Origin of the sequence: Pseudomonas sp. G34 (assembly GCF_031119625.1) — a bacterium.
GTDB lineage: Bacteria > Pseudomonadota > Gammaproteobacteria > Pseudomonadales > Pseudomonadaceae > Aquipseudomonas.
Map to the genome: position 1 here is coordinate 1 of NZ_JAVHZV010000007.1, position 357,274 is coordinate 357,274.

Here is a 357,274-nt window from a genome sequence, read left to right on the forward strand (position 1 = left end):
CAGAGGTCTGGGGTTTCGTCTTTTGGGGCTCGAAAGATGGAGTGGCTGTGAGAGTCCCGGAGTGCCGGCCACCGGAATGCCGGCCAGATCATTCGTCAAGCTTCTATAAGAAACCCCAGATCTCGACAGAGGTCTGGGGTTTCGTCTTTGTGGGCCTGGGAAAAGCTGGAAGCCGGCGGAGGCAAGAGATCTCGAAGGGCGCCTTCCTGGGTATCGCTGCGCTCAACCCAGGCTACGGGAGGAGCGGCGCAGGCATGAGTGTCTTTTGCTCAACCCTGATGCCCAGGGTAAGGCGCAACTACCTAATCGCAGCACCGCCAGGTTGGGCCGACGTAACCCTGGGGTAATGTTTGTCGCGCAGATAATCGGTATAACGGTGCGTTGCTTGTAGGGTCTCATTTAGAATGGGCGACATTTTCGAGAACTCCATCCATGCCCGAGTCGGCCGCTCAACAGTCGTTAGCTGAAGTCCCGCTGAGGGAGCTGGTTGCCTGCCATGAGTGCGATCTGCTGATGCGTCGCCCTGTGATTGGCGATGGCGAGCGTGTCGAATGCCCTCGTTGCGGCTATGAGCTGTATAACCACCGCCCCCAGGTGATACGCCGCAGCCTTGCCCTGGTGCTGGCTGCGTTGCTTCTCTATATCCCCGCCAATTTCCAGCCGATCATGCAGATGACCATGCTTGGGCAGACCTCCCATGACACGGTCTGGAGCGGCGTGCTTGGGCTGTACGACAGTGGCATGCAGAGCATCGCCGTGGTGGTGTTCCTGTGCAGCATGGCGGTTCCGCTGCTCAAGCTGCTTTGCCAGCTGCTGGTACTGCTGAGCATTTGCCTGAAGGTCGGCCGTGGCTATGGCCTGTTGCTCTACCGCATTTACCATCATATGCGCGAGTGGGGCATGCTCGAGGTCTACCTGATCGGCATCCTGGTGTCCATCGTCAAGCTGGCCGACCTCGCCGAGCTGTCCGTTGGCTTGGGGCTCTTCTGTTTCATCGGGTTGTTGCTCGTACAGGTCTGGTTGGAGGTGACCATGTCGCCTCACCAGATCTGGGAAGCGCTGGCCGGGGAGGATCGCCGTGCGCGCCATTGATGCCGGCCTGATCATCTGCCACGAGTGCCACCAGCTCAACCGCCAGCAGCCCGATTTGAAGCGGCAGTTCTGTACGCGTTGCGGCGGGCGTATCCACGAGCGCCAGCCCAATAGCCTGGCCCGTACCTGGGCGCTGCTGATCACCGCCGCCATTCTCTATATCCCCGCGAACGTGCTGCCGATCATGACGGTCAATTCCTTCGGCAAAGGGCAGCCTGACACCATCATGTCGGGGGTCATCACCCTGGTCGAGAATGGCATGGCGCCGATCGCCATCGTGGTGTTCGTCGCCAGTATCCTGGTGCCGACCTTCAAGTTGGTCGGCATCGCTCTGCTGTTGTATTCGGTACAGCGACATCAGCCGATGTCGGCTCGCCAACGTATCTTGATGTACCGCTTCATCGAATGGATCGGGCGCTGGTCCATGCTGGATATCTTCGTCATCGCCATTCTCGTGGCGGTGGTACGGTTCGGCAGTCTGGCCAGCGTCGAACCGGGGGTGGGAGCGGTGGCTTTCGCCAGTGTGGTGATCCTGACCATGCTGGCAGCACTGACCTTCGACCCACGGTTGATTTGGGATAACACGGAATCGGATGACGACCATGAATGATCTGCCCACCGCCAGGACGCGTCCGGCTTCCAACTGGTCTGCCATCTGGGTATTGCCGCTCATTGCGCTGCTGATTGGCGGCTGGCTGGCCTGGCGTGCCTATAGTGAAGCGGGCGTTCAGATCCAGGTGGTCTTCGCCAGCGGCGAAGGCATCGAGGCTGGCAAGACCGAAGTGGTCTTCAAGGGCATGTCGGTCGGCAAGGTCACCAGCCTGAAGCTGGACAAGAGCGACAAGCAGCTTGGGGTGATTGCCACCCTGGAAATGAACAAGGATATCGAGCATCAGCTGCGCACCGGCACCCGCTTCTGGCTGGTCAAGCCAAGCGTGAGCCTGGCCGGGATTACCGGGCTGGAAACCCTGGTGTCGGGTAACTACATCGCTTTCAGCCCGGGCACTGGCGAGCCGGCCTACGACTTCCAGGCCCTGGCCCAGGCACCGCCGCTTTCCGATGAGCAGCCCGGCCTGCACCTGACCCTCAAGGCCGAGCGCCTGGGCTCGCTGAATCGCGATAGCCCGGTGTTCTTCAAGCAGATCCAGGTGGGCCGGGTGAAGGACTACGAGCTGGCTGCCGATCAGACCTCGGTCGAGGTGAAGGTCTTCATCGAGCCGGCCTATGCGCACCTGGTGCGTAAACACACGCGCTTCTGGAATGCCAGCGGCATCAGTATCGACGCCAACTTCTCGGGCGTGAAGGTGCGCAGCGAGTCCCTGGCCAGCATCGTGGCCGGTGGTATCGCCTTTGCCACGCCGGAGCATCGCAAGGACAGCCCACCCACCGACCCCAGCAAACCCTTCCGCCTCTATGAGGACTTCGACGCCGCCCAGGCGGGCATCAAGGCAGTGGTCAAGCTGACCGACTTCGAAGGGCTGCAGGCCGGGCGAACGCCGGTCATGTACAAGGGCATCCAGGCCGGCTTGCTGAAGACCCTCAAGGTCGACCCGGATCTGAAGAGCGCCACCGCCGAGTTGGCCATGGATCCGCTGGCTGAGGACTATCTGGTCGAGGGCAGCCAGTTCTGGGTGGTCAAGCCATCGATTTCCCTGGCCGGCATCACCGGTATCGAGGCGTTGGTGAAAGGCAACTACATCGCCATTCGTCCCGGTGAGCTGGGCGGGCCGCCGCGCCGCGATTTCGTCGCCCGGGCCAAGGCGCCGCCGCTGGATCTCGGCGCCGAGGGTCTGCACCTGGTGCTGTTCAGCGACACCCTCGGCTCGGTGGACGTCGGCAGCCCGATTCTCTACCGGCAGATGAAGGTCGGTTCGGTACAGAGCTACCAGCTCGCCCGCGACAACAAGCAGGTGGTGCTCGGCGTGCATATCGAGCCTGAGTACGCCAGCCTGGTGAACCGCACCACACGCTTCTGGAATGTCAGCGGCATCACCCTCAAGGGCGGCTTGTCCGGCATCGAGGTCAAGAGCGAGTCGCTGCAGACCCTGATGTCCGGTGGCATCGCCTTCGAGACCGATGACCTCAAGGCGCCCGCCGACCCCAAGCGCGTGCAGCGCTTCAATCTGTACGCCGATCGTGACGCGTCGATGAAGAGTGGTGACGCCCTGAGCATACGGGTGGAACGTGGCGACGGCCTCTCGCCAGGCACCGAGATTCGCTACAAGGGCCTGCAGATCGGCAAGATCGAGCGGGTCGAGCTGACCGGCGACCTGCAGGCGGTGATGCTGCACGGCCGTATCACCACCGCGGCACAGCAGGTGTTGCGATCGGGCTCGCGCTTCTGGGTGGTCAAGCCCGAGATCGGCCTGACCGGTGCCGCCAACCTGGATACCCTGATTGGCGGGCAGTACATCGAAGTGCAGCCCGCCAGCCAGGGCGGCGGCCGGCAGACCGATTTCGTGGCGCTCAAGCAGGCGCCCGAACAGGTGGCCGAGGAGCCGGGCCTGCGTCTGGTGCTCAGTGCGCCGCGTCGCGGTTCGTTGAAGGCCGGCTCACCGGTGACCTACCGTGAAGTGCAGGTCGGCAAGGTCACGCGCTATGAGCTGGGCGCCACGGCTGACCGGGTGCTGATCCATATCCTCATCGAGCCGCGTTATGCAGGCCTGGTACATACCGGCAGCCGCTTCTGGAGCAGCTCCGGGTTCGGCGTCGATTTCGGCTTGTTCAAGGGCCTGCAGGTGCGTACCGAGTCGGTGGAGACCCTGGTCGCCGGTGGCGTGGCCTTCGCTACACCTGAGCCCACCGGCAATGCGGCGATGCCGGGGCAGACCTTTGCGCTGTTCGATGAGGCGCAGCCGGAGTGGTTGCAGTGGGCGCCGAAAATCGCCTTGCCGAAGTGAAGGCAGCTGCGCGTCGGCCCTGGGGCGTTAAAAACAGCGCTAGCTCGATGCACCGCTAGGCATACAGAAACGAAAAGGCCCGCGGAGTACGCGGGCCTTTGTCGTTGGGGCGACAGGATCACGCCGGCTCGACGGCATCCTGTTCGCTGCCGGCAGGCGTTGCGGCCTGCTCGCGGCGCTTGATGTACTTCCAGTCCGCTTCGTCGATGTAGATGCCGTTCGGGCCGCTGCCGCCTTCCAGGTCGATGGCCACGGTGGCCGAGACCTGCGGCTTCACCGAAGCGAGAATCGGCACGAAACCGAGCTGCAGGCTGGTTTCGATCAGCGCCTGCTGGTTGCGCTCGTCGATGTCCGCCGCCTCGTCGAGGTAGTAGGGCAGGCGTACCCGGCCGGCCTGGTCGCGATCCATCAGGTGCAGCAGCAGGTACATGTTGGTCAGCGCCTTGATGGTCATCGTGGTGCCGTTGGACGCGGCACCATCGATGTCGGTGTGGATCACCGGCTGGCCGTGCACCTTGGTGATCTCGAAGGCCAGCTCGAACAGATCCTTGAGGCCCAGCTGGTTGCCGTTGGCGGCGACCAGGCGCGACAGGTAATCCTTGGCTTCTTCGTTCTTGGCGTCCTGCTCGCTGTTCTGGGTAAGGTCGAACACCGACAGGGTTTCGCCTTCTTCGTACTGGCCGGCGCTGTGGATGATCTGGTCGATATGGCGCAGGGCCTCCTTGTTCGGCGCCAGCACGATGCGGAAGCTTTGCAGGTTGGAGACCTGACGCTTGTTGATCTCGCGGTTGAACAGCGCGAGCTGGTGCTCGAGGTTGTCATAGTCGCTGCGGATGTTGCGCAGGGTGCGGGCGATATCGGTCACCGCCGCACGTCTGGCCTTGGCCAGGGTGAGGGCTTCGTCCTGGCGGTGAGCGTAGGCGTTGACCAGGAGCTGCAGGCGGCGCTCCATGTCGTCTTCGCTGTCGAACTTGGCGACCCCCTTGAGGCGCACCTGGGCGTACAGCGCTTCGATCTGCCCATCCACGCGCTGCAGGCCCTGCCAGGTGTCCTGGTAGTCGTTGAGCAGCGGCAGCAGGTTGTCCAGGGAGTCGTCGACCGGCTCCATGTACGGTGTACCGAACGGCAGGTCGGCCGGCAGCAGCTGGCGACGGCGCAGGGCGTCTTCCAGGGTGCGCTCCTTGGCTTCCAGGTCGGCGATCTGCCGGCCGATCAGTTGCAGCTTGGCGGAGAGCTGCTGGACCCGCTCGGTGAACGCGTCGCTGGCACGTTTGAGTTCGTCCTGGGCGGCTTCCAGCTGGGCGAGTTTCTCCAGCTTGTGCGGCTCCTCGGCGCTCAGCGTCTGGCTGCGGCGGAAGTCTTCCAGCGCTTTCTGGGCGTCGAGCACGGCCTGGTACAGCTGCTCGGCCTGGGCCTTGCTGGCGGCGCGGTCGGCGGCCACCGATTGCTGGGTCTTGAGCTGCTTGAGCTCGCGGTCGAGGCGGTCCTTCTGGTCGCGCAGGGCGGCGCGGTCGGCCAGCGCCTGGAGGGCCGGCGGCTCGATGTTGGCCAGGTCGATATCCAGGCCGGGCACCTGGAAGCGCTCGCCCTTGAACCCGTCGAGAATGGCTTCCAGGGATTTGACCCACACATCGCCGTCGTCGAGCTGGATGCCTTTTTCGCCCAGTGGCAGGCTGAACAGCTGACCGTTGAACAGGCGCATCAGGCGATCGACATCGGCCTGGGAGAATTCTTCACGCAGGCGCGAGTAGCTGTTGTTGTCGGCGTGGTCGAGCTGCTGCTTGACCGACTTGAGGCGTTTTTCCAGGTCACGCAGGCGCTCGTCCAGGTCTTCGCTGGAGAACTGGCGGGACTGCGCCAGGGCGCCGGCCAGCTCGTCGTGAGCATCCTTGGCGGCCAGCAGCTGGGCCTCCAGCACCTTGACGTCGTCGACCAGGGCGAAGCGGTTCTTGAGCACCGCCAGTTCGCCGAGCCAGCGCTGGATCTCGCTGATCTCGCGCTCCATGCGCATCAGTTCCTGGGTGCCGCCACGCTGATCGCTCTGCAGGCTGTCCTGCTCGCCCCGGTAGTGCTCGGCCTGGATGACCAGCTCTTCCTTGCGGGCATCGGCATAGTCGTGCCAGGTGCCCAGCAGGTTGTCGAGCAGCGGCGACAGGCGATGCAGCTTGCCACGCAGTTGCTCGCGCTGGGTCACCCCGGAGGCCAGGGCTTCGATCAGTGGGCCGGCGGTGACCAGCGCCTGATAGTCCTGCTCCATGCGGCGCACGTCGCGGAAGGCTTCTTCGGTGGCGGCGATGTAGTCGACGCTGCCCGAGCGCAGGCTGTGCTCGAAGGCATCGAGGAACAGCTGCTTGAGCTTCGCCGCGGTGATCTCGCGCATATGCAGCAGGTTGATGAACAGCGCGCGGAAGGTCTTCAGGCTCTGCTCGCTGGTCGAGCGCAGCGGAATCAGGGTCAGGTCCAGGGGGATGCTGGTGTGCCCGCCGACCAGCAGGCGCCGCAGTTCGTCAGGCTTGAGCTCGTAGGCGGTGATGCCGGCCTGGCCGAGGTTCTTGAACAGTTCTCGCTGACGCAGGCAGGTGCCGCCCTGCTGGTAGTGGTCCAGGTCCAGCTCGCCCTGGTAGGCGAAGAACTGGTGACCGAAGCCGCCGCCCGGGCCGCGGCCGGCCACGCCGATCACGTGGGGGCCGTGGGGCAGGGCGACTTCGACGAGGATGTAGCTGGTGTCGGTGGCGAAGTAGAACTTGCGCGACTGCTCCAGGCTGTACTTGCCGAAGCTCATGTCTGACATGCGCGCCAGGATCGGGAACTGCAGGGCGTTGATCGACGCCGACTTGCCGAGGTTGTTGGCGCCGTACACCGACAGCGGGTTTTCCAGCGGAAACAGGCCGAGGCTGTAGCCGGCGGTGTTGAGCAGCGCGAAGCGGCGGATACCGTAGCGTTCCTGGGTCATGCGTCTTGCTCCTGTGCGGCGCGCTCTTCGGCCAGGGCGCGGGCCATGGCCTCTTCTTCGGTTTCTTCGGCGTCATCAAGGGTGATGATCGGGTCGCCACTGTCGTCGTCGATCAGCACCGGGGCCGGCAGCGGCAGGGCGGTGCTGTGCAGGCTGGCGGCCAGGTCGCGGTCGTGCTGCACGGACAGGCAGACATCGAGGAAACGGTGCATCGGCGGCAGGAAGCGGTACACGCCGTTGCTGTCCTCGGCGAAGCCGAGCTGCGTGAGGCGGCGGATGACCTTGTCTTCCAGCTCTTCGTGGGTGGTGACTTCGGCCTGCAGGAACAGGTCGCGGTACTTGTCGAGCAGCGCCGGCAGCTCGTCACGGCCGATGGTGCCGCCATCGAGTACGGACAGTGGATCGCGGCCCTGGTCGGCCAGATGCTCGACCAGGATGAAGGTGAACAGCGCCAGGCGCTGGGCGGTCTTGTTGACCTGCGGCGCGGCCTGCTCGGGCACGAAGTAGTAGAAACCGCGCGGATCGCAGACCAGCTCGAAGCCCAGGGCGCGGAACAGCGCGCGATACTGGTCCTGCATGCTGGACAGCTGGGCGTAGCACTCGGGCTCGCTGCGCGAGATGTGGTAGCCCTTGAACAGGTCGCGAAACGCGGCTGCGAGCTGGGTCATTTCTTTCAAATCAATGTTCATGCGTCATGCTCACGGGCAGTCGTAGGGTGGACGGCGCTTTATCCGTCCACCGCATGGCAATCAATAAGGTGGACAAAAGCAGGCGTTGGCTGCGCGCCCCGATCCACCCTACGTAAAAATCAGGCACTGGGACGACCCACCAGGGCATAGGAGCTGATACTGATCTCATGCTCACGGGTCAGGTAGGTCTGGCGTTCCAGGCGGTCGCGCTGGAAGCGGCCTTCGCGTGACAGGCGCGAGAACCAGTACAGCAGCTCATCGGTGGCGCCCTCGGGCTCCTGCTCCAGCAGCCAGGTCATCAGGTCGGGCAGCGGCAGCGACTGCTCGCAGCGCTCGATCATCTCCCGGGCGGTTTTCGGTGCACGCGGGTTGTCGTTCTTGCGCTTGCCGCTGGCTTTCGGGAAGTGGTTGGGCTTGGCCTCGAAGCGCGCCAGGGCGTAAACGTAGGCTTCGACCTGGGAGGCGCTGCCGAGGAAGTTGCTCTGCGGCCGGGTGAACAGCGGCATGGCTGCCTGGGGTACGGCGTCGATGCCTTTCTTGCGGATCACCGACAGGGCCAACGCCGCGCCACGGGTCACGGCGTTGTGGCGGCGCGCTTCCTCGCGCAGTGGCAACAGCAGCTCGCGGGCCTTGCGCAGGGTCAGCTGGGCGTGGGTCTGCATTTCCAGGATGCGTGCGTGGGTGCGCAGCAACAGGTCATCGTCGACCAGTTGGCCAAGGCGCTGCTGTTCGCCGAGCAGCTTGAGCAGCACCTGCTCGACGCGGCGCACGCCCTGCTCGAAGGCGCCATCGGCGGCGACCAGCTGGATCATCGGTTCGACGTATTCGTCCCAGGTGGCCAGCACTTCGGCGTAACGCTGCCGCAGGGGAATCTGCCGGTCGCTGGTCTTGGCCCGTTCGGCCACACCGATCAGCGCCTGCTCGTCGTTGCCCAGCTTCTTCAATACGTCGCGCACGCGCATGTCGAGCAGGCGCAGCTGGCGCGCCAGGTCGTTGCCGTCGCGGATCTCGAAGGCGTCCTGAATGTGGCCGGCCAGGCGCTCGAGGTGGCGCAGGTAGGCTTCGATTTCCAGGCACAGGCCGAGGCGGTGCTCGCGGCGCAGGTAGGACAGGAAGTCGTGAATCTGCGCGTTGAGCTCGAAGCGGTTGGGGCTCTTGGCCACCGGCACCAGGATATCCAGGCGGATCCACTGGTCGAGCAGGGCGGTGACATCCACCGCGGTGCTCTGTGGCGGCAGCTGGGCGGTCAGCTGGTTGCGCAGCTCCACCAGGCTCAGGGTGCCGGCGTCGAAGCGTTCACCGAGCGGTTCGAGCAGGGCCCAGTGCTCGGCAAGGGCGCGCAATACGCGTTTGGGGTCGATCATCGCGGGACGGTCGCTCGCTTGCGAAAAAACGCCGATTGTACGGGAAAGCGAGGGGCACCTGTATTGTCACGCGGGCGTCATCCACGTGCGGCATGCTCGGCCTCGAATCACCGGCTCACGGTGCGCAATACGCCATGAAATATCCGTAAATGGACAAAATATGCTCAACGGCCTTTCGATCTCTGGCCGTTGTCGGCACAATTCGCGTCCGCTTTTTCCAGGAGGCTGGCGGGCTCCTGTTGGCCGACCTTTATTACGGACTGCGCAATGATCAAAACGCCGTACTACCTCATCGACAAACAGAAGCTGATTGGCAACATGGAGAAGATCGCCTACGTGCGTGAACACTCCGGTGCCAAGGCGCTGCTGGCCCTCAAGTGTTTTGCCACCTGGTCGGTATTCGACCTGATGCAGCAGTACATGGACGGCACCACCTCCAGCTCACTGTACGAGCTCAAGCTCGGCCGCCAGAAGTTCGCCGGCGAAACCCACGCCTACAGCGTGGCCTGGGCCGACGACGAGATCGAGGAGATGCTGGAGAACTGCGACAAGATCATCTTCAACTCCATCGGCCAGCTGCAGCGTTTTGCCGAGCAGTCCAAGGGCAAGGTGCGCGGCCTGCGCGTCAACCCGCAGGTGAGCAGTTCCGATTACCTGCTGGCCGACCCGGCGCGCCCGTTCAGCCGCCTCGGTGAGTGGGATCCGACCAAGATCGAAGCGGTGATCGATCAGATCTCCGGTTTCATGTTTCACAACAACTGCGAGAACGGCGACTTCGGCCTGTTCGACCAGATGCTTGCGCACATCGAAGAGCGCTTTGGCGATCTGCTGCACAGGGTCGAGTGGGTCAGCCTCGGCGGCGGCATCCACTTCACGGGCGAAGGCTATGCGCTGGATGCCTTCTGCGCGCGCCTCAAGGCGTTCTCCGAGAAGTACGGCGTGCAGGTTTACCTGGAGCCGGGCGAAGCGGCGATCACCGGCAGCGCCTCGCTGGAAGTGACCGTGCTCGACACGCTGTACAACGGCAAGCACCTGGCCGTGGTCGACAGCTCCATCGAGGCGCACATGCTCGACCTGCTGATCTATCGCCTCAACGCCAAGCTGGCGCCCAGCGAGGGTGAACACACCTATATGGTGTGCGGCAAATCCTGCCTGGCCGGCGACATCTTCGGCGAGTACCAGTTTGCCAAGCCGCTGCAGATCGGCGATCGCCTGTCGTTCGTCGACGCGGCCGGTTACACCATGGTCAAGAAGAACTGGTTCAACGGCCTGAAGATGCCCGCTATCGTGGTCAAGCAGCTCGATGGCAGCGTCGAGGTGGTTCGTGAATTCGGCTTCGACGATTACCTGTCGAGCCTTAGCTGACGTGTAGGGTGGACAACGCTCTTTTTGTCCACCATGCAATCGATGCAGGGTGGACGGATGGAGCGTCAGCTACGCGCCCCGGCCACCCTACGCACTGTCGTAAAACCGCAGCACCTTTCTCAACGAGCGCAGTACCCTGGAGGTGAAACAATTGAAGAAGAACGTCCTTATCATTGGTGCAGGAGGTGTCGCCAAGGTGGTGGCCCACAAGTGCGCGCAGCACAACGACGAACTCGGTCGTATTGCCATCGCGTCACGGAACATCTCCAAATGCCAGGCCATCATCGATAGCGTCAAGGCCAAGGGTAGCCTCAAGGTTCCCGCCGACATCCAGGCCTTCTCGCTCAATGCATTGGATATCGAGGCGACCAAGACGCTGATCCGCGAGACCGAATCGCAGATCGTCATCAACGTCGGTTCCGCCTTCCTCAACATGTCGGTGCTGCGTGCCTGCATCGATACCGGCGTGGCCTACCTGGACACCGCCATTCACGAAGAACCGGGCAAGATCTGCGAAACCCCGCCCTGGTATGGCAACTACGAGTGGAAACACCTCGAGGAATGCCAGCAGAAGAACATCACGGCCATTCTCGGCGTCGGTTTCGACCCGGGTGTGGTCAACGCCTATGCGGCCCTGGCCCAGCAACAGCATTTCGACAAGATCGAGTCGATCGACATCCTCGACGTCAATGCCGGCAGCCATGGCAAGTATTTCGCGACCAATTTCGATCCGGAAATCAATTTCCGTGAGTTCACCGGGCAGGTGTACAGCTGGCAGAACGGCCAGTGGACGACCAACCGCATGTTCGAGGTCAAACGCACCGACGACCTGCCGGTGGTCGGCGAGCAGAACCTGTACCTGACCGGTCACGATGAAGTGCACTCGATCTCCAAGAACCTGGACGTGCCCAACGTGCGTTTCTGGATGAGCTTCGGCGAGCATTACATCAACGTCTTCACCGTGCTGAAGAACCTCGGCCTGCTCTCCGAGCAGCCGGTGAAAACCGCCGAGGGCCTCGAGGTGGTACCACTGAAGGTGGTCAAGGCCGTGCTGCCCGATCCTGCCTCCCTGGCGCCGGGCTACACCGGCAAGACCTGCATCGGTGACCTGGTCAAGGGCAGCAAGGATGGCAAGGCCCGCGAAGTGTTCATCTACAACGTGGCCGATCACGAAGAAGCCTATGCCGAGACCGACAGCCAGGGCATTTCCTACACCGCCGGGGTACCGCCGGTAGCCGCTGCGCTGCTGGTCGCCCGTGGTGAGTGGGACGCCAAGCGCATGGTCAACGTCGAAGAGCTGCCGGCCGAGCCGTTCCTCAAGGCGCTGGACGTGATGGGCCTGCCCACCCGTATCAAGGACGAACACGGTGATCGCCCTTGGGATCAGGCGCTGTAAGCCTGAACTGCGAAGTTGTTGCATGAAAAAAGGATCGCCTCGGCGATCCTTTTTTCGTTTCAGGCCGCCTGTGCGGTTAGAGCCTGTTTTTAACGCAGTAGGGCCGACGCGCAGCAGATCGTGAACAGGCTCTTAGACCGTGACCACGCCGAGCAGCACTGCCGAGGCCAGCATCACCAGGCTGATGCCCCAGGCCCACAGCACCGTATAGCGGATGTGCTTGTACAGCTCGACGCCCGCCAGGCCGATGGCCAGGTACACGCTGGGCACTACCGGGCTGACGCCGAAGCCGGTGTTCTCGCCGATCAGCATGGCATTGGCCACCGAAGCCGGGTCGACGCCGGCGGCCACCGCCACGTCGCGGATCACCGGCAGCAGGGCGAAGTAGTAGGCATCCGGCGAGAACAGCATGCCCAGCGGCACGCCGAAGGCACCGATGATCACGTGCAGCCAGTTGGCCGAGCCCTCGGGCAGGATGTTGATCATCCAGTGCGCCATGCCTTCGGACATGCCGGCGCCTGACAGCACGCCGAGCAGGATGCCGGCGGCGAGCATCACCAGGGCCATCTGCATGGCGTCGCTGGCATGGCGCAGCACGGCCTTGTTCTGCTGATCCAGGCTCGGGTAGTTGATCACCAGGGCCACGCCCAGGCCAACCATGAAACAGGCGAACAGCGGAAAGGCACCGGTGAACAGGCAGGCCAGAATGGCCAGGGTCAGCGCCAGGTTGGCCCAATAGCGCCAGTCGCCGGGGCTCAGTTGCAGGCCACTGTCGTCGGCGCGCGACTCCTCGGCGGACGCCTGGCCGGCCATCAGGCCCTGGGTGGCAGGCTGACGCTGGGCGCGCAGGCCCAGGAATACTGCCAGGGCCATGACCAGCGCCAGGCCGACCACCTGGATGGGAATCAGCGAAATCCACAGTTGCGAGGCCTCGATGCCGGTCACCGCCGAGGCGCGTGCGGTGGTGCCGCCCCAGGGCACCATGTTCATCACCCCGGCGCTGAGCACCACCAGGCACAGGAGCATTTCGCGGCGCATGCCCAGGCGCAGGTACAGCGGCAGCAGGGCGGGAATCACCAGCAGGAAGGTCGCCGCGCCGATGCCATCCAGATGGGTGACGGCGGTCACTGCCACGGTGACCATCGCCACCGCCAATGGGCGGCCGCGGGTGCTCTTGAGCAGGAAGGTCACCAGCGGGGCGAACAGCCCGCGCTCGCGCATCACACCGAAATACAGGATGGCGAAGATGAACAGCGTGGCAGTCGGCGCGACCGCCTTGAGGCCTTCGCCGATGAACTTGCCGATTTCGCCGAGGCCGAAGCCGGCCATCACGCAGGTGATCACCGGCAGGGTGACGAAGGCCACGAGGGGCGTAACGCGGCGCATGAGAATCAGCGCGACGATGGTGAACATCAGGGTGAAGCCGAGGGCGGTGATCATGACGATCTCTCCGGTTTTATTATTGTTTGGAGTCGCAGGTCTGGCGTTGCGTGAATTCAGGAGGGCGCAGGCAACCTCAGGTCGAGCAGCGCGTAGCTCAGGCTCTTGCCGTGGCGGTCGATGCCGGGGCTGGCATTCACGCCGCCCTCCAGGGCGTTTTCCACCACGAAGTTGAGGCCGCCCAGGTTCGGCAGCTCATAACGCCGCACGCTGCCGATACGCCGGTGGGCCAGGCAGCCCGCCACACGCTCGACGGTCAGCTCGGCGACCAGCCAGGCGTAATGCGCCGGGTCGTAGGCGAACACCGCCACGCTGAGGATGTTGCCCTTGTCGCCGGCACGGGCGTGGGCGTAATCGCATAGCAATACCTGATCGTTCATCAGAACCACTCCACCTGTTGCTGCACCGCGGTGCGCGGGATGAAGAAACTCGCCGTGCCCAGGGACTCGCTCAGGTGTCGGCGCACACCGCCGCCGCCCGCCGGGCCGTTGGTGTACAGCGATTCGGCGTCGAGCAGCAGGGTTTCCAGCAGCGCCTTGTCGGCATCGACGAAGCTGATGCGCAGGCGCACGTCCTGCGGGTCCCGGGCGTCGGCGAGGCGCTGCTGCAGCCATTCGCCGCGGGCGTCGTTGAACAGGCTGGCGACGCCGATCAGGTCGATCCACGGGGTGAGCTGCGGCGCCAGGCGGGCGCAGCGTTGCAGCAGTACGTCACGGGCGAGTGCGGCGCGGGCGAGTGCGCCAAGGCCGGCGTAAGAGATCTCCGCCTCGGCGAACCAGTTGCCGCGCAGGCCGACCAGGCCCTTGAGCTCGGCCGGGCGCGGATGACCACGGATGCCTTCGATCTCCACCAGGTCGGGGCCGGCCTGGCGCACCCGCGCTTGGCTCAGGTCCATGGTCACGTCGGGCGTCAGGTAGGCAGCGGGGTCGTGGACTTCATAGAGCAACTGTTCCTTGACCGTGCGCTCGGTGACGCAGCCACCGGTGCCGGCGGCCTTGCCAATGGTCACGCGGCCATCGGCCTGGACAGTGGCGATCGGGCAGCCGACATTGGCCAGGTCCGGCACCTCCTTGAGGCCTGGGTGGGCGAAGTAGCCGCCGCTGACCTGGGTGCAGCATTCGAGCAGGTGGCCAACGGCAGTGGCCAGGGCGATGCGATCCCAGTCCTCGGCTTGCCAACCGAAGGCGTGGCGCAACGGGCCGACCGCCAGGCTGGGATCGGCCACGCGGCCGCAGAGCACGATATCGGCACCTGCATCCAGCGCCTGCACGATGCCATCGGCACCGGTGTACACGTTGACCGAGACAACCTGGCCATTCAGCGTCTCGGGCAGCCAGCGTTGCAGAACCTCGCCCGAGTCGAGCAGATCATCACCCACTACGCAGGCGATGCGCGCCGCTGCGAATCGCCCGCCCTGCAGCTGCTGGCGCAAACGCCGGGCTGCAGCGCTGGGGTTGGCCGCGCCGCCATTGGTGATGATCGGGATGCCGGCGGCCAGGCAGGTTTCCAGCACCGGTTCGAGAAAGTCGAACAGCCGGGTGGCGTAGCCGCTTTCGGCGTCGGCCAGGCGACGCAGTTGCGCCTCGGCGAGGGTGCGCTCGGCAAGCAGTTCGAAGAACAGGAAGCGCCGGCCGTCGCGAGCGGCGAGGTCGTTGGCCAATGCTAGGGCAGCATCGGGCCGATCATTGGCGAAGCCTGCCCCGCAACCGATATGGACTGTTGTCATGGTTATGATCCAGGTCGAGGTCTGCTGCGAGCCTGCCGTGTCTGGATTTAGTTGTGAATTCGAAATGTGATATCAATTGATAAATTAATTTTATAAAAACACTCGCCATGGATATCAGCTTTCGCCAGCTTCAGGCGTTCGTGCTCATCGCCGAGCAGCGCAGCTTCAGCCGCGCCGCCGAGCAGATTCACCTCTCGCAACCGGCACTCAGTTACAGCCTGCGCAAGCTGGAAGAGGCGCTGGGCCTGTCACTGTTCGCGCGCAATACCCGCAGCGTCGAGCTGACCGAAGCCGGGGTGCGTTTTCTGGAACAGGCCCGGCGCCTGCTGCGCGACATGCATAACGCGGTGCACGACGCCCACGAGCAGTTGCACCTGCAGAGTGGCTCGCTGCGCATCGGCGTGTTGCCATCGGTGGCCATCGAGCCGTTGCCGCGGGTGCTGGTCGACTATCGGCAGCGCTATCCGGGTATCGACATCAGCCTGCGTGACGGCCGCGCCGGGGAGATCCGCCAGTGGGTCGGCAACGCCGAAGTGGACTTCGCCATCACCTCGGTGGCCGATGAGCCCGGCGTGCTGGATTTCCAGCCGCTCTACGACGACAGCCTGGTATTGCTGGTGCGAGGTCTGGGCGGCTTTCGCGGCGCGAAATTGCTGGCTGCGCTGCGCCGCCTCGATTACGTGGCGACCACCCCGGATACCAGCCTGCGCAGCATGGCCGATCAGACCCTGCAGCGCATGGGCCTGCAATGTGAGCCGGCCTTCGAGGTCGCTTACATGAGCAGCGCTGCTGCGCTGGCGCGGGCGGGCTTGGGCTATGCGCTGCTGCCGGCGAGCGTGGCGGACACCTTCAATGGTGACGGCAGCCTGTCCGTGCACCCGCTGCCGATGGCGCCGGCCCGTGGCATTGGCGTGCTGCAGCGCAAACCCTGCTACCTGAGCCCGCCGGCCCAGGCCTTTGTCAGCCTGCTCAAGCAGCACGCCGAAGCCATTGACCTGTACCACGGCTGACGTTTGGGGCTACCCGTGGCAGGCGATTCACGCGACAATCAGCGCCCTCGAAAATCGATGTGCCGGGTACCTGACGTTTGAACACCGAGCTGCGCCGCCGCGCCTACCTGGATGCCATGCAAGTGGCCAGCTGGATGCCGCGCGTCGAATTGCCCTTCGCAGCGCCGTCGCGGCCCGAGCTGCTGGTTGCCTGCGAACCAGAGCCCGAGGTCGTCGCGCCGCCTGCGCTAGAGGCGAAGGTCAGCGTGCCCGCTGCGGCGCCTGCCGCCAGCGCCGTGGTTGCCCGCGAGCGACCCCGTATCGAAGTGCCCAGGCCCGGCAGCGCAAGCAAACCCAGCGAGCCTGCCGCCGAACAGGTCAGCGCAGCGCCAGCCGTTCGTGAGCGACCGACGCCGCCACCGCGTTTCGCCCTGCAATTGCTGCGCGCCGGCAGCTGCGCGCTACTGGTCGAGCTGCCGACCGGCGAACCCTTCCAGAGCCGCGATCCCGCCTACCTGCTGCTCAAGGATCTGCTGCGCGCCGCCGGCCTGCCGGATGCCCCGCAGATCATCGGCGAGCCGGTGCGCTGGCCGCTGCTGGTGCGCGGCAACATGGATCAGGGGCCCCAGGCAGCCCTGGATTTCGTGCAGAGCTTTATCGGCGCCCGTCTGGAAGAGCAGGAACCCTGTGCCTGCCTGTGGCTGGTCGGCCTGCCGGCAATTCGCTTCGCCGGTGACGCCGATGCCGAGGCCTACAACCGCGAGCTGCAGGTCGAAGAACTGGGCGCCGCCTGGGCGCTGCCCGGCCTGGAGTTGCTGATGGACGAGCCAGAGCGCAAGCGCGACCTCTGGCAGGCCATGCAGCGCGTGCGCAGGCGTTGGCTGGAGGCCTCGGCGTGAGCGATGCGATCACCTTCCGCCGGGCCACCGAGGCGGATATCGATGCGGTGCTGAAGATCGAATACGCGGCCTTCAGCCACCCGTGGACGCGCGGCATCTTTCTCGACAGCCTGAAATCCTACGAAGTCTGGCTGATGTTCGAAGGCAACCAGCAGGTTGGCCACGGGGTGATCAACGTGATCATCGATGAAGCCCATCTGCTCAACATCACCGTCAAGCCGGAGAGCCAGGGCCGCGGCCTGGGCCTGCGCTTGCTCGAGCACCTGATGGCGCGTGCCGCGCAGCTCAAGGCCGGGGAGTGCTTTCTCGAAGTACGCTCCAGCAATCAGGCGGCCTATCGGCTGTACGAGCGTTATGGGTTCAACGAGATTGGCCGCAGGCGCGATTACTACCCGGCGCCCGGCGGCCGTGAAGATGCGCTGGTGATGGCCTGCACGCTGGTGGAGTGAACTAGCGGCGTGCCCAGCGCCGTTCGCGGCGCTCTTCCTCGACCTGGCTCAGGTCGTATTTATCCAGAAACTCCTCAGGCTGCGCAGCCTGCTCGGCTTGCGACTCATCGGGCGACTTGGCGGGTTGCTGCGCAGCAGCCTTTACCGGCTTGCGCGGCGTCAGCGGCTCCACCCCATCGCGCAGAATCGGCGGCTCGGCCGGTTGGCGGCGGTCAGGTGGCTGCTTGTCGGTCATGACGAACTCCAGATCGGTCATTGGCTCTACGCAATGGACGGCCCCAAGCCCTGAAAATTCAGCGTTTCGGCCACTGCCCGGCAGCGCCATGGGGGGCTCGGGGCAGAAATCGCCTTGTCAAAAAGCCCGGTGCATCCGTATGGTGCGCATCGACCTTCCTCGGGAGCCGCCGCCGTGAGCGATCTCAAGCACCTGTTCGACAACAATGAACGCTGGGCCGAAAGCATCACCCAGAACGACCCGGACTTCTTCCCGCGCCTGGCGCGCCAGCAGACCCCCGAGTACCTGTGGATCGGCTGCTCGGATGCCCGCGTGCCGGCCAACGACATCGTCGGCCTGCTGCCCGGCGAGCTGTTCGTGCACCGCAACGTGGCCAACGTGGTGCTGCACACCGACCTCAATTGTCTGTCGGTGATCCAGTACGCGGTCGACGTGCTCAAGGTCAAACATATCCTGGTCACCGGCCACTACGGCTGCGGTGGCGTGCGTGCGGCCATGCACGATGCGCAGTTCGGCCTGATCGATGGCTGGTTGCGCAATATTCGCGACCTCTACTACGAGCAGCATGCGCAACTGGCCGCGCTGGCGGACGAGGAGGCGCGGGTCGATCGCCTGTGCGAGCTGAACGTGATGAAGCAGGTGGGCAACGTCAGCCGTACCAGCATCGTCCAGAACGCCTGGCACCGCGGCCAGCCGTTGTCGGTACATGGCTGCATCTACGGGCTCAAGGATGGCCGCTGGAAGGACCTCGACGTCACCGTCACGGGTGCCGAGCAACTGCCCGAGCAGTACCGTCTGCGCCCGCCGCAGGCATGAGCATGGCCAAGCCTTCGCGCCAGCTGGCGATTGCCGGTGTGCTGGTGGCGGTGCTGTGCTGGGCCGGCAATGCCCTGGTGGCCCGTGCCTTCGCTGGCGAGATTCCGCCTTTCGCCCTGGCCTTCTGGCGCTGGAGCCTGGCGCTGATGCTGATACTGCCGTTCGTGGCCCTGCCGCTGTGGCGGCATCGCGCGGCGCTGCGCCATGCCGGCTGGCGCCTGGTGATGATCGCCGCAGTTGGCATCGCCGGCTACAACACCTTTCTGTACAGCGCGGCGCAAACCACCGCGGCGATCAACATCACCCTGGTCAATACCTGCATCCCGCTGATGACCTTCATCTTCGCCGGGCTGCTGCTCGGCGCCTGGCCCGCGCGGCGCGCCTGGTGGGGCATGGCGTTGGCGGTGGTCGGTTTGCTGGTGCTGATCTGCCGCGGTGACTGGCAGACCCTGGCGGGCATGGCGTTCAACCGCGGCGACCTGATCATGCTGCTGGCGGTGCTCGACTGGGCGCTCTACACAGTGCTGCTCAGGCGTTGGTCGGCGTACCTGGCGCCGATTCCACCACTGGCGCTGCTGGGCATGTTCATGCTGCTGGGCGTGCCGATGATCCTGCCGTTGTATCTCTACGAGCTCTCCACTGGCGCGCAACTGCTGGCCACGCCGGCCAACCTGGCGGCCATCGCCTACACCGCGGTGTTCGCCTCGCTGGTCGCGTACCTGGGCTGGAACAACGGCGTGAAGGTACTCGGCGCCTCGACCGCCGCGATGGGCAACTACCTGATGCCGGTGTTCACCGCGATCCTGGGCTGGATTCTGCTCGGCGAGGCGCTGCAGCTGTTCCACTGGTTCGGCGGGGCGCTGATCTTTGCCGGCCTGCTGCTGGCGACCCTGCCAAGCCGTTCGCAACGCGCGGCGCGCTGAGGCGATACGGCCCGCGTGCCTGCATGGCCTGCAAACAAGCCTTTGCGGCCATGCCCACGGGCGATGCAGGGCTAATTTCCCCTGCCGGAAAACTTTACCGGACCCATGGGGGTCTATGCCGTTGGCTGGCGGCTTCGTTGAAGCGATGACGCCATAACGGGCATGTAGGCAATTCAGTTGCTAGGGTTATGCCGTCTGCAGAAGGATAAGTTGTGAGTTAATGGATTACTCGCACGTCTCCCTAACTCGAAAAAATGCATCCGTGCACGGGCTGACGGCCCTCTATCCGTCACGTCGTGGTGCCTGCTGGCGCGTCATGTTGCTGGTGATGTTGGCCGTCGGGTTGAGCGGCTGCATACGCAACCAGGCCAATGGCGCCTTTGCCAGCAACAGCATGGCGGCGAGCCCTGGCGAGTTGTTCCAGACCCACTCCGATCGCATGGCCACCATCGGCATGCGCAGCAACCTCAACAGCCTCTATCGCCTGATGGACAAGCTCTACCAGCGCAACCCGCGCGAGTGGCGCAAGACCGGCCTGGCCAGTCGCGCCGTGGCGCTACAGGCGGTGCAGCAGGCGATCGAGCAGGGCCGGCCGCCGCCGGCGCTGGCTGGCCGGCAGGATATCGTCGCCCTCAGCTATGCATTGAGCCCCGAATTCCAGGGTGATCGGGTCGGCGCCTTCATCTACGCCATCGGCAGCATGCTGATCACCGCCCACGGCGGGCGCACCCAGTTCTACATCACCGACACCATCGACGCGCAGTTCGTGCATAACGCCGCGCGCAACATCGAGAAGGCCACCTGGCTGCTGGCCACCCGGCGCGACGCCCAGGGCAACCCGCTGCTGCTATCCAACGAGCTATCCGATAATGGGCGCAACCTGAGCTTTGCCGTGGAGTTCGGCAAGATCGTCGCCCGCCTGGATTACCTGAGCGACGTGCTCGACGAGCGCTACCGGCGCATTGGCGTGAACTACGCCCATAGCCTGCTGTTTCTCAACTTCCTGCCGGTGCAATAGGCGCAGCTTGCGAGCGCCATCTCGACCTCAGTGCTTTGGCCGCAAAAAGGCGGGCGCGGCCGGTGAGCAAAGGTTGTGGGAGAGGCTTTAGCCTCGAGTTCTTTGCGCCTAGGCAGGCACATCGGGGCTAAAGCCCCTCCCACAAAAGCAGCAGGACGTAGGGTGGATGACGCTTTTTTCATCCACCGTTGCGATGCAGGCCGGTGGATGGGCGGGCCGCGCAGGTGAGGCATCATCCACCTATGGACTGGTGATCATCTGTGGGAGCGGGCCATGCCCGCGAAAAATCCCGGGCATGGGCTAGGTGTCCCCGCCGTCCCCACAGGTAAAGCAACGATGCCCGCTTCTGCCTTGTCACAGCCTCTTCTATGTCGCCTAAAAAGACCGTGAACAGGCTCTACACCTTGCGGACGAACTCGGACTTGAGCTTCATCGCGCCGATCCCATCGATCTTGCAGTCGATGTCGTGGTCACCATCGACCAGGCGAATGCCCTTGACCTTGGTGCCGACCTTGACCACCAGCGAGGAGCCCTTGACCTTGAGGTCCTTGATCACGGTGATGGTGTCGCCGTCCTGCAGCACGTTGCCGACCGAGTCCTTGATCACCTTGGCGTCGTCGCCGGCCGCCTCGCTGTCGTTGGCCGACCATTCGTGGGCGCATTCCGGGCACACCAGTTGGGTGCCGTCTTCGTAGGTGTATTCGGAGTTGCAGGCAGGGCAGGGTGGCAGCGTGCTCACGGGGTATCCTTCTGAGGCCGTGGATAAAAAGGCCGCAGATTATATAGGGTTTTAGCCGCCGCCGGGGATCGGTGTCAGGCGTCCGGCAACAGCGCTTCGGCCTCGATCTCGATCAGCCATTCGGGCTCCGACAGCCCGGTAACCACCACCCAGGAGGTGGCCGGCGGCTGCTCGGGGAAGAAGCTGCGCAGGGCATCGACGATATGCGCCTGCTCGTCACGGGCCTGGGCCACGATATAGATGCGCAGCATCAGCACGTGCCGCAGGCTGCCGCCGGCAGATTCGAGAATGCGCCGCACGTTGCGCAGCGCCGCGTGGGTCTGGCTGGCCAGGTCATCGCCGACCAGCCGCTCGTGCTCGTCCACGCCGATTTGCCCGGACAGGTGGATACGTCGCCCACCCTGGCTGATCACCGCCTGGCTGAAGCCGTACTGCAGGGTGTCGAAGACCGAGTCGGGGTTGAGTGTGTGCCTGTGCATCGATACGTCCTTGATCAGAAACAGCCAGGCAGTCTAGCGTTGCGCCTGCAGTGATCCAGCCCGAGACTGTTGCACGATTTGTGCAGCAGCGGCGCGATAACCCGAACTCATGGCGGCTTCGCTGCCTCCAAACGAAAGTGGTGGTTCGGCCGGCGCCGGGCACTGCATCTGCCGATGAGTCCTGGGCTGCCTAGCAACGGCCCGCCATAGCCAGTGGAGGCGCTATGTTTTTTCCCCAGTTGCCGGGTGTCAGCCTGTTCCAGGTGATAAAGAAGACGGTTGCCGACTTCATCGAGGACGAGCTGCCCACCTACGCCTCGGCCCTGGCGTTCCAGATGTTCTTCTCGCTGTTTCCCTTCCTGCTGTTCCTAGTCGCGCTGATCAGCCTGCTGGATATGCAGCCGTTCTTCGACTGGCTGCGCCAGCAGGCCGAACTGCTGTTGCCGTTGTCCACGGTGGAACTGGTCAACCCGGTGATCGATCAGTTGCAGACGCAAAAAGCCGGGCTGTTCTCGATCGGTATCGTGGTGGCGCTGTGGACGGCTTCGTCGGCGGTGCGCTCGACCATGGATGCGATGAACAAGGCCTACGGAGTGAAGGAGGGGCGCAAGCCCTGGAAGCGCATTCCGCTGTCGCTGCTGTACACCATCGGTATCGCCGCGGCGCTGCTGACTGCCGCCGCGCTGATGGTGCTCGGCCCGCAGGTGATGAACTGGCTGGCGTACCAGATCGGCATCGAGCAGGTGGTGGTCACCCTGTGGACCTGGTTGCGCCTGCCGGTGGCGGTCTTTCTGCTGATGATCGTGGTGGCGGTGGTCTACTACGTGGCGCCGGATGTGCAGCAGCGTTTCCGCTTCATTACCCCGGGCTCGGTGCTGGCGGTGGTGGTGTGGATTGCCGCCTCGGTGGGCTTCGCCTACTACGCGCAGAACTTCGCCAACTACAACGCCACCTACGGCAGCATTGGCGCGATCATCATTTTCCTGCTGTACCTGCACATCTCCTGTGCGGTGCTGCTGTTTGGCGCCGAGCTCAATGCCGTCATCGAGCATTTCTCGCAGGAGGGCAAGGAGCCCGGCGACAAGGAAATCCGCCCCGAGAACGAGCCCTCTACCTGACCGCTGGCGTCGCCGGTGGCCAGGTCAGCTGGCCGCTGTCACTGAAGCGGCGGGTGCCGAACAGGCCGCCGGCGAACTTGCCGCGCAGTTGATAGGGCAGGCTCTGCCCGGGCTGGTGGGTGCTGGCGCCCCAGGCCTGGCGAAATACCGAATAGGCCGAGATGGTCACCGGCACGCTGATCACCGTTTCGCCAAAGCGCGGCACCTGGCCGCGCTGATCGCTGACCCCGCGGGCCAGCGGCTGGTCGTTGATGTCCAGGGCGAGGGCGATGCCATTGAAGTCGATGGCGCTTTCATTGGGGTTCTGCACCCGCAACTTCACCGCGAAGCGCGCTTCGAGGCCCTCCGACGGCAGCGGCTCCAGGCCGACCAGATCGATATGTACCGGGTCGCGCGGTGCCCACGCGGCACAACCGGCCAGCACGCTGATCAGCAACAGGGCACTCAAATGGCGCAGTGTGGGGCGCATGGCAATTCTCCGGCATCGTTGATCGTGCTGTTGTGACCGCAACCGGTGGCGTTCGGCTCAGGCGCTCGCTCGCTGCTTGGCGGCCAGCACCAGGGCGATGCCGCCCAGTACCGCCAGTGAACTCAGCCCCAGGCGCAGGCTCAGCGCTTCGCCCAGCAGCAGGCCGCCGGCCAGCGCGGTGATGATCGGCACGCTCAGTTGCACGGTGGCGGCCTGGATGGCTTTCAGGTCGGCGATCGCGCTGTACCAGATGGCGTAGCCGAGGCCGGAGGCCAGCGCACCGGACGCCAGGGCATACAGCGCGCCGCCCAGGTCCCAGCGCGCGCTGTGCAGCAGCGCCAGGCTGAGCAATACGGCCATGGGCACACTGCGCATGAAGTTGCCGGCGGTCGTCGCCAGGGCATCGCTGGCGCTGCGCCCCAGTAACGAGTAGGCGCCCCAGGCGATACCGGCGATCAGCATCAGCAGCGAGCCGGCCAGGGGCGGCGCGCTGGCGCCGGGAAGCAACAGGGCCAGCAGGCCGGCGAAGGCCAGCAGCAAGCCGGCCAGGCTCATCGGTGCCGGTCGCTCGCCCTGTCGCCAGCCCCACAACAGCATGCTGATCTGCACGGCGCCGAACAGCAGCAACGCGCCAACGCCTGCATCGAGGCTCACATAAGCGAAGGAGAACGCCGCGGCGTAGACGAACAGAGCCGTGGCCCCGCGCCAGCTTCCCGCTGACGGCCGCGTGCCATGCCGCAGGCGCAGCAACAGGGCCAGCATCAAGGCGCCGCTGAGCAGGCGCAGGCTGGTGAAGGTGGCGGGGTCGATCTGGGTGGTTTTCAGGGCCAGGCGGCAGAGCAGCGAGTTGCCGGCGAACGCCAGCATGGCGGCGGCGGTGAGAAACAGCGTGCGTGCTGACATGGCCATCCTCTCGTGCAGGTCTGGCGGCGGGGCGAGCTCAGCCGCAGGCGGCTCGCTCATGGCTTTCAGCAGATATAAGCATGGCGCAGGAGGGCGTGGTATCAGCGCAAGGTCGTACGTCAGCTCGTGCGCAGTGCGTTGCTATGCAGCATGTCGATCAGCGCGTCGATCATGCTATGGGCGTGAGCGCCAAGATCATAGGCTTCGGGCTTGAGCAGCCAGTGGGCCTGCAGGCCGTCCAGGTAGGCGTGCAGGCAGATCGCCGCGCGCTGGCAGTCGAGGTCAGCCGGCAGTTGGCCGCGGTTCACGGCATTGCGTAATGTTCTGGCAATGCGCTGGTCGCACTCTTGCTGGAACGCCTGCATCTGTTGGCGCAGGCCGCCGGCCTCGGAGCTGTACTCGCATTTGTACTGCAGGATCTCGCCGACGCGGCGGTACGCGTCGTCGGCGTGCATGCGCTGCAGGAGCTGCACCAGCAGTTGCCGCATGTTGCCCAGTGGGTCCGGTTCGTCCTCGCTCTCACAGGCGCGGGCCAGTTCTTCCTGGGGCAGCAGGCGACGGTCGAGCATAGCCTGGAACACATCGACCTTGTTCTGGAAGTGCCAGTAGATGGCGCCACGCGTTACGCCGGCGTCGGCAGCGATGTCGGCCAGCGAGGTGGCGGATACGCCATTGGCATAGAACACCCGCTCGGCAGCATCGAGAATCTGCGCCCGGGTTTCTTCGGCTTCCTCTTTGGTGCGTCTTGCCATGTCGAGCAGTTACCACGCGCTTAAATGGTGGATGAAAAGACCGGTTGGCGGGTCATAGACAAGCTCGCAGTGTCACACCAAAAAGATCCGTTTACAAACATTCTCGAATGTAAGTATATTTGCGCTCTAATTCCCAGTATCCACCTCGGCTATCTGCCAGGTACCGCCCCCCCTGCGGCTCGAATCACTTAGACATGAGGTCCTTTCAGATGCAGAAGAAGCCAGCCTTCGCCGCTATGGTTTCCGCTATCGCTCTGGCCACGCTGACGCTTGCTGGCTGCAGCGACCAGGCGGCTCCGCCACCGCGCCAGGCGCCGACCGTCGGCATCGTCACGCTGCAGGCAGAGCCCTACACGCTGACCACCGAGCTGCCCGGCAGAACCGCCGCCTTCCGCATCGCCGAGGTGCGCCCACAGGTCAACGGCATCATCCAGAAGCGCCTGTTCAAGGAAGGTTCTGAAGTCAAGGCCGGTCAGCAGCTGTATCAGATCGATTCCTCGGTCTACGTGGCCGCCGCCAAGAGCGCGGAAGCGACCCTGGCGTCGGCCAAGTCGCTGGCCGAGCGCTACAAGAGCCTGGTGTCCGATCAGGCGGTAAGCCGCCAGGCGTACGACGAAGCCCAGGCCGCGCGTCTGCAGGCCGAGGCCGCGCTGGAGCAGGCGCGCATCGACGTGCGCTATACCAAGGTGCTGGCGCCCATCGCCGGCAACATCGGTCGCTCGGCGGTCACCGAGGGCGCGCTGGTCAGCAACGGCCAGACCAACGCCATGGCCACCATCCAGCAGCTCGACCCGATCTACGTCGACGTGACCCAGCCGACCAAGGACCTGCTGCGCCTGCGCCGCGATCTGGAAAGCGGCCAGTTGCAGAAGGCCAGCGATACCGCCGCCAAGGTGCAGCTGCGCCTGGAAGATGGCAGCACCTACGAGCACGAAGGCACCCTGGAATTCTCCGAGGTATCGGTCGACGAAGGCACCGGCTCGGTAACCCTGCGCGCCGTGTTCCCCAACCCCGATCACACCCTGCTGCCCGGCATGTTCGTGCATGCCCGCCTGCCTGCTGGGGTGAACAAGGAAGCGATTCTCGCGCCTCAGCAAGGCATCACCCGCAATCCCAAAGGTGAGCCGACCGCGCTGGTGGTCAACGCCGAGAACAAGGTCGAGCTGCGTCAGCTCAAGGCCGAGCGCACCGACGGCAATCGCTGGGTGGTGCTCGATGGCCTGAAGTCCGGCGACAAGCTGATCACCGAAGGCCTGCAGTTCGTGCAGCCCGGTGCCGAGGTGAAAACCACCGAGGCGAAGAACGTGGCTGCGCCGAACCAGGCGGCGGCTGACCAGGCTGAACCCGAACAGGCCGAAAGCCGCTAAGGAGCGATTACACGATGTCGAATTTCTTCATCGACAGGCCGATTTTCGCCTGGGTGATCGCCTTGGTGATCATGCTGGCCGGCGGTCTGTCCATCCTCAAACTGCCGGTCAACCAGTACCCGAGCATCGCCGCACCCGCCGTGAGCATCCAGGTCAACTACCCGGGTGCCTCCGCACAGACCGTGCAGGACACCGTGGTGCAGGTGATCGAGCAGCAGATGAACGGTATCGACGGGCTGCGCTACATCAGCTCGGCGAGTAACTCCGATGGCAGCATGGAGATCACCGTCACCTTCAACCAGGGCACCAACCCGGATATCGCCCAGGTTCAGGTACAGAACAAGCTGCAGCTGGCTACCCCGCTGCTGCCCCAGGAAGTCCAGCAGCAGGGCCTGCGCGTTACCAAGGCGGTGAAGAACTTCCTGCTGGTGATCGGCGTGGTGTCCACTGATGGCAGCATGACCAACCAGGATCTCTCCAACTACATCGTCGCCAACATGCAGGATCCTATTTCCCGCACACCTGGCGTTGGTGACTTCCAGGTGTTCGGTGCTCAGTACGCCATGCGTATCTGGCTCGATCCGGCCAAACTCAACAACTTCCAGCTGACCCCAAGCGATGTGCGCAGCGCCGTGCAGGCGCAGAACGTGCAGATTTCCTCCGGCCAGTTCGGCGGCCTGCCGGCCAGCCCTGGCCAGCAGCTCAACGCCACCATCATCGGCAAGACCCGCCTGCAGACCCCGGAGCAGTTCCGCGACATTCTGCTCAAGGTCAACCGTGACGGCTCCCAGGTACGCCTCGGTGATGTCGCCAAGGTCGAGCTGGGCGGCGAGAACTACAACATCCGTGCGCAGTTCAACGGCAACGCCGCATCCGGTCTGGCGATCAAGCTGGCCAGCGGTGCCAACGCCCTGGATACCGCCAAGGCGATCCGCGCCACCATCGACCAGCTCAAGCCATTCTTCCCGGCCGGTATGGAAGTGGTGATGCCGTACGACTCCACGCCGGTGGTAGAGGAGTCGATCCATGGCGTGATCATGACCCTGATCGAAGCCTTCGTGCTGGTGTTCCTGGTCATGTACCTGTTCCTGCAGAACTTCCGCGCCACGCTGATTCCCACCCTGGCTGTACCGGTGGTGCTGCTCGGCACCTTCGGCGTGCTGGCGGTATTCGGTTACAGCATCAACACCCTGACCATGTTCGCCATGATTCTGGCCATCGGCCTGTTGGTGGACGATGCCATCGTGGTGGTCGAGAACGTCGAGCGGGTGATGCGCGAAGAGGGGTTGTCGCCGCTCGAAGCGACGCGCAAATCCATGGGCCAGATCCAGGGCGCGCTGGTGGGCATCGGCGTGGTGCTGTCGGCGGTACTGCTGCCAATGGCATTTTTCGGCGGCTCGGTGGGGGTGATCTATCGGCAGTTTTCGATCACCATCGTTTCGGCCATGGTGCTCTCGGTAATCCTCGCGCTGATCTTCACCCCGGCGCTGTGCGCCACCATGCTCAAGCCGATTGCCAAGGGCGACCACCATGAGAAGCGCGGCTTCTTCGGCTGGTTCAACCGCACCTTCGAGCGTAGCGTCGACAGTTATGAGCGCGGTGTGCGTGGGGTGGTCAAGCGCAAGGCACCGTTCCTGATCATCTATGCGGTGATCGTCGCGATTGCCGGCTGGCTGTTCACCCTGATCCCGTCGGCGTTTCTGCCCGAGGAAGACCAGGGCGTACTGTTCGCCCAGGTGCAGACGCCATCGGGCTCGAGCGCTGCGCGTACCCAGGCGGTCGTCGACGACATGCGCAAGTACCTGCTCGAAGACGAGAAGGACGTGGTCAACTCGGTGTTCACCGTGACTGGCTTCAACTTCGCCGGCCGTGGCCAGAGCTCGGGCATGGCGTTCATCATGCTCAAGCCGTGGTCCGAGCGTACCGCAGCCGGTACCAGCGTCGCCGAGTTGGCGCAGCGCGCCCAGGGCCGCTTCTTCGGTGGTGAGTTCCGCGATGCGATGGTGTTCGCCTTCGCCCCGCCAGCGGTGATGGAACTGGGTAACGCCACCGGCTTCAACCTGTTCCTGCAGGACCGCGCCGGCGTCGGCCAGGCCACCCTGAACGAAGCCCGTGACAAGTTCCTGCAACTGGCCAATCAGAGCCCGGTGCTGAGCAGCGTGCGTGCCAACGGCCTGCTCGACGAGCCGCAGTACAAGCTGCTGATCGATGACGAGAAGGTGCGCACCCTGGGTGTGTCGCTGGCGGATGTGAACAGCACCCTGCAGATCGCCTGGGGCGGCAGCTACGTCAACGACTTCATCGACAAGGGCCGGGTCAAGAAGGTCTACCTGCAGGGTCAGAGCGACTCGCGGATGAACCCCGAAGACCTGAGCAAATGGCACGTACGCAACGACCAGGGCCAGATGGTGCCGTTCAGCGCCTTCGCCACCGGCGAATGGACCTACGGTTCACCCAAGCTGTCGCGCTATAACGGTGTGAGCGCCATCGAGATTCTCGGTGCGCCGGCGCCGGGCCACAGCTCCGGTGAGGCGATGGCCGAGGTCGAGCGCATTGCCGCCGAGCTGCCACAGGGCATCGGTTACGACTGGACAGGCCAATCCTACGAGGAGCGCCTGGCGGGTTCGCAAACCCTGGCCCTCTACGCGCTGTCGCTGCTGGTGGTGTTCCTCTGCCTGGCGGCACTCTACGAGAGCTGGTCGATCCCGTTCTCGGTGATCCTGGTGGTGCCGCTGGGTATTCTCGGTGCACTGCTGTTCACCCTGGGGCGCGGGCTTTCCAACGACGTGTTCTTCCAGGTGGGCCTGATCACCACCATCGGCTTGTCGGCGCGTAACGCGATCCTCATCGTCGAGTTCGCCAAGGCGTTGCACGAGCAGGGCAAGAGCCATCTCGAGGCGGCCGTCGAGGCGTGCCGCATGCGTCTGCGGCCGATCATCATGACCTCCCTGGCGTTCATCCTCGGCGTGGTGCCGCTGGCCATCGCCAGCGGTGCGGGCTCAGGCAGCAAACACGCCATCGGTACCGGCGTGATCGGCGGTATGCTTACCGCCGCGGTTCTGGCGATCTTCTGGATTCCGCTGTTCTATGTGGTGGTCAGCTCGATGTTCAAGGACAAGAGCGTCAAACAATCCAATGATGAGGAGGCCGTCCAGTGAGGCAGTCCCTGTTGTCCCTGGCAGTCGCGAGCATCGTGCTCAGCGGCTGCACCATGATCCCTGACTACCAGCGCCCCAGTGCGCCCGTCGACACTGCCTGGCCCCAGGGCCAGGCGTACCAGGGCAGCGCCGTGCAGGGTTCGGTCGCCGCGGCCGACCTCGGCTGGCGCGAGTTCCTGCGTGACCCGGCGCTGCAGCGCCTGGTGGAAACCGCGCTGAACAACAACCGCGACCTGCGCGTGGCGGCGTTGAACGTCGAGGCCTACCAGGCCCAGTACCGCATCCAGCGTTCCGAGCTGTTCCCCAACGTCTCGGCCGATGGCAGCGGTACCCGCCAGCGCACGCCGGCGGACCTGTCGCAGACCGGGCGCTCCACCGTCGGGGGGCAGTACAGTGCCACGGTCGGTGTGAATGCCTGGGAGGTGGACTTCTTCGGGCGCCTGCGCAGCCTCAACGAGCAGACCCTGCAGCAGTATTTCGCCACCGAAGAGGCGCAGCGCAGCACGCAGATCAGCCTGATCGCCAGTGTGGCCAACGCCTACCTGACCTTGCAGGCCGATGAAGCCTTGCTGAAGGTGACCCGGGAGACCCTGGGCACCTTCCAGCGCAGCCTGGAGCTGACCCAGCGCAGCTTCGATGTCGGCGTGACCGATGCCCTGTCCCTGAGCCAGGCGCGTACGTCGGTGCAGACCGCCCAGGCCAACCTGGCGCAGTACACCCGCCAGGTCGCCCAGGATCGCAACGCCCTGGGCGTGTTGCTGGGTGGCCCGGTGCCGACCGACCTGCCGCAAGGCGAAGGCCTGGACAAGCAACTGCTGGCCGAGGTGCCGGCGGGGCTGCCGTCCGACCTGCTGCAACGTCGCCCCGACGTGCTGCAGGCCGAGCGCGAACTGCTCGCCGCCAATGCCAGCATTGGCGCCGCCCGCGCGGCGTTCTTCCCAAGCATCAGCCTGACCGCCAACGCCGGCACCGCCAGCCGTCAGCTGTCGGGCCTGTTCGACGGTGGTTCGGGCACCTGGCTGTTCCAGCCGCAGATCAACCTGCCGATCTTCACCGCCGGTCGCCTGCGTGCCAACCTCGACTATGCCGAGATCCAGAAGAACATCCAGGTGGCCAACTACGAGAAAGCGGTGCAGACCGCCTTCCAGGAAGTTGCCGATGGCCTGGCGGCGCGCGGCACGTTCGAGGAGCAACTGCAGGCGCAGCGCAGCCTGGTGGAAACCTCCGAGAACTACTACGACCTGGCCGACCGGCGCTTTCGCACCGGGGTGGACAGCTACCTGACCCTGCTCGATGCCCAGCGCCAGCTGTTCAGCGCCCAGCAGCAGCTGATCGGCGTACGCCTGTCGCAGCTCACCAGCGAGATCAACCTGTACAAGGCGCTCGGCGGTGGCTGGAACGAACGCACCCAGACCACGCCGGCAACCGCGGCCGCACCGCAGTCCTGAGCGGCTGCCAGCCACGAAAAAGCCCCGCAATCGCGGGGCTTTTTCATGTCTGCCGATCGGTTACTGCGGCGTCTGCACCCTGGTCGCGCTGCTCATCTTGTGGCGGACCAGCTGGATCAGCCCCGGCAGGATCGACACCACGATGATGCCGATGATCAGGTAGTGCAAGTTGCTCTGCACCGCCGGCAGGTTGCCGAAGAAGTAGCCGCCGTAGGTGAACAGGGTGACCCAGAGGATCGCGCCGACCACGTTGTAGGCGGCGAAATGGGCGTAACTCATGTGGCCCATGCCGGCGACGAAGGGCGCGAAGGTGCGCACGATCGGCACGAAGCGCGCGAGGATGATGGTCTTGCCGCCATGGCGGGCATAGAACTGCTGGGTGATTTCCAGGTGGCGCCGACGAAACAGCTTGGAGTCGGGGTTGCGGAACAGCCGTTGGCCCATGAAGCGGCCAATGGTGTAGTTCAGCGCGTCGCCAAGTATCGCCGCGGTGATCAGCAGCGCCACCAGCAGGTGCACGTTCATGGCACCGTGCACGGCGATGGCGCCGGCCACGAACAGCAAGGAGTCACCCGGCAGGAAGGGCGTGACCACCAGGCCGGTTTCGCAAAAGATGATCAGGAACAGGATCGCGTAGATCCAGGTGCCGTATTGGGCGGTCAGGGCCGCCAGGTGCTGGTCGATATGCAGAATGAAATCGATAACCAGGTGAATGAATTCCATCAAAGGCTCCAACGATAGGGCAGCCCGCTGTCCATCGGGCAGGATGCTTGGGGGCGGTATGCGCGCAGTGGCATGCAAAGGCGCGAGGCTGAGGTTTGAGCCTGCGGCATGGCAAGCGTTCCCTACGGCGGGGAGGGGGGCGATGAACGTGGGGGGGAGCGTGGCCGCGGCTATGGCTTGACGCGTGGCTGGATATGCAGCTCGGTGGTTTGCGCGTCCTTGGCCTGCAAGGTCGCGGGGTCGCGCTTGTTGCCGTCCTGCTGGGCGCGCTGTTTGGCAAGCGCGGCCATGCGCTCGGACCAGGCAAATTGCAGCTCACGGTACTGCGGCGCCACAGCTGCGCTGTTCAGGCGCGCCTGCTCCTGCCAAAACTCGGCATCACCGCGCCACCAGGGATCTTCGCCCGCTGCCACCGGCTCGACGGGAGCGACCGGCGGCGTTGCTGCCGGGGCGACCTTGATGGTGGTCGGTGCCGCCTGCTGCGGCACCAGGCGGGCGAACAGGTGGGCACCCCCATACGCCAGCGCGGCGCCAACGGCAACCGCCAGGGCGCTACGCGCGAACTCGCTGCGCGGGCTTTTGGGTTTGCTTGCTGAAACTTTCATCATCCATCCCTAGAGGAGAAAGAACCGACACGAGTCATGGCGGCACCTGCGTGAATGATAGCCACTTGCGCGGCGCCGTTGAGCTTTATTTACGTGTCGGCACCGCGTGCCAGAGCGCTTACTTGCCCTTGATGATGCGTTGGATGGTGCCGGTGTTGTTGTTCAGCAACACGTAGTCGGTACCGATCTTCACCCAGTGCTCGTGTTCCTTGTCTTCGGGCTCCGGCAGGTTGTGCTTTTTCAGGTCCTTGATCGCGTAGTCGTCACGCCAGTACTTGTGCGGTGCCGGGGTGCCTTCCTCGAGATCACCGATGTGCATCGGATCCTTGGCTTGCGGATCTTCCTGCTTGGGTTGCTGCTTGAGCACCTGATCCTGATAGGCCTCACGGGCGGGTTCCTGCTCTTTCGGGTCGGCCGCATGGGCCAGGCCGCTGGCCAACAGGGCGCCGAACAAGATGCTGAGGGTAGGCGTGGTTTTCATGTGACTCTCCTTAATCCGTGTCCATATCAATGGACAGGGACAGGTTGCGGAAAACTCAACCTAAATTTTTGCCCCCCAACGGCCTGTCGTCTTGTTATACCGCGTTGCCAGCGGCCCTTTGGCGCACGCCGCCGAACGGCAGCTTTTTTCCATGAACCTTCAGGCTGCGGGGCGGCACTATCTATTCAAGTTCCCGATTCGAGTGAGTCATGCCTATTCCCGTTTTTCTTGCCCTGGTATTCGGCTGCGTCGGCGCCGTACTCATGGGCATCGGCCTTTCCCGGCGTCGTGTCAGCCGCAACTGGTTGTGTGCGCAAGGGCGGATCATCGCCAGCGACTGGGGGCTGAGCACGCCGAGCCGTTACCCACGTTTCGAATGGCGCGACGCCGAAGGCAACCTGCACATGCACGAGAGCAGCATGAGCAGCTGGCGCCACTACCGTAAAGGCGATCCGGTGCCGGTGCGCTACGACCCGACGTTCCCCAAGCGGGCGGTGATCGATACCCCGGTGCAGCGCGGCGCCTCGTTCTTCTGGCTGGGCGTGCTGCTGTGCGGCATTGCCGGGCTGTTCCTGCTGGTCGAGCTGCTGCTCAACTGAGCCGCTCACCCTCCAGCCGCTCTGCGGGGCGGCTACGACCATCTGAGCACATACGTCCAATAAAGCTGCGCGACGCAGCGGCATAGTGGCTGCACGGTCGGCTACAGCCACGGGCTTGCCGATCGTCACGCCGCAGGCCTTGGCCTTGCGGGTCGATTTCCCGTCGATTGACGGTATGCCTATCAGGCCGCACGAACCGGTTTACGGCTGTACACTGAACTTGCAGCTGCCGATGCAGCTCTGATGATCAGGCAGACAGATCATCACCAGCCAGGAGGGCGAGATCATGGGACCGGAAGACCGAGAGTGGTGGCGCGAAGGCCGCCGACAGCGGGGGCAAAACGCTTCCTGGGACAACTTCAGCGCCAAGCCCGGCCCCAAGGGCGGCAATGTGCTGCGCATACAGCGGCCACTCAAACTGAGTACCGTGCCTCCCTACCTGCAACTGCAAGCCCAGCAGTTGATCGACAGCCGTGAAAACACCAGCACCAGCCGGATACTGCTTATCCTCGGCGTGGTGACGGTTGCGGCGCTGATCGTGGCGGGGTTTCTGGTGATCTAGTCACGAGCGACTTGGTCTTATGCTGGCCGGCTCATGGCCTCCAGTATTCGGTCTAATCAGCGCTGGCGAAACCAAGGAGGTAATCCCATGACTGGTGTACCTCTGCAAGCCAAGAAGGCTTACTGCGCCAAGACCCGCCGCTCGAACTACGCGGCCAGCCTGCGTCTCGAAGGGTTCAACACGACCCAGACCGATGCCGAGCGTAAGCTCCCGACCCGTGAGGCCGCTTTGAAGGCTGCGCGGTCTAGCCAGACCTGATTCTCGACAAGTACGCTGTCGGTCAGGACACTTACTGTTACCCAGGCACCGATGTTCTTTGCAAGCGTTTTGGCCTGAACCCCGGGCCCCAGCATCGTGAACAGCGCCACCTCCCGTTGTAGGCACTGGGAGCCAGTAAAAACGGGGTTTCTAGTCTTTCTTCGATGTCATAACCCTTCACGAATCGGCCGCCAAGACGCACCTTGGAAACCTAATTTTGTTGCGTGTTGCGCAACATGCTAGGCTTCGCCAATGATTAAATCTTTCCAGCACAAAGGGCTACGCAAGCTCTTCGAAACGGGCAGCACGGCGGGCGTACAAGCAGCCCATGCCAAGCGGCTACGGATGCAGCTGGCAGCCTTGGATACAGCCATGACGGTAGACGACATGGATATCCCTGGCTTCCGCCTGCATCCACTCAGGGGGGAAATGCGTGGGCGCTGGTCGATCATGGTGAACGGCAACTGGCGGCTGACGTTCGAGTTTCGCGACGGAAACGCTTATGTCCTGGACTATGAGGATTATCACTGATGAACATGCACAACCCGCCCCATCCCGGTGAATTCATCACCGATATTTACTTGGCGCCGAACGGTATTAGCGGACGTGAGCTGGCCGAAAAGCTGCGGGTAGCCCCCTCGACCCTAAGCCGTGTACTCAAGGGCACTAGCCGTGTGACGCCGGAAATGGCCCTGCGCCTCTCGATAGCGCTTGGTCGCTCGCCTGAAAGCTGGCTAGCCATGCAGGATGCTTACGACTTGTGGAATGCCCGCCAACATGTAGACCTGCAGCAGGTTGGAAGGCTGGCATTTACATGAGCGGGTCAAGGCTGAAGACTCCAGCCTTAAGCGCAACCTTCCCTTTGGGCCCGCCCCCGGCGATGTCTACGATTGGCGGGGGAATTGCGCCCTGTTGATATCTCGAAAGGCGGAATGCATTTCTGCAATGTGACCCGTATCGAGGCTGAATCCACCAAGTTGTTCAGGCTAGTAGCTTCAGCTGGCGGGTTCGAAGCAGTGGCTCGGTCAGCCCTGGTTGTGGCCGCTGCAGAACTGCACGGCGATCTGAATATCATCCACCGGTTTCGTGACGGTAATGGCCGGGCTCAGCGAATTCTGTTCGAACACCTGATCATCAACGCCGGCCATCAGATTGACTGGTGGTGCTTTTAAAAGTGCTTTTTAGCGTGCTATTTTGCACCTGCTTAACCCGTGTTCGTACACTAACTTATGAAGAAAAGTCCTGCTTGCGATAGCTCGGCCGGTAAAGAAGACAGCTCAGATTGGCCCCATTGAGGCCTTTGGGGTGGCCAGTAACATAGAGATCAGGCCCTAACGATAGCGAGAACAGGTGGCTATGGCGATGACATACGCGGTGCTGGCTGACGTTGCGGCGTCAGTGACAGACCTTAAAAAAGACCCAATGGGCACCATTCGTGAAGGCGGTGGCGAAACGGTCGTGATCCTCAATCGAAATGAGCCAGCGTTCTATGCCGTGCCCCCTGCACGCTACGAGGCCATGCTGGAGCTGATTGATGATTTGCGTCTGGCTGAAGTCGTACGTGAGCGGCGTGGTGAATCCACCGTTCGAGTAGATATCGATGACCTCATCGCGCAAGCCGGCGGAGCCGACTAGCTACGCCCTGGAGTTCAACGCCCAGGCACTCAAGGAGTGGGGCAAGCTTGGCAACACCATTCAGTTGCAGTTCGCCAAGAAGCTCAAGGAGCGTCTCGAGAATCCCAGGGTCGAAGCCGACAGGCTTCGGTCTATGCCCAACTGCTACAAGATCAAGCTGCGCTCTATTGGTTACCGCCTGGTGTATGAAGTGATCGACAACCGTCTGGTTGTCACCGTGATCGCTGTCGGTAAGCGGGAGCGAAGCAAGGTTTATGGCAGTGCTACCAAGCGTTTGTAAGTAGCTTCGAGGCATACACGGCCCACCGCACCCGGCTAGAACCGTTCTGGTTTCGTGGCGAGCAGATTCTGTGCTTTAAAAATAGCGGAAAGAAAAAAAGGCTTACCTTTCGGAAAACCCTTGTTTTGTTTGGTGGCTACGCAGGGACTTGAACCCCGGACCCCAGCATTATGAATCTCTTGATTTGCTACCTGCTGTTACAGAGCGAGCCAGAAACTCACGTCCTTCGGGGTTTCTAACCCACGAATCTGCATAGCTTTTCAGAGATAACTGGCCTCGTAGTCACCAATCGCCTAGCTGCTGCTAACCGCTTCTCAGCACCGTTATCGGGCATCTCATGCCTTTACACCCAATTTCCGTCCGGGTATCTTCATGCTGTCGATATGATGGCAGGGAGGTTAGGTATGAATTTTCCGGTTCAAGGTAATTTAGATCTTCATGTAGAGAAAGAAGTCGAAATTGACGGCGTAGGCATGGGGGTCTTGACCGACGGCACGCCATATTTGACTAGCCGGGGCTTGGCACGACTCTGCGGCGTTGAGAGCTCTACGATTGTCCGTATGGGGGCTGAGTGGCTTGAGGATGTTCAGCGGCCAAGAATTACTAAAATTAAGCAGATATTAGAGCAGAGATCGCTAAGTCTTGCTTCGCCTTATATCCAAGTCGACGGTAATACCTATTGGACTGGAGCTGTTTGCTTAGCTGTTCTTGAATATTACGCCTTTGACGCATCTCAAAGCGATAGCGCAATTGCTCTTCAGCACTTCCGGACCTTGGCTGGGCGCGGTTTTCAAGAGTTTGTCTATGCTCAAGTTGGGTATGACCCAAACCAGCGAATTGATCAGCAATGGCAGAAGTATCATGACCGCGTTTCTTTGGTCTATAACTCTGTTCCAAACGGATACTTTGGTATCTTCAAGGAAATTGCAGACATGATTGTCACGCTTGGGCAGAACGGGCTTTATACAGACGAGAAGTTTGTTCCTGACATAAGTGTCGGTCGCATCTGGAGTGGCCATTGGACTGGTAACAATTTAGAGCAGGTTTTCGGCCCGCGTATTAAATATGAACACAACTTTCCGGATTACTATCCGCAGGCAGCGGCAAATCCGCAGGAGCCATGGTGCTACCCAGAAGCTGCCCTAGGTGAATTTAGGAAGTGGTTCAGAGAGGTTTATATCGATAAAGGTAAGTTTGCAACATACTTACAGAATCAGGAGAAAGCTAAAGCCTTGCCCCCAGCTTTTAGTCAGCAAGCCATTGAGGCGTTTACAAAAAAAAATAACAAACTAAATTAGAGCTGTTGATCGGCTCATTGTTTGAATGTTGGGGGCGCAAGTGCTCAAGGCTAATGTCTCGATAACTTTTCTTTCTGCGCTCTCATATTCCCTCTTGCTAAACATTTTGATGAGTAACTCTTCTTCAAGTTTACTGTCGTTGAAGAGGTCTAGGAAAGCACCTTTCCCTTCGCTCAGAAGCCTCAGGTTTCCTTGTGACTTTGTAGCCTGAGTCTCTATGTCGTATTGACTCTGTCCTACTACTATGAGATTTCTTTTATATTTGAGAGCTGCTTTCGAAGCATGCAGGCTTCCGCCTTTGATATCAGTTTGTATCAATGTTACTGCAGCTGATAGCGCCGCCTGCACGCGATCCCTTTGTACGAAGTTCGTTTTAAAAGTAGGGGTGTTGTACGCGTATTCCGATACGAGCAGCCCACCAGTCATAGTTATTTCAGTCGCCAGGGCTTTGTTCTCTGCAGGGTAGACTTTCTCTAATCCATGAGCAAGAACTGCCGCTGTTTTTCCGTTATTTTCTAAACATGTTTTATGGGCGATTGAGTCGATTCCTTTTGCTAATCCACTAACGATTGTCCATCCTCGCTCAGTAAACCAAGCTGTTACACGTTCTGCAATTACTGCCCCATGCTCTGTCGGTTCTCTAGTACCAATGATCGCAAGACTTTTTTTATTCAAAATTTCAGTATTACCTGAACAAAAAAGTATAGGGGGGGCATCAGGGATGTTTTCTAGTAACTCTGGATAGTCGTGGTCAAAAATTGTGAGTATTTTGTGCCCCATTTCATGCGCTTTGTCGATATTCCTTTTCGCATATTCTTCAGCTTTTAATAAGTCATCATGCCCCATTTTCTTTTTTATCATGGGCAAAAAGCTTAAAAGTTCTTTTGTCGGGGTGTTGAATATTTCGAGATCTAATTTCTTTAACGATAGGAGGGTCTTAGCGCCAACTCCAGGGAGGGCGCTAAGAAATAATGTTTTTTCTGTTTTGGCAGAAAATTCCATTAATTTATATTCTCTGAGTAGCTGCACTTAGGGTCCATGTTCCATCCTTCGCAAGAAAGGAATGGCTTGTTTTTGCGCTTATTCATTTTTCGATGCATGGATCTTGCGCATTTAGGACATTTTTTTACTTCAATTGGTTCCGAGTGCTTACATTTGTTTATTTCGTCATTATAGCCTGTGCAGCCCCAAAATCGTATATTTGTAGCCTTGTTTTTGTTTATTCGCATTGTTCGCCCACACGCTGGGCACTCTTTTTGTGTATCGGTAATACTGACTGTTTTTGCTAAAGTAACACCTATAACTTGGCTTGCGCCGTGCGACATTAGTAATTCATATGCCCTGGCAAATGTTGCCCCGGTTGTCATTACGTCATCAATCACTAGAATCGTCTTGCCGCGAATGTCGTCTAGTCGTTCTTGGTTGATTTGGAGCGTTTCACTAATCTCTGCCGAGCGGCCTTCTAATGGCAGAGTTTTGAGGCTATTAGCCCCCTCGATGAACCACAGGATGTCGTCTATAAATTCAGATTCGCAACTTGTCGCTGCTTCTACTCTGCCAAGCATCTCTTCAAGGCGTTTAAATTTTTCCTGTTTGGCAGGTATCACCGTAATAATGTCAAAATGCTTTTTCTTCTTGAAAATGTATTCTGGTATCTTTTCGACGCAGTGTGCAAATAGCTCCACCCAGTATTCTGGAGCTGTAAAGTTTGGGTCAAGCTCTTTTTTGAATATGTCTAATGACAGCTTATGCGCATCGTGTAGACGTGATGTAATTAAACTTTTTTGGCTGAAGTATCTGCCAAAGCATAAGACTTTTAAATCATCTCTCAGGGTCACTACGTTCGATGACAAGTCTAAAGGCGCAAAATAAAGCCTCTTTTTCATGAAATTGAACGTTGATAGTTCTGCACATTTTTCAGCGATTAGCTTTATTTCTTCCGGGGTGTCTAGTTCGTCAATTAGATGCTTTGCAGTCATGACCGCGGCTGGCATTTGCGAAATTGGCTTTCCATTTCCCCAGCCTGGAACAATTGGTTGCACTCCTGCGCGATAAGCTGCGACTATGTCTATGTAATCGTCCCCTACATAGAATATGTCATCCCCAGCTTTAAGTTTTAAGGCGCGCAGTGCCAGGTTGATACCCTCGGGAGAGGGTTTCATGCCCTCCGCTTTTACATCTGTATATGTAACTACAGTTTCAAATATGTCTAAGTTTAGGTGTGCAAGTATTTTTTCTGCGTAGCGTCTTCCAGAGTTCGTCACAACTCCCAGCTTTATTTTTTTCTCTACTAAAACATTGAGAAGCTCTAAACATTCTGGGTAGATAGAGATGTTACTCAGTTTTTTTTCTGTAAGAAGATCATACATGCCAGTTTCACGTATGACTTTCAGTGAATCGGTGTTAGCGATAGTGTTGTCTAGGTCAAATAGCACTGCCGTTATCATGCTTCCCTCTCATTATTAGTTTTGATCCATTTTTCGCATGTGCACTCCCACGACTAGTCGTGCCGTGTATGTATGAGTTTCTATGCTTTCTATTTACTTAGGGGCAGGGGACTTGAGGCCGAGAAGGCTCTCGCGCTATCGGTCATCATTCCTTCGGGCGTACCAGCGCCTAACAACTTCTTTTGTGATCGCTATCCCGCGCTTTGACCGGTCAAGTTTCTGCTTGCCTCAGCATAATCAGGGTCAATCTGGCCGGTCTCTGGAGAAGTCATCCCTGTCCTTAGCCACAGAGAGTACTCAGGGTAGCAACGTGCTATCAAGTCCAGTTCGTTGGTGCGTAGGTTCGCCCGCTTGTCATAGCGGATGGTCTTGCACCTTTCTTCCTTTAGGCCAGTGGCTTCGCCTACCTCACGATGTCCCATCACTGACATAAAGTGTCTAACGCGATCCTGTGTTGATTCCATAAAGATCTAAAAAAACTCTTCGTTGAAATATTCCACAACTCAAGCGAGGTGGTATTATTCCACTCGATTAGTGGAAATATTCCACATATACCGATGTGATGATCGAAGGATTATAGGGGCTTTGCATGGAACAGTCTGGAATAGTGGGGTTCGACACACAGGGAAACCCGGAGCGCGTCAACGACCTGCGTGACGCGCCGTTTTGCTCAAAGCACGTGTTCGCCAAGCTGCTTGGCATCGACGTGATTACTGAAGACGTCGTACGCGGCTGGATAGAATCCGGCACCGTCCCGACCGCCAAGATTGGCCGTCACCGCGTTATCAACCTGCACCGCATCCGCCGTGATATGGAACGCGGTAAGACCGTGTTCTGTGCAGGGGACTACGGCGATGACTAAGCCCTCTAAAGTACCCGCCCTGTTTTCTGTTCAGCAATTCAAAGACCTCTGCGTCTGGCTGTTCTGGCTCTCGGCTTACGTCGCCTTCTGTGTGCTGTTTAGCCACCTGTTCAAAAGTCTTTGGGCACTGGTCGTCGATGTGCCTGTACAGGCCATCGCCGCAATCGTCGCCGCTTCTATCGGTGCAATCGCTATCGGTTTCCGCATAGCCATGGGGGAGGGCAGATGATCAATGCAAAAGTACCTGCACCAGCCCCACAGGCCGGACTGCGACTGCTCTGTCTGCTATGTCAAAAGACTGGGGCCTATCAGCCTGTCGCAACCCTGCGCCCAATGCCGCCCCGTTCGCTGTTTTCCGGTCGTTGGCCAAATGCGACTGGTGAACGGGCACTGGCTGCACGTGAGCAATACGTATCGCTGGGTCTCGGGCTTTACCTGTCCCCAGCACTCACCAACCCCGCGCCCGCCTCGTTACTGGTACGTGGTGGAAAACATCGGCAAGCCAACGCCCTACGTCCCGCGCTGGGATCTGTTCGAGCTGGAGTCTGAGCAATGCCCGGCATCGTCCTGACCGTCGCCCAAGCCGCTGAGCTGTTGCCGTTGGCCAGCCAGCAGCTTGCCCGCGCACAGATCCAACAGGACGCTGCCGACCAAAAGGGCATTCCCGAACGCTGGGACGTTCAGGAATGGCAAGAAATCGTCATGGCCCTACAAGGCCCGGTTGTTCATGGAGTGGTGTATGTCGCCTGAGCTGTTCGTTGTGATCACGTACTGCCTGTTGGTCATCTGCTTCGTGACCCTCGGCCTGCTGTTCGCTTTCTTACTGCTGCGCCGTGAGTTTTGCCCGCGCCGTGGTGGGCAGCCGAATCAGTCGCCTCCGGCGTCCGTGACTGGCCAACGCGATCACCCGGCCAGTTCACCGCAAGCACCGCCAGTCGCGGGCGACGGTGGCGAAATGGGATGACAAGGGCAAGGCCCTTGGTGTTGATAGGTTGAAGTAATAACAGGGGGTTTGAAGTAATCGTTAAACCCACATTAATCCGCACTGTTTCACAGCAATATGATATTTGCCTATCCACGGAATTATCACTAGCAAGTCGCGTATAAATACACCCGTAAACCCTTAGCAAGTCGAGTTCTCCGGTAACTATAGCGAAATATACCGCTTTAGTTGCGCGGCATCGTTCGGCCTGCAAAAGACTAAATCGCGCAATAACGCGCAACTTAAAGAGGAAATACCCAATGGCACGTTCGACTATGGAAGTTGCATTCCTGAGCACTCAGAAACTTGCGTTCAGCCAAAACGGCAATGACGTGAAAATCGTGAAAGTGTTCTACGGCGATGAACCGGACGGCGAAACCGAAAACGGCCTGTCCATCGTCAGCATGGATGTTCCCTTGGAAGTAGCCGACGAAGTATTCGCCGCCGGTGCCAAGTTCGACCCGCTCGAAAAAGTCCGCATCACCTTTGAGGTGGCTCGTGCCGGTAAGCAGAAGGGCAACAACCGCTGCCTGCATATCGAGTCCGTCGATTCCAAAGCCCGCACCACTGCAAGCCCGGCGCCTGCTGCCAACACCGGCAAGCCTGCCGACCCGGCCAAAGCCTAACCCTGATCGCCTGGAGCACACCGCATGGGAATCGAAGCCTATTTGGCCAACGTCACCCTCGGTGATCTCTGGGCCCTGCAGTTCATTCAAGGCGTGGTGATGATCGCCGCCCTTGGCCTTATCCACGGGCACCAGAGGTAACGGTTTATGGCTTTCACCTGGGGGCAGTACCTCGTTATCGCTGGGCTCTTTGTGGGTGCTCTCGGGATTGGCGTGTCCTGGGGGGCCTTCCGGCTGGGCTGGAAGGAAATCGTCGACGCTTCAACCAACTGAGGAAACAACTCATGTACCAAAGCAAAAAAGAAGCTGCCATTCGTGGCAGCCAGCTCGTACAGAACGAGACCAGTGTCGGTAAAGCACTGGGCGGCAAATCGCTCGCTCTGATCACTGCCGGTGCGGCCTCGCTGACTGCCGGTTCCGCCAATGCTGCAATCACCGTCCCGCCTGAGCTGCTGGAAGTCTTCACCGATCTGGCACTCGCGTTCGGCACCCTGATGGCTGCCGGTGCCGTGCTGTTCGGCGTCATCCGTGGTGGTGTGGCCCTGTTCAAAATCGCCGGTCGCGTGTTCAGCGCTGCGGGCGCCTAAACAGGGTTGGGGGTCGACTGATGCGTACGGCTTTCGGCCTCCGCCTGCTGCTTGCTCTCACCCTTATGGGGTGGGGGCAGTTTGTTTTTGCTGAGGATTATCAATGGACAACGGGTGGATATGCTCCGTCGCGAGCTTCATCGGCGTCAGCTTCATGCACCATATTTGCTAATTGGTACCCTAATGCTACTTCACCTTCTGTTCGTAATATTGGTGACGGCGACCTTCGTTGCGTCATAGTCAATGGTATTAACTGGCGTGAAGAGTTTTACACTATCTCTAGGTCTGGCGACTCTTGCCCTGAGCCTGGCAGTGTTCTTAATGCGCAGGCTGGTGAATGCTCGCCACCTCCAAATGCTTGCGAGCCTCTAGCGGGCCAGCGCTTCAGCTTCTTCGCCAACGTTCCTAACGGTGGCTCTAGCCTTCCTGGCGAATACATCTGTAACCAAGGTTGCCGCGCGGCATGGTCTGGCGAGTGCGGCACTAATGATCAAGGCGTTTCCGCGTGCTGGGGCCTTGCCACCTACAACGGTCAGGTCTGCGAAAGCGGTGACACTCCTTCCGGTATTGGCACACCGCCGAAAGATCCTAGTGAACCCACTGACCCGACCACGCCAACCGATCCCACTGAGCCAACAGACCCTACCGATCCACCACCGACTTGCGGCCCCGGCTACAGCTGGTCTGGCACTACCTGCGTAAAAGATCCGCCAAAGGTCTGCGATCCGTCCACGGGCGAAGTCTGCCCGCCAACTGATCCCACCGGCCCGACCAACCCCACCGACCCAACTGACCCCAATAACCCTGGCGACGGTGGCGATGGTGACGGCTCCGGCGATGGCGACGGAGAGCCAGGCACGCCCGGTGGTGACGGTGACGGCGACAAAGAAAAGCTCGGCCCGAAAATCGACAAGACGAACAGCCTGCTCGATGGCATCAGCAAGGCGCTGGGCAACCTGGGCGATGCCTTCAAAGAGTTTGCTGAGGATGTTCTGGGCGAGAAGTACGACGGCGAAGGTGAAGGCGATGAATCCAGCATTGGCGAAGCCGCTGCAGGGCTCGCCGGCAATCTCGCGGGTGCCTTCGGACAGGGCATGACGGACACGCTCGCGGCTCAGGAAGCCTCTGACATTTCCACCCTGTCGGACATCTCCAACATCGTTAACAACGAGTGGTTTGGCCCCGGCACGGCGGCCTATAAGGCCATCTACCTCATAGATGGCGTATTGCCTCGTAGCACCTCGTGCTCGCCCTTCGACATAAAAATCGATGCCGACAGGCTGCACACCAACCTGCGCCTAGACGCCTGCGAGCTGAGCCGTATCAAGCCATTGCTCGAGTGGATCATCTGGATGCTCACCCTTATCGGAGTGTGGCGCATCGCCTATGCCGGTCTTCGGCTGGAAAACGCTAAAGCTGAGAAAGGAGGCTTCTGATGTTCGGGCTTCGCTGGATTACCGGTTGGCTGGGCAAGTTCTTCCCCAACCTGTTCAAACGCCTCAATGGTTGGTTGCTGGCCTTTATCACGCCGCTGATTGCGCCGTTTTTCGAGTTCATCACCAAGTTCTTTCGCAAGGTCGTCTTGTTCCTCGCGATTATCGCCGCCATCGGCGTTCTGCTGATGGCCTTTGCCGCCGCTATCAACGGCATTGCCGGTGGGTTGGTGAATGCTATGGCGCCCGACCTGATCAGTTTCGGCCGCATGTTTCTGCCTTCCAACCTCAGCGCGGGCATCACCATTTTGCTGTTCGCCCGGCTGCAGTCGCTGATTTTCATGTGGGCACACCGCCTCACCGAAAAGTTTATCCACACCTGAGGATCACCCGTGGCCGTCTATATCGTTACCGGCAAGCTGGGTGCTGGCAAAACCCTGCTGTGCATTCTCAAGATTCTTGAATACCTCAAGGCCCGCCGCCGCGTCGCCGTCAACGTCGATGTGAAGATGGACAAGCTCTGCCGGGCCGATAACAAATACTCGCGCCTTGTCCGCCTGCCTGACCTGCCATCGGCTGAAGATCTGGTCGGCCTGGGCTTCGGCCATGAGACCTACGACGAAGAGAAATTCGGCGGGATCTTCCTCGACGAAGCCGGCGTGTGGCTCAACTCCCGCGACTGGAATTCAGGCGGCCGAACCGACCTGCTGAAGTTTTTCCTGTTTCTGCGCAAACGCCGCTGGGATCTGTGGTTGTGCGTGCAAAACGTCAACGTCATCGATAAGCAGATCCGCGAATCCATCGCTGAGCACGTGGTGTACATCAATCGCTGGGACAAGCTGAAGATCCCGTTTGTGTTCCGTCTGCCGGGTCGCATTCTCACGCTCGGGATCTGGAAGGGAAACCTGCCAAAGCTGCATCAAGCCATCGTCAAATACGGCGCCAAATTCAACTCGCCCAAAGTGGAAGACTGGTTCTATCAAGGCAAAGAGTTCTACAGCTATTACGACACCACCCAGGAATACAACAAGGACTACGACAAAGGCTCGTACTCCATGCTCCCGCCCGGCTACTGGCGTCGCCGCCTTCCTGCATCACCTCGCGACCTGGGGTTTCTCATGCGCACTACCAAAATCTTCTTCCGCCGCACTCGGGTGGTGAACGCCTTTTTCCTGGGCGGCCTGATCACCCTGTTTGTCTCGCTGCCGGTGTTTTCGGCCATTGCCTGGATTCGCTACCCAAGCGCGGCCGTACAGGTACAAGCCGCTGAGCCAGAGCAAAAGAAAGCCACCCTTGAAGACGAATTCGCCGGCCTGCGCATCGCCTCCTATGGGCTTATGTCCGGGCAGGCCCGCTACGTGTTCGTTGATCCCGACGGCAAGCGCATTCGCTCCGAGGATCTGCTGTCCCGCGCTATCACCATCGACCCACGGGGGCCGCGAGAAGTGCGGTTGCTGCGTGGCACCGACTCTCTCACCGTCTACAGGTAATCGGCCATGAAACGTTGCTGGCTCTCCCTGGCACTGCTGCCGCTCGCACTCACTTCAACCCTGGCCCGCGCTGCAGTGGAAAAGATCGAACTCTACGACTCCACCCTGCAGGACTTCGTAGAGTGGGCCGCTGTGATGCTGAATAAATCGGTGGTCGTCGGCTCTGATATCCGCTCCGCGCCAATCTCCATCTTCGCTACCTTCGATGGCCCCCAGGAACTGGAACAGTTACTGGAAAACGCCGTCCTGTCCTCGGGCTTTCACTACTCCAAAAGCCCCAACGCGATCCGCATCAGCGCGCAACCGATTCAGGAATCGCCCGTCCTGGTCACTGAGGTGATTCAGCTGCAGCACCTGCAGTCCGACTTTGCCGAACAGTCCGTTCGTGATGTGCTGGCCTCCCGCGCCGACCGCACCAACGAGGCCAGTACCACCGGCCAAGTACTCGTCACACCATCGCCCACCTCGAACGCCCTGATCGTCACTGCCACGCGGCCCCAGCTCGACGCTATCAAAGAGGTGGTGACTGAAATCGACCGGCCGCGGCGCCAAGTGCAGATCACCGCGGTGGTGGCTGAGCTGTCGGATAATGACTTCGAAGCCCTGGGCCTGAATGCTGCTGCAGGCTCTAACCGCCTCGATCTGTCGGGCCGCACCATCCGTTCTTCGGATCGCTCCGACCTGGGCTTCAGCCTCACGTTCTCCGGGCCAACTATCTCGGCCTTCCTGCAGGCGGTGCGCTCCAGCTCCACCAGCAACCTCTTATCCACGCCCCAGCTTCTGACCCTCAACCGTGAGCCCGCTTCCATCGTCGTCGGCCAGAACGTTCCCTTTATCACCGGCCAGACCACCAGCGGCTCCACACCGGCATCAGATCCGTTTCAAACCATTGTGCGCCAGGATGTTGGGGTAACCCTGCAGGTCACGCCCTTTATCACCCCATCCGACGCGATAGAACTGCAGGTCAGTCAGTCCGCCTCTAGCGTCTCGGACGACAACACCGCCGCCGACATCATCACCAACACGCGTCGCATCCTCACAAAGGTGCAGCTCAAGGATGGCCAAGGGGTAATGCTCGGCGGGCTGCGATCCACACAGACCGACCGCTCTGTCAGCTCGGTGCCGATCCTGGGCGATATCCCGTACCTGGGGCGCGCCTTCCGCTATGAATCCAACCGCGTACGCACCACCAACCTCGTGGTGCTCATAACCGCCCGAATACAGGCCCTGAATCACAACGAGCTGATGCCGGCTGATGCGGGGCCGTGGATGGATCTTTCGTTCGGCGCGCTGCCCGGCGGTGGTTTGGGCGCAGCCCGTGACACCGCCGGGCGCGCGACGGGCGCCCGGTGACGTCCCTGTAACACGTCAGATAAACGTACGTAGATAACCAGACAAAACCAGAGTGATACACAAATGAGCAGAGCAAAGGATTTCACCCGGCTAGATATCGAAACGGGTCTGGTAAGCGACACAAGCCGGCTTTTCGTCGATCCCGGCTGTTCGGGTTTCGTCGATCTATCGGGTGTACGCCTGCTTCGCTGTGGCGTCGATACTGTGCGCCAGTTGTATCGGGGGCTGATCCGCCCGGACATCATGTGCCTATTCGAGAAGCCCGGCACCATGGTCGAATTTGCTGGCCAGATCTGGCACTCAGGCCGTGTCAGCAAGGACTCTGGTTACCAGTACAAGCTCCAGAACGCTGACCTCGGCATCATCCTGCTGGTGAAGAACTTCAACGCCAAGATCGACGCCATCGGCGCCCACCTGAAAATCGAAGTCTCGCCCCATGCCATCGACGCCCTGTCGCCTGAGCGCCTGCAAGACCGCATGGACTATTACGCCTCGGCCGTCCTGACCCATCGTGAAATCAACCAGTGCGCCGTCCACCTCGCCCTGGATCTGCAGGGCTGGAAACCGCCCGTGGATCTGGTGGCCCGCATGCACTGCCGTGCACGTACTCAACGCGATATTTCCGGCATCAACGAAATCAACTGGACCACCAAATCCAGCACCTACGGTCGTGGCGAAACCTTCATGTTCGGTTCTGCCAGTGGCGTGCAATTGGCCATCTACAACAAGACGCAACAGGCACGGGCAACCGACAAGCTCGACTACTGGGAAAGCGTATGGAAGCGTCGCGACAGCTTCGACCCGCAAGACCCGGACAACTACGACCCAGACGCTGACGTGTGGCGCGTAGAGCTGCGCTATCACCATTCGGTCATCCAGCAGTTCGCCAGCGGCTCTATCGACCTCAAGTCCGGTGCCCTGATCGACACCAGCTCCTTTGCCGCCTTCGCGGGGCATCTGGACGGCCTGTGGCGTTATGGCCTACGCCAATTCAAGCTGCTCGCTCGCCCTGGCTATTTCGATCCGCTCTGGACGCTGATCCGTGATGACGTGCGCGTCGATCTGCCGGTGGACTCCCTGCTCGATGACACCGAATACAAGCGGTACTACAAGACCTCGCGTGGCTTCTCCGGCAAGAACGTGGAGCTGTTCCTGGGAAACTTCGTAAGCCTGCTGGCAAGGGAAAAGGTGGGCGCAAAAAAGGCGTTTAAGACCCTGCAGCAATGGGACTGCTGGCCGGTCATCCGCGATCACTACGCCGCCAAAGACATGACCCAGGACGATCTCTATAAGCACATCAAGGATCTGCTGCAGGAACGTCACGTGCGGTGGGGTAGGGCAGTATGACGGCACGCAAAGACGGCACCACCTGGACGGCTGATTTCTATGAGAATGGCCGGGCAGGGCGCCGTATCCGCAAGAAGGGCTTCAAGACCAAGGCTGCAGCCCAGCGCTATGAGTCGGATTACTTCGCCTCGCTGCAGGACACTGGCAGGCCAATCGATGATCGCCTTTCCGATCTGGTGAACCTATGGCACTCACTGCACGGCAGCAGCCTGAAGGACGTGAAGGGCCGACTCTCTCGCACTCTGGCTGTCGTTGAACGCCTCGGTAACCCTCTGGCCTCTCAGTTCGATGCGCTCGCCTGGGCTCGCTATCGGCAGGCTCGTCTCAAGGACGTTTCGCCCCACACGGTTAATCATGAACAGCGCTACCTATCGGCTGTTTTCTCCGAGCTGATCCGCCTTGGCGCATGGCATGGCGTTAACCCGCTGGCCAAGATCCGTCAGATCAAGACCGACCAGACCGAGCTAACGTTTCTGACCCTGGATCAAGTCGGCCTGTTGCTTGATGAATGCCGCAAGTCGACCAACAACCATACCTACCCGGTCGCTCTGATTTGCTTGGCCACTGGTGCCCGCTGGGATGAGGCCGAAAGTCTGACTCGCGCTAGCCTGTTTGGCGGCAAAGCGCACTTCCACCGGACAAAGAATCGTCAGTCCCGGTCGGTGCCGATCCCCAAGGAAGTTGAAGAGGCTGCGCTATCGGTTGCCATGCCAGGATCTGGCCGACTGTTCATGCCCTGCAGGGCTGCGTTCCGTAGTGCCTACCAGCGTTGCGGTTTCCACACACCGGGACAACTAACCCACATCCTGCGGCACACGTTCGCCAGCCATTACATGATGGGGGGAGGGGATATTCTCAGCCTGCAGCGCATCCTGGGGCATTCGTCCATTGCGATGACCATGCGCTATTCGCATCTATCGCCGGATCACCTCAAGTCCGCTTTAAGGCTCTCCCCTTTGGTACAGAGTGGGGTGTTCAAGTGAAGATTGCTTGTGCTGCTTGGCTCCAATGCCTTATGAATACCGTTCATATCATCATAAGGAATTGGCCTGCCAAATATGGATACGTCGCATGTGACAGAAGGGAGTTTGCTTGCACGACTCCGTACTCGGGCATGGGAAGCGTACAAGTCCCTTCAGCCCAATCAACAGTCTTATCTGAATGCTTTCGCGCTTTTCATTCTCTTTTTAGTGCTCAAGCCCTTCGACTGGGAGTTGAAAAAAAGCTTTCTAGCTCTGGCCGTCCTTTTTTGGGGGATGGCCATGATTTCTGATCTGTTGAGTTTTTATAAAAAGACCGCTGAGACTCTGCTTGGCAAGCTGTTCTATATAGGCTCGTTTGCTTTTGGGACTAATCTGGCGATTGCCCTCGCTACGCAGGTGCTCAATAGCGTTACCGGTGTAGACCCAGGGCAATTCACTCATACGATTGCCTTCACCAGTCTGCTAGTCGCGCCGCCCCTGCTCTTGTTCATTGCCATTGTCGCGCTTGTTATTGGCACCATGTTTTTCACGGTTTTCTTTATGTTCCAGACGCTACCTGATGACGCGTCCAGACTCATGATGTTCCCTTGGTACAAGGGTGGCGCTCAGATTGTTCGGTACAAAGGGCTCACTGCCTTGGTGCAGATGGTTAGCCTGGTAGCCGTGTTCAGCTTTGCCTACTCGTATTCTCAAGACGAAAGCACCGCTTATGGCGAGTTCGTTGAAAGCAAAACCAGATGGTTCTTGTACAACTTTGAGATGTTTCAGAAGACGAGCTGCCAGATTGAGGAAGGGCAGAGGGTCGCATTCCTGCGGGATGGCAATGTTCTGGTAGGGCGTATGGACGGCGACGAAATATCGTTCATTGTTCGTGCATGCATGCCAGCCGTGGGCACGCCGTAGTCACTTTGTAGTCACCGGCGCAAACAAAAAAGGGCTTACCTTTCGGTAAACCCTTGTTTTGTTTGGTGGCTACGCAGGGACTTGAACCCCGGACCCCAGCATTATGAATGCTATGCTCTAACCAGCTGAGCTACGTAGCCGAGTGGCGCGCATTTTCCGTATCTGCCGGTAGTGTGTCAAGCCCTGATGCAGAATAAATTTACGGACTTTCAACCGCTTAGCTGTTTTTCCAATCTTTCGGCCCTGGCGTCGGGCGAAATCGGCTGGCTAACCGAGTACGGGATCGGTCGAAGGGTAAGGCGTCTGGTCGATGGCGCGCTGTTGTTCGTCGGTTGGCGCGCTGCGGCAGAGATCCGGTTGCTGCCCCTGTGGATAGCCGCCTACCACCAGGAAGTCGTCACTGCTGCCCAGGTTGCAGTGCCCGGTGCCGGCGGGCAGCACCAGTACGTCACCGGCCTGCACGCTCAGCTCCTGGCCGCCAGGCCCACCCAGCATCAGCCGCGCGTGCCCCTGGATGACGCCCAGCACCTCGTGGGCGTTGCTGTGGTAGTGGTGGTAGGGGTAGATGCCGTCTACCCACTGGGCAGGCCAGCCGTGGGCCGTGAACAGTTGCTGCGTGCCGGCTGGGTCGGGCAGGCCTTTGCCGTTGAGCGCCTGCCGGTAGAGCTGGACAGGGTGGCAGCTGTTGTTCGGCATCCAGTCGTTGCGGTTCAGCAGCAGTTGTTCGACGTGTGCCGAGGCGTGATCGCTGTGTGGCGATGCAGAGAAGTCGCCGGAGGCTTCGCCCAGGTTGGCGAGGTAGTGCAGCATCAGGCGGTGGGAAAACATATCCATGGCATGCGCCCTCTCGAGGCATTGGCTTCACCTTGTATAGAGAGGGTTCGCAGGCAGATGTTTGGATTATTGCCGGCCTGCAAAAACAAAACCCCTCGAGAGCATGCTCTCGAGGGGCCTGGGGTTGCGCAGGGCGGGCTTAGACGTTGAAGCGGAAGTGCATCACGTCGCCGTCCTTGACGATGTATTCCTTGCCTTCCAGGCGCCATTTGCCGGCTTCCTTGGCACCGGCTTCGCCCTTGTACTGGATGAAGTCGTCATAGGCGATGACTTCGGCGCGGATGAAGCCCTTTTCGAAGTCGGTGTGGATCGCGGCAGCCGATTGTGGCGCGGTGGCGCCGACCTTCACGGTCCAGGCGCGCACTTCCTTCACGCCAGCGGTGAAGTAGGTCTGCAGGTTGAGCATCGAGTAGCCGGCGCGAATCACACGGTTCAGGCCTGGCTCGGTCATGCCCATGGTTTCCAGGAACATCTGCATTTCTTCGAGATCGTCCAGTTCGGCGATCTCGGCCTCGATCTTGTTGCACACCGGTACCACGATGGCGCCTTCGGCGTCGGCGATGGCTTGCACCACGTCGAGCAGCGGGTTGTTCTCGAAGCCGTCTTCGGCGACGTTGGCGATGTACATCACCGGCTTGGTGGTCAGCAGGTGGAAGGTCTTGGCCAGGCGCTTCTCGTCGTCACCCAGGGTTTTCAGCAGGCTGCGCGCCGGCTTGCCTTCGGTGAAGTGGGGGATGAGTTTTTCCAGCAGCGCCTTCTGTGCCACGGCTTCCTTGTCGCCGCCCTTGGCGGTGCGGGTGACGCGCTGCAGTTGCTTCTCGCAGCTGTCGAGGTCGGCCATGATCAGTTCGAGGTCGATGATCTCGATGTCGCGCTTGGGGTCGACGCTGTTGGCGACGTGAATGACGTTCTCATCCTCGAAGCAGCGCACCACGTGGGCGATGGCGTCGGTCTCGCGGATGTTGGCGAGGAACTTGTTGCCCAGCCCTTCGCCTTTCGAGGCGCCGGCGACCAGGCCGGCGATGTCGACGAATTCCATGGTGGTGGGGATCACCCGCTCCGGCTTGACGATCTCGGCCAGGGCGTCGAGGCGCGGGTCGGGCATCGGTACGATGCCGCTGTTCGGCTCGATGGTGCAGAACGGGAAGTTCTCAGCAGCGATGCCGGACTTGGTGAGGGCATTGAACAGGGTGGACTTGCCGACGTTGGGCAGGCCGACGATGCCGCAATTGAATCCCATGGTGTATCCCTCGCGCCAATGGCGGTAGCTGAAATTAGAGTGTGGCTTTCTGGCTGTGCAGCTTGCGCATCGCCACCGTCCAGTCACCGGCGAGTATCTCCGGGAGGACGTCGAGGGCGAAGCCGATGCTGGTATCCAGCAGCTCCTGTTCGCCACGCGGCGCGCGGCCGAGTACGAAGTTGGAGACCAGGCTGGCATGCCCGGGATGGCCGATGCCAAGCCGCAGGCGGTGGAAATTGTTCTGGTTGCCGAGCTGGGCGATGATGTCGCGCAGCCCGTTATGCCCGCCGTGCCCGCCACCCTGTTTGAGTTTGGCGACGCCGGGAGGCATGTCGAGTTCGTCGTGGGCCACCAGGATTTCTTCGGGTTTGAGCTTGAAGAAATTCGCCAACGCCGCCACGGACTGGCCGCTGCGGTTCATGAAGGTGGTGGGGATGAGCAGACGAACTTCGCGGCCCTGGTGATTGAACTTGCCCACCAGGCCAAAATACTTGCGATCAACGCTTAGGTTGACGCGCTGGCTGTCCGCCAGGCGCTCAACGAAAAGGGCCCCTGCATTGTGCCGGGTCTGGTCGTATTCGGGGCCCGGGTTACCCAGGCCAACGATCAGTTGTACGGCAGTCATACAGGAGCCCTTTCTTGAAGCAGGCGTAGCGAGCCGGAATTACTCGGCGGTGCTTTCGCCTTCGCCTTCTGCTACGTCTTCTGCACGAACGCGCGGCAGGTGAACGCTGGCAACCGGCAGATCGCTACCGTGGGCCAGGGCAACCAGCTCAACGCCTTTCGGCAGTTTGATGTCGGACAGGTGAACGGTCTGGTCCAGATCAACGTTGGCGAAGTCGACTTCGATGAACTCCGGCAGGTCTTTCGGCAGGCAGGAGACTTCGACTTCGTTCAGCGAGTGCAGAACTTCACCGCCTTTCTGCTTGACGCCAACGGAGGTAGCTTCGTTGATGAAGTGCAGCGGAACGTGTGCGGTCAGTTTCTGGCCGGCAACCACGCGGATGAAGTCAGCGTGCAGAACGAAGCCTTTGGCCGGATGGCGCTGCAGGGCCTTGATCAGAACGTTTTCTTTCTTGCCGTCAACGGTCAGGTTCAGCACGTGGCTGAAGGCTGCTTCGTTTTCCAGCAGCTTGGCGAAATCCTTGGCAACCAGGCTGATGGACAGGGGAGCCTTGTCGCCACCGTAGATTACGGCAGGAACCAGGCTGGCGTTACGACGCAGGCGGCGGCTCGCACCTTTCCCCAGGTCGGAACGCGCTTCGGCATTCAGGGTAAATTCAGCAGTCATTTCACTTCTCCAGAATAACCAAACCGCCCGTTACGCTTGCGACCAGCGGCGGGGCGGTTCGGTGAAAGGCCTGACCAGGTGGCCAGGCATGTTTCGTCAGGGCTGTTCCGGGTTAGCGGAACATCGCACTGATCGATTCTTCATTGCTGATGCGGCGTACCGCTTCAGCGACAACCGGCGCGATGTCCAGTTGACGAATACGCGAACAGGATTGCGCGGCGGCGGACAGCGGGATGGTGTTGGTCACCACCAGTTCGTCCAGTACCGAGTTCTCGATGTTCTCGATGGCACGACCCGACAGCACCGGGTGCGTGGCATAGGCATACACCTTGGCAGCGCCGTGTTCCTTCAGAGCCTTGGCCGCGTGGCACAGGGTGCCGGCGGTGTCGACCATGTCGTCGACCAGGATGCAGGTACGGCCTTCCACGTCACCGATGATATGCATCACTTCGGAGTGGTTGGCCTTTTCACGGCGCTTGTCGATGATCGCCAGATCGACGCCCAGGCTCTTGGCGACGGCGCGCGCACGCACCACACCGCCGATGTCCGGGGAAACGATCATCAGATTGTCGAAGCGCTGATCTTCGATGTCATCGACCAGTACGGGCGAGCCGTAGATGTTGTCGACCGGAATATCGAAGAAGCCTTGAATCTGATCCGCGTGCAGGTCGACGGTGAGAACCCGGTCGATGCCTACCACGGTGAGCATGTCGGCCACTACTTTGGCGCTGATCGCCACACGGGCGGAACGCGGACGGCGATCCTGGCGGGCATAGCCGAAGTAGGGGATGACTGCAGTGATTCGAGTCGCTGAGGAGCGGCGGAAGGCGTCGGCCATCACCACCAGTTCCATCAGGTTGTCATTGGTTGGCGCGCACGTCGGCTGAATCAGGAAAACGTCCTTACCGCGGACGTTCTCGTTGATTTCGATCATGATTTCGCCGTCGGAGAACTTACCGACAGAAGCATCACCGAGGGGAATGTGCAGCTGACGAACGATACGTCGCGCCAGATCGGGGTTAGCGTTCCCCGTAAAGACCATCATCTTGGACACGCGCAGTACCTGCCGGCTGAGGGTAACCTGGATGAGTATAAAAATGGCAGGGGCGGCTGGATTCGAACCAACGCATGCCAGGATCAAAACCTGGTGCCTTACCGCTTGGCGACGCCCCTGTATCGTGTGTGACGCAATGCTGCTCAATTCGGTAGTACGAGCCACCCTTGGGTGGTTATGGCAGGGGCGGCTGGATTCGAACCAACGCATGCCAGGATCAAAACCTGGTGCCTTACCGCTTGGCGACGCCCCTGTAACGTATAACCGATGCTACGCATTCACTTCCTGGCCAGTTCTTGCAGCTTGCGGTGCAACATCGAAACGTTGGCACCCTGCGCAACAAAACTTGGCAGTGTGGCTGGAAGTTGGCGGGCGACTTTATCAGCATCGTCCCTGTTTGGGAAGCTCCCAAACACACAAGCTCCAGTGCCGGTCAATCTTGTAGGAACAAATTTGTTCAGCAAGATCAGCGCGTTACGAACAGCTGAGTAACGCTTCTCGACGACCGGCTGGCAGTCATTACGACCACCCCCCTCAAGAAGGCTGCGAACTTTAATGGGCGGCGTATCGCGTGTCAACTCAGGGTCGGAGAAAACTTCTGCTGTACTGACAAGCACTTGCGGCACGGCGACGAGAAACCAGGGCTCCGGCAGCTCCACCGGGGTGAGTTTTTCGCCGACGCCTTCGGCGAAGGCCGCGCGGCCGCGCACGAATACCGGCACGTCGGCGCCCAGGCTCAGGCCCAGGGCCGCCAGGCGATCCTCGCTCCAGCCCAGTTGCCAGAGGTGATCGAGGCCGAGCAGGGTGGTCGCGGCGTCCGAGCTGCCGCCGCCGATGCCGCCGCCCATGGGCAGGCGTTTGTTCAGCCAGATATCCGCACCCAGGCGCGTACCACTCTGCTGCTGTAATTGTTTGGCGGCGCGCACGATCAGGTTGCTGTCGTGGGGCACGCCGTCGATTTCGCTGTGCAGGCGGATCACGCCGTCTTCGCGGCGCCTGAAGCCCAGCTCGTCGCCGTGGTCGAGAAACTGGAACAGGGTCTGCAGCTCGTGATAGCCGTCGTCGCGGCGACCGAGGATGTGCAGCATCAGGTTGAGCTTGGCTGGCGCCGGCAGAGTCAGCTCGGCGTCAGTGGGGATGGCGTCTGTGGTCATGGCGGCAATGGTTGGCAAGAGGGGGTAAGAGAGTCGCGCAGGCTAGCGCAGCCGGTAGCTCGGGTCGAGCGCGGCGACACCCGGGAGGTCGTCCTGGGTATCGCTGCGCTCAATCGCAGGCTACGGCGCGGGAATGGCTGGTATGCAAAGCGCGATGCGGGAAGACATCGCGCCTGGCGGGCTGGAGCCGGCTTACTGGCCGAGGTGGCGCGGCTGCCAGTCCTTGATCACCAGAGTCACCTGGATATCGTGGCCTTCGAGGCGCAGGCGCTCGGGCAGCCAGTAGCCATCCTGCTCGGCGTAGCGGGTGTAGCTGACGTCCCAGCCATCCTGACGCAGCTGTGCCAGGCGGCTGTCGGCGTCCAGGGTGATGCGGCTCTTGCTGTCCGGCGCGGGCAGGCCGCGGATCCACCACAGCAGGTGCGAGACCGGCAGGTTGAGGCCCAGTTGCTGCTGCAGCAGTTCTTCCGGGGACTCGGCCTGATAGCGGCCCTGGTTGGCGACTTCCAGCTCGACCTTGCCAGGGCGGCCGGTCAGCCGCGCAGCGCCGCGGCCGAGGGGGCCTGACAGGCGGATATCGGCGTAATCCTGGCGTTGCAGCCAGAACAGCGTGCCGCTGCCCGAATCGCGCGGGGCGCGGATACCGACCTTGCCGTTGATCTGCCAGCCGTCGAGGGTGCTGATCTGCTGCTTGTGTGCCTGCCAGCGAGCGGGGTCGCCCAGGCCCTGTTCCACCGCTTCACGGGTGGACAGGCCGGAACAGCCGGCCAGCAGGGTGACCAGGGCGAGTACGAGAAGGGGGCGAAGCGACATCAGGGTTTCTCCGATCCGGTCAGGCGCAGCACCGTGCTGCGCAGAATTTCACTCTCGGGCTGTTCCTTCAGGGCGTCACGCCAGATCTTCCGGGCTTCGCGCTGCTTGCCCTGGGCCCACAGCGTTTCACCCAGGTGGGCGGCAACTTCGTGATCCGGGAAGCGCTCGAATGCCTGGCGCAGCCACTTCTCGGCGGCGGCGAGGTTGCCGAGGCGGTAGTTGGCCCAGCCGAGGCTGTCGAGAATGGCCGGGTCTTCCGGGTTGAGGTCGTGGGCCTTCTGGATCAGCTCCAGGCCTTCCTGGTGGCGATCGGTACGGTCGACCAGGGTGTAGCCCAGGGCGTTGAGGGCCATGGCGTTGTCCGGCTCACGCTCGAGGATCAGGCGCAGGTCGCGCTCCAGCTGCTTCAGGTCACCACGTGGCTCGGCGAGCATGGCGCGGGTATAGAGCAGGTTGATATCACCCGGGTATTGCTTGAGCGCCTGCTGGATCAGGTCCCAGGCCTGGTCGGCCTTGTTCTGCTTGGACAGTGACTCGGCTTCGATCAGGTACAGCTGCAGGGCGTATTCCGGTTCGCTGTCGCGAGCTTCGGCCAGGTGCCGGGAGGCCTCGGCGCCACGGCCGTTGGCGACCAGCAGGTCGGTCATGCGCGCCTGGGCAGGCAGGTAGTCGGTACCGCCGCCAACCATCGAGTAGGCGAGCAGGGCGTCGTCCACTTCACCCAGGGCTTCGTGGGCGCGGCCGAGGTTGTACTGCGCCGGGTCGACGTGGGCGTCGCGCTGGATCAGTTCTTCCAGGTAGACGATGGCTTCGCGCCAGGCTTCGGCTTCCAGGCATACCAGGGCCAGGGAAAAGCGCAGGTCGTCGTCTTCGGGGAATTGCTGCAGCAGCGAGGAGAATTCGCCACGGGCTTCATCCATGCGACCCAGCTCGACCAGTTGGCGGGCGTAGGTCAGGCGCAGGCGTTTGTCGCTGGGGTTGCGCTCCATGCCGGCCTTGAGCAGCGGCAGCGCTTCCTCGCCACGCCCCAGGCTTTGCAGCAGGCGGGCACGCAACAGCAGCGGAGCGGATTGATCCTGCTTGGCCTCGCTGGTTTCGAGTAGCTTGAGGGCTTCCTCGGCGCGGCCATCCTGTTGCAGCAGCAGCGCCTTGCCGAACAGCAGCTGGCCGTCGTTCGGGTACTTGCCAAGCAGGCGATCGAAGCTTTGCAGCAGGCCGGCGCGGGTATCCGGGTCGGTTTCCGCGGCGGACAGCGCGAGAAAATCGAAGTGGGTGTTGCCCTGGCGCTGGCGCACCCGCTCCATATAACTCATGGCTTCGTCGTAACGGCCGGCGCGGGCCAGCTGCACGGCGGCGGCGCGTTGGGCATCGACGTTCGCGGGGGCGTTCTTGGCCCAGATCAGCGCAGTGTCCAGGGCTTCCTGCTCGGCGCCCAGGTACTCGGCAATACGGAAGCCGCGCTCGGCGACCCCGGCATCCTGGGTGGCATTGGCCTGCTGTACATAGTTGCTCAGGGCAATATCGAAACGGTTGCGCTGGCCGGCCAGTTCGGCGGTCAGCAGCGCCAGCAGGGTTTCCTGGCTGAACGAGCCGTAGCTTTCCGGTGCCTTGGCGGTCGCCTCGGTGCCCGGTTCCTCAACGGGAACGTTGCCATCCGGTGCGGACGGCGCAAAAGTCTGACAACCGCCCAGCAAGGCCAGGGCGGTGAACAACGCAATGGGTCTATTCATAAGAGGAAATGCGACTAACCTGCGGTTTTGGCCATCATGACACAAGCCGTTGGGCAAGCCCATGGGGCAGCCCGTGTGTCCTGGCGATGTGAGGTTGGACTGCCGAAGCCTGGACGGGTTGCATTCAATCCAGGGGCGCGCTCGTGGTGCTGGAAAAGTCCTGCGGGTTGCCGATGATCGGCCCTCGCTATCGTCGCCATACAGGGTGCAATGGTTGTTCTGCATCGGCCGAAGTAGGACAATTGCCTGCTTCCATCCCCTGTCAGCGACGTGCATGGCCTTTATCGCCCTCGGTATCAACCACAAGACCGCTTCGGTGGATGTTCGCGAGCGCGTGGCTTTTACTCCAGAGCAGCTCGTAGAGGCGTTGCAGCTGCTGTGCCGCGATACGCCGAGCCGCGAGGCGGCGATCCTGTCGACCTGCAACCGCAGCGAGCTATACCTCGAACAGGACGGCCCTGGCGTCGAGGCGGTGCTCGGCTGGTTGGCCGATTACCATCATTTGAGCGTCGATGAGCTGCGTGCCTGCGCTTATATCCATGAAGATGATGCGGCCGTTCGTCACATGATGCGCGTGGCCTCCGGCCTCGATTCCATGGTGCTCGGCGAGCCGCAGATTCTCGGCCAGATGAAGTCCGCCTTTGCCGTGGCCCGCGAGGCCGGCACCCTCGGCCCGCTGCTGGGTCGTTTGTTCCAGGCCACCTTCAGCACCGCCAAGACCGTGCGCACCGATACCGCGATTGGCGAGAACCCGGTGTCGGTGGCCTTTGCCGCGGTGAGCCTGGCCAAGCAGATCTTCGCTGACCTGCATCGCAGCCAGGCGCTGCTGATCGGTGCTGGCGAAACCATCAGCCTGGTGGCTCGCCACCTGCACGACCAAGGCATCAAGCGCATCGTGGTCGCCAACCGCACCCTGGAACGCGCCAGCAGCCTGGCCGAGCAGTTCGGTGCCCACGCCGTGCTGCTTTCCGACATTCCCCAGGAGCTGGTGCACAGCGATATCGTCATCAGTTCCACCGCCAGCCAGCTGCCGATCCTCGGCAAGGGCGCGGTGGAAAGCGCCCTCAAGCAGCGCAAGCACAAGCCGATCTTCATGGTCGATATCGCCGTGCCGCGCGATATCGAGCCCCAGGTCGGCGAGCTGGACGACGTCTACCTGTATACCGTCGACGACCTGCACGAAGTCATCGCCGAGAACCTCAAGAGCCGCCAGGGCGCGGCCCAGGCCGCCGAGGAACTGGTGGCCGCCGGCACCGACGAGTTCATGGCGCGCCTGCGTGAACTGGCGGCGGTGGATGTGCTCCGGGCTTACCGTCAGCAGGCCGAACGCCTGCGTGACGACGAGCTGGCCCGCGCCCAGCGCATGCTCGCCAATGGCGCCGCCGCCGAAGACGTGCTGGCCCAGCTGGCCCGTGGCCTGACCAACAAGTTGCTGCACGCGCCCAGCGTGCAGCTGAAGAAATTCTCCGCCACCGGGCGCGTCGATGCGTTGGGTGTGGCTCAGGAGCTGTTCGCCCTCGACGAAGGCGCGACCTCCGGCGTGGTCAATAAATAGAAGGCCTGCAATGAAAGCTTCGCTGATCAATAAACTCGACCTGCTGCACGACCGTTTCGAAGAGGTCACGGCGCTGCTCGGCGACGCCGAGGTGATCACCAATCAGGCCCAGTTCCGCGCTTATTCCAAGGAATATGCCGAGATCGAACCGGTGATCATGGCGTTTCGCGAGTTCCGCAAGGTGCAGGCCGACCTCGACGGCGCCCTGGCGCTGCTCAAGGACAGCGACCCGGACATGCGCGAGATGGCCGAGGAAGAAGTCGACACCGCCAAGGCCCGTCTTCTCGAACTGGAAGACAGCCTGCAGCGCATGCTGCTGCCCAAGGACCCCAACGACGGCCGCAACGTGTTTCTCGAAGTGCGTGCCGGCACCGGCGGCGACGAGGCGGCGATCTTCGCCGGCGACCTGTTCCGCATGTATTCGCGCTATGCCGAGAAGCAGGGCTGGCGCGTCGAGGTGCTGTCGGCCAACGAGGGCGAACATGGCGGCTTCAAGGAAGTGATCGCCCGGGTCGAAGGCGACAACGTGTTCGGCAAGCTCAAGTTCGAGTCCGGCGCGCACCGCGTGCAGCGCGTGCCGGAAACCGAGTCCCAGGGGCGCATCCATACCTCGGCCTGCACCGTGGCGGTATTGCCCGAGCCGGACGAGCAGATGGCCATCGAGATCAACCCGGCGGATCTGCGTGTCGATACCTACCGCAGCTCCGGGGCCGGCGGTCAGCACGTCAACACCACCGACTCGGCGATCCGCATCACCCATATCCCCACCGGCACGGTGGTGGAATGCCAGGAAGAGCGCTCCCAGCACAAGAACCGCGCCAAGGCCATGGCCTGGCTGGCGGCCAAGCTCAAGGACCAGCAGGACGCTGCCGCCCACAAGGAAATTTCCGACACCCGCAAGCTGCTGGTCGGCTCCGGTGACCGCTCGGAACGCATCCGCACCTATAACTTCCCCCAGGGCCGGGTGACCGATCACCGCATCAACCTGACCCTGTATTCGCTCAACGAAGTGATCGCCGGTAGCGTCGATGCGGTGATCGAGCCGCTGCTTGCCGAGTACCAGGCCGATCAGCTGGCGGCGTTGAGCGACTGAACAGCCTGTAGGTTGGATCGGTGCGCGTAGGCGCTTTTTCATCCACCTGCGCCCCGATCCGCCCAAGAAGCGATATATGGCTACTATCGAATCCCTGCTCAGCACCGCTGCACTGCCTGACTCGCCCAGCCCGCGCCTGGACGCCGAGCTGCTGCTGGCCCATGCCCTGGGCAAGCCGCGCAGCTATCTGCGTACCTGGGCCGACCGTGACGTGGAGGCCGATGCGGCCGCTCTGTTCGCCGCCAGCCTGGCGCGTCGGCGTAATGGCGAGCCCGTTGCCTACATTCTCGGTCGTCAGGGCTTCTGGAGCCTGGACCTGGAGGTTGCGCCCCACACCCTGATTCCGCGCCCGGATACCGAGCTGCTGGTGGAAACCTCGCTGGCGCTGCTGCCCGGCGGCCCGGCCCGGGTGCTCGACCTGGGCACCGGCAGCGGCGCCATCGCCCTGGCGCTGGCCAGCGAGCGGCCGGCCTGGCAGGTCACCGGCGTCGACCGGGTCGCCGAGGCGGTGGCGCTGGCCGAAGGCAACCGTGCGCGGCTGGGCCTGGCCAATGCCGCGTTCCGCCCGAGCCACTGGTTCGCGGCGCTGGGCGGCGAGCGCTACGGGTTGATCGTCAGCAACCCGCCCTATATCGCCAGTGACGACCATCACCTGGGCGAGGGCGATGTGCGTTTCGAGCCGAGCAGTGCGCTGGTCTCGGGCGTCGATGGGCTGGACGATATCCGCCTGATCATCGACCAGGCGCCGGCCTACCTGGCGGCACCCGGCTGGCTGCTGCTCGAACATGGCTTCGATCAGGCCGAAGCGGTGCGCGAGCTGTTGAGCCAGCGCGGCTTCGTCGAGGTTCACAGCCGCCGTGATCTCGCCGATCATGAGCGCATCAGCCTGGGGCGGTGGCCACATGAATGAACACCTGAGCGATGAGGAACTGCTGCGCTACAGCCGGCAGATCCTGCTCTCGCAGATCGATGTAACGGGCCAGTTGCGCCTTAAAGGCAGCCGCGTGCTGATCGTCGGCCTCGGCGGCCTCGGCTCGCCGGTGGCCCTGTACCTGGCGGCGGCCGGCGTCGGTGAGCTGCACCTGGCGGACTTCGATAGCGTCGACCTGAGCAACCTGCAGCGGCAGATAGCCCATGACACCGCGAGTATCGGCCAGAGCAAGGTCGACTCGGCGTTGGCACGGCTGGCGGCGCTCAACCCCGACATTACCCTGCGGGCCCATCGCCAGGCCCTGGATGCCGACTCCCTGGCCGCTGCGGTGGCGGCGGTCGATCTGGTGCTCGACTGCTCCGACAACTTCACCACCCGCGAAGCCGTCAACGCCGCCTGCGTGGCGGCGCGTCGGCCGCTGGTCAGCGGTGCGGCGATCCGCCTGGAAGGCCAGCTGTCGGTGTTCGATCCGCGCCGTGACGACAGCCCCTGCTACCACTGCCTGTATGGCCATGGCAGCGAAGCCGAGCTGACCTGCAGCGAAGCTGGCGTGGCTGGGCCGCTGGTCGGCCTGGTCGGCAGCCTGCAGGCGCTGGAGGCGTTGAAGCTGCTGGCCGGCTTTGGCGAGCCGCTGGTCGGGCGGCTGCTGCTGATCGATGCCTTTGGCTCGCGTTTTCGCGAGTTGCGGGTCAAGCGCGATCCCGGCTGCGCCGTATGCGGAAGCACCGTCCATGGCTGACGCGCCGATCGGGGTGTTCGATTCCGGCGTCGGCGGCCTCACGGTATTGCGGGAAATCCGCGCCTTGCTGCCCGCTGAGACGCTGCTCTACGTGGCCGACAGCGGCCATGTGCCCTATGGGGAAAAAAGCCCCGAGTACATTCGTGAGCGTTGTCGGCACATCGCCGCGTTCCTGCTCGCGCGTGGCGCCAAGGCGTTGGTGCTGGCCTGCAACACCGCGACGGTGGCCGGGGTGGCCGAGCTGCGTAGCCTGTATCCGCAACTGCCGATCGTGGCCATGGAGCCTGCCGTGAAACCGGCGGCGGCGGCCACGCGCTCCGGGGTGGTCGGCGTGCTGGCTACCACCGGTACGCTGAAGAGCGCGCGCTTCGCGGCGTTACTCGACCAGTTCGCCAGTGACGTGCGGGTGGTCACGCAGCCGTGTCCGGGGCTGGTCGAGTTGATCGAGGCAGGTGACCTGCACGATCCGGCACTGCATGCGCTGCTGCGCGGCTATGTCGACCCGTTGCTTGCCGAGGGCTGCGACACGCTGATTCTCGGCTGCACCCACTATCCCTTCCTGAGACCGCTGCTCGAACAGTGGTTGGGGCCGTCGATCAGCCTGATCGACACCGGCGCGGCAGTCGCCCGGCAGTTGCAACGCCTGCTGGCCAGCCGCGACTTGCTGGCCGTCGGGCCACGTGGCGTGGATCGCTTCTGGTGCAGCGGCGAGCCAATGGCCATGCAGCGGGTATTGCCGCAACTATGGGGCACGGCGGCACAAGTACAGGCGTTGCCGCCAAGTGGCCCTGGGCAATGAGCCATTAAATATTTTTAGAACCAACGGAACTTGGCTAAAGTCTGTAACTGTAGGTTTCACCTGCCGCACTTAAAAGACTAACAAGTCCCTATATACAAGGATGCTCCAATGAAGAAGTTGGTTGGCTTGGCCACTGCAGTTGCGTTGTCTCTTGGATCGGTTACCGCCGCTCAGGCAACGGGTTTGACCTTTTCCGTGGGCCAATCTGGCGACTCCACGATGGTTTACCGCCTCGGTGCCCAGTTCGATTTCAATAGCCGCTGGTTCGAAAGCAGTGTCGGTCACCTCGGTGGCTACTGGGATGCCGGTTACACCTATTGGCAAGGGGATGACACCTCTACCAACCACAGTGTTTCCTTTGCGCCGGTATTCGTTTACGAGTTCGCCGGGCAAACCGTCAAACCCTACCTGGAAGCGGGTATCGGGGTAGCGGCATTCTCCAACACCAAACTTGAGTCCAATGACCTGGGTTCTTCGTTCCAGTTCGAAGACCGCATCGGTGCCGGCCTGCGCTTCGCCGGTGGTCATGAAGTAGGGATCCGGGCAATCCACTATTCCAACGCCGGTATCAAGCAGCCCAACGATGGCGTCGAGGCGTATTCGCTGCACTATCGCCTGAACTTCTAAGTTCGCGGCGGCAACAAAAAACCGGACCTTGGTCCGGTTTTTTTATGCATCTTTTCATGCATATTTTTGTGCACATTTTCATGCATATTTTTATGCATGTTCTTATGTATGTATAACGCCTTCAGCGATAGATCGTGTTGATACCGCGGCGCTCTTCCAGGCATTCCGGTGAGCCCATTTCGAACTCGCGGCAGATCAAAGGCCGCACTTCATAGATGGTGCAGCGCATGCTGTCGCGATCCAGTGCCGCGCACCAGCCGTCGTCGAGGCGGCGCATCACTTCACCGCCCCATTGGTCGCTGTCGATGAAGCGCTCGGGCACGCCGGTATCGGTGATCAGCATCACTTCCAGCTGGCAGCAGCAGGCTGCGCAGTTACTGCAAGTGACCTGTTGGTCGATCTGGGTATGGGGGATCTGTTGGCTATCGCTCATCGGCCTAGTCTACGCCAGGCCAGGCGGCGCCAAGCAACCCTTACATCGGGCGGGCGGCGTAGAGCCGGGCAAAGCCGTGCAGCAGCGGCAGCACGACAGCCCAGACCAGCGCGAGCAACGCCAGGGTGGCGACCTCGCCATAGGGCAGGCGCACCAGGCCGAGCCAGCTGCTGGCGCCGTAGGAGAGCAGGGCGAAGCAGGCGCCGACGAGGCTGGCGCGCCACCAGGGTTTGGTCGTCCACGCCAGGCAGTGGTAGAGGGTGGTGCCCACCAAGAGCCAGATAAGCGCCTGCCACAGCGGAATCAGCTGGCGCGCTTCAGCGAAATCGAAAACCCCCAGCTGCAGCAAAAAGCTGTCCACGGCACTGCCGAGCAGAAAGGCGCTCGCCAGCAGCTTGCCCTCGCGCTGCCAGCTGCCGATCAACGCCAGGTGCACCAACAGCACCACGGCGACCGCCCACAGCCATTGGCCGCCACCCAGCAGGCAGGTGAGCCAGCCACAGATGAACAGCAGGGCATTGAGCAGGTTTCTAGGCACTGGGTGGCATCCGGTCGCGGAAGGTAAGGGGCGCCGATGGTGCCTGCGCAGGCAAGGCCGGTGCAAGCCCGTGGCGTGTCAGGAGATGTCCCGTTCGCCGCGGATCAGGCGCCTGCTCAGGGCCAGGCGCAGGCGGGCAGGCAGGCGGCCGAGCAGGCCGAGGACGGCGATGAACGAACCGGGAAAGGAGATCTCCAGCGGGCGTTGCTCCAGCCGCTTGGCGATATGCCGGGCGGCCTTGTGCGCCGACCAGCGCGTCGGCGGGCAGAAGCCAGTGCTCTGTACCTGCGCCGTGTCGATGAAGCCCGGCGTGACCGCGGTGACGGCGATGCCTTCCTGGGCAAGATCCACCCGCAGCGATTCCAGCAGGTAGCGCAGCGCGGCCTTGGACGCGCCGAAAGCACCGGCGCCGGGCAGTGGCAGGTAGGTGACCGCGCTGGCGACGCCGACCAGGTGCGGCGACTGGCCACGACGTAGCAGCGGCAAGGCCGCGACGATGCAGTGGCTGGCCGAGAACAGGTTGCCGCGCATCACCCGGGCCAGGGCGTCGGCCTCGAAGTTGCTGGCGTCGACATGCTCGTACACTCCGGCGTTGAGTATTGCGCAGTCCAGCGCGCCCCACTGTTGGGCGAGCTGCGCGGCGATGGCGTCGACTTCGCTGGCCTCGCCGAGGTCGCCCGGCAGCACCAGCACCTGGCCGGGGAAGCGCTCGGCGAGGGCCTGCAGGGGTTCCTCGCGGCGGGCGCTAAGCGCCAGGCGATGGCCGTCGTTCAGCAAACGCTCGGCCAGGGCATGGCCGATGCCGCTGCTGGCGCCGGTCAGCCAGATGCGCCTGCTGAACGCGCTCATGCCGATGGGCTGGCCGAGGGCAGGTTCTTGAAGGCGTCCAGCGCGCGCTGGCGGCTGGCCCGCAGGTCGACGATCGGTTTGGGGTAATCCATGCCGCCGCCGAACAGGCTGGCCTGGCCCTTGCCGCCGGCGTGCGGGTCATGGATGGCCTTGTCGCTGAGCGCGGCCAGCTCGGGCAGCCATTGGCGAATGAAACGGCCGTCCGGGTCGAAGCGCTGGGACTGGCTGATCGGGTTGAAAATGCGAAAGTAGGGCACCGAGTCGGTGCCGGTCGAGGCGCTCCACTGCCAGCCGCCGTTGTTGGCGGCCAGGTCGCCGTCGATCAGCTGGCGCATGAAGAAACGTTCGCCTTCCCGCCAGTCGATCAGCAGGTTCTTGGTCAGGTACATCGCCACCACCATGCGCAGGCGGTTGTGCATCCAGCCGGTTTCCAGCAGTTGGCGCATGGCCGCGTCGATGATCGGCACGCCGGTGCGGCCTTGCTGCCAGGCCTGCAGGTCCTTGCCGGCGCTGCGCCAGGGCAGCGCTTCGGTTTCCGGGCGGAAGGCACGGCCCATGGATACACGCGGGTAGCCGACCAGAATATGGCTATAGAACTCGCGCCAGATCAGCTCGTTGATCCAGGTGACCGCACCCTGGCTGCCGCTTTCGAACTCACCGGCATTGGCGTTCAGCGCCGCATGCAGGCACTGGCGCGGCGACAGCACGCCGGCCGCCAGGTAGGCCGACAGCTGGCTGGTGCCCGGGCGGATGGGGAAGTCGCGGTTGTCGTGATAATCCTCGAGCCACTCATCGGCAAAGCGCTGCAGGCGTTCGCGGGCCGCCTCTTCGCCGGCGGGCCAGGCGTCGCGCAGGGCCTGGCTGGGCGTGTCGAAACCGGCCACCCGCTCGGGAATCGGGTCGCTGGCGATCTTCAGCTTGGCTTGCGCCTTGGGCAGCGCCACCCGTTTCGGCAGGGCGGTGTGCAGGCGCTGATAGCAGACGCCGCGGAACTGGCTGTAGACCTTGAAGTAGGTGCCGGTGCGGGTCAGCACGCTGCCTGGCTTGAACAGCAGGCGGTCGAGATGGCGGTGAAAACTCACCCCCAGCTCGTCCAGCGCCGCACCCACGGCCTGGTCGCGGCGGCTTTCGTTGACCCCGTATTCCTCGTTCACCTGCACGGCTGTGGCGCCCAGTTCCTGGGCCAGCTTGCCGAGTACGTCTGGCGCCGCGCTCCAGTCATCCGCTTCGCGGATCAGCAGCGGCACGTTGAGGCGTTGCAGCTCGCGGCCCAGCGCGGCGAGGTTGCGCAGCCAGAAGTCCACCTTGCAGGGTGCATCATCGTGCTGCTGCCACTGGCCGGGGCTGAGCAGGAACACCGCGACCGTCGGCCCGGCCTGCATGGCCGCGGCAAGGGCGCTGTTGTCGGTGACGCGCAGATCGGTTCGAAACCACATCAGTTGCAGCATGGGACGTCCTATTCGAGCAGATGGCGATCTGCGAGGTGTTGCAACGCCGCCAGCGGGTCGGCAACGACGGTGATATCCGCCGAGGCGGGGGCGCGGGCGACCAGTTGCTCGGCCTCCTGCAGGTCTTCGATACCGATCAGCAGGCAGGGCACGCCGTGGTCGCCCAGCCACTGCTGCAGCGTCGACTGGGCGCTGGTGTTGGAGTCGGCCTCGCAGAACAGCAGCAGGGCGCGTGGGCGCCGGCGGCTAATGGCCAGGGGCAGTTCGCTGATCGGCATCGGCCCGTCGAAGGCGTCCACCGGGCAGCCGGCGGTGCCGATCAGCCAGGCGCACAACCACAACTGCGGCGACATCGGCGACTGGCACAGGTTGATCAGCATCAGCGGCGGGCCCTGGTGCTGGCGGTTGTCGTGATAGACCCGCGCGCCGAGCTTGCTGCGCAGCCAGCTGTGCAGGAACAGCCGTTCGGTGGCCGCTCCCGGCCGTTGTGGCCAGCGCGCTTCGAGGGTCACCAGCAGTGGCAGCAGCAGGTGCTGGCAGAGGATCTGCACCGGGTACAGCGCCAGTTCGGCGTTGAAGCGCTCGTCCAGTTGCCGCTCGTCCAGGGCATGGATGGCCTCACACAGGCGCTCGCGTTTTTCCTGCCACTGGGAGGCTTGCTCGGCGGGCAGCGGCTGGTCGGCGCGCAGCAGGCTTTTCACCTGGCCGACGGAGACGCCGCGGTTCAGCCAGCCGAGTACGGTGTGGATGGTCTGCACCTGCTCGGGCGAATACAGGCGGTGCCCCTTGGCGGTGCGATGCGGCACGATCAGGCCGTAGCGGCGTTCCCAGGCACGCAGGGTGACCGGGTTGACGCCGGTGAGGCGGGCGGCGTCGCGAATCGGCAGATAGCCGTTGGCAACCAGCTCCTGCGCGGTGCTGGCGCCCGGCTCGTTGGCGGTTGGCCGGCTCATAGCGCGTTTCGCAGGCTGAGGTTTTCCGGATGCGGCTGCAGGTAGACCTGCTGGGCGATGTAGCGATCAGGGTGCTGGCGGAAATGATGCTTGAGCAGGGTCAGCGGCACCACCAGGGGAATGATGCCTTCACGGTACTGGCTGATCAGTTGCTGCATTTCCTGCTTTTCCTCGGCGCTCAGGGCGCCCTTGAGGTAGCCGCTCAGGTGCTGCAGCACGTTGCTGTGGGTGCCGCGGGTGGCGCAGCGCTTGAGGGCGGTCATCAGCTCGGCGATGTAGTGGCTGGCCAGCTCGTCCAGATCCTGCCCGGACAGGTCGCCGAGCAGCCGGCCCAGGCGCTTGTAGCGCAGCGGGTCGGTGGCCATCAGCAGGTACTTGTGACGGGCGTGGAATTCGATCAGCTTGCCGCGGGTGAGGCCCGATTCGCACAGTGTCTGCCACTGCGAATAGGTGAATACCCGGGTCAGGAAGTTCTCGCGCAGCACCGGGTCATTGAGCCGGCCTTCTTCCTCGATGGGCAGGTTCGGATGACGCTCGCTGAGCACGCGGGTGAAGATACCGCGGCCCTTGGGCTCGCTCGGGTGGCCGTTATCCTGGTAGACCTTGACCCGCTCCAGGCCGCAGGACGGCGATTGCTGCATGACGATGTAGCCACTGATCGCTGGCAGCTCTGCCGCGACCTGCTCGCCATAGGCCGCCAGGGCGTCGGTGTGATCCTGATCGGGGTGCACGGTGCCGACGGCACGCGGCGCTACGGGGTCGCCGACCAGGCGAATGGGTTCGCGCGGAGTGCCCAGGCCGATGGCCACCTCGGGGCAGTAGGGCAGGAAGTCGAAGTATTCGCTCAACTGATCCAGGCACAGCCTCGATGCCTTGTGCCCACCGTTGTAGCGAACTTCGGCCCCCAACAGGCAGGCGCTGACGCCAAGCGTGGGTTTTCTGCGATAGAGCGGGCTGACGGGCATGGCACACCTTCAAAAATGACCTTGTACAAGGATTTATTTCTGTACAGGGTTATTTCATCTTAAGCCTGATCTTGTACAAGTCAAATTTCGTGTACAGGGCTCTACCATAGAGCCGATCGCTGCCGCCGGGTTCAGCGCCATCCCATCAGCCACTGCTCGGCATCCTGCAGCTCGCGCCAGTCGAGGCGCCAAGCGCGTTTGCTGAACACTGCCTGCAGCTCGATTTGCAGCACGTTGCCGTCCTCGTCGCAGAACAGCTCGGTGACCAGGAAGTGCTTCTCGCGGTTCTGTGGCCGGGCTGCCGTCCATTTCGACAGCAGCAGCTTGCGTGGGGTCAGGCGATGCCGTTCGGCGTTCATTGGTTATGGGCGATCAGTTTGCGGGCGGCCTCCTGGCCGCTCAGCCAGGCACCTTCCACGCGCCCGGACAGGCACCAGTCGCCGCACACGTAAAGGCCCAGGTCGGCGTCGGCCAGCGCGCCCAGCTGATGGGCAGCGGACGGGCGCGCATACAGCCAGCGATGGGCCAGGCTGAACACCGGCGCGGGCACGGCGCAGCCGATCATCTCGGCGAAGGCGCCATGCAGGCGTTCGATCACCTGCTCCTTGGACAGATCCAGGTGCTGGCGACTCCAGCTGCTGCTGGCGTGCAGCACCCAGGTGTCGGGAGCGGCATCACGGCCGGGCTTGCTGCGGTTGCGCGCGGTCCAGTCGAGTACCTCGTCCTGCACGAAGCAGCCCTCTACCGGTGTTTGCAACGGCTGCGCAAAGGCCAGTGCCACTGCCCAGGTTGGCTCCATGCTGACGCCTGCCACGGTGCCGGCCAGTTTCGGCGCAGTGGCCAGCAGTGCGCTGGCCTGGGGGGCGGGCGTGGCAATCACCACCTGGCTGAACGGGCCGTGGCTTTCACCGTCGGCGTCGAGCAGGTGCCAATGCTGTTCGCCGCGGAATACCTCGGTGATGCGGCAGGAAAATTTCACCGGCAGGGCACCGAGCATGGCCCGGGTGATGGCGCTCATGCGTGGCGTGCCAACCCAGCGCACCTGCTCGTCGGCGGATGGGCTGAGCACGCCATTGGCGAACTGATAGAGGCTGGGCGTCCAGGGTTCGACCCAGCCGCGTGCCTGCCACTGGGCCACGGCGGCGGCGAAGCGGCGATCACGGGCGGTGAAATACTGGGCGCCAAGATCCAGGGCGCCGGCGTCGCTGCGCTTGCTGGCCATGCGGCCGCCGCTGCCGCGACTCTTGTCGAACAATTGCACGGGGTAGCCGGCGGCGTGGAGCGCCTCGGCGGCGGACAGGCCGGCGATGCCGGTGCCGATGATGGCGATGGGGGCTGTATCGGTCATGGTTACCTCACCTGCTGTCGAGTCGCCGTGACTGCCTGTCGTCGACTCGCTGGGCCTCAGGCTACGCCTCGAACATCGCGCATACAATGTACAGTCCATGCATGGGCGCCGGCAGTATCTGCAGCCAGGGCATCTATTCTTCAGAATAGGTGCGCCCGGCAATAGTTTCCCCTGTTTCTGTCGGTTGCAGCCCGGGCGCGGATTGTTCTTGAGCAAGGTTGCACAAGGCGTGTCGAACCCTGAGACCAGAATAACGAGGAGTCTGCCATGCATATCCTGATCACCGGCGGTACTGGCCTGATTGGCCGCGCGCTCTGTCACCAGTGGCTCGAGCAGGGCCATCAACTGACCGTCTGGAGCCGGCGCCCCGAGCAGGTGCCGGTGCTCTGCGGCACCGCCGTGCGTGGCGTCGGGCGCCTCGAGGAGATTGGCGACGCGCCGCTCGATGCGGTGGTCAACCTGGCTGGCGCACCGATTGCCGACCGCCCGTGGAGCAGGGCACGCAAGCAGCTGTTGTGGGAGAGCCGCATCGGCCTGACCGAACGCTTGCTCGCGTGGCTGCAGGCCCGCGAGCAGAAACCGGCGCTATTGTTGTCCGGTTCGGCGGTGGGCTGGTACGGCGACAGTGGCGAGCACATCGTCGATGAGCAGGCGCCGTCCGGTGCGGACTTCGCGGCGCAGCTGTGCGTGGCCTGGGAAGATACCGCGCAGCAGGCCGAAGCCATGGGCATTCGCGTGGTCCTGGTGCGTACCGGTCTGGTGCTGGCCAAGGAGGGTGGTCTTCTCAAGCGCATGGTGACGCCATTTCGCTTCGGCCTGGGCGGGCGCATCGGCAATGGACGCCAATGGATGCCGTGGATTCATATCGCCGATCAAATCGCCCTGATTGATTTTCTCTTGCGGCACGAGCAGGCGCGCGGTCCTTATAATGCCTGCGCGCCGCACCCGGTGCGCAATGCCGAATTCGCCAGCGAGCTTGGCCATGCCGTGCACCGGCCGGCCATCGTGCCATTGCCAGGCTTCGCCTTGCGTGCCGGGCTGGGTGAGATGTCGTTACTGCTGCTGGGTGGCCAGCATGCGTTACCGGCCAGGGCACAGGAGGCGGGCTTCGAGTTTCGCTTCACCCGCCTGGACGTGGCGCTGGTCGACCTGTTGAGCCTTCACTAATACGTGTGCGCGGTCCGCTGGATCCGACCGCGACACCTTCAAGGGATATTGCATGACCGATCACGCCTTACTGCTGGTCAACCTCGGCTCGCCGGCGTCCACCGAAGTCGCCGATGTGCGCAGTTATCTCAATCAGTTTCTCATGGACCCCTACGTGGTCGACCTGCCCTGGCCACTGCGCCGCTTGCTGGTGTCGCTGATCCTGATCCGCCGCCCGGCGCAATCGGCCCACGCCTATGCCTCGATCTGGTGGCCGGAAGGCTCGCCCTTGGTGGTGCTCAGCAAGCGCCTGCAGGAGGCGATGAAGAGCCAGTGGACGCAAGGGCCGGTGGAGCTGGCCATGCGCTACGGCGAGCCGTCCCTGGATACCGTGCTGGCCCGCCTGGCCGGGCAGGGCATCACCCAGGTCACCCTGGCGCCGCTGTACCCGCAGTTCGCCGACAGCACCACCACCACGGTGATCGAAGAAGCCAAGCGGGTGGTGCGCGAGCGCAAGCTGCCGATACGCTTTTCGATTCTGCCGCCGTTCTTCCAGGATCCCGATTACCTAGAGGCCCTGGCCGACAGCGCGCGGCCGTACCTGGAAAAGGATTTCGATCACCTGCTGCTGAGCTTCCACGGCTTGCCGGAGCGCCACCTGCGCAAGCTCGACCCGAGCAATCATTGCCTGCGCGGGCCGGATTGCTGCCGCACGGCGTCGCCGCAGGTGCTCGCCACCTGCTACCGCGCCCAGTGCATGCGCAGCGCCGAAGCCTTTGCCACGCGCATGGGCCTGCGACCGGAACAGTGGTCGGTGTCGTTCCAGTCGCGCCTCGGCAAGGACAAGTGGATCGAGCCGTACACCGAGGCGCGCCTCGACGAGCTGGCCGCCCAGGGTGTGAAAAAACTGCTGGTGATGTGCCCGGCCTTCGTCGCCGACTGCATCGAAACGCTGGAGGAAATCGGCGACCGCGGCCGCGAGCAGTTTCAGGCGGCAGGCGGTGAAAGCCTGGAGCTGGTGCCGTGCCTGAACGACCACCCGAGCTGGGTGGCAGCGCTCAAGCGGCTGTGCGAGCGAGCGCCACAGAGCGTGTAAAAAAAGATGCCCGGCTAGTGCCGGGCATTTTTTCTTTGCTTCTCAGAACCGGTTCACGATCTTTTTAGGCGTCCCCGCCCGCTCCCACAGATACTGCCCCAATGGCCGCTGCCGGTACTTCGCAGTCAAAGCGCTGAAGCCGAGCGGAAAGATCATCAACAGGTTCTCAGATGTCTGGCGCCTCGTCAGCACGCTTCTTCTTCCAGCCGTCATTACCCGGCAGGATCAGGTTCAGGGCAATGGCGACGATGGCGCACAGGGCGATGCCCTTGAGGCCGAAATCGTCCGGGCCGTCGCCGGTGCCGATCAGCACACCACCGATACCGAACACCAGGGTCACCGAGACGATCACCAGGTTGCGCGCTTCGCTGAGGTCGACGCTGTGGCGGATCAGGGTGTTCATGCCCACCGCGGCAATGGAACCGAACAGCAGGCACAGAATGCCGCCCATCACCGGCACTGGAATGCTCTGCAGGATGGCGCCGAACTTGCCGATGAAGGCCAGGGTGATGGCGAAGATCGCCGCCCAGGTCATGATCTTCGGGTTGTAGGCCTTGGTCAGCATCACCGCGCCAGTCACTTCGGCGTAGGTGGTGTTGGGTGGGCCGCCGAACAGACCCGCTGCCGAGGTGGCCACGCCATCGCCGAGCAGGGTGCGATGCAGGCCCGGGGTCTTCAGGTAGTTCTTGCCGGTCACGCTGCCCACGGCGATCACCCCGCCGATGTGTTCGATGGCCGGGGCCAGGGCAACCGGCACGATGAACAGGATCGCCTGCCAGTTGAAGGCCGGCGCGGTGAAGGCCGGCACGGCCAGCCAAGGGGCGGTGGCCACATGGCTGAGGTCGAGGGCGCCGAAGTAGATCGACAGGGCGAAGCCCACCAGGATGCCGGAGATGATCGGCACCAGGCGAAAGATGCCACGCCCGAACACGGCGACGATCAGGGTGGTCAGCAGGGTCGGCATGGAGATCCACATCGCCGTGCTGTAAGGCAGCAGCACGCTGCCGTCACCGGCCTTGCCCATGGCCATGTTGGCGGCGATCGGCGCCATGGCCAGGCCGATGGAAATGATCACCGGGCCGATCACCACCGGCGGCAGCAGGCGGTCGATGAAGCCGGTGCCCTTGATCTTCACGGCCAGGCCGAGAAAGGTGTAGACGAACCCGGCCGCGACCACGCCGCCCATGGTTTCGGCCAGGCCGAACTGGCCCTTGGCAAGGATGATCGGGGTGATGAAGGCGAAGCTCGAAGCCAGGAACACCGGCACCTGACGACCGGTAACGATCTGGAACAGGAGGGTCCCCAGGCCCGCGGTGAACAGCGCCACGTTGGGGTCCAGGCCGGTGATCAACGGCATCAGCACCAGCGCGCCAAAGGCCACGAAGAGCATCTGCGCGCCGGACAGCACCTGCCGCCACAACGGATCGTTGAATTCGTCGCGCATCAATCAGGCGTCCTTCTGCTTGGTGCCGAAGATCTTGTCACCGGCATCACCGAGGCCCGGGATGATGTAGCCGTGTTCGTTGAGGCACTGGTCGATGGACGCGGTGTAGATCTGCACGTCAGGGTGCGCCTCGTTCACGGCCTTGATGCCTTCCGGGGCGGCGACCAGTACCATGGCGCGGATTTCCTTGCAGCCGGCCTTTTTCAGCAGGTCGATGGTGGCGACCATGGAGCTGCCGGTGGCAAGCATCGGGTCGATGATCATCGCCAGGCGCTCGTTGATTTCCGGCACCAGTTTTTCCAGGTAGGTGTGCGCCTGCAGGGTTTCTTCGTTGCGCGCCACGCCGACCGCGCTGACCTTGGCGCCCGGAATCAGGCTGAGCACGCCGTCGAGCATGCCGATGCCGGCACGCAGGATCGGCACCACGGTAATCTTCTTGCCGGAGATCTTCTCGACCTGCACGGGGCCGGCCCAACCTTCGATTTCGTAGCTTTCCAGACGCAGGTCCTTGGTCGCCTCATAAGTGAGCAGGGCGCCCACTTCCTGGGCCAGCTCGCGGAAGTTCTTGGTACTGATATCCGCGCGGCGCATAAGGCCGATCTTGTGGCGAATCAGCGGGTGGCGGATCTCGAGGACGGGCATTGCGGGGTCTCCGGCAAAAATGGGCAAAAAACACGCTAGATTAAAGCATTGCGTTGCAGAGCGGGCGCTGTGGAGGTGGAACTTTTTACGATCAGCGCGCAAGGGCCATGCCATTTGTCGAACATCCGGGGTGATGCTTGCGCCGCGCAGGCCGGGTGCGTAACTTTGCCGCCTTTTTCTGACCCGGTGATCAGCGCCTGCGCCGGGGCCATCCATGCGGTGCCAGCTGCGCCCGCCTACGAGGACACGATATGTCTGCCGATCTTGCCCACATCCGCCAGGTAATGGCCGAAGCCGACTGCCTGTACAGCGAAGCCGACGTGGAGGCCGCCATCAGCCGCGTCGCCGCGGCCATCAATGCCGACCTGGCCGAGCGCAACCCGGTGGTGTTCTGCGTGATGAATGGCGGGCTGATCTTCTCCGGCAAGCTGCTGACCCAGCTCGACTTCCCGCTGGAAGCCTCCTACCTGCACGCCAGCCGCTACCGCAACCAGACCAGCGGCGGTGAGCTGTTCTGGAAGGCCAAGCCGGAGGTGTCGTTCATCGACCGCGATGTGCTGATCATCGATGACATTCTCGACGAGGGGCACACCCTGGGCGCGATCATCGACTTCTGTCACCACGCCGGTGCCGCCAACGTGCACACCGCCGTGCTGATCGACAAGGATCACGACCGCAAGGCCCGCCCGGATCTGAAAGCCGACTACGTGGGCCTGCCGTGCATCGATCGCTATATCTTCGGTTACGGCATGGACTACAAGGGCTACTGGCGCAACGCGCCGGGCATCTACGCGGTCAAGGGGCTCTAAGAATCTGTTCACGATCTTTATGTGCATGAAGCGGCAGCTACAAGGCAGAAGCGGACGTTCCCAGCGTAGGGTGGACAACGCTCTTTTTGTCCACCATTGCGCTCGCAGAGCGGTGGACGGATGAAGCGTCGTCCACCCTACGAAAGGCCGCTATCGCCACTTTGCAGGCAAAGCGCTTAAGTCGAGCCGAAAGATCGTGAACGGCTTCCAAGCCCTGTGGCTGGTCGGCGCGCGGCTCAGGGGTCGCTGGGCCAGCCTTCACAGATCGCCCGTGCCTGGGCTAGATCACGGGCGTAGCTCAGGCGCCCGTGGGTCCTCTGCAGGCCGGCGCGGCGCAGCTTCAGGCGCAATGACGGCGAGGCGCCGCTGACGATCAGGGCAATGCCGTGCTTGCGGTACTCCAGCACGATGCTGTGCAGCGCCGCGAGCGCCGTCATGTCGAGCATCGGCACGGCGCTGACGTCGAGAATCACCACCCGAATATGTGGATCGAGGCGGCGCAGGGCGCCGAGGGTGCGCTCCGCTGCGCCAAAGAACAGCGGGCCGCGAATGGCCAAGGCCAGGGTGTGTTCCGGCAGATCGCTCAGCGCCTGATGGCTGTGCCGCGGCAGGCTGCGGGCATCGGTCAGCTCGCTCATGCGCTTGATGAACAGCCCGGCGGCCAGCAGCAGGCCGACGCCCACCGCCAGCACCATGTCGAACAGCACCGTGAGCAGCAGGCAGGTCAGCAGCACCAGCACGTCGCTGCGCGGCGCGATGCGCAGGGTGTGGGCCACATGGTGAGCTTCGCTCATGTTCCACGCCACCATCAGCAACAGGGCGGCCAGCGCGGCCATCGGCAGGTAGCTGAACAGCGGCGCCAGGAACAGGATGGCCGCCAATACCACGCCGGCATGGATGATCGCCGCCAACGGCGAGCGCGCACCGGCTCTGACGTTGGCGGCGCTGCGGGCGATGGCGGCAGTCGCGGTGATGCCGCCAAACAGCGGCGCGACCAGGTTGCCGATGCCCTGACCGAGCAGTTCGGCGTTGGGGTCGTGCTTGCTGCCGGTCATGCCATCGGCGACCACCGCGCAGAGCAGTGACTCGATGGCGCCGAGCATGGCGATGGCAAAGGCGGGAGCCAGCAACTGGCGGATCAGCTCGAACGACAGCAGCAGCGGCTGGCCATCGGCGCCCGGCAGTTGCCAGGGCCAGGCGAAGGTTGGCAGGAAAGGCGGAATGCCTGGGTAGCTGATGCCATCGACGCTGTAACTGAAACGCTCTCCGAGGGTCGCCACCGGCAAGCCGCCTCGTTCCAGCGCCAGGCCCAGCAACGCACCGACCGTCAGCGCCACCAGGTGCCCGGGCACCCGCGGCACCAGCCGCGGCCACAGCAGCAACACACCAAGGCAGACCAGGGCCACCAGGCTGTCACCGATCTGGATGCCGGGTAACGCCTGCCAGAGCATCTGGATCTGCTGCACGTAGTGGCTTGGCTGCCCGGCCAGTTGCAGGCCGAGCAGATCCTTGAGCTGCAGGGTGGCGATGACGATGCCGATGCCAGCGGTGAAGCCCAGGGTGACCGGGTAGGGCACGAATTCGATCAGCCGCCCGGCCTTGAGCAGGCCCAGGGCGATCAGGATCAGCCCGGCCATCACCGTACACAACAGCAGGCCGCCGATGCCGAATTGCTGGGTGATCGGCAGCAGGATCACCACGAAGGCGGCGGTGGGGCCGGAGATGTTGAAGCGCGAACCGCCACACAGGGCGATCAGCGGGGCGGCGACCAGCACCGTGTAAAGGCCGTGTTGCGGCGCCACGCCGACGGCGATCGCCAACGCCATGGCCAGGGGAATGGCGATGATGCCCACCGTGAGGCCGGCGGCCAGGTCGCCACGCAGGCTGGCCCAGGAGTAGCCACTACGCAGGCTCTGGCGGCACGCGGCGAACAGGGTGGGCATGGTGGCGCTTCCTGAAGGAGTGTCGCCAGTATAGAGCGGCGCCGGGTGCGTGGGTGTTGACTTATGTCGCCTGGTGACAGGGGCGCGGTGGTGCTAGAAAGACCGGCTGCAGTCGCTAATCGCGCCTTGCGTTGAGCGACTGCAGCGCCGGCGTTACACTGCCGGCCCCGTGTATTCTGGTTGGCTGGAGTGAGCGATGCGTAAAGACAAGAAGCAGGTGATTGGCGACGACATCAGTGATGAGCAGATCAAGCTGTTTCTCGCCGTGGAACCGGCCGACGCCACGCCGCCCTCGCTGCACAAGCTGGTCAAGGCTTACCGTGGCCTGCGCGATCACGACTTCGAGCGTTTCCTGGGCTTCTTCGTCGAGGCCGGCTATGACCTCGACGCCAAGGACGCCGACGGCAACGACTTCATCGCCCTGATCGAGGATCAGCGCAATGCCGAGGCCTACATCGCGGCAGTCAAAGCTGCCCGCGGTTAAGAGCCTGTCCACGAGCTTTTAGGTGACGCGAAAGAGGCTGCTACAAGGCAAAGGCGGACGTTCCCAGCGTAGGGTGGACAACGCTCTTTTTGTCCACCATTGCGCTCGCAGAGCGGTGGACGGATGAAGCGCCGTCCACCCTACGAAAGGCCGCTTGCGCTATTTAGCTGCCAAAATCGACGAACCTGGGCTCGAAGACGTTGAGCCGGTTCCAGGAGCTATGCGGCGGCGACATCCTGTCGTCGCCTATCTGATCAGGACAGCAAGCTAGTCGCCGCGCTTGCTGTCGATCCGCTCCAGGCGATTGCCCACGAAGCGCAGGAAGTAGTTCATGCCGTTGCGCGGGCCGTAATTCCATTCCTCGATCTGCACCTCATGGGTGAAGCCGTAGCTATCGGTCTGCTCCTTGTAACCGACGAAGGCGCGGTTGTTCGGCTCGCCGCACTTGGCCTGGACCTCGGCGGTGGTGTCGCCGGTGCTGGCGATTGCTCGGTCGCAACGCCAGGTCGCGGCATTGGCGGTGCCGGCGAGCAGCATGAGCAGGGCGCAGGGGATCAGTGTCTTGATCATGGTCATTGCGGGCGTTTGCGCTCGATGCGCGTCAGCCGATTGCCCTCGAAGGTCAGGATGGTGAACATGCCGTTGCTGGGCTCGTAGGCCCATTCCTCGATGTTCGTTTCACGCCGGTTGTAGGGGCCGACGGTGTAGCCGACCGGGTCGCGGAACGCCGGTTCGCCGCACTTCTGCATCACCTCGAAGGTGCGATCGCCCAGGTTCACCAGCTTGCTGCCGCAGCGCAGGGTGTCGGCGTGGCTCAGCAGCGGGCTGGCGCACAGTATCAGCAGCAGACTCAGTCGTTTCATGTGTATCACTCGCTGCCCAGATGAAGGGGGGTTGCCACGCGGCCATCGGGTTCGGCCTGGCCCAGGTTGACGTCGAGCAGGTAGATGCGCTCGTCGGCCAGTTTGCCACTGTCCACCAGATAGGCCTTGATCGCCGCTGCACGTGCCTGTGCCAGCTGGCGTTGCAGGCCGCGGCTGTCGCTCCAGGATGCCAGCACCGCGGCATGCAATTGCGCGGTGCGTTGTTCATCACTCAGGTTGGCCCACTCGGCCGGTGGCTGCTGCTTGAGGCGGGCTCGGTAGATGCCTTCGAGCAGCGGTGCCTTTTCGTCCTCGGGCACTGCCAGCTCTTCGGCACTGGCCGGCACCTGGTCACCACGGCGTTGCATGATGCGGTACAGGTAATCCTGATACTCGCGCTCCAGGCGCTGTTCGGCGAGCAGTGGGCCGTCGCTGCTCTGGGCGGCGGCGCCTTCGATTTCCAGGCGCAGGGCCGGGCGCTCCTGCAGGGCGCTGGCCAGGGTGTCGAGGGCTTTACGGGCCTGGTCGTCCAGCTCGGCGCTGCCAGGCGCGAAGACGATGGTGCTCAGGTCCATGTTGCTGCCGCCGCTGACCAGGCCGCCAATGAATTTGAATGGTGCCTGGGCCGTGCGCAGCACCAGGTTGCGCAGGGTCTGCCAGACGATCGGCATGACGCTGAACTGCGGGTCATTGAGGTCGCCCTGCAGGGGCAGCTCCAGGGAAATACGCCCCTGGGTGTCCTTGAGCAGCGCCACCGCCAGGCGGATCGGCAGGTCGACGGCATCCGGGCTGTCGACCTTCTCGCCAAGTTGCAGTTGCTCGACCAGCACCTTGTTCTCGGCGTTGAGCTTGCCGTTGTTGATGCGGTAGTGCAGGTCCAGGTTCAGGCGGCCCTTGCGGATGCGGTAGCCGGCGAACTTGCCGGAGTAGGGCGTCAGGGTGGTCAGCTCGACCTGCTTGAACTGGGTGGCGATATCCAGGCTCTGCATCGGGTCGAACGGCGTCAGGCTGCCCTTGATGCTGACCGGCGCGTAGCGGTCGACCTTGCCGCTGATATCCACCGGCGCAGGCTTGCTACTGGTGCTGTCCAGGGTGCCGATGCGGCCATTGAGCTGCTGCACGGCGGTGGCGAAGTTGGGCCTGAGGCTGAAGTCGGCGAAGTTGGCCGAACCGTCCTTGAGGCTGACCTCGCCGATGCGGATCGCCAGCGGTTTGTCCTCGGCCGCCGCGGCCGACGACTTGGCCTGCGAGGCATTGCCAGCCGGTTGCTTGACGATCAGCTCGTTGACGTTGGTGGTCAGGTCTTCGTTGATCACGAAACGCGCGTAGGGCTGTTGCAGATCGACCCGTTGGATATCCAGGCGCTCGCCATGGCGGTAGTCGATGCCGCCCAGATCCAGCTGCTTCCAGCGCAGCAGGTCGCGGTCCTTGATGGTGTCGAGGGTATGCAGCTGGGTCACCTGAGCCTTGCCCTGCACGCGCAGCGCCAGTGGTTCGGTGCCGGTGAGGGCGACGTCGAGATCGCTGCTCAGCAGGCCGCTGCGCAGCTCCAGGTGCACGAAGGGGCTGATGTACGCCTGTGCCACGCGCATGTCGAGGTTACGGGTGGCGACTTTCAGGTTGGCGGTGGTCGGGCTCAGCTGCACCTGACCTTCAGCTTGCAGCTTGCCCTGCTTGCCGACACCGGTATCGAGCTTGAGGGTGAAGGGCGAGGTGCCCAGGCTGTCGAAGTTGTGCATGTCGAGGTTGAGCGGGCCGAGTTCGACGGCGACTTCCTCGTCGGGTACGCGATCCACCAGGTGAGCGTGGTAATCGCGCAGTTGTGCGTCCTTGACCTGCACCTGCCAGGGCTTGGCCGGCTGTTTCGCCGGCGCATCATTCGCTGCTTTGCCGGGCGTTGGTTGATCGGTGTCGGCGGCCGGGGCCTGTTTGGCACCTTGGCCCGTTTCGCCGGCAAACAGCTTCTGCCAGTCCAGCTCGCCATCTTTTTCGCGCGTTGCCCAGGCTTCGAGCTTCTGGCCGCGCACCTTGCCGATCACCACCTGTTGCTTGGCCAGGTCCAGCGAGGTTTCGCTGACTTCCAGGGATTGCAGCTTGATCAGCGGCTTGCCATCCGGGGTCTGCATGGCGAACGGCGCGGCCTTGATACGGGTGTTGCTGAGGGTCAGCTCGGTGCCCTTGCGCAGGTCCAGGCGATAATCGGTGGCAAGGTTCACCACGCCCTGTTCGAGCACCAGTGGCAAGGCGTCGCGAACATAGGGCCAGAACGCCTGCATGGGCTCGTCGGTGATCTTCAGGGTGCCGCTGGAGCTGAACGGGCTGAGGCTCAGCTCGCCGCGCCAGTCGATGCGCCCGCCTGCCGGGCCTGTGGCCACCAGGGTCATGTCGGCGTTGTCGTCGGGCAGGGTGCTGAGGTTGTGCAGCTCGAGGTTCAGGTCGTCGTAGTGGATGTCGATCGGCTCCTGCGGGCGCAGGTCCTGAAAGCGCAGGTTGCCGCCGGCCAGTTCGATGCGCTCGATGCGCAGGGGAAACGGATCGCCTGGCTCGTCGGCCTTGGGCTCGCTGGGCGGCAGCTTGAACAGTTGCGCCAGGTTCAGGCTGCCGTCCTTGGCGAAGCGCACCTCGGTGTGCGGCTTGACCAGGGTGACATCCGCCAGGTGCAGGGCGCCGCTCCACAGGCTGTCCAGCTGCAGGTCGAGCGCCAGGTGTTCGAACGCCACCTGCTCCTTGCCGGGCTCGCCCAGGTGCAGGCCCCACAATTTCAGTTCCAAAGTGAAGGGGTTGAACTGCAGACGATCCAGCCGCGCCGGCTGGGTGGCGTAGTTCTCCAATTGCTGATTGGCGATACGCAGGGCAACGCCCGGCAGGATCAAGAAGCCAATCAGGCTGTACAGCCCCAGGGCGATCAACAGGGCGGTGGCGGCGCGGCGCAATCCTTTGGACATGGTTTCGCTTCATCTTCCTGGCGGGAGTGCCTTGGATTATGGCATGGGCCCCCGGTTCCACGGAAAGCCACTGGTTCCTAGAAATGCAGGACGAGGGTCTTCAGCGGCGGATTACCATCGCTCGAGGGGAAGTCCGCGGCCGGCTGCAATTGCTCGTGTTCGCGTACCGCACGGCCCAGCTTCGCGGCGCAGCGCAGCACCTGTTCGCGCCACTCGTCCATTGGCACTTTCGCCAGGTTGTTGCAGCACACCAGGGTGCCGTCTTCGGCGGTGGCGAGAATCGCCGGCTTCAGCAGGCTCTGGTAATCGCGCAGCAGGTCGACGGTGCCGAAGGCGCTCTTGGCCCAGGCCGGCGGGTCGAGAAACACCAGGTCGAACTGGCGCTGCTCGAGGCGCGGGTAGCTCGGCAGCTTGTGGCCGCGACGGGCGGCGATGGGCAGGCCGGCCCACTGGCGGATCGCCGGGAAGTAGTCGGACTGCACGAACTGCATGGCCGGCAGCGCCGGGTTGAGCGCAGCATTCTCGCGGCCGACCGCCAGGTTGCCTTCGGCGAAGTCGAGGTTCACCACCTCGCTGGCACCACCCGCGGCGGCATTCAGGCCCACGCCACAGGTGTAGGCGAACAGGTTGAGCACGCGCTTGCCGGCGCTATGGCGCTGTACCCAGCCGCGGGCGTTGCGCAGGTCGAGAAACAGCAGCGGGTCCTGCCCGGCATGACGGCCGCGCACCCGGTAGTTCAGGCCCCATTCCCGGCCCACCAGGTCGGCCAGCGCATCGTCAGCGGCGCTGTACACCGGGTCGCTGCGGTCGACGCGCGAGTTGCCCTTGGAGCGGTCGTTGTAGACCAGCAGCGTCGCGAAACCGAGGGTTTCGTTGACCTGCTCGTGCAGGGCCAGCAGCTCGTCACGGCTCAGCGTCTGGTGAAAGCTTTGCACCATCAACTGCTGGCCGTAACGGTCGACGGTCAGGCCGCTGGCGCCTTCCTGGCTACCGTGAAACAGGCGATAGCAATCGGTGTCCTGCGCGTGCAGTTCGGCGATCAGGGCTTGGCGATTGGCGAGTGCGGCGCGCACTGCCTGGTCGAGAGACGGCATGGCGGCGACTCGTGGAAAAGGGGGCACGCAGTCTACCACCCTCGGAATCGCTTAAACGCCTGCCGGGCCGTGTTGCATGCCTGGCTCGCCGGAGCTGTCAGTACGGCGGCAGGCCCATGCGAATCCGCGAGCGGTGCAACGAGCCGCTGCGCACCGCCCAGCGGATGATCGGCGCGATGCCCTGCACGCCGCCGCGCACCAGGCGGCTGTGCAGCGGTGTCATGGGCTGGTCGAGCAGCTGCTGCGCCCAGTCGGGCAACAGGTCGATGCCGGCCTGCATGAACAGCTTGCCCACCGGCGCGGCCAGCCGGCTCGGCGCAGGCGCCGCCAGCAGGATGCGCAGGATTTCCCGCGAGCGCTCGTCGCAGCACAACTGGCCGCGCATACGCTGCAGGTAGCTGTCGATCTGCGTACGGTCGCGCGGTACGTCGCCGGCGCCCAGGCGTTCGGCCACCAGGGCGACCTCGGCGTAATAGCGGTCCTGATCGGCGCCGCTCATCTGCGGGTTGAGGTAGCGCAGGTGGGCCTGCAGGAAGCTGTGCACTTCGGCGACATGTACCCAGGTCAGCAGCTCAGGGTCGCTGGCGCTATAGGGGCGGCCCTCCGGCGCGGTACCGACGACGTGCAGGTGGATGCGCCTGACCTTGTCGATCAGCCAGTCGGCGTCGGCTCGGCTGGCGAAGGTGGTGCCGGAGACGAACTGGCCGGTGCGGCGCAGGCGGCCGAGCAGGTCTTCGCGAAAGTTGGAGTGATCCCAGACCCCGGCCAGCGCCAATGGATGCAGGGCCTGCAGCAGCAGGGCGGTGATACCGCCGATAAGCATGCTGGTGAAGTCGCCGTGGATGCGCCAGCACACGGCGTCCGGGCCGAACAGGCCGGGGTCGCCCTTGGGGTTTTCGAAGTCGATCTGGCCGAGAGAAATGCCGCTCAGGCTCAGGGCTTGCTGTTCGATGCGGCGGCGAATGATTTCCATGGCGCGAGCCTAAAGCGCTGCGCTGCCGGCCACAAGTCATTGCGGGCTCACTCGCCCGGGGACTCGGAGCGGCCCCGAATGCATTGCCACGCGCAGCGTGAGGGACCATCGGGGGCGTAATGCGCCGGGCTGTCGTGACGCTGCGCGAGAATGCCCGCGGGTATCGCTACGCTCAACGTCGGGCTACAGGTTCATTGCCTGCTGTAGCCTGTGGTCGAGCGCAGCGATACCCAGGGAGCCTGCACTCAGGTGTTGAGCCGCTCGGCCACCAGGCTGTCGACCACCGCCGGGTCGGCCAGGGTCGAGGTGTCGCCCAGGGTGTCCAGCTCGTTGCAGGCGATCTTGCGCAGGATGCGGCGCATGATCTTGCCCGAACGGGTCTTCGGCAGGCCCGGCGCCCACTGGATCAGCTCCGGTTTGGCGAAGCTGCCGATCTCCTTGCCGACCAGGCTGAGCAACTCCTTCTTCAACTCGTCGCTGGGCTCCACGCCATTCATGGTGGTGACGAAGGCGTAGATGCCCTGGCCCTTGACGTCATGGGGATAGCCGACCACCGCCGCCTCGGCCACGGCGTCGTGCAGCACCAGGGCGCTTTCCACTTCGGCGGTGCCGATGCGGTGGCCGGAGACGTTGATCACGTCGTCGATGCGCCCGGTGATCCACCAGTAGCCGTCCTCGTCGCGGCGTGCGCCGTCACCGCTGAAGTAGTAGCCGGGGTAGGCGGTGAAGTAGGTCTCCAGCATGCGCTTGTGGTCGCCATACACGCTGCGGATCTGGCTCGGCCAACTGGCCTTGATCGCCAGCACGCCGGCGCCGGGGCCGTCGATTTCCTTGCCTTGCTCGTCGAGCAGCACCGGCTGCACGCCAAAGAACGGGCGGGTCGCCGAGCCGGGTTTGAGGTCGGTGGCGCCCGGCAATGGGGTGATCATGATGGCGCCGGTCTCGGTCTGCCACCAGGTGTCGACGATCGGGCAGCGCTGTTCGCCGACCACCTTGAAGTACCACTCCCAGGCTTCCGGGTTGATCGGCTCGCCGACGCTGCCGAGCAGGCGCAGGCTGCTGCGTGAGGTGTCCTTCACCGGCGCTTCGCCTTCGCGCATCAGTGCGCGCAGGGCGGTCGGTGCGGTGTAGAAGATGTTCACCTGATGCTTGTCGATCACCTGCCAGAAGCGCGAGGTGTCCGGGTAGTTGGGCACGCCCTCGAAGATCAGACTGGTGGCGCCATTGGCCAGCGGGCCGTAGACGATGTAGCTGTGCCCGGTGACCCAGCCGACATCGGCGGTGCACCAGTAGATATCGCCGTCGTGGTAATCGAATACGTACTTGTGGGTCATCGCCGCCTGCAGCAGGTAGCCGGCGGTGCTGTGCAGCACGCCCTTGGGTTTGCCGGTGCTGCCCGAGGTGTAGAGGATGAACAGCGGGTCTTCGGCGTCCATCGGCTCGGCGGGGCAGTCGGCGCCTGCCTGCTGCACGGCCTGGTGGTACCAGAGATCGCGCTTGTCGTCCCAGTCGACCGGGTTGCCGGTGCGTTTGACCACCAATACGCTGGATACGCCCGGGCAGCTCTTCAGCGCCTTGTCGACGTTGCTCTTGAGCGGGATGCGCTTGCCGCCGCGCACCGCTTCATCGGCGCTGATCACCGTGCGGCAGTCGGCATCGAGAATGCGGTCGCGCAGGGCATCCGGCGAGAAGCCGCCGAACACCACCGAGTGCACCGCGCCGATGCGCGTGCAGGCGAGCATGGCGTAGGCGGCCTCGGGAATCATCGGCATGTAGATGCACACCCGGTCGCCTTTCTCCACGCCGCGCGCCTTGAGCACGTTGGCCAGCCGGCAAACCTGCTCGTGCAGCTGTTTGTAGGTGATGCGGGCCGAGTCCTTGGGGTCGTCGCCTTCCCAGATCAGTGCCACCTGATCGCCACGCTTGGCCAGATGGCGGTCGATGCAGTTATGGCTGATATTCAGCTGGCCGCCGGAGAACCAGCGCACGTCGCCCTGGCTCAGGCTGCCACTGCAGACCTCATCCCAGGGTTTGTACCAGTCGAGAAAGGCGTTGGCCTGCTCGCCCCAGAAGGTCTGCGGGTCATCGACCGACTGGCGATAAAGACGCTGGTAGGCAGCGTCGTCGAGGTGGGTACGCTGGCGCGTGGCGTCGCTGACGGGATAGCGATGGGGTAGAGACATGGCGAGTCACCCTTGTTGTTATATGTCCGCAATAGACATCAAGGGTAGCAGCCAAGTTTTAGGGCGAGACCAAGAGTGGTTCAACGTATTGCAGGCGCCCACTGTCGGGCGCCTGCCATAAGGATCAACCGCGATGGCGACCGCGGAAGTAGTTGATCAGCCCCTGGGTGGAGCCGTCTTCGGCGCTGCTCTGCTCGCTGCCGACCATGCGCGAGTAGACGCCCTTGCCCAGCTCCTTGCCGAGCTCCACGCCCCACTGGTCGAAGGCGTTGATGCCCCAGATGGCGCTCTGGGTGAACACCTTGTGTTCGTACAGGGCAACCAGCGCACCCAGGCGGCGCGGGCTGATGCGTTCGAGCACCAGGGTATTGCTCGGCCGGTTGCCGGGGATCACCTTGTGCGGCGCCAGGCGCTGCACGTCTTCTTCGCTCATGCCCTTGGCACGCAGTTCGGCCTCGGCCTCCTCGCGGGATTTGCCGAGCATCAGCGCCTGGCTCTGCGACAGGCAGTTGGCGTACAGCCACTGGTGGTGGTCGGCGACCGGGTTGAAGCTGACCACCGGCACGATGAAATCCGCCGGAATCAGCTGGGTGCCCTGGTGCAGCAACTGATGGTAGGCGTGCTGGCCGTTACAGCCCACGCCACCCCAGATCACCGGGCCGGTGGCGCCGCTGACCGGGCTGCCATCCTGGCGCACGCGCTTGCCGTTGGACTCCATGTCCAGCTGCTGCAGGTGCTTGGTGATGTTGCGCAGGTAGTGGTCGTACGGCAGGATCGCCTGGCTCTGGGCGTCCCAGAAATTTCCGTACCACACGCCCAGCAGGGCCAGCAGCACCGGCATGTTCTGCTCGAACGGCGCGGTCTTGAAATGCATGTCCATGCTGTAGGCGCCGGCCAGCAGCTCCTTGAAGTTGGACATGCCGATGGACAGGGCGATCGGCAAACCGATGGCCGACCACAGTGAATAGCGGCCGCCCACCCAGTCCCACATCGGGAAGATGTTTTCCTCGCGAATACCGAATGCCGCCGCGGCCTCGCGGTTGCTCGACACGGCGATGAAGTGGCGGTACAACTCGGCCTCCGAGCCGCCCTGGGCCAGGTACCAGCCGCGCGCCGCCTGGGCGTTCTTCAGGGTTTCCAGGGTGCCGAAGGACTTCGACGAGACGATGAACAGGGTGGTTTCCGCCTGCAGCTTGGCCGACAGCTCGTGAAACTCGCTGCCGTCGATATTGGCCAGGTAGTGGCAACGCACGCCGCGCTGGGCGAACGGCAGCAGGGCCTCGGAAACCAGTTGCGGGCCGAGGAACGAGCCGCCGATGCCGATGTTCACCACGTCGGTGATCGGCTTCTCGGTATAGCCGCGCCACAGGCCGCTGTGGATACGCCCGACCAGCTCGGTCATCTGCTGCAGCACGCGTTGTACGTGGGGCATCACATCGACGCCGTCGACCAGCACCTTGTCGCCCAGCGGCCGGCGCAGGGCGGTGTGCAATGCCGGGCGGCCTTCCGAGGCATTGAGCTTCTCGCCGTCGAACATGGCGCGGATCGACTGCTCCAGGCCGACTTCACGGGCCAGGGCCATCAGCAGGGCGATGGTCTGGTCGCTGGCCAGGTTCTTCGAATAGTCGAGAAACAGGCCGCAACTGCTCAGGGAAAACTGCTCGAACCGCTTTGCATTACCCGCGAAGGCATCGCGCATGCTGAAGTGCTGCATGGCCTGGCGGTGCTGTTGCAGCGCCTGCCAGGTGGGGAGGGCGAGAACATCGAGCGGCTGACGGTGATACGCCATGGGGCATCCTTGTTGGGGCATTGGGTGGGCAGGCTTCAACGGTGTGTTCTGCATACTAAAAAGCCCGGTTGATTGTCCGGGCTTTCAGTGTAGGCGTGCTGCGGTCTATCAGTAGCCCTGATCCAGGGTGAAGCTCAGGTTATCGATCAGCCGGGTGTTACCCAGGTAAGCCGCCACCAGCACGACCAGCTCGCGATCACCCGGGCTGATGCTGCGCAGGCTCTGCGCTTCGCGTACTTCCAGGTAGTCGGCGCGCAGGCCGGCAGCGGCATGCTGCTGCTGGGCAATGGCGATCAACTTGGGCAGGTCGCGTTCGCCGGCCTGCACGGCCCCGGCGATCTGCTTCAGCGAGCGGTACAGCACGCTGGCGGTGGCACGCTGTTCGTCGCTCAGGTAACCGTTGCGCGACGACAAGGCCAGGCCGCTGTCGGCGCGCACCGTGGGCTCGCCGATGATCTCGATCGGCATGTTGAGGTCGCGCACCAGGGTGCGGATCACTGCCAGCTGCTGGAAGTCCTTCTGGCCAAACACCGCCAGATCCGGCTGCACCATGTTGAACAGCTTGGTCACCACGGTGGCCACGCCTTCGAAATGCCCCGGGCGGCTGGCACCGCACAGGCCTTCGGAAACACCGGGCACGCTGACCCGCGTCTGCTCGCCCATGCCGCCGGGGTACATCTCCTCGACGTTCGGGTGGAACAGCAGATCGCAGCCGGCGTCGATCAGCCGCTGCTGGTCGGCCTGCAGGGTGCGCGGGTACTTGTCGAGGTCCTCGGCCGGGCCGAACTGCATCGGGTTGACGAAGATGCTGGCGACCACGAAGTCGGCGCGCTGCGCGGCTTTCTCCACCAAGGCGGCATGGCCGGCGTGCAGGTTGCCCATGGTCGGCACCAGGGCGATCTGCTTGCCTTCCTGGCGGGCCTGGGCAACGGCGGCGCGCAGCTCGCGCACGGTATTGACGGTGTTCATGCGGAGAATCCGTGCTCGGCGGCCGGGAAGCTGACCGCCTTGACCTCTTTTACATAGGCGGCGAGGGCATCCTGGATGCTCGCCTGGCCGCTCATGAAGTTCTTCACGAACTTGGCCACCCGGCCGGTCAGCGACAGGCCGAGCATGTCGTGCAGTACCAGTACCTGGCCGTCGGTCTGCGGGCCGGCGCCGATGCCGATCACCGGCACATTCACCGTACGGCTGATTTCGCCGGCCAGGTCGCTCGGCACGCATTCGAGCAGCAGCATGGCGGCGCCGGCCTGCTCCAGGGCGATGGCGTCGGCGACCATCTGGCGCGCCTGGCTGTGTTCACGGCCCTGCACCTTGTAACCGCCGAGGATGTTCACCGCCTGGGGCGTGAGGCCCATGTGCGCGCACACCGGCACGCCACGTTCGGCCAGTTTGCTGATGGATTCGGCCAGCCAGGCGGCGCCTTCGACCTTGATCATGTGGGCGCCGGCCTGCATCAGCAGGCCCGAGTTGTGCAGGGTCTGCTCCAGGGTGGCATTGGCCATGAACGGCAGGTCGGCGACGATCAGCGCGCCGGCATTGCCGCGCTTGACGCTGGCGGTGTGATAGACGGTGTCGGCCATGCTCACCGGCAGGGTGCTGTCATGCCCCTGCAGCACCATGCCCAGCGAGTCGCCGATCAGCAGCACTTCGACCCCGGCCTTGCTGCAGGCAGCGGCGAAGGTGGCGTCGTAACAGGTCAGCATGGTGATTTTCTCACCCTTCTGCTTGAGCGCTCGCAGGGTGGTCAGGGTTACATCAGGCATGAACGTATCCTCACTCGGAACCTGTGCGGGCCTGTTCATGCAGGCTCTCGTGGCGCAGGTTCACGTTGGCATCGAAGGGGCAGCAGGGCTGCTTCAATGTGGCCCCGGCAGGGGCAATGGGTGGCTATAGTCCCGATGGCAAGGGCGCAAGTCAATCGAATGTGTTACCGCGCTGTTACGTCGTTACCGCTGGCGGTGTGCCCGAGGTATCAGGGCTGCAGACGCTCCAGGCCTGCGAACGGGCAGGCCGCCAGCAGCTCGCCGAGGGGGCGGCCGTCGGGCAATTCGAGATCGGCGGCGATCTCCGCCAGGGGGTAGAGCACGAAGGCGCGCAGGTGCATCTGGTAATGGGGCACACGCAGGCGCGGCTCGTCGATCTGCTGATTGCCGAATAGCAGGATATCCAGGTCCAGGGTGCGCGGCCCCCAGCGCTCATGTCGCTCGCGGCCCTGACCCAGTTCGATGGCTTGCAGGGCGTCGAGCAGTGCCAGGGCTTGCAGATCGGTATCCAGCGCCGCCACGGCATTGGTATAGCGAGGCTGACCAGGCAGCAGCGAGTCGCTGACATAGAAGGAGGAAACGCTGACCAGGCGCGTAGTTGGCAATTGCGCCAGGGAGGCGAGCGCCTGACGCAGCTGCTCGGCGGGTTCGGCGAGGTTACTGCCCAGACCGATATAGGCGCGTTCCATCAGTTACTCGCCAGCGCCGCCCTGGGGGTTGCGCTTGCGCTTGGCACCGCCGCTACGCCGGCGCTTGCGCGGGGCGCCCGTGGCACCAGCGGCGTCGTCCTTGCCGGACAGGTTGCGGATCATCACCCGGCGATCACTGTCGCTGGCGTCCTGGTAGTCGGTCCACCAGTCGCCGAGGCCGCCGGTTTCCTCGCCAGCGCTTTCGCGCAGCAGCAGGAAATCATAACCGGCGCGGAAGCGCGGGTTCTCCAGCAGCAGGTCGGCGCGCTTGCCGCTACGCCGTGGCAGGCGCTCCTGCATGTCCCAGATCTCGCGGATCGGCATGGTGAAGCGCTTCGGTACGGCGATGCGCTGGCACTGCTCGGCGATCAGTTCGTGGGCGGCTTCCTGCATGGCCGGAATGGCCGGCATGCCACGTTCCTGCAGGCGAATCACCCGCGCCGGCAGGGCCGGCCAGAGCAGCGCCGCGAACAGGAAGGCCGGGGTCACCGGCTTGCCCTGATGGATACGCAGGTCGGTGTTGTCCAGGGCATTGCGGATCAGCGTGTCGGTGTATTCCGGATTCTGCCGCAGCGCCGCGGCGCTGGCCGGGAACAGCTGGCCGAACAGGCCGTAGTCGACCAGCAGGTCGTAGGTGTAGATGGCGTAACCGCTGAGAAACAGCTTGAGCACTTCATCGAACAGGCGCGCAGCGGGAATGCCGCCCAGCAGGTGCGCCAGGTCGTGGATGGGGTCGGCGCTGTGCTTCTCGATATCGAAGTCCAGCTTGGCGGCGAAACGCACCGCACGGAGCATGCGCACCGGGTCTTCCTGGTAACGCTGCGTGGGGTTGCCGATCAGCCGCACCAGGTTGTTGCGGATGTCATGCATGCCGTTGGCGTAGTCGAGAATCCGCTCGGAAACCGGATCGTAGTACAGCGCGTTGATGGTGAAGTCGCGGCGCTGGGCGTCGTCTTCCAGGGTGCCGTAGACGTTGTCACGCAGGATGCGCCCGCTTTCGTTGCGCGAAGACTGGTTGCTGTCTTCTTCGTCCTCACCTTCGGGGTGATTGGCGCGGAAGGTGGCGGTTTCGATGATCTCGCGGCCAAAGTGCACATGCACCAGCTTGAAACGGCGACCGATCACCCGGGCGTTACGGAACTCGCCCCTGACCTGTTCCGGTGTGGCGCTGGTGGCGACATCGAAGTCCTTGGGCTCGATACCCAGCAGCAGGTCACGCACGCAGCCACCAACCAGATAGGCCTCGTAGCCTGCGTTCTGCAGACGCTCGACCACGCTGATGGCGTAGCGGCTGATCTGCCCGCGTTGGATCGGGTGCTGGTTGTTATTCAGCACGTGCGGCGTGCTGTGAGGCTGATGCGCACGGCGCAGCGGGGAGCGGAAGGACTTGAACAGCTTTTTCAGCATGGAGGGCACTGTATGACGAATTGAGCGGCCAGAATAATGGAAAGGCGCAGAAATAGCGCGGATTCTAGCATCGAGTGGTACTGGGACGTAAGCGGGGCGGCGGGCAGGCCGGGGTGGGATACGACTGGGGGAGCCGAAGCTCCCCCATAAATGTTGCTATGTCGTTCTTGTTATGCAGGCTGTTGTTCTTGTTGGGTGCCTGTTCCGGATCGGGTCCGGAGTACCTCCCGACTGGGAGCAAGAGCGAACGGATTATTTTGGATGCTGACGCTACCTCAGGCCCTGGATCTCACCCACTGGGTGGTGTCCGTCGACATTTATTGTTGTTGTCTGTCTGGCTGTGGCGCCGAGAGGCAATCCTCTCCAAAATAATCAGTTAGCTGCGTCTTCCGCGATCTTGTTCTTATTGTGCTGAAGCCGTTACGTCTTATTTTTATTATCGTGGGTCATGCTTGTTATTGTTGTTGTGCCAGACATAGAGCATATGCCGTGCCAGTTTTTATTTTTCCTTTAAAAACAGTGGCTTGTAAATTTTTATGGTTTTGCGGGCAGAAAAAAGCCGGGATTCCGTTACCGTAAACCCCGGCTTTGTTACGTCTTGTCATGATCGGCGGTAACACCCGCCCTAGAGCGTTGCGCGCCGTGCTATTCGCTGGCGGCGCTGGACTTGCGACGCGGAATGCCCAGGCGCTGGCGCCGTTCCCACAGGCATTTGCGGCTGATGCCCAGCTTGCGGGCCAGTTCGGTCTCGGTCATGTGGTCCTGGTGCTCGAGCACGAAGTGCTGGAAGTAGTCTTCCAGTGACAGGTCTTCGCTGGGATCCTGGCTGGTCGCGTTGACCGTGGCGCTCTGCGTCGCCAGGCCCATGAACACGTCTTCGTCCAGATCCTCCAGCTCGATGTCGATGCCCAGCAGGTCGGCGTTGATGGTGCTGCCGTCGCAGAGGATCACCGAACGCTCGATGGCATTCTCCAGCTCGCGCACGTTGCCCGGCCAGCTGTAGTGGTGAATGGCCTGTTCGGCATCGGGGCCGAAGTGCAGGTCGCTGCGGCCCGCACGGGCGGACTGGCGAGCGAGAAAGGCGCGGGCGATTTCCAGCACGTCGGCGCCACGCTCGCGCAGTGGCGGCAGCTTCAGGGCGATGACGTGCAGGCGGTAATAAAGGTCTTCACGGAACTGGCCGGTTTTCGACAGGGTTTTCAGGTCGCGGTGGGTCGCGGCGATCAGGCGCACGTCGACCTTTTGCGATTGCACCGAGCCGACCCGGCGAATCTCGCCTTCCTGCAGCACGCGCAGCAGGCGCGCCTGGGCTTCCAGAGGCAATTCGCCGATCTCGTCGAGAAACAGCGTGCCGCCGTCGGCCGCTTCCACCAGGCCGGCGCGGCTGGCGCTGGCCCCGGTGAAGGCGCCCTTCTCGTGGCCGAACAGTTCAGACTCGATCAGGGTTTCCGGGATCGCCGCGCAGTTCACCGAGATCAGCGGCGCCTTGGCGCGCTTGGAGAGGTTGTGCAGCGCGCGGGCGACCAGCTCCTTGCCGGTACCGGACTCGCCCTGCACCAGCACATTGGAGTCGGTGGGCGCGACCTTGCGGATCTTGCCGTACAGCTCGAGCATGGCCGGGCTCGAGCCGATGATGCCGATTTCGCCGCTGGCTGCCTTATCGGCCTTTTCGGCGCCACGTGGCGCAGCAGGCGCGCCGGCGGCCTGGTTGCGCGCCTCGCGGTCACGCAGGATGCGCGCCACGGCCTGGAGCATTTCGTCATGGTCGAAGGGCTTGGCGATGTAGTCGACGGCGCCCATTTTCATCGAATCGACCGCCGAACGCAGGCTGGCGTAGCTGGTCATGATCAGCACCGGCGCGCCCTGGGCGAGCTTGATCAGCTCGGTGCCCGGTGCGCCCGGCAGGCGCAGGTCACTGACCACCAGATCGAAGCCAGGAATATCGAAACGTTCCTGGGCTTCCTGTACCGAACCGGCCTCGCTGACCTGGTACTGGTTGCGTTCGAGCAGGCGACGCAGGGCAGAGCGGATGATGGTTTCGTCTTCGACGATCAGGATATGAGGCATTTAAACGAATTCTCTCGACGGTCTCGGAACCTGCTTCCTGGTGCTGCGGCCAAGCTGGGCCGCACGCACTCTCGGGAATGCGGTTCTTCGGAATTTAGTTCGCCAGTGGCATTGCCTCGATGTGGCGCGGCAGCGTCACCCGGATACGGGTGCCACGTTGCTGCTCGGGGTCGATCGGGCTGTCGATTGTTATCTGGCCATAATGCTCTTCCACGATGGAATAGACCAGCGCGAGGCCGAGTCCGGTTCCTTTTCCAGGGTCCTTGGTGGTGAAGAACGGCTCGAACAGCCGGTCAATCACGCCCTTGGGAATGCCGCTGCCTTCGTCCTCGACGATCAGGTCGACGGTGTGCTCCGAGGCCTCGCTGCGCACCCGGATCGCACCGCCGGCGGGCGAGGCGTCGCGGGCGTTGCTGAGCAGGTTGATCAGCACCTGGGCCAGGCGCTGCGGGTCGCCTTCGGCGCGGTGTGCGGGGTCACAGAGGTTGAAGAACTGCACGTCGACGCTGCGCCGGTTGAGGGCCAGCAGGCCGATGGCTTCCTGGGCGATTTCCGCCAGGCACACCGCTTCGTCGGCGTGCTGGTGGTTGCCGGAGTGGGCGAAGTTCATCAGCGAGTGGACGATGCGCGTGACCCGCTTGGTCTGTTCGAGGATCTGCCCGCTGATTTCGGTCAGCTCGGGATCGCCTTCGCGTTCCTCGCGCAGGTTCTGCGCCAGGCAGGCGATACCGGTGATCGGGTTGCCGATCTCGTGGGCCACCCCGGCGGCCAGGCGGCCGATGCTGGCCAGGCGCTCGGAGTGCACCAGCTTGTCTTCGAGCATCTGCGTCTCGGTAAGGTCCTCGACCAACAGCACCAGGCCGCTGTTGCCGGGCGCCAGGGGCTCGTCGATGGCCGCCTTGTGCAGGTTCAGCCAGCGGATCTGGCCGTCGAGGGCCAGGCGCTGCTTGTGCAGGTGCTCGTCGGGAATCTCGGTGAAACTCTGCAGCAGCTCGCGCCACGGCTCGGCCAGGGTCGACAGCCGCGAGCCGACGATACGCTGGGCGGGAATCTCGGTGAGCTCCTCCATGGCCTTGTTCCACATCAGGATCTCGTGATCCTTGGCCAGCGAGCAGACGCCCATGGGCAGCTCCTGCAGGGTCTGGCGGTGATAACGGCGCAGGGCATCGAGTTCGGCGGCAAGGCCGGTGAGGCGCGAGTGGTAGTCCTCCAGGCGGCTCTCGATGAAGTGGATGTCCTCGGTGACGTAACCCTCGGTACCGGACTTGTAGGGCAGGAAGGATTCGATGATGTCCTGGGCAACGCTGGGGCCCATCAGCCCGGACAGGTTCGCCTCCAGGCGGTCACGCAGGCGGCGCAGCGCATAGGGGCGGCTTTCGTCGAAGGGCAGGTGCAGGTCGCGCAGGGCCTGTTCGACCTCGCGCTGGGCGGTCTTGGCGCCGAGCGGCTTGGCCAGCTGGGCAGCGAATTCCTGGGGTGACAGGGCCAGCAGTTCGCGGCGTTGCGGGCGGCGCACGTTGTCCACTGCGCAGGCTTCGGCGGCGCTGTCTTCCTCGGGGCTGGAGTCGGTGAACACCGAGACCAGGGTGAACACCAGCACGTTGATGGCCAGCGAGGCGATGGCCGCCAGGTGCCAGCTGCTGTCATCGAGCACGTAGACCAGGTCCAGCACCGGCACGTACAGGCCGGGCAGGGTGCCGAGCAACGGCAGCAGCATGCTCACGCCCCACACCGCGATGCCGGCCAGCAGCCCGGCGATGAAACCGCGGCGGTTGGCGGTCGGCCAGTACAGCACCGAGAGCACCCCCGGCAGGAACTGCAGGGTGGCGACGAAGGAGACGATGCCCAGGTTGGCCAGATCCTGCCCGGCGTCGAGCAGGGTGTAGAAGGCGTAGCTGGCCAGGATGATGGCGACGATCAGCGCACGGCGCGTCCATTTCAGCCAGCGGTAGATGTTGCCTTCGGCCGGCGGCTGGTACAGCGGCAGCACCACATGGTTGAGCAGCATGCCGGACAGCGCCAGGGTGGTGACGATGATCAGCCCGCTGGAGGCCGACAGGCCGCCGATGTAGGCGATCAGCACGAGTGTCGGGCTGTCCACGGCGATACCCAGGCCCAGGGTGAAGTACTCCGGGTTGGTGGTCGAGCCCAGGCGCAGCCCGGCCCACAGGATCAGCGGCACGGCCAGGCTCATCAGCAGCAGGAACAGCGGCAGGCCCCAGCTGGCGCTGACCAGCGCGCGCGGGTTGAGGTTCTCGGTAAAGGTCATGTGGTACATGTGCGGCATGACGATCGCCGAGGCGAAGAACACCAGCAACAGGGTGCGCCACGGGCCTTCCTGCAAGGGCGTGTGCAGGCTGGCCAGGGCAGCCTGGTTGAGCACCAGCCATTGCTCCAGCTCACGGGGGCCGTCGAATACCGCATACAGCGCGTAGAGGCCGATGGCGCCCATGGCCAGCAGCTTGACCACCGACTCGAAGGCGATGGCGAACACCAGGCCTTCGTGTTTTTCCCGGGTGGCCAGGTGGCGGGCACCGAACAGGATGGTCACCAGAATGAACAGCCCGCAGAACGCCAGGGCAATCTGCGGCTGCACCGGCTCGCGGGTGAGGATGCCGATGGCATCGGTGACGGCCTGAATCTGCAGGGCCAGCAAGGGCAGCACGGCGATCACCATGCACAGGGTGCTGAGGGCGCCGGCCCAGGTGCTGCGAAAGCGGAAGGCGAACAGGTCGGCCAGTGACGACAACTGATAGGTGCGGGTGATGCGCAGGATGGGGTAGAGCAGCACCGGGGCGAGCAGGAAGGCGCCGGTCACCCCCAGGTAACTGGCCAGGAAGCCGTAGCCATATTGGTAGGCGAGGCCGACGCTGCCATAGAAGGCCCAGGCGCTGGCATACACGCCCAGCGACAGGGTGTAGGTCAGCGGGTGGCGAATGAGGCGGCGCGGAATCAGACCGCGGTCGGCGCACCAGGCGACGGCGAACAGCACGAGCAGGTAGGCGGCGCTGATCAGCATCAGCCCGCTGAGGCTAAAACTCATCGGCATGACGGCGGCTCTGTGAGGCGGAGTAAACGGCGGGCACCAGGCACTGGCGCATTGCTTCAGAGTTCATCGGCATCGCGCTGGCTCTGCAGGACGAAGGTCACCACGATGAGGATCAGCCACAGCATGTAGGGCCGATACCAGGCGCCGTTGGGGTCGATCCACCAGTCCATGATGGCAGGCGAGAACAGGTAGATGCCGACTACCAGAATCAGAACCAATCGATAGATATACATGCCGCGTCTCGCTACTGAGTGTGGCGATGGTAACGGAAGCGCGGGGCGCTGGCTAAGGGGCGTTTAGCCAGTGCCCCCACCCCGTTGGCCCGCCAGGTCGTATCGTTAATGCCTGTTGGGTCACAGCGCTGGCGCATATCTTGCTCACCGACCCCTGCCGTGACTGGGCAGACGCTTGCCCTTGGTGGCACTCTTCACCCGTTGATGGCTTGCTGAGCGATGCCAGCAGCTACGCTTGCTAGGCACGCGATCTCGCTGCGCCTCGATGGATTTCATTAGGATCCCCATGTCTGATTTGCTTGCCGGTTACTCGCCTGACGCGGCTGCCTACGACGAGTTGCTCGACGGCAACGGCCAGGTGCGCGCGCATTGGCGGCCGGTGCTGAGCCAGCTGCGGCGCAGTGCGCGCGCGCAGTTGCAACAACGCCAGGCCATGGTCAGCCGGCAGATCCAGGCCAACGGCGTCACCTACAACGTTTACGCCGATCCCGACGGCGCCGATCGCCCCTGGGAGCTGGATCTGCTGCCCCATCTGCTGCCTGCGGCCGAATGGCAGGCCATCGCCGCGGGCGTAGCGCAGCGCGCCGGCCTGCTCGACCGGGTGCTTGCCGACCTCTATGGCCCGCAGCAACTGCTGGCTGACGGATTGCTGCCGCCGGACCTGGTGTTCGGGCATGACAGCTTCCTGTGGCCGTGCCAGGGCGTGCAGCCGCCCGGCAGCACCTATCTGCACCTGTATGCGGTGGATCTGGCCCGCTCGGCGGACGGCCAGTGGCGGGTGATCGCCGATCGCACCCAGGCGCCGGCCGGGGCTGGCTTCGCCCTGGAGAACCGGCAGATCATCTCGCGCGCCTTTCCCGAGCTGTACCGTGACCTCGGCGTGCAGCACCTGGCCGCCTTCTTTCGCGCCCTGCAGGACACCCTGACCAGCCAGGCGCCGGCCGGCAGCGAGACGCCGCTGGTGGTGGTGCTGACCGCCGGGCGTTTCAACGAAAGCTACTTCGAGCACCTGTACCTGGCGCGCCAGCTTGGTTATCCGCTGGTGGAAGGCAGTGACCTGACCGTGCGCGACGCCACGCTGTATCTCAAGACCCTCGCTGGGCTGCAGCGGGTGCATGCGGTGCTGCGCCGCCTGGATGACGATTTCTGCGATCCCCTGGAGCTGCGCAGCGATTCCGCCCTCGGCGTGCCCGGGCTGCTGGAGGTGGTGCGCCAGGGCCGTGTGCTGATGGCCAACGCCCTGGGCAGTGGCCTGCTGGAGGCGCCGGGGCTGAGCGGGTTCCTGCCGGCGATCAGCGAGCAATTGCTCGGCGAGCCGCTGCTGTTGCCCGGTATCAGCAGCGCCTGGTGCGGCGAGGCGCCGGTGCTGGCGCAGGTGTTGGAAGACCTGCCGGGCTGGCTGATCCGCCCCTGTGCAGCGGCCCAGCGCCTGGCGCAGGACAGCAGCCCCGATGCCGAGCACCTGCGCCAGCACCCCGAGGCCTATGTGGCCCAGGCGCCGGTACAACTGTCCCAGGCGCCGGTGTGGCTCGGCGAGCAGGGCATGCAGCCGCGCGCCATCGGCATGCGCGTGTTCGCCGTGGCCAGCGGCGACGGCTACCGGGTGATGCCTGGCGGCCTGACCCGGGTGGCCGTGGCGGGCGACAGCGAAGTGGTGTCCATGCAGCGCGGCGGCGTCAGCAAGGACACCTGGGTGCTGGGCGAACGCCAGGCGCCGGGTGATCAATGGCAGGGCACGCGTGCCCTGGGCGCTGCCGATCTGGTGCGCAGCGACCCCTACCTGCCGTCGCGGGTGGTGGAAAACCTGTTCTGGTTCGGGCGCTACAGCGAACGCTGCGAGGACAACGCGCGGCTGTTGCGCATCATGCTGGCCCGCTACGTCGATGACGATGACGACCCGCGGGCGCTGCAGGCGATGTTCGCACTCGCCGAGAAACTGGGCACCTTGCCCAGTGAGGCCCATGGCACGCTGGAGGCGCGCTTGCGCGAGGCGCTGCTCGGTAACGGGTGGCCGGCCAGCGTGCGCGTCAACCTGCAGCGCCTGCAATGGACGGCCGGCAGCGTGCGCGGCAAGCTGTCCCAGGCCAACTGGCAGGCCATGGTGGAACTGCAGCGCGATCTGCAGTGCCTGGAAGGGCGTGATGGCGACCTCGGGCAATTGCTCGATGTGCTCAACCGGCTGATGATCTCGCTGGCCGCGCTGTCGGGCTTCGCCCTTGACGACATGACCCGCGACGATGGCTGGCGCTTCCTGATGCTCGGCCGCTGCATCGAGCGCCTGCAGTTTCTCTGCGACAGCATTGGTGGCTTCCTGCGCATCGGCGCCAGCGATGACGCCGCGGCGCTGGACTGGTTGCTGGAGCTGGGTAACAGCTCGATCACCTACCGCACCCGCTACATGGCCTCCGCGCAGCTGATTCCGGTACTCGACCTGCTGCTGCTCGACGAGCGCAACCCGCATGCCGTGCTGTACCAGGTGCGCTTGCTGTTGCGCGCCCTTAAACGCCTGGGCGAGCGCTTCGAGATGCCGGGCAGTCCTGATCTGGCGCAGCTCGAAAGACGCTTGAGCGCCTTCGATCTGCACAGCCTGGACAACCCCTTGTTCGGTGCCGGCGGCATTCATGCCGTGCTCGAGGGGCTGGCCGGGCTGCTCGATGCCATCGGTCTGGCTGCAGGCACCGTGTCCGAGCAGCTGAGCCTGCGTTTCTTCGCCCATGTGGCCGCCAGCCAGGGAACCCAGTCGTCATGAGCCGGCGTTACCAGGTGCTGCACGACACCCACTACCGTTACGCGGCGCCGGTTTCCCTGGCCCAGCAGCTGGCACACCTGTGGCCGCGTGACTGCGCATGGCAGCGTTGCCTGGCGCAGGATCTGCAGGTCAGCCCGCCACCCTGCCAGCGCCTGGATGGCCGCGACGTGTTCGGCAATCCGCTGACCCGCCTGGCCTTCGAGCGGCCCCATGATGCCCTGCACGTGCGCGCGCAGCTGACGGTCGAGGTGTTGCCGCGTCGCCCGGTCGACCTGCCAGGCTCGCCGCCCTGGGCCGCCGTACGCCAGGCCCTGCGCTACCAACGGCGCGCCTGGCCTGCCGATGCCCTGGAGGCCGTGCGCTATCGATTCGCATCACCCTATGTGGGGCTGGGGCCGGCCTTCGAAGCATTCGCGGCCGACTGCTTCCCGCCCGAGCGGCCGTTGCTGGAAGCGGTGCAGGCGCTGATGCAGAAGATTCACGACGAATTCGCCTTCGATGCGGGCGCCACCCTGGTGGCCACACCGCTGCTGACGGTGCTCGAACAGCGCCGCGGAGTCTGCCAGGATTTTGCCCACCTGATGCTCGCCTGCCTGCGTTCCCGGGGGCTCGCCGCGCGTTATGTCAGCGGTTACCTGCTGACCCAGCCGCCGCCGGGGCAGGCGCGGCTGGTAGGGGCCGACGCGTCCCATGCCTGGGTGTCGGTGTATTGCCCGAGCAATGGCTGGGTTGACTTCGACCCGACCAACAACCTGCTGCCGGCACTGGAGCACATCACCCTGGCCTGGGGGCGTGATTTCGGCGATGTATCACCGCTGCGCGGGGTGATTCTTGGCGGCGGCCATCATGACCCGGAGGTACAGGTGACGGTGACGCCGCTGTAGCCCTGCTCAGCCGATAATCACCCGCATGACCGCGATCAACTGGAAGGCGCAGAAGAAGCCGAGGGCGATGCGCAGTGGCTTCGACAGGTTGGCGCCGAGGCTTTCGCGCAGCGGCTGCAGCATGAACTGCGGGGTCAGGGCCAGGCCGATCACCAGCGATACCACCGCGAACATCGAGAAGAACTCGCTGCTCATCGGCGGTACGCCCGAGGCGAAACCGTACAGCAGGCAACCAATGGCCACGGCGAAGAACGCCGCGGAAATCAGGCGCTCCTTGGGTGTCCAGGAAGAGAAGTTCACAGGCGTAGGCTCCACAGGCGAAAACGATGGAGCGCAGTATAAGGAATGGCGTGCGTGTGGGCAGCTGCCGGTAACAAAGTAACGGCAGCCGGGCGAACGGCGCGCTCGGCCCAAGAGCCTGTCCACGATCTATCGGCCCCACTTCAGCGTTTGACTGCAATGTGGCGAAAGCGGCCGTTCGATTTGGTGGGCTTCAGCCCACCAATTGGCGCCCCACAACGAACGGCGGCTATCGCCTTGTAGCGGACGTAGGGTGGATGACGCTCTTTTCATCCACCATCGCGGTTGCGGGGCGGTGGACGGGTGAAGCGTCGTCCACCCTACGAACTGCCTTTTTGCAACCTCTCTATGTCGCTTAAAAACACCGTGAACAGGTTCTAGAGTACGCCGGCTTTCTTCCACGCCAGGTAGCGGTTGACCAGCTCCGGGCCCAGCTCGCCAGGGCGGGCGTCGAGCACCGGCACGTTATGGGCTGCCAGGCGCTCGTGCAGGCTGTTACGGGCATTCAGGTAATCCACCGCGCCGCAGTAGTTCAAGGCGGACTCGTAGTCGTCAACCTGGGTGTGCCGCAGGTTATCGAGCACATCTTCACGCAGGCTGGCGATCAGCACGCGGTGACGGCGCTCGAGGCGTTTCACGGCGGCCAGCAGGTCCTCGTCGTCCTCATCGCGCAGGTTGGTGATCAGTACCACCAGGGCGCGGCGGCTCTGGCGCTTGAGCAGGGCGTCCACCGCATCGCTGTAGTCGGCGGGGCGCTGGCTGCTCTGCAGGTCATACACGGCGTTGAGCAGCACATTGACCTGGGCCTGGCCCTTGACCGGCGGCAGGTAGCGGCGCTGCTCGCTGGCAAAGGTCATCAGCCCCACCGCATCGCCCTGGCGCAGCGCCACATAGCCCAGCAGCAGGCTGGCGTTGAGGGCATGGTCGAAGTGCGACAGCTCGCCATCCTGGCTGCGCATGCGCCGGCCGCAGTCGAGCAGGAAGAGGATCTGCTGGTCACGTTCGTCCTGGTATTCGCGGGCGATCGGCGTGCGTTTGCGGGCGGTGGCTTTCCAGTCGATCTGCCGCAAGGTGTCGCCATCACGGAATTCACGCAGCTGGTGAAATTCCTGGCCCAGGCCACGGCGCTGGCGCTGGCGCACGCCCAGCTGGCTGATCCAGTCGTCCACGGCCATCAGCTGGGCGCCGTACAGGCGGGCGAAGTCCGGATAGACCCGGGTTTCGTCGCGCATCTCGAGGTAGCGGCGCGATTGCCACAGGCGCAGCGGGCTGGGCAGGCTGACTTCGCAGCGCGGCAACACGAAGTGGCCGCGCACCAGGGGGCGCACCCGGTAGGTGAAGGTGGTGTGCTCGCCGGGGCGCAGCTCGACCTGCTGGGGCATGTGCTCGACGGCCATGTCCTGGGGCGTGTGATCGAACACCTCGATGTGCAGGCCGCGCTTATAGGCATGCTCGGCGCTCAGGCGCACCTCGCTCCAGCGCCCCAGCGGCAGATTGCCCGGCAGCTGGCGGAGCAGGCGCGGCGAGGGCAGGCGCCGCAGGCGCAGCGCGTCGGTCAGGGCTGCCAGCACGAGCAGCAGCAGGGCGCCCCACCAGAGGCTGATGAGCTGCTCGGGCACGGCTACCGACAGTGCGTCCAGCGCGCCGAGCAGGATGGCGACCACGAGCAGCCCGGCCAGCAGGCGCAGCAGGGTGGAGGAGGGCTTCATGCCGCTTTATCCCGGTTCGAGTCGGTCATAGACGGGGCGCAGGCACCTGGTCGAGCAGTTGCAGCAGAACCTGGTCAACCGTCAGCCCCTCGATGTCCAGTTCCGGCGACAGCCGCACGCGATGGCGCAGCACGGCCAGGGCGCAGCCCTTGATGTCGTCGGGCAGCACGAAGTCACCGCCGCGCAACAGGGCGCGGGCACGGGCGCCGCGCACCAGGGCGATCGACGCGCGCGGGCCGGCACCGATGGCCAGGCCAGGCCAGCTGCGGGTGGCACGGGCCAGGCGCACGGCGTAGTCGAGCACCTGGTCGTCGAGCGGCAGGTCGCTGGCGATCTTCTGCATGATCAGCACGTCCTTGGCCTGCAGCAGGGTGCGCAGCGGGGTGACGTCGAGCATGTCGGCCTTCGGCGAGCGGGTGACCTGGCGCACCATGTTCAGCTCTTCGTGCTGCTCGGGGTAATCCATGTGCAGCTTGAGCATGAAACGGTCGAGCTCGGCTTCCGGCAGCGGGTAGGTGCCTTCCTGCTCGATGGGGTTCTGGGTGGCCAACACCATGAACGGCAGCGGCACGGCCAGCGGGCGGCCTTCCAGTGTCACCTGGCGTTCCTGCATGACTTCCAGCAGGGCGGCCTGGGTCTTGGCCGGCGCGCGGTTGATCTCGTCGGCGAGCAGCAGGTTGGTGAAGATCGGCCCCTTGCGCAACTTGAACTGCTCGCTCTGCAGGTCGTACACGGCGTGGCCGGTGATGTCGCTGGGCATCAGATCGGGGGTGAACTGGATACGTGCGAACTCGCCGCCGAAGCAGCGCGCCAGGGCGCGTACCAGCAGGGTTTTGCCCAGGCCGGGCACGCCTTCGAGCAGCACGTGGCCGCCGGCGATCAGCGCGGTGAGCACGTCGTCGATCACCGCCGTCTGGCCGATCACCGCCTTCTGCAATTCCTGGCGCAGGCCCTGGGCCAACTGGCTGGCACGCTGGCGCTGCTGGGCGATGTTGCTGGCCGCCGGGGCGGCAGTGGTGCTGGCGGGCTCGTTGATCGGCGTGCTCGGCTGGTCGGGTGTATGTTCGCTCATAACGCATTCCTGAGTGTTTGCAGGTGGGCGACCTGGCGGGTGAAGTCGCTGGCGGACAGGCGTTTCTGGCCCAGTGGGCGCATGGCCTGGCTGATGACTGTTGAGGGCTGACGGCTGAGACGGCCGAGGATCTGCCACTGATCGGCCACGGCGAGGCGTTCGAAACCGGGGTGGCGACGGCGCGCGCGGCGCAGGATGTCCTGCTGCAGGTTGCTCAGCAGGCGCTGCTGGCCGCCATGGCGCAGCAGGAAATCGGCGCCGGCGCGCAGGTGTTCCTGCAGTTGCCGGCGGCTCGCCGGTTGTGGCTGCAGCAGCGGCCCATGACGCTGGCCAACGTGCCACAGGGCCAGCACCAGGAGCAGGCCGAGGGCCAGCAGCGCCGGTGTGAAATGCCGCTGCAAGAGGCTCAGCAGGCCATCGCGGTCGGCGTTGTAGACCAGGGTCACGGCGCTGTCCTGGCTGAGGTACCAGAGCAGCCAGGCGTTGTCGTAATTGCCCAGGTTGGCGTTCTGCCAGATCCAGGCGTCGGTGACGATGCTGATCAGCCCGTCACCGTGGTAGATCTGCAGCAGGTGAGTGGCCTCACCGCTATTGGCCCAGACGTGGGCCAGGTTGTTGGCATCGTAGAGGTGGAAGTCGGGATCGAAACCGATATAGGCCGGTGCCTGCTCGTTTTCCAGGTACAGCTTGGTCAGCTCCGGGTAGGTATCGGCCGGCTCTTCGGAGCTGTCTTCGCTGGCCGCCTCGGGTGCGTGTTCGTCGGCAGCGCCGTCGCTTGGCTCCTCGGCTTCGTCCTCGTCGAGTTGCTCGACCGGGTACTGCTGCACGTTCAGCGTGTCGAGCAGCCCGTCGCCGCTCTGGCCTTTTTCTTCATCCCACATGCGCTCGGCGATGAACAGCAGGTGGCCGCCACGGGCCGTCCATTCCAGCAGGCGCTGGTTCTGCCGGGGTGTCAGCTTGCTGCGGTTGGCGAGCAGCAGCAAGGTGTGGCCGCGGCTCGGCAGGCTGTCGAGGCCGCTGAGGTTGTCGGCGCGGGTCACCTCCAGGCCCTGCTTGCGCAGGAAGGTTTCGGCAGCCAGGTAGGGATTGGCGAGTGCTTCCGGCGACGGCCCGTGGCTGACCACCTCCTCATAGGATTCGGCGCGTTGCAGCAGGTAGCTGCCAAGCAGGCCGAGGGCCAGCACCAGCAAGGCGCCAAGGCCGAAGCGCAAGGTGCGGCTCATCGACGGCCCCCCTGTTCGACCAGGCGTCGCCAGTCATTGCAGAGCAGCGGGCACAGCTCGGCCGGTGGCAGGCGATGGCCATAGGCGAGGTTCTGCCAGTGGCGGGTCAGGGTCTGGCTGAAATTGCTCAGCTCGGGGTCGTCGAGGCCGTCGACCAGCGGCAGCACTTCGGCTTCGGTGTGGGAGCTCTTCAGGGCCAGCCTGTGGTCGTGGATCAGGCGGCTGAGCAGGGCACGGTAGAGCAGGCCCAGGGCGGCACGCGGATCTTCGGGCCAGAGCCGTTCGGCGCTGCTGGCCACGTCGTCCGGCAGGCTTTCCGGTACCACGTCGAGGCCGAACAGCTGATCCGGGGATTCGCTCCTGTGCGGCAGCTTGAACCGCGTGCGACCGACGAAGGTGCCCAGCCATTCACGGTAACGCCACAGCAGCAGGGCGATGAGGCCTATCACCAGCGCCCACAGGGCCGCCTCGAAGAACAGCGCCAGGCCTTTCAGGGCGCCCCAGTTGTCGATCATGTCGAGGAGTTTCTGCAGGTTCTCGGGCGGCTCGGGCTGTTCTTGCTTGGCCTCTTCACCGAAGCGCCAGCGGGTCACCGTTTCACGGTTCTCGAAAGGCGGCGCATCGAGAATCTCCAGCGCCGCCTCCCGGGAGGCCTGGCTGGTCAGCGGCTGGGCCAGCATGCGCGCGGCGTCCGGGCCGTTGGGGTCTTCGCTGGGCAACGGGCAACTGGCCGGCGTATCGGCGAAGGCAGGCGTTGGCGCCTGCACCAACAGCACGCCGAGGCCAAGCAGCAGCGCGTAGGCCACCCCGGTCAGGCGCTGGCGCAGGCGTCGGAAGGTCAGCTCGATGTCCCAGCCTTCCAGGGCGGTACGCCGGTTGAGGTACAGGCTGAAGCCGCCGGCCACGTAGATCGGCCCCCACAGAATCAGCAGCAGGGCGTAGCCGAGGTTGGACAGGTGCTCCAGCCACAGCCAGTCGCTGGTGTCGCCATTGATCAGGCTCTGCCAGTCCCACTCGGTGGAAACCTGGGTCGGGATGAGCAGGTAGACCAGGCTGCCGAGGCCGATCCACAGGGCGGTTTCCAGGTGCATGCCGACCACCGTCAGCCAGGTCGCCGTACCCGAGTCACGTTGCCCCAGCACGTTCAGGCGCTGGGTGCGCGCCTTGCCCTTGAGGCCCTCGAGCTGCAGCACCGGCAGGTCGAAGCTGCGCGTCGGGCTCAGGCGGCGCCAGGTCAGGCTGGCCAGCAACTGTGGCTTGAGCAGACCGGGAAAGGCCTTGAGGGCCTGCTTGAAAGTCGGCGTATCGCCGAACAGCGAGCGTGACAGGATGTACAGCGGCAGCCGTTCGTAGGCCGGCTTCAGCCACCAGAACACCAACATCGCCCAGGACGGGTATCGCCACAGCAGGGCGCACAGCAGGGCGAAGAGTGGCAGGGTCACCGCTGCCCAGCTGGCCATCAGCAGGCGGCGGTGCTGGCGGGCCATCAATACGCCAAGGTCGATGGCTTCCCAGGGGGTGCGCGGGCGAATCGCCACGCTGGCGTCAGTCAGGCGCATGGTGCCTCCTGCCAGCCAGGCACAGATAGGCCAGCACCAGCGCCCACAGGCCGGCACCCACCCAGTATTTCACCGTGGGCGTGGAGAAGGTCATGGACGACCAGTAGGCTTCGATGAAGGCGGCGATCAGCAGAAACAGCGCGGCGCCACCGAGCAGCCGCACGGCGCGGATCGCCGCCAGACGCAACGCTTCGCCACGTGGCAGACGGCCGGGGGCCAGCAGCGCCCAGCCAAGCTTGAGGCCCGCGGCGCCGGCCAGGGCGATGGCGGTCAGCTCGAAGGCACCATGGCCGATCACGAACGACCAGAAGGTTTCGCTGTAACCGAGCTGCGTCAGGTAGCCGGCCACCGCGCCGATCATCAGGCCGTTGAACAGCAGGAAGAACAGGCTGCCGACGCCGAACAGCAGGCCGCTGGCGAAGGTCTGAAAGGCGATGCCGATGTTGTTCATGATGTAGAAGCCGAACATCATCCAGTCGTCCCCCGAATCGCGCTCGCCAAAGCGGCCCAGGCGCGTGGTGTCGGGGTCGTACATGCTCTCCATCTCGCTGACGCGGGCCGGATCCATGACGCTGTAGACCAGGTCCGGAAACAGGTAGACGAGGGTGCCCATCAGCGCCAGGCTGCCGAAGAACAGCAGGCTGGCGATGCTCACCAGGCGCCACTCTTCACGCACCAGGCGCGGAAAACCGGCCAGCACGAAGCCGATCAGCTGCGGGCCGATGGCGCTGCGGTGCCGATAGAACTGCTGATGGCCGCGCAGGGCCAGGTGCTGCAGCTCCTCGATCAGGTGGTTGCTGTAGCCGCGCGCCCTGGCCAGTGCCAGGTGCTGGCACAGGCGGCGGTACTCGGCCGCGAAGGTGCGGCTCTTTTCCGCGTCGCGGCCGCCGGCTTCGAGGCGCGTGAGCTGCTCGGCGAAGGCCTGCCACTGGGGCTGATGACGGTTTTCGAAAAGGCTCTGTTTCATGTCGGGCCCAACAAGCCGCGGGCGATACCGTTGATGTGCTGTTCCGCCTGGCTGGCATCGACCTGCAGCGGCTCGGCGAGAATGCCCGCCAGCTCGGCGCGGCGTGCGGTCGACAGGCCTTCGCCACGCTCGGCGAAGGCGAGGACCGCGCGTTGCTCGGCGAAGTCCAGCACGAAGGGCGCCGCCAGCGCCTCGGCCTCGGGCAGGTTGGGCCGTTCGATGGGCTGTTCGCGGTAGACCACCAGGGTGCCGGCGGCAATGTCGCCGAGGCGTTTGAAGGCGCGATTGCTCAGGCAGCTGATGATGCCCAGGGTGTAGGCGAACGGCAGCAGGTCGACGAAGCGCAGCAGGTTGCGGGTAATGGATGCCGGCCAGCCGATTGGCGTGCCGTCGTCATGCACCACGCGCAGGCCGAGCAGCTGCTTGCCCGGTGAGCGGCCCTGGTTGAACATCTCGAACAGCACCATGTACCACCAGGTGACCAGAAACAGCGCAATGGTCGCCAGGCCCATGCCCAACTGGCCGAATATACCGAGTACCAGGTAAACGACGGCAAGGATGGCGCCGCGGATCAGCAGGTCGATGGTGAAGGCCAGGGCGCGCGGCACCAGCCCGGCAGGACGCAGCGCGAGGTCGATCCCTTCCGGGGTTTCCACCTGATAGCGCGTGTCCAGCAGCGCCTGCTGGGGTCGAGGAGAAGGTGGGGCAGAGGAAGGTGGCATCGTCACGTCGTAGGGAGCAAAGCCCGATGCTAGCCAGCAGCGGAGCAGTAAGCAACCAGGCCGCGTCAACGCGGCCGGTGCCAGGTGTGCTTAGCGAGCGACGGGCAGCACGCCGAAAATGGTGCGGTACAGCACGCCCATGGCCATCACGAACAGCGGAATGCTCCAGATCAGGCCGATGCCCAGCGGGATGGCACTGACGATGATGATCAGGCCGAGCAGCAGGAACAGGCCGAAGACCTTGAACCAGTGCTGGGTAATGGCCTTGCGCGAGGCTTCCATGGCCTGCCAGGGGGACAGGCCACGCTCGACGATCAGCGGGATCGCCAGCATGTAGGCCACCGCCAGGTAGATGCCCGGGATCAGCAGCAGGATCATGCCGAGGTAGATCAGCACCATCATCAGCACGGCGGCGATCAGCAGCGGCACCAGGCTGCCGAAGTGGCTGAAGATTTCGTTGAAGCTGAATGGCTGGCCGGCGGCGCGGCGAATACCGACCATGTTCAGGCCGGCGAAGAACGGGTAGCTGACCGCGGAAGCGATGATGGTGGTCAGCAGCTGACCGATGATGATCAGTACCAGGCTGTCGCTGAACAGGCTGAAGATGCCCAGCACGGCCCCGACCACGAACGAGGCGACCAGGATCGCCACGTAGAAGATCAGGAAGCCGCCGATGATGATGCCTTTGGTGCCCTTGGTCAGTTGCCAGGCTTCGCTGAGCAGGCCGCCGATGGTGAAATCGTAACCGCGGCTCAGGGCCTGTTCGACACTCGGTGCCTGATCGCCAGTGGGCGCATCCTGCAATTGGCTGACGGGAACGGCATAGGGATTGGTAGCGTCACTCATGATTCATCCTTGGCGAGCGGAATAAGATTGTTTCCTGATATTAAAGGTGTTGCAAATAGTGAACAAGGGGCGGCTCACCGACTTTGTCTGCAGCCGTGAACGCCATCAAGCTTTTTCCCTGCCCTGATGGTTTGTGGTCAGGGGGCAACGAACCTAGACTGCGACGCTCATTCGCTACAGGAGTCTACCGTGCCTTCCAGTCTGTTCTGGTACGACTACGAAACCACCGGCATCGACCCGCGCCGGGATCGGCCGCTGCAGGTTGCCGGTATCCGCACCGACGAGCAGCTCAATGAGATCGACGCGCCGCTCAACCTGTACTGCCAGCCCAGCGACGATATCCTGCCCCATCCCGCGGCCTGCATGATCACCGGCATTGGCCCGGATCGTCTGGCGCGCGAAGGCCTGGGTGAAGCCGAGTTCATGACTCGCGTGCATGCCGAGCTGGCGAGGCCGGGCACCTGTGGCGTCGGCTACAACAGCCTGCGTTTCGATGACGAGGTGACGCGTTACAGCCTGTACCGCAATTTCTTCGACCCCTATGCCCGCGAGTGGCAGGGCGGCAACAGCCGCTGGGACCTGATCGATATGGTGCGTACCGCCTATGCGTTGCGCCCCGAGGGCATCCAATGGCCGCAGGATGAACAGGGTGTCAGCCTCAAGCTCGAGCGGCTCACCGCGGCCAACGGCATCGAGCATGGCCAGGCGCATGACGCGCTCTCCGATGTGCGTGCGACCATCGCCCTGGCGCGGCTGATCCGCGAGCGCCAGCCCAAGCTCTATGACTACCTCTACGGGCTGCGCAGCAAGCAGCAGGTGCTCGACCAGATCCGCCTGCTGCAGCCCCTGGTGCATGTCTCCGGGCGGTTTTCCGGCGCGCGTCAGTACCTGGCGATCGTGTTGCCGCTGGCCTGGCATCCGCGCAACCGCAATGCCCTGATCGTCTGCGACCTGCATCTCGATGCGGCGCCGTTGCTGAACGAGGACGCCGACACCTTGCGCCGTCGCCTCTATACCCGTCGTGACGAACTCGGCGGCGAACAACCGGTGCCGCTCAAGCTCATTCATATCAACCGCTGTCCGGTGGTCGCACCGCTGGGTGTATTGCGCGCCGAAGATTGTCAGCGCCTGCAGTTGGACAAGGCCGAGTTCCAGGCCCGCGCCCAGCGTCTGGTCGATACCCAGCAACAATGGCGAGACAAATTGCCGCAGGTGTATGCAGAAGAAAGTTTCACCGCGGTAATGGATCCAGAACAGCAGTTGTATGACGGTTTTATCGGTGACCGAGATCGGCGACTCTGTGAGCAGGTGCGCAACAGCGACCCGGCACAGTTGGCGGCGCAGGCGTGGCCGTTCGATGATGCGCGTTTGCCCGAGTTGCTGTTTCGTTACCGGGCGCGCAACTTCCCGACGACCTTGAGCAGCGAAGAACAATTGCGCTGGCAGACCTTCTGCCGTCAACGACTCACCGTGAGCGAGTTTGGCGCGCCAACTACGCTGGCGAGTTTCGAGGCGGACATGGCCACTTATCTGACCGAGGCGTCAGATAGCCAGCGGCGCACATTGCAGGCCTGGATCGAGCACAGCCATCAATTGCGTCAGCGCTATGGATTACAAAAGGAAGGGAAATAATCGCGCGCCTCACCTGTTACCAACGGCGGTGGCCAATGGAATCTTTCTATTCAGGTGATTTGAATAGACGCCCATAAAAAAACGCCAGCAATGCTGGCGTTCTTCATGGACTCACCGCCCCGGGCTGGTATCAGCCCAGCAGGGTGGCCCAGCTTTCGACGACGTCGCCGCCCCACTTGGCTTTCCACTCTTTCAGTGTCTTGTGGTTGCCGCCTTTGGTTTCGATGACTTCACCGGTATTCGGGTTCTTGTACTGCTTAACTTTGCGCGCGCGTTTGCTGCCGGTAGTGGCTGCTTTACCAGCCGTGCGCGGTGCCTTGCCAACTTTGGCTTCTGGATCGAGCAGGGCGATAATGTCGCGCAGCGACTTCTGATATTCACCCATCAGCGTGCGCAGCTTGCCTTCGAATTCCAGTTCCTTTTTCAGCTTGTCGTCTTGCGACAGGCTTTTCAGGCGCTCTTGCATTTCTTTGATGTTTTCTTCAAGGCTGCGGTATTCGGTGATCAGCGACATAGGTGTACCTTTATACAATGCAAGGGAGGGTTGGCCACGTGTTGCTTATAGTAGACAGCGGCCGGTTTTAAGTAAACCGCTTTGTAGTAAACAGACGTATTTGAAGAGCAGAAGTTGCACCCGCCTTGCATAATTGAACGGGTTTAATTGCTACTTAAAAGCAAGGGTATTTAACCGGTTACAGTGCCAGGCGGTGAGGCTGTTAAGCCAATTGCCGGCAGCTTGTTTCAGGCCTTTGGCCGCGGCCGCCGCGCCGTCGATGGGGCGGCGTCACGAGATACTGCAGTTTTTCGTTAGTGTGGCTAAAATGCGCGCCTTCGCTAATTCTCTGGAGTTGTTCATGCGCACTTTTCGGCTGGTAATCGCCTGCCCTGACCGTACCGGCATCGTCGCCAAGGTCAGTAACTTCCTGGCGACCTACAACGGCTGGATCACCGAAGCGAGCCACCATTCGGACACGCAGAGCGGCTGGTTTTTCATGCGCCATGAGATCCGTGCCGATTCGTTGCCCTTCGACCTGGACGGCTTCAACCAGGCGTTCTCGCCGATCGCCCGGGAATTCTCCATGGAGTGGCGGATCACCGACTCGGCGCAGAAGAAGCGCGTGGTGCTGATGGCCAGCCGCGAATCCCACTGCCTGGCCGACCTGCTGCACCGCTGGCATAGCAATGAGCTGGACTGCGACATTCCCTGCGTGATTTCCAACCATGACGATCTGCGCAGCATGGTCGAGTGGCACGGCATTCCATTCATCCACGTGCCGGTGGATGCGCAAGACAAGCAGCCAGCGTTCGACGAGGTCGCGCGCCTGGTCGAAGAGCATCGCGCCGACGTCATCGTGCTGGCGCGCTACATGCAGATCCTGCCGCCGAAGTTGTGCCAGGACTATGCGCAGCGGGTGATCAACATCCACCACAGCTTCCTGCCGTCCTTCGTCGGTGCCAAGCCCTACCACCAGGCCTCGCTGCGCGGCGTGAAGCTGATCGGCGCGACCTCCCACTACGTGACCGAAGAGCTGGATGCCGGCCCGATCATCGAGCAGGACGTGGTGCGTGTCAGCCATCGCGAGACCATCGAAGAGATGGTTCGCCTCGGCAAGGACGTGGAAAAGATGGTGCTTTCCCGTGGTCTGCGCTATCACTTGGAAGATCGCGTGCTGGTGCACAACAACAAGACGGTGGTCTTCGACTGAGTAGCGCCGAACTCTGGGGCATTCCATGAATGATGACGACACGCCAGCGCCTGGCGCCGCCAAACCGCCGCCTACGGTCGGCGAAGGCTGCGTGCGTCGTTACGACCCCGAGGCATTGAGCGAAGAGGACGGTACCGATTTCGACGGTGCCGAAGCCTTGTGGCAGCGTACCCAGCGCGAGCGCCCTAACACCGAGTAACAAAAGGGCGCCTGTGGCGCCCTTTTGTTACTCCGGTTGCAACTGCCGACGCTGTCGATCAGATGCTTGAGGTGCGCGGCCTGCTGCTCCGAGCCCGCGCTGTTGCCTCAGCAGGCCCTTGTCACTGAACCGCAGATTTCTTGGCAGGCCGCCTTGCGCCCCGTAATCAGTGGAAGCAATCTTGTGGGGCGTCGCCAGGTGGCGAGTGGGCGCTGCTGGCGCTCAAGTCGAGGCTCAATCGTTAGCGCGGTGAAGCTTCAATTCAGGAGGCGGTGGTATGGCGTTGAATCAGCAATTCGTTCTGGGCGCTGGTGGTGAGGGCGAGGCGGTCAGCCAGTCACTGCGTCTGGCCAACCGCCACGGCCTGATCGCCGGGGCCACCGGTACCGGCAAGACGGTCACCCTGCAGCGTCTGATCGAGAACTTCAGCGATGCCGGCGTCGCGGTGTTCGCGGCGGACGTGAAAGGTGATTTGTGCGGGTTGGGTGCAGCCGGTGCGCCCCAGGGCAAGGTGGCTGAACGCATCGCCAGCATGCCGTGGCTGGCACACAGCCCGACGGCCTACCCGGTCTGTCTGTGGGATGTGCATGGGCAGAGTGGCCATCCGCTGCGTACCACGCTGAGCGAGATGGGCCCGCTGCTGCTCGGCGCGTTGCTGGAGTTGACCGACAGCCAGCAGGCCGCGCTCTATGCGGCATTCAAGGTGGCTGATCGTGAAGGCCTGCTGCTGCTCGACCTCAAGGATCTCAAGGCACTGCTGACTCATCTGAAGGAACAGCCGCAGGTGCTGGGCGCCGATAGCGCGTTGTTCACCAATGCCTCCGCCCAGGCGCTGCTAAGGCGCCTGGCCAGCCTGGAGCAGCAGGGCGGCGAGGCCCTGTTCGGTGAGCCGGCGTTGCAGCTCGAAGACCTCCTGCAGCCGGATCGCGATGGCCGCGGGCGCATTCACCTGCTCGACGCCAGCCGCCTGGTGCACGAGGCGCCCAAGGTCTATGCGACCTTCCTGCTCTGGCTGCTGGCCGAGTTGTTCGAGCAGTTGCCCGAACGCGGCGATGCCGACAAGCCGGTGCTGGCGCTGTTCTTCGATGAGGCGCACCTGCTGTTCGCCGATACCCCCAAGGCGCTGCAGGCGCGCCTGGAGCAGGTGGTACGGTTGATTCGCTCCAAGGGGGTTGGGGTGTATTTCGTCACCCAGTCGCCGGGCGATCTGCCGGACGACATCCTGGCCCAGCTCGGCTTGCGCATTCAGCATGGGCTGCGCGCGTTCACCACACGCGAGCAGAAGGCGCTGCGTGCGGTCGCCGACGGCTTCAGAGCCAACCCGGCGTTCGATTGCCTGGCGGTGCTCACCGAGCTGGGAATCGGCGAGGCGCTGGTCGGTACGCTAGAAGACAAGGGCACGCCGGCCATGGTGCAGCGCGTTGCCATTGCCCCGCCACAGTCGCGCATCGGGCCATTGTCCGACGCCGAGCGCGCCGGGTTGATCCGCCAATCGCCATTGGCAGGCCGGTATGACAAACCGTTCGATCGCGAATCGGCCTACGAGATTCTCACCGCCCGCGCGACCCAGGCGAGCGAGCAGGTGCAGGCCGGCAAGCAGGCGCCGTCGACGGCCAGCGTGGCGGGTGAGTATCTCGGCGGCCTGGCCAGTCAGGCCGTGAAGAGTGCCATGCGCCAGGTCGCCAATCAGCTCGGGCGGCAATTGGTGCGCGGCGTACTGGGCTCGTTGTTGGGCGGCAAGTCTGCTTCCAGGCGGCGCTGAGCCCGATCATGCCGGGCTCGTGGCCCTGTGGCCGTCGCGCCGTCAGGCGCTTTCGGCTCTGGCCTCGGCCTTGCTGGACAGATCTTTTTCGATTTTTTCGATTTCTTTGTCGAAGGCCTGGTCGAGCAGGCTGGCCTTCTTGCGCCAAGGCTTGCGTTCCGGATCCGGTTGGGCGGCGTACGTGATCACTTCACCGCCGTATACATCCTGGTAACGCTGCGCCTGGCGCTCGAGTTCGGCGCGCAGTTCGTCTTTCGTCACGATTAGTGTCCATGGTTTCTGATAGAGAAGATGTGCAACGCGTAAGACCAGGCGGCCTTACTGATACGGTCGCTACATCTTTTTGAAGCGTATGCCCCTTGTATGGTTCAGTTATTCGCCAGTGCGGCCGAACCCGGGGCAGGTGGGTGATTATCATCAACCGGCGCGGAAAGTCCAGCGCCGCGGCCCGCCACCGAGAGCCGAATGGCTCAGCTCAGTGGCCGGTATTGCAGGCTTAGCGTCAGGCTGTGGCGCTGGTTGGTGTGCAGCAGAACCAGGCCGGGTTTGCCGGGCAGATGATGGGCGTTGACCGGATGGCTGACCGGCTCGAAGCAGAAGAAGGCTTTGCCTTCGGGGCAGAACAGCAGGTAGATGCCTTGCTCGCTAACCAGCTCCAGGCTGTAGCCAGCATCCGGCTGAACGATTCGCGCCTGGCCATTCCAGCCGACAAAGGCATTGTCGGTGTGATGCGGCGGCAGCTCTTGTTCCTGGCTGAAATTCCAGTGCGGCGGCACGGCGCTCAACTCGGTCGGCAGGCTGTGCCGGTCACACTGCCAGACCTGCTCGGCGCCGGCCTGCAGGCGGGTGTGCGGGGTACGCGGAAAATAGGGATGCAGGCCCAGGCCATGCCACATCGGCGCCTCTGCGTTATGGGTAACCTGCAGGTGGATGTGCAGGCGGCCTTCGTTCAGTTCGATTCGTTGCTCGGCGGTGTAGGCGAACGGCACCTGGCTGGCCAGGCGCAGCAGTGCCGAGCGTTCACTGTGCTCGACGACTTCCCAGGCTTGCTGCCAGGCGCTGCCGTGAATCGGCAGAGGCGAGTTCTGCGCGTTTGCTTGAAGCGCCAGCCAGCCCTCGGGGTTGTCGAAACCGCCCTTGGTGATGCGGTTCGACCAGGGCACCAGCGGGTAGCAGCCGAGCTGGCGTGGCGTAGCGGCCTCGAGCGCCTGCTGGTCGGCAGGGCGCAACAGCGACTGGCCGGTGGCAACGACCGTCCAGTTGGCGATGGCGCCGCCAACGCCGGGTGCCAGGGTAAGCTGGGTAATACCGTCGTGCAGGTGTAGAGTGTTGGACGACATGGGGCAGTACCTGTGCAGTTATCGAGCCGTTAGGCGGAGATAAACGAAGAACGTGTCATCATACAACTCTCTGAGATATGATGCGCCTTGGCCATCAAGACGATAGCGATCTCTATGGAAACTCAGAACACGCAGCCACGTGCGCGGCGCAAGCACCGCAGCCTGGCACAGGAACTGGTCGCGGAGTTGTCCCAACGCATTCGCGACGGGGTGATCAAGCGTGGTGACAAGTTGCCGACCGAGTCGGCGATCATGGAAGAGCAGGGCGTCAGCCGCACCGTGGTGCGTGAAGCGCTGTCGCGCTTGCAGGCGTCTGGCCTGGTGGAAACCCGCCACGGTATCGGCACTTTCGTGCTCGATACGCCGAACCCGGGCGGCTTCCGCATCGACCCGGCGACCATCGTCACCCTGCGTGAGGTGCTGGCTGTTCTCGAGCTGCGCATCAGCCTGGAAGTGGAATCGGCCGGCCTGGCTGCCCAGCGTCGTACGCCCGAGCAACTGGCCGCCATGCGCCAGGCGCTGGATGCACTGAATGAGGGTGCGGCCCACGAAAGTGACGCCGTATCGTCGGATTTCCAGTTTCACCTGCAGATCGCCCACGCCACCGGCAACCGCTACTTCACCGACATCATGAGCCACCTGGGCACCAGCATCATTCCGCGCACCCGGCTCAACTCGGCGCGGATCGCCCATGACGACCATGCGCACTACATGGCGCGCCTGGAACGCGAGCACGAGCAGATCTTCGAAGCCATCGCCCGCCAGGATTCGGATGCGGCGCGCGCCGCCATGCGCCTGCACCTGACCAACAGCCGCGAGCGCCTGCGTCAGGCCCACGAGTCGGCCGAAGTGGCTGCCAAGCAGGCTTAAAACCTGCAAGCCAATAGGCCAGACCAGAATCTGTTTACGATCTTGCGAGCTAGAGCCCTGCAAGGCAGAAACAGGCGAGGACGCGGAGTTTTACTGTTGTAAATGAGCATCCGAGCCTGTTTCTAACGCGGCAGGGCCGACGCGCAGCTGATCGTGAGACGCGCAGCTGAGCGTAAATGGATGCTCAGGCGTCCTTGCGATAGGTCAGCAACACAATCCCCGCCAGCACGATCGCGCCGCCGATCATCTGCATGCCGCTCAATACCTGATCCAGCAGCAGCCAGCCGAACAGCAGCGTGGCGATGGGCTCCATGTTCATCACCGGCGCGTTCTTGGCCATGTTCAGGCGCGGTACGCTGACGAACAGCATGCAGAAGGCGATGCCGTAGAGCAGCACCAGGGCGCCCAGGGCCGTCCAGCCGGTGCTGTTGGCCGGCAGGTTCATGCCGCCGGGAATCAGGTCGGCGCTGCCGGCCAGCGCCATGCTGCTGAACACGATCATCAGCGTCAGCATGCTGCGCACCGAGCCGCGCAGGTTCGACAGCTTGTGATCGGTGATCCACAGCGCGCAGGCGAAGACGCACGCCGCCACGAACGACACGCTGACGCCCAGCACCCAGTCGGGGCCGGCAGGTTCGCTGGCGCTCAGGCGCGCTGGCAGATCCAGGGCGAAGACCAGGCCGAGCAGGATCAGCCCCATCAGCATCACCGTACGCCGCGTGGGTGCCGAGCCGCCCAGTGCCCAGGTGAGCAGGGCCAGCAGGATCGGAAAGGTATTGCCGATCAGCAGCGCCAGCGCCACCGGAATGCGTGCGACGGCGGTGTACAGGCAAATGCTCTGGGTGGCGATCAGCAGGCCCAGCAGCAGTTGCCAGCGCCAGGCGGCCGGCGGCATCTGCAGCGCCTGGCGCTGCCAGAGCACGATGCCGAGCAGCACCAGCATGGTCACGCCCGAGCGGCAGAGAATGGCCAGTAGCAGGCCGGTGTCGTTGTCGAAGGCGATGCGCGCGGCAATGTGGTTGCCGGCGAACGAGCAGGCCAGCAACGCCAGGATCAGTACCGCGATGTGGCGGGGAAACAGGGCAGGGGCAATCATGAGCAATTTCCGTATCGAGTTGAACCTGAAGCGCCTGACGGTTGTACCGTTCTCTCTGCGCTAAAAAAAACGGCGGATCGCGTTATGCACGCGACCCGCCGCGGGTGGAGCAGTATCAGAGTACGACGCTAGGCAGCCACAGCGAGATGGCCGGAACGTAGGTGACCAGCATCAGCACGGCGAACAGCGCCGCGTAGAAGGGCAGCAGTGCCTTGACGGTGGCTTCGATGCTCACTTTGCCGATTGCCGCCCCGACGAACAACACCGCGCCAACCGGCGGGGTGATCAGGCCGATACCCAGGTTGACCAGCATGATCATGCCGAAGTGTACCGGGTCGACGCCGAACGAGGTCACCACCGGCAGCAGGATCGGGGTGAGGATCAGGATCAGTGGTGCCATGTCCATCAGGGTGCCCAGGACCAGCAGCATGAAGTTGACGCACATCAGGATCACGTAGCGGTTGTCCGAGAAGGTCAGGAACGCGGTGGTGATCTTCGACGGGATCTGCATCAGGGTCATGATGTAACCGAAGGCGGCGGCGAAGGCGATCAGGATCATCACGATCGACAGCGTGCGCACGGTGCGGTGCATCATCTTCGGCAGCTCATGCCACTTGTAGTCGCGGTAGATGAACATGGTCACGAAGAACGCCCAGATCACCGCCACGGCCGCGGATTCGGTGGCGGTGAACACCCCCGAGAGAATACCGCCGAGGATGATGCCCATGGTCATCAGGCCCCACAGGGCGTCGACACAGATCTTGATCGCCTGGCGCAGCGGGATCACTTCGCCTTTCGGGTAGTTGCGCTTCTTGGCGAACCACAGGCACAGGGCGGCCATGGTGGCGCTCATCAGCAGGCCCGGGCCGATGCCGGCCATGAACAACGCGGCGATGGACACCGTGCCGCCAGCGGCCAGGGAGTAGATCACCGAGTTGTGGCTGGGCGGGGTGAGCAGCGCCTGCACCGAACCGGAGACGGTCACGGCGGTGGCGAATTCACGCGGGTAGCCCTTCTTCTCCATTTCCGGGATCAGCACCGAGCCCACCGACGCGGTGTCGGCCAGGGAGGAGCCGGAGATGGCGCCGAAGAAGGTCGACGCGGTGATATTGACCAGCGACAGGCCACCGCGCACGAACCCCACCAGGACGCCCGCGAAGGCTACCAGGCGGCGAGCCATGCCGCCCTCGGCCATGATCGCGCCGGCCAGCACGAAGAACGGAATGGCCAGCAGGGAGAACTTGTTCACGCCACCGGCGATCTGGATCATCACCGCGTGCAGCGGGATATCGATGTACCAGGCGCCGATCAGCGCGGACATGCCCAGGGCGTAGGCGACAGGTACGCGCAGCAGGATCAGGACGATGAAGCTGCCTACGAGAATGGCGGCGTCCATTACACGGCCTCCTTGGAGTCTTCGACCGCTTCGAAATCAACCGCGCGACGTTTGTGTTGATCGCCGTAAAGCAGTTGTTCGATGACGAACATCAGGGTGATGAAGCCGCCGACGGGAATCGGCATGTAGCTGATGCCGACACGTACGCTTGGCAGGGTGCTGAGGAACTGGTTCCAGGTGGCTACGCAGAGCTTGTAGCCCCAGATCAGCATGAACAGTGCGATGGCCCCCATGGCCAGGCGCACGAAAAGGGTGATCAGCGGCTGCGCGCCGTTGGGCAGGCGATCGGTCAGTGAGGTCACGGCCATGTGAGCCCCGGCGCGGTAGCTGGCCGCGGCGCCGATGAAGGTGAACACCACCATCAGCAGAATGGAGATGGGTTCGGGCCAGCCGAGGCCCTGGCCCAGCACGTAGCGGCTGAACACGCCCCAGGGAATGATCGTGGCCATGATCACGATCGCCAGGCCGGCGACGGTGATGCAGGCGCGGTAGATGACGTCGTTGACGCCCAGTACCAGGTTTTTCATGAGACTTCACCGGATGGCATGGAGCCGGCGGATGCCGGCTCCATGCGCTTGCGCGAGATTTTTATCAGGTCATTGAAAAACGTCAGCGAGGCAGCCGATGCGAGGCAAAAACAGCCGAAAAAGCGGAGTGTACGAGTAGTACATGAGCATTTTGAGGTTGTTTTTAACGAAGCAGCGGCAACGCAGCTAGCTTTTCAATACCTGTTACTTGACGGCTTCGATGCGCTTGATCAGATCGGCGTACTGAGCGCCGTACTTCTCGCGAACCGGAGCGGTCGCTTCGTAGAACGGCTTGGTGTCGATTTCGATGAATTCGACGCCTTCGGCCTTCAGTTTCTCGTCGCTGGCCTTTTCCTTGGCGGTCCACAGTTCACGCTCTTCGAGCTGCGCTTCCTTGGCCAGTTTCTTGACCAGGGTCTGCTGCTCGGGGGTCAGCTTTTCCCAGGTTGCCTTGGACATCAGCAGCGGCTCGGGCAGGATCAGGTGGTGGGTCTGGGTGTAGTACTTGGCGACGCGGAAGTGGTTGTGCTCGAGCAGGGTCGGCGAGTTGTTCTCGGCGCCGTCGATCACGCCGCTTTGCAGGGCGCTGAAGATTTCACCGGTGTCCATGGCGATGCCGTTGGCGCCCATGGCGTTGAGGGTGTCGATGAACAGCGGGTTGCCGATCACGCGGATCTTCATGCCCTTGAGGTCTTCGAGCTTGCGCACCGGCTTCTTGGTGTAGAGGCTGCGGCTGCCGGCTTCCATCCACGCCAGGCCGACCATGTTGAAGTCGGAGTTGGTGATGGCGTCGAGGATTTCCTGGCCGATCTCACCGTCGACCACCTTGCGCATGTGGTCGATGTCGCGGAACACGAACGGCATGTTGAATACGTTGGTGGCTGGAACCACGGGGCCAACCGAACCGAGGCTGACGCGGGTCAGCTGCACGGCGCCGATCTGGGTCTGCTCGATCACTTCCTTCTCGGAACCCAGTACGCCACCGGCGAACATCCGCGATTTGATCTCGCCGTTGGTGGCGGTATCGAGTTTCTTGCCGAGGTTTTCCATCGCCACCACGGTCGGGTAACCGGCCGGGTGGATCTCGGCGATCTTCAGGGTCATGTCGGCCTGGACCAGGCTGGACAGGCCCATGGCCAGGGGAAGTGCAGCAATCAGTAACTTGCGCTTGAAATTCATGGGTGAATCTCCGTTTTGTTGTTGTTGGTGTGCAGCGTTGTGATGTGCCTGGCGTCCCCGTGCAGCGGAGCGCCTGCTATCGGTATCAAGGGTTGAACGGTGTTTCGGCGATGCCGCTGACCCCCGCTTGCAGGGCGAACACGCCGCCGGCCAGGGGCTGATCGTCGAGGTTGCCGCCGGGTCGGATCGAGGTCACGAACAGGGTGTCCAGATTCGGCCCGCCGAAGGCGCACATGGTCGGCTTGTGCACCGGCACCTGCAGCGAGCGATCAAGGCGCCCGGCCGGGGTGAAGCGGTGAATCAGGCCGGCATCGTTGCCGCAGATCCAGTAGCAGCCATCGGCGTCCACGGCGGCGCCATCGGGGCGGCCAGGGTAGCCGTTCATGTCCACGAACAGGCGGCGGTTGTGCGGGGTGCCGCTGTCGATGTCGTAATCGAAGGCCCAGATGGCCTGCACCGAAGGGTGCGAGTCGGACAGGTACATGACGCGGCCATCCGGGCTGAAAGCCAGGCCATTGGGCACGATCAGGTCGTCCAGCAGCACGGGCAGGGTGCTCTGGCCGGCGCCGTCATAGCGATACAGCGCACCGACCTTGGCGCCTGCGGCCATGTCCATCAGCATGCTGCCGGCCCAGAAGCGCCCCTGACGGTCGCAGCGCCCGTCGTTGAAGCGCATCTGCTCGCGGGCATGGCTGACCGCAACCAGGCGTTCGCCGCTCAGGCGCCCATCATTGCCGGCGGTCAGCTGGAAGATGCCGCTCTGCATGCCGGCGACCCAGCTGCCATCAGCGCGCTGGGCGATACAGGCGAGCATTTCGTCGGCTTCCCAGCTTTGCGTGCTGGCGTCCGCCAGGTTCCAGCGATACAGCCGCCTGTTGGGAATGTCGGCCCAGTACAAGGCCTCATCCCGCGGGCTCCATACCGGGCTTTCGCCCACGGCATTGCGGGCGTCGAAAATCAGTTCGGCTTGCTTGGGCATGTCCGACCTCTTGTTATTGTTATCGTAGGGGAGGGCGCGGTCTCAGTCGTCGCCGAACGGGCCGGCTGCCGTGAAGGCACCGCCGTGATAGAGGGCGTTCGGGTCGTCTGCCGCCACCGGGGGCTGGGCCTCGACCTTGTCGCGGAAGACTTCGGAGGTGTCCTTGGGCTCGAAGCCCAGGTGGGCGGCCTTGCTGTTGTCCCACCAGACGGTCTTGTTCGCCGAGGCGCCGTAGACCACGGTGTGGCCGACGTTCGGCGTGGTGAGGCCGCGCTCGATCAGTTGCATCAGGTCGTCATAGCTCAGCCAGGTGCTCATCATGCGGCGGTTCAGCGGCTCGGTGAACGAGGAGCCGATGCGAAGGCTGACGGTCTCGATGCCGTAGCGGTCGAAATAGAAGCTGGCCATGTCCTCGCCGTAGGACTTCGACAATCCGTAGTAACCATCCGGACGGCGCGGGGCGTCGGCATCGATGGTGTCGGTCTGTTTGTGAAAACCGATGACATGGTTGGAGCTGGCGAAGATGATGCGTTTGACGCCGTGGCGACGCGCCGCTTCATAGATATGAAAGACGCCGCAGATGTTCGGGCCGAGGATTTCCTCGAACGGACGCTCCACCGATACGCCACCGAAGTGCAGGATGGCGTCGACGCCTTCAACCAGTTGGTGAACGGCCTGCTTGTCGGCCAGATCGCAGATCTGCACCTCGATGTGCGGGCCTTCGGCCGGCGCCATTTCGGCGATGTCGGAAAGGCGCAGCACCTTGGTCAGTGGCTGCAGGCGCTCGCGCAGCACTTTGCCCAATCCGCCTGCCGCGCCAGTGAGCAGCAGGCGATGGAAGGGCGGTTGCGCATTGGAAGTGGTAGTCATGGCGGAAGCAGTCTCTGGTTGTTTTTATGGAGAGCTTGTTATCGGTTGTCGTATGACGTGAGGGGATTATCAACAGCCTCCGATTGTGCTGTCAACGCGACGTCCAAAAAAACCTCGGCAATCCGTCTGGTAGGCTGGAACGCTTGTCCGCTGCGCATTTGCTCAGGTTTTTGGTGGCGCTGGTCAATCACAAAATGACTGGTCGGTCACTGCCGTTTGCCGAGCTTTGCTGGCGGCGTGAATGGCCTTTTTGAGCGCGCCGGGTGTAAAAGGTCGAGTAGGGTATGGTTTTAGTTATTGTCGTACGATAACGTATCTCTACAGCCAGCGGCTGCCCATTTCCACATGCGCTACAGGTACTCGAAGAATGACCCCACAAGAATTAAAATCCGTCCTCTCCTCCGGTCTGCTGTCCTTCCCGCTGACCGATTTCGATGCCCAAGGCGAATTCAACCCTGAAGGCTACGTACGCCGCCTCGAGTGGCTGGCCCCGTACGGCGCCACCGCCCTGTTTGCCGCTGGCGGTACCGGTGAATTCTTCTCCCTGGCCGCCGACGAGTATTCGTCGGTGATCAAGACCGCCGTCGACACCTGCGCAGGCAGCGTGCCGATTCTGGCTGGCGTGGGCGGCTCCACCCGCCAGGCCATCCAGTATGCCCAGGAAGCCGAGCGCCTTGGCGCCAAGGGCCTGCTGCTGCTGCCGCATTACCTGACCGAAGCTTCGCAGGAAGGCGTTGCTGCCCACGTCGAGCAGGTCTGCAAATCGGTGAAGATCGGTGTGGTGGTCTACAACCGCAACGTCTGCCGCCTGAACGCGAGCCTGCTCGAGCAACTGGCCGAGCGCTGCCCGAACCTGATCGGCTACAAGGACGGCCTGGGCGATATCGAGCTGATGGTGTCGATCCGCCGTCGCCTGGGCGATCGCTTCAGCTACCTCGGCGGGCTGCCGACCGCCGAAGTCTATGCCGCGGCCTACAAGGCCCTGGGCGTACCGGTGTATTCCTCGGCGGTGTTCAACTTCATCCCGAAAACCGCGATGGACTTCTACCACGCCATTGCCAAGGACGATCACGCCACCGTCGGCAAGATCATCGACGACTTCTTCCTGCCATACCTGGACATCCGTAACCGCAAGGCCGGTTATGCGGTCAGCATCGTCAAGGCTGGGGCGAAGATTTCCGGTTACGACGCCGGCCCGGTTCGCGCTCCGCTGACCGACCTGCTGCCGGACGAATACGAGAAGCTGGCTGCGCTGATCAAGGCGCAAGGCGCGCAATAAGCGCCTGCCCCCCGTCTCTCGAAAAGGCCGCTGTTGACAGCGGCCTTTTGCGTTCTGGCGAGGGCGTAATGGAGCGAAGCCGGGCAGGGCACCCGATCCAGCTGTTGTGGTGGGGCTGAGATGTCATGGCGTGGGCGACGGCAGAGGGTTGATTCCTTGTGGGAGCGGGCCATGCCCGCGACGCCCTTTGATGGCTAGCTACCTGGGCGGGCAAAGGCCTGTGCTAGTGATGGCGACAGTAGTCGTGCTTGGGCTGTCGCGCCCATGGCGCGCTCCCACAATACCGCGTGCGCTCAAGGCTTCTTGCCATTCTGCGTCGACAGCCCCTCGTGGGAGCGGGCCATGCCCGCGATGCGCCTTGATGGCCAGCTACTTGGCCGGGAGGGTCTGCGCTAATGGTGGCGACAGTAGGTGTGCCTGGGCTGTCACGCCCATGGCGCGCTCCCACCACATCACTCCGCTCAAGGCTTCTACGCTCTTGCCGGCATTTCTGCAGAACACTCGAATAAATCCCGCAGCAACCGAAAACAGCCTCGGCAGGCTTGGCAATTTTATAGTTGTACGATAACGTATGACTTCATCTGGTCGGCAACGACCCCTGACGTTTTCCTCCAAGGGTGTAAGAAGAATGACTCCACAAGAACTAAAAACCGTCCTCTCCTCCGGCCTGCTGTCCTTTCCGCTGACCGACTTCGATGCCGCTGGTGAATTCAACCCGGCTGGCTACGTGCGTCGTCTGGAATGGCTGGCCCCGTACGGCGCCACCGCGCTGTTCGCCGCTGGCGGTACCGGTGAATTCTTCTCCCTGGCCGCTGACGAGTATTCGTCGGTGATCAAGACCGCCGTCGATACCTGCGCAGGCAGCGTGCCGATTCTGGCTGGGGTGGGCGGCTCCACCCGCCAGGCCATCCAGTATGCCCAGGAAGCCGAGCGCCTTGGCGCCAAGGGCCTGCTGCTGCTGCCGCATTACCTGACCGAAGCTTCGCAGGAAGGCGTTGCTGCCCACGTCGAGCAGGTCTGCAAATCGGTGAAGATCGGTGTGGTGGTCTACAACCGCAACGTCTGCCGCCTGAACGCGAGCCTGCTCGAGCAACTGGCCGAGCGTTGCCCAAACCTGATCGGCTACAAGGATGGCCTGGGTGACATCGAACTGATGGTGTCGATCCGCCGTCGCCTGGGCGAGCGCCTGACCTACCTGGGCGGCCTGCCGACCGCCGAAGTCTACGCCGCGGCTTACAAGGCCCTGGGTGTACCGGTGTACTCCTCGGCGGTGTTCAACTTCATCCCGAAAACCGCGATGGACTTCTACCACGCCATTGCCCGTGAAGATCACGCCACCGTTGGCAAGATCATCGACGACTTCTTCCTGCCATACCTGGATATCCGCAACCTGAAATCCGGTTACGCCGTGAGCATCGTCAAGGCTGGCGCCAAGATCGCCGGCTACGACGCTGGCCCGGTTCGGGCTCCGCTGACCGATCTGCTGCCAGCCGAGTACGAGAAACTGGCTGCGCTGATCAAGAAGCAAGGCGCCCAGTAAGCGCGTCGCCTTTACAAGGCACTCGAAAAGCCCGGGCCTCATGCCCGGGCTTTTTGCGTTCTGCAGGACAACACCCGATTACAGCGGGCTCCCTGGTTACCGCCTCGGCGGCTGGTTAAGATGCGTGATCTCTCACGCAATCCGCGGCCCGTCATGGCAAAGAAATCTTCTCGCGCTTCATCTTCCAGCACGCCATCGAGCAAGGGCGCGAGCGTGACGCTGATCGACGTGGCCAAGGTGGCGGGGGTTTCGCCGATCACCGTGTCCCGTGCGCTGAACCGACCCGACGTGGTCAGCGAGAGTGCCCGCAAGAAAGTCCTCGAGGCGGTGCGGGTTACCGGCTATGTACCCAACATGCTGGCGGGCGGCCTGGCCTCCAACAAGAGCCGCCTGATCGCCATCTTCGTGCCGACCATCGCCCACTCGATCTTCGCCGAAACCGTGCAATCACTGATGGATCACCTGACCGCCGCCGGCTACCAGAGCATGATCGGCCTGACCGGCTATTCTGCCGAGCAGGAGGAGCGCCTGCTCGGCGCGGTGCTCGGCCGGCGCCCCGACGGCATCGTGCTGACCGGCACGCTGCACACCGAGCAGAGCCGGCTGCGCCTGCAGGCAGCGGGCATTCCGGTGGTCGAGGCCTGGGACCTGGGTGCAGCGCCCATCGACATGCAGGTGGGCTTTTCCCATGAGCAGGTCGGCCAGGCCATCGCCAAGCACCTCTATGGCAAGGGTTACCGGCGCTTCGCCATCGTCTCGGTCGACGACTCGCGGGCGCTCAAGCGTAGCCGCAGTGTGGCAACCCAGCTGCAGGCACTCGGTATCGAAACGGTGCCGATGATGCTTCTCGCCGCGCCTGCCACCGTGCAAAGCGGCAGGGAAGGGCTGTGCCGGTTGCTGACTGACGGCCATCGGCCGCAGGTGGTGGTGTGCAGTTCCGATACGGTGGCCCAGGGCATTCTTGCCGAGGCCGCCAGCCGCGGCCTGGAGATTCCCGGGCAGCTGGCCGTGATGGGCTTTGGCGACCTCTCCAGCGCGGCCCATCTGCACCCGGCGCTGTCCACGGTGAATGTCGATGGCGGGCGTATGGGCGAGCTGACAGCCAATGCCTTGTTGCAACGCTTGCGCGACGACGAGTGCAAGCCGGTGCGTGTCGACACCGGCTTCACCCTTGTCGACCGGCAGACCACCTGAAGGAAAATCCTTTTCTCGTCAGACAACTGATGACTGTCGCATAAAGCGCTTGAATGATTGCGCAATCATAGTAAAGTCAGGCCACGATCACTGGCGCGCTGCCGCCTCCGTGAGGCGACTGGCGCAACGACCGCTGCCAGCGACCAGCCAACGGCAGCCGACCAGGGCAATGACCATCAGCAGCGCAGCCGAGCTGTATCCAGCACCCGGCTGACCGGCAGGCTCCACCGCGATCCTGCCGCTACAACAATAAAAGGATTGGCCCATGACCCTCATTCAACATCAGGATTCACCTCGTTACATCCGCCTGCATCCCGACGACAACGTCGGGGTGGTGGTCAACGAGCAGGGCGTTGCCGCGGGCGGTCAGTTCGCCGACGGTCTGCAGGCGCAGGAAGGCATTCCGCAAAGCCACAAGGTCTCGCTGGTAGCGATTCCCGAAGGCGGCACCGTGGTGCGCTATGGCGAGGTGATCGGCTATGCGCTCAAGCCCATCGCCGCCGGCAGTTGGGTCACCGAGCAGGTGCTGCGCATGCCCGAGCCGCCGGTGCTGGATAACCTGCCGAAGGCGACCATCAAGGCGCCAATACCCGAGCCGCTGGATGGCTACACCTTCGAGGGCTTCCGCAACCCGGACGGCACCGTCGGCACCCGCAACATCCTCGGCGTGACCACCACGGTGCAGTGCGTGGTCGGCGTGCTCGACCACTGTGTGGAGCGTGTGCGCAAGGAAATCCTGCCCAGGTACCCGAACGTCGACGACGTGGTGCCGCTGTCGCACAGCTACGGCTGCGGCGTGGCGATCAACGCGCCGGATGCCGTGGTGCCGATCCGCACCCTCTACAACATCAGCCGCAACCCCAACCTCGGTGGCCAGGCGCTGGTGATCAGCCTGGGCTGCGAAAAACTGCAGGCCAACCAGCTGATGGATGGCGACTCGCTGACCAACGGCATGGACGAGGAGCAGTGGCTGTTCCGCCTGCAGGATTCCAGCACCGGCTTCACCGGCATGGTCGAAGAAATCATGGCGATGATCGAGACGCGCCTGAAGGTACTCGATCAGCGTCGTCGCGAAACCGTACCGGCCAGCGAACTGGTAGTGGGCATGCAGTGCGGCGGCAGTGACGCCTTCTCGGGCATCACCGCCAACCCTGCATTGGGGGTGGCGGCTGACCTTCTGGTGCGCGCCGGCGCCACCGTGATGTTCTCCGAGAACACCGAAGTGCGAGATGGCATTCACCTGCTGACGCCACGTGCCGCCAGCGTGGACGTTGCCGATGCACTGATCCGCGAGATGGACTGGTACGACCGTTACCTGGAGCGTGGCATGGCCGATCGTAGCGCCAACACCACGCCGGGCAACAAGAAAGGCGGCCTGAACAACATCGTCGAAAAGGCCATGGGCTCCATCGCCAAGTCCGGCAACAGCCCGATCGTCGGGGTGGTCGCGCCGGGCGAGCGGATTCGCGGCAAAGGCCTGTGGTTCTGCGCCACGCCGGCCAGCGACTTCATCTGCGGCACCCTGCAGCTGGCGGCCGGCATGAACCTGCACATCTTCACCACCGGCCGCGGTACGCCGTACGGCCTGTCCATGGTGCCGGTGATCAAGGTGGCCACCCGCACTCAACTGGCCGAGCGCTGGCCGGACCTGATCGACGTGGATGCCGGGCAGATCACTTCCGGGCGCATGAGCCTCGAGGAAATGGGCTGGCACATCTTCCAGCTCTATCTGGATGTGGCCAGCGGCAAGAAACACACCTGGGCGGAGAAACATCGCCTGCACAATGATCTGGTGCTGTTCAATCCCGCTCCGGTGACCTGATCGATAACCGGACACAGATGCCCGCCTCGATGCGCCCGCGCTCGGCGTGGCGGGTATCATCCACGCTTTGACGCCCACTACAGGAGAGCTGCATGAGTCGTCCCACTGTGCTTCAGGTCGGTCGTTTCCCACCGCGTTTCAATGAGCGCCTGCAGCGCGACTACCAATTGGTTCGCCTGTGGGAGCAGAAGGATTTCCTCAGCGAGCGCGGCGCCGATATCGATATCGTGGTCACCTCGGCGCGGTACGGTTGCTCGGCTGAGCAGCTGGCGCAGATGCCCAACCTCAAGGCCATCTGCAGCTTCGGCGTCGGCTACGATTCGATCGCTGTCGATGAAGCCAAGGCGCGGGGCATCGTGATCAGCACCACCCCGGACGTGCTCAACGAGTGCGTCGCCGATACCGCGATTGGTCTGGTGATCGACACCGCACGACAGTTCGCCGCCTCTGATCGTCACGTGCGCCAGGGCAAATGGCTCAACGGCCAGTACCCGCTGACCCGCAAGGTCAGTGGCAAGAAGCTGGGCATCGTTGGCTTCGGGCGCATCGGCAAGGACATCGCCAAACGCGCTACTGGCTTCGACATGGAGATCCGCTACCACAAGCGTCGCGAGGATCCCGACAGCGGCTACCGCTTCGAAGCCGACCTCAAGGCACTGGCCACCTGGGCCGACTTTCTGGTGCTGGCGTGCCCGGGCGGCGCGGCTACCCATCATCTGATCGATGCCGAGATCCTGGCGGCACTGGGCGCGAACGGCATTCTGGTGAATATCGCTCGCGGTACCGTCGTGGACGAACAGGCGCTGGTTGCGGCGCTGCAGGCGGGCACGCTGGGCGGCGCGGGGCTGGACGTGTTCGAGGACGAGCCGCGGGTCCCCGAGGCACTGTTCGGCATGCCCAATGTGGTGCTGTTGCCCCACGTGGGCAGCGCCACCGAGGAAACCCGGCTGGCCATGGAGAACCTGGTGTTCGATAATCTCGATGCCTTTATCGAGCGCGGTGAGCTGATCACCCCGCTCTGACCGAATAGGCGGGCCGCTCAGGCGGCCTCGCTTATACGCGCCGGGCCACAAGCTCGATCGCGGTTTCTACCCTTGAGCGTCACCCGGTGCACCACAAGTGCACCGGGCTCCTCGAGGTTGCTCGGGGTCTTGTCGGTCTGTTGTCAGGTAGAAATGGACTACGTCCATGGGGTCGCGCGCATGGCTGCCCCTGTTGCCTTCACTGCCAAGGTGGCGCGTTCGGATAGGCTCTTCAGGCCAGCGGGGCCTCGCGCCTGGCAATCAATTCCATCATCTTCCCGTTGCCATCGAGAATGTCGGTGCAGATCGCTTGGCGTGCTGCCGCGCCGTCGCCTTTTTCCAGCGCGCGCAACACCTGCCAATGGTGCTCGACGGCCATGCGCTCGTTGAAGTCGCCATAGGCCCGGGCAATCAGCGGGCCGGTGCGCATCCACAGGCTGTCGAGCATATCGCGCAGCAGCGGCATGCCGGCGATATCGGCCAGGGCGAAGTGGAAGGCCTGGTTGAGCTTCAGCGCCGCGATCAGGTCGCCGCTGTGCACGGCCTCCAGGTTGTCGCGGATAGTGCGCTCGAGCATCTGCAATTGCTCGGGCGTCACCTTGCTTGCCGCGGTTTCCGCCGCCAGGCCTTCGAGTGCCAGGCGAATGCTGCGGATTTCCGCGTACTGCGCCCCGGTCAGCACCGGCACACGAATATCGCGCGGGGTCTTGAGGACCAGCGCCTTTTCCTTGGCCAATTGCAGGATGGCGTCGCGCACCGGCGTGACGCTGGTGCCCAGCTGTTCGGCCAGGTCACGGATGCGCAGGCGGTCATCGGGCTGGAAGCGGCCGGTGATCAATGCCTCGCGCAGCAGGGCGTAAACGCCACTGCCCAGGTAGGTGTGGCTGAGACCGTCGATGGGGTATTTCATGGTGGTGGCTTCCGGGGCGCGGGCCAGGCGATTCTACCTTGCGGCGCGTTACACGTGCTGGCCACCGTTGACGTGAATTTCTGCGCCATTCACGTACGTCGCTCCGGAGGTGCAGAGAAAGTACACCAGCGAGGCGACTTCCTCGGGCTTGCCCAGGCGATGCATGGGGATGTCGCGCTCGACGATCTGTTCGGTACCCGAGGAGAGGATCGAAGTGTCGATTTCCCCCGGCGCTATGGCGTTGACGCGCACTCCGTGACAGCCGAATTCATGGGCCATCTCGCGGGTCAGCGCCGCCAGCCCGGCCTTGGAGGCGGCATAGGCGGAACCGGCGAAGGGGTGCACCCGTGAACCGGCGATGGAGGTGACGTTGATGATGCTGCCCTGGACTGCCTTCAGTTCCTCGAACAGGCCGCGGGCGAGCAGGGCGGTGGAGAACAGGTTGACGTTGAATACCTTGGTCCAGGTCGCGTAGTCGCTACCCAGCACGCCGAGGCGCTGACCATCCTCGCCCTTGGGCGACACACCGGCATTGTTGACCAAGGCATCCAGGCGCCCGCCGAGCTTCTCGCGGATCAGCGGCAGGCTCTCCTGCAGGTGCTCGATGTCTTCGAGATCCAGGTGGATATGGTTGAGCGTGCCGTCGGCCCACGGGCATTCGGCGACCCAGTCATGGCGCGAGGCGGTGAAGATGCGCCAGCCCGCGGCATTGAAGTGCTTGACCGTGGCATGGCCGATGCCGCGGCTGGCGCCGGTCAGCAGCAGGGTTTTCGAGTGGCTCATGACGGTTCTCCGCAGGTGGGTGAGCGATGACTGTGGCAGCAGATGAAGCATGGCGCAGTGGTATTTATGATGCAGCCTGCACAGATCGGCAGCTAGCTGCTGGCCGGCATCCGCCCACTGGCGCAACGCCACGAATGGATTGGCGATGTGCGCGGGGGCGGGATGTTCATCGGCCTCGAGCAGGCCAGCGGGTGGTCAACGGCACGTGCGAGCGCGGCGTGCTGATCAGTGCCGCGGGGCCGCTGGAGAACATCCAGAAGATTCGGCCGTTGCTGGCGTTCGAACATTTGCATGCCGGTCTGCTGAGCGCAGCGCTGCAAGCGCAGGCTTGAGCCAGTCAGGTCCGCTGAAGGAACTCGGCGGGCACCGCTTCCGTTAGCCACACGCCATTGTCAGCCTGGAAGAATGCGAAGCCCTGTTCATGCATGCGCAGCGCCTCGACCGTGAGGATCACAGGGCTGCCATAACGCTGTCCGACTTGTAGTGCCGTTTCCACATCTTGCGACAGGTGCACGTGGTGGCGTGCTCCGGCGACCAGTCCCTGTGCCTCGATGCCGGCGAGGAAGCGGCTGGCCGTGCCATGGTAAAGCCGCTCGGGTGGCCGCTTTTGCACGTGCTGCAGCTGTACCTGGGTGGTCGAGTGGCCTTGTACCGCTCGAATCCTGCGGCCATCGTCGGACAGGCTGAAACGTTTCTTGTCGCTGCTGGCAACCACTGTGCGGATGGTATCGATATCCAACTGGCGGCCGCTGGCGGCTGCGCCTTCTATCAGCGCATCGAGGTTGGCCCAGCCTTCGCTGTCCAACTGCAGCCCGATGGCCTGCGGCTCGTGGCGCAGCACATAGCTGAGGAATTTACTGGTGTCGCTGAGTGACTCGCTGTTCATGCGTTCCCTGCCCATGGCGAAGTTGGTACTGGTTGGCGTTTTCAGGCGCCCGGTGCGTTGTCCAGGGCTTTGCAGCTGGCCGCGTAGTTCTGCCGGCAGGCGCTCTGGAACAGACGGCGCGCCTGGTTGGGGTCGCGCTCGACGCCATCGATGCCGCGCATATAAAGGTTGCCGAGAATATGCTGGGCCATCGGGTTGCCGCTGCTGGCCGACTGGTTCAGGTATTTGAGCATGGCTGGCGGGTTGCGGAATTCCGGGTTGTCGCGGCCGGTATAGAGGTAGGCCAGGCTGACGGCCGCCTCGGCATGGCCGCGATCGGCTGCCTGCTTCCACCAGTACTCGGCCTGCTTGAGGTCCTTTTGCGGCTTGCCAACGAAGTAGAAGCTGCCGAGTTTGAACTGGCTGTCCAGATCACCGCGCTGTGCCAGCTCGGTCAGGCGCTGGATGTCGCCGTCGATGGCCTGCTGTTCGGGGGAAACGGTGGCGCTTGTGCCCGGGTTCGCAGGTGCCTTGGTTTCCTCGCGGTTGGCGCAGCCGGCGAGCAGGACGATGCAGCTGGCGAGTAGCAGGGGAGTGGTGAGTGCGGACAGTTGGATCATATTGGGCTCCAGAGAGACGACCCGTGCTTCATCGCCAATAGCGGTCAGGGAGCCGTCAGTGCTTCGATTGTTGTCGAGCTTCGACCGGGCTGCCTGCAAACGGTTCGCTTGCACGCGGGCAAATACCCTGCGAGCTGATCCTGCTTGGCGATATGAAAATATTCGTGTAGTTTTTCATGAAATAATCTTTTGATAATTTCATCGCATGTTCATGCATTCCTCCGGGCACCTCGCCACCTACTATGCAGGCTGCTACCCCGGCACCATCGCTCAACGCCCGCGCCTTGAAGCCAGCCTCGACTGCGATGTGCTGATCATCGGCGGCGGTTTCAGCGGCCTGCATTGTGCGTTGCGGCTGGCGCAAAGTGGCAAGCGTGTGGTCGTGCTGGAAGCCAGCCGGGTGGCCTGGGCCGCCTCGGGTCGCAATGGCGGCCAGGCGCTGCTGGGTTGGTCGTGCGATATGCCGCCGCTGGAAAAAGCCCTCGGTCTGCAGGGCGCCCGCCAGCTGTGGGACAGCATGTGCTGGGCCGCCGACGAACTGCGCGAGTTGCCGGCGCGGCATGGCTTCGAGGTCGATTACCGGGTTGGCAGTCTATGGGCGGCAGTGCTGCCGCGCCGCGTCGCCCAGTTGCGCGATGCACAGCACGAGGCGGTGCATAAGTGGGGCTACCGCGACCTGCGTCTGATCGAGGGCGTCGAGCTGCGCGAGTGGATCGACAGCCCGCGCTACGTGGCGGCGCTGCACGACGCCAGGGGCGCCCATCTGGACCCGCTCAAGCTCGCTCAGGGGCTGGCCACGGCCATCGAGGCGGCTGGCGGTCGGATCTTCGAGCAGAGCCGCGCGCTGGCCTACGAGACGCTGGCGGAGGGTTATCGGGTGCGCACCCCACAGGGCGAAGTGCGCGCCGACGTGCTGGTGCTGGCCTGCAATGCCTATCTCGATGACCTGGACCCCGCGCTGTCGCAACGGGTGCTGCCGGTGGGCTCCTACCAGGTGGCCACAGCCGTACTCGACCCACAGCTGGCGCGCTCATTGCTGCCCCAGAACAGTTGCGTGATCGACAACCAGTTCGTGCCCGACTATTTCCGTGTGACGCCGGACAATCGCCTGCTGTTCGGTGGCGGCTGCACTTATCTGGGTGGTTTGCCCAAGGATGTGCCCGCGGCGACACGGCCTTATCTGGAACGGGTGTTTCCCCAGCTCAAGGGCGTCGCCATCGATTACGGCTGGGGCGGGCATATCGACGTCACCATCAAGCGCACGCCGGATGTCGGCCGTCAGGGCCAGCGTTACTGGTTGCAGGGGTTCTCCGGGCACGGCGTACTGCCGACCCTGGCCGCGGCGCGGGCGGTAAGCGACGCCATTCTTGGCGATGAACAGTTGCTGGCGCTGTACCAGCGTATCGGCAATCCGCGCTTTCCGGGCGGTGCCTGGCTGGCAGCGCCGATGGAGGCGGCCGGCAAGGCCTGGTACCGGCTGCGAGACTATCTATGAAGGGCCCCACCGGTATGGACATGCAGGAAGAAATCGAAGGCCTGGCGATCCTCATCCGCGACCTGCGCAAGCACAAGAACCTGACGCTCGGCGAGCTGGCCGGTCGCATCGGTCGCTCGGTGGGCTTCCTGTCCCAGGTCGAGCGCGGCCTGTCGAAGCCGACCGTGGCGGACCTGACCGCCATCAGCGAAGCGCTCGGCGTGTCGACCACCTACTTCTACAGCCTGGAAAAGCCGCGGGCGCTGCCCTGGGTCACCCGCCCCGGTGAGCGGCGCACCCTGTATTACGCCGGTGGCATCACCGATGTGCTGGCCTCGCCGAGCATGTCGGCCGGCTTCTCCATGCTGGAGAGTCACCTGGCGCCCGGTGCGACCAGTGGTCACGGGCACCTGAACGACAGCTCGGAGCAGGGCGGCTTCGTGCTCGAAGGCCAGCTGAGCATCTGGCTGGATGACCAGCCGGATCCCGTTACCCTCGGGCCCAATGACAGCTTCCAGTTGCCGCCCCACAGCCAGTTTCGTTACGCCAACCTAACCGACCAGCCCGCACGGGTACTCTGGGTGTTCCGCTAGGCGGGCACAGGAATCTCACATGACCTTCACAAGCCTGTCCGACGAAGTTCGCGCCTTTCGCGCCGCTCACCCCGACGTGCGTTATGTCGACCTGATCTGCCTGGATATCCCCGGGCATTTCTATGGCAAGCGCTACCCCATCGACATGCTGGAAAAGGTCGCCGCCGGCAGCCTGCTCAAGCTGCCGCAGAACTGCGTGCTGCTCGGTGCCCAGGGCGGGCTGCACGAGATTGGCGACTACTGCTTCCATGATGGCGACCCGGACGCCGAGCGGCGGCTGATTCCCGGCACGCTCAAGCCGGTGCGCTGGGAGCAGCAGCCACTGGGGCAGATGCTGATCAGCTCCGATGGCACCGAGTCACCCATCGAGTTCGAGCCCCGGGAAGTGCTGGCGCGGGTAATGGCGCGCTTGGCAGCCAAGGACATTCATCCGGTGGTGGCCTTCGAACTGGAGTTCTACCTGTTCGACCGGGCCTTGAAGGACGGCCTGCCGCAATACCCCCGCGACCCGCTGTGCGGCGATGAGGACGACCAGCCCAACCTGCATATCGAGCGACTGTCGCGCTTCTCGCCGGTGCTGCACGAGATCGTCGAGGTAGCCAATGAGCAGGGCATCGACGCCAACGTGATCACCGCGGAAATCGGCCCCGGGCAGTTCGAGATCAATTTCGGCCACTGTAAAGACGGTCTGCAGGCCGCGGACTGGGCCGCGCTGTTCACCCGGCTGACCCGTGGCGTGGCGCTCAAGCATGGTCACCGGGCGAGCTTCATGAGCAAGCCGTATCTGGATGCGCCGGGCAGCGGCATGCACGTGCATGTCAGCCTTTACGATGAACAGGGCAACAACCTGCTGGCGGCGGGCGATGGCCAGCCCTTGCGCCACGCAGTGGCCGGCTGCCTGGATTGGCTGCCGCACTGCATGCCGATCTTCGCGCCGCATCACAATGCCTATCGTCGCTATGGCTCGCGGGTGAATGCCGCCAGCCGTGCCAGCTGGGGCTACGAGGACCGCGATGCCTGTGTCCGCATTCCCGATTCGGATACCCGCAACCTGCGTATCGAACATCGCCTGGCCGGTGCCGATGCCAACCCCTACCTGGTGCTGGCGGCGATTCTCAGTGCTATGGAGCACGGTCTGGCGCAGCAGGCCGAACCCATCGCACCGCTGAACGAGAATCGCCAGAGTGGCATCGACTTTCCCATGGACATGCTCGCGGCGGTGGCGCAGATGCGCCATCACCCGGCGGTCAATGCCGGGCTGGGCGAGGAATTCGTGATGGTGTACTGCGAAAACAAGCGCCAGGACCACCTGGCGTTCATGGAACACATCAACGCCCGCGAGTACCGCTGGTTTCTCTGAGGGTGATGCCGCTATAAATAGAAAAACCCGCCGATGGCGGGTTTTTTCATGGGGCAGCGGTTAGCGGAACAGCGACCAGCTCACTGCATAGTCGTTGAAGCCCAGGCCCCACAGCGCGACGGTCAGGGCCAGCAGCAGCTCCAGCACCAGCACGCCGATCGCCAGCGTACCGCCGGAAATGGTCAGCCCCTCGTTGACCGGAATGCGCAGGAACGCCGGCATGCCCACGTACAGCAGGCGTGCGCTGTAGGCCAGGGCGATGATGCCGACCATCAGCAGCAGCCAGGCTTTCGGATAGAGCAGGGCGATACCGGCGATGAACAGCGGCGTGGCCACGTAGCCGGCAAAGATGATGCAGCGGCTACGGCTCGGGCGGCTGGCGAAGGAGTCGGACATCCAGTGGATGACATTGCCCATGATGGCCACGCCGATCAGCATCAGGATGTAGAACACGATGCCCAGTGCGGCGGCCGTTGGTACCGCCACCTTGTAGGCTTCGCCACCCAGGTGCCAACCGATCTGGGTGGTACCGATGAATGCGCTGACCACGGGGATGAGCGCCATCAGCAGAACGTGGCGGGCGTAAAGGTTGGTGATGCTTTCCTTTTCCCGGTCGATGTTGCGCCACTCGCGGCCCGGATTGGCCAGCAGCCCCCAAATGTGATTGATCATGACTCTTCTCCTCTGACTACAGCATCGTGCCGGCATGGGATACCCGAGAGCTGATCAGCCTGGATTGTGCGGCAGTTGCCATTCAACTCAGCCCTCACAGCTATGAGTGAAGTTCACCGCAATAGGTTTGACCAGAAATTCAGCGTCCAGCCTCGTCGGGTCTCTTCGCCGCCAGCCGGGCACCGTCGTATGCCGCGGCTGGCGGGGCGCTGCAGCACTTGTGGATAAGCGGCAAGAGCTGGTAACCGGGTATGTCGAGGGAGCCCGGCAAAACGCTCGGCGATGCCGCGCAGGGCCCAGCAGTCGCGGGTGGTAGCGGGCTGACGGGAGAGGGGAGGGCGTATTTCCCTAGCTTTTGTGTGTGCTCTTTGGCCCCTGCCTTGGCCGGGGCAAAGGTGCTATGTTTCGCACCCTCTCAGGCAGGGCCAGAACATGAGCGACGACAAGACACGTAATCAATCCCTGGAGCAGCCCGATAGCGGCAAGCGCGGCGGTTGTCTGTGGCTGACCCTGCTGGGTCTCGGCTTCATCGTGTTGGTATTCGGCATCATCATCTATGCCATTACCCGTGAGCAGACCGCCGAGGTGCAGGCCAACGAGCAGCGCGCCATCCAGGCCTGCTGGGTCAAGGCCAACGATCCGGCGGCGACGCCGACCTCGCGTGCCTTCGCCACCGACAGCTGCAAGGAGATGGAGAAGCAGTTCCGCATCAAGTACGACCGGGATCCTGAGTGATGAGCCAGGAACAGGCCGCACCGTCCAAGCGTTTTCTGCTGATCCTGTGCCTGTTGGCGCTGGTCATCGTGGTGGCCATGGCCGCCTGGGCGTGGAGCCGCTTCGGGGTGGCGTACCTGCGGCCCTTCGGTGACCAGGAACAGCAGGCGGTGTTCTTCCAGGGCGGTGGTCTCAAGCTGCCCGCCGAACTGGCCGGGCCGGGCAAGATTCGGGTGGTGCACTTCTGGGATCCGCAGTGCCCATGCCACAAGGAAACCGACGCCCACCTCAATTACCTGATCGGCCTGTACCGGTTTTCCGGGGTCGAGTTCTACAGCGTGCAGAAGCCGGGCAGCACCGGCGAGATGCTGCCATTCTTGCGCGGTAAGCTGACGCCCCTGGAGTCGCTCGAAGGCATGGAGTCGATTCCGGCCAGCCCGGCCATCGCCATCTGGGATCAACAGGGGCGCCTGGCCTACGCCGGCCCCTACAGCGAGGGATTGGTGTGCAACTCCTCGAACAGTTTCGTCGAGCCGATTCTCGATGCGTTGTCGGCCAACCGCAGTGTCTCGGCTGCCAATACCATGGCGGTGGGGTGCTACTGCGACTGGCAGGCGAAAGAAGGTTCTTGATTTACCGCAGTACCCATGAGTTTTCTCGTGGTTACGGCTGTGCGACATATTGCCGCGCAACTGCGCAGGTATGAGCCACTATTATAAGTCGCAACTCTCCCGGTGATGCGTACGCGGTTCCAAGGCGGTGCTCCGCTCTTGGGCTACAGGTACGGTCATGTGGGGCTTTGCGAGTAGAGCGAGCTGTTGCCAGCTGCTGGATTGCGGCTGGTTTGGCAGGGTCGGGGCAGGCCGGGGCGAGCATTACACCCCGACTATTTGTAGGCCCATCGTCGTTATGCGGTTGGTTTTTTTGGCTGCGTAACCGAAAATGTCGCCCCCTCCGTTTAGTAGTTTCGATGTTGAAACGATTTCGGTGCCTCTGCGCATCGGTTTCCTGACATGCCCGGCTGTATTGGGTGCCAGGCTGAACAGAACGCTATGTGGGATATCACTTTGCTGAAGGTCGTGAAATGAGAGAAGAGAAGTACCACCGCTTGTTCCGCACGCTTCTGACGATTGTCGTGGCCGTCTCCCTGAGTGGCTGCGACTGGGTTCTTTTCGATTCGAAAGGCCAAATCGGCATCGAGCAGCGCAACCTGATCATTACCGCCACTCTGCTGATGCTGATCGTGGTGGTACCCGTCATTTTCATGACCATTCTGTTCGCCTGGCGCTATCGCTCCTCGAACAAGGACGCGACCTACGCGCCTGAGTGGGCTCACTCGCACAAGATCGAGGCCATCGTCTGGGGCGTCCCTTGCGTGATCATCATCGTGCTGGCGGTGATCACCTGGAAGACCACCCACTCGCTCGATCCCTACCGGCCTATCGAGCACGAGAACCCGCCGCTGACCGTGGAAGTGGTTTCGCTGGACTGGAAATGGCTGTTCATCTATCCGGAGCAGGGTGTCGCTTCGGTCAATGAACTGTACATCCCGGCCAACACGCCAATCAGCTTCCAGATCACTTCGCAGAGCGTGATGAACACCTTCTTCATCCCGCAGCTCGGCGGCATGGTCTACGCCATGGGCGGCATGCGCACCCAGCTGCACCTGATTGCCAACGAGCCAGGCGAGTTCTTCGGCCTGTCCGGCAACTACAGCGGCCATGGTTTCTCGGGCATGAAGTTCCAGACCCATGCGACCAGCCAGGAAGAGTTCGATCAGTGGGTCGCCAAGGCCAAGCAATCGCCTAACACCCTGGACTTCAATGGCAGCTATCAGATGCTGGCCAAACCGAGTGAAAACAACCCAGTCGAGTACTTCAATGCTCAGCCAGGTCTGTTCCGGCAGATCCTCGGCCAGTACATCGATTACAAGAGCAACCCTGTGAGCGAAGCCGCGCACGCTTCAGGTGCGGAGGAATAAACGATGTTCGGAAAGCTGACACTAGACGCAATACCCCTGCACGAGCCCATCCTTGTAGTCACCATGATCGCGGTGGTTCTGGGTGGTCTCGGCGTGGTCGCCGCACTGACCTATTTCAAGAAGTGGGGCTACCTGTGGCACGAGTGGCTGACTTCGGTCGACCACAAGAAAATCGGCGTGATGTACATTCTCGTCGCCCTGGTCATGCTGCTGCGTGGCTTCGCCGACGCCATCATGATGCGTACCCAGCTGGCGATCGCCACGGGTGGCTCGGAAGGCTATCTGCCGCCGCACCACTACGATCAGATCTTTACCGCTCACGGTACGATCATGATCTTCTTCGTGGCCATGCCACTGGTGGTCGGCCTGATGAACATCGTCACGCCACTGCAGATCGGTGCCCGCGACGTTGCCTTCCCGTTCCTCAACTCGCTGAGCTTCTGGCTGTTCGTGGTCGGCGTGCTGCTGACCAACATCTCCCTGTTCGTGGGTGAGTTCGCCATGACCGGCTGGGTCGCGTATCCGCCATTGTCGGGCATCGAATACAGTCCGGGAGTCGGGGTCGACTACTACATATGGGCGCTGCAGATATCCGGTATCGGTACGCTGCTCACCGGTGTCAACTTCTTCGTGACCATCATCAAGATGCGTGCCCCTGGCATGACCCTGATGAAAATGCCGATCTTCACCTGGACCATCCTGTGCACCAGCGTGATCATCTGCGGCGCGTTCCCGATCCTGACTGCCGTGCTCGGCATGCTGACCCTGGACCGCTACCTGGATTTCCACTTCTTCACCAACGAAGCAGGTGGCAACCCGATGATGTACGTCAACCTCCTGTGGGCCTGGGGCCACCCTGAGGTGTACATCCTGATCCTGCCGGCCTTCGGGGTGTTCTCCGAAGTCACTGCAGTGTTCGCTCGCAAGCGTCTGTTCGGTTACGCCTCGATGGTCTGGGCCACCGTGGCAATCACCGTGCTGTCGTTCGTGGTCTGGCTGCACCACTTCTTCACCATGGGCTCTGGCGCCAGCGTCAACGCCTTCTTCGGTATCGCGACGATGATCATCGCCATCCCGACCGGTGTGAAGATCTTCACCTGGCTGTTCACCATGTACCGCGGTCGTCTGGAGTTCACGTCGCCGATCCTGTGGACCCTGGGCTTCATCATCACCTTCTCCATCGGTGGTATGACCGGCGTACTGCTGGCCGTTCCGGGTGCTGACTTCCTGCTGCACAACAGCCTGTTCCTGATCGCCCACTTCCACAACGTGATCATCGGCGGTGCGGTATTCGGCTACATGGCCGGTATCACCTTCTGGTTCCCGAAAGCGTTCGGCTTCAAGCTGCACGAAGGCTGGGGCAAGGCATCGTTCTGGTTCTGGATCGTCGGCTTCTACTTCGCCTTCATGCCGCTGTACGTGCTGGGCTTCATGGGCATGACCCGTCGCCTGAACAGCACCACCAACCCCGAGTGGGAGCCGTGGCTGTACGTGGCCGTGGTCGGCGCCGTGATGATCGGTATCGGTATCCTGTGCACCCTGATCCAGTTCGCCGTGTCGATCATCAAGCGCAAGGAACTGGCCGACGTGACCGGCGACCCATGGGATGCCCGCACCCTGGAGTGGTCGACTTCCTCGCCGCCACCGTTCTACAACTTCGCCGTTACTCCGCGCGGTGATCGCATCGACGAGTTCCACGAGATGAAGCGTGATGGCCTCAAGCCTGCGCCGACCAAGTACTCGCCGATCCACATGCCGAAGAACACCGGCGTTGGCCTGATCATGTCCATTGGCGCACTGGCCTTTGGCTTCGCCCTGATCTGGCATATCTGGTGGCTGGCTGCATTGAGCTTCGTAGGTACCTTCGCCGTTCTGATTCGCAACAGCTACAACACAGACGTCGATTACTACGTGCAGCCCGATGAGATCGAGCGCATCGAGAATGCACACATTCAAGCAAAGGCTAAGCAGGCGTAAACCATGTCCAGTGAAGTTTTGAGCAACCACGCCGCTCATGACGATGATCATGAGCACGAGCATCACCACGACGCGGGTGAAATGAAGGTCTTCGGGTTCTGGATTTACCTGATGACCGACTGCATCCTGTTCGCGAGTATCTTTGCAGGCTTCGCGGTGCTCAGCACCGCGTACGCTGGCGGGCCTACTCCGAAGGATCTGATCGACCTGAAACTGGTTCTGGTCGAGACATTCGCCCTGTTGTTCTCCAGCATCACCTACGGCATGGCCATGTTGGCCATGTACCGTGGCGACAAAGGCAAAGTGCTGTCCTGGCTTGCCGCTACCTTCCTGTTCGGCCTGGTGTTCATCTCGATCGAGCTGTACGAGTTCCACCACCTGATCCATGAAGGTGCTGCGCCGCAGGTCAGCGCTTACTGGTCGGCGTTCTTCACCCTGGTCGGCACCCACGGTCTGCACGTCAGTGCCGGCCTGGTGTGGATGGCCGTGATGATGCACCAGGTCGCCAGCCGTGGCCTGACTCCGGTCACCCAGACTCGCCTGAGCTGCCTGAGCCTGTTCTGGCACTTCCTCGACGTGGTCTGGATCTGCGTGTTTACCGTTGTTTACCTGATGGGGGCTCTGTAATGGCTCATGATCACCACTCTGCCGCTGGCGCGAGCCACGGCAGCACCAAGGATTACGTCGTCGGCTTCGTGCTGTCGGTAATCCTCACCGTGATCCCGTTCGCGATCGTGATGAACCCCGTCATGTCGAAAGCGGCCACGTTGTTCACCATCGTCGCCTTCGCGGTCGTGCAGATCTACGTGCACCTGGTGTACTTCCTGCACATGAACACTTCGTCCGAGCAGCGTTGGAACACGGTTGCCTTCGTGTTCACCATCCTGATCACCATCATTGTCGTAGCGCTCTCTATCTGGATCATCTGGAGCATGCACTACTACATGATGGCCAACTAAAAGAGAGCAGCCTGATGTTCAAGCAATACCTGCTCCTGACCAAGCCGGGCATCGTCTTCGGGAACATGATTTCCGTGGCCGGTGGCTTCTTCCTGGCTTCGAAGGGGGATATCGACCTGATGCTGTTCCTGGCAACAGCATTCGGCGTCGCTCTGGTGATTGCTTCCGGTTGCGTGTTCAACAACTACATCGATAGGGACATCGATGAAAAGATGGAGCGGACCAAGAACAGGGTGCTGGTAAAAGGCCTGGTTCCGCCGACTCATGCCATCGTTTACGCCTGCATCCTCGGGATTGCAGGCGTTGCCTTGCTCTATAAAGCCACGAATCTGCTTGCAGTCGCCTTGGTCCTCATGGGCTTCGTCGTCTACGTCGGGCTGTACAGCCTGTACCTCAAGCGCAATTCGGTTTATGGAACCCTGGTTGGCAGTCTGTCGGGCGCCGCTCCGCCTGTTGTGGGCTATTGCGCTGTAAGCAACGAGTTCGACATGGGGGCAGCGATTCTGCTGCTGATCTTCAGCCTCTGGCAGATGCCCCACTCGTACGCTATCGCCATCTTTCGTTTCAATGACTACCAGGCCGCCAACATTCCGGTGTTGCCGGTGATCAAGGGCGTTCCCGCTGCCAAGCGCAGCATCGTCCTGTATATCGCCGCGTTCCTGGTCGCTACCCTGATGCTCACCATCAGTGGTTACGCAGGCTACAGCTACTTCGTGGTAGCGGCAGTCAGCGGCGCCTACTGGTTGTGGATGGGGGTGTCGGGCTACAAGGCCGTCGATGACAAGGTCTGGGCACGCAAGCTGTTCGTGTTCTCCATCGTCACCATCACCGCGCTGAGCGTGATGATGTCGGTGGACTTCCAGGCCACGCCGAGCCAGATGCTGATGACCTCGGTCAATCACATCTGTGGCGTCGACAACGTCAGTGGTTTCTGTGCGGCATTTGCCTCGCGCTAAGCGTTGACGAGCGAATCGAGCGGGCCCCGTCATCAGCGATGACGGGGCCCGTTTTCGTTACGCACGAACAAACTGTGTATGCCGAATTCTGGGAGTGGGAGAGATGACCGTGAACGAGCAAGACGCCTTCATTGCAGGTCTCAAGGACCGCTTGCCCGAGGATCTGCGCGACTCCTTCAGCGCCGAGCAGCTCGCTGCGCTCAAGGTGGCCTTTGGCGCGCGGCAGTGGGGGCGCCACCCCGTGGATCTGCGCGGCACCCTCAAGCTGTGGCGCTGGCGCTACTATTTCGTGTTCCTGGCCGGGCGCAACAAGCGTGATCTCAGCCGCGCCCAGCAGGAGCTGTCGCTGACCGCTAAGGCACTGGGCGTCAGCCTGTTCCTGCTGGTTTCCCTGGCGCTCGGCCTGCTGTTCCTGTACTTGCTCAAGTCGGCGCTGGGCATCAACCTGTTTTCCGGCTTCTCCCTGGGCCTGTGGGACTGGTTCAACCGCGCCTGAACAGCAGCACCTTGAGGCCGCCTTCGGGGCTCACGTCGGGAAACTCCGGCGGGTTGTCCAGGCGCTGCTCGAAGCGCAGCTCGGGGGCCTCGCCGGCCATGCCGGCGATCAGGAAGTCGCTGCCGATGTCGGGATCGTTGACGCAGGCCAGCACGCAGCCTTCAGGCGCGAGCAGCTCGGGCAGCCTGCGCAGGATCTTGCCGTAGTCGCGGGTCAGCGCAAAGCTGCCCTTCTGGAACGACGGCGGGTCGATGATGATCAGGTCGTACGGGCCATGGCGCTTGACCTTGCCCCAGGACTTGAACAGTTCGTGGCCAAGAAAACTGACCCGGCTCAGGTCATGTTCGTTGAGCCGGTGATTGTCGCGGCCGCGGCTCAGGGCGGCCTTGGCCATGTCCAGGTTGACCACCTGTTCGGCGCCGCCGGCCAGCGCGGCGACCGAAAAGCCGCAGGTGTAGGCGAACAGGTTGAGCACGCGCTGGCCCCCGGCATGCTCGCGCACCCAGCGCCGCCCCAGGCGCATGTCGAGAAACAGCCCGGTGTTCTGCTTGCGGCCCAGGTCGAGCAGAAAGCGCAGGCCGTCTTCCTCGATGACCCACTCTGCGGGCAGCTCACCGACCAGGCAGTGCATCGGGCTGTCGGGCAGGTAGCGGTGTTGCAGCAGCAGGCTGTGGGCGCCACTGCCTCGCCACTGATCCGACTCGCTCAAGTGCAGCAGCGTGGCCTGCAGGGCTTGCAGCTGGTCGGCCTGCGGTTCGCGAAACAGGCACACCAGCACGATGCCCTGCAGCCAGTCGACCGTGATGTGCTCGAGCCCTTCCCAGCAGCGGCCACGGCCGTGGAACAGGCGGCGCGTTTCGCTTGGCGGGGGGAGCAGGGCGCTGGTCAGGTGTTGCAGGAGCAGGGCGAGTTGGGCGGCGTTCATGAGGGCGTAGCTATCGGCGGATGTGGCGCGGCAGTGTAAACCAAAGCTGTTGGTGGCTCATGGGCGGGGGCTGTTCGCGCGGCATAAAAAAGCCCGTCACGAGGACGGGCAAACTATGCCACTGGAGTCAGCGATGCGATGCGCTTGTTACAGGATCGACAGCGGGTAGTTGATGATCACGCGGTTTTCCTGCGCGTCGACGCCGACGCCCGAGTCGCGGCGAACGTCGGAGTTGCGCAAGCGGATGTTCAGGTTTTTCAGCGGACCGTCTTGCAGGGTGTAAGCCAGCTCGGTTTCGCGGGCCCACTCTTCGGCGTCGTCGTTGGCGGCGTTTACGCGGATATTGTCACCTTTGGTGTAACGGTTCATCAGGCTCAGGCCAGGGATGCCGAGAGCGGCAAAGCTGTAGTCGTGGCGAATCGCCCAGGAGCGCTCATTGACGTTATCGAACGCGCTGGTGAAACCATCGTTGACCAGCGTGCCGCCGCTCGTACCATCGACCTTGATGAACTTGTTGTCACCACTGATCTTCTGGTAGTTCACGGTGAAGGTGTTCATGCCGGTCTTGGCGGAGAAGCTGCCCTGGTAGACCTTGTTGTCCAGGTCGCCGGCTTTCGAGGAACCGTCGTCCTTGGTGTTTACATAACCCAGGTTGGCGCCCAGCACCCAGTCGCCAACGGGTTGGCTGTGGGTCAATTGCAGGTAGTTCTGCTTGTAGATGTCGTTCAGCTCACCGTGCCACAAACCAATCATGGTGCGCTTTTCGTTGAACTTGAACTCACCACCGGCAAAGTCGAACGCGTTGGTTTCGATGCCGGAGTAGGACATGCGCTCCAGGCTGGCGTCGTTACGCTGGCTGTTACCGTTGAAGCGGCCGCCATACAGCGACAGGCCTTCAATTTCGTTGGAGGTGATCTGGCCACCCTTGAAGGTCTGCGGCAGGGAGCGACCATCATCGCCACGCAGGATCGGCAGCACGGCGAACCATTCACCGACCTTCAACTCGGTTTTCGAAATTTTCGCCTTGGCGGCGACCGCCGTGCGACCAAAGTCGTCTGCGGCTTGTCGGTCGTTGCCAGTGCCGTGGATAGGCAGCAGGCCGCTGTTGATCGTGCCTTTGCCACCGTCCAACTTGACGGCGTACATGCCCAGTACGTCGAGACCGAAACCGACAGTGCCCGCCGTGTAGCCGGAGCGTGCATCCAGGATGAAGCTCTGGGTCCACTCTGCGATCTGGCCTTGGTCGTCACCTTGTACGGTAGGCCCGGTGTGGTTGAGGAAGTTGCGGTTGTAGTAATAGTTGCGCAGGTTCAGCGACACCTTGGCATCGTCGACGAAGCCTTCGGCATGCGCGGCAAAGGGTACCGCCAGGGCCATGGTTCCGGCGCCGATCAGGCCCAGCGAGATGATTTTGCGTGCGGTCATTGTTGTTGTGCTCCCGATTTTTGAACAGCCCGCCCTCTATCGATCGGTGATCGACATGCCGTGAGGTCGGTATGGAATGCCCCTTGCGGGGCGCAGACCTGCGCGATGGCGCAGGACTCTGCCTCAGGCCCTAGCCATCGGCGAATAAGTGGTGCGCAGGTATCGAGATGAATGCGGCGGATCGGGCGTGGGTGCCCGGAAGACGGTGTGCAGGGGGCGTGAAGGCTGGCTTCATGATGCGACCTTTTTTGTTTTTATAAGGCTTTGTTGTCATACAACGTTGGCGGCGATTATCGACAGCTCCCAATCGGCTTGTCAACGCAAGGCGATGAAAAGTTCTCGCGCCGTACCCGCTAGCCTTTCAAACCGGCAATCAAGCTATAAGCTAAAGCCCATGGCCGTTGGGTTTAGGGTGATACCAGCAGGTCGCTTGGAAGTGTGGTTGAGGTTCGATAATGCAGATCCGCAAGGCGCTCGCCAGTCAAGAAATGTTGTGCGATAACGTATAACGACTAAAACAACGTAGAGATCGTCATGCCGCATTGTCTTGTCGAAGGTGCTCGCTCACTCGAGAAAATGCTCGCCCCCGATGAACTCGTGGCGTTGGTTCACGACGCTGCCATGGGCACGGGGCTGTTCAAGGAAGGTGAGGTGAAGGTGCGGCTAAGCCTTTACGATCACTTCACGGTCGGCGGCAGTCAGGAGGACTTCGTGCACCTGATCTTCTACCTGCTGGCCGGGCGCAGTGACGAGCAGAAGAAGGCGCTGTCCATGGCCATCGTGCGTGCGTTGCTGAAGCGCTTGCCAGCCGTCCAGAGCCTGTCGGTGGACGTGCGCGACATACGCCGCGAGGCCTTCAGCAACCGGCGCAGTTGCCTGGACGCCGGCTGAGAGCGAGGGGCGGCAGGGAGGCCGCCCCGGCAGGGTTAACCGCGGTAGTAGCGCTGCGCCACGAACGGCGTCTTGGCCACTTTCATGGCCACGCGCTTGCCGCGTACCAGGGCCCATACCTCAGTGTCCACGGCCGCATGGCTGCTCTGCAGGTAACCCATGGCCAGCGGCGCGCCCAGGCTCGGGCCGAAGCCGCCACTGCACACCTGGCCGATGACTTCGCCGTCGGCGTTGACCAGCTCGGCACCCTCGCGTACCGGCGTGCGTTCCTGGGGCAGCAGGCCGACGCGCTTGCGAGCGATGCCATCGCGCTGCTGGGCGAAGATCCGCTCGGCGCCCGGGAAGCCGCCAGGGCGCGCGCCATCGGCGCGGCGTGCCTTGGAAATCGCCCACAGCAGGCTGGCCTCGATCGGCGTGGTTTCGGTGCTCATGTCGTGGCCATACAGGCACAGGCCGGCCTCCAGGCGCAGCGAGTCGCGGGCGCCCAGGCCGATGGGCTGCACTTCCGGCTCGGCCAGCAGGCTGCGCGCCAGCGCTTCGGCGTGGCTGGCGGGCACCGAGATCTCGAAGCCGTCCTCGCCCGTATAGCCGGAGCGGCTGACGTAGCAGTCGACGCCGAGCAGGCGCACGGCCTGGAACTGCATGAAGGTCATCTTCGCCACTTCCGGCGCCAGGCGCGTCAGCACGTCGACCGCCTTGGGCCCTTGCAGGGCGAGCAGGGCGCGTTCGAAGCGCGATTCGATCTGGCATTGATTGGCGATGCGTTGCTGCAGGTGCATCAGGTCCTGATGCTTGCAGGCGGCGTTGACCACCAGAAACAGTGTGTCATCGCCTAGGTTGGCGACCATCAGGTCATCGAGGATGCCGCCGTTTTCATCGGTGAACATGGCATAGCGCTGCATGCCCACCGGCAGGTCGACGATATCCACCGGTACCAGGCTTTCCAGTGCCCTGGCGGCGTCAGCGCCACGCAGGATGATCTGGCCCATGTGCGAGACATCGAACAGGCCCGCGGCTTCGCGGGTGTGCAGGTGTTCCTTCATCACGCCGAGGGGGTACTGCACCGGCATCTCGTAGCCGGCGAACGGCACCATGCGTGCACCGAGTTCCAGTTGCAGGGCATGGAGCGGGGTTTTCGCCAGGATTTCAGTGGTCATGGCGCTCTCCTGAATAGAGGCTGTGAACGGCCCGCGACAGCACGCGGGCGTCGTGAAAGAGGGTGTCGGCTGCCGAACGGGCCGGCAGCCGGAGCGCGATCAGGCGTCCTGGTAGGCCTCGATGGGCGGGCAGGCGCAGACCAGGTTGCGATCGCCGAACACGTTGTCGACGCGGCCCACGGGCGGCCAGTACTTGCCGTCGATCAGGCTGCGGGTCGGGTAGACCGCCTGCTCGCGGCTGTACGGGTGCGTCCACTCACCGACCAGTTCGGCGGCGGTGTGCGGGGCGTTCTTCAGCGGGTTGTCGTCGGCGTTCAACTGGCCGCGTTCGACCGCGCGAATTTCCTCGCGGATGGCGATCATGGCGTCGCAGAAACGGTCGAGCTCCTGCTTGGATTCGCTCTCGGTCGGCTCGATCATCAGCGTGCCGGCCACCGGGAAGGACATGGTCGGGGCGTGGAAACCGAAGTCGATCAGGCGTTTGGCCACGTCGTCGACGCTGATGCCGCTGCTCTCCTTGAGCGGGCGCAGGTCGAGGATGCACTCGTGGGCCACCAGGCCGCCTTCGCCGCTGTACAGCACCGGGTAGTGCTCTTCCAGACGGCGGGCGATGTAGTTGGCGTTGAGGATCGCCATCTGCGAGGCCAGGCGCAGGCCGGTGCCACCCATCATGCGGATGTACATCCAGGTGATCGGCAGGATGCTGGCGCTGCCGAACGGCGCGGCGCTGACCGCCCCCTGCTTGCGTGCCATGTGCCCGTGGCCGGGCAGGAACGGCGCCAGGTGGGCTTTCACGCCAATCGGGCCAACGCCCGGGCCGCCGCCGCCATGGGGAATGCAGAAGGTCTTGTGCAGATTGAGGTGGGACACGTCGCCGCCGAACTTGCCCGGTGCGCAGAGGCCGACCATGGCGTTCATGTTGGCGCCGTCGATGTACACCTGGCCGCCGTTGTCGTGAACGATGGCGCAGATCTCGCGGATGCCTTCCTCGAACACGCCATGGGTGGACGGGTAGGTGATCATGATCGCCGCCAACTGGTCACGGTGCTGCTCGGCCTTGGCGCGCAGGTCGTCGATGTCGACGTTGCCGCGGGCGTCGCAGGCGGTGACCACCACGCGCATGCCGGCCATCTGGGCGGTGGCCGGGTTGGTGCCGTGGGCCGATTGTGGGATCAGGCAGATGTCGCGCCTGTCGTCGCCACGGCTGTGGTGATAGGCGCGGATCGCCAGCAGGCCGGCGTATTCACCCTGGGAGCCGGCGTTGGGCTGCAGCGACACGGCGTCGTAGCCGGTGGCGGCGCAGAGCATGGCTTCCAGCTCGTCGGTCAGCTCCTGGTAGCCAGCGCTCTGTTCGGCGGGGGCGAAGGGGTGCAGGTTGCCGAACTCGGCCCAGGTGATCGGGATCATCTCGCTGGCGGCATTCAGTTTCATGGTGCAGGAGCCCAGCGGGATCATGCTGCGATCCAGGGCCAGGTCCTTGTCGGCCAGCTTGCGCAGGTAGCGCATCAGCTCGGTTTCCGAGTGGTAGCGGTTGAACACCGGGTGCTCGAGGATCGCCGACTGGCGCAGCTGCGCGGTGGGCAGGCGGCTGTCGGCGCCGGTGGCCAGGGCGGTGAAGTCGGGCAGCGGCTTGCCATCGGCGAACAGCGACCAGAGCTGCTCGATATCCGCCTGGGTGGTGGTCTCGTCGAACGACAGGCCGAGGCGCTCGGCATCCACTTCACGCAGGTTGATGGCGGCCGCGCGGGCTTTCTCGTGCAGGGCAGCAGTCTGCGCGCCGGTGTGCAGGGTCAGGGTGTCGAAGAACGCCTGCTGCTCGACCGCCAGGCCGAGGCTCTGCACGCCGCGGGCGAAGATCAGGGTCAGCTGGTGGACGCGCTGGGCGATCCGGGTGAGCCCCTGGGGGCCGTGGTAGACGGCGTACATGGCGGCGATGTTGGCCAGCAGTACCTGGGCGGTGCAGATGTTGCTGGTGGCCTTCTCGCGGCGGATGTGTTGCTCGCGGGTCTGCATGGCCAGGCGCAGGGCCGGGTTGCCGAAGCGGTCCACCGAGAGGCCGACCAGGCGGCCTGGCATGTCGCGCTTGAAGGCATCGCGGGTGGCGAAGTAGGCCGCGTGGGGGCCACCGAAACCCAGTGGCACGCCAAAGCGCTGGGCGCTGCCCAGGGCCACGTCGGCGCCGAACTCGCCCGGTGCCTGCAGCAGGGTCAGGGCCAGCAGGTCGGCGGCCACGGCGACCAGGGCGTTGGCGCCATGGAAGCGCTCGACCACCTCGCGGTAGTCGAAGATGTCGCCATTGCTCGCCGGGTACTGCAGCAGGGCGCCAAAGAAGGCGCTGGCGTCGCCGATGGCGGCTTCGTCACCCACCACTACCTCGATGCCCAGGGGCTCGGCGCGGGTGCGCAACACGTCGAGGGTCTGCGGGTGGCAGTGCTGGGAGGCGAAGAAGGCATTGGCAGCCTTGTTCTTCGACAGGCGCTTGCAGAAGGTCATGGCCTCGGCGGCAGCGGTGCCTTCGTCGAGCAGCGAAGCGTTGGCGATCGGCAGGCCGGTAAGGTCGCTGATCAGCGTCTGGAAGTTCAGCAACGACTCCAGGCGGCCCTGGGAAATCTCTGGCTGGTAGGGCGTGTAGGCGGTGTACCAGGCCGGGTTTTCCAGCAGGTTGCGCAGGATCGGCGACGGCGTGTGGGTGCCGTAGTACCCCTGGCCGATATAGTTGCGCAACAGCCTGTTCTTGCCGGCGATGGCCTTGATGGCAGCCAGGGCCTCGGCTTCGCTCTGGCCGTCGCCGGCCGGCAGCACGCTGGTGCCCTTGATGCTGCCCGGAATCACGCTGGCGGTCAGCGCGTCGAGGTCGCTGAAACCCAGGGTTTCCAGCATGGCGGCGGTGTCTTGTTGACGCGGGCCGATATGCCGGGCGATGAATTCGTTGCGGGTGGTCAAGTCAGTCATGGGCTTCTCTCAAGCGTCGGCTTTGGCGTTGAGCAGGCGCTCGTAGGCGTCCTGGTCGAGCAGGCCGGCCAGGGCGCTGGCATCGGCAGGGCGGAAGCGGAAGAACCAGCCCTGGCCCAGCGGCTCGGCATTGACCAACTCGGGGCTGGCTTCGAGATCCGGGTTGACTTCGACCACTTCACCGTCGAGCGGCATGCCGATGTTGCTGGCGGCTTTCACGGATTCCAGCACCGCCACCTCGTCGCCGGCGGCGTAGGCCTGCAGTTCGGGCAACTGCACGAACACCACGTCACCCAGTGCGTCTTGAGCGTAGGCGGTGATCCCTACGGTGACCAGGCCGTCGGCCTCCTGACGCAGCCATTCGTGTTCGACGGTAAAACGCAATTCGCTCATGGGGGCTCCCTTGTTGGTCTTTGTGCCCATCTGTGTGGGCGCGCTTAGTGAAAGCTGGGTAGCAAAGTCAGTGCCATAAAATATTTTCCTTATTAAACAATGGGTTAAATAGTATTTTGATATCCGGTTAGGTTCTTTGTATCGATTTCGATACGGGGCGGCGGGCAAATCGCGTCCGGCCCGTGATCGGGCTGGGATGTCGTCACGGGCTATGTCTGTGTCGTATCGAATACGCTGTATGCAAAACGATACAATGGTGCGGCGTGTCGAGTGCCGCCCATGGCTGGGGCGTCAATGCAGCGCGGGTTGCGCGCTCGATTGGCGCAGGCGATCACCCAGTTTCAGGCGCAGGGCAGGGTCTTCGCACAACAGCAGGGCACGCTGCACATCGAAACGCTCGGCATGGGAGCAATCCAGATGCCCGTAGAGGTCAGCCCTGGCCAAGTGATCGTTGACGTTGGCCGGCGCCAGTTGCAGCACCCGTTCGGCATCCTTCAGGGCACTGAGGTAATCCTCGGCCTGGGCGTGCAGATGGCGCAGGTTGCGCGACAGGCGCACGATCATGCTGCGGGCATCGCAGCCCTGCATGTGCTCGGCGTTCAGTTGGGCATGGGGGCCCAGGTAGCGCAGCAGCAATTCCCGGCAATCGCGGGTGTACAGGCGGCGCCCGCCACAGGGGTCGAGCAGGTGATCGGCGCCAGGCACGCGCAGCAGGAAATAGCCGGGAAAGCTGACGCCCTGCAGGGGGATGGCGAGGCGCCGCGCCAGCTCCAGGGCGATCAGCGCAATGCTCAGCGGCTGGCCGCGCCGCCGTTGCAGCACCTTGTGCAACAGCGCGGCCTGCGGCTGTATCGGGCTGTCGTCGTCTTCATGGAAATGCAGGTCGCTGAGGCGCCGCAACAAGGGTTGCGCCAGTTCCTGAGGAGCAAAGCTGGGCAGGCCGGCATCGACCTGCTGCTTGAGGTTCTCCAGCTCGGCCATGAGCTGCTGGGGCTGCACCGCCGGGTCGTGCTCGGCAGCGACCCACAGGGCAGCTTCGAAAAGCGCTGGCTGTTCGGCATTCAGACAGGCAAGGCAGTGATCGCGCGCGCTCATGGTCACCTCCCGGGAGATGAGCCTGTTTTAGCTGCGCGCGCGCCGGCCGTCCAGTAGGCAAAAGCGAAGAGATGTTAATTACCGCAGCGGGCGGTTATTCCGCTTGCGGCTGGCTACCCAGTTCGCCGAGGGCGTCGGGCTGATTCTTGAATGCCTTGGCGAATACATCGCGATTTCTGGCCATGTAGATGCCCAGCTCCTCGCCCTGGTCGTCGCTGAGCGACGGCACGGCCTTCTGCAGCACCTCGCTGAGCAGCTCGGCCAGCTCCAGCATCTTGTCATGACGATCTGCTTCGGCCTTATCCATAAACAAACGCTCCGGATCGCGACTGCTGCGGTACACCACTTCGACGGCCATTCATCACCTCTACGCCTTCGCTGAAAATTAAGAATACTGTTCATTCATACAGTTGTGGCAAGCATAATCAACTGGCCTGCGTTTGAACAGGTAAACCTGCGCCCACGACCATCCGCGACATCCTGCCACGCGCCGGCGGGGTGATTGCATGTGCCTTTGCCGTGCCGGCGCGCATCAGTGTGCCATCGCAGCCGGTTCGCTGGTCTTGTTCCTGCATGGAATGTCATGCGCGCGCGTCATGATCACGGCGCCAGGCTGCATCAATCGCAAAGGGGAATGCCATGAAGTGGGTGGACAATAGCCGGAAACGGATGCACAAGGGTGCGAACTCGGTCGGTAATCTGTTCGTCGAGGGCTTCCATTACATGGGCCTGTTCGCCATCGGTGCAGCCACCGCCTGGGCATCGGTTGCCGCGTTCCTGGGCATGGTGGACAAGGGCACTGCCAGCGTGGACGACATTCTGTTGCTGTTCATCTACCTGGAGCTGGGGGCGATGGTCGGCATCTACTTCAAGACCAACCATCTGCCGATCCGCTTTCTGCTGTACATCGCCATTACCGCGCTGACCCGCTACCTGATCGGCGACGTGTCCCACCACAAGGCGCCGGACATCGGCCTGCTGTACCTGTGTGGCGGGATCTTCTTCCTGGCACTCTCGGTGCTGGCGGTGCGTTTCGCGTCGTACAAGTTCCCGTCCAGCAAGGCCATCGATTCCTCCGGCGAAGTGGTCGGCGACAATTACAGCGAGCGCTGAAGGCGTTCAGGGCCTGTTGAAAAGGCCCTAGTCGGCCAGCGGCGCGAACAGCGCCTGCAGGTCGTCTTCGCTGAGCTGCCAGCTGCTCTGGCTGCCGCCTTCTTCGAGCAGGCCGTGGGCCAGGTTGGCCTTGGCCTGCTGCAGTTGCTGGATCTTTTCTTCCACGCTGCCGCGAGCGATCAGCTTGTAGACGAACACCGGTTTGTCCTGGCCGATCCGGTAGGCGCGGTCGCTGGCCTGGGCTTCGGCTGCCGGGTTCCACCAGGGGTCGAAGTGGATCACCGTGTCGGCGGCTGTCAGGTTCAGCCCGGAGCCGCCGGCCTTGAGGCTGATCAGAAACACCGGAAACTGCCCGGCCTGGAATTGCTCCACGGGCGTGCGCCGGTCGCGGGTGCTGCCGGTGAGCTTGGCGTAGCCGATGCTGCGCGCCTGCAGCTCGCTTTCGATCAGTGCCAGCATCGAGGTGAACTGGGAGAACAGCAGCACCCGGCGGCCTTCGCCGATCAGTGCCTCGAGCATGTCGAGCAGGCTGCTGAGCTTGCCGGAATCATGGCTGGTCAGTTCGGCCGGTGTATCGTCGAGCAGGCGCAGGTCGCAGCACACCTGACGCAAGCGCAGCAGCGCTTCGAGGATCACGATCTGGCTGCGCGCCAGGCCCTGGCGGGTGATTTCCTCGCGCACCTTGCGATCCATCGCCAGGCGCAGGATTTCGTAGCGGTCGCGCTGTGCCGGCGTCAGTTCCACCCACTGGGTGATTTCGGTCTTGGGCGGCAGTTCGCGGGCCACCTGTTCTTTCTTGCGGCGCAGCACGAACGGCTTGATACGCCCGCGCAGGTGCGCCAGGCGCTGCTCGCTGGCGTGCTTTTCGATGGGCGTGCGGTAGTCGCGGGTGAAGCGCTTGGCATCGCCGAGCCAGCCCGGCATCAGGAAGTTGAACAGCGACCACAGTTCGCCCAGGTTGTTTTCCAGCGGCGTACCGCTCAGGCACAGGCGCTGGCCAGCGTTGATCTGGCCGGCGGCGAGGGCGGCCTTGCTGCGTGGATTCTTGATGCTCTGCGCTTCGTCGAGAATCAGCAGGTGGAAGCGCTGCGCGGTCAGTGCCTTGAGGTCGCGTGGCAGCAGGGCATAGGTGGTGAGCACGATATCGTGCTCGGCGATCAGCTTGAACCCGCTGCGCCGCTTGCTGCCATGCAGGGCGAGCACCTTGAGGGTCGGTGCGAAACGCGCCGCTTCGTCCTGCCAGTTGGGAATCAGGCTGGTGGGCATGACGATCAGGGCCGGCTGCTGCAGGCGCCCGTTCTGCTTCTCCAGCAGGATGTGCGCCAGGGTCTGCAGGGTCTTGCCCAGGCCCATGTCGTCGGCCAGCACACCGCCGACCTCCAACTCACCGAGCGCCTGCATCCAGCCGAGGCCCTGTAGCTGGTAAGGGCGCAGCTGCGCGTTCAGGTCGTCGGGGGCGCGCACGTCTTGTTGCGTGGTGTGTTGCAGGCGGCGGGCGAACTCGCGCAGTTCGATGCCGCCGTGCCAGTTCAAGGCCGGGCCCTGTTGCAGGGTATTCAGGCGCGCGGCATCGGCGCGCGCCAGGCGCACTCGGGTGCCGATCTCTTCGGCCTCACCGATAAACAATTCACCGAGCGCCGCCAGCAGTGGCTTGAGCCGCGCATAGGGCAGGGCCACGCGGCGCTGGCTGTGCGGCAGGCTGACCAGCAGCAGCTCTTCGTCCTGGCGCTGGGCCAGGGCGTCGCCGGAGAGCAGCCAAGGCGAACGGCGGATGGCTTGCAGCAATACCGGCAGCAGGCTGATGCGCTGCCCCTCGACCTCGATGCCCAGCTCCAGGTCGAACCAGCCCTGTTCGGGCGCCTCGTCGACATCGGCGTACCAGTCGTCGATCTCGGCCAGGTTGTAGTGGAAGTCGGGCTGGATCTCGACCTGCCAGCCTTCCTCGCGCAGGGCCGGCACCTGCTGCTGCATGAAGCTCAGCCAGGCGGCATCGCCCTGCAGCTCGAAATGCTCGCCCGGGTGCTGGGCCAGGGCTTCGCTCTGGCGCAGGGCGGTGCGCAGGCCGCCTGCTTCCAGGCGACGGCGCAGCTCGGCCTCGCGCGTGGCGTCGCGGGTGACGCGCAGTTGGCGGTTCGCGCCGAGGCGAATCAGCAGGTCCTTGGCGGTCTTGCCGAAGGCCGTGTGGCCCTGGTAGTCGAAGGCCAGGGCGGCGCGGTGCTGGGTCTGCTCGAGCATGCGCCCCTTGCGCGCATCGAAATGCACCCGCACGTGGCTGCCCAGGGTCAGCACCGGCTGCGGGTGCACGTCGTCGAGAACGGTTTCCTCCACCGGTTTTTCGCTGACGATCAGCGTGCCCAGGTCATCGCCGGCGCGCTGGCGTGCCTCGAGGGTAAGCAGGGCGGCCACCACGTGCTTGCAGTTGAACCCCACCGGACAACTGCAATGGCCGGTGACGCCCCAGCCCTTGCCGTAGGCGTGCAGGGTGATGCGCTGCTGGTAGGGGCGCTCGCCGCTGCCCAGGCAACTGGCGAGCAGGCTGTGGTCCTTGAGGCTGAGCAAACGGCTCAGGCCGCGTTTGGCGTAGTCCTGGCCACGGCGCAGCGCGCCTTCATCGAAGTCGCCGCGCCAGTCGGCCTGCTGCAGGTGCAGGATGTCAGGCATCGGGCGGGCTCTGTGGGGCTGGGGCGAGGTTCGGCATGGCACTGTGAAAACGATGGCAAGCCGCCGATGGTCTCACAGCTTGCCGGGCAATGGCAGCACCTGGCGGCTCAGGCGCGTTCGGGCGTTTCGGTCTTGATGGCGCCGCGAATGTTCATCGCACCCAGGCACAGTTGCAGCACGATCAGCGCGTAGGCGTGGCTGTAGAGCCCCCAGGCGATCCATAGCAGGTTGCTGGCCATGAACACCCAGAAGCCCAGGTTACGGCGGCGGCGCTGCTTGGAGGCGACCAGCCAGGCGGCGATGACGGTGATCAGCATGGCTGGCCATTGCAGCCAGTCGAGGTATTCCATAAGGCATCCAGAAACTGAGGTGACCTCATTAGCGACCGGTGCAATAGCGCGTGCGTTCGACCTTTCAGACCGGGGTGTTTTCGCGCTGCGTCTGCTCGGCATGCATCTCGGCGTCGGCCATGCCCAACAGCTCGCTGGCGGTGGTGCCGTCCTCCGGGGCGATGGCGATACCGATGCTGATGCCCACCTGCAAGGCCTGCCCGTCGAAGGCGATGGGCTCGCCCAGCTCGTCCTCGATGCGTTGCCCGAGGCGAATGGCCGTCGCCCGGTCGAGCCCCGGCAGCAGGGCGGCGAATTTGTCGCTGCCCAGGCGCGCCGGCATGTCGATGCTGCGCAGCAGGCCCCGTAGCCGGCGGGCACTGACCCTGAGCACTTCATCACCTGCGGCGTGGCCGAAGCGGTCGTTGAGCTGCCTGAAGTGATCCAGGTCGATCATCATCAGCGCGAACGACGCCGTGCGTTTGTTGGCCAGGGCACTGGCGACGCTGTGATCGAACACCCGGCGGTTCGGCAATTCGGTCAGCGGATCCTGGTGGGCCGGGGTGTTCGATGGCCGCAGCAGCTGCCGGCCGATCAGCAGCACCACCAGCGCCGACAGCCCCAGGCTGGCCAGCAGCAGGTAGCGCTGGAGAGCCTCGATCGGCTCATGGGCGGCCATGTTCCGGCTCAGCGACTTGCCGGCGATCAGCAGCACTTCGCTGGCCTGCTGGGTATTGAAGTTGCTCAGCGCCACGGAGCGCATCAGGTACTCGTCGTGCTCGCCCTGCAGTGTCCACTCGGCGCCATCGACCAGCGCCGCCGGGTTGCCCAGCAGGCGCTCGAAGCTGCTGTTGAGGGTATTGCCGTGCAGCTGCCAGGCGCCGTTCTGCCCCCGGGACAGGAACACCCAATCGGTATCGGTGACCTGCTTGAGGGCTTGCGCCAGTTCATCGTCGATGGCAAAGCCCAGGGTCAGCTCGGCCTCGGGCGTGGGCATGCTCACCACGCTGTGGATGAGCTGGTAGAGCACGCCGCTCTGGCTGAGCAGCAGGCTGACCGGCGGCGCCTCGGGCTTGCTGGACTGGGCGGCGGCCTTGAGCAGCGGAGTGATGTCGGCCTGCTGCAGCTCTCTGGGTACGCTGGCGATCAACTGGCGGTCGAGGGTGTTGAGCAGGACGATATCGGCGTCCAGGCGTTTGCCATGGTTGGCCAGTATCGACTCGATGGTCGCGCGCTCGCCGGCGGCGATGGCTTCCTTGAGGGCGTAGTCGGCGGCCAGTACGGCGGCGCCCTGGGTCAGTTGCCGCTGGCGCAGTTCGAGCAGCGCCTCGACCACCTGGGAGCTGGTCTGCAGGTTGTTGCTGAGGGTGTCCTCGACGATGCTGCGGTTGGAGCGGGTGCTGACCAGGTAGATGACCACCTGCACGCTCAGCAGCGCCACGAGCAGCAACAGGATGATGCCTCGCTCCTGGGTCTTGATGTGCCGGCTGCTTCTCATCGAGGTTCCAAACGGTTTGCTGTTATCGAGTGTAGAGCCGCGTTTTGCCGGCAAGTGCCAGCTGATCAGGGCGTGCGCTTGAAGATGCGCTCCGAGAACAGCATCTGCGCCAGCAACGGATAGCTCAGGTAGTGCAGGATGAAGATCAGCACCCCCATGGGGCTGGGCTCGTCCTGCAGGGTCATCAGGGTCAGCAGCCCGGCATACAGCACCGCGAGCATGCCGGCATACAGCCCCACCAGGCGGCGCCGTTCACCCCGGGTGGGCGGGCGGCGCTGTTGCCAGGCGAACAGCAGTGCCATCAGGGCCGCGATGCTGGCGGCGATCACCAGGGTGGCCAGCACGCCGCCGAGCTTGACGAAGCTGCGCAGCAGCACATTGAGCACCACGGCCGCCACCACGCCGATGAGGGCGTAGCGCAGCATGGCGACGGGCTGATGGGAAGGCGGCATGGCGACGGGGCTCGGCGGTGGCGATGAAGCTTGGAGTCTCGCCCGAGGCGCCGGGTTCTACAAGCGTCGATCCAGGCCGAAGCGGCGGCTCAGCACGCGGTCGAGCAGGGCGCCGGGCAGCAGCGCCGAGAGCAGCGGCAGGGCACGGCTGCCATTGCCCAGGCGCAGCACCCGCGGGCGCTTGGCGCTGGCCACCGCAGCGTGCACCTGGCGCGCGACGTGGCTGGCCGGGGTCGGGTTGTCCTGGGAGGCGATGGCGCGGGCGCGGATGCCGTCACGCATCGGCCACCAGGGCGAATGCTCGCCGATCAACTGCTCGGCCTGGCGACTGGCGTGGGTGCCGAAGCTGGATTCGATGGCGCCCGGCTGCACCTCCATCACCCCCACCCCGAAGGGTGCGAGTTCCAGCCGCAGGGCGTCGCTCAAGGCATGCACCGCGGCCTTGGAGGCGCAGTAGGCGCCTGCGAACGGGGTTACCAGCACCGCGGAAACACTGCCGATATTGATCACCAGGCCCTTGTTCTGGCGCAGCAGCGGAAACAGCGCGCGGGTCACGTTGACCAGGGCGAACACGTTGGTCTCGAACTGCTTGCGCAGCACCGCCGCGCCGCCATCGAGCAGCGGGCCCATGGCGCCGTAGCCGGCATTGTTGATCAACACGTCGAGCCCGCCGCTGCGCGCCTTGAGCGTGCTGGCCAACTGTTCGACCGCGGCGCCGTCGTTGACATCCAGCTGCACGGCATTGAACCCGGCCTCGCTCAGGCGCGCCACGTCCTCGCTCTTGCGGGCGCTTGCCCAAACCTCGTAACCCTGCTGGGCGAAGGTATCGGCCAGTGCCCGGCCAATGCCACTGGAGCAGCCGGTGATCAGAACCCTGGGTTGGCTCATGGGTAATCCTTGTGATTGTTGTTGTTATGGATATCTAGCGACTGAAGGTGCCTTGCAATTGCTCGGCACGAAATTCCAGGGTGTTGGGGCGATAGCCGCTACGCAGGGTAGGCAGCGGCAGGCAGGTCTGCCAGTCGGCACCGGGCAGCAGCTCACCGGGGGCGCTGTAACGCGGCGCCTCGAACAGGCGCTGCGCCAGGTTGACGCTGTCGCCCGGCCGGTAGGCGGCAACCTGCCAGCGCAGCTCCTGCAGGGCCGCCTCGCTGCCGTTGTGCAGCTGCAGGTCCAGTGGGCGGTCGGCGGGGCAGCGTTCGGGGGCGTAACTCAGGCGCAGCTCGAGGTGGGCCAGGTTGCGATTTTCGCGGCTTTCCTGCCACAGCACCCAGCTCGCCACCAGGCCCAGCCCGATCAGCGCCGCCAGGGAAATGGGCAGGGCCTTGGCCGGGTAGCGGATCAGCAGGATGAACCAGCTGAGTACCAGAATCGCGCCGAAAATCATGGCTGGACCTTGAACGTCGAGTGTCCGCCAATCCTACACAAGGCCGATGGGCTCGGCACGCGCCCAGGGGTTGGCGGATGTTTCAACTAGTGGCCGTTGCCGTTTCTCGGCGCAACGTGGCTCGCGCTGAACCGGGAGCAGACCCAAGACTCACTCCGGGGCGTGGTCGCGCAGGAACACCAGCTTGTCGGCGCTCGAGTCCTTGGCCGAGAAGCGGTAGCCCTGAGCGTCGAAATCCTTGAGCTGCTGCGGGTCCGTCACGCGTTCCCTGATCACGTGGCGGGCCATCAGGCCGCGGGCCTTCTTGGCGTAGAAGCTGATGATCTTGTACTGGCGGTTCTTCAGGTCCTTGAACTCGGTATCGATGACCCGGGCCTTGAGCACCTTGCGTTTGACCGCCCCGAAGTATTCGTTGGATGCCAGGTTGAGCAGCACGTCATCGCCCTGAGCCTGCAGCGCCTGGTTCAGCCACTCGCTGATGTGCTCGCCCCAGAAGGCATACAGATCCTTGCCGCGGGCGTTGGCCAGCTTGGTGCCCATCTCCAGGCGGTAGGGCATCATCAGGTCCAGCGGGCGCAGCAGGCCATACAGGCCGGAGAGCATGCGCAGGTGCTGCTGGGCGAAGTCGAAATCAGCTTCGCTGAAGCTTTGCGCGTCCAGGCCGGTGTACACGTCACCCTTGAATGCCAGCAGCGCCTGCTTGGCGTTTTGGGCGGTGAACTCAGGCGTCCAGCTGCCGAAGCGCGCGGCATTGAGACCGGCGAGTTTGTCGGACAGGTGCATCAGCTCGGCGATCTGCGCCGGCGAGAAGTCACGCAGCTGGGCGACCAGCTCCTGGGCGTGGTCGAGAAACTCGGGTTGGGTGAAGCGCGAGGTCACCGGCGCGGTGTCGTAATCGAGGGTCTTGGCGGGTGAAATCACCATCAGCATGAGTCGTCTCCTTCGGCGGAGCGGCGATTCTAGCCGATTCGGCAGCACCAGCGGGCGGCTGGGAAGGGGGCCGGACTTATGACTCTAGTGCCCGGCGAGTGCCGCTGCCAAGGTCATTCGTCCAACCGACAAATAAAAATAAAAAAACTGAAAAGATCATTTGCCTGTCACATTTTTTGGAGTATCAACGAACTGTGGTTTGCGGCGAACCGAGCATGCACAGCGGCCCGCGCAACCCACGCTTTGAAAGACCGCCGAACCCTGCAGACAGGTGGCGGCCCTCGGCCCTCATCCGTTTGCACCTCCCCTCACCGGGGAGTCGGTGGCCCTGTGTGGCGGAGCGCCGTCCCGGCATTCCGTCGCTGGATCCGACAAAAGGTGACGAGTATGGATGACCACGGACGCATCAAGCCCACCGCCCCAACCTTGTATGCCCTCGACACCAATGTCCTGATTCACGATCCCAACGCGCTGCTCAATTTCCAGGAACACCACGTCGCCATTCCCATGACGGTGCTGGAGGAACTCGACAAACTGAAAACCGGCAAGCAGGGCGTCGCTGCCGAATGCCGGCAGGCCATTCGCCTGATCGACAAGATTCTCGACGGCGCCACGCCCGAGGAGGTCGAGCACGGCGTGCCGATCCAGCGGGAGAAGAGCGGCCCCTGCGGCTTCCTGTCGATTCTCATGAGCAAGAGCGCGGCGCCGGTCACCTGGCTGCCCGAAGACCTCAACGACAACAAGATCATCAACCAGCTGGTGGAGCTCAAGGCGCGTCGCCCGGGCACTTCCGTGGTGCTGGTGACCAAGGACATCAACATGCGCCTGAAGGCGCGTGGCTGCGGGCTGGATTCCGAGGATTACCATACCGACCAACTGGTCGACGACATCTCGCTGCTGTCCAAGGGTTACCACAACGTCGATGGCGCCTTCTGGGATCGCGTCGCCAAGGTCGATACCCGCCAGGGCCACGGCCGCACCTGGCACCGCGTGCAGCTCAGCGAGGAGCTGCCGGCGGTCAACGTCAACGAATTCATCATCGACGAGCAGGGCTTCGTCGGCTGGGTCAAGGAGGTGGAGGGCAACGAGCTGCTGATTCTCGACCTGCACCAGGAGCCGCTGCTGCACCAGGAAGCCTGGGGGCTCAAGCCGCGGGACATCCACCAGGCGCTGGCGCTCTATGCGCTGCTCGACCCGGACATCCACCTGGTCAACCTGACCGGCGCGGCCGGTTCGGGCAAGACCATCCTGGCACTGGCCGCCGCCATCGAGCAGACCATGGTCAGCAAGCGCTATCGGCGCATCATCGCCACCCGTAGCGTGCAGGGGCTGGACCAGGAGATCGGCTTTCTGCCCGGCACCGAGGCCGAGAAAATGGAGCCCTGGCTGGGCGCCATCACCGATAACCTCGAAGCCCTGCACATGGACGACGAGAACACTCACGGCAGCGTCGACTACATCCTGCAAAAGGTGCCGTTGCAGTTCAAATCCCTGAACTACATCCGTGGCCGCAGCTTCCAGCAGAGCCTGATCCTCATCGACGAATGCCAGAACCTCACCCCGCACCAGATGAAGACCATCATCACCCGTGCCGGCGCCGGCTCCAAGGTGATCTGCCTGGGCAACCTGGCGCAGATCGATACGCCCTATCTGTCGGCACCCAGCTCGGGCCTGACCTACCTCACCGAGCGCTTCAAGGGCTTCGAGCACGGTGTGCATATCACCCTGCAAGGCGTGCCGCGCTCGATCCTCGCCGAGTACGCCGAAAGCCACATGTAAACCCTCGCCCCGGAGCCGCCTGGCGGCTCCGGGCCCTCATTGCGGCGCCCGTGGTTTGCAGGTAGCGGTGCGCGGCCTACAATCGCCAGGTTTTCTACTTGGAGATTGCCCGTGTTGACCCATCTCGACTCCCAGGGGCGCGCCAATATGGTCGACGTCAGCGACAAGGCGCAGACCGTGCGTGAAGCCGTGGCCGAAGCCCGGGTGCGCATGCAGCCCAGCACCTTGCAGATGATCGTCGACGGCGAGCACCCCAAGGGCGATGTCTTCGCCGTGGCGCGTATCGCCGGCATCCAGGCTGCGAAAAAGACCTCCGACCTGATTCCGCTCTGTCATCCGCTGATGCTCACCAGCGTCAAGGTCGAGCTGCAGGCCGATGGTGAAGACGCCGTGCTGATTCGCGCGCGCTGCAAGCTCACCGGCCAGACCGGCGTGGAAATGGAGGCGCTGACCGCCGCCAGTGTCGCGGCGCTGACCATTTACGACATGTGCAAGGCGGTGGATCGCGGCATGCTCATCGAGCAGGTGCGCCTGCTGGAAAAGCTCGGCGGCAAGAGCGGCCACTTCCTGGCGGGCGAGGGCGAGCGATGATCCGCGTGCAGTACTTTGCCCGTTATCGCGAAACCCTGGGCCTGGATGCCGAAGAGCTACAAGCCGGCTTCGCCACCCTCGACGAGCTGCGCCTGCACCTGCTGGCCCGCGGCGGTGCCTGGGAGGTGCTCGCCGAGCGTGGCCTGATGTGCGCCCGCAACGAAGAGCTCTGCACCTTGAGCGAGCCGTTGGCCGATGGCGACGCGGTGGCGTTCTTCCCCACGGTTACCGGAGGCTGAGATGGGGATTCGCGTCCAGCAGGCCATCTTCGATCCGGGGCTGGAGACCAACACCGTGCACGCCGCCAACACCGGCGTCGGGGCGGTGGCGTGCTTCGTCGGCTATGTACGCGACTTCAATGACGGCCAGGACGTGGCGGGAATGTTCCTCGAGCACTTTCCGGGCATGACCGAAAAGGCCCTGGCCGGCATCGAGGCCCAGGCCCGCCAGCGCTGGCCGCTGCTTGGCGTCGAGGTGATTCACCGGGTCGGGCCCCTGGAGCCCGGCGAGCCGATCGTTTTCGTCGGCGTGGCCAGCGCCCACCGCCAGGCGGCCTTCCAAGCCTGCGAGTTCATCATGGACTACCTGAAAACCCGCGCACCGTTCTGGAAAAAGGAAGACACCGCAAGCGGCCCGCGCTGGGTCGAGGGCCGCGCAAGCGATCAGGCATCCGCCAGGCGTTGGCAGGCCGACGACTGAAAGCGTTTCAGCTGAACTCGATGAACACCTTGAAGAACAGCGGGGCGAACATCGACAGTGCGCCCAGCCCGGTCAGCCAGATGCCCCATTCCTGTTCGCGGTTGTTGAAGCCGATACCCAGCAGCAGAAAGCCGCTGATCAGCAGCATGATCATGATGTGGAAAGCGTCCATGGCCAAGCCTCCTCGGAAGTGTCGCGTGCCAGGAGCTGCGCCGCTGCTTCGGCATGCCGAGGCAGCGGCGGCCTACACCTTGAGCTTAGTCGAGGCGGCGGCTGGTGGCACTGATCCAGAACAATTCGCGGGATCAATGATGGCCTGCCATACCGGTCGCCCAGGGCGCGGCGAAAGCACGCGGCGGCGGCCGGTCCGCCGATTTTGTTCGCGGTTGCGGCCGGGCGCGATTAAAATCGCCGTCTGAATTCTCCTGCTACCCAAGGATCCTGTTATGCCCCGTATCGGAACCCCCCTGTCGCCCAGCGCGACCCGTGTGTTGCTGTGTGGCTCGGGCGAGCTCGGCAAGGAAGTGGTCATCGAGCTGCAGCGCCTCGGCGTCGAAGTGATCGCCGTCGATCGCTACGCCAATGCCCCGGCCATGCAGGTGGCGCATCGCAGCCACGTGATCAACATGCTCGACGGCGCCGCGCTGCGTGCGGTGATCGAGCAGGAGAAGCCGCACTACATCGTGCCGGAGATCGAAGCGATCGCCACCGCCACCCTGGTCGAACTGGAGAACGAAGGCTACACGGTGATCCCCAGCGCCCGCGCCGCGCAGCTGACCATGAACCGCGAAGGCATCCGCCGCCTGGCCGCCGAAGAGCTCGGCCTGCCGACTTCGCCCTACAAGTTCGCCGACTCCTTCGAGGAGTTCCAGGCGGCAGTGGGCGCCATTGGCTTCCCGTGCGTGGTCAAGCCGATCATGAGTTCCTCGGGCAAGGGCCAATCGGTGCTCAAGGGCGCCGATGACGTGCACAAAGCCTGGGATTACGCCCAGGCTGGCGGTCGTGCCGGCAAGGGCCGGGTGATCGTCGAGGGTTTCATCGACTTCGATTACGAAATCACCCTGCTGACCGTGCGTCACGTCGGCGGCACCACCTTCTGCGCGCCGGTTGGTCATCGCCAGGAGAAGGGCGACTACCAGGAATCCTGGCAGCCCCAGGCGATGAGCCCGGCGGCGCGTGCCGAGGCCGAGCGTATCGCCCTGGCCGTTACCGGCTCGCTCGGTGGTCGCGGCCTGTTCGGCGTCGAGCTGTTCGTCAAGGGTGATCAGGTGTGGTTCTGCGAAATCTCGCCGCGCCCCCATGACACCGGCCTGGTGACCCTGATCTCCCAGGACCTGTCCGAATTCGCCCTGCATGCACGCGCCATCCTCGGCCTGCCGATTCCGGCGATCCGCCAGTTCGGCCCGTCCGCTTCGGCGGTGATCCTGGTCGAAGGCGAATCCCGGCAGGTCAGCTTCGGCAGCCTGGGCGCCGCGCTCACCGAGCCGGATACCGCGCTGCGCCTGTTCGGCAAGCCGGAAGTCAGCGGTCAGCGGCGCATGGGCGTGGCCCTGGCGCGCGACGAGTCGCTGGAGGCAGCGCGCGCCAAGGCGCTGCGCTCGGCGCAAGCGGTCAAGGTCGAACTGTAAGCGGTCGGCGCGGGCGCTGGCCCGCGCCTGTTAGCTGGCCTGGCGGAGGGTAGGGGCGGTGCAAGGCCGCCCCTTGCCGCTGTCAGTCTTCCAGGCCATCGGGCGCCTGGTTTTCCGGCAGGTCACTGGCCTTCCAGATGCGCACGCTCTTCACCCTGTTTTCCGACGACTGCAGAATTTCCAGGCGATAGACGCCCAGCTGCAGGCATACCGCGCTTTCCGGAATGCTTTCCATGGCTTCGGTGATCAGGCCGTTGAGGGTCTTGGGGCCGTCGACGGGCAAATGCCAGCCCAGCGCCTTGTTGATTTCACGCACGTAGGCCGCGCCGTCGATCACCTGGGTACCGTCTTCCTGGTTCTGGATCTCGAGGCTGCGCGCGGTGTCCTGTGCATTGAAGTCGCCGACGATCTCTTCGAGGATGTCTTCCAGGGTGACCACGCCAAGCACGTCGCCGTATTCGTCGACGACCATGCCGATGCGCAGCTTCTGCTTCTGAAAGTTGAACAGCTGGGTCGACAGCGGCGTGCTTTCCGGGATGAAGTAGGGCTCGCTGCAGGCACCGAGCAGCGACTCCAGGGTGAGTTGGCCATGGGTCAGCAACTGAGTGAGTTCGCGCATATGCACGATGCCTTCGACCTGATTGATGTCCTGCCTGAACACCGGCAGGCGGGTGTGGGTGGTGGTGCGCAGTTGCTCGACGATGGACACCAGGTCGTCCTGCAGGTTGATGCCGACCACCTCGTTGCGCGGAATCATGATGTCGTTGACCGTGACCCGTTCCAGATCGAGGATGCCCAGCAGCATGCTCTGCCGGCTCTTGGGCAATTCGTGGCCGGCTTCACGCACCACGCTGCGCAATTCTTCGGTGGTCAAGGCGTCATCGTTCTTCGTGGCCGGGTCGACGCCGAGCAGGCGCAGCAGGCCATTGCTGATCCAGCCAAGCGAGATCACCAGCGGATAGAACAGCTTGAGCAGCACCTGCAGCGGCAGGCTGGCCGGGTAGGCGATCTTTTCGGGGTGCAGTGCGGCCAGGGTTTTAGGGGTGATTTCGCCAAAGATCAGCAAGGCAACGGTCAGGCCGATAGTGGCAATGGCGATGCCCGCTTCACCATAGAGCTTGATGGCCAGCACGGTGGCGATCGACGACGCGAGGATATTGACGAAGTTGTTGCCGATCAGGATGGTGCCCAGCAACCGGTCGGGACGGCTGAGCAGCTTGCTGACACGCTTGGCACCGCGATGCCCCTCTTTGGCCTTGTGGCGTAAGCGGTAGCGGTTGAGGCTGAGAATGCCGGTCTCGGAGCTGGAAAAGAAAGCCGAACAGGCCAGCAGCAAGACCAGCAGGCCAATCAAGAGGCCAGGATGTACGTCGTCCACGGAATGTATTGAGGCCTGGGTCAGATATGCAGAATGAATTCGCGAACCAGCTTGCTGCCGAAGTAGGCCAGCATCAGCAGGCAGAACCCGGCCAGCGTCCAGCGAATCGCCTTGTGTCCACGCCAGCCCAGTTGGTGGCGGCCCCACAGCAGCACCGCGAACACTATCCAGGCGAAGCATGACAGGATGGTCTTGTGCACCAGGTGCTGGGTGAACAGGTTGTCGATGAAGATCGCCCCGGACAGCAGCGACAGCGACAGCAGCGCCCAGCCGCACCACAGGAAACCGAACAGCAGGCTTTCCATGGTCTGCAGGGGCGGGAAATTGCGAATCAGCCCGGACGGATGCTTGTGCTTGAGTTGATGATCCTGCACCAGCAGCAGCAGTGACTGGAACATGGCGATGGTCAACATGCCGTAGGCCATGATCGACAGCAGGATGTGGGCGAGGATGCCGGGGCCTTCTTCGAGCGGCTGGGTGGTGCCGCTGGGCATGAATTGCGCGCACAGCACCGTCAGGCCGCCGAGGGGGAAGAGAAACAGCAGCAGGTTGTCCACCGGCATCTGCCGGCAGGCCAGCAGGATCAGCGCTATCACCGTGAAGGCGATCAGGCTGGCGGTGTTGAAGAAGTCCAGATTCAGCCCGGCGCTGTCATGCATCTGCATGAACAGGCTGCCGCCGTGGAACAGCAGGGCAACCGCGCCGACCAGCAGCAAAACGGTTTTGCTGGGCGCGCTGCGGCGGGCCAGATGCAGGCCTTGGTAAGCGGCGGCGCCAAAATAAAGGACGGCTGCGACGAGACTGGGCAACAGAGGGTGCATAGATCCTGGATGACGAGAGCCTGAAAGGCGCCGAGTGTGGCACACAACGGGGGGCGCAAAAAGACTGCAGGTGGTATCCGGTCTCACTAGGGGCTGTTGATGCTTCACGCACGGCAACGCGGCTCGCGTTGAAACGTCAACAGACCCTAGGTCACAGGGGCGCCGACAAACAAGCCTCGAAAGCCGGCCAGTCTTGGTTATAATCCGCAGTTTGCTGCCAGCCCATCCCGGCCCGACGGCCCGAAAGGAACGCGCATGTTCGAAAACTTAACCGATCGCCTCTCGCAGACCCTGCGCAGCGTCACTGGCAAGGCCAAGCTGACCGAGGACAATATCAAGGACACCCTGCGCGAAGTGCGCATGGCGTTGCTCGAGGCCGACGTGGCGCTGCCCGTGGTCAAGGATTTCGTCGCCCGCGTCAAGGATCGCGCGGTTGGCACCGAAGTATCGAAAAGCCTGACGCCTGGCCAGGCGTTCGTGAAGATCGTGCGCCTGGAGCTGGAAAGCCTCATGGGCGCGGCCAACGAAGACCTCGACCTGAGCACCACGCCGCCGGCGGTGGTGTTGATGGCCGGTCTGCAGGGCGCGGGCAAGACCACCACCGTCGGCAAGCTGGCGCGCCTGCTCAAGGAACGCAAGAAGAAGAGCGTGATGGTGGTGTCCGCGGACGTCTACCGTCCGGCGGCGATCAAGCAGCTGGAAACCCTGGCGGGCGACATCGGCGTGACCTTCTTCCCGTCCGATATCACCCAGAAGCCGGTGGCCATCGCCGAAGCGGCGATTCGCGAAGCCAAGCTCAAGTTCATCGACGTGGTACTGGTCGACACCGCCGGTCGCCTGGCCATCGACGCCGAGATGATGGCCGAGATCCAGGCCCTGCACGCGGCGGTCAAGCCGGTGGAAACCCTGTTCGTGGTCGACGCCATGACCGGTCAGGACGCCGCCAACACCGCCAAGGCCTTCAACGATGCGCTGCCGCTCACCGGTGTGGTGCTCACCAAGGTCGACGGCGACGCCCGTGGCGGTGCCGCGCTGTCGGTACGCGCCATCACCGGCAAGCCGATCAAGTTCATCGGCATGGGCGAGAAGAGTGAAGCGCTCGAGCCCTTCCACCCCGAGCGGATCGCCTCGCGTATCCTCGGCATGGGCGACGTGCTCAGTCTGATCGAGCAGGCCGAGCAGACCCTCGACCGCGACAAGGCCGAGAAGCTCACCAAGAAGCTCAAGAAGGGCAAGGGCTTCGACCTCGAAGACTTCCGCGACCAGCTCGTGCAGATGAAGAGCATGGGCGGCCTTGGCGGCCTGATGGACAAGCTGCCGCAGATGGGTGGCGTCAACCTGGCGCAGATGGGCGGCGCCCAGGGTGCGGCCGAGAAGCAGTTCAAGCAGATGGAAGCGATCATCAACTCGATGACCCCGGCCGAACGCCGTGACCCTGATATCATCAGCGGTTCGCGCAAGCGCCGTATCGCCATGGGCTCCGGCACCCAGGTGCAGGACATCGGCAGGCTGATCAAGCAGCACAAGCAGATGCAGAAGATGATGAAGAAATTCAGCGCCAAAGGCGGCATGGCCAAGATGATGCGCGGCATGGGCAGCATGATGCCGGGCGGCGGCATGCCGAAGTTCTGAAGCCTCTGCACGGGCCTATCGACGGCCGGCGGAAAAAGAGATTTGCAAACAGCCGCATAATCCTTAGAATATGCGGCCTTTCGGGCCTAGGCCCATTTTTGATGTGTGCCTCAAGTTAGCACCGACTACAGGAACGATGTTCACATGGTAACTATTCGTCTCGCTCGTGGCGGCTCCAAAAAGCGCCCCTTCTACCACCTCACCGTGACCAACAGCCGCAATGCGCGCGACGGTCGCTTCGTAGAGCGCATCGGTTTCTTCAATCCGATCGCCTCGGGTGCTGAAGTCAAGCTGTCCGTCAATCAAGAGCGCGCTACCTACTGGCTGGGCCAGGGTGCCCAGCCGTCTGAGCGCGTTGCTCAGCTGCTGAAAGAAGCTGCCAAGGCTGCCGCCTAAGCACTTTATGAGCACGACGCCCGCTCCCGCCGAGGACTTGATGGTCCTTGGCAAGATTGTCTCGGTGCATGGCGTCAAAGGTGAGGTGAAGGTGTTTTCCTTTACCGACCCCGTGGATAACGTGCTCGATTACCCTCGCTGGACGCTACGGCGCGATGGCGAGGTGAAGCAGGTTGAACTGGCTGGTGGACGCTTGCAGGGCAAGGTTCTGGTCGCCAGGCTGAAAGGGCTCGATGATCGTGAAGTGGCGCGTACCTACGCGGGCTTCGAGATCTGCGTTCCCCGCAGCCAGCTACCGGAGCTGGAAGACGGCGAGTACTACTGGTATCAGCTGGAAGGTCTGAAGGTCATCGATCAGGCGGGGCAATTGCTCGGCAAGGTCGATCATCTGTTCGAGACCGGTGCCAATGACGTGATGGTGGTCAAGCCCTGCGCTGACAGCCTCGATGATCGTGAGCGCCTGCTGCCGTATACGCAGCAGTGTGTGTTGTCGATCAACCTCGAGGCTGGCGAAATGCAGGTCGACTGGGATGCGGATTTCTAAGCGCCATGCCTAGCTTGCGCGTCGATGTCATTACGCTGTTCCCGGAAATGTTCGCCGCCATCGGCGATTACGGCATTACCAGCCGTGCGGTGAGGCAGGAGCTGTTGCAGCTGACCTGCTGGAACCCACGCAGTTACACCACGGATCGTCATCACACCGTTGACGACCGCCCCTTCGGTGGTGGTCCTGGCATGGTGATGAAGATCAAGCCGCTTGAAGATGCCTTGGCCGATGCCAGGCAGGCCGGCGGCGGCCAGGCGAAGGTGATCTACCTTTCGCCGCAGGGCCGCCCGCTGACCCAGGCGGCGGTACGCGAGCTGGCGAAGGAGGAGCGTTTGATCCTTATCGCCGGCCGCTACGAAGGCGTCGACGAGCGTTTCATCGAAACGCACGTCGACGAGGAATGGTCGATCGGCGACTACGTCCTGTCCGGCGGTGAGCTGCCGGCCATGGTGCTGATCGATGCGGTAACGCGCCTTTTGCCTGGTGCATTGGGTCATGCAGATTCGGCCGAGGAAGACTCCTTCACGGATGGCTTGCTCGACTGCCCGCACTACACCCGTCCGGAGGTGTATGCGGATAAGCGTGTTCCGGAGGTGCTGCTTGGCGGCAACCACGAACACATCCGGCGCTGGCGTTTGCAGCAGTCCCTGGGACGCACCTGGGAACGCCGTGTCGATCTTCTGGATAGCCGCTCGCTTTCTGGAGAAGAGAAAAAGCTGCTGGAGGAATACATCCGCCAGCGGGACGATAACTAATATCGATGGCCGGCCTGAAGGCCCGTCTTAGGAGCGCAGCATGACCAACAAGATCATTCAGCAGATCGAAGCTGAGCAGATGAGCAAAGAGATCCCGACCTTTGCCCCGGGCGACACCGTAATCGTCCAGGTAAAAGTAAAGGAAGGTGACCGTCAGCGTCTGCAGGCGTTCGAAGGCGTGGTAATCGCCAAGCGTAACCGCGGTCTGAACAGCGCCTTCACTGTGCGCAAGATCTCCAGCGGTGTTGGCGTTGAGCGTACTTTCCAGACTTACAGCCCGCTGGTCGACAGCCTGGCAGTCAAGCGTCGTGGTGACGTTCGCAAAGCCAAGCTGTACTACCTGCGCGACCTGTCCGGCAAGGCAGCACGCATCAAGGAAAAACTGGTTTAAGCCAGCTTTCCCCACGAAAAAAGCAGCCTCGGCTGCTTTTTTCGTTTCTGGGGTTTGGTGTATTGGTATCAGGTGTCGGTTCGTCGTTTCGCGCTCCCACAAGTCAAGCTCGCGAGCACCTGCACCACGACTATCTACCTGAAACAGGGCTGATCCCATGTCCGCTGTCGACCATCCGCTGATCGAGCGTTTCATCGAGGCCCTGTGGCTGGAGAAGGGGCTTTCCGCCCATACCCAGTCGGCTTATCGCAGTGACCTGGCGTTGCTCAATGGCTGGCTGCAGGCGCGTGGGGTCGAGTTGCAATCGGTCGGCCGCGAGGTGCTGCTCGATCACCTGGCCTGGCGCATGAACGAAGGCTACAAGGCGCGCTCCACGGCGCGGCTGATTTCCGGCATGCGCGGCTTCTACCGCTTCCTGTTGCGTGAGGGAGTGATCGATAGCGACCCGACGCTGCAGGTGGACATGCCGCAACTAGGCCGGCCGCTGCCCAAGTCGCTGTCCGAGGCCGATGTCGAAGCGCTGCTGGCTGCCCCTGACCTGGGCGACCCGATTGGTTTGCGCGACCGCGCCATGCTCGAGGTGCTGTATGCCTGCGGCCTGCGGGTCAGCGAACTGATCGGCCTGACCCTCGAGCAGGTCAACCTGCGCCAGGGCGTGCTGCGGGTGTTCGGCAAGGGCAGCAAGGAGCGCCTGGTGCCGATGGGCGAGGAGGCCATCGGCTGGGTCGAGCGTTACTGCCGCGAGGCGCGGCCTGCGCTGTTGGCGGGGCGGCCGGCGGACGTGCTGTTTCCCAGCCTGCGGGGCGAGCAGATGACCCGGCAGACCTTCTGGCACCGTATCAAGCACCAGGCCAGGGTGGCGGGGATCGCCAAGTCGCTGTCGCCGCATACCTTGCGGCACGCCTTCGCCACCCATCTGCTCAACCATGGTGCGGATCTGCGCGTGGTGCAGATGCTGCTCGGCCACAGCGATTTGTCCACCACGCAGATCTACACCCATGTCGCGCGCGCTCGCTTGCAGGCGCTGCATGCGCAGCATCACCCGCGGGGCTGAATTGGCCGGCGCCGGTTCACGCTTTGCGTCTGTCGCCCGCAGTCGCGGGCCCTGGTTATGGTAGTCTTCGCTCTTCCCTTGTCACCCCGTCGCTCGATAGGAGTAACCATGCGTGTGACCCGCATTTTCGCGGCCATGGCCCTTGGTCTGGTCAGTACTCTCGGCCACGCTGCCGACCCGGATCAGGCGATCCGCAAGAACCTGCTGTCGATCCAGCCGGATCTGCCGATCGAGGCCATCGCCGAAAGCCCGATGCCCGGCGTCTACCAGGTCCAGCTCAAGGGCGGTCGCCAGCTGTACGCCAGCGCCGACGGGCAGTTCGTCATGCAGGGCTACCTGTTCCAGTTCAAGGACGGCCAGGCCATCAACCTCACCGAGGCTGAAGAAGGCAAGGCCATCGCCAAGCAGATCAACGCCATTCCTGCCAAGGACATGGTGGTGTTCGCGCCCAAGGAGCCAAAGACCCATATCACCGTATTCACCGACACCGATTGCGGCTACTGCCAGAAGCTGCACAGCGAAGTGGCCGAGCTGAACAAGGCGGGTGTCGAGGTGCGCTATCTGGCCTTCCCACGTCAGGGTATGGGCAGCAAGGGTGCCAAGGATCTGGCCAGCGTCTGGTGCTCGAAGGATCGCCAGGCGGCGATGAATCAGGCCAAGTCCCGCGAGGCGGTGCCTGCGGCCACCTGCGACAATCCGGTTGCCCAGCAATATCAGCTGGGGCAGATGATCGGCGTCAATGGCACGCCAGCGATCATCCTGGAAAACGGCAAGATGATCCCCGGCTATCAGCCGGCGGCGCAGCTGGCAAAACTGGCCCTGGAGGCCAAGTGATCCGGCTTGATTGACTATCAGACAGCCGCTTCGTAATGTGCGGCTCTTTTCCACGGCCGGCGCCCGCGTCGGCCGTTTTATGCAGTGCAGTTGGGAGTCTAGTGTGAATCCGGTCAAAGTAGGCATCTGTGGGCTGGGTACCGTCGGTGGCGGTACCGTGAATGTGCTCAAGCGCAACGCCGAGGAAATCGCGCGTCGTGCCGGGCGTGGCATCGAGGTGGCGCAGATTGCCACCCGTACACCCAAGCCCCAGTACCAGTCGACCGGCATTACCATGACCGACGATGTGTTCGCGGTGGCCAGCAACCCCGAGATCGATATCGTCGTCGAGCTCATCGGTGGCTACAGCGTCGCCCGCGAGCTGGTGCTCAAGGCCATCGACAATGGCAAGCACGTGGTCACCGCCAACAAGGCGCTGATCGCCGTGCACGGCAACGAGATCTTCGCCCGCGCCCGCGAGAAGGGCGTGATCGTCGCGTTCGAGGCGGCGGTCGCTGGCGGCATTCCGGTGATCAAGGCGATCCGTGAGGGCCTGTCGGCCAACCGTATCAACTGGCTGGCCGGGATCATCAACGGCACCGGCAACTTCATTCTCAGCGAGATGCGCGAGAAGGGCCGTACCTTCGAGGACGTGCTGGCCGAAGCCCAGGCCCTGGGTTACGCCGAAGCCGACCCGACCTTCGACGTCGAAGGCATCGACGCGGCCCACAAGCTGACCATCCTGGCGTCCATCGCCTTTGGCATTCCGCTGCAGTTCGACAAGGCCTACACCGAAGGCATCACCAAGCTGACCACCGCCGACGTCAACTACGCCGAGGCGCTGGGCTACCGCATCAAGCACCTGGGCGTGGCGCGCCGTACCGAGGCTGGCATCGAGCTGCGCGTGCACCCGACGCTGATCCCGGCCGACCGCCTGATCGCCAACGTCAACGGCGTGATGAACGCGGTGATGGTCAATGGCGACGCCGCTGGCAGCACGCTGTTCTACGGCGCCGGTGCCGGCATGGAAGCGACCGCCTCGGCCGTGGTCGCCGACCTGGTCGACGTGGTGCGGGCACTGACCACCGACCCGACCAACCGCGTGCCGCACCTGGCCTTCCAGCCGGATTCGCTGTCCGATCATCCGATTCTGCCGATCACCGATTGCGAGAGTGCCTACTACCTGCGCATTCAGGCCAAGGATCGTCCTGGCGTGCTGGCCCAGGTGGCGAGCATCCTGTCGGAGCGCGGCATCAACATCGAATCGATCATGCAGAAGGAAGTCGAGGAGCAGGACGGCCTGGTGCCGATGATCCTGGTCACTCATCGCGTTGCCGAGCAGCACATGAACGACGCCATCTCTGCCCTGGAAGCGCTGGCCGACGTCGTCGGCAACGTGGTGCGCATCCGCGTCGAACAACTCAGCTAATTTCGTCGCGCGCCGCGACTCGCTCGCGGCGTGGCGCCCCAGACCGAAGGTTTGCAGACCATGCGCTATATCAGCACCCGCGGCCAGGCACCGGCCCTGAATTTCGAAGACGTCCTGCTGGCTGGCCTGGCCACCGATGGCGGCCTTTACGTGCCGGAAAACCTGCCACGCTTCACCCAGGAGGAGATCGCTTCCTGGGCCGGCCTGCCGTATCACGAGCTGGCCTTCCGGGTGATGCGCCCGTTCGTCACCGGCAGCATCCCGGATGCCGATTTCAAGCAGATTCTCGAAGACACCTACGGCGTGTTCGAGCACTCGGCCGTGGCGCCGCTGCGCCAGCTCAACGGCAACGAGTGGGTGCTCGAACTGTTCCATGGCCCGACCCTGGCGTTCAAGGATTTCGCCCTGCAGCTGCTCGGCCGCCTGCTCGACTACGTGCTGGCCAAGCGCAACGAGCGCGTGGTGATCATGGGCGCCACCAGTGGCGACACCGGCTCGGCGGCCATCGAGGGCTGCAAGGCCTGCGACAACGTCGACATCTTCATCATGCACCCGCACAACCGTGTGTCGGAGGTGCAGCGCCGGCAGATGACCACCATCCTCGGCGACAACATCCATAACATCGCCATCGAGGGCAACTTCGATGACTGCCAGGAGATGGTCAAGGCCAGCTTCGCCGACCAGGGCTTCCTCAAGGGCACGCGCCTGGTGGCGGTCAACTCGATCAACTGGGCGCGGATCATGGCCCAGATCGTCTACTACTTCCACGCCGCCCTGCAGCTCGGCGGGCCGGCGCGTTCGGTGGCGTTCTCGGTGCCGACCGGCAACTTCGGCGACATCTTCGCCGGTTACCTGGCACGCAACATGGGCCTGCCGGTCAGCCAACTGATCGTCGCCACCAACCGCAACGACATCCTGCACCGCTTCATGAGCGGCAACCAGTACGCCAAGGGCGAGCTGTATCCGACCCTGACGCCGTCGATGGACATCATGGTGTCGTCGAACTTCGAGCGCCTGCTGTTCGACCTGCATGGTCGCAACGGCCCGTCGATCGCCGCGTTGATGACCGAATTCCGCCAGACCGGTGGTTTCACTGTCGAAGACGACCGCTGGACCGAGGCCCGCAAGCTGTTCGATTCCCTCGCGGTGAGCGACGAGCAGACCTGCCAGACCATCGCCGAGGTGTACGCCGCTACCGGCGAGCTGCTCGACCCGCATACCGCCATCGGCGTGCGGGCTGGCCGTGAATGCCGGCGCAGCCTGAGCGTGCCGATGGTGGTGCTGGGCACCGCCCATCCGGTCAAGTTCCCGGAGGCCATCGAGAAGTCGGCTGTGAACCTGTCGCCAGCCCTGCCGGCGCACCTGGCCGATCTGTTCGAACGTGACGAGCGCTGCACCGTGCTGGCCAATGACCTGGCGACCGTGCAGCAATTCGTGGCCGCCCACGGCAACCGCGGCAAGCCGCTGTAAGCGCTAGCGCTGCAGCTCGAAAGGCCGGCCGCCGTGAGGGGCCGGCCTTTCTTGTTTTCAAGGGGGCTATCAGCTGGCTCCTGTGGGAGCGGGCCATGCCCGCGATTCGCGCCTATGGCGCGCTCTCGCATCATTAATCACCTTCATCTGGTGAGGGCACAAGGTGGGCTTTAGCTCGCTAATCCATCACGGCGCTTTTGCCTCAAGGCTCTACCGCCGATTGACCGCCGCCACCGGCGCCTGCTTGCACAGGCGCTTGTCCAGTTGCCCGACATAGGGGTTGCCCCAGCCCATCACGCAACCGACCAGTTGGTTGCGCTGGCGCTCCCAGTGTTCGGCCGGGTAGGTCTTGTTCCAGGCGTTGAACAGTTGGCGGTTCTGCTTGGACAGGCGCAGTTGGTAGCGGTCGCTCATGTACAGGTAGGTGCGGGCGATCATGCCGCGCACCTGCTGGCGGGGCATGACCTTGCGGGCCTTGAAGTCGACCACCGTGGGGCAGGCGCCATACTGGCTGGGCTTTTGCGGCAGCCAGCCGAAGTCGTAGTTGCTGCGGTCGCCATTGACCTCGCCAATCGCCGGCACCAGGTTGTGCAGGTCAGCCTCGGCGCGGCGGTAAACGCTGTCGTTCTTGCTGCAGTTCTTACGCCCGCCGTGCTGCCAGCATTGGCGTTGATGACCGATCTGCCAGGCTGGGACGATATGCTCCCATTCGATGCGTGCGGCGCGGTTGGCATTCTTGCGTGGCGTGTAGCCGCAGCTTTTCAGGTCGACGCGGTTGCCCTTGAAGCTGCAGCCGCAATAGAACTCCACCGACTGGCGCTCGTAGAGGGTCCAGCCGATCTTCTTGGCCTGGCTGAAGCTTTGCGGTGGGGCGGCCTGCAGCGAGGTGCAGAGGGTGAGGCACAGGAGTGCGAGAAGGCGGCGAAACGGCATGCGGCTTTCCTGAAAAAGTGGCGCATCATACCGGCTCGTTGCGGTTTGCCAAGGCTGGCCCATTGATGGCGTCTATCTAGGGGCTGTTGCCGTTTCGTTCACGGCTGGCGATCGAGCGGCGGCAGGCCAGCGCTGCCAATCCGCGTTGTCTGCGACGCAGTTGGCGAACGGCCGGCGTTTTCTGGGCTAGAGTTGCCCGGCTGATTCCCTCCGCAACGGCTGCCGGCACCTGGCAGAATGACCGCAAGCAGATTCCCTGATTAAATTACATGTGATGTATTGAGTTATCACATGTGATGTTCTAGTCTGCCTTCATGGAAAACAAATCATCTGCGCATTACCAGCGTCTTTTCCGTCAGCGCCTGCGTGAGCAGGGGCTGGTGAAGAAGGAGGTGTGGATTCTGCCCGAGCACGCCCAGCGGCTCTCGGCGTTCGAAAGGAAACTGCGCCAGCCCCAGCCGGAGCTGGCTTCAATGGAGGAGGGGGTGAGCATGCCTCAGGTTTGGACTGCACAAACGTTGTTCGAGGCGCTGTCGGCGACAGAGCCGTTTGCCGATGGTCGCGCGGCGGTCGAGCTGATCCAGGGTGCCGACGCCAGTCTGCACGTGACCATGAAGGAATACGGCGATCTGCCGCTGTTCATCGCCGTGTTCGGCGATCAGATCGTGGTCGAGGCGCTGCTCTGGCCTGCCAGCGATGTGCGCGACACCGCGGCCTTCAACGAAGAAGTGCTGCGCAGCCACAAGCTGTTCCCGCTGTCCTGCGTGGGGCTCGAAACCCTGCCGGACGGCCAGGCCTGCTACACCATGTTCGGTGCGCTCAGCGCCTCGTCGATCCTGCCCAACGTGGTGCTGGAGATCGAAACGCTGGCGGACAACGTGATCAAGGCCACCGAAGCCTACGAAGACTTCCTCAAGGCCCGTGCATAAGGAGACATGCCCATGAACGTCTGGAGCAAATTGCTGACGGCGCTGCGCGGCGGTGCCAATGAAATGGGTGAGGTGCTGGTCGATGGCCAGGCCCTGCGCATTCTCGATCAGGAAATCCGCGACGCCGATAGCGAGCTGCGCAAATCCAAGGAAGCGTTGGCCGAGATCATGGCCAAGCAGAAGCTGGCCGCCGAGCGTGCCAGCAAGTCTGCCGCCAAGATTGCCGAGTACGAAGAATACGCCGTCAAGGCGCTGGAGACCGGCAAGGACGACCTGGCCGCCGAAGTGGCCGGCAAGATCGCCAACCTGGAAGTCGAACTGGGCAGCGAGCGCGAGCAAGCTGACAACTACGCGGCCAGCGTCGCTCAGTTGCGTGGCGCGGTCAGCCAGGCTGAAGCCAATATCAAGCGCCTGAAACAGCAGGTGGATACCGTCAAGGCCACCGAAAGCGTGCAGAAGGCGCAGATGGCCGTGGCTCAGCGCTATGGCGGCTCGCAAGCCAAGCTGCACACCGCGGTCGAGTCGCTGGAGCGCATCAAGCAGCAGCAGGCCGAGCGTGCGGCGAAGATGGAAGCGGCGGCCGAGTTGGCCCAGGCCTCCAACCCTGACGAGTCGCTGGATGCCAAACTGCGCGCCGCCGGTATCGTCGCCGACAAGAGCAGCGCCGACAGCGTGCTGGCGCGCCTCAAGGACAAGGCCAAGCCCTGATTGCGGCTGGCTTCGATGCGTCATGAGTGGTGGGGCCAGCAGGCTCCGCCATGTTTTCAGGGATAGGAAATCATGGAAATCTTCCTGCAGGTCTCGTTGGCGTTCCCGACGGTCATCTTCAGCTTCCTGCTGTGCCTGGCAGTGCTGTACTGGGTCATCGTCGCGTTCGGCCTGATCGAGATCGACGTGCTCGACGTCGAGGCCGATTCCGCACTGGAAGGCCCGGCGGCAGCGCTCCTGTCCAAACTCAAGCTGCGTGACATACCGCTCACCCTGGTGTTCACGCTGCTGGCTTTCTTTGCCTGGTTCATCAGCTATTTCGCCGACCTCTGGCTGCTCAGCCTGCTGCCGCTCGAGTGGCTGCGTTATCCGCTGGGCGTGGTAATCGCCGTATTGGCGCTGATGCTCGCCGTGGCGCCCACCCGCCTGTTATGCGCGCCGCTGCGTCCGTTGTTTCGCAAGCTGGAAGTCACCAGCAGCAAGAGCGTGCTCGGCCAGACCGCCGTGGTGCGCAGCGGGCGGGTGACCGCCAGCCATGGCGAAGCCGTGCTGGAAGATGGCGGCGCCGGGCTGATCCTGCGGGTGCGCGCCGACGAGCAGCTGGGTTTCAAGCGTGGCGACCGTGTCGTTTTACTGGAGTACCTGGAGGCGCAGCACGCCTACCGGGTGATAACCGAGGATGAGTTCCGCGGCATCTGAGCCGTCGGTTCCGTTTGTCTCAAAGGAGATTGAGTGCAATGTACAACCTTTCCCCGTCGCTGATCCCCGTGCTGGTCGGGGTCGGCCTGGTCGCCCTGCTGATCGTCGGCCTGCTGGCCCTGTTCAAGGCCTTCTACATCAAGGTTCCCCAGGGCACCGCGCTGATCGTCAACGACATGTCGTCCACGCCCAAGGTGCATTTCACCGGCGCGCTGGTCTACCCGGTCATCCACCTCAAGGAGTTCATGAAGATCTCCCTGATCACCCTGGAGGTCGACCGCCGTGCCAAGGACGGCCTGATCTGCCGCGACAACATGCGCGCCGACATCACCGTGGCCTTCTACCTGCGCGTCAACGAGACCCAGGAAGACGTGCTCAAGGTCGCCAAGGCCATCGGCGTCGAGCGGGCCTCCGACCGTGCCGCGGTGAACGAGCTGTTCAACGCCAAGTTCTCCGAGGCCCTGAAGACCGTCGGCAAGCAGTTCGAATTCGTCCAGCTGTTCGAGAACCGCCAGGAGTTTCGCGACCGCATCGTCGAGGTGATCGGCAACGACCTCAACGGCTACGTGCTCGAAGACGTGGCCATCGACTACCTGGAGCAGACCGCCAAGAGCTCCCTGGACCCGAGCAACATTCTCGACGCCGAGGGTATCCGCAAGATCACCCAGCTGACCGCTGCGCAGAACGTCATCACCAATGACCTGGAGCGCAACGAAGAGCTGGCGATCAAGAAGAAGAACGTCGAAACCCGCGAGGCGACCTTGGCCCTGGAGCGTCAGCAGGCCGATGCCGAAGCACGCCAGAAGCGCGAGATCGAGACCATCCAGGCCCGTGAGCAGGCCGAGACCCTCAAGGTCAAGGAAGAAGAGCGCCTGAAGGCCGAGCAGGCCCGTATCCAGACCCAGCAGGAGCTGGACATCCGTGCCGAGAATCATCAGCGCGAAGTGGAAGTGGCCCAGCAGAACCGCCAGCGCGCGGTGGTCATCGAGGTGGAGAAGGTCACCCGCGCCAAGGATCTGGAAGTGGTGGCCCGCGAGCGCGAAGTCGAGCTGCAGCGCATCGAGAAGGAAAAGGCCCTGGAAGAAGAGCGCAAGAACATCGCCAGCGTGGTGCGCGAACGCGTTGCGGTGGAGAAGACCGTGGCCCAGGAAGAAGAGCGCATCAAGGAAGTCCGTGAGATCTCCGAAGCCGAGCGCATGAAGCAGGTCACCGTGCTCAACGCCCAGGCCGAAGCCGAGCAGGAGCTGGTGCGCCAGGTCAAGCAGGCCGAGGCGGACGAAACCCGTTCCAAGCACAAGGCGGTGGAAATCAACAACCTCGCCCAGGCCGAACTGGAAGCCGCAGCCAAGAGCGCCGAGGCCAAGAAGAAGCTGGCCGAAGGTATCGAAGCCGAGCGCGCTGCGCCCGGTCTGGCCGATGCGCGGGTACGTGAAGTCACCGCTGCAGCCAAGGAGAAGGAGGGCCTCGCCGAGGCGCGCGTGCAGGCCGAGCGGCTGATCGCCGAAGCCAAGGGCGAGCAGGAAAAGGGCCTGGCCCAGGCACGTGTCACCGAAGCCCAGGCCGCCGCCAAGGAGAAGGACGGCCTGGCCGATGCCAAGGTGCTGGAAGAGAAGCTCGGCGCCCAGGCGCGCGGCGAAGAGCAGCTCGGCACTGCCAAGGCGAAGGCCACCCAGGACCTGGGTATGGCCGAGGCGCAGGTGCTGCTGGAGCGTCTGAACGCCGAAGCCGAAGGCCTGGGCAAGAAGTTCGGTGCCCTGGATGCGCTCAGCGACAATGCGCGCCAGCACGAAGAGTTCCGCATGCAGCTGGAGAAGAGCTTCGAGGAGGCCATGGCCGCCATCGCCGCCAACAAGGAAATCGCCAAGGATCAGGCCGAGGTGCTGGCCACCGCGCTGGCCAAGGCGAAGATCGAGATCGTCGGCGGCGAAGGCGACTTCTTCAACTCGTTCGCCAAGTCCCTTTCCGTGGGCAAGGCCATCGAGGGCGTGGTCGGCAAGAGCCCGGTGGTGCAGGACGTATTGGCGCGACTACTGCAGGGCCGCGCCGCCGAAGCCAAACCGGCTGCGGTGAGCGACAGCGACGCGGTGTAAGCCACGGTGTCAGGCTCCAGCCAACCCGGCCGGAGCCTGTTACGCGATTCGACGCGGGCCAGGCCCGCGCTTGCAGGCCGCCAGGCCTGCCCCAACTACAAGGAAAGTGGCATGTCGCAATCTAGAGATCATCTGGAAATGACCTTTCGCAGCATCCAGTGCTTTGCCGATGACGGCCGCCTGGACGCCGCCGAGCTGGGCTCGCTACTGGACATCGCCGAGCGCGATGGGGTGATCGATGACGACGAGATCCGTGTGCTGACGCGCATCATCGCCCGCATCAAACCCGAGGAGCTCGACCCCGCGATGCGCGAGAAACTCGCCGAGATCGCCCGCAAGATCGGTGCCTGAGCACCGCCTCATTCGTGTCGGCTCCGCCCATGACGGGGCCCTTGCAGACCGCGCAGATTCAGGAAGACCATGATGTCGGACGCCCAGGCCGAAAACACCCAACAGGACATTCTCGACAAGGCCGTTGCCGAAGGCGGCGCCTATGAGGTGCTGCACAAGCGCCTGCAGGAGCAGGGTTTGCGCCTGCGGCAGGGCACCGAAGCACTCAACGGGCAGCGCCTGGAGGAGTTCGGCAGCAGCCAGATGGAAGTCATTGGCCGGGTGCGCATCCGCACCGAGAACAACTGCATCGCCCGCGACATCGTGCAGGTCGGCGACTGGCTGCTGTTCGGCTACAACGTGTTCATGGGCCTGAAGAAGGAAACCGCGGTCGCCGACGTGTTCTCCCTCTATCGCCTGGTCGAAGGCAGCGAGGGCTATGAAGCCGAATCGATCCCGCTGGATGGCACTTTCCTGAGCCAGAGCGGCTTCGTCAACGACTTCAACGAGCTGTACACCTACTACAAGAACACTCGCCTGCTGCAGTTGGCGATCCGCGACGGCAAGCTGCTGGCCAGCTTCCAGATCGGCGAGCGGATCACCGACATCCGCGTGTTCCGCTGGTCGCTGTCGCTCGACGGCAAACAGGTGCAGTACATCGACAACCGCGGTGAACGCGATATCGCGCTGCCCGCACCGTTCGATTTCGAGTGGCAGAAGACCAGCCGCGAGATGACGGTCAATGGCCGCCACCCGCACCTGAACATCCTCGACACGGTGTTCGTCGAGACGGTCGGCGGCGACCTGACCATCAAGGTCGAGAACAACACCGAGAGCGGGCAGGGCATCTACCGCGAAGAGGTGATGGACAAGACCCAGTCGCTGGACGATGCGCAGATCGAGTACGCCGCCCTGGGCAGCCTGATCCTGCTGAAGATCCTGCCGTACCGCGAAGAGCAGTGGCGCTACCTGGTGTTCAACCGCCTGACCCGCAAGGTCGAGCGCATCGATGCCATCGGCCTGGCCTGCGTGCAGTTGCCCGAAGACCACGGCATCATCTTTCCCGGCGGTTACTACCTGCAGAACGGCGAGCACAAGACCTTCGAGCAGTCGATGGCCGGCATGCGCTTCAAGCGCTCGGTGCGCTCGCCCAACGGCGAGGACGTGCAGTACATCTTCTACCACCCGGGCGAAGGCCGGGCGGTGCTGCTGACCTACAACATGGTCACCCGCCAGCTGCAGAACCCGATCTTCGGCCACGGCTATGCGCGCCTGGAAGACGGCCGCATGGTGATCTTCTCCGCCGAGGGCGATGAGCCGACGCGCATCCACCCCATGCAGGTCTGGCAGACGCCGTTCGAGAGCGAGGAATACGCCGCCCGCCAACCGGCGCGCAGCGGCTTCTTCGGGCGTATCGGCAATGCCGAGCTGGTGCGCGGGGTGTCCGACCTGTTCAACCTCAGCCGCGAGATCGACAGCCGTGAAGTGTCGGTGGCGCGCTACAGCCTGCTGTGCCAGAACACCCGCCGGCTGTTCGATATCTACCACTGGCTGAGCGACCCGCAATGCGCCGAGCTGGCGCCGCTGTTGCGCGAGATCGCCGCCACCGGCGAGCTGGTGCTCGACGAGTTCGAGAAGGTCGAGAGCATTCGCCAGCAGTCCGCCGCGGCCATGGCCGAGGCCGAAAGCCGGCAGAAGGCGCTGCTCGAAAGCGTGCGCTCGGACACCTGGGACAAGGTCGAGCAATACGTCGAAGCGCTCAATGCGATCACCGCCCAGCGTGGCCAGCTGCTGACCATCCGCGACTACCGCTACATCGACGTGGCGCGCATCGACGCCATGGAAACCGCGCTGCTCGAGGCCCGCGACCAGACTGCCGCGGCGACCTCGCGCTTTCTCGCCGGTGACGCCGCGCTGCAGCCTTATCACCACAACCTGCAGCTGCTCGACGAGCAGGTGCAGAAGGCCGAAAGCGTCGCGCAACTGGCCGAGCCGTTGGCCAGCCTCAACGAGATGGCCGGTAACCTGGACATGCTGTCCGGCCTGATGGCCTCGCTGCAGATCGACGACGCCACCGAACGCACGCGTATCGTCGACGCCATTTCCGAGGTCTATGCCAAGCTCAACCAGGCCAAGGCGCGCGCCGAGCAGCGTCGCAAGGGCCTGGGTTCGGCAGAGACCGTGGCGCAGTTCGGTGCCCAGTTCAAGCTGTTCAGCCAGAGCATCACCAACGCCCTGGCACTGGCCCAGGATCCCGAGCGCTGCGACGAGCAGTTGTCGCGGCTGCTGGTGCAGCTCGAAGAGCTGGAAAGCCAGTTCGGCGATCACGAACAGTTTCTCGGTGACATCCTGGCCAAGCGCGAGGAGCTGCTGGAAACCTTCGAGGCGCACAAGCAGAGCCTGCTCGACGAGCGCCAGCGCAAGGCCCAGGGCCTGCTCGACGCCGCGCGGCGGATTCTCGACAGCCTGGGGCGGCGTACCGCCAAGCTCAGCGAGGCCCAGGAGCTCAACGCCTTCTTCGCCGCCGACCCGCTGATTCTCAAGCTGCGTGAGCTGGCCGAGCGCCTGCGCGAGCTCAAGGACAGCGTCAAGGCCGATGACGTCGAGGCGCGCCTCAAGGCCGCCCGCGACCAGGCGGTGCGTGCGCTGCGCGACAAGAGCGAGCTGTTCGAGGCGGGTGGCGATGTCATCAAGCTGGGGCCGCGCCACCGCTTCGCGGTCAACACCCAGGAACTCGACCTGACCCTGTTGCCCCGTGGTGACGGCTTGTTCCTGCACCTGACCGGCACCGATTTCCTCGAGCCGCTGCACGATGCCGAGCTCGAGGGCCTGCGCGATTACTGGCAGGTGAGCCTGGAGTCCGAATCGGCCGCGCTGTATCGCGGTGAATACCTGGCGGGGCTGGTGCTCGACGCGGCGGTGCGCACCCGCGATGGCCTGAGCCTGGATCAGCTCAAGACGCACATGAGCCAGCCGGAGGAGCTGCTCAAGCGCATTCGCGAATTCGCCGCACCGCGTTACAAGGAGGGCTATCAGAAGGGCATCCACGATCAGGACGCCATGGCCATCCTGCTGCGCTTGCTGGCGCTGCGCGAGGCGGCTGGCCTGCTCACCTATTCACCGCGGGCGCGCGGCTTCGCACTGTTCTTCTGGAGCCGCTGGCGCGAAGACGTGGACGCCGTGCACTGGCCGGAGCGGGCGCGTACCTGCGCCAACATCCGCCAGTTGTTCGCTCGCGACGAGGGCATCCGCCAACTGCAGGGCGAAGTGCTCAAGGCGCTGCAGGGTTTTCTGGCCCGCCACCCGATGCCGGTCGAGGCAGCCCTGCAACGTGAAGCTGCCGAGTACCTGGTCGAGGAACTGGCCGCCCAGCGCATCGAGTTCGTGGTCAGCAAATATGCCCGCGAGCTGTTCGATGGCCTGCGCCAGCACCTGGAAGCCGTCCATATGTGGGACGGCTACCTGCAGGCCCAGGAGCGTCTGCGGGGGCGCCCGGAGCAGCGCTGGGCGCTGGCCGAGAACTGGCTGCAGGCCTATTGCGCGCAGCAGGGCCACCAGCACCTCGACGCCTACGTGCCGGAGGCCGTGGCCCTGGGCCTGATCGACAGCGATGTGCCGCTGCGGGTCACCGAGGCGGACCTGCAGGTGCGCGTCGAGGGGCTGCTCGGTGATCACCCGCGCATTCAGGACGGCACCCTGAATTTTGCCCTGCACGATTTCTTCCAGCGCCTGCGCCACCACCGCGAAACCTTCCTGCCCGAGCTGCAGCGCTACCAGAGCCTGCGCCAGGAGGTGGTCAACCGTGAGCGTATGGCGCTGCGCCTGAGCGAGTTCAAGCCGCGGCCGCTGTCCTCGTTCGTGCGCAACAAGCTGATCAACGACGTGTACCTGGGCTTTATCGGCGACAACCTGGCCAAGCAGATGGGCACTGCCGGCGAGAACAAGCGCACCGACCTGATGGGCCTGCTGATGCTCATTTCGCCGCCCGGCTACGGCAAGACCACGCTGATGGAGTACGTGGCCCATCGCCTCGGCCTGATCTTCATGAAGATCAACGGCCCGGCCCTCGGCCACGAGGTGCGCTCCATCGACCCGGCCCAGGCGCCGGACGCCACCTCGCGCCAGGAGCTGGAGAAGCTCAACCTGGCCCTGGAAATGGGCAACAACGTGATGCTCTATGTCGATGACATCCAGCACACCCACCCCGAATTCCTGCAGAAATTCATCTCGCTGTGCGACGGCACCCGGCGCATCGAGGGCGTGTGGAAGGGCCACACCAAGACCTACGACATGCGCGGCAAGAAGTTCTGCGTGGTGATGAGCGGCAACCCGTATACCGAGTCCGGCGACGTGTTCAAGATCCCCGACATGCTCGCCAACCGCGCCGACATCTACAACCTGGGCGACACCCTGGGTGGCATGCAGGAAGCCTTCGCGCTGAGCTACATCGAGAACAGCCTGACCTCCAACCCGGTACTGGCGCCGCTGGCCACCCGCGAGATGGCCGACGTCTATCGCTTCGTCGCCAAGGCCGAGGGCAAGCCGTTCTCCGCCAACGAGCTGTCGCACAGCTACAGCGGCGCCGAGATCAACGAGATCGTCGCCACCCTGCAGCGCCTGATGCAGGTGCGTGACGTGGTCGGCCGGGTCAACCAGCAATACATCGTCAGTGCCGCCCAGGCCGACAGCTACCGCACCGAGCCACCGTTCAAGCTGCAGGGCAGCTACCGCAACATGAACAAGATGGCCGAGAAGATCAGCTCGGTAATGAACGATGCCGAGCTGCTGCAACTGATCGCCGACCACTACCAGGGCGAGTCGCAGCTGCTCACCACCGGCGCCGAGGAGAACCTGCTCAAGCTCGCCGAACTGCGTGGCAACCAGACGCCCGAGCAGCTCGAGCGCTGGACGCAGATCAAGCGCGACTTCATGCGCAACAAGGCCATGGGCGGCAGCGATTCGGACGTCGGCGCCCGTGTGGTGGCGCAGCTCAACGACCTGGTCGAGGGCGTGCGCGGCCTGGCTCGCAGTGAGCCTGCCGCACCTGCGCCTGCCGCCGTGCCCTGGCAGGAACTGCTGGCTGGCCTCGAGCGCCTGCGCGACGTGCAGCCGAAGGTGGAGGTGGCCGTGCAGGCGCAGCCGCAACCCGGCGTGCAGGCATTGCTCGAACGGCTGGCCGATGGCCTGCAGGATGGCGTGGTGCCGCTGATCAATGCCATGGACAAGAAGATCGACATCGACCTGGGTACCCACAAGCGCATGGGCGACATGGCCCAGCAACTGCGGGAGATCGCCCGGATGATGGGGCAGGGTGGCGAGACGCCGTGACGCTCTGGCTGTTACCGCGCCTGAAGCTGCTGTTCGGCATCGCCGCGGTGATGGTCGTGCTGCAACTGATCAACAGCCTGGATGGCTACGCCCTCAATCGCTTCGGGCTGATCCCCCGGGAGCTCCAGGCGTTGCCAGGCATCCTGCTGGCGCCCTGGTTGCACGGCAGCTGGCTGCACCTGTTCGGTAACCTCAGCGGTTTCCTGGTGCTGGGCGCCCTGGCGCTGCTGGAGTCGCGCGGCGAGTTCATCCGCGCCAGCCTGTTCATCATCGTTGCCAGTGGGGTGTTGGTCTGGCTGTTCGGCCGTCCGGGTATTCATGTCGGCTCCAGCGGCTGGCTGTTCGGCTTGTGGGGCCTGTTGCTGGGGCGCGCCTGGTTCCGCCGCAGCTTCGCCGACCTGTTGTTGGCGGCCCTGGCTCTGCTGTTGTATGGCGGCTTCTTCTACGGCCTGCTGCCCCGGCAGGGCGTGTCGTTCGAATATCACCTGGCCGGCGCGCTGTGCGGCGGCCTGTACGCCTCATGGCAACGCGGCGGCCAGAAACGCCGCACCCGAAAACGGACTCGACAGGGTTAAGAATGGACTTCAACCGCCTCGACCAACACCTGCGTGACAGCCTCGCCGACCTCAAACTCGACAATGACGAGCGCGACGAGCTGCGTGAACTGGGCAGCGACCTGGCGCCCGATCAGGTGCGCTATATGCGCAACCGCGCCTTCGCCCTGGTACGCGACATCATCGGCAACCCCGAGCATGCCGTGCCGGCCCTCAAATGGCTGGAGCAGGTGATCAAGACCCTGGAAGTGCGCTGCTCACCCATACGCGGCCAGAGCAGTGCGCACTTCAGCCCCGGGGAAAGCTGCCGTCAGCGCATTCGTGATCTGTGCCGCGGGGCCAAGGAGTCGGTGGACGTGTGCGTGTACACCATTTCCGATGACCAGCTCAGCGACGAGTTGATCGCCGTGCACCGCCGCGGCCTTGCCGTGCGCATCATCAGTGACAACGAGAAACGCTTCGATGCCGGCAGTGACATCCAGCAGCTGATCGATTCGGGCGTGCCGCTGCGCATCGACAACAGCCCGTTTCACATGCACCACAAGTTCGCCCTGTTCGATGGTCGCCTGCTGCTCAACGGCAGCTTCAACTGGACGCGCAGCGCCAGCACCAGCAATGAGGAGAATCTGCTGGTGACCGACGATCCTCATCTGGTTGCCGAATACCGCCGCGAGTTCGAGATGCTCTGGGGGCGCTACCGCCCGAGCTAAGAGCCTGTTCACGATCTGCTGCGCGTCGGCGCTCCTGCGTTAAAAACAAGCTGGATTGCCAGCCCAGTCGCAATGCTCATTTACCACTTGTAAACTCCGCTTCCTCGCTTGTTTTTGTGGGGGCGCCTAGCCCTTGGATCGCTCTAGCTCGCGAAATCGTGAGCAGGCTCTGATCGTTCAGCGGCGCAGGGCCGGCAGCACCGCCAGCAGGCCGGCGGGTAGCTGGCGACGCAGCGCGTCGCTCATCGCTTCCCGGCGTTTCTGGTAGAGCAGCCCGAGGCCCATCACGCCGAGGCCGAGCAGGCTGACCACCACCGGGAACAGCAGCGAGTCCTCGAACACGTCGTGGGCCAGGTAGCCCAGATAACCGGCCACGCCCAGGGCGCCGAAGACCATGAACACTGGGCGGCGCAGCAGTACGGCGAGGCCGATCAGGCCCAGGTTGATCAGGCAGTACAGCAGCTTGCCGAACTCGCTGCCGCTGTCCATCAGGCTCAGGCCGCCCCAGAACGCGGTCAGCCCGGCCAGATAACCCCAGAAGGCGAAATCCTGTTTGCTGCGCCCGTCCACCAGCAGGCTGACGAGCAGGATCACCAGGCCGAACCACAGCGACACCTCGCGGCGTTGCTCCCAGCTGAAATATTCGCCATGCAGCAGTTCGCTCAGGTCCATCGACATGAACCACAGCGCCACGGCGATCGGCATGACGATGAACGGGAAGGGCAGCAGGCGCAGTACCAGCAGGCCGACCAGCACGGTGGCCACCTCCATCACCAGCCAGCCGCCCTGTACGTAGCGGTAGTAGTCGACGTAATCCGACTGCGCGTCGTCCATGGGCCAGATGCCGAACAGCCGTTGCCCGGCGAACACCACCAGCGGTGTGAGGCTCACGGCAACGGCGCCGAGCAGGCCGCCGGGAATCACCTGGCCGCGCTGCCACAGGCTGCGCCCGCCGAGCAGCAACAGCAGCAGGTAGGCCGAGCTGATCACCAGCAGCGCGGCGTCGCCGATGCTCATCCAGGCTTCGGTCATCAGCCAGCCCATGGCGCCCATGATCAGCAGCGCGCCGAAGTAATAGGCGATATGGGAGAGCTGAAAGCTGGGGCGCTCGGAGGGTGCCCGGCGGAGAAATTCCAGCAGCGCCTGATCCTGCCCGGGTTGCAGAACGCCGGCCTGCACGGCGCGGCTCAGGTCGCTGCTGTCGATCTTCAGAGTCATGAGTGGTCCCTGCTAGCGTGACGTCCTGTCGGCCCGTGTGGGGCAGGGCGCTGGTGAGGCGGCTGGGCCAGAGCGAGAGGCCGCCCTGGCCGCTGAGGTGCTGGTCAGTTCTTGCGTGGTACGGCTTTGAGCAGCTCGTCCGGCGGCATTTCGCATTGGATCTTGCGGCCGATCAACTCCTCGATCGGCGGCAGGGCGAAGGCATCGTCTTCACCGGCGAAGCTGATCGAGGTGCCGCTGCTGCCTGCGCGGCCGGTACGCCCGATGCGGTGCACGTAGTCGTCCGGGTCTTCCGGCAGGGTGAAGTTGATCACGTGGCTGATGCCGTCGACGTGGATGCCGCGGCCGGCCACGTCGGTGGCGACCATGACGCGGATCTTGCCTTCGCGAAAGCCTTCCAGGGCGCGGATGCGCTTGTGCTGGGGAATGTCACCGGACATCTGCACCGCGCTGATGCCGTCGCGGGTCAGGCGCTCTTCGATGCGCCGCACTTCGTCCTTGCGGTTGGCGAAGACCATCACGCGGATCCAGTCGTTCTGGGTGATCAGGTTGTAGAGCAGTTTGTACTTGTCGGCCGAGGCCACGGCGTAGACGTGCTGCTCGACCGTGTCGCTGGCGACGTTTTCCGGTTCGATCTCGACGATGGCCGGGTCGGTGGTCCATTGCTTGGCCAGGTTCATCACGTCTTCGGTGAAGGTGGCCGAGAACAGCAGGGTCTGGCGCTCGCCCTTCATCGGGGTCTGGCGGATGATCTGGCGAACCTGGGGGATGAAGCCCATGTCGAGCATGCGGTCGGCTTCGTCGAGCACCATCACCTCGACCATGTCCAGGTGCACTTCGCCGCGCTGGTTGAAGTCCAGCAGGCGGCCCGGGGTGGCGACCAGAATGTCGCAGAAGCGCGATTCGAGCTGCTTGAGCTGTTTGTCGAAGTCCATGCCGCCGACGAAGCTCATCACGTTCAGGTCGCTGTACTTGGTCAGCTCCTGCGCGTCCTTGGCGATCTGCACCACCAGCTCGCGGGTAGGCGCGATGATCAGCGCCCGCGGCTCGCCCATGTAGCGATCCTTGGGCGGCGGCGTCTGCTGCAGCTGGGTGATGATCGAGATCAGGAACGCGGCGGTCTTGCCGGTACCGGTTTGCGCGCGGCCAATGGCGTCGCGGCCCTTGAGGGTATAGCCGAGAACGCCCGCCTGGATCGGCGTGCAGTACGGGAAGCCCAGGTCATGGATGGCGTGCATCAGCTCCGGCGACAGCTTGAAGTCGTGGAAGCGAGTCTTGCCGGGGGCCGGCTCGACCTTGAAATCTTCGAGTTTCCAGCTGTCGACGGGCTTGGGCGCGCGTTCGCGACGGGGCTTGGCGAGTTTGTTCTGCGGCTTCTGCTCGGCGCTGGGCGGGGCTTCTGGCGGGCGCGGCTGGTGCTGCTCACGAGGCGCGGCGGCAGGGGGCGAAGCGGCTTCGAGGGTCGGGGAGACTGAGCTGTGTGGCTCATTTTCGGCTTTGCCGAATATTTTTTTGAGTGCTTTGAGCACGGTCATCTCGTCGATTGATTAAGGAATGAACGCTAGGGTCTGTTGTCCGGCCAGTGTAAAGCAAGACGCGGGCAGGGCGAAGTACCCTGCCAATGCACCCATGGGCGGCCCTCGATCAGTTCGCCGGCAGGCTGGCGAGCAGCAGGCGCTGGACGTTGCCACCCATGATCGCGGCGATGTCGTCGCGGCTGAAGCCGGCGCCGAGCAGACCTTCGGTCAGTTGCGCCAGGCCGCTGACATCGAAGGGGGCGTGGATGGTGCCGTTGAAGTCGGAGCCCAGGGCCACGTGCTCGACGCCCACCAGGTCCGCAGTGTAGCGAATCGCCTTGACGATCGCGGTCACCGAGGTTGCGCACACGGCGGTGTCCCAGTAACCGATGCCGATCACCCCGCCGGTCGCGGCAATGGCGCGAATATGCCGGTCGCTGAGGTTGCGGGTGCCCGGGCAGGTACCTTCGACGCCGCCGTGGGACACCAGCAGCGGGCGCGTGGCCATGGCCAGTACATCGTCCATCAGCGGGCGTGAGCCGTGGGCCAGGTCGATCAGCATCGACTTCTCTTCGAGGCGCGCGATGACCTGCCGCCCGAATGGCGTCAGCCCACCCTTGTTCAGGCCGTGGGCGGAGCCGCCGACCTCGTTGTCGAAGAAGTGGGTCAGCCCGGCCATGCGAAAGCCGGCGGCGTAGAGCCGGTCGAGGTTTTCCAGGTGGCCTTCCAGCGGATGCAGGCCTTCGGTGGCCAACAGCGTGGCGACCCGCTGTGGGTCCTGCTGCCAGGCCTGCAGAAAGTCGAGCAGATCCTTGCGGGTTCTGATCTGCACCAGCCGACCGTCGCTGCCCGAGGCCGCTTCGTGAAGTTTCTCGGCCTGGTACAGGGCGCGCTGCAGCAGGCTGTTCCAGGTCGCCCGCGGCCAGCGCTGGGCCATGGCGAGCAGGGTGATGGTGTCGCTGTCGGCGCCGTTGCTTTCGTAGTTCAGTCCGCGAGGGGATTTGGTGACCGTGGAAAACACCTGCAGGCCGACGCGCCCGTCGAGCATCCGCGGCAGGTCCGAATGGCCGTAGCTGTAGCGTTTGAGCAGGTCACGCTCCCAGAGCAGGGCGTCATCGTGCAGGTCGGCGATGAACAGGGTGTGGTGCAGGCGCGTGGCCGTCTCGCTCGCCGGGTAGGGGGCCGGGGACTCGACGCTGTTCATGCGTCGGTCGAGCACGCTGGGCAGGGTGAAGAACACGCCGGCCGCCAGGCCCAGGGCAATCGGGACGATGAGCAGGCGCTTGCGCATGGGGCTTTCCAGAGAGAGGGGGCGTCAGCTTGCCAGGCGCTGACGGCAATTCAATGACAGAGCCGATTGCGGCCGCTGTTCTTGGCCCGGTACAGGGCCTTGTCGGCGCGGGCAATCAGGCCGGCCAGGCCATCGCGAGCGTTCATCTGCGCCAGGCCCAGGGAGATGGTCACGCCCGGCTGGGCGCCCAGTGGTGAATAGAAGGAGCCGATCCGCTCCAGGCTCTCACGCAGGCGCTCGGCCACCTCGGCGGCCTGCTGCAGCGCCAGTTCGGGCAGCAGCACCACGAATTCCTCACCGCCGTAGCGCACCAGGCTGTCGCGCGTTCGCAGCTGGCGGCGCAGCGTATGGGCGACCAGGCACAACGCGTAGTCACCGGCCAGGTGGCCGTGCTGATCGTTGTAATCCTTGAAGTGGTCGACGTCGAGCATCAGCAGGCACAGCGGCTGCTTGTCGATCAGGCAGCGCGCACGTTCGCGCTCGAACACGTGCTCCAGCCAGCGGCGGTTGAAGGCGCCGGTGAGCTTGTCGACATTGGCGTTCTGTTCACTGTTGATCAGTTGCCGGTTGCCCTGGCGCACGCGATCACAGAGCACCTTGAGCAGGTTGTGCATCATCTGCGGCGATTGCTGGAACAGCGAGCTGAGCGCGTCGCGATGCAGGCGCAGCACGCTGCTGGGTTCGGTGGCCACCACGTAGGCGCTGGGGTGCTCGTTGTCGAGGAAACTGATCTCGCCCGCACAGTCGCCCGGGCCCAGGGTGGTGACCGGCTGATTGTCGAGGGAGCCCAGGTACACCTTGAGGCTGCCAGTGACGAGTATATAAAGGTACTGGTTGCGATCGAACGGCGAGAGCAGCACTTCGCCCGCGTCCAGCTCGCAGGGGCGAAAGGCATCGAGCAGTCGGTTGAGGCTACCGAGCGCGACGTTGTCGAACAGCCGCAGTTGGCGAATCTGCTGCAGGTCGGTTTGCCAGTGGGCCACCTTCATGGCATCAGCGTCCTTGCTTGAAAACGCGCAACGATCAGCATCGCCAACGCTCCCATGGGTTGATGACGGCGTTCGTGATCAACGAACGGGTCTCATGCCGGTGACAGTATCGCCCGCCAGTCAGGCTGACAATCGTCATGCGTCGTGCCGACGACCGGCGGCGCGGGGACTGTGAAGGCGGTCACAGGCGCGCCGCCAAAACCCGCGTTACAGACGGGCTGCGAGCCAGGCGCCGATATCCCGGATCTCTTCTGGCAACACTTCGTGGGCCATCGGGTACGCCTGCCAGGCCACGCTGACGCCGCGTGCCTGCAGCCAGTCGTGAGCGCTGCGGCCCATGCTCGGCAGCACCACGCCATCCTGGGTGCCGTGCAGGCAATAGACCGGGATGGCGCGTTGTGCGTCGCTCAACTGCAGCTCGTCAGCAAAGCTGGGCGCATAGGTCGACAGGGCCAGCACGCCGCCCAGTGGTTCCTGCCAGCGCAGGAAGGCGGTGTGCAGCACCACTGCACCGCCCTGGGAAAAACCGGCCAGGAAGATGCGCTGCGGGTCGATGCCGTCGCCCTGCTGCGCTTCGATCAACTCAATGACCTGCCCGGCGGACTGCTCGAGCTGCTCGCGATCGATCGCCCGGGCCGGGCTCATGGCCAGAATGTCGTACCAGCTGGGCATCGCGTAGCCGCCGTTGATGGTTACCGGGCGGGTGGGCGCCTGTGGCAGCACAAAGCGCGTGCTGCGCAGCGATTGCTGCAGGGCCTGGGCGACCGGCTGGAAATCGAAGCGGTCTGCACCCAGACCGTGCAGCCAGATGACGCACGAATCCGCGGGAAGTGGGGGCTGCAGTAGCAATGTGGTATCCATGTTTTGCTCCAATGTGGGGCCTGTGCGTTGTTTTGGTGCGTGACTGTTTTCCGTCACTGTACTGATCCATGAACTAGATGTCGCAAGATTACAACTTTGCCCCCTTGACCCGCCTATCTCGCGGCTAAAAACGTCCTGTGGTATGGCCTTTGCTATAGAGCAAGAGACTGATGTCGACGGCCTGGCGTGGTAACACCGCGCCAAGCCGTGGAGCAGACGGGAAAGCCGATTTGATGGGGTTTCCAAAAGGTTCGCCGGGCGCTGCATGCCCGTCGATGTGCAAATTCGCGATCCGTCTCGTGCCCGTTCACCAACGGGCTGGTGCACGTATCGATGACCTGCTCTCGAATAGGTCACGACACTGGCACCGAGGTCTGGTCTCCGGTCTACACTGTTGCTGCCAATAGTGACGACATGCCCCAAAAGGGTACGGCGATCGGGCTGAGACTCCAACACAACAAAAGCAACCGGAGAATGTTCAATGAAGATGGTTAAAACCACCCTGGCGATGTTGACCGCCGCCGCCGTTCTGGGCGCTGCAGGCATGGCTCACGCCGGTGCTACCCTCGACGCCGTAAAGAAGAAGGGCTTTGTACAGTGTGGCGTCAGTGACGGCTTGCCGGGTTTCTCGGTGCCGGATGCCAAGGGCAACTACCAGGGCATCGACGTCGATATCTGCCGCGGCGTGGCCGCTGCAGTGCTGGGCGACGCGACCAAGGTCAAGTACAGCCCGCTGACCGCCAAGGAGCGTTTCACCGCCATTCAGTCCGGTGAAGTCGACGTGCTGTCGCGCAACACCACCTGGACCAGCTCCCGCGACGGCGGCATGGGCCTGGTGTTCACCGGCGTGACCTACTACGACGGCATCGGCTTTCTGGTCAACAAGAAGCTGGGCGTTGCCAGCGCCAAGGAACTGGATGGCGCGACCATCTGTATCCAGGCAGGCACCACCACCGAGCTGAACGTCTCCGACTACTTCCGCTCCAACGGCCTCAAGTACACCCCGATCACCTTCGACACCTCCGACGAGAGCGCCAAGTCGCTGGAAGCCGGCCGTTGCGACGTGCTGACCTCCGACCAGTCGCAGCTGTACGCACAGCGCATCAAGCTGGGCGCGCCGGATGACTGGGTAGTGCTGCCGGAAGTGATCTCCAAGGAGCCGCTGGGCCCGCTGGTTCGTCGTGGCGACGAAGACTGGATGGCTATCGTCAAGTGGACCCTGTTCGCCATGCTCAACGCCGAAGAGCTGGGTGTCGACTCCAAGAACGTCGAAGCCCTGGCCAAGGAAACCAAGAACCCCGACGTCGCCCGTATGCTGGGTGCTGACGGTGAGTACGGCAAGGACCTGAAGCTGCCGAAGGACTGGGTCGTCCAGATCGTCAAGCAGGTCGGTAACTACGGCGAAATTTTCGACCGTAACATCGGCAAGGGCAGCGAGCTGAAAATCGAGCGTGGCCTCAACGCTCTGTGGAACAAAGGCGGTCTGCACTACGCACCTCCAGTGCGTTGATTGACCTGTCGCCCGGCAGTGCACTGCCGGGCGATTTTCGTTCCGTTATACCTGGGGCATTCCCATGCAGAAAAACATCGGCGCACCGCAGGGGTTCTCCCTTAGCGATCCACGTGTGCGCGCCTGGCTATTCCAGATCATTACCGTTGTGGCCGTGGTCGCAATGGGCTGGTTCCTGTTCAGCAATACGCAGACCAACCTGCAACACCGGGGCATCACCTCGGGCTTCGACTTCCTCGAGCGCAGTGCCGGCTTTGGCATCGCTCAGCACCTGATCAGCTACACCGAAGCGGACAGCTATGCCCGCGTCTTCGTGATCGGCCTGCTCAATACCCTGCTGGTTTCGTTCATCGGCATCGTGCTGGCGACCTTCCTCGGCTTCGTCATCGGTGTCGCGCGCCTGTCGCCGAACTGGATGATCAGCAAGCTGGCCACCGTATACATCGAGATCTTCCGCAACATCCCGCCGTTGCTGCAGATTCTCTTCTGGTACTTCGCCGTGCTGCTGCCGCTGCCCGGGCCGCGGGCCAGCATCAGCATCGGAGAAAGCTTCTTTCTCAGCAACCGTGGCCTGAACATGCCGGCTGCCGAGGCGACCGGTGCGTTCTGGCCGTTCGTGGTCGGTCTGGTCATTACCCTGGTGGCTATCGTGATGATGACCCGCTGGGCCAACAAGCGCTTCGAAGCCACCGGCCAGCCGTTCCACAAGTTCTGGGTTGGGCTGGGTCTGGCAATCGTCATCCCGACCTTGTTCGCCCTGGTCTTCGGCAGCCCGCTGCACTGGTCGCTACCCGAGCTCAAGGGCTTCAACTTCGTGGGCGGCTGGGTGATGATCCCCGAGCTGCTGGCGCTGACCATCGCGCTGACCGTCTATACCGCGGCGTTCATCGCCGAGAACGTGCGCTCCGGGATCAACTCGGTCAGCCACGGCCAGACCGAAGCTGCCCGCTCCCTGGGCCTGCGCCCCGGCCCGACGCTGCGCAAGGTGATCATCCCGCAAGCCATGCGGGTGATCATTCCGCCGCTGACCAGCCAGTACCTGAACCTGGCGAAGAACTCGTCCCTGGCGGCCGGTATCGGCTATCCGGACATGGTCTCGCTGTTCGCCGGTACGGTACTCAACCAGACCGGTCAGGCCATCGAGGTGATTGCCATCACCATGAGCGTCTACCTGGCGATCAGTATCAGCATTTCCCTGCTGATGAACTGGTACAACAAGCGCATCGCGCTGATCGAGCGGTGAGGACCTAGCGCAATGAGCACTCATACTTTCAAACCGGATCTGCCGCCACCCAGCGCCAGCGTTGGCGTGGTCGCCTGGATGCGCAGCAATCTGTTCTCCAGCTGGCTCAATACGCTGCTGACCCTGTTCGCCATCTACCTCATCTGGCTGATGGTGCCGCCACTGCTCAAGTGGGCGCTGTTCGACGCCAACTGGGTGGGCACCACCCGCGCCGATTGCACCAAGGAGGGCGCCTGCTGGGTGTTCATCCAGTCGCGCTTCAGCCAGTTCATGTATGGCTTCTACCCCAGCGAACTGCGCTGGCGCGTCGACCTGACCGCGGTACTGGCGATCGTCGGGGCCGCGCCGCTGTTCATCTCCAGGTTCCCGCGCAAGGCCATCTACGGCATCGGCTTTCTGGTGATCTACCCGATCGTCGCCTGGTGCCTGCTGCATGGTGGCGTGTTCGGTCTGGACACCGTGCCGACCAGCCGGTGGGGCGGCCTGATGCTGACCCTGGTGATCGCTGCCGTCGGTATCGCCGGTGCGCTGCCGCTGGGCATCCTGCTGGCGCTGGGGCGTCGCTCCAACATGCCGGCGGTGAAGGTGGTCTGCGTGACCTTCATCGAATTCTGGCGTGGTGTGCCGCTGATCACCGTGCTGTTCATGTCCTCGGTGATGCTGCCGTTGTTCCTGCCCGAGGGCATGAGCTTCGACAAGCTGATGCGTGCACTGATCGGCGTGATCCTGTTCCAGTCGGCCTACATCGCCGAAGTGGTACGTGGCGGCCTGCAGGCGATTCCCAAGGGGCAATACGAGGCGGCCGGCGCCATGGGCCTGGGCTACTGGCGGATGATGGGGCTGGTGATCCTGCCGCAAGCGCTCAAGCTGGTGATCCCGGGTATCGTCAACACCTTCATTGCCCTGTTCAAGGACACCAGCCTGGTGATCATCATCGGCCTGTTCGACCTGCTCAACAGCGTCAAGCAGGCGGCTGCCGACCCGGCCTGGCTGGGCATGGCGACCGAAGGCTATGTGTTCGCCGCCCTGATTTTCTGGATTTTCTGTTTTGGTATGTCCCGCTACTCCCTCCATCTGGAGCGGAAGCTCGACACCGGCCACAAGCGTTAGGAGCTGTTCAGTATTCGCTGCGCGTCGGCCAGGCGGCGTTGAAAACATTCTCGGGATGCTCATGTACAACCGTACATTCCGCTCCCTCGACTGTTCTCGCCTTGCCTGGCTCCAGCTCGCTAAATCCTGAATCAGCCCCTTGAGAGGAGTGAATTATGAGTGAAGCAAACAAGCAACCCAGCGCCGAGCCGATCATCCAGCTGCAGGGCGTGAACAAGTGGTACGGCCAGTTCCACGTTCTCAAGGACATCAACCTGGACGTGCGCCAGGGCGAGCGTATCGTGCTGTGCGGCCCGTCGGGCTCGGGCAAGTCGACCACCATCCGTTGCATCAATCGCCTGGAAGAACACCAGGCCGGGCGCATCGTGGTCGATGGCACCGAACTGACCCGCGACCTCAAGCATATCGAGACCGTACGCCGCGAAGTGGGCATGGTGTTCCAGCACTTCAACCTGTTCCCGCACCTGACCGTGCTGCAGAACTGCATCCTGGCGCCGATGTGGGTGCGCAAGATGCCCAAGCGCAAGGCCGAGGAAATCGCCATGCATTACCTGGAGCGCGTACGCATTCCCGAGCAGGCGCACAAGTTCCCGGGGCAACTGTCCGGCGGCCAGCAGCAGCGGGTGGCCATCGCCCGCGCGCTGTGCATGAAACCGAAGATCATGCTGTTCGACGAGCCGACCTCGGCACTCGACCCGGAAATGGTCAAGGAAGTCCTCGACACCATGATCGGCCTGGCCCAGGACGGCATGACCATGCTCTGCGTGACCCACGAGATGGGCTTCGCCCGTACCGTGGCGGACCGGGTGATCTTCATGGACAAGGGTGAGATCGTCGAACAGGCCGAGCCGAACGCCTTCTTCGACAACCCGCAGAACGAGCGTACCAAGCTGTTCCTGGGGCAGATCCTGCACTGAGGACGGTTGGGCAAAGCGCAGACACGGGTCTGCGCTTTGCCGGAACGCCGCTAAAAAACGCCGGGGCCTGAGCCCCGGCGTTTTTTTATGTGGCTTCTCATTTTTAGGGAGACTGCATTTGTTTTGCTTTTGATCTTGGCTGCGATTACACAGGCGACGCCCAAGCCCCTTCAGGAGGCCGAGTGGAATCGCCACGTAAGGGGTTGAGCGACATGGATGTCGCGAGAGCTGCGATGGGCCAGGGATGGCCCTTTGCAGCGTGCCCCTGGAGTGGTGATGGAGCGAGGGAACCCCGGCGTAGCCGGGGCCGGATGGTGGGGTGCCCTTCTCTTTGGTTACTTTCTCTTGGGCAAGCAAGAGAAAGTGACTCGCCCGTAAGGGGCGAAACCCGCCCGGCCAGGCGGCGTGCTAATCGAGAGAGCCAAGCCATCGGCAGTGAACACTTATTTGCCAGTCAGGTTTCAACCCGCACTTTCTCAAACTATGCGAAGAACCTCTTTTATGAGTGAAAACAGGTTCAGAATGTCCGCCCCTGAGCCTCACGACTTGTCCTCAGGCTTCAGGTAGCTGTTGATGATCGCCGAGAAATCCAGGCCACCGTGCCCGTCGCAGCTGAAGCGCTGGTAGAGCTGCTGGGCGAGGGCACCGAGTATCACCGGTTGCCTGATCTGCCGTGCCGCGTCGGTGGCCAGGCCCAGATCCTTGAGCATCAGGTCGGTGCCGAACCCGCCGCTGTAGCCGCGTGAGGCCGGTACGTTGTCGAGCACGCCTGGGTAGGGGTTGTTGGTGTCCGAACTCCAGCAGCGCCCGCTGGAGGTGTTGATGATGTTCGCCAGCACCTTGGCGTCGATGCCCAGTGACACCCCCAGCGCCATGGCCTCGGCAACGCCGATCATCGAGATGCCCAGCAGCATGTTGTTAGCCACCTTCGCCACCTGGCCATTGCCGCTGCCGCCACAGTGCACGATGTTGCGGCCCATGGCAGCCAGAATCGGCTGCGCCTTGGCAAAGTCCGCCTCGGCGCCGCCCACCATGAAGGTCAGGGTGCCGGCCGCCGCACCGCCGGTGCCGCCAGACACCGGAGCATCGAGCATCGGGTTGCCGTGGGTGGCGGCCGCCTTGGCGACTTCCCGGGCGGCCAGCGGGTCGATGGTCGACGAGTCGATCAGCAGCACGCCCGGTGCCACCTTGGCCAGCAGGCCGTCGTCGCCGAGGTAGACCGCCTTCACATGGGCCGAAGCCGGCAGCATGCTGATCACCACGTCGGCGTCCTGCAGCACGCCGCAGGCGGTTTCGGCGCCGCTGGCACCGGCTTGCACCAGGGCGTCGACGGCGCCAGTGTGCAGGTCGAACACGCGCAGCTTGTGGCCTGCCTTGAGCAGGTTCAGCGCCATTGGTCCGCCCATATTGCCCAGGCCGATGAATCCGATATTCATGGTCGTCGCCTCACTTCAGGGTGATGGTGGTGTTCACCGCGCCGCCGACGTCGCTCTCGTCGAACCAGCGTTGGGTCACGGTCTTGGTCTGGGTATAGAACTGCACCACCTGCTTGCCGTACGGGCCCAGGTCGCCGAGTTTCGAGGCCCGCGAGCCGGTGAACGAGAACATCGGCACCGGCACCGGAATCGGCACGTTGATGCCCACCTGGCCAACGTCGATCTCCTCCTGGAAATGCCGGGCTGCAGCACCGGAGCGGGTGAAAATCGCCGTGCCGTTGCCATTGGGATTGGCGTTGATCAGCGCGATGGCCTCATCCAGGGTGGCGGCGTGCACCACGCAGAGCACCGGGCCGAAGATCTCCTCGCGGTAGATGCTCATCTGCGGCGTCACGCCGTCGAAGATGGTTGGCCCGACGAAGTTGCCGCGCTCGTAGCCGGCAACGGATGGGTTGCGGCCATCGAGCACCAGGCGGGCACCTTCGCGCTTGCCGCGCTCGATCAGGCTGCTGACCCGATCCAGCGCGGCGCAGGAGATCAGCGGGCCGACATCGGTGCCGCTTTCCACGCCGCCGCCCACCTTGAGGGTTTCGGCCTTGGCGACCAGCTCCGCCAGCCAGCCCTGGGCCTCGCCGACCAGAATCACCACCGACAGCGCCATGCAGCGCTGCCCGGCGGCGCCGAACGCGGCACCGGCCAGGTTGTTCAGGGTCTGTTCCTTGTGCGCATCGGGCAGCACGATGGCGTGGTTCTTCGCGCCCATCATGCATTGCACGCGCTTGCCGGCCTGGCTGGCGCGGTTGTAGACGTGAGTGCCGACGCGGGTCGAACCGACGAAGGACACCGCCTTGATAGCCGGGTGATCGCAGATCGCGTTCACCGCGTCCTCGCCGCCGTGCACCACGTTGAGCACACCGGGTGGCACGCCGGCCTGCAGCGCCAGCTCGCACAGGCGCATGGTCACCATCGGGTCCTGCTCCGAAGGCTTGAGCACGAAGGTGTTGCCGGTGGCGATGGCCATCGGGAACATCCACAGCGGGATCATCGCCGGGAAATTGAACGGGGTGATGCCCGCGCACACGCCCAGCGGTTGCAGCAGGGTGTAGGTATCCACGCCACCGGCCACGTTGTTGGCCAGCTCGCCGAGTTGCAGGTTGCCGATGCCAGCGGCGTGTTCCACCACCTCCAGGCCACGGAACACATCGCCCTCGGCGTCGGCGAGGGTCTTGCCCTGTTCGGCGGTAAGAATCGCCGCCAGCTCTTTCATGTTTTCGCGGATCAGCTGCTGGTACTTGAGAAAGATCCGCGCGCGGGCGCCGATTGGCGTCTTGCGCCAACTCTGGAAGGCCTGGCTGGCGCTGTTCACCGCCGCGTCGATTTCCTCGCCGGTGGCGAAGGGCACCCGGGCCAGCACCTCCTGGGTCGCCGGGTTGACGACAGCGCGCCATTGCTCGCTGCGCGATTCGACGAATTCGCCGTTGATCAACAGTTTCACTGTGGTGGTCATGGTTCGATCCTTTGTCTGCAAGTCAGCGGGCGCGCAGTGGCGCTGGGCGTGGGGCATTCGGGGCGCTGCGCTCAACCGGCACGCGGGGTGGGTCGCTGCGCATCAACGCGGTGCACAACAGCGCGACGATGCCCATGCCGATCAGGTAGGCGATCACGTAGCGCGGGCTGCCGTCGGCGGCGGCCAGCAGGCTGGTGGCGATCATCGGTGCGAAGCCGCCACCGAGTACGCCGGCCAGTTGTACCGACAGCGAGATGCCGCTGTAGCGAATCTCCGCCGGGAACTGGCGGGCGAACAACAGCGATTCCGGGGCATAGAGAATCGGGAACACCACGCCCACCGCCAGCACCATGGCCCACCACACCAGCAGCGGCTCGCGGGTGCCGAGCATGGCGAAGAAGGGGTAGACGAAGGCGCAGAGCAACAGCGGCCCGGTGAAGTACAGGCGCTTCTGGCCGACACGATCGGACAGCCAGCCGCAGAACGGCATGGTCGCCAGCGACAGCGCAGCACCGGCGGTGATGGCATGCAGCACCTCGGCGCGGGGAATCTGCAGCTGGTTGGCGGCGTAGGCGAGGGCGAAGGTGACCGCCATGTAGAACCAGGCGTTTTCGGCGGTGCGCGCGCCGATGATGGTCAGGGTGGCGCGCGGGTGCTTACGCACCACTTCCATCAGCGGCAGGCTGACACGGCGGTTCTGCTGCTTGAGCTTCTCGAAGTCCGGCGACTCGGCGACCTTCACGCGGATCAGCCAGCCCACCGCCAGCAGCACCACGCTGGCCAGGAACGGCAGGCGCCAGCCCCAGGCGAGCATCTGCTCCTCGGGCAGCGAGGCGACCGCGCCCATGGCCAGGGTGGACAGCACCAGGCCGGCGCCAACGCCGGTCTGCGGCAGGCTGCCATAGAAGCCCTTCTTGCCTTCGGGGGCGTGCTCGACGGCCATCAGTACCGCGCCACCCCATTCGCCGCCCACCGCCATGCCCTGCAGAAAGCGCATGACCACCAGCAGCGCCGCGGCCCAATAGCCGATCTGCTCGTAGGTGGGCAGCAGGCCGATGGCGATGGTCGGGATGCCCATCATCAGCAGCGTGAGCATCAGCATCGACTTGCGGCCGATGCGGTCACCGAAGTGGCCGAAGATGATGCCGCCCAGCGGCCGGCCGATAAAGCCCACCGCGTAGGTAGCGAACGCCGCCAGCACGCCGGTGATCGGGTCGAGGGTAGGGAAGAACAGCTTGTTGAAGACCAGCGCGGCGGCGGTGCCGTAGAGAAAGAAGTCATACCACTCGATGGTGGTGCCCGCCATGCTGGCCAAGCCAGCGATGCGATAGTGCTTGCGGCCGGCAGCCGGCCCGTGAGCATTGGAGTCGTTCATGAGTTGCCTGCTGTTGTTTTTGTCGTAGGAACTTGGAACTGTCGGCAGCTGGAATGCGCTACCTCGTTGGAGTATAGGTATGCAAAGTTTCTGATCCAGCACCTAAAAAGACAGGTTGGTTATGCAGAAAAGCATGATGTCGGCCGGCCAGATGAACTGGGACGACCTGAAGTTCTTCCTCGAAGTGGCGCGCACCCGAACCGCCAGCGGCGCTGCCAGGCGCCTGGGGGTGGACTACACCACGGTGTCGCGGCGTATCGGCGCGTTGGAAAAGGCGCTGAGCACCTTGCTGTTCGAGCGTTCGCGAGCCAGCGGCTTCGTGTTGACCACGGAAGGGCAGCACCTGCTGGGTTACGCCGAAGCGCTGGAGAGCACCCTGCAGACCGCCTGCGAACAGGTATCGGGGGCCAGCCTGGCGCTCTCGGGCCACGTGCGCATCGGCTCAACCGAGGGCTTTGGCAGCTACTTCGTGGCGCCCCAGCTGGGCGGCTTTCAGGACATCTACCCGAACATCGCCATCGACCTGCTGCCGGTGCCGCACTTCATCAGCCTGTCGCGCCGTGAGGCGGATATCGCCATCACCCTGGAGCGCCCGGAGCGCGGGCCCTATGTCTGTTCCAGGCTGTGCGACTACGCCTTGAAGCTGTACGCGACGCCCGAGTACCTGCACAAGCACGCGCCGATCCGCCAGGTGGACGACCTCAGCCGGCACTCGTTCATCACCTACGTCGATGACCTGGCATTCAGCCCGGAGCTGCTCTACCTGGAAAGCATCGTGCCCAATGCCAGCAGCACGCTGCGCAGCACCAGCGTGGTGGCCCAGTACCTGGCCACCTTGCAGGGGCGGGCGCTGGCGATTCTGCCGTGCTTTCTGGCCGGGCCGGATACCCGGCTGATCGAGGTACTGCCTGATGAGGTAAAGGTCACCCGGCAGTTCTGGCTCTACTACCGCGAGGATCTGCGCAAGCTCAAACGCATCACCCTGGTGGCCGATTACCTGCGTGCCTGCGCCGAGCGCAATCGTGCCTTTCTACTCGGTGATACCGCTGAGATGGTGATTGCGTGACTCATTTGCCCATGGCGGTCACGCGCGGCGCGGGCGATACTGCGGCCCATTGCCAGGAGGCCATGCCATGCCCACAGAAAATGCCCAGTTGATCACCCGTTTCTACGAGGCATTCCAGCGCCTCGACGCCGAGGAGATGGCGCGCTGCTACGCGCCGGACGTGCGCTTCAGCGACCCGGCCTTCGGCGAACTGAACGGCGAAGATGCTCGCGACATGTGGCGCATGCTGACCACCCGGGCCAGGAGTTTCTCCCTGACCTTCAGCGACGTGCACGCCGATGCCAGCAGTGGCAGCGCCAATTGGGTGGCCAGCTACCTGTTCCCGCAGACCGGGCGCACGGTGGTCAACCGCATCCACGCTTCGTTCGTTATTCGTGATGGGCTGATCGTCGAGCACCAGGATCACTTCGACATGTGGCGCTGGGCCACCCAGGCGCTTGGTTTCAAAGGCATGCTGCTGGGTTGGACGCCACTATTGAAAAACGCCGTGCGCAAGCAGGCGCGCAGCGGCCTGCGGCAGTTCCAGACCGTCCGTGCGTCAGGCGGGCAGCACGGCGTAGAAGCGCGCAGCTGAACGGAGTGGTACGCTCTCCGGTCAGAATCTTCGCTGACGAATGCCCGAGCGTATGTAAAGGCTCCATTCGTTCAGTGAATGCCCGTCCGCCAGAGTATTTCGATCATGAGTGTTATGTCCCTATCTCCCCGTAAAGCCAAAGCCTGGAGTGTGCACGCGGTAACCGCGAGCGGAGTCATCCTCGGTATGCTGGCGTTGCTTGCATTGATCGAGGGGCGCGCGGAAAGCTGCCTGCTGTGGCTGGGGCTGGCGCTGCTGGTCGACGGCCTGGACGGTACCCTGGCGCGCAAATACGACGTCAAGGTGGTGCTGCCGCACTTCGACGGTTCCACCCTCGATCTGGTGATCGACTACCTCACCTACGTGTTCATCCCGGCGATCTTCGTCTATCGCTTCATCCCGCTGCCCGAGTACACGCTGCTGCTGTCGGTCGGCATCATTCTGCTGTCGTCGCTGTTCTGCTTCTGCAACGTCAACATGAAGAGCAAGGACAACTACTTCGTCGGCTTCCCGGCGGCGTGGAACGTGGTGGTGGTGTACCTCTACCTGCTGGACTTCGAGCCCTGGGTGACCTTCGCGGTGATCATGGTGCTGGCCGGCCTGACCCTGACCCGCATGAAGTTCCTGCACCCGTTCCGGGTCAAGCAGTTCATGCCGATCAACATCGCCGTGACCATGGTGTGGATGTTCGCCTGTGCCGGGCTGATCATCCAGTTCCCGGCCCAGCCGGCATGGCTGCTGGTGCTGTGGGGCCTGTCCTCGGCGTACTTCGTGGGTATGTGCGTATGGCGTTCGGCCCGCGAGTGGTTCGCCTGATCGCCAGCGATGAGCGTTACCGCGGATAAGGCCTGGTTCGTCTATCTGGTGCGCGCCGCCAACGGCGCGCTTTACTGCGGCATCAGCGATGATCCGCAGCGGCGCTTTGCCCAGCACCAGAGCGGCAAGGGCGCCCGCTTCTTCTTCTCCAGCCCGGCAGTGGCCCTGGTCTACAGCGAAAGCTGCAGTGGCAAGGGCGATGCCTTGCGCCGTGAGCGGGCGATCAAGCGCCTCGGCAAGGGCGCCAAGGAGGCCCTGGTGGCCACCGGCAGTCTGATGCATGTGCCTGATAAGCAGCCATCGATCTGAGTGAGGGTCGCTTGGGGTAAGCTGCAAGGCTCATCCCAGCTGGAGGTTGCGTCATGTCCGAGTTGATTCTGCATCACTACCCCACATCGCCTTTCGCCGAAAAGGCCCGCCTGCTGCTGGGCTTCAAGGATCTGGCCTGGCGTTCGGTGCAGATTCCGCCGGTGATGCCCAAGCCGGACCTCACCGCGCTGACTGGCGGCTACCGCAAGACGCCGGTGCTGCAGATTGGCGCCGACATCTACTGCGACACCGCCCTGATCGCCCGCCGCCTCGAAGCGTATCAGCCGCAGCCGGCGTTGTTGCCAGACGCCCAGGCGTTCGCCATTGCCACCTTCGCCCAGTGGGCCGACTCGGTGGTGTTCCAGCATGCGGTCAGCCTGGTGTTCCAGCCCGAATCCATCGCTGTGCGGTTCGCCAAGGCACCGCCGGAATTCGTGCAGACCTTTATCGCCGACCGCAGCAAGCTGTTCTCGGGCGGTCAGGCTACCCGGCTGCCGGCCGAGCAAGCCAAACACCAGTGGCCGGTGTTCATGGCGCGGCTGCAGGCGCAACTGCAGGCCAGCGGTGGCCAGTTCCTGTTCGGTGAGCCAAGCCTGGCCGATATCGCCATGGCGCATCCGTTGTGGTTCCTGCGCGCAACGCCGGTAACCTCGCCGCTGGTCGATGGCTACCCGACCGTGGTCGCCTGGCTGGAGCGGGTGCTGGCACGCGGGCATGGCAAGCTGGAGGAGCTGAGCAGCGAGGCAGCCGTCGAGATCGCCCGCGCCGCCACTCCAGCGCCACTGCCTGACGAGGCCTTTACGGATCTCAATGGTTTTGTCAGCGGTCAGGCCGTCGCTATCTCGGCGGTCGATTACGGTGTGGAGGCGGTGGAGGGCGAGCTGGTGTTCGCCGGTGTGGAAGAGCTGATCCTGCGCCGAGAAGACCCCCGCGCCGGTGTCGTGCATGTGCACTTCCCGCGGCTAGGGTTTTCTATCAAAGGGCTCTAAGGGTTAGAGCCAGGGCAGTTGTGCATTACTCCTGTGGGAACGGGCCATGCCCGTGATTTTTTCGCGGGCATGGCCCGCTCCCACAGGTTCTGCGCAATGGCCGCATTTGGCTTTTAGTCGTAGGATGGGTCGGGCCGCGTAGGTGGAACCCATCAATGGCCGATGGGTTTCACCCATCCTACGCGGCCCGACCTACGGCTTTGGCCCTATCCCCTATCGCTGATCCGGCAACAAGAAATTCCCCGGCCCTGCATCTTCCAGGGTCGGCACCTCGGCTTCGTCCTTCAGATCGACGCCCGACAGCTGACGGCGGCAGGCCTCGCGCATCAGGTACATCAGGCGGAAGGTCGCCATGCCGTAGCTCAGGCCTTCCAGGCGCACGTTGGAGATGCAGTTGCGGTAGGCGTCGTTGAGGCCGACCCGCGGTGCGTAGGTGAAGTACAGGCCCAGGCTGTCCGGTGAGCTGAGCCCCGGGCGTTCGCCGATCAGGATCACCGTCATCATCGCGCCGAGCCTTTCGCCTATCTCGTCTGCAACCGCCACTCGGCCTTGCTCGACCAAGGTGATGGGGGCCAGTTTCCAGCCTTCCTCGCTCACCTGCTCCAGCAGTTTTTCCAGAAACGGCAGGCTGTGGCGGCGCACGGCCAGGGACGACAAACCATCGGCAATGACGATGGCCAGGTCGTAGCCACGGCCCTTTTCCTTGGCGTAGTCATCCAGCGCACTGGCGGACTCTTCGTTCAGACGGCGGCCCAGGTCCGGGCGCTGCAGGTAGATATGCCGGTCCGTCGCGGCGCTCTGTACCAGCAAGCTGTCGAGCCCGCGCCCTTGCAGCTCTTCGCGCAGGCCTTCGTGGTCGAAGGGCAGGTGCACGGCGTCACGCGCCTGGGCGTGGGCGAACTGGAAGTCCAGCTGTGCGGCAGTCGGCAGGCTGGTGCCGGCACGACCCAGGGCGATGCGCGCCGGAGTCAGCTGGCGCAGCTGCTGCCAGGGATTCTCGATGGCGGGGGATTTCTCAGACATGGCGACCTCTCAAGCCAATTGCGCCAGGGCCTGGCGAAATGCCGGCGGCAGTTCGTTGCCCATGCTCAGGCGGCCGCCCTGTTGCTGGAAGATGCCCATGCGCGCCAGCCAGGCCTCGAACTCCGGCGCTGCGTGCAGGCCGAGCACCTTGCGGGCGTACAACGCATCATGGAACGAGGTGGTCTGGTAGTTGAGCATCACGTCGTCGGAGCCGGGAATGCCCATGATGAAGTTGATGCCGGCGGTGCCGAGCAGGGTCAGCAGGGTGTCCATGTCGTCCTGGTCGGCTTCGGCATGGTTGGTGTAGCAGATGTCGCAGCCCATGGGCACGCCCAGCAGCTTGCCGCAGAAGTGATCTTCCAGGCCGGCACGGATGATCTGCTTGCCGTTGTACAGGTACTCGGGGCCGATGAAACCGACCACGGTGTTGACCAGAAACGGGTTGAAATGCCGGGCTACCGCGTAGGCGCGGGTTTCGCAGGTCTGCTGGTCGACGTTGTGGTTGGCGTTGGCCGACAGCGCGCTGCCCTGGCCGGTCTCGAAATACATCAGGTTGTTGCCCAGGGTGCCGCGCTTGAGGCTCAGGCCGGCTTCGTAGCCTTCCTGCAGCACCTTCAGGGTCACGCCGAAACTGGCGTTGGCCGCCTCGGTGCCGGCGATCGACTGGAACACCAGGTCCAGCGGCGCGCCACGTTCGATGGCGGCGATGGAGCTGGTGACGTGGGTCAGCACGCAGGACTGGGTGGGGATCTCGTAGCGCTGGATGATGGCATCGAGCATGTCCACCAGCGCGCGGATCGAGCTGGCGCTGTCGGTGGCCGGGTTGATGCCGATCATCGCATCGCCGTTACCGTACAGCAGGCCGTCGAGGATGCTCGCGGCGATGCCCGCCGGGTCGTCGGTCGGGTGGTTGGGCTGCAGCCGCGTGGACATCCGCCCGCGCAGCCCCATGGTGTTGCGGAACTTGGTGACCACACGGGTCTTCTGGGCGACCAGCACCAGGTCCTGCACACGCATGATCTTCGACACCGCTGCGGCCATTTCCGGGGTCAACCCCGGCGCCAGTGCAGTCAGGCTGGCCTCGTCGGCGGCGTCGCCGAGCAGCCAGTCGCGCAGGCCGCCCACGGTCAGGTCGCTGACCGGCGTGAAGGCGTCGGTATCGTGGGTGTCGATGATCAGCCGGGTGACTTCGTCCTGTTCATAGGGGATGACCGCCTCCTGCAGGAAGTGCTTGAGCGGTACATCGGCCAGGGCCATCTGCGCCGCGGCGCGCTCGGCATCGCTCTGCGCAGCGACCTCGGCCAGGTAATCGCCGGAGCGTGCCGGGCTGGCCTTGGCCATCAGTTCGCGCAGGCTGTCGAAGCGCCAGGTCATGTTGCCGATGGTGTGGGTAAAGCGAGCCATATCATTTCTCCCGGACACCTCTAAAAACTACCTGCGTTGTCATCGCTGCGTTGAAAACAGGATCGGAATGCTCATGTACAAAAGTACACTCCGCTTCCTCACCTGTTTTCGCCTTACGCTGACTGCCTCGCCTACGTTTTTAGAAGTGTCCTCATTGTCGTGGCCGCTGGGGCCAATCAGCGCAGGGAGCGTTCGGCGGCCTGGATGGCGGCGAACTCTTCCTCCGGTGTGCCGGACACCAGGTGGTGGCGGCTGTACAAGGCGAAGTAGGCAATGAACAGAGCGTAGATGATGGCAGCGCCGATCACGACGCGCAGGTCGACCAGGAAGCAGGCCACCAGCGCCACGGCAGCCAGCACCAGCGCCACCGACGACGTCAGCACGCCACCAGGGGTGCGATAGGGGCGCGGCATGTCAGGACGGCGGCTGCGCAGGGTGATGTGCGCCGCCATCATCAGCACATAGGACACTGTGGCGCCGAATACCGCGACCAGAATCAGCAGGTCGCCCTGGCCGGTCAGGGACAGGCCGAAGCCGATGATGCCCGGTACGATCAGCGCCATCACCGGCGCCTTGTTGCGGTTGGTCAGCGACAGGCTGCGTGGCAGGTAGCCGGCGCGCGACAGGGCGAAGATCTGCCGCGAATAGGCGTAGATGATCGAGAAGAAGCTGGCGATCAGACCCGCCAGGCCGATCAGGTTGACGAACTGGCTCATCCAGGTGGAACCGCCGTAGACCTTGACCAGCGACTCCACCAGCGGGTTGCCCGACGCCACCAGCGACTGCGCGCCGGCGGCGCCAGGGCCGACCAGCAGGATCAGCCCGGCAAACACCAGCAGCACCAGCACCGCGCCGATCAGGCCGCGGGGCAGGTCGCGCTTGGGATCCTTGGTTTCCTCGGCGGCCAGCGGCACGCCTTCGACCGCCAGGAAGAACCAGATGCCGTAGGGCAGGGCGGCCCAGATGCCCAGGTAGCCGAACGGCAGGAAGCTGCTGGCACCATTGGCTTCGGTCGGCGGGATGTCGAACAGGTTGGCGACCTGGAAGTGCGGCGCCATGGCGACGATGTACACGCCCAGGGCGATGGCGGCCACCGCGGTGATGACGAACATCAGCTTCAGCGCCTCGCCGGCACCGAGGATGTGGATGCCGATGAACACCACGTAGAACACCAGGTAGATGATCCAGCCGCCAACCCCGAACAAGGACTCGCAGTAGGCGCCGATAAAGCAGGCGATGGCCGCTGGCGCGATGGCGTATTCGATAAGGATCGCCGTGCCGGTCAGGAAGCCGCCCCAGGGACCGAACGCGGTGCGGGTGAAACCATAGCCGCCGCCGGCAGTGGGGATCATCGACGACAGCTCGGCCAGCGAGAAGCACATGCACAGGTACATGGTCGCCATCAGCAGGGTGGCGATGAACATGCCGCCCCAGCCGCCTTGCGCCAGGCCGAAGTTCCAGCCGGCGTAGTCGCCGGAAATCACGTAGGCCACGCCGAGGCCGATCAACAGGATCCAGCCAGCGGCGCCTTGCTTCAGTTGCCGGTTGGCAAAGTAGTCGGCGCTGACCGCTTCGGTTTCCACACCGCCTTGCGAGGGTGTGGCGATTGTCTCTTTGGACATGTTGGGACTCCTTCATGCCCGCCAGCAGGTGGCGGGCGCCGCTTCATGGGTTGGCTATCGATGGCAAATCGGCAGTTCAGAAGAAGCCCAGTGGGTTGATGTCGTAGCTGATCAGCAGGTTCTTGGTCTGCTGATAGTGGTCGAGCATCATCTTGTGGGTTTCGCGCCCGACCCCGGACTTCTTGTAGCCGCCAAAGGCAGCGTGCGCCGGGTACAGGTGGTAGCAGTTGGTCCATACGCGGCCGGCCTTGATGCCACGGCCCATGCGGTAGGCGCGGTTGATGTCGCGCGTCCACACGCCGGCGCCCAGGCCGAACTCGGTGTCGTTGGCAATCGCCAGGGCTTCGGCTTCGTCCTTGAAGGTGGTCACGCCCACCACCGGGCCGAAGATTTCCTCCTGGAACACGCGCATCTTGTTGGTGCCCTTGAGCAGGGTCGGCTGGATGTAATAGCCGCCGGCCAGATCGCCTTCGAGTTTCTCGGTGGCGCCGCCGGCGAGCAGCTCGGCGCCCTCCTGCTGGGCGATCTCCAGGTAGCTGAGGATCTTGTCGTACTGCTGCTGCGAGGCCTGGGCGCCGACCATGGTCTCGGTGTCCAGCGGGTTGCCGCGCTTGATCGACTTGACCTTCTTCATCACCTCGACCATGAACGGCTCGAAGATCGACTCCTGCACCAACGCCCGCGATGGGCAGGTGCACACCTCGCCCTGGTTGAAGAAGGCCAGCACCAGGCCTTCGGCGGCCTTCTCGATAAACGCCGGCTCGGCCTGCATGATGTCTTCGAAGAACAGGTTCGGGCTCTTGCCGCCCAGCTCCACGGTGCTCGGGATGATGTTGGCGGCGGCGCATTTCATGATGTGCGAGCCGACCGGGGTGGAGCCGGTGAAGGCGATCTTGGCGATGCGCGTGCTGGTGGCCAGGGCCTCGCCGGCTTCGCGGCCAAAGCCCTGGACGATATTCAGCACGCCGGGCGGCAGCAGGTCGCCGACCAGTTCGGCGAATACGCTGATCGACAGCGGCGTCTGCTCGGCCGGCTTGAGCACCACGCAGTTGCCGGCCGCCAGGGCCGGCGCGAGCTTCCAGGCGGCCATCAGCAGCGGGAAGTTCCACGGGATGATCTGCCCGACCACGCCCAGCGGCTCGTGGAAGTGATAGGAGGCGGTGTGTTCGTTGATCTCCGCGGCAGTGCCTTCCTGGGCGCGAATGCAGCCGGCGAAATAACGGAAGTGGTCGGCGGCCAGCGGCACGTCGGCATTCAGGGTTTCACGCACGGCCTTGCCGTTGTCCCAGGTTTCCGCCACGGCGAGCAGCTCGAGGTTGGCTTCGATACGGTCGGCGATCTTCAGCAGGATCAGCGCGCGATCCTGCACCGACGTCTTGCCCCAGGCCTCCGCGGCGGCGTGGGCAGCATCCAGGGCCTTGTCGATGTCCTTGGCGTCGGAGCGCGGGAATTCGCCGATGGTCGAGGCATCCACCGGGCTGGTGTTGGTGAAGTACTGGCCACCCACCGGCGCGACGAACTCGCCGCCGATGTAGTTGCCGTAGCGCGCTTTCAAGGTAACGACGGCGCCTGCGGTACCTGGTTTGGCATAGATCATTGAAATTCTCCCAGTACGATTTCTTGTAGTTGTCAGGGCGGGGTCGTTCGCACGACCGGGGCTCGCCTGCACTATGAGACGATTTCATGTGGCCGACTTGACGCTAGGCGAGGCTGGCTGTTCTGCAAGGTCAAATTTGCAGCGCCGTTCGAGCCTTGTCGTGGCGAGTCAAATGCCGTGCGTCGTTTCAGTGCGGGTGTTTCCAAATGACTCGTTTTGGGGCTTTGTCGATTGTGCGTTTGCCAGGGGTGATGCGCGGATACCCGCAGGCAGCGGTTCCTGGCGGCTCGTTGAATAACCGGCGTGCTTCTTGCTTTTAGACACAAATTGTCACCAAGGAGGCGCCATGAGCTCCGTTTTCGTCCAGCCCGACCTTTCCGCTGGCTTGTCCTTTATGGCCGGCGGGCAAAGCAACAATGGCGTATTGGCTGCAGCAGCCAGTGGCCTGTGCGGCTTTATCGAAAAGCACGGCGGCGATCCGGATCGCGTGCTTGGGGTTTCCGGCATCGATCCCGAATCCCTGCGCCACCCCACGCTGAGCCTGGCCTTGCCCAATTACTGCCAGGTGCTGGAGGAGGCGTCGCGCCAGTCGGGTTGCGACAACTTCGGCCTGTACTACGGCCAGCAGTTCAAACCGCAAGCCCTGGGGCTGCTCGGCTATATCGGCCTGTGCTCGGCCACCGTCGAGCAGGCGCTGATCAACTTCGCCCGCGCTTTTCCGCTGCACCAGCGCAACAGCCTGATCCGCCTGGTGGACGAGGGCGAGTGCTACCGCTTCGACTATCAGGTGCGCCACGGGGCGATTCTCTGCCGCCGTCAGGATGCCGAGTTGACCCTGGGCATGGCCCTCAACCTGGTGCGCCATGTGCTCGGCCCGCAGTGGGCGCCGCGCGCGGTGCACTTCGAGCACCCACGCCCAGAGCACTGGCACGAGCACTGCAAAGTCTTCGATGCGCCGGTGTACTTCGAGCAACCGTTCAACTCCCTGGTCATCCCCAAGCGCGGCCTGGATCGCGCCATGCCCCAGGGCGATCCCATCCTGCTGCTGGTGATGCAGGACTCGCTCAGCCAACTCAGCAACCTCAGCGGGCGCGGTGAACGTGACCTGGCCGACGACGTGCGCGAACAGATTCGCCAGCAATTGCTGATGGGCGAGCCGGTATTGGAGCTGGCGGCCGAACAGCTGGGCATGAGCAGCTGGTCACTGCAGCGCCGCCTGCGTGACCTGGGCCTGACCTTTTCCACGATGGTCGACAAAGTGCGTTGCGAACTCGCCACCCACTACCTGCGCCAACACCAACTGCCCATCTCCAACCTGGCACCGCTGCTCGGCTATTCGGAAGTCAGCGCCTTCTCCCGCGCCTTCCGCCGCTGGTTCGGCGTCAGCCCACGGCAGTGGCGGCATGAGAGCGATGGGGTAGGTGGGCGTCGGCACTGAGTGGCTGGCTGTGTGAGGCCAATGGCCGTTGTGCAAAAGCGCTGGCTCTGTTTTGGCGGCTAGCTAGTGGCCAGGAGGCCAATACGTCAGCCCCTCTATGGCACCCCTTACAAGCGGTGCATCTAACCGGCTCCCGTCCAAAAATGGGAAACGAAGTCCCGGTGCCTCGAGTCTGAAACCCTACTCGGTGAATGTGGGCAGCGAGTCTTGACTGAGCTGCAGCGTTCGGCCGACTTTGCGATGGCTTGCGGATCGCTTTTTCGAGCGGTCGCGATCAACGCCCCTTATCTCGTAGCCCACGGAGCCTGCGCATGACTATCGATTTTCGACGTGGCGAATGGCTGAATCGTCCCGCCACCTCAGCGGTTTCGGAACACAGCCTGACGATGACCACCGAGCAGAAAACGGATTTCTGGCGCGAGACCCATTATGGCTTTACCCGCGACACGGGGCACTTTCTCGGCGTTGCCACCGCCGACGGTTTCACCGCGACAATCCGCATTCAGGGCGAATTCCGCGCCCTGTACGACCAGGCCGGCCTGATGGTGCGGATCGACGAGAAACGTTGGGTAAAGACCGGAGTGGAGTTCACCGACGGGCAAGCGTTTCTCAGCACCGTCGTCACCGACGGAAAATCGGATTGGTCGGTCTCGCAGCCATTCAAGGAGTTGGAAGACTTCTACATCCGCGTCACCCTTGCCAACGGCGCGATGCGTATCCAGGCGTCCCGCGACGGACGCTTCTGGCCACTGCTGCGGCTGGCCCCGTTCCCGCTTGCCGATACCTACCAGGTCGGCCCCACGGCCTGCACCCCGGAGCGAAGCGGGCTTGTCGTGCGCTTCTCGGAGTTTGCAATTGACCCGGCCACCAGCAAAGACCTTCACGACCTGACGTGATGGCCCGCTGGCGGAGCGCGAATACCGCAACCCTTTACGCATCGAGAAGGCGGTGGGCTAGTTTGATTTCAGCATTGCACCTTAACAGGGACAAAAGGGGATAGGGGAAAGGGGGCAGACTTAGCTATTGGGCTGACTATTTGCTTCCGGACAGTTATTGCCCATCGCAACCGGCCACCTCGGATCGACTACGTCACTGCCGGCAGTCGACGACGACGGGCAGATATCTGTCTGAAGCGGTCACCTCGAGTGTTTTGGGCTATCTACGAAGTCAGGGGCGATTCGAAAAATCCCATTCTTTAGTAAAAATCATAATAAAGCGCCCACTCCCCCGTTTCGATATGCTTCCAGAACATCAGGCTGCCATTGTCGACTACGTTCAGGTTGATCTTGGCGTCCGACGAGATTTGGAACACAAACTCGAAGCCTTCACCCGGATCTACCCCCGATTGGCAGAAAGAGGGGTAACCACCGATCTTGTGTTCGTAGGTATGAGTAATCAGATCGTAATAACTTTCTATCACGCCTTCTCGCTCCATTTTAGATATCTCGTGTTCCAGATCCTCCGGGATACCTCCACCATCCCACAGCGGAAAGTCCTCCTGCACAACTTCTGCTCTCAGCGGGAAGGGTTTGAGGAACGAACCCTCTACTGGAAGTGCCTTGCGCACCAATATGTCATCCGGCCCATATTCGCGGATGACCCAATTACTTCCCATCGGCTCAAAGTGCTCCGGAAGCGGGGCGGATACAAACACCGTCAGTACACGGACTCCTGTTAGCAACGGGCTGTTGAAGGGTAAGTTGGGCAGGTAGAACTGTGCATAGGGAAGCAACGGTTGTCCGGCCTGATTGGTAGGTACCTCTTCGTCGGGACGGAACAGAAAGACGTTGCCGAGCCAGCTTTCTTCACCCGTATCTGCAGGGCGGAAACCTCCAGCTATCAACTTTACGGCGGGGCGGGCCAGGCGCTGCTTGATTTCTTGATGATATAAATCTTCCTTGTCGGTATATACGATTTCCCAGCCAGGCGTTTTTTGCCAATCTTCACCGATGCCTTTCAGACAAACCGTTTATTGGTGGTTTGATTGATATAAGGCATTTCTGGGCGATTGCAGGCGTCAGGAAGAAGGAACTGGGCTGGTAGTGACCTGGTTCGCATACGAACCCCATCACCAGACAATCGGCTTGTTGTCCCAGGCCCAGAAGCTCCCGCTGTCGTCCGGCCCGTGGGTGCCTACCAGTTCGATAATGCGATCGGCCGAGAACGCCGGTTCGAACAGTTGCCCTTCAGGTACGTTGCCCTGGAAGGGCTGGGACAGCTGGGTGTCTGTCGTGCCGGGGTGTATCGCCAGGACGGTAGCGGCCGGATTGAGGCGTTTCAGCTCGATACTGGCCGTGTGCAGTAGCTGGTTGAGTGCCGCCTTGCTGGCGCGGTAGCTGTACCAGCCGCCCAGGCGGTTATCGCCAATGGAGCCGACCCTTGCCGAGAGCGCCACGAAGGTAGCGGGTTGTTTGCGCAGCAACGGCAGCAGATGCTTGAGCAGCAGGATCGGCGCGAAGGTGTTGGTCGCGAAGGTCGCCTGCAGGCTCGCCAGGGTCAGTTGCGACAGGGCCTTTTCGGCTTTGGCGCCATCCTGATGAAGAATGCCCAGGGTGCTGATGACCAGGTGCAGATGCTCGCATTGCTCAAGAATCGTGCTCACCAGCGCTTCCAGAGCGTGCTCATCGCGGGCGTCGCAGTCGAGCCGTTTCAGGCGCTGTCCATATCGCTCGGCCAGCTCCGCCAGCTCTGTAGAGGTGCTGGCTTGTCGCGCCACGGCCCAGACCTGGGCCACGTCATTTCGAGCCAGCAGGGCTGTGCACAGTGCCAAACCGATACCTCGGCTGGCGCCGGCTATCAGCACCCGTGCATCGCTGTTCAGTTCGGGTAGCAAACGCATGACGCACCTTGGGAACATGGCTTAAGTGCTTTTATGACTTCGGCGCAGGGCATGGCGTTCAGGCCGCCAGCACGACTCAATACGCCGCCAGAATCCCCTGCGGGTTGTAGCCGTGGATCACCGTGCCGTTGACCTGCAGCACCGGCACACCACGACCGCCCAGGGCGTCGTAGGCGCGGCGGGCTTCGGGGGATTTCTCGATGTCCCGTTCGGTGTAGGGGATGCCGCGTTCACCGAGAAACTCGCGGGTCTGGGCGCAGTAGCCGCACCAACTGGTGGCGTAGAGGATGACCTCAGCCTGGCCGGCCACCTGCTGCGGTTTGCCCAGCAGCATCGGCTCGATACGATCCCAGTGTTGCCAGGCGGCGAGCGCCGCGAGAATCAGCAAAATCCGTTTCATGCTGCAGCCCCTCTGATCAGGTCGTTCAGTCTTTACGGCGTTTCAACTGGTCGGTCAACTGGGTGGGCAGGTTGCGAATGGTCAGGGTGTCGGAGGCTTCGTCGTATTCGATCTTGGAGCCCAGCAGGTGGGCCTCGAAGCTGATCGACAGGCCTTCGGCGCGGCCGGTGAAGCGGCGGAACTGGTTCAGGGTGCGTTTATCCGCGGGGATCTCCGGCGACAGGCCGTAATCCTTGTTGCGGATATGGTCGTAGAAGGCCTTGGGGCGTTCTTCGTCGATCAGCCCGGAGAGTTCTTCCAGGGTCATCGGCTCGCCCATCTTGGCCTGGCTGGTGGCGTAGTCGACCAAGGTGTCGGTCTTCGCGCGGGCCTGTTCTTCGGGCAGATCCTCGCTCTCGACGAAGTCGCTGAAGGCCTTGAGCAGGGTGCGCGTCTCGCTCGGCGAGTCGACGCCTTCCTGGCAGCCGATGAAGTCGCGGAAGTACTCCGAGACCTTCTTGCCGTTCTTGCCCTTGATGAACGAGATGTATTGCTTGGACTGCTTGTTGTTGCGCCATTCGCTGATGTTGATGCGCGCCGCCAGGTGCAACTGGCCGAGGTCCAGGTGCTTGGCCGGGGTCACGTCCAGCGCGTCGTTCACTGCCACGCCCTCGCTGTGGTGCAGCAGGGCGATGGCCAGGTAATCGGTCATGCCCTGCTGGTAGTGGGCGAACAGCACGTGGCCACCGGTGGACAGGTTGGATTCTTCCATCAGCTTCTGCAGGTGCTCGACGGCCTGGCGGCTGAAGGCGGTGAAATCCTCGCCGTCTTCCAGGTAGGTCTTCAGCCAGCCGCTGAACGGATAAGCGCCGGATTCCTCGTGGAAGAAGCCCCAGGCCTTGCCCTGCTTGGCGTTGTAGCTGTCGTTGAGGTCGGCCAGCATGTTCTCGATGGCCTGGGAGGCGCCCAGTTCGCTGTCGCGGGCGTGCAGCACGGCGGGCGTGCCATCGGGCTTCTTGTCGATCAGGTGGACGATGCAGTGACGGATCGGCATGGGAGGTCCTTGTAACAGCGAGTTGGCGGCGGCCGGTAATTGTACCCGAGCAGGCCGTCACAGGTGCAGCGTGCCGGCCTTGTGGTCAGTAACGCGCCGCAATAGAGTGCCGGCTGACATTCGATGACCAGGGAAGGGCGCTCCATGTCCGTTTTCAACGCCAATGCTCAGCTTCCTTCGCCAGCGCTGCTGGAGCGCGTGGAGGCGCTGATCGACCGCGGCCTGCATCTGCAGGCCTACGCCCTGGCCAGCGAGCAGGGCGACCCGCGTTACTGGCAGGGCGCCGAGGCCATGGGCTGCATGGCGCGCCTGGCCGGGCACATCGGTGCGCCGCGGCTGGCCGACGTGCTGACCTGGCTGGCGTACCGCCGCTACCCGCAATCGGCTCCGGCGCGTTTGCGTTTCCTGCGCATGCAGATGGCCCGGCGTGGGCATTACCGTGCCTGGCGCCTGTTGCAGGGCTTTGGCGACTGGCTGCCGATCGAAGCGCCGCTACGGGCCGAATGGCTGTCGTTCAAGGCCTACCTGTACGCCTCGTTGCGCGACTTCGAAACCGCCCAGGCCCTCTACGAGCAGGCCTGCCAGCATGGCGACGATGACCTGTGGCTGCTGGTCGAGCGCAGCCATGGCCTGGAGCTGGAAGATCGCCGTGAAGAGGCCCTGGCGCTGTGCGAGCAGGTGTTGGCCCGCCAGCCGGACTTTCGCTCGGCGCTGACCCAGGCGGCCGGCCTGCAGCTGCAACTGGGGCAGACCGAAGCGGCGCTGCAACTGCTGCGCCGCGGTGCCCGGGAGATGGAGAGCGCGGCGATCTGCGCGCACCTGGTCAACCTGCTGATCGAACGTGAAGAACTCGACGAGGCCAGCACCTGGCTCGACCACATGCACACGCTGCAGCGTATCGAGGAGCGCAGCTCCAGCGACTGGATCGCCGCGCGCCGCTGCGACATCGCCTGTCTGCAGGGCGATCATGCCGCCGGCCGGCAGTTGGCGGAGAAGGCCGGCGGCGGTTTCTACGAGAAGATCCAGGCACATCTGGCCAGCCCCTCCGGGCGCCGGGTGCTGCTGCCCGTGCCCTTCGTGCGCCAGCACCACATGACCTGCGTGCCGGCGACCCTGACGGCGATTTCCGATTACTGGGGCAAGCGCGTCGAGCACCTCGAGGTCGCCGAGGAGATCTGCTACGACGGCACCACGCACCAGGCAGAGCGCGCCTGGGCCGAGCGCAACGGCTACCTGGCGGTGGAGTTCACCGCGGACTGGGCCAGCAGCCGTGCGCTGATCGACCGCGGCATTCCCTTCACCCTGACCCTGCAATACACCGGCAGCGGGCACCTGCAGGCGCTGGTCGGCTACGACGAGCCGCGCGGTACGCTGCTGGTGCGTGACCCGGCGCAGCCCCACCATGGCGAGAGCCTGGCCGAGCTGCTGTTCGAGTCGCAACGCGCTTCCGGGCCGCGCGGCATGCTGCTGTTGCCGGCCGAACAGGCTTCGCGTCTGGACGCTCTGAGCCTGCCGGACCGCGAATTGTGGGATCACTATTACCGCTTCACCAGCGCCTTGGAAGTGCATCGGCGTGACGAGGCGCTGGCGGCCTACCAGGCCTTGCAAGCCCTGAGCCCCGAGCATCGGCTGACCTGGCAGGCGCAGCGTTCACTGGGCTGGTACGACGGCCAGGAACGCCAAGTGCTGCAGGGCACCGAGGCCCTGCTGGCGCAGTTTCCCGAGGATGCCAACCTGATCCTCTCCAAGGCCACCTCACTGGCCCAGTTGCAGCCGCGCGGCGTGCAGCTCGCGTGGCTCGGCGAGCATTGTCAGCAGCGCTGGAACGAGCCGACCATCAGCGTGCGCTATGCCGAGCTGCTCAGCGAGGACGGCCGCTGCCATGAGCAGGTGGCCGGCATTCTGCAGCGCGTGCTGCTGCAGACGCCCACCCAGGCCCGCGCCTGGAACACCCTGGCCAGCCTGCGCTGGGGTGAGGACCGCCGCGAGGAAGCCTGCCAGCTGTATCGCCTGGCAGCGTGCCTGCACCCCTCCCACGAGGGCTACGCGGTGCAGTACTTCCGTGCCCTGCGTGCGCTGGGCAGAACCGCCGAGGGCCTGCAGTTCCTCGAGCGCCGCCAGGCGCGGCTGGGCCGTCTGGCGGCGGCGCCGAGCCTGACCCTCAGCGAAACCCTGGAGGAAATGCAGCGCCCCTACGAGGCGCAGGCGCTGCTGGAGCAGGCGCTAACCTGGCGCCCGGCAGATGGCGAGTTGCTGCTTGGCCTGGCCGAGCACCATGGGCGTAACGGTGATGCCCAGGCCTGCCAGGCACTGCTCACCCAGGCCGAGCCCTTGTGCCGGCGGGCGGCGTGGTTGCGTGCGGCGGTGCAGGCCGGCATGCGGCGCATGGACGAGCCGCGCCAGACCCTGGCCTGGGCACGTGAGGCCGCCATGCTCGAGCCCCTGGCGGTAGGCGCGCACCGCTTGTGCGTGACGCTGCTGGAGCAGGGCGAGGGCAGCGAGGCTGCCGACGCCTATGTCGACGCGCTGGCCACCGAGTATCCGCACCATCTGGGCATCGCCGAGCTGCAGGTCGAGCGTGCCAAGCGGCGTTCCCTGCCGGCGACCGAGCAGGCACTGCGGCGCCTGCTGGACAATCACCCGGAACACGCCTGGACGCTGCGCGAGCTGGGCGGTTGCCTGGCACGCCAGGGGCGGCGCGACGAGGCCCTGGAAGTCTGCCGGCAGGCCGGCCTGGTCGATGCGCAGAACACCTATTTCCACTCCACCCACGGTTTCGTGCTGCTGCAGGACGGCCAGCGCGAGGCCGCCCGCGAAGCCTTCCAGCGAGCCCTGGGCCTGTTCGCCGACAACGAATACGCCAGCAACATGCTGCTCGATACGTGCGAAAGCCAGCAGCAGGCCGTCGACACGCTGGCCGCGATCCATGCCGAGCTGACCCGCCAGGTGACCTTCGGTGATGGCTGGCTGGCCTATGAACAGCAGGCCCAGCGCCTGCTGGAACCGCAGGTGCTGCTCGAGCAACTGTGCGCGGCCCTCGGCCAACGCGAGGATCTCTGGCACCTGTGGGTGGTGGTCGCCCGTCAGCAGGCGCGCATGGAGCAGTACGCGGCAGCAGCTGACACCCTGGGCCGGGCCATCGAGCGCTTCCCCCTGTTGCCGCGGCTGTCGCTGGAACTGGCGCGCCTGCACAAGCACCAGGGCGAGCTGGACGCCTGCTGCCAGGCCCTGCAGGAAAGTTTCCGTATCAACCCGCTGTGGACGCCCACGGTGAGCCTGCACGTCGACTGCCTGCTGGAGCAGGGCGAGCGCCTCGACGAGGCCGAGCAGCAGTTGCGCCGGGTGCTCGCGCAAGTGCCCGAGGACACCGAGCTGCGTGCCTACCTGGCCTATGTACTTGGGCGTCGCGATGCCTTCGCCGAGGCCGCCGACCAGGCCGAGCGGGTGCTGCGTGCCGAGCCCGGCCACGAGTGGGCGTGGAATCAGCTCAAGTACTACGCCGAGAAATTGCAGGCCGAAGGACGCCCGCTGCAGCTGGCCAGGCAACTGGTGGAAAACCGCCCCGGCGACGTCGATGCCTGGCTCGCCCTGGCTGACCTGGATGACGACCGTGAGGCGCGGGAGAAAGCCCTGCGCACGGCGCTGCTGTACAGTCCGCGCAGCCGCGCGATCAACGACCGTCTGCTGCAGCTGTTGATGGAAGGCGAACGCTTCGCCGAGGTTCGCGAGCTGCTCGCCGCGCCCTGCTGGGAAGGCAAACCGCCGGTGGAAATGGCCCTGTATGGCCCGCGAGCCCTGCGCGGCGAAGGGGATGCCGGGGCCATCGAGGCGCTGCGCGCGCTGCTGGTACAGCATCCGGACTACTACGATGGCTGGCGGCAGCTGGCCGACTGGCACGATGAAGATGGCCAGTACCCAGCCTATATCGTTGCCGCCCGGGAAATGGTGCGCCTGGAACCGCGGCTGGCCATGGCCCATGGTTTTCTTGGCCACGCGCTATTGCTCAACGGCGACAAGGCCGAAGCGCTGCCGGCCTTCGAGCAGGCCTGGGCACTGGATGGGCGCTACGGCTTCGCGGCGTTCAATACCTTCGACCTGCTGCGCGAACTGCAGGGGCCGGGCACGGCCCTGGAACGCCTGGATGCCTTGCTCGAGGCCGGTGACCCGGTCGCTGCCTGGCGACGTGTGCTGCCCCTGGCCAGGGGCAACGGCGACAAGGCCTTGCTGCAGCGCGCGCTGACTGCGCTGGCCAGCGACCCGGCGGGCGAGACCAATTGGGAGCAGGATGTCGCCGGCTTCGCCGTGCGCGAACCGGTGCTGCGCCAGGTGCTGGATGCCGGCGTGGCGGCGGGCGAACTGCACAGCGCGGCCGTGGAAACCTGGCTGGGCTGGCGCACCCACGACATGCTCAGCAACCTGACCCTGTCAGCCGCCTTCAGCAAGGCGCTGCGCAACGATCCCCAGCATGCCGCCAAGTGCGCCATGTTCCGCTTGCTGGGCAGTCAGCGGCACGCCAACCGCATCCTGCTGGGCTCCACCCTCAAGCGCTGTCGCCAGGCGTTGGCCGAAAGCCCCGATGTATGGGGCGCCGCCAGTTATGCGCTGATCGAGAGCAAGCGCTATCGCCTGATGTTCGAGACCCTGAGCGACTGGCGCCGACCGGACACGCCCGCCTGGGCCCTGGACAACCTGGCGCTGGCCTACCGCTTGCGCGGCATGGACGTGCTGGCGGCCGAGGTGTCGCGCCTGTCATTGGAGCGTTATCCATCAGGCACCGATGGGCGCGTCTGGCTGGCGGTCGATGCCGCGCTGGCGGGCGATCAGGCCGAGCTCAATGCCCTGATCGAGAGCCTGCAGGACACCTCCATGCGCGACTACTACCGTGCGCTGTTCAAGCTGGCCCAAGCCGCTGCCACTGCCGACCCGGCGCAGGCCCGCGAGACCCTGCGCCAGGCCGAGGACATGGCTGGCTACGGGCACCTGCCGTTCTGGCGCTTGCGCCAGCGCCTCGGCGTACGCCTGGGCTGGCACGGCGAGTTTCCGCCGGCGCGTTTGCGTTGGCAGTTAAGGCGCTGGTGGAAGGGCTGAGAACCTATTCACGATCTGCTGCGCGTCGGCGCTCCTGCGTTAAAAACCAAGCTCGGAATGCTCATTTACCCCACGTAAACTCCGCTTCCTCGCTTGTTTTTGCCTTGGATCGCTCTAGCTCGCGAGATCCTGAACAGGTTCTGAGCGCAAGGTGATCGCGCGGCGTGCCTGGCGCAGGCGGTCGAGCACGAACAGGATGCCGAGCAGGCCGATGGCGTAGAGCGCGTCGACGCCGAGCATCAGCAGAATGCCGATACAGAGCAGGGCGCTGACGCCGGCGAGCCAGCGCCACAGGCCCTGCAGCAGCACCCAGCCAGCGGCCATGCTGAGCAGGTAGATGACCACGAAGTTGCCGTTGGCGTAGCGGATCAGCTGGTCGAGTGGCAGGGCCAGGGCCCAGATCAGCGTGGTGCTCAGGGCGCAGCTGAGCACCACCAGCAGCAGCGCCCTGGCCGGGACGCCATTGGCGTTACGGCTGGCCAGGGTGCGCGGCAGCTTGCCTTCGTCGGCCAGGCTCCAGATCAACCGCGCGAAGCCCTGGATGTACACGTTCATCGAGGCGAAACAGGCGAGATAGCCAATGCTCGCGCTGAGCCAGCGCGCCTGATCACCGAGCAGCACATCGAGCATGCGCGGCAGCGAGGCGGCATCGGTGCGCACATCGCCGTAGGCATGAAAACTCAGCACCGCCACCGAGCACGCCCAGTACACCAGGCCGGCGAGCAGCACGCCGAGCAGCAGTGCCAGGGGGAAGTCACGCTGCGGGTTCTTGAATTCCTCGCCCAGATGGGTGAAGGCCTCGATACCCACGAAGCACCAGAACATCACGCCCAGCGCCACGGGTAGTAACTGCCAGTTACCCGCCAGCGGCGGCAGCAGAGGTTGCTCGGCGTGGGGCAGGTCACCCTTGAACCAGATCAATGCAATGGTGGCGACGATGGCCAGGGCGATGGCGATCTGCACACTGCCCGAGGTGCGCGCCGGCCGCTGGCCGAGCAACAGGATGATGCCCAGGGTTGCCAGCTGGATGGCCAGCACCGCCAGGTCGCTCAGCTCGAACAGGGCATGCCAGAACCCGCTGGCGATATTCAGTGCCGCCGGCAGGCCGACCGGAATCACCGCCAGAAACAGAAACGCGCTCATGCGCTCCATGCGTGCACCGAATGCGCGGCCGATCAGGTGCGGTGCGCCGCCGGCATGGGGGTAATGGCGGCCGAGCTGAGCGAAGGTGAAGGCCATCGGCAGAATCAGCACGATCAGCAGCAGCCAGGCCCACAGCGAGATCTCGCCAGCGGCCGTGGCGGCCAGCGCCGGGATCACGAAAATCCCGGTGCCCAGCAGCGAAGTGCACAACAAACCAATCCCTTGCAGCAGCCCCAATTCCTTGTTCAATCGACTCATGTTGTATGCTCTCGCTCGTCTGACGCGGCCGCCGGCAAGGCGCCTGTCGGCCTGGCTGCCATGGTACGGCCGCCTCGCTTGTACGGCTGCTGGCGAAGCGTCGCGGATCGCCGACGAAACGGCGGCAATGGCCGTCATCCTGTTTGCAGAGAGCCCGAGTGGATAAGTTCGATCAACGCATCATCGCCTTGCTGTGCGCCGACGCGCGCCTGACCGTCACCGAGGTCGCCCGCCAGGTCAACCTGTCACGCTCGGCGGTGAGCGAGCGCATCCGCCAGTTGGAAGCCAGCGGCGTCATCCAGGGCTATCACGCGCGCATCGCCGAACCTGACGCGGTGGTGGTCAAGGCCTACCTGGAGCTGTTCTACAAGGGCGGGCGCTGCGAACACTACGTCGAGCGCATGCGCGCCTTCCCGGAAGTGCGGCGCTGCTCGGGCATCAGCGGCGAGACGGATATGCTGATCTACATCGAGGCCGCGTCCATGGAGCGCCTCGCCGAAGTGCGCGGCGAAATCGAAAACCTGCCGGGGGTGTTCAAGGTCAAGACCCATATGGTGGTGAAGGATTGGGTGATGTGAGGCGCAACGGTTCTGCTCCGATATTGGTGCTGCTCCCCGGCATGGATGGCACCGGTTCGCTGTTCCAGCCGCTCATCGATCAACTCGGATGCTCTTTCGATAGCCGAGTGGTTCGCTACCCCGCTACCGAAGTTCTGGGTTATGAGGCCTTGCAGCGCCTGGTTATCTCATCGCTGCCCAAGGACGAGCCGTTCGTGCTCCTTGGGGAGTCGTTCTCCGGGCCTATCGCGATATCGATTGCCGCCGCCCAGCCACCTGGCCTGACCGGCTTGATTCTATGCAGCACCTTTGCCGTAAGCCCGCGTCCGCTTATCACCGCACTTTGGCCGCTGGCCAGGGCCTTGTCGCCCAGACGGGCGCCCAGTGCAGCTCTCGATTACTTGCTGCTGGGTCGTTATTCGAGCACGGCACTGCGTTCCGCACTGGCATCGGCAGTCAGCCAATTATCGGCCGCTGCTTTTTCCGCCAGGATGAGGGCCGTCCATACCGTCAATGTGCTGGCGAAACTGAAATCCATTTCAGTACCCGTGCTGTATCTCCAGGCAACGGAGGACAGGCTGGTTCCGCCGTCCTCCTGCGCCCTTGTACAACGTGAGCTCCCCGCCATTCGCGTGGTCTCGATCACGGCTCCGCACTGCTTGCTTCAGGCGGCTGCGGGTGATGCTGCCTTGGCCATCGGCACATTTGCCGAACAGCTTTAAAATTCCTGGCGGCGTAAGCTGGGACTGCTTCCTCTTCATCCGCACGCTCAAGCACCACCGTTGCCGAGGGCCGGTAACCGGTTCACTCGCTTGCGGTGGATAAAGGGGGTGGCGGTACGCCCTGATCCTACTTGCTGGAGGCGCTATGACGATTGTTCGAGGCAGTACAGACTGCGGCAACTCACCAAAGAACCTTTTTGTGCAAACCGTTGCAGTGGCCTTGGTGAGCGGTGAATTCATTGCGGATGCTTTCGCCGAAAGCGCCTCATGGCACCACCCAGGCGGCGTGATGGAAGGTCGCTCTGCTATCGGTGAGTGGCTCGCCCGGCAGCCCAAACCCGCCGAGGTAACCATTGCCCACGCGATTTCCCATGGTCGCGTTGGCGCTGCCAATGGCACCCTGAACCTGGACGGCCAGCCACGCCGGTTCGCCTTCTTATTCGAGTTCACCAACACAAAAGCCAATGTCGTGTCCCGGATCGAGAGCTACGACTAGTGGCCAGGGCGGATCGTGCCTTTGCACACTGCGGCCAAGGTCGATTGCCTGTCTGCACTTATGGTGGGTGCCAGGAGCATTGCGTCCACCGTCCCTACCAAGGCTGCCACGGAGTTACTGCATGCTGTTCGCTGATGCTTTCAAGTACAAGAAATGGGCGAATGAGGAGCTGCTCGCGCTGGGCGAGCGCCAGCTAGAACAGCTTCCCGAGCACGATGCGGAGTTCTTTGTCCGCATCCTCAATCACACCACGGTCGTCGACAGCCTTTTCATCAGTCGCCTGTCTGGTGAGGCGGAGCGCTACGGTGCTGACAACACCCGCGAGACGCCCACATTTACAGAACTCAAGGCACGTATCGCACAGAACGATGCCTGGCTCGTCGACTTCGCCCAGCGTGCGACAGCCGAGGAGTTACAGCGCGTTATCGCCTTCCGGTTTACCGATGGCGACCATGGCCGGCTTTCAGTGGAAGAGGTGCTGCTGCACCTGCTCACCCATGGCAGCAACCATCGCGGCATGGCGTCACGAACGCTGGCCATTCACGGCCTCGAACGCCCGAAGGATACCTTTACCCGGTATCTGCACGAGGCACAGCCGGGCAGACGCGAGCTTGCCCGTGAAGCGCTCGGCTGAGCCTCGTGCTCGCCCTGAGAGTCTGTTCACGATCTTTTTAGACGACATTAAAGAGGCTGCTACAAGGCAGAAGCGGCCGTTCCCTACGTAGGGTGGACAACGCTCTTTTTGTCCACCATTGCGCTCGCAGAGCGGTGGACGGATGAAGCGTAGTCCACCCTACGAAAGGCCGCTTCCGCCACTTTGCAGTCAAAGCGCTTAAGTCGAGCCGAAAGATCGTGAACAGGTTCTAAGCGGCTAACCCCGCCATGTAGTCCGGCATCAGCAATTGCCAGTCGCCCTCGGGCATCGCCCCACGGTGACGTTTCATCTGGCGCATGTCATCGGTCGTGCGCCAACGGCGGCGGAGCGGGGGGCATGGCGGGGCACCTCTGGGAGAGCGCCGCGATGTTGGCAGGCGGGTTGTGATGAACCGGCAAACAAAGGTGGAAAAAACCTTAGCTGGCGGGCTGGAAGGTCACTTCAAAGCAGCTGCCCACCACCGGCAGGCTGTGCACGCTGATCTGCCAGCCCTGGTGGGCGCAGATCCGCTTGACCAGCGACAACCCCAGGCCGAGCCCTTCGCCACGGGCCTGCTCGCCGCGCACGAAGGGGTCGAAGATCTGCTCATGTTGCTGCTCGGGAATGCCCACGCCGCTGTCCTCGACGCGAAAGCCATCCGCCAGCAGGGTCAGTTTCACGAAGCCGGTTTCGGTGTAGTGCAGGGCATTGCGCAACAGGTTGGCCATCACCGTGCGCAGCAGGGTGGGGTTGTAGACACCCTCGTGCAGCGCCTGTACCTCGACCTGGAAGTCCAGGCCCTTTTCGCGCATCAGCGGTGCCCAGGTTTCCACCTGCTCGTCGGCGATCTGCCGCAGGCTGGCACTGCCGGCGAACAGGGTTTCGCTACCTTTCACCCGGGCCAACTGCAGGAAGGTCTGCACCAGGTCCTGCATTTCCGCGCTGGCCCGTTCGATGCGCTGCACCTGCTTGCGCTGCATCGGCTGCAGGTCGACCTGGGAGAGCAGCTCGCAGGAACTGGCGATGACCATCAGCGGCGTGCGCAGCTCGTGGCTGACGTCGCTGGTGAACAGCCGCTCGCGCTCCAGGGACTGGCGCAGGCGGCCCAGGGTGCTGTCGAAGGCGGCGGCGAGCTGGCCCACTTCGTCGTCCGGGTACTCCGGTGCCAGGGCCGGCGCCAGGGGCAGGAGCTGGTCGCGGTGGCGCACCTGATTGGCCAGCTTGCTGACCGGGCGCATCACCCGCTCGGACATCAGCCAGCCCAGCACCAGGGCGCCGAGCACCGACAGCAGAAAGCCCGCCAGTACCACGTTGAACAGCACCTGCTCGCGTTTCTCGAAGTCGCTCTGTTCCTGCACCAGCAGGTAGCGGTCGCCGTCGATCACCTGGGTGAAGATATAGAACGCCCGTTCGCCTTCGAGCTGCTCGCTGAAACCTTCCGGCAGGTCGGCATAGCGCTGCGGAATGGCGTACTGCGGGTAGTTGGAGGCGAAGAACCGGGTACGCGAATCCAGGCGCGGCGCCTGGCCGCTCTTCAGGTCCTGCTGCACCACCACGCCCAGTTCCAGGGCCAGTTCCGCGGACACCAGGTGCTCCTCGATCAGGTGCACGATGGCCACGATGCTCAGGGAAAACACCCCGCTGACCAGGATGGTCATGGTCGCGAAGGCGATCAGGATGCGCCGGCGAAACGGCTGCTTACGCTGCATCGGGGGTCGCTGCCAGGCGGTAGCCCACACCGTGCACGGTGTGCAGCAGGGCCGTGGCGAAGGGCTTGTCGATGGCCTGGCGCAGCTGATGAATATGGCTGCGCAGGCTGTCGCTGTCCGGGCAGTCGTCGCCCCACAGGGCTTCCTCCAGCGCCTCGCGGCGCACCACGGCGGGCGAGCGCTGCATCAGGATGGCCAGCAGCTTCATGCCCAGCGGGTTGAGTTTGATCGGCAGGCCGGCGCGGGTCACGCTGAGCATATCGAGGTCGTAGGCCAGGTCGGCGACTTCCAGCAAGCGCCGGCGATTGCCCTGGGAGCGGCGCAGGATGGCCTCGATGCGCGCCACCAGCTCGGACAGCGCGAAGGGCTTGATCAGGTAATCGTCGGCGCCGGCGCTCAGGCCCTGCAGGCGGTCTTCGAGGGCATCGCGGGCGGTGAGCATGAGGATCGGGATGCTGCTGCGCGCCTCTTCACGCAGGCGCCGGCACAGCTGGTAGCCGTCCAGACCGGGCAGCATGATATCCAGCACGATCAGGTCGTAGTGCCCCTGGGTGGCCAGGTGCAGGCCGCTTAGGCCGTCCTGGGCGCAATCGGCCGTGTACCCCTTGAGCTGCAGATAATCGAGGATATTGGCCAGGATGTCGCGGTTGTCTTCGATCACCAGAATGCGCATGCAACCTTCTCTTTGCGGGAATTGACGCTTTTTTCACACGGCCATGACGAAGCCCTCACGGGGCCATCGCGAGACTGAGCTCGTTCATCCAGCCAGGATCATACGATGCCACAGCTTCGCTACGCGCCACTACGCCGTCTTGTCTTTACCTGGGCGCTGCTGCTGTTTATGCCGCTGGCTCCGGCCTGGGGCGCCATGTCCGATGGGCACTCCAACGCAGGGCAGCGGCTGTGGGCCACGCCGGTGGACACCACCTTCAACCTTTACCGCATGCAGCCCGATCTGTATCGCAGTGCGCTGCCTAACGCTGTCCAGCAGGGTGAGCTGCAGCGCCTGAAGATCGCCACGGTGATCAATTTCTATCAGCGCAGCGATAGCGAGTGGTTGAGCGACCCGGGCATTCGCCAGATCCACCAGCCGTTGCACGCCGACCGCGTCGATGATGCCGATGTACTGCAGGCCCTGCGCAGCATCCGCCAGGCGCAGGCCGATGGCCCGGTGTTGATCCATTGCAAGCACGGGCAGAATCGCACCGGCCTGATCGCCGCGATGTATCGCATCGTCTACCAGGGCTGGAGCAAGCAGCAGGCGATTGCCGAAATGCGTGGCGCAGGCTTCGGCGGGCAGGAGCGCTTCGAGGATGCCGAGCGCTATGTGCGCGAGGTCGATCTGGCGCGTTTTCACCAGGCCCTGGCCAGCGGCGCCTGCAGTACCAGCCCCTGGGCCTACTGTGCGTTGCGCGACAAATTGCTCGATGCCCTCAACGAGTAGCGAGGTGATCACCGTGGCCACCAGACCCCTGCTGTTGCTGGCAATGCTGCTGCCGCTGCTGGGCGGCTGTCAGAGCACGCGCGACTACCTGCTCGCCCAGGGCTACCCGCCGGCCTTCGCCTCGGGTTATGCCGATGGTTGCGCCAGCGGCGACAGCGCGGCCAAGGCACTCGGTGCGTTCCGCAAGAACGTCCCGCAGTACCTGGCCGACAAGCAGTACGCCATCGGCTGGGATGATGGCTTCCAGCAATGCCAGGCCAGCGCCAACGCCGATATCGAGCGGCGCCTGCAGCCGCAAAGCGACCGCGATCGTGACTGGCGGCGGCAGATCGACCGCGACATGGCCAAGGCCATGGGCCGTTCGCTGAAACGCAGTCAGGACGTGCAGGGCAGCCTTTAAAAAGTCATCTGGACAGGGCACATTGATGCGCCTGCCGGCGCGCGCCGGCGTTGCCTTCACCTGACCTGCCGAGATGCCTGCATGCCCGAAACCTCAGTCGACGACCGCCGGCCATGGGTAATCTTTCTGGTTTTTCTACGCCTGGGCCTCACCTCGTTTGGCGGCCCGGTCGCCCATCTCGGCTACTTCCGCGAGGAGTTCGTCAGCCGCCGGCGCTGGTTGAGTGAGGCGGCTTACGCGGAGCTGATCGCCATCGCCCAGTTCATGCCTGGGGCTGCGAGCAGCAAGGTCGGCATGGCGATCGGCCTGGCGCAGGCGGGCTACCGCGGTGCCCTGGCCGCTTGGCTCGGCTTCACCTTGCCGTCGGCGCTGTTGCTGATGGCATTCGCCTACGGCTTGGTCCTGGAGGGTGATGCACTGGCCTCCGGTGCCTTGCATGGCCTGAAGATAGTCGCCGCTGCCATCGTCGCCCAGGCGGTGTGGGGCATGGCGCCTGCGCTGTGCCCGGATACGCCGCGCCGCGTGCTGATGCTGGTGGCCGCTGCCATTGCGCTGCTGGTGCCCGGTGCAGTCGGGCAACTCGCGGTGATCATCGCGGCCGGCCTGGTGGGCACTGCATGGCTGGTGCCGAAGGTGCAGGGCGTTGCTGATCCGTTGCCCATCGCCATCAGCCGCCGGGCCGGCGCACTGTGGCTGGGGATTTTCGTATTGCTGCTGGCTGGCTTGCCGCTGCTCGCTCATCTGCTGAACAGTCCGCTGCTGAGTATGTTCGAGGTGTTCTATCGAACCGGCGCCCTGGTGTTTGGCGGTGGCCATGTGATGCTGCCACTGCTGCAGGCCGAGGTGGTGCCCAGCGGCTGGCTGAGCAACGACCTGTTCCTGGCCGGCTATGGCGCTACCCAGGCGGTGCCGGGGCCGCTGTTCACCTTCGCGGCATTTCTCGGCACGGCCATGGCCGGCTGGCTGGGCGGCCTGCTGTGCCTGCTGGCGATCTTTGCGCCGTCATTTCTGCTGCTGGTCGGCGTGCTGCCGTTCTGGGCGCGCCTGCGCACCCGGCCACGCTTGCAGGCGGCGATGGCGGGGGTGAATGCCGGGGTGGTCGGGCTGCTGCTGGCCACCCTGTACCAGCCGGTCGGCACGGCCGCCGTCGGCAATCTGCTGGACTTCGCCCTGGTGCTGCTTGCCCTGCTGGCGCTGATGGTCGGCAAGCTGCCGCCCTGGTCAGTAGTGCTGGCTGGTGCGCTGGTCGGCTGGCTCGCAGGCTATTGAAAAACGTAGGCGAAGCAGCGGCAGCGCAGGTAGTTTTTCAACAGCCTGCTGTACTGTGACGGCTGATTCCATTGGCAAGGAAAGCAACATGGCTTTTGACTGGCACGGCGGCACCATCACCCGCGACACGCCGGTGGGCAGCGATTACCGCAATACCCAGAAGGTTCGTCGTTTCATGACCGAGCAATGCGGCGCCGACTTTCGTTTCGACCGGCCGTTCATGGCCTGGCTTCGCAGCGGCGCGCCACGCACCATGGGCGATGTGGTGGATGAGTGGAAACGCCGTAATGGCGCTGCCAAGGCCTGAGAACCTGTTCATAATCTTTCAGCCCAGGTTCGTCGATTTTGGGCAGCTAAGTGGCGGGAGCAGCCAGTCGTAGGGTGGACGACGCCTCATCCGTCCACCGCTCTGCGAGCGTAATGGTGGAAAAAAAGAGCGTTGTCCACCCTACGCTGGGAACGTCCGCTTTTGCCTTGCAGTTGCCGCTTCATGCGCATAAAGCTCGTGAAAGGTTCTGAGGCCGGTTTCTAGTCGCTGCCGTGGCGCAGGCGCTCGACCAGCGCCGGCAGCTCGCTCATGCGCCCGATCAGGTGATGCACGCCCAGCTGGCGCAGGGTTTCGCCATGCTCGGGCGGAATGTGACTGGCGCCGAGAAAGCCGATCACCTGCATGCCGGCGGTAAGCGCAGCGGTGGCGCCGGTGGTGCTGTCTTCGACCACCAGGCAGCGGCTCGGGTCGACGCCCGCGCGTTCGGCGGCCAGCAGGTAGAGATCCGGCGCCGGTTTCGGCCGTTCGACCTGATCGGCGCTAAAGGCCCCGACGTTGACCCGTTCAACCAGGTCGCAGCGCTGCAACGCGAAGGCCACCGCATCGGCTTGGCTGTTGGAGGCCACGGCCAGGGGCAGATCGATCTGCAGCAGCGCGTCACGCACGCCGGCAATCGGCTGCACCTGTTCGCGGATCAATGCCTTGGTAAGGGTGCGGTTCTTTTCCAGGAAGCCCTCGGGCAGCGGCTTGCCGAAATGCGCTTCGGCGCGGGCGACGATGTCGCGGGCCTGCAAACCGAAGGTGCCGGCCAGTACCACCTCGAGTTCATGGGCCGGGTAGTGCTCGGCCAGTGCCGTGTGCAGATGGTGCTCGGCGATGATCTCGCTGTCGATCAGTACGCCGTCGCAGTCGCAGATCAGCAGTTCAATGGGCGGTTTCGGCGCCATGGCGGGCAGTCTCCTGTAAGGCGTGGGAGGGTCTGTGTAACACACAAACTCTTTCAGTTCGAACCGCTTGCCACGGCTTCGGCCGGTCGCTGCAACAGCAACAGGGGCAACCCGGCGGCCAGGATCGCCAGCCCCAGCAGGGCGCCAACCCCGGCATACAGGGCGCTTGACCAGAACAGCCCCAGGCAGCTGGCGGCGAACAGCAGGGGCAGCAGTGGATACAGCGGCACGTTGAACGGCCGGCTGCGATGGGTGTGCAAGCGGCGCAGGCGCAGCAGCGACAGGGCGGTCAGGCACATGAACAGCCAGAACACCGGTGCGGTGTAGGCGACCATGCTCTGCACGCCGTTTTCGCTCTGGGCGCCGAACAACAACAGCGGCAGGGTAATCAGGCATTGCACCAGCAGCGCCCGCACCGGCGTGGCGGCGCGGTCGTTCCAGGCGCCGAGCATCGCCAGCTGCGGCACGTCGCGGCCCAGCGCGTAATAGACCCGCGAGCCGGTGAGAATGGTGGCGTTGAGGGTGCTGATCGCGGTGATGCAGATCAGCACGCCGAGCAATACCCCGGCCCAGGGGCCGGCGACGATGGTCATCAGGTCGGCGCCGACGGCGCTGGACTGGCGCAGCCCTTCCAGGCCGAAGATGTTGAGAAACACCAGATTGGCCAGCAGGTACACGCCGGTCACCACCAGGGTGCCGAACAGCAACACGCGGCTCATGTTGCGGCCCGGGTTGCGCAGCTCGCCGGACAGGTACGCCGCCTCGTTCCAGCCACCGTAGGTGAGCAGCACGAAGACCATGCCCATGCCGAGCATGCCGGCCAGGTTGCCGCTGCTCTCGGCCGCCGCAGGCGCTACCTCGGCTAGCGGCTCGGCCAGCAGCAGGCCGGCGACAATCACCGTGATCAGCGCCAGCAGGGTGATACCGGTGAACAGCACCTGCAGGCGCTTGGATTCATGGGTGCCGAGGACATTCAGGGCGGTCAGCGCCAGCACCACCAGGGTGGCGTGCCAGGCGCTGCCGTACTCGCCCAGTGGCAGCAGACGCTGGGCGTAGTCGCCATAGATGAAGGCCACCACGGCGATCGCCCCGGTCTGGATCACCGTACCCCTGGCCCAGGCGAACAGCAGGCTGACCTGCCGGCCCCACGCCAGGTTGAGGTAGTGATATTCGCCGCCGCGATCCGGGTAGCTGGCACCCAGTTCGGCGTAGCACAGCGCGCCGACCAGCATCACCAGGCCGCCGGCCAGCCACAGGCCGATATATATCAAGGCGTTGTCGGCATGCTGGGCCACCAGGGGCGGGAAGCCGAAGATGCCGACGCCGACCACCACACCGACCAGCATGGCGACGCCGTCGAGCACCGACAGGCCGGATTGGCGTGGCGTAGTGGGCGCGGACATGGCTTAGCTCCTACGTGCGCGCCAACCGGTCACTGCACCGGTGGCGGAAATCGGTTCGATGCGATCCCCCTCGACCTGGCCAACGTACAACTGGCCATCGACCTCGAAGCGCAGTTCGGTGCCGTTCAGGCGCCCACGCAGGCGCTCCTGATGCTCGGTGGTGCCGCTGATTTCCTGGAAACGCTGCTCGAGGTCGACGGTAAAGGTTTCGCCCTCGCGCTCGACCGTCCAGCTGCCGGCGATCTTGGCCGGCACCACCCACAGGTAGATGCGCGCGCCCTCGACGAGATCGCTGCGATCCGGCTCCCAGTCCTCCATGCTGAAGGCGTGGGACACCACCCGGGTGCCGGGCCGCAGGGTATCGAGGATCACCGGGCGCAGACGCATGTTGACGGTGTTCAGCAGGTACATGGTCAGCACGTCGGCATCGGCGATGTCCTTCTCGAACAGGTCGCCCTGCTCGAACACCACCTGGTCGGCGACGCCGGCCTGTTCGGCATTGGCCTTCGCTTCCTCGATGCGCCGCGGGTCGAGGTCGATGCCATAGGCGGCCTTGGCACCGCGATCCTTGACCGCCGAGATGGCGATGCGGCCGTCGCCGGAACCCAGGTCCACCACGTAGTCGTCGCGGCCGACATCGGCCATCTCCAGCATGCGCGCCACCACCGGTTCCGGCGTCGGCACGTAGGGTACGTCGAGGGCGATGGTCTGGGCCTGGGCGGCAGATTGCAGCAGGGCGAACAGGGCCAGCGCGCAGGTGCACAGGGAAAGCGGGCGAACGGCTGCGGTTGTCATCGGCGGATACTCCTCAGCGAGGTCGGCAAGGGAAGGGACGCGATTTTCCGACCGAAGCCTATGCGCCAGGGTTCGACCTGTGGAACCGGGCCTGCTGGCAGATATCCCGAAAATCATTGCGCAGGCCAGAAAGCACGGCGCCTCCCCGGTGTGTTACCTCATGTGAAGGCATTGCCTTGGCCGCGCCGAAAAGGCATGGTTGCGGATTTTCAGCCACGGGAGCAGCCCGGCATGCGCCTTCTGCACACCTCCGACTGGCACCTGGGCCAGCACTTCATGGGCAAGACCCGCCAGGCCGAGCACCAGGCGTTCTGCGCCTGGCTGATCGAGCAGGTGCGCGCGCATTCGGTGCAGGCGGTGCTGGTCGCCGGGGATATTTTCGACACCGGCTCACCGCCCAGCTATGCCCGCGAGCAGTACAACCACTTCGTGGTGGCCCTGCGCGAAACCGGCTGCCAACTGGTGGTGCTCGGCGGCAACCACGATTCGGTGGCCATGCTCGGCGAGAGCCGCACCCTGCTGGCACAACTCGGCACCCGGGTGATCCCCGGGGTTGGCGCCCACCTGCACGAGCAGCTGCTGGTGCTCGAGGGTGCCGATGGCCAGCCGGCGGCGCTGCTCTGCGCGATTCCGTTCATCCGCCCGCGCGATGTGCTGCGCAGTGAGGCGGGGCAGAGCGCGGCGGACAAGCAGCTGTCGCTGCAGCAAGCCATTCATGACCATTACCAGGCGCTCCATGAACTGGCCCTGGCGCGCCGGAGCGAACTCGGCGCAGCGCTGCCGATCATCGCCACCGGCCACCTGACCACCGTCGGCGCCAGCGCCAGCGAGTCGGTGCGCGAGATCTACGTTGGCGCACTGGAAGCCTTCCCGACCTCGTCCTTCCCGGCCGTCGATTACATCGCCCTGGGGCATATCCACCGGCCGCAAAAGGTGGCTGGCCTGGAACATATCCGCTACAGCGGCTCGCCGATCCCGCTGAGCTTCGACGAAGCCCGCCAGCAGAAGGAAGTGCTGCTGGTCGAGCTGGACGAAGGTGGCTTGCGCGAGGTGCGCGCCTTGCCGGTGCCGCGTTGGCAGGCCCTGCAGTCGCTGCGCGGCTCGCTGAAAACCTTGCCCGCGGCGCTTGCCGAGGCGGCCCGAGAAGGCAGCGCCGAGCGCCCGGTGTGGCTGGAAGTGCAGGTGGAAATGGACGATTACCTGAGCGACCTGCAGGTACGCATCGCCGCGCTATGCGAAGGCCTGCCGGTGGAAGTGCTGCGCATCCGCCGCGCCCGTGGCACGGCGGTGGCCAGCCTGCAGGGCGAGCAGGGCATGCTCGACGAGCTGACACCCGAGCAGGTGTTCGAACAACGCCTGGCCAGCGAAACCCTGGAGCCCGAGCAGACGCAGCGCCTGCACCGGCTGTACGGCAAGGTGCTGGCTGAGCTGCGCGACGACCCTGCCTGACTCGGGCCTGTTTTATGATCTTTCAGCCCAGGTTCTTCTATTTTGGCAGCTAAGTGGCGGGAGTGGCCGTTCACGACCTCGTGGGAGGGGCTTTAGCCCCGAGCTCTTTACGCCTAGCCAAACCTGTAGGGTGGATGACGCTTTTTCCATCCACTGTTGCAGTCGGGATGATGGACGGATGAAGCATCGGACCGTTGCATTAGCTGTGGGAGCGGGCCATGCCCGCGAAAATCAGGGCGTAGCTCGCTCCCATATCAATCCGCCAGCATTACCGAGTTGTTTATGCGCTCGGTTCCGCTCTGACGAGCGGGTTACTTTTGGCATTGCCCCAAAAGTAACCAAAAGGTCTAGCCCCAGCATCCGGCCCCAGCTGCGCTGGGGTTCCCTCATTACATCGTTGTTCCGGGGGCCGGCCTGGAAGGGCCATCCATGGCCCATCACGCCTCTCGCCGCATCCATGCGGCTCGTCCCCCTGCACAACGATTCCATTCGGCCTCCTGAAGGGGCGATTGGTGTCGTCTGTTATTGCCGTGCAGGAGAAACATCAAAAGCCAAGGCGGCAAACGGCCGCTCTTGCCTTGTAGCTGCCGCTTCACGTTCATAAAGGTCATGAGCAGGCTCAGGCTTTGAAAAAGCTCACCCGCTCGATCAGCCGACGTGCCAGGGCCGAGAGTTCCTCGCTGGCTACCGACACCTGGGTGGAGCCCGCCGTGGTTTCCAGCGTGCTGGCGTGAATGCGGCTGATGTTCTGGTTGACATCGTCGGCCACCAGGCTCTGCTGCTGCGCGGCGCTGGCGATCTGCGCGTTCATGTCCATGATCGCGCGGACTTCCTGGCGGATGCGGCCCAGGGCCTGCTCGGTCTCGGCGGTCTGCGCGACGGTCTTGCGGGCCATCTCGCTGCTGGTCTGCATGATCTGCGCGGCACCGCTGGCGCCGGCTTGCAGTTGCTCGATCATGCCGCTGATTTCCCGGGTCGAACTCTGCGTACGGCTGGCCAGTGAGCGCACCTCGTCGGCCACCACGGCGAAGCCGCGGCCATGTTCACCGGCCCGGGCAGCCTCGATGGCGGCGTTGAGGGCCAGCAAGTTGGTCTGGTCGGCAATCGAGGTGATCACCGCGATGATGGTCTCGATGTTGCTGCTGTCGCGCGCCAGTTGCTCGACCCGCTCGGCGGCGGTGTCGAGCACCTTGGCCAGTTCCTGAATCGCCTGGCCGCCCTGGGTCACCAGCTGGCTGCCGGTTTCCACTTCGCCATCGGCATTGCGAGTGGCCGATGCCGCGGTGCCTGCGTAGCCGGCCACTTCGTTGACCGTCGCCGCCATCTGGTTGATGGCCGCGGCCATCTGCTCGGCTTCTGCGGATTGCGACTGCAGCTGGCGGTTGTTGCTGGCCGAGGTGGCGCGCAGCTGGTCGGCGGAGAGGTTCAGCTCGCTGGCGGCGCTGCGCACCTGGGCGATGGTGTCGCTCAGGCGCGCACTCATGTCCTTCACCGCACCCATCACGCTGTTCGGGTAGCGGGTGTCGATGCGCTGGTCGAGGGCGCCGCCGGCCAGACGCTGGATGACCTCCGCGACCTGATGGGGCTCGGCGCCCAGGGTCGAACGCAGGCGGCGGATGATCAGCAACGAGACGATCACGCTGAGCAGGATCGCCACGCTGGTGACCGCCACGATCAGCAGCCCGAAGCTGCCCGCCGTTGCGCGCACGCCCTCCAGGCTGGTGGTGATGTCCTTCTCCTGCAGGTCGATAAAGGCGTTGATGCGCTTGAGCCACTCTGTATAAGCGGCCGCCACTTCCCGTGACAGCAGCGCCTGGGCGCCCTCGATGTCGCCGCTCTGGCGCTGCTTGATCAGCCGCTGGGTGAGTTCCCGGGCGCTGCTCTCGATGGCCTTGATCTGGCCGAGCTGGCGTTGCTCTTCGGCACTCGAATTGGCGGCGCCAAGCAGCCTGTCGAGCGGCGCGGCCGATTGCTGGTAGAAGCCGTCGAGGCGCTCGATGTTCTGCAACTGAACGTTCAGCGTTGCCGAGTCATTTGCCAATACCAGGTCGCGGATGGCGATGGCACGGTCGTGCACGCTGCCGCGAAAGTTGATCGCATAGCGCTGCTTGAGGCTGGCGCCCTCGTTGACTTCGCTGAGGCTGCTGTCAATCACCTGCACACGCTGGATACCGACCAGCGCGACCAGAATCATCAACGACAATACCAGCCCGAAACCCATGGCCAGGCGCTGGGCGATCGTTAGCGGTTGCGACATTTTCGACGTACCTATGGAAGGGGAGGGGCCATAGGCTTCGCGCGCATCGAGGTGCTTGCAGGAAGGGATGGCCTGGGGTTGCTGAGGCTATTGTTTCCGTGGCGGAAATCAAGCGATTTGTAGTGGCTAATTGATGGTATAGCGTGCCTCTATGGCGCGTGATCAGGTCATTTCACCGTCGGCATGGGTCATGCCGCTGCCCGGCTCGGCATGGCGGAGCCGGGCGCGTGGGGCTGCACTCAGACGCGGAACTGCCCGAGCAGGCGGCCGAGTTGCTCGGCCAGTTGCCTGAGGTGCTGGCTGGCCGCGCTGGATTGCTCGGCCGACTCGGCGGTGCTGTGGGCCAGTGCGGCGGTCTGGGTGACGTTCTGGTTGATGTCGTCGACCACATGGGACTGCTGCAGCGTGGCGCTGGCGATCGAGGCGTTGAGGCTGGTCAGGTTGCGCAGCGACTGGGCGATCTGCGCCAGGCTTTCGCCGGCCTGGCTGGCCTGTTCGACGGTCAGGCGCGAGGCCTGGCTGCTGTCGCTGATGGCCTTCACCGCAGCCTGGGAGTTGCCCTGCAGGCGCTCGATCATGCCCTGGATCTCGGCCGTGGATTTTTGCGTGCGCTGGGCCAGCAGGCGCACCTCGTCGGCGACCACCGCAAAGCCGCGGCCCTGCTCGCCGGCACGGGCGGCCTCGATAGCCGCATTGAGTGCCAGCAGGTTGGTCTGCTCGGCAATCGAGCGGATCACTTCCAGTACCCCGCCGATCTGCGTGCTTTCGCTGGCCAGCGATTCGATCACCGTCACGGCCTTGTCGATGGTGGCCGACAATTGATCGATCTGCTGCAGGCTGGCGTCGATATTGTGCTGGCCCTGGCGTGCTTGCTCTTCGGCGGTGTGCACCTCGCTGGACGCGTGCTCGGCGTTCTTGGCGACATCCTGCACGCCGTAGGTGACTTCGTTGACCGCGGTGGCGACCAGCTCCATCTGCTGGGCCTGTTGCTGGCTGTGCTGCTGGGCGGCGCTGGAAATATCGCCGAGCGAATGGGCGGCCTGGCCGAGGGAGGAGGCAGACTCGAGCAACTGGCCGATCACCTGGCGCATCTTGCCGGTGAAGGCGTTGAAGTGGCCGGCCAGGGCCGCCAGTTCATCACGGCCCTGGTCGTCGAGCTGGCGGGTCAGGTCACCCTCGCCACTGGCGATATTGGCCATGGCCGCCACCGCCTGCTGCAAGGGCACGGCGATGCTGCGCGAAATCATCACCACCAGGGCGATCAGCAGCAGGGTGGCCGGTACGCCGATGGCCAGCGCCTTCAACGCCTGGGACTTGAACTCGGCCTGCACGTCGTCGACGTACACCCCCGAACCGATGATCCAGCCCCAGGGCTGGAACAGCTCGACATAGGAAATCTTCGGCACCGGATCGCTGGCGCCTGGCTTCGGCCAGCGGTAATCGACCGGGCCGGCGCCCTGACGCTTGGTGATGGCCACCATCTCGTTGAACAGGGCCTTGCCGTCCGGGTCCTTGAGGGCGGAGAGGTTCTGCCCCTCGAGCTTGGCATTGGTCGGGTGCATGATCATGGTCGGCGTCTGGTCGTTGATCCAGAAGTACTCCTGGCCGCCATAGCGCAGGCCGCGAATCACCTCGATCGCCTGTTTCTGCGCCTGCTCGCGGCTCAGCGTGCCGCTGGCCTCCAGGCCCTGGTAATACTTGAGCAGGCCTACGGCCGCCTGCACCACGTGCTGGGTCTTCTCGGCCTTGCCGGCATACAGGCCAAGGCTGATCTGATTGAGCATGTAGGCGCCAAGCAACACCAGCATCAGCACCGGCATCGCGATGATGAGCCACAGACGCTTATTGATCGGCAAGCGACGCAAGCTGTTCATGGGGGCATCCCTGATCGTGTTGTTCTTGTAGTAGCGGCCGGTGCTAAACGGCAGCGATCTTTCAGCACCTGATAGCACTTCAGTGGCTCGAGGTAAATCGAAAAGATGTAGGGGTGATTTCTTTTCCCGGCTGGCGAGCTGAAAGCCGCCGGTCACCGGGCTTTCAGGTCAGGCGAGTGGCGGCGCGAAAACAGCCCGCTGCGCGCTGGGAAATTGCCCCGTGAGAGGGGCCGTGGGCGGCCAGGGTCGAGCGCTCAGCAGATATCGATCTGGTAGCGGAAGTTGGCCGCTGCGGCGCGCGACAGGCGGTATTCCAGGGGCCGGCGATCATAGCCCAGGGCCGTGCGTTCGATCGCCACGATGGGGTCGCCCTCGTCGATGGCCAGGGTGCGGGCCATGTCGGCGTCGGCGCAGCCGACCGTGAGGGTTTCCTGGGCCGAGGCGATGCACTGGCCGCACTGCTTTTCATAGAAGGGATAGAGCAAGTCGCCAAAGGTGCCCGAGTCGATGTCCATCAGCGCGCCGAAGCGCGACGCAGGCAGCCAGATTTCCTCGTGGAACAGGGTGCGCTCTTCGACCATGCGCAGACGCTCCAGGCGCACGACCTGCTCACCAGCTTTCAGGGCAAGTGCCCTGGCAACGTCCTTGCCGGGCTTTTGCAGCGCCTTGGAGAGAATCCGGCTGGTGGGGATCTCCCGGCCGCCACTGGCGTTCACCTGGCGAAAGAAGCGCGCCAGCGAGGCATCGAAATTCGGTCTGCGCACGAAGGTGCCGCGGCCCTGGCTGCGCAGCAGCAGCCCCTCGTTGACCAGGGTATCTACCGCCTTGCGCACCGTGCCGATGGCTACGCCGTACTGCTTGGTCAGCTCGGCCTCGGTGGGAATCGGCGCGCCGGGCGACCACTCGCCGGCGGCGATCTTGGCGAGCATTTCCTCGCGCAGTCTTTGGTAGAGCGGCAGGCGTTCGTCGTATCCGAGTGTCATCGCGCGTGGGGTCCGTTGCAGCAGGCGGCCGTCACTCTACCACCAGCGGGGCGATTGACAGAATGGCCGAGCCACATATATGGTCAACTATTCATATATATGACTGAATGTCGTGACAACAAGAGCGGGGCGTTCTACCCCGGCTCTGATAACAATCGATCAGGTATCTCTTCATGAACACCCCCAGCCCTGCCATCACCGGCGTCGACAGCCACGCGCACATCTTTCGCCAGGATCTGCCGATGGTCGCCAACCGCCGCTACAGCCCCGATTACGACGCCCTCGTCGAACAGTACCTCGAGCATCTGGATCGCTTCGGACTGTCCCACGGGGTATTGATCCAGCCGAGCTTTCTCGGCACCGACAACCGTTTCATGGTCGAGGCACTGCGCCGCTTTGCCGAACGGCTGCGGGGCGTGGCAGTGGTCGATGTGGCGATCACCGATGCGCAGCTGGACGAACTCGCCGCAGCCGGCGTGGTGGGCATTCGCCTGAACCTGATCGGCAAGGATTTGCAGGATTACAGCGGCCCGGCCTGGACCGGGCTGTTCGAACGCCTGGCGAGTCGTGGCTGGCAGGTGGAGATCCAGCGTGGCATCGAGGATCTCGCGCAGATCGTGCCGGCCATCGTTGCCAGCGGCGTCACGGTGGTGATCGACCACTTCGGCCTGCCGACTGGCGGCATCGATGCGCACAAGCCCGAGCACCGGGCGTTCCTGCAGCTGCTGGGGGATTCGCGCGTCTGGCTGAAACTGTCGGCGGCCTACCGTAGCCAGTCCGACCTGCCCCAGGCCGCCGCCGTGCTGGCCCAGGTACGTGAAGCGGCCGGCGGCATCGAGCGCTTCGTGTGGGGCAGTGATTGGCCCAACACCCAGTTCGAGGATCGCACAGACTATGCGCAGCAGCTCGAACTGATCGAAAGCCTGTTACCCGAGGCGGCAGAGCGTGCCCAGGTGTTGGCTGCCAACCCCGCGCGCCTGTTCGGCTTCACCACTCGCTGATCCCATACCAACAACAACAGGAAACCTTCATCATGATGAGCCTGCTCGTCGTCGCGGCGATCGTCGCCGCCGTGGCCCTCGGCTACAAGACCAAGATCAACATCGGTCTGTTCGCCATCGCCTTCGCCTATCTGCTCGGCTGCTTCGGCATGGGCCTGAGCCCGTCCGAGGTCATCGGCATGTGGCCGTTGAAGATCTTCTTCGTGATCTTCTCGGTGTGCCTGTTCTACAGCTTCGCCACGGTCAACGGCACCCTGGAGAAACTCGCCGAACACCTGATCTACCATTGCCGGCGCATGCCGCAGCTGCTGCCTTTCGCGGTGTTCTTCACCGCCACGGTGATCGCCGCGATGGGGGCGGGCTACTACACCGTGCTGGCCTTCATGGCGCCGATCACCCTGCTGCTCTGCCAGCGTACCGGTATGAGCCTGATCGTCGGCGGCATGGCGGTGAACTATGGCGCCCTGAGCGGCGCCAATTTCATGTCCAGCCAGAGCGGCATCATCTTCCGTGGCCTGATGACCAACGCCGGCATCAGTGACAACGCCGCCTTCATCAACGCCACCGGCATTTTCCTGAGCACCCTGGTCATTCCCTTGCTGGTGATCGGCGTCTTCGTGTTCCTCACCCGTGAGGGGCGCGCCATGAAGGTTTCGGTATTCGAAGCCAGCGCCCCGACGACGCTCAATCGCGAGCAAAGGATCACCCTGTGGCTGACCCTGGCGATGATGGCCATCGTGCTGGCCGCGCCGATCGCCCACATCCTGCTGCCGGATAACGGCACCATCACCTTCATCAACTCGAAGATGGATATCGGCCTGATCGCCAGCATTTTCTCGGTCATCGCCCTGCTGCTCAAGCTGGGTGACGAGCGCAAGGCCATGGCCTCGGTGCCGTGGGGCACGCTGATCATGATCTGCGGCGTGGGCATGCTGATCTCGGTGGCCATCAAGGCCGGTACCATCGATGCATTGGCATCTTGGATCGGCGGCAGCATTCCGCCGCTTCTGGTGCCCGTGGTGTTCGGTGTGGTGGCGGCGTTCATGTCGCTGTTCTCCAGCACCCTGGGGGTGGTGACGCCGGCGCTGTTTCCCATGGTGCTGCCCATCGCCCAGGCCATGGGGCTGGAGCCGATGGTGCTGTTCATCGCCATCGTGGTCGGCGCTCAAGCCACATCGATTTCGCCATTCTCGTCGGGCGGCAGCCTGATCCTCGGCTCCTGCACCTCGGAGCAGAGCCGCGCCACGCTGTTCCCGCAACTGCTGTTCAAGGCCGCGCCCATCGGCTTCATCGCCGCGCTGGTGTTCAACGTGCTGCTGACGTTCTTCTATTGAGGCGAACATCGGCATGAAAAAACCGCAGCCTGGCTGCGGTTTTTTTTGCGCTGCGTGTCGCTCGCCTGGCGCTGAGCGAAGCGGTACCCGGGAGCGGGGCGATTACTTGGGCAGCAACTCCAGCAGGCGGCCACCGCTGCCATCTTCCAGCAGCCAGAGGCTGCCATCCGGGCCTTGCTCCACTTCGCGAATACGCGCGCCCATGTCATAGCGTTCGGCCTCGCGGGCGTTGTCACCGTCGAAGGCCACACGCACCAGCGCCTGGGACGACAGGCCGCCGATCAGCCCGGCGCCGTCCCAGCCTGGAAACCGTTCGCCCTGATAGATGACGAAGCCTGCCGGCGAGATGACCGGGTTCCAGGTGATTTTCGGTGCCGCGAATTCCGGGCGGGTGTCGTGATCCGGAATCGGCTTGCCGCCGTAATGGTCACCGTTGGAGACCTCGGGGTAGCCGTAGTTCTCGCCGCGCACGATTAGGTTCAGCTCATCGCCGCCGGCCGGGCCCATCTCGTGCACCCACAGCTTGTCGTTGGCGTCGAAGGCAATGCCGAGCATGTTGCGGTGGCCCAGCGACCACACCTGCGCGGCCACGCCGCCCTGGTCGGCGAACGGGTTGTCGCCCGGCAGGCTGCCGTCATCGTTGAGGCGCACCAGCTTGCCGAGGTTGGCTTGCATGTCCTGGGCGGGGGTGAATTTCTGCCGCTCGCTGGAGGTGATCCACAGCTTGCCATCGGGCCCGAAGGCCAGGCGATGGCCGTAGTGGCCGCTGCCACTGACTTTTGGCGTCTGCTGCCAGATCACGCTCAGCTCGGTCAGCGCGCCGCCACCGTCGTCGTTGAGCTGCAGCTTGGCGCGGGCCACCGCGGCGCCGCGGGTGTCACCCTCACCGGCTTCTGCGTAGCTGATATAGATGTAGTGATTGTTGGCGAAATCCGGGTGCAGGATCACGTCGCCAAAGCCGCCCTGGCCCCCATAGGCAACTTCCGGCACACCCGCGATATCGGCGGTTTTACCGGTCTTGGGGTCGACATGCTTGAGCATGCCGCGCTTCTCGGTGACCAGCAGCGTGCCGTCGGGCAGGAAGGTCATGGCCCAGGGCTCATCGAGGGTGGCACGTGGCTTGGCGGTGAACGGCCATTGCGCTTTGGGCAGGGCATCGGCGGCTTGGGCGCCAAGGGTGGCGAGACTAAGTGCGATACCACCGAGCAAAAGATGAACGGGACGGGTCATGGCGAATCTCTCTCCTTGTGAGCGGGTCTCACACGTTACCCGCGCACCACCGGCGGGAACGGGACGTTTTTGTTACGACGCACGTCAGGACACTTTGGTTCGGCTGATCCACCCAGGCCGGCAACAGTGCGACAATAGCTGCTCTGCCGTGACCCGAGCCAAGCACCCCGTTCATGAAAATCCTCAGCCTGCGCCTGAAGAACCTCAACTCGCTGAAGGGCGAGTGGAAGATCGATTTCACCGCCGAGCCCTTCGCCAGCAACGGTTTGTTCGCCATTACCGGGCCGACCGGCGCGGGCAAGACCACGCTGCTCGATGCCATCTGCCTGGCGCTGTATCACCGCACCCCGCGCATGGACAAGGTCGGCGGCGAGAACGAGCTGATGACCCGGCACACCGCCGAGTGCCTGGCCGAGGTCGAGTTCGAGGTGAAGGGGCAGGGCTACCGGGCGTTCTGGAGCCAGCGCCGGGCGCGGGACAAGGCCGATGGCGCGCTGCAGGGCGCCAAGGCCGAGCTGGCACGCCTGGACGGTGAGATCATCACCGACAAACTCAGCGAAAAGCCCAGGGAGGTGGAGCGCCTGACCGGTCTGGATTTCGGCCGTTTCACCAAGTCGATGCTACTGGCCCAGGGTGGCTTCGCGGCCTTTCTGGAAGCCTCTGCCAACCAGCGCGCCGAGTTGCTCGAAGAGCTGACCGGCACCGATATCTACGGGCTGATTTCCCAGCGGGTGTTCGAGCAGGCTCGCGAAGTGAAAAGCGCGCTCGACCAGTTGCGCGCTCGCGCCGATGGCGTCGAATTGCTCGATGACGAGCAGCGCCAGGCGCTCGGCGACGAGGCGGCGCAGTTGGCGGTCGAGGAGGGCACATTGCAGGCCGCCTTCACCGCGGCGGGGCGCCAGCGCCAGTGGCTGACCGACCTGGCGCGCGCCGAAGCGCAGGTCAGCGCCGCCGCCACCCAGCTCGACGCTGCTGCCCAGGCCGAACGCGATGCCGGCGCCGAGCTGGCACGCTTGCAACTGAGCGAGCCCGCCCAGCGTTTGCAGCCGCTATACCAGGCCCGCCGCGAGGCCGCCCGTGCCCTGGCAGCCAATCAACAACAGCAGCGTAGCCAGCAGCAGGAACTTGCCGCAGCGCAGGCGCAATGGCGGGGCAGCCTCGAGCAGGCCACCCGGGCCAGCGCAGCCCTGGCTATGGAAAAGCAGCAGGCGGTGCAAGGCCTCGATGACGAGTGCCAGGCCCTGGATGCGCAGTTGCTGGCCACGGCTGACCACGAACGCCTGGCCGCCCAGCTCAGCGGCTGGCAGCAAGCCTTCCAGGCCCGTGATCAGGCCCGTGAATCCCTCGCCAGCCTGCAGGTCCGGCAACAGTCCGGCGCCGTGCAGTTGCAGCAGTTCAGTGGGCAACTGAGCGGTCTTGCCCAGTCGCTGCAGGCTGCCGCCCAGGCGAAAGCCCAGGCCGAGCGGGCAGTTGCTGACGTCGAAGGGCGTTGGCAGGCGGCCCTGGCCGGGCGCAGCGAGGCGCAGTGGCGCGAGCGCTGGCAGCAGGTGCATGCCCGCGGCAGCGCCCTGGAACAGTTGGCGCAACTGGCCGAACGGCGCAACCAGCTGCTGCAGCAGCGTCAGCGCACGGCGGCCAGCCTGGCCCGCCAGCAGCACGGCCTGGCCGAAAAGGAGGCCGAACGCGCGGCCTTGCGCGAGCGCTACCGCGAGGTCAAGCAGCGCCTGGCCGACCAGGAAAAGCTGCTCGAACAGGAGCAACGCATCCGCGCATTGGAGACCTATCGCGCGCAGTTGCAGGCCGACGAGCCCTGCCCGCTGTGCGGTGCCACCGAGCACCCGGCCATCGAGGCCTACCAGGCGCTGGACGTCTCGGCCACCCAGCGTGAGCGCGACGAGGCGCGGCAGGCGCTCGACGCCCTTACCGAACAGGGGCAGCAGCTCAGCAGCCAGGTCGCCACCCTGCAGACCCAGGCTGCCCAGAGCCAGGAGCAGGATCAGGATCTGCAGCGTCAGCTCGATAGCCTGGCGACCACCTGGCAGCGCCTGGGCGAAACCCTCGACCCGCTGCCCGAAGACGACCAGGCGCTTGCCGCCGCGCAAACCCGCCAGCTCGCCGAGCACGTCGAGGTCAATGCCACCCTCAAAGCCCTCGATGGGCTCAAGGGCGAACTCGAGCGCGCCCGCCAGGACGCCAACATCGCCGGCCAGAAACACACCGCAGCGCAGCATCAGCAGGCTGCCATCGAGCATGAGCGTGGTCTGGCGCAGGCCGCGCAGCAGGCACTGGACGAACAACTGCTCGCCCAGCGCGAGCGCCTGGATGCAGTCGAAGCCGAACTGGCAACGCAACTGGATGCCTTCGGCCATGCGCTGCCCGCAGACGGCGCCGCCTGGCTCGCCGCCCGCCAGGCCGAGGCTGCTCGCTGGCAGCAAACCCGGCAGCGACGGCAGACGCTGGCGCAGCAGTTACCCGCGCTGCAGCATCAGGCCAGCGAGGCCGACAGGCAGGCGCAGCAGTGGCAGGCACGCTGGCAGGAGGCGGGTGGCACGCCCATCGGCGCCGAGCTGATGGACCAGGCGGCCGCGCGCCTCGTGTCAGCCCAGGCAGGCTGGGAAAGCGCCGAGCGGCGCTGCCTGGAACTGCGCATCACCCTGGACGGCATTGCCCGCCAGCAAGAGCTGCTGGCGGCCGCCGAACAGGCTGCGGTGCAGCAGTGGCAGGCGGCGCTGGCCGGCAGCCCGTTCGCGGACGAAGCAGAATTTCTCGACGCCGTGCTCGATGACCCGCAGCGCGAACAGCTGCAGGCGCTCAAGCAGCGCCTGGAAAAAGCCCAGACCGAATCCCGGGCGCTGCATGCCGCCGCCCAGGCGCAACTGGCCGCACTGCATGCCGAACCGCAGACCGAACACAGCGCCGAGTATCTGGATGAACAGCTGCAAAACCTGCAGGCAAGCCTGAAGCAGCTTGGCCAGCGCCAGGGCGAAATTCGCGGGCAACTGCAGGGCGATGACCAGCGCCGGCGCAACCAGCAGGCGCTGTTCGAGGCCATCGCCGCGCAGCAGGTCGAGTACGACAGCTGGCAGCAGCTCAACAGCCTGATCGGCTCGGCCGATGGCGCCAGGTACCGACGCTTCGCTCAGGGCCTGACCCTCGGCCACCTGGTGCACCTGGCCAATGGGCAATTGCAGCGCCTGCACGGCCGTTACCAGCTGGCGCGCAAATCCCTCGGAGAACTGGAACTGGAAGTGATCGACACCTGGCAGGGCGACGTGGCGCGCGACACCCGTACCCTGTCCGGCGGCGAGAGTTTTCTGGTCAGCCTGGCGTTGGCCCTGGCGCTGTCCGATCTGGTCAGCCACAAGACGCGCATCGACTCGCTGTTTCTCGATGAAGGCTTCGGCACCCTGGATGGCGAAACCCTGGAAGTGGCCCTCGACGCCCTGGACAATCTCAACGCCAGCGGCAAGATGATCGGCGTGATCAGCCACGTCGAAGCGCTCAAGGAGCGGGTCGCCGTGCAGCTCAAGGTCAACAAAGGCGTGGGCATGGGCTACAGCACCCTGGAGAAACGTTATGCGATTTAGACTTCTAGCGGCATGCCTGCTGGCAACGGGCCTCGTGCAGGCCGAGGACGCGCAGAAAGACCATGGCCTGCAGGTCATGGACGAGCGCGGTTGCGTGCTTGGCAATGCCGGCATGCAGGCGCCGACCCTGACGCTGATGGCGGCTGCCTACGGCGAGTCCGCAGCGCGCAAGGACATGGCGCTGGCGCAGATGAAACAGGCGCTGCAGGCCGGCTGCCCGGTCGACGAGCCGGATCAGATGGGCCTGTCGGCGCTCAATGGCGCGATCCTCTATAACGAGCCCGTATTGGTAAAGCTGCTGCTCGAGCACGGCGCCAACCCCAAGCGCAAGATCGTCAGCCCGAAGACCACGCTCAACGGCCTCGACTCCTTCGCCTTTCTCGATGTGCTCGACAAGCGCGACAGCAGAGGTGATCGCAAGGCCATCCGCAACCTGCTGAAGGCCGCGCACTAGCGTTTCGCTTGTGTCACCGGCGGCGTTTACCGCCGGTTGCATACTCAGCGCGGAACCATGTGGTGGGTAGGGCTATCTGTTGTAGGGATTTTTCAGTGCCCCGGCCAGGGGTGACATGCAGATTCCTCACCTATCCAGGGATGCCCATGCATAGACGTGACCTTCTCAAAGCCTCGATGATGATGGCTGCCGCCAGTGGCCTGCCAGCCAGCCTGTTCAGCCTGCACAGCTTCGCCAAGACCGCTGACGGTGAAGCCGAACCCTTCGATTTCAAGCAACTGCAGGCCCGCGCCAGGAGCATGGCCGGCAGGGCGTACAAGAGTACCGCCGAGGTGTTGCCCAAGACCCTCGCCGAGCTGACGCCGCAGCAATTCAACGCCATCCAGTACGACCCGGCCCACTCGCTGTGGAACGAACTGGGCGGCCAGCTGGACGTGCAGTTCTTCCACGTCGGCATGGGCTTTCGCCAGCCGGTGCGCATGCACGCCGTGGACCCGAAGAGCCGCCAGGCCCGTGAAGTGCATTTTCGTCCCGATCTGTTCGACTACGGCAAGAGCGGCGTGGACGTGGCGCAACTCAAGGGTGACCTGGGCTTCGCCGGCCTCAAGGTGTTCAAGCAGCCGAACATCGCCAAGTACGACATCGTCTCCTTCCTCGGCGCCAGCTACTTCCGCGCGGTGGACAACACCGGCCAGTACGGCCTGTCGGCCCGCGGCCTGGCGATCGATACCTTCACCGACACCCCGGAAGAGTTCCCCGATTTCACCGAGTTCTGGTTCGAGACGCCGAGCAAGGACGCCACCCGCTTCGTGCTCTACGCCTTGCTCGACTCGCCGAGCGCCACCGGCGCCTTCCGCTTCGATATCGACTGCCTGGAAGACCGCGTGGTGATGGACATCGACGCTCACATCAACGCCCGCAAGAGCATCAAGCAGCTGGGCATTTCGCCGATGACCAGCATGTTCGCCTGTGGCGGCCATGAGCGTAACCGCTGTGACTTCATCGCCACCGCCATCCACGACAGCGATCGTCTGTCCATGTGGCGGGGCAACGGCGAGTGGGTCTGCCGGCCGCTGAACAACCCGGAGAAGCTGCAGTTCAACGCCTTCGCCGACACCAACCCGAAAGGCTTCGGCCTGGTGCAGTACGACCATGACTTCAAGTCCTACCAGGACACCGTGGTCTGGTACAGCCGCCGGCCGAGCCTGTGGGTGGAGCCGACCACCCAGTGGGGCGAGGGCAGCATCGACCTGCTGGAGATCCCCACCACCGGCGAGACCATGGACAACATCGTCTGCTTCTGGAACCCCAAGCAGCCGATCGAGCCCGGTACCTCGCTGAACTTCGGCTACAAGCTGCACTGGGCCGCGCTGCCACCGGTCAAGCCGACCCTGGCCCAGGTGCATGGCACCCGCTCCGGCATGGGCGGGTTCACCCTTGGCTGGGCGCCAGGCGAACACTGGCCGAAAGTCTGGGCACGGCGCTTCGCCATCGACTTTACCGGCGGCCCGCTGGCCAAGATGGACGCCAAGGCCCAGGTCGAGGTGGTGGTCGAGGCCTCCCACGGCGAGGTCAAGGATTTCAGCATCCTGGCCCTGTACCCGGACGTCGAAGGTTTCCGTGCGCAGTTCGACTGGTTCCCCACCAGCGACAGCGTCGAGCCGGTGAACATGCGCGCCTACCTGCGCCGCGTCGACAACAAGGAAGTACTCAGCGAAACCTGGCTGTACCAGTACTTCCCGCCGGCGCCGGCAGAGCGCCGCTATCCGGACTGGAAGAGCGATTCCTGATCGCCTGATGCGTGGCGGGTGCCTCCTTTGGGCGGCGCTCTGCCCACGCTGTTGGCCGGCCTGATAGACTGGCGCACTTTTTCCGATTCCAAGAAGTGCGCCATGGCCCTGCCGTCCACGACCTACAAGATCGATCTCAATCTCACCGATATCGATCGCAGCATCTACGAGAGCCTGCGTTTCACCGTGGCCCGCCACCCCTCGGAAACCGAGGAGCGCCTGGCCGCGCGGCTGATCGCCTATGCGCTGTTCTACCAGGAAAACCTGGCCTTTGGCCGTGGCCTGTCGGATGTCGACGAGCCGGCGCTGTGGGAAAAAAGCCTGGACGGCCGTGTGCTGCACTGGATCGAAGTCGGCCAGCCGGACAGCGAGCGCATCACCTGGTGCTCGCGGCGTACCGAGAAATTCAGCCTGGTAGCCTACGGCAACCTGCGCGTCTGGCAGACCAAGTGCCTGGATCCGGTGCGCACGCTGAAGAACATCAACGTCGTCTCCCTGGACCAGGAAGCCCTGGCCGAGCTGTCCCAGGATCTGCCCCGTGCGCTGAGCTGGAGCGTGATGATCAGCGACGGCGAACTGTTCGTCACCGACGAGCGCGGCCAGCACGAAATCCCCATCGAATGGCTGGCCGGCGAGCGCGCGCCGAGCAACTGATGTAACCCGCCTCCGGCTGTTTATCCTGTGTAACCGTACGAGTAGAAAACCACCTCCATGCGTATCGAGTCCCGCCCGCTTCCCGCTTCCTTGCCCGACCTGGGCAACCTGCCGCCCCTGTTGACCCGCCTTTATGCCGCTCGCGGGGTGCTCTCGGCAGTGGAGCTGGAGAAGGGCCTGGCGCGGCTGATTCCGTTCACCCAGCTCAAGGGCATCGAGGCGGCGGTCGAGCTGTTGGTCGAGGGCCTGCGCCAGGGGCAACGGATGCTGATCGTCGGCGACTTCGACGCCGATGGCGCCACCGCCAGCACCGTTGGCCTGCTCGGGCTGCGCATGCTGGGCGCCGCCCATGTCGATTATCTGGTGCCGAATCGCTTCGAATACGGCTATGGCCTGACCCCGGAAATCGTCGCCGTGGCATTGACCCGTGAGCCCGAGCTGCTGATCACCGTGGACAACGGCATCTCCAGTATCGAAGGCGTGGCCGCGGCCAAGGCCGCCGGCCTCAAGGTGCTGGTCACCGATCACCACCTGCCGGGCCACGAGTTGCCCGCGGCCGATGCCATCGTCAATCCCAACCAGCCGGGCTGCAGCTTTCCGAGCAAGGCGCTGGCCGGCGTCGGGGTGATCTTCTACGTGCTGCTGGCGTTGCGTGCGCGGTTGCGTGAACTGGGCTGGTTCAGCGCCGAACGGCCCGAGCCGAACCTGGGTGAACTGCTCGACCTGGTGGCCCTGGGCAGCGTCGCCGACGTGGTGCCGCTGGACGCCAACAACCGCATCCTCGTGCACCAGGGCCTGGCGCGCATTCGCGCCGGGCGTGCACGGCCCGGCTTGCGGGCGTTGCTGGAAGTCGCCGGCAAGCAGCACGCACGCATTACCTCGACCGACCTGGGCTTCATCCTCGGCCCGCGCCTGAATGCGGCGGGGCGCCTCGACGACATGAGCCTGGGAATCGAGTGCCTGCTCTGCGAGGACGAAGCCCTGGCCCGCGACATGGCGGTGCAGCTCGACCAGCTCAACCAGGACCGCAAGGCCATCGAACAGGGCATGCAGCGCGAGGCCCTGGCCCAGCTCAAGGACTTGCCGGTGGAAAACCTGCCGTTCGGTCTCTGTCTGTTCGAGGCCGACTGGCACCAGGGCGTGATCGGCATCCTCGCCTCGCGCCTGAAGGAGCGCTACCACCGCCCGACCATCGCCTTCGCCGATGCCGGCGAGGGCATGCTCAAGGGCTCCGCGCGCTCGGTGCCGGGCTTTCATATCCGTGATGCGCTGGACGCCGTGGCGTCACGCCATCCGGGGCTGATCAGCAAGTTTGGCGGCCACGCCATGGCCGCTGGCCTGTCGTTGCCGGCCGAGCATTTCGAGACCTTCGCCAAGGCCTTCGACGAAGAAGTTCGTCGCCAGCTCTGCGAGGACGACCTGACCGGGCGGCTGTTGTCCGACGGCCAGCTCGAAGTCACCGAATTCCATCTAGAACTGGCCCGTGCCCTGCGCAATGCGGGTCCCTGGGGGCAGCACTTCCCCGAGCCATTGTTCCATGGCGTGTTCCAGATCGTTCAGCCGCCGCGGCTGCTCAAGGAGCGCCACCTCAAACTGCAGCTGCGTAGCGAGTGCGGTAGCGTACAGCTCGATGCCATCGCCTTTAATGTCGATCGCGAACTATGGCCCAACCCCAGCGTTCGCAAGGTCGAGGTGGTCTACAAGCTGGACGTCAACGAGTTCCGCGGCCAGGAGTCGGTGCAGTTGCTGATTTCCCACCTGGCGCCGCGCTGACCGCACCGCTGTCCTACGGGTTGCGCTCCTGAACGTTGTCCGCCGCGCGGTTGTCTATCGAGCGGTGTGGCCCCGTCGTTCGCGCAACATCCTGACGCAATCTGTCACCGTCGACGGCCCGCCTTCCCAGTAGATTCGTCCGTTCCTGAACCATTGGAGATCTCCATGAATACGCGTGGCTTGCTCGACCAACTGCTGAAGTCCGGGCAGGAATTGCTGCAACAGAAAACCGCCGGCAAGTCGTCCTCCGGGCTGGGTGGTGCGCTGGGAGGCCTGCTTGGTGGCAATGCAGGGGGCACTGGCAAGAGCGACAATGGCGGCATTGGCTCGATGCTCAAGGGCGCCGGTGGCGGCGCGGCGCTGGCCATGCTGCTGGGCAACAAGCGAGTACGCAAGGTCGGTGGCAAGGTGGCGATCTATGGCGGCCTGGCCGCGCTCGGCGTGATCGCCTACAAGGCTTACGGCAACTGGCAGGCCAAGCAGGCGGGCGCACCCCAGGGCGAGCCGCAGACGATTGATCGTCTGCCGGCGGCCGAAGTGGAGCTGCACAGCCAGAGCATTCTCAAGGCGCTGGTGGCGGCGGCCAAGGCCGACGGCCATGTCGACGAGCGCGAGCGCGAGTTGATCGAAGGCGAGTTCAGCAAGCTGGCCAGCGACAGTGAAACCCAGCGCTGGCTGCACGCCGAGCTGAACAAACCGCTGGACCCGGCCGATGTGGCGCGTGCCGCCAGCACGCCGGAAATGGCTGCGGAAATGTACGTGGCCAGCGTGCTGATGGTCGACGAGGAGCACTTCATGGAGCGCGCCTACCTGGACGAACTGGCCCGCCACCTGAAGCTCGACCCCGCCCTCAAGGCCGAGCTCGAAGCCCAGGTTCGCCAGGACCTGCAGTAACCGCCCGCACCTGGTTGCCGACGGCCGCGCGCCGTCCGGCAGTCGCCAACCTTCTTCGCCCTTCATGACCGGGCGCCTGTTCTACAGTGAATAGGGCCCGGTCTCGCTTGCGCTGCACACGCAACGCCCCTAGAGTCCGGCAGCATGAGCTGCGGGCGCCGCCCTTCGGCTGGATCAGGAATATCGGCAGATGGGGTTGAATGTGAAGAACTGGACTGTTCGCCAGCGTATCCAGGCAAGTTTTGCGGTGATCATCGCCATCATGTTGCTGATGGCCGCCGCGTCCTTCGAGCGCCTGCTCAAGGTCGAGGGTGGTGCCACCCGCCTGCTGGACGACGCCATGCCCGGCATGTTCCACATCACCCAGGTGCGCAGTGCCTGGACGGACATGTTCCACCAGACCATCGTCCAGGTCAGCCTGCGAGAAACCCATACCCTCAACGATTCGGACAGGCAACTGGTCAAGGGCGCCGGTGACAAGCTGGTGGCCTCGCTGGCCGATTACCGCGGCACCATTCGCGAGGATCGCGAGCGTAACGCGCTGCAAGCCTTCGAGCGCACCCACGAGCTGTTCGTCCAGCAGCAGGCCGAGGTGCTGAGCCTGTACGAGCAGGGGCGCCAGGCCGAAGCCAGGGCGGAGCTCAACGGCCCGCTCACCGACACCTGGAACGAGGGCCGCACGCAGCTCACCGCGATGATCGAGCTCAACCGCGACACGGCCTACGGCTCGGCCGAGGATATCGTCTCGGCGGTCAACCGCGCCGAGCTGAGCATGGCGATTTCCGTGCTGCTGGCGATCGTCACGGCGTTCGTGTGTGGCTACTTCCTGATGCAGGCGATCACCCAGCCGGTGCGCCAGGTGGTCGACACCCTGCAGCAGCTGGCCCGCGGTGACCTGACCGCGCGCCTGAACCTGGGCCGCCGCGACGAGTTCGGCGCCATCGAAACCGGCTTCAACGGCATGGCCGAGGAGATCAAGGCATTGGTCGCCCAGGCGCAGCGCTCGTCCGTGCAGGTCACCACCTCGGTCACCGAGATCGCCGCCACCTCCAAGCAGCAGCAGGCCACCGCCACCGAAACCGCCGCCACCACCACGGAAATCGGCGCCACCTCGCGGGAAATCGCCGCCACTTCGCGGGACCTGGTGCGCACCATGACCGAGGTCTCCGGCGCCGCCGAGCAGACCTCGACCCTGGCCGGCGCCGGGCAGTTGGGCCTGGCGCGCATGGAAGACACCATGCACCAGGTGATGAGCGCCGCCGAACTGGTCAACGCCAAGCTGGCGATCCTCAACGAGAAGGCCGGCAACATCAATCACGTGGTCACCACCATCGTCAAGGTGGCCGACCAGACCAACCTGCTGTCGCTCAACGCGGCCATCGAGGCCGAGAAGGCGGGCGAGTATGGCCGCGGCTTCGCGGTGGTGGCCACCGAGGTGCGCCGCCTGGCCGACCAGACGGCGGTGGCCACCTACGATATCGAACAGATGGTGCGCGAGATCCAGTCGGCGGTGTCGGCCGGCGTGATGGGCATGGACCGCTTCTCCGAAGAGGTGCGCCGTGGCATTGCCGAGGTGGGCCAGGTCGGCGAGCAGCTGGCGCAGATCATCCACCAGGTGCAGGCTCTCGCCCCGCGGGTGCTGATGGTCAACGAAGGCATGCAGGCGCAGTCCACCGGTGCCGAGCAGATCAACCAGGCCCTGGTGCAGCTCAGCGAAGCCTCGTCGCAGACCGTCGAGTCGCTGCGCCAGGCCAGCGCCTCCATCGATGACCTCAACCTGGTGGCGAACGGTCTGCGTACCGGCGTCAGCCGCTTCAAGGTCTGAACCAGTGACCGAGGTAGGCAGGCCTTCGCCGGGGCGGCGTAGCCCGGGGCAACTGTTCCTGCTGTTCAGCATGGGCAGCGAGCGTTACGCCCTGGACGTTCACGAGGTGGTCGAAGTGCTGCCGCTGCGCCGCTTCAAGCAGATTCCCGCCGCGCCTGGCTGGGTCGCCGGGTTGTTCGTGTTTCGCGGCACGCCGGTACCGGTGATCGACCTGAGCGCCCAGGCGCTCGGCCAGCCCGCGATGGTGCGCACCAGCACCCGCCTGGTGGTGGTGCACTACCGGCCACAGGCAAGTCAGCCGGCGCGCTGGCTGGGGCTGATTCTCGAACAGGCCAGCGACACGCTGCGCAGCCCCGCCGAGGCCTTCGTGGACAGCGGCCTGAGCCTGGCCGACGCCCGCTATCTGGGGCCGGTGCTCAAGTCCGAACAGGGCCTGGTGCAGTGGGTGCGGGTCGCCGACCTGCTCGACGAGTCGGTGCGCGAGTTGTTGTACCCGGCCGTGGCGGAGGAGGCGCGATGAACGGGCGCTTCGAGCAGTTGCTGCACGGTTTGATTGGCCTGGATGCCGAATCCGTCGGCCAGGTGGTGATCGAGCGCGCGGTGCGCCAGCGGGTCGCCGCCCTGGGGTGTGCCAGCGAGGATGCCTACTGGCTGAAGGTGCAGGCGTCGGCCAGCGAGCAGCAGGCGCTGGTCGAGGCGGTGGTGGTGCCGGAGACCTGGTTCTTCCGTTACCCGGAATCCTTCGTTGCCCTGGCCAACCTGGCGCGTGAGCGCAGCGCGCAACTGGCCGACGCCCGGCCGCTGCGGATTCTCAGCCTGCCGTGCTCGACCGGCGAGGAGCCCTATTCGATCGCCATGGCGCTGCTGGATGCCGGCCTGCCTGGCGATGGTTTTCGTATCGACGCCATGGACATCAGCGAGGTCAACCTGCAGCGCGCCGAGCGGGCCGTATATGGGCGCAATTCCTTTCGCGGCGATGACCTGGGTTTTCGCCATCGTCATTTCACCGAAACCGCCGAAGGCTTCGAGCTGTGCCACGAGGTGCGGCGCAAGGTGCGCCTGCTCGCCGGCAACCTGCTGGCCCCCGGTTTGCTGGCGGGCGAAGCGCCCTACGATTTGGTGTTCTGCCGCAACCTGCTGATCTACTTCGACCGGCCCACCCAGCATGCGGTGGCTGCCGTGCTGCAGCGCCTGATGCGCGACGACGGCGCGCTATTCATCGGGCCGGCCGAAGCCAGCCTGTTCAGCCAGGTCGGCATGCAGGCGCTGAACATTCCCCTGGCCTTCGTGTTCCGTCGCCAGGCCATGCGGCCGGCCAGCCCTGCGGTGCAGGCGGTACCGAGCAGCGGCGCGCGTCCCAGGCCTGCGGCCGCGGCAGCTCCCGCCGCCAGGGCGCCTGCGCCGTTGCGCCGTACGCCGGCGGCGGTGCCTGCACCGGCAGCGTCGGGTGCCGATACCTCACTGGATGACATCGCCGCCCTCGCCAATGCCGGGCGCAGCGCTGAAGCCCGCGCCGCCTGCGAGCGTTACCTCGCCGCCCATGGGCCGAGCGCCCAGGCCTTCTACTGGCTGGGCCTGCTCAGCGATGTGGCCGGGCGCAGCAGCGAGGCCCAGGATTATTACCGCAAGACCCTCTACCTGGCGCCGACCCATGCCGAGGCCCTGGCGCACCTGTCGGCGCTGCTCGCCGCCCGGGGCGATCTGGCCGGCGCCAGGCGTCTGCAACAGCGTGCCGGCCGTGGAGTGAGCCGTGATGAGCGATAGTCTGCTGCCCCTGAGCGAGGCCGAACGGGACGCCGTCGACGACTGCTGGAACCGCATCGGCGTGCAGGGCGACAAGTCCTGCGAGCGCCTGGTCAACCATATCCACTGCCGCAACTGTGAAGTACACGCCGCGCTGGCCACCCGCCTGCTCGACCGCTTTGCGCTGCAGCGCGACGACGCCCAGCCCGACCAGGAGTGGGTCGAGCAGGACAGCAGCGAGCGCCGTTCGCTGTTGCTGTTCCGCCTTGGCGATGCCTGGCTGGCGCTGCCGACCCGGGTGCTCAGCGAAGTCGCCGCCAGCGCGCCGATTCATTCGCTGCCGCACCAGCGCTCGGTGGGGCTGATCGGCGTGACCAACGTACGCGGCGCCCTGGTCGCCTGTTTTTCCCTGGCCGAGATGCTCGGCCTCGATGCCGGCGAGGCGCTCAGCGAACGGCGCGTGGTGCCGCGCATGCTGATCTTCAACCTGGCGGACGGGCCGGTGGTGATCCCGGTCGACGAGGTCGAGGGCATCGAGGCGATCGCCGTCGGCCAGATCGTCGAGTCGGGCGCTGGCAGCGTGCCGGTGAGCCGTCGTTTCGCCGCAGGCGTGTTGCAGTGGAAGGGCCGTAGCGTGACCCTGCTCGACGAGCAGATCGTCCAGCAGACCATCGCCAGGAGTCTTGGATGACACCCGATCAGATGCGCGACGCGTCGCTGCTGGAGCTGTTCAAGCTCGAGGCCGAGGCCCAGACCCAGGTGCTCAACAGCGGCCTGCTGGTCCTCGAGCGCGACCCGCGGCATGCCGGCAGCCTGGAGGCCTGCATGCGCGCGGCCCACTCGCTCAAGGGCGCGGCGCGTATCGTCGGGCTGGATGCCGGGGTCAAGGTCGCCCACGTGATGGAGGATTGCCTGGTCGAGGCCCAGGAAGGTCGTCTGCTGCTCAGCCCCGAGCATATCGATGCGCTGCTGCAGGGCGCCGATATCCTGCTCGGCCTGGGCACGCCGGCGGCGCAACCGGGTGTCGTCGACCCCGGCATCGACGTGCTGGTGGCGCGCCTGGGAGCGTTGGCGCGGGGGCTCCCGGTTCCTCCCGCGGCGCCGGTGACGGCGCCTGTTGCCGAAACGGCTAGCGCGGAGCCGCAGCCGCCAAGCAAAGCGCCGGTGGTCGAAGCACCAGTCATCGAAGCGCCGGTGCCGCCGGCGCCCATCAAGCCGGAAGCCAGCGAGCCGGCCGGCGAGGGCAGGGCGCGTATTCTCAGGGTCAGCGCCGAGCGCCTCGATCACCTGCTGGATATCTCCAGCAAATCCCTGGTGGAGTTCCAGCGCATCAAGCCCCTGGGCGACAGCCTGCAGCGCCTGAAACGCCTGCAGGCCACCGCCCGCCGCGCGCTGGACGTCGCCCGCGAAGCGCTGCCCAAGGGCACCGTGGATGCCCAGGCCGAGGCCATGCTGCTGGAAACTCGCCAGGCGCTCGGCGAGTGCCAGCAACTGCTGGCCCAGCACATGACCGAGCTGGACGACTTCGGCTGGCAGGGCGGGCAACGCGCCCAGTCGCTCTACGATGCTGCGCTGGCCTCGCGCATGCGCCCATTCGCCGATGTGCTGGCCGGTCAGGAGCGCATGCTGCGTGACCTGTCCCGATCCCTGGGCAAGCAGGTGCGCCTGGTGGTCGAGGGCGAGGGCACCCAGGTCGACCGCGACGTGCTGGAGCGCCTCGAGGCGCCGCTGACCCACCTGCTGCGCAACGCCCTGGATCATGGCATCGAGCCCCCGCAGCGGCGCCTGGCACAGGGCAAGCCGGCCGAAGGGCAGATCCTCATCCGCGCCCGCCACCATGCCGGCATGCTGCTGCTGGAACTGCGCGATGACGGCGGCGGCGTGGATCTCGAGAAGCTGCGGCGGGCGGTGATCAGCCGCGGCTTCGCCAGCGAACAGACCGGCGAGCAGCTGACCGAGGACGAGCTGCTGGCCTTCCTGTTCCTGCCCGGCTTCAGCATGCGTGACCAGGTCACCGAGGTGTCCGGCCGTGGCGTCGGCCTGGACGCCGTGCAGCACATGGTGCGCCAGCTGCGGGGCGGCGTGCGCATGCAGCAGCGCCAGGGCGAGGGCTCGACCTTTCACCTGGAAGTGCCGCTGACCCTCTCGGTGGTGCGCAGCCTGGTGGTCGAGGTGGGCGGCGAAGCCTACGCGCTGCCACTGGCACATATCGAACGGATGACCCGCCTGCAGGCCGAGGACATCGTGCAGCTCGAAGGTCGCCAGCATTTCTGGAACGAAGGCCAGCACGTCGGCCTGATCGCCGCCAGCCAGATTCTCCAGCGCCCGGAAGGCAAGCCCAGCGACAACGGCATACCGGTGGTGCTGATCCGCGACCGCGACAGCCTGTTCGGCCTGGTGGTCGAGCGCTTCCTCGGTGAGCGCACCCTGGTGGTGATGCCGCTCGATGCGCGGCTGGGCAAGGTGCAGGACGTGTCGGCCGGGGCCTTGCTGGACGATGGCACCCCGGTGCTGATTCTCGATGTCGAGGACATGCTGCACTCGGTGGCCAAGCTGCTGGGCAGCGGGCGCCTGGAGCGGGTCGACCGCAGCGCCCGGCAGCTGGCCGGCAGCCAGCGCAAGCGCGTGCTGGTGGTCGACGACTCGCTGACCGTGCGCGAGCTGGAGCGCAAGCTGCTGCTCTCGCGCGGCTATGACGTGGCCGTGGCGGTGGACGGCATGGATGGCTGGAACGCCTTGCGCGCCGAGCACTTCGATCTGCTGATCACCGACATCGACATGCCGCGCATGGACGGCATCGAGCTGGTCACCCTGGTGCGCCGCGACAGCCGTTTGCAGTCGCTGCCGGTGATGGTGGTGTCCTACAAGGATCGCGAGGAGGACCGCCGACGTGGCCTGGATGCCGGGGCCGACTATTATCTTGCCAAGGCCAGTTTCCATGACGAGGCGTTACTTGACGCCGTGGTTGACCTGGTTGGGGAACCGCACGAATGAGGATCGGGATCGTCAATGACATGCCCCTGGCGGTCGAGGCCATTCGCCGCGCCCTGGCCCAGGAGCCGGCGCACCGTATCGCCTGGGTGGCGGGCGATGGTGCCGAGGGCGTGGCCTGCTGCCAGGCCGATTTGCCCGACCTGGTGCTGATGGACCTGCTGATGCCGGTCATGGACGGCGTCGAGGCGACGCGGCGGATCATGGCGCAGACGCCCTGTGCGGTGCTGATCGTTTCGGTGGATATCGAGCAGTACGTCAATCGCGTGTTCGAGGCCATGGGGCACGGGGCCCTGGATGCGGTCAACACGCCGTCATTGACCGGGCAGAGTGGCGATGCGGTGGATCTGCTGCGCAAGATCCACAACATCGGCTGGCTGATCGGCCAGAGCGGCACTCGCCAGGCCAGCGCTCCGGCCGTTTCGCCCAGTGCCCCGGCAGCGCGCCGCCTGGTGGCGATTGGCGCCTCGGCGGGCGGGCCGGCTGCGCTCGCCTTGCTGCTCAAGCAACTGCCCGATGATTTCAAGGCTGCGGTAGTGCTGGTGCAGCATGTCGACGAGGTGTTCGCCGCCGGCATGGCCGACTGGCTGGCCGGTGAAGCGGCGCTGCCGGTACGCCTGGCCCGCGATGGCGAGCAGCCGCAGCCCGGTGTGGTGCTGCTGGCCGGTACCAACAACCACATGCGCCTGCTGCGCAACGGCACGCTGACCTACACCGAGGAGCCGCGCAGCCATGTCTACCGACCTTCCATCGATGTGTTCTTCGACAGCCTGGTCGAGTACTGGACGGGCGAGGCCATCGGGGTGTTGCTCACCGGCATGGGCCGAGATGGCGCTCTGGGGTTGAAAAACATGCGCAGCCGCGGCTTTGCCACCATCGCGCAGAACCAGGCCAGCTGCGCCGTGTACGGCATGCCCAAGGCGGCGGCCGAGTTGCAGGCCGCCAAGGAAATACTCGCGCTGGAGCGCATCGCCCCGCGTATCGTCGAACTGTTTGGCTGATAGACTAACCGCCACCCACCAGAGACCTGCCTTCATCCGGTTCGGAGACCAACATGCAAGTCCCACCCCAATCCATGGATGACTTCGGCCCACGCAAGGAAGGCGCGGTCATGGTGTTGCTGGTCGATGACCAGGCGATGATCGGCGAAGCGGTGCGGCGCGAGCTGCTGGGCGAGCAGGGCATCGACTTCCATTACTGCTCCGACCCGACCCAGGCCATCGCGATTGCCGAGCAACTGCGCCCGACGGTGATTCTGCAGGATCTGGTGATGCCCGGTGTCGACGGCATTACGCTGCTGGGTGAATATCGCGCGCGCCCGGCGCTGCGCGATGTGCCGATCATCGTGCTGTCGACCAAGGACGACGCCACCGTGAAGAGCTCGGCGTTCGCGGCTGGTGCCAACGATTATCTGGTCAAGCTGCCCGATACCATCGAACTGGTGGCACGCCTGCGTTATCACTCGCGTTCCTACATGGCCCTGCAACAGCGTGACGAGGCCTACCGCGCCCTGCGCGAAAGCCAGCAGCAGCTGCTGGAAACCAACCTGGTGCTGCAGCGGCTGATGAATTCCGATGGCCTGACCGGGCTGTCCAATCGTCGCCACTTCGACGAATACCTGGAAATGGAGTGGCGCCGCGCCACTCGTGAGCAGACGGCGCTGTCGCTGCTGATGATCGATGTCGACTTCTTCAAAAGCTTCAACGACCGTTTCGGCCATGTGGCCGGCGACGATGCCTTGCGCCGTGTGGCGGCCGCGCTGCGCAGCAGTTGCAGCCGCTCCACCGACCTGGCTGCCCGCTATGGCGGCGAGGAGTTCGCCATGGTGCTGCCCAGCACCTCGGCCGGCGGCGCGCGCCTGCTGGCGGAAAAGGTGCGCCGCGCCGTCACCGACCTGGGCATTGCCCATGAAACGCCTGCGCCGGGCGCGGTGCTGACCGCCAGCATCGGGGTCGCCACCCTGGTGCCGCGAATCGGCCAGGCCCCCCTGCAACTGGTCAACCTGGCTGATCAGGGGCTGTACATGGCCAAGCAAGCCGGCCGCGACCAGGTCGGCCTGGTCAACGACACCAGCGCACTGAGCTGAATCACTCACCGCCCTCGGGCGCGTCGCCGTGCAGCACGACGCGGCCGCGTCCGCTCTGCTTGGCCGTGTACAGGGCCTGATCGGCCAGTGCCACCACCTGCTCGAGATCCGCGTCGTCCCGCGGCCACAAGGCGCCGCCGATGCTGCAGCCAACCTGCAGGTGGCGGTTTTCCCAGTGAATCGGCATTGCCAATGCCTGCAGCGTCCGCTCGGCGATCTGCCTGGCCTGGCTGGCGGCGTCAGCGGCGGCGACTTGCAGGATCATCAGAAACTCATCGCCGCCCAGGCGCACCACCAGATCGCCACCGCGCAGGCAGCCACGCATACGCGCCGCAGCCTCGCGCAGCACCTGGTCGCCAGCGGCGTGGCCGTAGCGGTCGTTGACCGGCTTGAACCCGTCGAGGTCCAGATAGAGCACCGCCAGGCCATCCTCGGTGCCCTGGTTGCGCTGTTGCGCACGCGGCAGGTAGCGGGCCAGCGCGGCGCGGTTCGGCAGCCCGGTAAGCGGGTCGTGGTGGGCGCGGTTTTCCAGCGCATCGAGCTCGGCGTGCTGGTGCGTGAGGCTTTCCACCAGGTGGCGGATGGAATGGCTGAGCCGGGCGATTTCCCGGGGGCTGCCGATTTCCGGGATCACGGTGATTTCGCCGTTGGCCAGGCGGTCGGCAGCGCGGGCGATGGTGCGCAGCGGGCGGGTCACGTAGCTGGCCAGCAGCCAGCCACAGACGGCAAACAGCACGGCCAGCACCACGCCCAAGCCGAGGATGGTGAGGTGCATGGCGCGCACCGGCGCATCGGCCAGCTGCAGCGCCTGGCGGGCCACCACCATCCAGCCCAGGCCCGGGTAGTCGAGGTAGCCCTGGCTGGCCGTCAGGCCGGTGAGGTAGCGCTTGCCGTCAGGCCATTGCTGCACCGCCCATTCGCTCTGCCGGGCCGCCAGGTTCTGCATCATCGGCAGGTGCAGGCGCTGGCCGACCAGCTTGCGCGGGCCGAGCAGGATGGTACGGTCACGGCTGATCACCAAGAACTCCACCTGGCGGCTGTCCTCGATGGGCTTGAGGATCGCCTCGCCCACCTCGTCGGCCCAGGACCACGACAGGTGCGCGGCGAGGACACCGACCAGGCGGCCGCTGTCGTCATGCACCGGCAGGCTGATATCGACGAATTTCATGGCTTCGCCGCTGGGGTTGGGCAGCAGCTTGGCGAGCAGCGCCGCCTCGTGCACGTCGCCGATGAACAGGCCCTGGCTGCCTTCCAGGAACACCGGGCGCTTGGCGATGCTGGTGCCCTCGAGAATGCCGTTGCTGGAGGCCAGCACCAGGCCCTGGGCGTCGGTGAAACCGATCCAGGCGATGGTCGGGAACTTGCCCTGCAGTTCGTCGAGCAGCCGGCGCACCTCGGGTGCGCCTTGCGGATGACGCAGGGCGCTCAGGCTGCCGATCACCTGCAGCATGCCGGCGCGGCTCTGCATGTCGCGGTCCAGGCGGTCGACCATGGTGTAGGACGTTTCGGCCAGGTCGCGGCCGATCTCCGCGCGGATGCGCTGGCTCGAGTCCCGGCTGATCAGGGTGCCGAGCAGCAGGCTGAGCAGGCACACCAGCAACACGGTGAGCAGGGCATAGTGGCTACGCAGGCTGTGGGGGCGAAGCATGGTGGTGGGGGATCCTTGGGGCGGGCGGCTCACTGGAGTATAGAAGGGCCATTGGTCTACAGGTGCCCGGCGTGCTGCCAGAATAGTCCGAGTCGGGTATACTCCGCGGCTTTTCCGAAGTTTTACCTGCGAGTGCCGCCAGCCATGGAAATCAACCCGATCCTTAACAGCATCAAGGACCTGTCCGAGCGCACCCAGACTATTCGGGGGTATCTTTGACTACGATCACAAGCATGATCGTCTCGTCGAAGTAAACCGCGAACTCGAAGACCCGAACGTCTGGAACAAGCCCGAATACGCCCAGAGCCTGGGCCGTGAACGCGCCACCCTGGCGCAGATCGTCGAAACCATCGACGACCTGACCGGTAGCCTGGCCGATTCGCGCGACCTGCTGGACATGGCCGTCGAAGAAAATGACCAGGGCGCCGTCGACGATGTCGCCGCGGAGGTCGAGCGCCTGCGCGGAATTCTCGAGCAGCTGGAATTCCGCCGCATGTTCAGCCACGAGATGGACCCGAACAACTGCTACCTGGATATCCAGGCCGGCTCCGGCGGTACCGAGGCCCAGGACTGGGCCAACATCCTGCTGCGCATGTACCTGCGCTGGGCCGACAAGCGCGGCTTCAGTGCCGAGATCGTCGAGCTGTCCGAAGGTGAGGTCGCCGGTATCAAGGGCGCCACCGTGCACATCAAGGGCGAGTACGCCTTTGGCTGGCTGCGCACCGAGATCGGCGTACACCGCCTGGTGCGCAAGAGCCCGTTCGACTCCGGCGCCCGCCGCCACACCTCGTTTTCGGCGGTATTCGTGTCGCCCGAGATCGACGACAAGGTGGAAATCGAGATCAACCCCGCCGACCTGCGCGTCGACACCTACCGCTCCTCCGGTGCCGGTGGCCAGCACGTCAACACCACCGACTCGGCGGTGCGGATCACCCACGTGCCGACCAACACCGTGGTGGCCTGCCAGAACGAACGTTCCCAGCACGCCAACCGCGACACCGCCATGAAGATGCTGCGGGCCAAGTTGTACGAGCTGGAGATGCAGAAGCGCAACGCGGCCTCCCAGGCGCTGGAAGACAGCAAGTCGGACATCGGCTGGGGGCACCAGATCCGCTCCTACGTACTCGACGATTCGCGCATCAAGGACCTGCGTACCGGGGTCGAGCGCAGCGACTGCCAGAAGGTGCTCGACGGCGATCTCGACGGGTACCTCGAAGCCAGTCTCAAGCAGGGGCTTTGAGAGCAGCCGCAAGCGCCAAGCTACAAGTTGCCAGTTACAGCGGATTCGCCTCTGGTGAGGCATCCGCTTCAGCCCGGCAGCGATCTTTCCAGAATGATGATTTGACCGGGACGACCCGAAATGAGCGACCAGCAACGCGACCACAACGAACTGCAACAGGAAGAAAACAAGCTGATTGCCCAGCGCAAGGAAAAGCTTGCTGCCATCCGTGAGCAGGGCGGTGCCTTCCCGAACGACTTCCGCCGCGACAGGCTCTGCGCCGACCTGCAGAAACAGTACGTGGACAAGACCAAGGAAGAGCTGGAAGCGGCTGCCATCCCGGTCAAGGTCGCCGGGCGCATCATGCTCAACCGCGGCGCGTTCATGGTCATCCAGGACATGAGCGGGCGCATCCAGGTCTACGTCAACCGCAAGACCCTGCCCGAAGAAACCCTCGCCCAGGTCAAGACCTGGGACATGGGCGACATCATCGCCGCCGAGGGCACCCTGGCCCGTTCGGGCAAGGGCGACCTGTACGTCGAGATGACCAGCGTGCGCCTGCTGACCAAGTCGCTGCGCCCGCTGCCGGACAAGCACCATGGCCTGACCGATACCGAGCAGCGCTATCGCCAGCGCTACGTCGACCTGATCGTCAATGAAGAAGTCCGTGAGACCTTCCGCGTGCGCTCCCAGGTGATCGCCCATATCCGTCGTTTCCTCGCCGAGCGCAACTTCCTCGAAGTGGAAACGCCGATGCTGCAGACCATTCCCGGCGGCGCGGCGGCCAAGCCGTTCGAAACCCACCACAACGCCCTGGACATGGCCATGTTCCTGCGCATCGCGCCGGAGCTGTACCTCAAGCGGCTGGTGGTCGGTGGTTTCGAGAAGGTTTTCGAGATCAACCGCAACTTCCGTAACGAAGGCGTTTCGACCCGGCACAACCCCGAGTTCACCATGCTCGAGTTCTACCAGGCCTACGCCGACTACGAAGACAACATGGACCTGACCGAGGAGCTGTTCCGCGAGCTGGCCCAGACCATTCTCGGCAGCACCGACGTGCCCTATGGCGACAAGGTGTTCCATTTCGGCGAGCCGTTCGTGCGCCTGTCGGTGTTCGACTCGATCCTCAAGTACAACCCGGAAATCACCGCGGCCGACCTGCAGGACCTCGACAAGGCCCGCGCCATCGCCAAGCAGGCCGGCGCCAAGGTGCTCGGCTTCGAAGGCCTGGGCAAGCTGCAGGTGATGATTTTCGAGGAACTGGTCGAGCACAAGCTGGAGCAGCCGCACTTCATCACCCGCTACCCGTTCGAAGTCTCGCCGCTGGCCCGGCGCAGCGACGACGATCCGAGTGTCACCGACCGCTTCGAGCTGTTCATCGGTGGCCGCGAGATCGCCAACGCCTACTCCGAGCTCAACGATGCCGAAGACCAGGCCGCGCGCTTCCTGCAGCAGGTGGCCGACAAGGACGCCGGTGACGACGAAGCCATGCACTTCGACGCCGACTTCGTACGCGCCCTCGAATACGGCATGCCGCCGACCGCGGGCGAGGGCATCGGCATCGACCGCCTGGTGATGCTGCTGACCAATTCGCCGTCGATTCGCGACGTGATTCTGTTCCCGCATATGCGCCCGGAACTCTAAAAGTCCAACGAGCCGCCTCCGGGCGGCTTTTTATTGCCCGTGAATCAACGCCTATCCTGTAGGTGAATGCCGCGCCGAGTGCTTGACGCCGCGCCGCGGGGAATCGGACTATCAGCCGGTGGCGGCCCCACGACTGTCTCGAGGAGAGCATGATGAAAGCCTGGCGCGCGTTGGTGGTGCTGTCGTTTCTGCTGTTGAGTGGCTGCCTGGTGACCTTCAAGGAGCCGATTCCTGCCAACGAGGCGGCCCCGGTGCCGCTGCTGGGCGTGTGGTCGCGCACCGATGAATGGGGCGAGCTGCGCTACCTGGACATCAGCCGCTCGGGCGCCAACCTGTACAAGGCCGACACCTATGTCGACAACCCCGACAACGTGCCCAGCGTGCAGAGCTACAGCTTCACGGTGGCCCACCATGGGCGGCGCTGGTACCTGTCCGCCGGGGTGCCCAAACGCATGGGCGCGAACTTCGCCATTGGCGGTTTCGAGCTGACCCAGGGCGGTGAGCTGGTGCTGTTCAATCTGGATGTCGAGCGTATCCGCCAGGCCATCGCCGAGGGCGAGCTGGCGGGTAACGGCGTGCAGATGCCCCAGGGCGAGGGCGTGCTGGTGACCAGCCCGCTGGACAAGGTGTTCGCCTACCTCAACGACCCCGCCAACTCCGACCTGTTCGTCGAAGTGGCGCGCTACCAACGCAGTGCGCCCTGAAATCGCCCATCAAGCAAAGAGGATTGTCATGAACAGCCATACCGCACTCGACGGCTACCAACTGGTGGTGCGCGCGCTGTCCGATCGTATCGTCGAGGCGCAAACGCCAATCCGCGTGCTCGATGCGGTGAAATGGGACGACTCCATTCGCCAGGCGTTTCTCCACAGCAAGGGCCGCGAGTTGCCGGCCATCGACCGCGGCTACTACGACAGCCGCCCCCTGGCGTTCGACCCGGCCGCCAAGAAGCTGGAATTCCAGAACATCGAGCGTGACATCACCCGTCAGCTCGGCCAGTTCAACCCGGTGGGGCAGATCATGCGCCGCATGTGCCGCGAGTACCGCATGGTGATTCGCATGCTGGAGGCCCGCGGCACCTCGGATTTCGGGCTGATTTCCCAGGAGCTGTACGGCGCCGCGTCGGATGCCTTCCATGCCGGCGATCCGACCCTGGCCGACCTGGGCCTGATGTTTTCCGGTTACCTGAACAACATCGACAACCGCGGCGACCTCAAGGATGAGCCGAAGACGCTCAGCGCCAAGGATGCCGTGGCCATGCTGCAGAGCCGCCTGAACCTGGTGTTCGGCGAGAGCGAGAACACCATCCGCGTGTTCGAGTCCGACGGCATTCTCGCCGACGCCGCGGCAGGCGCCGATTACATCAAGATCCGCAGCGACGCGATGTTCAACGAGCGTGACGTCAAGGCGCTGGAAGTCCACGAAGGCCTGGTGCACGTGGCCACCACGCTCAATGGCCAGAACCAGCCGATCTGCACCTTCCTGGCCAAGGGGCCGCCCTCGTCGACGGTCACCCAGGAGGGCCTGGCCATCCTCATGGAAGTGATCGCCTTTGCCTCCTACCCCAGCCGCCTGCGCAAGCTGACCAACCGCACCCGCGCCATCCACATGGCCGAGCAGGGCGCCGACTTTCTGCAGGTCTGCGATTTCTACCGCGAGCAGGGCTTCAGCCTGGAGGACAGCTACAGCAATGCCAGCCGCGCCTTCCGAGGCTCGGCACCGGATGGTCTGCCCTTCACCAAGGACCTGTCGTACCTGAAGGGCTTCATCATGATCTACAACTACATCCAGCTCGCCGTGCGCAAAGGCAAGCTGGAACAGATCCCTTTATTGTTCTGTGGCAAGACCACGCTCGAGGATATGCGTACCCTACGCCAGCTGGTCGATGAAGGGCTGGTGAGCCCGCCCAAGTACCTGCCGCAGCAGTTTCGTGATCTCAACTCGCTGTCGGCCTGGATGTGCTTCTCCAACTTCCTCAACCACCTGAGCCTGGATCGGATCGAAGCCGACTACGCCAACATTCTCTGATTCGGGGCCATGCTGGCGTCAGTGCATTTTGTTCACGTACAGGGAGTACGATATGGAACATTCGGTTTTCGAGCGGCAGGGTCAACTTACTGACCGGGCTATCAGTCCAGCCGCCTATAACCTGGCCATCGGTCTGACTCTGCTCTGGGGGTTCGCGGTCAACTGGTGGATGGTCGACAACATCAGTACCGAATGGATACGCGGCATCAATCCATGGGTGTTCTACGGCGGCTACTTCGCCTCCTGCATGCTCGGCGTTTCTCTATTCGCCCGCTCCGCCAACCCCTTGAAGAGCTTCGTTGGTTACAACCTCGTGGTCGTGCCGTTCGGTCTTGTCGTCAATCTGGTGGTCAGCCGCTACGATTCGCAGTTGGTGCTCGAGGCCATTCGCATCACCGCGCTGGTGACGGCCGGAATGATGCTGCTAGGCACGCTATTCCCGTCTTTCTTCAGCCGTATCGCTTCGGCGCTGTTCGTCGCCTTGCTGCTGGTGATCGTCGTAGAGCTGGTGGAAATTCTCTTCTTCGGCGTCCACCATGGCGCGCTCGACTGGATCGTGGTGCTGATCTTTTGCGGCTATATCGGCTACGACTGGGGGCGCGCCAACCAGATCCCGAGGACTCTGGATAACGCGATCGACAGTGCCGCCGCGTTGTACATGGATATCATCATCTTGTTCCTGCGCATCCTACGGATACTCGGACGAAGATGACCGGCGTAACGTACCTCTTTGCAGGAGTACCTCGAACTGGAGCCGCAAGGGCACCTTTCAGGTGGTCAGCCGACAACTCGCCTACAAACCTTAACGCCGCGATGCAGCCCGATGGCGAGAGTAGCTAAATGAACGAGCGCAACCCCATTCCCCTGATTCTCACCGCCATCGGCAGCATTGCCGGCACCGTCGCGGTCCTTGGCTTCTACGGCTACCTGCACTTCGCCAAACCCGAGGATGCCCTGCTGCTGGCCGAATTCACCATGCTCAAGACCGTTCCCGGCGAGGATTACCGGGTCAGCCTGAAGCCCGCCGATCAGCTGGCGCAGTGCATCGATGGCGTGCTGGTGCTGTTCGATCTGCAGCAAAAGGGGCTCAGCGGTGTGCTGGTCGACGAGGCCAAGCGGGCCGTGCGCTGCAACCCCTAAAACGACAAACCCCGCCTGGGCGGGGTTTGTCTTGTCAGGCAGCCTGCACCTTTGCAGGTGCAGACAGGCCGAGGCCTTAGTTGCCCATGGACGAGCGCGGAGCAACCGGCTTGTTGTCGTTGGAAATGGTCACTTCCACACGACGGTTCATGGCGCGGCCGGCCGAGTCGCTGTTGCTGGCGACCGGGTATTCCTTGCCATAACCCTGGGCGACGATGCGCTCCGGGCCCACACCCTGGCTGACCAGCGCGGCGCGAACCGAGTTGGCACGGCGCTCGGACAGGCTCTGGTTGTACTGAGCCGAACCGGTGCTGTCGGTGTAACCTTCGACGATCACCTTGCGATCCGGGTTTTCGCGCAGGAACTGGGCGAGTTTGGTGATGTTGTGCATGCCGCCGGGCTTGAGCTCGGAGCGATCGAGGTCGAACAGCACGTCACCGAAGGTCACCAGGGTGCCGCGTTCGGTCTGCTTGGCGTTCATGCTCTCCTGCAGCTGCTTGATCTGCGCATCACGGGCTTCCAGGCGTGCCTCGGCGCGCTGGGCAGCGGTCTGCTCGAGGCTCTGCTCGGTGGTGCGCAGGGCGATGGTCTGCTCGGCCAGCTCGATGCGCTTGTTGGCCAGGTAGGACAGCTGGTCGACGCGCTTCTCGTCTTCTTTCTCGCGGTAGGCTTTTTCCGCACGCTCCAGCGCTTCGCCGGCGTCCTTGGTTTCCAGGGCGGCGACTTTGACCGACTCCGGGTTGGTCTGCAGGCTGGAGTAGCTGCTGCGCGCCTGCTCCAGGTTGACGTTGGGCTTGGAAGCACAGGCAGCCAGGCCGACGCTCAGGGCCAGCAGGGCAGGAATCATCACTTGATTACGCATGGTCGTTCATCCTTCTATGAATTGGCGAAAGCGGTAGCGGGCGTTATTGCTGCTGACCCTGGGTACGGATCTGCTGGGCGCCGCGCATGCCTTCCTGACGCAGCTCTTCGATGCCCTGCTGAGCATCCTTGAGCGCCTTGTCAGCCTTGGCTGCCTGGGTCTTGCGGGTGGCTACGCGAGCGTCCCACTCGGCCTGTTCGGCCAGACGCTTGGCTTCTTCGTAGTTCTTCTCGACCAGTTCCAGCTCGGCTTGCTTGAGCTTGTCCTGGGCGGATTTGGTTTCCACCGCGGCGAACTCCGTACCACCGGAGCTGACGGCTTCATTGACGGCGGACTTGGTCACCGCCATCTGTTCACTGGGCGGGTTACCCGCGCAACCAGCCAACAGCAGGCTGCTGCCGATGGCCAGCGCAGCGACCTTCCAGCTGGCCAGTTGGGTACGAGCGTTTGGGGCAGTTTTAGCGGTCATGGTGTGCAACTCCATTGGTAAATAACTGGCAAAACAGTCGGTTCCACGATGGTTACCTGCCGTGCGGAGCTCAGGAGCGATAGCCGCTGAGTAAGTTTTTCTCCGGCGACCAGCGGTCGCGTCGGCATAGTTCTGTGAGTCGGAAGCGGCGTGAAACGTTCAGCAAAAAACTGCGAATTGCCAGTATGGTGTCGCCAGCAACTTGGCGCAGGCCACGTGGTTAGCGGCCTGCACCGGGCTGACGAGTGTTCAGGGCGTAGTCGTCGGCTGCTCGGCGTCGAGCTCCTGGCGGTAATGCCGGGCCAGTTCGAGAAACCGCGGGGTCGGCCCGATGTCCTCGTAGATCGGATTGCCTTCCTCGTCGCTGGCCACCACTTGGGTGCCCTGCACGTAGGGCAGGCTGGCCTCCAGGTCTTCCAGGGCGGCGCCGAGCAGTTCGGCCAACAGTTCCTCGGGGCGGCGCTTGGGGTACATATGGCTCAGCGCGGCCAGGCGAGCAGCGGCTTCCACATCCAGGTGCACCTGGTAGGGCGTGCTGGCCAGGCGGCCGGTGGCGTTCTGTTCCCATTGCTGGACGAGCTGGCGGATCTTCATAGGTACCTCGAAAACGGGAGTGTTTCCTAGAGACCGGCGCTGGCCTGTGGCGTTCCGGCTGCCGTGCGCCTGCTGCTTTGCTCACATGGCGGCTTGTCAGCGGCGTCGCGGCTGGGCAATCTGGATGCTCACGCAGAGGCGCAGGGAGACTGGTATGACGCAAATCGATGCACGTCTACGCGAGGACGTTCACCAGCTTGGTGAGCTGCTTGGCAGTACCATCCGCGACCAGCATGGCGAGGCCTTTCTCGACAAGATCGAGCGCATTCGCAAGGGCGCCAAGGCCGCGCGCCAGGGCTCGGCCGATGGTGCACGGCAGCTCAGCGAAACCCTCGATGGGCTTCACGACAACGAGCTTTTGCCGGTGGCCCGCGCTTTCAACCAGTTTCTCAACCTGGCCAATATCGCCGAGCAGTACCACCGCGTGCGCCGGCGTGAAGCCGGCGAGGCGCAACCGTTCGAAAACCGCGTGTTCGACGAGCTTCTGCAGCGCCTGCGCGGCAGTGGCCATGATCGCGAGGCCCTGGCCCGCCAGGTCGCCCAGCTGGACATCGAACTGGTGCTCACCGCGCACCCCACCGAGGTGTCACGGCGCACGCTGATCCAGAAGTACGACGCCATTTCCGCGCAACTGGCCGAGCAGGATCACAGCGACCTGTCGAGCGCCGAGCGCGAGGCCATCGCCAATCGGCTGCAGCGGCTGATCGCCGAAGCCTGGCACACCGAGGAAATTCGCCGCGTACGGCCCACCCCGGTGGACGAAGCCAAGTGGGGCTTCGCGGTAATCGAAAACTCGCTGTGGTATGCGCTGCCCGCGGTGATGCGCAAGGCCGACCAAGCGTTGCAACGCGAAACCGGGCAACGCCTGCCGCTGGATGCCGCACCGATTCGTTTCGCTTCGTGGATGGGCGGTGATCGCGACGGCAACCCCAACGTCACCGCCAACATCACCCGCGAGGTGCTGCTGCTGGCGCGCTGGATGGCGGCCGACCTGTACCTGCGCGACATCGACAGCCTGGCCGCCGAACTGTCCATGCAGCGCGCCAACGATGAGCTGCGGGCACGTGCCGGCGACACCGCCGAGCCGTATCGCGCGGTGCTCAAGCAACTGCGCGAGCGGCTGCGTGCCACCCGCACCTGGGCACACGAATCCCTGGCCGGGCCAGTCAGCCCACCGGCGCTGGTGCTGCACGACAACGCCGAGCTGGGCGAGCCGTTGCTGCTCTGCTATCGCTCCCTGCATGATTGCGGCATGGGCGTGATCGCCGATGGCCCGTTGCTGGATTTCCTGCGTCGGGTCAGCACCTTTGGGCTGTTCCTGGTACGCCTCGACGTGCGCCAGGACGCCACCCGGCATGCTTCGGCCATGGCCGAAATCACCGAGTACCTGGGGCTGGGTCGCTACGACAGCTGGGACGAGGAACAACGGTTGGCATTCCTGCAGGGTGAACTCAGCGGTCGCCGGCCCTTGTTGCCGGCCGACTTCAGCCCCAGCGCCGACACTGCCGAGGTGCTCGCCACCTGTCGCGAGGTGGCGGCTGCGCCAGCGGCCTCGCTGGGCTCCTACGTGATCTCCATGGCCGGCGCCGCGTCGGACGTGCTGGCCGTGCAGCTGTTGCTCAAGGAAGCCGGTCTGCGCCGGCCCATGCGCGTGGTGCCGCTGTTCGAGACCCTGGCGGACCTGGACAACGCCGCCGTGGCCATCGAACAGCTGCTGGGTTTGCCGGGTTATCGCGCCGGCCTGCACGGGCCGCAGGAAGTGATGATCGGCTACTCGGATTCCGCCAAGGATGCCGGCACCACCGCGGCCGCCTGGGCGCAGTACCGCGCCCAGGAAAGCCTGGTGCGCATCTGCCGTGAGCATGAGGTCGAGCTGCTGCTGTTCCACGGTCGCGGCGGCACCGTGGGACGTGGCGGCGGTCCGGCCCACGAGGCGATTCTGTCGCAACCGCCCGGTTCGGTGAACGGACGCTTCCGCACCACCGAACAGGGCGAGATGATCCGCTTCAAGTTCGGCATGCCGGATATCGCCGAGCAGAACCTCAACCTGTACCTGGCCGCGGTGCTGGAAGCCACCTTGCTGCCGCCACCGGCGCCACAACAGGCCTGGCGCGAGCAGATGGACAAACTGGCGGCCGACGGCGTGGCCACCTACCGCGGCGTGGTGCGCGAGCATCCACAGTTCGTCGAGTACTTCCGCCAGGCCACGCCTGAGCAGGAGCTCGGTCGGCTGCCCCTGGGCAGCCGACCGGCCAAGCGACGTGAAGGCGGGGTGGAGAGCCTGCGGGCGATCCCGTGGATTTTCGCCTGGACCCAGACGCGCCTGATGCTGCCCGCCTGGCTGGGCTGGGAGGCCGCCCTGCGTAACGCCCTGGAGCGCGGCGAAGGTGAGTTGCTGGGCGAAATGCGCGAGCAGTGGCCGTTCTTCCGCACCCGCATCGACATGCTCGAGATGGTGCTGGCCAAGGCCGACGAGTCGATCGCCAGGCTGTACGACGAGCGTCTGGTGGCCAGCGAACTGCATCCGCTGGGCGCCCATTTACGCGACCTATTGTCGCAGGCGAGCGAGGTGGTGTTGGGCCTTACCGGCCAATCACAGCTGTTGACCCACAGCCCCGAGACCCTGGAATTCATCACCGTGCGCAATACCTACCTGGACCCACTCCACCTGTTGCAGGCCGAGCTGCTGGCCCGCTCGCGGCAGCGCGAGCACGAGGCGGGAAGCGCTCTGGAGCAGGCCTTGCTGGTGAGTGTGGCGGGTATCGCGGCGGGGCTGCGCAACACGGGTTGAAGGGCCGTCGAGCGTGCTGCATTGGTCGGCGATCATGCCTGCAAAAGCGTTGATCCAGAAACGATTTGCAAGCTATTGGCCCGGCTGCGGCACGCGTTCGACTTTGGTGGGATGGTGCCGCCAGCGCCGTTGCGCTCAAGCTGTGCCAGCGTAACGGCAAATCGGCGGGCGATCGCCATGACCTGCGGCTTTTCAACGGCTTGTGCGCCATTGGAGCGCTGTGTATCTTGATCGACCTTCTGACAGTTCGGCACCTGGCCGGGCTGCCGAAACCCTTTTCGAGATTGGCCCCGCAAGGCGAGTCCACAATACCAAGAACTTGAGGAGCACATCGATGCGCGTGATTCTGTTGGGGGCGCCCGGTGCCGGCAAAGGTACTCAGGCAGGTTTCATCACCAAGAAATTCTCGATTCCGCAGATCTCCACGGGCGACATGCTGCGTGCGGCGGTCAAGGCCGGCACCGAACTGGGCGTGGCAGCCAAGAGCGTGATGGACGCCGGCGGCCTGGTCTCCGATGAGCTGATCATCAACCTGGTCAAGGAACGCATCGCGCAGCCCGATTGTGCCAATGGCTTCCTGTTCGATGGTTTCCCGCGCACCATTCCGCAGGCCCAGGCCCTCAAGGACGCTGGCGTGCAGATCGACCACGTGGTGGAAATCGCCGTCGACGACGAAGAAATCGTTGGCCGCATCGCCGGTCGCCGCGTGCATCCGGGCTCGGGCCGCGTATACCACACCGAGCACAACCCACCGAAGGTCGCCGGCAAGGACGACGAAACCGGTGAAGAGCTGATCCAGCGTGAAGACGACAAGGAGGCCACCGTGCGCCATCGCCTGTCGGTCTACCACTCGCAGACCAAACCGCTGGTGGACTTCTACCAGAAGCTTTCGGCCGCCGAGGGCACGCCGAAGTACAGCGCCATCGAAGGCGTCGGCTCGGTCGAGCAGATCACCGCCAAGGTGCTGGCAGCGCTGAGCTGACCCGAACCACTCACACAACGGCCCGCTTGCCAGGCTGTTTGAAAACTACTGCGCTTGTTCATGCAGCGTTAAAAACCGGCTCAAAATGCTCATTTACAGCTTGTAAACTGCGCTTTTTCGCCGGTTTTTGCCTTGCCTGACCATCGCTCGCTACGTTTTCAAACGGCCTGTCACGGGCCGTTGTCGTTTCTGGGCATGCCAGGGCGGCAGCGAGGCAGATTCGGGTCGCTGGCAGGCAGCCGCGACCGCTGCCGTTTGGTTACTATCGGGCTCCTCCATCGCCACCTGGCATGCTGCGAATTCTGGCCGGCGCCCCCGGCGCCTGCTGGTTTGCTCGACCGTCACGAAGAACTTCGAGAAAGGCGGCTATAACCACCACCCCATCAGAGTGCATTCCATGACCCGGAACAGAAGATTTGCCTGCTTGCCCATCGCCCTCGTCGTATCGGCGCTGAGTGCATCCGTCGCCCTGGCCGACGGCGCCGCCGAGAAGAAGGGCGAGTGCCCGGTCGAGCAGTTCACCATGGCGCTGCGTTACCAGCAGCAATCCGCGGAAGTTCGCGCCTTGCAGATGCAGGCCTACAACATTGCCACCGAGAAGCTCGACGCCGCCGTGGCGGCTGCCGAGGATCCTTCCAAGCTGGCCATCGTCACCGATGTGGACGAAACGGTGATCGACAACTCCGCACTGCTGGCGCGCGACCTCGCCAACTGCCACAGCTACGACGGCTGGGACACCTGGCTGCCGTGGGAGCGTGACGGTGATCCGGTGCTGATTCCGGGGGCCAGGAAATTCCTCGAGCACGCCGACCAGCTGGGCGTGACCATCCGCTATGTGTCCGACCGCTCCGAGGAGCAGAAGGACTACACCCTCAAGGCCCTGAAGAAGCTCGACCTGCCCCAGGTCAGCGCCGACAGCGTGCTGCTGCTCGGGCCACCCAAGGTGGAGCGTCGCGCGTTGGTCGCCAAGGACCATCGCATCGTGATGCTGCTCGGCGACACCCTGCACGACTTCGACGCACGCTTCCGCAAGACCCCGGTGGCCGAGCAGCGGGCGACCGCCGAAGCCGAGTCGGCGAAGTGGGGCACCGAGTGGATCGTGTTCCCGAATGCTGGCTACGGCACCTGGTCCAAGGAGCCGCTCAAGGCCTGGGATGCCAAGCCCGTTATCGAGAAGTGGTAAGGGTTCTGGCGGCTCGCTGAGCCGCTGGCCGGCCGGCGCCTGCCTGGGCGCCGTTGATCTGCTCAGGCGGCCGCCTGGCCGCCGAGCGCTGTTGCGGCGAGACCGGTTGGCTCGCTGCGCTGGAAAAAACCAGCTCAAACCGTTTTAATGCCCGCCCGCTCAGCCACCACTACAGATCGCCATGACCACTCTGCTGGCCCTCGATACCGCCACCGAAGCCTGCTCCGTCGCCCTGCTGCATGACGGCCGGGTGACGAGCCACTACGAGGTGATTCCGCGCCTGCATGCCCAGAAGCTGCTGCCGATGATCAAGGCACTGCTGGCCGAGCAGGGGGTTGCGCTGTCGGCGCTGGACGCCATCGCCTTTGGCCGCGGCCCGGGTGCCTTCACCGGAGTGCGCATTGCCATCGGCGTGGTGCAGGGGCTGGCCTTCGCCCTGGATCGCCCGGTGCTGCCGGTCTCCAACCTGGCCGTGCTGGCGCAGCGTGCACAGCGCGAGTACGGTGCCAGCCAGGTGGCTGCCGCCATCGATGCGCGCATGGACGAGGTGTACTGGGGCTGCTACCGCGCCGAGGCGGGCGAGATGCGACTGGTCGGGCGCGAAGCGGTATTGGCGCCGGAGCGCGCGCAACTGCCCGATGCGGCAACGGGCGATTGGTTCGGTGCCGGCACCGGTTGGGGCACCTTCGCCGAACGTATCGGCGGCCAGGTTGTTGCCTGCGATGGCGCGATGCTGCCCCATGCCGAGGATCTGCTCGGCCTGGCGCGTTTCGCCTGGGCCCGTGGCGAGGCGGTGGTGGCCGACCAGGCCCAGCCGATCTACCTGCGCGACCAGGTCGCCACCCCGAAAATGCCGCCGCCGGCGGGCTTTTGAGCCTTGAGCGACGAAAGGGTCGTCCTTTTGTCGTCAACTTTTCGACATCCATTGCCAAGGGCCCATGGCGCAGCTAAATTGCCAGTACTTCCGCACGCCTTCCTGCCGAGCCTTCATTGATGCGTATCGACGGTAACATCGCGCCCTATTCACCGGATCGTGGCCCCCGCTCGGGGACCGCGGTTACGCCTTATCGTGAGGCGAACCGGGAAGCGGAAGTAAAGCGCGAGCAGCCGGCACCTACTGCAGGCACCCAAGGCTTCGAACAGACCCCGCAGATTCGTCGTGTACAGCAGAGCAATGCCAGCACCGACAGCTTTCCCGTGCGCACGCTCGACAGCACCTACCAGCCGGCCATGAGCAGTCGCGCCGCCCAGGCCATTGCCAGCTACAGCACCACCGCCGCGTTCGTCCGCGACGTGGATGCCCAGCAGGTGTTGGGCCTCGACCTTTACGCCTGATCGACTCTCGGTCTGTTTCCCGTGCCTCGGTCAGGCACAATGGCCGCTTCTGACTGATCAGCGGTTCGTGATGCTTCCCTATTTTCTTGGTTGTCCTTCCTGGAACGAGCCCGCCTGGCGCGGCAGCTTCTACCCGCCCGACCTGAACATGAGCGACAGCGTGGCGCACTATTGCCGGGTGTTCAATGCGGTGGAAGGCAATACCACCTTCTATGCGCGCCCGGACCAGGACAAGCTCGCGCGCTGGGTGGCGGGCATGCCCGCGCATTTTCGTTTCTGCGCCAAGGTGCCCAGGGACATCAGCCACGAAGGCGACCTGCGCGAGCAACTGGCCAGCACCCAGGCTTTTCTCGATTTGCTCGCCCCCCTGGGCGAGCGGGTCACGCCGCTGTGGCTGCAGCTGCCGGCGATGTTCGGGCCGGCCCGGCTGGGTGAGCTGGCGCTATGGCTGGACGAATTCGCCCACCGGCGGCTGGCCGTGGAGGTGCGCCACCCGGCGTTCTTCGACAAGGGCGATGACGAGCGCGTGCTCAACCGCCTGCTCCACGAGCGCGGGGTGGAACGCATCTGCCTGGATTCCCGGGCGCTGTTCAGTTGCACCTCCAGGGATGCGGCGGTGCTGCATGCCCAGGCCAAGAAGCCGCGCCTGCCGATCCGCCCGGCGGCGTTCACGGACAGCCCCCAGGTGCGCTTCATCGGCGGGCCGGAGCTGGACGCCAATCAGCCGTTTCTCGAACCCTGGCTGGACAAGGTCGCGGCCTGGATCGAGCAGGGCCTGACCCCCCATGTGTTCCTGCATACCCCGGACAACCACCTGGCCGCCGCCCAGGCGCTGCGCTTCCACGAATTGCTGAGCGAGCGCCTACCCGGCTTGCCGCCGCTGCCACCGTACACCGACAGCGAACCCAGGGCCGAGCAGTTGGGGTTGCTTTAAGGCAAAAGCAGACATCGATGCAGTACCTGTGGGAGCGGGCCATGCCCGCGAAAAGTCGCGCGCACGGCGCGCTCCCACATTGGATCGCTGCCTGACCGTAGGATAGGGCGGGCCGCCTAGGTGCAACCCATCGGGCCTTGATGGGTTTCACCTACGCGGCCCGACCCATCCTACGTTGGCAATTGGTGGTCTAGGAGTTCGTGATAGTGGGAGCGGGCCATGCCCGCGAAAAGTCGCGAGCACGGCGCGTTCCCGCAGTCGATCGCGCTCAGGCCAGGCGCAGGTGGTTGTCCCAGAGGCCGGCCGGCAGCTCCAGGGGTTGAATGGCGATGCGTTCGCTGCGGCAGTCATACAGGCGGCAACGGCCGATACCGGCACTGACCACGAAACCGTGCTCCACCGCGCCGACACCGGCGCAGTCGGGCAGGGCGGCGTCCAGGCGCACGGCGCCGCTGTCCAGGTCCCAGATGAACAGGCGATTACCCCGCGGCGCGGTCATTGCCAGCAGGCGCAGCTCGCTGTGCACCGCCACACTGGCGGTGTACTGGCTCATCATCTGGCGCTGCGCATCGGCCATGGGAAAGTGCTGGAACGGCTGGCCCGGGCGCTTGATCGCCACCAGCGGCACGGCATCCATGGCATCGCCCATGTATTGCTGGCCGCTGACCACGGTGCCGTCGCTGGCCACGGCCAGGTGGCGCACGCTGTTCATCGGCTCGGGTAACTGTTCCTTGCTGTGCAGGGTGCCATCGCGCCCCATCAGCACCAGGCTGGCTTCCATGGCGTCGAGGTTCATCTCCACCCGGCTTTCCGCTTCGGTGCGAATGCCGCCGTTCGCTACCACCAGGGTTTCACCGTCGGGCATCCACAACAGCTGGTGCGGGCCCAGGCCGTGGCTGGACAGCTCATCGCGGTGCACCAGGCGTTCACCTTCCAGGCGATAGGCGCCAATCACGCCACGGCCCGGATCGCGGGTGTCGTTCTCGGTGGCGTACAGCCATTCGCCGCCGTTGTGAAACACCGCATGGCCGTAGAAATGCCGCTCCTGCTCGCTGTGCAGGGTCTGCAGCAGGCGGCCATCGCGGGTGTCGATCAGGTAGCTCTCGGTGCTTGGCCGGCGCCCGACGAACAGCGCCATCGGCCGGCTGGGATGGGGCACCACGTCGTGGCAGCGTTCGCTGACCTGGGTGGCGAAGGCGCGCTGGCCATCGAGCCGATAACCGACCGCATAATGCTTGCCGCCTTCGTCGTTGCGTGCCGACAGCAGCAGCGGCTGCTGGCCGGTATGGGTCAGCTTCCAGCCGCCGACGGCGCCTGCCGCCAGCAGGGTGGCGCTCAGGCCGAGAAATGCCCGGCGTTTCATGCTCATGGTTCAGTCTCCGTCGTGGGCGTTGAAGCCCAGCTGGATGCCCAGCGCCCGGGCCAGCTCGCCTTCGTGCAGGCGATGCAGCACGTTGAGGCTGTCGTAGAAGGCGTTCAGGGTCTGTCGCCCGGCCTCGTCGGCGAGCAATTCGCCGAGCGGGCGCTGCAGGCCGGCGAGCTGTTTGCGACTCTCGGCGTAGGCGGCGTCGATACGTTTCTTGAGATCGTCCTGATCGCTGCCGAGCAGGGCCTGCAGGCCGTCGTCCTTGGCGCCGTGCCAAAGCTGTTCGGCGCCGCTGAGCGCTGCGCCAAGGTTGCTCAGGCTGGCCTGGCTGCGCCACGCTTCGGCCTGGTAGGGCTGCGGCACGCCCTTGCTCTGCCGGCCCAGAGGCGCGCCAAGCTTCTTCTTCAGGCCGTCGATGGCACTGACCTGGGTGCGCAGCATGTCGGAGATCGCCTCGCTGGCCTCGGCATAGCGCTCGTTGGGGAAGGTGCGAAACAGCGCCAGGGCGCCGTTCTCGCCTTGCCACTGGTCCAGCACGCTGTTGGCCAGTGCCTGCTGATGCTCACCAATGGCGACTATCAGCGGGCAGTAGCGGGTTTTCTGCTCGGCGTTCTGCAGGTCGATCTCGGGATCGAACATCAGGTACTCGTAAGCGGTAAGCCCCTGGACCACCACACTGGCCTTTTCCAGATCGGCCGCGCCGAGTTGCGGTTTGGCCTTGACCAGTGCCTCGACCTGGCGAGCCACCAGGTTCTTCTTGTCCGGCCAGAACTGCACCTGCCAGGCGCGGTTGCCTTCGGCCAGCGGGCCGACCGCCAGGGGCTGCAGGCTGGCCCAGGCGCTCTGGGTGGTGAGAAACACCTGGCGCGCGCTGGCCAGGTCTTCCTGGCCGGCGCAGAACGCCTTGGCGCTGCCGGCCAGGGCGACATTCGCCTCTTTCCAGGTGGCGTGGGCTGGTAGCAACACGCCTTCGGCCAGCGCCGAACTGGTGGTGGCCTGCGGGTCGGCTGGCGAGCAGGCGGCCAGGGTCAGGCCCAGCAGGGCGACGGTCAGCGGAGAACGGATCATGCGCGGCTCCTTACAGTGAATTCAGAAACGCCAGAAGCGCGGCGCGCTCCTCGCTGGAAAGTTGCAGCACCCGCTGCTTGGCCGCTTCGGCTTCGCCGCCATGCCAGGCGATGGCTTCGAGCAGGTTGCGGGCGCGGCCGTCGTGCAGGAACTGGGTGTGGCCGCTGACCGTTTCGGTCAGGCCGATGCCCCACAGCGGCGCGGTGCGCCACTGGCGACCGTTGGCGAGGAACTCGTCGCGGCCATCGGCCAGGCCGTCGCCCATGTCGTGCAGCAACAGGTCGGTATAGGGGCGAATGGTCTGGTTGGCCAGCTCCGGTTCGGCAGCCTCGGCGGCGGTGACGAAGCTTGGCGTATGGCAGCCCTGGCAGCCGGCGCGATGGAACAGGGTCTTGCCGGCCAGCACCTGGGCGTCGTCGACCTTGCGGCGCGCCGGTACGGCAAGGTTGCGGGTGTAGAACAGCACCATGCTCATGATGTTGTCGCTGACTTCCGGCTCGCCGCCGTGGGGCGCCTGGCGGCAGGCGGACTGCGCCTCGGTGCAGCCGTCGCTGGGCAGCAGGCTGCTGGTCAGGCCCATGTCCTGCAGGAAGGCGTGGGCGTTCTGCTGGTTGAGCGTCGGTTGCCCGGCCTTCCAGCCGAAGCGGCCGAGTACGGTCTGCTGGCGTGCATCGTCCCACACCCGGTTGGGCTGGCCCTTGATGCCATCGCCATCGCGATCGTCCGGATCGGCGTTGGCCAGGATGGCCGCCTCGGGGATCGCTTCGAGCAGGCCGAGGCCGATCATCGGCGGGGCGACCCGCGCCGAGAACAGGGTGGCCGGGTGCATCGGCCCGTAACCCAGTTGGGTGATGTTCAGTTGCGGTTTGCGCAGCTCGATGCTGTAGCCATCGGCGAAGCGCACCTGCTCGGTGCTGTACTCGACGCGCACCTTGCCTTCCGGGGCGACGCCGGGATTGGCCATGTCCTGCAACTGGCCGCCATAGGTGGGCTCGGGCAGCACACCGAGGCGTTGCAAGGCGGCATGATCGGCATCGCCGGCCGGAATCGACAGGCGTACCAGCATCGACACGGCATTGACACTGCCCGGCTGCGGCGGGTGGCCGCGGCCATCGCGGACATGGCAGTTCTGGCAGGCGTTGGTGTTGAACAGCGGGCCGAGGCCGTCACGGGCCGTGGTGGTCGAGGGGGCGATCACCCAGGGGTTGCGAAAGAAGCTGTTGCCCACGCTGAAGTCCAGGCGCCGTTCGGGCGCCAGATTGGCGGCGGGCAGGGAGAAGGCCACGCGGTCGCTGCGTGACACGGTGGCCGCACCGCCGGACAGCGCTTCGCCGGGTTCGGCTGCGGTGAAAGTCGGCGACTTGTCGCAGGCGGTCAGGCCGAGAGCCAGAAACAGCAGTGGCAGCAGGCGACCGGGTGACGCTGGCATGGATGATCCGCAGGGCAGAAATCGAGGGCGGCAATCTTAGCAGTCTGCGCCGCGTTAAATAAGATGGATTTGCGTTTAATCCGCCAGCGCAACCAGGCTCTGCGCCGGTACCCAGCCGCTTTCGCCGCTGGCCTCGCGCAGGCACCAGAGCCAGCCGTTCAGGTGGCGGCTGGCAAGCAGCCGTTCGTTCACCTGGGTATCCAGTTCCCGCGCGGTATAGCGCTCCAGCGCGCGTGCGCTGCCGTCGCCAAGCACCTCGAGAAGGCTCAGCGGCACCCAGCCGCCGGGGTGGGTATCGGTGCGGCAGAAATACCAGTCCTGCCAGTCTTCAGGGCCGTCGTAGCGCTCGCCAAGCTGGAGCAGGGTGCCTGCCTCGAAGCTGATGGGCTGCGGATACTCGCTTCGGTGAGCGGTGACGACCCGATAGGCTGTGGGCTGCATGAATACCTCCTGTGCTCGCGGCATGGTACGCCGCCAGGTACAAAAAAGCCGGTGCGAAACCGCGCACCGGCTTGTTCGTTGCAACCTTACCGTGCTGATCAGAACTCGTGGTCGGCGGTGTCCGGGTTCAGGTCGCTGATACCGAGTTTGCCGGCGGCCTGTTCGATGGCACCGGTCTGCTTGACCAGGGCGGCGATGGCGTCGCGCACCAGTTGCTGGCCTTCGGCATTGTCGGCGGCGATCAGCTGGTCGAAGTGCACACCCTGGTTGGCGCTGTCGACCAGGGCCTGGAGCTTGGCCTGGGTGGCGTCCAGATCGGCCTTCACGGTGCTGTCGGTGGTGGCGTCGGCCTTGGCGACCAGCGACGACAGGCTCGGCCCGCTCAGGGTGCTGCCGTCGACCCGCTTGTACTCGCCCAGGTAGACGTTACGGATGCCCAAGCCGTTGTAGTAGTGCGAGTTGTGGGTGTTGTCGCTGAAGCAGTCGTGCTCGTCTTCGGTGGAGTTGGCTTCCAGGGCGACCTTCATGCGCTCGCCAGCCAGCTCGCCGAGGGACAGGCTGCCCATGCCGAAGAGCATCTTGCGCACGCCGTTCTCGGCGGATTCGCTTTCCAGGGTGGCGCGGTAGTTGTCGGCCACGCCGGCTTTCCACTGACCGGCCATTTCGTCGAGGTCGGCGACCAGCAAGTCGGTGGCGGCTTTCAGGTAGGCACGACGACGCTCGTTGTGGCCGCCGGTGGCGCCGTCACCGACCACGTAGTCGGTGGCCGGACGCTCGCCAGCGCCGGGGCCGGTGCCGTTCAGGTCCTGGCCCCAGAGCAGGAATTCGATGGCGTGGTAGCCGGTGGCGACGTTGGCTTCGGAGCCGCCCAGCTCGTTGAGGCTGGCCAGCAGGTCCGGGGTGATCTCGGTGACGTCGACCTTGTCTTCACCAACCTGGATCTCGGTGTTGGCGATGATGTTGGCGCTGGCGCCCGGGTTGCCCAGGGCGTGCTGGTAGTCGGCGTCGACGTAGTCGATCAGGCCTTCGTCCAGGGGCCAGGCGTTAACCTGGCCTTCCCAGTCGTCGACGAGGGTGTTGCCGAAGCGGAACACTTCGCTCTGCATGTACGGCACGCGCGCGGCCAGCCAGGCCTCGCGGGCGGCCTTGAGGGTATCGGCGTTGGGCGTGGCGAGCAGGGCGTCAACGGCGCTCTGCAGCTTCTTGGCGGTGCTGGCGGCGTCGTCGAACACGGCGGATGCGATGTCGGCGTAATGCTTGACCACGGCCTGCGCAGCGGCTTCGTCGAAAGCGCCGGCTGCTGCTGGTGCGCTGCTGCCGGTCGCTTGCGCAGCCGGGGCGGCGGCTTGGTTGGCAGGCGCCTTGTCTTCGCCGCAGCCCGCGAGGGCAATGGCGATGGTCAGCAGGCTGGCAGAGGCCAGGGGCATACGAATCATGACGAAATCCTTTGCGTGTTAATGGGGAGCGCGCATGGGTCTCCACGCGAGCTGCAACATAATGCGAAAGATTTTCATTTTAAGCAAAGGGTGGCTGTACTCGCGCCAACCGGGTCGGTTGGCGACTCGGTACTGGCCAACGGGTCAGAGCGTGGCCGGATTGATATGCCGCTGCGAGCGGCTGGACTGCTTGAGGTACTGGGTCAGCTCGCGAGCGGGCAGCGGCCGGCTGTAGTAGTAGCCCTGACCTTCATGGCAGCCCTGGGCGATGATGTAGGCTTCCTGCTCGGCGGTTTCCACGCCTTCGGCGATGACCTGCATGCCCAGGCTCTTGCCCAGCTGGATGATGGCGCGAACGATGGTGGCGTCGTCCTCGTCTTCGAGCAGGTCCTGCACGAAGCTCTTGTCGATCTTGATCTTGTCCAGCGGCAGGCTCTTCAGGTAACTGAGCGAGGAATAGCCGGTGCCGAAGTCGTCGATGGCGATCAGCGCGCCGGAGCGGCGCAGGCTCAGCAGGTGCTGGGCGGCGGTGCTGATGTCTTCCATCAGGCCGGTCTCGGTGACTTCCAGCTCCAGGCTGCGGGCGGGCAGGCGGTACATCTGCATCAGGTTGTTGACCACCCGCGGCAGCTCGGCATGGTGCAGCTGCACGGTCGACAGGTTGACCGCCATGCGCAGGTCGCCATAGCCCTGGTCGTGCCATTCGCGCAGCTGGCGGCAGGTCTGGTCGAGTACCCATTCGCCAATGGCGATGATGCTGCCGTTCTGCTCGGCCAGCGGGATGAACAGGTCCGGGCCGACGAAGCCGTGCTGCGGGTGCTGCCAGCGCAGCAGCGCCTCGACGCCGACCACGCGGTGGTCGCGGTAGCTGATCTGCGGCTGGTAGACCACGTGCAGCTGGTTCAGCGCCAGGGCGTCGCGCAGGTCCTTTTCCAGCTCGCGGCGGCGGCGCATTTCGCTGTCGACGCTGGCGATATAGAACTGATAGCGGTTGCGCGAGCGGCTCTTGGCCAGGGTCATGGTCTGTTCGGCTTTCTGCAGCAGCTTCTCGGGGCTGTCGCCATCTTCCGGGAACAGGGTGATGCCGATGGTGGCGCGCAGCTGCACCTGATGATCGTCGAGGGTGAAGGGCGTCTCGAGGTCGTCGAGTACGCTCTGCGCCAGTTCGGCGGCTTCGTAGGGCTGCTCGATATCGGCCTGCACCAGGGCGAACTGGTCGCCGCCAAGCCGCGCCAGGGCGCCCAATCGGCCGCTGTGACTGCGCAGGCGGTCGGACAGCGCCAGCAGCAGTTGGTCGCCGGTCTGGTAGCTGAACTGCTCGTTGATGCCCTTGAAATCATCCAGGCCCACGCACAGCACCGCGACGCGGCGCTGCATGCGGCCGGAGTCATCGAGGATCTGTTCGAGCTGCTGCTGCAGTTGCAGGCGGTTGGGCAGGCTGGTCAGGAAGTCGTACTGGGACATGCGCTGCAGGCTGTTTTCCGCCTCGCGGCGCAGGTGCGTGTTGCGTTCGATCGAGGCGAGCAGCCCGTTGGCGGTATTGATCCACAGGCCGAGCTCGTTCCTTTCGTTGCCGACCAGCATCGGCAGCTTGGTCTCGCTGGGCCGGTCCGGGTTGATGCTGCTCAGGTGGTCGATGATCTTGGCCAGTGGCTTGGTCAACATCCAGTAGTAGACCAGGTACAGCACCAGTGCCATGGCCAGGGCGCGCAGTACGCCGGAGATGAAGATGATCACCGAGTTGGTGAGAAAGCTTTCCCCGTACAGCGCGGTGTCCAGGGTGATGTTCAGGTCGCCGTAGTATTCGTTGTACGGCTCACGGCCGACCAGGCGGGTGCTGAAGTGCTGTTCCTCGCCGAGGATCGGGTCGGTCAGCCAGCGTATGGGCAGGTCGGCAAGCGGGCGACTCTTCTCGGCGAGCATCTGTTCGCCCGGATGGCCGATGGACGCCTGGCGCACCGACTCGTGCTGGAACAGGCCCTCGACCACCTGCATGCCCATCTCGCGATCCAGGCTGTAGACCGCCTGGGTGGAAGGGTCGCGGAACATGGCGAGAATGCGCTGGGAGTCGCTGGTGATGGAGTGGCGCGTCTTGTAGATGTCGAACACGATCTGCCCGAGGCTGAGCACCACGCCCACGGCAAGCGCGGAAAGGAGCACCACGCGCAGCAGTTTCACGGACAAGCTGTGCTTGAGTTCCAGCTTCAAATGGCGGTTCCTTGTGCGATACCCGGCGCCGGATAGAAGTTGAGTATTGGCAAACTCGCCTTGGCAGTCAAAGGCCCAATGCATGCGCCACCCAATCTCGTCGCGGCCAGGCTGGCAATACCTGCTCTGTTTCGGAACAAACCACCAGGTCTTGAGCGCCGCCCGTCGCTACCCTCGGTTGGCGACGGATAAAAAAATGCCCCCCTGACTCGCATCAGGAGGGCATCTTTACGTGTCAGCGCAGGGTTCAGGCAGCGAAGTTCTTCGCCACGAAGTCCCAGTTGACCAGGTTCCAGAACGCCTCGACATACTTCGGACGCACGTTGCGGTAGTCGATGTAGTAGGCGTGTTCCCAGACGTCGCAGGTCAGCAGCGGGGTGTCGCCGCTGGTCAGCGGGCAGCCGGCGCCGATGGTGCTGGCCAGGGCCAGGGAGCCGTCAGCTTTCTTCACCAGCCAGCCCCAGCCGGAACCGAAGGTGCCGATGCTGACCTTGCTGAACTCTTCCTTGAACTTGTCGAAGGAACCGAACGCCTTGTCGATGGCTGCAGCCAGTTCGCCGCTCGGCTGGCCGCCGCCGTTGGGGCTCAGGCAGTTCCAGTAGAAGGTGTGGTTCCACACCTGGGCGGCGTTGTTGAAGATGCCGCCGGAGGACGTCTTGACGATTTCTTCCAGGCTCTTGCCTTCGAACTCGGTGCCAGGCACCAGGTTGTTCAGGTTCACGACATAGGTGTTGTGGTGCTTGTCGTGGTGGTACTCCAGGGTTTCCTTGGAGATGTGCGGCTGCAGGGCATCGTGTGCGTAGGGCAGCGGCGGCAATTCGAAAGCCATGGTTATTCTCCTAATCAGGTCTGTTGCGATGAGCGCAAGGCCGATCACGGGCGGCCAAACATGCGTCGGCGGGTTTATACCCTTTGCGACGCAGGGCAAGGATCATAGCACCGGGGCTACGCCATAACCACGCGGCAACTGTGCGGGATACCAGGCCAGAGCCGTTGCGGCGATTCAGGCCAGCTTCATCATCGCCACACCGGCGAGAATGACCAGGCAGGCCACGGCGCGCAGCGGCGGCAGGCTTTCCTTGAGCCACAGGCGGCCGATCAGCAGGGCGAACACCACGCTGGTTTCGCGCAACGCCGAGACCAGTGCCACCGGCGCCAGGGTCATGGCCCAGATGGCGATGCTGTAGGCCAGCATCGACATGGCGCCGCCGAGCAGGCCGGCGCGCCAGTGTGGCCCGAGCGCGGAGACGACGGCCGGGCCGCGCTGGCAGAGGATCACCAGCGCCATCACCAGGCCGTTGACCGCGAACAGCCACGCCGAGTACGACAGCGGGTCGCCATTGGCGCGGGCGCCGCTGGCGTCGGCCAGGGTGTAGCCGGCGATGAACAGTGCGGTCAGCAGCGCATTGACCAAAAGGCCGCTGCTGCGCTTGCCGTGGCCGCCGCGGATCGCCATCAGCCAGATGCCGCCGACCAGCACGCCAAGGCCCAGCCACTGGCCGGCAGGCAGCACCTCGCCGAGCAGCAGCACCGACAACGCGGCCACCAGCAGCGGCGAACTGCCCCGGGAGATCGGGTAGACCTGGCCAAGGTCACCGTGCTGGTAGGCGCGGCTCAAGAACAGGTTGTAGCCGATATGCAACAGCGCCGAGAGGATGATCCACGGCCAGGCCGCCGCATCGGGCAGCGCTACGAAGGGCAGGGCGAGAAGGGCGACGATGCCGGCGCCGATCTGGATCAGCGAGGCGGTGAGAAAACGATCCAGACCGATCTTGAGCAGCGCGTTCCAGCCGGCATGCAAGGCGGCTGCGCCGATGACCATGAGAAAGACGCCTGTTTCCACTGCTGCTCCGCCGGTTGTCTGGAGCGCCTCAGCATAGCACCTGGTGCCTGGGCGTCCGGGCGTTACAGCGGGTTGGCGAGCAACTGCCAGGCAATGGCGAACATCATGGCTGCCACCAGCAGGTCGATGATCCGCCAGGTCAGCGGGCGGGCCAGCCAGGGGGCCAGCCACGCCGCGCCGAGGGCCAGGCACAGGAACCACGCCAGCGAGGCGCTGGCGGCGCCGGCGGCGTAGGCGGGCGGCACGGCTTGCTGGGCGCCGAGCGAGCCGATCAGCAGTACCGTGTCCAGGTACACGTGGGGGTTGAGCAGGGTCACCGCCAGGGTTGCCAGCATCACCGCTCGCAATGACCGGGGCGCGCCGCCTTCGACCTGCAAGCCTGCCGGCCGGCAGGCCCGCAGCAAGGCCTGAGCGCCATACCAGAACAGGAACGCCGCGCCGCCCCAGCGAGCGATGCCGAGCAGCAGTTCACTTTGCAGCAGCAGGGTGGCCAGGCCGAATACCCCGGCGCTGATCAGCAGCGCGTCACAGAGGATGCACAGCAGCGCCACCGGCAGGTGGTGTTCGCGGCGCAGGCTCTGCGCGAGCACGAAGGCATTCTGCGCGCCGAGGGCGACGATCAGCCCGGCGGTGATTGCCAGGCCATTGGTGTAGCTCTGCCACATGGCGGTTTTCCTTGAGAGGTGGGGGGTGGAACGGCTCGGGATGGCTATCAGTCTGCGGTGATTGCTTGTATAAGAAAAAGCAATATTGCTGATCGCTCATTAGGAAAATCGATTGCTGGATTACAAGTTGCTGGCCGCCCTTGCGGCAGTCGTCGAACAGGCTGGCTTCGAGCGTGGCGCCCAGGTGCTGGGCTTGTCGCAGTCGGCCGTGTCCCAGCGCATCAAACTGCTCGAGGCACGCATCGGTCAGCCGGTGCTGCTGCGGGCCATGCCGCCGACGCCGACCGATGTTGGCCGGCGGCTGCTCAATCACGTGCAACAGGTGCGTTTGCTCGAGCGCGATCTGCAGCAGCAGGTGCCAAGCCTGGAGGCGGAAGGTGAAACCCAGCGCCTGCGGGTCGCGGTGAATGCCGATAGCCTGGCGACCTGGTGGGCCAGGGCGGTGGCGGAGTTCTGCGCCAGCCATCGCGTGTTGCTGGAGCTGGTGGTCGAGGACCAGGAGGTAGGCCTCAAGCGCATGCGCGCCGGCGATGTGGCCGCCTGCGTATGCGCGGCGGAGCGGCCGGTATCCGGCGCGCGCAGTCTGGCCCTGGGCGCCATGCGTTATCGGGCCATGGCCAGCCCGGCATTCATCGCCCGGCATTTTCCCGGAGGGGTGAGCGCCGAGCGTATCGCCCAGGTGCCAGCCATCGTGTTCGGCCCGGATGACCAGTTGCAGCACCGTTACCTGAACGAGCTGGGCCTGTCGGGCAGCTTCCTGCATCACCTGTGCCCGTCGTCCGAGGGCTTCCTGCGCCTGACCGCCGAGGGCCTGGGCTGGGGCATGGTGCCCGAGCCGCAGATGGTCGAGGCCATGGCCCGCGGCGAGCTGGTCGAACTGCTCCCGGAGCGGCCCGTCGACGTGCCGCTGTACTGGCACCACTGGCGCAACGGCGGCGAGCTGCTCGACCAGCTCACCCGACACCTGCAGCGCCATGCCGGCAATTATCTGGTGCCGTTGCTGTGAACACGGCTGCCGCGATGGGCGCAACGCCTTATAGTGCGCCCAGCAGCGGGCGGAGGGCGTGATGAAGATTCTGGTCACCGGAGCAAGCGGTTTCATTGGCGGGCGTTTCGCCCGGTTCGCCCTCGAGCAGGGCCTGGACGTGCGCGTTACCGGCCGCCGCGAGGAGGCGTTCGAGCACCTGATTCGCCGTGGCGCGCAGTTCACCCCTGGCGATCTTGGCGATCCCGAGCTGGCGCTGTCGCTGTGCAGCGACGTCGAGGCGGTGGTGCACTGTGCCGGCGCCGTGGGCGTGTGGGGGCGCTACGAGTATTTTCACCAGGGCAACGTGGTGCTCACCGAGAACGTCATCGAGGCCTGCCTCAAGCGCGGTGTGCGCCGCCTGGTGCATCTGTCCTCGCCGTCGATCTATTTCGATGGCCGCGATCACCTCGGTCTGCGCGAAGAGCAGGTGCCCAAACGTTTCTCCAACCATTACGCACGCACCAAGTTCCTCGCCGAACAGCGCCTGTTCGGCGCCCAGGAATTCGGCCTGGAAGTGCTGGCGCTGCGGCCACGTTTCGTCACCGGGGCAGGAGATGTGAGCATCTTTCCGCGAATGATCGCCATGCAGCGTAAAAAGCGCCTGGCGATCATCGGCAACGGCCTGAACAAGGTCGATTTCACCAGCGTGCACAACCTCAACGACGCCCTGTTCGGTGCCTTGCTGGCCGCCGCGCCTGCGCTCGGCAAGGCCTACAACATCAGCGATGGCGCGCCGCTGCCGCTGTGGGACGTGGTCAATTACGTACTGCGCCAGCTGGAGTTGCCACAGGTTAGCCGGCATGTTCCGGTCGGCCTGGCGCGTAGCCTGGCCACCGTCAGTGAAGGCGCATGCAGCCTGCTGCCCGGTCGCCCCGAGCCGGCGCTGACGCGCCTGGCGGTGGACGTGATGAGCCGCAACTTTTCCCTGGACATCAGCCAGGCCCGTGAACACCTGGACTACCAGCCCAGCCACAGCCTGTGGCCGGCCCTGGACGAGTTCTGTCGCTGGTGGAAGGTGCAGGGCTAACCGCCCGCGCCAGGCCTGTGCGGAACCCGGGCCGCTTGTAGCGGGTCTCTGTGCCCGATACAGGCCGTTGCAACATGTTGATTACTGGCACTACGACACCCAAGCGCCAGCCGTGAATCGGTATACTGCGCGCACTTAGCCTCCACCCTGGTTTTCTCAAGGTTCTCCCCCCATGCGTAACGATGCCCACGACGAATTCGATGACGTACCCAGCCTGACCCCGGATCGCCGCGATGACGACGATTTCGAGCCCGAGCCGCAGCCCAACGTCCGTGCAGGCGCGGCGCCGCGTGTCGCCAAGGCACCGCGTGCGGCCAGCACCGGGCCGCTGTGGGCGCTGGTCGGTGCCCTGAGCATCGCCCTGGCCGGCCTGGGCTGGTGGAGCTTCCAGCAGATCAGCCTGATGGAGCAGCAACTGGTGGCCACCCAGGAAAGCTTCGCGCGTATCAGCGAGGAAGCGGCGGGGCGTATCCAGGACATTTCCGGCAAGGTGGTGGCGGCCGAGTCCAACGTCACCAGTGGCAGCGAAGCGCTGCGCCTGCAGGTGCGCCAGCTGGAGAACAAGGTCGCCGAACTGGGTAAGCAGCAACAGGCGGCGGGTGGTCAGCAGAGCGGGCAGGACAAACGCATCGAGCAACTGGTCGCCGACCTCAAGGCCCAGCAGGGCGATGCCGGCAAGTACGCCGACAGCCTGAAGAGCCTGGGCAGCGGCCAGGATGCCCTGAAAACCGAGCTGGCCACACTGAAAACCGAACTGGCTTCGCTCAAGAGCAGCCAGGGCGACGCCGGCAAGCTGGCCGCCCAGGTCAAGAGCCTGGCCGGTGAGGTCGAGGCGCTGAAGAAGGCTGGTAATTCCAATGCTGCAGTCGAGCGTCTGGAGCAGGACATGCTGGTGCTCAAGAGCCAGCTGGACAACCGCCCGGCCGCCAGCAACAACACCAGCAGCACCGCCGAGTTCGACGCCTACCGTGCGCAGACCACGCGCAGCATCAACACGTTGCAGGCGCAGATACAGAACCTGCAGCAGCAGATCGACGCCCGCTGATCAGTCCAGACCGTTGATATGAAAAAGCCCGCGTTTTTACGCGGGCTTTTTGTTGCTATCTGGAAAATTACAGGCGCGGATAGTCGATATAGCCGACCGGGCCGGAACCGTAGAAGGTTTCCTTGTGTGGCTCGTTCAGCGGTGCGTTCTGACGCAGGCGCTCGGGCAGGTCCGGGTTGGCGATGAAGGGCACGCCGAATGCCACCGCGTCGGCCTTGCCACTGGCCAGCCAGGCGTTGGCCTGGTCCTTGGTGAAGCCTTCGTTGGCGATGAACACGCCGCCGAATGCTTCCTTCAGGCTTGGCGACAGGCTGTCGTCGGCCTCGTGCTCACGGGCACAGAGGAAGGCGATATTGCGTTTGCCGAGTTCGCGGGCCACGTAGGTGAAGGTTTCGGCGCGGTTGGAGTCGCCCATGTCGTGGCTGTCGGCGCGTGGCGCCAGGTGCACGCCAACACGGCCCGGTTCCCATATGCTCAATACCGCATCGGTGACGTCGAGCAGCAGGCGGGCGCGGTTTTCCAGGCTGCCACCGTAGTTGTCGGTGCGCTGGTTGGTGCTGTCCTGCAGGAACTGGTCGAGCAGGTAACCGTTGGCGGCATGGATTTCCACGCCGTCGAAGCCGGCTGCCTTGGCGTTCTCGGCGCCCTGGCGATAGGCCTCGATGACGTCGGCGATCTCTTCGCTTTCCAGAGCGCGCGGGGTGACGAAGTCCTTCATCGGGCGGATCAGGCTGACATGGCCGGCCGGCTTGATGGCGCTCGGCGCCACTGGCAGTTCACCGTCCAGGTAGACCGGATCGGAGATGCGGCCCACGTGCCACAGTTGCAGGACGATCTTGCCGCCATTGGCGTGCACGGCCTTGGTCACGCCGCTCCAGCCACGTACCTGCTCATCGGACCAGATGCCGGGGGTGTTCGGGTAGCCGACGCCCATTGGCGTGACCGAGGTGGCTTCGCTGATGATCAGGCCCGCCGAGGCGCGCTGTACGTAGTACTCGGCCATCAGGGCATTGGGCACGCGGCCTTCGTCGGCGCGGCAGCGGGTCAGCGGCGCCATGATGATGCGGTTGGGGAGTTCCAGATCGCCGATCTTGATGGGGTCGAACAGTGTGGTCATTGCCTAGATCCTCGAAACAGTTGTTCGGTACAGGTTGATGGACGGGTTGAAAGGTTCGCTTGGCGATCACCGGGGGTCAGAGATCGCGGGTGATCCGCTCGATGAAGGCGTCGATGGCCGCATCGTTGCGCTTGAAGAAGTTCCACTGGCCGACCTTGCGGCTGGTCACCAGGCCGGCGCGCTGCAGCGTGGCCAGATGCGCTGAAACCGTGGATTGCGACAGGCCGGTGCGCTCATCGAACTTGCCGGCGCACACACCTATATCGAAGGCGTGATCGGGCTGCACGAAGTGCGCTTCGGGCTCTTTCAGCCAGCGCAGAATGTCGCGGCGCACGGGATGGGCCAGCGCCTTGATCACTTCGTCCAGATCGATGTCTTCGCTGTTCATCGGGGCTCCTGCAAGCGTGTAACGCTGTATCGCGATGGGACGAACTTTATATCGAGACTTGGCGATATACAGATCGTTCCAGCAGATAGTGCATATCGACCGGCATGATGGCGCGCCTCTCGCCGCTGGCGAGGCAAGGCTTTAAGCTGGGGCAATGAATTACCTTGCTCACCTTCATCTGGGCGGCGATGCGCCCGCCGAACTGCTTGGCAGCCTGTATGGCGATTTCGTCAAAGGGCCACTGGCCGGGCGGTGGCCGGCCGCTATCGAGGCGGGCATCGCCCTGCACCGGCGTATCGACGCCTTCACCGACAGCCATCCGCTGCAGGCCAGGGCGCGGGCGCGCTTTCCTGCCGCGCGGCGGCGCGTGGCCGGGATATTTCTCGACCTGTTCTTCGATCACTGCCTGGCCCGCGACTGGCAGCGCTACAGCGATCAACCGCTGCAGCGTTTCACCGACCGCGTTTACCGCGTGCTGGCCGCCGAGCCGCAACTGCCGGGCAGCCTGCAGCACATTGCCCCGCGCATGGCCGCCCAGGACTGGCTGGGCAGCTACGAGCAGTTCGAGGTGCTGGAACAGGTGATCGCCGGCATGTCGCGACGCCTGTCACGGGCGGGCCTGCTGGACGGCGGGCTGGACGATCTGCGCCGCCTCTACGAGCCGCTTAGCGAGGACTTCAGCGCCTTCTACCCGGCACTGATGGCCTTTGCCCGTGAGCAACGCGGCGCATAGCAACGCGGCGTCTTTTCTGGCGGAACAGCGGCGCGGTGGATTTCACCGCTGCTCTGCAGCGTTCTGCAATCTCTCGAACAGCGTCGCATCGACCTTCTTGCGCCGTGCGCCTTCCAGGTGCGCGCGCATGCGGTCGGCGGCGGCGAGGCGGTCGCCCTGTTCGATCAGGTCGAGGATCTCCAGGTGCTGCTCGACCTGAGCACGGCGGTGCTCGCGGGAAACGTCCACGCGGTATTCGACCAGGCGGCGCAGGCGATCCAGGCGCTTGAGCGATTGCAGCAGAAAGCGGTTGCCGGAAAACCCGGCGATGATTTCGTGGAAGCTCGAATTGGCTTCGTAGAGCTCCTCGATGGTCATGCTCAGGTAGCCACCCTCGGCGATGAATGTCTGCTGCTTGCGGCAGCTTTCCAGCAGCTCGCGGTCGACCTGGAAGGTCGGCGACAACAGCCCGGCCGGCTCGATGATCGAGCGGAAGGCGAAGCTTTCCTCGTAGGCCTCGATCGAGTCGATCACCGGCAGCATCTTCCAGCCCTGGCCGCTGCGCTGCTCGGCCCAGCCCTCCTGCTGCATGCGCAGCAGCGCCGCACGCAATTCGGCGCGGGATACATCGAACTGGCGCATCAGTTCGATCTCGGTGAACTGCTCGGGCAACTGCCGTGACAGGCGCAGGGCGACGAAGCGGCGGTACACCGAATCCTCCTCGGCCTCGGCGATTTCCTGCACCAGCTCGTTGAGATCCTCCGCCGCCCGGGCGAGGAAGAAACCGCGGTTGCGGTCGTGCTTGAGCATGCCGCGTTCGGCGAGGTGGTTGAGCACGAACTTCACCGGCGTGCGCGAGGTATTGAGGGTTTGCGCCAGGTGCGATTCGGCCAGGTGATGGCCGATGGGCAGACGCTCACGGCGCACGTAGGCGATCACCTCGCGGGCGACGCGCTTCTGCAGGGCAGTGAGAACCGCCGAAGGGGTGTTGTCCTGGGCCATGGCAGTGGGCGTCGATTCCTGTCTGGGGTAATGCGCCTGTGCCGAGCGAGTCGGCAGGCGCTGCATTCTGCTACGTAATCGACGCCACGGAAAGATGCCGGGCGGCTGGGGGGTTTAAAGGTGGATTGTTTTTTATGCTTCTAAAGATCAATAATAGGAGCGTCGATTCACGAGGCCTGCGGCAGATTCTAACGATTGATGCCGTGGCGCTCGACAGGCTGTGAACAACGTAGCGATAGAAAACATCCAATAATCAGGCTTCCGTTTTCCGCGACCACCTCGATCTCGATCCATCACCAGGCTGCTGGTGCACGTACCGAAGGGGACGCAATGTTCAAGACCCACTGGAGCAATCACCTGGGCACGCCGATGGTCGGTGCCCTTGGCGCGGTGATCGCGACGTTTATCGGCTGGCCACTGCCATGGATGATCGGCTCCCTGGTGGCGGTGATTCTGGTGCGCTGCTTCAGCACCTGGCAGCTGCAGCCCCTGCCGGGCGGGCGCAAGGTCGGCCAGTGGATCATCGGCATCGGTATCGGCCTGCACTTCACGCCGGCGCTGGTGGCGCAGATTGGCGGGCATCTGCTGCCGATCATTGTCGGCGCGCTGATCACCGTACTCAGCAGCATCGCCGGCGTGTGGTTCATGCGGCGCACCGGAGAGAACATGGCCACGGCGTACTTTTCCAGCATGCCGGGCGGCTCCGGAGAAATGGTCAACCTCGGCGCCCGCAACGGCGCCGAACTGACCCGCGTGGCGGCGGCGCAAAGCCTGCGGGTGGTGGCCGTGGTGCTGCTGGTGCCGGCAGTATTCAAGTTTCTGCTCGGTGATGGTGAGGTGCATTTCCACGCTGCCCACGCGGACTGGCCGTGGCTGGCGCTGATCATGCCGGTGGCCGCGGCCGCCGGCTGGCTGTTGCAGCGCTACCGCCAGCCCAACCCCTGGCTGTTCGGGCCGCTGCTGGTCAGCGCCGCTGCCAGCATCGGCTTCGACCTGAGCAGCACGCTGCCGGCCGGCGCCAGCCAGGTTGGCCAGTTGATGATCGGCAGCGCCCTGGGCTGCTTCTTCAACCGCGCGTTCTTCCGTTATGCCCCTTCATTTCTGGCTCGCACCCTGCTCACCACGCTGGTGATGATGCTGGTGGCGTTGGTCGGTGCGGTGTCGGTCGGCTGGGCAAGCGGGTTGGATATCCAGTCCCTGACCCTGGGCATGATGCCCGGCGGCATCGCCGAGATGAGCCTGACGGCCGAAACCCTGCAACTGGCCGTGCCGCTGGTGACCGCCATGCAGGTGGTGCGGCTGTTTCTGGTGCTGTTCCTGGCCGAGCCGATCTTCCGACGCTGGTTGCAGACCGATAGCCCGCAGTTGCGGCGGGCCTGATCGGTCTCGTCGTAATTCCATTGGCAGCGGCCGCTGCGTGATGGAAGCGGACATCGGCGCACTACCTGTGGGAGCGGGCCATGCCCGCGATTTTTCGCGCGCATGGCGCGCTCCCACAAAAAGCGCGGCAATCTCTGCCCTTGCCTTGTTAGCGTCGATCCATGGGAATGTGAGCTCGAAGATGACGCTTTACTACCTGTGGGAGCGGGCCATGCCCGCGATTTTTTCGCGCGCATGGCGCGCTCCCCAAAAAGCGCGGCAATCTCTGCCCTTGCCTTATTCGCGTCGATCCATGGGAATGCGAACTCGAAGTTGACGCTGTACTACCTGTGGGAGCGGGCCATGCCCGCGATTTTTCGCGCGCCTGGCGCGCTCCCACAAAAAGCGCGGCAATCTCTGCCCTTACCTTATTCGCGTCGATCCGTGGGACTGCGAGCTCGAAGAAGATTCTAAGCCGCAGCCTGGGCCTCTGGCTGCGGGCCATAGAGCGCTTCGCTGATCGCTGCCTGGGCGCGGCGGGCCAGTTCGTTGCGGTTGCCGGAGTTGCTGGCGATTGGTTCGAGCAGCTGGATTTCTACCTCGGCGACATCGCTGTTCATCAGCCGCAGCAGGTGCGAGAGCAGGTCATCGTCGCCGATAAAGGGCGCCACATCGCAGCGCTGCCCATCGCGAACATAACGAATGGCCACCGGCTGCAGGTCGATGCCGCTTTCGATGGCGCTGCTCAGCAGGCGGCCGTGAAAGGTGCGCAGGGCCGTGCCGTCGCAGGTGGTGCCTTCCGGGAAGATCAGCAGATGGCGGCCGCCATTCAGATGACGACCCAGTTGCTGGTTGAGCAGCCCGCCGTCACCGGCGCCGCGGCGGATGAACAGGGTGCCGGCCTTGTGCGCCAGCCAACCGGCCAGCGGCCAGGTGCGCACTTCGGCCTTGGACAGGAACGACAGCGGCGCCAGCATGCCGATCAGCGGAATGTCGGTCCAGGAGATGTGATTGCTCAGCCACAGCATCGGTTTTTGCGGCAGCTGCCCCCGCACGCTGACGCGAAAGGGCAGGGCGTTGCCCAGGCGGGCGAGAAACCAGCGGGTCAGGCGTTGGCGCAGGCCCAGCAAGTCACGGCGAGTCAGGCGTTCGACCGGCACCAGAAAAGTTGCCAGCAGCGCACCGACGCCGAGCACTGCCGCGAGGCGGCTCAGGCGCAGGTACAGACGCAGTTTGTTCATGGATTTTTCGGCCTGGAAATAATAGGGAAGAGCGCTTAAGCGGGCAGCGCCCGGCACGGCATTTCTACCGTGACGGGACAGTGTGGGGCAAGCGGTCGATCAGACCGCGGCTTTGAAATGCTTGGCGTAGCGTGGGCACAGCTCATCGCGCTTGAGCAGGATGAACACGTCGGCGACCTGGAAGTCCTTGTCCCAGCAGGGCTCACCGCAGATCTTGGCGCCCAGGCGCATGTAGGCCTTGAGCAGCGGTGGCATCTCGGCGATCACGTTGCCCGAGATCTCCAGGCTGGGCAGCGGCGTTTTCGGCTCGGCGCGCAGGTTCTCGGTGCACAGGTAGCGTTCGCGCAGGCGTTGCATGATCGCCTGGGCCTGGATGCCGCCATCCTGCATGGGGATGCTGGCGCAACCCATCAGGTAGCGGTAGCCGCCTTCGTTGAGCACTTCGGCCAGCTCGGCCCACAGAACCGCGATGGTTCCGCCGTTGCGGTACGCGGCGTCCACGCAGGTGCGGCCGATTTCCAGAATCGGGCCTTGCAGGTGGCGCAGGCCATGCAGGGCAAATTCCTCTTCGCTGTAGAAACGCCCCAGGCTGGCGGCTGCCTGGTGGTCGAGCAGGCGCGTGGTGGCCACCAGTTCGCCGCTGTTCAGGTCGCGCACACCGATGTGCTGGCAGTGCACGTCGTAGTCGTCCATGTCCAGGCCCAGCTCGGCGCCCTTGAGCTTTGCATCGAATTCGGCGCTGAACACGCGAAAACGCAGGGCCTGGGCCTCGCGCAGGGCGCGCGGCGTGCTCAGGCGCTCGGCCTGCAGGCGACGGGGAGCATTGCTGCGCTCGGGTGCCATGGCGTTTTGGGTCATGCCTTACCTCCGTTGCGGGTCGGGCAGCCTTGCTGCGCACGAACCGGAATTAGCCTGCAGACCTGAGAAAACTCAGGAAACACATTCAGGCTAGGCAGGGCGGGTGTCACGCCCATGAAGGTTCGGTGATGCTTATGTGACAGGCGGCGAGCTGCTGCCGGGCATAGCTACCAGGCACAGGTAGTGCCGTGAGCAGGCAATCTTGCTTACCATGGGCGCCCGCCGTCTTCGAGCCACGCCGCCCATGTTCTTCGTCCGCAACCTCGGTTTGCCTTTCATCCTCATCATTGGCGGCGTGGTGGCCATGATGGGCCTGGTGATCCTCTCCCAGCAGGGTGGCGCCGCCACGGGCTGGGCGCGGGCGCTGTTTCCCTGGATGGGCCTGCTGCCGGCCCTTGGGGCGGCCTGGGCAGTACGCCGGCTGGTGCAGATCGGGCAGTGGCGGCGCGGCACCCTGAATGGCGATTGTCCGCGCTGCACCGGGGTGATGGCGGGCGGGCGCTGCCGCATGTGCGGGCAACGCTGAGCCAGCGTCGGCTTCCCTGACCCAGGTCATCACCCGCGCCCTGGCAGCTCCCTAAGCTCTGCCACTTTGGCTGACGAGTGTGCCGGTATGCGCCGCGACCCCATCGTGCTGTTCGACAACGGCACCCACCGCTGCATGATGTTCGATGACCTGGTCAGCGGCGAGGGCGTGCAGTCCAACCAGTTCCTGATCATCGACCATGACCAGTACCTGCTGCTCGACCCGGGTGGCGACCTGACCTACGTGCCGCTGAGCATGGAGCTGTCCAAGCACATTCCGCTGCAGGAGCTGACCTACATCTTCGCCTCGCACCAGGACCCGGACATCATCGCCTCGCTCGACAAGTGGCTGCTGCACACCAGGGCGCAGGTCATCTGCTCCAAGCTGTGGGCGCGCTTTCTGCCACACCTGACGGCCAACTACCTGGCGCTGAGCCGCGGCATCAACACCTTCGACCGCATCATTGCCCTGCCCGACCGCGGCCAGTCCTTCGCCCTCGGGCGCTGCACGCTCAAGGCGGTGCCGGCGCACTTCCTGCACTCGGTGGGCAACTTCCAGCTCTATGACCCGCTGAGCAAGATCCTCTTCTCCGGCGACATGGGCGCCTCGATGCTCGATGACAGTGGCCCGGTGGCGGATTTCGCCGCCCATGTGCCGAGCATGCTCGGCTTTCACCGCCGCTACATGGCCAGCAACAAGGCCTGCCGCCTGTGGGCCGCCATGGTGCGCGGCATGGACGTGGAGAGGATCGTGCCGCAACACGGTCGGCCGTTCATGGGGCGCGAGATGATCAGCGCCTTTTTGTACTGGATCGAGAACCTGGAATGCGGGCTCGACCTGCTCGGCCCCGAGGACTATCAGCTGCCCCGTTAGCGCCTGCCGTGCGCGGTGCTTTGCAAGCAGCACGCGCCCGGCTATCGTGGCGCATCCCCCCGCTGCCGCCGAGATGTCATGCGCCGCTTTTCCCATCCCCTGTGTGTGAGCGACTGATGCCCGGTCAGGTCTATCCCTGGCGCCAGGGCAACCAGTTCACGCTGCTCAACGACGGCCCGGCGTTCTTTCCACGGATGATCGCCTGGATCGACGCCGCCCGGGCAACGATCGAACTGGAGCAGTACCTGGTGTCCAGCAGCGCCTGCACCGATGCGCTGCTGCGTGCCCTGTGCGAAGCGGCCGAGCGCGGCGTGACGGTGCGTTGCCTGTTCGACGCCTTCGGCTGCCAGGCGCTGAATGCCGCCGACCGCCAGCGCATGCTCGACGCTGGCGTGCAGCTGCGCTGGTACAACCCGCTGCGCTGGCGGCGCGGTGTACGCAACCTGTACCGCGACCACCGCAAGCTGCTGGTGGTCGACAGCCAGGTGGCCTTCGTTGGCGGCACCGGCTCGACCGATGACTTCTGGATGCCCGGCGAGCCCGAGAGCGCCTGGCACGAAGTGATGGTGGAAATCGCTGGCCCGCTGGTGGCCGACTGGCTGCAGCTGTTCGACCGCCAGTGGCAGGCCAACAACTCGCGCTTCGCCTGGCGCCCGTACCTCACGCCCCATCGCCACCCCTTGCCGCACCTGCCCGCGTCGGGTTCTGGCTGGGGGCGGGTGGCCTACGCCGATGCCCGCGAGCATCGCGACATCCTGCAATCGCTGATCCGTGCCCTCAACGGCGCCCAGCATCGGGTGTGGCTGGCCACACCGTATTTCCTGCCGACCTGGCGGGTGCGCCGGGCGCTGCGCAAGGCCGCCGGGCGTGGCGTCGACGTGCGCCTGCTGCTCAGCGGCCGGCATACCGACAACCCGGCGGTGCGCTTTGCCGGGCAGCGTTACTACCCACGCCTGCTCAAGGGCGGGGTGCGCATCTTCGAGTTCCGCCCGCGCTTTTTGCATCTGAAAATGGTGCTGGTGGATGACTGGACCAGCGTCGGCTCCTGCAACTTCGACCACTGGAACCTGCGCTTCAACCTCGACGCCAACGTCGAAACCCTGGACGCCGCCTTCACCGCGGCGGTGCAGCAGAGCTTCGAGCGCGATTTCCCGCAGAGCCGCGAGGTGGATTTGCAGATGTGGCAGGCGCGGCCGTTCTGGACGCGGGTGCGTCAGCGCCTGTGGGGCTGGGCGGATCGGCTGATCGTCAACCTGCTCGATCGACGCCGCTGATCCGGCCCAGTATCCGCAGATACAGGCGCATGGTGGTGCCCACGCCGGGCGCCGTCTGCACCCGTATATCGCCGCCGGTGTGGTTGGCGAATTCGCGGGCCTGGGCCAGGCCCAGGCCGGTGCCCTTGCCGGCCTGCTTGGTGGTGAAGAAGGGGGCGAATATCTTCGCCGCCAGCTCGGCGGGCATGCCCGGCCCGTCGTCGCGGACGCTCAGCACCAGGTAATTGCCGTCGCTCAGCTGCGCGTCGCCGAGCAGGCGCTCCTGATGGGTGGCGATCAGCACCTGGCCGCGGCCCAGCATGGCGTCGCGGGCATTGCTGAGCAGGTTGAGTACCACCGCCTGCAGCTGCACCTCGTCGCACATCACGCCGACGTCCCGGGCCGCCAGGTCGAAGCTCAGGTTGATGTCGCTGCCCAGGGTGCCGGCCAGCAACTCGCGGGCGGCGTCGAGGCGCTCGCTGATGTCGATGCACGCCAGCTCGGGGCCGTCCTGGCGCACGTTGGCGAGCAACTGGCGAATCAGCTTGCCGCCTTGCTCCACCGCTTGCAGGCCGGTCTGCGCGAAGCGCTCCACGTCCGCCGGGCGCCGCGAGCGCAACTGGGCCATCTGCAGGCTGCTGCTGAGCACCTGCAGCAGGTTGTTGACGTCATGGGCGATGCTGGCGGTCAGCATGCCCAGGGACGATACGCGGCGTGCATGGCGCAGCGACTCCTCGGCTTCGCGATGACGCGCCTGGGCCTGTTCCAGCTCATCGAGCAGCACGGTGGCATGGCGCTCGCGCTGCAGCTCCAGCAGGCGCAGTTGCAGCAGCGCGGCGGTTTGCCGGGCCAGTGCCTGCAGCGCCTGGCGCTGGTGTTCGGCGAGGGTTCGTGGCCGGGTGTCGATCACGCAGACGGTGCCCAGCGGATGGCCGGCATCGGTGCGGATCGGCGCACCGGCATAAAACCGAATGTGCGGCTCGCCGAGCACCAGCGCACTGTGCTGGAAACGCGGGTCCTGCAGGGCATCCTCCACCACCAGCACGTCAGCGGGTTCGAGAATCGCATGGGCGCAAAACGCCAGGTCGCGGTGGGTCTCGCGCACGTCCAGCCCCACGCAGGCCTTGAACCACTGCCGCTCGCGATCAACCAGGGAGACCAGGGCAATCGGGGTGTCGCACAGGGTCGTCGCCAGCAGCACCACATCATCGAAGTTCTGCTCGGGCGCCGAATCGAGGATGTCGAGGTGTTCGAGGGAGAGCACGCGCTCTTCTTCGTCGTGCGGCGCTGGGGCGGGGCGATGGGGCATCGGCGAATACCGCAGAAAAAGTGGCGGCATGATGCGCTGTACAGTGTACAACAGGCAAGCAAGTTGTCGGGGGCGTCAGCTTGTCGGTGTTACGTGCTGTTCAGCGACCAGAGCGCCTCTAGCACGTGCTGCGTGGCGCGTTCCAGGTTCTCGCTGCGGTGGGCGATGGCCAGATGGCGCCACAGCTTGGGGCGCAATGGCCGCATCAGCACGCGGGAGTCTGGCTGGGGCGTTGCGGCTTCGTGGGGCAGCAGGGTCGCTCCGTAGCCGGCCGCTACCAGGCTCTTGATCGCGTCGTTGTAATTCAGCTGCATGCGCGGCGTTGGTTGTTTCTCCACGGGCATGAACCATTCGCCGATCAACCTCGACAGGTGAGTGGTTGGTTCATTGAGGATCAGGGGGCGCTCGGCCAGCCATTGCGGCGTAACGGTTTTCGGGCAATCCCATTGGGCCGGTACAAACGCCATGATCGGGTCGCGGCGCCACGGCGTGATGCTCATGCCCTTGATACGAGGTTGCGGCATGGCAACCACACCAATTTCCAGCTGGCCTTCGGCCAGGCGCCTGAGGGTTTCCCGGGAGGTCAGCACGGCGGCCTGCACGTCGATGTCCGGATGGCGCTGGCTTAGCAATGCCAGGGCATCGGGCAGCAGTTGCGTCAGTGCCCCGGTCGAGGCCCCCAGACGAACCTGCCCGGCGAGGCCCTGCACCTGCCGCTTCACCTCGTTCAGCGCCTGATCGGCCTCGTCTAGCAGTCGCCGCGCACGCTTGATCAGGGTATGGCCGACTGCCGTGGGCTGCACGTTACCGCGGTTTCGATTGAGCAGAGCGCCGCCTATACGCGCTTCGAGATCGGCGATATGCAGGCTGACGGTCGGCGGCGCAAGGTTGAGGAGATTGGCCGCCTCGGCGAACGAGCCCAGATCGGCCACGGTAACCAGGGTGCGTAAACGATCCAGGCTGATCTCGCGCATCATGCTCTCGCTTCAGATAAAGTGAATTTGAGGTTTGCCAAATTCAACTACAACAATTTATCCGGCTTCTGGAAGATGGTCACCACCGTTTTCAGGAGTCGCACCATGCAACGTCCACGCGTATTTATAGACGGCGATCAGGGCACCACCGGATTGCAGATCCTGCAGCGTCTTGCGGCCTACCGAGACCTGCAGATCGTCACGCTGCCTGCCGAGCACCGCAAGGATCGACAGCGCCGCGCCGCAGCCATCAATGAGTGTGACTACGCCATTCTGTGTCTGCCCGACACGGCGGCGCGCGAGGCGGTGGCGGCCATCTACAACCCTGCGGTGCGAGTCATCGATGCCAGTTCGGCGCATCGTACCGAGTCCGATTGGATTTACGGCTTCGCCGAAATGGATGACCAGCAGGCTGCCCGAATTGCCAAGGCGAAGCAGGTCAGTAATCCGGGCTGCTATCCGACCGGCGCGATTGGCCTGCTCAGGCCATTGCTGCGAGCCGGCTTGCTGGCGGCTGACTTTCCCGCGGTGATTCACGCCGTGTCCGGCTACTCCGGCAAGGGGCGCGCGGGCATCGAGGAGTACGAGGGCGAGCAGGCAGCGCCAGCGCCGGCCCTGCAGGTCTATGGTCTCGGGCTGGCGCACAAGCATGTGCCGGAAATACAGTTGCACAGCGGCCTGAGCGAGCGGCCGTTTTTCGTGCCGGCCTATGGTGCCTTTCGGCAGGGCATCGTGCTCAGCATCGGCGTGCACCGGCGGTTCATCGGCGAGGGTGCTCAAACCGGGCAATTGCACGAATGCCTGGCCCAGCATTACCGGGGCTCGAGGTACGTTGAGGTGATGCCCATGGCCGAAGCGCGGGTGCTGGGCCATCTGGACCCACGGCAACTGAACGGCACAGACAGGTTGCGCCTGGCGGTGTTCGACCATCCCGATTCCGGCCAGGTCCTGCTCACCGCGGTATTCGACAACCTCGGCAAGGGTGCCGCCGGTGCGGCGGTGCAGAATCTTGAACTGATGATCGCGGGTAGCTGAAGAGCTTCGGGCGCATACCGCGCGCCGTAGCAAATGGTTGAACCAGCTTTTTGCCGCTTCGGTCACAACCTGCAGATGGCCTACCAAGGCCGCGTACAGCCGTAGCCGATGAGGTAATTGCATGCAGATCTTCGAAGCGTTGCGCGAGAGTCATGACCGTCAGCGGGCGATCGCCGAGGCGCTGGTCGCCACCACCGGCGATTCCCCCGAGCGGGCGCGTTATTACAGTGAGCTGAAGGACGAGTTGCTGGCCCATGCCCGGGCCGAGGAGCGCTTCTTCTATTCGCCGTTGATGAAGCATGACGCCGGCGTCGACCTGTCTCGCCATGGTGTGGCCGAGCACCACGAGATGGACGAGTTGCTGGAAACCCTGGAAGACACCGACCCGTCCAGCCCGTCGTGGCTCGCCACGGCGCGCAAGCTCAAGGACAAGATCTTCCACCACCTGGAAGACGAGGAGCACACCTTCTTCCAGCAGGCCGGCAAGATGCTGACCGACCAGCAGAAGAGCACGCTGGCCACCCAGTACGTGAAGGACTACCAGGACGCGCTGGCCTGAACGGCGCTCCTAGAAACGTTGGTCGCCAAGCTGTTCGCGCACCCGCGGCGAGGGGCCATTGCCCTCGCTCGGCGTTGGCCGTGGCCGGCTGCTCGATGCTCATGATGGCCAGGTTGAGGCAACCGGCGACCATTGCCGTGGCGTCGGCCAGCGGCCTGTAGAAGCAGGCCCAACAAGTGCCCTGCGTATCGCCACCTGGTTGCGGCACCCGCCGCAAATTCTCGTCATCCAAAGGCTCGCCGCGCAGCGCCGCAGATCGGCGACTGCAGGGCTTTGCCCTGGAAAACCGGGCGCTTGCGTAGTTGTACAGCCTGCATTCGTTGTAGAACTTCTCGCCGCCTCGCTGCTCGAATTCAGTACAGGGGCCAGTTCTACCGGCCCCGCCAGCAGCTCTATAGGTGAGCCGATGCCAACAGGTGGCAAGCAGGATTTTCGAGTCGACAACGCCTCGTCAGGCGATATCTCGGGTTCGGGCAAGAACATCTTCTTCGCGGCGGTGGAAACCACCCGCATGCCGATGATCGTGACCGACCCCGGCCGTGACGACAACCCGATCATCTTCGCCAACAACGCCTTTCTGGAGATGACCGGCTACGACCCCGAGGAGATAGTCGGCAAGAACTGCCGCTTTCTGCAGGGCCCGGAAACCGATCGCTCGGTAGTGGCGCAGATACGCGAGGCGATTGCCGCGCGCCGGGAAATATCGGTCGAGCTGATCAACTACCGCAAGGACGGCTCGACCTTCTGGAATGCGCTGTTCATTTCGCCGGTGTACAACGATGCGGGCGAGCTGATCTATTTTTTTGCCTCGCAGCTGGACATCAGCCGTCGCCGCGATGCCGAAGAAGGCCTGCGCCAGGCGCAGAAGATGGAGGCGCTGGGCCAGTTGACCGGGGGCATCGCCCACGACTTCAACAACCTGCTGCAGGTGATGATCGGCTACCTGGAAGTGCTCGAACGCACGGCCAGCAAGCCCGAATACGATCATCAGCGCATCCTGCGCTGCGTGAACAATGCTCGCAACGCCGCCGACCGCGCCGCCACCCTGACCCAGCAGCTGCTGGCGTTCTCGCGCAAGCAGAAACTCGAAGGTCGGGTGCTCAACCTCAACGGCATGGTCAGTGGCTTCCAGGAACTGGGCGAACGCACCCTGGGCCATGCGAACCTGCACCTGACCTTGGACAAGGCCCTGTGGAACTGTCGCATCGATCCGACCCAGGCGGAGGTGGCGTTTCTCAATATCCTCATCAACGCCCGTGATGCGCTGGAAGGGCGCGAGCAGCCTCTGGTGCACATCGAAACCAAGAATGTGACGGTGGATGAACTGGGCAGCATGTCCTACGACGGGCTGATGCCCGGGCGCTACGTCAGCGTGGCCATCACCGACAACGGCATCGGCATGCCGGAGAGCGTGAGCAGCCGTGTGATGGATCCGTTCTTCACCACCAAGGAAGAAGGCAAGGGCTCGGGGCTCGGGCTGTCGATGGTCTACGGCTTCGTCAAGCAATCGGGCGGCGCGGTGCGCATCTATTCCGAAGAGGGTGTCGGCACCACGCTGCGCCTGTACTTCCCGGCCGATGACAGCCAGGTGATTCACAGCCCGGCGCAGGAGCGCACCCGGGAACGTAACGGCACCGAACGGGTGCTGGTGGTCGAGGATCGCCCCGACGTGGCCGACCTGGCGCGCATGGTGCTGGAGGACTACGGCTACGTGGCGGAGATCGCCCTGAACGGCAGGGATGCACTGCAGCGCCTGGAGCGGGCCGACTACGACCTGCTGTTCACCGACCTGATCATGCCGGGGGGCATGAACGGTGTGATGCTGGCGCGCGAGGCACGGCGTCGCAAGCCGGATCTCAAGGTGTTGCTCACCACCGGCTATGCGGAGACCTCGCTGGAGCGCACCGACGCCGGGGGCAGCGAGTTCGACGTGATTTCCAAGCCCTATGTGCCTCATGAGCTGGCGCGCAAGGTGCGCCAGGTGATCGACGGGCCGACCGGCGTAGGGTGAGGCCTGCCGCCGCGCGCGCCGGCACAGCGCGTTGCGGCACGATCCTGACCACCCGGACGAGTGGTCGGCAGACTATACGAACTGTTCTGCATGTATCCGCCTCACAACCTTATGGACAAATACATCAGCAGATTCACGACGGAAACCGGCTGCCGGCTTGACCTGGAACGAGGCCCCACCGGCATATGCTTCAAGGCGATGTCCAGTGAGGGGCAATGCCTGGGGCAACGGCTCTTGAGCACGTCGCAATTGGGCAACGGCGCCCTGGTGCATGCGGTGATGATGGACTTCATTGCCCAGGTCAGGCGCCGGTTGGAGCTCGACGGCCAGACCGTGTCGAGGCCGACCAACTCGTTGCACGGAGACCCGGGCAGCACACCCGGCGTTTGAGCCCTTGGCCTGGCCAGGGGCGTATTGCATAAATCTCCTCGCAAACGGCTGTTTTGCAGCTACCTGTGCGCAAGATGCGCTGTATAAAGTGGAGCCCCCTCGCCGGTACAGGCCGTTCGCTCCATGAATCTCTGGTTTCGTCTTTTCCTGATGCTCCTGCGCCGTCCCTGGCGCCGGCCGGTGGCGGCCTTCGACACCACAGTGGTGCGCATGCGCGTGTGGCCGCTGGATCTGGACTTCAACCGGCACGTCACCAACGGTCGTTACTTCACCCTTGCCGATGTCGGCCGTATGGATTACGTGCTGCGCAGCGGCGCGTTCCGGGTGGCGTTGCGCCACAAGGCATTGCCCATCGTCGGCGATGTCTGGGGCAAGTTTCGCCGCGAGCTGAAGCTGTTCGAAACCTTCGAAATCCATACCCGCATGCTGGGGTGGGATGAGAAATGGAGTTTCGTCGAACACCGCTTCGTCAAGGAGGGACGCGTGGTGGGGGTGGTGATCATGCGTGGGCTGTTTCGCGGGCGCACAGGCAATGTGGCGCCGGGAGAGTTCGCCCTGGAGCTGGGCTTGCCGGAGCAATCGCCGTCGCTGCCAGACTGGCTGACTCAATGGTCCGCCAGCTGCGACGGGCTGAGCAGCCAGTTGCGCGACGCAGAGCAGTAAGCCTCAGCGCTGCGCCCGGCAATGCCTGACGTAGCGCTGACGATTCAGTTGCCGCTGCGGTTCAGGCGCACGGCTGTGCGCCATTGATTACGCCAGGGTGGCGAGGTCGGCGGCGTCGAAGCCTGGCAGCGGTTCGCCGTTGCGGGCTTTGTTGGCCCACTCGGCGTCGGAGATCAGCACGCGGCCCACGGCGATCAGGTCGAACTCTTCACGTTCCATGCGCCGGTGCAGGTTATCCAGCACCGCCGCGCCAGAACCCTTGCCGCCGAAGGCGCCGAAGAAGTCGCCGTCCAGGCCCACCGAGCCGACGCTGATGGTCGCCGCGCCGGTCAGTTTCTTCGCCCAGCCGGCGAAGTTGAGGCCCTCGGCACCGTCGATTTCCGGGAATTCCGCTTCCCAGAAACGCCGCTGCGAGCAATGCAGGACGTCCACGCCGGCCTCCACCAGCGGCGCCAGCCATTCGCTCATCTGTTCCGGTGAGGTGGCCAGGCGCGCGGTGTAGTCCTGCTGCTTCCACTGGCTGACCCGCAGGATCAGCGGGAAGTCCGCACCGACCGCCGCCCGTACGGCACGTACCGCTTCGGCGGCGAAGCGCGAACGCTCGGCAATCGTGGCGCCGCCAAAGGCGTCGGTACGCATGTTGGTGCCGGGCCAGAAGAACTGGTCGATCAGGTAGCCGTGGGCGCCATGCAGCTCCACGGTATCGAAGCCCAGGCGCTTGGCATCGGCAGCGGCCTTGGCAAAGGCGGCCACGGTGTCGGCGATATCCTCCAGGGTCATGGTGACGCCGCGGGGATCATCCGGGCCAACCAGCCCCGATGGGCTTTCCACCGGCGCTTCAGGCTGCCAGCCGCCCTGGCCGCGAGTCGAACCGGTATGCCAGATCTGCGGGCCGATGCGCCCGCCAGCGGCGTGCACGGCTTTTGCCACGTCAGCCCAGCCGGCCAGTGCTGCCTCGCCATGGAAGAACGGAATGCCCGGCATGTTGCGCGAGGCCGGGCGGTCGATCACCGTGCCCTCGGTGAGAATCAGGCCGACACCGCCAGCAGCGCGGCGGCGGTAGTAATCGGCATGTTGCGGGCCGGGAATGCCTTGCGGGGCCATGGCGCGGGTCATCGGCGCCATGACGATGCGGTTGGCCAGTTCCAGGCCCTTGAGCGTGAAGGGGCTGAACAGAACGTCGTCGGACATGAAAAACTCCATCAGGGGGTCACTGGCCGCTGACAATTCAGCGGCTCTGCACGTTGGGTGAGGGTGGGGTAGGGCGGCATCTGGCTATCGAACGGGCAGTCAGTATCTCGATCAGGCGGCCATTATTCGGGCCAGAACGGCCTGATGAAGCCAGCGCGGGGTTGCCCACATGAACACGACATTCAGCTTGTTGGCAACACCAGGCACGATGCTGATACGCCCCTCATTCATGGCGCGAATACCTGCGCGCACCACGGGCGGGGTTTTCATCATCAACGCCTTCAGCGTGGGCGTGATGCGTTGCTGTGCGGCACTGGCGAAGCCGGTGTCGGTCAGGCCCGGGCAGAGCGCCGTGACGGTCACGCCGTCGCGTTTGAATTCCCGGTGCAGTGCCTCGCTGAAACGCAGCACGTAGGCCTTGGCCGCCGAGTACACCGCAAAACCCTCGACGCCCTGGTAGGCGAGAATGCTGGCGACCTGGAGGATCTCGCCGCGCTTGCGGCGGCGCATGTCCTGGCCGAAGAGGTGGGTCATGGCGGTGAGGCTGGCAATGTCCAGCTGGATCATCGACAGGGCCGCGTCAGGTTGGCTGCCCAGAAACGGCCCCTGCAAACCATGCCCGGCGTTGTTGATCAGCACATCGACCGCGATGCCTCGCTCCTCGCTCAAACGGCGATGCAGGCGGCCCACGGCGGCGATGTCGGCGAGGTCCACCTGCTCGACCAGCACCTCGATGCGCTGCTGTTGGCGCAGGGCATCGGCCAGCGTTTCGAGCCGTTCCAAGCGCCGGGCAACCAGGATCAGGTTATGGCCAAGCGCCGCGTATTGCCTGGCGAATTCCTCGCCGAGGCCGCTCGACGCACCCGTGATAAGCACCCAGGTACCTTGCTTCGTCGGCATGCTGTCAGCCTCGCTGCGCGCCGGCCGAGCGATAGCGCTCGGCCGCGTGGGCTTGCTTGATGCCGCCGAGCAGCGCCTGGCGGGCGCCGTCGAGTTGGCCCCAGGCAGCGTCGTCATGCAGGGGCGGGATGGTCACCGGCTCACGTTTGTCGAAGCCCACCAGTGCCGCGTCCACCAACTCGTTGACGTCCATCATTTCCGCAATGGCATGGGTGTCGATGCCGGCACGCTGCCAAATCTCGGTGCGGGTCGCTGCCGGTAATACCGCCTGCACGTAAACGCCCTTGGGGTTCAGCTCCAGGCTCAGTCCCTGGGACAGGAACAGCACGAAGGCCTTGCTGGCGCCATAGACGGACATGCCCAGCTCCGGCGCCAGGCCGACCACCGAGCCGATATTGACGATGCTGCCGGCACCGGCCTGCGCCAGGCGCGGCGCAATAGCGCTGGCCAGGCGTGCCAGGGCGGTGCTGTTGAGGGTGACCAGCCGCTCGATGGCATCGCCGGTCTGCTCCACGAAGCTGCCCGATTGCGCGATGCCGGCGTTGTTGATCAGCACGCCGATGCGCGCATCCTCACGCAGCCGTGCTTCGACGAGCCGCGTGTCATCCGCCTGGGTCAGGTCGGCGCGCAGGCTATCCACGGCAACGCCGTGTTCGGCGCGCAGCCGGCTGGCCAGTGCTTGCAGGCGCGCCTGGTCACGGGCGACCAGCACCAGGTCATGGCCGCGCTGGGCGAAGCGTTCTGCGTAAACGGCGCCGATTCCGGACGAGGCGCCGGTGATGAGTACGGTGGAGAGTTGGCTCATGGTGATCTGCTCGATGGCGGGAGTGGGGCGTCGATGCCGGTTGAGGCTCATGTGAGCGGCAGGGCGTCGGCGTGCTATTAAGATGATGTTCGTAATCTTATCTGTCAACATTTTTGATTATGATCAACATCTATGTATAGTGGCGGTCAGCTAATCGACACGACTTCAGGAGGCATAGCACTATGCGAGTGAGCAAAGCCCAGGCTCAGGCGAACCGGGCGTTGATCGTGGAAACGGCTTCGCAGCTGTTTCGCGAGCGCGGCTATGACGGTGTGGGCGTCGCCGACCTGATGGCGGCCGCCGGCTTCACCCACGGCGGCTTCTACAAGCACTTTGGCTGCAAGGCCGATTTGATCGCGGAGGCGGCGGCCAGCGGCATCGCGAAAACCCTCGAGCGTACCCAGGCGGTGGATGCGGCGCAGTTCTTCGATTTTTACCTGTCGCGCCAGCACCGCGATTCTCGCGATGCCGGTTGTACGCTCGCCGCTCTTGGCGGCGATGCGGCGCGCCAGCCGGACAACCTCAAGGCGATCTTCGCCGACGGCATCGACAGCCTGCTGGCCACCCTGGCGGGTGAAGCGAACGGTGCCGATAGCGACGCGAGCCAGGAGCAGCGCGCCCGGCTGATGGGCCAGTTGGCCCAGGCGGTGGGCGCTGTCTTGCTGTCACGGGCGTGCCCCGATGATTCGCCGCTGGCCGACGAAGTTCTCGACGTGTGCCGGGCGCAGATTCTTGCGGCGAAGTGAACCCATCACCTGACTGGCGCGGCGGCGCCGTGCAGAAACGGAGGCTGAAATGACTCTTTATTACCTCGACGACCTGGCACCTGGGCAGCACTTCAAGGGCCATACCCGAGCACGCGTCGAAGAAAGCGCGATCAAGGATTTCGCCCGCGAATTCGATCCGCAGCCTTTTCACCTGGATAACGCCGCAGCCGGTGATTCGATTTTCGGCGCCCTGGCGGCCAGTGGCTGGCACACCGCGGCGCTGACCATGCGCCTGCTGGTGGACAGTGGCCTCGAGTTGGCTGGTGGTCTGGTCGGCGCCGGTTTCGACGAGTTGCGTTGGCCGCTGCCGGTCAGGCCGGGTGATGAGTTGCGCGTCGAGATCGAGGTGCTGGAGGTCAGGCCATCGAAATCCAGGCCCACCCAGGGGCTGGTCAAACTGCGTACCACCACCCTGAATCAGCATGACCAGGCCGTGCAGATTTCCGTGGGTACCCTGGTAGTGCAGCGGCGCAGCTAAACCGCCAGCGGCCTGCACCGGATAGCCTGCTTGCGGCGTGTTTTGCGCCGGGCATCGCCAGCACCCTCTACGGACGGTGCGTCCATGACGCACGCCGAGCGAGCCAATTCTCTGCGTAAACAGTATGCTGGCGTATAGCTATGTCGTGCCGCCAGGCATGACGTTTTGCATCGTCGGGAGAGGGCATGGGCACGGATCCGCTGAGCAAACTGCAACTCAAGGAATTGGTGCGACGGGTGATCGTCGCCCAGGGCAATGCGTTCATCAAGGAGCTGCTGCGCGGCACCACCGCCAGGATCGGTGCGAGCAAGGAAGACTTCGCCGCCAACCTCGACGCGGCCATCGACGCCGGCGAGCTGACCCAGGAAAAGCTCGAAGCCTGGCTGGCCGAGGTCGAAGGCTGGGGCGACCAGCATCTTTACCTGATCGAGCCGCCGCAGATCGAGCCGGCCGCGCTCGCCGCCGGCATCGCCGGGAGCGTTCATGCCGGCGTGCTGAACGCCAGCGCCAGCCTGGACTTTCCACAAGCACTCGAGCTCAAGCACATTGCGCTGGCCGACGCAGGCCTGTCACTGCTCTGGCATCAGGGCAAGGCCGGCTGGAATCGTTTCAAGGCCAAGGACTTCAGCCTCGATGAAGGGCTCGAGCATTACCGTTTCGACGCCTACCGGCAGCGCCTGGATCGCAGCGTGGTGCGCTTCGAATGGCGCTACGCCGATCCGTACTGCCTGGTGCTGATTCATCGCAACCCGGAGATCGACCACAAGGCGGTCTTTGCGGATGTGCGCCTGAGCCTGGCGGCGATTGGCTGCCCGGACGCCGCCCTGCAACCGATCCCCCTCAACCAGGCGGTAAAGGTCGCCGCGAGCAAGGGCAAGGGTGTGCATTCGACCCGTTTCGAGCTCGACGGTGGCTACGTGGAAATGGCCTCGACCCTGGCCGACGGTGGCATCGACGCCGTCGAGCCGGTGCGTGTGGTGCTGCAGGCGGTGGACACCGGCCAGTTCGACCGGGCCCAGGGCATGCTGCATTTCGCCGCCGAAGAACACGGCACCAGCCGGCGCATCGCCGTGCAGGTCTATGGGCGTGAAGGGCGGCTGCGCATCTGGGCGCAATGCAAGCGTGAAGACGTGCTGCGTATCGTCGAGCTGCTCTGGGAGTACAACGGCGCGCCATGAATGCTACCTGGTCAGATCGCTGGCAGGCCGAGATCGAGCGCCGCCTGGGCGAGGGCGTCGAGTTGGAGTTCACCCTGGGGCAATTCGCCCAGGCGGTCGAGGCGGCCGATGCCGATGGCGCGCTGCAAGCCTTTCTCGACGGCCTGGTCAGTGCCTCGATTGCCCTGCGCCGCGACGTCTATCGATGCCCCATGGGCCCGTGCGCCCGCGTGCTGCCGGCCGGCATGGCCAATACGGTCTGCCCGTTCTGCCTGGCGGACTATCAGCAGGAGGGCGTGGCGCCCGAGGTCGAGCCCGGCTATCGGCTGCTGGGCGAAAGCAGCCGCGACATCCGCTGGGTGATCGTCATCCACGGCATGAACAGCCGCGCCAAATGGCAGGAAGCGTTCAGCTGGGAGATCGCCAACCGGCTCAGCTATTCGGCGCCGGTGCTGATCTACAAGTACGGTTGGGCGACCATCGACGTGTTCGCCCGCTGGCTGCACAAGCGCCTTGCCAGGCGCCTGGGCGAGCGCATGCGCATCGCCATCGAGCAGGCGCAGAAGAGCCGGCTGCCCACCCGCCCCGACATCATCGCCCACAGTTTCGGCACGCTGCTGCTGTCGCGGGTGCTGGAGAGCCCGGAGTTCGCTGACCTGAGGTTCGGGCGCATCATCACCGCGGCGAGTATCGTGCGCCCGGATTTCGACTGGGATCGGCTGATCGAGCAGGGGCGCGTCGAGGCCGTGCTCAACCATGTGGGCGGTCGGGATCGCGCCGTGCCCTGGGCGCAGTACGCCATTCCCGGCGCCGGGCCGGGCGGAACGGTCGGCTACCTGGCCGCCTCGGCGCTCAACGTGCGCGCCGACCACTATGGTCACTCGGGTTTCTTCATCCCCGAGAATCTGGGCGTGGCCATTTCGCGGCACGGTGTGTGGCAGGCCTTCCTGACCCGGCCCCTGGCGCATTTTCGTCCGCTGGGGGCTTTCGTCCCTGGGCCGCATTGGCGGCCCGCGCCGTTGCTGTTGCGCTTGTGCACGCGGGCGCTGGCCTATGGCGTGTTCTGGGTGCTGGCACCGTTCTCGTGGTTGCGGCGCCGGTTCGACCCATAGCGGGCCGTCAGGGGTAAGACCTGACGTATCGCGGGATTTGCAAGGCAGTGGGCGCCGTTGCGGCGCCCGCTTGCTCAGTTGCTCGGCCGCTGTTTGGTCGAGTCCAGCTCGGTCTTGCTGGCGGTGGTGATCTCGGTGATCTGCGCGGATTTGGCGATGGCGTAGTCGAAGGTGTCCTGCATCTTGGCGATCGCTTCGGTCGGCGTGCCTTTCAGGCCGCCACTGGCGGCCCAGTCGAAGTTCCAGACCCCGGACAGGTCATCGGCACCGGCCACGTCGTGGGTCTCGATGGCGGTGAATACATCGGGATGACGCTGCATGTACCTGGCCGCCTCGACCACAGCGTTCGGCACCTTGCCCGAGGTGTCGTTGGCCAGCTGGGCCACTTGTTCCTTGGTGATCGCCTGCTTGCCGTTCTGGCGCATGTAGTCGGCAATCGTCTTGCTGGATTTGGCGATGTCCAACTTGGCATCGAACGCGGTAGTCGACGGGCTCGGCGTATTCGGGTTACCGCCGGTAGGTGATACGAACGTGGACATCGGCTCTGCTCCCTAAGTGATGATCGGCTTGTGGCAGGTCTAGGCGCCCGCGTCACTGACGGTATCAGCGCGGAGCTGGGCGAAGCACATTGCCTTCACAGCAATTCGCAACTATTGGAAGATTTCACAGCCTTTCACAGTGGCCGGGAGGGAGCGAAAAGGCACCTCACCCAACCCCTTGGCAGGGTTGGGCGAGGGGCTACGCACTTGACGACAGTGGGGAGATGGCGCTTTGCGACGGCTTAGAGGCGCGGCGCGCTCTTTATCGTAGAGAGGGCGCGTTCGATGGCTTCATGGGGAGTCGAGGGCAGTGGCTGCTCGACACGGTTGTACTTGCTGTTGTCCAGAATCAGCATCTGGGCCTTCTTCGCCAGCTTGTCGACGTCGTAGCCCAGGTCGATGCAGGCGCCCAGCATGGCCATCAAGGCCTGCTCCAGCACCCTCTCACTCTGTGTAGCCATTTGCGCACCTCGGTAGTGGCCAGTCGCGGCCTGTATGAGCGCAGATCATTCCACGCCTTACTGATGAGATATGACTGTAGGCGAGGTGGAAGGATTCAGCAGAAGTTGGTTGCGCCGCCCTGCCTGCCGATGAATGACCGGTCGCGGCGCAGCAACGAGGCCGAACCGCCGGTTTGTCGAGAAAACAGAGAGCGCTCGCACAGTGCCCCGTGGTGCAGGGTGCTAAGATTGCCGCCGCCTTTCGCTGCACCGCGCGCCTTGCGCCAGGCCAGGAAGGCCGAACACTCCCATCATGGATATGCATTGAGCAGACGATGAACAAAATAGCAGCAGTAGCAGTAGGGCTGGTGGCGGTTGGCGCCCTCAGCACGGCCGGCGCCTGGTACACCGGCACCCAGTTGCCCGGTGTGCTTGACAACCTTATCGATGAGGCCAACAAACAGGGTGCCGACGCGCTGCTGGGCACGGGCGTTTCCACCAAGCTCGAACTGCTGTCGCTGGAAACCCGGTTGTTCAGCAGTACCGCGCACTACCGCTTCTCCCTGGACGCACCGGCCAAAGACGGCGAGCCGCGGCATGTCGAGATTCTGCTGGTGGATAATATCCAGCACGGCCCGCTGCCGGCCTCGCGGCTCATGCGCCTGAACCTGTGGCCGGTCATGGCAGCCAGCAATTACCAGTTGGAGGCCAACGAACTCACCCAGAAGTGGTTCGATGCCGCCAAGGGCGCTGCACCGCTCACGGGTACCGGCGTTCTCGGCTACGACGGTTCGACCCAGGGCACCCTGGTGCTCACGCCACTGGACTTTGCGCCTTCGCCAACTTCCGCGGTGAAGTTCTCCGGCATGACCCTCGATATCGAAGCCAGCAAGAATGCCAAGCAGGTACAAGTCAGTGGCGGCATGGACAGCCTGCTGCTCAGCAGCAGCGATGAGACGCCAATGCAGGTCGACCTGCGCGACCTGACCCTGAGCAGCGAGCAGCGCCTGGGCAGCGGCGATTTCTATGTCGGTGACAGCAGCATCAAGCTGGCCACCGCGCAGATCAAGGTCGGTGACAAGCCCGCTGTGCTGCTCAAGGATCTTGCCCAGGTCGGCAGCCTGCAGGAGAGCGGCACCGCGCTCCACGGGCAGATTGGCTATGACATCGGCAAGATCAGTTATGACGGCAAGGAGATTGGTGGCCTGCGCACCCTGTGGGCGATCAAGAACTTCGACAGCGCGGCGCTGCAATCGCTGATCAAGCTGTATCAGGACAAACTTGTCCCGGTTCAGCAGGCCCAGGCCCTGGGCGAGGAAGCACCGCAACTCGACCTCTCGGCCGAGGACGAAGCGCGCCTGAAGGCGGATCTCGAGAAGCTGCTGGCCGGCAAACCGCAGCTGGCGCTGGACAACTTCACCCTCACCACGGCCCACGGCCAGGCCTCGCTGCGTGTGGTGCTGGATCTGGACAAGCCGGAGTCCTTCGAGCTGGCGCCTGACGAACTGGCCAGGCAGATGATCGCGAAGCTGGAGGCCAAGCTGTCGGTCGCCAAGGCGGTGATCGGCGACGGTGTGCGCATCCAGGCGATGGTCGAAGGCGTCACCGATGCCAAGGCCATCGAAGAGCAGGCGACGATGATGACCGAGATGGGCAGCGGCATGGCGCTCGGCACCGGCCTGCTGACCCTGGAAGGCGACACCCTGCAATCCTCGCTGCATTACGCCGACAACAAGGTGACCTTCAACGGCCAGGACATGAGCGTCGACGAGTTCGTCACCCTGGTAATGTCCAAGACCGGCGGCATGGGCGGCGGCCTCGATGGTGAAGCATCGATGTACGACCCCCAGGAAGGCATGGGCGAGGATGACCGCGCCGATGGGCAGGCGCCCGATACGGCCGAGTAAGCCGTTCGCCTGATGCAAGAAAGCCAGTCCTGCGACTGGCTTTTTTGTGCGCCGGGTATTGGCTCAGAAGCTGTACTTGGCGGTCAGCATCAGGTTGCGCGGGGCGCCGTAGGTGTCGCCGCCGTACTCGATGGAGTTGGAAATCGACGCGTAGTACTTCTTGTCGAAGACGTTGTTGGCGTTGAGCTGCAGATCCAGATTCTCGTTGACCGCATAGCCTGCCATCAGGCTGGTGAGCGCGTAGGCGCCTTGCTTGAGGCGGTAGCTGCTGCCGTCGTCCAGCGCGATGTCGTTGTAAAGGCGGCTCTGCCAGGAAACGTTGCCACCGACCCGCAGTTTTTCCAGCGGGCCCTGGAAGCGATAGACCGTGGAGAGCTTGAACAGGTGCTCCGGCATGTCGGTGTCGAAGCGCTGGTTCTCGTTCTGCGGGTTGGCGGCGTCCTTCAAGGTGTGCACGCGGGCGTAGGTATAGCCTGCGCCAAGTTGCCAGTTCTCGGTCAGTGCGCCTTGCAGTTCCAGGTCGATACCCTGGCTGCGCACTTCGCCGGAGGCGACATAGCAATTATTCGGGTCGGCACAGTTCTGACGGTCGCTCCCGGTCACGGCAACGGCGCGGTTTTCCTGGTCTACTCGGAACAATGCGGCGCTGGCGTTAAGCGCGCCATCAAAGTATTCGCCCTTTATGCCCACTTCGTAGTTTTTGCCACTAATCGGCGTGATCGGAGTTGCCGACCTATCTTTCTCCGCTTGTGGCTTGAAGATATCGCTGTAGCTGACATAGACCGAGTGGTGGTCATCCAGGTCGTAGATCAGCCCGGCAAAACGGGTGACGTTACGGGTCACCTTGTAATCGGCCGTCGAGCTTTCCTTGTCGTCATAGTCGTACCAGTCCAGGCGCCCGCCGAGGATCAGTTTCAACGGGTCGGCCAGGCTCAGGCGGGTGGTCAGGTACACGCCGTCCTGGGTGGTGACGGTGCGGCCGCTGCCGGTACGGGTGAAATCCGGCTTGCCGCCATCGACCGGCCAGTTGGTCACATAGGGGCTGTAGCTGTGGGTGTTGGTGTCGGCGATGCGCTTGCTGGCGCCGATCACCAGTTCGTGGGTGCGCCCGAGGGCCTCGAACGGGCCGCTGACGAAGCTGTCCAGGCCGAGCTTGTGCTCGTCGTACTTGGCTTGCCAGACGGTTCGCTCCAGCGGTCTGGCTGGTTGTTGGAAGCGCGACTGGTAGGAGCCCGAGAACAGCGCATTGAGGTCGGAGTAATCGGCATTGACCTGCAGCTTCCAGTCATTGGCCAGTTGCTGGCGCAGTTCGGCGAACAGCGTATTGGTTTGCTGATCCTTGTTTTCCCAGTCGCTTCCCGGATTGTAGGAACGTGACAGGTCCAGGTGGCGGCCATCGAGGCCGATCATCGAGGCACCCCAGAAGTTGTTGGTCTTGTCCTTCTGGTGAGAGAAACCGACGCTGAGGGTGGTGAAATCGCTCAGGTCCGCCTCGGTGATGGCGTAGAACAGGCCGTGATCTTCCTCGGCACCATCGACATAGCTGTTGGCATCGCGGTAGGAGGTCACCACCCGGCCGCGCAGGGTGCCGCTGTCGTTGAGCGGGCTGGAGGCGTCGATTTCGCCACGGTAATCGTCCCAACTGCCAGCGGCGCCGGTCAGGGTCACGCGCTGATCGGCCAATGGGCGCTTGCGCACCATGTTGACCGCTGCCGAGGGGTTGCCCGCGCCGGTGACCAGGCCGGTGGCACCGCGTACCACTTCCACCCGATCGAACATCGCCAGGTTCGGTTGCACGCCCACGCCTACGCCGTTGTAGCCGCTGGGAATGCCGTCATACATCAGGTTGTCGATTTCGAAGCCGCGGGCGTAGTAGGTCTGCCGGCCCGGGCCGCTGGCATAGCTGAGAAACACCCCGGGTGTGGCGGCGATGGCATCGTTGATGCTGGTCATGCCCTGGTCATCCATGCGCTGGCGGGTGATCACGGTGGTCGCCTGGGGTGTTTCGCGCAGGGTCATGGGCAGCTTGGTGGCGGTGGCCATGGCGCCGGTGGTGTAGGAGCGCGAGCCTTCGGTGGTGCTGCCCAGCTGGGAGTTGGTGATTTCGGTGGCGCCCAGTTCCAGCACGCCGCTCGCGGCGCCCTCCTGCACGTCGAGGCGTTCCTGGGCCAGGGCCGGGGTCAGGGTGGCCATGCAGATGGCCAGGGCCAGATGATTGCGGGAGGCAACGAAGCAGCGGGGTGGGGTGAGACGCGACATGGAGGTTCCCTGGCTAGTGAGTGGTAAGCGTGATGATTGTGAGAATTGTTATTATTATATTGTAAAAATTTATCCGAGTGACCAAGGGCGCTGCGCGAATTAATCGACTGATCAAGGGGTTAGCGGTGGGAAACAGCGAGTGTCAGCTAGCCGGCGCGCTGAAGGGAGGGCAGCCAATGGCTGGCGCGCCAGAGAGCGTCGCTTCGCAGCCAGTGCTGAGGCCGGCGCGGGCCACCGACATTCCGGCGATCTACCGGGGCGAGCTGGGCTATATCCGCCAATGGGAGCCGCAGCACGAGCAAGCCTGGCAGACGGCTGCCGAGCGGCATCTCGCCAGGTGGGTCGAGAACTTCGCGCGACTGACCGTCGCGTGTCTCGAGGATCAACTCGTCGGCTATTCGCTATGGGCCGATGAACTGGGGCATGCGCAGCTGTGCACCCTGCATGTCAGCGAGGCGTATCGGCGACGGGGGATCGGCCGGGTGCTGGTCACGGCCTATATCGAGAGCGCCCGGCAGGCGGGCTTCGAAACGTTGAGCCTGCATGTGCGCAGCGATAACCCGGCCCGGCGGCTCTACGAGAGGACCGGGTTCAGCCAGGTCGGGGTCAATGCCCGCGGCTACCTGCGCTATGAACTGCAGACGGCGGGTTAGCGGCCTGCGGGGGCTGGCGCCTGGGGCTTGAGCGGTTGGGTGCGTGGCAGCAGCGCGGTGGCCAGGCCCAGCAGCGGCAGGAACGACACCAGGTGGTAGACCCAGACGATGCCGTGCACGTCGGCCAGCTCGCCCAGCGCCGCGGCGCCGATGCCGCCAATGCCGAACATCAGGCCGAACATCAGCCCGGAAACCATACCGACGCGCCCTGGCACCGCTTCCTGGGCATAGACCACCAGGGCAGCGAACGCCGAGGACATCACCAGGCCGATCATGATCGCCAGCACCGCCGTCGCCGTGGCGCCGACGTAGGGCAGGGCCAGGGCGAAGGGCGCCACGCCCATGAAGGAGATCCAGATCACTGCCTTGCGGCCGATGCGATCGCCCACCGGGCCGCCGGCGAAGGTGCCGAAGGCCACCGCGGCGAGGAAGATGAACAGGTAGATCTGGCTCTGCTGAACGCTCATGGCGAAGCGCTCGATCAGGTAGAAGGTAAAGAAGTTGGTGAACGCGGCGATGTACACGAACTTGGCGAACATCAGCACGCAGATCACCGCGATCGCCTGGATCACCTGGGCGCGGTTCAGGCCGACCGTCTGCCTGCCGGCCAGGCTCTTCAGCTTGGCCTGGCCGTGGTTCACGCTCCAGATGGTCAGGCGGCAGAGCACGAAGATCGCCAGCGCGGCGGCCAGCATGAACCAGGCGATGGCGTGCTGGCCGTAGGGAATGACGATGGCGGCAGCCAACAGCGGGCCCAGGGCCGAGCCGGAGTTGCCGCCAACCTGAAAGGTCGATTGCGCCGTGCCGAAGCGCCCACCCGAGGCCATCCGGGCGATTCGCGAGGCTTCCGGGTGGAAGGTCGCCGAGCCCACGCCGACCACCGCCGCCGACAGCAACAGCATCTCGTAGCTGCTGGCGAAGGCCAGCAGGGCGATACCGATAAAGGTCATCAGCATGCCCGAGGGCAGCAGATAGGGCTTGGGGTGCTTGTCGGTGTACATGCCGATCCACGGCTGCAGCAGTGACGCGGTGATCTGGTAGACCAGACCCAGCCAGCCGATCTGCGCGAAGCTCAGGGTGAACTGGCTCTTGAGCATCGGGTAGACGGCGGGCATCACCGACTGGATCAGGTCATTGAGCAGGTGCGAGAACGCGGCGGCGCCCACCACCGGCAACAGAAAGCCGTGGGCCTGGGTGGACGGTGCGAGGGCCGGATCGGCAGGGCGGTCGGCTGTGCTGGTTTTCATACGCAAGGCTTCATGTGGCTGCTGGGCCTGCTGGCAATCGGCTGCCAGCCCGGCCGGAGGGTGGGACAGGCCGCCAAGCTTACGGGCGCCGGCGGCGCCTGTCTCGCCCGATTCGGCAACGGGTTAAACTTCCGAGCCGCCGCGCCGGTCGATTTTCGGACACACCGCAACCGACGGCGAGGGCCAATGCACAGCAGTCACCGCACCACCCAGGCGACCTCGAGGCACCCAGGCGCCAGGCTTGGCGCCCGCGGATCGGCAAGCCGATGAGCCGCCGTGACGCGGCAACGCTGACCACCCCCGACCGCCGCTACCTGATCGTCAGGGGCCGGCTGTGGCGGTTATCCAACCCCGAACTGAGCGAGCCACAGCGCCAGGCGCTGGTCAACCAACTGATGGACGCTCGGCGTCTGGTCAAGGCCGCCAAGGCGGCGGACGACCGCGCTTCGCTCAAGCAGGCGCGGGCCCAGGTGCAGGAGGCCAAGGTCGCGCTGGGCGAGCGTGGCCCGGTGTGGTGGCGCGATGGCGCGCCGGACTACAACCGCCACCTGGTCAGCAACAGCCCCTACGCCGACTGGTTCGCCACCCTCCAGGGGCAGGGCGCTGGGCCACAGGGGTTGGGGCGAACCTGAGCGAAACGGTGTTTACCCGGTTAGGGGGCTGGGCGCCGGGCCCATCTGTGCGTACGCTGTGCGCGCCAGCACCGGCAGCGGGACTGTCGAGCGACAGCCGGGGCGGCAACCAGGGTGATTCAATGGCGCAGCGGCGAGCAGAGGTAACCAGCGGTGGATGATTCCGGTCGGCGACAGTTCGACCTGTCTTCGGGCGCCAGCAATCCACGGGGCCTGCTGATCGGCGCGGTGATTTTCGTCTGTGGCGTGCTGTTGCTGTCGACCGCCCTGCACGTGCGTTGGGACAAGTCCCAGGCCATGGCCAAGAACACCGAGGCCATGCAGACCCTGGCCGCTGCGCTGAACAGCCAGGCCGAATCGACCATTCGGGTCGCCGACACCCTGCTCACCGCGCTGATCTCCATGCACCGCTCCGCGGGCCACGGCGAAGCCAGCATCCGCGAGCTGAATCAGCTGGCGAAAACCCAGATAAGCGAGCTCGGTGAACTGGACGGCCTGTACATGTCCGACGCCAGCGGGCAGTACTTCCTGGCCACCAATGCTCGCGCCCAGCGGCTGAACAATTCCGACCGCCGCTACTTCCAGCACCATCGGCAAAACCCGGGCAACGCGCTGTACATCGGCCAGCCGATAAGGGGCAAGAGCACCGGGCAGTGGGTCATCACCCTGTCCAAGGGCATCTACGACGCTGACGGCACCTTTCAGGGCGTTGCCCTGGCTACCCTGAGCGTCGAGCGGTTCCGCACGCTCTACCGCTCGTTGCCGCTTGGCGAGCAGGGCATCGTGGTGCTGGCCAAGCGCGACGGCACCATCCTCGCCCGCTCGCAGAGCGATGCGCAGACCTACCTGACCAACATTTCCCAGAGCCCGATGCTGCAGGCCATCAACCAGGGCACGCCGAGAGGGGCGGTCACCCTTAACGCCATCGTCGACGGCGTGCGGCGGGTCTACGGCTTCGACGCCAGCCTCAATTACCCGATACTGGTGGCGGTGGCCGCGCCCGAGGAGCAGGCGCTGGCGGCCTGGCGGCAGCGCGCCTGGATGATGTGGAGCTTTGCCCTGGCCGCGGTGCTGGGTGTCGGCATCATGGTTCTGCTGGTGCTGCGCGCGTTGGGGCGGCAGTCGGCCATGGCGGTCGAGCTGCAGGCGGCCCACCAGTCCCTGGCCACCGCCAACAGCACCCTGAAAACCCTCGCCGCCGAAGACGGCCTCACCGGCCTGGCCAACCGCCGGCACCTCGACGCCTACCTGGCCAGCGCCTTTCTGCGCGCCCGACGCGAGGACACCTCGCTGGCCTTCGCCCTGGTGGATGTGGATTTCTTCAAGGGCTACAACGATGCCTATGGGCACCAGCGCGGTGATCAGGCGCTGATCGAAGTCTGCAAGGCGATGCGTACGCGGATGCGCCGCGAGGGCGATCTGGTGGCCCGCTATGGCGGTGAGGAGATGGCCATCGTGCTGCCGGGCATGTCCGCCGAGCAGGCGCTGGGCATCGCCGAACAGGTGCGCGAGGCGGTGCAGCGCCTGGGCATCGAGCATCGCCAGTCCGCCTATGATCAGGTCACCGTGAGCATCGGCGTGGTCGCAGGCGTTCCGGGCAAGCACATCACCACGGTCGAGGACATGGTCGCGGCCGCTGACCGGGCGCTGTACGCCGCCAAGGGCCAGGGCCGCAACCGCGTGGTGCTGGCCACGCTTTGATCGGCCGATCCGTTCCCCGTCACACCCTCATGAACGCGCCGGCCCGGCCTCGACCTGCTCGCGCAGCAATTGCAGGTAGCGGCGCGCGCCCAGCCCGAGCGGGCGGCTCTTGTACCAGATCACATCGACCCACAGGCGGATCTGGCTGGCCATGTTGTCGAACTTCACCGCGGCCAGCACACCCGAGTCGATCATCGGCTGCACCAGCGGATGGGGCAGGTAGGCCCAGCCCATGCCGGCCTGCACCAGGTCGAGGGTGGCCATGTAGCTGTCGGTCAGCCATACCCGGTGGGACAGCACGATCTGCGGCTCCGAGGCCTTGGGGTCGTCACTGGCCACCACGATCTGCCGGGTGTCGGCCATCTGCCCGGCGTCCAGCCGCTTGCCTTCACTGTCGAACGGATAGCCGGGCGCCGCCACTGCGGTGAGCAACTGGCTGCCGGCCTCGGCGAAGGCTTCGCGTTCGTCGATGCCGGGGCGCTCGAACATCAGTGCCACGTGCGCGCTGCCGTCATGAATCATGCGCACCGCATCGGTCTGCGTGGCCGAGCGGATCTCGATCTCCAGGGTCGGGAATTCCCGGGCCAGGGTGGTCAGTGGGCGACTCCAGGCGCCGGTCTGCAGCTCCGGTGCCATGGCCAGTACCAGCCGGCGCTCCAGGCCCTTGTGCAACTGCAGGGCGTGGGCGTCGAGCAGGTTCAGCTGGCTGGCCACCTGCCGGGCCTGGGGTTCCAGGGCGCGGGCGGCCGACGTGGGCAGCGCCTTGCGGGTCGAGCGGTCGAAGAGGATCAGGTCGAGCTCGGCCTCCAGTTGCGAGACCGCCATGTTTACCGCCGAGGGCACCCGGCCCAGGGCCCGGGCCGCCGCGGAAAACGAGCCGTGGTCGATAACGGCGAGAAATACCCGCAGCGATTCACTGGTGAAAACCATGGTTGTCAGTTTTCCTGATAATAGTTGTCTTTTTGTATCAGATTTATGCGCCTAGCATCCACTCCATCGAAACCTGTGCGGTGAGGTGGATATGTTCAAGACGATGGCCAACCAAGTGGCGTTGATCAGCGGTGCCGGCAGCGACAGCGGCATCGGCATGGCCATTGCGCGCCGGCTTGGCGCGACTGGCGTGAAGCTGATCGTGACGGCCAGCAGCGCGCGTATTGCCGAGCGGGTGGCCGAGCTGCGCGCCGCCGGCTTCCAAGCCGAAGGCCGAGCGGTCGACCTCACCGACGAAGCCCAGGTGCAGGCCTTCGTCGGCTGGGCCGAAGCGTGCTGGGGGCGGATCGACATCCTCGTCAACAACGCCGGCATGGCCATGCAGGGCAGCCCGGAGCCTTTCGTCGAGGTTGCCAGGATGAGCCTCGAGGTGTGGAACCTGTCCATCTCGCGCAACCTGACCACCGCCTTCCTGCTCACCCGCGCGGTGTTGCCGGGCATGCAACAGCGCGGTTATGGCCGGGTGGTGCACGTCAGCTCGGTAACCGGCACGCGGGTCGGCAATCCAGGGGAGGCCGGCTACAGCGCGGCCAAGGCCGGGATGCTCGGCCTCAACCTGTCGCTGGCGCTGGAGGTGGCCGGGCAGGGCATCACCGTCAACTCGGTAGCGCCGGGCTGGATCGCCACCGGCGCCAGCCAGCCGGAGGAACAGCGCGCCGCCGCCTATGTGCCGGTGGGCCGCGCGGGGCATCCCGAAGAGGTCGCTGCCGCAGTGGCCTTCCTGGCCTCGCCCGAGGCCAGCTACATCACCGGCGAGACGCTGACCATCGACGGTGGCAACAGCCTGATCGAAAACAAGGCGCCCTGGCAGGCCGTGTGAAAACTACTGCGCTCGGTCATGCGGCGTTGAAAATCGACTCAAAATGCTCATTTACCACTTGTAAACTGCGCTTTTTCGCCGATTTTCGCCTTGCCTGCCCTTCGCTCGCTACGTTTTCACACGGCCTGCTGCCAGCCCCTCTTTTTACCCTCTCAAGCGGCCTGCGGGCCGAGGAGTGAACCGATGCAACCCGTCGTTCTGATTACCGGTGCCCTGGGCGGCATCGGCGAGGCCATGTGCGAGCGTTTCACAGCGGGCGGCTGGGCGGTGTTCGGCACCGACCTGGACGCCAGCGCACTCGCCGCCCGGCAAGCCGAGGGCAAGCTGGCCGGCGCCCAGGCTGCCGACATCCGCAAGCCCGACGTCTGCCGCGAGGTGGTCGCCGCGGCGCTGGCCAGCCGCGGCCGCCTGGATGCCCTGGTCAACTGCGCCGGGGTATGGCGCGAGGGGCCGGTGGAGTCGTTCAGCGAAGCGGACTTCGACATCGTGCTGGACGTCAACCTCAAGGCCACCTTCTTCATGTGCTCGGCCAGCATCCCGGCGCTGCGCGAGAGCAAGGGCGCCATCGTCAACCTCTCCAGCGATGCCGGTCGCCAGGGCAATCGCAATGCCGCCGCGTACTGCGCCAGCAAGGGCGCGGTGACCCTGATGACCAAGGCCCTGGCGCTGGACCTGGCCCCCGCTGGGGTGCGCTGCAACAGCGTGTCACCGGGCGATGTGCAAACCCCGATGCTCAAGTTCCAGGCCGAGCGCTACGGCAATGGCGACCAGGCCGCCTATTACCAGGAGCTGCTGGCCAAGTACCCGCAAGGCGAAGCGGCGCGCTTCATCCAGCCCGGCGAAGTGGCCGACCTGGCGTTCTTTCTCTGCCAGAGCGGTGCGCGGTCGATCACCGGCGCCGACCTGGCCATCGACTGCGGTGTGTCGGCCGGCAACTGAGCGTTGCACCGACCCGTTTGACAACAACAGGAGCTTCCCATGTATCAGAGTGGCATCAACGATAAAGCCGTCGAAACCTTCGCCGCCGGTGAGCGCGAGCGTTTCCTGCAGCGCAACCCGAAATCCGTCAAGCTGGCCAAGCGTGCGCGCAAGTCGCTGTTCGGCGGCGTACCCATGCACTGGATGAGCGACTGGTCGATGCCCAGCTCGCTGTTCGTCAGCCATGCCAAGGGCGCGCGCTTCCATGATGTCGACGGCCACGCGTACATCGACTTCTGCCTGGGCGACACCGGCAGCATGTTCGGCCATTCGCCGGACCCTATCGCCAAGGCCATCGCCGAGCAGGGCGCCAACGGCCTGACCACCATGCTGCCTGGCGAAGACGCGATCATCGCTGGCGAACTGCTCGCCGAGCGTTTCGGCCTGCCGTTCTGGCAAGTGGCGACCACCGCCACCGACGCCAACCGTTTCGTGATTCGCTGGGCCCGTGCGATCACCAACCGCAAGGTGCTGCTGGTGTTCGACGGCTGCTACCACGGCACCGTCGACGACGTGATGGTGCGCTGCAAGGAAGGCCGCACGGTGCACCGCGGCGGCCTGATCGGCCAGGCGCGCAACCTCGCCAAGACCAGCCGCGCCGTGCCGTTCAACGATGTCGCGGCGCTGCAAGCGGCCCTCGCCCAGGGCGACGTGGCGGCGATTCTCTGTGAACCGGCGATGACCAACATTGGCATGGTGCTGCCCGAGCCGGGCTTCATGGACAAGGTTCGCGAGCTGAGCAAGCAGTACGGCAGCCTGCTGATCATCGACGAAACCCACACCATCTCCACCGGCCCCGGCGGCTGCACCCGCGCCTGGAACCTCAAGCCGGACTTCATCACCCTTGGCAAGCCGATTGCCGGCGGCGTGCCGTGCTCGGTGTACGGCTGCAGCCACGAGATGGCCCAGGCCATGCGCCTGGCCCAGCAGCACGCCAGCGAAACCAGCAGTGGCCATGGCCATAGCGGCATGGGCACCACGCTGTCGGCCAACGCCCTGGCCATGCACTGCATGCGGGTGAACCTGGAGCAGGTGATGACGCCTGCCGCCTACGAGCACATGCTGCCGCTGGCGGCACGCCTGGCTGCCGGGCTGCGCGGGCTGATCGGCAAGCATGGCCTGAACTGGTCGGTCACCGAGCTGGGCGCGCGCTGCGAATTCCAGTTCTGCGCCACCTCGCCGAAAACCGGTGCCGAGGCTGAAGCGGCCTTCCATGACAGCCTGCAGATGGCCTTGCACCTGTACCTGATCAACCGTGGCATTCTCATCACACCGTTCCACAACATGACCCTGTGCTGCCCGGACACCACCGCCGCCGACGTCGACACACTGCTCGCCACCCTCGATGAGGGGCTGAGCGAACTGCTGGCGATCCCCGGTGCCCGTGGCTGAGCCCTGATGTCGAGCGCCCGGCGTGATCCAGCGATCGCGCCGGTGTTTCCTGCAATCCCTTACGAGTACTGATCATGCAATTCGCCGACATTCAGGAAGCCCGCGACTTTCTCGCCGCCCATCCCGAGGTGCGCAGCATCGAGCTGATGCTGATCGACGCCAACGGCATTCCGCGCGGCAAGCTGCTGCACCGTGACGAGCTGCTGGCGATCTACCAGAACGGTCGCCCGCTGCCCAGCTCGATTCTGGCCCTCACCGTTCAGGGTGAAGACGTCGAAGCCACCGGCCTGGTCTGGGAAGTGGCGGACGCCGACTGCTGGACCTACCCGCTGCCCGGCAGCCTGACCCTGCAGCCCTGGCGCAGCACGCCCACCGGGCAGTTGCAGGTGAGCATGCACCCGACCCAGGGGCTGCCTGCCGCGCCCGCCGACCCGCGGCATGCGCTGGTGCGAGTGATCGAACGCCTCAAGGCCGACGGTTTGCATCCGGTGATGGCCGTGGAGCTAGAGTTCTATCTGCTCGACAAGCAGCGCGACGGCAACGGCCGCCCGCAACCGGCGGTGCAGATGAACGGCGTGCGCCCTGAAGCGCCGCAGGTGTATGGCGTGTACGAGCTGGAGCAGCTGCAGCCGTTCCTCGACGACCTCTATGCCGCTTGCGAGGCGCAGGGGCTGCCGGTACGCACGGCGATTTCCGAGTACGCACCGGGCCAGCTCGAGCTGACCCTGGAGCACCGCTTCGACGCGCTGCAGGCCGTCGACGAGGGCGTGCGCTACAAGCGCCTGGTCAAGGGCGTGGCCAACCGGCACGGCCTGCAGGCCTGCTTCATGGCCAAGCCGTTCGGCGACCTGGCCGGCAGCGGTATGCACCTGCACGTCAGCCTGGCCGACGAGCAGGGCAACAACCTGTACGCCAGTGAAGACCCCCAGGGCACGCCGCTGCTGCGCCACTCCATCGGCGGCATGATGGCCACGCTGCTCGATTCGCTGGCGATCTTCTGCCCCAACGCCAACTCGTTCCGCCGCTTCCAGGCCAACAGTTACGCGCCGCTGGCCAAGAGCTGGGGGGTGAACAACCGCACCGTGTCGTTCCGCGTGCCAGGTGGCCCGGCCGTCAGCCGCCATATCGAGCACCGCATCTGCGGCGCCGATGCCAACCCGTACCTGGCGGCCGCGGCAATTCTCGCCGGCATCCACCACGGTATTCGCGAACAGCTCGACCCGGGCGCCGCCATCGTCGGCAACGGCTACCAGCAGGCCACCGAGTTCCTGCCCACCGACTGGCTCACCGCGTTGCGCGCCCTGGAAGGATCGAGCTGGGCCCGCGAAGCCCTGGGCGAGGAATTCCTCAAGGTGTTCCTGGCGATCAAGAAAGCCGAGTACCGCCAGTTCATGGCCGAGGTCGGCGAGCAGGACTGGCGCTGGTACCTGAACCACGCCTGACCCCGATTATCCGGCGGCGATGATCGACGGGCTGTTCGCCAGCGCTAGAAGCTGGGGGGCAAGGGCAGGGCGGTGGTCGACTTGATCCGCTCCATGGCGAAGCTGGAGCTGACGTCGGCGATGCCGGGAATCTCGATCAGCCGCTTGTAGACGGCGTCGTAGCCTTCGATGTCCGGCACCACCACGCGCAGCAGGTAGTCGGTCACCCCGGCCAGCCGGTAGAAATCCACCACCTCGTCGATGGCTGCCACCTTGTGGTGGAACTGCTTGAGCCAGTCGGCGTTGTGCTGATTGGTGCGCACGAAGGCGAATACCGTGACCGGCACACCGACCTGGCGCGGCTCGAGCAGCGCCACCCGGGCGCGGATCACCTTGCTTTCCTCGAGCTTCTGGATGCGTCGCCAGCAGGCGGTGTTGCTCAGGCCCACGCGCTCGGCCAGCTCACCCAGCGCGAGGGTGCAGTCATGCTGCAGGAGACCAAGGATGGCGTGGTCGAACTTGTCCATGGGGGCTCTTCAGGGTGATTGAGCAATAAGCAAAGCACGCAAACGGCTAAGCATGAAATTATTTTCCGAAATCCTGGTGTTTAAAGAAACCTGGTTGCGTATTTGCCCGCAGGTGGCCGCCAAATATCAACCTGTTTCTGGCTTCCTTCTCTTAGCATATTCACTCTGGACCGCCGTCACCGGCGGCATCTCTTCGATCTGCAAGGCCGTATCCCATGACAGAGCGCTATTTCGACTATGCCGCCACCACCCCCATCGACGATGCCGTGATCCAGGACATGCTGGCCCATATGGGGCGCGAGAGCACCTTTGGCAATCCGGCATCGGCCTCCCATTCGTTCGGCCAGGGCGCACGCCGCGCCGTGGAAAAGGCGCGCCGGCAAGTCGCCGAGCTGGTGGGTACCAGCGCCGACAACCTGGTGTGGACATCCGGTGCGACCGAATCCAACAACCTGGCGCTCAAGGGCCTGGCTGCCGCGGCGCAGGGGCGCCGGCACATCGTTACCAGCAGCCTGGAACACAAGGCCGTGCTGGATACCGCCCGGCAGCTGGAGCGCGACGGCTTCGAGGTGACCTGGCTGCAACCGGACGCCGAGGGCCTGATCCAGCCCGAGGCCGTGGCGGCGGCGCTGCGTGACGACACCCTGGTCGTGTCGCTGATGCGCGTCAACAATGAGCTGGGCACCCTCACCGATATCGCCGCGATTGGCGAACGGGTGCGTCAGCGTGGTGCGCTGTTTCATGTGGACGCCGCCCAGGCCACCGGCAAGGTGGCGATCGACCTGGCGGGCCTGGCGGTGGACCTGATGTCATTTTCCGCCCACAAGAGCTACGGCCCCAAAGGCATCGGCGCGCTTTACGTGGGTGAGCGCGCGCGCCCACTCATGCAGGCACAGATCCACGGCGGCGGGCATGAGCAGGGGCTGCGCTCGGGCACCCTGGCCACCCACCAGATCGTCGGCATGGGCAGCGCGTTCGCCCTGGCCGGCGAGCTGATGGGCGAGGAGAACCAGCGTATCGCCGGGCTTGGCGCGCAGCTTCGCGAAGGCCTGCTGAGCCTGCCGGGCGTGCGCCTCAATGGGTGTGCCCGGCAGCGCGTGCCGCACACGCTCAACCTGTGCATCGACCACCCCTTCTTCAATGTCCAGGGCCTGGGCCGCAGCCTGGCGTTCTCCTCCACGTCGGCGTGCAATTCGGCCAGCCGCGCCCCATCGCACGTGCTGCTGGCGCTGGGGCTGGACGCTACCCAGGCGTACAGCAGCATCCGCCTGAGCCTGGGGCGCTACACCACCCTCGCGGATGTCGAAGCGGCCATCGAGGCCGTTCGCCAGTGTCTGCCGCAGTGAGCGAGCACTGTGGCGGAGTCTAGCCGCCGGGGTCGGGGCAGTTCTCGAAAGCGTCCGTTGACGGGGCGTAGAGCATGGCAGCAGCGCCATCTAGCAGCATGTCGGTGAAACCGTCGGCATTTACATCGGCGAAGTGCACGTTGGTTTTGGTGCTCAGTTGGCAGAACGTCCTGCCGCGTATGGCCAGCACGTTGAAGTCTTCACTGCCACCGCTCCAGAGCCACTGCTCGCTGAGGTCATAGTGGTGCTTGTAGTAGCTGTGCTTCAGCGTGGGAATCGCCTGCACCATCAGGCCCAGACACGCCAGCAGGCCGACGAGCCGGTACTTGCGCGCTGCCCCGGTGGGCCGGGGCTCGTGGCGAACCATGCCAATCAGGAACAGCACCAGGGCCGGCAGCACCACCAGCAGCGTGCCGGCGACCAGCAGCGCCAGGTAAGCCAGTTCTTCGTCCTGCAGGTAGAAGGCCGAAAGGCTGTCGAGATAGAGAAACACACTTGTCAGCACGTACAGGCCAACCAGCAGCAGGTACCGCGCGTTCCGTTTGAACATGGCTTTCCTTGTCGCTGTCCGGGGGGAGGGCAGTTAACACCGGCCGACGCCATTCACGAAGTCTTTTTAGCCGGTAGCCGATCTGCCATGTCGCAGACACGTGCGACGCATTGGCGCAGGTGAATCCATAGGCCCATATCGAGTAGCCTTGCGCATCTGTTTTCGCAGCGGCGCTAGGAGTCGACATTGAGTCACAAGAGTAAAGCGATTCTCTGGGGCAGCGTGGGCCTGAGCCTGTTGCTGCTGGTTGTCGCGCTGCGGCTGTTCTTCGTCTGGGCGACCACCTTGCCGCTCGATGCGCCGGTGCGCCTCGATCAGGGCGAAACCGTCGAGTTGCCGGTCAAGGTGCGTACGCTGGAGTTCGACACCCTGGCGGTGGTGTTCTCTACGGGCGAGCTGCCGCTGTTCACGGTGCGCAAGCTGTCTGGCGGGCCGATCTGGGAGAACGAGCAGTGGGTCGAATACCCACCGGCGCCGATGACCCTGGCGTGGAAACTGTTCACCCCGGCCGGCGAGCTGGTGTCCGAAGGGCAGGGCTCGGTGGCTGACGAACTCACCAGCTATGGCCGCGACGAAATCACCCGCGCCGTGGCGCGCATTCCCCTGCAGCCTGGTGATTACCAATTGCAGGTGAAGGCGCTGACGCCGGATGCACGCTTCGGCGAAGTGAAAACGCGCCTGGTATTCGTGGCCGCGGGCAAGGGCCAGACCTGGGAGAGCGGCGTGGCCTTGTGGGGCTCGATCATTTCCGGGGTGCTGCTGATTCCGCTGGTGATCATCTGCGGCCTGTTGACCCTGCACCACTTCGTGCGCTGGCGCTACGGCGCGCCCGCGGCGGACTGAACCGCTAGCGGGCGGCCATGGCGCCGCTCGCCTCACAACCTGTTCACGATCCTTATGTGCCTGAAGTGGCAGGTACAAAGCAGAAGCGGCCTGTCGTAGGGTGGACGACGCTTCATCCGTCCACCGCTCTGCGATCGCAATGGTGGATGAAAAGAGCGTCATCCACCCTACATAGAGAACGGCCGCTCCCGCCACTTTGTTGCCGAAATCACCGAACCTGGACCGAAGGATCATGAACAGGTTCTCAGAACCTGTTGCTCACATCGGTGGCCAGCAGCGCCTGCTCGAAGCGCTCGAGAAACACCGCTTCGGCATGGGTGCGCTTCTGGTCGCGGTTCCACAGCAGGTACACGTTCACATCGATCACCCCCTCCGCCGGTGGCAGGCGCCACACTTCGCCGGCCTGCACGTCCTTGGCGACGACATGTTCGGGCAGGCAGCCGATGCCGTAGCCGGCTGCCACCAGGCGGCGGATCTCGTCGAGGCTCGACGAAGAGGCGACGATACGCCCGGTGAAGCCCTGCTGGTCGCGGAAAATGGTCAGCGGTGACAGGTTGCCGCCGATCTGGTCGCTGGTGAAACTCACGAAGTTCTCGCTTTTCAGGTCCGCCAGCTTCAGGTGTTTGCGGCCGAACAAGGCGTGGCGCTTGCCGCAGAAGAACGCGTAGCGCTGCTCGAGCATCACCCGTTGCTCAAGGCGTGGCTGCGGCGTGCGGCACAGGCTCAGGCCGAAGGATGCGGTCTTCTGCAGCAGCGCGCTGACCACGTCGGAGCTGCGCAACACATCGAACTCGAATTCGACCCGCGGGTAGTCGACGTGGAAGTTGGCCAGGAAGTCGTCGTAGAAGCGCGACTCGATACGGCTGATCATCAGGATGCGGATCTTGCCGGCGACGGTTTCCTCCGGCGCGTCGAGTGCCGGGCCCAGGCGCGATACCGTGCCGTACAGCTCGGCGGCGATCTGCATGACTTCCTCGCCAGCCTTGGACAGCGCGATGCGCGGCCCGCTGCGGATCACCAGGGCGCTTTCCAACTGCTCCTCGAGGCGCTTGAGCGCCTGACTCACCGCCGGCTGGCTCAGGTGCAGGCGCGCCGCAGCGCGGCTGATGCTGCCTTCCTGGCCGATCACCAGGAAGGTACGCAAGAGGTTCCAGTCCAGCCGGTCATTGAGAAAACGGCGCGCTTCGGCGTGACGGTAACCCGCGTTCATAGGCGTTTAAGTATCCGTTTTACTTATACTTGAGTATTGATATTAGAAGCTTTGCTTAGCATAGGGGTGGGGGCATGATCTGGCAATGCACCGCCAGAGTGCGACCGATCCCACCTGGGATGTGCTTTTTCTCCTGCCTATAAAAACCAATCCGGGAGCCTGCGATGACCACCCCTACCTCCACGCCGCGTCGTGCCGCGGCGGCCGCCTTCATCGGCACCACCATCGAGTTCTACGACTTCTACATCTATGCCTTCGCCGCCGCCCTGGTGCTCGGGCAGCTGTTCTTCCCCAGCGACAACGCGGTGCTGAGCACCATGGCGGCCTTCGCCACCTTCGCCGTCGGCTTCATCGCCCGGCCGTTCGCCGGCGTGGTGTTCGGCCACCTCGGTGACCGCCTGGGGCGCAAGAAGATGTTGCTGTTCACCATGGTGCTGATGGGCGTGGCCACCACCTGCATCGGCCTGCTGCCGACCTATGCCCAGGCCGGCATCTGGGGGCCGATCGGCCTGGTGGCGCTGCGTTTCCTGCAGGGCATCTCGGTGGGCGGCGAGTGGGGCGGGGCGGTGCTGATGGCCAGCGAACACGCGCCCAAGGGCCGCAAGGTGTTCTTCGCGTCGTTCGCCCAACTGGGCAGCCCGGCGGGCCTGCTGCTGGCACTGATCGCTTTTCGCGCCATCAGCGAGATGGATCAGCAGGCGTTGATGAGCTGGGGCTGGCGCGTGCCGTTCCTGCTCAGTGGCGTGCTGATGCTGGTGGGCCTGGCGATTCGCTTCGGGGTGCCCGAGTCGCCGGAATTCGCCAAGGTCAAGGAGCAGAAGCAGACCTCCGAGAGCCCGGTCAGGGACGTGCTGCGCCACAACTGGCGGCAGATCCTGTTCGCCGCCGCCGCGGTGACCATCGGCTCGGGCGGCTTCTTCTTCACCAACACCTTCATGATCACCTACGTGACCCAGTACCAGGGCATCTCCAAGTCGACCATTCTCGACTGCCTGTTCCTGGTCACCATCCTGCAGTTCCTCTCCCAGCCGTGTTCGGCGCTGCTGGCCGAGCGCTTCGGCGAGGGGCGCTTCCTGAAGTGGGTGGCGGCGCTGTGCATGCTGGTGCCGTACCCGATGTTCCTGCTCGTGCAGACCGGCAACCTGGTCTACATGACCGCCGGCATCGCCCTGGCCGTGCTGCTGCTGGCGGCGCTGTATTCGGCGATCGCCGGGTACATGGCCGAGGCCTTTTCGGCCCAGGTGCGCTACTCGGGCATTTCCATCGCCTATCAGCTGGGCAGTGGCCTGACCGGCGGCCTCACGCCGCTGATCGGCACTTACCTGGCCGGGCAGTTCGCCGGCCAGTGGCTGCCACTGGCGCTGTTCTTCAGCGGGCTGGCGCTGATGTCGCTGGTCGGCGTGATCGGCCTGGCTCACCTGCGGGATAAAGAGCGCCATACCCTGAGCCCGTGCCACCCGGAGGCCGTGACCTTATGAGCAAACCCGAGATCATCAGCGATGCCGAATGGCAGGCGCGTTGCGACCTGGCCGCCCTGTACCGGCTGGTCGCCTATTACCGCATGACCGACCTGATCGACACCCACATCACCCTGCGGGTGCCAGGGCCCGAGCATCACTTCCTGATCAACCGCTACGGCGTGGCGTTCGAGAAGATGCGTGCCAGCGACCTGGTGCTGATCGACCTGCAGGGCAATGTGGTGGATCGCCTGGGCGGCGAGCGGCGGGTCAACGCTGCCGGTTTCGTCATCCATTCGGCGATCCACGAAGCCCGCCCGGACATGTGCTGCATCGTGCACACCCATACCGCCGCCGGCATGGCCGTGGCGGCCCAGCGCGATGGCCTGCTGCCGCTGACCCAACATGCGCTGAAGTTCCATGGCCACCTGGCGTACCACAGCTATGAAGGCATCGCCCTGTCGCTCGAAGAGCGCGTGCGTCTGGTGGCGGACCTGGGCAGCCACAAGGCGATGATTCTGCGCAACCACGGCCTGCTGGCCGGCGGGCAGAGCGTGGCCCATGCCTTTCACGAGATCTATTTCCTGGAGCGCGCCTGCCAGGCGCAGATCCAGGCGATGTCGGCAGGCGTGGCGCTGAATATCCCCAGTGAGGAAGTCTGTCGGCATACCGCGGCGCAGTTCGCCCGCGATGGCATCGACAGCATCATCGACCTGGCCTGGCAGGCCGCCCTGAGCCTGATCGAGGAGCAGCGCGATGACTGGTGCCGCTGAACCCGTGCCCAGCGTCGTGCTGCTGTGCCGCGAACGGCCGCTCGAGGACTGGCTCGCCGAGGTATTCGCCCGCCACGCACCCGAGCTCAAGGTGCTGCGCCCGCATGAACCGGGCGCCGAGCGAGCCGCGGTGGCCGCCTGCTGGTACCCCGCCGAGGGCAGCCTGGGCCGTTTGCCGGCCCTGCGGCTGATCCACTCGATTGGCTCGGGCGTCGACCACCTCGAACATGATCGCTCCAGGCCTGCGGGGCTGCCCATTTGCCGGGTGGTCGACCCCGACCACTCACGGGGCATGGCCGAGTACGTGCACTGGGGCGTGCTGCATTTTCACCGCGGTTTCGACCAGGTGTTCAATGGCCGCGCGAGCCAGCGATGGCAGCGACCGCTGCAGCGCGCCGCGCGGGATTTTCGGGTCGGCGTGATGGGCCTGGGCGCCATCGGCACGCCGGTGGCCGCGCGCCTGGCCGAGGCCGGTTATGCGCTGCGGGGCTGGGCGCGCACACCCCGCGAACTGGAGGGCATCGCCACCTTTGCCGGTGTCCAGGCGTTGCCCGGCTTTCTCGATGGCCTCGACCTGCTGGTCAACCTGTTGCCGCTGACCGCCACCACGCGCGGTCTGCTCAGCAGCGATGTGTTCGCGCATATGGCCGAGGGCGCCACGCTGATCAACTGTGGCCGTGGTGAGCATCTGGTCGAGGCCGATCTGCTCGACGCGCTGGCCAGCGGCCAACTGCGCGGCGCGCTGCTGGATGTGTTCGCTGAGGAGCCCCTGCAGCGCGACTCGCCACTGTGGCAGGCGCCCGGCGTGTGGGTCACGCCGCATATGGCGTCTGCGGCATCCGATGCCTGCATCGCCCGGCAGATCGCCGACAACCTGCAGCGCCTGCAGGCCGGCCTGCTGCTGAACCATCAAGTCGATCCCGGACTGGGTTACTGAATCGCCGACGGGCGCGCGCCCGTCGGCCACGACTACGGATAATCGCCATGAAAACCTTTTTCCATCCTCAGCAACGCCTGCATCACCCGCGCAGCTACCTGTCCCGCGGGCAGATGCGTGAGCCCCAGGAAATTCCGGCGCGCATCGACCCGCTGCTGGCCATGGCCCGCCAGCTCGGTTTCACGGTCAGCGAACCGGCGGATCACGGCCTCGCGCCGCTGCGCGCGGTGCACAGCGACGCTTATCTGGACTACCTGCAAAGCGCCTACGCCCAGTGGCACGAGGTCGACGAGGACTGGGGCGACGAGGTGATGTCGAACATCTTCATCCGCGAGAACAACCCGCTGCGCGGCATTCTCGGCAAAACCGCGCGCTACCTGGCCGACGGCAGTTGCCCGATTGGCGAGCACACCTGGACGGCTGCTTACTGGTCGGCCCAGGCCGCCGTTGCCGCCGCCCTGGCGGTGCGCGATGGCGAGCCCCAGGCCTATGCGCTGTGTCGCCCGCCGGGCCACCACGCGCGGGCCGAGGCGGCCGGCGGCTTCTGCTTTCTCAACAATGCGGCGATTGCCGCCCAGGTGCTGCGCGCCAGTTTTGAGCGCGTCACCATCCTCGACACCGACATGCACCATGGCCAGGGCATCCAGGAGATCTTCTACGAGCGCGATGACGTGCAGTACGTTTCCATCCATGGCGACCCGACCAATTTCTACCCGGTGGTGGCCGGCTTCGATGACGAGCGCGGCGCGGCTGCCGGCCTGGGCTACAACCTCAACCTGCCGATGCCCCATGGCGCCAGCGAGGCGGATTTTTTCAGCTACCTGAGCCAGGCCGAGCAGGCGATCATCGCCTTCGCGCCGCAGGTGCTGGTGCTGTCGCTGGGCTTCGATATCTACGAGGACGACCCGCAGTCCAAGGTCGCGGTCAGCCATGCCGGTTTCGAGCAACTGGGCCGTCGCATCCGCGCTCTTGGCCTGCCGTGCGTGGTGGTGCAGGAGGGCGGTTACGACATCGCCACCCTCGACGAAAACGCTGCGCGGTTCTTCAAGGGCTTGCTGGGCTAGTCAGGCAGAACGGCGTCATGCGCGTATTCGCAGTGGCGCCTGCCTCGCATGATCCGGCGGGGCCGGCAACGGCGGATCTTTCAGGATATTTCCGCCCGGAAATGGAGGTGAACTAACGTTCTCGTCGCGCAATCTTCCCCTATGCGCAGTCAGCGCGAGCCTGACCGGCCGGTGCCTTCGCCGGCTGTCCGCACCGCAATCGCTGAACGATAACGTTAAGGAGCCACCGTGACCGTTACCACTCACCCCGACTACCGATACAGGCCAGGGCCGCTGCACGCGATGCTGCTGGCCGGCACCGTTCCGCTGTTCATCGGCGCGCTGCTGAGCGATATCGCCTACCAGAACAGCTTCCAGATCCAGTGGGCCAACTTCGCGGCCTGGCTGATCGCCGGCGGGCTGCTGTTCGCCGGTTTGGCGCTGCTGTTCGCCCTGGCCAACCTGATCGGTGCCGAGCGCAAGGCCGGTCGCCCGGTGCTGTATTTCCTGCTGCTGCTGGTCACCTGGGTGCTCGGGCTGATCAACGCCTTCGAACACGCCAAGGACGCCTGGGCGATGATGCCTACCGGCCTGGTGCTGTCGGCCATCGTCGCCGTGCTGGCGGTGATCACCGCCTGGCTGGGCCTGAGCAACCTGCGTTCGGGAGGTGAGCGATGAGAACTGCAGGCACACTGACGACCCTGAGCATGGCGCTGCTGCTCGGCGCCTGTGGCGGCGAAGCGGACTCCACCCTCGAGCGTGGTCCCGACCCCAAGCTGCCGGAACCGCAACGCGGCCTGTTGCCGAGCATGAAGATCGCCGAGCCGGCGGAGTGGGGCGATAAAGTACCTACCGTACCGGACGGCTTCAGCATCACCGCGATCGCCACCGACCTGAAGATTCCCCGCCAGACCCTGGTGCTGCCCAATGGCGACATCCTGGTGGCCGAAGGGCGTGGCGGCAACGCCGCCAAGCTCAAGCCCAAGGACGTGATCGCCAGCTACATCAAGGCCCAGGGCAATACCAAGGTCAAAGGCGGCAACCGCCTGACCCTGCTGCGCGACGCCGACGGTGACGGCAGCTACGAGACCCAGACGGTATTCGCCGAAAACCTCAATGCGCCCTACGGTCTGGCCTTCCACGAGGGCAACCTGTACGTGGCCAACCAGGACGCCGTGGTGCGCTTCGACTACCAGGACGGTCAGACCCAGGCCAGCGCCGCGCCGACCAAGGTCACCGACCTGCCGAAGGAGATCAACCACCACTGGACCAAGGCGATGACCATCAGCCCCGATGGTCGTTACCTGTATGTCGGCATCGGCTCGAACAGCAACATCGGCGAGCGCGGCATGGAGGTCGAGGCCGACCGCGCGATGGTCTGGCAGATCGACGCTGCGAGCGGCATGCACAAGCCCTATGCGACCGGCCTGCGCAACCCGACCGCGCTGACCATCCAGCCGGAAACCGGCCAGCTGTGGGCGGTGGTCAACGAGCGTGACGAGCTGGGCCCGGATCTGGTGCCCGACTACCTGACCTCGGTGCAGGAGGGCAAGTTCTACGGCTGGCCCTACGCCTACTGGGGCCCGAATGCCGACACCCGGGTGCAGCCGCACAAGCCGGAAATGGTCGACATCAGCATCAAGCCGGACTACGCCCTTGGCTCCCACGTGGCGGCGCTGGGCGTCGACTTTTCCATCCCGGAGATGGGCGAGCAGTTCGCCAACGGCGTGTTCGTCGGTGAGCACGGCAGCTGGAACCGCGACAACCCGGTGGGCTACAAGGTGATCTTCGTGCCGTTCGCCGACGGCCGCCCGGCCGGCGAGCCCGTCGACTTCGCCACCGGTTTTCGCGGCGATGACGGCAAGACCCGTGGCCGCCCGGTGGGCGTGACGGTCGACCCGAAAGGTGCACTGATCATCGCCGATGACCTGTCCAATACGGTCTGGCGTGTGACGCGCGACCAGTGATCCAGACGTCTCGGGGCGGGCAGCCGCCCCGAGACGCTGCGGTTGTCGGGCGCTGATCATCCCAGCCGGCGCCCGGTACCGCCCCGTCGTCGCAAGCTGCGTACTGATGCAATGTCAGTGCTGTCGTCGTCATGTATTCCCCCTTGATCGAAGAACAGGCAGAGCGCCTTTCGCTGCCCGAAATTCAGCGAAACGTACAACCGTCGGGCGCGCGAAAGCGCTAGGGTCTGTTGCCGTTTCAACGCGAGCCGCGTTGTCGCGAGAAATCTCGCCAGGCCGGGCGGCGATCCGCTAGGCGGAGGACGCAGGTAATGGACTAGCCGTCCGCGTTTTCCCTTGCCAAGTCCTCCAACGACGCATGGCGAGATTTCCCGCACAACCTAGGCGGCCCCACCCGTAGGGCCGGGCCTGTTTTGTCGCGATGCTGCGTTTCTCGCCGGCTCATTTAGCTAGCTAAACTTCGCGGCTCGTGCCTTACCTCGCGACAAAACGGGCTCCGGCGCGGCCGTGCGTGAAACGGCAACAGACCCTAGGCTCGCCGAGCAGATTGACGATCATTCAAGGGGCATCAAATGGCGGAAAAGCAGCATCAGTACGACGTACGCGTGACCTGGACCGGCAACCAGGGCAGTGGCACCGCGTCCCATCGCGGCTACAGCCGTGCGCACAGCATCGAGGCGCCGGGCAAGGTGCCGATCGACGGGTCATCCGACCCGAGTTTTCGCGGTGATCCGGCACGCTGGAATCCCGAAGAGCTGCTGGTCGCTTCGTTGTCCGCCTGCCACAAGCTCTGGTATCTGGGCTTGTGTGCCGGCGCTGGCGTCGTGGTGACCGACTACGAGGACAACGCCCAGGGCGCGATGCTCGAGCAGGCCGACGGCGCCGGGCAGTTCACCTCGGTGGTTTTGCGGCCAAAGGTCACCCTGGCTGCCGGTTCCGACCTGCAAAAGGCCCGCGCGCTGCATCACCAGGCCCATGAAATGTGCTTTATCGCCCGCTCGGTGAATTTCCCGGTCAGCCACGAGCCCGAGTTGCTGATCGACACCAGCGGCTGAAAATAGCTAGGCCGCCCCATGTGAGGCGGCCTGTATTTGGCTAACGGCGGCGGAAGATCATGCCGCCGTGGTGCAGCGTGTCGTGGTCGACGAACTCGCCATCGGCGGTGAAACCGGTGTCGTCCCAGTAGTCGATATGCGTGCCGTTGATCTCATAGCGGCCCTGATAGGCGCTTTGCCGAGTGCCGCGCGCTTCGTCGTAACGATTGTTGGGCAGCAGTTCATGGCGAATCTGGCCGTCGTCGGTGACCCACATGCCCACGTAGGGATGCTCGGACATGGCGTTCTCCTGGCTTGGCGGCGTGGCCGCCGTGGTTGGCTGGGTGGCGAGCACCGTACTGGGTGGCGCCAGAAGGAACGCGCCCAGCAGCAGGGCGCGCAGGCAGGTTGCTCGGCAGCTCATGGCCATCATGCCGGGTCGGGGATGCGCTGCAGCACATCGTCATAGGCTGGCAGGTCGAGGTAGGCCGACACCTCGTAGGCCTTGCCGTCGCGCATGCGGAAGATCCACGCGTAGCTGTTGCGGTAGGGCTGGCCATCGCGGGCCACGCCGGTGCCATCCCACTGGATGATCACATGGTCGCCATCGGCCCAGACCTGCTTGCTGACCGGGCGCACCGGCTCGGACAGGCGTGCGGCGAACGGCTGTACCGCGTTACCCACGAAGGCGTCCACGCCGCGATGGGTGCCGGCGCTGGGCCCTGAACCCTTGATGGTCCACACCACGTCGGGCGTCAGGATGTCGCGAAAGAAGGTATTGCCGCCGGCCGCCCAGCGATCGAAGGCTTCGCTGACCGCCTGCTTGTTGCGGGCTTCGACAGCGGCATTCGCGTCGGCCTGGGCCAGGCCGGGCAACAGGGCGCCGAGCAACAGGGCTCCGTACAGGGCGGCGACGCGGGTGTTACGCAAGGTGGTGGTAAGCATGGCTGAACTCCTCTTCACTGTTTGATCTGCCTGAGCGGTGTGGCTGGCCTATGCTGGCCGGTGTCTCCGTTTGCCGGGCCGCCTGCCTGATCGTCCGAGCCGCTGGGGCTGTCGAGCTTCGCTCGGGTGAGGCAAGATGGGCGCTGCACAGGCTCGCCTGGCGATCCGTCGTGAACGAGTCTGCCCGCGCAGCATGCGCTGCCCGTAGCTGGATCGTCGCGGATACTTACCTGATCATCCGCTTGAAAAACCTTGTAAAACCTTGCTTGAGCAAAGGAGAGGTCATGGATTCGCTGCACAAGCTGGTACAGATCATCGGCCGACATACGTCGGGTGACGGCATCCAGCCGACGCCGATCGCCGGCGTCAGCCTGGTGCGTTCCGCCACGCCGACCGTGCCGATGCCGGTGGTCTACGAGCCGACCCTTTGCCTGATCGTCCAGGGCCGCAAGCGGGTGACGGCTGGCACCACGACCTATGTCTACGATGCGGCCAATTACCTGGTCGCCTCCGTAGACGTGCCGGTAATGGGCGCGGTGATCGAGGCGAGCGAGGAGCGGCCCTACCTGTGCCTGGTGCTCGATCTGGACATGACCGTGCTCAGCGACCTGGTGCTGCGTTACCCGGCGGACGCCAAGAACGGCGCGCCCGCCGCCGGCATCCAGCTTGGCGAAACCACACCGGAGCTGCTCGATGCCGCCGCCCGGCTCGCCAGCCTGCTGGACGCGCCCGGCGATATCGCCGAGCTGGCGCCGCTGACGGTGCGCGAGATTCTCTACCGCCTGCTGATTGGCAGTGGCGGGGCCATGGTGCGGCAGATGGTCAGGGCCGACAGCCGCCTGAGCCAGATCGCCAAGGCCATCGTCTGGTTGCGCAGCCATTACACCGAGGCCTGCCGGATCGATGCCATGGCCGATATCGCCGGCATGAGTCGCTCGACCTTTCACGCCCACTTCAAGGCCGTCACCGCCATGAGCCCACTGGAGTTTCGCACCCACCTGCGCCTGCAGGAGGCCCGCCGCCTGATGGTCGCCGAAGCGCTGGATGCCGCAGGCGCCGGCTACCGCGTGGGCTACGAAAGCCCGTCGCAGTTCAGCCGTGATTACACGCGCCTGTTCGGCCTGCCGCCGGCCAGGGATGCCAGCCGCCTGCGGGGCAACGCCTGGGCACCAAGCGACAAGCCAGAGAGCATTCGGGAAAGCGCCTGAAATAAATTTTTCCGCGCCTGATGGGAACTTTTAGGCGCATTTGCCGGGTGTTCGCCTCGTTATAATTTGCAACGAGTCGCCCCTTGAGAACCGCGCAGCGCCTGCTAGATTGGCGCTGCGACGCCGGGCCCCTCTGACAGCTACCCAGCTGCCATGTCGGAGTTGCAGTTTGTACAACTCTGACTTAGGAGGGGCTCATGAGCACCCTAGTACCGTTCCTCACCGCCGACTTCCTCGGCACACCAGCCTGGTTTTGGCTGATCTTCATCACCATCGTCGTCAGCCTGTTGGTCTTCGACCTCGGGGTGCTGCACCGTGAGCACCGCGAAATCGGCGTCAAGGAAAGCCTGCTGCTGTCCGGCGGCTATATCACCGCGGGCCTGCTGTTCGGCCTGTGGGTGTGGCACATGAAGGGCGCCACCTCGGGTATGGATTTCTATACCGGCTTCCTGATCGAGAAATCGTTGTCGATGGACAACGTGTTCCTGATGGCGATGATCTTCAGCTTCCTGGCCATCCCGCGTAAGTACCAGCACGAGGTGCTGTTCTGGGGCATCCTCGGGGTGATCGTGCTGCGTGCCCTGATGATCGGCCTGGGCGCCGCGCTGATCGCGCAGTTCAGCTGGATCCTCTACGTGTTCGGCGCCTTCCTGCTGCTCACCGGCGTGAAGATGCTGTTCAGCAAGGTCGACGACCACCCGGACCTGTCCGAGAACAAGCTGATCAAGTTCGTGCGTCGGCACATGCGGGTTACCGACCGCCTGCACGAAGGCCGCTTCTTCGTGCGTCAGCCGGATGAGCAGGGCCGCATGGTGCGCTGGGCCACGCCGCTGTTCCTGGCGCTGGTGCTGATCGAGTGTGCCGACCTGATATTCGCCATCGACAGCGTGCCGGCGATCTTCGCCATCACCCAGGACCCGTTCATCGTCTACACCTCGAACATCTTCGCGATCCTTGGTCTGCGTGCGCTGTACTTCGCCCTGGCGGCGATGATCCATCGCTTCGCCTACCTCAAGTACGCCCTGGCCCTGGTACTGGTGTTCATCGGCGGCAAGATCTTCCTGGTCGGCATCATCGGCAAGACCCCGCCAGTGATTTCCCTGAGCGTGACCCTGGGCCTGCTGATCGGTGGCGTGCTGCTGTCGCTGTGGAAAACCCGCAACGACCCGCCGGCCCTCGACGCAGAAAAGACCCCGCACTGACGTTGCAACGCCCCGGCGCCGCCGGGGCTTCTCACCACAGGAGACGAGCCATGAATCCATCCCCCCTTTCCGCGCTGGCCCTGGTCGCCGTGATCGGCCTGACCCTGGCCGGCTGCGAGATGGCCGAAGAATCGGCGCAGAAGTTCACCGAAAAGGCCGAGCAGGCCGTGCAGGAAATCGCCCGCGAAGCGGTCAGCGACACGGTCACTGCCTTCAACAAGCAGATCGACGAGGTGCAGAAATCCACCAACGAAATGCTCGGCAAACCGGAGAAGGAAGGCGCCAAGGAAGAGACCGAGCAGGCCCAACCTGAGCCCGAGCATGAACAACCGCGCACGCCTGGCATGGGTGGCGTAGAAACCTGAGACAGTGGCCCAGCAGCTATCAACCACAAGCAGGGAAGGGATGCCCTCTAGCAGTCAGCCCACGCGGCGTTTTTCATAGCGGACATCGCGCTCGTCCACCTTGGCAACCCGAGCCCACCCATGGCGACGGTAAAAACCGTTGGCACGAACCGCCTCGTGGCCATCGGTCACCAGGTAAATGACCTCATGGTTAGCGAACAATGCCTGCTCGGCAGCTTCCAGCAGCAGTGCGCCAAGCCCCTTGCCTTCGCACTGCGGGCGAACGAACAGGGCGAACAGCTCGCCGGCCTCGGCATCGACCATGGCAAAGCCCCCGGCAGCGCCCTCCAGCTCCGCCACCCATACGCACGCTGATTCTTCTATCGCCTGTTGCAGAGCGGCAGCCGTGATACCCAGTTCATCCAGTTGTTCACGGGAGAGATGGTTCTCGATGACGCTGGTACGTATATCGAACAGGGTGTCGATATCCGCGCAGGTGGCCAGGCGGATGGTTGCGGTCATGATGAAGCTCCCTTTCGCTATCGGTCGCCGATGTTCAGCTGATTGCCTGGCCGATGATCTCGTCCACTTCGTGGTAAACGAGCAGCGCTTTCTCTTCCGCCAACGCCACCAGCCGATCCGCCTGACTGGATGCGCCGGCCACCCGCAACAGCGCATCGCAGCGGCCGAGCAGCAGCTGCCCATAGCGCTCGGCATCAACCGCTGAATCTTCCTCCCCAGCCCGCGTCGGCCAGGTTGCCGTGACCGGCAGGTGGCCGGCCTGCAGCAGCCTGGTCGCGCAGCTTTGCACCTCGTCATCGGCGCCGGCCAGCAGGATCATCAGCGGCGTGGCGGGCATCAGCGTATTCAGGTACTGCAGCAGGATGATGGTCTTGCCGTCCATGATGCGGCCGTCTTCGACCATCGCCAGGGCCTCGGCGAAAGGCAGTTCCAGCACCTCGATGTCTTCGCCTTCCTCGGCCAGGCCGCCGCCGTCGGTAACGCGGTCCTCGGGCTGATACTCGCCGATGAAGAAGTGCACCCGTTCGGTCACCGAGCCGGGGCTCATGAAGGCCTCGAAGAGCTTGCGCACCGATCGCACGCGGTAGCCGGTTTCCTCTTCGGCCTCCAGACGAATGCGTTCCTCGGGGCTGGCATTGTCCAGCAGGCCGGCGGCGGCTTCGATCAGGTAGCCGTGGTGTTCGTTGACGAACGCCGGGATGCGAAATTGTCGGGTAAGAATCACGCTGCGCCTGGCCCGGTTGTACAGGCCGATGGTGGCGCCATTGCCGCGGTCGTACACCTCGCGGGTCTGCGTTTGCCAGCTGCCGTCGCGGCGCTGCAGTTCGAAGTCGATCTTCTTCAGTACGTACCAGTTATCCGAAAGCAGGTGCTGCTTGAGGATGCGAACGTTGCGGTTGCTCACCGGCAGTGTCCTCGTGGGTCATCGAAGCGCTGCAGTGTTTCACAATCAAATCAACGCCCCAAGTCCGTCGTCAGCTGCCACAATCGGCCAGAGGTGACCGGGCTGCAGACAGGGGCAAGCGATGGCGGACAGACGCAGTTTCAGCGAGACGCTGCAGGGGCAGAACCTGCGTTTCGTGGCGGCGAACAAGGATGCTTCGCGGCAGACCCGCGTGGGCTTTCTGCTGCAGGAGCACTTTTCCCTGCCGGCCTTCACCCAGGCGCTGGACGTGCTGGTGACCGCCAACCTGATCGAGCGCGGTTTGTTCGTCACCCGCACCTTCAGCCTGGATGGCCAGGCGGTGACCAGCGACCTGGGCATCGTCATCTGCCCGGACGCCGAGCTGACCGGCAAGGACCTCGCCGAGCTGGATCTGTTGGTGATCTGCGCCGGCCTGCGCACCCCGCTGCGACCCACTCCCGCACTCAGGCAACTGCTGCGCATGGCGGCCGACAAGCAGGTGGCGTTGGCGGGGCTGTGGAGTGGCGCCTGGTTCATCGGCCAGGCCGGGCTGCTGGATGGCTACCGCTGTGCGATCCACCCCGAGCATCGCGCGGCCTTGGCGGAAATCGCCCGGCACAGCCAGGTGACCTCGGAAAGCTTCGTGGTCGACCGCGACCGGCTGACCGCGGCCAGCCCGACCGGCGCCTTCCATATGGTGCTGGAGTGGATCGGCACGCTGCATGGCAATGACCTGGCCGAGGGCATTGTCGGCATCCTGGCGTTCGAGGAGTCGCGCTACAAACGGGTCAAACCGACCCTGCACGCGAAGATGAGCGAGCCGCTGCGCACGGTCATCAACCTGATGAGCGCCAATATCGAGGAGCCGTTGAGCACCGACCAGCTGGCCGCCTACTCGGGCCGCTCGCGGCGGCAGATCGAGCGGCTGTTCCAGCAGCAACTGGGCACCACGCCGGCGCGCTATTACCTGGAGCTGCGCATCACCGAAGGCCGCCGCTTGCTGCAGCACTCGGACCTGCCGGTGCTGGACGTCAGCGTGGCCTGCGGCTTCGTCTCGCCGAGCCATTTCAGCAAGTGTTACACGGCGTATTTCGGCAACTCACCGTCCAGGGAAGTCCGTCACGGCAACGTGAAGTCGACGCGTTAGGGCGATGGGGCGTCTGCGCAGCCGGTTTTGCTGCGCGGCTCAATTGCTCTGAAACAACGTCGAGATGGTCGAGCGTAACCAGCGGTTGCCCGGGTCCTGGTGGTAGCGGGCGTGCCAGTGTTGCTTGACCAGAAAGGTCTCGATCGGCAGCGGGCAGGTGTGCACCTTCAGGCCGTGGGGGCGGGCCAGGGTTTCGCCGATATGCCGCGGCAGGGTGGCGATCAGGTCGGTGCTGCCCACCACGGCGCCCAGGCCGAGGAAGCCCGGCAGCTCGAGGACGATCTGCCGCTCGATGGCATTGCGGGCCAGGGCGGCTTCCAGCAGTTTCTGGCCGGTGCCGGCACTCACCAACACATGGCCTTCGCGCACATACTCATCGAGCTGCAGCGCCTCCCCGATGCGCGGGTGGTCTGGGCGGGCCAGGCAGACCCAGTCCTGGGGGAACAGCACCTGCTGGTAGATGCCGCCGCCCAGCCAGGGCACGAAACCTATGGCCAGGTCGGCCTCGCCGGTTTCCAGGGCGCGCTCGGTATTACCGTCGATACGCGCGACTTCCAGGCGGATGCCAGGTGCGTGATTGCGCAGGTACTCGAGAATCTTCGGCAGCAGGGTGATGTGGCTGGCATCGCTCAGGCACAGGCGAAAGCGCCGCTGTGCGCTGGCCGGGTCGAAGCCGATCTCCCAGGCGGTCAGCCGGCGCAGTGATTCGAGCACCTCGCGGCACGGGGTGATCAGAGCGTCCGCCTGGGGCGTGGGCGCCATGCCGGTGGGCGTGCGCACGAACAGCGGGTCGCCAAGCTGTTCTCGAAGTTTGCCCAGCCACAGGCTGATGGTCGGCTGGCTTTGCCCCAGCTGTTCGGCCGTTCGGGTCACGCTGCGGGTGTCGTACAGCACATCGAACAAGAGCAGCAGCTTGGGCTCCGGCAAGGCATCGATCTTGGTCATTATTTAATTTTCTGATGGAGCTATTGGTTTCATTGTATAGCTCAACATTGGGGGCGTGTTTAAGGTGAGAAAAAAAGCGGGAGCGCCTCACCTTGAAAATCTGCATCCTCGGCTCCGGTGCGTTGGGCAGCACCTTTGGCGCCGCCCTCAGCGAGGCAGGCCATGAAACCTGGCTGCTCAACCGCGCTGGCGCGCACATAGACGCCATCAGGCAGCACGGCCTGACGGTGATCGAAGCAGACAGCGAGCGCAGCGTGCGCATCAAGGCCACCTCGCGTGCCGAAGAGGTCGGCCCCGTCGACCTGCTCATCGTGCTGGTCAAGTCGTTCGCCACCCGCGAGGCCGTCGCCGGCGCCACTGCGCTGCTCGGGCCACAGACCGTGGTGCTGTCGCTGCAGAACGGCCTGGGCCACGAGGACCTGCTCGCCGAGGTGGTCGGGCGCGACCAGGTGATCGCCGGCAAGACCTACGTGGGGGGCGTGCTCCTGGCGCCAGGCCGCATACGTTGTGGCGTGGCGGGCAAGCAGACGTTCATTGGCGAGCTCGATGGCCGCGCCAGCGCGCGCATCAGCCACATCGCCGAGGTGTTCCGCGGTGCCGGCCTGGACACCACAGTCAGCGAGAACATCCTCGGCACCATGTGGGACAAGCTGCTGGTCAACGTCGCCACCGGCGCGCTGACCGGCATCACCATGCTCACCTACGGCCAGCTCTACAGCGAGCCGCTGCTTCGCGAAACCGCCCTGGCCGCGGTGGCCGAAGCCATCGCCGTGGCGAAAGCGGCCGGCGTGGCCCTCAGCCTCAGCAAACCGGAGCAGGCCTGGAACCTGGCGAGCGACGGGCTACCGGCCTCGTTCAAGACCTCCATGCTGCAGAGCCTGGAAAAGGGCTCGGTCACCGAAATCGATTTCATCAACGGCGCCGTGGTGCGGCTCGGCCAGCGCCATGGCGTCGCCACGCCCGTCAACGCCACGCTGGTGGCGTGCGTCAAGGGCATCGAACGCGCCATGGGCGATCAACAACAAGAGGAAGCCAAGCGATGAGTATTCCCAAAGCCTACCTGGAGCACGTGGCCTTCTGGGTCAGCGATATCCACTGGTACATCACGTTCTTCCATGACGTGTTCGGCATGACCATGCGCGAGGTGCACGGCACGCTCGAGGAGCCGACCCAGTACTGGACCCTCGGCGGCATGCAGTTCATCAGCCAGCCCGGCTTCGCCGGCCCGGAAGGGCGCATGGGCCACCTGGGCATGATGTGCGAGGACATGGAAGCGGCGTTGGCCGCCGCCCTGGGTTTCGAGGGCGTGACCGTGATGCCCCAGGGCAGTAACTGGCTGCGCCTGCCCGATGGCCTGGCGGTGGAGTTCATCCAGGCCTCGCCGGCCAGTGCGGTGGCCGAAGCCCTGGCGGTGAATGCCCGCGTGGAGGTGCCGGCATGAGTATCGTCGAGAAGTACTGGGACGATGCCCGCGAGGGCGACCAAGCCATCACCCCCAGCTACACGGTGACCAAGCAGCGCATCCTCGCGTACGCCGACCTGACCGGCGACCACACCCCGGTGCACGTCGATGAGGCATACGCCAAGGCCAGCCATTTCGGCGGCCTGGTCGCCCATGGGCTGATGGGGCTGTCCATCGCCGATGGCCTGAAGACCCAGTGCGGGTACCGCTTCCTGCCCGGCATGTCGCTGGGCTGGACCTGGGATTTCCTGCTGCCCATCCGCGTCGGCGACGTGCTGCACGTGAAGATACGCGTGGGCTCGATGCGTGCCAGCAAGAGCAAACCGGGCTGGGGCATCGTGGTGCTGCCCTCGGAGTTGATCAACCAGAAGGGCGAGGTGGTGCAGCGCGGTGAGCACCGCCTGATGGTGCCGCGCCGGGAGGCCAGCGTATGAGCCAGCCACTGCCGCTCAAAGGCATCCGCGTCATCGACTACAGCCATTTTCTCGCCGGCCCCTATGTGGGCCGTTGCCTGGCGGCCCTGGGCGCCGAGGTGATCAAGGTCGAGCGGCCCGGCAGCGGTGATGCCGGCCGGCAACACGCCTTCGTCCTCGATGACCAGCAGAGCGGCTACTTCCTGCAGCTCAACATGGGCAAGCAGGGCGTCAGCGTGAACATGAAGGACCCGCGCGGCAAAGCCTTCATGCACAGGCTCTGCGACAGCGCCGACGTGTTCATCGAGAACTACCGCCCCGGCGCGCTGGACAAGCTCGGCCTCGGTTACAAGGAGCTTTCCGAGCGCAACCCGAAGCTGGTGTATTGCTCGATTTCCGCCTACGGCCACACCGGCCCGGATGCGCACCGGGCCGGCTTCGGGCTGATCGCCGAGGCCAAGAGCGGCATCATGCAGATGGTCGGCACGCCCGGCGAGGCACCGCCGCTGCTGCGCATTTCACTGGGCGACATGTACACCGGCATCCATGCGGTGGCGGCCATCAACGCTGCCTTGCTGGGGCGGGTGAGCAGTGGCAAGGGCCAGCACATCGACATGGCGCTCTACGACACCCTGGTGTCGATGCACGAGTACGCGGTGCAGTGCTACACCCTGTCCGGCGGGCAGATCCTGCCGCAGCAGACCGGCCATGACATGCCGACCTCGACGCTCTACGGCGTATTCCGCGCCGCCGACGGCGACCTGGTGATCGCCGCCCAGGTCGACGATTCCTGGAAGCGCTTCGCCGCCCTGGTCGAGGCCGATGCCGGGGTGGCCGGGTTCAGCAGTGACACGCGCTTGCATACCCCCGGCGGCCGCAACCAGCACCGCGAAGAAATCCTCGCCATCGTCCGTCGCTGGGTGGGCGCCAACCCTGTGGCGCGCCTGCTGTCGCTGCTCGACGAGGTGGATGTGCCAAGCGCCAAGGTGCAGCGCATCGACGAGGTGGTCAACGACCCGCAGATCCAGGCCCGCGGCATGCTCATCGAGCAGCAGCACCCACGCTACGGCACCCTGAAATTGCCGAACCTGCCGTTCCGTTTTTCCGACTGCGATACCACGGTCACCCGCGTGGCGCCGGACCTGGGTGAACACAACGCCGAAGTCGCCGCGCAACTGGGCTTCAGCCTCGAGGAAATCACCCGGCTGCAGGCAGATGGTGTGCTGTACAGCCATGGAGAAAACCCATGACAGACCAATACGCCGTGATCGGTAACCCCATCGGTCACACCAAGTCGCCGCTGATTCACGGGCTGTTCGCGGCAAGTTGCGGGCAGCAGATCGAGTACAGCGCCATCGAAGGCTCGACCAGCGATTTCGCCGCTGATGTGGCGCGTTTCCGGGCCCAGGGCGGGCTGGGCATGAACATCACCGCGCCGTTCAAACTGCAGGCCTTCGAGCTGGCCACCCAGCCCAGCGAGCGGGCGCGCCTGGCGCGGGCTGCCAATGCCTTCAAGTTCGTGGGCGATGCGCTGCTGGCCGAGAACTTCGATGGCATCGGCCTGCTGCGCGATATCGAGCACAACCTCGGCCAGCCGCTGACCGGGCGCCGGGTGCTGCTGCTCGGCGCCGGTGGTGCGGTGCGCGGCGCGTTGCTGCCGTTCCTGTGCGCCGGCCCGGCGCGGTTGGTGCTGGCCAACCGCGATATGCACAAGGCCAGGGTGCTGGAGAGCGAGATCAATGATTCGCGCCTGTTGCTCAGCACCTACGAAGACCTGGCCGGGCAGTCGTTCGACCTGGTCATCAACGCCACCTCGGCCAGCCTCACTGGCGGGCTGCCGCCGGTGCCGGAATCGGTGTTCGCCAATGCGGCGCTGGCCTACGAACTGGCCTACGGCAAGGGCCTGACGCCGTTTCTGCAGGTGGCCAAGAAGGCCGGCGTGAACACCCTGGCGGATGGCGTGGGCATGCTCGTCGAGCAGGCGGCCGAAGCCTTCGCGTGGTGGCGTGGCGTGCGCCCGCAAACCGGGCCGGTGATCCAGCGACTCACCGTGCCGCTGGTGTGAGGGGCAGGCGATGAAAGTCCTCATGCTGCACGGCATCAACCACAACATGTTCGGCAAGCGCGACCCGGTGCAGTACGGCACCATCACCCTGGAGGAAATCGACGCGCGCCTGGGTGAGCTGGCCGAATCCCTCGGCGTGCAAATCGATAGCTTCCAGAGCAACTACGAAGGCGCCCTGTGCGAACGCATCCACCAGGCCTACCTGGAGGGTACGGATGCGGTGCTGATCAACGCCGGCGCCTGGACCCACTACAGCTACGGCATCCGCGACGCGCTGGCGATCCTCAGCGTGCCGGTGGTGGAAATCCACATGTCCAACATCCATGCCCGCGAGGCCTTCCGCCACCACTCGGTATTCGCCGACGTGGTGCGCGGGCAGATCAGCGGCTTTGGTGTGGACAGCTACCTGCTGGGCTTGCGCACGGCGGTGGCGACGGCCCGCGGTGAGCAGGTGTGAGCTGCGGCAGAGCACGGCTGTGAACCTTGCGCAGGGCGGCGGTCGAATGGGCTGCATGACGTGTGGCCCAGTCGGTTTTCACGCGGCTGCCGGCACGCCAGAATGGCGGCCGCCTCTTCAGCCACTGCTCGGCCCTTCGAGCAGCCCTTCAGCAAGGATTGCCCATGAGTTTTTTCCGCAAGTTGTTCGGCCTGTCATCCAAACCCTCCGCCGAGGCTGAATCGTCAGCTGCCCATAGCCCGGAAATCCCTGACGGCGACAGCGCCGCCGAGGCGGCCAACCAGGCAGCCCGCGAGGCCAGCGCCGGGTGTCTGGATCGCCACTGGCAGGGTGTTGGCGCCGTCGAGCAGGACGTGCTCGGTTATCTGATCAGCCCCAGCTTCACCGGCGGCCCGCAGTGGCCGTCGACCCGCCAGGCGTACCGCGTGGTGCGCCGTGGCGAGTCCATCCTCCTGGCGACCGACGGCCTCTCCGATCCCTTCGATGACGTGGAGGGCACGGGCAACGGTTTCGAGATGGAGCTGTTCCTGGAAACCGCCGACATCCCCGAGCACGCCCGGGGCAAGCCGGGCGAAGTCGACCCGCTCAAGTACAGCTGGGCCTTCGAGCTGCTCCAGCACGTGGCCGGCACGGTCGCCGGTGCCGGCGGCATCGTCGAGCAGATCGAGCAGCATGGCGTGCTGTCCCTGGAACTGCCGGGCGTGAGCCAGTCGCAGCACATCGGCGAGCAGCTGACCGCGCACTTCGTCAGCGATGACGACACTGTTGGCGTACTGCTCGGCGGCCCCCCGGCGGACTTCCCGACGCGCCTGGGCGACATGCCGCTGTCGCCGGTCAGCCTGATTGCCGTGGTGCTGATCACCGCCAGTGAGCTCGACTACGTGCGCGCCGGTGGCCGCGCCGCCCGTGAGGAGCTGGTGCAGCGCCTGCAGGCCGCCGGCGTTGGCCACCGCAGCGACCTGCAGCGCGCCAGCGTGGTGTAAGCCGCGCGCCGCGCAACGACCCTGCTGGGTGCCGCTCGATTGGTCAGGCGTTCTGGTTGCCCGAGCGGGTAAAGGAATAGCGATCGATATCGCACCTGAGCTGCCAGCCTTGGCTTTGCCAGTAATGGGCGGCGCTCGGGTTGGTCTTGAAAACGTCCAGATGGCATTTGTGGATGCCGAGGTTCTCGAGGCTCGAAAGGCAGCGTGCTACCAGCGCATTCGCGATGCCCTGGCGCCGATATTCCGGGCGCACGAGCAGGTGCTGCAGATACCCGCGGCGCCCGTCATGCCCGCACATGACGCACCCGCACAACAGGCCTTCGACCTCGGCAACGAAGCTCAGCCCCGGGTTTCGCGCCAGGTAGCGTGCGGTCGCGTCCCGCGAGTCGGCATCGCGCAACGAGATGCCGGGCGTCGACCTCATCAGCTTGATGACTGCGTCGTAATCGTCCAGGGTCATCACCCGAATATTCAACATTGGCGCCTCGCTTCAAGAGGGGGCTGGCTCGTCAGGCTAGCATTCGAAAGCGGCGGGTTATTTGGGGAAACTGTTCGGGGTCGGCCAGAAGAAGCCGTTAGGGCGAGCTACCGACTGGCTGTCACTGCTCATTGCCGTCCATAGCAGCACGCAGCCCTGTAACCTCTCTAGGTCCAAGAGGAAAGCGCGATAGGAGTAGAGCCTAGGCAGACCGCAGCGCATTTGATGCTTGCTCTACGTATCGCCTCGGCATCCTGAAACGTGTTGGGAGCGCTTTGGCTCTGCAGTGTCCCGGAAGAATCGGAGGTATCGAGTATCGCTCTCACCACCGCAAAATCCGCTCGGTCAGCGTTAGGAGCTAGGCGATACCAATAAGCAGGGCTTCCGCTCTCGACTTTGGCAAAAGCGCTGTACAGGCCTGTTCTCTTTTCATGCTTCACAACGTACTGCGTCGAGCTGCGATCAGCGAGCTAAGCGTGCCAGCGCTGGAGATC

At 64.3% G+C, this 357,274-nt stretch carries 342 protein-coding genes, 3 tRNA genes and 2 pseudogenes; 189 read left to right on the forward strand and 158 right to left on the reverse strand.

What is annotated here, in order from left to right; translation table 11 throughout:
- Window positions 1–432 precede the first annotated feature (432 nt).
- The 3 genes from QYS36_RS03620 to QYS36_RS03630 are packed head-to-tail and all read left to right on the forward strand — an operon-like array spanning window position 433 to window position 3,992.
- Window positions 433–1,092, forward strand: a complete 660-nt coding sequence (locus QYS36_RS03620) for a paraquat-inducible protein A (RefSeq protein WP_308838204.1) — start codon at window positions 433–435, stop codon at window positions 1,090–1,092.
- Window positions 1,079–1,702, forward strand: coding sequence for a paraquat-inducible protein A (locus tag QYS36_RS03625; RefSeq protein WP_308838205.1), 624 nt, complete (start codon window positions 1,079–1,081; stop codon window positions 1,700–1,702). The genes QYS36_RS03620 and QYS36_RS03625 overlap by 14 nt, the downstream gene beginning before the upstream one ends.
- Window positions 1,695–3,992, forward strand: a complete 2,298-nt coding sequence (locus QYS36_RS03630; protein WP_308838206.1) for an MlaD family protein — start codon at window positions 1,695–1,697, stop codon at window positions 3,990–3,992. The genes QYS36_RS03625 and QYS36_RS03630 overlap by 8 nt, the downstream gene beginning before the upstream one ends.
- Window positions 3,993–4,110: 118 nt before the next feature.
- Here the strand turns inward: QYS36_RS03630 and mksF are convergent, their stop codons facing one another.
- From mksF to mksB, 3 genes are all read right to left on the reverse strand, one after another.
- Window positions 4,111–6,945, reverse strand: a complete 2,835-nt coding sequence (gene mksF, locus QYS36_RS03635) for an Mks condensin complex protein MksF (protein WP_308838207.1) — start codon at window positions 6,943–6,945, stop codon at window positions 4,111–4,113.
- The gene (gene mksE / locus QYS36_RS03640) at window positions 6,942–7,634 is read right to left on the reverse strand and encodes an Mks condensin complex protein MksE (RefSeq protein WP_308838208.1); all 693 of its coding nucleotides are present in this window, start codon (window positions 7,632–7,634) and stop codon (window positions 6,942–6,944) included. Before mksE ends, mksF begins: the two co-directional genes overlap by 4 nt.
- Before the next feature lie 119 nt (window positions 7,635–7,753).
- Entirely contained in the window at window positions 7,754–8,998 is a 1,245-nt protein-coding gene (mksB, locus tag QYS36_RS03645) for an Mks condensin complex protein MksB (RefSeq protein WP_308838209.1), read from the reverse strand.
- A 267-nt stretch (window positions 8,999–9,265) separates the two neighbouring features.
- Between mksB and QYS36_RS03650 the strand changes: the two genes are divergently transcribed.
- Both QYS36_RS03650 and QYS36_RS03655 read left to right on the forward strand, forming a co-directional pair.
- Entirely contained in the window at window positions 9,266–10,363 is a 1,098-nt protein-coding gene (locus tag QYS36_RS03650; RefSeq protein WP_308838210.1) for a carboxynorspermidine decarboxylase, read from the forward strand.
- A 151-nt stretch (window positions 10,364–10,514) separates the two neighbouring features.
- Window positions 10,515–11,759 (forward strand): saccharopine dehydrogenase family protein, encoded by a 1,245-nt coding sequence (locus tag QYS36_RS03655; protein WP_308838211.1) that lies wholly within the window; start codon window positions 10,515–10,517, stop codon window positions 11,757–11,759.
- A 132-nt stretch (window positions 11,760–11,891) separates the two neighbouring features.
- Here the strand turns inward: QYS36_RS03655 and QYS36_RS03660 are convergent, their stop codons facing one another.
- Genes QYS36_RS03660 through QYS36_RS03670 form a run of 3 tightly spaced genes read right to left on the reverse strand, consistent with a single transcriptional unit; the run spans window position 11,892 to window position 14,925 of the window.
- Window positions 11,892–13,199 (reverse strand): citrate:proton symporter, encoded by a 1,308-nt coding sequence (locus QYS36_RS03660; RefSeq protein WP_308838212.1) that lies wholly within the window; start codon window positions 13,197–13,199, stop codon window positions 11,892–11,894.
- A gap of 56 nt (window positions 13,200–13,255) precedes the next feature.
- A complete protein-coding gene (locus tag QYS36_RS03665; protein ID WP_308838213.1) occupies window positions 13,256–13,579 on the reverse strand; it encodes a hypothetical protein in 324 nt (107 codons plus the stop codon).
- A complete protein-coding gene (locus QYS36_RS03670) occupies window positions 13,579–14,925 on the reverse strand; it encodes an acyclic terpene utilization AtuA family protein (RefSeq protein ID WP_308838214.1) in 1,347 nt (448 codons plus the stop codon). The genes QYS36_RS03665 and QYS36_RS03670 overlap by 1 nt, the downstream gene beginning before the upstream one ends.
- A gap of 107 nt (window positions 14,926–15,032) precedes the next feature.
- Between QYS36_RS03670 and QYS36_RS03675 the strand changes: the two genes are divergently transcribed.
- The 3 genes from QYS36_RS03675 to rimI all read left to right on the forward strand — a co-directional run bounded on the left by QYS36_RS03675 (window position 15,033) and on the right by rimI (window position 17,262).
- The gene (locus tag QYS36_RS03675) at window positions 15,033–15,935 is read left to right on the forward strand and encodes a LysR family transcriptional regulator (RefSeq protein WP_308838215.1); all 903 of its coding nucleotides are present in this window, start codon (window positions 15,033–15,035) and stop codon (window positions 15,933–15,935) included.
- A 77-nt stretch (window positions 15,936–16,012) separates the two neighbouring features.
- The gene (locus QYS36_RS03680; RefSeq protein ID WP_308838216.1) at window positions 16,013–16,813 is read left to right on the forward strand and encodes an energy transducer TonB; all 801 of its coding nucleotides are present in this window, start codon (window positions 16,013–16,015) and stop codon (window positions 16,811–16,813) included.
- Window positions 16,810–17,262, forward strand: coding sequence for a ribosomal protein S18-alanine N-acetyltransferase (gene rimI, locus QYS36_RS03685; RefSeq protein ID WP_308838217.1), 453 nt, complete (start codon window positions 16,810–16,812; stop codon window positions 17,260–17,262). The genes QYS36_RS03680 and rimI overlap by 4 nt, the downstream gene beginning before the upstream one ends.
- A 1-nt stretch (window position 17,263) precedes the next feature.
- Here rimI and QYS36_RS03690 read toward each other — a convergent pair whose 3' ends face one another.
- A complete protein-coding gene (locus QYS36_RS03690; protein ID WP_308838218.1) occupies window positions 17,264–17,497 on the reverse strand; it encodes a hypothetical protein in 234 nt (77 codons plus the stop codon).
- Between the two features lie 174 nt (window positions 17,498–17,671).
- On the opposite strand from QYS36_RS03690, the gene can reads away from it, so the two are divergent.
- The 3 genes from can to QYS36_RS03705 all read left to right on the forward strand — a co-directional run bounded on the left by can (window position 17,672) and on the right by QYS36_RS03705 (window position 20,254).
- On the forward strand, window positions 17,672–18,313 hold the full coding sequence (can, locus tag QYS36_RS03695; protein WP_308838219.1) for a carbonate dehydratase: 642 nt from the start codon (window positions 17,672–17,674) through the stop codon (window positions 18,311–18,313).
- A complete protein-coding gene (locus tag QYS36_RS03700) occupies window positions 18,310–19,236 on the forward strand; it encodes a DMT family transporter (RefSeq protein ID WP_374990417.1) in 927 nt (308 codons plus the stop codon). Before can ends, QYS36_RS03700 begins: the two co-directional genes overlap by 4 nt.
- A 316-nt stretch (window positions 19,237–19,552) precedes the next feature.
- A complete protein-coding gene (locus tag QYS36_RS03705; protein WP_308838513.1) occupies window positions 19,553–20,254 on the forward strand; it encodes a hypothetical protein in 702 nt (233 codons plus the stop codon).
- Between the two features lie 397 nt (window positions 20,255–20,651).
- Here the strand turns inward: QYS36_RS03705 and QYS36_RS03710 are convergent, their stop codons facing one another.
- Entirely contained in the window at window positions 20,652–20,993 is a 342-nt protein-coding gene (locus tag QYS36_RS03710; protein ID WP_308838221.1) for a zinc ribbon domain-containing protein YjdM, read from the reverse strand.
- Window positions 20,994–21,067: 74 nt separating this feature from the next.
- Window positions 21,068–21,472 (reverse strand): RidA family protein, encoded by a 405-nt coding sequence (locus QYS36_RS03715; protein ID WP_308838222.1) that lies wholly within the window; start codon window positions 21,470–21,472, stop codon window positions 21,068–21,070.
- A gap of 224 nt (window positions 21,473–21,696) precedes the next feature.
- Between QYS36_RS03715 and QYS36_RS03720 the strand changes: the two genes are divergently transcribed.
- Window positions 21,697–22,590: a YihY/virulence factor BrkB family protein gene (locus QYS36_RS03720; RefSeq protein ID WP_308838223.1), complete on the forward strand. Its 894-nt coding sequence runs from the start codon at window positions 21,697–21,699 to the stop codon at window positions 22,588–22,590.
- Here the strand turns inward: QYS36_RS03720 and QYS36_RS03725 are convergent.
- The 3 genes from QYS36_RS03725 to QYS36_RS03735 all read right to left on the reverse strand — a co-directional run bounded on the left by QYS36_RS03725 (window position 22,583) and on the right by QYS36_RS03735 (window position 24,714).
- On the reverse strand, window positions 22,583–23,059 hold the full coding sequence (locus tag QYS36_RS03725; protein WP_308838224.1) for an LEA type 2 family protein: 477 nt from the start codon (window positions 23,057–23,059) through the stop codon (window positions 22,583–22,585). The two genes, QYS36_RS03720 and QYS36_RS03725, sit on opposite strands and share 8 nt — an antisense overlap.
- A 57-nt stretch (window positions 23,060–23,116) precedes the next feature.
- A complete protein-coding gene (locus QYS36_RS03730) occupies window positions 23,117–23,962 on the reverse strand; it encodes a DMT family transporter (protein WP_308838225.1) in 846 nt (281 codons plus the stop codon).
- Window positions 23,963–24,081: 119 nt separating this feature from the next.
- Window positions 24,082–24,714: a TetR family transcriptional regulator gene (locus tag QYS36_RS03735; RefSeq protein ID WP_308838226.1), complete on the reverse strand. Its 633-nt coding sequence runs from the start codon at window positions 24,712–24,714 to the stop codon at window positions 24,082–24,084.
- Window positions 24,715–24,923: 209 nt separating this feature from the next.
- On the opposite strand from QYS36_RS03735, the gene QYS36_RS03740 reads away from it, so the two are divergent.
- Genes QYS36_RS03740 through QYS36_RS03750 form a run of 3 tightly spaced genes read left to right on the forward strand, consistent with a single transcriptional unit; the run spans window position 24,924 to window position 30,687 of the window.
- Entirely contained in the window at window positions 24,924–26,081 is a 1,158-nt protein-coding gene (locus QYS36_RS03740; RefSeq protein WP_308838227.1) for an efflux RND transporter periplasmic adaptor subunit, read from the forward strand.
- Between the two features lie 14 nt (window positions 26,082–26,095).
- Window positions 26,096–29,239 (forward strand): efflux RND transporter permease subunit, encoded by a 3,144-nt coding sequence (locus tag QYS36_RS03745; protein WP_308838228.1) that lies wholly within the window; start codon window positions 26,096–26,098, stop codon window positions 29,237–29,239.
- Window positions 29,236–30,687, forward strand: a complete 1,452-nt coding sequence (locus QYS36_RS03750; protein WP_308838229.1) for an AdeC/AdeK/OprM family multidrug efflux complex outer membrane factor — start codon at window positions 29,236–29,238, stop codon at window positions 30,685–30,687. The genes QYS36_RS03745 and QYS36_RS03750 overlap by 4 nt, the downstream gene beginning before the upstream one ends.
- A 60-nt stretch (window positions 30,688–30,747) precedes the next feature.
- On the opposite strand, the gene QYS36_RS03755 is transcribed toward QYS36_RS03750, so the two are convergent.
- From QYS36_RS03755 to QYS36_RS03765, 3 genes are all read right to left on the reverse strand, one after another.
- Window positions 30,748–31,410 (reverse strand): DedA family protein, encoded by a 663-nt coding sequence (locus QYS36_RS03755; protein ID WP_308838230.1) that lies wholly within the window; start codon window positions 31,408–31,410, stop codon window positions 30,748–30,750.
- Window positions 31,411–31,580: 170 nt separating this feature from the next.
- Entirely contained in the window at window positions 31,581–32,015 is a 435-nt protein-coding gene (locus QYS36_RS03760; RefSeq protein WP_308838231.1) for a hypothetical protein, read from the reverse strand.
- A 118-nt stretch (window positions 32,016–32,133) separates the two neighbouring features.
- On the reverse strand, window positions 32,134–32,496 hold the full coding sequence (locus QYS36_RS03765; RefSeq protein WP_308838232.1) for an RcnB family protein: 363 nt from the start codon (window positions 32,494–32,496) through the stop codon (window positions 32,134–32,136).
- A 209-nt stretch (window positions 32,497–32,705) separates the two neighbouring features.
- Here QYS36_RS03765 and QYS36_RS03770 point away from each other — a divergent pair, with 209 nt between their 5' ends.
- The 9 genes from QYS36_RS03770 to QYS36_RS03810 all read left to right on the forward strand — a co-directional run bounded on the left by QYS36_RS03770 (window position 32,706) and on the right by QYS36_RS03810 (window position 37,128).
- A complete protein-coding gene (locus QYS36_RS03770) occupies window positions 32,706–33,095 on the forward strand; it encodes a DUF3592 domain-containing protein (protein WP_308838233.1) in 390 nt (129 codons plus the stop codon).
- A 286-nt stretch (window positions 33,096–33,381) separates the two neighbouring features.
- The gene (locus tag QYS36_RS03775; RefSeq protein ID WP_192424034.1) at window positions 33,382–33,657 is read left to right on the forward strand and encodes a hypothetical protein; all 276 of its coding nucleotides are present in this window, start codon (window positions 33,382–33,384) and stop codon (window positions 33,655–33,657) included.
- Between the two features lie 87 nt (window positions 33,658–33,744).
- The gene (locus QYS36_RS03780) at window positions 33,745–33,915 is read left to right on the forward strand and encodes a YhfG family protein (protein WP_192424036.1); all 171 of its coding nucleotides are present in this window, start codon (window positions 33,745–33,747) and stop codon (window positions 33,913–33,915) included.
- A gap of 252 nt (window positions 33,916–34,167) precedes the next feature.
- On the forward strand, window positions 34,168–34,446 hold the full coding sequence (locus QYS36_RS03785; RefSeq protein ID WP_192424038.1) for a type II toxin-antitoxin system RelE/ParE family toxin: 279 nt from the start codon (window positions 34,168–34,170) through the stop codon (window positions 34,444–34,446).
- Entirely contained in the window at window positions 34,446–34,733 is a 288-nt protein-coding gene (locus QYS36_RS03790) for a HigA family addiction module antitoxin (protein WP_192424040.1), read from the forward strand. Before QYS36_RS03785 ends, QYS36_RS03790 begins: the two co-directional genes overlap by 1 nt.
- Before the next feature lie 114 nt (window positions 34,734–34,847).
- Window positions 34,848–35,087, forward strand: a complete 240-nt coding sequence (locus tag QYS36_RS03795) for a Fic family protein (RefSeq protein WP_308838234.1) — start codon at window positions 34,848–34,850, stop codon at window positions 35,085–35,087.
- Between the two features lie 190 nt (window positions 35,088–35,277).
- Window positions 35,278–35,550, forward strand: coding sequence for a type II toxin-antitoxin system Phd/YefM family antitoxin (locus tag QYS36_RS03800; RefSeq protein ID WP_308838514.1), 273 nt, complete (start codon window positions 35,278–35,280; stop codon window positions 35,548–35,550).
- Window positions 35,516–35,830 carry a type II toxin-antitoxin system RelE/ParE family toxin gene (locus QYS36_RS03805; protein ID WP_308838235.1) on the forward strand — a complete coding sequence of 105 codons (315 nt, stop codon included), beginning with the start codon at window positions 35,516–35,518 and terminating at the stop codon, window positions 35,828–35,830. The genes QYS36_RS03800 and QYS36_RS03805 overlap by 35 nt, the downstream gene beginning before the upstream one ends.
- A gap of 404 nt (window positions 35,831–36,234) precedes the next feature.
- On the forward strand, window positions 36,235–37,128 hold the full coding sequence (locus QYS36_RS03810) for a hypothetical protein (protein ID WP_308838236.1): 894 nt from the start codon (window positions 36,235–36,237) through the stop codon (window positions 37,126–37,128).
- Here QYS36_RS03810 and dprA read toward each other — a convergent pair.
- Together dprA and QYS36_RS03820 are read right to left on the reverse strand one after the other, a co-directional pair.
- Window positions 37,120–38,157, reverse strand: coding sequence for a DNA-processing protein DprA (gene dprA / locus QYS36_RS03815; protein WP_308838237.1), 1,038 nt, complete (start codon window positions 38,155–38,157; stop codon window positions 37,120–37,122). The two genes, QYS36_RS03810 and dprA, sit on opposite strands and share 9 nt — an antisense overlap.
- Window positions 38,130–39,575 (reverse strand): HAD-IA family hydrolase, encoded by a 1,446-nt coding sequence (locus QYS36_RS03820; RefSeq protein ID WP_308838238.1) that lies wholly within the window; start codon window positions 39,573–39,575, stop codon window positions 38,130–38,132. Before QYS36_RS03820 ends, dprA begins: the two co-directional genes overlap by 28 nt.
- A 589-nt stretch (window positions 39,576–40,164) precedes the next feature.
- Here QYS36_RS03820 and QYS36_RS03825 point away from each other — a divergent pair.
- The 14 genes from QYS36_RS03825 (at window position 40,165) to QYS36_RS03890 (ending at window position 50,141) form a co-directional block, all read left to right on the forward strand.
- Complete coding sequence (locus tag QYS36_RS03825) at window positions 40,165–40,437, forward strand: DNA-binding protein (protein WP_192424053.1); 273 nt, start codon at window positions 40,165–40,167, stop codon at window positions 40,435–40,437.
- On the forward strand, window positions 40,430–40,666 hold the full coding sequence (locus tag QYS36_RS03830; RefSeq protein ID WP_308838239.1) for a hypothetical protein: 237 nt from the start codon (window positions 40,430–40,432) through the stop codon (window positions 40,664–40,666). Before QYS36_RS03825 ends, QYS36_RS03830 begins: the two co-directional genes overlap by 8 nt.
- A gap of 3 nt (window positions 40,667–40,669) precedes the next feature.
- Window positions 40,670–41,008 carry a DUF5447 family protein gene (locus tag QYS36_RS03835; RefSeq protein WP_308838240.1) on the forward strand — a complete coding sequence of 113 codons (339 nt, stop codon included), beginning with the start codon at window positions 40,670–40,672 and terminating at the stop codon, window positions 41,006–41,008.
- Window positions 40,990–41,187: a hypothetical protein gene (locus QYS36_RS03840; RefSeq protein ID WP_308838241.1), complete on the forward strand. Its 198-nt coding sequence runs from the start codon at window positions 40,990–40,992 to the stop codon at window positions 41,185–41,187. Before QYS36_RS03835 ends, QYS36_RS03840 begins: the two co-directional genes overlap by 19 nt.
- Entirely contained in the window at window positions 41,177–41,401 is a 225-nt protein-coding gene (locus tag QYS36_RS03845; protein WP_308838242.1) for a hypothetical protein, read from the forward strand. Before QYS36_RS03840 ends, QYS36_RS03845 begins: the two co-directional genes overlap by 11 nt.
- Window positions 41,402–41,679: 278 nt before the next feature.
- Window positions 41,680–42,045, forward strand: coding sequence for a hypothetical protein (locus QYS36_RS03850; protein WP_308838243.1), 366 nt, complete (start codon window positions 41,680–41,682; stop codon window positions 42,043–42,045).
- Window positions 42,046–42,329: 284 nt separating this feature from the next.
- Window positions 42,330–42,632, forward strand: coding sequence for a hypothetical protein (locus QYS36_RS03855; protein ID WP_308838244.1), 303 nt, complete (start codon window positions 42,330–42,332; stop codon window positions 42,630–42,632).
- A 20-nt stretch (window positions 42,633–42,652) separates the two neighbouring features.
- Complete coding sequence (locus tag QYS36_RS03860; RefSeq protein ID WP_308838245.1) at window positions 42,653–44,068, forward strand: hypothetical protein; 1,416 nt, start codon at window positions 42,653–42,655, stop codon at window positions 44,066–44,068.
- A complete protein-coding gene (locus tag QYS36_RS03865) occupies window positions 44,068–44,448 on the forward strand; it encodes a hypothetical protein (RefSeq protein ID WP_093505210.1) in 381 nt (126 codons plus the stop codon). The genes QYS36_RS03860 and QYS36_RS03865 overlap by 1 nt, the downstream gene beginning before the upstream one ends.
- A gap of 9 nt (window positions 44,449–44,457) precedes the next feature.
- Window positions 44,458–45,555 carry a zonular occludens toxin domain-containing protein gene (locus QYS36_RS03870; RefSeq protein WP_308838246.1) on the forward strand — a complete coding sequence of 366 codons (1,098 nt, stop codon included), beginning with the start codon at window positions 44,458–44,460 and terminating at the stop codon, window positions 45,553–45,555.
- A 6-nt stretch (window positions 45,556–45,561) separates the two neighbouring features.
- Window positions 45,562–46,908: a secretin N-terminal domain-containing protein gene (locus tag QYS36_RS03875; RefSeq protein WP_308838247.1), complete on the forward strand. Its 1,347-nt coding sequence runs from the start codon at window positions 45,562–45,564 to the stop codon at window positions 46,906–46,908.
- A gap of 63 nt (window positions 46,909–46,971) precedes the next feature.
- Window positions 46,972–48,255 carry a hypothetical protein gene (locus QYS36_RS03880; protein ID WP_308838248.1) on the forward strand — a complete coding sequence of 428 codons (1,284 nt, stop codon included), beginning with the start codon at window positions 46,972–46,974 and terminating at the stop codon, window positions 48,253–48,255.
- Window positions 48,252–49,238 (forward strand): tyrosine-type recombinase/integrase, encoded by a 987-nt coding sequence (locus QYS36_RS03885; protein WP_308838249.1) that lies wholly within the window; start codon window positions 48,252–48,254, stop codon window positions 49,236–49,238. The genes QYS36_RS03880 and QYS36_RS03885 overlap by 4 nt, the downstream gene beginning before the upstream one ends.
- 75 nt (window positions 49,239–49,313) lie before the next feature.
- Window positions 49,314–50,141, forward strand: coding sequence for a hypothetical protein (locus QYS36_RS03890; protein ID WP_308838250.1), 828 nt, complete (start codon window positions 49,314–49,316; stop codon window positions 50,139–50,141).
- Between the two features lie 63 nt (window positions 50,142–50,204).
- Here QYS36_RS03890 and QYS36_RS03895 read toward each other — a convergent pair.
- The 11 genes from QYS36_RS03895 to QYS36_RS03945 form a co-directional block, all read right to left on the reverse strand.
- Window positions 50,205–50,281: transfer RNA gene (locus QYS36_RS03895), tRNA-Met, on the reverse strand.
- A 127-nt stretch (window positions 50,282–50,408) separates the two neighbouring features.
- Complete coding sequence (locus QYS36_RS03900; protein ID WP_308838251.1) at window positions 50,409–50,975, reverse strand: cupin domain-containing protein; 567 nt, start codon at window positions 50,973–50,975, stop codon at window positions 50,409–50,411.
- Window positions 50,976–51,114: 139 nt separating this feature from the next.
- On the reverse strand, window positions 51,115–52,215 hold the full coding sequence (gene ychF / locus QYS36_RS03905; RefSeq protein ID WP_308838252.1) for a redox-regulated ATPase YchF: 1,101 nt from the start codon (window positions 52,213–52,215) through the stop codon (window positions 51,115–51,117).
- A gap of 34 nt (window positions 52,216–52,249) precedes the next feature.
- Window positions 52,250–52,840, reverse strand: a complete 591-nt coding sequence (gene pth / locus QYS36_RS03910; RefSeq protein WP_192424077.1) for an aminoacyl-tRNA hydrolase — start codon at window positions 52,838–52,840, stop codon at window positions 52,250–52,252.
- 39 nt (window positions 52,841–52,879) lie between these two features.
- The gene (locus tag QYS36_RS03915; RefSeq protein WP_308838253.1) at window positions 52,880–53,506 is read right to left on the reverse strand and encodes a 50S ribosomal protein L25/general stress protein Ctc; all 627 of its coding nucleotides are present in this window, start codon (window positions 53,504–53,506) and stop codon (window positions 52,880–52,882) included.
- A 112-nt stretch (window positions 53,507–53,618) separates the two neighbouring features.
- Window positions 53,619–54,560 (reverse strand): ribose-phosphate pyrophosphokinase, encoded by a 942-nt coding sequence (locus QYS36_RS03920; protein ID WP_027906044.1) that lies wholly within the window; start codon window positions 54,558–54,560, stop codon window positions 53,619–53,621.
- A 44-nt stretch (window positions 54,561–54,604) separates the two neighbouring features.
- Window positions 54,605–54,679: transfer RNA gene (locus QYS36_RS03925), tRNA-Gln, on the reverse strand.
- Window positions 54,680–54,738: 59 nt separating this feature from the next.
- Window positions 54,739–54,813, reverse strand: a tRNA-Gln gene (locus tag QYS36_RS03930).
- 25 nt (window positions 54,814–54,838) lie between these two features.
- Entirely contained in the window at window positions 54,839–55,714 is an 876-nt protein-coding gene (ispE, locus tag QYS36_RS03935; RefSeq protein WP_308838254.1) for a 4-(cytidine 5'-diphospho)-2-C-methyl-D-erythritol kinase, read from the reverse strand.
- Window positions 55,715–55,906: 192 nt separating this feature from the next.
- Window positions 55,907–56,527, reverse strand: a complete 621-nt coding sequence (lolB, locus tag QYS36_RS03940; protein ID WP_308838255.1) for a lipoprotein insertase outer membrane protein LolB — start codon at window positions 56,525–56,527, stop codon at window positions 55,907–55,909.
- Window positions 56,527–58,257 carry a tetratricopeptide repeat protein gene (locus QYS36_RS03945; protein WP_308838256.1) on the reverse strand — a complete coding sequence of 577 codons (1,731 nt, stop codon included), beginning with the start codon at window positions 58,255–58,257 and terminating at the stop codon, window positions 56,527–56,529. The genes lolB and QYS36_RS03945 overlap by 1 nt, the downstream gene beginning before the upstream one ends.
- A gap of 274 nt (window positions 58,258–58,531) precedes the next feature.
- Between QYS36_RS03945 and hemA the strand changes: the two genes are divergently transcribed.
- The 6 genes from hemA to QYS36_RS03975 all read left to right on the forward strand — a co-directional run bounded on the left by hemA (window position 58,532) and on the right by QYS36_RS03975 (window position 64,001).
- Window positions 58,532–59,812: a glutamyl-tRNA reductase gene (gene hemA, locus QYS36_RS03950; RefSeq protein WP_308838257.1), complete on the forward strand. Its 1,281-nt coding sequence runs from the start codon at window positions 58,532–58,534 to the stop codon at window positions 59,810–59,812.
- A gap of 10 nt (window positions 59,813–59,822) precedes the next feature.
- Window positions 59,823–60,905: a peptide chain release factor 1 gene (gene prfA / locus QYS36_RS03955; protein ID WP_308838258.1), complete on the forward strand. Its 1,083-nt coding sequence runs from the start codon at window positions 59,823–59,825 to the stop codon at window positions 60,903–60,905.
- 76 nt (window positions 60,906–60,981) lie between these two features.
- Complete coding sequence (gene prmC, locus QYS36_RS03960; protein WP_308838259.1) at window positions 60,982–61,815, forward strand: peptide chain release factor N(5)-glutamine methyltransferase; 834 nt, start codon at window positions 60,982–60,984, stop codon at window positions 61,813–61,815.
- The gene (locus tag QYS36_RS03965) at window positions 61,808–62,575 is read left to right on the forward strand and encodes a molybdopterin-synthase adenylyltransferase MoeB (RefSeq protein ID WP_308838260.1); all 768 of its coding nucleotides are present in this window, start codon (window positions 61,808–61,810) and stop codon (window positions 62,573–62,575) included. Before prmC ends, QYS36_RS03965 begins: the two co-directional genes overlap by 8 nt.
- Window positions 62,568–63,374: a glutamate racemase gene (gene murI / locus QYS36_RS03970; protein ID WP_308838261.1), complete on the forward strand. Its 807-nt coding sequence runs from the start codon at window positions 62,568–62,570 to the stop codon at window positions 63,372–63,374. Before QYS36_RS03965 ends, murI begins: the two co-directional genes overlap by 8 nt.
- Window positions 63,375–63,482: 108 nt before the next feature.
- A complete protein-coding gene (locus tag QYS36_RS03975; RefSeq protein ID WP_308838262.1) occupies window positions 63,483–64,001 on the forward strand; it encodes an acyloxyacyl hydrolase in 519 nt (172 codons plus the stop codon).
- A gap of 121 nt (window positions 64,002–64,122) precedes the next feature.
- Here the strand turns inward: QYS36_RS03975 and QYS36_RS03980 are convergent, their stop codons facing one another.
- The 8 genes from QYS36_RS03980 to QYS36_RS04015 form a co-directional block, all read right to left on the reverse strand.
- On the reverse strand, window positions 64,123–64,434 hold the full coding sequence (locus QYS36_RS03980) for a YkgJ family cysteine cluster protein (protein ID WP_308838263.1): 312 nt from the start codon (window positions 64,432–64,434) through the stop codon (window positions 64,123–64,125).
- Window positions 64,435–64,474: 40 nt separating this feature from the next.
- Window positions 64,475–64,972 carry a DUF2878 domain-containing protein gene (locus QYS36_RS03985; RefSeq protein ID WP_308838264.1) on the reverse strand — a complete coding sequence of 166 codons (498 nt, stop codon included), beginning with the start codon at window positions 64,970–64,972 and terminating at the stop codon, window positions 64,475–64,477.
- A gap of 78 nt (window positions 64,973–65,050) precedes the next feature.
- Window positions 65,051–65,821: an SDR family NAD(P)-dependent oxidoreductase gene (locus tag QYS36_RS03990; RefSeq protein ID WP_308838265.1), complete on the reverse strand. Its 771-nt coding sequence runs from the start codon at window positions 65,819–65,821 to the stop codon at window positions 65,051–65,053.
- Window positions 65,818–67,266, reverse strand: a complete 1,449-nt coding sequence (phrB, locus tag QYS36_RS03995; protein WP_308838515.1) for a deoxyribodipyrimidine photo-lyase — start codon at window positions 67,264–67,266, stop codon at window positions 65,818–65,820. The genes QYS36_RS03990 and phrB overlap by 4 nt, the downstream gene beginning before the upstream one ends.
- Before the next feature lie 11 nt (window positions 67,267–67,277).
- The gene (locus QYS36_RS04000) at window positions 67,278–68,222 is read right to left on the reverse strand and encodes a MerR family transcriptional regulator (protein WP_308838266.1); all 945 of its coding nucleotides are present in this window, start codon (window positions 68,220–68,222) and stop codon (window positions 67,278–67,280) included.
- A complete protein-coding gene (locus tag QYS36_RS04005; RefSeq protein ID WP_308838267.1) occupies window positions 68,219–69,187 on the reverse strand; it encodes a DUF523 and DUF1722 domain-containing protein in 969 nt (322 codons plus the stop codon). The genes QYS36_RS04000 and QYS36_RS04005 overlap by 4 nt, the downstream gene beginning before the upstream one ends.
- A 131-nt stretch (window positions 69,188–69,318) precedes the next feature.
- Complete coding sequence (locus tag QYS36_RS04010; RefSeq protein ID WP_308838268.1) at window positions 69,319–69,546, reverse strand: TIGR02450 family Trp-rich protein; 228 nt, start codon at window positions 69,544–69,546, stop codon at window positions 69,319–69,321.
- Complete coding sequence (locus QYS36_RS04015; RefSeq protein WP_308838269.1) at window positions 69,543–70,535, reverse strand: NAD(P)/FAD-dependent oxidoreductase; 993 nt, start codon at window positions 70,533–70,535, stop codon at window positions 69,543–69,545. Before QYS36_RS04015 ends, QYS36_RS04010 begins: the two co-directional genes overlap by 4 nt.
- Before the next feature lie 267 nt (window positions 70,536–70,802).
- Between QYS36_RS04015 and QYS36_RS04020 the strand changes: the two genes are divergently transcribed.
- Window positions 70,803–71,702 carry a TIGR01777 family oxidoreductase gene (locus QYS36_RS04020; RefSeq protein ID WP_308838270.1) on the forward strand — a complete coding sequence of 300 codons (900 nt, stop codon included), beginning with the start codon at window positions 70,803–70,805 and terminating at the stop codon, window positions 71,700–71,702.
- Window positions 71,703–71,754: 52 nt separating this feature from the next.
- On the forward strand, window positions 71,755–72,777 hold the full coding sequence (gene hemH, locus QYS36_RS04025) for a ferrochelatase (protein ID WP_308838271.1): 1,023 nt from the start codon (window positions 71,755–71,757) through the stop codon (window positions 72,775–72,777).
- Window positions 72,778–72,943: 166 nt separating this feature from the next.
- Here hemH and QYS36_RS04030 read toward each other — a convergent pair whose 3' ends face one another.
- Window positions 72,944–74,221: a uracil-xanthine permease family protein gene (locus tag QYS36_RS04030; protein WP_308838272.1), complete on the reverse strand. Its 1,278-nt coding sequence runs from the start codon at window positions 74,219–74,221 to the stop codon at window positions 72,944–72,946.
- 3 nt (window positions 74,222–74,224) lie between these two features.
- The gene (upp, locus tag QYS36_RS04035; RefSeq protein WP_075931804.1) at window positions 74,225–74,863 is read right to left on the reverse strand and encodes a uracil phosphoribosyltransferase; all 639 of its coding nucleotides are present in this window, start codon (window positions 74,861–74,863) and stop codon (window positions 74,225–74,227) included.
- A gap of 251 nt (window positions 74,864–75,114) precedes the next feature.
- On the opposite strand from upp, the gene QYS36_RS04040 reads away from it, so the two are divergent.
- Window positions 75,115–75,672: a hypoxanthine-guanine phosphoribosyltransferase gene (locus tag QYS36_RS04040; protein ID WP_308838273.1), complete on the forward strand. Its 558-nt coding sequence runs from the start codon at window positions 75,115–75,117 to the stop codon at window positions 75,670–75,672.
- A gap of 236 nt (window positions 75,673–75,908) precedes the next feature.
- Here QYS36_RS04040 and dauA read toward each other — a convergent pair whose 3' ends face one another.
- The gene (gene dauA, locus QYS36_RS04045) at window positions 75,909–77,615 is read right to left on the reverse strand and encodes a C4-dicarboxylic acid transporter DauA (RefSeq protein WP_308838274.1); all 1,707 of its coding nucleotides are present in this window, start codon (window positions 77,613–77,615) and stop codon (window positions 75,909–75,911) included.
- A gap of 196 nt (window positions 77,616–77,811) precedes the next feature.
- Between dauA and QYS36_RS04050 the strand changes: the two genes are divergently transcribed.
- Window positions 77,812–78,099 carry a PA4642 family protein gene (locus QYS36_RS04050; RefSeq protein ID WP_308838275.1) on the forward strand — a complete coding sequence of 96 codons (288 nt, stop codon included), beginning with the start codon at window positions 77,812–77,814 and terminating at the stop codon, window positions 78,097–78,099.
- A gap of 267 nt (window positions 78,100–78,366) precedes the next feature.
- Here the strand turns inward: QYS36_RS04050 and QYS36_RS04055 are convergent, their stop codons facing one another.
- The 14 genes from QYS36_RS04055 to QYS36_RS04120 all read right to left on the reverse strand — a co-directional run bounded on the left by QYS36_RS04055 (window position 78,367) and on the right by QYS36_RS04120 (window position 97,157).
- Complete coding sequence (locus QYS36_RS04055) at window positions 78,367–78,669, reverse strand: DUF2845 domain-containing protein (protein ID WP_308838276.1); 303 nt, start codon at window positions 78,667–78,669, stop codon at window positions 78,367–78,369.
- A 2-nt stretch (window positions 78,670–78,671) separates the two neighbouring features.
- Entirely contained in the window at window positions 78,672–78,962 is a 291-nt protein-coding gene (locus QYS36_RS04060) for a DUF2845 domain-containing protein (protein WP_308838277.1), read from the reverse strand.
- Window positions 78,963–78,967: 5 nt separating this feature from the next.
- Window positions 78,968–81,907 carry a DUF748 domain-containing protein gene (locus QYS36_RS04065; RefSeq protein ID WP_308838278.1) on the reverse strand — a complete coding sequence of 980 codons (2,940 nt, stop codon included), beginning with the start codon at window positions 81,905–81,907 and terminating at the stop codon, window positions 78,968–78,970.
- A gap of 77 nt (window positions 81,908–81,984) precedes the next feature.
- Complete coding sequence (locus QYS36_RS04070) at window positions 81,985–83,001, reverse strand: class I SAM-dependent methyltransferase (RefSeq protein WP_308838279.1); 1,017 nt, start codon at window positions 82,999–83,001, stop codon at window positions 81,985–81,987.
- Between the two features lie 97 nt (window positions 83,002–83,098).
- Window positions 83,099–83,974: an oxygenase MpaB family protein gene (locus tag QYS36_RS04075; RefSeq protein ID WP_308838280.1), complete on the reverse strand. Its 876-nt coding sequence runs from the start codon at window positions 83,972–83,974 to the stop codon at window positions 83,099–83,101.
- 245 nt (window positions 83,975–84,219) lie between these two features.
- Window positions 84,220–86,157, reverse strand: coding sequence for an acetate--CoA ligase (gene acs, locus QYS36_RS04080; RefSeq protein ID WP_308838281.1), 1,938 nt, complete (start codon window positions 86,155–86,157; stop codon window positions 84,220–84,222).
- A 124-nt stretch (window positions 86,158–86,281) separates the two neighbouring features.
- Complete coding sequence (pgi, locus tag QYS36_RS04085) at window positions 86,282–87,946, reverse strand: glucose-6-phosphate isomerase (protein ID WP_308838282.1); 1,665 nt, start codon at window positions 87,944–87,946, stop codon at window positions 86,282–86,284.
- Window positions 87,947–88,054: 108 nt separating this feature from the next.
- Window positions 88,055–88,915 (reverse strand): pantoate--beta-alanine ligase, encoded by an 861-nt coding sequence (gene panC / locus QYS36_RS04090; protein WP_308838283.1) that lies wholly within the window; start codon window positions 88,913–88,915, stop codon window positions 88,055–88,057.
- Complete coding sequence (panB, locus tag QYS36_RS04095; RefSeq protein WP_308838284.1) at window positions 88,912–89,712, reverse strand: 3-methyl-2-oxobutanoate hydroxymethyltransferase; 801 nt, start codon at window positions 89,710–89,712, stop codon at window positions 88,912–88,914. The genes panC and panB overlap by 4 nt, the downstream gene beginning before the upstream one ends.
- Window positions 89,713–89,921: 209 nt before the next feature.
- A complete protein-coding gene (gene folK / locus QYS36_RS04100) occupies window positions 89,922–90,401 on the reverse strand; it encodes a 2-amino-4-hydroxy-6-hydroxymethyldihydropteridine diphosphokinase (protein ID WP_308838285.1) in 480 nt (159 codons plus the stop codon).
- Between the two features lie 3 nt (window positions 90,402–90,404).
- The gene (locus QYS36_RS04105) at window positions 90,405–91,808 is read right to left on the reverse strand and encodes a polynucleotide adenylyltransferase PcnB (RefSeq protein ID WP_308838286.1); all 1,404 of its coding nucleotides are present in this window, start codon (window positions 91,806–91,808) and stop codon (window positions 90,405–90,407) included.
- Between the two features lie 645 nt (window positions 91,809–92,453).
- The gene (locus QYS36_RS04110; RefSeq protein WP_308838287.1) at window positions 92,454–93,875 is read right to left on the reverse strand and encodes a sigma-54 dependent transcriptional regulator; all 1,422 of its coding nucleotides are present in this window, start codon (window positions 93,873–93,875) and stop codon (window positions 92,454–92,456) included.
- Window positions 93,876–93,969: 94 nt separating this feature from the next.
- Complete coding sequence (locus QYS36_RS04115; RefSeq protein ID WP_308838288.1) at window positions 93,970–96,924, reverse strand: ATP-binding protein; 2,955 nt, start codon at window positions 96,922–96,924, stop codon at window positions 93,970–93,972.
- A gap of 56 nt (window positions 96,925–96,980) precedes the next feature.
- Window positions 96,981–97,157 (reverse strand): hypothetical protein, encoded by a 177-nt coding sequence (locus tag QYS36_RS04120; RefSeq protein ID WP_013790070.1) that lies wholly within the window; start codon window positions 97,155–97,157, stop codon window positions 96,981–96,983.
- Window positions 97,158–97,443: 286 nt separating this feature from the next.
- On the opposite strand from QYS36_RS04120, the gene QYS36_RS04125 reads away from it, so the two are divergent.
- Both QYS36_RS04125 and QYS36_RS04130 read left to right on the forward strand, forming a co-directional pair.
- Window positions 97,444–99,906, forward strand: coding sequence for a circularly permuted type 2 ATP-grasp protein (locus QYS36_RS04125; protein ID WP_308838289.1), 2,463 nt, complete (start codon window positions 97,444–97,446; stop codon window positions 99,904–99,906).
- Window positions 99,903–100,790, forward strand: a complete 888-nt coding sequence (locus QYS36_RS04130) for a transglutaminase family protein (RefSeq protein ID WP_308838290.1) — start codon at window positions 99,903–99,905, stop codon at window positions 100,788–100,790. The genes QYS36_RS04125 and QYS36_RS04130 overlap by 4 nt, the downstream gene beginning before the upstream one ends.
- Window positions 100,791–100,796: 6 nt before the next feature.
- Here the strand turns inward: QYS36_RS04130 and QYS36_RS04135 are convergent, their stop codons facing one another.
- The 8 genes from QYS36_RS04135 to QYS36_RS04170 form a co-directional block, all read right to left on the reverse strand.
- Entirely contained in the window at window positions 100,797–101,090 is a 294-nt protein-coding gene (locus tag QYS36_RS04135; RefSeq protein ID WP_308838291.1) for a hypothetical protein, read from the reverse strand.
- Between the two features lie 377 nt (window positions 101,091–101,467).
- A complete protein-coding gene (locus QYS36_RS04140; RefSeq protein WP_308838292.1) occupies window positions 101,468–102,799 on the reverse strand; it encodes a DUF58 domain-containing protein in 1,332 nt (443 codons plus the stop codon).
- Between the two features lie 25 nt (window positions 102,800–102,824).
- On the reverse strand, window positions 102,825–103,871 hold the full coding sequence (locus QYS36_RS04145; RefSeq protein ID WP_308838293.1) for a MoxR family ATPase: 1,047 nt from the start codon (window positions 103,869–103,871) through the stop codon (window positions 102,825–102,827).
- Window positions 103,868–105,094, reverse strand: coding sequence for a DUF4350 domain-containing protein (locus QYS36_RS04150; RefSeq protein WP_308838294.1), 1,227 nt, complete (start codon window positions 105,092–105,094; stop codon window positions 103,868–103,870). Before QYS36_RS04150 ends, QYS36_RS04145 begins: the two co-directional genes overlap by 4 nt.
- Window positions 105,091–106,653: a DUF4129 domain-containing protein gene (locus tag QYS36_RS04155; protein WP_308838295.1), complete on the reverse strand. Its 1,563-nt coding sequence runs from the start codon at window positions 106,651–106,653 to the stop codon at window positions 105,091–105,093. The genes QYS36_RS04150 and QYS36_RS04155 overlap by 4 nt, the downstream gene beginning before the upstream one ends.
- Window positions 106,640–107,620 (reverse strand): stage II sporulation protein M, encoded by a 981-nt coding sequence (locus QYS36_RS04160; protein ID WP_308838296.1) that lies wholly within the window; start codon window positions 107,618–107,620, stop codon window positions 106,640–106,642. Before QYS36_RS04160 ends, QYS36_RS04155 begins: the two co-directional genes overlap by 14 nt.
- Window positions 107,617–108,342 carry an RDD family protein gene (locus tag QYS36_RS04165; protein ID WP_308838297.1) on the reverse strand — a complete coding sequence of 242 codons (726 nt, stop codon included), beginning with the start codon at window positions 108,340–108,342 and terminating at the stop codon, window positions 107,617–107,619. The genes QYS36_RS04160 and QYS36_RS04165 overlap by 4 nt, the downstream gene beginning before the upstream one ends.
- A gap of 90 nt (window positions 108,343–108,432) precedes the next feature.
- A complete protein-coding gene (locus QYS36_RS04170; RefSeq protein WP_308838298.1) occupies window positions 108,433–109,188 on the reverse strand; it encodes a hypothetical protein in 756 nt (251 codons plus the stop codon).
- Between the two features lie 126 nt (window positions 109,189–109,314).
- Here QYS36_RS04170 and sbcB point away from each other — a divergent pair, with 126 nt between their 5' ends.
- A complete protein-coding gene (gene sbcB, locus QYS36_RS04175) occupies window positions 109,315–110,820 on the forward strand; it encodes an exodeoxyribonuclease I (RefSeq protein WP_374990418.1) in 1,506 nt (501 codons plus the stop codon).
- Window positions 110,821–110,950: 130 nt separating this feature from the next.
- On the opposite strand, the gene mvaT is transcribed toward sbcB, so the two are convergent.
- Window positions 110,951–111,334: a histone-like nucleoid-structuring protein MvaT gene (gene mvaT / locus QYS36_RS04180; protein WP_308838300.1), complete on the reverse strand. Its 384-nt coding sequence runs from the start codon at window positions 111,332–111,334 to the stop codon at window positions 110,951–110,953.
- 340 nt (window positions 111,335–111,674) lie between these two features.
- Here mvaT and purU point away from each other — a divergent pair, with 340 nt between their 5' ends.
- The 3 genes from purU (at window position 111,675) to QYS36_RS04195 (ending at window position 114,487) form a co-directional block, all read left to right on the forward strand.
- On the forward strand, window positions 111,675–112,526 hold the full coding sequence (purU, locus tag QYS36_RS04185; RefSeq protein WP_308838301.1) for a formyltetrahydrofolate deformylase: 852 nt from the start codon (window positions 111,675–111,677) through the stop codon (window positions 112,524–112,526).
- A gap of 25 nt (window positions 112,527–112,551) precedes the next feature.
- Complete coding sequence (locus tag QYS36_RS04190; RefSeq protein WP_308838302.1) at window positions 112,552–112,725, forward strand: hypothetical protein; 174 nt, start codon at window positions 112,552–112,554, stop codon at window positions 112,723–112,725.
- Window positions 112,726–113,002: 277 nt separating this feature from the next.
- Window positions 113,003–114,487, forward strand: coding sequence for a helicase HerA-like domain-containing protein (locus QYS36_RS04195; protein ID WP_308838303.1), 1,485 nt, complete (start codon window positions 113,003–113,005; stop codon window positions 114,485–114,487).
- A 42-nt stretch (window positions 114,488–114,529) separates the two neighbouring features.
- Here the strand turns inward: QYS36_RS04195 and QYS36_RS04200 are convergent, their stop codons facing one another.
- Together QYS36_RS04200 and QYS36_RS04205 are read right to left on the reverse strand one after the other, a co-directional pair.
- Window positions 114,530–114,748 carry a hypothetical protein gene (locus QYS36_RS04200; RefSeq protein WP_308838304.1) on the reverse strand — a complete coding sequence of 73 codons (219 nt, stop codon included), beginning with the start codon at window positions 114,746–114,748 and terminating at the stop codon, window positions 114,530–114,532.
- 209 nt (window positions 114,749–114,957) lie between these two features.
- A complete protein-coding gene (locus tag QYS36_RS04205) occupies window positions 114,958–115,827 on the reverse strand; it encodes an aldose 1-epimerase (protein WP_308838305.1) in 870 nt (289 codons plus the stop codon).
- Window positions 115,828–115,941: 114 nt separating this feature from the next.
- On the opposite strand from QYS36_RS04205, the gene QYS36_RS04210 reads away from it, so the two are divergent.
- Window positions 115,942–116,697 (forward strand): FadR/GntR family transcriptional regulator, encoded by a 756-nt coding sequence (locus QYS36_RS04210; protein WP_308838306.1) that lies wholly within the window; start codon window positions 115,942–115,944, stop codon window positions 116,695–116,697.
- Window positions 116,698–116,881: 184 nt separating this feature from the next.
- Here the strand turns inward: QYS36_RS04210 and QYS36_RS04215 are convergent, their stop codons facing one another.
- The 6 genes from QYS36_RS04215 to QYS36_RS04240 form a co-directional block, all read right to left on the reverse strand.
- On the reverse strand, window positions 116,882–117,793 hold the full coding sequence (locus QYS36_RS04215; protein WP_308838307.1) for a DMT family transporter: 912 nt from the start codon (window positions 117,791–117,793) through the stop codon (window positions 116,882–116,884).
- 115 nt (window positions 117,794–117,908) lie between these two features.
- Window positions 117,909–119,189: a TRAP transporter large permease gene (locus QYS36_RS04220; RefSeq protein ID WP_308838308.1), complete on the reverse strand. Its 1,281-nt coding sequence runs from the start codon at window positions 119,187–119,189 to the stop codon at window positions 117,909–117,911.
- Complete coding sequence (locus QYS36_RS04225) at window positions 119,189–119,716, reverse strand: TRAP transporter small permease (protein WP_308838309.1); 528 nt, start codon at window positions 119,714–119,716, stop codon at window positions 119,189–119,191. The genes QYS36_RS04220 and QYS36_RS04225 overlap by 1 nt, the downstream gene beginning before the upstream one ends.
- 204 nt (window positions 119,717–119,920) lie before the next feature.
- Window positions 119,921–120,895, reverse strand: coding sequence for a TRAP transporter substrate-binding protein (locus tag QYS36_RS04230; protein ID WP_308838310.1), 975 nt, complete (start codon window positions 120,893–120,895; stop codon window positions 119,921–119,923).
- 85 nt (window positions 120,896–120,980) lie between these two features.
- On the reverse strand, window positions 120,981–121,874 hold the full coding sequence (locus tag QYS36_RS04235) for an SMP-30/gluconolactonase/LRE family protein (RefSeq protein WP_308838311.1): 894 nt from the start codon (window positions 121,872–121,874) through the stop codon (window positions 120,981–120,983).
- Between the two features lie 42 nt (window positions 121,875–121,916).
- The gene (locus tag QYS36_RS04240; RefSeq protein WP_308838312.1) at window positions 121,917–122,744 is read right to left on the reverse strand and encodes an NAD(P)-dependent oxidoreductase; all 828 of its coding nucleotides are present in this window, start codon (window positions 122,742–122,744) and stop codon (window positions 121,917–121,919) included.
- Window positions 122,745–123,111: 367 nt separating this feature from the next.
- On the opposite strand from QYS36_RS04240, the gene kdgD (QYS36_RS04245) reads away from it, so the two are divergent.
- From kdgD (QYS36_RS04245) to QYS36_RS04265, 5 genes are all read left to right on the forward strand, one after another.
- Window positions 123,112–124,023 carry a 5-dehydro-4-deoxyglucarate dehydratase gene (gene kdgD / locus QYS36_RS04245; RefSeq protein WP_308838313.1) on the forward strand — a complete coding sequence of 304 codons (912 nt, stop codon included), beginning with the start codon at window positions 123,112–123,114 and terminating at the stop codon, window positions 124,021–124,023.
- A gap of 628 nt (window positions 124,024–124,651) precedes the next feature.
- A complete protein-coding gene (kdgD, locus tag QYS36_RS04250; RefSeq protein WP_308838314.1) occupies window positions 124,652–125,563 on the forward strand; it encodes a 5-dehydro-4-deoxyglucarate dehydratase in 912 nt (303 codons plus the stop codon).
- Between the two features lie 153 nt (window positions 125,564–125,716).
- The gene (locus QYS36_RS04255) at window positions 125,717–126,757 is read left to right on the forward strand and encodes a LacI family DNA-binding transcriptional regulator (RefSeq protein WP_308838315.1); all 1,041 of its coding nucleotides are present in this window, start codon (window positions 125,717–125,719) and stop codon (window positions 126,755–126,757) included.
- Between the two features lie 265 nt (window positions 126,758–127,022).
- Window positions 127,023–128,579, forward strand: coding sequence for a galactarate dehydratase (garD, locus tag QYS36_RS04260; protein ID WP_308838316.1), 1,557 nt, complete (start codon window positions 127,023–127,025; stop codon window positions 128,577–128,579).
- Between the two features lie 92 nt (window positions 128,580–128,671).
- Window positions 128,672–129,601, forward strand: coding sequence for a 2-hydroxyacid dehydrogenase (locus QYS36_RS04265; protein WP_308838317.1), 930 nt, complete (start codon window positions 128,672–128,674; stop codon window positions 129,599–129,601).
- Window positions 129,602–129,833: 232 nt separating this feature from the next.
- On the opposite strand, the gene QYS36_RS04270 is transcribed toward QYS36_RS04265, so the two are convergent.
- Both QYS36_RS04270 and QYS36_RS04275 read right to left on the reverse strand, forming a co-directional pair.
- Complete coding sequence (locus tag QYS36_RS04270; RefSeq protein WP_308838318.1) at window positions 129,834–130,511, reverse strand: GntR family transcriptional regulator; 678 nt, start codon at window positions 130,509–130,511, stop codon at window positions 129,834–129,836.
- Between the two features lie 48 nt (window positions 130,512–130,559).
- Window positions 130,560–131,294: an SDR family oxidoreductase gene (locus tag QYS36_RS04275; RefSeq protein WP_308838319.1), complete on the reverse strand. Its 735-nt coding sequence runs from the start codon at window positions 131,292–131,294 to the stop codon at window positions 130,560–130,562.
- A 191-nt stretch (window positions 131,295–131,485) separates the two neighbouring features.
- On the opposite strand from QYS36_RS04275, the gene QYS36_RS04280 reads away from it, so the two are divergent.
- Complete coding sequence (locus QYS36_RS04280; RefSeq protein ID WP_308838320.1) at window positions 131,486–131,626, forward strand: hypothetical protein; 141 nt, start codon at window positions 131,486–131,488, stop codon at window positions 131,624–131,626.
- A 5-nt stretch (window positions 131,627–131,631) separates the two neighbouring features.
- Here the strand turns inward: QYS36_RS04280 and QYS36_RS04285 are convergent, their stop codons facing one another.
- Both QYS36_RS04285 and QYS36_RS04290 read right to left on the reverse strand, forming a co-directional pair.
- Window positions 131,632–132,180 carry an RNA 2'-phosphotransferase gene (locus QYS36_RS04285; RefSeq protein ID WP_308838321.1) on the reverse strand — a complete coding sequence of 183 codons (549 nt, stop codon included), beginning with the start codon at window positions 132,178–132,180 and terminating at the stop codon, window positions 131,632–131,634.
- Window positions 132,181–132,221: 41 nt separating this feature from the next.
- Window positions 132,222–132,779 (reverse strand): tetratricopeptide repeat protein, encoded by a 558-nt coding sequence (locus QYS36_RS04290; protein WP_308838322.1) that lies wholly within the window; start codon window positions 132,777–132,779, stop codon window positions 132,222–132,224.
- Between the two features lie 205 nt (window positions 132,780–132,984).
- Between QYS36_RS04290 and QYS36_RS04295 the strand changes: the two genes are divergently transcribed.
- The 3 genes from QYS36_RS04295 to QYS36_RS04305 are packed head-to-tail and all read left to right on the forward strand — an operon-like array spanning window position 132,985 to window position 136,206.
- On the forward strand, window positions 132,985–134,274 hold the full coding sequence (locus QYS36_RS04295; RefSeq protein WP_308838323.1) for an FAD-binding oxidoreductase: 1,290 nt from the start codon (window positions 132,985–132,987) through the stop codon (window positions 134,272–134,274).
- A 14-nt stretch (window positions 134,275–134,288) separates the two neighbouring features.
- Window positions 134,289–134,846, forward strand: a complete 558-nt coding sequence (locus QYS36_RS04300) for an XRE family transcriptional regulator (protein WP_308838516.1) — start codon at window positions 134,289–134,291, stop codon at window positions 134,844–134,846.
- Between the two features lie 19 nt (window positions 134,847–134,865).
- Entirely contained in the window at window positions 134,866–136,206 is a 1,341-nt protein-coding gene (locus tag QYS36_RS04305) for a glutamine synthetase family protein (RefSeq protein WP_308838324.1), read from the forward strand.
- Between the two features lie 60 nt (window positions 136,207–136,266).
- Here the strand turns inward: QYS36_RS04305 and QYS36_RS04310 are convergent, their stop codons facing one another.
- Complete coding sequence (locus tag QYS36_RS04310; RefSeq protein ID WP_308838325.1) at window positions 136,267–136,878, reverse strand: Yip1 family protein; 612 nt, start codon at window positions 136,876–136,878, stop codon at window positions 136,267–136,269.
- A gap of 432 nt (window positions 136,879–137,310) precedes the next feature.
- On the opposite strand from QYS36_RS04310, the gene QYS36_RS04315 reads away from it, so the two are divergent.
- The 8 genes from QYS36_RS04315 (at window position 137,311) to QYS36_RS04350 (ending at window position 143,961) form a co-directional block, all read left to right on the forward strand.
- Window positions 137,311–137,613: a hypothetical protein gene (locus QYS36_RS04315; RefSeq protein WP_308838326.1), complete on the forward strand. Its 303-nt coding sequence runs from the start codon at window positions 137,311–137,313 to the stop codon at window positions 137,611–137,613.
- Complete coding sequence (locus tag QYS36_RS04320) at window positions 137,613–138,224, forward strand: DUF6436 domain-containing protein (protein ID WP_308838327.1); 612 nt, start codon at window positions 137,613–137,615, stop codon at window positions 138,222–138,224. Before QYS36_RS04315 ends, QYS36_RS04320 begins: the two co-directional genes overlap by 1 nt.
- A gap of 452 nt (window positions 138,225–138,676) precedes the next feature.
- On the forward strand, window positions 138,677–139,573 hold the full coding sequence (gene cyoA / locus QYS36_RS04325) for a ubiquinol oxidase subunit II (RefSeq protein WP_308838328.1): 897 nt from the start codon (window positions 138,677–138,679) through the stop codon (window positions 139,571–139,573).
- Window positions 139,574–139,576: 3 nt separating this feature from the next.
- Window positions 139,577–141,550, forward strand: coding sequence for a cytochrome o ubiquinol oxidase subunit I (gene cyoB, locus QYS36_RS04330; protein ID WP_308838329.1), 1,974 nt, complete (start codon window positions 139,577–139,579; stop codon window positions 141,548–141,550).
- A gap of 3 nt (window positions 141,551–141,553) precedes the next feature.
- The gene (gene cyoC, locus QYS36_RS04335) at window positions 141,554–142,177 is read left to right on the forward strand and encodes a cytochrome o ubiquinol oxidase subunit III (RefSeq protein ID WP_013790123.1); all 624 of its coding nucleotides are present in this window, start codon (window positions 141,554–141,556) and stop codon (window positions 142,175–142,177) included.
- Window positions 142,177–142,509 carry a cytochrome o ubiquinol oxidase subunit IV gene (locus QYS36_RS04340; protein ID WP_027905981.1) on the forward strand — a complete coding sequence of 111 codons (333 nt, stop codon included), beginning with the start codon at window positions 142,177–142,179 and terminating at the stop codon, window positions 142,507–142,509. The genes cyoC and QYS36_RS04340 overlap by 1 nt, the downstream gene beginning before the upstream one ends.
- A gap of 11 nt (window positions 142,510–142,520) precedes the next feature.
- Window positions 142,521–143,465, forward strand: coding sequence for a heme o synthase (gene cyoE, locus QYS36_RS04345; protein WP_218281582.1), 945 nt, complete (start codon window positions 142,521–142,523; stop codon window positions 143,463–143,465).
- Between the two features lie 103 nt (window positions 143,466–143,568).
- Window positions 143,569–143,961, forward strand: coding sequence for a 3-phosphoshikimate 1-carboxyvinyltransferase (locus QYS36_RS04350; protein ID WP_308838330.1), 393 nt, complete (start codon window positions 143,569–143,571; stop codon window positions 143,959–143,961).
- On the opposite strand, the gene QYS36_RS04355 is transcribed toward QYS36_RS04350, so the two are convergent.
- Both QYS36_RS04355 and QYS36_RS04360 read right to left on the reverse strand, forming a co-directional pair.
- A complete protein-coding gene (locus QYS36_RS04355; protein WP_308838331.1) occupies window positions 143,948–144,886 on the reverse strand; it encodes a class I SAM-dependent methyltransferase in 939 nt (312 codons plus the stop codon). The genes QYS36_RS04350 and QYS36_RS04355 overlap by 14 nt on opposite strands.
- Before the next feature lie 147 nt (window positions 144,887–145,033).
- Window positions 145,034–146,311, reverse strand: coding sequence for an OprD family porin (locus QYS36_RS04360; RefSeq protein WP_308838332.1), 1,278 nt, complete (start codon window positions 146,309–146,311; stop codon window positions 145,034–145,036).
- Window positions 146,312–146,845: 534 nt separating this feature from the next.
- On the opposite strand from QYS36_RS04360, the gene QYS36_RS04365 reads away from it, so the two are divergent.
- Window positions 146,846–147,202 (forward strand): 5-carboxymethyl-2-hydroxymuconate Delta-isomerase, encoded by a 357-nt coding sequence (locus QYS36_RS04365; protein WP_308838333.1) that lies wholly within the window; start codon window positions 146,846–146,848, stop codon window positions 147,200–147,202.
- Between the two features lie 35 nt (window positions 147,203–147,237).
- Here the strand turns inward: QYS36_RS04365 and gcvT are convergent, their stop codons facing one another.
- From gcvT to QYS36_RS04390, 5 genes are all read right to left on the reverse strand, one after another.
- Entirely contained in the window at window positions 147,238–148,359 is a 1,122-nt protein-coding gene (gcvT, locus tag QYS36_RS04370; RefSeq protein WP_308838334.1) for a glycine cleavage system aminomethyltransferase GcvT, read from the reverse strand.
- A 99-nt stretch (window positions 148,360–148,458) separates the two neighbouring features.
- Window positions 148,459–151,311 carry an aminomethyl-transferring glycine dehydrogenase gene (gene gcvP, locus QYS36_RS04375; RefSeq protein ID WP_308838335.1) on the reverse strand — a complete coding sequence of 951 codons (2,853 nt, stop codon included), beginning with the start codon at window positions 151,309–151,311 and terminating at the stop codon, window positions 148,459–148,461.
- A gap of 9 nt (window positions 151,312–151,320) precedes the next feature.
- Window positions 151,321–151,704: a glycine cleavage system protein GcvH gene (gene gcvH, locus QYS36_RS04380; RefSeq protein ID WP_075931734.1), complete on the reverse strand. Its 384-nt coding sequence runs from the start codon at window positions 151,702–151,704 to the stop codon at window positions 151,321–151,323.
- 291 nt (window positions 151,705–151,995) lie between these two features.
- A complete protein-coding gene (locus tag QYS36_RS04385; protein WP_308838336.1) occupies window positions 151,996–152,799 on the reverse strand; it encodes a transglutaminase family protein in 804 nt (267 codons plus the stop codon).
- A gap of 94 nt (window positions 152,800–152,893) precedes the next feature.
- Entirely contained in the window at window positions 152,894–153,157 is a 264-nt protein-coding gene (locus tag QYS36_RS04390; RefSeq protein WP_308838337.1) for a YebG family protein, read from the reverse strand.
- 281 nt (window positions 153,158–153,438) lie between these two features.
- Here QYS36_RS04390 and QYS36_RS04395 point away from each other — a divergent pair, with 281 nt between their 5' ends.
- On the forward strand, window positions 153,439–153,912 hold the full coding sequence (locus QYS36_RS04395) for a phosphate-starvation-inducible PsiE family protein (protein WP_308838338.1): 474 nt from the start codon (window positions 153,439–153,441) through the stop codon (window positions 153,910–153,912).
- Window positions 153,913–153,939: 27 nt separating this feature from the next.
- On the opposite strand, the gene QYS36_RS04400 is transcribed toward QYS36_RS04395, so the two are convergent.
- From QYS36_RS04400 to yaaA, 7 genes are all read right to left on the reverse strand, one after another.
- A complete protein-coding gene (locus QYS36_RS04400; protein ID WP_308838339.1) occupies window positions 153,940–156,573 on the reverse strand; it encodes a DEAD/DEAH box helicase in 2,634 nt (877 codons plus the stop codon).
- Window positions 156,574–156,680: 107 nt separating this feature from the next.
- Window positions 156,681–156,923: a hypothetical protein gene (locus QYS36_RS04405; protein ID WP_308838340.1), complete on the reverse strand. Its 243-nt coding sequence runs from the start codon at window positions 156,921–156,923 to the stop codon at window positions 156,681–156,683.
- Window positions 156,924–156,987: 64 nt separating this feature from the next.
- Window positions 156,988–158,400: a GGDEF domain-containing protein gene (locus tag QYS36_RS04410; protein ID WP_308838341.1), complete on the reverse strand. Its 1,413-nt coding sequence runs from the start codon at window positions 158,398–158,400 to the stop codon at window positions 156,988–156,990.
- Window positions 158,401–158,465: 65 nt separating this feature from the next.
- The gene (locus QYS36_RS04415) at window positions 158,466–158,852 is read right to left on the reverse strand and encodes an ABZJ_00895 family protein (protein WP_308838342.1); all 387 of its coding nucleotides are present in this window, start codon (window positions 158,850–158,852) and stop codon (window positions 158,466–158,468) included.
- Window positions 158,853–158,909: 57 nt separating this feature from the next.
- Window positions 158,910–159,740, reverse strand: coding sequence for an SDR family oxidoreductase (locus QYS36_RS04420; protein ID WP_308838343.1), 831 nt, complete (start codon window positions 159,738–159,740; stop codon window positions 158,910–158,912).
- A gap of 34 nt (window positions 159,741–159,774) precedes the next feature.
- Window positions 159,775–160,239, reverse strand: coding sequence for a multidrug transporter (locus tag QYS36_RS04425; protein WP_308838344.1), 465 nt, complete (start codon window positions 160,237–160,239; stop codon window positions 159,775–159,777).
- A 150-nt stretch (window positions 160,240–160,389) separates the two neighbouring features.
- Complete coding sequence (gene yaaA, locus QYS36_RS04430) at window positions 160,390–161,169, reverse strand: peroxide stress protein YaaA (protein WP_308838345.1); 780 nt, start codon at window positions 161,167–161,169, stop codon at window positions 160,390–160,392.
- Window positions 161,170–161,556: 387 nt separating this feature from the next.
- On the opposite strand from yaaA, the gene QYS36_RS04435 reads away from it, so the two are divergent.
- The 4 genes from QYS36_RS04435 (at window position 161,557) to moaE (ending at window position 164,238) form a co-directional block, all read left to right on the forward strand.
- The gene (locus QYS36_RS04435; RefSeq protein WP_308838346.1) at window positions 161,557–162,948 is read left to right on the forward strand and encodes a PhoH family protein; all 1,392 of its coding nucleotides are present in this window, start codon (window positions 161,557–161,559) and stop codon (window positions 162,946–162,948) included.
- 111 nt (window positions 162,949–163,059) lie between these two features.
- The gene (gene moaC, locus QYS36_RS04440; RefSeq protein ID WP_308838347.1) at window positions 163,060–163,539 is read left to right on the forward strand and encodes a cyclic pyranopterin monophosphate synthase MoaC; all 480 of its coding nucleotides are present in this window, start codon (window positions 163,060–163,062) and stop codon (window positions 163,537–163,539) included.
- The gene (locus QYS36_RS04445) at window positions 163,536–163,778 is read left to right on the forward strand and encodes a MoaD/ThiS family protein (protein ID WP_308838348.1); all 243 of its coding nucleotides are present in this window, start codon (window positions 163,536–163,538) and stop codon (window positions 163,776–163,778) included. Before moaC ends, QYS36_RS04445 begins: the two co-directional genes overlap by 4 nt.
- Window position 163,779: 1 nt before the next feature.
- The gene (gene moaE / locus QYS36_RS04450; RefSeq protein ID WP_308838349.1) at window positions 163,780–164,238 is read left to right on the forward strand and encodes a molybdopterin synthase catalytic subunit MoaE; all 459 of its coding nucleotides are present in this window, start codon (window positions 163,780–163,782) and stop codon (window positions 164,236–164,238) included.
- A gap of 7 nt (window positions 164,239–164,245) precedes the next feature.
- Here moaE and QYS36_RS04455 read toward each other — a convergent pair whose 3' ends face one another.
- Window positions 164,246–164,410, reverse strand: coding sequence for a hypothetical protein (locus QYS36_RS04455; RefSeq protein WP_308838350.1), 165 nt, complete (start codon window positions 164,408–164,410; stop codon window positions 164,246–164,248).
- A 274-nt stretch (window positions 164,411–164,684) separates the two neighbouring features.
- Here QYS36_RS04455 and purT point away from each other — a divergent pair, with 274 nt between their 5' ends.
- Window positions 164,685–165,866: a formate-dependent phosphoribosylglycinamide formyltransferase gene (purT, locus tag QYS36_RS04460; protein ID WP_308838351.1), complete on the forward strand. Its 1,182-nt coding sequence runs from the start codon at window positions 164,685–164,687 to the stop codon at window positions 165,864–165,866.
- Between the two features lie 82 nt (window positions 165,867–165,948).
- On the opposite strand, the gene QYS36_RS04465 is transcribed toward purT, so the two are convergent.
- Window positions 165,949–167,244, reverse strand: a complete 1,296-nt coding sequence (locus QYS36_RS04465) for an HlyC/CorC family transporter (protein ID WP_308838352.1) — start codon at window positions 167,242–167,244, stop codon at window positions 165,949–165,951.
- A 20-nt stretch (window positions 167,245–167,264) separates the two neighbouring features.
- A complete protein-coding gene (locus QYS36_RS04470) occupies window positions 167,265–168,065 on the reverse strand; it encodes a cytochrome c biogenesis protein CcsA (protein WP_308838353.1) in 801 nt (266 codons plus the stop codon).
- A gap of 255 nt (window positions 168,066–168,320) precedes the next feature.
- Between QYS36_RS04470 and ffh the strand changes: the two genes are divergently transcribed.
- From ffh to thrC, 9 genes are all read left to right on the forward strand, one after another.
- Window positions 168,321–169,697, forward strand: a complete 1,377-nt coding sequence (ffh, locus tag QYS36_RS04475; protein WP_308838354.1) for a signal recognition particle protein — start codon at window positions 168,321–168,323, stop codon at window positions 169,695–169,697.
- Between the two features lie 144 nt (window positions 169,698–169,841).
- Window positions 169,842–170,093, forward strand: coding sequence for a 30S ribosomal protein S16 (gene rpsP, locus QYS36_RS04480; protein ID WP_084306325.1), 252 nt, complete (start codon window positions 169,842–169,844; stop codon window positions 170,091–170,093).
- Between the two features lie 7 nt (window positions 170,094–170,100).
- Entirely contained in the window at window positions 170,101–170,637 is a 537-nt protein-coding gene (rimM, locus tag QYS36_RS04485; protein ID WP_308838355.1) for a ribosome maturation factor RimM, read from the forward strand.
- Between the two features lie 5 nt (window positions 170,638–170,642).
- Complete coding sequence (gene trmD / locus QYS36_RS04490; protein ID WP_308838356.1) at window positions 170,643–171,395, forward strand: tRNA (guanosine(37)-N1)-methyltransferase TrmD; 753 nt, start codon at window positions 170,643–170,645, stop codon at window positions 171,393–171,395.
- Window positions 171,396–171,435: 40 nt separating this feature from the next.
- Window positions 171,436–171,786, forward strand: coding sequence for a 50S ribosomal protein L19 (rplS, locus tag QYS36_RS04495; protein WP_074882600.1), 351 nt, complete (start codon window positions 171,436–171,438; stop codon window positions 171,784–171,786).
- A 157-nt stretch (window positions 171,787–171,943) separates the two neighbouring features.
- Window positions 171,944–172,840 carry a site-specific tyrosine recombinase XerD gene (xerD, locus tag QYS36_RS04500; protein WP_308838357.1) on the forward strand — a complete coding sequence of 299 codons (897 nt, stop codon included), beginning with the start codon at window positions 171,944–171,946 and terminating at the stop codon, window positions 172,838–172,840.
- 108 nt (window positions 172,841–172,948) lie between these two features.
- Window positions 172,949–173,674: a DsbC family protein gene (locus QYS36_RS04505; protein WP_308838358.1), complete on the forward strand. Its 726-nt coding sequence runs from the start codon at window positions 172,949–172,951 to the stop codon at window positions 173,672–173,674.
- A 103-nt stretch (window positions 173,675–173,777) separates the two neighbouring features.
- Complete coding sequence (locus tag QYS36_RS04510; RefSeq protein ID WP_308838359.1) at window positions 173,778–175,082, forward strand: homoserine dehydrogenase; 1,305 nt, start codon at window positions 173,778–173,780, stop codon at window positions 175,080–175,082.
- 60 nt (window positions 175,083–175,142) lie between these two features.
- On the forward strand, window positions 175,143–176,552 hold the full coding sequence (thrC, locus tag QYS36_RS04515; RefSeq protein WP_308838360.1) for a threonine synthase: 1,410 nt from the start codon (window positions 175,143–175,145) through the stop codon (window positions 176,550–176,552).
- Between the two features lie 210 nt (window positions 176,553–176,762).
- On the opposite strand, the gene QYS36_RS04520 is transcribed toward thrC, so the two are convergent.
- Window positions 176,763–177,485 carry an endonuclease I family protein gene (locus QYS36_RS04520; protein ID WP_308838361.1) on the reverse strand — a complete coding sequence of 241 codons (723 nt, stop codon included), beginning with the start codon at window positions 177,483–177,485 and terminating at the stop codon, window positions 176,763–176,765.
- A gap of 314 nt (window positions 177,486–177,799) precedes the next feature.
- Here QYS36_RS04520 and QYS36_RS04525 point away from each other — a divergent pair, with 314 nt between their 5' ends.
- The 8 genes from QYS36_RS04525 (at window position 177,800) to QYS36_RS04560 (ending at window position 188,833) form a co-directional block, all read left to right on the forward strand.
- Window positions 177,800–178,414 carry a YjfI family protein gene (locus tag QYS36_RS04525; protein ID WP_308838362.1) on the forward strand — a complete coding sequence of 205 codons (615 nt, stop codon included), beginning with the start codon at window positions 177,800–177,802 and terminating at the stop codon, window positions 178,412–178,414.
- Between the two features lie 12 nt (window positions 178,415–178,426).
- Window positions 178,427–179,122, forward strand: coding sequence for a PspA/IM30 family protein (locus tag QYS36_RS04530; RefSeq protein WP_308838363.1), 696 nt, complete (start codon window positions 178,427–178,429; stop codon window positions 179,120–179,122).
- 72 nt (window positions 179,123–179,194) lie between these two features.
- A complete protein-coding gene (locus QYS36_RS04535) occupies window positions 179,195–179,821 on the forward strand; it encodes an OB-fold-containig protein (protein WP_308838364.1) in 627 nt (208 codons plus the stop codon).
- Between the two features lie 38 nt (window positions 179,822–179,859).
- Entirely contained in the window at window positions 179,860–181,911 is a 2,052-nt protein-coding gene (locus QYS36_RS04540; protein ID WP_308838365.1) for a flotillin family protein, read from the forward strand.
- Between the two features lie 111 nt (window positions 181,912–182,022).
- Window positions 182,023–182,262, forward strand: coding sequence for a hypothetical protein (locus tag QYS36_RS04545; RefSeq protein WP_308838366.1), 240 nt, complete (start codon window positions 182,023–182,025; stop codon window positions 182,260–182,262).
- 72 nt (window positions 182,263–182,334) lie between these two features.
- Window positions 182,335–187,569 carry a DNA repair ATPase gene (locus tag QYS36_RS04550; protein ID WP_308838367.1) on the forward strand — a complete coding sequence of 1,745 codons (5,235 nt, stop codon included), beginning with the start codon at window positions 182,335–182,337 and terminating at the stop codon, window positions 187,567–187,569.
- A complete protein-coding gene (locus QYS36_RS04555; protein WP_308838368.1) occupies window positions 187,566–188,144 on the forward strand; it encodes a rhomboid family intramembrane serine protease in 579 nt (192 codons plus the stop codon). Before QYS36_RS04550 ends, QYS36_RS04555 begins: the two co-directional genes overlap by 4 nt.
- A gap of 2 nt (window positions 188,145–188,146) precedes the next feature.
- Window positions 188,147–188,833 carry a phospholipase D-like domain-containing protein gene (locus QYS36_RS04560; protein ID WP_308838369.1) on the forward strand — a complete coding sequence of 229 codons (687 nt, stop codon included), beginning with the start codon at window positions 188,147–188,149 and terminating at the stop codon, window positions 188,831–188,833.
- 177 nt (window positions 188,834–189,010) lie between these two features.
- Here the strand turns inward: QYS36_RS04560 and QYS36_RS04565 are convergent, their stop codons facing one another.
- From QYS36_RS04565 to QYS36_RS04585, 5 genes are all read right to left on the reverse strand, one after another.
- Window positions 189,011–190,051 carry a DUF2157 domain-containing protein gene (locus tag QYS36_RS04565; protein WP_308838370.1) on the reverse strand — a complete coding sequence of 347 codons (1,041 nt, stop codon included), beginning with the start codon at window positions 190,049–190,051 and terminating at the stop codon, window positions 189,011–189,013.
- A gap of 104 nt (window positions 190,052–190,155) precedes the next feature.
- Complete coding sequence (gene rhlB, locus QYS36_RS04570) at window positions 190,156–191,580, reverse strand: ATP-dependent RNA helicase RhlB (protein WP_308838371.1); 1,425 nt, start codon at window positions 191,578–191,580, stop codon at window positions 190,156–190,158.
- A gap of 115 nt (window positions 191,581–191,695) precedes the next feature.
- On the reverse strand, window positions 191,696–192,859 hold the full coding sequence (locus QYS36_RS04575) for a dipeptidase (protein ID WP_308838372.1): 1,164 nt from the start codon (window positions 192,857–192,859) through the stop codon (window positions 191,696–191,698).
- A 50-nt stretch (window positions 192,860–192,909) separates the two neighbouring features.
- Complete coding sequence (locus QYS36_RS04580; protein WP_308838373.1) at window positions 192,910–193,848, reverse strand: GGDEF domain-containing protein; 939 nt, start codon at window positions 193,846–193,848, stop codon at window positions 192,910–192,912.
- A gap of 207 nt (window positions 193,849–194,055) precedes the next feature.
- Window positions 194,056–194,709, reverse strand: a complete 654-nt coding sequence (locus tag QYS36_RS04585) for an alpha/beta fold hydrolase (protein ID WP_308838374.1) — start codon at window positions 194,707–194,709, stop codon at window positions 194,056–194,058.
- Between the two features lie 481 nt (window positions 194,710–195,190).
- On the opposite strand from QYS36_RS04585, the gene QYS36_RS04590 reads away from it, so the two are divergent.
- The 4 genes from QYS36_RS04590 to QYS36_RS04605 all read left to right on the forward strand — a co-directional run bounded on the left by QYS36_RS04590 (window position 195,191) and on the right by QYS36_RS04605 (window position 199,489).
- Window positions 195,191–196,219: an amino acid ABC transporter substrate-binding protein gene (locus QYS36_RS04590; RefSeq protein WP_308838375.1), complete on the forward strand. Its 1,029-nt coding sequence runs from the start codon at window positions 195,191–195,193 to the stop codon at window positions 196,217–196,219.
- Window positions 196,220–196,283: 64 nt separating this feature from the next.
- The gene (locus QYS36_RS04595; protein ID WP_308838376.1) at window positions 196,284–197,462 is read left to right on the forward strand and encodes an amino acid ABC transporter permease; all 1,179 of its coding nucleotides are present in this window, start codon (window positions 196,284–196,286) and stop codon (window positions 197,460–197,462) included.
- Between the two features lie 12 nt (window positions 197,463–197,474).
- Window positions 197,475–198,572: an amino acid ABC transporter permease gene (locus QYS36_RS04600; protein ID WP_308838377.1), complete on the forward strand. Its 1,098-nt coding sequence runs from the start codon at window positions 197,475–197,477 to the stop codon at window positions 198,570–198,572.
- A 155-nt stretch (window positions 198,573–198,727) separates the two neighbouring features.
- Entirely contained in the window at window positions 198,728–199,489 is a 762-nt protein-coding gene (locus QYS36_RS04605; protein WP_308838378.1) for an amino acid ABC transporter ATP-binding protein, read from the forward strand.
- Between the two features lie 539 nt (window positions 199,490–200,028).
- Here QYS36_RS04605 and mmsB read toward each other — a convergent pair.
- Genes mmsB through QYS36_RS04620 form a run of 3 tightly spaced genes read right to left on the reverse strand, consistent with a single transcriptional unit; the run spans window position 200,029 to window position 203,807 of the window.
- Window positions 200,029–200,925, reverse strand: a complete 897-nt coding sequence (gene mmsB, locus QYS36_RS04610; RefSeq protein ID WP_308838379.1) for a 3-hydroxyisobutyrate dehydrogenase — start codon at window positions 200,923–200,925, stop codon at window positions 200,029–200,031.
- 10 nt (window positions 200,926–200,935) lie between these two features.
- Entirely contained in the window at window positions 200,936–202,432 is a 1,497-nt protein-coding gene (locus tag QYS36_RS04615) for a CoA-acylating methylmalonate-semialdehyde dehydrogenase (protein ID WP_308838380.1), read from the reverse strand.
- A gap of 22 nt (window positions 202,433–202,454) precedes the next feature.
- Window positions 202,455–203,807: an MFS transporter gene (locus tag QYS36_RS04620; protein WP_308838381.1), complete on the reverse strand. Its 1,353-nt coding sequence runs from the start codon at window positions 203,805–203,807 to the stop codon at window positions 202,455–202,457.
- A 121-nt stretch (window positions 203,808–203,928) separates the two neighbouring features.
- Here QYS36_RS04620 and QYS36_RS04625 point away from each other — a divergent pair, with 121 nt between their 5' ends.
- The 5 genes from QYS36_RS04625 to QYS36_RS04645 all read left to right on the forward strand — a co-directional run bounded on the left by QYS36_RS04625 (window position 203,929) and on the right by QYS36_RS04645 (window position 207,561).
- Complete coding sequence (locus QYS36_RS04625) at window positions 203,929–204,873, forward strand: LysR family transcriptional regulator (RefSeq protein WP_308838382.1); 945 nt, start codon at window positions 203,929–203,931, stop codon at window positions 204,871–204,873.
- Between the two features lie 67 nt (window positions 204,874–204,940).
- The gene (locus QYS36_RS04630; protein WP_308838383.1) at window positions 204,941–205,447 is read left to right on the forward strand and encodes a nuclear transport factor 2 family protein; all 507 of its coding nucleotides are present in this window, start codon (window positions 204,941–204,943) and stop codon (window positions 205,445–205,447) included.
- Between the two features lie 105 nt (window positions 205,448–205,552).
- Complete coding sequence (gene pcsA, locus QYS36_RS04635; protein ID WP_308838384.1) at window positions 205,553–206,263, forward strand: phosphatidylcholine synthase; 711 nt, start codon at window positions 205,553–205,555, stop codon at window positions 206,261–206,263.
- A gap of 9 nt (window positions 206,264–206,272) precedes the next feature.
- Window positions 206,273–206,572 carry a GIY-YIG nuclease family protein gene (locus tag QYS36_RS04640; RefSeq protein WP_308838385.1) on the forward strand — a complete coding sequence of 100 codons (300 nt, stop codon included), beginning with the start codon at window positions 206,273–206,275 and terminating at the stop codon, window positions 206,570–206,572.
- Between the two features lie 53 nt (window positions 206,573–206,625).
- Entirely contained in the window at window positions 206,626–207,561 is a 936-nt protein-coding gene (locus tag QYS36_RS04645) for a glutathione S-transferase family protein (RefSeq protein ID WP_308838386.1), read from the forward strand.
- Window positions 207,562–207,774: 213 nt separating this feature from the next.
- Here the strand turns inward: QYS36_RS04645 and eutC are convergent, their stop codons facing one another.
- The 4 genes from eutC to QYS36_RS04665 all read right to left on the reverse strand — a co-directional run bounded on the left by eutC (window position 207,775) and on the right by QYS36_RS04665 (window position 213,207).
- Window positions 207,775–208,584: an ethanolamine ammonia-lyase subunit EutC gene (gene eutC, locus QYS36_RS04650; protein ID WP_308838387.1), complete on the reverse strand. Its 810-nt coding sequence runs from the start codon at window positions 208,582–208,584 to the stop codon at window positions 207,775–207,777.
- 9 nt (window positions 208,585–208,593) lie between these two features.
- Window positions 208,594–209,988 carry an ethanolamine ammonia-lyase subunit EutB gene (locus QYS36_RS04655; RefSeq protein ID WP_308838388.1) on the reverse strand — a complete coding sequence of 465 codons (1,395 nt, stop codon included), beginning with the start codon at window positions 209,986–209,988 and terminating at the stop codon, window positions 208,594–208,596.
- A 176-nt stretch (window positions 209,989–210,164) separates the two neighbouring features.
- A complete protein-coding gene (gene eat / locus QYS36_RS04660; protein ID WP_308838389.1) occupies window positions 210,165–211,610 on the reverse strand; it encodes an ethanolamine permease in 1,446 nt (481 codons plus the stop codon).
- Window positions 211,611–211,686: 76 nt separating this feature from the next.
- A complete protein-coding gene (locus QYS36_RS04665) occupies window positions 211,687–213,207 on the reverse strand; it encodes an aldehyde dehydrogenase family protein (RefSeq protein ID WP_308838390.1) in 1,521 nt (506 codons plus the stop codon).
- Window positions 213,208–213,553: 346 nt separating this feature from the next.
- Here QYS36_RS04665 and QYS36_RS04670 point away from each other — a divergent pair, with 346 nt between their 5' ends.
- Both QYS36_RS04670 and QYS36_RS04675 read left to right on the forward strand, forming a co-directional pair.
- Complete coding sequence (locus QYS36_RS04670; RefSeq protein WP_308838391.1) at window positions 213,554–214,645, forward strand: AraC family transcriptional regulator; 1,092 nt, start codon at window positions 213,554–213,556, stop codon at window positions 214,643–214,645.
- A gap of 311 nt (window positions 214,646–214,956) precedes the next feature.
- Window positions 214,957–215,541, forward strand: coding sequence for a DUF1349 domain-containing protein (locus QYS36_RS04675; protein WP_308838392.1), 585 nt, complete (start codon window positions 214,957–214,959; stop codon window positions 215,539–215,541).
- Between the two features lie 299 nt (window positions 215,542–215,840).
- Here QYS36_RS04675 and QYS36_RS04680 read toward each other — a convergent pair whose 3' ends face one another.
- The 4 genes from QYS36_RS04680 to yejK form a co-directional block, all read right to left on the reverse strand.
- Window positions 215,841–216,488 (reverse strand): DUF1963 domain-containing protein, encoded by a 648-nt coding sequence (locus QYS36_RS04680; protein WP_308838393.1) that lies wholly within the window; start codon window positions 216,486–216,488, stop codon window positions 215,841–215,843.
- Between the two features lie 225 nt (window positions 216,489–216,713).
- On the reverse strand, window positions 216,714–217,484 hold the full coding sequence (locus QYS36_RS04685; RefSeq protein ID WP_308838394.1) for an SDR family NAD(P)-dependent oxidoreductase: 771 nt from the start codon (window positions 217,482–217,484) through the stop codon (window positions 216,714–216,716).
- Between the two features lie 76 nt (window positions 217,485–217,560).
- On the reverse strand, window positions 217,561–217,884 hold the full coding sequence (locus tag QYS36_RS04690) for a glutaredoxin family protein (RefSeq protein ID WP_308838395.1): 324 nt from the start codon (window positions 217,882–217,884) through the stop codon (window positions 217,561–217,563).
- A gap of 25 nt (window positions 217,885–217,909) precedes the next feature.
- A complete protein-coding gene (gene yejK / locus QYS36_RS04695) occupies window positions 217,910–218,917 on the reverse strand; it encodes a nucleoid-associated protein YejK (RefSeq protein ID WP_070888005.1) in 1,008 nt (335 codons plus the stop codon).
- Between the two features lie 144 nt (window positions 218,918–219,061).
- Between yejK and QYS36_RS04700 the strand changes: the two genes are divergently transcribed.
- On the forward strand, window positions 219,062–224,005 hold the full coding sequence (locus tag QYS36_RS04700) for a C39 family peptidase (protein WP_308838396.1): 4,944 nt from the start codon (window positions 219,062–219,064) through the stop codon (window positions 224,003–224,005).
- 114 nt (window positions 224,006–224,119) lie between these two features.
- On the opposite strand, the gene yjeH is transcribed toward QYS36_RS04700, so the two are convergent.
- On the reverse strand, window positions 224,120–225,406 hold the full coding sequence (gene yjeH, locus QYS36_RS04705) for an L-methionine/branched-chain amino acid transporter (protein WP_308838397.1): 1,287 nt from the start codon (window positions 225,404–225,406) through the stop codon (window positions 224,120–224,122).
- Between the two features lie 158 nt (window positions 225,407–225,564).
- Here yjeH and QYS36_RS04710 point away from each other — a divergent pair, with 158 nt between their 5' ends.
- The 4 genes from QYS36_RS04710 to QYS36_RS04725 all read left to right on the forward strand — a co-directional run bounded on the left by QYS36_RS04710 (window position 225,565) and on the right by QYS36_RS04725 (window position 227,815).
- Window positions 225,565–225,984 (forward strand): Lrp/AsnC family transcriptional regulator, encoded by a 420-nt coding sequence (locus tag QYS36_RS04710; protein ID WP_073267198.1) that lies wholly within the window; start codon window positions 225,565–225,567, stop codon window positions 225,982–225,984.
- The gene (locus QYS36_RS04715) at window positions 225,981–226,685 is read left to right on the forward strand and encodes an alpha/beta fold hydrolase (RefSeq protein WP_308838398.1); all 705 of its coding nucleotides are present in this window, start codon (window positions 225,981–225,983) and stop codon (window positions 226,683–226,685) included. Before QYS36_RS04710 ends, QYS36_RS04715 begins: the two co-directional genes overlap by 4 nt.
- Before the next feature lie 145 nt (window positions 226,686–226,830).
- Entirely contained in the window at window positions 226,831–227,181 is a 351-nt protein-coding gene (locus QYS36_RS04720) for a nuclear transport factor 2 family protein (RefSeq protein ID WP_308838399.1), read from the forward strand.
- 121 nt (window positions 227,182–227,302) lie between these two features.
- A complete protein-coding gene (locus tag QYS36_RS04725; protein ID WP_308838400.1) occupies window positions 227,303–227,815 on the forward strand; it encodes a DinB family protein in 513 nt (170 codons plus the stop codon).
- Between the two features lie 437 nt (window positions 227,816–228,252).
- On the opposite strand, the gene QYS36_RS04730 is transcribed toward QYS36_RS04725, so the two are convergent.
- Both QYS36_RS04730 and QYS36_RS04735 read right to left on the reverse strand, forming a co-directional pair.
- Window positions 228,253–229,524, reverse strand: coding sequence for a HAMP domain-containing sensor histidine kinase (locus QYS36_RS04730; RefSeq protein WP_308838401.1), 1,272 nt, complete (start codon window positions 229,522–229,524; stop codon window positions 228,253–228,255).
- On the reverse strand, window positions 229,514–230,197 hold the full coding sequence (locus tag QYS36_RS04735) for a response regulator transcription factor (protein WP_308838402.1): 684 nt from the start codon (window positions 230,195–230,197) through the stop codon (window positions 229,514–229,516). The genes QYS36_RS04730 and QYS36_RS04735 overlap by 11 nt, the downstream gene beginning before the upstream one ends.
- 105 nt (window positions 230,198–230,302) lie before the next feature.
- Here QYS36_RS04735 and QYS36_RS04740 point away from each other — a divergent pair, with 105 nt between their 5' ends.
- The 4 genes from QYS36_RS04740 to QYS36_RS04755 all read left to right on the forward strand — a co-directional run bounded on the left by QYS36_RS04740 (window position 230,303) and on the right by QYS36_RS04755 (window position 232,944).
- A complete protein-coding gene (locus QYS36_RS04740) occupies window positions 230,303–230,968 on the forward strand; it encodes a dual specificity protein phosphatase family protein (RefSeq protein WP_308838403.1) in 666 nt (221 codons plus the stop codon).
- A gap of 43 nt (window positions 230,969–231,011) precedes the next feature.
- Window positions 231,012–231,368, forward strand: a complete 357-nt coding sequence (locus QYS36_RS04745) for a hypothetical protein (protein ID WP_308838517.1) — start codon at window positions 231,012–231,014, stop codon at window positions 231,366–231,368.
- Window positions 231,369–231,449: 81 nt separating this feature from the next.
- Window positions 231,450–232,637 (forward strand): chromate efflux transporter, encoded by a 1,188-nt coding sequence (gene chrA / locus QYS36_RS04750; RefSeq protein WP_308838404.1) that lies wholly within the window; start codon window positions 231,450–231,452, stop codon window positions 232,635–232,637.
- 88 nt (window positions 232,638–232,725) lie between these two features.
- On the forward strand, window positions 232,726–232,944 hold the full coding sequence (locus tag QYS36_RS04755) for a DUF6434 domain-containing protein (RefSeq protein WP_308838405.1): 219 nt from the start codon (window positions 232,726–232,728) through the stop codon (window positions 232,942–232,944).
- A 221-nt stretch (window positions 232,945–233,165) separates the two neighbouring features.
- On the opposite strand, the gene QYS36_RS04760 is transcribed toward QYS36_RS04755, so the two are convergent.
- Genes QYS36_RS04760 through QYS36_RS04770 form a run of 3 tightly spaced genes read right to left on the reverse strand, consistent with a single transcriptional unit; the run spans window position 233,166 to window position 236,050 of the window.
- Entirely contained in the window at window positions 233,166–233,852 is a 687-nt protein-coding gene (locus QYS36_RS04760; protein ID WP_308838406.1) for an HAD-IA family hydrolase, read from the reverse strand.
- Window positions 233,853–233,905: 53 nt separating this feature from the next.
- On the reverse strand, window positions 233,906–235,255 hold the full coding sequence (locus QYS36_RS04765) for an amino acid permease (protein ID WP_308838407.1): 1,350 nt from the start codon (window positions 235,253–235,255) through the stop codon (window positions 233,906–233,908).
- A 3-nt stretch (window positions 235,256–235,258) separates the two neighbouring features.
- Complete coding sequence (locus QYS36_RS04770) at window positions 235,259–236,050, reverse strand: 50S ribosomal protein L11 methyltransferase (protein ID WP_308838408.1); 792 nt, start codon at window positions 236,048–236,050, stop codon at window positions 235,259–235,261.
- A 231-nt stretch (window positions 236,051–236,281) separates the two neighbouring features.
- On the opposite strand from QYS36_RS04770, the gene sbcD reads away from it, so the two are divergent.
- The gene (gene sbcD / locus QYS36_RS04775; protein WP_308838409.1) at window positions 236,282–237,499 is read left to right on the forward strand and encodes an exonuclease subunit SbcD; all 1,218 of its coding nucleotides are present in this window, start codon (window positions 236,282–236,284) and stop codon (window positions 237,497–237,499) included.
- A 619-nt stretch (window positions 237,500–238,118) separates the two neighbouring features.
- Here the strand turns inward: sbcD and QYS36_RS23870 are convergent.
- The 5 genes and pseudogenes from QYS36_RS23870 to QYS36_RS04790 form a co-directional block, all read right to left on the reverse strand.
- A complete protein-coding gene (locus QYS36_RS23870) occupies window positions 238,119–239,000 on the reverse strand; it encodes a methyl-accepting chemotaxis protein (RefSeq protein WP_374990419.1) in 882 nt (293 codons plus the stop codon).
- Between the two features lie 243 nt (window positions 239,001–239,243).
- Window positions 239,244–239,756: pseudogene (locus QYS36_RS23875) on the reverse strand (MCP four helix bundle domain-containing protein); the annotation flags it as partial.
- Window positions 239,757–239,995: 239 nt separating this feature from the next.
- Window positions 239,996–240,847, reverse strand: a complete 852-nt coding sequence (locus tag QYS36_RS23880) for a methyl-accepting chemotaxis protein (protein ID WP_374990420.1) — start codon at window positions 240,845–240,847, stop codon at window positions 239,996–239,998.
- A gap of 6 nt (window positions 240,848–240,853) precedes the next feature.
- Window positions 240,854–241,630, reverse strand: a pseudogene (locus tag QYS36_RS23885) (cache domain-containing protein); the annotation flags it as partial.
- Window positions 241,631–241,884: 254 nt separating this feature from the next.
- Complete coding sequence (locus QYS36_RS04790) at window positions 241,885–242,613, reverse strand: GntR family transcriptional regulator (protein ID WP_308838412.1); 729 nt, start codon at window positions 242,611–242,613, stop codon at window positions 241,885–241,887.
- A 173-nt stretch (window positions 242,614–242,786) separates the two neighbouring features.
- On the opposite strand from QYS36_RS04790, the gene QYS36_RS04795 reads away from it, so the two are divergent.
- Window positions 242,787–243,614: an amidohydrolase family protein gene (locus QYS36_RS04795; protein WP_308838413.1), complete on the forward strand. Its 828-nt coding sequence runs from the start codon at window positions 242,787–242,789 to the stop codon at window positions 243,612–243,614.
- A 32-nt stretch (window positions 243,615–243,646) separates the two neighbouring features.
- Window positions 243,647–244,948: an SLC13 family permease gene (locus QYS36_RS04800; RefSeq protein ID WP_308838414.1), complete on the forward strand. Its 1,302-nt coding sequence runs from the start codon at window positions 243,647–243,649 to the stop codon at window positions 244,946–244,948.
- Window positions 244,949–245,050: 102 nt separating this feature from the next.
- On the opposite strand, the gene QYS36_RS04805 is transcribed toward QYS36_RS04800, so the two are convergent.
- Window positions 245,051–246,178: a PQQ-dependent sugar dehydrogenase gene (locus QYS36_RS04805; protein WP_308838415.1), complete on the reverse strand. Its 1,128-nt coding sequence runs from the start codon at window positions 246,176–246,178 to the stop codon at window positions 245,051–245,053.
- Between the two features lie 173 nt (window positions 246,179–246,351).
- On the opposite strand from QYS36_RS04805, the gene QYS36_RS04810 reads away from it, so the two are divergent.
- From QYS36_RS04810 to QYS36_RS04870, 13 genes are all read left to right on the forward strand, one after another.
- Window positions 246,352–249,765 carry an AAA family ATPase gene (locus QYS36_RS04810; protein WP_308838416.1) on the forward strand — a complete coding sequence of 1,138 codons (3,414 nt, stop codon included), beginning with the start codon at window positions 246,352–246,354 and terminating at the stop codon, window positions 249,763–249,765.
- A complete protein-coding gene (locus QYS36_RS04815; protein WP_308838417.1) occupies window positions 249,755–250,219 on the forward strand; it encodes a hypothetical protein in 465 nt (154 codons plus the stop codon). The genes QYS36_RS04810 and QYS36_RS04815 overlap by 11 nt, the downstream gene beginning before the upstream one ends.
- A 146-nt stretch (window positions 250,220–250,365) precedes the next feature.
- Window positions 250,366–252,009 carry a glucan biosynthesis protein D gene (locus QYS36_RS04820; protein WP_308838418.1) on the forward strand — a complete coding sequence of 548 codons (1,644 nt, stop codon included), beginning with the start codon at window positions 250,366–250,368 and terminating at the stop codon, window positions 252,007–252,009.
- A gap of 102 nt (window positions 252,010–252,111) precedes the next feature.
- Entirely contained in the window at window positions 252,112–252,663 is a 552-nt protein-coding gene (locus QYS36_RS04825) for a YaeQ family protein (RefSeq protein ID WP_308838419.1), read from the forward strand.
- Between the two features lie 57 nt (window positions 252,664–252,720).
- A complete protein-coding gene (gene recJ, locus QYS36_RS04830) occupies window positions 252,721–254,436 on the forward strand; it encodes a single-stranded-DNA-specific exonuclease RecJ (RefSeq protein ID WP_308838420.1) in 1,716 nt (571 codons plus the stop codon).
- A gap of 165 nt (window positions 254,437–254,601) precedes the next feature.
- Window positions 254,602–255,330 (forward strand): tellurite resistance TerB family protein, encoded by a 729-nt coding sequence (locus QYS36_RS04835; RefSeq protein WP_308838421.1) that lies wholly within the window; start codon window positions 254,602–254,604, stop codon window positions 255,328–255,330.
- A gap of 202 nt (window positions 255,331–255,532) precedes the next feature.
- Complete coding sequence (locus tag QYS36_RS04840) at window positions 255,533–257,155, forward strand: methyl-accepting chemotaxis protein (RefSeq protein ID WP_308838518.1); 1,623 nt, start codon at window positions 255,533–255,535, stop codon at window positions 257,153–257,155.
- Between the two features lie 4 nt (window positions 257,156–257,159).
- Window positions 257,160–257,675: a chemotaxis protein CheW gene (locus QYS36_RS04845; RefSeq protein WP_308838422.1), complete on the forward strand. Its 516-nt coding sequence runs from the start codon at window positions 257,160–257,162 to the stop codon at window positions 257,673–257,675.
- Window positions 257,672–258,919, forward strand: coding sequence for a protein-glutamate O-methyltransferase CheR (locus QYS36_RS04850; RefSeq protein WP_308838423.1), 1,248 nt, complete (start codon window positions 257,672–257,674; stop codon window positions 258,917–258,919). Before QYS36_RS04845 ends, QYS36_RS04850 begins: the two co-directional genes overlap by 4 nt.
- Entirely contained in the window at window positions 258,909–259,589 is a 681-nt protein-coding gene (locus QYS36_RS04855; protein WP_308838424.1) for a chemotaxis protein CheW, read from the forward strand. The genes QYS36_RS04850 and QYS36_RS04855 overlap by 11 nt, the downstream gene beginning before the upstream one ends.
- Window positions 259,586–261,892, forward strand: coding sequence for a hybrid sensor histidine kinase/response regulator (locus QYS36_RS04860; RefSeq protein ID WP_308838425.1), 2,307 nt, complete (start codon window positions 259,586–259,588; stop codon window positions 261,890–261,892). The genes QYS36_RS04855 and QYS36_RS04860 overlap by 4 nt, the downstream gene beginning before the upstream one ends.
- A complete protein-coding gene (locus tag QYS36_RS04865; protein ID WP_308838426.1) occupies window positions 261,889–262,890 on the forward strand; it encodes a chemotaxis response regulator protein-glutamate methylesterase in 1,002 nt (333 codons plus the stop codon). The genes QYS36_RS04860 and QYS36_RS04865 overlap by 4 nt, the downstream gene beginning before the upstream one ends.
- Window positions 262,891–262,943: 53 nt before the next feature.
- The gene (locus QYS36_RS04870) at window positions 262,944–263,975 is read left to right on the forward strand and encodes a diguanylate cyclase (RefSeq protein ID WP_308838427.1); all 1,032 of its coding nucleotides are present in this window, start codon (window positions 262,944–262,946) and stop codon (window positions 263,973–263,975) included.
- Window position 263,976: 1 nt separating this feature from the next.
- On the opposite strand, the gene QYS36_RS04875 is transcribed toward QYS36_RS04870, so the two are convergent.
- Entirely contained in the window at window positions 263,977–265,623 is a 1,647-nt protein-coding gene (locus tag QYS36_RS04875) for a GGDEF domain-containing protein (protein WP_308838428.1), read from the reverse strand.
- Between the two features lie 144 nt (window positions 265,624–265,767).
- Here QYS36_RS04875 and prfB point away from each other — a divergent pair.
- The 6 genes from prfB (at window position 265,768) to QYS36_RS04905 (ending at window position 271,654) form a co-directional block, all read left to right on the forward strand.
- Window positions 265,768–266,863, forward strand: a protein-coding gene (prfB, locus tag QYS36_RS04880; RefSeq protein ID WP_308838429.1) for a peptide chain release factor 2 whose coding sequence is annotated in 2 segments (ribosomal slippage) — window positions 265,768–265,839 and window positions 265,841–266,863 — 1,095 coding nt in all. Because the reading frame shifts where the segments join, the coding sequence is not laid out codon by codon here.
- A 120-nt stretch (window positions 266,864–266,983) separates the two neighbouring features.
- Window positions 266,984–268,486, forward strand: coding sequence for a lysine--tRNA ligase (lysS, locus tag QYS36_RS04885; protein WP_308838430.1), 1,503 nt, complete (start codon window positions 266,984–266,986; stop codon window positions 268,484–268,486).
- Between the two features lie 152 nt (window positions 268,487–268,638).
- Window positions 268,639–269,190 carry a hypothetical protein gene (locus QYS36_RS04890; RefSeq protein WP_308838431.1) on the forward strand — a complete coding sequence of 184 codons (552 nt, stop codon included), beginning with the start codon at window positions 268,639–268,641 and terminating at the stop codon, window positions 269,188–269,190.
- A 28-nt stretch (window positions 269,191–269,218) separates the two neighbouring features.
- The gene (locus QYS36_RS04895) at window positions 269,219–270,514 is read left to right on the forward strand and encodes a flavohemoglobin expression-modulating QEGLA motif protein (protein ID WP_308838432.1); all 1,296 of its coding nucleotides are present in this window, start codon (window positions 269,219–269,221) and stop codon (window positions 270,512–270,514) included.
- A 52-nt stretch (window positions 270,515–270,566) separates the two neighbouring features.
- Window positions 270,567–271,226: a Bax inhibitor-1 family protein gene (locus QYS36_RS04900; RefSeq protein WP_308838433.1), complete on the forward strand. Its 660-nt coding sequence runs from the start codon at window positions 270,567–270,569 to the stop codon at window positions 271,224–271,226.
- Between the two features lie 128 nt (window positions 271,227–271,354).
- A complete protein-coding gene (locus QYS36_RS04905; protein WP_308838434.1) occupies window positions 271,355–271,654 on the forward strand; it encodes a hypothetical protein in 300 nt (99 codons plus the stop codon).
- Between the two features lie 76 nt (window positions 271,655–271,730).
- Here QYS36_RS04905 and QYS36_RS04910 read toward each other — a convergent pair whose 3' ends face one another.
- The 3 genes from QYS36_RS04910 to QYS36_RS04920 form a co-directional block, all read right to left on the reverse strand.
- Window positions 271,731–272,516, reverse strand: a complete 786-nt coding sequence (locus QYS36_RS04910) for an OmpA family protein (RefSeq protein WP_308838435.1) — start codon at window positions 272,514–272,516, stop codon at window positions 271,731–271,733.
- Window positions 272,517–272,559: 43 nt separating this feature from the next.
- Window positions 272,560–273,000 (reverse strand): DUF4398 domain-containing protein, encoded by a 441-nt coding sequence (locus QYS36_RS04915; protein WP_308838436.1) that lies wholly within the window; start codon window positions 272,998–273,000, stop codon window positions 272,560–272,562.
- Window positions 273,001–273,234: 234 nt separating this feature from the next.
- Window positions 273,235–273,579, reverse strand: a complete 345-nt coding sequence (locus QYS36_RS04920) for a pilin assembly protein (protein ID WP_308838437.1) — start codon at window positions 273,577–273,579, stop codon at window positions 273,235–273,237.
- Between the two features lie 154 nt (window positions 273,580–273,733).
- Between QYS36_RS04920 and ppc the strand changes: the two genes are divergently transcribed.
- From ppc to QYS36_RS04950, 6 genes are all read left to right on the forward strand, one after another.
- The gene (ppc, locus tag QYS36_RS04925) at window positions 273,734–276,370 is read left to right on the forward strand and encodes a phosphoenolpyruvate carboxylase (RefSeq protein WP_308838438.1); all 2,637 of its coding nucleotides are present in this window, start codon (window positions 273,734–273,736) and stop codon (window positions 276,368–276,370) included.
- Window positions 276,371–276,704: 334 nt separating this feature from the next.
- A complete protein-coding gene (gene adk / locus QYS36_RS04930) occupies window positions 276,705–277,352 on the forward strand; it encodes an adenylate kinase (RefSeq protein ID WP_111462150.1) in 648 nt (215 codons plus the stop codon).
- Window positions 277,353–277,776: 424 nt separating this feature from the next.
- Window positions 277,777–278,535, forward strand: coding sequence for an HAD family acid phosphatase (locus tag QYS36_RS04935; protein ID WP_308838439.1), 759 nt, complete (start codon window positions 277,777–277,779; stop codon window positions 278,533–278,535).
- A 181-nt stretch (window positions 278,536–278,716) separates the two neighbouring features.
- Entirely contained in the window at window positions 278,717–279,409 is a 693-nt protein-coding gene (gene tsaB, locus QYS36_RS04940; protein ID WP_308838440.1) for a tRNA (adenosine(37)-N6)-threonylcarbamoyltransferase complex dimerization subunit type 1 TsaB, read from the forward strand.
- Window positions 279,410–279,528: 119 nt separating this feature from the next.
- Entirely contained in the window at window positions 279,529–279,870 is a 342-nt protein-coding gene (locus QYS36_RS04945; RefSeq protein WP_308838441.1) for a hypothetical protein, read from the forward strand.
- Between the two features lie 70 nt (window positions 279,871–279,940).
- The gene (locus tag QYS36_RS04950; protein ID WP_308838519.1) at window positions 279,941–280,804 is read left to right on the forward strand and encodes a DUF72 domain-containing protein; all 864 of its coding nucleotides are present in this window, start codon (window positions 279,941–279,943) and stop codon (window positions 280,802–280,804) included.
- Between the two features lie 268 nt (window positions 280,805–281,072).
- On the opposite strand, the gene QYS36_RS04955 is transcribed toward QYS36_RS04950, so the two are convergent.
- From QYS36_RS04955 to QYS36_RS04995, 9 genes are all read right to left on the reverse strand, one after another.
- Window positions 281,073–282,167 carry a DUF1513 domain-containing protein gene (locus QYS36_RS04955; protein WP_308838520.1) on the reverse strand — a complete coding sequence of 365 codons (1,095 nt, stop codon included), beginning with the start codon at window positions 282,165–282,167 and terminating at the stop codon, window positions 281,073–281,075.
- A 9-nt stretch (window positions 282,168–282,176) separates the two neighbouring features.
- Window positions 282,177–283,238, reverse strand: coding sequence for an imelysin family protein (locus QYS36_RS04960; RefSeq protein ID WP_308838442.1), 1,062 nt, complete (start codon window positions 283,236–283,238; stop codon window positions 282,177–282,179).
- Window positions 283,239–283,248: 10 nt separating this feature from the next.
- Entirely contained in the window at window positions 283,249–284,667 is a 1,419-nt protein-coding gene (locus tag QYS36_RS04965; protein WP_308838443.1) for a di-heme oxidoredictase family protein, read from the reverse strand.
- A 75-nt stretch (window positions 284,668–284,742) separates the two neighbouring features.
- Window positions 284,743–285,108: an SH3 domain-containing protein gene (locus QYS36_RS04970; protein WP_308838444.1), complete on the reverse strand. Its 366-nt coding sequence runs from the start codon at window positions 285,106–285,108 to the stop codon at window positions 284,743–284,745.
- Window positions 285,109–285,206: 98 nt separating this feature from the next.
- Entirely contained in the window at window positions 285,207–286,544 is a 1,338-nt protein-coding gene (locus tag QYS36_RS04975) for an imelysin family protein (RefSeq protein ID WP_308838445.1), read from the reverse strand.
- Between the two features lie 144 nt (window positions 286,545–286,688).
- Window positions 286,689–288,752 (reverse strand): EAL domain-containing protein, encoded by a 2,064-nt coding sequence (locus QYS36_RS04980; protein ID WP_308838446.1) that lies wholly within the window; start codon window positions 288,750–288,752, stop codon window positions 286,689–286,691.
- Between the two features lie 247 nt (window positions 288,753–288,999).
- Entirely contained in the window at window positions 289,000–289,581 is a 582-nt protein-coding gene (locus tag QYS36_RS04985) for a superoxide dismutase (protein WP_074882757.1), read from the reverse strand.
- Window positions 289,582–289,755: 174 nt separating this feature from the next.
- Window positions 289,756–290,595, reverse strand: coding sequence for an EamA family transporter (locus QYS36_RS04990; RefSeq protein ID WP_308838447.1), 840 nt, complete (start codon window positions 290,593–290,595; stop codon window positions 289,756–289,758).
- Window positions 290,596–290,657: 62 nt separating this feature from the next.
- Window positions 290,658–291,260, reverse strand: a complete 603-nt coding sequence (locus QYS36_RS04995) for a LysE/ArgO family amino acid transporter (protein WP_308838448.1) — start codon at window positions 291,258–291,260, stop codon at window positions 290,658–290,660.
- Between the two features lie 112 nt (window positions 291,261–291,372).
- On the opposite strand from QYS36_RS04995, the gene QYS36_RS05000 reads away from it, so the two are divergent.
- The 3 genes from QYS36_RS05000 (at window position 291,373) to QYS36_RS05010 (ending at window position 294,359) form a co-directional block, all read left to right on the forward strand.
- Window positions 291,373–292,266 (forward strand): LysR family transcriptional regulator ArgP, encoded by an 894-nt coding sequence (locus QYS36_RS05000; protein ID WP_308838449.1) that lies wholly within the window; start codon window positions 291,373–291,375, stop codon window positions 292,264–292,266.
- 61 nt (window positions 292,267–292,327) lie between these two features.
- Window positions 292,328–293,314 (forward strand): NAD(P)-dependent oxidoreductase, encoded by a 987-nt coding sequence (locus QYS36_RS05005; RefSeq protein ID WP_308838450.1) that lies wholly within the window; start codon window positions 292,328–292,330, stop codon window positions 293,312–293,314.
- 172 nt (window positions 293,315–293,486) lie between these two features.
- A complete protein-coding gene (locus QYS36_RS05010; protein WP_308838451.1) occupies window positions 293,487–294,359 on the forward strand; it encodes an ATPase in 873 nt (290 codons plus the stop codon).
- Window positions 294,360–294,426: 67 nt separating this feature from the next.
- On the opposite strand, the gene QYS36_RS05015 is transcribed toward QYS36_RS05010, so the two are convergent.
- On the reverse strand, window positions 294,427–295,476 hold the full coding sequence (locus tag QYS36_RS05015) for an alkene reductase (protein ID WP_308838452.1): 1,050 nt from the start codon (window positions 295,474–295,476) through the stop codon (window positions 294,427–294,429).
- 76 nt (window positions 295,477–295,552) lie between these two features.
- Complete coding sequence (locus tag QYS36_RS05020; RefSeq protein ID WP_308838453.1) at window positions 295,553–295,864, reverse strand: metalloregulator ArsR/SmtB family transcription factor; 312 nt, start codon at window positions 295,862–295,864, stop codon at window positions 295,553–295,555.
- Between the two features lie 154 nt (window positions 295,865–296,018).
- On the opposite strand from QYS36_RS05020, the gene QYS36_RS05025 reads away from it, so the two are divergent.
- Window positions 296,019–296,597, forward strand: a complete 579-nt coding sequence (locus tag QYS36_RS05025) for an ACP phosphodiesterase (RefSeq protein ID WP_308838454.1) — start codon at window positions 296,019–296,021, stop codon at window positions 296,595–296,597.
- A gap of 42 nt (window positions 296,598–296,639) precedes the next feature.
- Here QYS36_RS05025 and QYS36_RS05030 read toward each other — a convergent pair whose 3' ends face one another.
- Window positions 296,640–297,644 (reverse strand): GntR family transcriptional regulator, encoded by a 1,005-nt coding sequence (locus QYS36_RS05030; RefSeq protein WP_308838455.1) that lies wholly within the window; start codon window positions 297,642–297,644, stop codon window positions 296,640–296,642.
- Between the two features lie 264 nt (window positions 297,645–297,908).
- Here QYS36_RS05030 and QYS36_RS05035 point away from each other — a divergent pair, with 264 nt between their 5' ends.
- On the forward strand, window positions 297,909–298,958 hold the full coding sequence (locus QYS36_RS05035) for an AbrB family transcriptional regulator (RefSeq protein ID WP_308838456.1): 1,050 nt from the start codon (window positions 297,909–297,911) through the stop codon (window positions 298,956–298,958).
- A gap of 449 nt (window positions 298,959–299,407) precedes the next feature.
- Here QYS36_RS05035 and QYS36_RS05040 read toward each other — a convergent pair whose 3' ends face one another.
- Together QYS36_RS05040 and olsB are read right to left on the reverse strand one after the other, a co-directional pair.
- On the reverse strand, window positions 299,408–300,178 hold the full coding sequence (locus QYS36_RS05040) for a lysophospholipid acyltransferase family protein (protein ID WP_308838457.1): 771 nt from the start codon (window positions 300,176–300,178) through the stop codon (window positions 299,408–299,410).
- 99 nt (window positions 300,179–300,277) lie between these two features.
- A complete protein-coding gene (gene olsB, locus QYS36_RS05045) occupies window positions 300,278–301,036 on the reverse strand; it encodes an L-ornithine N(alpha)-acyltransferase (RefSeq protein ID WP_308838458.1) in 759 nt (252 codons plus the stop codon).
- 244 nt (window positions 301,037–301,280) lie between these two features.
- Between olsB and QYS36_RS05050 the strand changes: the two genes are divergently transcribed.
- From QYS36_RS05050 to QYS36_RS05060, 3 genes are all read left to right on the forward strand, one after another.
- Entirely contained in the window at window positions 301,281–301,562 is a 282-nt protein-coding gene (locus QYS36_RS05050) for a hypothetical protein (RefSeq protein WP_192424371.1), read from the forward strand.
- Between the two features lie 87 nt (window positions 301,563–301,649).
- Window positions 301,650–302,435: an MBL fold metallo-hydrolase gene (locus tag QYS36_RS05055; RefSeq protein ID WP_308838459.1), complete on the forward strand. Its 786-nt coding sequence runs from the start codon at window positions 301,650–301,652 to the stop codon at window positions 302,433–302,435.
- A 116-nt stretch (window positions 302,436–302,551) separates the two neighbouring features.
- Window positions 302,552–303,709 carry a phosphatidylserine/phosphatidylglycerophosphate/cardiolipin synthase family protein gene (locus QYS36_RS05060; RefSeq protein WP_308838460.1) on the forward strand — a complete coding sequence of 386 codons (1,158 nt, stop codon included), beginning with the start codon at window positions 302,552–302,554 and terminating at the stop codon, window positions 303,707–303,709.
- Here the strand turns inward: QYS36_RS05060 and QYS36_RS05065 are convergent.
- Together QYS36_RS05065 and QYS36_RS05070 are read right to left on the reverse strand one after the other, a co-directional pair.
- Window positions 303,684–304,997, reverse strand: coding sequence for an ATP-binding protein (locus QYS36_RS05065; RefSeq protein WP_308838461.1), 1,314 nt, complete (start codon window positions 304,995–304,997; stop codon window positions 303,684–303,686). The two genes, QYS36_RS05060 and QYS36_RS05065, sit on opposite strands and share 26 nt — an antisense overlap.
- An 89-nt stretch (window positions 304,998–305,086) precedes the next feature.
- A complete protein-coding gene (locus tag QYS36_RS05070; RefSeq protein ID WP_308838521.1) occupies window positions 305,087–305,971 on the reverse strand; it encodes a LysR family transcriptional regulator in 885 nt (294 codons plus the stop codon).
- Window positions 305,972–306,076: 105 nt separating this feature from the next.
- Between QYS36_RS05070 and argC the strand changes: the two genes are divergently transcribed.
- The 5 genes from argC to QYS36_RS05095 all read left to right on the forward strand — a co-directional run bounded on the left by argC (window position 306,077) and on the right by QYS36_RS05095 (window position 310,629).
- Window positions 306,077–307,006 (forward strand): N-acetyl-gamma-glutamyl-phosphate reductase, encoded by a 930-nt coding sequence (gene argC, locus QYS36_RS05075; protein WP_308838522.1) that lies wholly within the window; start codon window positions 306,077–306,079, stop codon window positions 307,004–307,006.
- A 121-nt stretch (window positions 307,007–307,127) separates the two neighbouring features.
- Window positions 307,128–307,565: a hemerythrin domain-containing protein gene (locus QYS36_RS05080; RefSeq protein ID WP_308838462.1), complete on the forward strand. Its 438-nt coding sequence runs from the start codon at window positions 307,128–307,130 to the stop codon at window positions 307,563–307,565.
- Between the two features lie 406 nt (window positions 307,566–307,971).
- Window positions 307,972–309,576, forward strand: coding sequence for a histidine kinase famiy protein (locus QYS36_RS05085; RefSeq protein WP_308838463.1), 1,605 nt, complete (start codon window positions 307,972–307,974; stop codon window positions 309,574–309,576).
- 234 nt (window positions 309,577–309,810) lie between these two features.
- Window positions 309,811–309,966: a hypothetical protein gene (locus tag QYS36_RS05090; protein WP_308838464.1), complete on the forward strand. Its 156-nt coding sequence runs from the start codon at window positions 309,811–309,813 to the stop codon at window positions 309,964–309,966.
- Window positions 309,967–310,089: 123 nt separating this feature from the next.
- The gene (locus QYS36_RS05095; protein WP_308838465.1) at window positions 310,090–310,629 is read left to right on the forward strand and encodes a thioesterase family protein; all 540 of its coding nucleotides are present in this window, start codon (window positions 310,090–310,092) and stop codon (window positions 310,627–310,629) included.
- A gap of 87 nt (window positions 310,630–310,716) precedes the next feature.
- Here the strand turns inward: QYS36_RS05095 and QYS36_RS05100 are convergent, their stop codons facing one another.
- The 3 genes from QYS36_RS05100 to QYS36_RS05110 all read right to left on the reverse strand — a co-directional run bounded on the left by QYS36_RS05100 (window position 310,717) and on the right by QYS36_RS05110 (window position 313,525).
- Window positions 310,717–311,820, reverse strand: a complete 1,104-nt coding sequence (locus QYS36_RS05100) for an NADH:flavin oxidoreductase (RefSeq protein ID WP_308838466.1) — start codon at window positions 311,818–311,820, stop codon at window positions 310,717–310,719.
- 111 nt (window positions 311,821–311,931) lie between these two features.
- A complete protein-coding gene (locus QYS36_RS05105; protein WP_308838467.1) occupies window positions 311,932–312,720 on the reverse strand; it encodes an SDR family oxidoreductase in 789 nt (262 codons plus the stop codon).
- A 4-nt stretch (window positions 312,721–312,724) separates the two neighbouring features.
- On the reverse strand, window positions 312,725–313,525 hold the full coding sequence (locus tag QYS36_RS05110) for an SDR family oxidoreductase (RefSeq protein WP_308838468.1): 801 nt from the start codon (window positions 313,523–313,525) through the stop codon (window positions 312,725–312,727).
- Between the two features lie 182 nt (window positions 313,526–313,707).
- Between QYS36_RS05110 and QYS36_RS05115 the strand changes: the two genes are divergently transcribed.
- From QYS36_RS05115 to QYS36_RS05130, 4 genes are all read left to right on the forward strand, one after another.
- The gene (locus QYS36_RS05115) at window positions 313,708–314,271 is read left to right on the forward strand and encodes a TetR family transcriptional regulator (RefSeq protein WP_308838469.1); all 564 of its coding nucleotides are present in this window, start codon (window positions 313,708–313,710) and stop codon (window positions 314,269–314,271) included.
- Window positions 314,272–314,320: 49 nt separating this feature from the next.
- Entirely contained in the window at window positions 314,321–314,770 is a 450-nt protein-coding gene (locus QYS36_RS05120; protein ID WP_308838470.1) for a MaoC family dehydratase, read from the forward strand.
- A 185-nt stretch (window positions 314,771–314,955) separates the two neighbouring features.
- Window positions 314,956–315,948 carry a hypothetical protein gene (locus QYS36_RS05125; RefSeq protein WP_308838471.1) on the forward strand — a complete coding sequence of 331 codons (993 nt, stop codon included), beginning with the start codon at window positions 314,956–314,958 and terminating at the stop codon, window positions 315,946–315,948.
- Entirely contained in the window at window positions 315,945–317,039 is a 1,095-nt protein-coding gene (locus QYS36_RS05130) for a hypothetical protein (protein ID WP_308838472.1), read from the forward strand. Before QYS36_RS05125 ends, QYS36_RS05130 begins: the two co-directional genes overlap by 4 nt.
- Before the next feature lie 74 nt (window positions 317,040–317,113).
- On the opposite strand, the gene QYS36_RS05135 is transcribed toward QYS36_RS05130, so the two are convergent.
- Window positions 317,114–317,578, reverse strand: coding sequence for a hypothetical protein (locus tag QYS36_RS05135; protein WP_308838524.1), 465 nt, complete (start codon window positions 317,576–317,578; stop codon window positions 317,114–317,116).
- A 242-nt stretch (window positions 317,579–317,820) separates the two neighbouring features.
- Complete coding sequence (locus tag QYS36_RS05140; protein WP_308838473.1) at window positions 317,821–318,039, reverse strand: hypothetical protein; 219 nt, start codon at window positions 318,037–318,039, stop codon at window positions 317,821–317,823.
- A 314-nt stretch (window positions 318,040–318,353) separates the two neighbouring features.
- On the opposite strand from QYS36_RS05140, the gene QYS36_RS05145 reads away from it, so the two are divergent.
- On the forward strand, window positions 318,354–319,925 hold the full coding sequence (locus QYS36_RS05145) for a YdgA family protein (RefSeq protein ID WP_308838474.1): 1,572 nt from the start codon (window positions 318,354–318,356) through the stop codon (window positions 319,923–319,925).
- 63 nt (window positions 319,926–319,988) lie between these two features.
- Here the strand turns inward: QYS36_RS05145 and QYS36_RS05150 are convergent, their stop codons facing one another.
- Complete coding sequence (locus QYS36_RS05150) at window positions 319,989–322,184, reverse strand: TonB-dependent siderophore receptor (RefSeq protein WP_308838475.1); 2,196 nt, start codon at window positions 322,182–322,184, stop codon at window positions 319,989–319,991.
- A gap of 176 nt (window positions 322,185–322,360) precedes the next feature.
- Here QYS36_RS05150 and QYS36_RS05155 point away from each other — a divergent pair, with 176 nt between their 5' ends.
- A complete protein-coding gene (locus QYS36_RS05155; RefSeq protein ID WP_308838476.1) occupies window positions 322,361–322,837 on the forward strand; it encodes a GNAT family N-acetyltransferase in 477 nt (158 codons plus the stop codon).
- Here QYS36_RS05155 and QYS36_RS05160 read toward each other — a convergent pair.
- The gene (locus QYS36_RS05160) at window positions 322,834–324,084 is read right to left on the reverse strand and encodes an MFS transporter (RefSeq protein ID WP_308838477.1); all 1,251 of its coding nucleotides are present in this window, start codon (window positions 324,082–324,084) and stop codon (window positions 322,834–322,836) included. The genes QYS36_RS05155 and QYS36_RS05160 overlap by 4 nt on opposite strands.
- 266 nt (window positions 324,085–324,350) lie before the next feature.
- Between QYS36_RS05160 and QYS36_RS05165 the strand changes: the two genes are divergently transcribed.
- On the forward strand, window positions 324,351–324,716 hold the full coding sequence (locus QYS36_RS05165) for a hypothetical protein (RefSeq protein ID WP_308838478.1): 366 nt from the start codon (window positions 324,351–324,353) through the stop codon (window positions 324,714–324,716).
- 153 nt (window positions 324,717–324,869) lie between these two features.
- Window positions 324,870–326,417, forward strand: coding sequence for a diguanylate cyclase (locus QYS36_RS05170; RefSeq protein ID WP_308838479.1), 1,548 nt, complete (start codon window positions 324,870–324,872; stop codon window positions 326,415–326,417).
- Window positions 326,418–326,444: 27 nt separating this feature from the next.
- Here the strand turns inward: QYS36_RS05170 and QYS36_RS05175 are convergent, their stop codons facing one another.
- Complete coding sequence (locus tag QYS36_RS05175) at window positions 326,445–327,347, reverse strand: LysR family transcriptional regulator (RefSeq protein WP_308838480.1); 903 nt, start codon at window positions 327,345–327,347, stop codon at window positions 326,445–326,447.
- 91 nt (window positions 327,348–327,438) lie between these two features.
- Here QYS36_RS05175 and QYS36_RS05180 point away from each other — a divergent pair, with 91 nt between their 5' ends.
- The 4 genes from QYS36_RS05180 to QYS36_RS05195 all read left to right on the forward strand — a co-directional run bounded on the left by QYS36_RS05180 (window position 327,439) and on the right by QYS36_RS05195 (window position 332,039).
- Entirely contained in the window at window positions 327,439–328,227 is a 789-nt protein-coding gene (locus QYS36_RS05180) for an SDR family NAD(P)-dependent oxidoreductase (protein ID WP_308838481.1), read from the forward strand.
- A gap of 183 nt (window positions 328,228–328,410) precedes the next feature.
- Window positions 328,411–329,166 carry an SDR family oxidoreductase gene (locus QYS36_RS05185; RefSeq protein WP_308838482.1) on the forward strand — a complete coding sequence of 252 codons (756 nt, stop codon included), beginning with the start codon at window positions 328,411–328,413 and terminating at the stop codon, window positions 329,164–329,166.
- A 39-nt stretch (window positions 329,167–329,205) separates the two neighbouring features.
- The gene (locus QYS36_RS05190) at window positions 329,206–330,597 is read left to right on the forward strand and encodes an aspartate aminotransferase family protein (RefSeq protein WP_308838483.1); all 1,392 of its coding nucleotides are present in this window, start codon (window positions 329,206–329,208) and stop codon (window positions 330,595–330,597) included.
- 74 nt (window positions 330,598–330,671) lie between these two features.
- A complete protein-coding gene (locus QYS36_RS05195) occupies window positions 330,672–332,039 on the forward strand; it encodes a glutamine synthetase family protein (RefSeq protein ID WP_308838484.1) in 1,368 nt (455 codons plus the stop codon).
- A gap of 44 nt (window positions 332,040–332,083) precedes the next feature.
- Here QYS36_RS05195 and QYS36_RS05200 read toward each other — a convergent pair whose 3' ends face one another.
- Window positions 332,084–332,545 (reverse strand): Lrp/AsnC family transcriptional regulator, encoded by a 462-nt coding sequence (locus tag QYS36_RS05200; RefSeq protein WP_308838485.1) that lies wholly within the window; start codon window positions 332,543–332,545, stop codon window positions 332,084–332,086.
- A 215-nt stretch (window positions 332,546–332,760) separates the two neighbouring features.
- Here QYS36_RS05200 and QYS36_RS05205 point away from each other — a divergent pair, with 215 nt between their 5' ends.
- Entirely contained in the window at window positions 332,761–333,891 is a 1,131-nt protein-coding gene (locus QYS36_RS05205; protein WP_308838486.1) for an aminotransferase class V-fold PLP-dependent enzyme, read from the forward strand.
- Window positions 333,892–333,910: 19 nt separating this feature from the next.
- On the opposite strand, the gene QYS36_RS05210 is transcribed toward QYS36_RS05205, so the two are convergent.
- Window positions 333,911–334,441 carry a hypothetical protein gene (locus QYS36_RS05210; RefSeq protein WP_308838487.1) on the reverse strand — a complete coding sequence of 177 codons (531 nt, stop codon included), beginning with the start codon at window positions 334,439–334,441 and terminating at the stop codon, window positions 333,911–333,913.
- 186 nt (window positions 334,442–334,627) lie between these two features.
- On the opposite strand from QYS36_RS05210, the gene QYS36_RS05215 reads away from it, so the two are divergent.
- The gene (locus QYS36_RS05215; RefSeq protein ID WP_308838488.1) at window positions 334,628–335,284 is read left to right on the forward strand and encodes a hypothetical protein; all 657 of its coding nucleotides are present in this window, start codon (window positions 334,628–334,630) and stop codon (window positions 335,282–335,284) included.
- 244 nt (window positions 335,285–335,528) lie between these two features.
- Here the strand turns inward: QYS36_RS05215 and QYS36_RS05220 are convergent, their stop codons facing one another.
- A complete protein-coding gene (locus QYS36_RS05220; RefSeq protein WP_308838489.1) occupies window positions 335,529–336,494 on the reverse strand; it encodes a LysR family transcriptional regulator in 966 nt (321 codons plus the stop codon).
- A 164-nt stretch (window positions 336,495–336,658) separates the two neighbouring features.
- Between QYS36_RS05220 and QYS36_RS05225 the strand changes: the two genes are divergently transcribed.
- From QYS36_RS05225 to QYS36_RS05255, 7 genes are all read left to right on the forward strand, one after another.
- Window positions 336,659–337,972 carry an MFS transporter gene (locus QYS36_RS05225; RefSeq protein ID WP_308838490.1) on the forward strand — a complete coding sequence of 438 codons (1,314 nt, stop codon included), beginning with the start codon at window positions 336,659–336,661 and terminating at the stop codon, window positions 337,970–337,972.
- Window positions 337,969–338,724 (forward strand): class II aldolase/adducin family protein, encoded by a 756-nt coding sequence (locus tag QYS36_RS05230; protein WP_308838491.1) that lies wholly within the window; start codon window positions 337,969–337,971, stop codon window positions 338,722–338,724. The genes QYS36_RS05225 and QYS36_RS05230 overlap by 4 nt, the downstream gene beginning before the upstream one ends.
- The gene (locus QYS36_RS05235) at window positions 338,708–339,661 is read left to right on the forward strand and encodes a glyoxylate/hydroxypyruvate reductase A (RefSeq protein ID WP_308838492.1); all 954 of its coding nucleotides are present in this window, start codon (window positions 338,708–338,710) and stop codon (window positions 339,659–339,661) included. The genes QYS36_RS05230 and QYS36_RS05235 overlap by 17 nt, the downstream gene beginning before the upstream one ends.
- Before the next feature lie 47 nt (window positions 339,662–339,708).
- On the forward strand, window positions 339,709–340,725 hold the full coding sequence (locus tag QYS36_RS05240) for a histone deacetylase family protein (protein ID WP_308838493.1): 1,017 nt from the start codon (window positions 339,709–339,711) through the stop codon (window positions 340,723–340,725).
- Window positions 340,726–340,953: 228 nt separating this feature from the next.
- On the forward strand, window positions 340,954–341,382 hold the full coding sequence (locus tag QYS36_RS05245; protein WP_308838494.1) for a DUF2231 domain-containing protein: 429 nt from the start codon (window positions 340,954–340,956) through the stop codon (window positions 341,380–341,382).
- Window positions 341,379–342,671 (forward strand): sorbosone dehydrogenase family protein, encoded by a 1,293-nt coding sequence (locus QYS36_RS05250; RefSeq protein ID WP_308838495.1) that lies wholly within the window; start codon window positions 341,379–341,381, stop codon window positions 342,669–342,671. The genes QYS36_RS05245 and QYS36_RS05250 overlap by 4 nt, the downstream gene beginning before the upstream one ends.
- Window positions 342,672–343,243: 572 nt before the next feature.
- Window positions 343,244–343,726 carry an OsmC family protein gene (locus tag QYS36_RS05255; protein WP_308838496.1) on the forward strand — a complete coding sequence of 161 codons (483 nt, stop codon included), beginning with the start codon at window positions 343,244–343,246 and terminating at the stop codon, window positions 343,724–343,726.
- Between the two features lie 40 nt (window positions 343,727–343,766).
- Here the strand turns inward: QYS36_RS05255 and QYS36_RS05260 are convergent, their stop codons facing one another.
- Both QYS36_RS05260 and QYS36_RS05265 read right to left on the reverse strand, forming a co-directional pair.
- Window positions 343,767–344,006, reverse strand: coding sequence for an Atu4866 domain-containing protein (locus QYS36_RS05260; protein ID WP_308838523.1), 240 nt, complete (start codon window positions 344,004–344,006; stop codon window positions 343,767–343,769).
- Window positions 344,007–344,134: 128 nt separating this feature from the next.
- Window positions 344,135–344,650, reverse strand: coding sequence for a nuclear transport factor 2 family protein (locus QYS36_RS05265; protein ID WP_308838497.1), 516 nt, complete (start codon window positions 344,648–344,650; stop codon window positions 344,135–344,137).
- A gap of 284 nt (window positions 344,651–344,934) precedes the next feature.
- Between QYS36_RS05265 and QYS36_RS05270 the strand changes: the two genes are divergently transcribed.
- From QYS36_RS05270 to QYS36_RS05280, 3 genes are all read left to right on the forward strand, one after another.
- The gene (locus QYS36_RS05270) at window positions 344,935–345,858 is read left to right on the forward strand and encodes an AraC family transcriptional regulator (protein WP_308838498.1); all 924 of its coding nucleotides are present in this window, start codon (window positions 344,935–344,937) and stop codon (window positions 345,856–345,858) included.
- A 197-nt stretch (window positions 345,859–346,055) separates the two neighbouring features.
- Window positions 346,056–347,060 (forward strand): TerC family protein, encoded by a 1,005-nt coding sequence (locus tag QYS36_RS05275; RefSeq protein WP_308838499.1) that lies wholly within the window; start codon window positions 346,056–346,058, stop codon window positions 347,058–347,060.
- Between the two features lie 50 nt (window positions 347,061–347,110).
- Window positions 347,111–347,425 carry a hypothetical protein gene (locus QYS36_RS05280; protein ID WP_308838500.1) on the forward strand — a complete coding sequence of 105 codons (315 nt, stop codon included), beginning with the start codon at window positions 347,111–347,113 and terminating at the stop codon, window positions 347,423–347,425.
- A 54-nt stretch (window positions 347,426–347,479) separates the two neighbouring features.
- On the opposite strand, the gene QYS36_RS05285 is transcribed toward QYS36_RS05280, so the two are convergent.
- A complete protein-coding gene (locus QYS36_RS05285) occupies window positions 347,480–347,926 on the reverse strand; it encodes a GNAT family N-acetyltransferase (protein ID WP_308838501.1) in 447 nt (148 codons plus the stop codon).
- Between the two features lie 34 nt (window positions 347,927–347,960).
- Window positions 347,961–348,830, reverse strand: coding sequence for an NUDIX domain-containing protein (locus tag QYS36_RS05290; RefSeq protein ID WP_308838502.1), 870 nt, complete (start codon window positions 348,828–348,830; stop codon window positions 347,961–347,963).
- 121 nt (window positions 348,831–348,951) lie between these two features.
- Here QYS36_RS05290 and QYS36_RS05295 point away from each other — a divergent pair, with 121 nt between their 5' ends.
- Entirely contained in the window at window positions 348,952–349,977 is a 1,026-nt protein-coding gene (locus QYS36_RS05295) for a GlxA family transcriptional regulator (RefSeq protein ID WP_308838503.1), read from the forward strand.
- Between the two features lie 39 nt (window positions 349,978–350,016).
- On the opposite strand, the gene QYS36_RS05300 is transcribed toward QYS36_RS05295, so the two are convergent.
- The gene (locus QYS36_RS05300) at window positions 350,017–350,922 is read right to left on the reverse strand and encodes a LysR family transcriptional regulator (protein WP_308838504.1); all 906 of its coding nucleotides are present in this window, start codon (window positions 350,920–350,922) and stop codon (window positions 350,017–350,019) included.
- A 92-nt stretch (window positions 350,923–351,014) separates the two neighbouring features.
- On the opposite strand from QYS36_RS05300, the gene QYS36_RS05305 reads away from it, so the two are divergent.
- The 7 genes from QYS36_RS05305 to QYS36_RS05335 all read left to right on the forward strand — a co-directional run bounded on the left by QYS36_RS05305 (window position 351,015) and on the right by QYS36_RS05335 (window position 356,302).
- The gene (locus tag QYS36_RS05305) at window positions 351,015–351,965 is read left to right on the forward strand and encodes a ketopantoate reductase family protein (RefSeq protein ID WP_308838505.1); all 951 of its coding nucleotides are present in this window, start codon (window positions 351,015–351,017) and stop codon (window positions 351,963–351,965) included.
- A complete protein-coding gene (locus QYS36_RS05310) occupies window positions 351,962–352,363 on the forward strand; it encodes a VOC family protein (RefSeq protein ID WP_308838506.1) in 402 nt (133 codons plus the stop codon). The genes QYS36_RS05305 and QYS36_RS05310 overlap by 4 nt, the downstream gene beginning before the upstream one ends.
- Window positions 352,360–352,818 carry a MaoC family dehydratase gene (locus QYS36_RS05315; RefSeq protein WP_308838507.1) on the forward strand — a complete coding sequence of 153 codons (459 nt, stop codon included), beginning with the start codon at window positions 352,360–352,362 and terminating at the stop codon, window positions 352,816–352,818. The genes QYS36_RS05310 and QYS36_RS05315 overlap by 4 nt, the downstream gene beginning before the upstream one ends.
- Window positions 352,815–354,047: a CoA transferase gene (locus QYS36_RS05320; RefSeq protein ID WP_308838508.1), complete on the forward strand. Its 1,233-nt coding sequence runs from the start codon at window positions 352,815–352,817 to the stop codon at window positions 354,045–354,047. Before QYS36_RS05315 ends, QYS36_RS05320 begins: the two co-directional genes overlap by 4 nt.
- Window positions 354,044–354,862: a shikimate dehydrogenase gene (gene aroE, locus QYS36_RS05325; RefSeq protein ID WP_308838509.1), complete on the forward strand. Its 819-nt coding sequence runs from the start codon at window positions 354,044–354,046 to the stop codon at window positions 354,860–354,862. The genes QYS36_RS05320 and aroE overlap by 4 nt, the downstream gene beginning before the upstream one ends.
- A gap of 10 nt (window positions 354,863–354,872) precedes the next feature.
- Window positions 354,873–355,319, forward strand: a complete 447-nt coding sequence (gene aroQ, locus QYS36_RS05330) for a type II 3-dehydroquinate dehydratase (protein ID WP_308838510.1) — start codon at window positions 354,873–354,875, stop codon at window positions 355,317–355,319.
- A gap of 164 nt (window positions 355,320–355,483) precedes the next feature.
- Window positions 355,484–356,302 carry a suppressor of fused domain protein gene (locus QYS36_RS05335; protein WP_308838511.1) on the forward strand — a complete coding sequence of 273 codons (819 nt, stop codon included), beginning with the start codon at window positions 355,484–355,486 and terminating at the stop codon, window positions 356,300–356,302.
- Between the two features lie 43 nt (window positions 356,303–356,345).
- On the opposite strand, the gene QYS36_RS05340 is transcribed toward QYS36_RS05335, so the two are convergent.
- A complete protein-coding gene (locus QYS36_RS05340) occupies window positions 356,346–356,780 on the reverse strand; it encodes a GNAT family N-acetyltransferase (RefSeq protein WP_308838512.1) in 435 nt (144 codons plus the stop codon).
- Between the last annotated feature and the right edge of the window lie 494 nt (window positions 356,781–357,274).

Bases quoted from the DNA above. Each gene is read 5' to 3' on its own strand.
- QYS36_RS03620 (WP_308838204.1), top strand. From the start codon at position 433: ATGCCCGAGTCGGCCGCTCAACAGTCGTTAGCTGAAGTCCCGCTGAGG.
- QYS36_RS03630 (WP_308838206.1), top strand. From the start codon at position 1,695: ATGAATGATCTGCCCACCGCCAGGACGCGTCCGGCTTCCAACTGGTCT.
- mksF (WP_308838207.1), bottom strand. From the start codon at position 6,945: ATGACCCAGGAACGCTACGGTATCCGCCGCTTCGCGCTGCTCAACACC.
- mksE (WP_308838208.1), bottom strand. From the start codon at position 7,634: ATGAACATTGATTTGAAAGAAATGACCCAGCTCGCAGCCGCGTTTCGC.
- mksB (WP_308838209.1), bottom strand. From the start codon at position 8,998: ATGATCGACCCCAAACGCGTATTGCGCGCCCTTGCCGAGCACTGGGCC.
- QYS36_RS03650 (WP_308838210.1), top strand. From the start codon at position 9,266: ATGATCAAAACGCCGTACTACCTCATCGACAAACAGAAGCTGATTGGC.
- QYS36_RS03660 (WP_308838212.1), bottom strand. From the start codon at position 13,199: ATGATCACCGCCCTCGGCTTCACCCTGATGTTCACCATCGTCGCGCTG.
- QYS36_RS03665 (WP_308838213.1), bottom strand. From the start codon at position 13,579: ATGAACGATCAGGTATTGCTATGCGATTACGCCCACGCCCGTGCCGGC.
- QYS36_RS03670 (WP_308838214.1), bottom strand. From the start codon at position 14,925: ATGACAACAGTCCATATCGGTTGCGGGGCAGGCTTCGCCAATGATCGG.
- QYS36_RS03675 (WP_308838215.1), top strand. From the start codon at position 15,033: ATGGATATCAGCTTTCGCCAGCTTCAGGCGTTCGTGCTCATCGCCGAG.
- QYS36_RS03690 (WP_308838218.1), bottom strand. From the start codon at position 17,497: ATGACCGACAAGCAGCCACCTGACCGCCGCCAACCGGCCGAGCCGCCG.
- QYS36_RS03700 (WP_374990417.1), top strand. From the start codon at position 18,310: ATGAGCATGGCCAAGCCTTCGCGCCAGCTGGCGATTGCCGGTGTGCTG.
- QYS36_RS03705 (WP_308838513.1), top strand. From the start codon at position 19,553: ATGTTGCTGGTGATGTTGGCCGTCGGGTTGAGCGGCTGCATACGCAAC.
- QYS36_RS03715 (WP_308838222.1), bottom strand. From the start codon at position 21,472: ATGCACAGGCACACACTCAACCCCGACTCGGTCTTCGACACCCTGCAG.
- QYS36_RS03720 (WP_308838223.1), top strand. From the start codon at position 21,697: ATGTTTTTTCCCCAGTTGCCGGGTGTCAGCCTGTTCCAGGTGATAAAG.
- QYS36_RS03725 (WP_308838224.1), bottom strand. From the start codon at position 23,059: ATGCGCCCCACACTGCGCCATTTGAGTGCCCTGTTGCTGATCAGCGTG.
- QYS36_RS03730 (WP_308838225.1), bottom strand. From the start codon at position 23,962: ATGTCAGCACGCACGCTGTTTCTCACCGCCGCCGCCATGCTGGCGTTC.
- QYS36_RS03735 (WP_308838226.1), bottom strand. From the start codon at position 24,714: ATGGCAAGACGCACCAAAGAGGAAGCCGAAGAAACCCGGGCGCAGATT.
- QYS36_RS03740 (WP_308838227.1), top strand. From the start codon at position 24,924: ATGCAGAAGAAGCCAGCCTTCGCCGCTATGGTTTCCGCTATCGCTCTG.
- QYS36_RS03745 (WP_308838228.1), top strand. From the start codon at position 26,096: ATGTCGAATTTCTTCATCGACAGGCCGATTTTCGCCTGGGTGATCGCC.
- QYS36_RS03755 (WP_308838230.1), bottom strand. From the start codon at position 31,410: ATGGAATTCATTCACCTGGTTATCGATTTCATTCTGCATATCGACCAG.
- QYS36_RS03760 (WP_308838231.1), bottom strand. From the start codon at position 32,015: ATGAAAGTTTCAGCAAGCAAACCCAAAAGCCCGCGCAGCGAGTTCGCG.
- QYS36_RS03765 (WP_308838232.1), bottom strand. From the start codon at position 32,496: ATGAAAACCACGCCTACCCTCAGCATCTTGTTCGGCGCCCTGTTGGCC.
- QYS36_RS03770 (WP_308838233.1), top strand. From the start codon at position 32,706: ATGCCTATTCCCGTTTTTCTTGCCCTGGTATTCGGCTGCGTCGGCGCC.
- QYS36_RS03775 (WP_192424034.1), top strand. From the start codon at position 33,382: ATGGGACCGGAAGACCGAGAGTGGTGGCGCGAAGGCCGCCGACAGCGG.
- QYS36_RS03780 (WP_192424036.1), top strand. From the start codon at position 33,745: ATGACTGGTGTACCTCTGCAAGCCAAGAAGGCTTACTGCGCCAAGACC.
- QYS36_RS03785 (WP_192424038.1), top strand. From the start codon at position 34,168: ATGATTAAATCTTTCCAGCACAAAGGGCTACGCAAGCTCTTCGAAACG.
- QYS36_RS03790 (WP_192424040.1), top strand. From the start codon at position 34,446: ATGAACATGCACAACCCGCCCCATCCCGGTGAATTCATCACCGATATT.
- QYS36_RS03795 (WP_308838234.1), top strand. From the start codon at position 34,848: ATGCATTTCTGCAATGTGACCCGTATCGAGGCTGAATCCACCAAGTTG.
- QYS36_RS03800 (WP_308838514.1), top strand. From the start codon at position 35,278: ATGACATACGCGGTGCTGGCTGACGTTGCGGCGTCAGTGACAGACCTT.
- QYS36_RS03805 (WP_308838235.1), top strand. From the start codon at position 35,516: ATGACCTCATCGCGCAAGCCGGCGGAGCCGACTAGCTACGCCCTGGAG.
- QYS36_RS03810 (WP_308838236.1), top strand. From the start codon at position 36,235: ATGAATTTTCCGGTTCAAGGTAATTTAGATCTTCATGTAGAGAAAGAA.
- QYS36_RS03820 (WP_308838238.1), bottom strand. From the start codon at position 39,575: ATGATAACGGCAGTGCTATTTGACCTAGACAACACTATCGCTAACACC.
- QYS36_RS03825 (WP_192424053.1), top strand. From the start codon at position 40,165: ATGGAACAGTCTGGAATAGTGGGGTTCGACACACAGGGAAACCCGGAG.
- QYS36_RS03830 (WP_308838239.1), top strand. From the start codon at position 40,430: ATGACTAAGCCCTCTAAAGTACCCGCCCTGTTTTCTGTTCAGCAATTC.
- QYS36_RS03835 (WP_308838240.1), top strand. From the start codon at position 40,670: ATGCAAAAGTACCTGCACCAGCCCCACAGGCCGGACTGCGACTGCTCT.
- QYS36_RS03840 (WP_308838241.1), top strand. From the start codon at position 40,990: ATGCCCGGCATCGTCCTGACCGTCGCCCAAGCCGCTGAGCTGTTGCCG.
- QYS36_RS03845 (WP_308838242.1), top strand. From the start codon at position 41,177: ATGTCGCCTGAGCTGTTCGTTGTGATCACGTACTGCCTGTTGGTCATC.
- QYS36_RS03850 (WP_308838243.1), top strand. From the start codon at position 41,680: ATGGCACGTTCGACTATGGAAGTTGCATTCCTGAGCACTCAGAAACTT.
- QYS36_RS03855 (WP_308838244.1), top strand. From the start codon at position 42,330: ATGTACCAAAGCAAAAAAGAAGCTGCCATTCGTGGCAGCCAGCTCGTA.
- QYS36_RS03860 (WP_308838245.1), top strand. From the start codon at position 42,653: ATGCGTACGGCTTTCGGCCTCCGCCTGCTGCTTGCTCTCACCCTTATG.
- QYS36_RS03865 (WP_093505210.1), top strand. From the start codon at position 44,068: ATGTTCGGGCTTCGCTGGATTACCGGTTGGCTGGGCAAGTTCTTCCCC.
- QYS36_RS03875 (WP_308838247.1), top strand. From the start codon at position 45,562: ATGAAACGTTGCTGGCTCTCCCTGGCACTGCTGCCGCTCGCACTCACT.
- QYS36_RS03880 (WP_308838248.1), top strand. From the start codon at position 46,972: ATGAGCAGAGCAAAGGATTTCACCCGGCTAGATATCGAAACGGGTCTG.
- QYS36_RS03885 (WP_308838249.1), top strand. From the start codon at position 48,252: ATGACGGCACGCAAAGACGGCACCACCTGGACGGCTGATTTCTATGAG.
- QYS36_RS03890 (WP_308838250.1), top strand. From the start codon at position 49,314: ATGGATACGTCGCATGTGACAGAAGGGAGTTTGCTTGCACGACTCCGT.
- QYS36_RS03900 (WP_308838251.1), bottom strand. From the start codon at position 50,975: ATGGATATGTTTTCCCACCGCCTGATGCTGCACTACCTCGCCAACCTG.
- ychF (WP_308838252.1), bottom strand. From the start codon at position 52,215: ATGGGATTCAATTGCGGCATCGTCGGCCTGCCCAACGTCGGCAAGTCC.
- pth (WP_192424077.1), bottom strand. From the start codon at position 52,840: ATGACTGCCGTACAACTGATCGTTGGCCTGGGTAACCCGGGCCCCGAA.
- QYS36_RS03915 (WP_308838253.1), bottom strand. From the start codon at position 53,506: ATGACTGCTGAATTTACCCTGAATGCCGAAGCGCGTTCCGACCTGGGG.
- ispE (WP_308838254.1), bottom strand. From the start codon at position 55,714: ATGACCACAGACGCCATCCCCACTGACGCCGAGCTGACTCTGCCGGCG.
- lolB (WP_308838255.1), bottom strand. From the start codon at position 56,527: ATGTCGCTTCGCCCCCTTCTCGTACTCGCCCTGGTCACCCTGCTGGCC.
- QYS36_RS03945 (WP_308838256.1), bottom strand. From the start codon at position 58,257: ATGAATAGACCCATTGCGTTGTTCACCGCCCTGGCCTTGCTGGGCGGT.
- hemA (WP_308838257.1), top strand. From the start codon at position 58,532: ATGGCCTTTATCGCCCTCGGTATCAACCACAAGACCGCTTCGGTGGAT.
- prfA (WP_308838258.1), top strand. From the start codon at position 59,823: ATGAAAGCTTCGCTGATCAATAAACTCGACCTGCTGCACGACCGTTTC.
- prmC (WP_308838259.1), top strand. From the start codon at position 60,982: ATGGCTACTATCGAATCCCTGCTCAGCACCGCTGCACTGCCTGACTCG.
- QYS36_RS03965 (WP_308838260.1), top strand. From the start codon at position 61,808: ATGAATGAACACCTGAGCGATGAGGAACTGCTGCGCTACAGCCGGCAG.
- murI (WP_308838261.1), top strand. From the start codon at position 62,568: ATGGCTGACGCGCCGATCGGGGTGTTCGATTCCGGCGTCGGCGGCCTC.
- QYS36_RS03975 (WP_308838262.1), top strand. From the start codon at position 63,483: ATGAAGAAGTTGGTTGGCTTGGCCACTGCAGTTGCGTTGTCTCTTGGA.
- QYS36_RS03980 (WP_308838263.1), bottom strand. From the start codon at position 64,434: ATGAGCGATAGCCAACAGATCCCCCATACCCAGATCGACCAACAGGTC.
- QYS36_RS03990 (WP_308838265.1), bottom strand. From the start codon at position 65,821: ATGAGCGCGTTCAGCAGGCGCATCTGGCTGACCGGCGCCAGCAGCGGC.
- QYS36_RS04000 (WP_308838266.1), bottom strand. From the start codon at position 68,222: ATGAGCCGGCCAACCGCCAACGAGCCGGGCGCCAGCACCGCGCAGGAG.
- QYS36_RS04005 (WP_308838267.1), bottom strand. From the start codon at position 69,187: ATGCCCGTCAGCCCGCTCTATCGCAGAAAACCCACGCTTGGCGTCAGC.
- QYS36_RS04010 (WP_308838268.1), bottom strand. From the start codon at position 69,546: ATGAACGCCGAACGGCATCGCCTGACCCCACGCAAGCTGCTGCTGTCG.
- QYS36_RS04015 (WP_308838269.1), bottom strand. From the start codon at position 70,535: ATGACCGATACAGCCCCCATCGCCATCATCGGCACCGGCATCGCCGGC.
- QYS36_RS04020 (WP_308838270.1), top strand. From the start codon at position 70,803: ATGCATATCCTGATCACCGGCGGTACTGGCCTGATTGGCCGCGCGCTC.
- hemH (WP_308838271.1), top strand. From the start codon at position 71,755: ATGACCGATCACGCCTTACTGCTGGTCAACCTCGGCTCGCCGGCGTCC.
- QYS36_RS04030 (WP_308838272.1), bottom strand. From the start codon at position 74,221: ATGCGCGACGAATTCAACGATCCGTTGTGGCGGCAGGTGCTGTCCGGC.
- upp (WP_075931804.1), bottom strand. From the start codon at position 74,863: ATGCCCGTCCTCGAGATCCGCCACCCGCTGATTCGCCACAAGATCGGC.
- QYS36_RS04040 (WP_308838273.1), top strand. From the start codon at position 75,115: ATGTCTGCCGATCTTGCCCACATCCGCCAGGTAATGGCCGAAGCCGAC.
- dauA (WP_308838274.1), bottom strand. From the start codon at position 77,615: ATGCCCACCCTGTTCGCCGCGTGCCGCCAGAGCCTGCGTAGTGGCTAC.
- QYS36_RS04050 (WP_308838275.1), top strand. From the start codon at position 77,812: ATGCGTAAAGACAAGAAGCAGGTGATTGGCGACGACATCAGTGATGAG.
- QYS36_RS04055 (WP_308838276.1), bottom strand. From the start codon at position 78,669: ATGATCAAGACACTGATCCCCTGCGCCCTGCTCATGCTGCTCGCCGGC.
- QYS36_RS04060 (WP_308838277.1), bottom strand. From the start codon at position 78,962: ATGAAACGACTGAGTCTGCTGCTGATACTGTGCGCCAGCCCGCTGCTG.
- QYS36_RS04065 (WP_308838278.1), bottom strand. From the start codon at position 81,907: ATGTCCAAAGGATTGCGCCGCGCCGCCACCGCCCTGTTGATCGCCCTG.
- QYS36_RS04070 (WP_308838279.1), bottom strand. From the start codon at position 83,001: ATGCCGTCTCTCGACCAGGCAGTGCGCGCCGCACTCGCCAATCGCCAA.
- QYS36_RS04075 (WP_308838280.1), bottom strand. From the start codon at position 83,974: ATGGAAATCATTCGCCGCCGCATCGAACAGCAAGCCCTGAGCCTGAGC.
- acs (WP_308838281.1), bottom strand. From the start codon at position 86,157: ATGTCTCTACCCCATCGCTATCCCGTCAGCGACGCCACGCGCCAGCGT.
- pgi (WP_308838282.1), bottom strand. From the start codon at position 87,946: ATGGCGTATCACCGTCAGCCGCTCGATGTTCTCGCCCTCCCCACCTGG.
- panC (WP_308838283.1), bottom strand. From the start codon at position 88,915: ATGAACACCGTCAATACCGTGCGCGAGCTGCGCGCCGCCGTTGCCCAG.
- panB (WP_308838284.1), bottom strand. From the start codon at position 89,712: ATGCCTGATGTAACCCTGACCACCCTGCGAGCGCTCAAGCAGAAGGGT.
- folK (WP_308838285.1), bottom strand. From the start codon at position 90,401: ATGGAACGCGCCTATATCGGTCTGGGCAGTAACCTCGCCGAACCCGCC.
- QYS36_RS04105 (WP_308838286.1), bottom strand. From the start codon at position 91,808: ATGCTGAAAAAGCTGTTCAAGTCCTTCCGCTCCCCGCTGCGCCGTGCG.
- QYS36_RS04110 (WP_308838287.1), bottom strand. From the start codon at position 93,875: ATGCCTCATATCCTGATCGTCGAAGACGAAACCATCATCCGCTCTGCC.
- QYS36_RS04115 (WP_308838288.1), bottom strand. From the start codon at position 96,924: ATGCCGATGAGTTTTAGCCTCAGCGGGCTGATGCTGATCAGCGCCGCC.
- QYS36_RS04120 (WP_013790070.1), bottom strand. From the start codon at position 97,157: ATGTATATCTATCGATTGGTTCTGATTCTGGTAGTCGGCATCTACCTG.
- QYS36_RS04125 (WP_308838289.1), top strand. From the start codon at position 97,444: ATGTCTGATTTGCTTGCCGGTTACTCGCCTGACGCGGCTGCCTACGAC.
- QYS36_RS04130 (WP_308838290.1), top strand. From the start codon at position 99,903: ATGAGCCGGCGTTACCAGGTGCTGCACGACACCCACTACCGTTACGCG.
- QYS36_RS04140 (WP_308838292.1), bottom strand. From the start codon at position 102,799: ATGAAGCCCTCCTCCACCCTGCTGCGCCTGCTGGCCGGGCTGCTCGTG.
- QYS36_RS04145 (WP_308838293.1), bottom strand. From the start codon at position 103,871: ATGAGCGAACATACACCCGACCAGCCGAGCACGCCGATCAACGAGCCC.
- QYS36_RS04150 (WP_308838294.1), bottom strand. From the start codon at position 105,094: ATGAGCCGCACCTTGCGCTTCGGCCTTGGCGCCTTGCTGGTGCTGGCC.
- QYS36_RS04155 (WP_308838295.1), bottom strand. From the start codon at position 106,653: ATGCGCCTGACTGACGCCAGCGTGGCGATTCGCCCGCGCACCCCCTGG.
- QYS36_RS04160 (WP_308838296.1), bottom strand. From the start codon at position 107,620: ATGAAACAGAGCCTTTTCGAAAACCGTCATCAGCCCCAGTGGCAGGCC.
- QYS36_RS04165 (WP_308838297.1), bottom strand. From the start codon at position 108,342: ATGCCACCTTCCTCTGCCCCACCTTCTCCTCGACCCCAGCAGGCGCTG.
- QYS36_RS04170 (WP_308838298.1), bottom strand. From the start codon at position 109,188: ATGAGTGACGCTACCAATCCCTATGCCGTTCCCGTCAGCCAATTGCAG.
- sbcB (WP_374990418.1), top strand. From the start codon at position 109,315: ATGGTTTGTGGTCAGGGGGCAACGAACCTAGACTGCGACGCTCATTCG.
- mvaT (WP_308838300.1), bottom strand. From the start codon at position 111,334: ATGTCGCTGATCACCGAATACCGCAGCCTTGAAGAAAACATCAAAGAA.
- purU (WP_308838301.1), top strand. From the start codon at position 111,675: ATGCGCACTTTTCGGCTGGTAATCGCCTGCCCTGACCGTACCGGCATC.
- QYS36_RS04190 (WP_308838302.1), top strand. From the start codon at position 112,552: ATGAATGATGACGACACGCCAGCGCCTGGCGCCGCCAAACCGCCGCCT.
- QYS36_RS04195 (WP_308838303.1), top strand. From the start codon at position 113,003: ATGGCGTTGAATCAGCAATTCGTTCTGGGCGCTGGTGGTGAGGGCGAG.
- QYS36_RS04205 (WP_308838305.1), bottom strand. From the start codon at position 115,827: ATGTCGTCCAACACTCTACACCTGCACGACGGTATTACCCAGCTTACC.
- QYS36_RS04210 (WP_308838306.1), top strand. From the start codon at position 115,942: ATGGAAACTCAGAACACGCAGCCACGTGCGCGGCGCAAGCACCGCAGC.
- QYS36_RS04215 (WP_308838307.1), bottom strand. From the start codon at position 117,793: ATGATTGCCCCTGCCCTGTTTCCCCGCCACATCGCGGTACTGATCCTG.
- QYS36_RS04220 (WP_308838308.1), bottom strand. From the start codon at position 119,189: ATGGACGCCGCCATTCTCGTAGGCAGCTTCATCGTCCTGATCCTGCTG.
- QYS36_RS04225 (WP_308838309.1), bottom strand. From the start codon at position 119,716: ATGAAAAACCTGGTACTGGGCGTCAACGACGTCATCTACCGCGCCTGC.
- QYS36_RS04230 (WP_308838310.1), bottom strand. From the start codon at position 120,895: ATGAATTTCAAGCGCAAGTTACTGATTGCTGCACTTCCCCTGGCCATG.
- QYS36_RS04235 (WP_308838311.1), bottom strand. From the start codon at position 121,874: ATGCCCAAGCAAGCCGAACTGATTTTCGACGCCCGCAATGCCGTGGGC.
- QYS36_RS04240 (WP_308838312.1), bottom strand. From the start codon at position 122,744: ATGACTACCACTTCCAATGCGCAACCGCCCTTCCATCGCCTGCTGCTC.
- kdgD (WP_308838313.1), top strand. From the start codon at position 123,112: ATGACCCCACAAGAATTAAAATCCGTCCTCTCCTCCGGTCTGCTGTCC.
- kdgD (WP_308838314.1), top strand. From the start codon at position 124,652: ATGACTCCACAAGAACTAAAAACCGTCCTCTCCTCCGGCCTGCTGTCC.
- QYS36_RS04255 (WP_308838315.1), top strand. From the start codon at position 125,717: ATGGCAAAGAAATCTTCTCGCGCTTCATCTTCCAGCACGCCATCGAGC.
- garD (WP_308838316.1), top strand. From the start codon at position 127,023: ATGACCCTCATTCAACATCAGGATTCACCTCGTTACATCCGCCTGCAT.
- QYS36_RS04265 (WP_308838317.1), top strand. From the start codon at position 128,672: ATGAGTCGTCCCACTGTGCTTCAGGTCGGTCGTTTCCCACCGCGTTTC.
- QYS36_RS04270 (WP_308838318.1), bottom strand. From the start codon at position 130,511: ATGAAATACCCCATCGACGGTCTCAGCCACACCTACCTGGGCAGTGGC.
- QYS36_RS04275 (WP_308838319.1), bottom strand. From the start codon at position 131,294: ATGAGCCACTCGAAAACCCTGCTGCTGACCGGCGCCAGCCGCGGCATC.
- QYS36_RS04285 (WP_308838321.1), bottom strand. From the start codon at position 132,180: ATGAACAGCGAGTCACTCAGCGACACCAGTAAATTCCTCAGCTATGTG.
- QYS36_RS04290 (WP_308838322.1), bottom strand. From the start codon at position 132,779: ATGATCCAACTGTCCGCACTCACCACTCCCCTGCTACTCGCCAGCTGC.
- QYS36_RS04295 (WP_308838323.1), top strand. From the start codon at position 132,985: ATGTTCATGCATTCCTCCGGGCACCTCGCCACCTACTATGCAGGCTGC.
- QYS36_RS04300 (WP_308838516.1), top strand. From the start codon at position 134,289: ATGGACATGCAGGAAGAAATCGAAGGCCTGGCGATCCTCATCCGCGAC.
- QYS36_RS04305 (WP_308838324.1), top strand. From the start codon at position 134,866: ATGACCTTCACAAGCCTGTCCGACGAAGTTCGCGCCTTTCGCGCCGCT.
- QYS36_RS04310 (WP_308838325.1), bottom strand. From the start codon at position 136,878: ATGATCAATCACATTTGGGGGCTGCTGGCCAATCCGGGCCGCGAGTGG.
- QYS36_RS04315 (WP_308838326.1), top strand. From the start codon at position 137,311: ATGAGCGACGACAAGACACGTAATCAATCCCTGGAGCAGCCCGATAGC.
- QYS36_RS04320 (WP_308838327.1), top strand. From the start codon at position 137,613: ATGAGCCAGGAACAGGCCGCACCGTCCAAGCGTTTTCTGCTGATCCTG.
- cyoA (WP_308838328.1), top strand. From the start codon at position 138,677: ATGAGAGAAGAGAAGTACCACCGCTTGTTCCGCACGCTTCTGACGATT.
- cyoB (WP_308838329.1), top strand. From the start codon at position 139,577: ATGTTCGGAAAGCTGACACTAGACGCAATACCCCTGCACGAGCCCATC.
- cyoC (WP_013790123.1), top strand. From the start codon at position 141,554: ATGTCCAGTGAAGTTTTGAGCAACCACGCCGCTCATGACGATGATCAT.
- QYS36_RS04340 (WP_027905981.1), top strand. From the start codon at position 142,177: ATGGCTCATGATCACCACTCTGCCGCTGGCGCGAGCCACGGCAGCACC.
- QYS36_RS04350 (WP_308838330.1), top strand. From the start codon at position 143,569: ATGACCGTGAACGAGCAAGACGCCTTCATTGCAGGTCTCAAGGACCGC.
- QYS36_RS04355 (WP_308838331.1), bottom strand. From the start codon at position 144,886: ATGAACGCCGCCCAACTCGCCCTGCTCCTGCAACACCTGACCAGCGCC.
- QYS36_RS04360 (WP_308838332.1), bottom strand. From the start codon at position 146,311: ATGACCGCACGCAAAATCATCTCGCTGGGCCTGATCGGCGCCGGAACC.
- QYS36_RS04365 (WP_308838333.1), top strand. From the start codon at position 146,846: ATGCCGCATTGTCTTGTCGAAGGTGCTCGCTCACTCGAGAAAATGCTC.
- gcvT (WP_308838334.1), bottom strand. From the start codon at position 148,359: ATGACCACTGAAATCCTGGCGAAAACCCCGCTCCATGCCCTGCAACTG.
- gcvP (WP_308838335.1), bottom strand. From the start codon at position 151,311: ATGACTGACTTGACCACCCGCAACGAATTCATCGCCCGGCATATCGGC.
- gcvH (WP_075931734.1), bottom strand. From the start codon at position 151,704: ATGAGCGAATTGCGTTTTACCGTCGAACACGAATGGCTGCGTCAGGAG.
- QYS36_RS04385 (WP_308838336.1), bottom strand. From the start codon at position 152,799: ATGAGCGCGCGCGATCACTGCCTTGCCTGTCTGAATGCCGAACAGCCA.
- QYS36_RS04390 (WP_308838337.1), bottom strand. From the start codon at position 153,157: ATGGCCGTCGAAGTGGTGTACCGCAGCAGTCGCGATCCGGAGCGTTTG.
- QYS36_RS04395 (WP_308838338.1), top strand. From the start codon at position 153,439: ATGAAGTGGGTGGACAATAGCCGGAAACGGATGCACAAGGGTGCGAAC.
- QYS36_RS04400 (WP_308838339.1), bottom strand. From the start codon at position 156,573: ATGCCTGACATCCTGCACCTGCAGCAGGCCGACTGGCGCGGCGACTTC.
- QYS36_RS04405 (WP_308838340.1), bottom strand. From the start codon at position 156,923: ATGGAATACCTCGACTGGCTGCAATGGCCAGCCATGCTGATCACCGTC.
- QYS36_RS04410 (WP_308838341.1), bottom strand. From the start codon at position 158,400: ATGAGAAGCAGCCGGCACATCAAGACCCAGGAGCGAGGCATCATCCTG.
- QYS36_RS04415 (WP_308838342.1), bottom strand. From the start codon at position 158,852: ATGCCGCCTTCCCATCAGCCCGTCGCCATGCTGCGCTACGCCCTCATC.
- QYS36_RS04420 (WP_308838343.1), bottom strand. From the start codon at position 159,740: ATGAGCCAACCCAGGGTTCTGATCACCGGCTGCTCCAGTGGCATTGGC.
- QYS36_RS04425 (WP_308838344.1), bottom strand. From the start codon at position 160,239: ATGATTTTCGGCGCGATTCTGGTACTCAGCTGGTTCATCCTGCTGATC.
- yaaA (WP_308838345.1), bottom strand. From the start codon at position 161,169: ATGCTGATGGTGATTTCACCCGCCAAGACCCTCGATTACGACACCGCG.
- QYS36_RS04435 (WP_308838346.1), top strand. From the start codon at position 161,557: ATGGATGACCACGGACGCATCAAGCCCACCGCCCCAACCTTGTATGCC.
- QYS36_RS04445 (WP_308838348.1), top strand. From the start codon at position 163,536: ATGATCCGCGTGCAGTACTTTGCCCGTTATCGCGAAACCCTGGGCCTG.
- moaE (WP_308838349.1), top strand. From the start codon at position 163,780: ATGGGGATTCGCGTCCAGCAGGCCATCTTCGATCCGGGGCTGGAGACC.
- QYS36_RS04455 (WP_308838350.1), bottom strand. From the start codon at position 164,410: ATGGACGCTTTCCACATCATGATCATGCTGCTGATCAGCGGCTTTCTG.
- purT (WP_308838351.1), top strand. From the start codon at position 164,685: ATGCCCCGTATCGGAACCCCCCTGTCGCCCAGCGCGACCCGTGTGTTG.
- QYS36_RS04470 (WP_308838353.1), bottom strand. From the start codon at position 168,065: ATGCACCCTCTGTTGCCCAGTCTCGTCGCAGCCGTCCTTTATTTTGGC.
- ffh (WP_308838354.1), top strand. From the start codon at position 168,321: ATGTTCGAAAACTTAACCGATCGCCTCTCGCAGACCCTGCGCAGCGTC.
- rpsP (WP_084306325.1), top strand. From the start codon at position 169,842: ATGGTAACTATTCGTCTCGCTCGTGGCGGCTCCAAAAAGCGCCCCTTC.
- rimM (WP_308838355.1), top strand. From the start codon at position 170,101: ATGAGCACGACGCCCGCTCCCGCCGAGGACTTGATGGTCCTTGGCAAG.
- trmD (WP_308838356.1), top strand. From the start codon at position 170,643: ATGCCTAGCTTGCGCGTCGATGTCATTACGCTGTTCCCGGAAATGTTC.
- rplS (WP_074882600.1), top strand. From the start codon at position 171,436: ATGACCAACAAGATCATTCAGCAGATCGAAGCTGAGCAGATGAGCAAA.
- xerD (WP_308838357.1), top strand. From the start codon at position 171,944: ATGTCCGCTGTCGACCATCCGCTGATCGAGCGTTTCATCGAGGCCCTG.
- QYS36_RS04505 (WP_308838358.1), top strand. From the start codon at position 172,949: ATGCGTGTGACCCGCATTTTCGCGGCCATGGCCCTTGGTCTGGTCAGT.
- thrC (WP_308838360.1), top strand. From the start codon at position 175,143: ATGCGCTATATCAGCACCCGCGGCCAGGCACCGGCCCTGAATTTCGAA.
- QYS36_RS04520 (WP_308838361.1), bottom strand. From the start codon at position 177,485: ATGCCGTTTCGCCGCCTTCTCGCACTCCTGTGCCTCACCCTCTGCACC.
- QYS36_RS04525 (WP_308838362.1), top strand. From the start codon at position 177,800: ATGGAAAACAAATCATCTGCGCATTACCAGCGTCTTTTCCGTCAGCGC.
- QYS36_RS04530 (WP_308838363.1), top strand. From the start codon at position 178,427: ATGAACGTCTGGAGCAAATTGCTGACGGCGCTGCGCGGCGGTGCCAAT.
- QYS36_RS04535 (WP_308838364.1), top strand. From the start codon at position 179,195: ATGGAAATCTTCCTGCAGGTCTCGTTGGCGTTCCCGACGGTCATCTTC.
- QYS36_RS04540 (WP_308838365.1), top strand. From the start codon at position 179,860: ATGTACAACCTTTCCCCGTCGCTGATCCCCGTGCTGGTCGGGGTCGGC.
- QYS36_RS04545 (WP_308838366.1), top strand. From the start codon at position 182,023: ATGTCGCAATCTAGAGATCATCTGGAAATGACCTTTCGCAGCATCCAG.
- QYS36_RS04550 (WP_308838367.1), top strand. From the start codon at position 182,335: ATGTCGGACGCCCAGGCCGAAAACACCCAACAGGACATTCTCGACAAG.
- QYS36_RS04560 (WP_308838369.1), top strand. From the start codon at position 188,147: ATGGACTTCAACCGCCTCGACCAACACCTGCGTGACAGCCTCGCCGAC.
- QYS36_RS04565 (WP_308838370.1), bottom strand. From the start codon at position 190,051: ATGACTCTGAAGATCGACAGCAGCGACCTGAGCCGCGCCGTGCAGGCC.
- QYS36_RS04575 (WP_308838372.1), bottom strand. From the start codon at position 192,859: ATGCGCAAGCGCCTGCTCATCGTCCCGATTGCCCTGGGCCTGGCGGCC.
- QYS36_RS04580 (WP_308838373.1), bottom strand. From the start codon at position 193,848: ATGAAGGTGGCCCACTGGCAAACCGACCTGCAGCAGATTCGCCAACTG.
- QYS36_RS04585 (WP_308838374.1), bottom strand. From the start codon at position 194,709: ATGGATACCACATTGCTACTGCAGCCCCCACTTCCCGCGGATTCGTGC.
- QYS36_RS04590 (WP_308838375.1), top strand. From the start codon at position 195,191: ATGAAGATGGTTAAAACCACCCTGGCGATGTTGACCGCCGCCGCCGTT.
- QYS36_RS04595 (WP_308838376.1), top strand. From the start codon at position 196,284: ATGCAGAAAAACATCGGCGCACCGCAGGGGTTCTCCCTTAGCGATCCA.
- QYS36_RS04600 (WP_308838377.1), top strand. From the start codon at position 197,475: ATGAGCACTCATACTTTCAAACCGGATCTGCCGCCACCCAGCGCCAGC.
- QYS36_RS04605 (WP_308838378.1), top strand. From the start codon at position 198,728: ATGAGTGAAGCAAACAAGCAACCCAGCGCCGAGCCGATCATCCAGCTG.
- mmsB (WP_308838379.1), bottom strand. From the start codon at position 200,925: ATGAATATCGGATTCATCGGCCTGGGCAATATGGGCGGACCAATGGCG.
- QYS36_RS04615 (WP_308838380.1), bottom strand. From the start codon at position 202,432: ATGACCACCACAGTGAAACTGTTGATCAACGGCGAATTCGTCGAATCG.
- QYS36_RS04620 (WP_308838381.1), bottom strand. From the start codon at position 203,807: ATGAACGACTCCAATGCTCACGGGCCGGCTGCCGGCCGCAAGCACTAT.
- QYS36_RS04625 (WP_308838382.1), top strand. From the start codon at position 203,929: ATGCAGAAAAGCATGATGTCGGCCGGCCAGATGAACTGGGACGACCTG.
- QYS36_RS04630 (WP_308838383.1), top strand. From the start codon at position 204,941: ATGCCCACAGAAAATGCCCAGTTGATCACCCGTTTCTACGAGGCATTC.
- pcsA (WP_308838384.1), top strand. From the start codon at position 205,553: ATGAGTGTTATGTCCCTATCTCCCCGTAAAGCCAAAGCCTGGAGTGTG.
- QYS36_RS04640 (WP_308838385.1), top strand. From the start codon at position 206,273: ATGAGCGTTACCGCGGATAAGGCCTGGTTCGTCTATCTGGTGCGCGCC.
- QYS36_RS04645 (WP_308838386.1), top strand. From the start codon at position 206,626: ATGTCCGAGTTGATTCTGCATCACTACCCCACATCGCCTTTCGCCGAA.
- eutC (WP_308838387.1), bottom strand. From the start codon at position 208,584: ATGTCTGAGAAATCCCCCGCCATCGAGAATCCCTGGCAGCAGCTGCGC.
- QYS36_RS04655 (WP_308838388.1), bottom strand. From the start codon at position 209,988: ATGGCTCGCTTTACCCACACCATCGGCAACATGACCTGGCGCTTCGAC.
- eat (WP_308838389.1), bottom strand. From the start codon at position 211,610: ATGTCCAAAGAGACAATCGCCACACCCTCGCAAGGCGGTGTGGAAACC.
- QYS36_RS04665 (WP_308838390.1), bottom strand. From the start codon at position 213,207: ATGATCTATGCCAAACCAGGTACCGCAGGCGCCGTCGTTACCTTGAAA.
- QYS36_RS04670 (WP_308838391.1), top strand. From the start codon at position 213,554: ATGAGCTCCGTTTTCGTCCAGCCCGACCTTTCCGCTGGCTTGTCCTTT.
- QYS36_RS04675 (WP_308838392.1), top strand. From the start codon at position 214,957: ATGACTATCGATTTTCGACGTGGCGAATGGCTGAATCGTCCCGCCACC.
- QYS36_RS04685 (WP_308838394.1), bottom strand. From the start codon at position 217,484: ATGCGTTTGCTACCCGAACTGAACAGCGATGCACGGGTGCTGATAGCC.
- QYS36_RS04690 (WP_308838395.1), bottom strand. From the start codon at position 217,884: ATGAAACGGATTTTGCTGATTCTCGCGGCGCTCGCCGCCTGGCAACAC.
- yejK (WP_070888005.1), bottom strand. From the start codon at position 218,917: ATGCCGATCCGTCACTGCATCGTCCACCTGATCGACAAGAAGCCCGAT.
- QYS36_RS04700 (WP_308838396.1), top strand. From the start codon at position 219,062: ATGTCCGTTTTCAACGCCAATGCTCAGCTTCCTTCGCCAGCGCTGCTG.
- yjeH (WP_308838397.1), bottom strand. From the start codon at position 225,406: ATGAGTCGATTGAACAAGGAATTGGGGCTGCTGCAAGGGATTGGTTTG.
- QYS36_RS04720 (WP_308838399.1), top strand. From the start codon at position 226,831: ATGACGATTGTTCGAGGCAGTACAGACTGCGGCAACTCACCAAAGAAC.
- QYS36_RS04725 (WP_308838400.1), top strand. From the start codon at position 227,303: ATGCTGTTCGCTGATGCTTTCAAGTACAAGAAATGGGCGAATGAGGAG.
- QYS36_RS04730 (WP_308838401.1), bottom strand. From the start codon at position 229,524: ATGCAGCGTAAGCAGCCGTTTCGCCGGCGCATCCTGATCGCCTTCGCG.
- QYS36_RS04735 (WP_308838402.1), bottom strand. From the start codon at position 230,197: ATGCGCATTCTGGTGATCGAAGACAACCGCGACATCCTGGCCAATATC.
- QYS36_RS04740 (WP_308838403.1), top strand. From the start codon at position 230,303: ATGCCACAGCTTCGCTACGCGCCACTACGCCGTCTTGTCTTTACCTGG.
- QYS36_RS04745 (WP_308838517.1), top strand. From the start codon at position 231,012: ATGCTGCTGCCGCTGCTGGGCGGCTGTCAGAGCACGCGCGACTACCTG.
- chrA (WP_308838404.1), top strand. From the start codon at position 231,450: ATGCCCGAAACCTCAGTCGACGACCGCCGGCCATGGGTAATCTTTCTG.
- QYS36_RS04755 (WP_308838405.1), top strand. From the start codon at position 232,726: ATGGCTTTTGACTGGCACGGCGGCACCATCACCCGCGACACGCCGGTG.
- QYS36_RS04760 (WP_308838406.1), bottom strand. From the start codon at position 233,852: ATGGCGCCGAAACCGCCCATTGAACTGCTGATCTGCGACTGCGACGGC.
- QYS36_RS04765 (WP_308838407.1), bottom strand. From the start codon at position 235,255: ATGTCCGCGCCCACTACGCCACGCCAATCCGGCCTGTCGGTGCTCGAC.
- QYS36_RS04770 (WP_308838408.1), bottom strand. From the start codon at position 236,050: ATGACAACCGCAGCCGTTCGCCCGCTTTCCCTGTGCACCTGCGCGCTG.
- sbcD (WP_308838409.1), top strand. From the start codon at position 236,282: ATGCGCCTTCTGCACACCTCCGACTGGCACCTGGGCCAGCACTTCATG.
- QYS36_RS23870 (WP_374990419.1), bottom strand. From the start codon at position 239,000: ATGGGTGCGGTGAAGGACATGAGTGCGCGCCTGAGCGACACCATCGCC.
- QYS36_RS23880 (WP_374990420.1), bottom strand. From the start codon at position 240,847: ATGCGCCAGGTGATCGGCCAGTTGCTCGAGTCTGCCTCCTCCCTCGGC.
- QYS36_RS04790 (WP_308838412.1), bottom strand. From the start codon at position 242,613: ATGACACTCGGATACGACGAACGCCTGCCGCTCTACCAAAGACTGCGC.
- QYS36_RS04795 (WP_308838413.1), top strand. From the start codon at position 242,787: ATGAACACCCCCAGCCCTGCCATCACCGGCGTCGACAGCCACGCGCAC.
- QYS36_RS04800 (WP_308838414.1), top strand. From the start codon at position 243,647: ATGATGAGCCTGCTCGTCGTCGCGGCGATCGTCGCCGCCGTGGCCCTC.
- QYS36_RS04805 (WP_308838415.1), bottom strand. From the start codon at position 246,178: ATGACCCGTCCCGTTCATCTTTTGCTCGGTGGTATCGCACTTAGTCTC.
- QYS36_RS04810 (WP_308838416.1), top strand. From the start codon at position 246,352: ATGAAAATCCTCAGCCTGCGCCTGAAGAACCTCAACTCGCTGAAGGGC.
- QYS36_RS04815 (WP_308838417.1), top strand. From the start codon at position 249,755: ATGCGATTTAGACTTCTAGCGGCATGCCTGCTGGCAACGGGCCTCGTG.
- QYS36_RS04820 (WP_308838418.1), top strand. From the start codon at position 250,366: ATGCATAGACGTGACCTTCTCAAAGCCTCGATGATGATGGCTGCCGCC.
- QYS36_RS04825 (WP_308838419.1), top strand. From the start codon at position 252,112: ATGGCCCTGCCGTCCACGACCTACAAGATCGATCTCAATCTCACCGAT.
- recJ (WP_308838420.1), top strand. From the start codon at position 252,721: ATGCGTATCGAGTCCCGCCCGCTTCCCGCTTCCTTGCCCGACCTGGGC.
- QYS36_RS04835 (WP_308838421.1), top strand. From the start codon at position 254,602: ATGAATACGCGTGGCTTGCTCGACCAACTGCTGAAGTCCGGGCAGGAA.
- QYS36_RS04850 (WP_308838423.1), top strand. From the start codon at position 257,672: ATGAACGGGCGCTTCGAGCAGTTGCTGCACGGTTTGATTGGCCTGGAT.
- QYS36_RS04855 (WP_308838424.1), top strand. From the start codon at position 258,909: ATGAGCGATAGTCTGCTGCCCCTGAGCGAGGCCGAACGGGACGCCGTC.
- QYS36_RS04860 (WP_308838425.1), top strand. From the start codon at position 259,586: ATGACACCCGATCAGATGCGCGACGCGTCGCTGCTGGAGCTGTTCAAG.
- QYS36_RS04865 (WP_308838426.1), top strand. From the start codon at position 261,889: ATGAGGATCGGGATCGTCAATGACATGCCCCTGGCGGTCGAGGCCATT.
- QYS36_RS04870 (WP_308838427.1), top strand. From the start codon at position 262,944: ATGCAAGTCCCACCCCAATCCATGGATGACTTCGGCCCACGCAAGGAA.
- QYS36_RS04875 (WP_308838428.1), bottom strand. From the start codon at position 265,623: ATGCTTCGCCCCCACAGCCTGCGTAGCCACTATGCCCTGCTCACCGTG.
- lysS (WP_308838430.1), top strand. From the start codon at position 266,984: ATGAGCGACCAGCAACGCGACCACAACGAACTGCAACAGGAAGAAAAC.
- QYS36_RS04890 (WP_308838431.1), top strand. From the start codon at position 268,639: ATGAAAGCCTGGCGCGCGTTGGTGGTGCTGTCGTTTCTGCTGTTGAGT.
- QYS36_RS04895 (WP_308838432.1), top strand. From the start codon at position 269,219: ATGAACAGCCATACCGCACTCGACGGCTACCAACTGGTGGTGCGCGCG.
- QYS36_RS04900 (WP_308838433.1), top strand. From the start codon at position 270,567: ATGGAACATTCGGTTTTCGAGCGGCAGGGTCAACTTACTGACCGGGCT.
- QYS36_RS04905 (WP_308838434.1), top strand. From the start codon at position 271,355: ATGAACGAGCGCAACCCCATTCCCCTGATTCTCACCGCCATCGGCAGC.
- QYS36_RS04910 (WP_308838435.1), bottom strand. From the start codon at position 272,516: ATGCGTAATCAAGTGATGATTCCTGCCCTGCTGGCCCTGAGCGTCGGC.
- QYS36_RS04915 (WP_308838436.1), bottom strand. From the start codon at position 273,000: ATGGAGTTGCACACCATGACCGCTAAAACTGCCCCAAACGCTCGTACC.
- QYS36_RS04920 (WP_308838437.1), bottom strand. From the start codon at position 273,579: ATGAAGATCCGCCAGCTCGTCCAGCAATGGGAACAGAACGCCACCGGC.
- ppc (WP_308838438.1), top strand. From the start codon at position 273,734: ATGACGCAAATCGATGCACGTCTACGCGAGGACGTTCACCAGCTTGGT.
- adk (WP_111462150.1), top strand. From the start codon at position 276,705: ATGCGCGTGATTCTGTTGGGGGCGCCCGGTGCCGGCAAAGGTACTCAG.
- tsaB (WP_308838440.1), top strand. From the start codon at position 278,717: ATGACCACTCTGCTGGCCCTCGATACCGCCACCGAAGCCTGCTCCGTC.
- QYS36_RS04945 (WP_308838441.1), top strand. From the start codon at position 279,529: ATGCGTATCGACGGTAACATCGCGCCCTATTCACCGGATCGTGGCCCC.
- QYS36_RS04950 (WP_308838519.1), top strand. From the start codon at position 279,941: ATGCTTCCCTATTTTCTTGGTTGTCCTTCCTGGAACGAGCCCGCCTGG.
- QYS36_RS04955 (WP_308838520.1), bottom strand. From the start codon at position 282,167: ATGAAACGCCGGGCATTTCTCGGCCTGAGCGCCACCCTGCTGGCGGCA.
- QYS36_RS04960 (WP_308838442.1), bottom strand. From the start codon at position 283,238: ATGATCCGTTCTCCGCTGACCGTCGCCCTGCTGGGCCTGACCCTGGCC.
- QYS36_RS04965 (WP_308838443.1), bottom strand. From the start codon at position 284,667: ATGCCAGCGTCACCCGGTCGCCTGCTGCCACTGCTGTTTCTGGCTCTC.
- QYS36_RS04970 (WP_308838444.1), bottom strand. From the start codon at position 285,108: ATGCAGCCCACAGCCTATCGGGTCGTCACCGCTCACCGAAGCGAGTAT.
- QYS36_RS04975 (WP_308838445.1), bottom strand. From the start codon at position 286,544: ATGATTCGTATGCCCCTGGCCTCTGCCAGCCTGCTGACCATCGCCATT.
- QYS36_RS04985 (WP_074882757.1), bottom strand. From the start codon at position 289,581: ATGGCTTTCGAATTGCCGCCGCTGCCCTACGCACACGATGCCCTGCAG.
- QYS36_RS04995 (WP_308838448.1), bottom strand. From the start codon at position 291,260: ATGTGGCAGAGCTACACCAATGGCCTGGCAATCACCGCCGGGCTGATC.
- QYS36_RS05005 (WP_308838450.1), top strand. From the start codon at position 292,328: ATGAAGATTCTGGTCACCGGAGCAAGCGGTTTCATTGGCGGGCGTTTC.
- QYS36_RS05010 (WP_308838451.1), top strand. From the start codon at position 293,487: ATGCGTAACGATGCCCACGACGAATTCGATGACGTACCCAGCCTGACC.
- QYS36_RS05015 (WP_308838452.1), bottom strand. From the start codon at position 295,476: ATGACCACACTGTTCGACCCCATCAAGATCGGCGATCTGGAACTCCCC.
- QYS36_RS05020 (WP_308838453.1), bottom strand. From the start codon at position 295,864: ATGAACAGCGAAGACATCGATCTGGACGAAGTGATCAAGGCGCTGGCC.
- QYS36_RS05025 (WP_308838454.1), top strand. From the start codon at position 296,019: ATGAATTACCTTGCTCACCTTCATCTGGGCGGCGATGCGCCCGCCGAA.
- QYS36_RS05030 (WP_308838455.1), bottom strand. From the start codon at position 297,644: ATGCAGCGCCTGCCGACTCGCTCGGCACAGGCGCATTACCCCAGACAG.
- QYS36_RS05035 (WP_308838456.1), top strand. From the start codon at position 297,909: ATGTTCAAGACCCACTGGAGCAATCACCTGGGCACGCCGATGGTCGGT.
- QYS36_RS05040 (WP_308838457.1), bottom strand. From the start codon at position 300,178: ATGAACAAACTGCGTCTGTACCTGCGCCTGAGCCGCCTCGCGGCAGTG.
- olsB (WP_308838458.1), bottom strand. From the start codon at position 301,036: ATGACCCAAAACGCCATGGCACCCGAGCGCAGCAATGCTCCCCGTCGC.
- QYS36_RS05050 (WP_192424371.1), top strand. From the start codon at position 301,281: ATGTTCTTCGTCCGCAACCTCGGTTTGCCTTTCATCCTCATCATTGGC.
- QYS36_RS05055 (WP_308838459.1), top strand. From the start codon at position 301,650: ATGCGCCGCGACCCCATCGTGCTGTTCGACAACGGCACCCACCGCTGC.
- QYS36_RS05060 (WP_308838460.1), top strand. From the start codon at position 302,552: ATGCCCGGTCAGGTCTATCCCTGGCGCCAGGGCAACCAGTTCACGCTG.
- QYS36_RS05065 (WP_308838461.1), bottom strand. From the start codon at position 304,997: ATGCCCCATCGCCCCGCCCCAGCGCCGCACGACGAAGAAGAGCGCGTG.
- QYS36_RS05070 (WP_308838521.1), bottom strand. From the start codon at position 305,971: ATGCGCGAGATCAGCCTGGATCGTTTACGCACCCTGGTTACCGTGGCC.
- argC (WP_308838522.1), top strand. From the start codon at position 306,077: ATGCAACGTCCACGCGTATTTATAGACGGCGATCAGGGCACCACCGGA.
- QYS36_RS05080 (WP_308838462.1), top strand. From the start codon at position 307,128: ATGCAGATCTTCGAAGCGTTGCGCGAGAGTCATGACCGTCAGCGGGCG.
- QYS36_RS05085 (WP_308838463.1), top strand. From the start codon at position 307,972: ATGCCAACAGGTGGCAAGCAGGATTTTCGAGTCGACAACGCCTCGTCA.
- QYS36_RS05095 (WP_308838465.1), top strand. From the start codon at position 310,090: ATGAATCTCTGGTTTCGTCTTTTCCTGATGCTCCTGCGCCGTCCCTGG.
- QYS36_RS05100 (WP_308838466.1), bottom strand. From the start codon at position 311,820: ATGTCCGACGACGTTCTGTTCAGCCCCTTCACGCTCAAGGGCCTGGAA.
- QYS36_RS05105 (WP_308838467.1), bottom strand. From the start codon at position 312,720: ATGCCGACGAAGCAAGGTACCTGGGTGCTTATCACGGGTGCGTCGAGC.
- QYS36_RS05110 (WP_308838468.1), bottom strand. From the start codon at position 313,525: ATGAGCCAACTCTCCACCGTACTCATCACCGGCGCCTCGTCCGGAATC.
- QYS36_RS05115 (WP_308838469.1), top strand. From the start codon at position 313,708: ATGCGAGTGAGCAAAGCCCAGGCTCAGGCGAACCGGGCGTTGATCGTG.
- QYS36_RS05120 (WP_308838470.1), top strand. From the start codon at position 314,321: ATGACTCTTTATTACCTCGACGACCTGGCACCTGGGCAGCACTTCAAG.
- QYS36_RS05125 (WP_308838471.1), top strand. From the start codon at position 314,956: ATGGGCACGGATCCGCTGAGCAAACTGCAACTCAAGGAATTGGTGCGA.
- QYS36_RS05130 (WP_308838472.1), top strand. From the start codon at position 315,945: ATGAATGCTACCTGGTCAGATCGCTGGCAGGCCGAGATCGAGCGCCGC.
- QYS36_RS05135 (WP_308838524.1), bottom strand. From the start codon at position 317,578: ATGTCCACGTTCGTATCACCTACCGGCGGTAACCCGAATACGCCGAGC.
- QYS36_RS05140 (WP_308838473.1), bottom strand. From the start codon at position 318,039: ATGGCTACACAGAGTGAGAGGGTGCTGGAGCAGGCCTTGATGGCCATG.
- QYS36_RS05145 (WP_308838474.1), top strand. From the start codon at position 318,354: ATGAACAAAATAGCAGCAGTAGCAGTAGGGCTGGTGGCGGTTGGCGCC.
- QYS36_RS05150 (WP_308838475.1), bottom strand. From the start codon at position 322,184: ATGTCGCGTCTCACCCCACCCCGCTGCTTCGTTGCCTCCCGCAATCAT.
- QYS36_RS05155 (WP_308838476.1), top strand. From the start codon at position 322,361: ATGGCTGGCGCGCCAGAGAGCGTCGCTTCGCAGCCAGTGCTGAGGCCG.
- QYS36_RS05160 (WP_308838477.1), bottom strand. From the start codon at position 324,084: ATGAAAACCAGCACAGCCGACCGCCCTGCCGATCCGGCCCTCGCACCG.
- QYS36_RS05165 (WP_308838478.1), top strand. From the start codon at position 324,351: ATGAGCCGCCGTGACGCGGCAACGCTGACCACCCCCGACCGCCGCTAC.
- QYS36_RS05175 (WP_308838480.1), bottom strand. From the start codon at position 327,347: ATGGTTTTCACCAGTGAATCGCTGCGGGTATTTCTCGCCGTTATCGAC.
- QYS36_RS05180 (WP_308838481.1), top strand. From the start codon at position 327,439: ATGTTCAAGACGATGGCCAACCAAGTGGCGTTGATCAGCGGTGCCGGC.
- QYS36_RS05185 (WP_308838482.1), top strand. From the start codon at position 328,411: ATGCAACCCGTCGTTCTGATTACCGGTGCCCTGGGCGGCATCGGCGAG.
- QYS36_RS05190 (WP_308838483.1), top strand. From the start codon at position 329,206: ATGTATCAGAGTGGCATCAACGATAAAGCCGTCGAAACCTTCGCCGCC.
- QYS36_RS05195 (WP_308838484.1), top strand. From the start codon at position 330,672: ATGCAATTCGCCGACATTCAGGAAGCCCGCGACTTTCTCGCCGCCCAT.
- QYS36_RS05200 (WP_308838485.1), bottom strand. From the start codon at position 332,545: ATGGACAAGTTCGACCACGCCATCCTTGGTCTCCTGCAGCATGACTGC.
- QYS36_RS05205 (WP_308838486.1), top strand. From the start codon at position 332,761: ATGACAGAGCGCTATTTCGACTATGCCGCCACCACCCCCATCGACGAT.
- QYS36_RS05210 (WP_308838487.1), bottom strand. From the start codon at position 334,441: ATGTTCAAACGGAACGCGCGGTACCTGCTGCTGGTTGGCCTGTACGTG.
- QYS36_RS05220 (WP_308838489.1), bottom strand. From the start codon at position 336,494: ATGAACGCGGGTTACCGTCACGCCGAAGCGCGCCGTTTTCTCAATGAC.
- QYS36_RS05225 (WP_308838490.1), top strand. From the start codon at position 336,659: ATGACCACCCCTACCTCCACGCCGCGTCGTGCCGCGGCGGCCGCCTTC.
- QYS36_RS05230 (WP_308838491.1), top strand. From the start codon at position 337,969: ATGAGCAAACCCGAGATCATCAGCGATGCCGAATGGCAGGCGCGTTGC.
- QYS36_RS05235 (WP_308838492.1), top strand. From the start codon at position 338,708: ATGACTGGTGCCGCTGAACCCGTGCCCAGCGTCGTGCTGCTGTGCCGC.
- QYS36_RS05240 (WP_308838493.1), top strand. From the start codon at position 339,709: ATGAAAACCTTTTTCCATCCTCAGCAACGCCTGCATCACCCGCGCAGC.
- QYS36_RS05250 (WP_308838495.1), top strand. From the start codon at position 341,379: ATGAGAACTGCAGGCACACTGACGACCCTGAGCATGGCGCTGCTGCTC.
- QYS36_RS05255 (WP_308838496.1), top strand. From the start codon at position 343,244: ATGGCGGAAAAGCAGCATCAGTACGACGTACGCGTGACCTGGACCGGC.
- QYS36_RS05260 (WP_308838523.1), bottom strand. From the start codon at position 344,006: ATGTCCGAGCATCCCTACGTGGGCATGTGGGTCACCGACGACGGCCAG.
- QYS36_RS05265 (WP_308838497.1), bottom strand. From the start codon at position 344,650: ATGCTTACCACCACCTTGCGTAACACCCGCGTCGCCGCCCTGTACGGA.
- QYS36_RS05270 (WP_308838498.1), top strand. From the start codon at position 344,935: ATGGATTCGCTGCACAAGCTGGTACAGATCATCGGCCGACATACGTCG.
- QYS36_RS05275 (WP_308838499.1), top strand. From the start codon at position 346,056: ATGAGCACCCTAGTACCGTTCCTCACCGCCGACTTCCTCGGCACACCA.
- QYS36_RS05280 (WP_308838500.1), top strand. From the start codon at position 347,111: ATGAATCCATCCCCCCTTTCCGCGCTGGCCCTGGTCGCCGTGATCGGC.
- QYS36_RS05285 (WP_308838501.1), bottom strand. From the start codon at position 347,926: ATGACCGCAACCATCCGCCTGGCCACCTGCGCGGATATCGACACCCTG.
- QYS36_RS05295 (WP_308838503.1), top strand. From the start codon at position 348,952: ATGGCGGACAGACGCAGTTTCAGCGAGACGCTGCAGGGGCAGAACCTG.
- QYS36_RS05300 (WP_308838504.1), bottom strand. From the start codon at position 350,922: ATGACCAAGATCGATGCCTTGCCGGAGCCCAAGCTGCTGCTCTTGTTC.
- QYS36_RS05310 (WP_308838506.1), top strand. From the start codon at position 351,962: ATGAGTATTCCCAAAGCCTACCTGGAGCACGTGGCCTTCTGGGTCAGC.
- QYS36_RS05315 (WP_308838507.1), top strand. From the start codon at position 352,360: ATGAGTATCGTCGAGAAGTACTGGGACGATGCCCGCGAGGGCGACCAA.
- QYS36_RS05320 (WP_308838508.1), top strand. From the start codon at position 352,815: ATGAGCCAGCCACTGCCGCTCAAAGGCATCCGCGTCATCGACTACAGC.
- aroE (WP_308838509.1), top strand. From the start codon at position 354,044: ATGACAGACCAATACGCCGTGATCGGTAACCCCATCGGTCACACCAAG.
- aroQ (WP_308838510.1), top strand. From the start codon at position 354,873: ATGAAAGTCCTCATGCTGCACGGCATCAACCACAACATGTTCGGCAAG.
- QYS36_RS05335 (WP_308838511.1), top strand. From the start codon at position 355,484: ATGAGTTTTTTCCGCAAGTTGTTCGGCCTGTCATCCAAACCCTCCGCC.
- QYS36_RS05340 (WP_308838512.1), bottom strand. From the start codon at position 356,780: ATGTTGAATATTCGGGTGATGACCCTGGACGATTACGACGCAGTCATC.